We start from the raw sequence: 461,373 nt of genomic DNA, 5'->3' as shown, positions 1-461,373 counted from the left end.
AGCACATGTTTGCCGTTAGCTTCCAGAATCAGCGAATGCTTTTTTTTGCCGAGCCATACCAGATATCCGCCCAGCAGGGCATTAATGACCATCGCCGCTGCGGTAAGAATGGTTCCCGTACCCAGATTTTCCAGATACAAACCGGTGATCCATTTTTCAGCAGCTACATATATAATGTAAAATGCAGCAATGATGATTAACGCGCCTTCCACTCCGGCAGAGAAAAACCCGATTTTCTCGTGACCATACAAATGGGTGGCATCCGCGGGCTTGAAAGACAGCCAAAGGCTGTAAAAGGCAAAAGCTACCGCCGCAACGTGAACAACCGATTCCGCCGCATCGCTCAAAATTGCTGCAGATCCGGTTAAAATATATGCGCCCATTTTAATGGCCAGCATCAGGAAACCGATCAGCAGCGAGAGCGACATTGCCAATTTTAACGCCCGGCGATCGGAGTCGCTGTAAACCGCATGTTGTTGAATGATATCGTCCATGCGCAAATTTGGCGATTTTTTTTGAGAAACAGGAGAAAAAAATATTTTCTTACCATACACTTTTCTGGAAGAAGCCCGACCATTATATGGCGTAGCAATTTTCGGCGATGAATGCCGGAAATCTCAACAAAAGTGTTGATTCTCGCTACCCGGAGCCGACGAAATGAGCGACGAACGAATTTTTACACGAGATATATTTGTATGATTTTTAACAACTTAACAACAATTCCCACATCCATTAACCGGTTATGGCATGAGGATTGCTGAATAACTTGGCGAATAACGCATGGAGGCTGTAATGATTAAAAATCTTGTTCTCGATCAAACAAATATGCCCAGTCTCAGTAAGGCACTGGATGTTTACTCGGCTCGCCAGAAAGCGATAGCGACCAATATCGCCAACATCGGCACAGCCGGATTTCGTCGCAGGGAAGTGAGCTTTGAGGACAAATTACAAGAGCAGATGGGTCAGCATCTGGTCGGACGCAGAACCAACGATAAACACATGCCCCTGGGGAGATTACGGGTCAGGGAGATTCAACCGGAGATGACGGAAGATATGTCCGAAGAATTGCACAGCGGTGTCAACAATGTTAATATCGATCAGGAAATTGTTGACCAGGCGAAAAACGAGATTCAGTTTGCATACGCCAGCCGTTTGGTAAGCGGGCAGTTTACAACGCTTCGCGCCAGCATCAAAGGACGTTACGACCGTTAATCACCACCCTTTTGAGGGCTTTTTTGGAATGCTTGCCAGTCGTTGGGTTTAACGGTTATCCAACGACTGTCTTGCAAAACGCTGCACGGATCAACTTCAACAATACATACGGTCAGGCTGAGAAGCCGCCGTTTAATTGACTACGGAAAGTTCGACATAATTTTCAAGGATGAATTATGAAGGTTCAATCTATTTTTACGTCGTTAAATATATCGGCAAGCGGACTAAGCGCACAGCGGAGCAAGCTGAATGCGGTTTCTTCCAATATTGCCAACGCAAATACGACGCGCACCGAGTCCGGTGAACCGTATCGCCGCAAAATTGCGGTGATGGAAGCCGAAAACACGCCGGATTTTGACGGTGTGTTGAACAATGCAAAGTTGGAATTGAAACAAACCAATCGTCGGCATTTCCCGTTTTCCCAACACAACCACCAACTGAGCAACAATAATTACAATAGTGTTCAGGCGAATATCGAAGAAGATCAGAGCGATTTTCTGCGGATATACGATCCCGCCCATCCGGATGCGGATGAGGAGGGCTACGTCCTGAAACCGAATATTAATGTTGTTACGGAAATGGTGGATATGATCAACGCCTCCCGCGCATACGAGGCAAACCTGAGCAGCATCGAAGCCGCAAAGGATATGGCGAAACGGGCTTTGGATATCTGATTCCGGAAGTTATTGAATTTTTCCGCTAATCAATACCACATGATATGCCGATGGGTGAAGCGTATACATAACTTCAACTATTGGCTTTTTGTTCATTCAAAATGCCGTATAAAGATGCTAATTAACGGCAGCAAAACCATAGCTGCAACTATACATCCTGAAAATACTTGAATGCTGGAGTGACAGATGAATATGAAGGTAAGTAACATTCTCCAGAACGCCGTTACCAACGCTGTTCAAAACTTGCATCATTCGGTTGAGAACGTCCGGGAACGCCCGGAAGTTACAAAAGTTAAGAATGATCAACCGGTTGTAAAAACGGCTGTTCAGGAACAACAAGCGGAAAACAGTTCTGAAGCCCGGATCAACATCCCCCAAAATTTTAAACCACTGGTGGGATTAACCGCCCGCGAGCAGGCATTTTTCGAAAACTTGTTCCCCAAATCGCGAAAAGAAATACAGGCATATACCGATCAGCGGGAAAAAGTAAACCACGAAAAAGGTAAACTGATCGACGTAAAAGGCTAACCGGTAACAACGGACGTTAAACAGCGGAGAATTTGATATGATTAATAAAATTGCAGCAAACGCGATCAACGGAATGCAAACCGGATTGCCCTCGATTTCCGGCGCAACAGACACAGATTTCAGCGATACCCTTAACCAGGCTATCAACCAGATCAACGAATTGCAAAAAGAATCCGTTAACGCTACGGAAATGTTTGTTCGCGGCGAAGTTACCGATTTGCATCAGGTAATGATGGCTACGGAAAAAGCACGGCTGGGAATGGAATTGATGCTGGAAGTCCGCAACCGCCTCTTCGAAGGATATCAGGAAATTATGCGGATGCAAATGTAGGCTCGTAACGGATTTATTAATAAACGCCCGACCTAATTTTTTGTGGTGTTTACGGTAGAATTTAAGGAATTAAACTTACAAGGATGTCTCGGTGATGGGAGAGTCATTCAACAGAATATGGTTTCAGGTTAACCAGTTTTTTGCTCGGTTAAACAATACACAACGTATTATTTTTGCTGGAATTGCCGTTGTTTTTCTGGCAGCGACAATTCTGACGCTGGTGCTCACCAGTTCCCCGCCTTTCGAACCGCTGTTCAGCGATTTATCCCCAAAAGATGCCGGCGAAATTATTGACCGGCTTCGTGAACAAAACATCGATTATCAATTGGAAAACGGCGGCCGCACGGTGATGGTCCCATCCGGACGGGTGTACGACCTGCGGGTGGAATTCGCCAGAGATGGCTTGCCGGAATCCGGTACTGTCGGATACGAATTGTTCGATCGTCAGGAGTTGGGCATCACAGAATTCCAGCAGCAGATCACCTATAAACGGGCTATCGAAGGCGAATTGGTGAAAACCATCCGCAGCATCGAAGGTGTGGAAAACGCAAACGTAATGATTGTGATTCCCAAAGAACGGCTGTTTGAGAAAGATCAAAAAGTGCCCACCGCATCTGTTCAGTTACAGTTGCGCCGCAAAGCCCGCCCAACAGATATGACGATCGAGGCCATCGGGCATTTGGTTGCCAACAGCGTGGAAGGTTTGGAACCGGAAAACATTACCATAACCGATACCCGCGGACGAATCCTCAGCTCCAACAGCAACCCGGATGACAACATGGCAATGAGCAGCGACCAACTGGCTTTCAGCCGCCGCGTTGAGCACGATCTGGAACAAAAAGCGTTAGCAGTGCTCGAAAAACGGGTGGGTGCCGGCAATGCAACCGTTCAGGTGAATGCCTCACTCAATTGGTCGCAGGTAGAAAAAACCATTCACGATGTGGACCCGGATCGCACCGTTACCATCAGTGAGGAAACCAGCGAGCAAACCCAACCCGGCGATCCCAACGCCGGCTCCGGCGGCAGCTCGTCATCCAATACGGTTACCAATTACGAAACCAGCAAATCCATCCAACGGATTGTTGAAGGTGTTGGCAACATCGACAGAATTTCGGTGGCGGTGATGGTCAACAATAAACCGGATGTAAAAACAGATCCCGACGGCAACACCGAAACCTCATTTTTGCCCCGTGATGCACAGGAAATGCAACAACTGGAACAATTGGTAAAAATGGCAGTGGGATTCGATAACAACCGCAGCGACCAGTTTTCGATTGTCAACATGCAGTTCGATCCGTCTGTTGAGGAAGATTTGGAAGTGATGCCGTGGTGGGGCGATCCGATGGATATTATCGAAAAAGTGGTAATCGGCATTGCACTGCTGATGGGCATTTTTCTGGTTCGATCCATACTGACTTCAGCAAAAACTCGTGGCGATGAAATTCAATCACAAATTCAACAAATATTAGAAGAAGAAAAAGACAAGGATGTCAAAGCAATGAAATCAGCAGAACACAACCACGCCCTAACCGGTGGTGAACAGGAAGATGATGAAGTTATCATGTCCGATGAATTCTTCAAAACTGCACAAAAACGTAACTTGCAGTACGAACAAGTGCAGCATTATGTTCGCCAGCACCCTGACGTTGCAACGCGTTTGATCAAGGTTTGGCTGATGGAAGATGAAGAATACTAATCAATGGGATGATGAGGGTTTTAGATGGCTAAGAATACTGAAGAAAATGAAGTCGTAAGTGGCCTGCGAAAAGCGGCTATATTATTGATTTCAATGGACGAAGAAACCGCTGCGCACGTTTTCCAGAATTTGACAAAACAGGAAATCATGCGGATCAGTCTGGAAATTGCCAAAATTGACTCGGTGCTTTCGTCATCCATCAATCAGGTGAATGACGAATTTATGCAGATGATTAAAGCACGGGAATATGTGGCAACCGGCGGTTTGGATTTTGCCCAAACGGTTCTGGAAAGAGCCTTCGGCATGAACGAAGCAAAGGAACTGGTAGAAAAAATTCGCAGTTCCATGCAGGTTCGCGGTTTTACAACTTTGCAGAAAGCCGATTCCAGCCAGTTGGTGAACTTTTTGATAAAAGAACACCCGCAAACGATCGCACTCATTTTGTCGTATCTCAAACCGGATCAAACGGCGGATGTGCTGGCGGAATTCCCCGAAGAATTACGGGTGGATGTCGCCTATCGCATCGCGACGCTGGGCAAAATATCGCCGCAGTTGCTGCGCCAGGTGGAAGAAGTGATTGATTCGCTTGCCGAAAGCGTTATTTCCGAAGACCTGAGCAACACCGGTGGCGCATCTGCGCTGGCGCAAATCCTTAACCAGGCCAACAAAATGACCGAAAAAACCATCCTCGCGCATCTGGAAGAAATGGACCCGGAAATGGCGATGGAGGTGAAAGGTCAAATGTTCGTCTTCGAAGATCTGGTGATGATCGACGATCGCGGTATTCAAAAAGTGCTCAAAAACGTAGACAAAAAAGACCTCGCGCTGGCGCTCAAAGCTGCGGAAGAATCTGTCAAAGAGAAAATCCTCAAAAACATGTCCGAACGCGCCTCGGCTTTGCTCCGGGAAGATTTGGATGTGATGGGACCGGTTCGCCTGAAAGAGGTGGAAGAATCCCAACGCAAGATTATCGAAGTGGTCAAGCAGCTTGAAGAAGAAGGTGAAATTATCATAACCGGACGAGGTAAAGAAGATGTCGTCATCGCATAGGCGAATCATAAAAATGAAACGCCCCATCTCGCGGGTGGTGGTAGTTCCCACACACGGGCAAAACACCCAGTTGGATGTAATGGATGGTTCGCCGGCGGATTTTCTGGAAACCCATCCGGATATGTTGACGGAAATACCGGACGTAGCGCCCGAACCACCGGGTGTGCGCATTAGCGAGGAAGCGCTGGAGCAAATCCGCGCCGAAGCCTACGACCAGGGATTGCAGGACGGCGCACAACATGCCGCCGAAGAAGCACGCCGCCAGTTGGACAAAACATTCCAGACGCTCAACGGGATGATCGATACGATTGCCCAGCATCAGCAAATTATCTATCGCCATTCGGAAGCCGGATGCGTGGAGCTGGTTTTTGCGATGGTGGAAAAAGTGGTTGGCGCGCTGGATCATTCGCAAAAACAAACCATTCACGAAACGTTGAACAAAGTGCTCAAATCTGCCGAAATTGCCGGACGTGTCAAAATTTTGGTAAACCCGCAGGATTTACAGCACATCAAATCAATGGAAAACGATTTGCGCGGTCATTTCCCGGATCTCAAGGATTTGGGTATTTTACCGGATGAATCCATCGGCATCGGCGGCTGCATCATCGAAACCGATCTCGGTAAAGTGGATGCCCGGATCAACACCCAAATGAGCGAAATGGTGGATAAACTTCGCAAATATTACAAAGAACTCGAACACAATGAAGACGAATCAACCAACGCAGCGGAAGTATAACCCATGATGCCATTTCAGGAAAAATTGACCATTTTGCGCGATGCGGTTCCCACGCTTGATACCATTCGCATTTACGGCAAAGTGGTCCAGGTTGTGGGGTTGATCGTCGAGTCTTCCGGGCCATCCGTTGCGGTTGGCGATATTTGCAAGGTTTATCCGCGCAACAGCCGCCAGCCATACATCGCCGAAGTTGTCGGTTTCCGCGAAGATCGCGTGCTGACCATGCCGCTCGGCGAAATGCGCGGCATCGCGCCCGGCAGCGATATTGTGGCAACCGGCGAGCCGTTTAATGTGCTGGTTTCTCCGGCAATGCTGGGTCGAGTACTGAACGGATTGGGCGAACCGATGGACGGACGCGGAGCGATTACCTCAGGCGAACGGCTGTCGGTGTATCAAAATCCGCCGCACCCGCTGCATCGCCGCCGGATAACGGAGCCGATCACTACCGGCATCCGCGCAATCGATGGCTTATTAACGCTCGGCAAAGGACAACGTGTGGGTATTTTCGCCGGTAGCGGCGTGGGTAAAAGTACCCTTTTGGGAATGATCGCCCAAAATACCAACGCAGATGTAAATGTTATTTCACTCGTTGGCGAACGGGGTCGCGAGGTTCGCGATTTTATTGAAAAAGAATTGGGCGAAGCCGGATTGCGACGATCGATTCTGGTGGTTGCCACCTCTGACCAGCCGGCTTTGGTTCGGGTAAAAGCGGCGCTGGTCGCAACCACCATCGCGGAATATTTCCGCGAACAGGGCGCAAATGTTTTGCTGATGATGGACTCGCTGACGCGGGTTGCCACCGCGCTTCGGGAAATCGGGCTGACCATCGGCGAACCGCCGACAACCCGTGGCTACACGCCATCCGTATTTGCTTTTTTCCCGAAATTGCTGGAACGGGCGGGCACATCCGCCACCGGCAGCATCACCGGCATGTATACCGTTCTGGTTGAAGGGGACGATATGAACGAGCCGATCTCCGACACCGCACGCGGTATTCTGGATGGTCACATCGTGCTGTCGCGGCGACTGGCATCTGCCGGACATTATCCGGCAATCGACGTTTTGGAAAGCATCAGCCGGGTAATGAATGATGTAACCACCCAGCAACATCAGGGCGCTACAATGAAACTGATGGACACATTAGCCACCTACAAGGAAGCAGAAGATCTAATAAATATTGGTGCTTATGTAAAAGGCAATAATCCAAAAATTGATTATTCCATTAAAAAAATAGCGCGAATTCAACAGTTTTTGCGTCAAGGTATCAAAGATTCTGCCGATCTTCAAAGTAGTATCGCTACGGTAATGGATATAATGCGCGATTAACGATAATCATCAAAGTAAAAACCAAACGATACATTCACTAACAGTCAGGGAAGACTAATGAATAACGGTTTTAAATTTCGCTTGAATAAGGTATTGGAAGTAAAAGATGTCGAGTTTAAACAGCAGCAAAAAGATTTATCGAGCGCTGCGCAGGATAAAATGAACGCTTACCAGCAACTGCTGGAAAAGCAGAGTTCATCCGAAGCTTTTGCCAGAGAATTAGGCAATGTTCGTTTTCAAAATGCCGGAGATATGCATTTGAATTTCGGTCATTTCCAAAATTTGATCGAAGAAGTGCAGGAGCAGGAACAACAGCTATTCTCGATGGAAGAGCGGGAAAATCAGGAACGGGAAAAATTGTTGAAGGTTCAGCGGGAGCGAAAAGTATTGGAAAAACTCCGCGAAAAAGAACTCGAAAAATTTCATCAGGATTTTCTCAAACAATCCCAAAACGACATCGACGAAATGGCGATACTCGGCAACCGCCGGGGTTTGTGGAAATAATAGCGATAATACAGCTACTTAAAATAATGCAAAATAAAGATTTATCATGAAAACGGCTCTGTTTTACATCGGAACATTTGTAATCATTTTGGGAATTACAACATTTGTTGTATCCATGTTTCAACCGCCACCGGCACCGCTAACAGCGGATGGGATAGGAGCAGATTCGCTTGCCGCCCCCGCAAAAAATGACGCAGCCCAAAAACAGTTGGGCGCCGGATTGCCAGAAGCAGAACAACCAAAGCAAAATGAGCTTGCAGAAGCTGCACCGGAAAAAACAGCGGGAGTTGAAACACCGGCACAACCACAGATGGACGCATTAGACAGCCTGCAAATGTCGCTTCGGCAACCGAATAATTTGCCAACGGATAATCTTGAGAAACAGCAGTTAGCCCAACAGCAACAAAAAAAGCAGAGCGAAAATTTTGCGAAAATGACCAAAGAGATGGCCCAGATTTACGAAAAAATGGCGCCGGCACAGGCTGCAATGATTATCGCGAATCTGGAAACGGAACTGGCAGTAACGGTGATTTCCAAAATGAATAAACGCCAGGCCGCCAAAGTGCTGGCAGCCATGGAACCGTTTAAAGCGATTGAATTGAGTAAATCGATGGCAGAAATGTAAGCAGCAACCATTACAGAATACAGCATCCTACAGGCAAAAAGCGGCTCAAATTGAGCCGCTTTTTCATTTTTCCCACATTTGAATAATCGCTTCCATATCTTTATCGCCGCGCCCGGAAAGGCAAAGCACCAAATGTTCATCCGGCGACATGGTTTTGGCCAATTCCACGCGCGCCCAAACCGCATGCGCCGTTTCCAGCGCGGGAATGATGCCTTCGGTTTTTGCCAGCAGCGACATCGCTTCCAGCGCCTGCTCGTCCGTTGCGGCAACATATTTCACCCGGTTCACATCTTTCAAAAATGCGTGCTCCGGGCCAACGCCGGGATAATCCAGTCCTGCGGAAACCGAGTGCACATCGCCGATTTGCCCGTCATCGGTTTGGATGAGATAGGTGTTCATCCCGTGCAAAATGCCCGGCGAACCGTACGAAATCGTCGCCGCGTGATTTCCCGCGAGATTGTTGCGTCCGCCCGCTTCCACGCCGTATAATTTTACGGATTCATCGTTCAAAAAAGGATAGAAAATGCCCATCGCATTGGAGCCGCCGCCCACGCAGGCGACCACTGCTTCCGGTAATTTGCCGAACTTTTCCTGCGACTGCTGCCGCGCTTCGCGACCGATCACCGCCTGGAAATCGCGCACAATCATGGGATACGGATGCGGACCAACCACCGAGCCGATGCAATAAAACGTATCGTGCACGTTGGTCACCCAATCGCGAATTGCCTCGTTGATGGCATCTTTCAGGGTGCGGCTGCCGTTTTCCACCGGCACCACCGTGGTGCCCAAAAATTTCATCCGGAACACGTTCAGCCGCTGGCGAACCACATCTTCCGCGCCCATGTAAACGAAACATTCCAGCCCCATTTTTGCGGCGACGGTTGCGGTTGCCACGCCGTGCTGTCCCGCACCGGTTTCTGCAATGATGCGCTGTTTGCCCATGCGTTTCGCCAACAGCAACTGCCCGATGGCGTTGTTGATTTTGTGCGCACCGGTGTGATTCAAATCTTCGCGTTTCAGCCAGATTTGCGCGCCGCCGATTTGCTCGCTCAGCCGGTCGGCGTGAGTGAGCGGGTTCGGTCGCCCCACATAATCGCGGAAATAGTGCTGCAACTCGTCGCCAAACGCCGGATCGTTTTGCGCGGTTGCATACGCCGCAATCAGCTCCTCCAGTGCGGGCATCAAAATTTCCGGTACAAACATACCGCCGTATTCGGCAAATTTGCCGCTTTTATCGGGAAATTGGGAAAAATTCACGGATTTCTTCGTGTCGATCATTGCGAAACGCCTCGATTTTTTTAAAAAATTGTTTCAGTTTAGTTGCATCTTTCACACCCGGCGATGCCTCCACGCCGCTGCTCACGTCCACCGCAAACGGGCGAACCGTTTCCACCGCCGAACGGATGTTTGCGGGATTCAATCCGCCGGCCAGAATGATCGGCTGCTGCCGGCTGTGCGCTGCTGCGAACTGCCAGTTGAAGGTGCGTCCGGTGCCGCCGTGCTGTGTTGGGTGATGCGCATCCAGCAAAACGGCATCCGCTTTTGGCAGCAGTTTGGCGCTGCGTTTGTCCAATCCGTTTTCGTCAACGGCGATTGCCAGCACTGTCGGTAAATCATTGATTTTCAGAAAATTAGCGTCATCGTAAATGCCGTGCAGTTGAATGGCGTCCAGCCCCGCGATGCGCACGGCTTCCGCCGCAAATGCGTATCTGGGATTCACAAAAACGCCAATTTTTCGGATATGCGTCGGCAATTTTTCGATAATTTTTGCGGCATCCGCAAACGTGATGTTGCGGGGGCTTTTCTCAAAAAAAACAAATCCCAGCGCATCCGCACCGAGTTCCGCTGCCAGTTCGGCATCCGCCAACCGGGTGATGCCGCAAATTTTTACGCGCAAATTCAACTGTTCATCACCGTTTGTTTCAGGTTTAAACGACGGTTCAATTATAAAAATGAAATGTCAGTTTTCATAACAAAAACCGCCCTGCTTCACAAACCGGTTAATAAAAAAAGGGTAGATTATCGAAAATGAATGTTAGTATCATGCGAAGCTGCGATTTGCTTTCGCGTAAGACAGATCGTTTGCACGGATGCAAGTTTAATAAATACAGAGGTTTGGTGATGCGATTTTTTTTCTCGATGTTAATTGGTTTTTGGGGATTCGTTTTTGCGCAAAGCGAAGCGACGATCATGACATACAATATTCTCGATTATACTGGCGGCAGAACGCAGGCGTTCGACACGGTGATCGACGAAATTGAACCGGATTTATTGGTGACCCAGGAAATGGGTTCGCAAGCCGGCGTGAACGCTTTTTTGAACATTTTGAATGACAACGGCACGCCCTACGCCGCCGCGCCCTATTTTGACGGCCCGGACAAAGATATGGCGCTGTTTTATCGCACCGCCGTTTTCGATCTGGTGAGCGTTACCCGTCACGCCACAACATTGCGGGATATTTACCAATACCGCGTGCGGCACATCCTTTCCGGCGATACGCTGATCGTTTTTTCCGTGCACCTGAAAGCCAGCGACGGTGAAACCGAACGCCAGCGACGCCTGCAAGAAGTAATGGTATTGCGCAACGTAACCGACAATTTGCCAACAACTGCCAATTTTATGATCGTTGGCGATTACAATATTTATTACTCCGATGAACCGGCATTTCAGGAATTGATCAAAACGTCGCGCGGCAGCGGATATGTGAAAGACCCGATCAACCGGTTGGGCAATTGGCACAACAACGCATCATTTGCAGACATTTTCACCCAATCAACCCGGGTGAACGGTGGCGCAGGTTCCGGCGGCGGCGTAGATGACCGGTTTGACATGATGCTCCTGTGCGAAAACCTGCTTTCTCCCGGCGGCATCGACTATGTTTCCAACAGCTACACGGCGTATGGCAACGACGGGCTGCATTTCAACCAGGCCATCAACAACGGGCAAAACGGCGTAGTGGATACCGATGTCGCCAACGCCCTGCACGATGCATCCGACCACATGCCTGTGTTGCTGAAGCTGCGTTTCGGCGTGCCAACCGGCATCCGGGACGGCTCGGAAAATTTACCCGACACACCGCAATTGTTCGATAATTACCCGAACCCGTTCAATCCCGGCACAAACATCCGCTTTGCGCTGCCCTCGGCACAGGATATTCAACTCAACATTTATAACGCACGCGGGCAACAGGTGCGCAGCCTTGCCAACGGCAATTACCTGCCCGGAAATCACAATTTATTTTGGGACGCCACCAATGATAACGGAGAGCGCGTTGCGTCGGGCGTTTATTTTTATCAACTGCGGGCCGGCGTTTTTCAACAATCGCAAAAAATGCTGCTGATTCAATAATCGCGAAATACGTTTGCGGCGGGGTTAACACATTGCGAATCCCCGCCGTTTCAATCAGGAATAATCCCCGGAGCACACTATGAAGCTATTGTTTTACATAAAGTTATACGCAATGATGGTTCCGGTATTTTTCCTGATCGACATGCTGTGGCTGGGCTGGCTTGCCAAAGGGTTTTACCGCAAACACCTCGATTACATTTTGAGCCCGCAGGTCAACTGGACTGCAGCGATCGTATTTTACCTGATTTACATCGCCGGAATTATGATTTTCGCGGTGCTGCCCGCGCTCGACAAAGCATCATTTTCAAAAGCACTGATTTTGGGCGCACTCTTCGGATTTTTCACCTATGCAACCTACGATTTAACCAACCTCGCCACGCTGAAAGATTGGCCGCTACCGGTGGTTTTCGTGGATATTTTGTGGGGAACGGTGCTCTGCGCATCGGTTTCCGCAGCCGGATTCGCCGCCGGAAAATGGCTTTCCTGACCTAAATTTCCCGCCGTAAAAGCCGCTGTTTTCACCGGCTTTCTCTTTCGCCGGTTGCATTCCCGCCAAAATCCTTTCATATTTTATTATTCGAACCGGAAAGGATTACACCATGATTTTATTAAAAGATCTTCATTTATTACGCGAAAAAGCTTACATCAACGGGCACTGGGTTGAGGGCAGCAGCCACAAAACTTTCCCGGTGACCAATCCCGCCAACGGCGAAACGATTGCACAAGTTGCCGATTTGGGTGCTGGCGAAACGCGCAGCGCCATCGAAGCGGCGGCAGCAGCACAGCCGGAATGGCAGGCCAAAACGGCGTCAGATCGCGCGGAAATTTTGAGACGATTCACCAATTTACTGCGCACAAATAAAGAAGATCTGGCGTTGCTGATGACCACCGAACAGGGCAAACCGCTCGCCGAATCCCGGGGAGAGATCGATTACAGCGTCTCATTTTTTGAATGGTTTGCAGAGGAAGCGCGCCGCATTTACGGCGATGTGATCCCGACGCACCACCCCAACCTGCGCAATATTGTGATCAAACAACCGATTGGCGTGGTTTCCGCCATTACGCCGTGGAATTTCCCCATTGCGATGGTTGCCAAAAAACTGCCCGCCGCGCTGGCTGCCGGATGCACTTTTGTGTGGAAACCGGCGGAAGATACGCCGCTATGCGGTTTGGCGCTGGCGGAACTCGGCGAACGCGCCGGATTACCGCCGGGCGTGTTCAATGTGGTAACCACATCGGACGTGGCAACAGTTGGGAAAGAATTGACCACAAATCCGCTGGTGCGCAAGGTGTCCTTCACCGGCTCCACGGAAGTGGGGAAAATGTTGCTGCACCAGAGCGCGGATACCGTCAAAAAAGTATCGCTGGAACTGGGCGGCAACGCGCCGTTCATCGTGTTTGACGATGCAGATATCGACGCAGCGGTGAGCGGTGCCATCGCCAGCAAATTCCGCAACGCCGGGCAAACCTGCGTTTGCGCCAACCGCATTCTCGTTCAGGATGCGATTTACGATGACTTCACCGAAAAATTCACTAAAGCCGTTTCGAAACTGAACGTGGGCAACGGCGTGGACGAACGGGTGGACATCGGTCCGCTGATTGCCCCAAAAGCGCTGGAAAAAGTGGAAAACCTGATCAACGACGCCCGCGAAAACGGCGCAGAAATTATTCTCGGCGGCAGCCGCCATTCGCTCGGCGGCAATTTTTTCCAACCCACCGTACTCACAAATGTCACCGAATCCGCGGAAATGGCACAAACCGAAATTTTTGGTCCGGTTGCGCCGCTGTATCGGTTCACATCAGAAAAAGCGGCCATTACAATGGCGAATAACACTCGTTTCGGGCTGGCAGCGTATTTTTATACGCGGGATATCGGGCGAATCTGGCGGGTTTCCGAAGCGCTGGAATATGGCATTGTCGGCGTGAATACCGGAATGGTTTCCACAGCGGTTGCGCCGTTTGGCGGCGTAAAAGAATCGGGAATCGGCCGGGAAGGCTCAAAATACGGCATTGAGGAATATCTGGAAACAAAATTTATTTGTCACGGCGGGATTACAGAAAATTCGTAAGTCTTTTTTTTACAACTAATTAATCAGCGTGGATTCCTGATCGATCAGGAATTGATAAATTTCCGCAGGTGTTTTGAGTTGCAGCAAGGCATCGCGAACGTGCGGTTGGGAAATAATCCGGGAAATGCGGGTGAGTAATCGCAAATGCGTGCCGTGCTGGTCGTTCGGGCCGATGAGCAGAAAAACAATGTGGGCAGGCTTGTGATCGAACGATTCAAAATCAACGCCTTCGGGATGCACACCGATGGCAATAACAAAATTTTGGATGAGCTGGGTGCGGCAATGTGGAATAGCAACGCCGTGTCCCACGCCGGTTGTCATCAATCGTTCCCGCTCTAAAATAGCATCCAGCACTTCATCGCGTTGCTGGATCAACTGGTTTTTCACCAATTCTTCCAACAATTCTTCGATGACCTCAACTTTGGCCGTCCCTTTTAAAGGGTATTTGATCAGGCTTTCCTGTAAAATTTCGCTCAGCTTCATGTCAGATCTCCCGTCCGCAAAAGATTTTTGACCGTGCCAATATACAACCGAAACCATTGTGGCATCAAGGAGAACTTATCTTAGCATTTGCTGCCGGAATGCAGTTACTCCATTTGCAGCTCAACAACTGACTCACAGCCGCATTTGCATCGAAAGCGAATGGCAGTCACGCCGTTTTTGCCATTCAATACTTCTACTTTCACATTATCCGCTTTATCGAACATTTGCATATCGTATTTTTGAATCCTGTTTGACCTATTGGCGATACTGGATTTCACCACATTTCCAAATTTGTAAACGACACCATCTGCAGTGGCGTTACATCTCGACCAGTCTTGTTCCAATGGCTCAAATTCCTTTTTGACACTCATGACAAATTCCCTTTTGTCTTTAATTGTTCAAGCTACATCATCGGATGGTCAGGTGTTTTAATGAAGCAAAAAACGATTTGCTTTAGATATGGATTATGTTATTTTTCCGGCATAAAAAAAGTATCGATGTTGCAGGAAAAACAACCAATTGCGTAAACAAGGGAGATAAGATGCGACGTTATTGTTTGCTACTACTGATGGTGCTCGGACTGGCACAAATCGCCTGGGCGCAGCCCTTTCCTGACCCCTACAGATATCCCGAAGACCGGACCATGATGGGCGGCTTGGGCATGACCTGGATTGATGATCAAGCGTACACCACACTCACACTCGCGCCGGATCTGGCTTTCGGCAAATGGGGTGTTGGCATCTATTTGCAACTGTTGTTTAATAATGAAGACGGGTTCAAATTTCGAAAAGATGAATATCAGGATGGCGCTGGCATTTTGCGGGCCATTCGTTACATCCGCTACGCGCAAAAATACGATCCGTATTATTTCCGGGTCGGATCGCTGGATCGCGCAATTCTCGGTAACGGATTTTTGATGTGGAATTACAACAACCAGTCGAATTACGATAAACGGAAAATCGGGCTGGTAGCCGATGTGGATTTGAACCAATTCGGTTTCGAAAGCGTGATGAGCAATTTCGGATCATCCGATTTGCAGGGCGTGAACCTGTATGTCCGCCCGTTTCGCTTTGCACAGGAACCAATGCCAATTTTAAATAAATTAAGGGTTTACACCACCTACATTCGCGACAACAATGTGGCTGATGAACCGTTGACCGACACCACATTCACCGAAAATTCGCTCAGCGCGTTTGGCTTTGGCGTGGATTTGATGTGGCTGGATCTCAAGCTCATCAACAGCACCGTTTATGCGGATTACTCCAAATTCAGCGATTTCGGCAATGGGAAAGCCGTGGGTATCCGGGTGGTTTTTCCGGAATTTATCGGGCTGTTCGGGCTTGCTGCACGGCTGGAAAAACGCTTCAACGGCGAGCAGTTTGTGCCATCGCTGTTTGGACCGTTGTATGACTTGCAGCGCCAGCTCGGCGGCACCAACAGTATTTTTACGCAATTGCGCAACACGCCGAAAACCGAAGGTATTTTTGGCGAACTCGCCGGACATGTCATTCAAAAAGTGCAGCTGATCGGCAGTTTCCAGAAATTGAACGGCATTCGCAACAGCGGTATTTTGCACGTGGAAGCCAACGCGCCGGATCTGGTGCCCCGTTTCGAGCTGCGCGGCTATTACGATAAAATTAATGTCGAAACATTCAAAGATGTGCGCACGCTGGATATCAATTCCGTGCTCACAGCAGACATCGGTTACGAGCTGAACAATTATCTGCTGCTCAGCGTTATTTATCGCTGGTACTGGCTGGAAGAACCGGGCAATCCCGGTGTTTACAAACCAGTCGAACGGGTGGAACCGCGGCTGTCGTTCCGGTATAATTTCTGATAAGTTTCGTTCCTATTTATGACTGTAAATACACATATCACCGGGGCTTATCCCGGTGATATGTTAAGATTTCTGCCTTCGGGGCAGGAATGTCAAATTTTATTATTTTTCAAATTCACAATTATCATTCCAAAAATGCACAACACTATTTCGATGTTCAAACAGATCGGCAACGCCATCGGCGAATTGCTGTTTCCGCCGGTTTGCCACAATTGCGAACAGCTGATCGGCGCGGAAACACCCATTCCCATTTTGTGCGAAAGCTGCATTTCGGCATTGCAATCCGTGCCGGATAGCTGGATCGAAACACGTATTTTGGCAAAGATGACACCTCGCCACATCGATCAAATGTGGGCAGCCTTCTGTTTTCACGACCAAATACAGCACATCGCGCATGCATTCAAATACAAACAAATGCCGGATCTCGCCCGGAAAACCGGACGCTGGATTGCTTCTCAACCCAATTTTCCGACATTTGCAACAACCGCAGATATGATTTTGCCGGTACCGCTGCACTGGAAACGCCGGCAAATTCGCGGCTACAACCAAAGTGAGCGATTGGCAGCCGGCCTATTCCCGGAATACAAGTGCGATACAAAATTCCTGAAACGCAAACGCCACACCCAATCGCAAACCAAGCTGAAACGCACGGATCGTCGCAAAAATGTGGCAGATGCTTTCGTGCTCAGGTCGCCGGAAAAGATTGCCGGAAAAACCGTCTTGCTGATCGATGATGTGGTAACAACCGGCGCAACCCTGAACGAATGTGCCCGGACATTGAAGGAAAACGGCGCAGTACAGGTTTTCGCAATCGCGATTGCAACGCCGGTTTTTGAGGAGGAAGAAACTGCGGTAAATTGGGATTTTTGAGAAAAAAAAGCCCCGTATTCACGAGGCTTCATATAATATATTGTTTTTAAATAGCTTACAAGCCTACATATTGTTGACAATCCGAATAAAATCATCGAACAAATAATCTGCATCGACCGGGCCGGGCGCTGCTTCCGGGTGAAATTGCACACTGCGGAACGGCTTACTTTTGTGGCTGATGCCTTCGTTGGTGTTGTCATTCAGGTTCACAAACCAGGTTTCCCATTCATCGGGCAAATTTTGGTCATCCACGGCAAAGCCGTGATTTTGCGAAGTAATTAAACAACGCCCGGATTTCACATCGATGACCGGCTGGTTTTGGCTGCGATGTCCGTATTTCAATTTGTAGGTGTTTGCGCCGGCAGCCAGCGAAAGCAGTTGGTGCCCCATGCAAATGCCGAAAACGGGAATATCCCGCGCCATCACGCCGCGAATGGTTTCTACTGTTGCGCGGCAGGTTTTGGGATCCCCGGGACCGTTGGAAATCATCAGCCCGTCAAAATTTTCGCCGGATAAATCGTAATCCCACGGCACACGCAATACCTGAACATCGCGCGAAAGCAGGTTGTGCAGAATATTGTGTTTCGCTCCGCAATCGATGAGCACAACGCGTTTGGCGGCTTCGCCGTAAACCACGGGTTTATCGATGCTGGTTTCCGCAACTAGATTGAGCAGGTTGGGATTGTAAAAACTGATGGTTTCGTCACCGAATTCTATTTTGCCGAGCATGGCACCTTTTTCGCGCAAAATTTGGGTAAGCGAACGGGTGTCGATCCCGGTGATTGCAGGAATTTTTTCGCTTTTCAACCAATCTGATAAGCTGCGGGCAGCGTTCCAGTGGCTGTATTCCAGCGAATAATCGGACACAACCAGCGCCTGAACCTGAATGCGGTTCGATTCGAAATTGAGGTTTAGATTACCGGTTTTCCGGCTGGAAGGCACACCGTAATTACCGATCAATGGGTAAGTTAACGTCAAAATTTGCCCGCGATAGGATGGATCGGTCAGCGTATCCGGGTAACCGGCCATGCCCGTATTAAACACTACCTCGCCAGCAATGGATGCCGGATGCCCAAATGCCCAACCGTCAAAAACGGTGCCGTCTTCCAGCACCAGCCGTCCGGCGATCCGGTTGTCCGGGCGGTAAATGTCGCTTTCTGCAATATCCGGTAAATCTGCTGTTTGTAACATTTATATATACCTCATCATTTTGTTTCCGGGAACAGACAAAAAAAATCCCCTTTGGGAAAGGGGAAAATTAATACACTCGCGAAATATATTGTACAGGCAATGCGGCATCACTGAATGCGCCCCATTCATGAAATATAAAAATTTTTCTGCTGCGTGCGATGCTCATTGACTTACCTGTTTGTTCATCGATAAAAATAACCACATTTAGTGGGAATTTTAAGGCCTTTTTAATTTTTTTGAAAATTTTCAATTTTTACCTAACCCGCATGGAGAGTAGAATTACGTTTTGAAACGCCGAAAGAGCGATACTATCCAACCTAAATAACATCAAAAAATTGGACCGCACAAATACAGAAAATGCTAATCATCCCTTAAAAATGGTCGTTAATCAATTCAGTTAACAAAATGGAAGTAAAGAAAGAATTATGAGACTCAAATTCAGGGATAGAATATGAAGTTTGTGAAAGTACCTCGCGAAATTGATACCAAATTAGACCAAATTGACAGCGTTGCAACGCTTCCGCACATTGCCACGGAAATTCTCGAAGTTATGCGCAGTCAAAATTCTTCGATGCGCAAAATTGCAGCCGTCATCGAAAAAGACCCGTCGATAACCGTCAAAATTCTCAAAATAGCCAACTCGCCACTGTGGGGCGCAGTAGGAAAAGTGGAAAGTGTGCAGCGTGCGCTGGTGCTGTTGGGACTAAAGCAGGTTTCAAACATTGTGATTGCCATTAGCCTGTATAGCACATTTGCCCAACTAAAACCCAATCCGTATTTCAATCGGGATCAGTTTTGGCGGCATTCCATTGCGACGGCACAAATTGCCCGCAAATTATGCGCAACCCTCAACATCAATTTTAACGGCGAAGAATTTGTCACCGGATTAATTCACGATCTCGGCAAAATTGTGATGGACCAGTTTTTTGGCGATCGCTTTAAAGCGATTGTTGAAGATGCCAAGCGCAATGGCGGCTCATATGTTGAAATTGAGAAAAAGCACATGGATTGCACCCATGCGGATATCGGCGCGGCGCTGCTGGAACGTTGGAATTTCCCGGGTTCGATTGTTATGTCGATCCAATACCACCACATACCGGATCAAGCACCGGATTATCGCGAAATGGTAAGCATGATCAATTTGGCAAATCAATTGGCAAAATATTGGGAATTCCCCGATAACAACGGAAATGTTTCCAGTTTACAAAAATTACCATCCTGGAGAACGTTGACAAAAGCATATCCTGATTGTGCAAATTTTGATCTGGAAGAATTTTTGACAGAACTTAATTCTGAAATGGATCGCAACGCATCCATCGGCAAATTGATCAGTATTTAACCGAAGATTGCGACCATGAAAGGCATACTGAACCATAAAAAAATAGTGCCGATGCTGTTGGCAATGCTCCTCACAGCCTGTGGCGGACACCGGCTACCAGCAAAAAATCCGGTTTCGCTGGGCATTGTACCATTCGCATCGGACAAAATGACCCGCTTTCCGGAAGAACTCAACCAGCGGTTGTTTCGCAGCCTGCACCAAAGCGGGCGTTTCCGGATTATCCCCGTTCAGGAAAATTCCCAATTGCTCATTCTGGACGAAATGGCAAATTTCGATATGCCGCAAATCCAAACCAATACAGATTCCAGCAAAACAGACAGTACCGCCGGCGCAATCACTTCATCAAACAATTTACCACGTTGGATTTTAACCGGCGTATTCCTCCGGGAAGTTGAACGAACCGCAAAAGGCTCTGTTGTGCCGTTTATGCTGTATGCACCCTCCCTGAAAATTGTGGCAGAGCTGGAATTTAGGCTATACGATACGCAGGAAAAACGCTGGGTCGATATCCGACGCGTGCTGACCCAAAAAAAGCGACGCGGCAATCTGCAAGTTATCGATTACGATCCTTCCGATCCATCGCTGGCAGTAATGGCCACAGAACGCCAGGAAATGCGCAGCGCGCTTTATGACGATTTATTTACCCAATTGATTAATTCTGTGGAGAAAATGATTTATGCCGACAAGTAAACTAGATTCAAAAACCCGCATCGAAATTTGGAACACGCTAAAAAGCATCGATAATGTGCCCACAATGCCCAGTGTATATTTTAAGCTGGACAAGTTGTTGAGCGATCCGAATGCATCGATCGTTTCTGTGCGGCGTGCAATTGAAGAAGATCCGCCGATTGTTGCCAAAATTTTGCAACGCGTAAACAGCGGATATTACAACCTTTCCAGAGAAGTGAATAATATTCAGCAAGCTATTGTAATGTTAGGGTTAACCGAAATTTACAATCTGGTTGTCGAATTGAGCATTCTCAGCATGTTCCAGAACATGAAAGAATCGCCGTATTTTAGTTTCGATAAATTTTGGAAACACTCATCAGGGACAGCCAGAACAGCTTCGGCTATCCGCAAGCATATCGGCATAAGTTTCGATAATGTTGAATTTACATCCGGATTGCTGCACGATTTTGGTCGATTGATTTTATGTATTTTCTTTAACGAGCTTTACCAAACGGTGTTTGAATATAGCGAAACAAACCAATCATCGCTGTATGATGCGGAAATGGAACAGCTCAATTTTACCCATACGGAAGCCGGTTATTGGCTGGCCAAACGCTGGCATTTGCCAACTGAAGTTTCCGATGTGATGCTCCACCACCACGATGTTACACCAAAAGATGTGCGTGAACACCCGCTTCGGGCAATTGTTTATCTCGCAGATAAAATCACCAACTTGTGGGGATTCAGCCTTCATCCCGTACCGAATTTCGATGCCATTGAAGAAGACCCGATATGGTTGGAAGCTGTGAAAGTTTATCCCAGAATGGCAACTTTCCCGCTGGATGACATGATCAACATTTTGAATATGCCCATCGAAGAAGCAGACACCTACCTGTATCAGGAAGAATCCGAACGCAACACGGGCAAGGTTCAACTGGCATCGCTGAAAGATATCGTTGAAAACCTGATCAACGGATTCGCCGAGCTGCAACACAATCTCGAAGAAAAACAACTTTCGTGGATCGACGCATTCGTAAAAATGCGCATGGCGCTGCAATCCAACATCCGGATGGATCTGTTGAGCATTTACCGCTGGAATGCAGATGCATTCAAACTGGAACCGATTTTCACTCACGGCGACCCCACCAGCGCATTGGATATGATCAATTTCCGGCGCGGAAAAGGCGCGGTTCGCTGGATCATGCAAAATAAAAAACCCCTGCTCATCAGCAATGCGGAAAGAAATTCAAAAATTACAGAAAAAGTGGTTAACTCATTTTTAGGTGTGCCGATAGTAACGGGTAACTCATTTTCTGGCGTAATGGTAGTTGGCTGTTTTCAGGACGGCCAATATGGCGATAACGAACAATATTTTCTGGAAGTTGCCAGCGAATATGTCGGTCGCCTCTTCCGTTTTGTCGAATAATTTTTAGGGATAGACGCAACACAAAGGATAGTGTGAGCATGATTAACAGTATTTATCTCAATAAAACAGGGATGATTATCCAGCAACGCCGGTTGGATGTTTCCACAAATAATCTCGCAAATATCAACACCGTCGGGTACAAAAAAGATGGTGTTTTCTTCCACAAACTGGCCGAAGCGCTTGCCGATACTGGCGAAGCCGATGCCAATCGGCTGCCCGGCAGCTCCAACGTGGATTTCAGCCTCGGAACCATGCAACGCACCGATAATCCGCTGGATGTCGCCATCAACGGCGAAGGTTTTTTTGTGATTCAGGGGGAAGACGGCGAATATTTTTCCCGTAACGGCAGTTTTCAACTGGATGGCGAAGGACGTTTGGTCACCATCGACGGTCACAGCGTTGTGACAGACGGCGGTGAAATTCAGATTGCCGGCGGCGAAGTGCGCTTCAACGAAAAAGGCGAAATTATCGTGGATGGGCAAAGTGTCGGTCGTTTGCGCATCGCTACATTCGAAGATCCGCAGCAACTGGAACGCATTGGCGATGCCTATTTTAAAGCGGGAACCGCCGGAGCCACCGATTTACCTAACGAAGAAATTGATCTTAGGGCCGGATATCTGGAATTGAGCAACGTGGACCCGGTGATGGAAATGGTGAATATGATCGAAATTAACCGGGAATACGAACTGGGACAAAAAGTGATCAACACACAAGACAACACGCTGGACAAGTTGATCAACCAGACCGGTCGCCCGTAAGCGACTATTATTATTTGACATAAAGGGCGTAGCATTCGCCCGGCTGGACGCAACATTTTTTAAGAACTGGAGGTTCTGACATGGATAAAGTGCTATATGTAGCGGCATCGGGCATGCAAGCCCAAAAGCTATACATCGATGTAATTGCGAACAATCTCGCCAACGTAAACACCACCGGATTCAAAAAAAGCGCCATCAATTTTCAGGATTTGCTGTACGAAAGCATCCGCGATGCCGGTGAACCCACCGAAGGCGCCCAAAATCGTCCTGTTCCGTTGCAATTGGGCAACGGCTCCCGCGCGGTTGCCACAAATAAAAGTTTTGCGCAAGGGGCAATTACCGTAACGGAAAATCCGCTGGATATCGCCATTCAGGGTGACGGATTTATGATGGTGCGCATGCCGGACGGCAACGCTGCATACACCCGCGATGGCGCGCTGAAAATCTCGTCGGACGGATTAATCGTAACTACAGACGGTTATGTGGTTGAACCGGAGTTAACGATTCCCGAAGATGCACAACAAATCGTCATTCGTGCCGACGGGCAGGTAGAAGTGCTCAGTTTTGGCGAAACCCAGTTTTCGCAAATCGGGCAACTGGAGCTGGCGCGATTCATCAACCCCGCCGGTTTGGAATCGATGGGGCATAACCTCTATCGCGAAACTGCAGCTTCCGGCACGCCGTTTTCCGGCATTCCCGGCACCGAAGGTTTGGGATCGCTGGCGCAGGGATTTCTGGAAGCATCCAACGTGGATGTTGTCGAAGAAATGGTTGCGATGATCGCCGCACAGCGCGCATACGAAATCAACTCCAAAGCCATTCGCACCGCCGAAGAAATGTATGACATCGAAAACCGTCTGAAGTAATGAAGCGGATTTTCAATAAATACAGCAACTTGCTGGCTTTCTGCCTAACCGCTTTGCTGATTGGCAGCGCGGTTTTCGCACAAACTGAATCGGTGATTGTCGGACAGCACGAAATTCGCCAAAAAATCAATGCGTTTCTCGAAAGCTGTTACATCAACCAACCGGCGCGTTTCGAAACCGAATGGATCAGCGATATTCCGGTGTGGAAAATCGGGCAGGATATCGATTCGATTGCCGTGCATTACGGCAGAAATTCGTTGCCGCGCAGCCAGACCATCGTGCGTATCGAAGCCTATCACAACGGTCGCGTGATCCGGCGATTGAGTTATTCGCTGCGAGTTCGCGTATTTGCGCAAGTATTTGTTTCCAATGAGAATATCTCATCCAAAACGCCGCTTAACCCGCAGCAGTTTACCATCGCAGAAGAAGAAATTACCGCCGTTTCCGGCGATCCGCTGCTGGCCGATGCATCGCTGGCGAATCAGCAAACCCGCCGGTTTGTGCGCAACGGCGCCATTCTCACCACAGAAATGATCGAAGCAATTCCGCTGGTTGCCCGTGGCGATCTGATCACACTGCGATACGATACGGGCGCCATTCAGGTGGAGTTGCAGGCGCGCGCGCAGCAGGATGGCGGCGCCGGCGAGGAAATTTGGTGCATGGGTGCAGATGGCAGAAAACGCTATCGCGCTCGCATCGAATCGGAAACGACAGCAGCATTAATTCCATAGCTAAACCGAATGATAACAAATAGTTGAACAAATATTTTTGAGGTTTTACGGTATGAAAAAAACACAATTTTTGAGCATCGCGCTGTTACTCGTCAGCATCGCGGCAAACGCCCAGCAGGATATGGGCAAAAGTATGAGCCTGTTTACGGACAATAAAGCCAACAAAGTTGGCAAAGGCATCACCGTTCTGGTAATGGAGTTTTCGCAAGCCAGCAACGAAGCAAAAACCGAGTCCAAAAAGCAGACAACCAACAACGTCGGCATCGAAAAAGGCACCGGCATGTTGCAATTTTTGCCGGAGTTTGGCATCAACGGCAAAACGCAAAATGATTTTAAAGGCGATGCGCGCACCTCTCGTAAAGGCTCGCTGCGTGCCAAAATTGCCGCACGAATTGTTGGTGTAAACGACGCCGGCGATTACGTCATCGAAGGCAAACGCGTTGTCGAAACCAACAACGAAAAAGAAGTTTACTCGCTGGAAGGCGCTGTCCGCCCGGAAGACATCATGGCGGATAACACGGTTTTTTCCTACAATATTTACGATGCACACATCATTTACAAAGGCAAAGGCGAGGTTGCCCGGGCGCAAAAGCCCGGTGTTATCACCCGTTTTTTGCAATGGTTGTTTTAGTTGGTGAGGTTTGAAAAAAAGGATTTTTGGAAGGTGGTAGAATAAAATGTTAACCCGTATAATTGAAATATTAAGCCGGTGGCTCCAAAAGAAAAATGCGCCAAGTCCAATATTTTCAGCACTTTTGGCGTGCGTATTTTTTATGGGATTTTCCATAAATGCGACCGCACAAGTGCGATTAAAAGATATGATGCGACTGCAAGGTATTGAGCGGCATCAGCTCATCGGATATGGATTGGTCATCGGTTTAAACGGCACCGGCGATAGCAAGCGCAGCCAGTTCACCACCCAATCGGTTGTGAACATGCTCCAGAAATTTGGCGTAACCGTTCCGGTAGAAAGTGTCAAGCCGCGTAACGTTGCTGCTGTGATGCTCACCGCAGATGTGCCTTCATACGCACGTCGCGGTGATTTAATTGACATCACTGTATCGTCCGTTGGCGATGCCAAAACGCTGGAAGGCGGCGTACTGATCATGACGCCGCTGTCAAAAGCAGACGGCACGGTCATCGCAATGGCACAAGGTCCGTTGACCGTCGGCGGATTTTCCGTAGAAACCAGCGGCGGTGGCGGCGTTCGCCAAAACCACACACTGGTTGGGCGAATCCCGCAGGGCGCCGCACTGAAAATTGATCTCGAAGGCGATTTTCCCACTGGTGAAAACCTGAATTTTTCGCTCATCGAAAAAGATTTGACCACCACCCAACGGGTTGTGGAAGCGCTCAATCGCAAATTTGGCGCTAACACGGCATTGCCAACCAGTCCGTATGCCATCGGCGTTCAATTACCGGGCAATTATCGCCGTCCCGGCGGCACATACGCGTTTTTGGCGGAAATGGAGCAACTCACCGTAACGCCGGATGTTTCCGCAAAAGTGGTCATCAACGAACGCACCGGAACCATCGTCATAGGCGGAACAGTTGCCATCATGCCCGCAGCTATCGCGCACGGCAATTTGAGCGTGGAAATTCGCTCCAATCCAATTGTTTCGCAGCCGGCACCCTTTTCGCAGGGACAAACTACCGTAATTCCCAACTCGCAGGCAACGGTTTATCAGGATGAAGGCCAGGTTGTCACCATCGACAATGTAACCACCGTTCAGGAAGTTGCCCAGGCGCTCAACAACATCGGCATTATGCCGCGCGATATTATTGCTGTGCTGCAGGCGCTGAAAATTGCCGGCTCCCTGAAAGCCGAAATTGTGGTGATGTAATCCAAAAAGGGGTGATTGAAAATGTCTGATTTTAGCAAATTTACGATATCAACCAACGATGCGCTGCTGGCAAACCCAACCGCGGATATGCCGAAAAACGGTCGCAGTGCGGAAGCGATGCAAAAAGCCGCCAACGATTTTGAGGCGATTTTTGTAAATCTGATGCTGAAAACCATGCGTCAGACCATCATGAAATCCGGTTTGACAGAATCCGGTTTGGGCGGCGAAATTATGGAATCGATGTTCGATCAGGAATTGTCCAAACAAATTGCCACCAGCAGTAATCTGGGCATTTCGGAGGCAATGATGCAGCAACTTGCCGGCACTTCGGAGCTCGCAAAAATCACAACGCCCGAACGCCATTTGGAGCTGCCGCGATTAAAACTCCCCAAATCTGTCGATAGCGAAATTTCGGCATCAGCAACAACATCATTCAAACCAATCGACGCAAATTTGACGAAACCAAATGAAAACAAATATTTGGATATGCCGCTAAATCTACGAATTGCTTCATTTCAGCCGGAAATCGAAGCGGCATCCCGCAAATATAATGTGGATGAAAATTTGTTGAAAGCGGTCATCGCTGCAGAATCTGCGGGCAACCCGCAGGCGGTTTCGCACAAAGGCGCCAAAGGCTTGATGCAATTAATGGACGGCACAGCGGATTGGCTAAAAGTGAAGAATTCGTTCGATCCGGCGGAAAACATCGACGGCGGGGCGAAATACCTCTCGCGCTTGCTGCGTTCTTATGATGGCAATGAAGAACTGGCGCTCGCCGGTTACAACGCCGGTCCGGGCAATGTTCGCAAACACAATGGTGTTCCGCCATTTCCGGAAACCCGGAAATATATTGAACGGGTGCAGCGGTATCAGCAACAATTTTCTGGGGTGGAAAAATAAACGGCGTGCCGGGGATTCAGCACGCCGAAGATATAAATGTTTATTCTGCAGTGGTTTCACTTAATTTCACACGACGCTTCAACTTCTTTTTCCAGCGCCATTCATCGTAATAATCCAAATGAACCATATCGTTCAATTCTTTCAACTGGTCAGCCTGTTCCTGCAGGCTGGCACGCGTCACATCACCAACAGACAGCAAACCGATATATTTTTCATCCCGCTCAATCAACAAATGTCGCAAACGACGACCGAGAAACATATCCTTCAATTCCCAGATGCTTGCGGTATGCGGAACGGAAACCAGCTTGGTGGTCATATAATCTCCGATGCGAGCATTTTGACACGTAAAACCATCTTTTACAGTATTATGCATCAAATCCCGCTCGGTCCATATGCCAACAATTTCATGGCCCTCCTTCACCAGAATCGCCCCGATACGCTTCGAAATCATTAATTGAAGCGCGTCAAATATCGACGTATCCGGCGAGACGCTATGCATATAGGCGCCTTTTTCATTCAAAATTTCTTCAGCAGTGGTCATAGATAATTCCTCCTGTTATGGGTAAAGAAGTCTGCAACTGCAAAGAGTCGATTCGAATTGAGAATTGGCAAATGGTCGAGTATTGTATAAAAATAAAGTAGCTGTTAACCTAATTTCAAGATAGGCTAAAATAATTGGCTTGTCAACGGGTATTTGGCGGGTGCAAAAAAAATGCGGCTTTTTCTCTATCGGTGCCTAATTGGCAATAGAGAAAAGCCGCAACATTTGATTTTTTATTTTTTTAAAACGGGACGTTTTGAGAATCTTCGTCCGGATTAATTGACGTAGAGGCTGCGAAAATTGACCCAACGCTCAACAATGTGGCGGAAATTTTTGATTTTGAACGGCTCAACCAAATAATCCACATTCTGGAAAGCTTTCACTTTTTCCGGCAGTTCGGTAGAGGTGAAATTCGAGATGAAAATAACCGGGATTTTGGCATAACGCGGATCAGCTTTCAGCTTTTCCAAAATGCTCACACCGGAATCGGGTTTAACATTGGCATTCACGATAATCAGTGAAGGCTTCAGATCCTGAACGTCGGACAGAATTTCATCACCTTTGAAGTTCACGTGAATTTTATAACGGTAGTCTTCTAACAAATCGCTGATCAGTTTTGCACGATCCTTGCTGGTTTCACACACCAATACTTTCATTGAGCATCCTCCTTGGCAGGTTGGTCGATTAAAATTTGTGTTTGAATAATTGTTGTCAGGTATTCGGGAAGGTTGGTCAGCAGCGTATTCATGTCCGGCTCGACAATCGAAACCCGGGTTTCCGGATCCATTCCGATTTCCAGCACAAAATAAGCATCGCCGTCTGTCGTAAATTCTCTTTTAAGTCCGATGCTTGTTTGTAACATGTTTACTTCTGCGTTCATTTCGTGTTTCCCTTTCGGCATTATTAGAGACAAGTATCATGCCAAATCACACGATTTACATATAAACTACATATTTACAATAACTTATATGTTTTTATTTTAAAAAATCACAAGATCGATAATTGCAGAAAATACAATCGGCGCTATTTGCAAACTTGCAAAAAATGCAATTTTGACAAAAGGAGAGAAGATTTTGAGGGCTTAACTATGATTTTTTTGGGGGGTAAGCTTAAAAATACTATGGTGATTTGTAGAATTTTCTACAAATCACCCGTTTTACTTCAGATTTGTGAAAATATCCGGAAAGTCGCTGAAAATACCGTCAATTTGCAGCGAATGGAGCCGTTCAAATTCTGAAAGTGCGTTGACCGTATAAACATAGGCGCGAAAATTTTGCGATCGGGCGGCGTCAACCAGGTTTTGATCGATAAAATCCATACTGAAATGAACAGAAAAAGCATTCAATAGATGCGAAAATTGCAAAAAATACAATGGCGCTCCGTAAATTAGAATGCCAATCGGGATGTTTTTATCGATCAATTGTATTTTTTGCAATTCACGGTGATCGAACGAGGAAACGAGAAACTGCGAATACTCCCATCCGCTATCAATATAATCACGAATCAGCTTTGCAACCGGTTCGGCTGTGCCGGGACCTTTCAATTCGATGTTCACGCCAACGCGGCGATCCACAAGATCTATCACTTCATGCAAAAAAGGGATTTTCTGCCCGGCGCCGGCATCCAGCGACCGCAAATAGCTGAGCGAGCGATCCATCACATAGCCACTGCCGTTAGTGGTGCGTTCCAACGTTTCATCGTGAATGACAACTAGCTCATTTTCAACCGCGTAAACGTCAATTTCAATCATTCCTGCGCCAAGCTGAATGCCTTTTTCAACAGCCAGCAGCGTATTTTCCGGCGCGTGTCCGGCGGCTCCGCGATGCCCGATAATCAGTGGCAAATTCATCCCCTTTTCCTTTCGAACTTTTGTAAATTCAGAAAGTATTATTTATCGATAGAAAGTAAAACTTTATAACGTTCGCTAAACTATCGATTTGCTCTAACGCAATTCTAATTTGTAAACGCTTTAAAGGTTCAATAAAATTAATCAAAAATTCGTTCAAAGGGAGACAAAAATTGGTTCAAAAAAGTATTTTTCGATCGCTGTTTGGATTGGTGCTGTTGGGATTTTTGGCAACGGGTTTCGCGCAGGAAAAGGAAACTGTTGAGCCGGGTTGGTTCACCAATATGGATAAAGCTATGGAATCCGCCGGAAAAGACGGTAAATTGGTGCTGGCCTATTTTAGCGGATCGGATTGGTGCAAGCCATGTATCATGTTGAAAAAGAAGATTTTGACTTCGGATACCTTCAAAAAATACGCATCGGAAAAATTGGTGATTGTGCAACTGGATTTCCCCGCAAAGAAAAAAAACCAACTGCCGGAAGACGAAAAGAAACACAACGAAGCGATGGCGGAAAGATACAATGCCGGCGGCGCTTTCCCGTTGGTGGCTTTGATCGATAAAGATGGCGAAAAGATTGGGGAATTGTCCGGTTACGACCGCCAAACACCAGATGAATATGTAAATCAATTGAAAGAGATCACCAAAAATGCCGGAAAAACCGGCAATTAACACCATCGAAAATAGAGCAGTAAGCTATTGAAAATAAGATTTTTATGCCTTTTTTGGGCTGCAATTTTATTTACCGGATCAATTGTTGCGCAGCAGCCGGAAGCACATGAAAAAGTGCTGAAATTGATGGGTTCGCGGTTCGAGATTGTCGCGGTTTCTGCGGATGCGGCGCTGGCGTGGCGCGGTATCAACGCGGCAATTGCGGAAATCGAACGCATCGAACAGCTGATTTCATCGTGGGATGCGGCATCGCAAACCAGCGAAATTAACCGCAACGCCGGTATTCGCCCGGTGAAAGTGGATCGCGAATTGTTCGAGCTGATTCGCCGCAGCAAAAAAGTATCGCAACTCACAGATGGTATTTTTGACATCTCTTTCGCATCCGTCGATAAAATCTGGAAATTTGACGGATCGATGACGCACCTGCCCACCGCTGCCGAAATGGCAGCATCTGTCAGCAAAATCAATTACAAAAACATTATTCTGGATGACGCAGCATCGACTGTTTTTCTCCGCAACAGCGGGATGAAAATCGGTTTCGGCGCCATCGGCAAAGGTTACGCAGCCAACAAGGCCAAAGCCGTGATGCTGGAATTGGGCATCGAAAATGGCGTGGTGAACGCGGGCGGTGACCTGAATGCGTGGGGCGTTCGGGCAAATGGTGAGCCGTGGGAAATCGGCATCACCGATCCAAAAGACAAAACCAAAACCATCGGCTGGTTGCAAATTTCCAATACGGCGGTGGTTACCTCAGGCAATTACGAAAAATTTGTGGAATTTGACGGGAAACGTTACAGCCACATCATTCACCCCAAAACCGGCATGCCGGTTTCCGGCACGAAAAGCGTGACCATCGTTTGCCCGGATGCAGAGCTGGCAGACGCGCTGGCGACCTCGGTGTTCATCCTCGGCGAAGCGGACGGTGTCGCGCTGATAGACCGGTTGGCCGGCATCGAATGCCTGCTCATCAACGATAACGACCAGATTTTCACCTCAAAAAATTTGCATTTGAATTACACAAAGACGGCATCAACGCCTCATTAACTATCATATTGTGAAGGAATTTGACGAATGAAATGGATTAAATCGTTCCTCATTTTGTGCGCACTCGGGACAATGCTAAGCAGTTGCGCATCGGTCAAACCGTATCAAAAAGCACACCTGAATCAGGAAGACATGAAGTTAAGCGCCCAAAAAATACAAACTTACGAGCATAATTTTGAAACCTATCGCGAAGGCGCTTCCGGCGCAAACGGCGGAAAAGTGGGTGGAGGCTGCGGATGCAACTGAAGCACTTTTGGGTGATTGGATTGTTTGTGCTGAACGGATTTTTGCTCGCGCAAAACAGTCATCAATCGAAAGAAATTGAAGTTGATTTTCTGGTGAATTATTACCAACAGGACGGCGATCATGCGGCAGTGACCGGCGGCAACGGCACGGAAAAACTGCACGATACCGCGCCGATGATCATCGTGAATGTGCCAATCGGCAACAATAGCCTGAATGTGGCAACCGGCGTCGATTTTTATTCGTCGGCGTCATCGGATAATATCGACCCGATTCGCAGCGGCGCATCCGGCAGCGATGCGCGGGCATATGCGAACGTCGATTACACGATCAACAACGCATCGGGCAACGGCAGCTACGGATTTTTGCTCGGCGGATCGGCGGAATTCGACTACACCTCGTTTTCATTCGGCGGGAAATGGGCGACCGCTTCGGCGGATGACAATCGCGAACTCGCGCTCAGCGGAAGAATGTTTTTTGATCGCGCTCAGCTCATTTACCCGATCGAATTGCGCAACGGAACTGATTGGCTAAGTGACGGAAATCGCCGGACTTACAATATATCCGCAAGCTATTCGCAAGTGCTTTCGCAACGGGCGCAACTATCGCTGATGAGCGATGTTGTGTATCAATCCGGGTTGCTGTCCACACCGTTTCACCGGGTTTATTTTACCGGCGAAACGCGACCGCGAGTGGAAAAACTGCCGGACAGCCGTCTCAAAATTCCGGTTGGTGCAAGGCTGAATTATTACGTCAACGACTGGTTGATTTCGCGGCTCTATTATCGATTTTACTGGGATGATTTCGGGATTCAGGCGAATACTGCAGAAATTGAACTGCCGGTTGCCATCAACCAAAGCGTGTCGATTACGCCGTTTTATCGCTACCACAAACAGAGTGCAGCGGATTATTACCAGCCTTTTGGTACGCACAATCCGGGCGATGAATTTTACACATCGGACCACGATTTATCGGATTTTGACAGTCACAAAGTGGGTCTCGGGCTGCGCTATTACCCGGTTTTCGGCGTTGCGGATTTCGGCTCGCTGCTCATGAAACGGCTGGATTTTCGTTTCTCCGTTTACGACCGGTCGGATGGTTTGAGCGCGTTTTCGGTGGGAATGGGCGTTTCGTTTATCATTAAGTGAGCGAATCGAGCAGCGCCAGCGCTTCCGGGTTTTCCAGTTTTTTCTGGTTGCGCAGCGCGTGTTTGATGATCCATTTCGTCTCCGGCGCAGGATGTTCGCTCCATTTGCGCAGCACGCGCATGCCGGTTTCGTAATTGTCTTTCAAAATATCGTTGAGATGATTCGCCACTGATTTTTGGACAAACTTGCTCGGATCGCGGTTGAGATTTTCCAGAATCGGCAGCACTGGTATGGGATCGGCGATAAACATATCCAGCTTTTTTGCCCACGGCAATCGCGGACGCGCACCCTCGCTGGCCAGCCGCCGCACGTGAAAACTGGCATCTGTTGACCACTGATGCATCACGCACAGCGTTTGTTCGGGATATTTTTCGATGAACGGACGGATGGCGTATTCACCGGTGTTGCGCTGAGTAATTTCGTAAATTGCTCGCATGGACGTTTCGAAGTGATCTATCCCATATTTTTCCACAAAAAATGCGACCGGCATCAGCCAGTAACCTTCGTTGAACATGCCAGTTTCGTTGGGATTTGGCGGCCCGATGATTTGCAGCAAAATGTCAATCGCCGCGTCAAACGGTTGCGGCAGATGTTCCCGCAGCCCGTCCGAAATGACTTCAACCCGCGCTTTCAGCTCCAGCGGATCAACTCGCTTCGCAACAGTTTCAATGAAATCTTTAGCGTCAAAGGACGGATAGATGGCTGTAATTTTGCTACTTAACAGCTCAGCCAAATCTTTCCCGAAATAATACTTCAGCGGTGTGTATGTCATATTTACGATGGGTTTTTTTTACATTTTTTGCTCAAACGACAAAAATTTAATCATTTGGTTTTCATGATGAAATACAAAAAACTTTTGGCTGCACAAATTTAAGTATCTTGCTTATTTAGCACCCATTTTTGCATAATATCTGCCAATTCCGGCTTTTTCACCGGTTTGCTGAGATAATCGTTCATGCCAGCATCAATGCAGCGATCTCTGTCGCTTTTCATGGCATTCGCTGTCAATGCGATGATGGGGATTCCGCTGATTGTGGTATCCAATGACCGAATGATCCGCGTGGCTTCCAAACCGTCCATTTCAGGCATTTGCATATCCATAAAAACCAGATCGTAAGGAATTGATTTTACTGCCGTAACAGCTTCTTTTCCATTTGTGGCACAATCAACGCGGCAGCCCAGTTTTTCCAGCATTCGCGACGCGACCTTTTGATTTACAACATTGTCTTCTGCCAACAGCACATGCAATTTGCGGCGATGTTGCTCGGCAATTGAGTGTCGTGTGAGTATGGTTACATTATCAACCGCTGCGTTGCTCTGACCAAGAATCGTAACCAAAACGTCATGGAGCTGCCATTGCTTTAGCGGCTTGGTTAAATATGCCCGGAAACCGATATTTTGCATTGCCTGTGCATCGCCACGCTGACCAACAGATGTGAATAAAATCAGCGCCAAATCATTTATGAGTGTATCTTCCTTTATTTTCTTACCTAATTTTTCACCACTCATGCCGGGCATCTGCATGTCAAGTATGGCTATATCAAACGGCTTGCCATCCATTGTGGACTGACGAAGAATTTGCAAGGCTTCCTCTCCATTTGCAGCTTCGGCAACGGCGCAACCCCAGCTTTCCAATTGCAACCGTAATATTCGCCGATTGGTGGGGTGATCTTCAATCACCAAAAGCCGTTTATCTTTAAGGTCCACATGAAAATGGTTTGGTTGCGCAGGCACATTTTTGGGGGTGCCAAGCACCACATTAAACCGGAAAATGGAGCCCCTCCCTTCTATGCTTTCCATTGTAATTTCACCGCCCATCAGCTCCACCAACTGTTTGGAAATTGCCAAACCCAGCCCGGTTCCCCCATATTTGCGAGTGGTGGAAGCATCGATCTGTGAAAAAGATTGAAAAAGTTTGTCTTGTGCATCGCTCGAGATACCGATGCCGGTATCTTTTACCGTAAACAAAAATCGCAGCTCTGAATCCGTTTTTTCAATCAAATCCCCGAATATGGTCACTTCGCCTTTTTCTGTAAATTTGATGGCGTTGTTCGCCAAATTGATCAATACTTGTCGCAGCCGCCCCGGATCGCCGTTAACATATCCATCAAGTCCCGGTTGAAGCGTACAGAAAAAATTGATTCCTTTTTCCTGAGCTTTAAAAGAGAGCAAATCTACAATATCATCCAGCATTGTGCGTAAATCGAAATCGATATACTCCAGCTCCATCTTCCCGGCTTCGATTTTGGAAAAATCCAGAATATCGTTTACGATTGCCAGCAATGCGTCTGCTGAATTTCGCACAGTGTTGGAAAATTCCCGCTGTTCATTATCCAGTTTGGTTTCCAGTAACAGACTGGTCATTCCCATAATGCCATTCATCGGTGTGCGAATTTCATGGCTCATGGTTGCTACAAATGCACTTTTAGCCTGAGACGCTGCTTCCGCATCATTTTTGGCTTTTATCAATTCATTTTCCATGCGCATATGGTTGGTTATATCAAATGCGGTTCCCAAAACAGCGGGTTCTCCTTCGTATTCAATTTCAACTATTTTTAGCGAAACCCATACGACAGACCCATTTTTTGGCTGCACCATTAATTCATATTGTGGTGGGGCATTGGAAGAATTATTCAGACGGGATAAACCTCTATTTTTAATCAACTCGCGCATTTCCGGATGGATCAGCTCCCAAAATGGCATTTCAAAAAGTTCTTCTCGAGTATAACCGGACAGATGTTCAAATTCAGAATTTACATATAAATAGTTTTTCCCACGGTGAATAAATATTGCTGCCGGTGAAGCTTCGGAAAGCGCCCGGAATTTTTTCTCATTCTCTTCCAGCGCTTTTGTGGTATTCCGTAAATCGCTCATATGCTTGTCCCTAACATACATGGCAACGGCAGCAGGAGCGGTAACAATCAAAATCATGCTTGATAAATGCAAATGTTGAAATATCTGTCCATTAACAAACAACCCGTTAAACAAAAGCAGTAAAATAGTAAGTGCAGAAAAAACAGTAAGATGAGAAGCCCGTTTTATTACAACCGTACATGCCAAAAACTGGATAACAAATCCCAGTCGCACTTCAGATACATCCAGATCGTTTCCTTTAAGCGTCATTAGAATGGCGTTTAACAGAAAAATATAAAGGTAGGTAAAGGGGATTAAATAGTGTTGGGAAAATCGTTTATTGAACGAAAGCCCAAATGCGCTTATTGATAAGAGTATTAAAAACACGCGAGCTTCAACAGGATCGTTAATTTCGGGCATCGTGTAATGATACAAAAGCCCCATAACAATCGTTAGTATTGCTGCAACAAAAGTGAGAATACGTATCTTTTTTATTTCGAGAGAGGTAGCCAGAAAATTTTCCATGATGCTCAATTTTCAGCGAAAGTTTTGCTTTGCTTTTGTTTTAAAAATTATGAATCCATATTACAATTGTCTCTCTCATTCTCGACAATTTCAATAATAAATTGAAGGTTACCTCTCATTTGAGCAGCTCAATATGGGTTTATCAGCGCTTTGCGCGGATGATGTATTGATATTCCAGCAACTCCGTTTCGATCTCAAATTGAGAAAATCCCGCCGCTGCCAACTCCTCCCGCACCTGCGCCTCGGTGATTTTCTTTTCAACCGGCGGACCAAACGGCATCTCTTTTTTGAAAAAATCGATCACGATCAGCTCGCCGCCGGGTTTCAATCCCGCCAATACTTCTGCGAAATACGCGGTGCGATTTTCGATGTGGTGATAAGTATTCACGATAATTGCGATATCCACTTCCGCCGGTGCCAGCGACGGGCTGTCGTACGGCAATTTTCGCAGCGAGATGTTCAGCGAATCGAGTCCCTCTTTTTCGACTTTTTCACGGATGTAATTCTGGAAATCGTCATCCACATCCCCGGCGATGACGCTCGCGCCCGCTTTCGCCAGCCGGAATGTGAAATATCCGGTACCCGCGCCGATGTCCAATATTTTTTTGCCGGACACATCGCCGATGTATTCGAGCACTTTCTCCGGCTGCTGATAGGCATCGCGCTCCGGTGATTCGAAACGCTGCACCAGTTCCTCAAATGATGATTTGTGCATGTGATCATTTGCCGATCCACTGGCTTCGTGTGCAGGATGTTCATGTTTGTCATGCATGCACGCTGCAAACAGCAGCACTGCAATCATTCCCGTAATCAAAATGTTCATAAAAGTTCCTGTTTTTATTAACTGATATTTGCCATAGAGCCGCAGTGTGCACGAATAAAAAAATGTTTGTTAAATTGTCATTCCTGCGAATGCAGGAATCTCCTGAATTTTCTCCCAAAAATGTTTTTTGAATACCCGAATTTTTTACTATCAGTAAAGGTTACAACCACTCCGCAGCTTTGGTGCGCTCGCCGCCGGCGTCGCCGGTATTCACCGTTCCGGCAGGTTCAATCAGCATAATGTGGCATTCCTCCGCCGCCACCGGCAGATGCTCCACTGTTTTCGGCACAACGAACATCTCGCCTTCGCGGAGCTGCACTTCGCCATCGCGGAAACGGATGGTCAATTCGCCGTGCAAAACGATGAACGTTTCGTCGGTTTCCGCATGGCTGTGCCAGACAAATTCACCCTGTATTTTCGCCAGTTTGAAGTGGTAATCGTTCATTTGCGCGATGATTTTCGGCGACCACTGCGCATCAATTTTTGCAAGTTTTTCTTTGAGATTTATTGAATTATATATCATGATTGTCTCGAAATTGGTTTTAACATTAGACACATCGGTACCGTGCGCCATTGGTTTATCGCAATAGTACCAGTTTGCCAGATTTGATTTGCGCATTCGCCCGGATGCTGTAAAAATAGATGCCGCTGCTCACCGCTGCGCCGGATTCGTTGGTAGCGTTCCAACGAATTTCGTGCGCTCCCGCCTTCACTTGCTGCGCCAGCAAGGTATTGATTTTTCTGCCGGTTACATCAAAAATTTGAATGGTAACATCAGCGGATTTGGGCAACGAAAAACGTAGTCGCGTTTCCGGGTTGAATGGATTCGGATACGCCGGCAGCAGCGTCAGTTCATCGGGCAAAACAGCATTTTCCACCGGATCGACAGCGGTGATTTCCGAAATATACGGTGTGAAACTCACCAATCCGTAGCCGCTGTCATCCACCTGATGCACAATGCGATCCTCGATGCTGTCCGGGTCTGCGGTGCCCCACCAGTTGTTTTGCGCCACAATCGGCAGCGCATTATTGTTGAACAATTCGTAGCGATTATTGCCAATGCCGTTACCGAGAAAATAATTGTTGCCGTCGTCGGTTGTGTCCGGATTGTCCACATTGCCTAAGTTCGGCTGCCCGCCGTTGATGATTGCCACGCCGAAAAAATGCCCGGAAATTTCGTTACCGGTGATAATCGGCGCGTTGGTACCGTTGCTGGCGATGCCGAATCCCCACAGCAGCGTATCGGGATTGATGTTGTTATTGCGAATAATATTGTTTTTGATTAGCGGATTGGCGTTCACCTGATAACACAAAATCCCGTAACCGCAATTTTCGATGGTGTTGCCTTCAATGAGTGCGTTGGAGGTATTCCAAATGGAAATACCGCCGCTTTTGTCGTATCCGCCAATGATGTGGTTGTTGCGAAGCACCGGGGAATTTTCGCCCTGTAAACCTATGGAAATAATGGTGTAAGGGCTGGCATTTTCGAAATTGTTTTCGGTGAATGTGCAACCTTCGATAGTCGGTGATGAGTTCACGGTCATCGTTACTGCGCGCTGGCGATTTTCGGTGATCAGGCAGTTGCGGAACACGCTGTTCGTACCAAATAAATCGATGGCAACTTCGCTGGTGCGGCGAATGACGCTGTTTTCCACCAGCACATCGGCGCTCACCACATCGATCGCGCGTTTGGCGTATTCGATGCGGCAATAATTCATCTCGAACGCGGAGCCGCTGTCCGTATCGCGGAAAATCAGCCCGTAAAAATCGCCGTAATTCTGGTTTTGCGAAGTGATGATAATCGAATCCGTTTCCGTGCCAATGGCGAACAGCGCGCCGTTGATGTGCAGCTCCGCACTGCCGGATGTGTCGGTAAAAATAAGCGTATCGCCGGGCAGCAGCGTGAGCGTATCGCCGGTTTGCACCTGCACGGTTTCATTCACCAGATAGCTCCCGTTTGCGCCGGTAACCGCACCGCCGGCATTTGCAACCAGGCTATCCGCCGTGAAATGGACACCGGTTCCCGGCGTAATGTAATCCGCGAACAGCGGTGCATTCAGCATCGCAATTGCCATCAAAAATTTTATAATAAATCGATTATTTACAACAATTTGCATATTCAAAACAAACCTCATCATTTTGATTCGATAAAACAACGTTACAATAGAATTAACCGCAGAGTGCGCAGCGATCGCAAAGAATTCCGGCAAATTCCTCTGCGGCCTTTGCGCACTCTGCGGTTAATATTTTTCAAAATGCGATTATTTTTCGATGGGAAACAATTCGTCGAGCTTGAAATATTTGAAGACGGTGTAGGCTTTGTCGCTCATTCCGGAGATGCGCATGCTGCGGCTTTTTTTCTTCAATTTGCCGTGAAAATCGATGACCGCGCCGATGGCAGAACTGGTGATGCCGGTGACATCCGAAAAATCGAGCACGGCTTCATCGAACGATTCCGCCAGCCGTTTGTCGAAAAATCCGCTGAGGTCGATCGTTTCGGCATACAAAATATCGCCGTGAAACGAAATGTGCATCGTGTTGCCGTTGATTTCGAAATCAATTTTCATTGTTGCTCCGGGGAATTTTTTTTGCCGCAAAGGCGCGATGTGCGCGATGGTTTTTGTTTTTTTGGGCGAACACCGTTCGCCCCTACCTTATCCTTTATCCTTTACCCTTTACCCTTTACCCTTTATCCTTTACCCTTTATCCATTATCCTTCAATAAGTGCCAATAAATTTCCACCACTTTTTCCGCCAACGGCTGGACACTTTCCGGTGAGTTGCGGTTGGTGAGCACAATCACTGCAAAATTGTCGTCCGGGAATCGCTGGAAGCAGTTGCGGAACCCGCGCGTGCTGCCGTTATGGTGGATCCGGCGATGCCCATCCACTTCATCGATGCGCCAGCCGAAACCGTAGGTTTCCAGATTGGGCGTGTATGCCAGTTGCATCGTGGAATCACCAACGAGCGTGTTGGCCAGCAATGCTTGATCCCATTTGAACATGTCTTCGAGCGAGCTGTAAATGCCGCCATCGCCGAGTACGGCGCTGGTGCTGCTCTGGTCGGTAAATTCGATGGAATCTTCATGCACGGTGTAACCGAAAGCGCGATTGGGCACTGAATTGTAGCCGTTCACAAATGCCAGCGTGTTGCTCATACCGAGCGGCTCAAAAATGCGGGTTTTCAGGAATTCGGGATAGGGCATCGCACCGATTTTCTCGACGATCATCGCCAGCAGCGCGTAACCGGTGTTGCTGTAGCTGTAATCGCTGCCCGGTGCAAAATAGGTTGAATCCTGCGCCATCATCATCGCCAGCGCGTCGCTGTCGTGCACCTGCGCGGTGGCGGTATCCGGCATCAGGCTTTCGTAATCGATCAGCCCGGAAGTGTGTTGCAGCAAATTGCGAATGGTGATCTGCTTCCCATATTCGGGAAAATCCGGGAAAATATCGCAGAGCGTGGCATCGTAGGTGAGGTAATCATCTTCGATGAGCATCAAAACGCACATCGCCGTAAAGGCCTTGCTCACGGACGCCAGCCGGAAATTGGTTTGCGGCGTGATTGGCGTTTGCGATTCGAGATTCGCCATCCCGTAGGTTTTCGTCAAAACGGGTTTGCCGTTGTGAATGACCATCACGGCAGCGCCGGGAACGTTGCCGGTGTATGCCGCAAACACCTCATCTACCTGTGCTGCGGGCTCTTTTGTGCAGGAAATTGCAGTCATTGCAATCAGTCCGAAAATGAAGATTGTTAGTGTTTTCATACGCTGAACTTACGGGTAGCGCCCGATAAACTCAACACGCATTTTGATAATTTTGGCGCTGTTTTTTGACAAATAGCCTCGTTTCATCGCAGAATCAAACGCTGCGTTCAATCACCTGCTCTGATGTGAGCCCGAAAATCGGAGGTGTTTGCACACCCAGCATTCCCAGATAAATATACAATTGACCGCGATGATGCACCTCGTGTTCAACCATTGCTCGCAACCACTTCCAGACAGTTATCTCAACATCTCCGGGGGTTTTACATTTTTTCAACAAATCCTCGTTGGTCAATTTTGAAAAATTGCCAGCGATTCCGCATGCAAATCGTCGTAAAACCGGATGGTTTCTTCATACCCATCGGCATATTCAATACCGCATCCATTGTAGGAACTGGGTCTGAACCGGACTGTCTCCGCATACATATTCCGTTCGATCAATGCCAGATGCCGGATAATATCACCGATGGTAAATTTGCCGGGACGGTATGTCCACTCCATCTGATTCGATGGGATATAATTGAAAAGCCGCCGGGTTCGCTCTTTGATTTTTGAATAGTAGTTCAAAAAGCTGCCGATTTCCGTGATTTCCATTGCTCTCTCCTGCTATCCGGTTTCCAAACGCTTGATTAGCCATTTCGCCGTTTTTTGGCGAAAGCCAGCAATTCATCGGCTGAAAGGCAGTTGAGAATATCATTTTTGGTGAGCCAGCCTTTGCGAGCGATGCCGATGCCGTATTGCATGTCATCGAAACCGTCGGTGCGGTGCGCGTCCGGATTGATGGCGATTTTTACACCTTTTTCTTTGGCGTATTTGCAGTGGCGCCAGTCGATATCCAGCCGCAACGGATTTGCGTTGATTTCGATGCAAACGCCCAGATCCGCCGCCGCATCGATCACCGCAGTGTGGTTCACCGGATAGCCGTCGCGCTTCAGCAGCAACCGACCGGTCATATGACCCAATATGGTTGTATACGGATTTTGCAATGCACGGATAATCCGATCGGTGCCTTCGCTTTCGCTCATATTGAATTTGCTGTGAATGCTGGTGATCACCAGATCGAAAGTTGCCAGCACGTCGTCGTCGTAATCCAGCGAACCGTCGGACAAAATATCGCATTCGATGCTTTTGAGAATGCGAAACGGCGCGAGTTTTTTATTCAATTCGTCAATTTCCGCGTGCTGTTGTTTGATGCGCTCGACACTCAATCCGTTGGCATACGCCGCCGCTTTGGAGTGATCGGAAATCACCAGATATTCATATCCGCGATCGATGCAGGCCTGCGCCATCTCTTCGATGGTGTTGGCGCCGTCGCTCCAGGTGCTGTGGTTGTGGATCATCCCGCGAATATCGCCCGGTTCGATGAGCTTCGGCAGCGTTTTCGCCTGTGCAGCTTCCACTTCGCCGTTGTTTTCGCGGAGTTCCGGCGGCACAAAATCCATCCCCAGTTTCGCGAAAATTTCCGCTTCGTCTTTGCACAAAATGCGCTCTTCGCCGCGAAACAACCCGTATTCGCTCACCTTCATGCCTTTTTTGATGGCCAACTGGCGCATCGCCACGTTGTGCTCTTTGGAGCCGGTGAGGTGATGCAGCAGGTGCGGATATTCCGCATCGGAAACGATGCGGAGATCGGAATAAACGCCGCCTTCCAGCACAATTGTCGATTTTGTGTCGCCTTTGCTGACCACATTTTCGATGTCCGGCAGCGTGGTAAAATGGTTCATTATCGCGGCGCGATCCTCGTCTTTGGCGCTGGCAACAATGTCGATATCTTTCACGGTTTCTTTTTTGCGGCGCAGGCTGCCGGCGAGTTCGCAGCGGATCACGCCGGGAAAATTTTTCAGCGCATCGAACAATTGCTGCCCGATTTCCATTGCCGTGGAAATGTGGTGGCGATCGGAAAATTTGCGCATCAGTTCGATGTTCTGCAGAATTTTTTCCTGCGTTTTCGCGCCGAAACCTTTCATCCCGGAAATTTTGTCGGCTTTTGCGGCTTCTTCCAGCGCCTCGATGCTGGTGATATTCAGCTCGTCCCACAGCGCTTTTATTTTTTTGGGACCGAGCCCCTGAATGTTGCTCATTTCCAGCACGCCGGCGGGCACGGATGCTTTCAGGGTTTCGTATTCCTCAAACGGCTCGTCGTTGAACAGGGTGACGATTTTGTCCGCCATGCCTTTGCCGATGCCTTTTACGCCGGTCAATCCGCCGGATGCGATCAGCGATGCCAGCGATTCATTGAGCGTTTCCAACGCCCGGGCGGCGTTTTCGTGCGCGCGCACTTTGAAAATGTTCTCGCCTTTCAGCTCCAGCAGCACGCCCATTTCTTCGAGCACCGCGATAATTTGTTTTTTATCCATAATGATTCGCCAATATTTTTCTGATTGATTTTGAGCTAACAACATAGCAAAATGCACGCTTTAACAAAAGTCAATATTGCTGAAAATTTTGTTGCGACGGGCAACGCCCGCCGGTCGCGATTGATAATTGCAACATCCGGTTTGCCTGCTGGCACGTATATTCAATGACAAAAATACCAAATGCTTCGATTTCCAAAATCCGGCAACCAAAACCATTCCCGGAGGACAGACATGATCCATCCCCGATTGGCGTTTTTGACAGCCAAAATTTTTGCGCTGGCGATAATTTTCACCGTTTCAACCGTGATGGCGCAGCCGGAAGGCGGCGTTCGCGGCACGATTACCGACACAACTACCGGAGAAGCGTTGCCCGGCGTGAACCTTGTGCTGGAAGGCACGGTGCTCGGCACTGCCTCTGCTGCAGACGGCAGTTTTCTGATCGATCACCTGAAGCCGGGAAATTACACGCTGGTTGCCTCGCTGCTCGGCTACGAAAAAATCTCGCGGGCGCTGACGGTGCAATCGGCGATACTCACCGTCGACCTGAATTTAGCGCCAAAACCGGTGGATATCGGCGAAATTCTGGTGGAAGACGAACGGGTGTATTCCGCCGCGTCATCGCGATCGGTGCGGAAATTTGATCTGCAAACCCGCCCGAACCGCTCCGCACAGGACATGCTGCAAATGGCGCCGGGGCTGATCATCGCGCAGCACGCCGGCGGCGGCAAAGCGGAGCAGATTTTCCTGCGCAATTTCGATGCGGATCACGGGACGGATGTGGCGCTTTCCGTGGACGGCATTCCGGTGAACATGGTATCGCACGGTCACGGACAAGGCTACGCCGATATGCACTTCCTGATTCCCGATGTGGTTGACGGCATCGACGTGCACAAAGGGCCTTATTTTGCGGAATATGGCAATCTGGCGACCGCAGGAGCAGTCAGTTTTTCCACAAAAGATCATCTTGAAAATAATGAAGTTAGGGTCGAAGGCGGCGAGTTCGGCACCAGCCGGATCACCACGCTGCTGCAACTGCCCATCACCACCGGCGGGATGCAGCCAAGACACCAGGGCGCGTATTTCGCGGGACAATTTTACCGAACGGACGGACCGTTCGACAGCCCGCAGGATTTCCAGCGGTTCAACCTGTTCGGCAAATTTCATTCGCACCTTTCCGCGAACAGCGAACTGGCGTTTTCGGCCAGCGCATTCAGCTCCGCATGGGATGCCACCGGGCAAATTCCGCAACGCGCCGTGGATCGCGGGCAAATCAGCCGTTTCGGCTCAATTGACGATCTGGAAGGCGGGACGACCGCGCGCCAAAACATCAATCTGCAATACACGATGCAGGGCGCAAACAGCAGCGAATTTTTTATCCAGTCGTATTTCACGAGCTATAATTTCAAGCTGTTTTCCAATTTCACGTTTTTTCTGGATGACCCTGAAAACGGCGATATGATCGAACAGATCGACGACCGGAACATGATCGGTTTCAACAGCCGCTACCGTTTCAACAATCATTTTGGGAATGTGTGGACGGCTACGACCATCGGCGGCGGCTATCGCGCGGACGAAGTGCAGGTGGAGCTGTGGAAAAGCCCGGATCGCATCCGCGATCATTCGCTGGTGGATTCGGATATCAGCGAACGCAATTTTTTCTGTGGATGCAGCAGGAGTGGATTTTCAGCAAACTGTTCCGCATGCAGTTCGGGCTGCGCGGGGATTATTTCACCTTCAACGTGCAAGATCATTTGGACGGGACACCTGCCGGAGCGGAGAGCGAATTGCCGCATGCTTCCGGATTTGCGCAGCAGCGCATCCTCAGCCCGAAGCTGAATCTGGTGCTTTCGCCGCTGCGAAATGTGGATTTGTTCGCCAATTTCGGCAGCGGTTTTCATTCGAACGATGCGCGGAATGTGGTGATCAGCCAGCGCATTTCCGAAATTTACCGGACGCAGCAGCGGCAGGGATTGAGTGAAGCCGAAATCAGGCAGGTGTTGCAATCGCGCAACTTCGACCCGGATCAGCGCGATGTGGAAACGCTGCCGCGCGCAAACGGTGCGGAATTTGGCGCGCGCAGCCGGTTGTCCGATCGCATCAATATTAGTGCGGCGCTGTGGTATTTGCATCTCGAACGCGAATACGTTTACGTCGGCGATGCGGGCACCACCGAACTGAGCGATCCCACCGAAAGAATGGGCATCGATCTGGAAGCGCGGGTGCGGCTGCTGCCGTGGATGTGGGCGGACGCGGATGTGAACATTTCCGACGGCAGAATTGTCGATGCGCCGGACGGCGAAAATAATATTCCGCTGGCACCGAATCTCACAACCACCGGCGGTCTGACGGCGATCCATCCGGCGGGAATCGAAGGCAGTTTGCGTTACCGGCACATCAGCGATCGCCCGGCAAACGAGGACAACAGCGTTGTGGCGTCCGGCTACACGCTGGTGGATGTGTCGCTCGGTTACCGGCTCGGCAACATCAAATTTTTGACGACGCTGGAAAACCTGTTCGATGCGGACTGGAACGAGGCGCAATTTGATACCGAAACGCTGCTGCGCGGTGAAACCACGCCCGTTTCGGAAATCCATTTTACGCCGGGAAATCCGCGCAATATTCGTTTCGGCATCAGCTATTTGTTTTGATCTCGCAACAACAATCGATATCTTTTTTCGTAGAATGATTGATTGTTGTTCATCAATTTAAAAGGTATCGAAATGATAAAATTACAATATCTCGATCACGTGGCGATCAACGTCGCGGATATGGAAAAATCTGCACGGTGGTACGAAAAAGTGCTCGGGCTGAAGCGATACACGTTTGAAGAATGGGGTGATTTTCCGATATTCATGCTCTCCGGGAAAAGCGGTGTTGCTATTTTTCCCGCAAAATCTGACGAACGAATGAGCAGCAGAGGAATAAAAATTGATCATTTCGCGTTCAATGTGGACCAGGAAAATTTTGAGAAAGCCAAATCGCATTACGAAGATTTGGGTATCGAATGCCGGTTTGCGGATCACCACTTTTTTCAATCAATTTACACCACAGATCCGGACGGACACACCGTTGAGTTGACAACTTTGGTTGTGGATGAAAAAAGTTTTTTTAGGTAAATATTGCTGTTTTAGCAGCGCAGTTAAACCAATAAATAACAACAGGTTCATAAATGAGCGATATTCGAAATTCAACTGTCCGGGCAACCATTTTGGACAGAATTGCCAGGCTGACACCAGAAGCGCAGCGGCAATGGGGAAAAATGACCGTTTCGCAAATGGTTTGCCATTGCACGGATCAAATGCGCATCGCGCTCGGCGAAAAAACGGCGGCGGATTTCGGCAATTTTTTGCACAAAACGATCATCAAATATTTGGTAATTAACGTGATTCGCGCACCGAAAGGCAAAATCAAAACCATCAGCGAGCTCGACCAGGACCGGGAAGGCACGCCCCTGTAAATTTCGAATCGGACAAACAATTGCTGGTAGACATCATCGAAAAATTTGTTCAACGCAGCGAAACCGGCACATTCACGGCGCATCCGGTTTTCGGAAAAATGACCAACGAAGAATGGGGTAAGCTGGCGTATAAGCACCTCGATCATCATTTGGAACAGTTTGGGGTTTAGTTTTTATTCTACTGTTGGTAGTACGCACTAATTATTTTGCCAGAAAGACACGGAGACGGTTCGAATGGTTATCCTTTGAATCGCAGTGTCACAGATTTATCAGTGGATCTGGATATCCATCCCTTTACGTTGTATCGCTTCAAAGAATATCGCGACCAGGGAGAGCATTTTTTCGCGGCAATGGCAACCTTCCGCAGAAGCCGAGATTCGCCGGTTAAAGCGGGAGTTAGCCCGCACCAAAGAGGAGCGCGACATTTTAAAAACTTTATCTTCTTCTTCTCAAGGGACGACAGATGATCTATCCCTTTATTGATCAGCATTGTCATCAGCATTCGGTTCGTTTCTGTGCCAGGTGTTCAAGGTTTCAATCGAAAGCGGTTACTCGAATTTATCGGCAACGCCCGGAAAGTATGCGACAACGTGCCAATGAAGCCTTGCTCAGCCAGATTCGCCTGACCTTTCGCGAACACAAACAGCGTTATGGCAGTCCTCGAATGACTGCAGCATTAAAGAAAAGAGGCGTTTGCTGCAGCGAGAACCGTGTCGCAAGGCTCATGAAAGACAATCACTTACGGGCAAAGATGAAAAACGTTTTATCAAGACAACCGATTCCAAACACGGTCTGCCATTAGCCACCGACCGGGTGCAGCGCGATTTACAGCAGAACGCCCCAACCAGATCTGGTTATCGGATATCACCTACATCCGCACCTGTGAAGGGTGGGTGTATTTGGCTGCCATTCTCGATGTCTATTCCCGCAAGATTGTGGGATGGGCGCTGGAGGATCACCTGGGAGAAGCGCTGATTCATCAGAGCTTGAGTCGGCGTTATCCTGTCGCAATCCCGGGGTCGGGTTGATCTTCCACTCTGATCAGGGCAGTCAATATGCTGCTGCCAGCGTGCGGTTCAGGCTTAAACACGAAGCGATCCTCAAAAAGTATGAGCCGCAAAGGTGACTGTTATGATAATGCCATGATGGAATCCTTCTTCAGCACCCTGAAGCGGGAGTTGATTTTAGATCGTTCTCCCTTTATTAATATACGGGATATGAAAATCAATTCATCCAACTTTCATCCTTCATCCTTCATCCTTCATCCATTCAGATATCCTTCATCCTTCATCCTTCATCCTTCATCCTTCATCCTTTATCCTTCATCCTTCATCCTTTCATCCTTCATCCTTCATCCTTCATCCTTCATCCTTTATCCTTTATCCTTTTCCTTTTTCCTTTATTTTACTCTCCAAATCCCCCCGAAACTTTTTGCATATTCAGCATTTTCTTAGTACAGTTACTATCTTTCGTAATGTGTAATTTTTGGAAGTAAACAACCGGAGAAAACAATGAACTATCCAAGTATATTCAACGATGTATTGGGTCCGGTAATGCGCGGGCCATCCAGTTCCCACTGTGCGGCATCGCTGCGCATCGGGCGGCTCTGCCGGGATTTGATGGACGGGCAGATCGAAAGCGCGTTAATCGAATTTGATCCCAACGGATCGCTGGCAACCACCCACGACAGCCAGGGTTCGGACATGGGATTGTTCGGCGGATTCCTGGGCTGGGAAGCACATGACGAGCGGCTGCCAGGTTTTCGGCAAGCCATTGCCGATGCCGGTATCGACATCGATATCCGGATCGTTCCGCTGAAATATGATCACCCGAATACCTATCAAATCACCCTGAAAAATTACCGGGAAACGCGCCAGATGATCGCGATTTCCACCGGCGGCGGCATGATCGAAGTGATCGAAATCGATGGCGCAAAGGTGTCCATGGCCGGCGATTTTTTTGAAACACTGGTGTATATCGAGCAGGGAAAAACGCCGGAAAAAGTTCGCCGTTATCTGGAAGCAACCGTACCGAGCGACGAGATTTCCTTCCGCAAAGGCAGCGCCGGTTTTATCCAAATCAGCGCGCAGCAGTTTCCCGATGATGACATCATCGCAGAGTTGCTGGCAATGGACGAAGTTGTATCGGTGAAAAAACTGGCACCGGTTCTGCCGGTGCTGTCGCGAAAAAATCTGTCCGTGCCGTTTATCACCTGCGAAGAAATGCTGGCATACAATCAGGATAAACAATTAAATTTATGGGAATTAGCCCTCCATTACGAAAGCGCGCGTGGCAATATTTCTCACGAACAAGTACTCTCGCAAATGCGCGATTTGGTTGCAATCATGCGCAACGCGGTGGATACCGGACTTCGCGGCACGCATTATGATGACCGCATTCTCGGCTGTCAATCGGGCAATTTCAAAAACAAAATGGAGCAGCGTCAACTGGTGCAGGGCGATGTGCTGAACACGATTATCCTGTTTGTCACATCAATCATGGAAGTGAAAAGCTCGATGGGTGTGATTGTTGCGGCGCCAACGGCCGGCGCGTGCGGCGCATTGCCCGGCGCATGTCTGGGCGCTGCGGATGCGCTCGGTCGCAGTGAGGAAGAAACCGTCAAAGCGATGCTGGCGGCGGGAATGATCGGCGTGTTTATTGGCGCACGCCTCTTTTGCGGCGGAGGTCGGCGGCTGTCAGGCGGAGTGCGGTTCCGGCGGCGGCATGGCGGCGGCGGCGATCGTCACGTTGATGAACGGCACGCTGAACCAGGCGATTGCCGCATCGTCCATTGCGCTGCAAAACTCATTTGGGATGATTTGCGATCCGGTGGCGAATCGCGTGGAAGCGCCCTGCCTCGGCAAAAATATTATGGCAGCCAGCAATGCACTGTCCTGCGCCAACATCGCGCTGGCGGATTACGACCACCTCATTCCCCTCGACGAAGTGATCGACGCGATGGACAAGGTTGGCAAAAGCATTCACAGCGATTTGCGCTGCACGGCGCTCGGCGGACTGTCGATCACCAAAACCTCCAAAGCTATCGAAGCGCGTTTAAACGCCAATTCCCCGGCGCCCAACGTAACCACAAAGTTCAAAATTTGTTGAAAACATTTGATAACCGCAGAGAGCGCTGAGGGCGCAGAGTTCACCGAGAAAAATTACATGAATATTCTTAATCCTTTTCGGTTTTCTCCGCGGACTTCGCGAACTCTGCGGTTAAAATTTTTAGATAAAAAAACGACCCATTCACAAAGAGGCAGAGACACCCATGACCCCCAAACGGTTATTTTTAATTCTCATTTGGAGCCTAATCACCACACTGGCAACAGTGGCGCAACAGGACCCTTCGCTGCTTTCGGTGGAGCGGATATTTACCAACCGGGATTTCCGGGCGGAAACATTCGGTCCGGCGCGCTGGCTGGATGGCGGCAGCAGCTACACCACGCTGGAAAAATCTGCCGATGACAGCGCAGGAATGGACATCGTAAAATACGACACGAAATCCGGCAAACGCAGTATTCTGGTTTCTGCAAAACAAATGACGCCAGACGGTGCGACAAAGCCATTAAAAATAGACGCTTACGAATGGTCGACGGATAAACAACTGCTGCTGCTGTTCGCCAACACCCAACGCGTGTGGCGATACAACACCCGGGGCGATTATTGGGTGCTGAACCTGAAAACCGGCGCACTAAAACAGTTGGGTGGCGATGCCAAACCGGGCACGCTGATGTTCGCCAAGTTTTCGCCGGACGGCAGCCGTGTTGGATATGTGCGGGAAAACAATGTGTATGTGGAAAATTTGCAAAGCGGTGCCATCACCGCGCTGACCAGCGACGGCTCGGAAACCATCGTCAACGGCACATCCGATTGGGTGTACGAAGAAGAATTCGGGCTGCGGGACGGCTTCCGCTGGAGCCCGGACGGGCAGAAAATTGCCTACTGGCATTTCGACAAATCGGGCGTGGGCACATTTTACATGATCAACAATACGGACAGTTTGTATTCGCGTCCCATTCCTCTGGAATATCCGAAAGTGGGCACCACCAATTCCGATTGCAAAGTGGGCGTAGTCAGCGCCAGCGGCGGGGAAACCACCTGGTTTGCGGTGCCCGGCGATCCGCGCAACAATTATATCCCTTGGATGGAGTGGGCGGACAACTCATCAGAAGTGCTCATCCAACAGCTCAATCGCCTGCAAAATACCAACACCGTGTGGCTGGGCAGCGTTGCGGACGGCTCGGTGAAAACCGTTCTGATCGATAAAGATGACGCCTGGGTGGAAGTCAACGAAGATGTAAAATGGCTGGATGGCGGCAAAGCCTTCACCTGGCTGAGCGATCGCGACGGCTGGCTGCACATGTATAAAATTTCCCGCGACGGCGGAAAAATAACCCTGCTCACGCCCGGCGATTACGATGTGGTAAAAGTAGAAACCATCGACGCCAAAGGCGGATGGGTGTATTTCACGGCATCGCCGGATAATCCCACCCAACGCTATCTGTTCCGGGTACCGTTGAATGGCGAGGGCACACCCGAAGCGCTGACGCCGCAGGATCAGCCGGGAACACACGCCTACCAGATTTCACCGGATGCCAAATGGGCGTTTCAAACCTACTCCACTTACGAAACGCCGCCGGTGGTTTCGCTGGTGAACCTGCCCAACCATCGCCGCCAGCGGGTGATGCTGGACAACAAAACATTGCGCGAAAAGGTTGATGCTCTCAAAAAATCGCCGGTGGAATTTTTCCGCGTATCGATTGGTGATGGCGTTGAACTGGACGCATGGGAAATGAAACCGCCCGATTTTGATCCCGCAAAAAAATATCCGCTGTTCTTTTTTGTTTACGGCGAACCCGCCGGGCAAACCGTGCTGGACCGCTGGTTTGGCAATCGCTACCTCTGGCACCTGATGCTGGCGCAGCAGGGCTATGTGGTCATGAGCGTGGACAATCGCGGAACGCCGGGACCGCGCGGGCGCGACTGGCGGAAAAGCATTTATCGGCAAATCGGGATTCTGGCTTCGCAGGATCAGGCGGCGGCAGCAAAGAAAATCCTCAAAACCCACAGCTATCTGGATGCGGATCGCGTGGGCATCTGGGGCTGGAGCGGCGGCGGCTCCATGACGCTGAACATGATGTTCCGCTATCCGGAAATTTATCACACCGGAATGGGCATTGCTTTTGTGAGCAACCAGCGGTTGTACGATACGATTTATCAGGAGCGCTACATGGGTTTGCCGGATGACAACGTGGAAGGCTTCACCAACGGTTCGCCCATCACTTATGCGCAAAATTTGAAAGGCAATTTGCTGATCATTCACGGCACTGCCGATGACAACGTGCATTACCAAAGTTTCGAAAAATTGGTGAACAAGCTCATCGAACACAACAAACATTTCACGATGATGGCATATCCCAACCGCTCCCACGCCATCCGCGAAGGCAAGGGCACCTCGCGACATTTGTATGAATTGATGACCCGCTATCTCAACGAAAACCTGCCTGCAGGGCCAAAACAGGAGTAACAGAATGTTCGGAATAACCAATTACGGCGCATTTATCATCGCGGGCATTTTGCTGAACCTGACGCCCGGACCGGACACAATGTATATTTTGGGGCGGAGCATTGCGCAGGGTAAAAAAGCGGGTGTGCTTTCGGCTATGGGTATTGCATCCGGTAGCCTTGTTCACACGTTGGCGGCGGGATTCGGATTGTCCGTGTTGCTCTCACAATCGTTGCTGGCGTTCAATATTGTGAAATATTTGGGGGCGGTGTATCTCGTTTACCTCGGCGTCAACGCGATCCGCAATGCCAAACGCGCCGGCGATATCAGCGATGTGCGCAACCAGCTTTCCGGGCGAAGTATTTTTTGGTCCGGCGTGCTGACAAATATTTTAAATCCAAAAGTGGCGCTGTTTTTTCTGGCGTTTTTGCCGCAATTCATCAATCCGGCAAACGCGGGCAGCGCACTGCCGTTCCTGATTTTGGGCGCAACATTCATTTTTACCGGAACGATGTGGTGCCTCATTTTAGCGCTGTTTTCCAGCGCCATTGCCGTAAAATTACGGCAAAATTCGCAAATCAAAATCTGGCTGGAGCGTGTCACCGGATCGCTGTTTATTTTGTTGGGCATCCGGCTGGCGTTTACCCAAAAATAATCAACTGGCAGCTTTCGCTTTGCCATTCAATTGCTGGTGCAAATCCACCGGAATGTGAATGGTAAACGTGGTGCCTTCTCCCGCCTTGCTTTCCACATGAATATTCCCGTTGTGTTTTTGGATAATTTGATAACTTGAATACAGCCCGGTGCGCATTTTTACCCGTTCGCGTTCGTTGGAAAAACCCGGCTCGAACAAATTCGCCAGTTTTTCCGGCGGGATTCCCTTTCCGGTATCGCTAATGCAAATAACCACATGCCCGTCTTTTATTTTCGTTTCGATGGTAATTTTGCCATCCTGCGGCGTTGCCTGCACTGCATTTATCAACAAATTCATGAACACCTGATTCATCTGATCGGGAAAAATATGGACGGTAGGAATCTCGCCAAAATTCTTCTCGATTTTCATCGATTGCGGGATATCGTACCCGATCAAATTGAGCGTATTTTCCAACCCTTCGTGAATGTCCACTTTCTGGAACGCGGCCTGATCGATCCGCACAAAATTTTTGAGGCTTTGCACCAGCTTCATTATTCGGTCCGATGCGGTTCGATTGTTTTCCGTGGTTTGCGCGAGAATTTTCAATGATTTTTCCGATTCCAACCGGAGCGTTTCATTCACATGTGAGGCTTGCAGCAGCGCCATTAATTTGTCGGAAATGCGGCGGAGCACATCGCTGCCGCTGCGAATGCTGCCCACCGGTGAGTTGATTTCGTGAACAATGCCCGCCACCAGATTACCCAACGCAGCCATTCTCCCGGACTGGATCAGTTGTGCCTGCGTCGCATTCAACATTTTGATGGTTTCTTCCAGCTTATCGTTATTTTCCTTCAGCTCCACGTTGCGCAACCGGTAAATTTCAGCTTCTTTTTGCGAAGATTCCAGCTCGTACGCCTTGCGCAAATTCCTGATTTTTTTCTCTGTATCTTCGTGAAAAATCTCCTCTTCCAGTTCGTGAAACGCTTTCCAATTTTCCAGCGCCAGTTGATAATTTCCGGTCATTTCGTAATTATCCGCCAATGCTTTGTATGCCCGCGCCATTTTGGGTTTTGCTTTAATCCGGTGGGAAATTTGTAATCCCTGCTGGTAGGCATCCATTGCGGCATCGCAGATGTTCTGTTTTTTGTAAAGATCGCCCAAATCCAGCAATGTTGTTGCCTGACCGACAAAATATTCCAGTTTTTTGCGAATTTTCAGGCTGTCCAGATGATATTTTTCCGCGGTTTTAAAATCGTCAAATTGCTGGTAAATCAACCCGATATCGTTCAGCACCCGCGATTCGTTAAATTCGTGCCCGATTTCCCGGGTAATTTTCAGGCTTTGTTTTTGATACACCAGCGCGCGTTTGCATCGCCCCATTTGAAAATGAGTGTTGCCGATGCCGTTCAGCGATCTCGCTATTCCAACAATGTTTTCGAGCCGTTCGAACACCGCCAGCGCCTGTTTGAAATATTCCAGCGATTTTTCGTAATTTTTGAGATCGTAATAAAATCCGCCCATCGTATTGATCGCCCAGGCTTCGCCGTCCTCCATGCCGTTTTCGCTATACAGCCGGATTGCGCGGGAGCTGAGCTCAAAACCGCGCTCGAATTCGCCGATGCCCCAATACAAAATGCCCAAAAAATTGCAGGCATGCGCCTCGCCTTCGCCGTGATTGTTTCGCTGAAACCAGTCCTGCGCAGCAAGCAGATCCGGCAGTGCAGTTTCCACATCCGTTCGCCAGCTCATAATTCCGCGATTCAACCGTGCAAAGGCAAACCCCTCGTCGTAAGCCAACAGTTCGGAGAGTGCCAGGCCTTCCCGCGTATATTCGGTCGATCGATCTGGATCGGTTGTCCATAGCTCCCACGCCAACCGATTCAGCGCATCTACCCGTTCCCGGGTGCCCGGCGCAGCTTCGGCCAACTCGCGTTCGCGGAGATTTATTTTGGTGTTAATCATTCTGTCCATCATTTATCCTGATTGTATCGGTTATTTCGATAACCAACCTTTCGTTGTACTTCATTATTATTTTTGATAAACGTATATTCAAGTTGATGATTATGTTGTGCAAAAATTACAGAAAATTAATTTATCCGGTAAAATGCCACCCAAAGGTTACGAATGCTCCAAAGCTCCTTTTCGCCAAAAATGCTTCGGGAAGAAGCGCTCCAGCGGATTCGCGAAATACAGCGGATTCACCGGGTTCGCGCACCGGAATTCCCACCGGATTGCCATTGGCTGAACGCACCGCCACTCACATTAAAATCGCTGCGCGGAAAAATTGTGCTGCTCGATTTCTGGACGTATTGTTGCATCAATTGTTTGCACATTTTGCCGGATTTGCAATTTCTGGAAGAAAAATACGCGCGATCGCCGCTGGCTGTTATTGGCGTTCACTCCGGAAAATTCCCGAACGAACAAGATCCGGATAACATTAAAGAAGCCGTGCTCCGGCACAGCGTTGCCCATCCGATTATCGTGGATAGCGATTTGCAAATCTGGGATGAATACAGCATAAAAGCCTGGCCGACAGTGGTGCTCATCGACCCGGAAGGCTATATTATCGCCAGTTTTTCCGGCGAAGGCAATCTCGAAATTATGGATGCGTATATCAGCGCAGCGCTGGAAATTTATCGCGCCGGACAATTGCTGAATTACGTTCCGATTGTAACTGATCTCGAATCCAACTATCAATATTCACAAACACTTAGCTACCCGACTGGCGTATTGGCAGACGAAGCCGGAAACCGGTTGTTTATCGCAGATACCCAACATCACCGGGTGCTGGTTTGCAATTTGCGCGGCGATGTAAAAACCGTCATCGGTAACGGAAAAGCCGGTTTTCGCAATGGCGATTTTTCCACAGCCAGTTTCCGCGAACCTTGCGGAATGGCGCTGGTTGACGACATTTTGTTTGTTGCGGATGCCGGAAACCACACGATTCGAAAGGTCGATTTGCAGCACCAACTGGTGAAAACGGCTGCGGGAAACGGTGAGCAGGCAAAACCGCGTCGCCAAACCGGCGGCAAAGCGCTGGAAACACCGCTCAATTCGCCGTGGGATATTACGGCAATCGGCGAAAATTTGTATATCGCGATGGCCGGATTGCACCAAATCTGGCGGCTGAACCTCACCACCGGTATTGTGGAACCGTTTGCCGGCAGCGGGCGCGAAGCCAAACGGGACGACTCGCTGGCGATGGCGATGTTCGCCCAACCGGCTGCAATTTGCAGTGACGGACAGCATCTTTTTGTTGCCGATAGCGAGAGCAGCACCGTTCGCAAAATAGACCTGCAAAACGGAACTGTAGAAACGTTAGCCGGCGGCGACCTGTTCGTTTTCGGGGATGAAAACGGGCCGGGAGAGTTGTCGCTGTTGCAACATCCGATGGGTTTGGCGTGGTATTCCGGCAGCCTGTTTGTATCGGATACTTATAATCACAAAATCAAAAAGCTGGATTTGGCTGCATCCGAAATTCACACTTTTACCGGTAGTGAACGCGGCTATCTGGATGGAAAACGTCCGGTGTTTTACGAACCGTGCGGTATTAGCATCGCCAAAAATGCGCTGTTTGTAGCGGATACGAACAACCATCAAATTCGCAAAGTGAGCCTGAAAACCGGCGCTGCCAAAACGTTAATCCTGAAAGGATTGGGCGATGCGCTGGCACGTCAAAAAGGCGGCGCATTTTTTGGCAGACCCGCACCGCTGGAAGAAATTACGCTGCCACGCCAATCGCTGGCCAGCAACACAACCGTGGAAATTGCTGTGCACATCCACCTGCCAGACGGGCATGCATTTAACGGCGGCTCGCCGTTTGAATACGGCGTCATTGCCGATCCCAAATTATTTTCCGGAGAAACAATCAACCACATTCAGTCGCTGGCAGCACCGCAGGAACAGCGAGTAGTCGTCGGCACGACCGGCAACATTCGCGAGAATGGCGAAATTGGTCTGGAATTACGCTATTTTTATTGTTCGAGAGGTCGGAACAGCCTGTGCCTGTTGCGATCGGTCCAGTATCGCATCCCGGTGCGGATTTCAGCGGATGGAAAAAACCGGATTACCGTGGATGATCGTCCGCAGTAATCCGGTGGCAATGTGTATCAAAAACCAACTAGGTTTTGTTGCAAACTACCATTTCGCCCAACATTATCCGGCGGTTTTCTCGGCTGCTTTTTTCAGCTTTTCGTTGGCCATAATTGCCAAATCTACCCGGCGGTTTTGCTGGCGGCCATCAACAGTGTCATTTTCTGCAATCGGCTGTGCTTCGCCGTAACCCATTGTGGTAAAGCGTCGCGGATCGACACCCACGCTGGCCAAATATGCGGAAACAGCTTTCGCCCGACGCTCGGAAAGCCCCAGGTTGTATTCATCCGAACCGGTGTTGTCTGTGTGTCCTTCGATCAAAATATCCGTATCCGGATATTTATTCAGGATAGTTGCAAACTCTGCAAGTTCTTGTTTGCTTTGTGCGCCAAGTTCAGCTTTGTTCACATCAAACAACAAACCGGAGTTGAATGTAATTTTGATGCCTTCGCCCACGCGTTCTACTTTTGCGCCGGAAATATCCTGCTCAATTTCCCGAGCCTGTTTGTCCATATAATTACCGATGTATGCGCCGGCTGCTCCGCCAACCGCAGCGCCAATGATCGCGCCCAGAATGGTATTACCTGCTGCTTTACCAACCACCGCACCTGCCGCAGCACCGGAACCGGCACCAATCAATGCACCCCGTGCTTTTTTAGATGCGGAACACCCAACCATTCCAACAACCAGTGCCATCAATAACACATAAATGACAAAACGCTTCATAAACAAACTCCTTTATTTTGTGGATTTAATTTATTGACAATACAATACTGTTTTCGATTTAGTGAACAGCGATAATTTATATAAGTTTTGCCAATATTACATCGCCAAACATCACAATTTTGGCAAATCCCGCCCGTTGTGCTGTTTACAGTCTTTCCCGATATAGAAATTCTATTCATTTTTGTGTATTTTTTTGAAAAAACTATCAACTTTTTGTATTATCTACCTAAGTTAATACAGGATATATTTATTTAAAACGGTTTGAAACCAAAATTTTTTGTTAAACTTTTGGTTCCGCGACCGATCATATTAACTGATTCTAAAAGATACTGCTATCGTTATTTGATCCGCATTCGATTATTACGCTCGCTCGCCAATGCTCATTGCAGCAACTCGATAGCCTTTTAAATTGATTTCAGGGTTTGGGGAATTTCTACTGCTCGTTTTCCGCTTCGGTAAAATTGGGAAGGATAAATGAAAAATCGCTATGCTTCGCATTTGGTTTTGGCAGCGCTATGGTTAATGGTTTTTTCGATCAGCAGCCAGATGATGGTTATTTCACCGATTCTGCCAAATATCGCTACGGCTCTTGAAATATCAAAACCTCTTCAGGGCAGTCTTATTTCTGCATACGCTATCCCATTGGGAATACTGGCGTTTATCATAGGTCCTATTTCGGATAAAATTGGGCGTCGGCGTGTGCTCATCACCGGAACGGGAATTATGAGCATCACGCTTTTCATGCATGCCTTTGTTTACGATTACACCTCATTTTTGATCATCCGGATGTTGACCGGCGCAGCCGGCGGCTTGCTCAGCGGTGCATCAATTGCATATGTTGGCGATTATTTTCCCGCACACAAACGGGGATGGGCAAACGGCATTGTGATGACCGGTATCGCCGGCGGTTTTTCGCTCGGCATTCCTATCGGAACCCTGCTCGCAGAATTTGGAAGTTTTCGATATCCATTTGTAATGTTTGCCGTTACAATGATGATTGCCGCCGTGTTGATCTGGTTTTACCTGCCGCAGCCGAGCATTCGTAACCTCAATAAAAAACTCACACTTAGCCAAATAAAAGAAAATTATATTTCACTTTTTAAGCGTCCGGAATTGCTGGCACTGGCGGCATCGTTTGCGTTAATGAGTTTTTGCGTAGCGATGTATATGATTTTTCTGCCCACCTGGCTTACAGATACTTTTAAGTTAAATGGATATAGCATTGCCAGCATCGTTTTTGTTGCCGGTTTTTCCGGCGCAATTGTCAGCCCTTTTTCGGGAAAGTTGTCTGACCGGTTAGGCAGAAAAGTGTTTGTCGTGAATGCCTGCATGGGTTTATCCATTGCAATTGCCATGACCACCCTGTTTATCACCGATGTTTGGCTGGCGTATCCGCTGGTTGCATTGGCAATGATGCTGGACGCCGCGCGAATCGGCCCGTTTCAGGCACTCATTACCGAACTGGTTCCCGAAGAAACCCGTGGTACAATGGTCAGCCTTTCTGTTACGGTCGGTCAGCTGGGTATGGGATTTGGCGGGGCGTTAGCCGGATTCACGTATCACGAAATTGGCTTTGTTTACAACACCACTTTGGCGGCATTGGCGATTCTGCTGGTTGGAATTATCGTTGCATGGGTGATACCGGAAACCTACTCAAAATCCGACTCAGATAAAATGATGCCCAAAGAAGAACAGATCGGCGTGTTGTACGAACGGTTACCAAATCGCGGAGTTCTGGTTTGGGAAAAGAAAAAGTAATCTCTTTATTATCAAGAGCTTGCAGTAAATACTTCTTCGAACGCCCGGCGGGTAACATCATCAAACAGACATATTCGCACTTCGGACAAGCTGCTTTCCGGATGGTTATTCAAAAATGACGCAATCGTTGAAACGACAATTTTCGCACAGCGATCTTTGGGAAAACCGAAAATTCCCGAGCTGATCGCCGGTAAACTGATGGTGGAAAATCCCCGAGCAGACGCCAGTTTCAGCGAGTTGAGCACCGCATTTTCCAGCTTTTCATCCTCATTTCCCTCACCCCATCGCGGACCCACCGCGTGAATCACGAAATTTGCAAGAAGCGCACCGGCGCCGGTAATCGCCACTTCGCCGACCGGCACAAAACCGATGGCATCGCTTTCGCGCTGGATAATTGTCCCGCCTTTGCGGGAGATTACGCCAGCCACACCGCCGCCGTGTTGCAAATGGGAATTTGCGGCGTTGACAATCGCGTCCACAGCCTCGATGGTGATATCACCGTGTATCAATTTTAGCAGTTTTCCGCAAAAAACTTTTCGAGCAATTTCCTGATTTCCCATAGTTTTGTGCTTGTTTTTATTGCGTTTATGAACTCACCCCACACGGGCAACCCGCACAAACATCGGGAATGTAACGGTTTTCGATTGCGCCGGATCGCCCCACAGCATTTCCATTTCTTTTGCGAGAATATCCACCGGATCGCTGCCGTTTTTGCTGATGTATCGCTGCACCGCCGACCACGTTTTGAGATAGCTGATGTAATCGGCGAGCTTCCATTCGGCAGTCATCGGAAAATCCGGTGGCTGAATTTCCGGGAAAGGAACCGTAAAACTGCTGTAATGTTCTTCAATAAATCTGCGTTCCGGCGGCCAATAATCGTGGATCACATCGTTGTAAAAACGCCGGATGCAGGCATCAATTTCCGGCGAGGAATAGCAGAGCGAATAGCCCCAAAACGCCAGAATGCCGCCCGGTTTTAACACACGCTGAACCTCGGCGTAAAATTTATCAAGATCAAACCAGTGAATCGCCTGCGCGACGGTTACCAGATCGATGGAATGTTCAAAAATATCGCTGTCGTGGGCGGGAACCACCCGGTAATCCACCTGCGGATGATCGATCGCGTGGGAAATTTGTGCGGCGCTGGCATCGGTCGCAATCACCAATTCAAAATGGCGGGCGAGGGCAATTGCTGCCTGACCGTTGCCGGTGGCGCAATCCCATGCGGTATCGCAGGTGTCGCAAAGCGACGCCAAATATTCGAACAATTCCCGCGGATAACGGGGACGATAGCGGGCATATTCCCGCGCGTGGATGGAAAAATGATCTCTGAATGTCATGAATTTCCAAATCTGGTTTATTTAACTGAACCAAAAGTTACCGGATTCCGGCCGGATATTCCATGAAATTATTACAAATCGGAGATGTTGAGCTGGCGGATAATGGTTTCGGCGAGCAGTTCCGGGGCTGTTTCGGTCGTATCGACCTTCAGTTGGGCATATTGGCGGTAGAGCGGCAGGCGTCGGTTGTAATTGGATTCGATATCTTTTTGGAGATCGGCTTCGTTGAGCAACGGGCGATCGCCAGTGGCGGACAATCGCTGATATATCAGCCGCATTTCACAATCCACCCAAACGATCAGCGAGTGTTTGGCGAGGTGGCGCATATTTTCCGGATTTTCGATCACGCCGCCGCCGCAATCGATCACCGCCGGTTCGTTTTCCGGCAATCCGGCAATCACCGATTGCTCAATCTCGCGAAATTTTGGCCAGCCGTTTGCCGCCACAAATTGCGAAATGGGCATCCCGGTTACGGCTTCAATTTGCGCATCCGTGCTGATCAGCGGCACACTCAATTGCGCCGCAAGCGTTTTGGCGAGGGTGGATTTGCCAACACCGCGAAATCCGATGAGCACAACCCGTTTCATTTTCAATGAATATTTTCCCAAATAGCGCGCAGTTCCTCAACCGTAACCGGCGTTCCGGTGAATAGTTCGAACTGTTTGGTGGCTTGCAGCAAAAACATTTCCACGCCGGAAATGGTGATGCAGCCGCGTTCGCGGGCGATTTTCAAAAAGCGGGTTTCCGGCGGATTGTAAACCACATCCATCACCACCCGTTTTTTGCGGAACAGCGATGTGCCGGAAGGATATTGATCCGTGTACGGCGCCATTCCCACCGGCGTGGTTTGCACAATTACCGCCGCGCTGGCATAGTGAATTTCGTCCGGCTCCAGATAATCGATGCCGTATTTTTGCATCAGCATTTCGCCGCGTTCCTTATTTCGTCCGATCACGAAAATGGGATTGACATCCAGCCGTTTCATTGCGGCAATGGTGCTGCGGGCGGTTGCGCCGGTGCCGATCACCAAACCGCCGTTTTTCAGCGCTTCGGTGTAGGGTTTCAGCAAACTTTCGATGGCCAGCAAATCTGTGTTGTAGCCGCACCAACCTTTCGGACCGCGCACAATCGTGTTGCATACGCCGGAAATGCGCACTTCCACCGATACTTCATTCAGAAATTTGACGATCTGCTCTTTATAGGGAATCGTTACGCTCAGCCCGTGCAAATGGCTTTGCCACTGTTGCCAAAAGCTTTCCACATCTTCTGTGGGGAAATTGAGGTAGAGAAAATCGTTGGGTTCTGCCGCATTTTTATTTTGCGTAAACTTGTTAAAAATCATTTGGTTATGCAATCGCCAACCGCGACTTTGCTGGATCGGGTTGCCGATCAGCCCCATCAATTTTGTTGCCGTGCTTTTGTGCTGCAGGTGATAATAATTATGCGCTTCGTGCAGCGCCGGTTGCCCGGATGCGGTTTCTTCATCGTAATCTTTGGCGAGATAAGTCCATTCGTTGCCTTTCACCGCGCCTACCAAACGGGACGGCCGTCCGGCGTTGCCCATCGCGTGAATCACAAATTTTTTATCGAGCGATGTTGCCAGTTCGGTCAGCATCAGCGCGGTGTGGTTGTCGTCCATATCTTCCGCTTTAAAAATGAGTTTGTACACATCAGCGGGATGTTGGGTCATCGATCGAAATATTTCTTTCAATTCTTCGGGATTGTTGGATTCGGTGTGATGCGAAAGCACCACTTTGCTGGTACCTGCTTTCAGCAATGGCAGCACGGAATCCGCCAGTTGCCATTCCACATCCAGATACGCTGCGCCGGCGTTCGCGGCATTTTGAATAATCGCGCGATAATCCGCCGCTTTTCCGTTCCAAAATCCCCCTTCCGTACGGGTTCGCAAGGTGATAATCAGCGGTTTTTCTGCTTTTTTGACCAGTTTGGCAACGTCTATTTCCGGCAGATAATCCAGCCGGATTTCGATCAGGTCGCTGTCTGCGCAATTGGGCAGCCATTCGTCAATTTGCTCCGCTGTTTCCGGCAGCAAACTGACACAAAGTTTATGCGTGTTTGAAGACATCTTCCAACTCCCTTTTTTGGATTGGATACAATAATTCGGGTTGATTATCCGCGTTCATCAGTGAAAATCGCGGTGCCTGCTGGCGCGATTTTTTGTCGGAGAGGATGCAATCCCAGATGGCGTCGAATGCGTAATCAGCCAAATCAACCGTCAGTAAGCCTATATTTTTCAATAAATTAACCAATCGCTGTTCGCGATCGGCAGGATAGTTCAGTAACCGGACAGATAGCCGCGCAGCGATGACCATTCCGGTGGCAACCGCAAATCCGTGCGGCACGGCAAAATTGCTCAATTTTTCCACAGCATGCCCGACCGTGTGCCCGAAATTGAGAATTCCGCGCAATCCGGATTCTTTTTCGTCGGCGGCAGCAACAGCAATTTTGTCCTGCGCACAGCGGGAAATAATTTTGGTAAGTGTGGGTAAATCGCCGTCCAGAATTTGCTGCTGTTCGCTTTCCAGCCAGTACCACAGTTCGTCGTCCATAATTACGGCGTATTTGATGACCTCCGCCATGCCGCTCAAAAATTCCACTGTCGAGAGCGTTTTCAAAAATCGCACATCGCAAAAAATGCTGTCCGGCTGATAAAATGCGCCGATCAAATTTTTCCCGGCGGGATGATTGATGCCGGTTTTTCCGCCGATGCTGCTATCGACCATCGCCAAAAGCGTGGTGGGCAAATGCACCAACGGCACCCCGCGATGCAGCGTTGCCGCCACGTAACCCACCAGATCGCCCGTGACGCCGCCGCCAAACGCGACCAAAACCGTGTCACGTCCGGCTTTTTCGGCAAGCAATGCGTCTTCCAGCGCATCTTTTTGCGCCCGGCATTTGCTCTGCTCTCCGGCAGGAAATTGCAGCAATCCCCGAAATCCCGGATGAGCGGCAAGCTGTTGTTCCGCTTCCGGCGCGTAAATTTCCGCCACTTGCGAATCCGCAATTACATAAACTGCGTGTTTGGGAAATTGTGTTTTCAGGTGTTCGCGAAGTGGTTGCCAGAGGTTTTCACCGACATGACAGGGAATTTGGCGGGTGGCAGATGGCAGATCAAGAATGTGCGTTTGCATGCGTTGTGCGACGATCTCTGTTTGAAATTACAAAAATTGGCACGCGAATTATCCGCGTTGCTGATTAAAAAATGTAACGAAAAATATACGTTTGAACAGTGCGCAATGCAAGGTGAATGAGGGCCGGAATTTCAAGTTTTCACCGTGAAAATCAGATGTTTGGTCGGGTTTTGGTCAGCAACGGCAGGCAGAACCGGATAATTTTAGCGTGATCGAACGCCAGCTCCGGCAGATTATCGAGTGAAAACCATCGGACGTTGCGGGCGTCGTCGCCAGCTTTTGCGCGAATAGTTGCAGATTCGGGCAGCGTTGCGCCAAACACAATCGTGATGGTGTGCCCCCGCGGATCGCGCCCCGGATCGCCGAATGCGTGCAGTTGCTGCAATTGCAGATTTGCCAAACCGGTTTCTTCCGCCAGCTCCCGTGCCGCCGCATTTTCCAGCGATTCGTTTTCATCCACAAATCCACCGGGCAACGCCCACGCGTTCGCGAACGGTGGATTTTTTCGCTGGATGAGCAAAATTTCCGCGCCGGACGCGGTTTCGCGCCGCAGCAACATATCAACGGTGACCATCGGGCGGGGATATTCGTAGGTGTAGTTCATTTTAAGGATAAAGGGTTAAGGATAAAGGATAAATCAGCGGACGATAAGCGATGTTCGATGAACAAATGCTAAAATTGCTGATCGCTGAAAGCTGATTGCTGACCACTTCTCCACTCATCAATGATGCGAAAACCGGTGATAATCGCGAATCAGTTTTGCCAGCGCCATCCCCGGATCGGGCTGTTTCATGAATGATGTGCCGATGAGCAGCGCGTGAACCCCGGCATCGGTGAGGCGGCGGGCGTCATCCGCGCTGTAAATGCCGCTTTCGCCGACCAGCGTTACCGATTTGGGAATTTGGGCAGCGAGCGTTTCGGTGACCGCCAGATCGATCTCGAATGTGTGCAAACTGCGGTTGTTGATACCGATCAGCGGCGTATCGACGGACATGGCGATTTCCAGTTCCTCGGCAGTGTGCACTTCCACCAAAACATCCATCGCCATTTTATTGGCGGCGGCGTGCAAGTCGCGCAATTGCATTTTTTCCAGCGCCGCCACGATCAGCAAAATCGCATCTGCGCCGGCGGCGCGGGCTTCGGCAATCTGGTATTCATCGATGATAAAATCTTTCCGCAGCATCGGCACCTGAATGTGCGGACGAAGCTGCCGCAAAAAATCCAGCGATCCCTGAAAAAACGATTCGTCGGTGAGCACGGAAAGCGCGGCCGCGCCATCCTGCTGATACATTTTGCCGAGTGCCAGCACATCAAAATCATCGCGGATCACGCCCGCGGATGGCGAGGCTTTTTTCAATTCGGCGATTACCGGGAGGTGCGGGCTTTCCCGCAAATGGCGAATCAGCGATTCCGGTTTCGGTGCTTCATCTGCCAATCGCAGCAATTCCGCGATGCTGATTTCCGCTTTTCGCGCCGCGATTTCTTCCCGCTTTTTCGCGATAATTTTGGCTAAAATGTCAATTTTTGGTTTCATTTTATTATCAATTCAATGCCTACGAAATATACGAAACAAACGAAAAGAGAATATTTATCCTTAACCCTTTATCCTTTATCCTTATTCTTCCTCACTCATTTCCTGCGTCAGTTTGCCGAGGGCTTCCAGCTTTGCCAGCGCAGCGCCGGAATCGAGGCTGTGGCGGGCGAGATCTGCGGCGGTGGCGAGCGAATCGGCTTTTCCGGCGACGTAAATACCGGCGGCAGCGTTCATCACCACCACATCGCGGCGCGGGCCGGTTTCGCCGTTGAGAATTTTGAGGGCAATCGCGGCGTTATCTTTCGCATCGCCACCTTCCAGACTGTCGTTCGACGGCGTGGCACCAAAGGTTGTCGCATCGATTTCGTATTCCGCGATATCGCCGTGGCGCAATTCGAAAACATGGGTCGGCGCAGCCAGCGAAATTTCGTCCATTCCGTCCGAGCTGTGCACCACCAGCGTATGTTCCGTGCCGAGTTCGCGGAAAACGCTGGCCATCAATTTGGCGAGTTCGCGATTGTATGCGCCGATCAACTGTCGGCGTACGCCGGCCGGATTGGTGAGCGGACCGAGAATGTTGAAAACCGTGCGCGCACCGATTTCCCGGCGCGGTCCGATGGCGTATTTCATCGCCGGGTGCAGTCGCGGCGCAAACAAAAATGCGATGCCCACTTCGTTGACACAACGCGTCATTTGCAATGGCTCAAGATCAATATTTACACCGAGTTCGCGCAACACATCCGCGCTGCCGCATTTGCTGGAAACGGAACGATTGCCGTGCTTCGCAACGGGAATTCCCGCCCCGGCAGCCACCAAAGCAGCGATTGTAGAAATGTTGAAAGTATGCTTCCCGTCCCCGCCGGTGCCGACGATATCCAGCGCTTCGCCCAGCCGATCGACCGTCACCGGATGCGCTTTTTGCTGCATCGCTTTGGCGAATCCGGCAATCTCGTGCGCCTGCTCGCCTTTCATGCGCATGGCGATGAGGAACGCGCCGATTTGCGCATCGCTGGCATCGCCGGACATAATGCTGTGCATCGCGCCAAATGCTTCTTCGTGGGTGAGATGGGTTCGTTCGAGAAGTTTGTGTATTGCTTGCTGAATCATTTTTTGCCTGATTATTGATGTTCACATTTAAACCGTCGCCCAATTTACAGAATGCGGGTGGCGAAATCAATTTTTCTCGTCGCCGACACAAATTTTTCAAAAAAGCAAATTTTGCCGAATTATCCGTTGACATTCTCCGCAATTCGCATTAAAATGGCAACGTTTGAACAAAGGAAATATTTTGAACGCAATTATCCGTCGCTTTTTTAGCCTGTTTTTCTTTTTTGGTTTCGAGACCAACGGAGCCTGACAGGACGGTTTTGCGCAAAACAGACAATATCGAATCTTGAAAGGCTCCGCAAAACGGAGCCTTTTTTATTTGCAGAATTTTGGGCGCTTCAACGCCGCGCCCTACAAAAAGGAATTTCGTATGAAACAGCACATGAAAATCGCGATCCAGGGTGGTCAGGCATCCTTTCACGATATGGCGACGCGCCAATATTTTGCCGGACATCCGGTGGAACTGCTGGAATGCATGACGTTCGGGCGGCTCTGCGATGCGCTGGCCAATCGCGAAGTGGACGCCGCTGTGATGGCCATCGAAAACACGCTGGCCGGCAGCATTTTGCCGAATTACAGCCTGCTGGAGCGATACAATTTTCACATCATTGGCGAAACGTATTTGCACATCCAGCAAAATTTGATGGCGCTACCGGGACAGCGCATCGAGGACATCGAAACCGTGCGTTCGCACCCGATGGCGTTGCATCAGTGCAGCGTTTTTCTGGAAGCGCACCCGCATTTGCGGGCGATTGAATCGTTCGATACGGCGGAAAGCGCGCGGGAAATTCGCCAAAACAATCTGCGGGGCGTGGCAGCGATTGCCAGCAAAATGGCGGCAAATCGCTATCAATTGCAGATTTTGGGCGAAGAAATTGAGAATCTCAAAAAAAATTACACGCGATTCCTGATTTTGCTGAACAAGGAATACCGTAACGGCACACCGCCGGACAAAGCGTCGATCAGCTTTCGGGTGAGCCACGAAGTCGGATCGCTGGTGAGCGTGTTGCAGGTGTTTCGCGAGCACGGGTTGAACCTTTCGCTCATCCAGTCGATTCCCATTCCCGGTCAACCGAACGAATACGCCTTTCACATCGATTTACTGTGGCAAAATGAAGACGATTTTCATCGCGGGATTGCGGCGGCTGCGCCCTTTGCCCGCGGCATCAAAATACTGGGCATTTATAAATCCGGAGTGATTCCCTATGATCATACCGTCCGCCAACCGGCTTTCTCAGGTTGAAGAATATTATTTCTCAAAAAAACTCGCAGAGGTGCGGTCGCTGACGCAAAAGGGGCGACCGATTATCAATCTGGCGATCGGCAATCCCGATATGCCGCCATCTGCAACAACGATTGAAACACTGAATCGCAACGCTGCGCTGCCGAACGTGCACGGCTATCAACCGTATCGCGGCGCGCCGGAATTGCGCCTGGCGATGGCAGAATATTATTCGCGAACCTACGGCGTTATGCTGGACGCGAATGCGCAAATTTTGCCGCTGCTCGGCTCGAAAGAGGGCATTTTCCACATTTCGATGGCGTTTTTGAATCCCGGCGATATCGCGTTGGTGCCCGATCCCGGTTATCTGGCCTATCCATCTGCCGCGCGAATGGCCGGCGGCGAACCGCAATTTTACGACCTCTCCGCCAAAAACGGCTGGCTGCCCGATCTCGATGCGCTCGCCAAAACCGATTTGTCCCGCGCGAAAATCATGTGGGTAAATTATCCGCACATGCCCACCGGCGCGACGGCGTCGTTGGCGGATTTCGCCAAAATTATCGATTTTTGCCGCGAGCACAAAATATTGCTCTGCCACGATAATCCATACAGCCGCATTCTGAACCCCAATCCGTTGAGCCTGCTGCAAGTTGACGGTGCACTGGATTGCGCCATCGAGCTCAACTCGCTCAGCAAATCGCACAATATGGCAGGATGGCGCGTCGGCATGCTTTGCGGAAACGCGGATTATCTCGATACGATTATCAAGGTAAAAAGCAATATCGACTCCGGACAATTTTTGCCGATGCAACTCGCGGCTGCGCAAGCTCTCCAAAATTCCGACGAATGGCACGCCGAACAAAACGCCGCATATGTGGATCGTCAGCAACTGGTGTATCGGTTTCTGGATGCGCTCGGCTGCACTTACGACAGCGGCAGCGCGGGCATGTTCGCATGGGCAAAACTGCCGGATGCCGCAAAAAACGCCGAAGCGTTTGTGGATGATTTGCTCTATTCAAAAGATATTTTTATCGCGCCGGGGAGCATTTTTGGCAGCAACGGACGCGGTTACATTCGCGTGTCGCTGTGCGCGCCGGCAGAGAAAATTGCAGAGGCAGTTGGGCGGGTTTCCTGAGGCTGGTTTCTGGTTTCTGGTTTCTGGATGCTGGAAATAAATTGCTTCGTTGCGATGCGCTCACTTTGAAATAAAAGACGGAACTGTCGCGACTGTTACCTACTACAGATTGGCAATCAACCCAATTCTAACAATATCCAGAATCCAAAGAATCCAACATCCAGAATCCAGAAAAAAAAGCCCCGTCGAACAGACCGGAGCTTATGGGGGTGTGTGAGGACAACTCGATTGCGCCGAACAACTCAGCTTTTTTGATGCTTGTTGGGAGTGACCTGTGCCTGTTGCGCAAATTGGTGGAGTCGTTTTTCCAATTCGCGGGCGCTTTCGAGATTTTGTGCGGGTAGCAAAAATTTGTCAGATTTGCATAATTTCAGATAGTTTTGTGCGGTTCGCAGATCGCCGGCAGCACTGTAAATTTCCGCCGCGTGATACAGATATACCGGACGTTTCGTTTCCATCCGCAGCGCTTTTTCCATCAACGGCAGTGCTTTTTGGATCTCGCCGCGCCGGAATTCCACCCATGCGTAGGTTGCCAACACATCAATATTTTCCGGGCGACGCTGATATTCGCGCTCGATGCGCGTCTGCGCTTCGTCCAGATTCACGTTGCAATCGGCGTAAAATCTGGCGAGTTCCAGATCAATATTCCAGCCGATTGCAGCCTGTTCGTGCAATCCTTCTGCTGCATGCGCGATCATCTCTGTGGCTTTCAAATCGTTGCCGTTTGCAACTAACATCAGCGCCAGTTTTTCGATGATTTTATGATCCGCATCGTGATCTGCATATGTTTCCAGCACAGATATCCCTTCGCTTAACCCATTGTTAATACTGGCGATATCCGCCAAACCGATAATCGCTTCAGTTCGGTTGGGTTGCAGCTCCCGCACGCCGTTGTAAATTATCTCCGCGTTTTCAATATCACCCGTTTGCAGATACAAATTTGCCAGATGACACAGCGCCCAATTGCGTTCGTCCGAGCCGTGCACACCGGATTTCACCGCCAATTTCATCGCTGCGATAGCGCCGGGCATATCGCCGTGAATTTCCCGGAGATAGGATGCGCGGCTATACGAGCGCAAATCGGGGCGGATGCTCAACATTTTATCACACGCCGCAACGGCTTCCGGATAATTGCCGAGTTCCACATTTGCATCGCAGAGTGCGCCGTAAACAAAGGCATTATGCGGAAATTCCCTTGCCAGCGATTCCGCCAACATTTTAGCTTTTTCAAACTGATGCAGCGTCAGCAAAACGGAAATTTTGATCATCCGCGCTTCGGTATTTTCCGGCGCGATGTCCAATGTGTTATCCGCAACCCGCAGCGCTTTGTGCACAAAATCATTGTGATCGCCGTTCATCCGGGCGAGCTGCACGTAGGTTTCCGCGAGTGCGGTGCGGCTTTTCAAATCATCCGGGCGTTGTTGGATTGCCGCGTTCAGCGCCGTTTCGCGGTCGAGCAATTGCTGCAGTTTCGGGGAAATTTGCACATCTTTTTCGTGCGAATGATCGTGAGAATGCTCATGCACACCGTGATGATCGTGATCGTGATGATCGTGGTCATGCACATCAATCACGTAATGCTTGAGCATCAACATCCCGGTAAATCCTGCAATGACGAAAGCTGTTAAAATGGCTATTTTGCGAATCATTTTATTGTCCTCAATTTTTCGATAATAACACATTGCCGGGACATCGCTGCCCCGACAATGCGCGCTGCCTGAAGGATGGCTATTTCACAAGAATTGATTTTTTGGTGATGATATCGTTACCCACTTCCATTTGATAAAAGTAGGTGCCGCTCGCCAGATTTTTGGCGTCCCAATTGATTGAGTAGGTACCGGCTGCTTTTTGTCCGTCCACCAGCGTGGCGACCAACTGACCGAGCGTGTTATACACATTGATGCGCACATCCGCCGGTTTCGACACATGATATTTGATAGTCGTGGACGGATTGAAAGGATTCGGATAATTTTGTTCCAGAATGAACGCCTTCGGCACACCAACGCCAATCGGCGATTCGCTGATGCCAACCATAATTGGCTCAACAGCGGTCAATTGCTTCACATAATCGTATCCGCGGTGCGGCTCTGCCTGATACGGGAATTGGCTGAGCAACGGCACATCGTTGGCTGTCGGGCCGCCGTTGTAGGTGAGTTCGGCAACCAGCGCCGGCGATGCGAGATCGCTGTAATTTCCGGCGGTTGCATCGTCAAACGGAAATCCGACGGCTGCCAACACCAGCCCGCCAACCGCTTGCAGCGAAATGGTGGTCACGTCATCTTCCAAACGGCGTCCGTTCGGGAAACCGTCCATGTGCGGAATGGATTGAATAGTGGTGTCCGCAAATGCCGGATCTGTCAATCCCAACACGGCGGCGCGAACCAGCCCCATCCGGGCGTTATTTGTGTATTCGCTGTTGCCGCGATCCGTTACCGGCGTTGCCATATTCAACCGGAGCATGTCGCCACCGTAAAGCACACCGGCATCGCTGGTGATCGGTAAAAAGTTGTGAATAAACGGTTTACCTTTGCTGAGCGGTCCACCGGTTTTGCCGGTTGCCAGTTCATACGGCGGCAAAGCGGGCACACCAAAATAGAATACCGGAAACACATCCGCACGACGCGGTTCGCCCGGCGCAACCAGTGCGGTTTGGATGGGCATTCCGTCTGCCGCAGGTCCGGTGGGCACGGCAATCGCAGTTCCGGTGAAATCGATGCCGGGAATAAATGCGGCGGCAAATGCACCGTCTTTTCCGTTGCGGAAATCAAATCCCGGATCGGAATAGCCCGGAATAACGCCAATTGCCGGATAGCTCATGGACTGGATTCGCAGATCAGAAAGCGCCGGAACTGCACCGCCGAACTGGCTGTCATCCATATACAATCCCAATTCCGGATTCGCGAAATACGCCACAAAACCCTGCTCTTCCGCGCTGTAAGGCGTCACGGAGTTCCAGTGATCTTTTTCGCCGATTGGAATAATCGCTTCGTTAGTCAACGGCATGCCCAAACGGGATACCTGCACCCACGGTCCGCTGTAGGTTGGTTTGCTGCCATCCATGGACAAGGTTTTGATTTGCTGACGACTGGCAGATGCCCACACGCCGATCACAAAATCGGGATCGAGAATGCCGGTTGCCTGGCTGACGTCTTTGCCATCTTTTTGCAACATGCTGATGGGAATTTTCATCGAAATAGTGTGCGTGTTGAAACCGGCAACGGCATCGCGGGCGTTATCCGGATTGGATGCGTTCGTGCCGTATGCGCTGCGGGTTTGTCCGAGATCGAAAATACCGCCCAAATCGACGAAAAATGCATCGTCACGCGGTCCGCAAAATACCGTTTCGCCGGTGGTTGCGGTGGTGATCGCGTTTTGCACGAGTTGATCGTAGCTGGTGCCGAGTCCGGCTGCGCCTTCGATGGAACGCGGCCCGATGTTGTTCGGCGGCACCACGCCGTTATCGACGATGGTTGTCCAGCTCATTCCGCCATCGGTGCTTTTTTCGCAAGTGTAAGTGGTTTTCAGGTTCTGCATGCCCAACCGGATGTTGAAAAACGTGGTCGGGTCTTCGTTTTCCTGCGTGAACGTGAAACGGTAGGTGATGTCGTCCATCGCACCGCCGAGCATTCCCACATACGTGCTGTTTTTGATGTGGATTTCATATCGAATATTTTCGCCGAAAGTGGCGTAATTCGGTCCGCCTTCCGGCAATTCCAGCGGAATATAATTTGCGATAATGATAACAGAATTCGGGTCATCCGGTGACCGGAACACATATAAATCCGTATTGTCTGCCAGCGGATCCTGGCTGATTAGCGGCGCTTCGCGGTGACTGCTGGCATGCAACATCAGCATGCCGGCTGTCGCGAGGATGCACCACGCCGAAATCAGTATTCGAAATAATGATCGATTTATGGAAATCATATAGCCTCCATCATAAGATTTGGTTTATGAAAAGGCTTTAATGCGCATTAAAGCAATGTTTTATCGTTGCAGTTGAATTACGAACGAGGTGGGTGAGTGGATTTCAGAAAAGGGAATTATTTTTAGAAAATGTATCCGATCACATCTGCAAATCGCATATTTACAACAACTTATCGATCAGCAATATTTTTTCAAACCCAACAAAAAAGGCGAACAACCGTTCGCCTAAAATGATAAATTTCGATTTTTTATGATAAAAATATCAACTGCCGGAAGTGGTTCCCAGCAGCACCATTGTGCCGGTGGGTTGGGGAACGCCACCTTTTGGCTCAACGGTTACGGCAAATGCGCTCAATTCATCCAGCGAAAAATCGACCGCAAATGTGGCCACAAAATGACCGTTTTCGGCGGTCAGCAATCCGGCGTCCACCGGTTGGTTGCCTTTGAGCATCCACAATTGGTAATCTTTGCCGGTCGCCAAATCGCCCAAATTTTGGGCGGAAAACACCGCTTTTTTCTCATCCGCCGATAAAAATACGGTTGCGGAGGCTTTTGGTGCGGCTTCCAATCCGTTCAGCGCGAACACTTTTACGCTGGCATCCTGCACAATCGTCAAAAATTCGTTTTTGCGTTTCAGCTCCGTTTCCAGATTGTTGATCAGGTTTCCGCCGATTTCCACCTGTTTTTCGAGATATTGGACATCCTGTTTCAGTTTTATGGAATAGATGCCCACACCAACAATAATAACCAGGCTGGCAATCGCCACGCCCCAGGTCAGGCGGCGCCAAAAGGCAGCCATTTCGCGGAGTTGCTCCACCACAATCGTTTCAAACCGGGAATCTTCGCGATAGGACGTTGCGGGAGTTTCCGCGATTTCCGGTTTGGCTTCCGCCTCAATTTCCGCCATAATTTTCGATTTCAAAAATGCCGGCGGCGCTACCGGCTCTGCCGCCATCGGCAAAACCGTCACCACTTCCTGCATGGCTTTCAATTGGGCAATCGCATCCGGATCGCCTGATTTAATCAGGTTTTCGAAAACTTCGCGCTCGTCGTCTTCCAACATTCCCAAAGAATACGCAGCAGCAAGTTCTTGCAATTTTTCGTTATCCATTTTCATAAGTTACTCGATCCCGATACGGGTAAAAATCTCTCTCAACCGCAGCATGCCCGAGCGAATCCGGGTTTTTACGGTTCCCAACGGAAGCTCCCGTTTTTTGGCGATTTCCGATTGCGAAAATCCCTGAAAATACGCGAGTTCCAGCAAATCCCGCTGATCATCCGGCAACGCCGCCAACGCCGTTTTGACAGTATTTTGCAACTGGGACAAATCCGCCAAATGCAGCGGACTTTCTTCCACTTCGCTGATCAGCGCCGGGTTTCCGATTTCATCATCCGCTGAAAATGCGCTGCGTTTGGTTTGCGTATCTTTCGATCGCAAAATATCGATGCAGCGGTTGCGGCACAAAATTGTCATCCAGGCCATCGGTGCACCGCGTTTGCGGTCAAATTGTTTGGCATTTTTCCAAATGCTCAAAAACACCTCTTGAATTACGTCCTGAGCGAGCGATTGGTTTTGTAAAATTTTCAGTGAGAGGCCATACAGCTGGGAAGCGTAGCGGTCATACAGCACAGACAACGCCTGCGATTGCCCCGATTTCAACCGTTCGATCAGCTCATCATCCGTCGCAGACTGTAATTTTTCAGACACCGTATCGAAATTTTGGGGCATGATTTTCCTGAGTTTCACTTGATAATGCCTAATATCTTGAATTGCGGCAGGATTGTCAAGCAACAAATTTGTTGATTTTTCGGGCGAACAGTTTATTGAATGCCCAGCGATTTCATTTTTTTATGGAGATTGGTGCGCTCCATCCCCAACAATTTTGCAGCCTGCGTCACGTTGCCGTCCGTTTCCGCGAGGCAGCGCTCGATGTAGCGCCGTTCGGCGATTTCGCGAACCTCTGCCAGCGATTTGCTACCCGGCGCAATTGCGTCTGCCGGATTTACGGTCACGTTCAAATATTCCGGCAAATCCGCAACGGAAATCCGGTCGCCTTCGGCGAGAATAATCAGCCGCTCAACCAGATTGTGCAGCTCGCGTATGTTGCCCGCCCAGCGATACTGTTGCAACTGGCGCATCACTGCCGGATCAAATTGCGGCGATTTTCGATCGTTTCGCCGACAAATTTCCCGGGCAAAATGCTCGACCAGCAGCGGAATATCTTCCCGGCGTTCTCGCAGCGGCGGCACGGTAATCGGCAGCACATTCAGCCGGAAAAACAGATCTTCCCGGAAATCGCCGGATTTGACCATTTCCGCCAAATCGCGATTGGTTGCGGCAACCACCCGCACATCTGCGCGCAGCGTTTCTTTTCCGCCGACACGCTGGAAATCACCATCTTGCAACACACGCAATACCTTTGTTTGCACGCGCAAACTCATATCGCCAACTTCATCGAGAAATAACGTGCCGCCGTTCGCCTGCGTAAATTTTCCGTCGCGGCGTTCGGTTGCGCCGGTGAACGCGCCTTTCTCGCTGCCGAACAGTTCGCTTTCGATCAGATCTTCCGGAATGGCGGCGCAGTTCATTTTTACAAACGGCTGCTTTGCGCGCGTGCTGTTTTGATGAATCGCGAACGCCACCAGCTCTTTGCCAACCCCGCTTTCACCGGTAATCAGCACTTTGCTGTCCGTCGGCGCTATTTTTTTCACTTTTTGGAGCACGGAGAGAATTGCCGGCGACTCGCCGATGATGCGGTTTTCCGCCGAAATCGCCGATTGCAAATCGGCAAACCGCTGCTTCAGCGATTGCCGTTCGGCGAGGTGCTCCAGCGTGAGCACAATTTTCTCTTTTTGAAGGGGTTTTTCCAAAAAATCATACGCGCCGGCGCGAGTGGCGTCCACTGCGGTGCTGAGCGTTGCGTGCCCGGAAATCATCACCACTTCGGTTGTTGGCGAGATTTCTTTCAGCCGTTTCAACGTTTCGATGCCGTCGATGCCCGGCAGTTGCACATCGAGAAACAGCGCGTCAACTGTTTCGCCCGGCAGCGCGTCCAGCAACGCCTCACCGGCTTCAAACACCTGCAGCGATTTCACGCGATTGCGCAAAATCAGCTCAAACGAACGGCGGATATTTTTTTCGTCATCAACGACACAGACGGTCAGATTTTTCATGCTGAAAGCTAATATTTGTTTCGATTTCTGCCAAATAACGAATACATTTTTTACATGTTCGAACGCTGTATTGGTAACCGAATGGTGAACGCCGTGCCAGTGCCCGGCTCGGAAGCTACGCGGATTTCGCCGCCGTGCTCCTCAATCATTTTGCGGGTAATGGCCAAACCCAATCCCACGCCGGATTTTTTGGTGGTAAAATACGGCTCGAAAATTTTTTCGCGGAGTTTTTCGGGAATGCCGCTGCCGTGATCACGAACGATAAGTTCAATAAAGTCAACTGTTTTAGCAGTGGAAATTTCTACCGGATTTTCGGTCGCATCCGCCTGAATAGCGTTCTCAACCAGATTGATCAGCACCCGGCGAATGCGGTCTTCGTCGAGTTGCAGCGGCGGAATTTCCGGCGACAAATCCAGCAAAATGCTGTGATGCGGATACAATTTCACCACATCGCTAATCAGCAAATTGAGGTTCGTTTCGCTGAAAGCGGGCTCCGGCATTCGCCCGAAATCCGAAAATTCCCGCACCAATCGCCGCAAATTCTCGATTTCCTCACCGATGATGCCGTGGCATTCCCGCAGCAGTTGCGCATATTCGGGATCGCTGCCATCGTATTGATCGACCATTTCCTGAATGGTAAGCTGAATGGGTGTCAGCGGGTTTTTGATTTCGTGCGCCAGCCGCCGGGCGATTTCCTGCCAGGCGGCCATTTTTTCCAGATAAATCGTGCGCTGTTGATAATCTTTCAACTCGCCGGTCATGCGATTGAAATATTGCACGAGTTCGCCGAGTTCATCGGTGCTGCGCTGGGGAATCTGGTAATCGAGATTGCCGCGCCCGATTTCCTGCGTGCCTTTCACCAAATCCGCAATCGGTTCGGAAATGCGCCGCGACAGCCAGTAGGCAACGCCAACGGTTCCGGCGATGATCACCGCGCTGAGCAACAAAAATGCCAGCAAAAAACGCGTGGGAATAAACGCCGGGGACAACGACAGCGTGCGATACAACTGATATATCTGTAAACTTTGCCCGGATTTTTCGAGAAACGATTCATCGAGCGCGGCGGTGAGCGCAACGAATTGACGCCCGCGTTTTTCCATCGCGATGAACGCGTTCGCCTCGCGATCCGTGAACATCAGTTGCGGCGATTCACTCTCGCGGAGCTGGGCAAAATGGCTCGCATCGATTGCCGGAATTGCGGCAGAATCGCGCAAAACGGCGGATCGTTGCACCAGATTTTCATCGAAAATTTGCACCGATGTGAATCGCCACGGCGACGAATTTTCCGGTATTTTGGGGGAAGCCGGATCAATTTTAAGCGCGGAAAGTTGTGTTGCAAGCTGTTGTTTATATTGTTGATACAGCTCCCGCGAATAGCCGACGCCGCTTTCCAGCGCCGCCGCCACCTGCGGATTGACACCCACGTTGTAACTGTGATGCACCAGATCATTCACGAGCCAGACGATGGGCACAAACGGCAGCACAACGACCGCCAGCAACAGGAGCAACAATTTGGCGCGAATGGTTTTCATCGGCGTAGTTCGTTGAGGGTGAAATCGGGCGAAATTTTGCGGACGCTGGTTTGTTCGATCACATCCGAACGGCTGAAAAAGAGGGAAAAGAGGCGGTTCAAATCGAGCGTGAAACCGGTGTCGCGGTTGCTGCCGGGCAGCGATTCTTCGGTTTCGTTGGCGTTGAAAATCCAGTTTTTGAGCTGCTGCCCCTGTGTTCGGCTGAGCAGAACCACGTTTACGTCCAGCGAAATGCGCAGTTTGGATTCCGCGTCCGGTAAATTTCCGGCGAGAATCAGCTGCGGTTCCGGCGATTGCCAGGCGCTTTCCAGCGCCTCGATGCTGGCAAACTGGCTTTTTCCGTTGGGCGATTCCTCAAAAAAAAGGTCTTCCCAAATGTCGTATTTCAACTGAAATTTTTGGATAATTTGGGTGATCGCGCGTTCGTTTTCATCGAGTAACTGCCAGCGCAACTGGACCAGTACCGGCAAACCGGACAGCAGCGTCTGGCGGGTGTTCCCGGCGAACAGATCGGAAATGGCGTATCGGCAGCGCAGCGAATCATTTTCCGCAAATACCTGTAATTCATCAACTTGCGGTGATTGCTGTGCCGGCATTTTCCCGGAAAACAGCAGGCAAAATGCAATCAGCCAGAAAATGTTGCGATAGCGATGGTCCAAATTACGTCCGGGTTTTTATTGTTTGAGTGGGTAAAAGAGTGAATGGGTGATCAGCAGTTTCACATCGCTTTTCACACTTCACTTTATCCTTTACCCTTTATCCTTTATCCTTTAAAACGTATGCCCCAACGAAACGTGTACGCGCATTTCGCGGTCGTCGCCATCGAGCGGGTAGGCGAAATCGGTGCGGAGCAACCCGACGATCGGGAGTCGCAGCCGCAATCCCCAACCGATGCCACTTTTAAATTTAGAAAAATCAAATGCTTCGGGATCGTTCCAGGCGTAGCCGGCATCGAAAAACAGCACACCGGTGAATCGGTCATATTTCAATCGGCGCGAAAGCGGGAAACGCAGTTCCACGCTGCTTTGGGCGATTTCCGCAGCGTAGCCGGGCGGCGTCAAACTGCGATCGGCATAACCGCGCAACGAATTGGGTCCACCGAGATAAAATTTTTCGTAAAACGGCGCGCTCTCGCTGACCGTTCCCCAACGGATGCGCGCCGCACCGGTGAGCTTTTTCCAGAGCGGTTGGTAGCGCCGCACGTCCACCGTGAAGCGGTAAAAACTGGCGAAACTGCCCAATTCTTTGGTTGCCTGATCGAGCACCGCGCTGCCCCACCAGCCGGAAAGCGGGTGGATTTTCTGGTCGCGCGTATCGACCGTGAACGCCAAAATGAACCGCCCGATTTTTTGGGTGTCCACCGGCTGCTGCAAAAATGTGGGCGCGTCGAACCGCTCGTCGCCGTTTCTTTCGCGGGTAAGAAAAGTGTCCGGCACCACGTTTTGCCCGACAATCGCGGCGGAAAAATATTTCGCCAGACCGCTGTTACCGCTGATTTGCAGCTTGAATCCGGCATCGCGAACCTGTTGGCGGAGCCGCTCGTCCGGCTGAAAATGGAGAAATTCGCGGTTGTAGCCGAAAATCTGCACACCGAGATCGTATTCCGAGCCGAACAAAAACGGGCGAACGTATGCCAGCCGTGCACCCGCCACGCGATCGCCGATGATCAGCTCCCAGCCGAGGACGTTGCCACGTCCCAAAATATTGTCGAATCGCAGCCCGATCGGGCTGATATACCAGCCGTCCAGCTCGTTAAATCCGCTTTTGAACTGGAAAAACGGCCACTTTCGCTCGCTGACCGTCACGGTTACTTTTGCCAGCCCTTTTTCACTGCCGGGCATAATGGAAATTTGAACTTCTTTGAAAAAATTGGTGCTACGCAACCGGGCTTCGTCCGCGGCAAGCTGTTCACGGGTGACCGGTTCGTTTTCGCGGATGGTGAGATAATTGCGGATAACGGATTCGCGCGTTTTGCTGTTCCCGGTGATTTCCAGCGTTTCCACGGTCAGCGCTTGTTGTCCGAACAGCGGTTGCAACGCGGCAACCGCAATCAGGAAAATGAGGATGTGTCGGATGTTGTTTTTCATTGATTTACGGGTCGAAATTTTTACCGCAGCTATTTCGTTTTTTCTGGAGATTCCTGCCTTCGCAGGAATGACTAAAATTGCCTGTTGTGTTCAATCCTGCAAATACAGAGGCTCCCGATTATTTCTGCGGCTATGTGATTATTCAGCCTGAATTTAGGATTGGTGACCAATCTATCCAAGAAAAAATGTAGGGGCGAGCGGCTGCTCGCCCTTTTGTTAAAAATTTATTCAAAAAAAGAAATGGGACGAATGAGCGTTCGCCCTAAAGGAATTAATTAAATCCGTTCAACGCGACGGAGCGACCATCGGTATCGACGACCTCGATTGCGCCATCGGCATCGAATTTTACATCGTAGGTGCTGCCGTTTTCGGTGATGGTTCCGGTGCCGCTGCCATCCGGATTGTAAATGTAGTGCGCGGAAAGAATCGGCGGTTCGCCGTTGTCAAAAGCAGTTTTGGAGGCGTAAACGCTCAGCCACAATTCGCCGCTGCCGTTGTCGTAATCGATGCCGTTAAATTGCACATAATAGCCCTCCGGGCTGAAATGTTCACCGTCGAATTCATCAAAATTGTCCTTTTCGATGACGGTCAGATTTGTTGCGCCATCGTTGGCGGTTTGGATTTGCAGCGTTTCCGTCCAATATGCGCCGTCAAATTCGCGATGCGCCTGCACCTCCATCGAGTCCAGATTACCGTTCAAAAAATAGAGCAGTCGGGCAACGGTGCCGTCGCTGCTGGAATCGGCCGGATCGAGCGTGTATTCGGCGCGATCGGTCATTTTGTCCAGCCACGGGTGATTGGCAAAATCGATGTTGCGGGTCAGCGCGGCGTGATTGTCGTCCGCAAAATCGTCGAATGTGCCGGTGACGGTGGTGCCGTTCCGCCAGGTTTCCGAAAATGTGCCAGTGTGATTCGCATTAAACGTGACGCTTTTTTGGGTGCTCGTATTATCGCGAAAATCGAACGTTTCCGAAACAGCGCCGCTGCCGTCCGGGTTAAATTCGGCAATTTGAGTGAGCTTTTCCAGATTTCGCAAACTGCCGTATTCGACGATATTCGTGACGATTGCGCCGGTAATTTCGTTATCAGCATCCCAATCCGTAACGATGCCTTCGCCGGTTACTTTTTGCACCGCAAAGCCCTCGCGAAATTCGCTCAACTTGTTTATTTGCAACAGTTTGTCGTCCGTCGAATCGAGCAATGTCGCGTTCAGGTCGATGCGAATTTCCGTTGAATCGTATTGCAATTGCAACTGCGCGGGGAACTGGTAAATCACTTCGTAAATGCGACCGATGCCGGTTTGGTCATCGTAAATCAGCGCGCGGCGACCGGCAGTGCCGGAGATCGGGTCGTCCCATTCTTCCGACCAAATAAGGCTGTCTGCCGAGGTTTTGGCGAGCCTGCCGGATTGCTGCGCGAATTGATAAACGCGGGCAACACGGTCGGTTTCGCGGCGCATTTCTGCGGTGCTGCTGATCATCCCGGCTTCATCGGTGATGATATCGCCGGAGCCGCCGACCAGATCGCCGAACTGCTGCTGTGTTTTCAAATTGTTGACCGTTTGCCATCCGGTGACCGCAACGCCCTGTGCCGCGCTGCTCAATTCCAGATCGCCGGTGCCGGGGTTCGGATCGGTCGCCGCTTCGTCGCAGCCGCTTGCCCAAAACAGCAATCCGCCGAGCAAAACGGCAATCCATTTGCGAAGTAAGTTTTTGTGTGTCATTGTGTTTCTCCTTTATTGTTTCTCAACCCAACATTTCTATTCTTCGCAGATGGATTATTCAGAAATTGTGCCAACAAATATTCCTTTTCGCAAGTACATATTTTTCAATTGTTTACAATCGTAAATTGAAACGGAGTTGTGATCGGTTTTCGTGAAGCGAAACCACAGGTGTGAATATTTCACCACAGGATTGATAGCGGTTGCCGATGGAGATTCCTGCCTGCGCAGGAATGACAGATCAGCGGTTTGCGGAAAATTACAGCAAAAAAGAAGCCCCCTGCCTCGAAAGAAACAGGGGGCTGGATTGCCGTCGCCAAACGGCGGAAATTGTTGATTTTTTTGCCACGGAGACACAGAGGGCACGGAGTATTTTTTTAATTTCTGAGTGCTCTGTGCCACTGTGGCAATTGTTTTTATCATTTCAACAGCATCATTTTGCGGACTTCGCTGATTTCGTTATCCGCTTTCAGGCGGTAAAAATAGAGCCCGCTGGCGTGCTGGCTGGCATCGAAGGTTGCGGAATGCGTTCCGGCAGTGAGCTGCCCATCAACCAGCGTAGCGACCTGCTGACCGAGCACGTTGAACACATCCAGTTTGACGTGCGCCTGTTTCGGCAACCGGAAATCGATGCGCGTGGTCGGGTTGAACGGATTCGGGTAATTTTGCAGCAGCTCAAACTGTTGGGCAACGGGCGGCTGCACATCATCTTCTATCGCTGTGACGATGGTTGTTCCGGCATCCACCGTGCCCAGTTCCAGCGGTGCGCCGTTCTGGTTCGCCGACGGATCGACAAATCCCTGCAACACTTTGGTGAGCACTTTTCCGGCACTGTTCTGCAAATCCATTGCAAAAGTGGTGATGACCTGCTGCGTCAGTGAATCGCGCACTTCCACTGTGTAATTATCCGGCGGCAGGTTCACGGGTTCGGCAGCTTCGCCAAAGGAAATGCCGTCAACCAATGTTGCGCCGTTTTGCAGCGCGATGCTCACTTTTGGCGCATCAGTTACGGCATTCGCGAAAACGATTTGCACATCGGCAGGATTGGCGCTATCACCGGGTATCGGCACAGACATCAATCGAATTGCGGTGGAAATGCCTTCGGGATTTGGCGCGTACGCGCCGGGATCGTCCACTCCGGCAACGACCATCGCCAACGGTGTTCCCAATCCAATTGTAATGCTATCCAAAACCGCCAGTGTATCGAGATAATCTGTTGCATCGGTTATCACAAGATCGAATGGGCGATAGTTGGGGATGCTGTCCAGCATCAAAGATTCACCGAATGCCAGGCTGTCGAACAGTACCGATTCCACCATTGCGCTATTTTTGTTGATGTCAAAACAGGGCGGCAAATACATCACCGCGCGGGCTCTGCGCCCCGAGCTACTACCGCCGGAAGACCGACTTGATGCCACATGTGCGATAACCGCAGACCGCCAAACGCGTTTCCACTTTGCCAGATCGCGGGCGCCCTTGTTACCAACGGCCGTAAAATCGCCACCGATGAGCACGTGTTCACCGGCGCCCCAACACGGGCGAAAAGTGGTTGCGGTATAAACGGGATCGTTTGCGCCGTCGCCCATCGTGTTCCAGTTGGGAATCAATCCCGGACGCGGATTGCCGATGGAAAACAGCGCAACATTATTTATCGCGCGGGCATTGCCGTTCGGGTAGTAGCCGAGCGAAAAATCTCCGGCGATGACAGCCAGCGCATCCTGATAATACGCATCGATAGACGCAATATTATACACCGGGCCATCGGTGCCGCCGGCAACCGGATACCACTCATCGACAATTTCGTACCATGTGCCGAGATTCCGGCAAAATATGGGCGAGCCGTTGGCTGCAAACATGTTCTCAAATTCACCGCCAATCCAGATTGCATTGTTTCTGACGGATGTATTTTCCAGAAAATATTCAATATCGCGAACAATGCCGTCGGTTCCCTGGCCGAGCGGTGTCCAGCCGTTTGCTGTCACCCCGTCCCAATATAAAATGTTCGGGCTGTTTACGGTAGTGCCGTTCGCGTTGCGCCCTTCATCAAACGAACCGCCGATGTAAAGATCGTAATCGTATGCCCCGGCACGGGCAATGGCGTGCACTTCTGCAGCGCCGCCGGTTACCCCGTTGGTTTGGCCGGGATTTTCCCAAAAATCATCTGTCGTCGGGTTGAACCGGAACGATCCGAAAGCGTTGAGCGGCACCGGCGTTCCGTCCGGATTGAAACCGGTGGTAAATTTTCCGCCGACGAGTATTTCGCCAAACAAGCCAATGGATAGCCGATCCAGTTTTGACCAAATAGCATAAACCGGTCCGTCCACACCCTGACCGACAGCTTCCCACCGTTGGGTGTTCAGGTTGAAATAGGCAATATTATTCGCCCGAACAGAATCGCCCGGCGCGTTGATCGCATGCGAAAATTCGCCACCAACGACAACGTAGTTGTAATATCCGTGCACCGAATTTACCCTGCCGTTGACACCAAGCCCCATCGATGACCAGAATCGACCTTCGTACAGCGCCACATTTTGGGCATCGATACCGGCAATTTTGGAGAACTCGCCGCCAACAATCATTGTGTTGCCAAAGGGTCCGAGCATGTGCATGGTAAGAATTCGCCCGTTTGTGCTGCCATATCCCGCCATCGGAATCCAGAAATTACCGTTAAAATAACCGTTGTTTATGGCGGCATTTGTTATACCGGTTGCAGGATTGGTTAACTGCCAGTACAATCCGCCCCAATATAGCCGAACGGCGTTGTATTGTTTGTTCGATGCGATGGTAAACGTGTATTCGCCCAAATATTGCCCGATGCCCTGCCAGGTTGAACCATCGAACTTCGCAACGTACGGACCGGAAAATCCGTGATCGACATACAGCACATACACATCGCCGTTAAATCCGGTGGTCATCTCCAATGTGTATTCCACCGGAAGCGCCGCGGTGGGTTGCCAGTTGGTGCCATCCCAATAAACAATCGGGCCGAGAACCTGCGAGTTGTCCGTATTGGTGGCAATCGCATCCAGAATTACCACATACACGTTTCCGCTATTGTCGATGACGATATCGCGGGGGTTGAGGTTTGCCGAGGAAATTCCCTGACCCAGCGCATGCCAGGAATTGCCGTCCCAGTGCGCTGCGCGGTTGACGGTAACATTTGTAAAATCAGGGTTTAGGATATCCGTAAATGCGCCACAGATATACAGCTCGTTGTTCGCATCCAGCGCGATATCGCTGATCAGGGTGTTCACACCAACCCCGACAATTTCCCATTGGCTATTGGCGATATCCCATCGCCCCAACCGATTGATGCCCACCAATGTACCATCCGGGTTCCATGCCGTTTGGGACCCGGTCACATACACATATCCATTGGTTTCATCAATCGCAAGCTTGTTCGGATAATTGCTCAAACCTTCCCCAACCGGTTCCCAGGCGGGTGGATTGGCATTGGCGTTCCACCGGAAAATGTTGGAACATTCCACCGCCGGCTGCCCTGCGCCGTTATCCGCACGATTAAAACTACCGATGATGTAAACATCCCCGTTTGCCATCACTTCGATATCCGCTGCGCTGGAAAATGGCTGCCCTTCCAACCGCAGCCGGTCGCCCAAATCCACCCACTGTTGCAGAGCCTGCACCCATTTGGATACTTTCACACCCGTGCCCACATCGCCGGCGATCACAACATCGCCATTCGGAAACATGGCAGACACTTTTGCGCCGAATGGAATCGGTCCGGAACTGCTGCCGAAAACACCGCTCCAATGCTCATTTCCCGGCATCGGCGGCGGCCAATTTTGGGCCTGTCCAGCCGAAAAGAAGATAAGCAAGTAACCCAAAAAGCAAATCATTTTAATAGAAGATGAAACACGCATTTTTCACTCCTTTGGACGTTGGTAAAATTTATCGCAGCTATTGATAGATATCGTTTTGGATAAGCCAGATTCCGGGGGCATCAAATGAAGTGCGTTTCTGTTCGTTGATAATTGCGTCATTCAGAAAAATCCGGAGTTAGATACGAACCGGTCACATGATAACCCAATATATCAATTCCGGATATGACATCGCACCACCATAAACATGTAGGGATTTTTCTGCTGTCAGCGATTTTGAAAAAAAAAGCTGCACTATTGCTTTATTTGCATGATTGAATTGTGAGCCAAGTTTATTAAACAAAAAAAGGGCACCGGAATTTTCGGTGCCCTTTTTTATCAAAATCAGCTGTGTTTTGGGGAGCGGTTAACAATTATGTGTGACTTATTTATCCATTTGCTGGTGTCATTTGGAAATTTGCGGAGCGATTTTTCACCCAAAAATAAAGCGTGGGGATCAACAGCAGCGACAAGATAATTGACAGCGAAATGCCGCCGATCATCGCGACAGCCAGCGGACGCAGCATTTCCGAACCTTGCCCCTGCGAAAGCGCCAATGGCAAAAATCCGGTAATTGTTGATAGCGAGGTCATCAGCACCGGACGCAACCTAACGCGGCATGCGGTGAGCACCGCCAGCTTCAGATCGCGGTGTTCTTTCAGATAATATTCCGCGTAATCGATCACCAGAATGCCGTTGTTCACCACCACGCCGATAATCATGATCATCCCCATAAATGCGGAAATATCGAACGGAATTCCGGTAAGCCATAGCATCACAAAAACGCCGGTTACCGCCAGCATCGTGCCCATCATAATCACAATTGATATTCGAAACGAACGAAATTCGAACAGCAAAATGGTAAACACCATCATCGCGCCGGCCAGCAACACCAGCATCAATTCGTTGAAGGCGTTTTGCTGGCTTTCGTATGCGCCACCCAATTGGGTAGAAATGCCCTGTGGCAGCGGAAAACGGTCGAGCATCTGCTGCACATCGCGGGCAACGCTGCCCAAATCCCTGCCGGAAATTTGCCCGGAAACGTTGATGATCAGACTCAAATTGTCGTGCTCAACATCGGCTAAACCGGGCGATTTGTGGATTTCTGCCAATTCATCCAAATTGACCACCCGCTGTATTTGCGGAAAATAGAGCGGCAATCGCTGAACATCTGCGAGATAGCGTTCGCGATCTTTTTTGTATTGCAGCCGCAGCGGGATATTTTTCAAACCGGACAACACATGCGTCGGCGACTCGCCCCACAGCGCCATCCGGACGGCACGATTAATGTCTTTCACGGACAAACCGAATCGCGCGGCGGCTTCGGGCAGCACCCGGATGTTCAATTCCGGCTCGGACGGATTGTATCCGCGATACACATCTTCAATATTTGCAATTGTTTCCAGCGAATCGGCGAGTTGCTGCGCCACTTCCTGCATTAACGGCAGATTGTTGCCCCATACTTTTATGGCAATTGGGGCAACTTCGCCGGCCAAATCGCTGTTCAGCCGATCCGGCAACACCTGAAATAATTCGGTTTCCAGTCGCGGTTCAGCGATTTCTGCAAATGTGCGCAGCTCATCCATAATTTCGTAAACGGAGCGCTGGCGATCCGATTTCAGTGAGATCAAAAAATCACCCTCGTTGGGATGCACCCGGGGATGTCCCAAACTGGTGCCGATCCGCAGCGAGTAATTTTCAACTTCAGGAATCTCTTTCAAATGATTTTCGATGGTGGACAGCATGGCATAACTGCCTTCCAGCGAGCTGCCGGGCGGTGCCACAAAATCGAGAACGATGGTGCCTTCGTCCCATTCCGGCAAAAATCCGCTGGGAATATTTAGATACGAAAATACGGCAACCGCGCCCAAAACCAGAACCAGCGCAAAGGCAAACAATGGTTGTTTCAGGTTAAATTCGAGCACTTTTTGATGTGCGGCAATAATTTTCGGTAAAAATTTGCCGGACTGTTTGGGGCGAGTGGAAACCAGCGTATCGGCGATTGCCGGTGTCAAAAACACTGCCAAAATCATTGAAATTGCAATCGTTACCGCCAGCGTTCCGGCAAGTGCGCCAAAAAATATGCCCGGCACGCCGCTCAAAAAAACCAGCGGAATGAACACCACCAGCGTGGTCAGCGTTGCGCCGATCAGCGGTGCGATAATTTCCCCGGTTGCCTTCACCACGGCTTCGGTTCGCGGAAAACCTTCTTCCAGATACCGTTCGATATTTTCCACCACCACAATGGCGTTGTCCACCAAAATCCCGATCGACGCTGCCAAACCGCCCAGACTCATCAAATTGAGATCCATTCCGGCAAGTTTCATTACAATAAAAGCGATCAGCAATGCCACGGGAATAATTAAACCGGTTACCAACGTGATGCGGATACGCCGCAAAAACAATAATAAAATGAGGATGGTCAGCGCTGCGCCTTCCAAAATACTGCTGTAAACGCCGAAAATAGAATTTTTGATAAAATCCGAGAGATCGTACCATTTGCGCAATTCAACACCATTGGGGAAATTTTGGCGAAGTTCGGTCATTCGCGTTTCCACCTGCCGCATCACATCCACCGAATTGACGCCGGGCTGAACCAGCACATTCACCAACACAGCATCGTGAAAATTGCTGCGGGTTTTGATAAACGTCTCCTGCGCTGCAGGTAAAATTTCGGCAATGTCGCGCAGTAAAACGGATGTCGGGAAACGATCGGTGATCACCGTTTCGCCGATTTCGGCGATATTCCGGTAGCGATTGTCCGCCACGTTGAGATACAACTGGTGCGACTCGTTCAATCGCCCCACAAAATCAACCGTGTTGGTTTCCGCTAACGCATCGGCAACGCTCCGATAATCCAGCTGATTGGCTGCCAGTTTTTCGGGATCGAGCGCCACCCGGTATTCCCGCTGGTCACCGCCAACAATTTCGATGTTGAAAATACCGGGAATTTCCGCCAGTTGGGGACGGATGGTAAAATTCGCCAAGTCCCATAATTCCATCAGGTTACGGGTGTCGGAATAGAGGCTGTAGCTGGCAATGGGAAAAGTGCTGGTGTTGATTCGGCGGATGTTTAACACCACGCCATCCGGCAGCACATGCTGGATACCGCTCACCTGTGCCTGCAGCAATTGGTAGGCTTTGAACATATCTTCATGCCAACCGAAAAACACATCAATTTCGGACGATCCGCGATTGGTTGCGGAACGCACCGCCTCGACACCCGGCACCAGCATCACGGCTTCTTCCACCGGTTTTACAATTTCTGCTTCCATTTGACTGAGCGGCGCCAGCCCGAAATCCACCAGCACCTGAATGCGCGGAAATTCCGCTTCGGGGAACACACCCTGAGGAATCTGCATCAGCAGATACGCACCGGTGAGCGAAAGGAGCAGCGCCATAAACACAATCGCGCGTTTGTTTTCCACAGCCATTCGAACCAGATTTTCCATTATGGCTGAACCTCCGTTCCATCCACCAGCGAATATACTTTTTCGATGGCAACTTTTTCACCGGCGGCGATGCCATCGGTAATTTCGATGCGCTCCGGCTGCATAATTCCCGGAACAACAGTGCGCTTTTCCAAATGATGTTCCGCCAGCACAAACACACTGAAAACCCCATCTTCTTCCAAAACGGCGTCCCGGGGAACAATCAGTGCATCGGAATGGCGTTCGGCGACCAAACTGATTTTCACCAGCATTCCCGGGCGAAAATTGCCACCGGGATTGGGCAGGTTTATCCGCAGCAACGCCGCCTGTTTGGCGGGATCGACATTCGGCGAAATTGCGGCAACCGGCAGCTCGATTGCCGGCAAATCCGCACCCGGAAAAGCAACCGCAAGCGATTGTTTTTTTGACAAATACGGCAATATTTTCACCGGAACATCCGCCAGAATTTGCAGCATTTGCACATTCCCGATGTGTACCATTTGCTCGCCGCGCTGAACCACATCGCCGTTGCGCCGCAACACTTCGATCACCACACCGTCTATCGGGCTGCGTAATGTGGTTGTTTTGATTTCACTGTCCAGCAAGTTGCGGGCATCGGCGGAGGATTGTTCGTAAAGCTGCATCAGCGCCTCACGCTGCGGCGGAATAATTGTGGCGATGGCTTGCCCGCGGCTCACCCGGTCGCCGATAAGCAACGAAAAATTGCTGATTCGCCCCTCAAATTGGGAGGCGAGCAGGGTTTCATCCCGAAAAGCGATGCGACCGTAAAGTTGCAGCGTATCCGCTATTTCTGCGGTTTGCACCGCAACGGTGCGCAAACGGGGCAACGGATATTCTGCCGTTTCGTCTGCTATTTCGCTCTTTTTCTGGCATGCAAAAAACATCATCGCTGCCAAAACACAGCATACTATTTTCTTTAGAAAACGCATTTCACTCTCCCTGTAATTGGGCAATGTGTGGGTAATTTCCGGTGAGCAGGAAAATTTCGATCATCTGTCGTTGCAGTTGCAGTTGGGAATTTTGCAGTTGCAGCCGGTTTTCCTGCCATTGCTGCTGGGCATCCAGATATTCCACATTGGTAACCAAACCGGCTTCGTAATGGCTTTCGGCCAGTTCGAACGCTTCCCGGCTGATAGCCAATTGCTCACGCTGCAAGTCCATGATTTCATTGAGCTTCGATATCTCGTTCGCCAGTTTTTCGGCGATAATTTTTAGCTCGTTTTGCAACTGGCTACGCTGAAATTCCAGATCGCGAATGGATGCGGCAGCCGCTTCTTTTTCAAATTTGCTTTGCCCCCAATGATACAGCGGAACAGAAACGCCTAACCCGACTGTGCCGTAATTTCCCTCAGCCGTCGGATCGCCATCGGCGATGTATCCGCCCCACATTTGCACATGCGGCAGCAAATCTGCACTTATTTTCCGGCGCTGCAATTGCGCCGCCCGAATCTGAAAATCGAGCGATTGTAAGCCCGGATGCTGTTTCTGCAACATCAGAAAAATTTGTTGGGCATCGGTTATCGTGTCCGCCAAAACATGGTTCGGGAAATTTGCCACAACCGGCAGTTCGTTTGCGCCGCGATTGAGCAACACTGCCAACTCATTCCGGAATTCCGCTCTCCGGTAGTGGTTTTCCTTTTGTTGCTGTTCCAGCGCGATTGTCGCTGCACGAGTTTGGAGCAAATCCAGCCGCGTGCGAGCACCGGATTGCCACAACGCTTCGGCGATCCGGGAGTGTTGCGCCAGCAATGATTTCTGATTGTCCAGCGATTGCTGTTGCAGGTCTGTTTGCAAAATTGAAAAGTAAACACCGGCAATTCGCTGCGCCAATGAAAGCCGGATTTCTGAAAGATTGGCTTTGCCAGCCTCGATGGATTGCGCTGCGGATGCCGCACTGTTTTTCAGCCAGTTTCCAGCAGACCAGTCGCCGGTCAGCAGCAATCCCTGTTGGCGAAAATTGTATTCGCGATAAAAAAATTGCTGGTGCTGTCCATCCAGCGAAAGTGCAGGAAAATACCCCGCTTTCTCCCGGCGATAATCCGCTTCCAGCGCTTTTATTTGCCATCCGCCGGATTGAACGGCAGGATGATTTTCGAAGGCAATTTGCAGGCAGGTTGCCAACGTCATTTGCGCAGATGTTTGCGCACCCAGCGCAGACACCAGTATTGCGATAAATAGCAGAATTTTTGGTTGCATCACCACTCCCTTACGACAAAACAACGGTTCACACCCGGTCCAACGGTGATGCAAATAATAACCAACGAAAATGAAGAAATGATGAAGATTGGCGGGAAAAAATCAGGAAAGTTGAATGGGCAGAAAAACCGTAGCGCGGCTGCCGTTGCCCGGCTCGCTGTGCAATTCCAACCGCCCGTTGTGGATGGACGCAATCCATTTCGCCAACGTAAGCCCCAAACCGCTGCCTTTTACATGTTCGCTCCGGGCGGTTTCGCCGCGATAGAAGCGGTCAAAAACCCGCTCGATTTCCCCGGTCGTCATCCCGATACCGCTATCGCTTATTTCGATAATTGCCGAATGACCGGCAACTTTGCCGGAAACATCGATGGTTCCACCCTCCGGCGTAAATTTGATGGCGTTATCCAACAAATTGATGAACAATCGCCGCAACAATCGCGATTCTCCGGCAACGCAAATATCGTCGCCCAGCGACCACCGAAATTCTTGATTTTTTTCTTCGGCGAGGAGCTGCATATCGCCGCAAATGGATTGCAGCAACGCCGCCAGATCCAGCGGCGGCATCTTCTGTTTCGGTGCGTTTTCCAGCGATTGGGACAGCAACCCGAGATCGGACACCATTTGCGAAAGCCGGGTTAATTCTTCCACATCCGCTGCCAGTTGCGCACGAGTTTCGTCGTTAAAATGCCCGTCGGCGATCTGGTTTTCCCAGCGGAGCCGCAGCACTGTTACCGGCGTTTTCAGCTCGTGGGAAATATCGCTTAATAATTGCTGCTGTTGCAGAAACGAATGTTCCAGCCGATCCAGCAAATTGTTGAATCGCTGCGCCAGCCGCCCGAACTCGTCATCGGGATTGACCACCGGCAGCCGCGCTTTCAGATTGTGAAAGGTAATTTGCTCGGTTTGATCCGCCATCAGCGCAACCGGACGAATAAAGCGATTGACCACGTAATAACTTAACCAACCAACAACCAGCAGCACCAGCGGCAGTGAAATGAGCACCAGTTTGCGAAACTGCGCCAGCGTATTTTGCAGCGGTTTGAGCGGTTGGCTAACCTCAACCCATCCACCGGAATAGTTTGCACCGACATTCCGAACCGGCAAAATGATGCTGTGAAACCACTGCCCGTCTTCCCGGTTGAAATTGCGAAACAGTTGCCCCTCCGGTTTTATGGATTTGGCAAGCGCCATCGGAAAATCGATGACATCCTGCAAAAATCCATCGGACCGGAAAATGATTTCGCCGTTTTCTGCAATAATCCGCACCCAGCCTTCCCGGGCGGTTTTCAGGTTTTCCGTGCCGGATTTTAGAAATGTAAATTCATTTTTTACAGGGTCATAGCTGTCTTCAATGGCGTCTGCCAAAACGAGCAGCTCGCGGTCGAGATTCCGGTAAAGCAACCACTGAAATCCCCAATACAAAAAACCGCTGAATCCCGCCATCAGCACAAACACAACAATCGAAAAATAGATGGTCATTCGGGCCTTGACTTGTGTGAACATCACAACCCCGTGGTTTTAATGGTGTAGCCGATACCGCGAACGGTGGCAATCAAATTCGGCATGCCGCATTCGTCGAGTTTTTTGCGCAGGTTGCGAATATGCACATCCACCACGTTGGTCATCAAATCGAAATTGTCGTCCCAAACATGTTCCGTTATCGCCAGCCGGGTCACAACACGGTTGGCGTTGTGCAGCAAAAATGTCAGCATGCGATATTCCGTTGGCGTGAGATTTACCAACTGCTGCCGGCAAAAAACTTCGTGGGAATGGGTGTTCACCGTTAAATCGCCGATGTTAATTTGGGTGCTTTTGAAAGCGGATTTCCGGCGAAGCAGTGCCCGCGCGCGCGCCAACAGCTCCGCTGTGGCAAAAGGCTTTGCCAGATAATCATCTGCGCCAAAATCCAGTCCGGTAATTTTGTCTTCCAGCCGTCCGCGGGCGGTAAGCAGAATAACCGGCGTATCGATATTTTCCGCCCGTAATTCTCGCAACACAGCCAAACCATCCATTTTTGGCAAGCCGATATCTAAAATCAGCAAATCGAACCGCTCCACATCTGCCAATTCCCATCCTTTGCTACCGTCGAAGGCAACGGTGGTTTGAAATCCTTCATTCTGGAAAGTTTGCTCTAAACTTGCCGCCAAATTCCGGTCATCTTCGACAATTAAAACGCGCATTTTTCTCCGAAGTTAGCCTGTTGTTTTTGTTCCTGTAACATATAAGCGATTGAACGGTAAATAATGAAAAAATGGTGTGTATCAAAACAGAATTGTCAAATAAAAACAGTTTCAATTGACCGGTTAATGTTTTTTGATCTTGTTTATATATTTCTGTAGTGAACCCGTTGCTGCTAATTCTATCTTGCTTTTATTTTGCAAAAAAATCGGTTAAATTTCCCGAATACTTGACTTCTGGCTTCCTGGTCTTCCATAATTAATATGCAAAAGGATAAATCTTCGAATTCAAATTTAGCGGAAAAGGAATGATCAACTTGATTAGTAAAGCATTGTTTTTATTGATGTTGATTACCGGATACCTGGCCGCCCAGGATGCGGTTGGCAACATTCACGGCAAAATTACCGATGTTGAAACCCGCCAACCGCTGGCCGGCGTAAACGTCATTCTCGAAGGATTATCGCTCGGCGCGGCAACGGATGCAGCCGGGAATTTTCAGATTGCAGGGGTTCCGGTTGGCGTGCACACCATCAGCGCAGATTACATCGGTTACCAAAAAATATCCCGGACGGATGTGGTGGTGCGCGGCGGGCGGATCACATTTGTGAATATCGAACTCGCCGAAGCGGCAATCGAGGGACAGGCGGTAACGGTGGAAAGCGATTTTTTCCAGAAAGATGCGGCAAATCCCAGCGCCAATTCATTTTCCGCTGAAGAAATTCGCCGCTCGCCCGGCGGTGGCGGCGATATCAGCCGGATTTTGTCAGCGCTGCCGAGCGTATCGTCCAGAGGTGAAACCAGCCAGGATATCATGGTGCGCGGCGGCAGTCCGCTGGAAAACGGCTTTTTTGTGGATAACATTCCCATTCCTCAGGTGAACCATTTTACCTCGCCGTCTGGCGCATCCAACGGACCGATCGGCATCATCAACACCGATCTCATCGACAATGTCGATTTTTACACCGGCGGGTTTTCCGCCAAATTCGGCGACCGGCTGTCCTCCGTGGTCAATATCGATTATCGCGAAGGCAACCGCGAGACTTTCGACGGGCAGTTGGAAATGAATTTCGCCGGTTTCGGCGGCGTTTTTGAGGGACCGTTGGCGAAACGCGGCAGTTGGCTGGTTTCCGGGCGGCGCAGCTATCTCGATCTCGTTGCCGATGCCATCAACGCCGGCGGCGCACCGCGATTTGAGGATTTGCAGACAAAAATAGTGCTGGATATCAACCCGAAAAACAAGATCACAATTCTGAATATTTACGGCGCCAGCCAGTTTCAACAGGAAAAAGAGGACGCGCTCGATGAGGGATTCGACGAGTATTTTAAGGTGAACAATCGCCAAAATACGATTGGCGCGAACTGGTTTTCGCTGCTCGGAACATCAGCCTGGTCGAACACGTCGGCGTCGTTCACTCACAAAACATTTGATTTTTACAGCAACGCCAGCCGTTCGGATATTCGATTGGTGGAAAATAATTTTTCGGAAAACACGCTGCATTTGCGCCACTCAACGTTTTTCCAACCGGGCAGCGTTGCCAATATCGAGCTGGGATTCAATTACGATTACCATTTCGACAACTTCAGTTTACAACTGCTGGTGCCGGATACGACCATTTCCGGCGTTATTATTCCGGTGGAAACGCGCGACAATGTGGATGTCAGCGGTGCGCGAATGGGCGCATTTGCCAGCCTGACGCTCAAACCGGCGGCGCGATTGACCACGGTTTTCGGGATTCGCGGCAGCTATTCCGGATTCAACGAACAAACGGTTATCGAACCGCGATTTTCGCTGTCGTACCAATTTACATCGCGATTGACGCTCAACGGCAGCGCGGGCATTTTTCATCAGGGTGTTTCAAATTACCTGATTTCGCGAGATGAACAGTTCCGGAATCTGAGGGATTTGCAATCCCGGCACATCATCGCCGGTGTGGAATATTTGCTGACGCCGGATACCCGCCTCTCGCTGGAATTTTTCGACAAGGATTACAGCGACATTCCCGAACCGACCCCCGCCACTGCCACCCGTGGACCGCTGTATCTCCCCGATGACCGGTTCGGTGCATCCAACTGGGGATTGCTGACCAACAACGGCACGGCGTACGCGCGCGGCGTGGAATTTTTGATCCAGAAAAAGATGGCGGTCAATTTTTACGGGATGATCAGCGGATCGTATTTTCGCAGCCGCTACGAGGATTTCAACGGCGTCACCCGCGACCGCGATTACGATAATCGCGTGCTGTTCAGCGTGATCGGCGGGTATCGTCCGAATAAAAAATGGGAATTGAGCGTTCGCTGGACATATCTCGGTGCGCGACCGTACACAGAAATTGACGTTGCGGCATCGCTGGCTGCCGGCACGGAAATCCGCAAAACGGACGCGGTGAACGAGGCATCGCTGCCGGCGTATCACGCGCTGTTTTTGCGGGCGGATCGCCGCTTCAATTTCCGCAACGCGACCATCGTGCTCTACACGAGCATCTGGAATGCCTACAACCGCACCAATCTCGACGAATACGCCTGGAGCCAGACGAAACGGGAAATTCTGGAAGTCAAGCAGTTTTCGCTGCTGCCGATTTTCGGTTTGGAATATGAATTTTGATGGGAAATAACCGTTTTTTCCAAAGCGTTCGCAAAGAACGCGGAATTTGCAGTTATTCAAAAAAAACACCGGAATCTCTGCGCTCTCAGCGACCTCTGCGGTTAAGATTCGGACATTATTTGCTTTTCTGCAAAACCGTCAAGCACTCCACATGATAGGTTTGCGGAAACATATCAAACGGAAAAATGTCTGTTGCGGCGTAGCCGTTTTGCCGGAAAATCGCCAAATCGCGAACCAGCGTTTTGGGATTGCAGGAAAAATAAGCCACCGAACGCGGATTCGCCGTTGCAATTTGTTCAATCAGCGATTCGGGCAAACCTTTTCGCGGCGGATCGGCGATAACTACGTCCGGCGCGTGTCCGGCGGCGAGTTGCGTGGCCATTGCATCGGCGGCATCGCCGCAGATAAATTGCAGATTGGGCAGCCGGTTATCGCGGGCGTTTTCTTCCGCTGCGGCAATCGCTTCCACGTTTGATTCGATGCCAATTACCTCGCGGACCTGTTCCGCAACGCTCAGCGCAATCGCGCCGACGCCGCAATACAAATCGAACACGCGATCCTCACTGTTAAGCAACAGTTCGGTTTTCAGCCGTTCGAGCATTTTTAGCATTTGCACCGTGTTCACCTGAAAAAACGTGTTCGGATACACCCGGAATCGCCATTTTCCCAACCGCTCCGTGATGTAATTTTCGCCCCACGCGAGGATGTTTTCATCGCCCAAAATAGTGTTCGTATCCGCCGTGTTCAGGTTAATTTGCACGCTGCGTAATCCGGACAAACCGGTTTTTAGCGCGCGCAGCAAATCGGCGATATGCGGAATGTCGCGGGAAGTGGTAACCAGCACCACCATCGTTTCTTTGGTGAAAACGCTTTTGCGAACCGCCACATGCCGCAGCAATCCGCTGTGGGTCGATTCATCGTAAATGGGAATGCGGAATTGCCGCGCCCAATCGCGAACGATGCCCAGCGCGATATTTGCCTCGCGCGACTCCACCGGGCAATGATTCACCGGAATCAGCTCGTGCGTGCCGCTGCGAAACAGCCCGAATGTGGCTTCGCCGTTGTAATCATAAAATGGTAATTGTGCCTTATTTCGATAGTGAAACGGTTCCGGCATGCCCGTTACCGGATGCACCGCGATACCGGAAAGCACATCGTTTTCGCGAACCAAATTTTCGATAACCGATTGTTTAAACTGAAGTTGCTGACCGTAATCCATGTGTTGCAAATGGCAACCGCAGCAGCGATCAAAATATTCGCAGGGCGCCGCAACACGCTCCGGCGACGGCGTAAGTATCCGTTTCAGCCGGATGCGGCTTTTGCGCGGTCGCTCCGGGTGGTAGCTCATTTCCACCACTTCTCCCGGCAGCGTTTTTTCGATCACCACTTTGTGTTGTTTGTGCTGCGCAACGCCTGCGCCATCGGCGTTTAGCGATTCGATGGTTACCGTAAATTTGCTGGCCGGTGTTTGCCGGTGTTGGGTCATCTGTTTTTGATCTCCATTTTTGGAATTTGAAATGTAGCATCAAATTTCCCGATAATCTACCGACAAAAGATATTGGGCAACATATCCTTAATCATTGTATTCAGTTGGCTTAGTGCGTATTTTTGCCCAATCACAGAACCGGATACGAATTAAAAATGAAACACCTCAAATGGACATTTATCGCTGCGCTTGCGGTTATTCTCACCGGCACGTTGGGCTACATGCTACTGGAGGGTTGGGACCCGCTGGATGCATTTTACATGACGATTATTTCCATCACGACCACCGGTTTTGCCGAGGTTCGGCCACTGTCGCCGGCGGGGCGGGTGCTTACCATTTTCCTGATTGTTGCGGGCGTTAGCAGCCTGGCATATCTGGGCGGAAAAGCAATTCAGGAATTGCTGGAATCTCAAATTCTTGGGAGAAGAAACGTGAACAAACAGGTTAGCAAATTGCGGAATCATTACATCGTTTGCGGATACGGGCGGCTCGGGCGACCGATTTGCGCCGAGCTGATCGGAACGCATTCCGAATTTGTGGTGATTGAAAAAAATGAGGATCGCATCAAACAGATCAGCGATGCAAATATGCTGTATGTGCATGGCGATGCAACCAACGATGATGTGCTGATTCAGGCCGGCATAAAAAACGCACGCGGGCTGATTGCGGTTTTGGCATCAGATGCGGACAATGTTTACGTTACGCTTTCCGCCCGTGAATTAAATAACCATATTTTTATCGTAACACGGGCAATCGGCGAAGAAGCAGAGAAAAAACTGATTCGCGCCGGTGCCAATCGTATCGTAAAACCGTATGAAATCGGCGCGCTGCGAATGGCACATTTGCTGGTTCGTCCGGGTGTGGTGGATTTTATGGATATCGTCGCACGAAAAAGCGGCGTCGATCTGGCGTTGGAAGAAATTATGGTCCGCCACGGCTCCGAGCTAAACGGCATCACACTTGCCGATTCCACATTGCGGCAGCGGCTGAACATTATTATTGTAGCCATTTATCGAACAGAATCGGAATTTATCTACAATCCGAAATCGTCCGAAACCATTCGCGAGGGTGACAGGCTCATCGCCATCGGCGAATGGGAAAACTTGCAGCAGTTAAATAAAATGTGCGGTGAGCGCCATACCTAACCAAAGTGTGTAATAAATACACGAATCTGTCAGGTATATAGACTTAAAACAAAATATTCAAGCGATAAAGCTTAATATAGTTGGTTAAAGCGTTAGGTTGTTCAGGTGTGTGAAAATATTAGCCACTTTTAATCACGTTCGGATGATTTATATCACGAACCCGGGATTTGCGGATTTAATTTTAGACAAACAAAAACCCTCACAGCAACACAGCCGTGAGGGTTTTTTATATTCGATTTAACAAATTGTCAAAAAACTATGCTTCGAACTTGAAACGACCGCCGGTATTTAACGGCAACACCTGATCGCCAAACGCATTGTATAAATGGTTGATCGCCCGGAAACCGGTGGAGTGCAGCGGCACCACAAATTCCGGCTTCAGTTTTTGCAATTCCTCAACCGTTTGTTTGATCCGTTCGATCGACGCTTCAACCAGATTCATTCCGCCCATTACACACAAAATTTTGGAATTTTTGGTGATCTGCATGGCATACTGCAACGTGTTGATCACGCCGCTGTGGCAATCGCCCAGCAGCACAATCAGCCCTCTTTCGGTATTCAATACCAACGCCATATCATCATTCAACTCGTCAGTAATGTAGCTTTGCTGCGCCAATTGCTGATGCACTTCATTGGGTTTTTCGAAAGCAATTTTCCGGGGAATTTCACCGGTAGTCATGATATTTTTGGACAGTTCAAACGGATGGGTTTTGAACAAAAATTTACCACCAAGTTTCACCAGATTGTTTTCCTCGAAAGGCATGCCTACTTCCAGCCGCCCGCCTTCCAGCACCCTGAATTTCCGGTTAAAAATATTATAATGGCAAATGACTTCTGCTTTGTGAAATTTTTCCAGATATGCCTTTATGCCGCCGGTGTGATCTCTGTGACCGTGGCTGAAAATAATCCGGTTTACTTTATTGCCCAAATCGATCCCTAATTTTTCGGCGTTGTGTAGCAGTGCGCCCTCTACTCCTGTATCAAATAAAAAATCGCCTTCGGGCGTGGCAACATACAGCGAGAGGCCGTTTTCGGCACGCATATCCGGGCGATCCAAGCGGTTTTCGGCAAGAATGACAATCTCAGCCTTTTTTAACATCGCAGCACCTGTGTGTTTGTTGTTTGGTCGTGAATACACTAATGTAATGGAATTCAAGTTTACGATTTACGGCGATAATTGCAATAGAAAAATCTTTTTCACCGGCGCCAAATGGCTCCATTTCACCCCTTACAAATATCATGATCGAAATCATATTTAAAGCTAATTCAAATCATTTACAGCTTGTGCATTATTTCTCAAATTAAAGTGTTTCAAAAATCAAAAAGGATTCACTCAATTAACAAAGCAGATTAAATCCAAAGAAAACAACATTTTGGAGGAAGACAAATGTCGCATCTCTCCAAACCGGAACCACCCACGGAAGACAAACGCTGGCGGATTGTGCAAACCACAATGCGGCGCAACGGCTATGCCGCAGACGCGCTGATCGAAACGCTGCACTCGGTTCAAAGTGCGTTTGGCTATCTGGATGAACCTTCTCTTAAGTACGTCGCACATTCCCTAAATGTTCCGCTGAGCAAGGTGTATGGCGTTGCCACATTTTACCATTTGTTCACTTTGCACAAAAAAGGGGTGCACACGCTTACGGTTTGCACCGGCACCGCCTGTTTTATCAAAGGCGCGGCACGGCTGTTGAGTGTCATCGAGAACAAATTGGGCATTCATGCGGGAGAAACCAGCAAAGACGGACAGGTTACCCTGGAAGTTGCCCGTTGTACCGGCGCATGCGGAACGCCGGTAGCCGGCGCCATTGATGAACATGATGTCGGTGAAATGACGCCCGAAATGGCATTGAACAAGATAAAGGAATGGGTGAAGCATGATACCGGAAATGTTTCAGAAAATCATCAATGAAAAGAATGCTGAAAAATCAGCACTGGATCATCAGATCAACATTTGCATTGCGGCGGGTTGCGGATCGGTAAACAGCAACGCGGTAAAACAGGCGCTGGAAGAAACTGTCCGAAATAAAGGATTGGAAAAATCCTGCAAAGTGAAAGGCGTCGGTTGCCAGGGGCTGTGTTCCCGCGGACCGCTGCTCACGTTGTATTCCAAAGACAAAGCGCCGGTGATCTATCAAAAAATCACCGTGAACGAGGTGCCGAAAATAGTGGCCAACCTCGGCAAACCGCCAATCAAAAAATATACCTGTCCGGGCGATCTGCCGTTTTTTACCCGCCAGCAAAAAATTGTGCTGGAAAATTCCGGCGTCATCGATCCGGAGGATATTCGCGATTACATCGCGGCGGGCGGTTATCAGTCACTGAACAATGTTATCGAATCGATGCACCCGGAAGATGTGGTGAAAGAAGTGTTCATCAGCGGATTGCGCGGGCGCGGCGGCGGTGGATATCCCACCGGACTGAAATGGAGCACTGTAACCAAAGTGCAGGGCAAAGGACCCAAATACGTGATTTGCAATGCCGACGAAGGCGATCCCGGTGCATTTATGGATCGCAGCATTTTGGAAAGCGATCCGCATCGCGTGCTGGAAGGCATGCTCATCGCGGGGTACGCCATCGGCTCGAACAAAGGCTACGTTTACATTCGCGGCGAATATCCGCTGGCAATCAAATTTTTGAACAAAGCCATTGAGCAGGCGCGATTGCACAACATTTTGGGGCACGGCGTACTCGGTTCGACATTCGATTTTGATATCGAAATCCGCATCGGTGCCGGCGCATTTGTTTGCGGGGAAGAAACCGCGCTGATCGCCTCCATCGAAGGTAAACGCGGGCAACCGCGACCGCGACCGCCGTATCCGGCAGAGCACGGTTTGTGGGGACGACCGACGCTCATCAATAATGTGGAAACGTATGCCAACGTTCCCAACATCATTCGCAATGGCGGCGATTGGTTTGCCGGCATCGGCACACCGAACAGCAAAGGCACCAAAGTGTTTGCGCTGGCCGGAAATGTCAAAAACAGCGGCGTGGTGGAAGTGCCGATGGGCATTTCCCTGCGTGAAATTATAATGGAAATCGGCGGCGGTGTGGAGAATGGCGAAAAATGCAAAGCCGTGCAAACCGGCGGACCGTCCGGCGGTTGCATTCCCGAAGCGCTGTTCGATACCCGCGTGGATTACGAATCGCTGAAAGCCCTCGGCTCCATCATGGGTTCCGGCGGAATGGTGGTGATGGACAACCGCGTTTCGATGGTGGAAATCGCCCGCTTTTTCATGGAATTCTGCATGTCCGAATCTTGCGGCAAATGCATCCCTTGCCGGGTTGGTACCGCACATATCTATCGCCTGCTCAATAAATTTATGAACGGCGAAGCAACCGCAGCGGATCTGAAACGATTGGAAGATTTGTGCAAAGTTGTAAAAGACAACAGCCTGTGCGGATTGGGTCAGGCGGCGCCAAACCCGGTGTTGAGCACGCTGCGATTTTTCCGCGAAGATTATCTGGCGCTCATCAAAGAACCGGAAACCGAAACCGCAAGCGTTGATTGATTTGGAGGAAAAAATGCTTACATCAGGACATATCAAAACACTGGTGATCGACGGATTGGATGTTGGCGCAACCGCCAATCAAACCGTGCTGGAAGTGGCACAGGAACACGGCATCCGGATTCCAACGCTTTGCCATCTGGAAGGGCTCAGCCCTGTCGGCGCCTGCCGGTTGTGCCTCATCGAGGTAAAAGGCAGCGAAAAGCTGCTGCCCGCGTGCGTCACCCGTGTGGAAGAAGGCATGGAAGTGATCACCAATTCCCCGCGATTGCAGCAAAACCGCCGGCAAATTCTGGAAATGCTGTTCACTGAACGCAATCACGTTTGCTCGGTTTGCGTATCCAACGGGCATTGCGAGTTGCAAAACCTTGCCCAGGAACTGGGATTAACGCATGTGGAGTTGCCCTATTTTTATCCCGCCGTACCGCTGGATGCATCGCACGAACATTTTGTGATCGACCACAACCGTTGCGTGCTCTGCACCCGCTGCATTCGCGTCTGCGACGAAATTGAGGGTGCACACACCTGGGATTTGATGGGACGCGGCATCCAGTCGCGGGTCATTACGGATTTAAACCAACCATGGGGCGAATCGGAAACCTGCACCAGTTGCGGCAAATGCGTTCAGGTTTGCCCGACCGGCGCGCTATCGGAAAAAGGAAAATCCGTTTCGGAAATGGCCAAAAAACGGCAGTTCTTACCCTACTTAACTGTGATGCGGGAGGGCAAAAAATGAGCAAAAAATCACTGGCAACCGTTTGGCTGGATGGCTGCTCCGGCTGCCACATGTCTTTTCTGGATATGGATGAACGCATTTTGCAACTGCTGGAAAAAGCGGAATTGGTGTATAGCCCGCTGATAGATGTAAAAACCTATCCGGAAATGGTGGACATCGCGCTGGTGGAAGGCGCCATCGGGAATATCGAAGATTTTCATAAAATCCGGCACATCCGGGAGCATACCCGGATTCTCGTTTCGCTGGGCGATTGCGCGGTAACCTCCAACGTGCCGGGCATGCGCAACCCGTTCAAAAAAGCGGATTTGCTCAATCGCGCCTATTTCGAAAACGCCACAACCAACCGACAGATTCCGGACAAAGTGATTCCCCAAATTCTCGATCGGGAAATGCCGGTTCACGAAGCCGTAAAAGTGGATGTGTTCATTCCCGGCTGCCCGCCGCATGCGGATACCATTTTTCAGGCTGTGATGGATTTACTGGACGGAAAAACACCCGATTTGAGCACCCGCACGCGCTTTGGCGCTTAACAGGAGTATAAAATTATGCGAACGATAACCATCGATAACGTAACGCGAATTGAAGGCCACGCAAAAATTACGCTGCAATTGAACGATCAGGGCAACGTCGTTGATGCCCAGTTTCACGTTACCCAATTTCGCGGATTTGAAAAATTTTGCGAAGGTCGCCCATTTTTTGAAATGCCCTCGCTGATGGCGCGGATTTGCGGCATTTGCCCGGTTTCTCACCTGATTGCATCTGCCAAAGCCTGCGATGATTTGATGGCTGTGCAAATCCCGCCAACGGCGGTTATGTTGCGAAAAATTATGAACTTGGCGCAAATTCTGCAATCGCATGCGCTCAGCTTTTTCCACCTCAGCTCGCCGGATTTGCTGTTGGGAATGGACGCCGATCCGTTAAAACGAAACGTTGTTGGCTTGCTGGAAACCCACAAACAACAGGTTGCAGACGGCATTCAGCTGCGCAAAACCGGGCAGGAAATTATCGAATTGTTGGGCGGCAAACGCATTCACCCGGCGTGGATAGTTCCCGGCGGTGTCAGCAGTCCGCTGGCGGAAGCACATCGCGATAAAATTCTGGCGATGCTCCCGGAAGCGTTGCGCATTGCCCGCAGTACGCTGGCTATTTTTCAGGAAATCCGCCATCAATTCACAGAAGAAATCCAGACCTTTGCCAATTTTCCCACGCTGTTTTTGGGATTGGTGGACCCGAAAGGCATGCTGGAATTTTACGACGGCAACATCCGCGTGGTCGATTCCGCCCGGAACACCATCGCAGACCAGATCGATACGCTGGATTTTAACGATCACATCGCCGAAGCGGTGGAGCCGCACAGCTATCTCAAGTCGCCGTATTACAAAGCTTTTGGCTATCCGGAAGGCATTTATCGGGTTGGGCCGCTGGCGCGGCTGAACATCATCGACCGTTGCGGTACGCCGCTCGCGGATGAAGAATGGGCGGAATTCCAGTCGCTGCAACGCGGCGCGATCCTCAGCTCGTTCTATTTTCATTACGCCCGGCTGATCGAAATTTTGTATTGCGTGGAAAAAATGGAACGCCTGCTCACCGATCCGAAAATTCTTGATCCGCACGTTCGCGCGTATGCCCGCCCGAACAGCACCTCCGGCATCGGCGTTTCCGAAGCGCCGCGCGGCATTTTGATGCACCATTATCGCAGCAACAAAAACGGCAAAATTGAGTGGGCAAACCTGATTATCGCCACCGGACACAACAATCTGGCGATGAACCGGGGCGTTTTGCAGGTCGCCAAACATTACGTCAAAGGCGACAAGCTGGAAGAAGGCATGCTCAACCGGGTGGAAGCCGTGGTTCGGGCATTCGACCCGTGTTTGAGTTGCTCCACTCACGCCATCGGGCAAATGCCGTTGCATATTCAATTGATGAATCCGGACGGCAGCATCGCCGACGAGGTCAAACGATGATTTGCTCCAAACTGCTCGTCATCTGTATCGGCAACCTCCTTCGGGGTGATGACGGCGCAGCGCATTATCTGGGTGTGCAGCTGGCGCAAACGAAATTCCCCGCCAGGATAAACATTCGACGTGTGCACCAGCTGCTCCCGGAATATGCGTTGCTGCTACGGGACGTGCAAACCGTTGTGTTTGTCGATGCCTCCGTTTCGCTGCCGCCGGGCGAGGTAAAATGTGAACGGGTGTTTGCGGTTAACAACAGTAAAATCCGTTATTTACACAATATGCAGCCGGGCATTTTGTTGCAGCTTGCCGGACAGATAATGGATTCGCCGCCGCCGGCGTACCAACTGACCATTGGTGCGAAAGCATTTGAGGAGGCGTATCATTTATCGCCGGAAGTATGGCGGGCTATGCCGGTTGCCATCACCAAATTTCGAAACCTGATTTTTAACCTCCATAAAGCCCACACCTCATCCGGCGTTGAATTGCCATCGTAATTCACGCCGGATTTTTTACATGCTGGAATCTGCAAAATCCCTGCCTTTTCTAAATCGTTGCGAACGCACTTTCAACTTGCTAAATTTGTTACAAAATTATGAAAATTCCGGATGCCGGCGCTTCAACCGTCGCCGGGCCGCCAAACTGTTTTACGCATACGGAGTAACAATTTCATGGGAAAATTGCTGGATAAGCTGAATAACACCAATTCTTTCGCCGGCCGCCATTTGGGACCAAATGCCGCAGAAACGAAAGAGATGCTGGCTGTCATCGGGAGCAAATCGCTGGATTCGCTGATGAGTGAAACGATTCCCGACGGGATTCGCATCGATAAATCGATGGATATTCCCGAAGGCGTCAGCGAAGCGCAATATTTGAAAGAGCTGCGGCAGAGCGCCGCCAAAAACCAGGTGTTCAAATCATACATCGGGTTGGGCTATTACGATTGCATCGTTCCGGGCGTGATTTTGCGGAATATTCTGGAAAATCCGTCGTGGTACACGGCGTACACGCCGTATCAGGCGGAAATTGCGCAGGGCCGGCTGGAAGCGCTGCTCAATTTCCAAACCGTTGTTTCGGATCTGACCGGAATGGAAATCGCCAACGCATCGCTGCTGGACGAAGCCACCGCCGCCGCCGAAGCGATGGCAATGTTCCATCGCCTGCGCCCGCGCGATCAGGTGAAAAATAATGCCAATACTTTTTTTGTTTCCGAAAAATGCTTTCCGCAAACCATCGACGTGCTGAAAACCCGCGCGGAGCCGTTGGGCATCGATCTGCAGATCGGTAATCCGTTACATACGGATTTCAGCGATGCCGTTTTCGGCGTGCTGCTGCAATACCCGGATGCGGACGGCGAAATCCGCGATAAATCAACCGTTATTACCGCTGCGAAAAATCGCGGATTGTTTGTCGCAGTTGCGGCAGATTTGCTGAGCCTCACCCTCATCACCCCGCCCGGCGAACTGGGCGCGGATGTGGTGGTCGGTTCCGCCCAGCGATTTGGCGTGCCGATGGGCTACGGCGGTCCGCATGCGGCGTTTTTTGCCAGCCGCGAGGAATTTAAACGGCAGGTGCCCGGGCGGATCATCGGCGTATCCATCGACCGGCACGGGAATCCCGCCTATCGCATGGCGCTGCAAACCCGCGAGCAGCACATTCGCCGGGAAAAAGCGACGTCCAACATTTGCACGGCGCAAACGCTGCTGGCAAATATGGCCAGCATGTATGCGGTGTATCACGGTCCGGAAGGGTTGAAAAACATTGCGAGCCGCATTCACACGCTGGCGGTTGTTTTGGCGGCGGAGTTGAAGAAACTCGGGTTTTCGCAGGAAAACAAACAATATTTTGATACGCTGCGCATCAACGCAGGCAGCGCGAAAACGCAGGAAACCGTGCGCAAACTGGCGCTCAAAAATGAAATCAACTTCCGTTATATCGGCGATACGCACATCGGTATCGCGCTGGACGAAACCAAAACGCCGGCTGATGTGCAGGATATTCTGGAAATATTTGCAACCGCAACCGACAAAACTGCAGCCGCGATCGACTGGGATTCGTATGAAAACGCAACCGGTTTTTCGGCAAGTCTGGCCCGGAAAAGCGATTACCTGACCCACGCCGTTTTCCACAACCACCGCAGCGAGACGCAAATGCTGCGCTACATCAAGTATCTGGAAAATAAGGATTTAACGCTGGCAACATCAATGATTCCGCTAGGCTCCTGCACCATGAAACTGAACGCCACCAGCGAGCTGGCGCCGGTGAGCTGGCGGGAATTCGGCGGCATCCACCCGTTCGCGCCGGATGAACAAACCAAAGGCTATCAGCAAATTTTTGGTGATCTGGAAAAATGGCTCTGCGAAATTACCGGATTTGCGGCAGTGTCGCTGCAACCGAATTCCGGCGCGCAGGGCGAGTTTGCCGGGATGATGGTTATCCGCGAATATCACAAAAGTCGCGGCGAAAGCCATCGCAACGTGGCGCTCATTCCGTCGTCCGCGCACGGCACAAATCCGGCCAGCGCAGTGATGGCAGGCATGGATGTGGTCATCGTAAAATGCGACGATCACGGCAATATCGACATCGACGATCTCCGCGCCAAAGCGGAAAAACATGCGGAAAATCTCGCTGCGCTGATGGTCACTTATCCGTCCACTCACGGCGTTTTTGAGGCGGGCATCCGGGAAGTTTGCCGGATCATCCATCAACACGGTGGGCAAGTTTACATGGACGGTGCCAACATGAATGCGCAGGTCGGGCTGACCAGTCCCGGACTCATCGGCGCGGATGTTTGCCACCTCAATTTGCACAAAACATTTGCGATTCCGCACGGCGGCGGCGGTCCGGGAATGGGTCCTATCGGCGTGGCGAAACATCTGGCGCCGCTGTTGCCCGGTCACGTCATCGGGAAAAATGGCGCACAAAATATGACAGCGGTTTCCGCCGCGCGATTCGGCAGTGCCAGCATCATGCTGATTTCTTACGGCTATATCAAAATGCTCGGGCATCGCGGCGTAACGGATTCGACTAAATACGCTATTTTGAACGCGAATTACATCAAATCGCAGTTGGCGAAACATTACTCCGTGCTTTACACCGGCGAAAATGATCGCTGCGCGCACGAAATGATTTTCGATTGCCGCCCGTTCAAGGAATACGGCATCGAGGTGGAAGACATCGCCAAACGGCTGATGGATTACGGTTTCCACGCCCCGACGGTTTCTTTCCCGGTTGCCGGAACGATTATGGTTGAACCCACCGAAAGTGAGGACAAAGGCGAACTGGATCGTTTCTGCGAAGCAATGATTGCGATCCGGAAAGAAATTCAGGAAGTGATGGATGGCAGCGCCGACTCGAAAGATAACGTGCTGAAAATGGCCCCGCACACCGTGGACGAAGTGCTCAGCAGCGACTGGAACCACAGCTATTCCCGCGAAAAAGCGGCTTTCCCGCTGCCGTTTGTCCGTGCGAGAAAGTTTTGGCCGACGGTTGCGCGTATCGACAATGCCTATGGCGACCGCAACCTGATCTGCAGTTGCCCGCCGCTGGAAGCTTACGCGGATGGTGAAAACAATTAACGCAGTCAAATAACTGGAAACAAAAAAAGGCGATCTGTTCGGATCGCCTTTTTTATTGAATTCATTATTATCTAACGGTCGTTATTACGCCTTTTCTGACGCATTTTTGTGATTGATGTAATACTCATCCGGCTCCACACCCTGATGGATGACAATGTGCCCGTCTTCATCCACAATCACATCGGTGCGGATGCCGTTGTTGCTCCAGAAGCAACGGCTGCGCACATCCCGCTGGAAAACGCCCCGCCCGAAATCGTAATCAATTTTCGACCAGTCAAAATGTTCGGATGCCAATCCCAAAAACTGTTTGAGATCATCGATCCGTTTTTCGTTGAAGGTTTCCCGCTTTTTGATTGAGCGATCGGCGTATGTTTGTCCCACGCTCATATCCGGGCTCCATTCTTTAATACTCAATCCGGCAACCCAACTGTTGAGCTGTTTTTTTCCGGTATCCGGCTGCTCTTTTTTGCCATGCTTGCCATTGGCGATAATAACATCTTTGCCGGCCAATTCGCGCATTTTCCGGGCACGCCATTCAATCGCCAGCCGTTTGGCTTCGGCTTCGGTGCGGTTTTTATCGCCGAAATAAAATGTTTTGTCTTTGCGTTTGCCGTTCTCATTCCAGGTTGCGACCCAATAGGTAACGCTTTTGCCACGGCTCACCGTTTCGCAGCGGTGAACACCAACTACGCCGGAAGTGTTGGTTGTGCCAGGTCTTTTGCGATATTTGGGTTGGTTTTGCCGGGGTGAATAATCTTTGTACTGTTCGCGAATTTCATCGGTAAGTGCGGAAAGATAATTTACTGCTTCATCATACGCCTGCTGTTTACTTTCGTAGCGATGGTCGCTAAAATATTTGGAAAACGTTTTCCCGCCACCATAAACGCGAACATACCAGCCGTGCATCTTTTTCACTTCAGAGTCAATTCGCGAAATGCCTTTAACCTTTTTCATACATACCCTCTTGCTTATCGATAGTTTCCGCTATCCGTTCCGCTTTAAATCCATATCTGCCCAGTTGCCCAATACCACTAACGCCGCAAGGTTCTGCCGTGCCCTGTTAAGTGAACAACACAAAACAATCTGCTGAAATTTACAGTTTTTAATACGGTAAAATGGGTTTACTAAATTTTGATAAATTGCAAATTCATAAAAACCAAACAAGTACATAAACTGATCAGTTCTTTAAATCACATTTTAAAACGTTGAGATCGGTGGATGTTGGCGTAGTCCGGAAGAAATAATCAAACACGCCATGCCAAAAAAGAAGCGCCCAATTTTAGAGATTCTGTTGAATAATTGCAAGCAATTTTTTGATTGAATTGCTACAAAACGATACACCGTCGTTTCTTGCAACATAATTAGCTGCGGAATCCTGAAAAAAAAATGACACGCTTAAAAAAACCCCTGTTGTTTCTGAAATAATTTACCAATTTTATTGTAGAAAGAGAAATTAGAAAATGTTATATTTGGCTTTGTTCCAATAATCACATGCCATTAATACCCATGGGGGCGAATAAAATGTTTAAAATATTGATCGCCGATTCGTTGCCGGCAAGCGTTTTGGAAGCATATAACCAACTCGAAGACGTGCAGGTGGACAACCGCTCCGGTATTTCCGCCGAAGAATTGGCAGAGGTGTTGGGCACATACGACGGACTGGTGGTCCGCAGTCGCACCAAAGTTACCGCAGATTTATTGGAAAAACCTGGCAAGTTGAAAATTATCGGGCGAGCCGGTGCCGGCGTGGATAATATTGACACAAAAGCAGCTACACATCGCGGCATAATTGTGATGAACACGCCGGGCGGTAACACCATCGCCGCAACGGAACATACCCTCGCGCTGCTGCTTTCCGCTTTGCGGAGCATCCCTCCGGCGCATGCATCCATCCAGGCCGGAAAGTGGGATCGCAAATCGTTTATGGGGCGGGAACTCTTCGAGAAAACCGTTGGTGTGGTCGGTTTGGGAAAAATCGGGCAAGGCGTTGCGACCCGCGTTCGCTCTTTCGGCACGAAAATTCTCGGATACGATCCGCTGATGACCCGCGAAATGGCTGACCGGCTGGGCGTAAAACTGGTTTCGCTGAATGAGTTGCTGGAACAATCGGATATCATTACGCTGCACGTTCCCAAAATTCCTGAAACACTCAACCTCATCAACGCCGAAAGCCTGAAGCGCTGCAAAGATGGCGTGGTTATTGTTAATTGCGCCCGTGGCGGCATCGTGAACGAGCAGGATTTGATCGCAGCGCTGGACAGCGGCAAAGTTTCCACCGCCGCGGTGGACGTTTTTGCGAGCGAACCGCCGGAAAATTACGATCTCGCCAAACACCCGAAAGTAGTGGCAACGCCACACTTGGGCGCATCCACAGAGGAAGCCCAAACCAAAGTAGCAGCGCAAATTCTGGATCAGATGATCGAATATTTTCGCAAAAATGTTGCCCTGCATGCGGTCAATTTTATCTCGGTTGATGAAAAAATCCAACCGATTGTCGCGCCGTATTTTGAGCTGGCTACCCGTTTGGGCGAGCTGTTCAGCCGCATCAAACCGGGACGGTTAAAAGAAGTGGCGATGCGCTTTTACGGCGATATCATCACCCTGCCGGATATGCCCATCGCCAGCCATTTGATGGCCGGCGCAATGGTTGCCGGCGATGAGGAAACCCACGATGTGGAATTGATCAACATGGTCAACTCGCTGACCATCGCCCGCGACAAAGGCATTCAGGTGGAAATCACCAAAAAAGATCAGCCGTTAACCAGCCACACCAATTTTATCGCCTGCGATTTTCAAACGGAAAAAGGCATGGTGCATCTCGGTGGAACTGTTTTTGCGAACGGAATTTTCCGGCTGGTAGAATTCAACCAATATTTACTGGAAGCGGAACTGGGCGGCAAAATGGTGATTGTGGAAAATAATGACGTGCCCGGAATTATCGGGCGGGTCGGAACGCTGCTCGCCGAACACAATATTAACATCGGGCAGGTTTCCTCCGGTCGCGACCGGAACACCAATACCGCACTGAACATTTTCAATGTCGAAGGCGATTTGCCGGCAAGTCTGCGCAATGAATTGCAGGCAGACGATAACATTAAAAACGTGATGCTGGTAGAACTTTAACCCCCCAAATTTTAGGGCGCGGCAGATGTCGCGCCCTTTTTAAAACCATAAATAACAACCACTTCCAACTTGAACCATAACCACTCTGAACATCCGGGCTTCACCCTTCGCGCAGTTGTCATCGCTGTTTTGCTGGCGTTGCTGCTGCTGGCAAGCTCAACATATATTGCCATCAAAATTGGTGCACAGCCCTGGCCGATTGTTTTTGCGGTGATTGTTTCCGGCAGTATTATCAAAATGTTGAGCCGTGGTAAATCGGTGAATATTCACGAAGTGAATGTCGCGCAGGCTGGTGCCAGCATCGGCGGATTGGTTGCGGCTGGCATTGCGTTTACCGCGCCGGGAATTTTATTTTTGAACCAGACCCAAAACGCGGATATTCCCTGGCCAAATCCCTGGTTGCTGGGCGTGCTGACGGCGTTGGCCGGTGTGCTGGGCGTGCTCCTTTCCGTGCCGCTGAAACAGACGTTCATCGACCGGGAGCAACTGCCGTATCCTGCCGGAACCGCCGGTGCGGAATTGTTGAAACTCGGCAAAACCGGCGGAAAAATGCTGGCGCTGATCGTTTTTTGGGGTGCCGCTGCGGGCGTTTTCGCGCTGCTGCGCGATCAATATTTTCCGGCGGGATTCACTGTCAGCCAATTGACACAGTATGGAATTTTTCTCACGTTGCTGCCGTTGCCGCTGGCTGTTGGCGGCGGTTTCATTTTGGGACCAAAAGCCAGTTTTTCCTGGCTTGGCGGGGCCATTGCCGGCTGGCTGCTGCTGATTCCGCTGTTGGTCGCGGGCGGTTGGGCATTTCCGGCGGCGCAGCAATTCACCCAAAATCTGGGAATGGGGCTGCTGCTCGGCTCCGGCATCGGCTTTTTTTTCAGCTATGTGCTGCCACGTTTGCGCGATATTTTTTTGCCGATGTTCACATCAATGAAAGGCTGGATCAAGTTTTACCCAATCGCTTCCGTTTTGGGGCTGTTCGGGATGATGGCGGCCGGTGTGCCGTTGCTCGCTGCAACTATCGCTGTGCTCGGCGTTTGGATAATGGTTACGGTTGCCGCACGAATGACCGGCGAAACCAATATCGATCCGCTGGAACAGTTCGGCATTTTTGTGGGGCTGATTACCGCAGTTGTTTACGACTGGCTGGCGCTGGATTTGAGCGCATTCGCCGCATTTATGATTGTCATTTTTGTGAGCGTAGCCTGCGCCATCGCCGGCGATGCAGGACACGATTTCAAATCTGCAGCGATTGTCGGCACAAAATTTACAGATATCGTAAAAGTGGATTTGATAACCGCAGTGGTCGCCGGAATTGCCGCACCGTTTGTTCTGGAAATTATCCGACAGGGATTTGCGGATGAGCTTTTTACGCTGGCGATGCCCGCACCGCAGGCACAACTGGTTGCCGGCAGCATTTCCGGGTTTGCCTATCCGGCGGCATTTTGGGGCGGATTTGCCGCAGCTCTGGCGCTGGAAATTGCAAATTCTTTTCTCCCCAAATCATTAAAAAACAAAGTGTTGATTATGCCTTTTGGCATCGGGTTGTTTTTGGGGATGGGTTTTGCGCTGCCCATTGCGATCGGCGCTGCCATTCGCGCGTGGATCGATAACCATCGCCCGATGCTGTATTCCACCGGGTTGCTGATTGCCGCCGGATTGATGGGCGGCGAAGGCGTTACCGGTTTCGCAAATGCGGCGCTAAAAGCGTTTTCACTGCCAGACGGTGCATCGCTTTTGCTCTTAGTTGTGTTGATCCTGCTGATGCTTTTTGCAGAAATCTGGCGTCGCCGAATCCCCGAATAAGCCCCTCGCTTCTCCCATCCGATTTATCTTCCAACGCTCGAAAAAGGTGGCATTGATGCAACGCATGAAAACTGCCGGGGCGCGCTCTAAAAATCATACGCCTCTAAACGAATCCGCAATTTAACCGATAATCTCATTGCACACTGGAATGTGCATAAAAAAATTAGTAACAAGGAAGTGGAATGGCACAAAAAACCCCATGGTTGTACTCAATCAAAACCCGGCTGATCGTTTCGTTCAGTCTGGTAATCGGGGTAATTTCTGTGTTTATTTACATCTTTTTTCCATACAAACTGGAACAACAGGCCCTCCAGCTACTCAAAGCCCGAACTCACAGTATTGCAGAAATTACGACATCGTATATCGAAAAACCTTTCGCCAAAAAAGATTTTCAGACGGTAGAAAATTCTTTTGACGGCGTAAAGCAAAATCCGGATTTATTATACATTGTTATGCACAACGAACGCGATGATGTTGTGGCAACCTTTAATCTGGAGAAGGCCGAAAAAGCGCATTACAACACGATCATCGAACAGAAAAATATTTCGCTGGATGAGGGCGTTTACAAACTTCGGATGCCGGTGGTTTATCGCAACCAGAATGTGGGCACCATGTTTATGGGGTTTTCGCTGGTGGCGTTGCAGGCAAATACCAAAGCCACCAGTCAGTTGATTGCGTTTGTGGCGTTGGGAATTTTTGTGATCAGCATTTTATTTGTCGGAGGCTTGAGCACTATTTTCACGCAACCGTTGAGCAAAATGGTTCAGGTGGTCAATGCCATTTCCAAAGGCGATTTTAACCACCGCGTGAATATCACTTCGGACGATGAATTGGGGTATCTCGCCAAATCGTTTAACCGGATGGTGTATAACATCCAGCGCATCAACAGTACGATGGAAAGCGTAAACCAACGGCTGCAAACCCAAAACGAAGAAATTCTTGAGCAAAAAACCCGGTTGGAAGAAGTGAACCTGAAACAGGAAAAAACTTATGAAACCATGCGCCGGCAGGAAGCCCGGTTGATGGCAATTCTGGACAATTTTTCCGGTGAAATCTGGTCGATCGACCGGCAATACGAAATTTTGATCTGCAACAAACCCTTCCAGTGGTCAGCGGAAAAACGCGGCGCTTTTATCGGAATGGGCGATAATGCGCTGGATGACCGGCAGGGTCCGGCGTATCGCAAACAGTGGAAAAAATTATATGACCGGGCGCTGGCCAACGAACGATTTACCCAAATTATCACAAAAGAAGAAGCAGACGGAAAAACCCGGTTTATCGAATATTTGTTCAACCCGATTACTGCATACAACGAGGTAATGGGCGTTGCCGTTCTCGGACTGGACATCACCCGCCGCAAAGAGGACGAAGCCGAAAAAATACGTTTGAATCAGGAATTGAACGAAGCTGCCCGCCGTGCGGGAATGGCCGATGTTGCCGCAAGCGTGCTGCACAATGTGGGAAATGTGCTCACCAGCGTTACCACTTCCGTTTCGGTGATTGAGCAAACGATGAGTAACTCGCGGATGGCCGGGCTTTACAAAGCCAACGATATGCTGCGCGAAAACATGGAAAATTTGGCACATTTTATCGCGAACGATCCCAAAGGCAAAAAATTGATCCAATATTATATGATGCTGGAAGACCAGATCAAAAGCGAGCAGGATGTTATTTTCAGCAACTTGCACCGGCTGCAGGATAAAGTGAACATCATCAACGAAGTGATTGCCGCGCAACAGAGTTACGCAACCGGCAGCATGCTTTCGGAAAATCTGTATCTGCCGCAAGTAATCGACGATGCGCTGCGGTTGCAGGGCGACACCACCGATCGCCACCACATCGAACTGATCGAAGAATACGAAGATGATATTCCTGAAGTGCCGTTGCAACGCACCAAACTGATTCACATCATCGTAAACCTTTTCCGCAACGCGAAGGATGCGATGAAAGACACACCGATGGATGAAAAGCAAATTAAAATTCGCCTGAACCGCGAAAATGAACATTTGGTGCTGCGCTTCAGCGACAGCGGCTGCGGCATTGAGCCGGAAAATGTGGAACGCATTTTCAACCACGGATTCACCACCAAAGCCACCGGACACGGTTTTGGGCTGCACAGTTGCGCCAATTATATTACCGAAATGGGCGGCAGAATGTGGGTGGAAAGCGAAGGTTTGGGCAAAGGCTCCACCTTTGTTTTGCAATTTCCGCTAGCGGCCAAACAAGGGCAGGAAACACCGGAAATAATCGACGAAGAAGTATAAATTTAAAACTGGCAAGTTTTATAATAACAAGCAATTAAAAGAAATATCTACAAAACAACAGGATATATTGAGGCATCATGTCAAGCTCGTATCGCATACTGATAACTGATGATAACTCCGCGATTCACGAAGATATCGAGTCTATTTTAGGGCAGAACCAGATTGGCAATCAGGAGTTGGACGATCTGGATTCCGAGCTGTTTGGCAATAGCGAAAAGGATTCAAAAAATGACATGAGCCCGATTGTCAGCTATACCATTGAACACGCATACAGCGGCGAAGAAGCCATCAAAAAAGTAGCTGCAGCAAATGCCGAGAACAATCCCTATGCCCTGCTTTTTATGGATGTACGGATGCCGCCGGGAATGGACGGGATTGTGGCCGTCCAAAAAATTTGGGAAAAATACCCGAACACAGAAATTATCATTTGCTCCGCTTATTCGGATTACAGCTGGGATAGCATCATCAAAATTTACGGGAAAACCGATAAATTGATGTTCCTGCAAAAGCCGTTCAACCGCATCGCCATTCAGCAAATGGCGATTTCGATGACTACAAAATGGGAACTGCAAAACGAACTGCGCGACCTCATCCAAAACCTGGATGCCAAAGTTGAAAAACGCACCCGTGAACTGAAAATCGCTCTCGAAAAAACAAAGCAAGCCCAAAAAGAAACCGAAAAAGCCGCTGCTGCGGCTGCCGCCCAAAAGGTTCGTAGCGAATTTTTGAGCGTAATGGGTCACGAATTGCGCACGCCGCTCAACGCAATTTTAGGCTTTTCGGATTTGCTGAAGCCGCATTTTAACGATGGCAAACCGGCGGAATATGTCGCCGCTATCAAATCCAGCGGACAATCGCTGATCACATTGCTGAACGATATTCTGGACATCTCCAAAATGGAAAACGGGCAGCTGGAAATTGAATACGAAGCCGCATCGTTAAAACAAATCATGAACGGCATCGAAGAAATGTATCGTCCGGTTGCCAGCCAAAAACAGCTGGTTTTCAGTTTGGCTTTTGATGAAAAAACACCCGACAGCCTGATGCTGGACAGTCGCAGGTTGCGGCAAATTTTGGTGAATCTGGTGGGGAACGCCGTCAAATTTACCAAAACCGGTAGCATCAAATTGACAGCGCGCTGCACAATAGACGAAAAACGCCCGAAATCCGTTGCTATTTCCATTAGCGTAGAAGATACGGGATTGGGCATTCCCAAAAATCATCTCACCCGCATTTTCGAAGCGTTTACACAGCAAACCTACAGCGATGCGCGCAGCCACGAAGGTGTTGGTCTTGGCTTAACCATCGCTAAACGGTTGGTTACAGCGATGAAAGGGCAGATTAGCGTATCCAGCAAAGAGGGCGTTGGCTCGAAATTTACCATTACTTTACCGGATGTGCTCATTGCTAAAAATCAACCTTCATCACCGGTGGAACCCGAAACGCAGCCGGCGCAAAAACCGGCGGAAGCGACCAATTGGGGCGATCGCTTTTTCTCCGCGCAAATTCAACCCCACGACCGGAAACGTTTGCAGATGCTGCTGGACAAGTTGGAAAACCCCATCATGAAAAAATGGGAATCTACTTTCGAAACGATGATTACCACCGATATCCAACGGTTCGGCGAAGTTATCCAGAAAATCGGTACCGAGTTGCGCATCGAACCATTACAGATTTGGGGTGAACAGGTTGCCGGCTACGCCAGCAGCTTCCAGATCGAGGAAATGAACGAAACCATGGCGCGTTACCCGGAGCTGGTCCGCCGCTTTTCCGAAGCCATCCAATCAAATAATTAATAAAAACAATTGTTTAGAGCGACAAAAACGGGTGAATATTTTTGCCCGTTTTTTTGTGAAAAAAGAGACATCTTTTTGGGTATCCTTTCGTAAATTTTGACGATTGCGACAATTGATCGTCGTGCTCGTAACCAAAACTGCGCAATATCATCAATAGTATTGCAGCAATACTATTTCACTGCTATCTTTGATATCCGAAACGGGATAACAACCACCGAGTTTTCTGGAGTCGCTTTGACCATAAAATTGCCGCCAAAAATTACGACCATCGCCCGGGGCGTTTGGGATTTTTCCAAATTTTCTTCCAAAGTATTGTCCGGATTCCGATATATCTGGCGTCATCGCCAGGATACAATGGAGCAAATCCACATTATGGGCATTCAGGCGTTACCGCTGGTGTTGATTGCATCGATGAGCATCGGTATGGTGCTAACGCTGGAATGGGGCAAAAAACTGGAGTTGTTTGGCGCAAAACTAATGCTGGGGCGGATGGTTTCGATTACGGTGATCCGCGAAATCGGCCCAACCATCACCGGGCTGATGTTAGCTGGGCGCAGCGGCGCAAAGCTTGTTTCGGAACTCGGCAACATGCGGTTGTCCGAACAAATTGAAGCGCTGCGCGCCTTTGGTATCGATCCGATCCACCGGCTGGTTGTTCCACGCGTTTACGCTTCGCTGCTGCTCATGCTTCCCATCACCATCATTGCCGATGTTTGCGGCATTATCGCCGGCTGGTTTGCTGCAGTTATGTGGATGGGCATCGATTCAGAATTTTTCTGGATTTCCATCCAATCCGGATTACTGATAAAAGATTTGGTGATCGGCGCTATCAAACCGCCGTTTTACGGCTTATTTATCGGATTAGTCGGGTGTTATTTTGGGTATCATGTTTCCGGCGGAACGGTCGGGCTGGGCAAAGCCGCAACGCTAACGGTAATGCTTACCTCAATTTCTGTGCTGTTGCTGGATTTTATTCTTACCAAAACCATATTAAGTTTTTATTGATGACAAATGATTGAATTTAAAGACGTTACGCTATATTTAAGTGATCGAAAAGTGCTCGATCAACTCAGCTTTTTTGTAAAGGAAGGCGAGTTGCTGCTGCTCGTTGGCGGCAGCGGCAGCGGCAAAAGCACCATCCTCAAACTGGTAATGGGCTTGTTGCGTCCCGATCAGGGGCAGGTGCTGATCGACGGGCAGGATATCACCCACATGCGTGAAAAAGATTTGCTGCGCATACGCCGGCGATTCGGGATTGTGTTTCAGGATGGCGCGCTGTTCGACTCGCTGACCGTGGAAGAAAACGTCGGTTTTTATCTCCGCGAAGGCCTGAAAATGCCCGAGGATGAGGTCAAAAAAGAAGTCTGTAACGAATTGGGAAATTTGGGCTTACGCGATTTTTTGGATTATTATCCCGCACAGCTCAGCGGCGGCATGCGCAAACGGGTGTCCATTGCCCGTGCGGCAATCAAACATCCCAAATGCCTGCTGTATGACGAACCGACAGCGGGACTGGACCCGATTTCGTCGCAACGCGTGGTGGACACGATCACGGAGCTTCACAAAAACAACGTGACGTCCATCATCGTCACCCACGAAATTCATTATTTTCTGGACATCGTTCACCGGATGATGTTGCTGCGCGACGGTCAAATTGTTTACGATGGTGAACCCATCTCGGATATTCACAATTGGTACGGATACGATTTTGCACCGGATGTCAGCGGAAACTGCGATTAATCCGGCAACGAAATCCATCAACAGTTATTGGAAAAAATTATGGCTTTTGCAAAAAAAGATCGAAATATCTCCCTCGGCGTTTATTTGATGGTTGCGCTGGCGCTGTTTCTCACGGTGTTTGTGTTTTACATTGTTGCATCCAACCAAAAATTTTTCGACGCCAAATATAATATTTACATGCACTTGCCAAATGCGCAAGGACTTAATCGCGGTGCATTTATCACGCTGTCCGGATTAAAGGTTGGTGTTGTTGGTAACATGAAAATTATCAACGAACCCGGAAAACGCGGCGTCAATATCGAGCTGAAAATCGACCGGGATTATAAAGATGATATCACCAATTCTTCCATCGCCATGATCAAAACGCTGGGAATTTTGGGGGATAAATATGTGGATATCACCATCGGCAGACCCGGCGACCCCACTTTGGAGGAAGGCGAATACATCAACAGCGATGCCGGCGTTGACCCATACGAATTTTTTGATGAAGCCGCAGAAATTATCGTCGAGTTGCGAAATGTGCTCAGAAATACCGACTCGCTGACCACATACGCAATGGAGGGACGCGGCGCGCTCGGCAAATTGCTGGTTGACCGGGAAACCGGGCGGGATATCGGCAACATCATCCGGCGGATGGACCGCATCACTGCCAGCATCGATAACGGCAAAGGCACGCTCGGCAAATTGATGCAGGACACCACGCTGTATGCCAGCCTCAGCAACAGTTCCAAAAATCTGGAATCGCTGCTGGATAGCCTCAACAACGGCAAAGGCACTTTTGCGCAATTGAAAAATGATGCGGAATTTTACACAAAAATCAAATCGATGGCGGCAAATGCGGATTCACTAATGTATAAAATGCAGCACGGCGGAACCGTCGCGGCATTGCTGAACGACCCGAAATTATACGAAACGCTGGTCAGCCTCACCCGTTCGCTCGACTCACTGACGACGGATATGAAAAAACGTCCCGGTCGATACGTGAAATTCGAGCTGTTTTAGCGCAACGCCACCGGACCTTTCTGGAACAATGCATCTACTGCCGAAAACACATTTTCTTCCGAATGATCACTCTCCAAATATTGAAGTTGAATGCCGCGTTTTTTGAACGCGGTTTCATCCAGAAAACGGCGATCGCCCGGGCTGGCGAGATACACATCGCAGCCGCAAGCGATGGTCAGTTCCGCAATTCGCTCGCTCGCGCCGCCCGTTTCCGGAATAGCAATTGCCGACGCCCGCACTATTTCCGGAAGCAGTTGCAAACATTTGCACAGCGTTTCGATGCTCGCGATATTCACATCCAGCAACCGCTGCCTTCTGTAATCGAACATCGCCGAAAATTCGTCTGCAAAAAAATCGAAATACGCTGAAAATTGATAGCTGTGCCGCAAATTTCGCCAGTGTTTTTGCCGCCAGTTGCGCGTTTCGTCGATGATCACATCACCAATGTTTTGGCGACCGCGCTGTTTTTGCAACACCGGAACCGATAGCCACAACTCACCGTCTGCAGTCCGGATCCGGCACCGCTGCACCGGCGATTGCCGGGAAAACATCACGTCATCTGCAAGCAAAAACACATCCGCAATCTGCATTTTTTTAAAGAATGGCAACGTGGGTAAATATTCCGGCAGCGCTGCGGCTAATGTTTTGGGCATTTATTCTCCCGGCTTTTATAAATTGAATTTATCAAACACAGCGTATCTCATCTTCAGAAATTTTTGTTTGATTTCCTCCGCGCACTCTGTGACTCCGTGGCAAAAAACATCATTAAGCATATCCAGCAAAAATTACGCAATTCCAACCAACAAATCCTTGCATTTTCCCGATTTTTCGCACTATTTAGTCCACCAAACGAAATTTGCAATCAACACGGAAAAAGCTAATGAGCACACTACCGACTGCCAAACGTTCCAACCGGTTTCTGGAATTGTTCACCAACGAATACAACGTAATGTTGGTGATTTTACTGAACACACTGGTGCTGTTTTTCGACGAGTTTCCAACCATTCGGCAGCAAACCAGCGGCGTATTAGTGTGGATCGATTACGGTTGCATTGTTTATTTTTTGATCGAAGCAATTCTAAAAATTCGCATTTTGGGTCTAAAAGGCTATTTTTCATCCGGTTGGAATCGTTTCGACTTTGCGGTGCTGGTCGCCAGTTTCCCCTCGCTGCTCATGCCGTTTTTCCCGGCGCAGCATATGGACGCATTTCTGGCGGTTTCGATTTTGCGGTTGGGACGGTTGTTTCGCTTTTTCCGGCTGCTGCGTTTTATTCCGAACATCCAGCATTTGATTACCGGCGTAAAACGGGCACTCCGGGCGTCCGTCGGGATATTTTTTGCACTGATTATTCTTAACCTGGCGCTGTCCATCGGCGCGACAATGCTGTTCAGCGATCTCTCGCCGGAATATTTTGGCAATCCGCTGCGCTCCGCATATTCATTACTTAAAGTGTTCACTATCGAAGGCTGGTACGAAATTCCCGATTCGCTTACAGAAGGGAAAGCGCTTTCCTGGCAATTGGGATTGCTGCGCGGCTATTTTATCGTTTCGGTGATGATCGGCGGAATTTTGGGTGTATCGCTGGCAAACGCCGTTTTTGTGGACGAAATGACTGTTGACAACACCTACCGGCTGGAACGAATGGTCAGCAAAATGCATCAGGAAATGATAGACATGCACCAAAAATCGATGGCTGAGCAACAGGAAATGCTGGCGCAAATGCGCGAGGAGCTTCGCCAAACCCAACACATGATTCGTAAAAAATGATCTTTTAGGGCATCACAAACAAACGTGTTCCCTCCGTTTTCGTTTGTGAAATGTTCAACTTTTTTAATTTTCCTGGTAACGCCCAAAGGCGCCAATCATCAAATATGTACAGATGTTAATACATGATTTTCACAACATCTGTGAATTAAAAATAGCAAAAGGGGTCAATGGTTATCATGAAAAAAGTAAACGAAAACATCGATTTTGTTTTGCGCGAATACCGCACGATTGCCGTTGTGGGACTTTCACCAAACCCGGACAGAGCGAGCAACAGCGTCGCCAAAAAAATGCAGCGTAAAGGCTATAAAGTCATTCCTGTCAATCCCGGGCAGGACGAAATTTTGGGTGAAAAATGTTATCCGTCGCTATTGGATATTCCCGAAAAAGTAGACTTGGTAAACGTGTTTCGTCCGGCGGAAGTAACCGAACCGATTGCGGAACAAGCCGTGCAAATCGGCGCGAAAGGTTTGTGGCTGCAGTTGGGCATTATCAACGACAAAGCAGCACAGATTGCATTGGCCGGCGGGCTGGATGTGGTGATGGATCGCTGCTGGTCAATCGAATTCAATTTTCTGAAAGAGGAAGAACCAAAGCTTCAGTAGCACCCGTAAAAAAGCTGTGAATTTACAATAATTTCAATGCTTTACGTAGATAATTTTTGGAGAAAAAAAATGCCACTATTTGAATATCGCTGCACCGAATGCGATGAAAAATTCGAGAAACTGGTTTACTCTTCCCAAACTGAACCTGTGAAATGCGACAACTGCGGCAGCGAACAAACCGAAAAACTGTTCTCAACTTTTGCATCTGCCGGATTTAGCAGCACGAGTGCTTCCGGCAACGCCCCCGGTTGCGGCTGTGGCAGCAGCAGCGGCTTTACCTGAGCTTCTTAAATTGTTGGCAGTTTGCCAACCAAAATTGATTACAACTATTAAAATTGCGTTGTTTACGCCCCAGAAAAGCCCTCGCGCGGCAAGGTGCAAAAAGTGTTTGTGCTTTACCGCCGTTGACGTTGCTTTTCGTTTGAAAAATATGTAACTTCGTGCGCCAAATATTACCGAAAAGGTATGTGCGTATGAAGCAAAGCATGTTTTTTGCATTAATTTTACTGATTTTTGCGGCGTGTAAAAATGCCACCCCAACCCCGGAAAATGTGACCGACATTGCCGAACCGCCCGTGGTTTCACCGGCGGATCAGCAGTTCAAAGGCGCTTTTGCCATGTTGAATGGAACGTGGGAAGGTGTGTTTTATATTTACGAAGATTCCCTCGGGCAGCGTCCGGGAAAATCCCGCCCCGAAATTACAGATCTTGAATTTGCAGACCTCTCGCTAAAACTGATCAAAGAAATCGACGTCCGGCAGGAATACGTCTCCGAAAATCCCTATTTTCAACGCGTAACGATTCGCGACCGTTTTGTAAACGCCAATGGCGATACCGAAACGGTCGTCAGCGAAGGGGTAAACAAAGTGCAGGACGGCGCGCTGTGGTGTGTGGTGCAAAAGCCCGACGAAACCATCGTTCATCACGGATCGATGCAGGGTGCCGGCACGCTGATCTGGCAACGGGACGAAAGAGATCCGTTAAAAATAGAATATTTTCATGAATCCGTTGAAGGTGATTATTACAAAATCATCGGCTGGGGATATTACGGCGATGACAACCCGAAACTTTCACCGAAAACCTGGTTTGTCGGGGATTACAGCCGGATGGATTAACATGAAGCGCCTTTTCCAACAATTCCGCAACGATTGGCCATCCTATATTTTTGAAATTCTGGTGATTATTATTGGCATCACCATTTCTTTTTGGGTGAATGAATGGCGCATTGCCAATGAAGAACGGGATTCGGAAAAGCGACTGATTCATGAATTTCATGAAAATCTGGCGGCGGATTCGCTCAACCTGTTCACAGATATGAAAATGATCGAAACAGGCCTTCCCGCATACGATACCGTTATCAATACCACCGTCAATTGGCAGTCGTTTCCCAAAGACAGCATCGGGAAATTCCTGCAATTTACCAGCATCTATTTCTCCTTTTTATCCAACGATATGACATATGAGGAAATTAAACAAAGCGGTTTATCGCGCCTGATTTCCAACAAGCCATTGCTGGCGGATATTATCAATTTGTATCATGTGGATTATTTGCAAATCCGTGAAATCAACAAAATCGAAAGCACTTTTATTTTGAACCGGATGCTGCCGTTTCTGGATTCGCAACTGCCGGTGCATGTTACCGATCTTTTTTTGGAAAGCAGGGAGCAACAAGTCATCCACCTATCTAAGTTGTTAAAAAATCAACACTTTATCAATTTGTTGAAATCCAATTATGTTATCAAACTGACCATTATAAAAGCTTATGATGCGACCCTCCAAAAATTGCGAAATCTGATTCATCAACTAAAAACAGAAGAACAGAATCTTTAAACAGATACTTAAAAGCCCGGAAATCAGCTAATGACAAAAATGATCTCGTGGAATGTAAACGGCATTCGCGCCGCGATAAACAAAGGATTCACGGATTTTGTGGCGCAAACGCAGCCGGATGTGCTTTGCCTGCAGGAAACCAAAGCCATGCAGGGACAGGTGGAACTGGAGCTGCCCGGTTATCAGCAGATCTGGTGCAGTGCGGAACGCAAAGGCTATTCCGGGGTTGCCACCTTTACCAAAACTGCGCCGCTTTCCGTGCAGTGCGAAATGGAGCATCCGGATTTTAGCGGCGAAGGCCGCGTTTTGGCGCTGGAATTTGCGGATTATTTTTTGGTGAATGTGTACACGCCCAACGCTCAGCGCGAACTCACCCGGCTGGATTACCGGGTGCAATGGGACGCCGAATTTTTAACATATTTGAAAACATTGGAAACAAAGAAACCGGTGATTTTTTGCGGCGATCTGAATGTGGCGCATCAGGAAATTGATTTGGCGCGCCCAAAAGCCAATCGCGGAAACGCAGGTTTCACGGATGAGGAACGCGCCGGATTTGACCGGATTGTCGAAGCCGGATTTATCGATACATTCCGGGAATTTCAACCGGATGGCGGGCATTATTCGTGGTGGAGCTATCGCGCGGGTGCGCGGGAAAAGAACATCGGCTGGCGCATCGATTATTTCGGGATTTCTCCTTCGCTGCGGCCGCGGTTAAAAAATGCGTTCATTTTGCCGGAAGTTTTGGGCTCGGATCATTGCCCGGTGGGCATCGAAATAGCATAAAAAAAGGCGCAGCATTAGGCAATGCTGCGCCCCGGAGTAAAGTTACTTTCCGTTAATATTGTTAAGAAATTTGAAATATTCGCTGTCTGTGGAAAGAATGAGCACATCGCCTTTGTTGATCGACTGCTCATACGATTCCATGGTTTTCAAAAAGCGGTAAAAATCGCGGGTTTGTGCGTTACGGTCGTATGCGGCAGCGTAAATGGCAGCTGCTTTTGCATCCGCTTCACCACGAATTTGCTGTGCTTCTTTGGTTGCTTCGGATTCAATTTTTTTCAAATCGCGCTCTTTGTCACCCAAAATTTTGGATGCTTCACCCTGACCTTCGGAGCGGAATTTATCCGCGATGCGCTTCCGTTCGGCGATCATCCGGTCAAAAATAGTTTGCTGAACGGCTTCAACATATTTGATGCGTTTCAGGCGAATATCGAGCAATTCGATTCCGAGTGAATCCAGTTTTGGGGCGGCGGCCATCAACAGTTCTTTGTGGATACCATCGCGTCCGGTTTGAATTTTTACAAATGTTTCCGATTCTTCCCCGGCATCCAGTTCGTCACTCACCTGAAATTCGCGGTTGGTGGAACGGATCAGCTCCACCAGATCGTGGCGGGCGATGGCGTTACGGGTTTCGCCGTCCAAAATATCATCCAAACGGGATTGCGCCGTCGATTCGTTCTGCACCCGTTCCAAAAACAGCAGCGGATTGTTGATGCGCCAGCGGGCGTATGTATCCACCCAAATAAAGCGTTTGTCGCGGGTGGGCACTTCGTTGCGATCGCCGTCCCATTCCAAAAATCGTTTGTCAAATCTACGGGCATCTTGTAAAAACGGCACTTTAAAATGAATGCCCGGTTTTGTAATTGCACCACCTTGCGGCTCGCCAAATTGGGTGATAATCACCTGTTCGGCTTCGTTGACAATAAAGGTAGACTGTTGAATCAAAATAAAAAACAAAACAACCGGAATGGCTAATAAAAATATGCGGTTTGGGTTCATTTCTTGCCACCTCCATTATTCAGATCCAACAGCGGCAGCACGCCGGATGAGTTTTCATCGGTAAGTATTTTCTTATCTACTTTTTGCATTACGCGGTTCATGGTTTCGATGTAAATTCGCTGGCGGGTTACTTCCGGCGCTTTGCGATATTCCTCAAATAAGGAATTAAAACGGGAAGATTCACCCTGAGCAAGGTTGACCCGTTCCAGCGCATACCCACGGGCTTCCTCGATGGTGCGGCTGGCTTCGCCGCTGGCTTTGGGAATCACCCGGTTGTATTCCGCGCGCGCCTGGTTGATCAGTTTTTCGCGCTCTTGCTGGGCTTCGTTCACTTCGTTGAATGCGCCCTTCACCTGATCCGGCGGGTTAACATCCTGTAACACAACTTGTTCAACCCGGAGCCCCATTTCGTACTGATTGCACAATTCCTGAAGCTTTGCTTCCACAGTGCTGGAAATTTCCTGCCGCCCGATGGTCAGCACTTCATTAATCGTGCGGTCGCCGATAATTTCGCGCATAACCGCTTCGGTAATATCCCGAAAGGTTTGCTGCGCATTGCGCACCCGGAACAGGAATTTATACGGATCGCTGATGCGGTATTGCACAATCCACTCCACTTCTGCCGCGTTCAGATCGCCGGTGAGCATCAGCGATTCTTCCGAAAAATCGCGTTTGGAATATTCCGAGCGAACCCCGGAAGCTACCGTGCGAAAACCGAATTCTTCCTTTAACTGCCGGCGAACCGGGACAATATATTTTTCCTCGATTGGCGATGGCAATTTAAACTGTAATCCGGGATCAACTGTGCGGTTGTATTCTCCAAACCGCAGGATGACAGCTGCTTCTTCCGTATCCACCGTAAACACGGATGAAAACACAATGATAACCAGAAAAAACAACGGGATAACTAATGCGATTGACCGGCCCGGAAATCGCTTTGGCGCGAAATCGTTCAGGTCAAACGGTTGGCGTCCTTTCATTTAGGGCGTCCTCCTTTTTCAATAATGTTTGGATGCGGCGCAAAACCGGCATCTGTTTTGAGATTAATTCAAAATCTATTTTGGGGATTTCTACCATCAACATGATTTTATGATGCAACATCGATCCGTTAACGCATTTTACATTCACCCCCACAGAACGAAAATGTTGATTCATTGAATTCATCGCGATACGAATTGAAATATACTGACCTTTTGAATGGTATCCAAGTTACGTTCAGTAAACGCAATATCCGCGCAACTTTTGTTTGATGCGCAGCGTTTACGAATCTTAATTTCCAAAACGTAACCAAAATGCAGAGGAAACCATGCACGAATCCATAATTGCGGCTCACGGGCTGATCAAAGTTGCTGATTATTTATTTACCAAATCGCTGGACGGAATGACGGACGAACTGGCGCTTCGGCGGGTTTCGCCGGATGCAAATCCCTTTATCTGGATTGCCGGGCATATCACCAGCAGCCGTTACGCCTTTTCCCGTTATTTTGGCGATGAAGTTGCATTTTCGCATCGCGACTTGTTCAAACGCGGCAGCAGTTTCGACGAATCTGCAACCTATCCCACACTGGCGGACATCAAAAATGATTGGGATAACATCACCCAAATTCTGCTGTTACGCATCGAAAATTTGAATGCGGATGCATTTTCGCAGGCAATTCCGATTGAATTTCCGCATCAGGATAATACGCTGCGCGGGGCGCTTTATTTTATGTGTTATCACGAATCCCACCACATCGGACAACTGTCGTATATCCGCAAATTTTTCAATCTGGAAGGGTTGGTTCGCTAACCGGAAAACATTGTTTTTCTGCATTTTTACGTCGATTTTTGTTGCTATACCACAACTATTCGCCAGTGGTCATTTATAGACATCTTGCAATATGGTGTCGCTTTCACTATCTTTGGGCGCATTGAAAAATCCAATTAAAACCAAAGGTTTGAATATACAATGACCCGTAATAATCGTTTAGATCTCCCCAAAAAAGTTATTATTCTGGGTAGTGGCGCCCTCAAAATCGGCGAAGCCGGCGAGTTTGATTACTCCGGCAGCCAGGCTATCAAAGCGTTGAAAGAGGAGGGTATCGAAACCGTTCTCATCAACCCGAATATTGCCACCATCCAAACATCAGACCATTTGGCGGATCAGGTTTATTTTCTGCCGGTAACACCGCAATTTGTGGAAAAAGTGATCGCCAAAGAAAAACCGGACGGCATTTTGGTCAGCTTTGGCGGACAAACCGCGCTCAACTGCGGCATGAAACTGGACGAAGCCGGCGTTTTCGAAAAATACAATGTCCGGGTACTCGGTACGCCGATTCAGGCGGTAATCGATACAGAAGACCGGGCGCGATTTGTGGCACGATTGAATGAAGTAAGCGCTTTGAGCGCACGCAGCAAAGCGGTTTCCACCGTAAACGATGCCATCGAAACTGCTGCGGAACTGGGCTATCCGGTGATTATCCGCATCGCGTATGCATTGGGCGGGCTCGGCTCCGGTGTTTGCCGGAACGAAAAACAGGTGCGCGCGCTGGCCAGCAAATCGCTGGCGCATGCTTCACAAATTCTGGTCGAAGAATATCTCGAAGGCTGGAAGGAAATCGAATACGAAGTGATGCGCGACCGTTTCGACAATTGCATCACCGTTTGCAACATGGAAAATTTTGACCCGATGGGCATTCACACCGGCGAAAGCATTGTGGTTGCACCCAGCCAAACCCTCACCAATAAAGAATATCACATGCTCCGCGAAGTTGCCATCCGCGTGATTCGCCATTTGGGCATCGTTGGCGAATGCAACATCCAGTACGCGCTGGATTCCAAATCGGAGCAATACCGGATTATCGAAGTAAACGCGCGGCTGTCGCGCAGTTCGGCGCTGGCGTCCAAAGCTACGGGATATCCGCTGGCATTTGTCGCCGCAAAACTGGCGCTCGGCTACGGTTTGCACGAGTTGCCAAATGCCGTCACCAAAATTACGAAAGCATTTTTCGAGCCGTCGCTCGATTACGTTGTGGTAAAAGTCCCGCGCTGGGATTTGAAAAAATTCCGCCGCGTAAAACGCAAACTCGGCTCCGGCATGAAATCCGTCGGCGAAGTGATGGCCATCGGTCGCAAGTTTGAGGAAGCGCTGCAAAAAGCGCTGCGGATGCTGGAAACCGGCGCCAACGGACTGGTTGCCAACAGCGATCTGTTCGAGTTCGACAACCTCAAAAAAGAGTTGAAAGAACCGACCGAAGAACGCGTTTTCGCGATTGTGGAAGCGCTGAAATCCGGGATGACCGTTCAGCAAATCCACAAGTTATCGCATATCGACAAATGGTTTTTGCACAAAATAGAACGCGTGGTATCGCTGGAAAAACAGCTCACCGAAGGCAAGAAAAAGTCGCTCCAGCCGACACTGGTTTGGGAAGCCAAACAAGCCGGTTATTCCGATCAGCAGATCGGGCTGATCACCGGCAGAACAGCGCAGCAGGTTCGCCAGTTCCGCCACAAAAATGACATTCGCCCGTTCATCCGCCAGATCGACACACTCGGCGCGGAATATCCGGCGTTTACCAATTATCTGTATCTATCCTACAACGGCACCCACGACGAGTTGGAACCACCGGCGATGCCGGTAATTATCCTCGGTTCCGGTGCCTATCGCATCGGCAGCTCGGTGGAATTCGACTGGTGTTGCGTAAACGCGGGTATGACGCTGCGCAAACTCGGCTACAAAACCGTGATGCTCAATTACAATCCGGAAACCGTCAGCACGGATTACGATGAATTCGACATGCTGATTTTTGATGAAATTATTCAGGAAACCGTGGTCGAACTGAACCACAAACTTAATCCCGTTGGCGTGATTGTTTCGATGGGCGGGCAGATTCCCAACAACCTCGCGCTGAAATTGGGCAACGAAGGTGTCCGGATTTTGGGCACATCGCCGGAGAGCATCCACATGGCGGAAGACCGGCGCAATTTCTCCGGATTGCTGGACAAACTGGGCGTGGATCAGCCGGAATGGAAGATGCTCAGCACGCTGGAAGACGCCCGGAAATTTGCCGATGAAGTCGGTTTTCCGGTGCTCATTCGTCCGTCATACGTGCTCAGCGGTGCGGCGATGGCCGTTGCCTCCACCCACGATGAGCTGGACAGATATCTCAAAAAAGCCACCAAAATTTCGCCGGAACACCCGACGGTGATCAGCAAATTTCTGGAAAACGCCAAAGAAATTGAAATGGACGCAGTTGCCCGCGATGGCGAAGTGCTGGTTTACGCTATCTCCGAGCACGTGGAAAACGCCGGTGTTCACTCCGGCGACGCCACGCTGGTGCTGCCGCCGCAACGCACCTACATGGAAACTGTTCGTCAGATTCGCCAGATTTCCCAAAAAATTGCCGGTGCGCTGCGCATCAACGGGCCGTTCAACATGCAGTTTATTGCCAAAACAAACTCGGTGAAAGTAATCGAATGTAACCTGCGGGCATCGCGCAGTTTCCCGTTTGTTTCCAAAATTCTGGATGACAATTTTATCGATCTGGCAACCCGGGTGATCATGGGTCACCAGGTTACACCGCGCAAACACTCGCTGTTCGAGCTGAATTATGTGGGCGTAAAAGCGCCGCAGTTTTCATTCACCCGACTGGAAGGCGCAGACCCGACGCTGGGCGTGGAAATGGCGTCCACCGGCGAAGTGGGCTGCCTCGGCAATAATTTTGAAGAAGCGTTTTTGAAAGCGCTCATTTCCGTTGGCTATCGCTACCCGATTCGCAGCGTGCTGCTCTCCACCGGTTCTGTGGAATCGAAAGCGGATTTGCTGAAAAGCTGCCGCCTTATGTCCAATATGGGATTGAAATTATACGCCACCTGGGGCACGGAAAAATTCCTGCGCAGCAACGGCATCGAATCGGAATTGCTACACTGGCCGCTGAAAAAGAAAACACCGAATACCATCGAATATATTCAGGAAGGCAAAATTGATCTGGTGGTGAACATCCCCAAAAACTATCAGGAAGAAGAGCTGACCAACGACTACATGATTCGCCGCGCAGCGGTGGATTACAACGTGCCGTTGCTCACCAATCGCCAGTTGGTGATGCGCTTTGCCGAATCCATTTCCACCGTAAAACTGGAAGATCTGGAGTTGAAAAGCTGGCGGGAATATATTTCTACCAACAACCGCTAATCGCAGTATTTTCAATTGATTATGCATTTCTAACGCCCGCACACCGCGGGCGTTTTGCATTCCGGCGCATCTTCGCTTGCATGCTGCCGGATCTTTCTGTATACTGTCGCCGTTTTATTGGAAAATTGTTTTTAACCGCAGGGTGCGCAAAGATCGCCGAGAAAAACCGGAAAGCGAACAACCCTATTTATAATTTCTCTGCGGTTAATGCTTCGTTGAAATTTAGACAAAGGGAATACATGCAGATGCTTCGCAAAACCATCGCAATTTGGGTGATTTTTGGGGTGATGATCGGGCAATCGCTGGTTGCGGATGACAACACCGCCGACAATCCGGCGAAAAAAATTATCGAGGAAGCTGCCAAAAACGGCAACAAAAAGAAGTTCGATGACGCCGTTGCCGGTTTCGCCAAAGCGCAGGAAATCGATCCGGAAAATCCGCTGATTGAACTGGGATTTGCCATCGCCAAAGATGCGCAAAGCGAAACGCTGGACAATAACGCCGCGAAAGAAATTTTCAAAGCGATACAGGAATTTGAAAAAGGCAAGCCGGACAAAGCCGTAAAAGCCCTGGACAAAGGCATCAAAAAGCAGAAAGATTACAGCAACGGTTGGTATTTGCGGGCATTTTTCAACGAAACGCAATCCAAAACCGACGATGCGCTGGCGGATTACGCGAAAATTCTCGAACACAATCCGGCTGACCAAACGGCGCTGCTGCGCCGTGCGCAATTGCTGGAACGCAAAATGGAAAACGGCGCAGCTATCGATGCGTATTCAAAATTGCTGGCAATCGACCCGGAAAACGCCGAAGCGCTCGCCCGTCGCGGCGCGATTTACGAGCAACTGGGCGATCAGGAAAAAGCGTTTGCGGATTTCGAGGCATCACTCGCCCGCCGCGCGGATGCGGATTTGGCTTATCACATGGGCGAAATTTATTTGCGGGAGCAAAAATATAAACCGGCGATCACATATTTTACCCAACATGTGCAAATCGATACGGGTTCGGTGTTTGGCTATTTGAATCGCGGTGTTGCGTATTACGAAAGCGGAAAATACAATCTGGCAGTGGATGATTTTTTCGATGCGCTGGAACGCAATCCGCGGTTTACGGACGCATTTTATTATCGCGGAATGGCATATTCGGAGCTCAAACTATATCAGGAAGCCATCGCGGATTTCGACAAAGTGATTGAAATTGACGAGAATTACGCGAAAGCGGTTTACCAGCGCGGACGGGTGCAGCACCTTCGCGGGCGTCGCAAATCGGCGATCGCCGATTACGAAAAAACCCTCGCGATAGATGCAACATTTGCTAACGCCGCCTATTTTAAAGCGCTGGCTTACGATGAATTAAACCAGAATTCCGCCGCAAAACAGGCCTTCGAACATTATTTGGCGATGGTGAACAATAGCAATTCCGAGCAGGCGCAATATGCCAAAAAGCGCATCCGGGCGTTGAAATAAGCGGGATGCTTCTGTTGCAGCCAAGGCATAAAGAACGCAAAGTGTTAAAAACTAATTATTTGTATCACATTTTAACACTTTGTTCCTTTGCTGCAAATGTGGTATTTCTGATCAAGATCAATATTATTTTTGAATCACACTTTGGATTTCATCTCTGTTATTCTGATAGATTTCCCAAAATCTCTTGCTTATTTCCACTGTTTTTTCTAAAGTTAGGGCTAACGCAAACGGAGTCTGCACCACATGTTAAGATTTGTCAAATTACCCTTGTTGAGTATGATTTTGGTGTTGTATAACATGATGTATTTTTCTTTCGGCGGTGACATGTCGCTGATGATGAGCAACGAACTTGTGGGCGGCTTCCTGTTTTCCGGGATGTATTTCTCGCTGGTTTTGGAAGATGCGTTGGTAATGTTCGGCATTGTGTTGCTCTTTTTCGAAATTGCAAAATCGACCAGCACCAGCCGTTCGACAACCGTTGAGCACATTTTCTCGATGTTCATTTTCATCATATTCCTCCTCGAATTTATTTTGGTGCCGAGTTTTGGCACACCGGCTTTCCTCATTATCACGCTGCTGGCGTTGGTTGATGTGCTGGCGGGATTCACCATTTCCATTTCTTCCGCCAGAAAAGACATCAACGTAACTCGCTGATTTTTCAATAGTTACACCACCGTGTCCACAAAGAAAAAGGTGCGAAACCATGCGCTCATCCATTTGGAAAAACACCATATTTTTGCTGATTATTTTGCTGCTGCCGGTTGTCGGAAGCGCCCAAACCGAACCGCCAGTGGGCTTGTTGTTACCGGGTGATTTTCACGGTGATGATGTGCAAATACCCGAAACCACAGGCTGGTGGGCGCTTTGCGCCGATGGTTTGCTCCAAAAAACTACCCTTTCGCTAACTGCCGTTCACGACGAATGTGTGGATGGCGCAGATGAAAAAAGCGGGTTGCGGATCGCGCATTCCGGCTGCATCGATGCATTGGCGCTGCTCAGCGACGCACCGTTTTTCGCGGAGGACACGCTGCCGGTTTGCGATATCGATCTGCAAAACGGGCAGGCAACGCTATTGCTCGGCGAACGCCAATTTTCGCTCACCGAACAGCCGTTCGGCGAAAACGGATACCAGCTCGTATTTGGCGACGGTACCCGCAAACAGGTTATTTATCAAACCGAATGGAGCGAAGAAGGCGGCTGGCAATTGCTGTGGTCCGGCGATTTAAACGGCGACGGATTGCCCGATTTGCTGCTAAACGCAACCCACAAATACAGCGTTCAAACGGTTCGGTTATTTTTATCCGGTTCATCAACCGACGGTATTCTCCGCGAAGTTGCCACATTTCGCACGACTTCCTGCTAATTCACGCTGATTCCTGCTACCACAATTGATAAATATCAACATCGCTTAACTTAATTCGGCTATATTTACCCGAATCTCAATAATACAGGGAAAAGGTAAGGGATAAATCCATCAGGGATGATTGTCCGAATCTACTAAACCGGAGAAAAAATATGACCCGGCAATCCTCAAAATTGCTGTTGGTGGGGTGGTTATTGATATTGGGCGCATCATCCTTTGGGCAGGGTAATGCAGATGCAAATTTGTTTAACATCGAACGTTCGCAGGAAACCTACGTTCCCGGCGAAGTTTTGGTGAAATTCAAAAGTCAGCTTGGCATTCGATCCGTTGAAGGGTTGTTGAGCGACAAAGGCGTGAAAGCGCAAAAATCCTACGAATCGATTGGCGTGGTGAAATATACGATGGACGGACCATCGGCGCGGTCGGTAGATGGCGACAAAATGGCAGAGCTGCTCGACGAGTTGCGCAGCGATCCCAACGTAGAATACGCCGAACCGAATTATTATGTGTACGCGCTGGAAACAACGCCCAACGACAGCCGTTTTGGTGAACAATGGGCGCTAAAAAATACCGGGCAAAGTGGCGGCACCAATGATGCGGATATCGACGGAACCGATGCGTGGGACACCCAACGCGGCAGCCAAAGCGTGATTGTCGGCGTCATCGATACGGGTATCGATTACAATCACCCGGATTTACAAGCCAACATCTGGAAAAATCCCGGTGAAAGCGGCAACGGCAAAGAAACCAACGGCGTGGATGACGACGGCAACGGATTTGTGGACGACTGGCGCGGCTGGGATTTCGCCAACAACGACAACGATCCGTTTGATGATAACGCCCACGGCACACATTGCGCAGGCATCATCGGCGCGGTGGGCAACAACAATCGCGGCGTTTCCGGCATCAACTGGAACGTCAGCCTGGTCGGTTTGAAATTTTTGACCGGCAGCGGTTCCGGCAGCACATCCGACGCCATCGATGCGATTTTATATGCCGTTCAAATGAATATTCCCATTCTCAGCAACAGTTGGGGCGGCGGCGGATTTTCGCAGGCATTGGCAGATGCGGTCGAAGCTGCCAATCAGGCCGGCATTCTGTTTGTCGCAGCGGCTGGCAACGAAAATAACAACAACGATTCGAACCCGAATTATCCCTCCAATTACACATCGGAAAATGTGCTGGCTGTAGCATCTTCCGACCGGCGGGATATTCGCTCCAGCTTCTCGAATTACGGCAAAACCACAGTGGATCTGGCTGCGCCGGGATCGGATATTCTCAGCACCACGCCAAACAACAACTACCAATCGTTTAGCGGAACATCGATGGCAACGCCGTATGCGGCGGGAACGGCTGCGCTGGTGAAGGCGCAATATCCGAATATCAATCACATCGCGCTGAAATACCGGTTGATGGGCAGCGTCGATTTCGCGAGCGATTTTGTGGATCGCACCGTTACCGAAGGCCGGCTGAATGCAGCCAAAGCACTTTCCGGCAATCCGTTGATTACCACCGAACAACACGAGGATACCAACGACAACCAAACGCCATACACCATCACCGCATTTATTGTGGATGACGGCAGCATTACCAACGCAACGCTGAACTACTCACTCAGCGGTTCCGGCAGCGGAACCGGCGCAGTTCCAATGACGGCAAACGGCGTTAGTTACACCGCCAATATCCCGCCGCAGGCGATCGGCACAACTATCGAATATTCTGTAAAAGCGACGGATAACGCCAACAACAGCACCACCGGACGGATGCTGGCATTCGACATCACCGGAACACCACCGCCCGGAAACGGTGGCGGCGGATTGTGCGGCGCATCTGCAATGACGTTAAATTCCGGTCACCTTGGGCTGGACCTTTTCGCGACCGTGTTTTTTAACCTGATGATTTTTATCGGGTTACCTTACTTTTTATTCAAACGTCGCAAATAAATTTTCCATCGGTTCACGGATTTCAGAAACGCTGCCGTAACGCTTAGTCACGAACTTTTGCGATACGGCAGCGTTTAATTTATTCCGGTAATTTTTCGCCGGAAGTTCATTTCCGGTGAAAACCGGACGTATCAACAATCACGAAACGAGGAGAAGAGCGATGCGAAATTGGTCGAATAGAGGGGTATTGGTGCTGATTCTCGCGATGCTCACCGTTGCCTGTTCACGGCGCGAAGTTTCCAAAAATGAGGAATTGCCGAAACCTGAAGACAGCGCTTCAGACAGCAAAGCGGCACCGTCAAATATGATTATCAAAAAATTGCAGGTTATCGAAATCGATTCCGTTGGCGTCAGCAGCAACAGCGCCGCGTTTAAAGTTACCGTTCAAACACCGGATATGTGTTGGAAATTTTCCCATTTTGAAGTTGAGAAAACAGACACCGGACGACTGATCACCGTTTTCGGCAAACGCGATCCCGGTGATATGTGCGCACAAATGATCAGCAGTTTTGATGCAAATATTACCGTTGATGTGCCGGAAGGCGGCACATACGAATGCAAATTCTGGTGCGGCGATAGCGAAATGATGAGCAAATCTGTGGAAATCCCCGATTAAACCGGCACTAATTCTCCACAATTGAAACATTCATATAAAACGCGGATCACACATGGTCCGCGTTTTTTTTGTCCGAAAAACCCGGTTAACACAAGCCCCAAAATGTCAATTTTTCGAAACCACTTGGAATTTTTTTGGCGCATATTATCTTATATTTCCACAATAACTGCAATGCGGATTCGTTAAAATGCCTCGTTGCAGCTGAATGCGAGCCGGTAAATAGCGGCCGGACATTGTGGCTGCCGATGTCTTTATTTGCGGTTTGAAAATGAGACACCGGTTTTTTTATACCCAAGAAACTGGAACAAAGTTTATCAATACACCAAAACGAATGGAGCAATACATGGCAAAACTAATTCCGAACGAGAACTCGCCGCCGTCACCAATTGAGCGGATGCTCAGCCCGATTCAGGAATTTTTGAAGCTGGAAACTTCCGGCGGTATTTTGTTGATGCTGTTTACAGTCATCGCCCTGGTTTGGGCGAACTCACCATATAGTGAAGCTTACCAACATTTGTGGCAAACGCCGTTCACCATTGGGTTGGGTGATTTTGTGTTGAACAAAGCGCTCATTTTGTGGATCAACGACGGATTGATGGCTATTTTCTTTTTCGTTGTCGGGCTGGAAATTAAGCGCGAAGTATTGCTCGGCGAGCTGTCGTCGGTTCGCAAAGCGGCGCTGCCGATTGCCGCTGCCATCGGCGGGATGGTGGTTCCGGCACTATTTTACATCCTGCTAAACGCCGGCACGGAAGGCGCCGTCGGTTGGGGAATTCCCATGGCAACCGATATCGCATTTGCATTGGGCGTTGTTGCGCTGCTCGGCAGCCGCGTTCCGCTGACGCTAAAAATATTTTTGACAGCCGTTGCAATTGTGGATGACATCGGTGCGGTATTAGTGATCGCACTATTTTATACTGCCCAAATTTCGTGGGGAAGTCTGGCAATCGGATTTGCGTTGCTGGCCGTAATGTTTTTGATGAACCGGCTGGGTGTTCGGCACACGCTGGTTTATGTGCTGCTGGGCATCGCGATGTGGGTGGCATTTCTGAAATCCGGTGTACACGCCACCATCGCCGGTGTGCTGATGGCATTCACCATTCCCGCAACCACACGGCTGAACGCCAATCAATTTGTGGATGGCGTGAGCAATGCGCTGGCATATTTCCGCGATGCACACAATCCCGGCGATGATGTGATCATCAACAGCAAACAGCAACACGCGGTTCATTCGCTGGAAATTGCCTGCGAAAAAGTGGATACGCCCATGCACCGGTTGGAGCACGCGCTGCATCCGTATGTCAGCTTTTTTATTGTGCCGGTGTTTGCGCTGGCAAACGCGGGCGTGACGCTCAGCGGCGATCTCGGTGCGGCAATTTCGCATCCGGTGAGCCTCGGCATCATTCTCGGATTGATCCTCGGGAAGCAAATCGGGATTACGTTGTTTTCGTATCTATCTGTAAAATTTGGGTTTGCGGATTTGCCGGAAGGCGCAAGCTGGCAGCAGATTTATGGCATCAGTTGTCTGGCGGGCATCGGTTTTACGATGTCGCTGTTTATCGCGAATCTGGGCTTTGGCGAATCGTATTATCTGACGTATTCCAAAATCGGGATTCTCAGTGCATCGCTGATTGCCGGGCTGATCGGCTGGGTGATTTTATATCGCACCGGCAATGCTGCGAAATCGTAATGTTAACGGGCTTGCAGCAGCGCAACCAGCCGTTGCAAAACCGGTAACCGCGATTGATCGAGATTGCTGTTCCGGAACACTTTTCCGGCAATGCTGAAACCGAGTAAAATGAAAATGAACATGATCGTCCCGGTGATGTAATACTCCATCACCGGTGGCGGTGCTATCGGCGTGCGAATGACCATCAGCGCCGGCGAAAAAACCGGAATGTAGCTGAGGAAACGCACCAAAATCGACGCCGGCGAAAACAGCACATACACCACCAAAGCCAGCGGCAACAACACAACCGCATTCAACACAAACAGCAGCCGGTACATTTCCGATTTCCGGCGGCTCAGCGCACCAACGGTAATATACCAGGCGCCAAACAGCAAATATCCGAACGTGTAATACAGCGTAAACCATCCAACATATTCCCAATCGAGAAACGGCACCGCAATACTGGAAAGCATATTTAGCTGAATCAGCAATCCGGCAACCAGCGTTCCGGCTAAAATTTGCACGATGCCCAACAGCCAGATGCCCAGCGATTTTCCCGTAACAATCTGGAAGGTGGAAGCGCTGGCGATGATCAACTCCGCCATTCTGCGGCTTTTTTCCGTGTGGATGGAAATTGCCAAAAACATGGTGGTAGTGAGCAGCACCACCAGAAAGCACACCAGCAAAATAACCGGCGCAATATAAGTTTCTCGAACGCTAAATCGATATTTTGCAGAACCTTCGGCGAGCACTTCTTCGATAATTACCGGACGCATCATTTCCTGAATTTTATCCACCTGAAAATCGCTTTGGCGCATCCGTTCTTCCACCAGCAGCACTTGCAATGCATGTTCCAGCGGTTGCAGGCTGGCAACGTTGCGCGGCTGGCGGGAGTGAAATTCTACTTTTCCATCGAAAAATTTTGGCGGATTGATGACAATGTAACCGGAAATGCGTTTGGTATTCAATAGGCTGTCCGCTTTGCTGAGGGTTTCCTTTCGCATGAGCGTATCCACCCGGACGGAGAGGCGTTTGCCGGTTTCGCGGGAGAGATCGAGCTGTTCGCGCGTTGCGATCAACTCATCGTATGATTCGCGAAGCAGCCGGGTTTTGGTGGGCGAATCCGGGCGGCTGAACAAATATTGGCGGCGTTCCTGAACTTTGTCGTACGCGCTGTAAAGGCTGTCCAGCGCATGTTTTAACGCGTCGCGTTCGATGATGTCCATCCGCAACGCATCGCTGGTATCGGGCGGGATAGATTCAATCAGCAATTTGCCGAACCGGGTGTTCGTCTCCATTTCCGCGAGCAACCGATCGGAAAGCATCTCGCAGTAATGCGTGGTATCCAGCGATACGCACCCGATTACCTGGCTTTGGTTCGCCTGCGATGTTTGGTAATAATATGTCGGCATTAACAGCAATGCGGCGGCAACAACCGGCGCCAGAAAAGTAACCAGCCAAAATCGCCGGGTTTTCAGAAACTGTTTCCACTCCCAAAACGCAATGACAAAAATGCGCCTCATTATGTTCACTCCGATTACAAATTCGTCATTTGGTTGACAATTTCGCGCAGCCCCGGACGGCACACTTCGATCCGCGTGGCGTTCACCGTTTTTACGATAACGTCCAGAATTTTTTGCGGCGGCACTTTACTGTCCACAAACAACTGGGCGCTGCGATGGTTTAATACATACTGTTTTACGCCGTAAATGCTTTGCAGCGATTCCAGGTTTTCGTGCGCAAAAACTTCGATCATATTTTCTTTGGAACGATTGCGGATTTCGGCGAGGTTGCCCTGCAAAAGGGTTTGTCCGTCCTGCAACACCAGCACATCGTCACACAATATTTCGGCTTCGTCGAAATCGCGGCTGGCGAGAATGAGTGTTTTGCCTTCATCCCGGAAGCGCTGCACCAGTTTTCGCACCAATTTTATGAATCCGGGATGCTGCTCCAAAAACGGCTCGTCCAAAATCAGCAAATCCGGATTGTGGATAATTGCCAGCATCACCGCCACTTTCTGGCGCATTTCTTCGGTGAGCAAATGCACTTTGGTATCCATTTGATCGATGATTTGAAAGCGGTCCATCAGCCGGACAGCTTCGACACGGGCTTTTTTGCGGGGCAAATTTTTGAGCTGGGCAAAATAGATCAGCAACTCGTTTACAGTGTGATTTTTCAGCAAACCGCGCCGCTGCGGTAAATAACCGGTTGCGTCGCGCACTTTCGGGCTGATCATCCGTTCATCAAAACTGACGCTGCCGCTATCCGGCGGAACCAGCTCCATTAACATACGCAATATAGTGGTTTTGCCCGCATTTTCGGCGCCAAGAATACCGAGCACACGTCCGGGCTGCACCTCAAAAGATACGTTTTCGACCGCTGTGCGCTCGTTAATTTCCTTGCATAAATTTTCTGCTTTAACGTGTATCATACCGTTCCGGGATTTGAAATTTCCACAAGTTCAATCTGTCCGTTTCCGGCGCTCAACACTTCATCTGCAAAGCTTTGCGCCGTTTCTTCGGGCACACGAATGATTGACCGAACCACTTCTGTAAATTGCGAATCTACCCATTCGCCGTTGAATTTTGATACAAGATAATGAATATTTCGTGAAAAATGATACGCATATTGCAAAGAATATATTTGATAGCGGACAAGTTTTTCGCGGGGGGAAATTTGTATGGTTTCCTCCGCGCATTGGGAATACGCGCGAATTAATCCGCCGGTGCCCAGTTTTATTCCGCCAAAATGGCGCGTAACCACCAGCACACACTGCACCAACTGGTATTTTTCCAGCATCGCCAAAATGGGTTTTCCGGCAGTGCCGGATGGCTCGCCATCGTCCGAATAGCGCCATTCGTCCGCATCGATCCGGTAGGCAAAGCAGTTATGGGTGGCATCGTGATATTTGCTGCGCAGCGTTGCAATTACTTCTTCGGCAATGTCGCGGGTTTCTGCCGGCAGCAGCGATCCCAAAAATACCGAGCGTTTGATGCGCAATTCGTGAAATACCGGCTGCGTGATAATAAAATTTTCAATTTCCATGAGCAAAATGTTGCATTTTAGCAAAAATATACGCCCGGGGAATTCATGTTGTCAAGCGGTTCGGCATTTGCCAATCGCCCGCAACGGCGTAAGTCGTTTTTTAGAATAGACTTTAAGCTGGTAATCAGCTATATTTATCAGACCGGATGTATTGAGAACAGACGCCAAAAACCACATTTTTAACCGCCGAAAGGTAAAATATGCGAAAATGGATTGTTGCCGCCATTGTTATCCTGGCTGTTGTATTGCAATCTTGCGAAAAAATGGATTTACGAAACAGCGAACAACAATTAACGCATATGCGAAACTCCCGCGTTATCAACAAAAGCCAGATGACCCACTGGTTAAAACATTCAAACCCAAATATTCGGCTAAAGGCGGTGGAAACGTTAGGCATTGTCCAGGATGCTGAGTCTGCGGCGCTGCTGGAGTACTGTTTATTTGATCCCGATACCAGTATTCAGGCTGCAACTATTTTTGCACTGGGACAGATGTTTGATCCGGCTTCGGAAGAGCTGTTGCTGAGGGCGTTGTTTCATCAACAGCGCCGGGATAATTATTTTCGCGTGTACGAGGCGCTCGGAAAATCGGGCAGCGAAGTGGCAGCCACAAAAGTGGGCGAATTCCTGAAATTCCGTGATATCGGCATTCGCAAAGCAGCCACAAAAGCACTGGCGGATATGGCGCTGCGGAATATTTTTCCGGAGGAATATCCCTATCTGCTGCATCAAATATTACGGGAAGACGACCCGGAAACCAGCTGGCGGGCAGCGTACGCGCTGTATCGCATGGGTGCGCTGCGCTCGTTTGCAGATTACGATTTTGCGATCACCGCCAAATTTCCCCTCACCCGTTATTATGGCTTAAAAGGCATTCAGCGAATCATTCAGCTTTCGCGCTCGCCGCGTTTTCAGGAGTTGAAAAATGAACCGGATTACGCGCCATTTTACAAACGCATTGCATCGCGCCAGTTCCGGGATACCGTTGCAAATTTGCTGAACGACCCGGAACGCTACAACCGTATCGCCGCGCTGCAAGTGTTCGAATTGTTGAAAGATGACAATTATCTGAACCGGTTGACGCCGCTGATCGAAAATGAACATCCGCAAATCCGGCTGGCGGCGCTGCACAGTGTTCGCAGCATCAAAAATCGCACAACCGAACGGCTGTTTGAAAAAATGGCGACATCGCACGAGGACTGGCGCATCAAAGGCGAATCGCTGATTGCGCTGGCCACAATCGCGCCGGCCAAAGCCATGAAAATGATTCGCAACGAAGCGATACAATTTCCGTGGCCGCAATCGTATTACACCATTGTCGCGCTGGACAGCATGAAATCCGCCAATCCCGCAAAACCGATTCCCGAAGAAACAGAAGCCACGCAACTGCTGGTTCAGTTGGCAGAGGGCGAACCCATCGGGCAAAGCACCGTTGCGCTGGAAGCGCTGATCGGTCGGAACACGCCACCGTCCATCGATTATTTTATGAAGAAAATGCAGCAAGGCGATCTTGCCCAAACCACGATTATCGCCAACTATATCGCATTGATGGACGATCCGCGCCCCGCGCAAACCGTTCAACCGTTGATGGAAATGTTCGCTAAATTTGAAGCGCCACAGGATTTGGAAGCGATGGTTGCCATTATTGTTGCGCTGGACAGCATGCACACCAAAGAAGCCGAATCTTTTTTTGAAGAACGCTTGAAATCGCCGCACGCACCCATTCGTTCGACTGCGTTAAAAGCATTGTTCACTCTCACCGGGAATGAAAATCGCAAATTACCGCCGGTGGATGCGGTTTCCGGATTGCGCACCGATTTCAAACCGCTATCGCCGGACACGCTGTATCGCGTTCGCATTCAAACGGACGCCGGAGAATTTACCATCGAGCTGGATCAATACAATGCGCCGGTCACCACCACCAATTTTGTTCATTTGATCAACAGCGGTTATTACGATGGCATTTTATTTCACCGGGTAGTACCGGCATTTGTTACGCAGGTCGGCGATCAGCGCGGCGATGGCTGGGGTGGTCCCGGCTACGCAATTCCCTGCGAATACAACGAAATTCCGTACGAACGCGGCACCGTTGGCATGGCGCTGGCCGGAAAAGATACCGGCGGCAGCCAATGGTTTATCAGCCACATGCAACAGCCGCATCTCAACGGAAAATACACCGTTTTTGGCAAAATTATCGACGGAATGGACGCTGTAGAGCGCATCCAGAAATTTGATGCCATCAACACTATTCGCATTATCAAACAACCCAATACAACCCAAATTCAACCCTGATTCGCAATCAGAAAGCGGAGGCGTTATGAAACAAGCACTTTTCACATGTTTTACCGTTTTGGCAATCGGATTCTTTTGTTCGGTCGCCGCGCAGGAAATGGTGGAAGAAGGATCGACCGGAAAAATGTTCCCGGCAAGTGTGCAATTTAGTTACGACGGCGCAGATTATGCACTGAACCTGACCGGCACAACTGTTCGCAAAAAGTTTGTTTTCAAAGTGTATGGCGTGGCGCATTATATGGATGTTTCCGGAAAAATGAGCGAAAAAGAAGCATTGGCCAAAGCGCTGGAAGATGGCGTTGCCAAACAAATTGTGATGGATTTTTCCCGCGATGTCGGCGCAGATAAAATTCAGGGCGCCTATCGCGAAACGTTCGAAAACAACACAACCAAAGCGGAATACGCAGCCATTGAATCGCTCGTAAATCAATTTATCGGGTATTTTAACGAGGAAATCAAAGAAGATCAGCAGTATGTATTGCGCTGGTTGCCGGGCGGCGTGTTGCTCACCACCATCAACGGTGTGGAAAAACCAGCCATCACCAACGCGGTGCTTGCCCGCGCGCTGTGGTCCGCATGGTTGGGCGAAGATGCCATTGTTGATCGCGAAAATCTGGTCAGCCGGATTGCAAATTAGCACGGCCGCAAAACGATTGTTTTACAGGTGATCTCGCCCGTTAGGAATGGACTTTCGATTATTTGCGCCTCATCAACGAAGCTGGCAGGAATATTGCTACTTTTTGAGATTGATACGGGAGAACGGTTGGAACGACCGTCCTCCCGTCTGTTTTGCGAATATTCGACTAATGACTGAGGCAAAATGCGCGTTCTATTTCTTTCTTTGACAATTATTCTGATGGCGGCAAATGCCGCAATCGCCCAAAAAGCGATCGATGCCCGTGCGGCGGGCATGGCTTTCAGCAACGCAGCGGATACCCGTGGCGTTGAATCTGCCGGATCGAACCCGGCGACGTTGGGACTAAAAAACGATTTCCGGTTGGAATTTAACCTGTTTTCCGCGGTTGCGTCCATCAGCAACAACAGTTTCAGCAAAAGCCAGTACGATCGCTATTTCACCACCGGCGATCTGCTCAGCGATGGCGATATCGATGATATTTTGAACGCCATCCCGGCATCCGGGCTGCGGGCGGACGGACAAGCGCGGCTGAACTCCCTCTCCATTTATCTCCCGAACTTCAGTTTTTCCGTTTTTGGCGTCGGCGATGCCAAATTGAATATCCCCAAAAGCGCGCTGGAACTACCCCTGCAAGGCAACAACGAACTCGGCAGGGTGTACAGTTTTGACGAAGCCGATGGCGCCGATTGGGCAGGAATGGGCATTTCGGTCAGTGGTGCGCAATCCATTCGCTGGAAACGGCTACCATTCGATGATATTATTCTTGGCGCAACCCTTACCTATTATCGCGGTTTTGTTTTCGATGAAATCGAAAGCGCCGACGGGCAACTCCGCAATTTTGACCTGAACAGCAATCCGTATATTTCGCTCGATGGCGAATTATCGCTGCTCTCCGCCAATGGCGGCAGCGGCGTCAGTCTGAATTTTGGGGGATTGGCCGTCGTCAATGAAAAGATTACGGTTGGGCTGGCGTTTTTCAACTCCATCAGCCAGATGAACTGGAACACAGACGCCGAGCGGCGGGTGCTCGCCATTCACGCGGACAGCATCAGCCTCCCGTTCAATTTGGAAGATGACCGGATTGTGGATACGGAAAACGTCTTTCCGCTCAACTCATTTTCCACCCGGTTGCCCGCAGTTATGGACTGGTCTGTGGCATATTCGCCACAACCGGATGTTACGCTCACCGCAGAATGGGAACAGGGGTTAACCGCCCAAATGAGCGGCACACGCCGCGCCCGCGTTGCGATTGGCGGGGAATATCGCGGTATTCCGGTGTTGCCGCTGCGTGCCGGATTTACCGTTGGCGGAAAAATGGGATTATCGCTGGCCATTGGCGGCGGCATCGATCTCGGCAACTGGTATCTGGATATTGCCTATCTCAACCACCGAAAACTCATTCCGGGGGATTTTAAAGGGATGGGACTGGCGCTTACTTCGCGCCTGCGTTTTTAGGCATCACTGTTCATGCGACGCTTGCGGCAATTTTCCCGGATCGGAATTTGCACCACCGACAGCCGCAACGATTTCACCAGCCGGAATTCGGCCAGATTGCAGATTTGCGCTGCATCGCCTTTGGCGATAAAATGATTCCCGGTGATCGTCAAAAAAGTGACGCCGGAATCACCCAGCACCTGACACAACCGGTTGTTTAACGGCAGCTCGCACTCACCCACAACCCGGATTGCATTTTTATTGATTAATTGGTTTTGGCTATCTAATGCCAGCGACAAACGGACTTTTAACGGTGCATCACATTTCGTTTGATACGTCGACCGGTCAACAACCGCAAGCGGCAAGCAAAAGAGTATCCACAGGAAGAACCACTCCACCATATCCGTACCCTCATTGATGATGCGCATTTGATCCCACACAAACGCCAATCACCTGTCTCTGAACCCTCCGTTAATATAGCAGAAATTATCAAAATATCCAGTCTGCGGGCGAAATTAGCGAAAAAAAATACATCACGATAAATAAACGGACATACCTTTTGCATTTGCTTTTGCAGCGCACAACCGTATATTGCTGCTCTGTTTTTGAATGATAACTATCAGTGAAAGACTGGATTTATGCCCGAAATTACCCCGGAAATAAACGCGCTGTTCGATACGCTTTTGGGCGCGGATAAACAGCTCGTTTTCGAACAAATCGGCAACAAACTGCCGCACCACATTCGTTTTAACCCGCTGAAAGGCGATGTTGAATTACAAAAAAAGCTCTTCGCCGAACAGGGATTCGAATTCGAGCAAACCACCGAACACCCGGATATTTACCGGATGAAATACCAGCCGTATCCGATCGGCAAAAGTTTGTCGCATTTTCTGGGGCATTTTTACGTGCAGGATATTGCATCGATGGTACCGGCGCTGGTGCTCGATCCCCAACCCGGCGAATGGGTGCTGGATATGTCCGCCGCGCCCGGCTCCAAAACCACCCTCATGGGTTCGCTAATGCAAAACAGCGGCGTCATTTTGGCAAACGACATCGTGCCGAAACGGCTGCGGGCGCTCGGCAAAAATCTGGAGCGAATGAGCATCGTCAACACAAAGGTTTACAAATGGCGCGGCGAGCAGTTTGGCAACGTGTTTTTTGAGCAATTCGACAAAGTGCTGCTCGATCCGGCTTGCTCCGGTTTGGGCACGCTCCACAAAAATCCCGAGGTGCTCGGCTGGTGGAGCGAATCGCATTGCGACCGGCTGGCGGGCATCCAGCGCAGCCTGCTGGTCAGCGCCGTAAAATCGCTGAAACCGGGCGGACGGCTGGTCTATTCCACCTGCACCGTCGCGCCGCAGGAAAATGAGGCAAATGTCGATTTCCTGCTCAACGAATTCCCGATGGAGCTGGAAGACATCCACCTCGAGGGTATGCGCACCTGGCCGGGACTGACCGAATACCGGGGCGAAAAATTTCATCCGGACATGCACAAAACCGTGCGGTTTTATCCGGTGGATCGCGTGACGGAAGGTTTTTACGTAGCATGTTTGCGCAAAACCGGCGGCACTCGTTCGCCGAAATCATACAAAGTGAAACCGCCGCGCCACGTGTCATTTCTCGATCACAAAACATCGCCGGTGAAAAAATACATCGATTTTTTGATGATGCATTTTGAAATCCCCGAAAAAATTTTCAAACAATTTGTCTATTTGATGAAAGGTGAGATCATTTTTGCCAGCAAGGAAATGCAGGATTTTCCGGTGTTTGGCGGACCGATGCAAACCGGCATGCTGATGGCACGGCCAATGGATCGCGGCTGCAAGCTGAATTCCAACGGCGTGCAATTGCTCGGGCAATACGCCAACCGCATGATCGTAGACATCGATGATCTGGCAACGCTCGATAAATACGTGAACCGCGAGCCGCTGGATATTTCGGTGGATTTGCCCGGACAATACATTGTGAAATACAACGGCAGCGTGATCGGCTACGGCGTGGCGGACAAAGGGCAACTGAAAAGCCAGTTCCCCAAAGCGGATTGGCCGTTTTCGCTAGCGGAACCGCAAATCAGCGAAAACCCGGATTCCGACGACGGGTTGGATATCGATTAACGCTAAAATCACTATATGTACATTTAACTCGTTGTTTTTATTATCTATAAAGTGTATAATTTTGTATGAAATGTCCAGAATTAAAATTTAGCGGTCACGCGCTACAACGTATGTTTGAACGACGGATTACCGAAAATGATGTTTTCAGTGCAATCAAAAACGGTGAGGTGATAGGAGAATATCCCGATGACAAACCTTGCCCAAGCTTTCTGCTTCTTTCAATTGTTGAACAAAGACCAATACATATATTAATTGCTTTGTGCGCAGAGAAAAAAGTATGTATTATTGTTACAGTGTATGAACCGGATTCAAATATCTGGCATATCGATTTTAAAACCAGGAGAAAACAATGACTTGCATCATTTGCAAACACGGACATACCAAACCCGGATTTGCGACAGTAACACTTCAGCGAGATAAAACAATTGTGATTTTTAAAGAAGTCCCGGCAGAGATTTGTGATAATTGCGGCGAATATTATCTCACCGAAGAAATTTCCGGAAAAATTTTAAAATATGCTGAAGAAGCTGCACAAAAAGGCGCCGAAGTGGAAATTTTGAAATTTGCTGCCTGAAAACGCATCTCGGCATCCACTTCAAATATTTTAGCCAAATTAATTTCCAAAACCACCAATACTACTTTTCAGATACCACCCGAACAGAAAAAATCCAACCATCGCGGACAGGAATACAATTGGAATAAGGGGACTCGGTTTTGTTTTGGTAACTGTCTGTATTTCCTGAACATGGATCTTCTTCGCCAGCGAATCTGATTGATACCCGTAAAGCGTATCGTTGCTCACACGGTAGCGATTGAATTGCAATGTCTCACCGGCGATTGTGGTTACGGTGAGACGTAAGTGCAATTCATGAATTGCATTCTCACGAAGATTTTCCGGCGGGATTTTCTTCACCGTGTGACATGCGGAAACCAGCATCACAACTATCACGAAAGAAAACCGGCGGAGAAAGCGGCAATGCAGCATCATTCGGCGCTCCAAAAATGTGTTGATCAATTTGTTGTGGGGCTCATCAACAGCCGGAGTTTCCGGCTGAAATTGCAATTGTTTTCACAATCACAGTTTGATTTTATCACACGTAATTCAAAATATCAATAGAATTTATTATTACTGATGTTATGTATTCAGTAGAGGCAATTCATGAATTTCCTCTACTAATGAATTGCATCTACACAGCGAATCAGAAAATTTGCATCTCCGCAACGCAATGGATATATTCCCGTTCGCTAAAATACCCGCTAAACAGGTCGCAAAAATGAAACAATCACCCGAAAAAAGTACGCCCCAACTGCTGTTCGACAAAGGCACGCTGCTGCTGCGCCACCTCGATGCGGCGATGGCGGAAAACCTGCCGGAAGTCCGGTGGGATGGGCGGGTGCGCAGCTTCCGTGCGCCGGCGTTTCGCTACCGGGAAATTGTGCTGGCGCTGCGCAACAACAAACTGGACTATCGCGATGACGCCCGGAATTTCGCGCCGGTTGCGCTGCCGCTGCGGGAAAAAATCGTGCCGCGTCCGCACCAAACCGAAGCGTTTGCGGCGTGGGTAAATGCCGGATCGAACGGCGTAGTAACCCTGCCCACGGGTGCGGGCAAAACCATTCTGGCAGTAATGCTCATCGAACGAACGGCACGTCCGGCGCTCATTCATGTGCCCACCATCGATCTGATGCACCAGTGGTACGCCGTGCTCAAACGCTATTTTGATACGGATATCGGGCTGCTCGGCGGCGGCTACAACGAGCCGGGAACCCTGACCGTCGCAACGTATGATTCGGCATTGCTGCATGTGGAAAGCAAGGGCAACCGCTTCGGGTTGCTGATTTTCGATGAATGCCATCACCTGCCCGGCGAGCAATACCAGTATTGCGCGATCAGCTCGCTGGCGCCGTTCCGGTTGGGACTGACCGCCACGCCGGAACGCACCGACGGGCGGGAATCGCGGCTGTTCCAGATTTGCGGCGACATTTGCTATCGCGCCAATATTCGCGATCTGGAAGGCGAAACCCTTGCGCCTTACGATGTGGAAACGCTGGAACTCGACCTCACGCCGGAAGAGCAGGAAGCCTACCAATCCGCCCGCCAGCAATACCTCGATTTCCTGAAACAGGAAAACATCAACATGGGATCGGCACGCGGCTGGAACTATTTTTTGTGGCGAACCAGCCTTTCGCCGGCGGGACGTGCAGCGTTCAAAGCGTATCTCGCCCAAAAGCAGCTCAGTCTGGCGGCGTCCGCAAAACTGGCGGCGATCTGGGATTTGCTGCAACGGCATCGCGGTGACCGGATCATCATTTTTACCCAGGACAACGAAATGGCCTACAATATCGGCAAGCGGTTTCTGCTGCCGGTGCTTACCCATCACACCAAATTGAAAGAACGCGAAGCGTTTTTGAACGCGTTTCGTAACGGCGAATATCCGGTGTTGGTCACCTCCAAAGTGCTGAACGAGGGCGTGGATGTGCCGGAGGCAAACGTCGGCATCGTGGTTTCCGGCAGCGGCAGCGTTCGCGAACACGTTCAACGGCTCGGCAGATTGCTCCGCGCCCAACCCGGCAAACGCGCGATGCTTTACGAGTTGATTGCCAAAGGCACCGGCGAGCACTTCACGAACAAACGACGGCGGCAGCACCACGCCTATCGCAAACCGAAGTGAAACCCAGATGTTTTAATAATCGCCGCAAAGGCGCAATGGTCGCGAAGATGTATTCTTTGTTACAATGTTTTTAACATATTGTTTTGAAACACTTTATGTGGACGAAACAGCGAACAGCACAACATGTATTTTTTGATCATTTCTTTGCGTTCTTAGCGTTTTTGCGGCAAAATGCGAAACATCTGTTTATAAAAATATTAAGAAAATCAAATATGGAACCCAGAATAGAAACGCTCACCGAAAAAAAACTCGTCGGGATGCACACAACCATGTCGATGGCTGACAACCAAACGCGGCAACTCTGGCAGCGGTTCATGCCCCGGCGAAACGAAATCGCCAATCGTATCGGCAGTGAATTTTATTCGATGCAACTGTTTGATTTTTCATCATTTGCGAATTTTACTCCGAACACGCACTTCGAAAAATGGGCGGCGGTGGAAGTTGCGAATTTCGAAAACATTCCCGCAGAAATGGCATCGTTTACGCTGCCGGGCGGATTGTACGCCGTATTTTTCCACAAAGGTGCAGCCGCGACCGCGCCGCAAACGTTTCAATATATTTTCGGGGTATGGCTGCCGAATTCAAAATATTCGCTGGATGACCGCCCGCATTTTGAGGTGTTGGGCGAAAAATACCAAAACGATCACCCGGATTCCGAGGAGGAAATCTGGATTCCGGTAAAATAGGCTTTGAGAAAATTTTGGGAGATTCCTGCCTGCGCAGGAATGACAATTTTCCTTTTCCTTTATCCTTTATCATTATCCTTTATCCTTTTTCCCTTTATCAATAGGTGACCTGCAGTTGCAGCCGCAATATGCGTTTGCGATTGCCTAAAATTTCATCCAATCCGCTGCTCAGCGTTTCCAGATCCGGGTAAACCATTTCCTGATATTTTACGGAAAAGCGCCAACTGCCCCACACCTCGTAACCCGCCAGCACAAACCATTTGTAGCCGCGATCGTTCAGTAAAATATTGCGAAACGAGCCGGGCAAATCCGTTTCAAATTCATACAGGCGATACTCAAAATCCGGCACGTCGAACACCGTCCAGCGTGTCTGAATCGTAAAATATTTGGTGGGACGATAGCTGACATCCGAATACAGCGCGAAACCGTAATCGCGGGCAGCGCCGAAAACCGTTGCGCCTTTGCTGATTTCCGTGCGCTGGGTGAGCTGCACCTTCGGCGATATTTTGCTGCGCAACTGAACCCGCCAGGTATGCGACCGGATCGCGATCGGGATGCGAATGCCGGACGAATTTTCGCCGCTTCGTTCGCCGGAGCGCCGGGTGTAACGCAACAGCAATTCCGATTTCGCAATTCTTTGGGTGAACAGAATTTGCTGCACCTGTTTCAACTGCGGGAACTCCTCAACATCGCGGGCATCACGATTAAGCCACGCATACGCCGCCAGCCGCGATTGCTCCGCCAGTTTCAGCGAGGCGTTCATGGAAATGCCCACGCCGTTTTCCGGCGATTCGCTGATTTTTCCCAATGCCCGCCCGTGATTCGCCCAATATTCCGGGTGAAAATAGTAGACCGCCGCGCCGTAACTCCATCGCGAATCCGGCAAATGCAGCAAAACCGATTGTTGGATCGCCGGAAATTTGCCGTTGAGCAAGGCGATCTCGCCGCCGGATTGCAGCAGATCGCCGCCCGCCTGCCAAAATCCGCTGAGATAATTGAACCCATCGCGCGGACGCGTAAACGGTCGTTCAACCGCTATCGAATAATCGAAGCGGCTCGCCTGAACTCCCGCAATCCATTGTTTAAATTGAACTTGCACCACACCGCCGAGCACTTTTTCGCCGAGTAAATCGCGTTTTGCCAGCTCGGTTTCCGTGCGGTGCAATCCGCTGTTGTAAATCGAGCGCACGGTTTCGCCGTCGATGTTCGCATCGAGGTTGTGGTTGGAATAAAACAGCAGCAAGTTTAGCGTTTCGGTGGGTGCGTATGCCCACATCGCGCCGCGCAGAAAGGCGTTTTCATCGACCGCGCTTTTGGGGCGAAAACGGAACATCGCGTTGCGATAGGGCAGAAAACTGTTGGCGATCAACGGCGTGCCGTACGCGCCGCTGAACACCAGCCGCTGCCCGGTTTCGATGTTGTAATCGCCAAAAATGAGATACGAGCGCGCTTTCCGCCAATCGTAACCGAGCGAAAACGCGCCGAAATCTGACCAATTGGCTTCACCCGCATCCTTTTCCCAGATCGCCGTGGCCAGCACATCCGGCGTCGGGCGCCAGCGCAATCGCTGATAGAGCTGCCAACGTCCGGTGTATTGCCCTTCAACATCGCCGCGCCGTTCGTGCAAAAATCCGCCGGTTTGGGTGCGGTAATCCACAACGGGCAGTTGCCGTTCGTTGCGAAAGCGGATATATGGCACAATCGCGGCGAGTAACTCATCCGTTACGCCGCTGACAGCCAGCAGCGCGGCGGCATCCGCAAATTTTCCGTTTTCGCGGCGATATCGCACCATTTCGCGGGCTACGGTTTCGGAAATAAAGGGAATTCGCAGCAATTCCTGCGCGGTCGCGGTATTCACATTCAGCGGATGATCCTGCAAATCCTGTAAAATTTGCCAAAAATCCGTCTGCCCGATCGATTCGCTTTCCAGCCCTTCCAGCAGATCGGAAATATCCACCTCATTTTGCGCCAATATTGGCAAATTCATCCCCAAAAGGATGAGCAGGAGCAGACCCGTCAGCCCCATAAATTTCTCCGGTAATGTTTTGGTAAGGTGGAAAAGAATACGAATTTTTGTGCAAACATCCAAATTTCCGGAATATTTTTTTGGCAACGAAATGCCGGAAGCACCGTGTTATATTCGAACCTCAAATTCGGGCGATGATGCCCGTTACGGAATTGGAAATCGAATGATTGATGTAATAAAACAACGCTGGCATGCCGAAAGCGGCTACGCAGCTGTGCTGAAATTATCGCTGCCGCTGATTTTGAGCACCAGCTCGTGGAGTTTACAGCAATTTGTGGATCGCATATTTCTCACCTGGTATTCGCCGGAGGCGATTGCCGCATCCATGCCTGCGGGCATGGCTAACTGGACGCTGATGAGCCTGTTTTTTGGCATCGCGGTGTATGTGAGCACATTTGTGGCGCAATATTTTGGCGCGAAACAAACCGAGCGAATCGGGCCGGCGGTGTGGCAGGGCGTTTATTTGGCGATCGTAACGGCGATTGCAATTGCGCCATTTTATTTTATCGCGCCGGAGCTGTTCGCGCTGTTCGGGCATTCAGCGGAGGTTGCACGGCTGGAAGCCATCTATTTTCAGGTGTTGCTGTTCGGTGGGCCGTTTGCGGTGATCGCCAACGCCGCATCCGGATTTTTTTCCGGTTTGGGCAAAACCTGGCTGGTGATGTGGGTGAATTTCGCCGGGACTTTTGTGAATCTGGTGCTGGATTATTTCATGATTTTTGGCATTGGCGGATTCCCGGAAATGGGCATCGCCGGTGCCGGGTGGGCAACGGTTATCGGTACAATTTTCACCGCGGGGCTGTTCCTCGCGCTGATGCTCCGGCGGCGATACGATCAGGAATATGCCACGCTTCGCGGCTGGCGATTCGATCCCACGCTATTCCGGCGGCTGATGCGTTACGGCATTCCCAACGGGATGCAGTTTGTGCTGGAAGTGTTCGCATTTACGATTTTTATCTTTTTTGTGGGGAATCTGGGATTGGTGCCGTTGGCGGCCAGCAACATCGCGTTCAACATCAGCATGCTGGCGTTTTTACCGATGTTCGGGCTGTCGATGGGCGTTTCCATTCTCGTCGGGCAGCACCTCGGCGATAATCGCCCGGATCTGGCTGAAAAAGCAACCTGGTCCGCATTCCATCTTGGATTTACGTTTTTTACGGTGCTGGGCATCGGCTATTTTCTGGTGCCAAAGCTGTTTTTGTGGCCGTTTGCGGCACAGGCAGATCCGGCAGAATTCAACGAAATTGCCGCGCTCACAGAAATTCTGCTGCGATTTGTGGCGTTTTACTGCCTGTTCGATGCCGGAAATATGGTGTTTTCCGGTGCCATCAAAGGCGCAGGCGATACCCGTTTTGTGGCGATCGCCAGTTTTGGGCTGTCGTGGATTGTGCTGTTGCTGCCGTCGTATTTGGGAATTTATGTGTTTGATGGCGGCATTTTTGCGCTCTGGACCAGCGTTACCGCATATGTCTGCAGCCTGTGTTTTGCATTTCTGTGGCGATTCAAACAGGGCAAATGGCGCGATATGCGCGTGATCGAGCAGAATTAATTTCATAAAAAAAGGCGACAGAATAATCTGCCGCCTTTTTAATATCACTCTCCAAACAATTGATTATCTTTCAGTTACGACCAGTTCCACCCGGCGATTCTGGTATTGTCCGCCCTGTGTTTCATTGCTGGCAACCGGCTGGCTTTCGCCAAATCCGCGGGTAGTGAATCGCGATGAGTTGATGCCTTTTCCACGGAAATAATTGCCCACCATCTTCGCGCGGCGGTCGGATAAATCCAGATTGTATGCTTCTGTTGCACGGTTATCCGTGTGCCCGTCGATCCGGAATTTTACGGATGGATACGCTTCCAGCACTTTGGTAACTTTGTCCAAAATAGCTTTTGCGGCCGGTTCGAGCTGATCCAGATCGGTTTCGAAATTCAGGTTTGCCAACCGGAACGTTTTCGGGAACGTGCTGGCCGGATCGCTGAGATAATTTGCCAACATGCCTTCCGGAGAATCTGCCGCAAATCCCAATGACGCAGCGGTCGGTCCGAGCAGTGCCGGTTTTGCCGGTTCGGGTGTTTCTGCTGCGGGTGCGGTTCTTTCCTGTGCTGCCGGTTGTTCGGCGGGCGGTGCAACTTTGGTGGCGGGCGGCGGCGTGGCGACCGGTTTTTCCGATTCGCAGCCGCGGAACAGGAAGAACAACGCAGCCAGCAACAACACCAATAATAGCGGAATTAAACAACCCCACGGAATACCACCGCTTTTTTCCGCGGCTGGCGGCGGAACCGGCGCAGCGACCGGTGCGGCAACGGGTACCGATTTGGCAATTTTGGCAACCGGTTGCGACGGCGCAGGTGTTGCCGCTGCAACAGCGGTGGGCGCAGGTGTGGGTGCAGGTGCGGCAGCAACAGCGGCGGCAGCGCCCAACAAACCGAGTGCACCGCTCAGCCAGCCAAATGCAGCCAGCATCGCGCCTTTGGATTCGTAATAGCAACTGCGGGCAATTTCCTGATTGTTCCCGGCACGCAGCGCAAAATAATGGTATTTGCCGTCCATCGCGGTTTCTTTCAACCAGCGCTTTTCGATCGGCGCGTTTTTCTTCACCGATTCGATGCCGTTATCGCGGGCGGCGGCTGTGGTGTAGCCTTCGCTGCGGAGCACAACTTCGTCATCATCATTAATATAGCTGAAGTAATATTCTTTGCGGTCTTCGCGATAAAATTTGTGAAATCCCCTTTCACCCGCGTATTCATCGCAGGGCAAATAATCATCAATTACTTTTTTGGATGCCGGTGCTTCCACTTCCGGCTCATCGCGATCCACCGTCAGCGTAAACGACTCGGTTTGGGTGGTGGCAATTTCGGCGGCGGCAACGCCATAAATCGCGGCGTATCCGGGTAATTTGCCAACCAGATAATCGATGAAAGATTCCGCCTCGGCAACGGTTGCAAAATTTCGACTGCGGGCAATTTCCTGCCGGTTTCCAGCACGGAGGATAAAATAGTGTTTGCCGCCTTCTTCGCGCAATTCGTAACGGGTGCGGTCGCCGCCGTTTTTGATAACGGAGCGAATACCGTTATCGCGGCTTTTTGCGGAGGCATATCCCTGGCTGAACAACAGCGCCGCCGCTTTTTGATCATTCAAATGAAAATAATGTTGTTTGTCATCCGCATTGCGAAAATCTTCGAATCCTTCGTTGCCGGATGTCGATTTGCGATCCAGATTATACTGATTCACCGCTTTTTTCTGGCTTTTGCGCTTCGGCTTGATGTACAGCGAAGCGTATTCTCCGGCGTTGCCCATCAGATATGCGATGGCTGCTTCCCGTTCCGCTTCGCTGGCGAACATGGGGCTGCGGGCGATTTCCTGCCCGTTGCTGCCGTTGAGGATGAAAGAATATTGGCCACCGCTGTCGCGGCGATCGTATTTGTCCTCGCGCTGGGCGTTTTTGATCACCTGCCCGATGCGCTTTTTCCGGCGCGATGCATCCTTAAATCCACGGCTGTATAAAATGGATTTTCCGGCAGCATCGTTAAAGAAAAAGTAAAACTCCTGATCTTTGTCGCTCTGGAACAGTTCAAATCCCGGTTGATTTGAGGCAGAACTGAGAGTGAAATCGTAAAGTTCTTCGAAATTGGTAAACGCGCTGCCTAAAAAGGACGGCAATGCTGCGCTCGTAAGGGTTGTCGTGGTTAGGGTAACTTCGTAATCTTCCTGCTCTTCAGCTTCGGTCGCGATAACACCGATTCGCGAAGCAGCAGCGGCTGCGCTGGCCAGTCCTTCACTAATGGCTAAACGGGCGCCGTTTTCATCCGAGAGCACCGCGAAAAACTGCCCGTCTTCCGCACGATTTTCGAAATTGCCTTCATCTGCAATGCGCTCAATTGCCGTACGGATTGCCGCCGTGCACCCATCGCGATCTGCAAATGTGCTGCTGGTCAGCCATACGTCACCCGCATTCGAAAGCAACCGGAACTGAAACCCGTCGCCACCCGGCACTTGCTCAATCTGAAATTTCATATCTACCTCTGATGTTAAGTATTAAATCTATCTTCTATTATTTGTTTGTTTTATCAGAAAAGTTGAAATACAGCGCAGAAAAAGGAAATTTCCGATTATCAGCAAAGTTGGATTTTTTAGCGAACCATCTTTTCTTGCGATGTTCGGATAAGATGTAAAATGTCTATCATCAGATTCAATGTGAGCAAAAAGCTGCGAGGTCAACGGCCGTTTCCCGATTGGATTTTATACAAACGATAATGTTTTTAGCGGCTGAAGATAAGGAAATAAAATAATATAAACAAATTTTGCGATTAAAATTCCAGTTGGGCGTCTTCCGATTTTCCCGGACACGGCGCGTTGCAATTCAACTTACTAAATGAGGTTTTGGCGAAAGATATAACTGCTTTTCGCTCACGTTTGCGAAACGGTTTGCCGATTACTAAAAAATTATTTCAGGATTGTGATTTTTGTGGACGTCCGGCAGGTGAATTTTGAAAACATTTGGCGCTTTGAACCATCATTTTACATATTTGGGCGGAAATAATATTCGGATTTGTATTGCTGCAGATTGTCTTCTTCGGGTAAACCGCCTTTATTTTGATAATCAGGTCCAACGCAAAACGCCGTTTTTGGCTGAATCCGCAGACAAATTTCAACATATATCAGGCAGGTATCGATAGATATGAGCACTATTCCATTTGAAAAGGAATTTCGATTTTTGATGAACGCATCCGCGGAAAAGCGGGTGAAATCGCAGCAAAATGCTGTGGAACTGCTGTTCGAAAATTATCGAGATGCATTACAATCAACCGCAGCACTGAAGCAGGATGCCGCGTATCAAACCCTGCGCAAACGGCTAAGCGACGCGACAGTAATTTTTTCGCTAACGGATTTGCAAAAACAAATTTATCACAACGACACCGGCACCAGTATGATTCCGCAGGCGCTAAAGCGCAATTTGCTGAATATCAAATGCCGCTTTGTGGTGCGCCCCGGAAAACTGGAAGATGTGCAAAAATTCATCGAATTTGCCCGTTCGGAAAAGGTGAAATTCACCATTCGCGGAGCGGGAACCTGGCCGTTTGGCGGCGCTGTGCCGCTAAATAACGAAGTTGTGCTGGATTTATCCTACCTCGATTTTCATGCGATCGACCCGGAAAAGGCACGGCTCACGGTTGGCCCAGGCGTCATTTTTGCGGATATGCGCCGCTACCTGCGCGACAACGGCTTTGCGCTGCGCCAGCAAATTACCAATCCCAACAGCGGCACGATTTGTGGTTGGGTCGTCACCGGCGGGCTGGGCATCGGCGCGTATAAATACGGGCATGTGCGCAATTCCGTTGAAGCCATTTTTATGCTGAAACCGGACGGTCAGTGGGCAACGCTCACCCCAGAAGATCCGCTGTTCGAGCAAGTGTTCGATAGCGAGGGACAAATCGGCGTGGTTGTCGGCGTTTCGCTGAAGGTGAAGCCGCAAACCTATAAATCGAAACCTTACGCGTTTTCATTCACAAACCCCAACCATGTCCGCGACTTTCTGAAATTAGTTCGCGAATGGGAATTGCAACCCACGTCCATTCTTTATTTTGACCAGAATTACATCAAAACCACGCATGAAATCGCCAAAAAGAAAGCCCAAAAATCGCTGGAAAAAGCGGTTGCCAAAGATGACGATCTGAAAATCAGCAAAGCCCGCCGCTCGCTGGATGTCGCCGACCAGCTCCGCGATTTGCAGCACGTGGTGGTCATGGAATTCGATCAGCAGGAAGATTACGAAAAAGCCCTAAAATTTTACCCGTTCAACTCCCGCAGCGAGCAAAGCCGTTATCATGAATTGCCGTTTTGGCGATTGGGCGTAAGCGTGGCGCACAAATTCTGGGAGCACCGTTTCGCACCGGTGGAAATGAAACAGCGCGGACCCTCAATGCTGGTCAGCGAGGCGATTATTCCCGAAGAAAAATTGCCGGAATACATGAATTTTATCCAGTCCGCCGTGACCAACTGGACAGGCAATCCGGTGAAAAATGAAGCGCATGTGTTGCAAAATAACGAAGTCATGATCCAATCCATTCTGCTGGCGGACACGGAAACGAGCCGCCACAAAGTGTATTTCGGGCTGGTGCCGTTTATGATGCAAACTGCCATTGCTTTTGGCGGGCGACCGTATGGCACGGGCATCTGGAACCTGCCATTTTTGAAATCGCTGCGCAACAGCAATCCCGAAAAAGTCGATCGCCTGCAGGAACTGAAGCGGGAAATGGATCCGGACCGGTTGATCAATCAGGCCAAATATGTGAACCACAGCGGCCGCAAAATGGCGTTGAAAGCGTTCAAAAATTTGTCGCCGCTGCCGATGCAATGGGCAGTAGGAACCCTCAAAAGAGGCTGGGAACGGAATGGCAAATTGTCACCCGGCAAGCTGTTGTGGCGCGCCAATAAAGTGATTTTCCCGACGGTTGTGCCGCCGCAGTTGCAGGCTTCCCGCAACGATATTTTAACGGTTAACAGCGCCTGCGCCGAGTGCGACAGTTGCGAAAAAGTGTGCCCCACCAGCGATGTGTTCGGCATGTGGGGCGTGGGCACGCCCATCACCCGACGGAAAACCGCCAACCGTATCGCGCAGGGCGTGGAAATTGATCAGGCCGAAGCGCTCGGATTTCTGGTGTGCACCCGCTGCGACAACTGCACCCGCGTTTGCCCGACAGACATCGAGCTCACCGATATGTTCGATCTCGTCGAGGAAAACCCGCTGTTCAAAAAAGTGCTCGGACTGACCGACGCCGGCAAGACCGAATTTGTCGATCGCTTCTGGGATATTATGAAAGAAAGCCCGCTGTATGTGGAACACACCAAAGCGGTGCAAAAAGAGGAACGCAGCCACCTGCAGCACGGGCTGAACATCAAATATCCGCGCGGCTACGCCTATTCGAAGCTATATATTGATGAAGACACCTGCATTTCCTGCGGTATGTGCGCTCACGAAAACGCCTGTATTTACGGCGCGCGGCAGGGCAATCCCCGCGAAATTCCCGAATTGATCGATGAAAATTGTGCGTTGTGTAACGCTTGTATCAATTTCTGTCCGCAGAACAAAGCCATTCAGGTAGAGCGCAATTTTGTGGATGATTTGATCGAAAACGCGGTGGACAAAGACGAAAAGCAGCATTGGGAAAAAGAAAAACGCTTTTTGACCGACACGACCACCATCCAACGGTCGCCGGAACTGTCGGAAATGGCAGATATTTATCTCACCGCCGAAAATTTGATTGAAATTGACAAAGAGGCGTCCACCGGACAAATCCCGGTTTCAGGAATGGGACAGGGCGACCGCCACATGGGCATCGGTTTCGATGCGGAACGGTTTTCGCATTTCCACATCGTTGGACCGGCACAAAACCGTTTGCACGAAGGCGATCCCGATGAGGAATTGTCGGTGCAGCTCGGGCAGCGACATCGCTATTGCAAATTTGATGCATCGGAAAATCTGGACAATCCGCCCTTCCCGAAAATCAAATTGAAAACGCCGATGCTCTACAACCACATCCGCCTGCAAAGCAACGGACGGGTGGAGTTGGCGCTCATCAAGGTTGCCGAAAAACAGAATTCGCTGGTGACCATCAAGCTCAACCGCATTCTGGAATATTACGATTTCTGGATAAAGGAAGGCAAATACGAACGCCTGCCGGAAGTGGTTGTGCCGCGCGTCGATCTGGAAATGATCGACCACATCCGCGTGAATCCGCACGTCCGGCGGCGCATGCTTATCGATTTGTGGAGCATGCCCATGTTCGAGATCACGCCGCACAAAGAGATGGAGCGCACCATCGATTTTATCCGCGAATCCGCGAAGTCGCTGCACGGCAGCCGTCCGCTGATCTGCGGATACCTGGAAGTGAGCGAATACGATATCGTCGCCGGGGAAATTTTGCCCGAACTGAAAGCGCAGATCGAGGAATTCATGTTCCTCGAAGTGGATGTGTTGCACATTCACGGGTTGCGGAATAAAGATCAGTATTTTGTAACTTCCGGCGCTGTTCGCGACATTCACCACTATTTGCTGAACACCGGACGCCGCCATCAGGTGAGCATCATCGCCTCCGGCGGGATACGCCTGGCATCGGACAGTCAGAAAACTATCCAGCGCGGCGCGGAAGCCACACTGCTCGATTTCGCGGCGCTGCTCGCGCTCGATCCGTATGCCTATCGCGCGATTCTGGAAGCGCAAACCACCACCGAAAAATTGATCAATCTGGACATCGAATGGGCGATCAAACGCCTCAACAATCAGATGGAATCGCGGAAAATCCAGATTCTGGAAGTGCTCGGCGCCGCCGGATTCAAGGATATTAAAAAGACGGTCGGTGAAGAAGGCCGGCTGATCGATTTTTACGAACTGGAAGAACGTCTGCAGAAAAACGTGCTCGAAAAAGAATCGAAGCTGCAGGAATTTGAGCAACTCAACAAAGAAAATATTGCAGCGGAAAAATTGCCCGCGGGCGTTTCGCCGACATACAGCGAGCTGAAATCGCGGGTGGAAAACCTGCGCTCGCCGCACTATTTTTACGAACTCGGCGACACCAACCAGACCGTTTATCACCGCGATCACGTGTGGCCGGGCGCGCTCATCAAATCGCTCGGGCGCATGGCAGCGGGCGATCCGGAGCTTTACAAATTGAAAAATGTGAAGGGCACGGGTCTGCTCGGCGACGGTTTCGACGTGATGAAAATTCTCTATCAGCGCGATCCGGACATCATCCCAGATGAAGAACTGGACGACATTTCCACCGCGTTGCCGCTGGACAAAAACCTCATTTTGCAGGCGCCGTGGATGCTCGGCGGCAAATCGGTCGGCTCTATCGGCCTGGATACCTGGCGGGCGCACGTCATCGCGACCCGGGCGTTGGGCATCCAATTCGACACCGGCGAAGGCGGCTACCCGACCAGCTTTTTCCTCAACCGGAAGGGCGAACCACTGTTTGTTACCGAGCCGGAAATGTCGCTGATCAAAGGATTTTTTGAACACGACAATTATTACACCGTTGCCAAAATCAAACGCATTTTGAACGAAAACGGCGTCACTGCAGAAACGCATCCCGGCATTTACCAAACGCTGGCACAATACCCGGAACTGCAACCGTTCATCTTTTACGATGTGATCGGCGAACAGGACGAACCTTATGTTTCTACTGAGCTTAAAACCGGTCTTTTTGGCGTCACCAAAGAAACGATGAAAAAAGCGCGGCGGGTGGTAATCGCTTACAGCCAGGGTGCGAAAATGGGTATCGGCGGGCATATTCTCGCCGGAAAAGTGAACAAACTCGTGTCGTATTTGCGCGGGATTCAGGGGTTGGAAAAGCTCAACATCGACAAGCTGGAATCGCTGATCAACCGCATCGAAAAAATCGAGAAAAACGCGGCGCACCCGTTGAACGAGGTTGCCAAAACCGCCAAAACCGATCTGTTCCGTTCGCACGCCGACGAGGAAATTTATCCCGAACTGAAGCGGCAAATCTGGCTGATTCAGCAAAAGGCGTACGAAGCGCACGAAGCAGGAACGATGGATCCGCTGGATTTTGAGCATATTTTGCGCGACAGCGAATCGATCATCAGCCTGGCGTATACCAGCGTGATTTCGCCGTTCCCGTTCCACAACTGCTATTCGATTGAGGATGTGAAATCGTTCATCGACATGGTGCGGATGATCAACCCGAAAGCGGTGGTTTCCGTGAAAGTTTCGCCATCGGTGGACATCGAATTTATCGCCGCGGGACTCGCGCGTATCGCCAAAGACAACACCGAAGAAGCGCTGAAAGACCGCATCGATGTGGTGCGGCAAAACACGCTGAAACTCAGCGGCGATCTGGCGGAATACGCCAAAACATACGGCATGAAAATCGAGGTGTGGCTGGACGGACCGCGCGGCGGCACCGGCGCATCGCCGAACATTATCAAAGGGCAGATGGGTATGCACCTCGAATACGCCATTCCGCTGATTCACGACCGGTTGGTGCGCGACGGGCTGCGCAATCACGTTAAATTTATCGCTTCCGGCGGGATTCGCACGTATGAAGACGTCATCAAAGCGGTGGCGCTCGGCGCGGACGGCGTGATTTGGGGAACGATGCCGCTGGTCGCCATCGGCTGCGACCGCAACCGCAACTGCCACGACGGCTGCTCGCGGGGCATCGCCACCAGCAATTTGATCATGCAAAACCTCCGCGATGTGGACATCAACTCCCGCCAGATGATCAACGCACTGCTGATTATGCAGATGCAGGTCATCCGCGCACTCGCCGGACTCGGGCTGAAGGACATCCGCGAATTGCGCGGTCGTTTCGACAAAATCCAGTGGATCGGGCTGAAAGAACGGGTTGAATTCCGCATCCGCCAGCGCCGCGAACACAGCAAACGCAAAGATCAGGTCATCGCCAAAAACGAGCGCGAACAGCATCAGGTCGGACAAACCAACTGCGGTGTTGCAGCGGTGATCGGCACGCATCCGGTGCCCAGCTTTGTGCTGGATGAAGCGCTGCACGCCATGAAAAATCGCGGGATGGACGGTGTCGGCGTCGGGAAAACGCTTTGCTTCACCGATTTTCCGCATCACTACGCCTATCGCGTGATGGTCAAAGGCCGCCTGCAACTGGAAATGGAAGAAGACCTGCGTCGCCGAAACGGCAAAACCTGGACACCGGAAGAATTCCGCAAAGAAGCGCGCACGATGTTGCTGAAATTCCGCCACAAACTGGCAGAAAAAATCAAGACCGTATTTCTCGATCCGTATTTCGATTACGCCGGCGAAACCGACGTGCGCAAGGTGCGCGAAAATTACAAGCTCGATGCCAATCGCAAAGAGCGCGACTACCGCGAATTCGGCAACGAAAACACCGATCCGGGCGATATTTTCCGATTTTTCGTTCGGGTGAAGCCGCAAATTCTCGCAGCGTTCGTCGAAACCGATTTGCTCGTTGCGGAACGATACAACTACATCCGCGAATATTTCCCGGATGTTACCGCCAAAAATTATCGCGATAACGACAAATTCATGCAAAAAGCGGAAGACCTGTTCGTATTCAACCATTCCGTGCAGCTCACCCAAACGCTGTATCAGTGGGATGCGCTCGGCGATGACTGGAACGCATTTTTAAAGGACAACGAGGATTTCCGCGACATTTTCGGCGTGCTGACGGACGACGATCCGTTCAGCAAAAAGAATCTCGACAAATACGGCGAAACGTATCTCGAAGCGCTGCTGGCGTTCGTGAAGCGCTACCCGCCGATGCTCCACAAAGAGAAATTCATGCCGCGCATCCGCAAAATCGCCACGGTGATGAGCTGCGGCAAAAATTTCGGCGTGTGGAAAACCGCCGGACGGGAAATTCCCTGGGAAACACCCGCCGCGCCGAACAACATCATTCACGTGCGATTGGCAACCGGCTCGGTTGTGGAGCAGATGAACGCCCACCCGTTCGCCAAATTGCACACGGCGCTCACCCACAACGGCGAAACCACCAACTACGAAACCCTGAAACAACGGGTGGAGCAGTTCGGATTGCCGCCGCTGGCTACCACCGATACGGAAGTGGCTGCGCTGAAATTCCACCTCGTCGCGGATGAGCTGGAATATCCGGATTGGGCGCTGTTCGAAGCGTTTTCGCCGACCACCGGCGACGATCTCGCGCTGATCGACCCGTCGATGCGCGGACAGCTCGAAGAAGTGCAGCGCGTCGAATTCACCAGCTCGCCGGACGGACCGTATCAGTATCTCTGTTTGCGGCATTTCCCGGAACGCAACGTCACCGAACGGGTGGATCTGAAAGATCCGGCGGATTTGCGCCCCGGCACTTCTGCGTTCTGGTATGATGAAAAGAACGGCGAAAAACGCGCGTTTTCGGTGATCGCATCCGAGGAGCAGGCTTGCCAGAAAGTGCTGGCGCTGCTCGATCGCGAAGGCGTCATCGACGGCACAACCTCCGATTACGTGATGGTCAGCAAAGGGATGATCAACCGCTTCCACTACGACGATTCCGGCAAAGTGATCGACTACGAATTTTTGGATCGTTACGGCAAAAAAATTGAGCTGGAAGCTGCCGGCGAGCACTATTCCATTCACCGCGAAGCGGCGAAAACGCCCCAAAACGCAGCGGAACTGGACAGCGAAATGCGCAACAACGCCGGTCGCCTGCGGTTCTGGATTCGGGAAAATCTGGCGGAATGGAATTTTAGCACGTTCCGGTGGATAATGGAAAGGATAACGAATAAAGGATCAAAGGTTACGGAAAGCACAAACGGCAAACCAAAACCTGATGCACCGAAATTGCTATCCAGCACCGAAGTCATCGATACGCTGACCTATTTCATCGATTACGCCCGGACGATGAACACCGGCAGCAAAGCGAAAAGCGCGATCATCGATATCGCGAAAACGCTGCTGCACGAATTTATCGACGAACTGCCGCAGCGCGAACCGCAACAATGGGCGCTGGCGACCATCAAAAATACCGATGTCGCCGAGCCGAAATCCGGGCAAACGCTGATCGTGGACGCCACCGGTTTCGAGCCGGAAGGCATCGATCCGAAAAAAGCATTTGCGGCGTTTCTCTCGCTGGCGTATGATCGCGGCTGGCGAAAATTCCTGCTGTATCGCGTGAACGGGCAGCGGCTCATTTCCACCGCGGTGATGGGCAAAGTGGATTCCGATGACGTGGAAATCGACGTGTACGGCACGCCCGGCGAATACTTCGGCGCGTTTATGCAGGGCGGCACGATTCGCTGTCACGGCAACGCCCAGAATTTCACGGCGATGGGCATGCACCACGGCAATCTGTACATTCACGGCAACGCCGGGAAAGTGAACGGCTACGCCTCGAAAGGTGGTAAAGTGGTTATTTTGGGCGACATCGTCGATCGCGCCTGGACCAATTCCGTGAACGATCCGCGCTGCCAGAACCTGCAGATTCACGTGCTCGGCTCCGCCAGCAAATATTGCGGCGAATCGCTGATGGGCGGCGATTTCTTCTTCGGCGGGATGTTTTTCGATCAGGATGGCAAATTGCGGATGCAGGAACGTCCCTATCGCGGCACCAAATTGATGGGCGGCGCCTCGCGGGGTAACTTCCTGTTCTTCGATCCGCACGACAGGCTCGATCCGCACCAGTATTCGCACGCCAAATTTGAGGAAATTACCCCGGAATTGTGGGAATACTGGCAGGAGCGCGTGATGGAAACCCTGCAGCTCGCGGGCGTGGAATTGAGCACGAAAAACGGCAAAACCTTCTCCTTCGAAGTGGACGAACAGCCGTATGCGTTGTCACCCGAAAATTTCCGTCTGCTGATTCCCAAAGGCGGGCAAAAAGGGTACGAATCGCATTAAAATTTGAGCAGACAATGTTTTATAATTGTAGGGGCACGGCGGTGACGTGCCCCTTTTTTGTTATATTATTTCTGGGTTCAGTTGCGCCGTTTTCTACTGTTTTTCGAATACGATTTTCCCGCCCACCACGGTCATATCAACAGCAACATTGCGTATTTCTTCCGGCGGAATGCTGCGGATATCTTTTTCCAGCAGCACAAAATCCGCCAGTTTTCCCGGTTCCAGCGTGCCTTTTATTTGCTCATCAAACGATGCGTAGGCAGCGTCTGCGGTGTAGGCTTTCAGCGTTTCCTCGACGGTAATTTTTTGCTCCGGCACCCAACCATCGGGATTGGCATCGTCCAGCGTGCGGCGGGTGACGGCGGCGTAAATGCCTTCCAGCGGTGTCGGCGGCGCCACAAACCAGTCGCTGCCGAAAGCCAAACGCGCATTTGCATCCAGCAGTGAGCGAAATGCGTAAGTGGTTTTGATGCGCTCCGCGCCGATCACTGTTTCCGCCCAACGCCCGTCGTCGATGGCGTGATACGGCTGCATGCTGGCGATCACGCCCAATTCGGCGAATCGCGGAATATCCGCCGGGGCAATGTGCTGGGCATGCTCGATCCGAAACCGCCGGTCTCGCGGACCGTTTTCTTTTTCCACCCGCTCAAAAATATTCAGCAACAGGTGAATCGCGCGATCGCCGATGGCGTGAATCATCAGTTGCAAACCGGCGCTGTCCGCTGTGTGAATCCAGCGATACATATCAGTTTCGTCATTCACCAAAAATCCGGATTCGTCCGGCGTATCGCTGAACGGTTCAAAAAATGCCGCCGTGTGCGATCCGAGTGAGCCATCCATAAAACCTTTCAAACCGCCAATTTTCAACCACTTATCGCCCCTGCCATCGGCAGCTATTTTTTCTGGCAATTTCTGCCATCGGGCAATGGGCATCGCCTGATAAATTCTGGTGATCAGCCCATTTTCCGCGCGGACGCGTTCGAAAATAGCCATTTCACCGAGCCCGTCGCCCATATTTTGCACGGAAGTAACGCCGTTGGACGCCACATAATTCATCGCTGCGTTCAGCGCACGCAGCTTTTGTTCGTCGGACGGATTGGGCATTTTCGCGAAAACGAGGTCCATCGCGTTGTCCTTTAAAACGCCGGTGAGTCGCCCGGTTTTGTCGCGGATAATTTCGCCGCCGTCCACATCCGCAACCGATTGTTCGATGCCCGCGGCGTTGAGCGCGGCGGTATTTGCCAACGCCATGTGCCCGTCCAGCCGGGAGATGAACACGGGATTTTCCGGCGTGACCGCGTCGATCCAGTTGCGATCCGGCAGTTCACCACCCCAGTTGGTGTGATCCCAATCGCCGCCGTCGATCCACTCGCCGGGACGCAGGGTTTTGGCATATGCCGCAATGCGCTGGACAAACTGCTCGCGATCCGCATCGCGAAGCTGGACGGACGACAGCCGGAATCCGCCGGTGAGAAAGTGCACATGCGAATCGATAAATCCGGGTGTGAGCATCCGGCCCTGCGCTTCGATGAGCCGGGTTTCGTCGCCGAGATGGCGCAGAATATCTTCGTTGCTGCCCACCGCGATAATCGTATCGCCGGAAACCGCCAGCGCTTCGGCGGTCGGCTGCGCATCGTTGCCCGTCCAGATGATCGCGTTGGTCACGATCAAATCCGCACCTTTTGTCCGGCCGCAACCGGTAATTGCGGCAGCCAGAAGTATCAATCCGAAAAAAAGAATGTGCTGAGTCATGGCGTTTTCCTCAAAATTTTGTTCGATTTTAGATGGGTTCAATATATGATGTTGGCGGGAATTTCGCAAAAAATGCGTTGGGATACGACGCAGAGATTCATTCATTTGCACGAATAGCAGAACAAAAAAAAGGGCAGGTTCGAAACCTGCCCCAAAATTTTGAATGCATTGAATGGTGCGAAAAAACGTTACATCACGGGCATTTCGATGCCGTCGTATAATTTTTCGCGGCGTTGCTGGGTTTGCTCGGATTGCAAATATTCGTCGAAAGTGGTCATCCGGTCGATGATGCCGTTGGGCGTCACTTCGATGATGCGGTTGGCAACGGTTTGCATCAACTGATGGTCGTGCGAGGTGAAAATCATGCAGCCGGGAAATTCATCCATCGCTTTGTTCAACGCGGTCACCGATTCCAGATCGAGGTGGTTGGTCGGTTCATCCATCAACAAAAAGTTCGGCTGGTTGAGCATAATTTTGGACAACATGCAGCGCACTTTCTCGCCACCGGAAAGCACACTCACTTTTTTATACACTTCGTCGCCGGAGAAAAACATCCGCCCCAAAAATCCGCGAATAAATTGCTCATCTTTTTCGATCGAATATTGGCGCAGCCAGTCGATCAAATCCAGATCGTTATCTTCGGAAAAATATTCGTCGTTATCGTTCGGCAAATAATCGTAAGTAATTGTTTGTCCAAAGTTTACCGTTCCGGAATCCGGTTTGGTTTTACCGGCCAAAACATTGAACAGCGCGTTCAGTGTTGCGGTATCATTGGCGAGTAACCCGATCCTGTCGCCGTGATTCATCGTAAACGATACATCCTTGAACAGCAGTTCGCCGTTTTCGTTGCGTTTGCTGACGCCGTCTACCATCAAAATTTTATCACCGGGTTCGCGGCGCATATCAAATTTGATAAACGGATATTTCCGGCTGGAAATCTGGATTTCTTCGAGATCGAGCTTTTCCAGGGTTTTTTTCCGGCTGGTTGCCTGGCGCGATTTGGAAGCGTTGGCGCTGAATCGCTGGATAAATTGCAGCAATTCGGCACGCTTTTGCTCGAGCTTTTTGTTTTTGTCTTCGCGCTGCTTTTTCATCAACTGGCTGGACTCATACCAGAAGGTGTAATTTCCGGTAAACAGGCGGATTTTGCTGTAATCGATATCCACCATATGGGTACAAACCATGTCCAGAAAATAGCGGTCGTGCGATACAACGATGACGGTATTTTTGAAATCCGCCAAAAAATCGGAGAGCCATGCGGCAGATTTCGCGTCGAGGTCGTTGGTCGGTTCGTCGAGCAACAAAATTTCCGGGTTGCCGAACAACGCCTGCGCGAGCAGCACCTTCACTTTTTCCGGTCCGCTCAATTCTTTCACCAATTTGGTGTGCAAATCTTCGGTAATGCCAAGATTGCTGAGCAGTTCCGCAGCGTCGCTTTCGGCAGACCAGCCGCCCATTTCGCCAAAATCGTGCTCCAGATCCGCCGCCCGCAGGTGATCTTCTTCGGTGGCGTCCGGATTCATGTAGATGGCGTCTTTTTCCATCATTACATTATACATATCTTTATGGCCCATGATGACGGCATTGAGCACCTGCTCATTTTCATATTCAAAGTGGTTCTGTTTCAAAACAGCCATCCGGTTGCCCGGATCGATGGAAATATTGCCGCGGGTGGACTCGATTTCGCCGGAGAGAATCTTCAAAAATGTGGATTTCCCCGCGCCGTTCGCGCCGATCACGCCGTAGCAATTGCCGCGAGTGAATTTCAAATTGACATCATCAAACAATACGCGCTTGCCAAATTGCAAGCTTAAATCTGATACGGTAATCATAAAACGTCACATCTCTTTTTTGGGTAAACATTTTAAAAACAGGCACAATCCCTGTATTCATTTTAACGGTCGCAAAGATAATACAAATTGCCCTGCGAAGATAGTATTTTTTCGATTGGTTTGTGGCCGATGCTCCACAGACTTTCTCAACGGTTGATTCCGCGATGCGTTGGGTGTAAATTTGTTAGCTACAGAAAAACCGAACCAGAAACCAAAACCAACAGCGAGGGAAACCATGCTCACAGGCAAACACATCATCGGATTTCAACAGAAAAGCACAACATCAGATACATTTCAGGCGACCGATCCGCAAACCGGCAAATTGCTGCCGACCCATTTTGCCGAAGGCAGCGCCGCAGATGTGCACGCCGCTGTTGAGCTGGCCCGCAACTGTTTCGACAAATACCGGAACGCGCCGCATTCCAAACGCGCCGCATTTCTGGAAGCGATTGCCGATGAAATTCTGGCCCTCGGCGATGCGCTGATTCAACGGGCGATGCAGGAAACCGGCTTGCCGGAAGCCCGCATCACCGGCGAACGCGGCAGAACAATGGGACAGTTGAAGCTGTTTGCACAGGTGGTTCGCGATGGCTCGTGGCTCGGTGCGCGCATCGAAACCGCACAGCCGGATCGCCAGCCACTGCCAAAACCGGATATCCGCATGCTGAACCAGCCGATCGGACCGGTTGCTGTATTTGGCGCGAGCAACTTTCCGCTGGCATTTTCCGTTGCCGGCGGCGATACCGCATCCGCACTTGCGGCGGGTTGCCCGGTGGTGGTGAAAGGGCATCCGGCGCATCCCGGCACTTCTGAACTGGTTGGGCTGGCTGTGCAAAAAGCCGCCCAAAAAACGGGCATGCCGGAAGGCGTTTTTTCGATGGTACAGGGCAGCAATTTCACCGTTGGCGAGGCGCTGGTGAAACATCCAGCCATCAAAGCAGTCGGGTTTACCGGCTCGTTCCGTGGCGGCAAAGCGCTGTTCGATATGGCAGCGGCACGTCCCGAACCGATCCCGGTTTATGCGGAAATGGGCAGCACCAATCCGGTGTTCATTTTACCGGAAGCAATGGCGGAACGCACCACAGCAATCGCCACGGGTCTGGCGGATTCCGTAACGCTCGGCGTCGGGCAATTTTGCACAAATCCCGGACTAGTGTTGGGTTTGCAGGACTCCCAATTCGATGTTTTTTCTGAACTTGCCGCAACCGCGATTTCCGGGAAACCGGCGGGAACGATGTTGCATCGCGGCATCAAATCCGCGTACGAATCGGGCATCAAAGCAATCAGCTCGATCGAAGATGTGCGCCTGCTGGCCAACGGCGGCAGTGGCGATAACGATTGTCACGGCATGCCGCGATTGCTCCGCGCGAGCGGAAAAACGTTTATCAACCATCCGCGATTGGAAGAGGAAGTGTTCGGTCCGTCGTCCGTTTTGATCAGCTGCGATTCCCGCGAGGAATTGCTGGCGATTGCCGAAAATCTCGGCGGACACCTCACCGCAACCATTCACGGCACGGAAAACGAGCTCGGCAAATGGCATGATCTGATCACGATTCTGGAGCGCAAAGTTGGGCGGCTGATTTTCAACGGATTCCCGACCGGCGTGGAAGTATGCCACTCGATGGTGCACGGCGGCCCGTTCCCCGCAACCACAGACAGCCGTTCGACCTCTGTCGGCACCGCCGCGATTTACCGTTTCCTGCGCCCGGTGAGCTACCAGAATTTCCCGAAACACCAGCTTCCGGCGGCGTTGCACAACGAAAATCCGCTGGGCATCTGGCGCATGCTAAACGGCAAATGGACGAAGGATAGTTTTTAATATTTGTCGCGAATTTTATAGTTTCGCCCCGATTTGTCATTCCCGCAGTATTTAAGCGGGAATCCACAATTCGACAAAAGATGTCCGATAGAAACTTTCGGGCATAACCAAAAACAAAGATATCCAGAATTTTTTTGCGTCCATCAGCGATAAAAACAATTGAAAACAACGGAATAAAATGAACCAACGTCAACTCGGAAAAAACGGCCCGATGCTCTCGGAAATCGGGTTGGGCGCGTGGGCAATCGGCGGGCAGTGGGCGTATGGTTGGGGCGAGCAGGATGACATGCTATCTGTCCGAACCATCCGCACGGCGCTGGACAGCGGCATCAACTGGATCGACACGGCGGCGGTGTACGGACTCGGGCACAGTGAAAAACTGATCGGCGAAACCGTAAAATCTTTCCGCGACGAGGTGTTCATCGCCACAAAATGCGGACTGGTTTGGGACAATCACGGACGTGTTGCCCGGAACAATCGCCCGGAAAGCATCCGCCGGGAATGCGACGCCAGCCTGAAACGCCTGCAAACGGACGTGATCGATTTGTATCAAATTCACTGGCCGGACAATGCTGTTCCGGTGGAGGACAGTTGGGGCGAAATGACCCGGCTGGCGGAAGCGGGAAAAGTGCGCTACATCGGCGTGAGCAATTTCGGCACGGAGCTGCTGATGCGCTGCCAGAAAATTGCGCCGGTGCAATCGCTGCAGCCGCCGTACAGCATGATCAATCGCGATATCGAATCGAGCATTTTAGGTTGGTGCGCCAATAACAAAGTGGGCATCGTCGCGTACAGCCCGCTGCAAAGCGGATTGCTCACCGGTAAATTTTCAGCGAATTTTCTGGAAACGCTCGCCGAAGACGATTGGCGGCGCAGCCAAAACAATCCGTTTTTCAAAGAACCGAAATTTGGGCAAACGCTGACATTTGTCGACGCTATCCGACCGATTGCGGAAGGTTACGGGAAATCGCTTGCAGAATTGGCAATCGCGTGGGTGCTCCGTCACAAAACGGTGACTGCGGCTATCGCCGGCGCGCGAAAACCGGAGCAGATCGCTAAAAATATCGGCGGCGGCGGCTGGCAAATCTCTGCATCTGATTTGGAAAATATTGACGGGTTGTTTGCGGAAATTTTTGGGGAGAAGTAACATTTTCGGTCATTCCTGCACAGGCAGGATTTTTTTCGTAGCGACAGGCTGCACTATTCCTCGTCATCATCTACCACCGGATCGACGGTGATGCGGGGAATTTCCGGATTAATCCGGGCAATCACTTCGTAATGAATGGTGTTGCTCCACTCGGCAAGTTGCTCCGCGGTAATTTGCTCCTCGCCCTGTTTGCCGATCAGCACTACTTCATCTTCCAACGCCACACCGGGAATATCGGTCACATCCACCATCATCAAATTCATGCAAATTCTGCCGCGGATGGCGGCGCGTTTTCCGTGAATCAACACGTATCCCTGGTTGGAAATTTGCCGGTCATAGCCATCGGAATAGCCGACAGGCAGCACGGCAATTGTCGTATCGCGGGTGGTTTTGAACGTTCGGCCGTAGCCAATAGTGTTATCGCGCGGCACCGTTTTGACCTGCGAAACACGGGTTTTCCAGGTGAGCACCGGTTTCGGGGTATCTTCCGGTTGCAATTTGTATTTTTCGCGAAACGATATCAGCGTTTCCCGCGATGGCCAAAACCCATATTGCCCGATGCCCAGCCGCACCATATCAAAATGAGTATCGCCAAACAGCAGCGCGGCGGCAGTGCAGGCAGCGTGTTTTTTGAGAATCGGGAATCCGTCGCTGCGAATGAGCTGCACAATTTTGTTGAAACAATACTGCTGATATTCGGCATAATCGTGGCTGGTGGTATCTTCGATGTTGGCAAAATGGGTGTACACCGCTTCCAGCATCACGCGCGGCGTGTGTTTCAATTTTTCAAAAAACCACGGTAAATCTTCCTGCATGACGCCCTGGCGAAAGGTGCCGGTTTCCAGCTTCAAATGAATCCGGGTAAGCATGTGAATATGATTCGTGATATCGTGCAACTGTTCCACGGTTTCTTTGTTGTAAACAACCAGCCGCAAATTGTGGCGCACCGCTTCTTCCAGACAATTCAGCGGCACATGTCCCATCACCAGAATATTTTGGGTGAACCCGGCGTGGCGCAATTTCAACGCCTCGTTCAGTGAGTGCACACAAAAGGAATCAACCTGATGTTTGATTGCCAAACGGGCAATGGTTTGCCATCCGTGACCGTAGGCATTGGCCTTGATCACCACCGAAAGCTCCGGGCGCGAACCGATAATTTTGCGAAAAAATTGCAAATTATGGGCATATGCGGCTTCCGAAATCTCGATCCATGTGTTGTCTAAAAACCTGCGTTCAACCATGAACGACGTCCTTTTTCAACCAAAATAATGATGGAATGTGCGGGATCGGGCAGATGTAATTTCAGATAGAAATCACATAATAACAGCAGCTTACCCCTTGTCCTTTTCCCCTTTTATCCGTGCTTAATTGAACAACAGCCAATCGATGCCCAGCCGGAAAATGATCAACTGTTCCAGCGTTCCGTTGATGATAAAATAATCCGTGGACAACAAATTTTCCCAAATAAAAAACAGCGTCGCATCGCGAAACTGGGCTTGAATCCGGGCATCGCTGATCGCGTGCGGACCGACCGCCGCCGGCATCGGCGAAAACGCATACAGCTGCGGCTGAAAATCCAGCGGATAATATTCGCCGAGCACCCGCCAATCCAAAATGCCGTCCAGCCGCAGTGCATTATTGAACAGCGAAACGCTGGTTTTCAGCGTGGTGACATTTTTTATTTGCGGCGCAAATGATTCTTTGTAATTGGCGTTCCATGTAAAATCGTTGTTGACCCAGAATCGCCAGATTTTTGTGCCGGCGTTTGCCCGAAACCCATAATTTTCAATAGTTTGGATTTGCCAGCGATTGCCATCGAGAAACACCGGATAATTATCCGTGCGCATAAAAAACGGCTCGATCCGCACATCCAGATTGCTGCCCAAAGCAAATTCGGCAATGCCGGAAACACCGGTTTTCCGGATGGGATTTTCTCCGGAAAATCGCGGCAGCGAATCTGCGCCAACCGTTCGCCAGATTAACGGCACCGGCTGCCCGCCGGAAAAAACGCGCAACCCGATTTGCCGCCCGCCCGCCCATTTTTTGGCAAAAACCGCCTGCGCTTCCGGCAAAGCGCCACTGGCGGAAGCGTAAAAACCTCCGGCTTCCAACCGGATTTCTTTGCTGCTATCCGCAGATTCCCAAAATGCGTTGCCACGGAACGTGCTTTCCGTGCGTTTGGCGGGATGCACAAAATGTTCGTTTCGGTAGATTTGCGGCAGCGCGGAAAAACCAAAATTTCCGCCGCTATAATTTCTTGTAAATGTTGCGCTTAGCTGCCCGATTTTATAACGAATATTACGCCTGTCAAATGTTGCGCTAATCGGCGTCAGCCGGTCTTCCACGGCAATATATGAGGGCACAATTTCCAGCGAATCGCGCTCGCTCATCCGCCATTGTCCGCGCAACCACATCACATGCCCGATAGATTTTAATTTTGCAGTAACGCTCTCACCCTGAACCGACGAAACCAAAGAAAAAACGTTGGATAACTGGCGCATTTGCCAGTAATACGCATCCCATTTCCAGCGGGTATATTCCCAATGCACCCGGGCGCGATAGGTGTTCACCTGATATTTTTTACCGATATCCGATTCTTCGCCCAAAAAATTGTTGCCGGAAAGCTGGACAAAGTTTGTCGGGCTCCAGTATCTGGCAAAATTAATGTCCACAAACGATATGCCGGTCAGGTAATCCTGCGAATAAATGATTCGCGTTTCCGGCTTGCGGCTGAGCGGCTCAACCTGTTGTAAATATTCAACATCGCTGCCAAATTTCCGGCGGCGTTCACCGATCTGGTAATGGGGCAGCCACTGCTCGTTCCAGAATCCGGTAACGGGATTTTGCAGCCGGTTTCCCGCATAATTGAAATTGGAAAATCCGGCGGGCATTCCGCGCCAGGCGCTGCTGCCAATCCGCCCGCGATTGGCAAAATTGATCAGCCAGAGATCCGATTGATAGGCGCGGATTTCCGGCTCGTTGAGCACGCCTTTGTGTTCAATGGGTTGGTAAATTTCAATTCGTGCCGTATCGGGAGGTGCCGGAGCTGCTGCTGTTTGCGTTTGTCCGTATATCGAAAAAAGCGATGCAGTCAGCAAAAAAAGCAGGCTTAAATTCAATTTTTTCAGTTGATTAGAAATGGGAACAAAAACGGTCATTTGCGCCAGGCGTTAAGGTAAATTTACCAATCGTGAATTCGGTGATAGCGGCAATACCTTGTTAATCCACGGATCACTTTCAATCATTTGCCGGAATCCAGTGCGATTCCGGCCGAGCGGTGCTTCTCTCTGCGAATTACAACTCGCCATCCAGCAAATGGATAACCAGTCCGGTGCGCAACTTTGGTTCAAACCAGGTCGATTTGGGCGGCATAATCTGGTTGGCATCGGCAATGGCCATTAATTCTTCAATTGATGTTGGGTGCATGGCAAACGCAACCGACCAATTTCCGCTATTTACACGTTTCTCCAAACCTGCCAACCCGCGTATTCCACCGATAAAATCGATGCGTTTATCCTTCCGGGGATCTTTGATGCCCAATAACGGCGTCAGCAAATTTTCCTGCAAAATGCTCACATCCAGCCGCTGAACCGGATCGCTTTCGTCAAATGTGCCGGGTTTGGCTTCAAGCTTGTACCATTTTTTTTCGAAATACATGCCGAAGGTGTGGGCATGTTCCGGTTTGTATCGCACGCCTTCGGGCATCGGCGTCAACTCAAATAAATGGGTAACTTTTTCGATAAATTCGCTGCTGCTGCGCCCGTTCAAATCTTTCACCACCCGGTTGTAATCCAGAATCTGCATTTGTTTGTGCGGAAAAATAACCGTCAGAAAAAAATTATACGGCTCGTTGCCTGTGTGGTTAGGATTGGCAGCCTGACGCATTTGTTTAATGCGCATTGCCGCAGCAGAGCGGTGGTGTCCGTCTGCAACATACAGCGCGGGAACCGTGGCAAATGCAGCCTGCAATTCCGCCACGCGATTGGTATCGCTAACCACCCACAATGTGTGCTGGATGCCGTCATCCGCTGTAAAATCGTAGGTTGGCTTTCCGGAAACCACTTCAGCCACAAATTTGTCAATTGCCGGATTTGCCGGATACGTCAGGAAAACCGGTCCGACCTGGGCATTTTGGGTATCGATATGCCGCACCCGGTCATCTTCTTTATCGGGACGCGTAAGCTCGTGTTTTTTAATAAGATCGCGTTCGTATTCCGCAACCGATGCGCGGGCAACAACGCCAATTTGTTTGTGCGAATCCATTATTTGCTGATACACATAAAAGCAGGGCTGCGCATCCTGCACGATGGTGCCTTCGGCGATAAAGCGGCGCAAATTTTCCGCACCTTTTTGATAAACGCGATCGTCGTAAATATCCACATTTTCCGGCAAATCGATTTCCGGTTTGTTAATGTGCAAAAAAGTATAGGGATTGTTTTCTGCGAGTGCGCGGGCTTCTTCGCTATCCAGCACATCGTAAGGTGGCGCGGCTACTTTTTCCGCCAGTTCGGGAACGGGGCGCACCCCGCGAAACGGTCTCACGTCAGCCATTGGTAACTCCTTTAGCAGCTTGTTCGGGAGAGAAATCTACAAAAAAAGCGCCCTTAAAAAAAGGCGCTTTTTTCGTTTTGCAAATCGATATCGTGATGCTGTTTTATCCGCGGAAGAAACGGAAACGGTTATCTACCACGGTGGCTTCTTCTTTCAATTGCTGATACCATTGGTCAAAAACCGAGCGGGCTTTTTGCTGCAGCAAACGATTTTTCAGCGCGGATTTTTGATTGGCATACGCGGTCTCGTCGAACGCGGTGTGATCTTTTACGCGCACATAATAATAACCGCGATCGGTTTCGATCAAACCGGAGGTTTGCCCGATTTCCAGACTAAACGCAGCGGCGATAATGCCCGGCGCACGCCCGATTTTCGGAACAAAAATATTTTTGGTGAAATAATCGGTCGTATCTGCGGTCACTTTTTCGTCGCCTGCGGCGATGTCCGTAAAGCTGGCACCACTCTGCACTTTTGCAGAAAGTTGTTCGGCATGCGCTTTAGCCAACGCCATGCGTTTTTCGTTTTCGACCCGGCGTTTGACGGCGGTTTTCACTTCGTCCAACGGACGGAAACCTGCCGGAATAATGTCTTCTATTTTGAATACGTAGTTGCCGTTATCGGTGAAAAACACTTCCGAAACGCTGCCTTTTTCGCTCGAAAATGCCCAGTTCATTGCCGCGGTTTGGCGACCGACGCCGGGAATTTGTCCGTTGCGGTTGTGGGAAAATGCGGCGGTTTCCTGCGGGGTCAGGTTGCGGTTTTTGGCGACGGCTTCAAAGCCATCGTTTTCGACAGCGCTGACAAATCCGTTGGCGTTATTGTTCGCTTCGTCGATCGTTCCGATTCCGGCTTCAAATGTTTTGAGGATGTGCGCGGCGTGAACTTTTTCCACACCATCTTCCATTTTTTTCTCGATAACGTGAATGAGGTGCAAGCCAAAACGGGTTTGCACCGGGCCAACAAATGTGCCGGGTTCGGCGGAAAATGCGGCATCTGCAAATTCTTTTACCATCGCGTTACGATCAAAAAAACCGAGATCGCCGCTGTTGGTTTGCGCAGAAGGATCTTCCGATTCGGTTAACGCCAGCGTTGCGAAATCCTTGCCGGATTCTGCTTCCGCTTTCAACTGGTTGATGGCATCAACAACACGTGCGGAATCTTCTGCTGTAGGCGTTTTGGAGAAGAACACATATTTCAGTTTGCGGGTTTCTTCTACTTTGAAATCGTCTTTATTTTTGTCGTAATACGCTTTCAGGTCCGCATCGCTGATGTTTAGCGAATCGTTGCGGAATGCCGTTGTGGCAACGCCGACAAAATCAATTTTCGCTTTTTGGTTGGTCTGTGCAAATTCATCGCGCAGTTCCTGTTCGGTTACAATTACCGAAGCGTTGATCAGGTCCACCAGTTTGGCATAAGGCAAATCTTCTTTTGCCTGATATTCCATGCTGATCAGCAAATTTGCGTTTTCGGGCTGTGTGAGCACCTGATTCAGTTTGTCGCGATCAAACCGTCCGTTGGTCTGGAAGTTCGGATCGTTACTGTATTGTTGGGTAAGCGAATTAAGGATGTAGTTGGTTACATCGTCATCGGTTACGGAAATATCCATTTTTTCAAGCTGTGTTTTCAACACTACGCGCTGAACCAGTTCTTCCCAAACACGGTCGCGCAAATCTGCGACTGCGGCTTCATCCAGCGTGTTGCCGGTGCGCCGTTCTTCCATTGCACGGGCGTTGCTGACTGCCATTGTGTATTGCTGTAACGAAACTTCTTCGCCGTTAATTTCGCCGACGACGGATTGCTGTTGCTGCATAAGCCCGGAATAATCCGCGCCCCATTCAATCACCATTAAACCGACAAAGGCCAGAATCAGGATATACAGAATCCATTTCGTCATGTCACGCATTTTTCCCATCATAAGGGGGATCTCCTTCAATAATACCTAAGATGTTTACAAATAATAACGTACAGATTCTTAATTTACGCCGTCGCAATATAGAAATCAAATAAAATTAATCAAGTTTTTTGGAAGACCAACCGGAATTTGCGATTTGATTTTCGGTAGATCGGGCGTATTTTTTGGCAAAAAGAGGAACGCGTTGAGCAACGATCGCAAATATTATATTGAGTACCTGCTGTTTCGGGGCATCGAAAAACTGATTCATATTTTGCCGGGATTTGCCATTGAAGCGCTGGCAAGTTTTTTGGCATTTTTGGGATTCAGTGTGCTGAAATACCGGCGCAAGGTGGCGCTGGAAAACCTGGCGCGGGCATTTCCGGAAAAACCGGTCGCGGAACGAATGCGCATCGCCCGCGAATCCTATCGTCATTTTGCCATGCTGATGCTGGAATTTATGAAAATATCGAGTTGGGATTTGCCCAAGCTGGAATCGATGATGCAATTTGACCAGCCCGATACGATGCAACGACTGGTAAAATCCTATGGCGGAAAAGGATTTGTGCTGGTCACCGGACATTTTGGCAATTGGGAAACGATTGCAGCATATTTGGCAGCCAAATATTTTCCCGGCGGGATGGGCATCATCAAAAAACAGCGCAATCATTATATTGATAAACATGTGATCGATATGCGCAAACGCTGGCAACTGGAAATGACCTACACTCGCGGCGCCATCGAAAACTGTTTGGTCAACATCAAAAAAAAGCGGTTTTCCGGGCTGCTGTGCGATCAGGATGCCGGCAAAAAAGGGGTTTTCGTGCAGTTTTTGAATCAGCAGGCATCGACGCCGGTGGGTGCGGCATTGCTGCATTTGCGGAGCGGCGCACCGCTGGTTTTCGGGTATTGTGTTCGGGATGGGCTGTTCAATTATCGCTGCCGGTTCAAAGAAATCAACGTTCCGACAAACGGGGAAATTTCAACGGAAAACCTGACCGCCGTTACCGCGGCGTTTACCGCGGAGCTGGAAAAAGCTGTCCGGCAATTTCCGGAGCAGTATTTGTGGCTGCACCGTCGCTGGAAAACCAAGCCGGAGTAATTGTTTTTATTTGCTGCAAACGTCTATTTTCAACCTTCAATAAATCAATGGCTGTGTTCGTTTTCCTTGCTGAACTTGTTGATCGCCACGCCCAAATTGGCGATCAGGTCGCTGGCGAGAATGGTGTAGGTGGTTTCTTTTTCCAAAATGACATCGGCGGTGTAGCCGTGCAGGAAATTGGCGGTGTATGCGGCTTCGTCCGGATCGAAGCCCTGCGCGAGCAATCCGGCAACAAATCCGGTGAGCACGTCGCCGGTGCCGCCGCTGGCCAATCCGGCATTGCCGGTGGGGTTGAGGTAAACTTGTCCATCCGGCAACGCAACCATCGCAGGTGCGCCTTTTAGCAGCAACGTAACGCCGTAGGTTTTGGCAAAATCCTGAGCCCGTTCGATGCGATAATTATACAGCGAGCGCTTATCTTCATCCGGGAAAAATCGCAAAAATTCACCGAGATGCGGCGTGAGCACCCAATTTTTGTTGCCGTATTCCGTCAAAATTTCGGGGTGATTGGCAACCGCAAACAGCGCGTCCGCGTCGATAACCACGGGTTTGTCGCACATTTTCAGCACTTCGATTACGGCGTCCTGCACATGTTGGCTGCGCCCGAGCCCGGGACCGATAGCCAGTACATCGCACCAATTCACCAATTCGCGAATCTCTGAAATGCTTTCCGTTCCGATGGTTTGATGGGGCGTTTCCGGCAACGGACGGGTGATAATTTCGGTGAGTTTTTGCTCCATGACTGCGTTGATGCTTTCCGGCACTGCCAGCGCAACCATTCCCGCACCGATTTTCATGGCTGCATGCGCAGCCAACGCTGCGGCGCCGGTGTAACCTTTGGAGCCAGCCAGTACGCCCACTTTGCCGCATTCGTATTTGTGGGAATCCGGGAAACGGAAGGGCAGCACAATATCTTTCGCTTCCAGCATTTCCACTTTTACATCGCCCATATTCAGCACAAACGGCGGAATACCAATATCTGCGATATACAATTGCCCGACATAATTTTTGGCGCGATACAATACATGGCAGCGTTTGGGAAGCGCCATTGTAACGGTCAAATCCGCGCGAACAGCGCTGCCGGCAACTTCGGCAGAATTGGCATCCAGTCCGGAGGGAATATCCACCGCAACCACCCGGGTTTCGATATTATGATTAATAAAATCAATCACTTCCGAAACAAATCCTTCGGCGGCTCCGCGAACGCCGGTGCCCAGCAAAGCATCCACCAAAATATCCGGCGGTTCATGCTCCAGCTCGCGCAATTCGGTTACATTCCCAATGTGCTCGATGGGCATTTTCATATTTTTGAGGATGGTGTAATTAATTTTTGCATCGCCGGTGAGCTGTTCTGCCGGGGCAATACAAAACACACGCACATAAACGCCTTCGTTCCAGAGGTGGCGCGCGATTACAAAACCATCGCCGCCGTTATTTCCTTTTCCGCAAATCACATGCACCAGCGGGTCTGCCACGCCGTTCAACTCCCGCATTATTACCCTGGCAACCGCTGCGCCGGCATTTTCCATTAACACAACGCCCGGTACACCAATTTTTTCGATGGTAAAGCGGTCTTTTTCCCGCATTTCTTCGGCTGTTACAACTTTAATCATGGCAATTTGCTCCTGTTCGCAATGCTGTTTGCGGTTCCGGTTCCCTGGCTATTCTTGCGGATTTTCGATCCATTGGGTCAACGCTTCAACAATTTTCTGCGCCTGCGCAGCGTTGGAAATATTGAATTTGGATTGCTGGCGATACACGCCCTGGCTTTTCCGGTAGCGACGGATCGTGTACATATCTGCGCTGTACTGCTCTTTTGCATCGTCCCATTGCTGATAACGGAATAAAATGGTAGACCACGCGCCTTTGGTGAGCACCACTTTGTCCAATTCTTTCACTTTAAGAATATTGTCTTCTTCCCAATCAATGGTAATTTCGTCAATTGTTTCTGCCATTGCCAACTCCTTTCGAGATGTAATTAAAAAATCATATCGTGCGCAAAACCGCACTGTTGTGTCATTTTTCTGTTTGAAATATTATGAATTACGCCCGCGCAAACAAGCGGAAAGTATCGCTGCTACTCCGCCTCCGTTGGCCAATGGTGTAATTTCAGCGATTGTTCATCGAAAACAGCGTAGGTGAAATGGCGCATCCAATCGCCCAAATTCATGTAAACGCCGCCGTCCAATTCCGCCAAAATGGGCTGGTGCAAGTGTCCGAAAATGGCGTAATCGCAGCCTTCCCGAAATTTTTCCTGTGCCAGTTCCCGATAATCGCGGTCGTCCACTTCCCGGTCTTTTTGATGATTCCGGCTGAGGTTCGCGACCCATTTTGCCAGCGGAATACCGATATCCGGATGCAGAAGGCTATACAAAAAGATGTTCGGCGGATAGCGGAACACCCGTTTCATCAGCCGGTAGCCTTTGTCAAATTTCGCCACGCCATCGCCGTGGTGCAAAAAAAAGCGCTTCCCGGCGATCTCGTATTCGATGGGATCGAAATGCATGTTGAATCCCATTTCCTCGGTTAAAAAATCGCGCACCCAAAAATCGTGGTTGCCGGCAACGTAGTGCAAATCGATACCATTCTCTTTCAGTTGGCTCAGTGCGCCGAGCACGGCCATGTATCCGCGCGGAATAACCGTCCGGTATTCGAACCAGAAATCGAACAGGTCGCCCATGATAAACAATCGCTCGCCATTTTCCGAAACGTGTTTCAGAAAAGCGAGCAATTGCCGCTGTTTGTGCGCTTCTGCCGCTGCATCGTTGGTGCCCAAATGGACATCCGAAAAGAAAAATGTTTTGCCCATACGCTTTTGTTCGCTGATTTTTTACCGTGCCCAATTTAGAAAAACAGCAGCGAAATAAAAACAAACGTTTCCTTTTTTTACGGGCATCGTTTAAATTAATCATTTGAATTGAATCGGTAATGATTGAGGGAAAAATGCCTGTTCGTAAAGTACCGCCGCCAACGCAGGAAATGCCGTTTCTGGAACATCTGGAAGAACTTCGCTGGGTGGTTTTCCGGTCGCTGATCGGCTTGATCGCCGGGATGATTGTCTGTTTCATTTTTGCGCAGGACATCTTGCAGATTCTGACATATCCTGCCAGCCAGCTGGATCCGCCGCTCATTTTCCAATTCCTGAAAGTTCAGGGGATGCTGATTGTTTATCTGGAAATCGGTTTTTTTGGCGGGCTGGCGCTGGCGCTGCCGCTTATTTTTCAACAGTTGTGGAGTTTTATTTCCCCGGGATTGCACCAACGGGAAAAGCGTTATTTTCTGCCGCTGATGATTTCGGTGACAACGTTGTTTATGGTCGGGCTTTCGTTTGCCTATTTTGTCATCGTTCCCTTTGCGCTGAATTTTTTTGTGGGACTGGCACCTGCGGATATCAGCGCCAATATTGCTATCGATTTTTACATCGGTTTTGCCATCCGGCTGATGTTCCTGTTCGGCATCGTTTTCGAAATGCCGGTGATCAGCTATTTTTTGGCGAAAATCGGGCTGATCACCAAAGAAGGCATGCGCAATTATCGCCGCCACGCGATTGTGGGCATTTTTGTTGCAGCCGCATTGCTGACACCGCCAGATCCGGTCACCCAGATTTTTTTGGGTATTCCACTGGTGTTGCTGTATGAATTTTCCATTTTTATCGCCGGGCGTGTCGAAAAAAATGCCAAACACCGCGCCGGAGTAGAGGAACAACAATATCTGGCAGAATTGAAAAAACGCGAAGCAGGCGAGGATCTGCCATCCCAAGAACAGTAGCAGCGATTTCCCGTGCTGATAAGACAGGTACGACGGTTTGAAAAAAGGTTTAAAAGATATTTTTCGGGAGTTTTCCGGGGATTTTGAAAAATTTGATGCGCACTTTGCCGAAATTATGCGCTCCGACATAAAACTGGTTGACGAAGTTGCCAAATATGTGGTCAAACACAAAGGCAAGCAATTTCGTCCCGCGCTGGTGCTGGTTTCTGCACGGGCGGTTGCACCGGCAACAGAATCAACTTATGCAACTGCGGCGGTTGTGGAGCTGTTGCACACGGCATCGCTGGTGCACGACGATGTGCTGGACGAAGCGGAACTGCGGCGCGGCATCGCCACCATCCATAAAATATGGAAAAATAAAGTCGCCATTTTGATGGGCGATTACCTGCTCAGCAAATCGCTCATCGCCGCAACGGACACCGGCAGTTTGGAAATCATGAACACCGTTGCCACCGTCGCGAAACGGCTGATTCAGGGCGCAATTTTCGAGCTCCAAAAATCCCGCAGCGGCGATACTACCGAAGACGATTATTTCCGGCTGATCAGCGACAAAACGGCATCGCTGATTTCCGCATGCTGCGAACTCGGCGCGCTGACCGTTGGCGCTACTCCGGAACAGCGTTTCGCCCTCCGCGATTACGGCGAGCAGCTCGGGCTGGCATTTCAGATCAAAGATGATTTGCTCGATTACGAAGCCAGCAGCGGCATTTTGGGCAAACCGGCGCTGGCGGATTTGCAGGATAAAAAAATCACGTTGCCGGTACTCTGCGCATTCCGTTCCGCGGATGACAAAGAGAAGAAAAAAATTACCAAAATGATCAAAAACGGCGCGGCGAAAAAAGATTTGGGATACATTCTCGATTTTGTGAATCGCTACAACGGATTGGAAAACGCCCGCGATAAGTCGTTTGAAATCAAAGACAAAGCGGTTGCTGCGCTGGCGCCGTTATCCGAAACACCCGCAAAACAATCGCTGATCGATCTGGCGGATTTTGTGGTCAATCGCTCCAAATAAGCGACAATCTTTCTTCTGACTGAAACTATCGTTTTTGCGCTTCACTTTTTCTCAATTTGAAGAATCCTGTTCATCCTGTCATAAAACCTTCACAATCGCCGTCCAAACAAATGATGAAAATCGTTATTTTACAGATATTTACAGCGTTCACAATATTCCTCACCGGTTGCGCCGCGACGGTTCCGCAGCAAAACGCACCGGTCGAGCCGGAAGCGGTTCGCTACAATATTTTGCTCGATTTTGACACGGCAAACGACCGTTTTTCCGTGACGATGCAGTTCGACAGCCTGACATACATTAATAATACGCTGCAATTTTTCCCCGGCGGATCGTGGCGCGGCATCGATTTCGGGCAGATGATCCGCAACCTCTCTGCGTTTGATGCCAACGGGCAAATTTCCCCGGTTCAGCGAATTGGTGCGACGCAGTGGCGGCTGCTCAATCCTGCCGAAGTGACGACCATCCGTTATCAAATTGACGACACCCGGGATTTGCCGGAAAACCTGCGTCCGCCGGAAATGCTCGGCACCGCACTCAACGAAAATTACGCTTTCATCAACGGTGGCGGCGTGTTCGGCATGCTCAGCGGGATGGAAAAATCGCCGCTTCAGCTACAAATAAATTTGCCGGACGGCTGGCAAACCGGCACCGCGCTGCAACCGGATGGATCGGGAAATTTTCTCGCAACCTCGTTTGGCAACCTGCTCACATCGCCGATTCTGGCGGGTTATCTCACCGAAGTTCACGACCGCGTGATGGGCAGCGACGTGCACATGTTCTGCTATTCGAAGACCGACAAAATTGTGGCGGATCACCTGTTTCCGCACGTTCGCGACGTGATCACCGCAACCTATCATTTTTTGAACGATCGCCTGCCGCTGGAGGAATACACGATGCTGTTCGTGTTCGAGGATTTGTTCGCCGGCGGCGTGGAATACCAGCAGAGCGGCGCATTTATTTTTGAGGAAGATGATCTCGAAACGATTCGCGTGGATGTGCAGGACGTGATCGCGCACGAATATTTTCACCTGATTATTCCCTTTTCCATCCGCAGCGACGCGCTCAGCATCGATGATTTTTTGCGATCGCGCCCGACGCAGCACCTCTGGTTTTTCGAGGGTGTGACCGAATGGGCGTCGGATATTATTCAGCTTCGCGCCGGACTGAAGGATTTGCGTCATTATATTGTAGAAGATTTTCGCCAGAAAATTTTTCGCGAAACATTGTTCGGCTCGGAAACCAGCCTCAGCGATATGAGTCTGCAATCGCGCGGCAATCCCCGCGATTACGCCAACGTTTACAGTCGCGGCGCGCTGGTGGCGGCGCTGCTGGATATTCATTTGATCGATCTCACCGACGGGCGGCGCGGGCTGCAGGATGTCATCAACGATCTGATCCTCGATTACGGCAAATCGCGACCGTTGCCGGAGGATCAGTTTTTCGAAATTTTGATCGATTATTGCGGACCGGAATTTGAGTCGTTTATCCGAAAATACATCATCGGAAACGCGCCGCTGCCATATGCGGAAATGCTCGAAAAAGTGGGGATAAACTACATAGAATCAAAGCTTTCCGAACCGGCGGAAAACGATTTCGGTTTTTTCACCGGAGCGGATGAGCGCGGTGTTCGCATCCTGTGGATCGATGACGAACTGGCGAAATTTGATGTGCAAAAAGATGACCTGCTGCTGGCTATCGCCAATCGGCGTGTGACACCGGAAAATTACCAGCGCCTGCTATACGATGAGCTGCTGCCGCGAATGGACATCGGCGAACGTTATCCGCTGCAACTGGTTCGCAACGGTAAACGCATTCAGCGAACCGCGGAAATAGTGCAACGAAAGGATCGCCATTTGTTCAGCGTGCCGGGCATGATTTCACCGGCGCAACAGCGCGTCCGCGAAGCGTGGCTGCGACAATTGCAATAAAAACATACCCTTAGACAAACTCACGGTGCAATTGGATAAAAAATGAATCATATAAATAAATTTGGATTTGCGTTGTTTTTGCTGCTGCCGGTGCTGCTGTTTGGGCAGTTTACACTGACGCTGATCGAGAAAAAAATCGAGCACGACCACCCGATTCCCAATATTTCGGCGGATTCGCTGCTGCAACAATTGCAGTCATCCGGCGCAGATTTTCTGCTGCTGGACACCCGAAAACCCGACGAATTCAACCAAAGCCATCTGCAAAACGCCGTTCGCGTCGATCCCGACATCTCCGAAAAAAAATTTTGGGCGCAGTTCGGCGAACTCGCCAGAAACAAAGAGCTCGTTTTTTACTGCTCGGTTGGCAAACGCAGCTCGATTATCGCGGAAAAACTGCTGCACAGCGAATTCGCGGATAGCGTTTCACAAATTTACAACCTGCGCGGCGGGATTTTCCGCTGGTTCAACAGCGGTTTCACCGTAGTAAACGATAGCGGCGCCACCGATTCCGTCCATCCGTTCGACCGATATTGGGGTCAACTCCTCGAAAAACGCGATTGATTCGCGCCAAAATTTCCGTTGTTTTTTCGGATATTTGCGCATTAATTATTTTTGCCGCAGATTCGTAGAGGCAATTGATGAATTGCCTCTCAACACACAGTCATTTTCCAAATTTTAATTGAAAACCATGATGTGGAGGCAATATGAAAATATCTGTTATTATTGGATTTGCGATGTTGTGTACCGCATTCTTCGCCGGTTGCGAACACGCTGAAAAAGCCCACGATCACAGCCACGCAACGATACAAACCGTGAATAATCCGGCACCCAAACTTACCGATTTGCTCCGCACAGAACTGGAAAGCTGGGACGGCGGCGAGGTGATCGTTTCGACAGTGGAAGCGCCGCCAAACACCAATTTGCCGATTCACTACCACAACGGCGAAGAATTTATTTACGTGCTGGAAGGCTCGGCAGTCGTTTGGCAAAAGGACAAGCCGGAAGTGATTCTCAACGCCGGCGATGTGTTCAAAATTCCCTACAAACAGGTGCACACCGCCATCACGCGGGAAAGCAGCGTGAAAGCCATCGTGTTCCGGGTACACGAAAAAGGCAAACCGGTACGCGTTCCGGTGGATTAATGGTGCAGTGGATATGGTTTGCCTGTTGATCATCTGTTGGTTATATTAGAAAAGCTGTAAAAACAGCAACTTACGCAAATTTTCTTAATGAATATCAGAATGCAGATTGATTCCCAAAAAACTGAAAGCTTGTTCGAATTAGCCGTTGCGCTCGGTCAGCAAAGCGATTTTTCAGAGATTTTGCGGGTGGTTTCCACCACCGCAACGGGAGTGTTTAACGCAAATCTCGCATCGATCGTGATGCTCAATCCGGGCACACAAAACACGGTGAAAACCATCATCAAAGATGGCGGCGATGAAAAATCGCGGGGATACAAGCTGCTGCAAACCAACCTGATCGGCTGGTCGCTGAAGCACAAACAGGCCATGCTCAGCGCGGATATCGCGACGGACAACCGCTTCGCACCGGAAATTTCCCAAAAATTTGGCGCGAAAACCGCGATGTGTGCACCGCTGCAAATCAGCGGAAATGCCATCGGCTGCCTGCTGCTGATCGACAAAACCGACGGCGGCGCATTCGCCGAAAACGATCTCGCGTTGCTCGAAAAGATGGCCGCCATTGCCGCGCCGTTTTTGGACAATGTGCAAAAAATCCAGTCCTATTTTGACAAACAAATTCCCGACTCTGCGCTGGTCGGCAAATACGAAGCGCTCGGAATGCTCGGCAAAAGCAAACCGTATGTGGAGTTGCTCAAAGCCATCGAAGCGGCAGCGCGTTGTGATGTCCGGGTGCAGTTGCAGGGCAAAAGCGGCACGGGAAAAGAGAAAATCGCCAAAGCGATCCACCAATTCAGCAGCCGTCACAACCGCCCGTTTGTGGCAATCGATTGCGGCGCGATCCCGGAAAATCTCATCGAAAGCGAGCTGTTCGGGCATGCGAAGGGCGCGTTCACCGGTGCGAATTACGACCGAAAAGGGTTGATCGAGGAAGCCAACGGCGGCACATTTTTTATGGATGAAATCGCCAATTTGCCGTTCGATATGCAATCGAAATTGTTGCGGGTACTGCAGGAAGGAGAAATCCGGGTGATCGGCAGCAACAAACCGCGCAAGGTGGATGTGCGCATCATTTCCGCATCCAGCAGCGATTTGCGGCAGATGGTCGATGCCGGGAAATTCCGCGAAGACCTGTTTTACCGGCTGCACGTCTATCCCATCGACGTGCCCACGCTCAACCAGCGCCGCGATGACATTCCGTTGCTGGCCAATCATTTCCTGAAAAAATTTGCTGATCAGCAGAAAAAACAGGCGGAATCCTTTCACGAATGGCTGCTGGATTACATGCAATTGCGGGTTTGGTCGGGTAATATTCGCGAATTGGAAAATTTTGTGGAGCGACTGGTGACGCTGGCAGCGCCGGAAATGGTGGTGCTGGACGAGTCCATTTTGCCGAAAGAATTCCGGAAAGAATACAAAGATTTGACATTTACGCAGGATGCCCACGATATCCGCAAAAGCCTGCAGGAAACGCTGGAAGAAACCGAGGTTTCGCTGATCCGGCAGGCGCTCGTCGCCAACGACTGGAACCAGTCGAAAGCAGCGCGGGCCTTGCAAATTTCCGAGCGGGCGATTCGATACAAAATGGAGAAATTGGGCATCGAAAAGCCGTCGTGATTTCCGCGCGTTCAGCAAAAAAAGGGCACGTTACGCCGTGCCCTGCATTTCAGAATTATTTTTCCAACCAGCTTAACGGATAATCCGGGTCATCCACCAGCAGCGAATCCTGCGCGGGAATCAGCGGACGAAAGGTATCGAGCATTACCGCGTATTCATCGGTTTCCTTTTTGCCGATGGAGCCTTCGTATTTGCCCGGTTGCGGACCGTGCGCCAGCCCGTACGGGTGAATGGTGATCGACCCGAGTTCCACACCGGTGCGGCTCATAAAATCGCCTTCCACATAATAGAGCACTTCATCGCTATCAATATTATGATGATTATACGGCGCGGGAATCGACTGCTCGTGGTAATCAAACAGTCGCGGACAGAACGAGCAAATCACATATCCGGGCGCCTGAAAAGTTTGGTGAATCGGCGGCGGCATGTGGATTTTCCCGGTGATGGGCATAAAATCGCGGATGTTGAAAATCCACGGGTAGTAAAATCCGTCCCAGCCAACCACATCAAACGGGTGCTGTGCAAACTGGTATTCCTGAAAGCCGTCCATCGTGCGCAACAAAAACGGGAATTTGCCTTCGCGATTTTGCGGTTCGACAAATTCCGGCACGCGGAAATCGCGTTCGCAAAACGGCGCATGCTCCAACAACTGACCGTATTCGTTGCGATAACGCTTCGGCGGCTCCACCGGTCCGGCGGATTCGATGATCAGAAATCTGCTGTCGTCCGTGTGGATATCGAACGAATAGAGCACGCCGCGCGGCACAACAATGTAATCGCCGGGACCGAACGCCAGCTTGCCAAAATAACTGTGCATTTCGCCGGTGCCCTGATGCACGAAAATCACCTCATCGCTCATCCCGTTGCGGTAGAAAAATTCGGCCGATTCCGCCGGACGCACGGTGAACATTGCCACATCGTTGTTATAACAAATCGCGCGGCGACCGCTCACCCAATTGCCTTTCGGCTCAAAATTGAAGGTTCGCAAATGGCGGTGACGGTGCACCCGGTCCTCCGCCGGTTTCAGCGAAAACGGGCTAAATTTACCCACTTCCGCAATGCGCGTCGGCGGGCGCAGGTGATACAAATTGCTGTAAATATCGGAAAAGCCTTCCCGGCTGGCGTGTTCTTCGTGCAGCAAATCGCCCGTTTTGGTGCGGTGCTGAATGTGCCGTTTGGATGGAATTTCGCCGCGATGCACATAAAATGGCATGATTTATCCTCCTGTGTTAACTATAATCCGTAATTGCATTTAGCAATCCGGAAAGCATAAAATATTTTCAATTCGTCGCGTAATACAAAGATCGGTAATGATTGCTGGATTTGCAAGCGGAACTCGCTAAAGCAGTGTTAACTTTCTGCAAACATTTGCCGATCATTTCCAGCATTAGCTCAGCAACAGGGACGTTAAATGGAAAGGGAATTCCATGAAAGAGCGACTGGAAAAACTGTTATTTGCCGGCAGAAAAGTTGAAATCGAAGTGCCGGAAATTAATTACGAAACGCCCACCGGCGTGTTGATCGAATGGAATCGCCAAAGCGCGTGGCTCCCCAAAGACCGCATCCAGATAACCAGCGATAACGGAACCATCAAAATTAAAGTGCCGAAATGGCTGTTCGAACGCAAATTTAGTTGACGCTGCACCGCTGAATCTTGCCGGGTTTATGGCAATTTTCAGCGCGGATTCTGTTGATTATCAGAATTTTGGTGGGTTAGGCTTTTTGCCTCAGAAAAATCAATATGCGTTGTGGCGGCTGCAAATACCTTCGATAATTTGCGCCAGCTCTTTCAAGTTCAACGGCTTTTTGAGAAACGCTTCCACGTTGAGGCTGAGCACTTCCATCGCCAGATAAATATGCGAATAGCCGGTAACGGCAATCACCGGAAAATCGGTGTCTTCCTCCCGAACTGCCCGGATCATTTCTAAACCGTTCATTACGGGCATTTCCATATCGACAATCGCTAGATCAAAGAAATTATTGCGATACAGTTGCAATCCCTGCGCACCGTTTTCCGCAGCAATAACCGTATGACCAAACACCATCAACGCGTCGATCAACAATTCTTGTCCGGTTATATCATCTTCTACAACTAATATTTGCGCCATAATTTACTCTGCACATCCTTGTATCAAAAAATTTCAGACCGCACCCGCTTTACAACACAATTGCAGAACAGTTGTTTGGGGATATTTGCGGCTGTCCATTATTATCGAACCATTCTACAAAAAATAAAGCCTTTCGTTTATGGCGGAATCACAGATTTTTAAAACTTTTGTTTTAACTTTTGCAGTGCTGTTTCGTAATATTCAGGACATGCAGAACAATTTGCATTTGGAGAAACAGGCTTTTTTTAATAAATTTTCGTTGCTGTCGCGTTAACGCGATGACCGGTTACGCATTACGGATAGTTACAGACGCCGGAAAACTGGCAACAAAGGAGTTCCGAAGGTTGAAAAAATTTCAGTTTACGCAAAAGAATTTTGATGAAATATGCAAAGTGCTCGGTGCAAAATATGTGGATCGCGCCGACAAACACCGTTTCGTCATCGAAAATGAAAAAGAAAAGCGCAAGCTGTCGCTGGAAATTTTTGCGGATATTCCCATCGGCGATGATACCGGAAATCTGATATCGGTTTACACGATGAACTCGCACATCCAGCTGCATTTTTGCACCGGATTTGTCATCAGCGATTCGCTGGGCGAAGTGGTGTTCATCAGCGAATACCAGGGTCGCCTCTCCGGGCTGATCGTGGAACGCGGCGCCGGCTGCTCCATCTATGCCAATCTGGACAACAAAATTCTATCCGGCGATTTTACGACACTTGCACCGGAAGTAATGATGTCCGGCATTGCGCTTTCCGTTGCCGAACACCTCATTCCCGATGGTGAATAAAATGCAGATCCACACGCTTTCGCTGGGCATGTTTGGCGTGAACAACTACCTCGTTCATGCCGATGGCTCAACCAAAGCCATATTAATAGATGCCTGCGAAGATACCGAATCCATCCTTCGAAAAATTGACCAACTGAAACTCGAATTAGTATATTTGATCAACACGCACGGACACGGCGATCACATCGCCGGTAACGAAGCGATTGTGAAAGCAACCGGTGCGAAGCTGATCATTGGCGAAAAAGAAGTGCCGTATCTGAGCGATCCAAGCCTGAATTTATCGATGTTCATGGGCGTTCATTTAACATCGCCGCCGCCCGATCGCACACTCCGCGAAGGCGACACCGTTTCGCTGGACAACCTGAATTTTGAGGTGCTGTTCACGCCGGGACATTCATCCGGGCATATTACATTGGTGGAGCGGGCGCAAAATATTGCGTTTGTCGGTGATGTCATTTTCCGGCAAGGCATCGGGCGGACAGATTTTCCCGGCGGCTCGTATCAAACCCTGGAAACCACCATCCGTGAAAAAATTTACACCCTCCCGGACAGCATGACGTTATACAACGGTCACGGTCCGTCAACCACCGTCGGCTACGAAAAACAGCACAACCCGTTTGTTCAGGGTTAATTTTTTTATCCTTCATCCTTCACCCTTTATCCTTTAAAAAATGACCTGGGAATCCTATTTAGAGAGCTTTCTGAACCACATCGCGCTGGAAAAAGGGCTGGCGGATAATACCACGCTATCGTACGAAGTGGATTTGAAACGCTATCTCGGATTTCTGGACAGCCGCAAGATTGCATCCGTGGAAGCGATTGATTTGCACGTAATCCAGGATTACACGGAATTACTCAGCAATCTGGGGCTTTCCGCGAGCAGCGTTGCCCGCAATTATTCATCGATCCGCACCTTTCACAAATTTTTGATTCTGGAAAACATCACCGGCAAAAACCCGACGGAACTGCTGGAAACACCCCGTTTGGCCCGCAAACTACCGGAAGTGCTGACCGTGGACGAAGTAATCGAAATTTTGGAATCGCCGGATATCGAAACATCCGACGGCGTTCGCGATCGCGCCATGCTGGAAGTGCTGTACGGCGCCGGACTGCGCGTTTCCGAACTGATCGGGTTGAAAATTGAGCACGTTTTTTTCGACGAAGAATTGCTGCGCGTACTCGGCAAAGGCAGTAAAGAGCGCATCGTTCCGGTTGGCGCGGAAGCGCTGGTGTGGACAAAACGCTACATCGCCATTACCCGCCCGATGGTGGCAAAAGGGCTGGAATCCAAAAGCCAGCTATTTTTGAACCGCTTCGGCAAGCCGTTTTCGCGGATGGGCATTTACAACATCGTGCGAAAATATGTGGATTTATCCGGCATCAGCAAACGGGTGTATCCGCATATTTTCCGGCACTCTTTCGCCACGCACCTGCTGGAAAACGGGGCAGATTTGCGCGCCGTTCAGGAAATGCTCGGACATTCAGATATCTCAACCACCCAAATTTACACCCACGTTAACCGGCAATATCTGCGGGAAGAATACAAGACCTTCCACCCGCGCGGATAAGCGTTTGACACCTTTCTCTTAATTTCTTAAATTGAATTGTTGTGGCACAGCTAACGTTGCATTTCGCGGATTTGCGATAAACTGAGGCGGTGCATAAATTTTTATTTTTCCGTATATCTGGAGTAGAACGATGTTTATCAAACCCAGAAAAAATCGACAGTATTCGTACACGCCGCAGTTTTACAATCCGGAAAAGGAAACCGAGGAAACCGGTCGCCGCCCCATTCGTTTCCGGCGCGGGCACAGTTCCGGCGGCTCCAAAACCGGACGCTCAATCATCAGGGTTGTCCTTTTGTTTGGCATAATTCTGTATCTTTTGCACCTGTTATCGCAACTTGGTCAATAAGCTCCCGGAGACGCGAATGTTCCAGATTACCGAAGTGTTAAAAAAAGTGCCGTTTTTCCAGGCGTTGGATCAGGAAGCCATTCATTATGTGGTGGACAAGCTGAAATACAAAGCATACCAAAAAGAAGAAGTGATTTGCCACGCCGGTGATCCGGGCGACAAAATGTTTATCATCATCAACGGGCAGGTGAAAGTTGCGGTGTATTCTCCGGATAACGAAGAAAATGTGATCGCGCATCTCGGCAGCGGCGATCATTTTGGCGAAATGGCGCTGCTCACCGGCGAACCGCGTTCAGCCTCGGTCATCACCACACAAGCTGCGGAAATGTTTATCCTCGATAAAACCAATTTTGATGAAGTGATCGATCGCTATCCGTCCATCACGTTGAGTATGGGAAAAGTGATGAGCCGGCGACTCCGCAGAATTTTGCAGAAAACCTCCGGCACCAAAGCGCGGGTAACCGCCGTCACCGGATCGCTGACAGACCGATCGCTGGCAGACATTCTTAAATTCTGTGAAATCAATTATTTAAATGGCACACTAAAATTATCGCAGAACGGCAGCACGGGCATTTTTGAATACGAACGCGGCGAACTGCGGCAGGTTCAGCTTGGCGAATTGCCGGAAGATCAGGCGCTGGACGAAATGCTCGGCTGGCAAAACGGCATGTTTTCCATCGAACCGTATGCGCTGGAAATGGACGGATTGAACGGCTCGGTTCCCACGTTTGAAGTTGAAACCGAAACAGCGCCGGAACCGCAACCCGATGCACCGGCGGAAACACCGGATCTGGATAATATTTTAGTTGTGAACAACAGTGTGGTTGTCCAAAAAATGCTGGAACGGGCGCTCACCCAAAACCGGTGGGACGTGCACATCGTTAACACTTCGGAAAAAGCGCATCACCTGGCGCAGCTTCGCAAACCCGGATTGATTATTTCCGGCACCAAATTACCGGACGGCTCCGGCGTGGATTTGCTCAAGGAATTGCGTCGCCACAGCAACGCGCCGTTCCTTTTTCTCACGGAAGATCGCAACAAAGCGCTGATCCAAAGCCAGGTCAAAAATTACGGCAACGTATTTTTCACAGATTCGCAGGCGATTCCCGACATTCTCCGCACCGTTCAGGAAATCCGCGAGCAGTTCGGGCAATAATATCTGTTGAAAAATCGTTGATTTCCCCCCCGCGATTGGCTATAATCACACCACCAAATCAAATAAAAGGGTGACGGATAACGGATAAATTTGTCCGAACACCCGCGTTTCAAATTTGCCAAAAAACCAGCAACAGGCGAGAGGGAGCGAATGTTAGACCTCAAATTTATTCGCGAAAATGCAGAAGCAGTCGTCGCGGGCATCCGCAGTAAAGGCGACACAATTAATATCGATGAAATTCTAAATCTCGACGGGCGCCGCCGCGAACTGCTGCAAAATGTGGAAAAGCTGAAAGCGGATCGCAACCAGTTTTCCCAACAGGTCAGCCAGCTCAAAAAAGAGAAAAAAGACGCCACGGCGATCATCGAACGCACCCGGGAAATCGGGCAGGAAATCAAACAATTTGATGATGAACTGCGCGACATCGAAACCTCGCTGGAAGATCATCTGCTGCGCATCCCCAACTTGCCGCACAGCAGCGTGCCAAAAGGAAAGGACGCCAGCGAGAATGTGGAAGTCAAAAAATGGGGCGAGATACCGGAATTCAGCTTCAAGATTTCCGATCACCTGGAAATTTGCGAACGACTGGACATCGTCGATTTCCCGCGCGGCAGCAAAATTTCCGGTCGCGGATTTCCCGTTTACAAAGGCAAAGGCGCACGGCTGGAACGCGCGCTCATCAATTTTATGCTGGATTTGCACAGCAGCCAGCACGGCTACAAAGAAATTTTTCCGCCGTTTGTGGTGAACCGCGAGAGCATGCGCGGCACCGGGCAAATCCCCAAATTTCCGGAAGACATGTATTACGCGGAAAAAGACGACCTCTTTTTGATTCCCACTGCCGAAGTGCCGGTCACCAATTTGCACCGCGACGAAATTTTGACCATCGAAGAATTGCCGGTTCACTACTGCGCATACACCGCCTGTTTCCGTCGCGAAGCCGGTTCGTGGGGAAAAGATACGCGCGGATTTTTGCGGCTGCACCAATTCAACAAAGTGGAGCTGGTGAAAATTGTGGAGCCGGAACACAGCTACGCTGAGCTGGAAGCGCTGCTCCGAAACGCCACTAAAGTATTGGAATTATTGAACGTGCCGTATCGCGTAATTGAGTTGTGTACCGGCGATTTGAGCTTTGGCGCGGCAAAATGTTACGACATCGAAGTGTGGTCTCCGGCTGAGAATCGCTGGCTGGAAGCATCCAGTTGCAGTAATTTTGAAGATTTTCAGGCGCGGCGGATGAACACACGCTATCGTCCCGCCGGCGGCGCAAAACCGGAATTTGTGCACACACTCAACGGCTCCGGCGTGGCAACTTCCCGCCTGATTGTGGCATTGCTGGAACTCAACCAAAACGAGGACGGCTCCATCACCGTGCCGGAAGCGCTGCGCGATTACACCGGTTTCAGCGTCATCAAACGCGATTTACCGTAACCCATTTTTAATCCGATTCTACAATTCTCCGGGCGGATCACAGATCCGCCTTTTTTTTGCCAGAATCAGCTTTCCCCCGAAATGTTCTCGCTCATTCTCTTGCGAAATTGCCTGCAGATTCATATCTTCGCTGATTGAAAAATATGAACTTGCGTATGACAAATAGAATGGGGATTCCATGAGTAACGCCAAACCGAAAAACGGTTCCGAAAGCAAATCGATCGCCAGATTTTTGAGCATTGTTGAACGCGTGGGCAACGCGCTGCCACATCCGGCAACGCTGTTCGGTATTTTTGCGCTGATGGTGGTGGTTATTTCCGGCATCGCTGCATCGCTGGATATTTCCGTTGTGCACCCCGGCACCGGCGAAACCATCGTCCCGGTCAGCCTGCTATCCGTGGACGGATTGCACCGGATGCTCACTCAAATGGTCACCAATTTTACCGGATTTGCGCCGTTGGGCGTGGTGCTGGTTGCCATGCTGGGCATCGGGATTGCCGAAAGCAGCGGATTGATCGGCACCGGATTGCGGCTGCTGGTTATCAAATCGCCGCGCCGGTTGCTCACATTTGTGATCGTTTTTGCGGGCGTGCTCTCCAACACTGCAAGCGAAGTGGGTTACGTGCTGCTCGTTCCGCTCGGTGCTGTTATTTTTCTGGCTGCCGGACGTCACCCGATTGCCGGTTTGGCGGCAGCATTTGCCGGTGTTTCCGGCGGATATAGCGCCAATTTGCTGCTCGGCACCATCGATCCGCTGTTGGCGGGATTATCGCAGGAAGCCGCACGAATTATCGATCCAACCTATCATGTAAATCCCGCCTGTAATTACTATTTTATGTTTGTATCCACCTTTTTTATTGCGGCAGCCGGAACGCTGGTTACCGAAAAATTCGTCATTCCCCGCCTCGGCGAATACACCGGCACCGAAAAACCGGAAGAAATCCGCGAATTGAACGCTAACGAAAAACGCGGACTGCGTTTCGCGCTGTGGACAATTTTTATCTCATTTGCGCTGATTGTGTGGGGACTGCTGCCGGAAAGCACCGTGCCGCTCAGCGGATTTCTGCTCGGCGAACAGCCGGACTGGTTTGATGCCTTCCTCAAATCGCCATTTTTGAAAGGGATTGTCGCGTTTATTTTTATTTTGGCTGCCATTTGGGGCATCGCGTACGGCATCGGCGCCGGCACCATCAAAAGCGATGGCGATGTAATGAAAGGCATGGGAAAATCCATGTCCACCCTCGGTATTTACATGGTGCTCTGCTTTTTCGCGGCGCAGTTTGTGGCATATTTTAAATGGACAAATCTGGGGCTGATTTTTGCGGTGGAAGGCGCAGAATTCCTGAAATCGCTGAACCTCGGTAAAATTCCGCTGATGATGGCGTTTATCTTTCTGGCAGCCAGTGCCAATATGTTTATGGGAAGCGCATCGGCAAAATGGGCAATTTTGGCGCCGATATTTATCCCGATGTTCATGTTGCTGGGCTTTTCGCCGGAACTGACGCAGGTCGGCTACCGCATCGGCGATAGCGTTACCAACATCATTTCTCCGATGATGTCCTACTTTGCACTGATTGTCGCGTTCATCGAGCGATATGACGAAAAAGCGGGCATCGGTACAGTGATTGCCAATATGCTACCGTATTCCGTCGTTTTCCTGATTGTCTGGGCTATTTTACTGGTGGTGTGGCTGATGCTCGGGCTACCGATCGGTCCCGGCAGCCCGCTGGAATTTGTAAATTAATGTTCGTTTTCTAAATATTTGCTTAGTTCAATCAAAAATTCAAGCGCACTTTGCGGGTGCATTTTTTCCGGCTGGAAATGGGCAACCGTGGCGTATTTCAAAATCAGCCCCTCTTTCAATTGATTGAGGTTGAAGTGCCCCATGTGCCAGTTGTGGAAATTTCTTTTGGTGATGTGCGAATAATCCAGTAAAACAAGGTCTGTATGCCGGGGATCCGCGCTTATGCGCTGGTAATGTTTATTCACGATTACCGCATCGCCCTCCAGCACTTGTAAAAAATATCCTTCGCCGAAACACAACATTCCGGATATTCCCAACGGCGGATTATGGTTGGCAGCAGCATCTTTAATTTGGGTTAAATCCCCCATGCCTATTTTTCCGCTAAATTTACTGGTATACAATAGTTGAACAAGTGCCATTTACAACTCTCCTGCTTTAATGTCTTTCTATATTTTCGATATCCTTTAAGTGAAACATTACATTAATCCCGTCTATTTCGTGTAAAAAAGCTTTGAATTCATGTAAAAATGAATATAATGTAAGAAGTTTTTCATGATCGTTTTCGTTGTTTGGAACAGCCGTAATTAGCGATTGAAAATATCCGGATTCCGGGTGCTTCAATTGAACAGGATTCAGAAAAAATGTTAGTTTACTGCCCGTTAATCATACGTAAACATCAGGATTTGATAATGAAGACATGGCTATTCTGTTTCGTTTTGGTGATGCTTGCCGCATGCGACAGCGAGGCACCTCAACTGCAATCCCAGGCAGATGCAGTTGCACACGCGATGGTTTTCCAACTGATATTGATTGGCGGACCCGGTGCGGGAAAAGGAACCCAGGCTAGCCGGTTGAAACAGAAGCTGGACATTCCGCATATTTCCACCGGAGAAATTTTGCGAAGCGAAGTAGCCAAAGGAACGCAGTTGGGGCAACAGGTTACCGGCATTATGAAAAGCGGCGGACTGGTTGCCGACAGCATTGTATTAGCCCTCATCGATAAACGGCTGAAAGAGCCGGACACCAAAAATGGCTTTATTCTGGACGGTTTTCCGCGAACCATTGCCCAGGCAAAAGGGCTGGAGTTGATTTTGGAACATCGCGGAAATACCGATATCATCGTGGTTTTTCTGGATACCAGCGACGACGAAATGTATCGTCGGCTGATGGGGCGCGGCCGCGCGGACGATTCCGTTGCTACCGTTCGCAGCCGTATCGATAAATATCACGCCGAAACGCGGGATGCGATCAACTATTATCGCGAAAAAGGTGTGCTGCTGCGCATCGACGGTAATCAGGATATGGATTCCGTAACAGTAGATATCCACAAAGCGCTCGGCATCGATACCCTTCCGGCGAATCCGGAATAATTCGTATCGCCGATACCAAAGCCGCCTTGCAAAAGGCTTGACACTGTTCTGCACACATCATATATTATTTTTTTGTAACAAATCTGGCGACAAATGAAGTTTCTAAACACTCGAAGTGCTGTATAAATTCACAAAATACCGGGACATGTGTTCATGTAACTTCATCCTTTTGTTTGGCGTGGGTTGCATGGCAACCACCCGCACCAAACAGCGAAACCATAACCGCGCTATCGAGCAAAACGTTCTGGAATTATGTTTTTTAAGGTTGAGTATTTACAATTTTTACCATAAAAACATCAATCTAAAACACTTATAACTTAGCAGGAGGGCCACGCCTTGAAAGTTTATACTGGCGAACATATTCGCAATGTCGGCGTCGGTGGCCACAGCGGCTCCGGAAAAACATCCCTGGTTGAGGCAATGCTGTTTAATATGGGCGAAGTAAATCGCATTGGCTCAATCGAGCAGGGTAATACGGTTTCCGATTATAATGAAGACGAAATTGAGAGGCAGATTTCCATTAACTCCTCTCTGTTGCACGGCGAGTGGAACAACAACAAAGTTAATCTGGTCGATACGCCAGGTTTCAGCGATTTTTACGGCGATGTTGTCAGCGGCATGCGCGCAGCAGACTCGGTGATGATTGTTGTTTCTGCAGCAAATGGGGTAGAAGTTGGTACCGAACGTGTTCGCCAACTGGCAGAATTGTATGATATGCCTCGCTTTTATGTGATCAACAAACTGGATCGCGAAAACGTTCAGTTCATGAAAGTTGCTGAAGAGCTGCGCGATCGCTTCGGCAAACAAGTGACCATTTTGCAACTACCGCTGGAATCCGGACCGGGATTTCATGTTGTGGTAGATATTCTCAAGAAAAAAGCCTACACCTACGAACAGGACGGCAGCGGCAAATTTACCGTTGGTGACATTCCCGCAAATGTAATGCCCCGCGTGGAAGAACTGCGGCTGGAGCTGGTTGAATCCGTTGCCGAAAGCGACGACGAACTGCTGGAAAAATATTTTGATGCCGGCGAATTAACCGAAGAACAATTAATGACCGGTTTTATTAACGCGGTAAAAAACCGCACCATCGTTCCGATGCTTTGCGCATCTTCGACAGCCAACATTGGCGTAGCCAACGTGATGGATTTTATTGTTGAATTTTTGCCCAGCGCAGATCGTATTGAAGTAAGTGACGTCAACGGCAAATCCCGCAGTATTTCGGATAACAATTCCCTCTCTACTTTTGTGTTCCAAACCGTTGCCGAAGCACATATGGGTGAACTATCGCTGGTTAAAGTAATTTCCGGCGTGCTGAAATCCGGCGATGAAGTGCTGAACACCGCCAACGACAAAACCGAACGCATTGGACAAATATATTTGCTCAACGGCAAGCAGAAAAAAAACGTGGATCAATTGCACGCCGGAGATATTGCCGCACTGGTAAAAATGAAATATACCCACACCGGTAATACGCTCAGCGTAAAAAACGACCCGTTTATTCTTCCCAAAATCGATTTTCCGGAGCCATTAATTAACATGGCTGTGGAGCCGAAAACCAAAGGCGACGAAGACAAACTCTCTACCGGTTTGCACACGCTGCACGAAGAAGATCCGACATTTATGGTGCATTACGATCCCGAATTGCGCCAAACCATCGTATCCGCCCAGGGCGAACTGCACCTGATGATCATTTTAAAACGATTGTCGCAGCGCTTTGGCGTGGAAGTGGAAATGAGCGAACCGCGTATCCCGTATCGCGAAACCATTCGCACCAAAGCCGAAGCACAGGGTAAATTTAAAAAGCAGAGCGGCGGTCGCGGTCAATATGGCGATTGTCACCTGCGCCTCGAACCCAAGCCTCGCGGAGAAGGATTTGAATTTGTGGACGCCATCGTCGGTGGTGTAATTCCCGGAAAATTTATTCCCGCCGTGGAAAAAGGCGCCTTCGAATCCTGCGAAAACGGCGTATTGGCCGGTTACCCGATTGTCGATATCAAAGTTACCGTATTTTACGGCTCCTACCACAACGTCGATTCATCGGAAATGGCATTTAAAGTAGCCGCTTCGATGGGCTTCAAAAAAGCATTTATGGATGCAAAACCGGTGCTGCTGGAACCCATTTACCAGCTCGAAATCAAGGTGCCGGAAGCATACATGGGCGATGTAATGGGCGATATTTCCAGCCGCCGCGGTAAAATTCAGGGTATGGATGCAGACGGCCGTTTTCAGGTTATCAAAGCGCTGGTGCCGCTGGCTGAGTTGCACAAATATTCCACCGTATTGCGTTCGATGACGCAAGGACAGGGGCTTTTCCACCGGAATTTATCGCATTACGAAGAAGTGCCCTCCGACGTGGCTCAAAAAATTATCGATGCCGCAGAAAAGGAAAAAGAAGAAGCTTGATCCCAAAACACCTGCTGGTTTACAAATCCCGGTATCTCCATTACCGGGATTTTTTTTTGCTTTTTTTTTTACGAATCTTACTTTTAACTCCAAATTGCAATTTCACTGCCGTTAATATTAATCCAGGTTAACATAATTTTCGAATACCTTTATTAGTAGAACGGATTGTATGTATGGGATTATTCAATCAGCCAAGCCAGAAAAATATTTTGACAGTCGATGATGAGCGAATTATCCAAAAAATGATGCACAAACTGCTCACCAAACACGGATACAACGTTATTACTGCTAATAATGGCAAAGAAGCGCTTAACCATCTGGTGGTGTATGAAATTGACCTGATCATTCTGGACATCATGATGCCGGTAATGGACGGCTACGAAACCCTCAAAATGCTCCGGCAAATGGACCGCACCAAAATGATTCCGGTAATCATTTTAACCGCAAACGCAAATGTGAAAACATTTACCCGGGTGATCAAAATGGGGGCGGATGATTTTATTGCAAAACCTTTTGATCAGGGTAATTTGCGGCGAAAACTGGAATACTTGCTGCAAGATGCCGAACGCAGAAAAGAAGAATTGCAGCTAATGCTGCAGGAAGAAAAAGCAAAACAGCTCAACCAAAAAGAGCTGCTGGATAAACAGCAGGAATTTATGGAAGGTTTCGAGAAAATCTTCCCGAAAATGGTGTATCTGGTTTCTTCCCAAAACCAAGATGAGTTGCGAAAAATGCTGGTTATTTTCGAAAAAAAATGCGAGGCGTTACAGTTGGAAAACGGATCGCGGCTGGCATTAAAAATTATTTTAACGATCGATCAGGATTGTAATTGGGATGTTATCATTAAATATCTCGAAGAATTGTATGGCTGTTTTATGGAATCGTGCACCAAAAAATGAAAGCACGGTAATCAAAAAACCGACTCTCGAAAAAGCACATCTGAAACAAATTGGAACACCCACCCACACCCGGATTATCAACAACTATTTAAAAAAAATCGAAAATGTGGAGCCTTTTCCCGGTTCAGATTGAATAGTAATATACCCGCCGTGGCGTTCGATTATTTTTTTACAAATCGATAACCCGATTCCGGTTCCTTTGTATTTACCCTGCGAATGTAATCGCCGGAACGGTTTAAAAACTTGTTCGGCGTGTTCCGCCGCAATGCCAATACCGTTATCTGAAATCTGAATAACCCAACTGTTATCGAGTGGTTCCGCAGAAATATTGATGTACGGCGGCTCGCTGCCATGAAATTTCAGGCTATTGCTGATCAAATTTTGGAAAACCTGGGCAAGTAACGTGCTATCGCCTTGCACTGTCGGCAATTGTTCAAAATTGATAACCGCACCGGTTTCCTGGGTCAGTGCCTTTAAATTATCAACAATCCCTTCGATACAGCGATTCAAATCGACCGGCTCAAGCTTCAGCTCCACCCGTCCGGCACGGGAATATTCCAGCAAATTTTCGATCAGGTTAATCATCCGTTTGGCAGCATCGGTGATAAACGCAATGTCCTCCTGTGCTTCTTTGGCAATCCGTTCACCGATATCATTTTCCAAAATATTGCAAAAACTGATGATGGTTCGCAGCGGTTCTCGCAAATCGTGACTGGCGATATAGCTGAATTCTTCCAATTCGCGATTTTTATTTTCCAGTTCAACCGTGTAATGCCGGAGTGCACGTTTATCTTTTTTGCTATCGATAGTAGCTCCAATGCACTCGGCCAGCAATCGCATTAAATCGACATCCAGATAATCGAAAGCAATAGGTCTGGGTTTGTAACTGGAAAAACTGATGGTGCCGTAAACCTTGTTTTGCACCCGGATGGGCACGCCGATATACGATTCCAGATGGAGCAATTTATAGCAGGGGTGCTCCGAATATTGAGATAACTTCAGATCTTCAAACGTTGTTACATCTTCATTTGCAAGTGTAATTTCGCAACAGGTATGCTTAAAAGAAAATGACTGGTTGGTTCGCAATTGGGTTTCCGGCGAATACAAGTTTTCGATAATATACAGATCCTCATCCGGATAAATGCGGCTTTGAATACCAATTTCCATTCCCAATAACCGGGTTACCAGTTTTAGCGCATTGGTGATGCGCCGGTCTTCATCGTGGCTGGATTTGGCAGTTACATCGTATAACAATCGGATGCGTTCGGCACTGCGTTTCACCATAATTTCAGCTTTCCGGCGCTGGGTAATATCAACAATTGTGGTTAACACCATGGTTTTCTGATCCAACTGGATTGGCGTTAGCGCAATTTCTACCGGGAATTTGCTGCCATCTTTACGCACTGCTTCCAGCGCTAGCCCGCTGCCCATCGGGCGGCTAAACGGGCTTTTGGTGTAAATTTTTCGATATTTCTCGTGCGAATGGCGCAAATTATCCGGTATCAGCGATTCAACGCTTTGACCAATCAGTTCCGGTGGCAAATAACCAAAATCAACTTTGGTTCGTTTGTTGGCCTGCCGGATGATGCCTTGTTCATCTACAATAATAATTGTGTATGGCGATGCCTCAACCAACATCCGGAAATGCGCTTCGCTGCTGACGAGCGTGCTCTGGGATTTTTTCCATTCGGTAATGTCTTCGGCAACGCCCAGTGTTTCAAGCGTGGCGTTATTTTCGTCGCGTTTTCGAACAACATCGCGGCTGCGCATCCAGCGCCAGGTTCCGTTTTTGTGTTTTGCACGAAACTCAATCGAATGGTGTTCACCGGGACGGGATGCATTCAGCCGTTCGAGGTGTTGTTTAATTTCCTGATATTCATCCGGGTGGGTGATATTCGAAAAAAATCGCTCGCCCATTTCCTGAACTTCCGCAAATGTGTAGCCCAATATTTCCAACAAGCGATCGCTGCAGTAAATAACGCATTTTTGTGGGATACTGAATACATACACCAAATCCGGGCTGTTATCTGAAATCGTTTTGAAAAAAATGTTCTGTGATTCCAGTTGCCGGATTTTCGCGTTTAACCGTTCATTTTCATTTAATAATGATGCGTAGGCATCTTCGTTCGACTTCATAAAATTTTTCCCGGAAAATTCTGATATCCCTAAAACGGGATAATCTATACAAACCGCAATAAAAATGCGAATTGTAAAACAGTGAACAACATAAAAAATTTTGACCTTACATTATCGGTTGCGCCCGAATCAACTTGAGCAGGCTAATTTGCAGCGCAAAATCCCCGACAATTTACATCCGATAATTCCCATTAATATTAATATTTTCTGTTTATCTGTCAACAATTGGATTGGGATTATCTGGAACAGCCATTGTATCAACGCCGCAGTTTATCTATATTATCGCGCATCACAAGTGGTTGGAAGATGATAAAAAAACAACAGGTTGAATCGAAAACGAAACAGGTTTTGACACAACAATGATGAAAAAAGCGGTTAGGATTTTTGTAGAAATTTTTTATTTGGTTGGATGTTCACTATTTGCACAAGACTACGCATGGCCCACCGATGCCAGCAAATTGATGACCAGCAGTTTTTGCGAATTGCGTCCGCGACGCTATCACGCAGCGATTGATATCAAAACGTGGAACCGCACCGGATACAAAATTTTTGCCATCGACGATGGCTATGTGTACCGGCTGCGAAAAGGCGCAACGGGTTACGGCAACGCGATTTATCTCAAGTTGAAAGACGGTAACTACGCACTGTACGGGCATTTGGACGGTTTTATTCCCGAATATGAAGCGTATATGGATTCGCTGCGGCTGCAAAGCCAGCGCAATTCAATCGATAAACGCGGGCTTTCGCCGGCGCTGTTTCCCGTGAAAAAAGGGCAGCACATCGGTTACACCGGCGAAACCGGCATCGGCGTGCCGCATTTGCATTTCGAAATGCGCGACAGTTACAATCGCCCAATCAACCCGTTGCAATATTTCAAAAAAGAGATGGTCGATAACATCGCGCCGCGCCCGCGATCGCTGGCAATTATTCCTGCCAGCGCCCACACGTTGATCAATTTATTGCCGGACACACTCATCCAGTCGCTGCCGGCGGACAACAAAATGCGGCTCCGCCAGCCCATTTACCTCACCGGACGGGCGTATATCGCGCTGCGCATTTTTGATCAGGCGGACGGCGCCAGCAACGTGTTCGATTTTTACAAAGGTCGTTTGCTGGTAAACGATTCGTTGCTGTATTCCGTGCAATACGACCGCTTCAGTTACGATGAAAATCATCTGGTGGAGTTGGATAAAAACTTCTCGCTGCAACGTCGCGGGATGAAATCGTATCATAATTTTTATCGCCATCCGGCGAACAGTTTGCCGTTTTACGGCAACACACCGCGCGGTGGCGGCATGCTTTCCACCGAAAATCTTCGCGATGGCGAAAATACAGTGATCATCGAAGCGGAGGATTATTTCGGGAATGAAATGAAGCTGGAAATTCCCGTCATTTATCACCGCTATCGTCCGGTGGCGATTCAGGATGTGCAAGCCACCGCCGATTCGCTAAAATTCACCCTGCTCAGCGCGGATTCGCTCGGCTCGCTTACCTTCCGGCAACTTATTCCCGGCAATAGCGTGGCGACTGCGCTCCCCAATGTTTCTTTTGTGCAACGATTCGATCCGAAAATGAAACACCACAGCTACAAAATTACTGCGCCGAACAGCCTGGTCCCCGGCGCGGTGGTTCGGGTGGACGCCACCTACGGTGACGATTTGCCGCTGCAACCGTTGTTTGTCTGGACCGGAAGCAAATCCGTTTTGCCGCCGGTGGCATCGACGATTGAAACGGTGGTCCCTTTCGGGCAGGAATTGCTGATAAAAGGCAAAGGCTTTCCGCTGGTGCCCGGCGACTGGCAAACCGGCACCGGAAAAGCGCGATTGTATGACAACAACAAATTTTCCGTCCGCATTTCTGCCGAACGGGAAAACCCCAAAACGCCATTTGGCGATGCGTTTGATGAACAACTGGCGAAATGGCTGGCAACCGACTACCGGATTGTGCCCGGACAAACCCGTTCACTGCGTTCGGAAGACGGCAATTTTTCGCTCCGTTTTCCCAGCAATGCGCTGCACGATACCCTTTTTGTGGAGCTCGGCGAAGTGGAATCAACTGTTTTTCCACCGGCACCATATCGTGTATTATCAAAAACTTACCGCACCGCACCGTTCGACCAGCCGCTCAATTACGGCGCGTATGTCAGCTTAACCGTGCCGGATTCCATCGCCAAAATGAAAGGCGTGGGATTATATTACCTCACTTCGCGCGGCAGTTGGGGATTTTTGCCCTCCGATTTCGACCGGCAGACCAACACCTTCAGCGCGCGCGTCACCAGTCTGGAGCATTTTGCGGTGCTGCAAGATTCCATCCCGCCGCAAATTTCTGCGGTCCGGTTGACGGCATCTGCCAATCGCAACGCACGGTTTGGCATTCGCGACAGCTTTTCCGGCATGTTCAATGAAAACCAGATTCGCGTGACCGTCAACGGCAAATGGACAATGTTTATTTTTGATCCGGAGGAAGACTGGATTGAGGTGGAAACGAAGCATTTGCCGGCGGGCACATCCACTGTGGCAATTTCCACATCGGACAATGCGGGCAACCGCGTGACTAAAGAATTTACCGTTATGCGGCGGTAAAAATTTGGGGCGAACATCGTTCGCCCCGAAATAAAAAAGGTGCTCACATAAAATACATCGGTCATTCCTGCGAATGCAGGAATCTTCCCGGTGCACACGAAATTGTTGCTATTGTTGCGTAATCGCAATATTTAACAACCTGCCAATTCTTTCAAAAAAATTATTTCAATGGAATTTTTACGCGAATAGCACCGCGAAAATCGCCTTCGCTGTAGCCGCGCGCCATGTCGTTCGGGTAGTGCTGATCCAGCGTTGCCAGCAGGTTTTCATCCATCGTTGCGGGATCGCCGTGACAGGAGAGGCAAACCGCAGCCATTTGCATCGGTTTGTAGAAATACAAAAATTGCTCACCGTTTTCGCTCACTTTTTGCACGTAATTTTCCGGCAAACTACCAGATTCCTTCAGTTGCGTTTCGAAATATGCCAGCGCAGCTTTCTCCGTTTCATCCGGCGCATTTTCGGGATTGCGATATTTGTTGGTAGTGCGTTTGATGCTCACACCTTCACCTTCCGCCTGGCGGGTGAGCGGCATTGCCTGAACGTTGCACACATCCACTGCGCCGGCAACGCCTTTTTCGCGGATGGCGGTTTGCAGTGTGTCTTTCAGCCCGGACATCAACGCGGCGGCGTATTTGCTGCCGGTTTCCTGCGCCATTTTCAGTTCGGCGGCGGTAGGTTCGTTGCTGTTTTCTGTTTTGCCGCATCCGGCGATCAGCGCGCCCAACATCAATAAAAACAAAAGTTTTAGCTTCATTTCACTGCCTCGTCGTTAATTGTTGTTCGAAAGTGAAAATTTACAACAAATTACGCCTGTTTTCCAGCATAAATGAAACGCTCCAGCAGCGGAATATATTTGCTCCAATCCTGATCCGGCAGCACATCGTTTTCGCGGATACGCAAAATGGCGTTGGTGTGCGCATCCAGCAAAATGAGGTGCTGCAGCACCATCGCTTCCAGCGTCATCGGCTCCACCGGAGCGCCGTGCTGTTTGCCGTTGTGGCTGAGCACCAGATGCAGCAATTGCTGGCGCAACCCCGCAGGAAATTCCGGCAAATCGCGGATGTGCCCATCGATAATCCCGTAACCGATCGCGCCGTTGCCGAGCAGCCGCCCTTCCGTCGAAAAATCGATGTATCCGTTCAGCGAATATTCGCGAACCTTGCCCAAATCGTGGCAAATAATGGCCGTTTTCAACAAATCGATATCGATTTCCGGATAGTGGATATTCATCAGATCCGCAAAATTGAGCAGCTTTACCACATGCTCCAGCATTCCCGATAAATAATTGTGATGCCACAACTTACCGCCCGGCGAACGGAAATAGGCTTTGGCAAACACCTCATCGCGAAAAACAGCGGAGAGCAAATCGAGCAAATGGGTATTGGTAATCGATTGACGGTGCGCATCGAACATTTGGCGAAGCTGCGCCACATCCTGCGCGGTTTGCGGGAGCAACGCATCCGCGGAAATTTTATCTTCTGCCGATGCGGCGCGTAACCGTTGAATTTTCAACTCTTTGCGTCCGTTCACGGCTTCCGCGACAGCCTGAATTTTCACGATCCCACCAACTGGCGTTTCCGCAGAATTGCTGTCGATATCGTTCCACAACCGCGTTTTCAGCCGCCCGCTTTGGTCGCCCAATTCCAACACCAGATAGGGCTGGCCGTTCTGTTTGTATTTTACTTCTTTGCTGCGTACCACGCAAAATGTGACGAACGATTCACCGATCGGCGCTTTTTTGATTTGCGAATATTCGATTTTCTTCCCCATCGTTTTTCCCCGGTTTTGTTGAGAAATGTCATTAGATATTCTGTTTGAAATGCGCAAGTTTTGCGGAACGCAAATTTGCGAACCGTCTGAATAATATTTTCCACTCACCCATGAGCCGGAAATTTCAAAAATTGTCGTGTTTATGTATTGGTTTGCAAAAACGAAAAACATCCCTGAGCCAAAGAATAAGCAGTTTTGTTGAATTTCGCAATAGTGCGGCTGAATTTCGCGTGAAAAAGCTTGTGTTCTGCGGGTAATTAAACTATCATGGAGCAATATTTTAGAGAGGGAACAACTGCTGAAACGGAGCCGCGCATGTCCATCCCCGAATTTGCCACGCCGGATGCCACCCGGCAATTTGCTGATCAACATCAAAAAAAATATTCCAAAAACGCCTATCGCCAATTGGGGCGAACCGGGCTGACCGTATCGCGATTGGGCTTTGGCACTTATCGCTGCCACGCCGAGGTTGAGTTGCACAAAACCGCGCTGAAAATGACGCTGGAACATGGCTGTAACCTGATCGATACTTCCGCAAATTATACGGACGGGATGGCGGAAGTAATGATCGGCGATATCTTCAACGATTTTATCGTTTGGAACGGCAAACCGCGCGAGGCATACGTTGTTGTCAGCAAGGTTGGCTACATTCAGGGCGACAATATGGACATCGCAAAAGATCGCGAAAACAACAGCGATCCGTTTCCGGAAGTCGTTAAATATCACACAGATATGTGGCATTGCATTCACCCGGCTTATATTGAAGACCAGATCACCCGTTCGCTGGCGCGGATGCACCTGGATACGCTGGATGTGTATCTGCTGCACAACCCGGAATATTTTTTGATGCACGCCGAACAGCAAAATTTTGATTTGGCAGCCGCCGAAAAACAATTTTACAATCGCCTGCGCCGCGCGTTTGTGCAAATGGAAAAACTGGTAAACGACGGGCTGATTCGCTGGTATGGCATTTCCAGCAACAGCTTTCCGCTGCCGGCGGACGATCCGCATCACGTCAGTTTGGCGAAAGTGTGGACGGCGTATGGAGATGCCTGTTTGCAGCTCGGCATTGCGCCGGAAGACGGGCATTTTGCGGTCATCCAACTGCCGTTCAATATGCTGGAAAACGGCGCGGAAACCGAAAAAAACAATGCTTTTCAAAATGAGAACCTGACCGTTTTACAACTCGCCGAAAAATTAAATCTCGGGGTTTTGGCGAACCGTCCGTTGAACGCGATTGACGGCAACCGGCTGCTGCGATTGGCCAATTACGGCGCCGAACCGGACACCGATTATTCATCCAAATTTGAGATTGAATTGGAAAAAGCCCAGCAAATTGAAGATGAACTGGTCAGCTTTGTCGCCAGCGAGAATTTGCAGCTCGGCAGCGAGGGCAAGGCATTCCGCGAATTTTTGCAAAGCAGCGTGCATTTGCGCATGCTCACCCGCCAAAATATGGATGTTTCCACCTTCCGGATGTTGCTGGCGCAGCGGCTGAACCCGCTCACGGAATTCGGCAAACGCGTGCTGCTGGAAAAAAGCAATCCCGAATCGGGCATCGGCAAAACCATCGAACGCTATTTTGCGGCGCTGCAATCCGCTGCGGATGTTTGGCTGATGGAACTGGATCGCCGGAATTCCATCGCGCTGAAAGAAACCGTATCTGCGTTCGACAGCGCACATCCGCAATGGCAACAGCAATCGCTGTCCCAAAAAGCGCTGCTGCAAACGCTGCACAGCGGCGAAGTGCATGTTTCGCTGGTTGGCATGCGCTCACCGGAATATGTGAAGGATTCGCTGGAAGTGCTTAAACTGCTTTAATTTACAGTGACAACTTTTGTTATTTCACCGCGTTAATTTCGAAAAATTGCCGGCCCAAATCAAATTTGCATATCGATAAAAAAATCGTTATCATCTTTATGGGAGCCGGCAACTGTCTTCAAACCAACCGTTTGCCTTTCCCAACCCAAAATTTTCCGGCAGTTGCATTCTCCGAAATGCATTAAAATGTATTGCCGATAAACCCTTTAAAATAAACGGCTTTAATCGACTTTTCGGTATTTTATGAGTGATATATCACTGACATCTGCGGCAGATGAACACCGGTTATGGCTGATGCTGAAAGCGGGAAATCCGGCAGCGCTGGAACAGTTGTTTCGCAAATATTATCAGCATTTGTATGATTACGGCATGCGCTTTTACGCGCAGGATGATATCGTTAAAGATGCCACACAGGATGTATTTGCAACCATTTGGGAGCGAAAGGCATTTTTGGGCGATGTGCAATCTGTGCTGCCGTATTTGCTGGCGTCGCTGCGGCGCACATTGCTGAAACGGCTGACGCAGCAGCGCAAAACGGTATCGTTCAACGCAGAATTGCACGATGCCAACAATGATTTTGCGTTTTCACCGGAAGAATTTGTCCTGCATCGCGAAACGGATATCGCCCGCAAACGAATGGTTCAATCCATTTTGGGAAGCATACCGCCACGGATGCGCGAAGCGCTGTATCTGAAAGTTTTTAAAGAATTTACCTATCCGCAAATCGCCGAAGTTATGGGCGTTTCATACCAGGTTGCGCGTAATTACGTTTTCGAAGCGCTGCAACGGCTCCGCCAATTAAACCCGGACACCACTTTTCAAGCCTGATTTTCTTCTTCCTTTAAAAAAATTTCACTTTTTTTCTAAATGACCATTACAAAAGCGTTCCCTTTTGCTCTTTACTATTAAACAGCAAAAAATGCAGATCGGTTTTTTCCAAAAATTTGTCTGCGGAATGTAAAAAATGGTAAAGGGCTATCGCACTTATAATGAATCAGAAAGAGCAAATTATCGCCGAACTGCTGGAAAACGAGTCATTTTTGAAATGGCTTTCCGGAAAAGGGAACGCTACAGACAACCAATTCTGGCAAAACTGGATTTCTGAAAACACCTTGCATGAAGAAGCATTCCGCGAGATCTCGGAAACCTGGTCCGTTTTAACATTTAAGCCCATTTTTTCGGATGAAACCGATGCCGAATGGCAAAAATTGAGCAACCGTTTGAACCTCGGAAACGGCGCTTCGCCGGCACCGCAACAGCCGGAAACCTATCTTCAACGACGGATGAACCGCGAAATCCATTCGACCCGTTGGTGGCTGGGCGCAGGCAGCGCAGTTGCTGCACTATTTTGTCTGGTTGCACTGGTTTGGATAGGATTTTTCAGCGGAAATGGTTCCAATCCGATGAACCGGGAAGTGCGAACCGGCAATGGCGAGCAGGTGCGCATTCAACTGCCCGATCAATCTACCGTGTTGCTGAACGCCAATTCCGCGCTTCATTTTTCGGATGAATGGACAACCGGCAGCGCAGTAAATGTTGTGTTGACAGGCGAAGCATTTTTTGATATCAGCAAAAATCCCGCCGGAACTGCGCGCCGTTTTACCGTGCAAACTGCGGACGGTCAGGTGCGCGTTTTGGGGACGCGTTTTGTGGTGTACGAACGCGGCGATGGCACATCCGTTTCGCTGGAAAACGGTCGGGTTGAGGTTGCTGCACAAAATGATCACAACAATCCGGCGGCAACAGCAGAGCTGATTCCGGGACAATCCACATTTTTTCACCGCAACGACCGGCAACTGCACGCCAGCACAACCGACAGTAAAACCCGGATTGTCTGGTGGAACGACGAACCGTCTTTCGCGCTGAACCAAACGCCGCTATCGGTTGTTATCCGACGAATTGAGGAAACTTACGGCGTTAGCGTTGAGATAAACGACAGCACATTGCTGGATCGCGAACTTTCCGGCGCGATCGAAAACACCAGCATCGACGCAGTTATGGATGCGCTCGGCAAAGTGCTCCAAATTTCGGTAAAACGTCAAGATAACCGGGTCTATTTCAATTAATGCCGGTTCTGTTATTTTAATGTTAGTAAACGATAGGGATGAACGGGAATGCCGAAGGCTTTGCACATAGCGCTGTTCATTTGCCTTGCGACGTTTGCCAACGCGCAAACGGTCGTCAACGGCTATCAGCGCAGCCAATTTACCGAGTACTTCAGCAAAACCGTTGTGCCATTGGAAACCGCCGTCAAATTTTTAAGCGATGTATACCAGGTCAATTTTATCTACGAACACGAACTTGTTATCAATAAAAAAAGCCCGGTGTTAGCAAATGTCAGTGGTAATTTTTATGACGACCTCATTTACACACTTGCCAATCACCCGATCCAGTTTATCAAAGCGGGAAAAAAAACCATCGTGTTAATTGCCAAAGAAAAAGAAAGCACAGCCCGGCGAATTATTCGCGGCGTGGTAACCGATGAGGATGGCAACGGCATTTCCGATGCGGAAGTGTTTATAAAAGGCACTTCGTGGGGCGCGGTTACGTTGCGGGATGGCAGCTATTTTATCGATACCGTTCCGGAAGGCAAGTACACCCTCACCGCCCGCTGTGTGGGATTCCGCACCGAACGGCAGGAAGTGGAAATCCGCACAGCCGAAGCGCTGGAAATCGATTTCAAACTGGCAATTGACGTGCTGAATATGGACGAAGTGGTGACTACCGCATCGCGAAATCCGTTGACCAAAATAGAATCGAGTGTGGCGATTACCACCGCCAACAGCGCGCAAATTCGCGAACGCAAACCGCGCAGCACTGCCGACTTGCTGATGTACATCCCCGGATTTTATGTCGAAAGCTCCGGCGGCGAATCCGGCAACAACCTGTTTCCGCGCGGTATTCCGCAGGATGGCAGCTATCGCTACATCTCGATGTTTGAGGACGGATTACCCATTTTCGAGGCATCGGAGCTGGCATTTGCCAACATCGATATCATGATGCGGCTGGACGAAAACATTGCCCAAATGGAAGGCGTACGCGGCGGCACCGGTTCTATTTACGCCAGCAACGCACCCGGCGGTATCATCAATTTTGTGAACAAAACCGGCGGAGAGCATAACGCCGGTATTGTAAAATTCAGCATCGGCGATTACGGGCATTACCGGCTCGATTACAATATGGGCGGGCCGCTCGGCGATAATTGGCAGTACAACATCGGCGGATTTTTGCGCCAGGGCGATGGCATCCGCGATCCCGGATTTGCCGCAAACAAAGGCGGTCAGGTGAAAATGAACCTCACCCGTTTTTTTGGCAACGGCTACGCCCGGATTTACGGCAAATATCTGAACGACAGAAACATATTTTATTTGCCAATTCCGCTAAAAAATCCGAACAATCCCCAATCCATTCCCGGCGTAAACGCCAATTACGGCACATTAACCAGTGTTTTTATGAGCAACGTTACATTACCAAAACCGGATGGCACATTCATCAACCGCGATATCCGCGATGGCATCCACCCCGAAACCCGGTCGATAACCGGTGAGCTATTTTGGGATTTGGGGAATAACGTATCGATAAATTACAAATCGCGCTGGACCAAAGCAGATATTGGATTCAACGCTATTTTTTCGCTGGATACCCCCTTTTCCGCCGCAGAATTTGCAGATTCGGTTAAACATTTGTATCAATTACCCGGTTTTGCTTATTGGCAATATCGCTATTCAGATTCTGACCAGCCCATCGACAATATTTCGGCAATCAACAATAACGGGCTGATAGCCCACAGCGGATGGTGGAGCATTCAAAAGCCGCTGGACAATATGATTAATCAGCTCCAGTTTCAAAAAACGTTTCGCACGCATATTTTGGATATAACCGGTTATTACAGCACTTACAGCGCAGCGGATTTTTGGTATTTGCACAACGTACTAACAGAAGTTAGCCAAACACCCCGGATGCTCGATTTAACAGCGTTTGACGCAAACGGCAACGAAATAATCCGTGTTACAGAAAACGGTTTTGAGCAATTTGGAACCTATTATGTAAATGCCAACAGCAAAGCCGCAGTCATGGCACTTGCGGTGGTCGATGAATGGCAAACCAGCGAAAAGCTGCGTATCGATGGCGGTTTCCGGCTGGAGCACGCCCGTTTTAACGGCAAAGTAGAAAACACCCGCAGCGATGCCAGCATTCCCAATAGCACATCTCTTGCCGGACAAAATGTAACTTTTGGCGATGGCACATTTCGCCATTTTGACCACTCGTTTAATGAATGGGCTGTTTCGCTGGGTTTAAACTACAGCCTAAACAGTAACTTGGCGGTTTACGGTCGTTTGGGGCGCGGTTTCCGCACACCCGATTTTGAGCAATGGATTATTTCTGATCAACGGGGAAATTCGCAGTATGTTCAACAAGTTGAAGGCGGGCTTAAAATTGCTTCGGAGCAGTTCTCGCTGTTTGGTTCAACATTTTTTAGCCGGTTGGATAATATTCCGTTTATCGATGAAGTTTTCCAGAACAATCGCATTTTGAAAATCGGCAGATTTGCCAGCAGCACAACGCTGGGCGCAGAAATTGAAGCGGTGTGGCGTGTTTCGGGCACGTTAAATTTGCACATCAACGGAACGCTGCAAAATCCGGTTTTACGTGATTTGCGCATTCAATCTGTCGATGAAACCACATCGGCTTATACCGTTATCGATTTAAGCAATAAACAGGTACGGCGCATACCAAGAGTGTTGTTGAATATTCGACCGGCATGGTCTTTCAAACCGATTAAAGTTTTTGCAGATTGGCAATACATCAGCAAACGCTTTGCGGATGACGCCAATACAGCCGTTTTACCGGCGTATTCGATGATAAATGCAGGATTTGAGGTGCGGCTCCCAATCACCAATATGTCGATTTCCGGAAGCGTTGCCAACATAACCAACACCATCGGTTTAACCGAAGGCAACCCGAGAATGGAACAAGTTTTCGCTAATCGGAAAGATGGCGTTTTCATGGCACGCCCAATTTTGGGGCGGTCAATTATTCTATCTGCAATTTATGAATTTTAGTTATTGAGGATATTTCAATTAAAGGTAAACGCGCTGTCCCCGTGGCAAGGTTTACAGCGCGCTACCATTTTTTAACCCATAAAACCTTTCGGAGGTCTGTATGAGTCGTTGTTTAACAATTAAATCATTTACTCGCTTAATCGCAATTCTATTATTGCATCTCATTGCAGGATTTGGTTTTGCACAAACCGGAACCATTCGTGGCATGGTTACCGATGATACCGGCGCGCCATTAATTGGCGCAAATGTGGTTCTGGAAAGCACAACGATGGGCGGCGCAACAGATGTAGACGGCAGTTTTGTCATTCTGAATGTACCGGCCGGTGAATATAAAATTACCGCCAGTTACATCAGCTACAAAAGTGCCAGCGCAACCGTAACCGTAACCGCCGGTAGTGCAGCGGATGTCAGCTTTAGCCTGGAATCAGACTTACTGGATTTAACTGCGGTTGTTACCACCGGTGTGGTCAATAAACAATCGAAACTGGAATCCAGTGTTTCAATCTCGACACTGGATATTCAGGAAGCGGAAAAACTGGCGCCGCGCACAACGGCAGAAATTTTCCGCTCAATTCCCGGTATTCGCTCAGAGGCATCCGGCGGCGACGGTAACACGAACATTACCGTTCGCGGCGTTCCGATTTCTGCTGGCGGATCCAAATATTTGCAACTGCAGGAAGACGGTTTGCCGGTAATGCAATTTGGCGATATCGCCTTTGCAACCGCAGATATTTTTCTAAGGGCAGACAGAACCCTGGCCCGCATTGAAGCCATTCGTGGTGGCTCCGCCTCTACCTTGGCGAGCAATTCTCCTGCGGGAATCATCAATTTTGTGAGCAAAACCGGCGCTGTTGAAGGCGGGAGTGTCAGCACAACTTCGGGATTGGATTATAACAGTTTCCGTACCGATTACGAATATGGCGCACCGTTAACCAGCAGTGTCAGCTTTCATGTCGGTGGTTTTCTTCGCCAGGGCGAAGGACCGCGCACAGCCGGATACACCGCAAACCGTGGCGGGCAGCTTAAATTAAATGTTACCAAACTGTTCGATGGCGGTTACGGACGCATCTATTTTAAATATTTGAACGACCGCGCTGCGGCATACATGCCCATGCCGCTAAAAGTTGAAGGCACAAACGACTCACCCGATTGGGGTTCTATCGATGGCTACGAAGCAGCAACCGGCACAATGCACAGCCCCTTTTTGCTTCAGAATTTGGGATTTGGACCCGATGGCGAACTGCGCCGCAGCGATGTGGCAGACGGTATGCACCCTGTTTCCAGCGCAATCGGATTGGAATTTAGCCGTGAGTTGGGTGATGGCTGGAGCGTTGAAAACCGTGGCAGAATCGCATTTAACTCCGGTCGTTTTGTCACACCGTTCCCCGCAGAAGTTGCCGGTGCACAGGCAATGGCAGAATCGATTGGCGGCGCAGGCGCATATTTGCGCTATGCAGACGGCACCGCTTTCGGCAGCGGAAATGCCGGAAATGGCCTGGCGTTGAGAATCCACATGTTCGATGTCGAGTTGAATAATTTCAACAATTTGATGAATGATTTTCGCGTCACCAAAACACTGGGCAACGCCAATGTAACTGCAGGTTATTTCTTGTCCAACCAATCCATCTCCATGTCCTGGTTGTGGAATTCATTCGTTACAGAAGTGAATGGCGATGGCGCAAAAATGGTGGATGTTTACGCTGCAGATAACACCAAACTCAGCCAAAACGGGTTGTATGCTTATGGCGTTCCGTTCTGGGGCAACTGCTGCACCAGAAATTACGATACCGATTACCTCATCAACGCACCCTATTTTAATATTGATCTGCAAGCCAACGAAAACCTGAGCGTAGATGCCAGCGTCCGGTTGGACAAAGGCACCGTTACCGGACGTTTTGCCGGAGCCGTTCAAACCGAATTTGATGTCAACAACGACGGTGTAATTTCACCCAATGAACAAAGCGTTTCGGCAGTAGATAACGCCAATACAACGCCTGTTGATTACGAATATGATTATGTTTCATACTCTGCCGGCGCAAACTACAAACTGAGTGAAACAAAAGCTGTTTTTGCTCGCTACAGCCATGGCGGCTCTGCTAAAGCCGATCGCCTGTTGTTTGCCGGCCTGCCCTACACCGGCGGACAAACATTGAATGCCAAAGACCTGATTGACCAGGCTGAAGTGGGTTACAAACACCTGTTCAAAAACGGCGGTTTATTTGTTACGGCATTTATGGCAAACACCACAGAAGAAGGTGGCTTTGAAGCAACCACGCAGGAAGTCATCGAAAACGATTACAAAGCCTTTGGCGTTGAAATTGAAAGCGCGTTTAATTTTGGAGATGTAAATGTTCGAGGTGGACTTACCTACACCAAAGCAGAAATTACTTCCGGTGCAAATGATGGCAACACTCCCCGCCGCCAACCGGATGTAATGTTCTCGCTTGTCCCGACGTATAACATTGGCAAACATGCCATTGGCGCAAGCGTAATCGGCCAAACCAAAGCATACGCACAGGATAGTAACGAACTGGTTCTGCCGGCTTATGCTTACATTAACGCATTCCTGAGATATCAGATCACCAGTTTGCTTTACGCATCGGTAAATGGCAACAATTTGTTAAGCTCAATCGGCATTACCGAAAGCGAAGAAGGTAGCATCGTAGATAACCAGGTTAACTATGTCCGCGCAAGGCCGATTCCCGGTCGTTCCGTATCCTTCACAATTGGCTATAATTTCTAAACTATTTTTTTCTGCGCCCCGCATCAATCAGTGCGGGGCGTATGATTTTACATGCATCTCATAATCACCAGGGATAACATTATGCCGAATTTTACCCTACACACCATTGATTTAGTAATCATTGGACTGTATATCGTATTTGTGCTTTGGCTGGGCTTGCGATTAGGTTCAAAACATCATACAGCCGAAGATTATTTTTTAGCCGGAAGATCGATGATTTGGCCGTTTATCGGTCTGTCATTGTTTGCATCAAACATTTCCAGCACAACACTTATCGGCTTGGCCGGCGATGCTTACAGCACAGGGATTTCGGTGTTTAATTATGAATGGTTCGCCGTTATCATTCTGGTATTTTTTGTGATATTTTTCCTACCGTTCATTCTCCGCTCCAAAGTTTACACCATGCCCGAGTTTCTGGAATTACGGTATGATGGCAGAGCTCGCACATACTTTTCCATCCTGACACTATTTCTTAACATAGTTGTTGATACCGCCGGAAGCTTGTATGCTGGCGCATTGTTGCTAAAGCTGGTTTTCCCGGAAATCCCGATGTGGCAAACCATTTCCGTTTTAGCCGTTGTTGCCGGTGCATATACCATTGCCGGAGGCTTGGCAGCCGTTATTTATACCGATGCCATCCAAACAATTTTGTTGCTCATCGGCGCGGTCACCATTACCATTACAGCATTTTTTCAAATAGGCGGTTGGGATGCCATCATCAGCCAGGTTTCGCCGGAAAAATTAAGCTTGATTCGTCCGTTAGACGATCCCGGCGTGCCCTGGCTGGGATTGTTAACCGGACTTCCGATTCTCGGATTTTATTTCTGGTGCACCAACCAGTTTATGATGCAGCGCGTTTTGAGCGCAAAAGATATCTGGCATGGTCGTATTGGCAGCCTGTTTGCAGGATTGCTGAAATTACCCGTTCTGTTTGTTATGGTTTTACCGGGAACGATGGCAATCCTCCTTTACCCGGAACTACCCAAGGCAGACATGGTTTATCCAACGCTAATGTTCGATTTACTACCGGCCGGTTTGTTGGGGCTGGTGTTAGCCGGGTTTATTGCCGCACTCATGTCCCAAATAGATTCAACGCTAAATTCCGCTTCTACACTTATCACAATGGACTTTATCCAGAAACATCGCCCGGACCTCTCCAGCGAAGCGCTCATGAAAGTTGGTCGGTGGGTTACCTTCGGGTTTATGGTTTTGGCTGCACTGTGGGCACCCCAAATCGAAAACTTTGGGTCGCTTTTCAAATACCTCCAAAAAGTGCTCTCTTATACTGTGCCGCCGGTTGTTGCAATGTTTTTGGTTGGCATTTTCTGGAAACGGGCGAACGAAAAAGGTGCATTTTATTCACTCGTATTTGGACTGATGGCGGGTAGCGCTTTCTTTTACATGAACGAAGTTGCCGGTATCCTGTCGATACATTTTCTATATATCGCACCCATTTTGTTTGTGTTATGCACCATAATTTTGATTGTGGGCAGCTTGTTCACTACACCCGCAAATGCGAATCAGGCAACGGCGCTCGTTTGGACAAAAGCATTTTATAATGCCGAAACACATGAGCTTCGCAGCCTGCCCTGGTATAAAAATTACCGGGTGCTTTCGATTATCCTTTTAGTCACCACAACCATTTTGGTTATTTCGTTCAGATAAAAAAATGAAAAAAAACTGGCTCATTTTCATAGCGCTAACAATTTGTTTCTCAATCGTTTACCCTCAAACAAACCGTGCCGGCTCATCATCGCCGGCCGTTTGTTATAATTGGGAAAACATCGCAGCAGCAGAAGCCGCTCAACTGGATTCCACAGCTATGGCGTTGATTTCTGCAATCGTCGATATTCAGCCGGAAAAATTATGGCGCGATTGCGACCCCGTTTTTCAAACCGATATTTCACAAGATAAATTCACTGATTTTACGCTAACACTGGCTGAGAGAATCGTATCGCTGCAACATATCCGTCGAACCGATGGCAAGATTGTCGAAACACAAAGCAAGCTAACCGCACCAGTTTCAATTGCTTGCGGCTCAAATAAATCTGGCAGAGATGATTATTTTGAAATTCGGCTGTGGCCGGAAATTCAAAAAACAGCCGTGATATTTTATGAATTGAACAGCGAGCAAATCGTCAGAAATGTTGTACTGGTAATGGCAAAACGTAAAAACAGCCCCTACCGATTGCTCAGTTTATACGTTACACCGGCCACCTATTTTGGTAAAAACGCCGAGTATTTTGAAAATCTTGCGGAAACTGCCGTTGCTGCCGGCAATAAAACGAGTGGGTACTGGTTTTATCACTGTGCGTTATTGCTTTCGCAAACCGGGCCGGTTATTCGCAGCAACCAATCCATCCGGTTGCAGCAAGCCACCGCGGCGCTGCAGGAAAAACCCCGTTTTCAGGAATCGATCAGCCAGTTAAATTTGAATGGTGTGCGATATCCCATTTTCACGTTCTATTTTATCGAGCTGGAAAATCGGTTAGTTCCGCTGGTTGCTTACCTTTCCCGATACGACGGAACCGCAAAAGATACCGATACAACATCAAAAATTGAGGCTGAAGCAAAGCAAATTTGCCAATCGCTCCAAAAAAGCAACAGCGACTTTTTCGATGAATTTCCATCCGTCATGTTTCAGGCATATTTTGAGCCTCCGGCGGACCCGACAAAGCAATATCCCTATTATAAAATAATGGTTGATGCAAACGAGTTCAACTGATTAAGTTTCACAAAAACAGGTTGTTAAGCTGTGAAAAAACATCTCCCTTATCCCCCAAAAAGCCGCAGAAACAAAACTATCGACATCGTTGCCGTTGGCGAATTACTGGTGGATATCATCGGCCAAACCATCAGCGAAAACCTCGGCGATGTGCGCACTTTTGAGCGATTTCAGGGTGGTAGCCCGGCAAATTTTGCGGCAAATATGGCGCGACTCGGGAATGCATCGGCGCTGATCGCCTGTGTAGGTAACGAAAATTTGGGCAAATATCTGGTTCAATCCGTAAAAAAAACCGGCGTTATTTGTGATTACATCGCGGTTGAGCCGGTTGCACCGACCACCATTGTTTTGGTCAGCCGCACCACCGGAACGCCGGATTTTATCGCCTATCGCACTGCCGACCGCATGATTTTGCCATCACATATTCCCAATAATGTGTTGCAAAAAACCCAATTTTACCACACCACCTGTTTTGCGCTCAGCCAGGAACCCGCCCAAAGCAGCATTGTGGATGGTGCCCGACGCGCCGCACAACTCGACTGCAAATTAAGCATTGACGTCAATTACGCGCCATCCATCTGGGGTGATCGCGATGAAGCTCGCCGAGTGATCGCGGAATATTGTTCCCATGGCGCTTTTGTGAAAATGAGTCTGGACGACATCGTTCGATTGTTTGACGATCCAGCGCTCGATGAACAAACGGCTATCGCCACCTTCCACGATTGGGGCGCGGAACTGATTTGCCTCACCAAAGGCGCGGCAGGCAGCCTGGTTTCGTGGGAATTCGGGCAAAAAATGCAGCATCAATCCGCCCGGAAAATCAGCGAATGCGCAGACGCCACCGGCGCGGGCGACGCATTTTGGTCGGGGTTTTTGACGGCATGGCTGGATGGCTACGAACCGCCGGAATGCGCAGTCGCCGGCAGCAACATCGCCGCAATGAAACTGGCGGTCGTCGGACCGCTGCCCGAAGCCGTTTCGCGAGAAAAAATCTACGAAATATTTGATTAATTACTGTTTGCCGCAAAGGCGCAAAGCGCAAAAAGGTTAGTTACAATCCCGTTCAAAACGCCTGTTTTTTCGTTGGCTTTCAACAAGGGTTAATTTTAAAATGGGAAAAAGACGTTCCGGGCAGAAAGCAGTAACGAGGTGTCTGTTACGGGCTTGGCGACTTGCGGCTAAATAATTACGAAAAAATCCCAATGAAAACACCTGCTGAATTTATCGCACATCAACAAAACTGGGCGCAAAACGGTGACGCGCACATCGCCCAATTTTGCCGGAGAGCATGCGATTTTATCCCGCATTTGCTGCCGGAAACGGCGGTCGCGTTCCCCGTTGAAACCACGTTGGATATTCTTCGCCGACGCTACGGCAACTCACTCGATTTGGCAATCAGCGAGCGCGCAACCCACCCCGAAACGCCCATCGAATCGCTGCCGGAATTTTTGCACAGTCCCGTAAAATCTGTACCGGACGGCCGCTGGCTGAAGCGTGTAAAAATGGTTGGCATCAACGTGCGAACCATCGCTAATTTTTGGAATATTGTGGCTTACACGTTTACACTACCGCCGCAACAATCATCCATTCATCTGCTGCCGATTTGGGAGCCGGGCGTTGTGGGCAGCCTGTACGGGATGAGCAGTTGGCAAATTAACCGGGAATTTTTCTGCGAAAAATTGGCCGAACAACTGCCGCATCTAAACACGGTTGAGCGTCAATTGCGCGCCGTAATCAACATTTTGCACCTCACCGGGCGAACCGTGGGCATGGACGTCATTCCCCACACCGATCGTTTTTCGGAAATGGGGCTGGCATTCCCGGAGCATTTCGAATGGCTGCGCCGGAAAGGGCTGCACATCGTCGATCATCGCGCCAATTTGCACGAAATGGTGCAGCAGCAAATTTTCTATTTTCTCCAAAAAAACGGTGCAGCAGGTGCCGATTTGCAATTACCGGGAAGTGCTGCGCACTTTTTTTCGGCAACGCACCCGGAATCATCGCGATTAAAATTGCTGTTCGGGCAACCGGACGAGCCGGAGCAGCGCAAACAACGCCGGATCGCGCTGATCAAACATCTGCATACTGCCGGATACGAACCGGTGCCAGCCACAATGGGGCCGCCCTATCGCGGACTGCTGGTGGACGAATCCCCGGCGGCTCGTAAAATTGATGAAAACGGGCTGGAATGGCGCGATTTCCGCATCGCCAAACCGGAGGACTTTTCGCGCGTTTTTGGTCCGCTGGCACGATACAAATTGTTCGAAAGCATCGACGATAACCGCGATTGGCAGATCGATTTTTCGCATCCGCGACCGGCCGTCTGGCAATACGTTTGCGAACACTACGCCGATGTTCAGCGGCGATTCGGTTTTGATTTTATGCGCGGCGATATGGCCCACGTGCAAATGCGCCCGGAAGGTGTTCCTGTGCAAATTCCGCAATATTATGACTTACTAAAATCTGTCAAACAATTTATCCGCACAGAAAATCGCGTGCCGTATTTCGGCTATTTTGCGGAATCCTTTTTGGCACCACCAAACGTCATCGGCTACGGCGATGAAATCGAGCATCTCGAAGCCAGCGATGCGGACAGCACACTCGGCGATCTGCAATCGATGGTGGTCGGCTCGGCGGAGTTCCGGCGCAACTTCCGGCTGTATTCAGACATCGCCAAAACCCGCGCCGTCACCCCAAATTTCACGATGATGACTGCCGACAAAGACGACCCGCGTTTTGACAAATTTTATGTGAACGGCAACGAGTTGCGCCACTTTATCGGACAATGTTTGCCTATGCTGCCCGCATACATGGCGCTCGGTTTCGAAATGCGCGATCCACACCAGAAACCGGCACCGAACGAGCACTACAGCAAACTGTTTGTATTTCAGGAAAAATTGGGGGAGAAGGCCACTAACGGCTCATTTGTCTGGGGAAAAAACGTTCGGCTGTTCGAAAATTTTACGCGGTTAAACTTATTGTTATCAGATATTTGGCAGGAAATTTCAGAAAGCGAATCCCGTTGGATTTTGCCACCGGATATGGCGGATTATTATCCTGCAATCGCCTGGACAGCCGCAATTCCGGCGCCGCAATGGTTGTTTGTCGCCAATCTCGACACGGAAAAAGCAGCCGCAGCCGTTGTGATTCCGGCGCGATATTTGGCGAACGCGCGGCAGATCGAGCGCATTTTTTCGACTGCAGATCAACCACTGCCGGCGAAACCGGTTTCCATCAGCGGCAGCAATTTCAGGATCGCGGAAATGTTGCCCGGCGAAGGGCAAATTTACCAGCTATCCCGCTGATACCACTGGCGAACCACATCTTCCGCCGGTTTGTTGTTTGGTGTAAAATCGTTATCGCGATTGCCGCCGTATTCCAGATAGCTTGGCCACTTCCACCAATAAATGCCGCGCAGCCAATCCGCGTGTTGCATCGTTTCGAAAACGGCGCGATAGCTGCGTGCCTGCGCATCCAGATCGACCGGTTTGCGGCGGGCAGATTCGTGCGGCTGCTGCCACGGTGAGGGCGTGCTGGTGAAACCGATTTCCGTAATCAGCACCGGTTTGCCGTATTTTTTTTGGATAGTCGCCACTCGCGCAGCAATGTTGGAAACGCCCGCCCGCAGCTCCGCATCCGATGGCGCGGTTTTGTCGCTGAGCGGATAGTAGCAGTTCAGCCCGATAAAATCGAGGTCATCCCAAAACGACAGCTTCTCAAAATCATCGCCCCAATTGGCGGCGTAAGTCATTTGCCCGCTATAGAGTTGGCGCAATTTGCCAATCATCTCGCGCCAGCGGTCGCCCTGCGTTGCGGTGGTTTTTACCAGCTCCACACCAACGCACAGCACATCGATTTGATACATTTCCGCCATCAGCGCGTAATGGCGCATCCAGCGATGGTAATTGTTGAAAAATTGCTGCCAATCGGCGTCGGATTGCATGTGGATATCGCCGGGCCAGCTGCCGCCGCCGAGCCAGATGTGCGGTTTCAGCATCACGCTCATGCCCAGCGATTTGGCGGTGAGCGCCGAGTGAATCACGCTTTCGTCATTTTCCGAACCGGAACCGCTGGAAAATCGCAAAAACGCGGGTTTTCCGGGATCGCGCATGAAGCTGAACGGCGTAATCGACACGGCATTTCCGCCCATTTCGGCGAGTTTTGCCAGCGCCGCATCCGATTTTCGGGAGAGATAGCCGTTGTAAATCTGGTAGCCTTCGTGTGCGAAACAAAAGCCTTTGCGGAAATCCCCGAATTTCGGAAAACTGGCGCGATCCGCCGCCATTTGCCCGCGAAATTCGTTCGCCAACTGCGCCAGGTGCCAGTGCCAACCGGCTTCCAGTTTGGCGATTTCCGCTGCCGTTGGCTGCCACGTTTTGTATCTGTCGAGAAATTGTTGTTTGCCCCACACATCCAGCAAATATGCCACAAAACTGCCGGCCAGCGGCGGCATCACCAATGGCGAATCCTGCGCGATTTGCTCGTTATCCAGCAATTCCGCCAGCGGTGCGGCATTGCCGGAATCCCACAATCGCGCTGCCCAATAGCGATATCCTTTTTCGTGCCAATTTTCTGAAAAATAGATACTTAGCCCGATTTCCAAAACTGTTTTCCCGGCTTCGCCGAAATGGTTGCGGAGCAGCAAACGGGCATCGCTGCAAAAATCGTCGCCGCGAATGCCGTCGCGAATAACGCTGTAAATCGCGTTTTTTTCGGCGTCGATATGCGTTAAATCGGTGTTGCCGGTGACCAGCCCTTTGTCTTCGAACGAGCCGAAAATGTGGTAATCGATGCTGTCCTGCGCAGATTTGAGGCCCAAAAATTCGCTGATTTGCCGAAATTTCGCTTCGTGATGTTGGCGAATCCGGGTCATTTCCGCATCGGAAAACTGCACGCCGTGCAGATAAAACCGGTAGTGATCGCCTCCGGCAATCTGCATATCCGCCTGATAATCGCGGTGATTTTCCGGATCAAATGCCCACATTTTTTCGGGGTTCTGCGAAAAAAATCCCATCACCAGCGTTTGGCCGTTGCGCTGCACGCGATAATCCCCGGCGCTATTGAACAGTTGCCGCGATGACCGTTGCAATTCGCGGAGTAAATGGGCATCGGAATTTCCGGTAATCAAATAAACTGCGTGGGTAGAATCGCGCATATTCGGGTAATAAAAAGTGAGCAGATCTGTGGAATCGGCGTAAGTGTTTTCAAACAATTTAAAACTGTTTTGGCGAATTTGTAGCGGCAGTTGTTCAGCAACCGACGCAATCCAGCGATTGGACGCCACAGTGCCGAGCAGATAAACCGTAGTGCCGCGCAAATCGCTGTCGCGAACATCGCTATCCGCCCGGATGTTAAATTTCAGCCAGCGGCCGCGCTGCTGCATTTCCGTCGCAAATTGTTGATATTGTTCACGATAGCGTGCGTCTGTTGCAGCGTAAACCAGCAGCGCCTCACGGGTTTCGAACAATCGCTCGTGCAGCGTTTCGCGGTTGGGCAATTGTTTTCCGGCAGATTTTTCAGGCGTATTTTCCCCGGCATTCGTGAAATCCAAGTGCGCCCCAAAAAACAGGATCATCAGCGCCGCAATCACCGCCAGCACGTATCTCAATTTCATAACGGCTTCATCCCTTTTATTGCATTTCAGCTTTTGCTAACTTAACTTAATTCAGAACTGAACCATTTACAAGGGGCGCATTTTGAAACGAGCGATTATTTTTTTGCTATTGATTTTGGGGTTTATTTCCGGTTGCGATAGTGAAAAATTTCTGAAATACAATTACGACGCGGAAACTCTCGCGAAACAGGTCGTGATTACCGGGAACATCAGCAATCAGTTTACCCTGCGAGGTGTTGAAAACGCCAAGATTTCTTTTGAAGATCAATTTGTGATAACAGATTATTTCGGGAATTACGAACTGCGCTACCAGTTCAGCGCAGATGCGGACCAGGGGCGCGCAATTCCCGTTCGCATCGAAGCGGAGAATTTTTTTGTGCTGGATACCACTCAGGTTGTTTTTCCGGAGCCGATGACATTTAACGTGAAACTGGAATACGCAGCGCCGATTATCGAAGATCTGGCCATCGTTGTGCCCGAAAATGTGTGTCAGGCACTGATCCTCGATTATCAGGGTGTGGAAAATCTATCATCCGTTATTGTCCGGCTGAATTACCGGGACCAGCAGTCCGGAACAGTTTACACAACTCGTGATGTGGCAATGAGTTACGTCGGCAATCACAGCACTTATACCTACCGTTTCCAATGCGACATTCCGGCGGATTATCCGGTAACGGACAAAGGGGATTTGATTCTGCTGACCGCGCAGGACGCAGATGGATTCAGCGATGAGGAACTTCACAACAGCAACCCGCGCACCCCGGATATGCTGCTTTTTCCGAAATAAAATGGCTAATGCGTTTCGCCGAGTTGACGGAACATCACCGGAATATGCTTTTCCAGCGGCGCACCGATCTGGTACAATTGCCAGCCGGCATCGTAATTGGCAATTTTATCCTGCAGCAAATGAACCAGCGCCGCGCTGCTGGCATCGCCATCCCAGTCGAACAGCTCCACCCGGTAGTGATACATTTTTTTCTCACCGTTGATCTTCACTTCCACTTCAATTGTTTGATGCTCATCCAACCGTGGAACATTGATGCAAATATCTGCCATAGTTTTCTCCTTTTTTGTTGAAGTGCGTTCGAATACGATACAGCCACTGTGCGCATTTGGACAAATTCCTGACCGGTCGATCAACAAAATCCTGTTTGAATCGCCCAAATTCCTGTTTATTATTGGCTAATCCGAAACAGACGACTGCGCAAAGCGGCAAAACAGAGCATGAAAGAACACCAAAACCTGCAAATTTCCGGCGCAAACAAACGCCCGGTTTTGATCGACATCCGGTATAACGCAAATCGTACGCCAAAACCGCTGGTCATTTTTGTCCACGGATTTAAAGGATTTAAAGATTGGGGCCATTTTAACCCGATCGCCGATGCGTTCGCGGAACAGCAATTCGTTTTCCTCAAGTTTAATTTTTCGCACAACGGCACCACGCCGGAACACCCGCAGGAATTTGTGGATCTGGAAGCGTTCGGGCAAAATAATTTCAGCTTCGAGCTGGAAGATTTGGGAAACGTGATCGATTTTGCCTGCTCGCGCAAATTTCCCGTTCCCAAAAAAGAATTCGACGCTAACCATATTTATTTATTAGGACATAGTCGCGGTGGCGGGATTGCCATTTTGAAAGCAGTTGAGGATTCCCGGGTGAAAAAAATTGCCACCTGGGCATCGGTGAGCGAATACGGCAAATTTTGGAATGAAGCGATGTTACCGATGTGGCAGGAAAACGGCGTGGTGTATGTGCCGAACGTCCGCACCGGTCAGCAAATGCCGCTTTTTTGGCAACTCTACGAAGATTTTCGCGACAACCGCAACCGGCTGTTGATTCCCGATGCCGTAAAAAAATTGCGCATTCCATTTTTGGTCGTCCACGGCACCGCAGACCTTACCGTGCCATATCAATCCGCACTGGATTTGGTCGATTGGCATCCCGCAGCAACGCTGGTGACGATACTCGGCGGCGATCACACGTTTGGCGGAAAACACCCATTTTCTGACCCGGATTTACCGGAAAGCGCCCAAAAAGCAGTGATGGAAACGGTGGGATTTTTTAAATCCCAATAACGTGCGGGGAACGGTTGCGACCGTTCCGCATACGCAAAAAACTTACCGGCACATAAAATAACGGCGGACAACGAATGATGTGCGGCTACAATTCCGACAGCAGCTTTTTCGCGTGAGCTTTGTGCCCCGCATCATCCGAATCGCTGACAGGCAGTTCCAGCACTTTTTCGAATGCGATCCGCGCTTCATCCTTCATCTTCAATTTTTCGTAAGAAATGCCCAGTTCCAGCCAGTGAACCAGCGTATTCGGTGCAAGTTCGATGGCTTTTTTGAAACACTCCACCGATCGCTCCACCGATGCATCTTTCGGCACCCCGCCCAGAAAAATATTGGCGAAATTGCGCTCCACCCAGCTGAGCGTGGCAATTTTGCGGTTCCAGCGACCGAGCACATGCCATGCGATATCCTCATTCGGATCGAGTTCCAGCGAGCGATCCACCGCTGCGCGAATGTCTTTCGAAAACTGAACGCGCTCTTTCGCACCCGCATCCAGCGCCACGCGACCCAACGCGATGCTCAAAAAGAGATAGCCTTTGGCGCTGTCCGGTGCAATGGCAATGGCGTAATCCGCATATTTCCGGGCGTTTTCGTAGGATACTCGGCGATCATCTTTCTCCGGCAAATTTTCGCCGTAATCCACAAATGCACGACTCAGTTTCCATGCGGCTTCGTAATTCAGCGAATCTGTTTCCAGCGCATGTTGAAAAAAATCCCGCGCTGCGGCATGATTAAACGCGAGGTATGCGGAATCGCCTTTCTGGATAAAATACGCGACATCGTTCGCAAAAACGGCTATCGAGAAAAGCATGCAACTGCAGAAAAAACAGAAGGTTTTGAGCATTGGAGTTTTCCTTTTTGTGTGATTTTTTTTAACCGCAGAGAGCGCAGAGTTTTCCGAAAACAAACCACAAGACAGGCAATGGGATTCCGGCACTCGCCCGGAAAAAACACCTGGCAAAACCGGAATAACAACTTCGAAGTTGATAAAGCTACAGCAACCGCTCGTAAATAGCCAACGTTTGCGCGGCAACTGCCTGCCAGGAATATTTTTTGTGCACACGCTGCAATCCTTTTTCGCGAAACGCGCGGCGTTGTTCCGGGTTTTCCAGCAATTGGCGGATTTTTTTTCGCAAATCCGCCGCATCGGCTTCGGTGAATACCAATCCGGCATCGCCGATGACGTTGGGAATTTCCCCGGATGACGAGCCGATCACCGGCGTGCCGCTGGCCATCGCTTCGATGATCACCCGCCCGAATTTTTCCACCCAATTGGGTCGTGTGAGCGAGGGCAGCACAAACATATCCATCGCGCTCATATATCGGGCAACGGCGTCGTGTTTCGCCGGCGGCAGAAAAACGGCGTTCACGTTCAGCGCCGCAGCCTGTTCCTGCAATCGCGATTTTTCCTCACCGCCGCCGATGAGCAGCAGCGTTGCGGGCAAATCGGCCATCGCTTCCACAAGATATTTCAGCCCTTTGTGTTCCGCCATCGCCCCGACAAACCCGACAATCGGTTTGCCGTCCGGCGAAATTTCCCGGCGCAATTCCGGCAACTCGCGCGGTTGAAACGCGGCGGTGTCCACGCCGTGGGTGACAATTTCCAGCGTGCCGGAATAGCTTTTTTTGCACAACACATCCACCGCATCCTGATTGCGACAGAGCACCGCATCCGCATGGTTGAGGGCATATTTTTCCGTCCAGCGAAACGGCGGTGGGTAATTTTTGAACTGGTGTTGCGAGGCGTGCAGCACTAGTTTTGCGTCCGGCGCATAGCGATTGCGGAAAAACGCCATCTGGAACGAACCGAGGTTGAACGGCTCATCTTCCAGATCGATCACATCCGGCTGGAATGATTTGAGCAGTGACGCCAGCGTATTTCGAAACATCGCAAAATGCAGGTTTCCTGCACCAACGATGTCGCCGATTTGCGTGGCAAACAGCGCATCATCGCGGGTTTCGAGATGCACTTTTTGCCCGCTCCACAGCTCTTTCCAGAATGGCGGCACCAGCATTTTCACGGTTGCGCCGCTTTGCCGGGCGATCTCCTGCGGCAGTGTCTGGTAAAATTTTTGCATAAAAGAGGTGTAGGAAACCATCAATATTTTTGGAGACAACACAGCACTGTTTTTCATTTCGGTCATACGTACCGGCTATTTTTGTCGCTTTGACATATTTTTAAGGAAGTCAAGTTCTTTTTTATCAACAATTTGTAAAAAATATATTAGCAATACATACCCGGCAATTGACAAAATGCCGGCCACGACAACCGGCACATTTTGCAAATAATAAACAATCACCCAAAGCAATGCGCCTGCCAGTAAAATTTTGGCATTGGTGACACTAAAAATATCGAGTTGGAAATGCTTTTTTAACATGATTAGCGCACCGACAACCGTAACACTTTCCGCGGCGATGGTTGCCACACATGCACCAATGATGACGAATTGCGGAATCAGCAGATAATTGAGCATCACATTGAGCAGCATTGCCAGACCGATTAGCGCGGAAACCAGTCGCTGGTGCCCGGTCGCGTTCAGCGAAACCACCAATACCTGTTTCAAAAACAGCAGCGAAAGCCAGATCGCCAGCCATTGCAGCGCAACGGCGGAACCGGCAAATTCATCCGCAAACAAAAATACGACAATTTCATCCGCCAGCATAAACAACACTACGCCGATGGGCACGGCAATCGCCAGCATATATTGAAACGCTCGCTGCATGTTTTGCTGAAACAGGTTGCGGTTTTGCACAAACAGCGCAGAAAACGCCGGAAACAGCGCCACCACAAATGTCTCCGGCAAAAAGGTGAGGCTTTCGATCAACCGTCGTCCGGCAGCGTAAATACCAACAATATCGGCGGTGTGGAAAATTTTCAGCATCACGGAATCGATATTCACCATAATTGCGCCAAACGCGGTGATCATCGCAAACGGCCACGATTCTTTCAGGATGAATCGCGCCAGTTCGCGATCCCATTTCAGCCGGATGCGAAAAAATGTTCGGTGGATAAATCCCAGCGCCAGCAACGCTTTCAGGCATTCAACGGCGGCAAAAACGGCGATCAGCGGCAGCAGCGAAGCGCCGGTTTGCCAGAGAATCAGCGCGGCGATCAGCATCAGGAATCGTTCGGAAATGTAGGTGAGCGCCTCAAATTCCATCCGCTCAAACGAACGAAAAATGGCATAGCTGAATCGGCTGATGCCATCGAAAAACAGAAAAAAGCTGAACAGGAAAATGATGCTGCGTTCAAAATCTGTCCAGTTGGTGAGCCCTGCGATCCCGTTGACCAGCAACAGCGTAATTACTGAAAAAACAATCACTAACGGAAAGGTTGTGCCAAACACTTTTTCTGCGGTTGATTTGTTTTGCGAGATGTGCCGGACGAGATAAGTGCTCATACCAAACTGGGTGAAAATCATAAACAACATCACAAACGAGAAGCCAAAATTGTAAAAACCGTAGCCGTCGTCGCCCAACATTTGGGTCATAATCAAAATCAGCGCGAGGTTGATTAATTTGGCGATGACGTGTCCGGCGTTCAACACCAGCGTATTTCTGGCAATGGTTTTATTTGCGCTCATTGGCTATTTCTATTTTATCGGTGGGAAAAATACGCGGGAAAAGCGGGCAGGCAAAGCGGAAAAATGCAGATCACGAATCAGTATCGGCTTCCTGCAAATCGCCGAGGGCATCGAACAGCGACTGGCGGAGCGTGGTCATCTGATCTTTTCCGAGGGTTTGCCCGTAACCGGCAACCAGCCACGCAGTAAATCCGATCGCTGCGCACAGCGGCGACAGCCAAATGATATCCGAATCCATCCCTAAGCTCAATTGCACCGATCCCCAAATGAGCGAAACCATCGCACAAAACGAAACCGCCGCATAAATGGCGATAAACAGTGTCCAGACCGTTGGCGCCGGACCGAACAAGCAGCGCAACATCGTGCCGTTTTCGTGTTCGTCCACCTGAACGGTTAATCGCGGCGACCAATAGTGGGTTACCGCATCCGGCATCCGCAGCATCGCGTGATGGTTCGATACCATTCCGGTACATTTGGCGTCCGGCGATGTGAGATGGGATTTGATTTTGCCGAGCACCTCGTCGGGCGGCATCTGCGCCAGCAGGCGAAAACGGGGGCGAATTTGCAAACTACCGGTCATTTGTTGCCGAAATCCTTGTTTGGTTGATCGATTTAAACAGCACGAATTTGGGAGGATAAATATAATATTTCGCGGTGAATTCGCAAAATGGAGATTACGGATTTATCTATTTGCCGCAAAGCCGCGAAGCGCGCAAAGGTCTTTGTTTTCCTTTATCCTTTTTCCTTTATCCTTTTTCCTTTATCCTTTTTTTCGCTCCCACAACGCGATCACGATGCCAACAAAAATCAGCAGTGCACCGGCGTAAAACCACGTCTGCGGGATTTCGTTGAATAAGAAAAATGCCAAAATCGACGCCAGCAGCGGTTCACCCAGACCAGCCAGATTCACTTTATACACCTCGATGCGCCGTGCTGCCCAATTGAACATCGAATGCCCGACACCGGTGGGAACGATTGCCAGCATCAGCATAAAAAAATGGGCTTCCGCCGGATGATCAAATAAGGGATATCCCGCTGAAACACTGAACACCAGCAACACAAACGCCGCGCTGCCATACACCCGCAGCAGATACGGCACCAACGGAATATCGTTGCGCATTTTGCGCCCGGTTAAAAAATAGAGCGTTACAAAAACAGCGCTGGACAGCGCGAGCATATCGCCAAAAAATTGCCCGTAAATGCCCGTATTGCTGCCGCTGTTCCAATCTTGCAACGCGATCACCAACACACCGGCAGTTGCCAGTGCAACCGCGAAAACCGCCCGGGAATCGCTGTGCTCTTTCAGCAGAAACGGTGCGAAAATCAGCGCGAAAACCGGTCCGGTGGAGCCGATGATCAGCGCATGCGCAACAGTGGTAAATTTCAGCGAGCCAATCCAGGTGACAAAGTGCAGCGCCAGCATCAGCCCCGCGAAAAAAATTTGCCATCGTGAGCGGGCGGGCAGCGGTTTCACCGGATTTTTCTGTCGCCACTGGAGCAGCGCAAAAATGCCGGTTGCCCAAAACATCCGGTAAAACGCGATGATCATCGACGGCGTATCGCCGCACCAACGCACAAAAATCGCAGCGAACGCCACCGCCAGCACCGCCAGCAACAGCCCGAGATATGTGTTGATTTTCTGCCCGTCGCTATCGTTTTGCACCTTGCTTAACCTCTCGCGAATTGCTATAATTCGATATTCAAAATGAGAGAAAGATAACGCAAAACCGCGAACATAAACAAACCAAATAAAGGGAGACGGATATGTCCGGCAAAACATTTGACGATACCGCACTGGAATTCATGAAAATTTATTTCACCTGCAACCCGGAAAAGCTGCCCAAAGAGGCCGACAAAGCTTTTATAGAAATGCAGAAAATTTTCAGCAGCTACAAAGAAAAGCTGATTGAAAAAGGCATCAAAAAGAACACGGATTTTTTCAGCGATAAATTTTGATCCGATTTTCGTAAGGGCGAACAGCCGTTCGCCTTTACCTCTCAACAGCCGAACCCTCTAAAAACAACATTCAGGAGGTTTATGTCCACGGAAGCGGACAAATCGCCACAAAAACCCGCCCGCCCGCAACTCACCGAAAATCAGCAACTGGCGTTGGCGACGGACAAAAATATCTCCGTCACCGCCGGCGCGGGATCGGGAAAAACCACCATTTTGGTGGAGCGCTATCTGCGCCTCATTCTGGACGAAAAACAGGATGTGCGCAAAGTGCTGGCGATTACCTTCACGGAAAAAGCGGCCGCAGAAATGAAAGAGCGCGTCGCCCGAATGATCCGCGAACGGCTCGATAGCGAAACAGACAGCCAGAAACGCGAACGGCTGCTGGAACTCCGCGAACGTCTCAGCTCCGCGCAAATTTCCACGATTCACGCATTTTGTTCCCGGCTGCTGCGCGAATACGCCGTGGCTTCCGGCGTTGACCCGGATTTTTCCGTTCCGGGCGATTTGCAGCAAAATTTGCTGGTGCAGGACGCCATCAACGATGTGTTCGAAGCGTTGGACAAACGCACCCTCGACAGCGACGTTTCGCCGGAAGAATGGCACGAACTGCTCCGCCAACTGCCGCCCAACGAGCTGCGGCGGACGCTGGCAATGCTGCTCAGCCAACCCTACCAATCCCAACAATTGCAAAAAAAACTGGCTGCCGAAAGCGACGAACAGATGTTCGAATGGCTGGAATCGCAGTTTTTCATACTGCTGGAGCGGCATGTCGGAACGGCAGCGCTGCTGCACGATCTGCTGCCGATCATCCGCGAAATTCTTTCGGCGAAAGTGGAGCGATCCCGGCTGAAAGACGGTGGCAAAACCGCATTTCAGTTATTTGACGAAGTGCTGGTGAACGACGCCAGCACCGCCAGCCGTTTGCTGCTCTGGCAGCAATTGCTCACGCTTTCCGTGCTGATGACCACCAACGACGCAACTGCCTACAAACGCGATTTGCGCCCCATCGGTGTAAAAGCCGATCTCGGCGAGGCGTTCGAACCGCTCAAAAACCTCAGCCAGACCATTGTGCCGTTGGCGGAATTTGCCAAACGATTCGGCGAAAACGCGCCCGGCGATCTCGACAAACTTGGTTTGCACAACCAGCGTATGGTGTTGAAATTATACGCATTGGCGAACCAGATTTACCGCGATCGCAAAGAGGAGCGCGGCTTTCTCGATTTTGACGATCTGCAAATTTACGCCCTGCAAATGCTGGAAAATCACGCTGCCGTTCGCAACGATTTGCGGCATCGTTACAGCTACATCATGGTGGACGAATTTCAGGACACCAACGATTTGCAGTGGGACATCATCAGCAAAATGGGCATTCACGACGGGCAACTGGACGAGAAAAAATTCTTCGTGGTGGGCGATCCGAAACAATCGATTTACGGCTTCCGCAACGCGGATGTTCGGGTGTTCAAATCCGTGAAAACCCAGTTTGCGGCGCGCAACGGCAGCCAAAATCCTGCCGATTACACCGGAAACGTGGTGCTACAGGACAGCTTCCGTTTTCTGCCGGGCATCAACAATTTCACCAATTTTCTGTTCCGGCAGCTCATCGGCACGGATTTGCACAACCCATTCGACGTGGCGTACGAGCCGCTGGCAACCCAGCGCAGCGCGCCGGACACCGCGCACATCGAGCTGGCTGCACTGAACAAAAAAGATCTGGCAGCGCGCAAACTGTCGCAGGAAGATTACATCGCGCAGCGCATTTGCACGTTGCTGAACATCCCTGTGCAGCCGGAAAACGGCGAAACCCTGCCTGCACCGCCACCGCTGCACATTTCCAAACGCGTTGCCGGTGCCGAACAACCCGCGCCCATTCTCCCCGGCGATATCGCCATTCTCATTCCCCGGCGCACCCATTTGCCGGAACTGGAAACCACGCTGCGACGATACGGCGTTCCGTTCAAAACCATCGGCGGGGTGGGATTTTACCGGCGGCAGGAAATTTTCGACGTGTATCATTTGCTGCGATTTCTGGATAATCCCGCGGACGACCTTTCGCTGGTGGCGTTGCTGCGCTCCCCGTTTGCGGGCATCTCCGATGCGGCGCTGTTTTGGCTGGCGCAGGAAAAGGGAAAAACCTGGTTTGGTAAACTGTTGAATATCAACGATTTCGGGATTTACCCGGAGATGGATCGCCAACCGCTGAAGCGCATCCAGCAGCAAATTTTGCGCTGGCAAAAACGCCGCGATCGCCTCTCGCTATCGCGATTGGTCAGCGAAATTTTTGAAGAAAGCCTGTATCGCGCGACGCTGGCGGCGGAGTGGAACGGCGAGCAAATGCTGGCGAATCTCGATAAATTGATCGAGCAAATCCGCGATTTCGAGCAAAGCGGATTTATGGCGCTCTCCGATTTCATCGATTCGCTGCGGGAAACGCTCAATCTCGATCCCCGCGAAGGCGAGGCGCAAATCGCGCTGGAAGACGAGAGCACCGTGAAAATCATGACCATCCACCAATCGAAGGGGCTGGAATTTCCCATCGTTTTGCTGCCGTATCTCAGTCAGCAGGGCAAAAGCAACACCGCGCCGTATCGATTTGACGCCGAGTGGGGACTCTCCGCAAAATGGCGCAATCCCCTCCGCAATTACGAAGCGGGGCCGCCGTTTTTGTTCAACCTGATTCACGAGCGCGACAAACAGAAGGAATTTGCCGAAGCGAAGCGCCTGTTTTACGTGGCGGCAACCCGCGCGAAAGACCAGTTGTATCTCACCGGGACGTATGAAAATTCGGATTTTGCCGGGGAAACCGCGTTCGACTGGCTGGCGCGATTGTTCAATCTGGACGCAACCGCAGGCTTCGCCGAACAAATCCCGGAATTCCGGATTCAGCCAAAAGAGGACGTTTCGCTGAACGTGCTCACCCGGATTCCCAACGTGCAGGTTGCCGAAGTTCAGCGCAGGGAAATTTTGCCCGCGCTCGATGCGCACAGCCAGACGCTGGACGATGTTGCCAACGGGAAATTGCCGCAATCCGAATTGCCGGTGCACCTCCGTAAAATTGACGATTCGCCGAAAGGCGTCACATTTTCCGCGACGCAGTTGCTCACCTTCAACAGCGATCCCGACGCGTATTTTTTGCGCTACCATCGCGGATTTTTTGAGAGCGATTACGAATTTCTCACCCGTTTCGCCGAAGCGGATGCGCTCAGTTTGCTGAAAGGGAAAATTGTCCACAAAATGCTGGAGGATGGCTTGCCCGCGGACGAGGGAGAATTGCTCGCCCGGCTGGACGATGCGTTTTTCCAATACGAAATTTTTGACGAAGAGGAGCGCACGGATTTCCGGCGGGAAATTCCCGCGCTGATGCTGCCGTTTATCGCCAGCGACACAGCGCAGGAAATTTTCGGCGCAACCGCGTTTCACAACGAACTGAGCCTGACCATGCGCATCGCCGATGATTTTTTCACCGGAACGCTGGATCGCGTGTATCAAAACGGCAGCGGCGAATGGGAAGTGATCGATTACAAAACCAACAATATCAAAGCTGCTGAAGTGCAAAAAACCGGTGAAAAATACGGCATGCAAATGAAGGGCTACGCCCTGCTGCTGGCGCAGGTTTTTCCGGAGCAAACGGCCTATCGGGTGCGGCTGTATTTTCTCAAACCGCAGCGGATGTTCGAGCAGGTGTTCTCACCCGCGGATGTTGATGCGATCAAAAACGAGTTTGCCGGAATTATCGCGCAAATCAAACAATTTCAACCCTTTGGCGACAAATTACCCGCCGACCGGGATGAAAATGAACACCGGGCTTAAACCCGGTGCTCATTCAAAAAACGTCACTCTGCTTTCCCGACAACCGTAAAATTTCCGCCGACAAACAAATTGCCGCCGCTCGCTGCCAGCGCGTACACAAACGCGGGAAATTCTTCCTGCATTTCATTGTAAGCCCCGCCACTCAATTCCTGAAACACATTGTTATTCACCACCGCAACATTGTTCAGCGCCACTTCACCAATCACCGGGAAGTGCCCGCCGGTAGCAATCATGCTGTTGTAGCTCCGCACCGTGTGCCCGATATTTTGGTAAAATCCGCCGCCGTGCGGATAAGATTCACCCAAATAAAGCCAGCTTTCCCCATTCCATTTGGCAAACAGATAAAATCCTTCTTCCAGAAAAAACTGTCCGGCAACGTAAATTTCAGTACCGATTTTGGCAATTTTGTTGACTACCCCTCTCGGGCCATTGCCCAGCGAAACCCATGTTTCGCCATTCCACATGGCGATATTGTATGCCGCCGGATTGCTGCCAACATTGGAAAAATCCCCGCCGATGTACACCATCCCGCCGTCAACCAGAATATCGCGCACGCTGCCCTCGCCGTTCACGCCACCACCGAGGCTTTCCCACACACGGCTGAAACTGTTCCATCTGGCGATCCCGCGGGTACCGGCGACTTCGTCCGTTGCGGTGAATTCGCCACCAACATATACTGAATTATTGTCGATGCGAATTGCCCGAACCGTGCCGTTTGTGCCGTTTCCGAGCGTATCCCATAGCGATGTCGCCAGGCTAAAATAGGCAATATTTTCTGCGTAAAGCGGTTCGTAATCCAGCCCATTTCCAACGGGATTGTGCACCGTATTAAAAACGCCGCCGACATATACGCCGCTGCCATCTGCATCCATCCCGTAAACATCGCCCGGTGTTAAAAAAATATCTTTGGTAACACCCGGTGCGGCTGCCGCGCCGAATCCGCGCCACTGTTCACCATCCCAAAATGCGATGCTGTTGAACTCTTTCGCATCTGCGAAATCGAATGTGCCGCCGACATACAATCGTCCGTTGTCATAATCCAGCGCGTTTACGCTGGCAAAACCGTTTTCAACCGAACTGACGCCGTTCCCGAGGCTTTTCCACTTCGAGCCGTCCCATTGGGCAATGTGGTTTACAGCAAACGCATCAGACCCGGAACCAGGTCCCGGCTGGGTGGGTGCAGATTTGCAGGAAAACGGATCGCAACCGCTGAGCATCCAGATGGTGCCGAGCACAAAATAAATTTTCATTCGCCAACGGCGATACAATTTGACAAATGTCATAACTAACTCCTTTAATTTATCGGATATTTTCTGATGATTTGCGCGGCGGGAAGTATTGCGGGAAAATGAGATCAGCATTCGTGCGCATTATTTTGATGAAACAGTTACACAAATTCACGCTTTCAATTACACCAGAATTTGCCAACTTTCGTGTGATTTTACCACTACATCTTTGTGGGGGGAATGCGGGTACCGCGCACAAAAACCGATAAAAATCAATAGTTTACAAAGGATATTTTTTTTAAAATCAGTTACTTCGAGATTTTTGCGTTTGCAGAAATGACCATTTTTTATGCACATATTTCGGTAGTGCCTCAAATTGAGCATTGAAAAGGAAAAAGCACATGAGCTTTAAAATATTGTCGTGGAATGTGGAAGCGTTTAAAGGCAGCAGCGAACGGTTGCCGCGCGTGGTGGATCACATCAAAACGGACGAGCCGGACGTGATCGGGTTGTTCGAAGTGGAAAATATGGACATTATCGATTTGGTGGACAATTATTTCCCCGGCTACAATTTCCATTTGACGCAGGGCAGCCAAAACAAAGAGATTCTGGTCGGTTATCGGAAGGATAAATTCGAAACGGTCATTTTCACCCAAAAACGCGAATTTAAGGTGTACAATCCGTTTCTGCGCCCCGGCGCATTGCTGACAGTAAAATATTTGGGAAAGCTGTATAACATCCTGTTTTTACACACAGATAGCGGCACAGAAGCAGCGGATTTCGGGAACCGGCAGGAGATGTTTGATAAAATCTGGCGGCTGAAAAAAACGCTCAATCGAGTTGGAAAATCAGAGAATGCGCCGTTCATCGTTCTCGGCGATTTGAACACGATGGGATTGAATTTTCCGACGCGCCGGAAATCGGATCAACGCGTTTCGGCAATCGATGAAATTGTTACGCTGGACAGCGTCGGCAGCAAAACCGGAATGACGGTGTTGCCCAAAAACGAGCCGGAAACGTTCAATAATTTGCGGCTGCAATCCAATCTGGATCACGTGGTGGCATCGACGAGTATTGCGTTTGCAGAGATTGGCAAAGATGTGGCGAATAATCCGCAGTTCGTATCGGTGCGCGGGTGGAACCAGCTTTCCGGCAACGAACGGAAGGATTTTATCGATCATATTTCCGATCACAGCTCGCTGACAGTGACGGTGTTGGAGTGACATTTCGGGTGGTTTCGACTCCGCTCAACCACCGGGAAATACAGCAATGCTCAACCACCGGGAAATACGGCAATGCTCAACTGCCGGGAAAACTACATCATCCGGATCACAATCATGGTCATATCATCCGACTGCGGCGTGCCGTTGGCGTGTGTGTTCACGGCAGAAAAAACGGTTTCGATAGTTTGCTGCGAGCCCAGTGCGTAATTTTTTGCCAGCAAATCCACCAGTTGATCCTCGCCGAATTCCTCCTCTTTGGCGTTCATCGCCTCGGTAATGCCGTCGGTGGTAATCACCAGTTTATCGCCAAAGGTCAGCTCAATCGCCTCCTGCTGAAACACGAAATTTCCTAAAAATCCCAACACAATACCGCCGGTTTGCAATTGCACAACCGTGCCGTCCGCGCGTTGCAAAAATGGCGCATCATGACCGGCGTTGCAGTAGGTAAGCGTTTTTTGACGTTTGTCGAGCACGCCCAAAAACATCGTCACAAATTTGCCGGAATCGGTGCTGGCGTGCACCAACCGGTTTGCCAGCCGGATGCACTCCGCCGGTTCGGGAAATCCCAGCGCCAGGCTGCGAATGGTCGCCTGGGTATTTGCCATCAGCATGGCTGCGGGCAAACCTTTTCCGGTGATGTCGCCAATCGAGAACAGCAGCCGGTCGTTATCCAGCGGGATAAAATCGAAACAATCGCCGCCGACTTCTTTTGCGGGAATGGCTTTTCCGGCGATATCGAAACCGGGAAACGCCGGCGCGGATTGCGGCAACAGCTTGATCTGGATGTCTCGCGCCAGCCGCATTTCTTCGCGAACGCGAATGAGCGCCTGCTGTTCTTCCAGCAGTCGTGCGTTGTCGATCACCTGCGTCGATTGCGCCGCGATAATCGACAGCAACCGTTGGTCTTCCGCGGTAAAATCGCCGGATTTTTTGTTGAACACCGAAATCACTCCGCGAATTTCCCCGCGAGACATCAACGGCACAGAAAGCAGCGAGCGAAACTGCTGCGCATCCGCCGATGCCAGCCGGCCAAACCGTTCATCATTTGCCAAATTGTTCACCAACAGCGGTTTGCTGTTTTTGAGCACCCAACCGGTCAATTGCGCATCCAGCCGGTAAGGGAGCACCGGGTTGGAGGTATCTGCCTGCCGGACCATTGTTTGCAGCGGGGTGGAGTTTTCGTCATTTCCCGCATCCAGCAGCGAAACAGCCGCCTGTTCCACATTTAAATGTTTTACACATTTTTTGACCATCAATCCAATGATGCTGTCCAGATTCATGGTTGAGTTTATGGTGGTAGCAATTTCATTCAGCACGGTCAACTCATCTACCGCGCGACGCAATCGCAGGTTTTCCTGCTGCAGTTTTCCGGCATCTTGTGGTGCCAAATATTCATTGCTCATCGGTGCATCCCCGCTAATTTTGTGATTCCAAAGTTTAGCGATTTTGCCGCAGGATGACAAATAATATTTGCCCACCGGACATGCCGGTCAGATTTTCGCGACAGTGATATTTTGTTCATATTTTCCGGGCGAAAACCAGGTTTTTCGCGATCGATACACCAACAGACAACCGACCGCACAAATACTATACAAAAATTCACTAAAACTTGTTGAAATTGGTAAATAAATTCCTTATTTTAGATGGCGTTCTGCAATCGTTTGCGTATATTTTGTTTGGAAAAAGACCAAAAATTATGTATTTTGGAAAGTTTTTCACAAGCAAAAATCCTGCGGAGTACGATCATGAAATTCAGCATTCAAAGAGATGAAATTTACGAGGCTATTCAAAAGGTTGCCAACGTAATCCCCCAGCGTTCGACGATCGCGATTACGCAAAATATTTTGTTCATCGCAGAAGACGGTCAACTGCAATTGATCGCTACGGATCTCGAAATTACCATTGCATCCAACGTTCGTGCGGAAATAGAAGAAGAAGGTCGTATCGCCCTTCCGGGACGATTGATTCACGACATCGTCCGGGAATTGCCCAATGTGGAACTAACATTTGAATCCGGCGCCAACAACCGGTTGAAATTGCGCTCCAGTTTTGGCGAATACAAAGTGGGCGGCGAAAATCCCGATGAATTTCCCAAACGCCCGCAACTGGAAGCGATTAAAGAAATTGTGCTCCCCAACGATGTGCTGAAGCGATTGGTGGAAAAAACCATTTTCGCCTGCTCGTCAGACGAACTGCGCCCGGCGCTCACCGGCGTTTTCTTCGAAATCGGCGATAAGCAGATCCGCACCGTGGCAACGGACGGTCACCGCTTGGGTATGCTCACATACGAAGACACGGCGCTGCCGGAAGATGCCATCAACGCGATCATTTCCACCCGCGCGCTCAATTTTGTGCTGCGCAGTCTGGAAGGTCAGGGGCTTACCGCCCTCACGCTTGGCGGTCGCCATGCCCGTTTTCACATGGAAAATACCCAGCTGTATGCCCGGCTCATCGAAGAAAATTATGTGGATTACAATCGGGTTATCCCGAGCGAAAGCAATTTTTCATTGACACTTAACGCAGCGGATTTTTTGGCATCGGTAAAACGGGTGTCGCTGTTTTCCAATCCCATCACCGCGAAAGTGGTGCTGAACATTAATCCCGATCATATTCAGGTGCAGGCGGAAGATATGGATTGCGGCGGCGAAGCTACCGAAGAAATCCCCTGCGAATTTACCGGCGAGAGTTTTTCAATCGGCTTTAACAGCCGCTATTTGCAAAATGTGCTGCGCCACGTGGATGCAGAAGAAGTTGTGCTGCGGCTCCTCCGCCCCGATTACGCGGTGTTGCTGGCACCCGGCACTTCCCCGGAAAATGAAACGCAGCTCATGCTCCTCATGCCGATTCGGTTGGACTAACAAAAGGAACGTAACGGATGCGTCCGTCATCCTTGTTTTTACAGAATGCAATTAAAGCGTTTAGCTCTATTGAATTTTAGAAATTACACAGACGCAGAAATCGAGTTTGCCGATGGCGTGAATGTCATCTACGGCGAAAACGGTGCGGGAAAAACCAGTATTCTGGAAGCGATCCACTACCTCGCGCTCACCAAAAGTTTTCGCGCCGGCACCGATAAACATTTGGTCTCGAATAAAGCGGATATGTGTCGCGTTCAGGGCGAGTTTGCCGGTGCCAACGGCAACACCACCCGCACCACCATTGCTTACGCGCTGGATTCCGGCAAACACCTCACCGTCAATGGACAAAAGATGCAGATATTTTCCGAATATATCGGCGATGTGCCGGTTGTGCTGCTGCATCCGGCGGATCTCAATTTGTCTCAGGGCGGTCCGCAACTGCGGCGGCGATTTCTGGATGTGCTGCTCTCGCAATCCAGCAAGGTGTATCTGCACAGTTTGATGCAATACAACCGCTCGCTGCGGCAACGCAACCTGCTGCTCCAACAACCCAACTGCGATGTGGAATTGCTAAAATCGTGGGAAGAAAATTTGATCAGTCACGGCGTTGCTGTAATCCAAAAACGACAGCAGGCCGCAACGGAATTGAGCGAACTGGTAAAACAATATTACAAAGCGCTCAGCCAGAAAGACCATAACGGCAAAATTGTTTATCAGTGTAATGTGTCTGCTGAAAACGGACAGGATCTGGAAACCGTTTATCGCCATTTATTCGCCAAAAAACGCGCCGGCGAAATCGAGCAGGGCACCACAATTGTCGGTCCGCATCGCGACGATTTGCTGTTTTTGCTGAACGGCAAAGCGATGAAAACCTACGCCAGCCAGGGCGAGCACAAAACCTGGGTAATTTCGCTGAAACTGGCGGAATTTCATCATTTGGAGGCGCAGCAACATCAGGCGCCGATTTTATTGTTCGACGATATTTTCGGCGAGCTGGATGCCAACCGCATCCGGCAAATGCTGGAACAGCTCAGCACCATCGGGCAGGTATTTGTCACCACCACCTCCCGTAATTTTTTTGATAAAATTCAGCGGTTCGATACGCCGACACATTATTATCATGTGCAAAACGGCAGCGTGGCGCTGGCTTAATTTTTTAAGGATAAAGGATAAGCGATAAAGGATAAATAAATTTAGGAATATCAACAGCTTATTAGCTTTATTTATCCTTTATCCTTCACCCTTTATCTTTTGCGAAGGTAAATATGCGCAGTGCAAAACGAAAAAATGTTCCGGTTGGCGATGCCATCCTCGCGTTTTTCAAAAGCATCGGCGCGGGAGATCGATTTCAGGATAACCTGGCCATCGCTTTTTGGGATGTCAGCGTTGGCGAACAAATTGCTGCACACACAGAGCCGGTGGAAGTGCGCAAAGGCGTGATGTTGGTACGGGTAGACGACGCCACCTGGCGGCAGGAACTGATGTTTCACAAATTTGAAATCATTGAGAAAATAAACCAGAAGATCGGCAAGAACGCGATTAAAGAGATTAAATTTTACTAAAAGGGATTCGTATTATGGCTGAAAACAAACCCCAGCATAATAATTATTCTGCTGACAATATCCAGATTTTGAAAGGATTGGAAGCAGTGCGTAAGCGCCCCGCCATGTATATTGGCGATGTGACGCTGCGCGGTCTGCATCACCTCGTTTACGAAATCGTCGATAACAGCATCGACGAGGCAATGGCCGGCTATTGCGATACGATCAATGTCACCATTTCCGAAGGCGAAGTGATTACTGTGCAGGACAACGGTCGCGGTATCCCGGTGGATAAACACAAAGAAACCAAACAATCCGCGCTGGAAGTAATTATGACCGTTCTGCACGCCGGCGGCAAGTTCGATAAAGATACCTATAAAGTTTCCGGCGGTTTGCACGGCGTTGGTGCATCGGTAGTGAATGCACTTTCGGAATGGTGTACGGTGGAAGTTAGCCGCGACGGACAAGTGTATGTCCAGAATTACGATCGCGGCGTACCTCGCGGATCGGTTGCGGTAACCGGAAAAACCAAAAAATCCGGCACCAAAACATCGTTTAAAGCGGATGAAGAAATTTTCCGCAAAATAAAATACAATTTCGAAACGTTGGCAAACCGGCTACGCGATCTTGCTTTTCTCAACAAAGGCCTGAAAATTATTTTATCCGATGAGCGCGAAGAAGAAAAAATTGACGGCGCGATAAAAGTGGAAGAATTCCACTACAAAGGCGGTTTGGTCGAGTTTGTGAAATATCTGGATCAAAACCGGATTTCGCTGCACAAACCGGTGTATTTTGAAGATGAACGCGAAGGCGTAAACGTAGAAATTTCATTTGGTTATAACGATTCGTACAACGAAAATATTTTCACTTACTGTAACAATGTGAACACGGTTGAGGGCGGAACGCACCTCAGCGGTTTCAAATCTGCACTCACCCGGACGCTCAATTATTACGGCACCAAAAACAATCTCCTGAAAAAAGTGAACATCCAGGGATCGGACACGTTGGAAGGCATCACCGCCATCGTGAGCGTAAAGGTTGCGGAGCCGCAATTTGAAGGGCAAACCAAAACCAAATTGGGCAACGGTGAGGTGAAGGGGATTGTCGAATCCATCACCAACGAAAAGCTCGGTGAATTTTTGGAAGAAAACCCGCCCATCGCCAAAAGAATCATCGAAAAATGTATTGCCTCTGCCCACTCCCGCGAAGCTGCCCGCAAAGCCCGCGATCTCACCCGCCGCAAAAGTGCGCTGGAAAGCAGCACGTTGCCGGGCAAATTGGCAGATTGCTCCATCAACGATCCGGCACAATGCGAAATTTATCTGGTTGAGGGCGACTCGGCAGGTGGTTCCGCAAAACAGGGTCGTGATCGCCGGTTTCAGGCGATTTTACCGCTGAAAGGTAAAATCCTGAACGTGGAAAAAGCGCGATTGCACAAAATTCTATCCAATGACGAAATAAAAACCATCATCACCGCGCTGGGAACGGGCATCGGCGAAGGCGATTTTGATATCGCAAAACTGCGCTACGGCAAAGTGATTATCATGACTGACGCCGACGTGGACGGATCGCACATCCGCACGCTGTTGCTCACCTTTTTCTTCCGCTACATGCGCGAACTGATCGAACTGGGCAATGTTTACATCGCCCAACCGCCGCTTTACAAAATCAAAAACGGCAAACAGGAATCCTACGCATACGATGATGATGAAAAAGATGACCTGCTTAAACGTTTCTCCAAAAATGGCGATGGCGTTGGCAACAATAATATTCAACGATACAAAGGTTTGGGCGAAATGAACCCGGAACAGCTGTGGGAAACCACTATGAATCCGGAAAAACGAACCTTGCTGCAAGTAACCCTGGAAAACGCTGCAGAAGCGGATCACATTTTCAGCACGCTGATGGGCGACCAGGTTGAGCCGCGCCGGGCATTTATCGAGCGCAACGCCCGCTATGTGCGGAACCTGGATATCTAATTGAAAAACCTGAATTTAATCGACGTAAACAAATAGGGAAATACTTATGGATCTTCAACGTCAACGCATTGTCCCGATGGATATTCAGGAGGAAATGCGAAATTCATATCTCGACTATTCCATGTCCGTAATTGTTGCACGGGCGCTGCCCGATGTGCGTGACGGACTAAAACCCGTGCATCGCCGGGTGCTGTTTGGAATGTCGGAACTGGGCATGTCTTACAATCGCCCGTATAAAAAAAGCGCCCGTATCGTCGGGGAAGTACTCGGTAAATATCACCCGCACGGCGACTCCGCAGTTTACGATACAATGGTTCGTATGGTGCAGGATTTTTCGCTGCGGTATCCACTGGTGGATGGACAGGGTAACTTTGGCTCCATCGACGGTGACTCTGCAGCAGCAATGCGTTACACAGAAGTGCGCATGTCCCGGATCGCCGGCGAAATTTTACGCGATCTGGATAAAGAAACCGTCGATTTTCGCCCGAATTTTGACGAAACATTGCAAGAACCGGTCGTCATGCCTACTGTTTTCCCGAACCTGCTCTGCAACGGATCTTCCGGGATTGCAGTGGGGATGGCAACCAATATTCCACCGCACAACCTGGTGGAAGTGACCAATGCGCTAACGTTGCTCATCGATAACCCCGAATCGACAGTTCCGGAATTGATGCAGCACATTGTCGGACCGGATTTTCCGACCGGCGGCATTATTTTTGGCACAGAAGGCATTCGGGAAGCTTACACAACCGGTCGCGGAAAAGTAATTGTTCGCGCAAAAGTGAATGTCGAGCACGCTCGTGGCAACAAAGATCGCATCATCGTTAGCGAATTGCCCTATCAGGTAAACAAGGCATCGCTGATCGAAAAAATTGCCGATCTTGTTCGCGATAAAAAGCTCGAAGGCATTTCCGACATCAACGATGAATCCGATCGCGATGGTATGCGAATGGTGATCGAACTGAAACGCGATGCGCAGCCGGAAGTGGTGATCAACCAGCTTTACAAATACACCCAAATGCAAAACACTTTTGGTATCATCAACCTGGCGTTGGTGGACGGTCAGCCAAAAGTGATGGCGTTAAAAGAAATGTTGCAGCACTTTATCGATCACCGCCAGGTGGTTATTGTGCGCCGCTCCAAATATTTGCTCGCCAAAGCGGAACATCGCGCCCACATTTTGGAAGGTTTGAAAATTGCGCTGGATAATATTGATGCAATCATCGAAACCATCAAAAAATCGCGCAACCCGGAAACAGCCAAACAGAATTTGATGAAAGGCTTCAAGCTTTCCGAAATTCAGGCGCAAGCAATTTTGGATATGCGCCTGCAACGCCTCACCGGTCTGGAACGCAAAAAAATTGAAGATGAATACACCGAAATTCTCAAAACCATCAAACGCCTGAAAGCCATTTTAGCCAGCGAACAATTGCAACGCCAGTTGATCAAAGAAGAGCTGGAAGAACTGAAAAACACCTACGGCGATAAACGACGCACCGAAATCATCAAAGATTTCACGGAATTTTCGATTGAAGATATGATTGCGGAAGAAGATATGGTTATCACCATCACGCGTGACGGCTACATCAAACGCTTCCCGGTCAGCGGATATCGCCGCCAAAACCGCAACACCCGCGGCAGCACCGGCGCAAAAACCGCCGACACCGATTTTGTGGAACACCTGTTCATCGCTTCCACCCACAATTACATCCTGTTCTTTACAGATAAAGGCAAGGTGTACTGGCTGAAAGTGCACGAAGTGCCGCAAGTCGGGAAAGCCGGAAAAGGGCGCGCCATCGTCAATATGATCCAAAAAGAAAAAGACGAAAAAGTGGTGGCGTATCTGAACGTGAAAGAATTTTCCGACCAGTTTTTCCTGACGATGGCAACACGGTTGGGAATGGTTAAGAAAACCAATCTTTCCGCTTTCGGCAATCCGCGTCGCGATGGCATTTACGCCATCAAAATCAACGACGGCGATGATTTAATTGAAGTGAAACTTACCGACGGTGCCAACGATATATTTATGGCAACAGCTAACGGTATGGCAATTCGCTTTACCGAAACCGAAGTCCGGGAAATGGGACGTGTGGCTGCCGGTGTTCGGGGCATTGCTTTAGGCAAAGGCGATTACGTGATCGGCATGGTTGCCGTTAAACGGGAAGGCTCGCTAATGTCCATTTCCGAACTGGGATTTGGCAAACGCACCGATATTCGCGAATACCGCACAACCCATCGCGCCGGAAAAGGAATTAAAACCTTTAAAGTGAGCACAAAAACCGGTAAATTGGTTGCAATTAAGGAAGTTATCGACGATGACGACCTGATGCTGATTACCAACAACGCCATTATTCTGCGCATCCAGATCGGCAACATTAACTCCACCGGCCGCGATACAATGGGCGTTCGCCTCATCAAGCTGGATAGCGGCGCAAAAATCAGCGACGTTGCCAGAGTTGTAAAAAGCGAAGATGACGAAAACGACGCAGACGAAGGCGAAGATACTCAGGAATAACCGGGCAAAAACACTGACACAAACCAACGCCTGTTATCGGGCGTTGGTTATCGATAAATGACAGGCTTAACTGATACTGCTTCAGGAAATAGCGTTTAAACAACAGGAATGGGTATGAAAAAAATATCTGACTCAACCATTCGCCGTCTTTCCCGGTATTACCGGTCGCTCGAAAACCTGATCGCGCGAAACATGGAAACCGTTTCTTCCGACCAACTGGCAGAAATGGATGGCATAACCTCTGCCCAGGTACGAAAAGATCTCTCCTTTTTCGGAACATTTGGCAAACGGGGGCTCGGCTACAACACCAAACGGCTGCAACAGCAAATCGGTGAGATTCTGGGATTGGACAAAAGCTGGAATGTTGCGGTTGTCGGTGCCGGAAACATCGGGCGTGCGTTAGTGAAATACGAAGAGTTTATCAAACAGGGATTTAACATTTGTTTGATAATGGACGCAGATCCGGAAAAAATCGGCACAAAGGTAGGCAATCTGGTTGTTGGGGACAGCAAAAAGCTGCCGGCATTGATCAAACAGAACAAAATTGATATTGGCATTATCGCTGTTTCTGCCAGCGCCGCGCAAGCCGTTGCCGATTCGCTGATAGACGCCGGCATTCGCGCAATCCTCAATTTTGCTCCGATCAGCATCAAAGCACCGGATAATGTTCAGGTAAAAAGCGAAAACACCGCCATCGAAATCGAATCGCTGTCCTACTTCCTGAATCAAGGTAAATGATCTCAAAACAATAGGTTATAAAAAAAGGCTGGCGCAAAACGCACCAGCCTTTTCGTGTTTCACAATAATCACAAAACTTAGTTGTTTTTCAGTTCCTGCGACTTTTTGAACGCCTCGTTAGCCTCTTTGCCCATACCTTTGTTGCCATACATAATTGCCAGGTATTCCCAATAAGTGGCATTTTCCGGATACATCTGGGTTGCTTTTTGCATAAAAGCAATACCTTCGTCCACTTTGGTTTGGGTGCGTACATAGCAATTTGCTAAAATATTAAAGGTGATTTCATTATCCGGCTCAGATTCCAGGCTCTTCACAAAATAGGGAATCGCTTCGTCAGTTTTTTGCTGGTTATACAAACTCACGCCAATATTATAGGCAAGGTCCGCATTGTCCGGGTCCATTTCAATCGCTTTGGTGTAATATTCGTTTGCTTTGTCCCAGTTTTTGCGAGTGGATTCCATCATGCCTAGTTTCTGATAGGCATCGCTGTTATTCGGGTTAATCTGAAGCGCTTTTTTGAACATCTCTTCGGATTTTTCGAAATTACCGGTCATGCTATACACTTCTGCTGAAGCGATAACCATCATTTCGTCATTCGGCATTTTTGCCAAGCCTTGCTCCAGCGCAGCTTCTGCTTTTGTGGTATCGCCGAGGAAAATATTGGCCATCGCCAACGGGCGATACGGCTCAGTGCGGGAAGGATCAATTTCGGAAGCAACTTGCAGTTTATCGCGTGCCTGGGCAAACTTCTCTTTTTTCTGCGTGTCGTCCGTCAACGCTTGGGCATCCTGAATCATTTTGATGCCGCTATTATAGTTTTCGGCAAATTTTCCGGTGCGAATCTGGGTGATCGCATCTTTAGCAGCCACGGTGCCGCCGCTTAAATTTACCCGTTGCGCCGGATTCAACGAAAGCACTTTGTCGAAGGCTTCGTTCATTTTGGCGTAATCTTTGGTGTGCTCGGCGCTCAAAAAACCCAGATAATACCATGCTTCAGCATTTTCCGGATATGCTTTCACCGCGTCGTTTGCATGTTTCAATGCATCATCATATGACTGGCTGTTCACCGCCATAACGGTCGATTCGAGCTCCTTTGGCCGGCAGGCACTGAACACAATCAGCGCAACCACGAGCATCAGGATAAACTTACTTGTGGATGATTTCATAATTTCTCCTCCAAATGGAATCTGTTTAATGAATTAGTTAATTTTTACCCAATCGTAATTTTTTGCTTAAAATACTGTTTCAAATTGACTTGCGATGTTTTTTCCGAACGGCGGACGAATCACCCCTTTTTCGGTGATAATCGCGGTGACCAATTCCGGTGGCGTGGTGTCGAATGCCGGATTCCAGCAGGGCACATCGGGAACGGTAATTAACGTTTGGTTAAATACGCGCCGGATTTCCTCCGGATTGCGCTCCTCGATGGGAATTTCCGCACCGGATTTAATGGCCATATCAAACGTGGAAAGCGGCGCCGCCACATAAAAAGGCACACCGTGATGTTTCGCCAAAACCGCCAGATTGTATGTACCGATTTTGTTGGCAACCGAACCGTCCGCGGCAATCCGGTCGGCGCCCAAGATAACGGCGTCCACCTTTTTTTGCTGCATGAGAAACGCGCCCATGCTGTCGCAAATCAGCGTTACGGGAATGTTGGCGTTGTGCAATTCCCAAACCGTGAGCCGCGCCCCCTGCAAAACGGGACGGGTTTCGTCCGCAAAAACCTGAATGTTTTTGCCCTGCTGATGTGCCCGGTATATGACACCCAGCGCCGTGCCGATGCCACCGGTTGCCAGCGCACCGGTGTTGCAGTGGGTCAAAATTTTCGCATTTTGGGAAATCAGCGTTGCGCCGAAATCGGCCATTTTGTCGCAGCGGTTGCGATCATCGTCGTGCAGCGCTTTCGCCAAACTCAGCAGGTTGCTGTTCAGCTGCTCGATGGTCGGATCGGGCAATTCGCGAAGTTCATTTCGCAAGCGATCCAACGCCCAAAACAGGTTCACGGCCGTGGGCCGCGCATCGGAAAGATAAGCAACGTGCTGATCAATTTTCTCAAAAAAATCCGCCGGTGTTCCGGCATTCGATTGCTGCATTCCCAAATATAATCCATACGCTGCGGTAATGCCGATCGCCGGAGCGCCGCGCACTTTCAGCGTGCGGATGGCATCAAACGCCGCTTCGATGGTGCCAATTTGGATAAATTCGCAATGTTCGGGTAATTTGGTCTGGTCAACCAGCGTTAGACCGGTATCATTCCAGCTTACCGCTTCAATCATGCAACGTGCCTCATCTAAAATTCGATTAAATCCGAAGAATTTATGATACATCCATAAATATATCAAGCTATTTATGAGAACAACAATGCTATTGGATCGATTGCCCGCCATCAACTTTGATGATTTCGCCATTGATAAAATCGCCGCCCTCAATGAGAAAAGCGATGGTTTTGGCGATATCTTCCGCCGAGCCAAATCGTTGCAGCGGAATTTTTTTGCGCAAATTTTCCGCCTGACCGGCATCGAAATCTTTTGGCAGCATCACAGCGCCGGGCGCAACCGCGTTCACGGAAACATGCGGCGCCAGCGCTTTGGCCAGCCCTTTGGTTAGGGCAACCACGCCCGCTTTCGATACGCAATACGGAATGTAACTCGGCCAAACCCGTTCCGGTGCAATATCCGCGAGGTTGATAATTTTACCGCGCTGCTGGCGAACCATCACTTCGCCCATTATCCGGCAACCGAAATACGTGCTTTTGAGATTCACATCCATAAAATGATCCCACTCTTTTTCGGTCGATTGCAGGAAGGGCGTTTTGTAAAATATGGCCGCGTTGTTCACCAGCACATCAATTTTGCCAAAGCGTTCCAGAATGCGGTCGCGAAGCGCAATCCAGCTTTTTTCGCGGGATAAATCGCCCTGCACCAACAGCGGCGGTTCGCCAATTGCGGCAATCTCTTTTTCTGTTTCGCGCGCTTTTGCGGCGCTGGAATTGTAGTGGATCACCAGCCGCCCGCCTTTTTTTGCCAGCATCAGCGCTGTGGCTTTGCCAACCCTGTTGGCGCTGCCGGTAACCAAAATAACCGCTTCCCGGATGTTCATTTCTGCTCCATTGTTGTATATTGCAATTTAATAAACGGGATGAGCTAAGCAAGTGTTTTCTCAGGAGCTTAAGCGACCATTTTTTTCTTAAAAAACAGTTCGCGCCCGTAAAATTTTCAGGTTATAATAAATAAATAAACCAGAAATACGACGGGATAAAAAATGTTGGCAGATCACGCAATTGAGATTTTTGAAACCGCAATCCGGGCTGTGCACCCCAAAAAACTGATGTCCGGCAGAATCGCCTTCCGAGACGGGCAGTTGTTGCTCGACGAAGAAAAAATTGCCGCGACGGCTGGCGGTAAAATTGTCGTTTTCGGTTTCGGAAAAGCGTCCGCCGCGATGGCTGTGCAGCTCGAAGCAATCACCGGTGACGCCATTTCCGGCGGATTGGTGATCACCAAATACGGTCACGGTACCGATTGCCGGCACATCACCGTTCGCGAAGCCGGGCATCCGGTGTTGGATGAAAACGGCATTTCTGCAACCAAAGAGCTGGTCGAAATGGCGGAAAATCTGGGTGAAAACGATCTGGCGATCTGCCTGATTTCCGGCGGCGGTTCCGCCTTATTGGAGCAATTGCCGGATGGCATTTCGCTGGTAGATTTGCAGCAAACCACCGAATTGCTGCTCGGTTGCGGCGCATCAATCAACGAAATGAACGCAGTTCGCAAACACATTTCGCGGGTAAAGGGTGGGCAACTGGCGCGGGCAATTTTCCCGGCGCGCTGCATCAGTTTGATGATTTCGGACGTCATCGGCGATCCGCCGGATGTGATCGCCTCCGGCCCCACTTCGCCGGACAACACAAGCTTTTCCGATGCACTGCAAGTTATTGATAAATATGAACTAATCAAAAAAATTCCCGACAGTGTCCGGCAGCATTTGCTCACCGGATTCGCCGGAAAAATTGCCGAAAACCCGCAATCGAACGATCCGGTTTTTAACCGAATCAACCACCGCATTTTGGGCAGCAACACACTTGCACTGCAGGCTGCGGCATCAGCGGCGAAGCATTTGGGATACAACGTTACCATTGTAACCAGCGAATTGCAGGGCGAAGCGCGGGAAGCCGCACAAAAAATTGCCGCAATCGCGAACGATGTGCAACAGTTAAATCAACCGATCCCGAAACCGGCGTGCGTGCTGTTCGGCGGCGAAACAACCGTGACGTTGCGCGGCAACGGAAAAGGCGGGCGAAATCAGGAATTTGCGCTCGCTGCATTGCTGGAAATGGGTGAATCCGATTTTGATTATCTCATTTTTTCCGGCGGCACCGACGGAACGGATGGCCCGACGGATGCGGCCGGTGCGTTCGCATCGCCAACAATATGGCAAATCGCGCGGGAAAAAGGCATCGATCCGCAGGATTTTCTCAATCGCAACGATGCCTACCATTTTTTTGAGCAAACCGGCGGGCTGGTAAAAACCGGTCCCACCGGCACAAATGTGATGGATGTCGGGATGATTTTGGTTCGGTGAGTTATCGATTTTTGCAACCAAAACAGGCGGTTTGCATTTGGTTGAATCAGATCGCAGCAGGGGGATTCCTGCCTTCGCAGGAATGACACGAAATTTTTCTTTGCCACTATAATAAATTAAAAAAATCAGATACGAGCAAACTGCTCGTCAGTTGGCTCCGCTCAGCAATACCACGGCTCGTTGAGATAGGGAATTTCGGCGCGACCGGGAATTTCCGCCAGCTCCGGCAGTGGCTCGTCTGTTCCGGCGATGGCGTTTACCGCATCCCAAATGTGTGCGAAAATTTCGGTTCGGGACAAATTGCGTTTGCTGCCGCGATCGACCAGTTGCATCACGCCGCGCTGCAATTCATCCATTCGGGGATCGGGATGCGCCCATTCGTAAGTGAGCAATTCGCGATTGAATTCACCGAGAATCTGTTGCGTTTCCGGCAATTCCAGCAGCCGCGATCCGTTGGGAATTAGCAACCGGATTGCCAGTTGGATCGGCGAAACCTGCGTTACTAAATTCAATTCCGCCAATAATTTAAGCAAGTCAAAATAGCCTCCCAACGAGATCCACGGATTGAATGTGACAAACGTGGGATTGAGCGCCAATCCAATTTCCGAGAATTCTTTTGCCGTCGCCACAAAATCCGCCCGCGTGTGCCCTTTGTCGAAAATTTGCAAAATTTGGTCGTCCACCGCTTCCACCGCGCTGGTGACGAACGCGCAGTTGGTATCACGGAGCACGGTCAGGTGTTCGCGATGCTTCAGCAAATGCTCGATTTTGATGGTCACATCGTAGGTGAGTTGCGGAAATTCATCGTGCAGCACCCGAACGATTTTTACGGCGTGCGTCGGTCCGTTGAAAAAATCGGGATCGCCAAAAGTGATGTGCTGTGCACCCATTTCCACCTGCTGGCGAATATCTGCCAGCACAATTTCCGGCTGAATCACCCGGAATCGCCCGCCGTAAACCGGCACAATCGGGCAGTGGCGACACAAATGTTTGCAGCCGCGCGTGGTTTCGGTGTAGCCGGTAATTTTCGGCGATGCATTTTTGCAGCAAAGTTGAGCGTATTTTCGCAATTCCGGCAGATCGCTGCGATCCGGCAGCACGAATTGCTGCCGTTCAAACGAAATTGTCACCGAATGTGGCGATTCGATATCTTCAATTGATGATTTCGAGTTATCGATTTCCCGCGCCAGTTTTCGCAAATCCGTTTCAAATTCCCCACCGATGATGGTTTTTACGCCGAGTTGCAGCAAAAAATCATCGTTCATCGGCGCGTACAGCCCGTAACAGCAAATATGCGTCTGGGGATTAAGCGACCAAACGCGCGGAATCATGCCCGCTGCCAGACGAGTGGCAGTGTGCATTGGCAAATAAAACGCAACCAAATCCGCTTCGCGCGCGAGTTGTTCCGGGAACGGTTGAATTGCGCAATCGACGGTATTGACGGAAAAGCCATCGCGCCGCAACCACGCCGCCGGCGATGCCAATCCAAAGGGCTGGCGCCCGATTTCATAAGTTGAAATGAGTAAAATTTTTGTTTGGCGGGGAACTTTAATCATAAAAATTACTGACGTGTGCTATAAAAGCGACTGGATCAGTTTGATATTGTTTCTCAACCAATCATTCACAACTTGATTGGTATCAATGTTTTTTTGTCGGGCATATTCTTGAATAAACTCGGCAACGTCTTTTTCCAAATAAACCGGCAATTCCAGTTTTGCATTTGGACGGTAAAACTTACCTCGTTCCCCGACCGTAAAATCATATTCTTTTTTGATATCAGCCATTTTGATACGCCTTAACTTCTCTTTTGGTTGCTTTTCTGGCAGAAATAATCCGGATTCGAATATCGGCTTCTTCTAATTCCTCGAAAGTATGAACAACGACGATCAATTTTCCCGAATAATCCTGCCCGAGAGTTATCCATCTTTCTTCAATATCGCTGTGTGTTTTGTCAAACAATGAAATAGAAAGTGGATCTTTAAAAATTTCTGCTGCATTTTCAAATCGAATATCGTGCTTTTGCAGGTTTTTTTCTGCTTTAACAAAATCCCATTCAAATTTGTAATGAAACGGTTTTTCTCTCATTTAGAAAAATCTGTTGGTTATTTGCTCGGCTGATAATACGGGTTTCGTCCGCTGGCGTGATCGGTGCTGTCCAGAATTTCGGTGATTTCCGGAACGCTTTGTTTGATCATCACTTCGATGCCCTGTTTCAGCGTCACATCCACCATACCGCAGCCACGGCAACCGCCGCCAAGCTCGATGTATGCGGTGGTTCCCTGAACATCTACCAGTTTCACAAAACCGCCGTGCAGCGCCAGTGCCGGATTAATTTGCTGGTCGATCACCGTTTGCAATTTTTCGGCAATCGGTCCGTCAACTTGTGCGGCTTTCACCACTTTATCGATGCGAAATCCGCCGCCCATGCCTTGCTGGATGAAATCCAGCTTCACTTCATTAATATATTCCAGACTGTCCGCGTCGATAAAAATTTTGAAATCATCGAAATCGAGCACAGTGTCGTCGTCAAAATCCTCACCTTCCTGAACGAACGCGAGGCTGTATTCCGGATTCACCGGCGATGTGGCTTCCGCCAAAATCCGCACGCCCAACACCGGCGATTGCGCTCCCTGAATCAACTGATTGAGTTTTATCCGGGCATTATCCGTGACCACAACACGCTCGTTTTGTTCGGTTGCGCTGCTGTCATCGGCTTGCGGGGTATTTTCAGGGGCTTCATCATTATTTTTTTTGTTTTTAAACCAGGCCATTATTTCTCCTAAAATCTGTCAATAATCATACATTAATATAGGATGTTAATATACTCATTTTCGTTACGCGATTCATCGACTAAATAATATCCCGCATTTCACCCCGTTTTTGAACGGATTTGACAACTGTTTATACGAACGGCAACTTCATCTTCTCCAATAAAACGGCCGGTTTTCCGGATAAGTTTCGTGTTACGGCAACAGCACGCTGTTCAATCGATCCGCTGCAATTTTCAGACGATCCGGCGATTCGCCCGCAAAGCAGATGCGGATGTAGCTGTGAAAATCGTTCCCGAAATCTTTTCCCGGCGCGATCGACACGCCAGCTTCCAGACAATCATCAATCAGTTGCCAATAATCCCGTCCGAACAAATTTGGGCTCATATCGAAAAACAGATAGTAACCACCTTCCGGCACGATGTGCGGAATTTCCAATCCGCCGGAAATAATATCGCGCAGCTCGTGGCAATGTTCGACAAATGCAGATGACCAGGTTTTGCGCTGTTTCACCGGTTCAACCATCATTTGTTGCGCCAGCGTGGACGGGCTGTAAAGGATGTGCACCAACGCTTTATTCATCTGTTTGAGCAATTCGTGCGGCGCAGCGATGTATCCCAACCGCAATCCCGCAAACATGAACACTTTGGAAAAAGTGAAAATCGACAGCGTTTGCTCAAACATACCCGGAAAGCTGCCAACAGAAATGTGCTCGTTTCCGTCGAACGTCATTCCGTCGTAAGCTTCGTCCGAGAGCAGCCACAGGCTGTGTTTTTTGGCGAATGCGGCCACCGATGCCAACTGCGTCCGGTTGAGCACTTTGCCGCTGGGATTGTTAGGCGAGTTGAGATAAATCGCCACGGTTTTATCGGAAAGTTGCGCTGCCAGCAGTTCCTCAATCGATAATTCCGGCTCGGCATACAGCCGCGAATATAGCGACACTTCCCGTACAACGCCGCCGGCCAGCTTCACCATTCCGGGGAAAAATGGCCAGCATGGGGTGAGCACCAGCACTTCTTCACCGGGATTAACAATGCTCATCATGCTGACAGTCAGCGCGTTGGATGCGCCGGCAGTGAGCATGATGTCATCCGCCGTTGCCTTCAGCCCGTTGTCTGTGTTCACCTTTTCAGCGAGCGCTTCGCGGAGTTCCGGAACGCCCATCGTGTTGCAATAGCGGTTGAAATGCGGATGCGCCGCCAAAAATTGCGGATCAACCGGCAATTCATACGGTGGCGGCAAATAGGAATCACCGATGTGCAGTTTCACCAAATCCGCACCTTTTTCGCGCATTTTGGGTAAAAATTTTTCGAAAACAGAGCCGCTCAATTGCAAAAGCCGGTCGGAAAATTTTGGAAATCTGGGCATCGGGTGGTTCCTCTTTGATTCAGTTGTCCCATTTTGGGGATTGATTGCAACAAAACATTACTCCGCCTATCGCGGTTTTTGATGCGAAAAAATGACGTGCGGCGAACGCGCCGGTTTGTCTGTCCGGGTATTTTATCGGAAAAAATTGTTTTACAAAACAGGATTTTTTAGCAACAGTTGCAGATGAAATTATGCCGGATAAATTGACCCAAATCCATAAAAAATAATCACAAAAAACCCCTTTTTCCAGTAAAAATATTGCCGAAAAACAGCCGTTACTTTGTGAAAAACGCTCTCATGTTTCGGGGTTTTCTTTCGATGATACAGTTTTTACATCGCCAAATTGACACCACCGGAATCAGGGATTGGATTCCCAGAAATCATCTTAAAATTGGTTTTTTTGAATTTGCGGCATTGCTCACACCAATAAATGGGTTGTTTTGTGAACTTTTGTTCACGAAAATTAACCCTCGCATGGATGCCATCAACAAAAATGGACGAATCGCGAGTCAAGGGATGGAAGCAAAAAAAGGTTGTGTTGAATAAAAATTTCTCTTGATTCTAAAGGTGATCGAACATTACTTTGACGCCGAACTTCGAAGTACGAGCTACCGCAAATTAAAAAATTGGACGAGCTTCGCTTGCCCTACGCTGTGCCCGGAATTAATCTTTTTTCCTATAAAATAATTGCGTTTTTTTAGCGCAAACATACATTACCACATCCCATAACATCATGGAGGAGCGTCACATGCCGTCAAAACAAGCGCCAAACTTGCCAGAGAAATCGAAGAACGGCGCTGCAAAAAATGGCAGCTCTGTGGCTGTAGTTACCCAGCCGAGAATCACGGTGGAAGTAAAACCGCCGGAGTTCATTCGCAAACGCGATGGGCGGGTAATGCCATTCGAAATTGAACGAATTGAGAATGCCATTAATTTATGTTTCCGCAGCATCAACCGGGAACCCAGTACCCCGGTATCCGAACTGGCCCAGCAGGTTGTGAACATCATTTCCGCGAAATACGAAGAACCCAGCGTAGAAGAGGTTCAGGACGTGGTTGAAATGGTGCTGCAAGCTGCCGGCGAATACGAAGCAGCCAAAAGCTACATCCTCTATCGCGCAGAACACGCCAAACAGCGCCAGGAACGCCCGATTCCCGAGGATGTTCGTAATGCATTTGCGGTATCGGACAAATTTTTTCCGACCCAGCTTCAGAAATTTCAGTTCTATGATAAATATTCCCGTTTCAATTATGAATTGGGACGCCGCGAAACATGGGTAGAAACCATCGATCGCGCGGTTAACTATTTAAAAGAGCTTTCGGAATATCGATTGCCCGCAGCGCTGTATACGCGCATTCGCGAATACATGCTGGAAATGAAAGCGATGACCTCCATGCGCCTGTTGGCGATGGCCGGTGCCGCCGCCCGCCGGAACAACATTTGTATTTACAACTGTTCCTACATGCCGGTGGACAGCATCGATTCATTTGTGGAAGCGCTGATTATTTCCATGTGCGGTTGCGGTGTCGGGTTTTCCGTGGAAAGCCAGTATATCGAAAAATTCCCGCGCATCAAACGCCAGCGCAATGCAAAACCGGTTCGCTACACCATCGAAGATTCAGCCGAAGGCTGGGCAGATGCGTTGCGTATCGGTCTGCAAACCTGGTTCGATGGCGGCGATATTATTTATGATTATTCGCAAATCCGCGAGGCCGGCGCACCGCTGCGTATCAAAGGTGGTCGCGCTTCCGGTCCGCAGCCGTTGCGCAAAATGCTCGATTTTTCACGCCAGCGGATTTTGGCTCGCCAGGGCAGCTTGCTTCGCCCGATAGATGCGCACGATATGATGTGTGCCGTTGGTAACGCAGCCGTTTCCGGCGGTGTTCGCCGCACGGCGATGATCTCGTTATTCGATTTCGACGATCAGGAAATGATTCAGGCAAAAAGCGGCGATTTCGAACGCCACAACAGCCAACGCTGGAACGCCAATAATTCCACTGTTTGGCCGGACCGTCCGTTAACTCAAATGGAATTAACCCGTTACATGCTGGATATGGTAGAATCGGGACGCGGCGAACCGGGTATTTTTGCCCGCCACGCGATCACCAATTCCATTCCGGAACGACGTAAACAGGACGTATTCGGCACCAATCCCTGCGGCGAAATTGTGTTGCGCCCGTACGAATTCTGCAACCTTTCTATCGCCATCGCCCGCGCGGATGACACTTACGAAACACTGCGCGATAAGGTGGAAGTCGCCACGATCATCGGCACCATTCAGTCGATGGCAACGCACTTCCCGGGATTGCGTCCGCAGTGGAAACACAATTGCGAAGAAGAGCGCCTGTTGGGTGTGGACATCAACGGACAGCTGGACAGCAAAATTGCCCAGGATCCGGAAGTGATGAAAATGCTCAAACAAGTTGCGGTTGAAACCAACCGTCAGGTTGCCCAAATGTTGAGCATCAATCCTTCTGCATCGGTCACCTGCGTGAAGCCTTCGGGTAATTCGTCGCAATTGTTCGACTGCTCGCCGGGCATTCATGCACGCTGGTCGCCGTATTACATCCGCAATGTTCGCGTTGGTACGCACACGCCCATCTACAAAGTATTGAAAGATGCCGGCGTACCGATGGATCCGGAAAACGGTCAAATGCCGGAAACGGCGGAAACGTGGGTCATCCACTTCCCGGTGAAAGCACCGGAAGGCGCCATCACCCGCAACGACCGCACCGCCATCGAGCAGCTCAATTACTGGCTGCAGTGCAAGCTGAACTGGACGGAACACAATCCCAGCGTGACCATCACCTATCGCCCGGACGAAGTAATTGACATCATCAAATGGGTGTGGAAAAACCAGGACAGAATCGGCGGCATCACCTTCCTGCCGGCATTCGACGCGCAGTACGATCAAATGCCCTACGAAGAAATCAGCGAAGATGAGTATGAACGCTTGGCTGCGGCATTCCCGAAAATCGACTTCTCCAAGCTTTTCCGTCACGAAGAAGAAGATTACACCACCGCTGCACAGGAACTCGCCTGCTTTGCCGGTTCCTGCGATCTGGATTTTGTGGATTTCCGTAACAAAAAAGATAACTGATATTTTTTTACACATCTTTGATCAAAAGGCAGGTTCTGCAAAGAGCCTGCCTTTTTTATTGCCCAACTATCTCAATCGACTATTGATCTTGCGATTTTCGCGATGTAATTTTGGCACCGCGACGATACGCTGCCCGGATTTCGCAGGTGGAAGGTCATGTAAACCAGCTAATTAATCACACCCCGCAACCGGCGCATGGCTTACAGATGTTCACAGGAGGATCGGAACATGGATGCGATTCGGCTACAACAATCCCACGTTTTAACACCTGCAAAATTGCTGGATTTATACCGGCAATTGCAACTCCCACGGATGATCGAAGAACGCATGCTTTCGCTGCTGCGGCAGGGACGTTTATCCAAATGGTTTTCCGGCATCGGGCAGGAAGCCATTTGCGTTGGGGCAACGTTCGCGTTGAATCACAACGATGTAATTTTACCGATGCACCGCAATCTCGGCGTGTTCACCACTCGCGGTATGGATTTGAAACGCCTGTTTCGCCAATTGATGGGCAAAAGCGGCGGTTTCACCCACGGACGGGATCGCTCATTCCACTTCGGATCGCCGGAACATCACATCATCGGAATGATTTCGCACCTCGGTGCGATGCTGCCGGTTGCCGACGGCTATGGTGCTGCTTTCCAGATGAAGGGACAAAAACGCGTCGCGCTGGCGTTTTCCGGTGACGGTGCAACCAGCGAAGGCGATTTTCACGAAGCGCTGAACCTTGCCGCCGTGTGGAAATTGCCGGTTATTTTTATGATCGAAAACAACGGTTACGGATTGTCCACTCCGGTGAATGAACAATACGCCTGCAAACATCTGGCGGATCGCGGCATCGGATACGGCATCGAAGGCTTGCGCATCGACGGAAACGATGTGCGGCAGGTTTACGAAACTGTCATCTACGCTGCTGAAAAAGCCCGCCACGGGCAGGGACCGACACTCATCGAAGCGATGACCTTCCGCATGCGCGGTCACGAAGAAGCATCTGGCACCAAATATGTACCGCAACATCTCTTCGATGAATGGAAACAGCGTGACCCGGTTGAGCGCTACGAATCATTTTTGGTGAAAGAAGGCGTTCTCTCCAATGAAGATAAAACCGCCATCCGCGAAGAATTGGCCGCAAAAATAGAAGAAGCGCTGGAAGAAGCGCTCGCCGCACCGCTACCGGAAAGCACTACCGAAAAAGAAATGAGCAGCGTTTACGCACCGGCGCTCGTCAATATTCGCACGCCGTCGTATCCGCCGAAAACCCGGGAAATGCGGTACGTTGACGCCGTCAGCGATGCGCTTCGTGAAAAAATGGCATCCGATGCATCGGTGCTGCTCATCGGGCAGGACATCGCCGAATATGGCGGCGTGTTCAAAGTTACCGAAGGATTTTTGGAGCGATTCGGGAAAATGCGGGTTCGCAACACGCCAATTATCGAATCCGGCGCAATTGGCGCAGCCATGGGTTTGGCGCTGGAAGGCTACAAACCGGTGGTGGAAATGCAGTTCGCGGATTTCGCAACCTGCGGATTTAATCAGATTGTGAACAATTTGGCAAAAACCTACTACCGTTGGGGATCGCCGATCAACGTGACCATTCGCATGCCGTATGGCGGCGGCGTTGGCGCGGGACCGTTTCACTCGCAATCGCCGGAAGCCTGGTTTTTCCACATTCCCGGGCTGAAATTACTGGCGCCTGCAACTCCAGAAGATGCCAAAGGCTTGCTGATTGCCGCGCTGAACGACCCGAATCCGGTGCTGTTTTTTGAGCACAAAGGGCTGTATCGCAGCATAAAAGGCGAGGTTCCGGAGGGCGTGTATCAAACTGAAATCGGTAAAGCCGATATCAAGCGCAGCGGCACGGACGCCACGATCATCACTTACGGCATCGGCGTTCACTGGGCGCTGGAAATCGCGGAAATTATTGAAAAAGAAGACGGCGCATCGGTGGAAGTGCTCGATTTGCGCTCGCTGCTGCCCTGGGATCGCGACGCTGTTTTGGAGAGCGTGCAAAAAACCAGCCGCGCGCTGGTGTTGCACGAAGCGACACTCACCGGCGGCGTGGGGGCGGAAATCGCCGCAACCATCACCGAAAACATTTTTCAATCGCTGGATGCACCGGTGATGCGGGTTGCCTCGCTGGACATGCCCGTACCGTTCAACCCGAAATTGGAACAGAAAATTTTCTGGGCGAAAGATCGCCTGCCGGAAAAATTGCGGCAGTTGTTGAATTATTAATTCACTTTTGAAAAACAAAAACCCCTGCAAATTTCCAACATCTGCAGGGGTTTTTGTTTTCTATCGAATCAAATTCATTCGCCGGGTTTTGGCGGCACCGTCCACCGAAAGCCGGTACAGATAAATTCCTGATGCAACTTGCCGCCGCGCGCATCGCGCCGTCCCACAACAACTGATATTCTCCCGGCGATTGCGAGCCTTCCGGCAGCAACGTCCGGATGTTTTGTCCCAACGCGTTAAAAATTTCCAGCGATACCACCGCATTTTTTGAAAGCGTCCACGAAATTGTGGTTTCCGGATTGAACGGATTTGGAAAATTCTGCGCCAGTGCAAAGCCATCCGGCAGTATTCCCGGTTCGGCAATCCCGACTGCCGGGGAAACCAGCGTTCGCTGATACGCGCCATTGCCATGCGTTGCCACGCGCAACTTGTTATTTTGCAACGAGATAGCCAGGCTCATCGCGATCACCGCATCCGGCAAATCTTCGCTGAAATCTTCCCAGCTTGCGCCGCCATCCGGCGAAAAAAACACACCCAAATCATTCGCAACATACACATGCGCCGGATAATTCGGATCGATTTCGATGGCGTTGTGCGGCACATCCGGCAGCCCCGCGTCAATCGGCGTCCAGTTTGTGCCGTAATCTTCTGTTTTGAACACATGCGACGCGCCAAAACCGGAAAACGTAACATATGCGATCGATTCATCCAGCGGATCAATCGCGATATCCGTCGGAAATCGATTGGGCAAATTACCGGTCACATTCGCCCAAACTGCCCCGCCATTCAGCGATCGAAAAACGCCCGGAACCGTTTGAAACGGCGCGGTTGCAGCATAAACCAAATTGTTGTTTTGCGGCGCAACAGCCATCGCCAAAGCCGGATTGCCATCCAGCGGATTGCCGTTGTTGGTTGCCGTCCAGCTTTGCCCGCCATTGGTGGAGCGATACACAATATCGCGCCCGGCGTAAATGACATCGGGATTATCCTGTGCAATCACAAACGGTGCAATAAAGGTGGTTATTCTTCCGGCTCCGGGAATGCCCAACGTAAACCAGTTTGCGCCGCCATTGGTCGATTTCAGCACATTCAATCCCTGCCACGAGCCATACATCACGTTGGCATCCAACGGATCCATCGCGCTCCACGAGCCGTCGCCACCGATGACAAATTTTGCCCACGCCGTACCACCGACATAAATAGTGGTGCCGTTATCCTGCAACCCGCCCATCGCCAAATTGGAATCGAGGGGAGAGCTGGAAAATCCGTTATAAAATTGGGTGGTTTGGTAGCCGCCGTTGCAACCGGCAAACGTGCTGCCGCCATCAATGGAGCGAAAAACACCACCGTCTGTTGCGAAATAAATGATCTCCGGATTTGTGGGATGATATTTTACATCGTGAACATCCGAATGCACATAAGTGGGCGTGCCCTCCGGCGATCCCGGCGGAATAACACCGCCAAAAGCGTTGCCGCCGGATTTTTGCTGCAGGGTCGATCCGCCATTTGTGGATTGATACACCTCGATGCCAACTGCGGTTATCTCATTGAAATCACTCGGGTTAAAGGCTGCATCATGCGAGTACCAGCCCTGCCATTGGGAATAGTCCTGTGTCGACATGATTTGCCAGGTTTGACCGTTGTCGGACGATTTGCAGAGCCAACTCGCATTCCCGCTAGTGGTGGAAAAACCGTTGCCGATGCTGGCCAAAAACTGCGTTCCGAACGGTGATGGATACACGTCCAACTGCACTTTTCCGGCAAAGGCTGACGGGACGCCGGAAGTAATTTTTGTCCAGTTTATGCCGCCGTTGGTGGTGCGATAAATGCCGTGTCCGGTGCTGCCGAAGTTACCGCAACCAACCAAAACGTTATCGGAATTTAGCGGATCGATGGCCAAATCCATCGCCAAAATAACGCTGTGAACCTGCGTCCAGTTTGCGCCGGCGTCGATGGATTTGAACACGCCTTCGGTGGTGGCTGCCCAAATGACAGCTTCGTTATTCGGGTCGATCTTTATCGCCCAAACGCCGCGCTGCTGGTTCGATGACCAATCCAGGCTTTTCTCCCAACTTTGCCCGCCATCCGTGCTTTTCAAAATGCCGATGCCGTAGGTCCCACGGGTGGAGCGATACGCCGCACCGGTTCCGGCAGCCTGATAATTGTAAACTTCGCCGGTGCCGATATACATTATATTGGAATCGGACGGTGCAATTGCAATGCTGCTCACCGCCAAAACCGGGAAACCGGTGGGCAGGTAATCCCAGGCATCCGCGCCGATGCCGCCGGTGGTGCTTCGCCAAAGCCCGCCGCTGGCGGAACCGGCAAAAATGGTATTGGGATTTTGCGGATTGAAAACCACCGCCAATGTGCGCCCGCCATAATTGTGTGGACCCATCGTTTGCCAGCCATCCGCAGTTTGCGAAGCGTTTTTACGGAGGGTTTGCCGGTTGTGTTCAAATGCGGCAAAATGCCCCACTTCCGGCATGGCTGTGTTCGGATATGCGCGCTGCATGCTCCACAAATTCAACGCCCGATAAGCGCCTGAAATTTTTTCCGGCTGCTCAGATTTGCTGCGTTCGCGAATAAAAAATATGGCAAAACCACAAATCAGCAGCAAAAATCCTAACCTTGGAACGTACCCGATTTTCATAAAATTTCCTCCACCTGTTGGTTGTTGCAATTTAACGCTGTTACGAACGGCATACCATTCCACAAACGAGTGATATTTCTCACCATTCGGTATCCATATTTTTGCGTTTTTTAACCCGTTAATTCATTCAGGCGGCTGTTCGAGTGGATTGTTACGTCACAAAATCCAAAATGTTACGGGCATTCGGGCAACCCGAAATAGCAGGCATCACCTCCCGTAATTTTGATGTTTCGGAAAATTAGCTTAGATTACGAATGAAGCTAAAAATCTTTTCAATTTATTGAGAAAAGATACGCTATTTCATCATCTTAATGAATAAACACGCAACCACCAAAAGGGGTTTAAAGATGGAAACCAGCACTGTTTTGTTATTGGCTTTAATTTTTTCAGTTGCCGCAAATGTTATTTTTATTTATAAACGATTTTTCAGGAAGCGCAAAAGCCTGAAAGCATAGCGATGATAACACGTTTCAACATAAATACACGATAGTGTGTAAGGAGATAATTATGGATGTGGAAACATTATTACTGGTTTCGGCTGGTGTTAATTTAGTTTTTGCGCTGATCGAACCGCCGCCGGAAGAAGAAACGCCACCACCGGAAAAATCCGGCACCGATCCAAACGAAAAAGATCCTTCCGAAGAGGAAAAGGATCCGCAAAATTAAGCATAACGCTGTCGGGAGTAGTTATTCCAGGTTATTGTTTCGGATTTTTTTTCTACCGATTATCATGTTTGATTTATTCACCGGCGATGTTAATTTAATATTTTAATATAACTTATCATCGCCGGTTTTTTATTATGATTGCTATCGTTTTGAATCGTTACCAAAATAGATTTTTCGAACTTCTGCCAATTTTTTTCGTGGTGTTGCTGTTTTCCGGTAACAGTTTACCGGCGCAACATCTCATCGAAAATCCTTTCCAATGGCTGGAAGCCATTCAATCCCGCTCGCTGAAAATTCAGGCGGATTCTCTCGAACAAACCATCTCGCGCAATATTGCACCGCCTTTTTTTTACGATCTGCTGCTGCAACGTTATCTGATGCTGGACAGCCTCGATCACGCAGAGCAATTTTTTCAGCGGCGCATCCGGCAACAACCTGATGACAATTTTGCTGCTCAAACGCTGGCAAATTTGTATCAGCACGGGCATGATCCCCAAATTACGGCGCAGGCTTTCCGGCGGGCGTTGGATGCCGGGCAGCCATCGTGGGGGCTGATCGATGATATATTCGCATTCAACCAGCGCTTTCCGGAACATGCTATTTCGCAGCATATTTTCGCACCCTATTTTTCTTCGAAAACCGATCTACTGTTTGTCCGCTCGCTCGCCGCTTATCACGAAGGAAATTACAAAACGGTGATTTCCAATCTCGCAAATGTATATAAAAACAATACTTTACCGTTAGAATTATTCAAACGATACGGGCATTCTTTTGAGATGGCAAGACAGCGAAACCGCGCGGATTCGCTGTGGCAGGAGCTTCTCCATTCATTAACGAACCAGAAAAATGAATATCAGATTGCAGCAGTTTTGGAAAAACGCGCCACCAATTATTTATCACAGAATCGCATGGAAGAAGCAGTCGTGCTGTATGATTCGGCGCTGGTGATCGCCAAAAAACTCGGCGATTTCGGGTTACAGCAACGCATTCTTGGCAATAAAGGCCACGCCCTGCGATTTATGAACGATCTGAAATCTGCCGCCGCATTTTATACGCAGGCGCTGGACATCGCCGAAAAATTGAAAGAACCGCTGTATTGCTATTTCTGGTATCAGCGATTGGGCGAAATCCGGCTGGACGAATCGCGATTTGATGAGACACTGCGCATGCTGGACAAAGCCCAACATGCGGCGCAGGATGCCCATTATTTTCGCGGAATGGTCAGCATTTTGTTGGAATTTGGGGATACGTACAGCTATTTGCAATTGCACGAACTGGCGAAAAAAGCCTACGAGGCATCCCGTGAAAATGCCAACGCCTTTGGCATTGATAGCTATTTGCCCAGAATTAACGGCGGTTTGGGCACGCTCGCGGAAGCCCGGGGCGATTACGAATCTGCTATTTCCGCATACCAATCCGTGCTGGATGCAACAACCAGCGAGCGCCATCGCGCATATTGGCATTATTTAATCGCGAATATTTACAAACGTCAACATCAGGAAGATTTGGCGGAGGAACACTATCGGAGTGCGTTGAAACTGGCGGAATCGAGCAAATACAATTCATACATCGGTTGGAGCGCCTGCGGTTTGGGCGAAACCGCGCTGAAAAAAAATGCCCTCGATTCGGCATATCACTATTTTGAATATGCCAATCGCATCGCAGATTCATCGCATTATTCGCTGAGAATTTCGGCGCTTTGCGGCATCGGCGATGCACTGCGTGCGCAAAACGATCTGTCCGCCGCCATTCGCGAATATCGCCGGGCTGTGCAAATTGCGGAAAAGGTGAATCGCAGAATCAAAGTGGAAGAATTGCGCATCGGGCATTTCGATATTGTGTCCGAGGCGTACACCCGTTTGGTCGATAGCTATTATTTGCAATATTTGCAAACCGGTACGGAAAGCGATTTGGACAGCCTCTATTTTTACAAAGAATTTTCGCTCGGGCGATCGCTGAAATATTGGGATGTGCGAAAAACGTTTGCCAATCGCGATGCAGCACCGCCGGACAGCCTGCACCGCATTTACCGCGAAATGTGTGCGCAGCTTCAGCAAAAGCAGCGCCGCCTCCGCGAAAAGGCCATGCAGCCGGAACATCGCGAAGGCTGGGACGATCTGCTCGCCGAAACCGAAATTGCCCGCTATTCGCTGCTCGGGCAGCAACTCAATTTGATGGATTTGGTAGATAATTCCCCACAATTGGCGCAGAACAGCGTGTCTATCCGCAATATTACCAAACTTCAGGATCGTTTGCGGGAGTTGAACGGCGCGATGTTGCTGTATCACATCTCGGATAAAACGGCGTTTGCGATGCTGCTTTCTGGCAGTACGCATCAGGTTGTGCCGCTCAATGCCACAAAAAATGACATCGAATCCGCGATTAGCGATCTGCTCAATCCCTTTCACGGGGTGGAAACCGGCTCCATTCAGTCCACACCGTTCCGTGCGGCGGTCGCGTTCCGGTTGTATCAGATGCTCATCGAGCCCATAGAAGCGCAGATAAAGTTGCCGGAAAAATTAGTGATTGTGCCGGATTTGGCTATCGCCAACCTGCCGTTTGGATTGCTGCTCAACCAAAAACCGCCTCAGCACACATACACGCCGGTAGATTTTCCGGAATACGCCGCAAATTTTTTGCAGCATCGCTACAGCTTTACTTACATTCCGTCGCCGGGATTTTTGAACCGGCAGGTATTTACGCCGCCGGCGAAACCGGCAGTGCTGGCATTCGCCGATCCGTTCAATTACAAAATCCTTTCCGCGCAAAACGAAAGCCGTCTTCGCCAAAATGAAAACTGGTATTTTCCGCCGCTGCCGTATTCGCAACAGGAGGTGGAGCGCATCAAAAATATTTATCCGAAAACCGAAATTTTTACGCTCGATGCGGCAACCAAACAACAATTTATCACCAGCGCACCGGATTATTCCGTTTTGCATGTTGCCTCGCACGGGTTTGTGAATCCCACTTTCGAGGCATTTTCCGGGCTGGTTTTTGCATTCTCGGAAAGCGATACCGTTGATGATGGATTGCTTTTAGGCTACGAAATATCTGAGCTTAAGTTAAAATCAGATTTGGTAACGCTCAGCGCCTGCGAAACCGGCGAGGGCAAACGGGTTGCCGGAGAAGGCGTTTTGGGGATGCCCCGATTGTTTTTGAACGCCGGCGCCAACTCCGTTTTGATGACGCTCTGGAAAGTGGATGATTATTTTTCCGCACAGCTGATGCCGGATTTTTACGCCAATTTTCTCAATAAAAAACGCACCAAAACCGACGCGCTAACCCTCGCCCAGCGCGATATTCTCAATCAACCGACAATGGAAAACGGGGTGTATTACCAGCATCCGCTGTATTGGGCGGCGTTTGCGTTGTATGGCGATCCGGGCGCGGCAGCCGGCAGCGGCTTTCCGGTGTGGGTGGCAATTGTTGCGGGATTGGTTTTGATCGTCGCAGGATGGCATTTGTTCAGAAGAAAAATCCAATAATTTTTAGAACAGTCGCGATTGCTCCGCTGTTTTATTGTTTCGGAAACCACGGAATAAACGCATTTGTCCGGCGAACGTATTCGGCGAAGCCGGGTTTAGTTTCGCGCAAATTGCTTTCCAGCATCGCCACACCGGAGATTTTTACAATCAGCCAGGTCATCAGCACGGGGCTGAAAACGCTCCACCAGCCGCCCGCAGCCAACGCAAATCCGAAAAATCCCCACCACTGTGCCGTATCGCCAAAATAATTTGGGTGACGGGTGTATCGCCAAACGCCGGATGTCATCAGTTTACCGCGATTTTCCGGCTGCGATTTGAATTTCGCCAGTTGCCAGTCGCCCACCGTTTCGAAAAAAAATCCGGTCAGCCAAATAATCGCTGCGAGAACATCCAGCCAGATCAATTGTGCCGGTGTTGCGCTGATTTGCGCTGCCAGCAACGGCGCGGAAATCAGCCACATCAAAAATCCCTGCAGCAAAAACACTTTGAAAAAACTGCGCCACCACCAATTGTTGCCGTTTTCTTCACGCCATTTGGCGTAGCGGTAATCTTCCGGTTTGCCGGCGTTTCGCGAAAAAATGTAGATCGACAGCCGCAATCCCCAAATGGTCACCAGCGCACAGATGAGCCATTTGCGCAGCGGCGCGCCGTCCGGCGTTTGCAGAAAATAAAACCAGCAGCACATCACAAATCCGCTGCCCCAAAACACATCTGCGATGGACGCGTTTTTCAGCCGCAAACTGAGCAACCACAGCGCGGTTACTGCGACAGCAATCAGCGCGGCGGCTTGCAGGTATATTTGGAGGAAGTCGTTCATTTTGCCGTAAAACTCAGAAATTAATGCAGGGGTGACAGCTTTTTTTTGTCATTCCTGCGAATGCAGGAATCTCCCCGCCAAATTTTCGAACATCAATTTATTAACGATTCAAAATCGCCGGGATTACGGCGAAACGGTTTCGGAAACGGCGCTGCCCTGTTTGCGGATTTCCGCGACAGCTTCGCTGAGCACCTGCCGGCTGGTGGTGGTGTGCACCGTCGCACCCAGTTTCATCAGCAGCGAATACAACCCGACCACCACTTTGTTGAGAAAAATATAGTGTCGCGAACCGCGAACGTCGCTCATTGTGGTGGCTTCTTTAAAAAATTTGTTGAGCGCAGCTTTGTATTCGGGATCGCCGAAATCGAATGTTTCCGCGCGAAACGGATGCAAAATCAACCCGCCGAGATTGTAGAAAAAATCGAATGTACGCTGCTCTTTGGCGGTGCCTTTGTTGGCGGGATCGAGAATTTCGGTTTCGTAATACAATTGTTTTATTGCCGGAATATCTTCGCGGAGATTGGCGTCGAACATCAGCAGCAATTTTTCCAGAAAATCGCGCGGGAACGATTTTACACAGCCGAAATCGATGACGCCCAACGTGCCGTCGTCGCGGAAAAGGAAGTTGCCGGGATGGATATCCGCATATAACACGGCGCTGCGGTGCAAAATTTGCTCGTTGAAAAATTCCCAAAAAATCTGCCCGAAGTGATCGCGGGTTTCGTCATCCGGCCGGCGTTTCAAAAATTCATCGAGATGCACGCCATCGAGAAAGGTCATCGCCAGCACGCGGCGGGTGGTCATTTCCGGAATGAGTCGCGGCGTGACAATCTGCGGATGCAGCGACAGTTGCGCAAACTGCTCGATCTGCAATCCTTCGTTGAGGTAATCGGTTTCCTCCAGCAATTTGCCGTAAATTTCTTCGAAATAGGCATCGGTCATTTCGCTGCGGACGATGCGTTTGAACAGCGCTTTGGCAATCGTCAAATCGGATTTTATGGTTTCGCGAACATTGGGATACTGGATTTTGACGGCAACCGCACGCCCGTCTTTCAGCTCCGCGCGATGCACCTGACCGATGGACGCCGCAGCAATTGCTTCCGCACCAAATTTACTGAACAGCATTTCGGGATATTTGCCCAATTCCTGTTTGATAATTGCCCGAACCAGCGCCCGGTTGATCGGCGGCACGCGATATTGGGCGTTGCTCATCACGTCGATAAATTCATCTGGTAAAATGCCGGTGTCCATGCTCATGGATTGCGCCAGTTTTAGCGCGGTGCCGCGCAATTTGGTAAATTCCTTGAACACATCCTGCGCATTATTTTGATTGAGCTGTTGTTTTCGGGCGGCGTCTTCGCCGGAAATGGCTTTGCGAACAAAATATTTGGCGTAATTAGAGCCGACTTTCAGCCCGGTTTTGGCAAAAATTTTGCCGCGCTCCAGTTTGCCGGAGGGAAATTCATCCATCAAAATGCTTTCGTTTATTTAACATATTTCGGAACGGTCGCGACCGTTCCCTACAAATTTTTGGTTTTCAGCAGACTGTACAGACAACCGATTTTCTTTTTCTAACTACATTATTCATAATGGTTTAATTCTGGCAAAGATTCTTCCAGCTTGGGTAATTTTACCCGCGCATCAACCATTCGCTGATCGTAATCGAAATCATCGGTTGCGGTAATTTTCCACAAATTGCCATGGCGCTCGTTCAGTGCGCTGGCAATCTGAAAATAATTCCAGCGGTAATTTGAGTTGATCAAATACAATCCATTTGTTTCGGTGGTGATTTCGCCGAGTGCGATTGCCGTATCGCTTAAAAACGAGCAAGATGGCAGCCATTTTTTGCTGGCGCGAACTTCACCGTGTAATTTCATTTGCTTTGTGAAATAATCGATCATGTTGTTGCTGCCCGGTGCATCGCCAATTTGCCAGCCGAGCCGCACCACAAAGGCATCCGGATTTTGGTGGAACACCCGTTTTTCCGCAATACGTTTGTCGTAACCGTAACCGCTGGGCGCATCCGGCATGGAATCGACCGTAAACGGACCGTTGTGATCATTGGAAAACACCATCACCGTGCTGACATACACAAATTTGATGCTGAGAATCCGGGTAATCCAGGCGATTTCGCTGCTCCAATGATAGTTGACCAGCCACGCCTCGTTTTCGATGCCGCTGCTTTTCGATGGCACAGCAAGGTGATACACGACATCCGGCGATACTTCGCTCAAAAATGTTTCCATTATAGAATAATCTTCTATAGACGTTTGGTTCCGATCCCACGCAATAACCTGTACGTTTTTTGATGTGAGATAAGCTACCAATGCACGACCAACAGTTCCGCTTGCACCCGTGACAACTGCTTTCATTTAACACCTCGCACTAAGATTCACATGGAAATATATGGTGATTTCTGTTCGAAAACAGAAAAATCAAAAAACTGCTATTTTTATCGTTGTAAGCCAATTAAATGGAAGGTGTTTTGGGAATTATCCCATTTCAAAAATACGGTTACAGGCTGCGGCCAATTCTTTTCGCCGCGTGTCAATTCGATGATAATTGCCCATTGCGAATCGGGAAAATTTGCGGCAGTTTCCCGCAAATCCGCCAGCGAAAAGGCTGTCCGGTTGCCGATATCTTTTGCAGCGGCAACAATTTCGGCATCGCGTTCGACGGTGATTTGGTAACGGGTATTTGTCGCATCTGCCAACCGGGTATCGATCGCCAAATCATCGAAATGCAGCATTTGTGCACCGTCGCTGTTTTGCTGCAGGGCAAACCGGTCGAGCGGTGCCATTCGATCAAACCAGTATTTCCCGACGATATCGCGCCGTTCGATGATGATTTTGGCGAGGTATTCCGCCGCTTCGGGATTCGAATATTGCCCCTGTGCAACAGCGCTGCGGATCTGCTCATCGGTAAAGGACATCACAATTTTTGCGCCCCAATAGCTATCGCGGTTGGTGGCGTTGCCAAACGCCGGGTTCGGCATAATATATTTGTATTTTTCGGGTCGAAAATCTGCCGAAACAAAGTATCCGATCGACGGATATTTGATCTCAATATCACGTTCCCACGGTCGTTTGTAAATGCCCAAAGTGCCGATAACTTTGGCAACTTGCGGTGGATCGACAATGCCTTCCCGCCCGATTTCCGGCGGCATCGGTTCGTTGCCCTGGCTGCCGAGAGTGGAGCCAAAATCGATCAAATAGTGTTTGACATAACCTGCCGGATCGTACATATCCAGCGAGTTATTTGCTTTGGTATCGAAATGGTTCAGCCATCCGGCAATCCAGCGCAGCCCGCGCAGTTCCCGGCGGTGCTGGTGGGGAATAACGTCGTTCAAATCATCTTTGCGAATGCCGGTGTAAAAAAATGCGCCCATCGGTTTGCCGGGCAAATATTTGCTGGCAACTGCGCGAATGCGTCCGTTGGGCAATTTCTGGATTTTGGCGAGAATTTTGGCGAGGTCATCCTCGTTCATAAACCGTTTTTGACCCTGTTTATCGGTGAATTTCACTTCATTGCCGATGCGCAAAATTGCCGGATCGAATTTGACGAGATAATTTTCCGGCACGTTAAAACCGGCGGCGTGGAATAATTTTGTGGAAACAACCTCTGCGCCGGTGGCCAGCTCCGGGTATCCGGCCGGATCAAATTTGATGACGTATTGCTGATCCCGGGAATCGCGAATGTTGAATCCCGGGGTTACGCCCTGCGTTTTTGCGGCGACGATGGTCCACACATTTCCGGTATCCGGACCGCTGCTTTGATCCGGGCCGCGGGAAAAATCGGCAATGTTCATTTGCGCCAATCCGTTGCGATTGGTAAACCAGCTGGAATTATACACTTCGTCGAACGCATCCACGTTCATTGCTTCTTTGGGTTTGTTAAAAATGGCGCGACCGTGGCGGGAAATATCGAACAGGTTTTTAATTTGCATCGTACCGATTTTACTGACGTTATCGGCTGCCAGATTTATTTCGCGGGAGTGCGGAACGGGCACCACTTTTTGATCATCCGGTGGCGGTTCCGGCACCACAAAACGGCTGCTGCCGGCGCATCCGGCAAAAATTGCAGCAGCAATCCACAGCACCAGCCAATGGTTCATCATTTTATTTCGATTTATGCGCATTCTATTGGGTTCGCTCGTTTAATACAGTTCAAAATAAACACGGAAAGTTTCTTTACTAATGCCAATTTGTCCGACAGCAACCAAATCTTTTTCGGAGAACAGCCGTACGCCGCCGCCAAATCCAAATTGCATTTTTTTGGTATTCAGATCGCTAAAAATATCGTTGTCCACTTGCCCGGCATCTGCGAAAGCGAAGATGTCCATTCTTCGCCAGATCGGCACGCGATATTCCAGCGAGGCGAGAAACGAATCGAAATCACGAAATCGTCCGCGCTCAAATCCGCGGATGCTTTCCTGCTCGCCCAGCTCGCTGAGATTGTAAAACGGTGCGCGATCTGAACCGGATTCAGGTTCGGTCATTTCGCCGGCGAGGCGCAGCCGGATAACGCGGTTGGCACCCAAATGAATGTATTGGGAAACATCCGCCCGATATTTTCGGAAATTGAACGGTCCGTTATCCACATCGCGGAAAATAGCTGCGGAAAACAGCGCTTCCTGCCCGCTGGAGGGATTGCCGAGTCTATTCCGTGAATCCCAGTTCAGTTCAGCCTGATATTGCATTGTTCGCACTTTTGTTTGCAATCCCGGCAGCGAATTGCGGTCGTACAAATCCGTGATCAGCACTTCGTCGCCATCCTGATCTTCGGGATACACATTGCTGTGATCAAACCGTCCCAAAAATCCCACAGAAAGCCGTTCATTCATTAAATATTGAATACCACCTTCAACAGCCGTGTATTCGAAATCAAATTCCAGTTCGTCGGAATAGCGGGTGTGCGGACCAATGCCGTAAAAATCTTCTTCCGGCAAATTGCGGTACTGCGCCCGGAAGTTGAGCAATAGCGGCGCGTTTCCCGGTTGGATGCGCTTCCACTCAATGCGATAGCGCTGGCGCTTGCTGAAATCGCCGGAAGCCGTAAGCGATAGCTGATCGTTTTCCGAAAGAATACCGGATTGATATATTTTGGCGCCGGCACCGCTGCGATTGGAGTATTTTGGGGTAATTCCCCGGCGACCATCTGCGGATGTAAAAAATTCGATAGTTCGGGGGATCAGCTTTTCTTCGTAAATAAATCCGGCAACTGTTTCGGTGGTTTTGGCAACAATCACCAACGGCAGGCTGACAATCGTTCCCGGCAGTGAAACCAGGTGTTCCCAGGTTTTTTTATCGCGATATTCCTTGCGCAACTGTCGGGCAGAATCTGCCAATGCGGCAACTTCTTCCGGCGTCAGTTTTTCCTGCGCGATCACCGATGCACCAAAGCCGCAGCAACAACAGATGATCGCCAGCGCGATGCAAAAAATTTGATAAATCGAAGAATGTTTCATTTGCGGATCGTTTTGCGATTCAATACTGCGGTGATGTTTGGTCATACGCCGGCTATTTCCAATTGTTGATTAACTGGAAAATAATAAAATCACGCGATTTATCAAAAGCCGAATTAAAACGTACTAAAAATGAAATATTTTGGTGAGATTTAATTGTAGCGGTTTAGTTGGAGCTGGTTGAAGTGGCAATCGATTCGTTCAAAGAATCCAGCGCATGGTCGATATTTGCCAATTCCTTATGATTTTCCGGCAAATGTTTTCGCAAAATTTCCCGGGCACGCAAATAGCACAGTTGTGCCGCCTCTGTTTCGCCGCGAATCGCATACACTTGCCCGATGTTGCTGTGGATAAACCCGATCAGCGGATCGTTATCGCCCACCCGTTTATGGCGAATATTGAGCGCCCATTGGAAATATTTCAACGCCAGATCAAGATTTTCGCCGTGCATATGGGTTACGCCAATATTATTGAACAGCCGGCCCAAATACGGATGCTCCGCACCCAGCGAGCGTTCCATCGCTTCCAGCGTGCGATACACATAGCGGCGGGCCAAATCGTAATTTTTCTGGAAATAATAGACCATGCCGATATGCTGCAAAATGACAGACATATACGGATGATCGATACTCAAGCGCAATTCCACAATTTTTAGCCCGCGACGGTATTGATCCAGCGAATCTTCGAAATCGCCGCGATCCCGCAATGCCCGCGCATAGTTGATCAGCAGCGGAATCAGCCCTTCGTGGCGCATACCTATTTTACTTTCGCCCATCCGCAGCGCGTGGCGGGTTTGCATAAAGGCTTCTTTTATATCATTAATATCGCTGCACAGCGCGCCGTAATTGCTAGTGAGCATTATTTTTCCGGGATGATGGGCGCCGCGCAAGCTTTTTTCTGCGGCTTTCATCGCCAGTTGAAACCGTTCCAGCGCATCGTTAAATCTGCCCATATTGTGAAAAACCACAGCGATGTTATTCAACAATTCCGGCAGCAATTTTTCGTCGCGCATTTCTTTCAGCAGATTGTGCTGCTCGTTCAGCACCTGCAGCGACCGGGCGTAATTGCCGGTTTGAAAATGCAGCCCGGCAATTTTGCCAAGCATGGAAAACTGCAAATAGCGGAAGGTTTCATCCATCGCGAATTGCGCCTGCAACATTTTGTAAAATTGCAGAATGTATTTTTTGTCGTCGATATCGCGGTATTCCGAGGTTTCCCAAAAATGATCGGTCAGGAAGAAGCCCATTCGGAACCGGTCGATATCCCGCGCTTCCACCCAAAACAGGTTTCGCCGCATGTGCCACAATTCCCCGGCAAATTGACAAAATTGCTTCAGAAAAGATATCGGGATGATCAGCCACAGCGGATGCGCACGGCTATGGCGACTCAACTGTGTGCTGAGCTGCGGCAACAATTCTTCCGCCGGCACTTTGGGATTTTCGCCACCCGAAAGATGCAGATGTGACAACATTGTGGCGTGTTCGGCCACATTTTCCCGCAATTTATTAAAAAAAGGTTCCGGTTTTTTGGCAGGCTTGTATTTGAGGTGTTCCGGCGATGTATCGCTATTTGACGGTATTTCTTTTAACAATTTCCGGAATGTTTGTTCGTTGTCATAAACAACAAAATGGATTTCACCCGGCTTAGCTGACTGAAACGAATCTGTCAGTCGGTGCAAATCATTGGTCATCCATTTACTGTTTCGTTTGGCTGTGCTGTTTTTCATTAATCCACAACCCCGAATATCCGGTTAATTTCCAAATTCATGTTTAAAAGAGCAACCTTTGGTAATAGCTATTAATTTACGTGATTTCTGCATTGCTCAAAAGCAATCATTTTGTTAATCGACACAAATATGGTGATCTGTATCTGTGTGTTTCAACACACTCAATTTCTGCAAATAATAGCGAAGATTACTTATTTCAAACGTGATATATGCCATAGATCGGTGCTTTTGCACGATGATTACATTCTATATGATATTAAATAAAAAGAATGTATATATAAAAACTACTACTACTACTATTACCATGTGTAAACTGTGGAAACCTGATTAAGTGTTTGTTTTTAATGATTTGAAGGTTGTTGAAATTGTGGAAAACTTTGTAACAGCGTGTCGAAAAGTTGTCTAAAACCGAAAAATAGGTTTAAAAGCAGGTTAGTTTTCCACAATTTGTCAACAATTTCCACAGGTTTTTCCACATACCTTTTTGGTGTTTTCCACCGGTTTTCCGCAAAAAATGGCGTGATTTTTGGAAAAAAGTGCTCCAAAATATTACTATCCGGTGTATGATGGGTCATTTTTCCTGCCACTTTTGAAATTCGGCTGCCAGATATTCCGGGTCCGCATCCTTCCGGGGATATAATCCGCTGTTGATTCGCTGGCGGCAGGCTTCGTAAAGGGTAACCGCAGTAGCAACACTAACGTTGAGGCTTTTGATCATGCCCATCATCGGAATGTAAACGTTGTGATCCGCGATGGCCAGCACTTCTTCGGAAACGCCAAAATGTTCGTTTCCCAAAATGATTGCCGATGGTTTAGTCCAATCCACTTCGTAAATGGAAAGCGGGTTTGGCGTTTGCAGATGCGTGGCGTAAATGGTAAACCCTTTGGCTTTCAGCGAATCGCGCATTTCTGCTGCGTCGCTAAAATTTTCGATATTTATCCATTTTGTTGCGGAACCGGATGACTTTTTGCCGAGTATCGGGAATTCCTGATACGAATAAAACAGCCGGACGGTATCGATTCCCACGGCATCGCAGGAGCGCAAAATAGCGCTGACGTTATGCGGATCATGGATATTTTCGCACACAACTGTCAAATCCGGTTGACGGTATTGTAAAATGGTGCGCATTCTTTCCAATCGTTGTTCTGTCGGCATGGAAAGTCCTCTGTTTATGGTTCCGGTTATGGCTTTATTGGTGTCGAAAAAAAATATTTTACTATTTTAAAATAAATAGTTGAAAAAACAACAGAACAAATCATAAATTTAAAGTCTTTTTTAATGGGCAAAATAAACCTTGGAGGCCGGGCAAATGGCAAGAAAAAAGAAAAATCCCGCAGAAGATGAAGATTTTGAATGGGAAGATGAAATGGATGACGACATCGACGACGACGATGATGATATGGACGATGACGATGATTTAGATGATGACGACGATGAGAAGGATGACGACGACGACGACGATGAGGACGATGATTCCGGTGAGGAAGAAGATGTAGATGAGATGAAGGAAATTGAGACGAAGCTGCAAAAAGGCGAAGATATTGCAACCATGCCGGACAGCGAAACGTCTCTGCTCCCCAAATCGCGTGTGATTTATTCTTGTCCGTTATCCAAAAAAATATTTTACAAAAATAAATGGATCAGAGACACTGTCACGGATTTATACACCGTTCGGACAGAATTGGCGATTTGCGATACATTGCTAAAACGCGCCAAAGATATCGGCTATTTTATCGGCAGCATCGAAATTTACGATAAAGATCTTGAAGAATCGAAAGATGAAATCACCAGTTTAGCCAAAACCGTTGAGGCGGAGCTGGAGAACAAAATGCCGTTCGATGTCATCATCGATATCCGGGAAACGAACGAGATCCTTTATATTTTTACAAACACCACACGCCTGACCACAGAAATTGCCCGCCGGCTGCGTCAGGAATTGGGTGGCGCCATTCAGTACGAATGGTTCGAGCGCAACCAGTTTGTTCGGGCCAAATGGTTTTCGCAGGTGCAAAACCGGGAGTATTTCCGCAGTCGCATTCGTGCAGCAAAGGAAAAACGCATCGGTATGTTCAACTTCGAAGAAGAATAAAAACAGCCTGTTATAAAAAATGAAAAGCGGTTATCCGGGTTCGGGTAACCGCTTTTTTGTTGACAGATTGTTGCAAAAAAATTATTTGCTGCCGGAAAGTTCCCGGGCACGTTTTTGGGCGGCGAAAATGCCGTTCATCAGCGTTTCGCCCATTTTCCCGGACATAAATTCCCCGAACGCCGCTTCCGTTGTGCCGCCTTTGGATTTTACTGCCGCAATCAATTCGTCCAGTTTTTTTGGCGATTGGTTCATCAAATGGAACGAGCCGAGCATGGTTTGCTTCACCAGCATCGCTGCGACAGATTCTTCCATTCCCAACTGCATCCCGGCATCGATCATGCATTTCACGAGGTAGAAAAAATAGGCAGGACCGCTGCCGCTGAGCGCGGTAACGGCATCGAGCAACGATTCATCATCCAGAAAAATGGTGCGTCCGGTGGTGCTCAACAAATTATCAATGATGCTGATTTGGTGAATATTCACGCCTTCGCTGGCGTTAAAAGCGGTTACGCCCATGCCCAACTGTGCCGGAGTGTTGGGCATCGCGCGAACGATAATTTTATGATCCAACGCTTCGGACATGCGTTGGATGGTAATTCCCGCCATCACCGAAAGCACCACATGATTGGGCTGCAGCGATTTTCGCAACGGCTCCGCAATGCTCTGAAAATCCTGCGGTTTAACGGATAAAATAATCACACCGGAATCTGTCAGCGAGTGATCAATTCCGGCGTGGACATGTCCTAAATCCAGTTTTTCCAACGCAGCTTTGTGTGCTTCATCCCGGGCAACCAGCTTCAGGTTGTCCGGCGTTACCAAATTAAATTGTAAAAATGAGCGGGCATAGGTTAACCCCATATTTCCGCAACCGATGATGGCAATTCTGAACATCGTAATAGCTCCGTTTGTTTTTCGGACGACTTATTTGTAAAGCGATAAAATTGTGATATTCCGGTTGTGAATCCAACTGCTTTTTTTTCAGAATCTGCTTTGCAATGTGCGCCACGTCATGTGATGTTAAATTGTTGAACGCGTTATTTGGTGCATCGGTCACATCGCAACTTTATAAGCGATAAATCAAGTTTATTTACTTGATTTCTGGATGTTCAAGTTTTAAATTTAAAATTGACATTCAAAAAGGATTTTTATGAGCACGATACGCGGGCTTGTTTTCCACTCCCGGTTCCACTATGTAAAACAGCATCTGGATTATACAACGCGAAGAAATATCAACGAACACCTTTCGGAGCAAGTGCGTAATGTGGTTTCCGAACAGGTGTTTCCGGTTAATTTTTACCGTTTCGAGATGCTGCAGGAATTGGACAATGCGATTGTAACCGTCACAACAGCAGCGGAACAACCGCTCTTTCAATCCATCGGGCGGGAGTTTGCCCATGCAATAGTAGACCGTTATTTTTTTAATTATACAGAAGCACAAAAACCGCAGCGGTTTTTAGCCCAGTTCCAGCGCCTTTATGCACGGTTGTGGGGATTCGGGCAAATCGATATTCGTCCGGAATCTACCCGCAAATCCACAATCATTCTGGAATACCCCGTTTCTGTTCATCCGGCATACCACATTTTTATGACATCCTTTTTAACGAACGCGATTGCATTGTGTGGCGGCAAATCGGTTCAGTTAAATCCGGTTGAAAGTGAAGATGACCCGCAAGAATGCCGAAAATATGTAACTACCTGGCAATAGTTGCTGTTGCCGCAAAAATGTTCCTTTTCATTAAAATACACGATCGGAAGGTGTCCGGATGGAACCAGATAATCGCAATTATGCCGTAATCATCGCGGATGTTAGCGGCTCAAAACAACTGAGCGGGAGGAGCCGGTACCAAACTCAACTGTTTTTGAAATCTGCTATTGTTCAGATAAATGAGGAATTTCGCGACCACATCGAAGCACCGTTTACCATTACCAAAGGCGATGAATTTCAGGGATTACTGACCGATTTGCGCAGCGCATTTGAAATGGTGCTGGCGCTGGAAAAACTGATTTTTCCGGTGAAATTGCGTTTTGGATTGGGAACCGGCAATATTTACCGGATGGGCGGAAAACTGCCCATTGAGATGGACGGTCCGGCGTTTCATCGTGCGAATGCTGCGTTGAACATGGCCAAAAAGAAGAAAATTTGCTACTGCCTAAATACCGATGACGAATCTTTGGATTTGCTCACCAACACCATTTTCCAACTGATGAACGCCATCAAAAAGCGCTGGAACGAACGGCTTTATCGCCTGTTTTGGCGATACAAGGATCTTGGCACTTATCGCGAAGTTTCCGCCATCGAAAACATCACGCCGCAGGCGGTTTGCGATGCGCTGAAAACCAATCGCGCCATTGATGTGAAAAATGCCGAGGAAAATTTATTGCGTTATTTCGAACGCTATCCGGTGTGTCAGGATCTGCCGGAACCGTTGTCGCTGGACAGCGAAGCCGTGGCGCTGCGGTAAAATTTGTCTATCGATGTAATGCCGTAATATAACCCGCCAATCGCCAGAATCAGCCAAAATGGCGAAACATGACCGTTCCATTCGTAAATGGGAAACGGTTCGTTATCCCTGCTAAAATTAATATACAAAATAGCGATAGCATTGTTCAGCCCGTGTGCAATCAGCGTGGGAATAATGCTGTTGGTTCGCCATGCCAGCCATCCCAGAAAAAAGCCAAACAGGAAAATCTGCAACATCATATAATGATTACCGTGCACCAGCGCCCAGGCAATGCTGGAATAAATCACACCTTTGGTAACATCCACATGTTTTTCCACCGACTGCTGCAGCATTCCCCGGAAAATAGCTTCTTCCGCAACCGCCGCCAAAATTACCGCGCTGAACGTAACCAGAATAAAATCCAGTCCGTTGTCGATGAGCATGGTTTTGCCGATTTCCGATGCGATCTCTTCCGGCAACGGCAGCACCAGCCGCACCAACCGGTCCACTTCATCGATCAGCACAATCATGCACAAACTGACGGGAACGGACAGCCACACAATATTTCCCGGCACCGGATTTAGCCGCAAGTTGAGCGGCAACGACAGTTTTCGCCGCAGTAAATAAAACACCGGTAACGCCAGCAACACCATTTCGCCAACGGCCAGCAGCACTTTTACCAGCGTCATATCCGGTTCGGCGGTTTCGGGATCCATTGTTGCGCCGAGGACAATCACCAATGGAAAATAAGAAACCAGCACACTCATAATAATCACTACCAGCGATTCAAAGGGCAGCGGAAAATTCGATTCCGTATTCGTATCCGGCAATTTCGGTTCCGGTGTTTCCATATCACTCCAGTTTTCCCGTTTTTCAACGATGCAGATTCTCTAATTAACCAAAAGTATCGCGTGCGGACTTGCAAAACAAAGGTTATTTTTATATCGTATGATGTGATTGTAACCAGCGGTTTGTCAATTTCAAACCGATAAAATATACCGGGATGCAATTTAGCTTCCCTTACAAAAAAGAGAAATCCATGAACAACCAACCTGTTGCCGGCAACACTTTTTATAACGATTTCGATTGCGAATTTTTGATTCCGCGTCGCGGCGAAGATTATCGCACGCCGTTTGAGCGGGATCGCGATCGCATTATCCACAGCTCTGCGCTGCGCCGGCTGCAGGCAAAAACCCAGGTGTTTCTCTCGGGCGAATACGATTTTTACCGCACGCGACTCACCCATTCCATCGAAGTTGCGCAAATCGGGCGATCGATCTGCAATTATCTGCAACGCTGCGATCCGCTGCTCGGCAACGAATTTTTTATCGATCCCGATCTGGTGGAAGCGATTTGCCTGGCGCACGACCTCGGGCATCCGCCGTTCGGACATTCCGGCGAAAGCGTGCTGAACACCTTGATGCGCGAGTACGGCGGATTTGAAGGCAACGCCCAAACGTTGCGGATGATCACCGAAATTATTTATCCCGAAGAAGGCCACCGCACCGGCATGAAACCCACCCGCGCGCTCATCGACGGCGTGCTGAAATACAAATCGCTGCGCTATCACCTCGGTGCGCCGGATCGCTATTTTTTGTATGACGAACAATCGCGATTTCTCGATTTTGTGTTTGACGGCGAAACATACGACCGGCATTTTGCGCCGGGGCTACCGCTCAACAAATTCCGCAGCATCGAATGCCAGGTGATGGACTGGGCGGACGACACCGCATATTCGCTGAACGATATTCTGGATAGCATTCAGGCGCGATTTTTGAATCGCGAATTGCTGGAAAGCTGGGCAGCCGAGCAATCGCTGGATGGCGACGCCGCCAAACGCGTGGAAGAAATTTTGCAGGCGATGAAATCGGGCGAAGTTCGGCGGATTTTTTCCCGAAAAATCGGTGATTTTATCAGCGCCTGTAGCCTGCGCGAACGGGAAAATTTTATGAGCAGCCGCACCAATCGCTACCGTTTCGAGCTGCAAATTGATGACGCAATTGCAGCAGAATCAATCCTTTACAAACGCATTGCATCGGAAATTGTGTTCGACTCGGCGCAGTTGCAGCAACTGCGTTTTAAATGGGGAAACATGCTGGAACGGCTGTTTTTGGCGTTGCAGGAAAATTATCTCGGCAGCAATGGCGATATTTACAAATTACTGCCGGAAAATACCCACCGGATGGTTTGCAACATCAATCAACCAAAATTGCGGATGCGCGCTGTTTGCGATCACGTCGCCGGAATGACCGATCGTTTCGCCATCCGCACCTACCAACGGTTGTTCGATCCCGGCAGCGGTTCCATCGGTGATCTGGTTTGATTGGATATCGCATGGTATTTGTTGTTTTACCGGTATTTGTTAAATTAATTCGATTGTTATCGTCGTTGTTATGGTTGTTGTCGTGATTGTCAATGTAGAGACAAGGCATGCCTTGTCTCTACCAAAAATTAAACGAACCAAAAATCAAATCAAAAACCCATCCCCCAAAAAATTACAATGGAAAAATTCAAAAATAAATACCGTGTTCCATCCGCCCGGGCGCAATGGTGGGATTACGGACGTGACGCAGCCTATTTTATAACGATTTGCACAGCGAACCGCGAACATTTTTTTGGACAAATTTCAAACGGTAAAATGCAATTGTCGCCAATCGGCGTTATTGCCGACATGTGTTGGTTCGATATAAAACACCATGCCAAACACATCGAATTGGGTGCATTTGTAGTGATGCCGAACCATATACACGGTATTTTGATTTTAGATGGCAACAATCGTCCGGAAAAAGAGTCGCAACCAATGCACGAAAATGAAGGAAAAACACGGTTTCAAAATCAGGGGAAAAACACGATTTCTGCTATCATTGGCAGTTACAAATCCGCAGTTAGCAAACACGCCCGGCGATTGGGATTTGAATTTGCGTGGCAACCGCGTTTTCACGATCACATCATCCGCGATGAACCGGCGTTTCAGCAAATTTCCAATTATGTGCTACAAAACCCGCTCAAATGGCAAGAGGACACATTTTATGTGCCATAATCTGTTAGAATTTTAATAACCTGTTGTTTCCGCAAATACCCCAAACATCTCTTTTCAAAAAATGCCAAAAAACCATTTGCTTTTTACAAAAATGTAAAGTAAACTTGTCATAAAGTAAATATAATTTGTCATTATGGAAAATTGAATTTACAAATAGGAATACACTTTACAGAAAGGAAAATCGATGACACTAAAATCGATGTGGGATTGCGAGCGCAGGAATATCGAAAAAATGAAGAAATTCCAGCTGCCGCATTACTATAAAAAAATTGGCATTGCGATGCTGATCATTTCGTTCGCTGCAATTTTTATCAACAAATTTACCGTCAACCAACCTGAAATAAAGCTGCTATCCAAATACTGCATGCTGGTTGGGATGCTGCTCATGTCCATTTCCAAAGAGGCGCTGGAAGATGAGTTTATCACGGAATTGCGAATGCAATCGTATAAATTTGCATTCACACTCGGGGTAATTTATACGCTGGTGCTGCCCTTTGTTGATTATCTGGGAGATGCCGTATTTTCGCCGGAACATGCCATGTTCAAAGATGTGGGCGATTTTCAGGTGTTGTGGTTGCTGTTGGGCATGCAAATTTTTTACTTCGAATATTTGAAAAGACTATACAAATGAAAAACACCTTAAAAATAGAGCGGGCAATTCTGGACATCACCCAGGATGAGCTGGCCAAACGCGCCGGCGTATCGCGGCAAACCATCAATTCGATCGAGAAAAACCGTTACGTGCCGTCCACTGTTTTGGCGCTGAAATTGTCCCAAATTTTCGGCAAACCCGTGAATGATATTTTTGAACTGGAAGATGGGGATTGATGTGCTGTATTATTGCTCGGGGGTAATAATACATGATTGTTCAGATATTCCCCCAAAATTTGCATATCTCCCAACAAATAAATATATTTCAGCTTCGAAATTGAAAAAACCACAGAACGAGCGCTGTAATGTATCACCGTGAAATCACGCTATTGGCAGTTGATGATCGGTAGATGCCGGAGATCCCGGGAAAAGCCCGGAATGACCCGAAAATTAAGCGCTCAATTTTTTTGTGGCAAACCCGGGAGAAAATGTCATGTTCAAACGCGCAACGCTTCATATCCTCAAATGGCTGGCGGTTGTCGGTCTCATGATTTTGGTAAAATGCAGCTCTGCGCCCAAAGCGGATCTGGTGATTCACAACGGCACCATTTACACGATGAACCCGGAACAGCCCACTGCCGGTTTGATTGCGGTAAAAAATGGCAAAATTACTTTTGTTGGCGCGGCTGCGGATGCGCCAGATTGGGTGGAAAGCAGTGTGCACACCCTCGATTTGAACGGGCGAACCCTAACCCCCGGATTTATCGATGCGCACGCCCATTTTATGGGGCTCGGTTGGGCAAAACTTAGCCTAAATTTAGCAGATACAAAAAGTTACGATGAGATTGTTGCGAAAGTGGCGGAAGCTGTGAAAACCACGCCGGAAGGCGAATGGATTTTGGGACGCGGCTGGCATCAGAATAAATGGGATTCGCTGCCCGCCGAAATGGTGCGCGGATTTCAGGTGCACGATGCGCTGAGCGCGGTTTCGCCGAATCACCCGGTATTTTTGTGGCACGCCAGCGGACACGCCGCCATCGCCAATGCCAAAGCGATGGAAATTGCCGGCATCACGCCCGCCAGCGAACTTTCCGGCGACGGAGAAGTGATCAAAGATGACGCCGGAAATCCTACCGGTATTTTCACGGAAGTCGCGATGGATTTAATTAATTCGCACATCCCGCAATCCACCCCGGAAATGAATCGCCGCAAACTGGAACTGGCAACGCAGGAAGCGTTGAGCAATGGTATTACCACATTTCACGACGCCGGCGCGGACAGTCTGGAAATCGAACTGTATAAAATGATGGCGGACAATCACCAACTCGGCGTGCGGCTGTGGGTGATGCTTTCCAGCTGGAAAAACGGTAAATTTCTGGATGATTTTCTCGATGAATGTTTTGCCAACGGTCCGTTGGTTGGCTACGGCAACAATTTTCTGACGGTTCGCAGCGTGAAATTATACGCGGACGGTGCGCTCGGTTCGCGCGGCGCGTGGCTACTCAAAGAATACAGCGATCGCCACCATCATTTTGGCAATGCCGTGATATCGATGGATAAAATTGGCGAAATGGCTGCGAAAGCGTTGAACGGCGGATTTCAGATTTGCACTCACGCCATTGGCGATCGCGCCAATCGCGAAGTGCTCGACCAGTATGAAAAAGCCTTTGCCGCCAATCCCGAAAAAGCCCAAAACAGTCGCTTTCGCATCGAACATGCACAGCATTTGACGGAAGAAGACATTCCGCGATTTGCGCAATTGGGCGTCATTCCGGCGATGCAGGCCATCCACATGTCATCCGATCGCCCGTGGGCGATTGACCGGCTGGGGCAGGAACGTATCGACGAGGGCGCGTATGTCTGGCGAAAATTGCTGGACAGCGGCGCGAAAATCGCCAACGGCACCGATGCGCCGGTGGAGCCGCTCACGCCCATCGCCTGTTTTTACGCGGCGGTTTCCCGCAAAACGCTGGACGGACATCCCCCTGGCGGATTCGAGCCAAGCCAAAAAATGACCCGCGAAGAAGCGTTGCGGTCGTACACACTGGATGCCGCTTACGCCGGATTTGAGGAAGAAATCAAAGGCTCAATTGCGGTAGGAAAATTGGCGGATTTCACAGTTTTTTCGCAGGACATCATGACCGTCCCGGAAGAAGAACTGCTGAACACGGCGGTGGATTTCACGATTGTGGATGGCAAAATTGCGTTTCAGCGGACGGAATAATTGAAAATTTTTGTGCCCTGAGCGTCGTCGAAGGGCACATTTCTACAAACAGATTTATTCCCCATCAACCAACTGCTTTTTCACCGGCAGCAAATTTTTCTGCACAATCGTGTCCAGCAGCGTTTGGTTGAACTTTAAAATGCCGTTCTGATTCAAATATTCGTAATCATAAAACAGCTCACCGGAATATTTCAGCAACCCATTATAGTTGATGTAATCGACACCGTATGCTTCGGCGATTGCCTGAAATTGCCTGCCCGGTTCCTGCGGATCGTTGAGCGAATACCGGATGGCCGGCGGCGACGGTTTGGTAAGTAACAGCACATTGCTGCCCTGGGCGTGCGCAAATTCAATCATTTTTCCGATGTAATCCAGTTGCTCCGGCGCAGGAATCCAATCCGTTTTTGCGATAGCGGTTGTGTCATTCAAATGTTGCAATTCTTCCGGCGCGGGCATTTTTGTGTATCGCACGTAGCCGCCGGGAACATATAATTCGCCGTCGATGTCAACCTGCTCGATCTTCGGCGTGACGTCCAGTTTGTCGCTGGCGAAGCGCCCGAGCACATCGTTGATTGCGTGCGGACTGTTGATGGACAGCGCCATTTCCAGCATCTCCGGCGAATATGTGGAATTGATCGACAAATCATACAGCGATTCCAACCCGTCGCGATCCATTACTTTATAATATAGCTCGATCACCACCAGTTGCGGACGCAGCCGATTGAAATGGCGTTTCATCAGATAAAATCCGTTCAGCGGCGTTTGTCCGGTAGTGCCGAGATTGAAGGTTTTCAACCCGTTTTCCGCGAAAAATCCGGTGTCAAATGTGCGGTAGCAATGCGACGATCCCAGAAATAAAATGTCGATATCGCGATAGGTTTCCACCTCCGACAGCCGTTCCAGCGTAAAGCCGAACTCGCCCGGCTGAACCGGATTGCGCGATGCGATTTTCATCAGATTCGTATCGCCATATTGCACCATGCTCATGGCAATCACCGCGATGGCATATAGCGCCGGCAGCGGTAAAATAAACAGCAGTAACTTCTTGATTGTATTACACATAGGGTTTTTAGTTTTTTCTTTATTCTTTTCAGGTTTTTCTTTATTCGGAATTTCAGGTTGTCATTCCTGCGAAGGCAGGAATCTTTTCACCGAAAAATTGTTCAGGTTAAAATTGAAAATAAATAAATTCCGACTGGCTGAACACGCCGAAAAACGCAATCCCCAAAATCAGCGCGTAATAAAATGCCCAGCGGGCGCTGCGTGGAAACGTGACAATTTGTCCGGATAATTTCTGCGAGTTTAGCACAAAATGGGCAATCAGCAAAAATCCGATGGAGGCGATGGCAACGAGCATTTCCGCCAAACCGAGATCTTTCACCACCAGCGCTTCGATGCTTTCTGGGGAGAAATTGAGCTGCGCAATTTGCTGAACGATAAACAGCGCATCGCCCAGCGAATTGGCGCGGAAGAAAATCCAGCCGAGACAAACCAGGTGGAAGGTCACCACAATTTTCAGGAAATTGAGCAGCTTCGGCATCCGGCTCAGCCCGGAAAAATGGAACCAACGTTCGCGCAATCCGGCAACCAAAACAGCGAACACCAGAAACGCACCGTGCAAAAATCCCCAAACAACGAATGTCCAGTTGGCGCCATGCCACAAACCGCTGACCACAAAAACGATCATCAAATTGAGATACCAACGCATTTTACCCACGCGGTTGCCGCCGAGCGGAATATACAAATAATCCCGAAACCAGCTGGACAGCGAAATATGCCAGCGGTGCCAGAATTCCGAAATCGATTTGGCGAGATAGGGCTGCCGGAAATTTTCCATCAAATCGTAACCCATGATGCGCGATGCGCCAATTGCGATATCCGAATAGCCGGAAAAATCGCAGTAAATCTGGAACGCGAAAAAGTAGGTTGCCATCAGCAGCGTCAGCGCGGGAAATTCCGCCGGCTCGTTGTAAACGGCATTTACGTAAATCGCCAATCGGTCGGCGATCACTAATTTTTTGAAAAATCCCCAGAGCATTAGCCGGGCACCGGAGATGAATCGATCATAATCAAATGATTGTTTTTGGGAAAATTGCGGCAGCAGGCGCTCCGATCGCTCGATCGGTCCGGCAACCAATTGCGGAAAAAACGCCACGTACAGGGCAAATTTCCCCAAATGGGTTTCCGGCGTTTTGCTCCCGCGATACACATCGATGCTGTAACTGAGCGACTGGAACGTGTAAAAGGAAATCCCCACCGGCAGCAAAAAATCGAACACCGGTGAATCGTAAAAAATGTTGAATTGCTGCAACGAATCGCGCAGCGACTGGCTGAAAAAATTGGCGTATTTGAAGAAAAAGAGAATCCCGAGATTGCTGAACAAACTCAGCACGAGGTAAAATTTTTTCCGGGATGGCAGCGTAGCTTTGCCGATTTGCAATCCGGCGATGTAATCGATCACCGTGGAAATCAAAATCAGGACGATGTATTCCGGTTTCCAGCACATGTAAAAATAGTAGCTGGCTGCCAGCAGCAACATCCAGCGAAAGCGATGGGGAATCGCAAAAAACAGGATGAGCACAATCGGAAAAAATATCAGGAATTCGAAAGAGTTAAACAGCATGTATGTTCACAGTTGGTTTTCTGGATAAACAATTTAGAACCCTGCGTTCGCAGGAATTTGTTTTTTTCATTCAGCGTCTGCGGACGTATCCACCCACAAATCGGGATATTTGGTGCCGGAAACATCGACCATCACATAGCCTTTTTGGGTCACCACGTTGATCATGTATGGCACGCCGTTGCGTTTTTCGTCGCCTTCGCAGGTTATCCAGTCGTTGTGATTGGACCAGTGATGATTATCGCCCATAATTTCGCCGGGCATTACGCTGTGGGAAATTTTCAGGAAATTCTGCGATTTTGTCGTCGTCGCGTTCAACTGATCGATGTACACGTATAAATGATGTGGTTTGCCGTTATCGTTGTATGTGATGTGGTTACCATCCGGCGAAATGCCCGCCGAACAGTTGTCATTGTGATAAACGGTGTGTTTGTTGGTATCCAGATCAATCGCCCGGAGCGTGTGACCGTCGCGGCAAACCACACGATTTTTATCCGCAGCCATGCCGATTTCGCCGGTGCAATCCACAAAATCCACCAGCACGCGTTTGGCTTTGCTGTGAATATCAACCGCCATAATTTGATCGTCGTAAATATAGAGCACTTCTTTTCCGTTGGTGTGAAATTCGATCGGGCAGTTGTTATCGCCTTCGGCGTCGGTTACCAAATCGATTCTGTTTGTGCCGTCCGCGTTGATTACGTAAATGGTTTCGCCGTCTTTTACGGCAACTTTTTGTCCGTCCGGACTCCAGCGGGCAAATTTCCCGCGACCCAGTTCGGTGAATTCCGGATTGCCCAGTTCGTGCACCCGCACTTTTTTGTCTACCGTGTACACCACTTTTCCGGTGATGCCGCCAACCTGCCCAACTGCGTTTGCAGACATCGCCGTCAAATATGCGAGTAACGCCAAAACGTATCGTCCAAAAAATTTCATGAAAAATCCTGTATTAATGTATCGATTTCGGAAATCCGTAGTTTTCCGGAATCAACAGAATATCCTATTTTCGATGATTGATCGTGATCTTTGTCACGAGAAAAACGGGTTGTTTCTTGTTGCGAAGCATCGCAGGGAAATATTGCTATCCCGGCCGGAATGATGACAAATTTCTGCAGATATTATTCGTTATTATCCAAAAGCAGGGTTTGTTCGTTGTGCTCGATCGATGACAAAAACGAGGCGTTCGGGCATCGTTCTTTGGCAAGTTGATAGGAATAAATGGTTTCCGCGATGAAAACAATGTTGTCATTTTTGTCGAGATACAGATTGTTTGAATACGATTGCGTGAGGTATTCGATATCTTTTTTGGATTCGTATTGAACCCAAAAGGCTTTGTACGACGCCATCGGCGAAAAATCCGCGCTCGCGCCGAATTCGTTGAGCAGCCGGTATTTCAGAACATCGAACTGCAATTCGCCAACCACACCGACAATTTTTTTGTTGCCCAAATCCCGGGTGAATAATTGCGCCAATCCTTCGTCGGTTAAATAGCGAATGCCTTTTTCCAACTGTTTGGATTTAAACGGATCTTTGTTGGTGAGCACTTTGAACACCTCCGGCGAAAATCGCGGGATGCCTTTGAACATAAAATTGTCACCTTCGGTGAGCGTATCGCCGATGTTGAAAATGCCGGAATCATACAGCCCGATCACATCGCCGGGAAAGGCTTCTTCCAGCAGCGATTTGTTCTGCGCCATAAACGATGCGGGGTTTGCAAATTTTAACTGGCGGTTCAGCCGAACGTGATGATAAAAAGTGTTTCGCTCAAATTTGCCGGAACACACCCGCAAAAACGCGATTCTGTCCCGGTGTTTCGGATTGAGGTTCGCGTGTATTTTGAACACAAATCCGCTGAATTGTTTATCGGTGGGCTGCGCCAGTCCGTTGGTGGTTTCTCGCGGTTTTGGCACGGGCGCAATTTCGATGAACGTATCCAGCAATTCCTTGATGCCAAAATTGTTCAGCGCGCTGCCAAAAAATACCGGCGCCAGGTTGCCGCTCAAATATTCTTCAACGGTGAAATCTTCGTAAATGCCGTCGATCAATTCCACGTCGTGGCGGAGCGTTTCTGCATCTTTGCCAAATGTTTTGTCCAGTCCGCTGTCGTCCAATCCGTTGAAAACGGCAATGTCTTCTGTTTTTCGTTCTTTTTGCGGGCGGTAAAACGCAAACGATTTTTTGTAGATATTGTAAACACCGCGAAACCGCGAACCCATTCCCAACGGATACGTCAGCGGTCGCACTTTGATGGAAAGCTTTTCTTCTAATTCGTCCAGCAACTCAATCGGATTTCTGCCTTCCCGGTCCATTTTGTTAATATAAATGATAACGGGCGTGTTGCGCATGCGGCAAACCTGCATCAGTTTTTCGGTTTGTTCTTCCACGCCTTTTACGCAATCGATCACCAGAATTACGCTGTCAACCGCTGTCAGCGTTCTGTATGTGTCTTCGGCAAAATCTTTGTGTCCCGGTGTGTCCAACAAGTTGATTTTTAAGCCTTTATAGAAAAAAGAAAGTACGGAAGTGGCAACGGAAATGCCCCGTTGTTTTTCGATATCCAGAAAATCCGATGCTGCGGTTTTCTTAATTTTATTCGATTTTACCGCACCGGCAATCTGAATCGCGCCGCTATACAGCAGCAACTTTTCCGTCAGGGTTGTTTTTCCCGCGTCCGGGTGGCTGATAATTGCAAATGTTTTTCGTTTGTTAATTTCAGAAAAATCAGACATATAGGTATCGTTTATTTTTAAAATGATTATTTGTCGGGGTGGCGAAACTTATACAGAAGGTGGGATAAGGATTTCTGCAACCCTTGCTTAATTATAACGGTCGAAATTTGTGAACCCGGTTTTTCATCGGGCGGGAATATAGCAAAAATGAGATTGCATTTGTAGCTTTTTTTGATTCTGCAACATTGTGCATCCAATTTTCAGCGATGGAACGCGACGCTGAAAAAATGGGTTTCGCCCAAATCGAAGTGATACTGCATCGCGTAACCGATATCCAGTTGCATCGCGCTGAACTGAACGCCTGCCGACGGTTTGTCCGCCTGCGTGTTGTATCCGCTTTGGATCGCGAGCTGTTCAGAAATTTGGTAACTCACGCCAACAGCAACTTCCGGCGCATACCAGCGATCCTTTTCCACCGATAAAAAAGCCTGCAGCGCCGCAACAGGTTGATACGCAACGCCAATCCGCATTGCCTGCGGCAGTTCTTCGGTGTAGCCATTCAATTCCGGTTGATTGATATTTTCGATGGCGGCGCCAATTTGCCACTGTTCGGAGAGCGAATACAGCAACCCGACGCTTACACCAAAAGTGCCGGTGCTCTCATAATTTTCCACAGAAATACGGTAGAGATGCGCAGAAAATCCCGCGCTCAGCCGATCCGAGAGCATCACCCGTGCGGCGTTCAGCGTAATTCGCGTTTCGGAATACAGATTTCCGCCAAAACTTTCCACGGAAGCACCCACGCCCCAATCGCGCAGCGGCAGCGAAAAAATGCCGTTGGTGTAGCGCAACTCCGCAAGATTAAAGAGCCGGGAATAATTGAGCGCGGCGTAAAAACCGGCAGCATTTGCCGAAAGCGCGGGATTCAGCAAAAAACCGTCCCGTCCCGGTGCAGCTAAATAGCTGTTCGAAAGCGCGGCATGGCGGGCGCTATACGCCGGAAAATCAAATGCGGCGTGGGCACAAATGCTCCACCACAACAGCGCTACCATACAAACGTAGCGTTTTTTCATGTTCAATTACTGTGTTTTGGCGTGATGACGATACGGAAATAATTTTTCCAGAATCCGGTTGCGCTCGATAATCAATGCTTCCTGAATGACCGGTTGTTCCACCAGCCCGTCCAGTCGGGTGCGATTATATGTGGAAAGGTTCTGCTGCGCAAAAACCAGGATTTCTTTTTTCTCTTTTTCGGGAAGACCCTGGAAACGGTCTTCGTAAAAGCTTTTTTTCTTTTGGACTTCGGCGTGATCTTTAATGAATTCTTCAACAAAATTTTGGTAATCAAATGCACCGGGCGATTGCGGGGCATATTCGAAAATGCTTTGCCCGTGCGAAGCCGCTTCTTTCAGCGCGACGTTGTTGCGGATGTTGCTCTGATACAAACTCTGCGGGAAGTTTTTGCGTAAAATATCGCGGACTTCCTGTGCGTGACGGGTGCGGAAATCGCACATGGTCATCAGCACACCCTTAAATTTGAGGGTTCGGTTTAGGCTTTGTTTTACCGTCCGGTATGTTTCATAAAGCGGTTTGATCGCGCGCATCGGGAAAAATTCCGGTGAAACCACCAGAATCAGCTCTTTGCTGGCAACCAGCGCATTCACAGACAAAATACCGAGGTTCGGCGGGCAGTCAATCAAAATGAAATCGTATTGATGACTGACCGGGTGCAGCATATCACGCAGCACAAATTCCCGCTGAAAGGATTTGTACAGCGTAAATTCGATGGATGTCATTTCAATATTATTGGGCAGGATGTGCAGGTTTTCGCTGCGACGTAATACAACTTCATCAAACGTTTTTTCTTTGAGAAACAGTTGGGTGAGGGTTGGGCTGAGCAAATCCGTATCGTAACCGAAATGCTGCGTTAAATTGCCCTGCGGATCCATATCTACAGCCAGCACTTTAAATCCCTGCTGCGCGAGATAACTTGCCGTATTTACGGTTGTTGTGGTTTTACCGCAACCGCCTTTTTGTATTATAAAGGAAACAACTTGTGCCATACCCAATCACCAATTTCTGTTTATCGTGACAAAAATACCGTGAATTGCCAGAAAATGCAATAGTTTAGATGAAAAAAAATTCACTATTTATCGAGCCTGTTTGCAAGATGGTTAAAATTGGCCCAAATCGGTTGACAAAAGGACTTTTTTTTGTTTTATTTATCAGTTTGAAACTAAACCAAAATGGTGGAGACGTAAACCATGAAAAGAACATTCCAACCCCATAACCGCAAGCGCGTCAATAAGCACGGTTTTCGGACCCGTATGGCTTCGAAAAACGGCCGCAAAGTGTTGGCAAGCCGTCGTGCAAAAGGACGTAAGCGGTTAACAGTAAGTGGATAAACCGCTTGCACGATTTACACTGCCGCGCCGCCGGATGCTCAAACACCAGCCTGAAATTCAGGAGGTGTTATCCTCCGGTAAACGCGTGCCGGGCAAGTTTGCAAATATGTTTTTCAAAACCGCAGATTCTGCGAAATTTGCGGTTTTGGTGCCCCGGCGATTGGGAAATGCGGTGCATCGCAATAAAATGAAACGCCTTGCGCGGGAAATTTATCGCCGCAATCCCGAGTGGTTTAAACAACAATACGTCATCTTTTTTATGAAACGATATACAACTGATTATGACGCATTGGAAAAAGATATTCACCAATTGGTGATGCGAAAATGAAGTATGTACTCATTGGTCTGGTTAAATTTTATCAGTTATTTATTTCCCCTTTTTTCCCGCCAACCTGCAGATTTTATCCCACTTGTTCACAATATGCCCTCGAAGCGTTGCGCGAACATGGCGCATGGAAAGGGAGCTGGCTGGCAATTCGGAGAATTTCCAAATGTCATCCGTTTCATGAAGGGGGAGTCGATTTGGTCCCGCCAAAATCAACAAGGATAGAGAATGGAGAATAAACGCGCGTTTATTGGTATTTTTCTGATTATTCTGGTCACTTTTACCATGCCGTATTTTATGCAGTGGTTAAGTGGCGAAAACCCTTATGTACCCGGTGATCTGGTTAGCGATACTACCCGTTCGGCAATGGCCGCCAAAGCGGATTCGGATTCGGTCGCGACCCGGCAACTGCCGCCGCAACAGCGGGAAGAAGCTATCCGGGAATCGATTGATCCGGAACCCGAAGCGTTGGCCGCATCCGTTACCGGCATCGAAAGCGATTCATCGGAAAAACAAATTTTTTTCGAAAACGAATTAGTGAAAGCTACGCTGAGCAATCGCGGCGGCGGGCATTTGGTATCGTGGGAACTGAAAAAACATGACTACTATTACGGTGGCAACGTTAACCTGATTCAACCCAATATCACCGAAACGCCTTTTGGTGGCAACGGGCTGGCGCTTTCGCTGGTGGACAAAGACGGTCAAAATGTGAAGTTGAATAATCTGCTTCTGCAAACCGATCTCGCCAACGGCCAGAAAATTATTCTGGACGAAAACAACCCGGAAGCATCGCTGGAATTCTATCTGCCCATCAAAGGCGGCAGAATTGTAAAGGAATACAAGCTCCGTTACGATAGCTACGCGATGGATGTTGTGGTGCGGTTCGAAAATCCCGAGCAGTTTATCGGCAATCGCTGGTATTCGTTCGGCTGGAAAAACGGGCTGGCAGCCACCGAAGAAAACAAACGCGATGATTACGATTACGCGCGCGGTTACGTTTCGCTCGGCGGTGAACTGGAAAAGCTGGATGTTTCCGAAGAAGAAACTGAAAAGCTGGAAAAAACCGGTCAGATCAACTGGACGGCCATTCGAACCAAATATTTTCTCGCCGCAATTATTCCGCATGTCAAAGATGATATGAGCGTGAACATGACGGCGCAGGCGTATGGCGAAAAAGATCATATCCTGAAAGTGTTTGAAACAGATTTGGGCGTTGGTTTTCCATTGGAAAGAGCCGCCACTTACACCGACACATTTACCGTGTATATCGGTCCGATCAGCATTGGCGATCTGGAGCCATATAATGTAGGGCTGGAAAACCTGGTGATGAACCGCGATTGGTATGAGGAAATTTTCCGTCCGATCAGCCGTTGGATCATTCTCCCGGCGTTTACAGCGCTGCACAATTTTATCCCGAATTACGGTTTTGTGATTATTGTTTTCTCGATATTGGTGAAACTGCTGCTGCACCCGCTCACCAAAAAAAGCTACGAATCCATGAGCCGGATGCAGGTGCTTAGCCCCAAAATGACCGAAATGCGGGAAAAATACAAAAACGAGCCCCAACGCCTCAATAGCGAAATGATGAAGCTTTACAAAGAACAGGGGGTAAATCCGCTCGGCGGATGTTTGCCGATGTTGCTGCAAATGCCGCTGTTATTTGCGCTGTTCATTGTGTTTCGCTCTACCATTCAGTTACGGGGCGAACCGTTCGTTGGTTGGATTACCGACCTGTCGCGACCGGACGCGCTGCAGTTGGGGACAACGTTGCCGTTCATTGGCGATACGCTGCACGTTCTGCCGATTTTGATGGGCTTAACAATGATCTGGCAATCGAAAATGACGGTCACCGATCCGAAACAGAAGGCCATGGTTTATTTTATGCCGCTGTTCCTGATTTTCATTTTTTATTCGCTGCCTTCCGGTTTGAACATGTATTACGCCATTTTCAACCTGTTGAGCATGGTGCAAACACATATGATCAAGAAAAAAATGGGCGTAGCAGATGCCGCCGCAACCGGTAGCTCCGGTGACGACGCACCCAAAAAAGCAGATAAACCGGCGCCCAAAAAAGCGCTGTCCATTAAAGAGCAAATTGCCCAACGACGGGCCGGAACCGCTCAGGGCAATCGCACCCAGCGCCGTCAATCAAAAAAGAAGTAAGCCAATTTTTAAATACAGCAACGGACGCGCAGGGCGATGGCAACATCTCCTGCGCGTTTGTTTATTTGGGGATATTTTATGAAATACATTTCCCGGGATGATACAATTGTTGCGCTATCCACGCCGATGGGCAGCGGGGCAATTGCCGTTGTTCGGCTGAGCGGCGCACAGTCGCTGGATATTCTCAATCCGTTGCTCAAACGCGCGATCACGCCGGAACATGCCCGACAGGCCGTATTCAACGAATTGCGCGGAACGGAAAACGGCGCATCGCTGGATCAGGTGGTTACCACATTTTTTCAATCCCCGAAATCATACACCGGCGAGGATCTGGTGGAAATCAGCTGCCACTGCAATCCGTTGATTATCAACCGGATTATCAGCGAAATTGTGCGGCGCGGCGCCCGGATTGCCGATCCCGGCGAGTTCACTTTTCGGGCGTTTTTGAATGGGAAAATGGATCTCTCGCAGGCGGAAGCCGTGTCCGAAATTATCAGTGCGCGCTCTCGCCAAAGTGTTTCGCAATCGTTGCGGCATCTCGAAGGGCGTCTTTCGGAAAAAATTCACGAGATCAAAACCGATATTTTGAACCATCTCGCGCTGCTGGAAATAAATCTCGATTTTTCTGATGAAGAAATTGAAGTGATGCCGGTTGCCGAAATGTCCGCAAAAATGCGGCAAGTGATCGGCCAAATTGAATCGCTGCTGAACACTTACGATTACGGACGGCTGTTGCAGGAAGGCGTGAAGCTTCTCATTTTGGGCAAACCGAATGTCGGGAAATCCAGCCTGTTGAACCAGTTGCTCCAGCGCGACCGCGCGATTGTCAGCGATATTCCCGGCACCACCCGCGATTACATCGAAGCGACGATGGAGCTGGACGGATTGGCGGTTCAGGCGGTGGACACCGCAGGCATCCGCAAAACCGAAGACAAAATCGAAGCGATCGGCGTTCAGCGGGCGATGGAGCACATCCAAACGGCAGATGTTGCGTTGTGCATTTTTGACGGCCACACCGGATTGGACGCAGATGACCGCGTGTTGCTGGACATTATCCGCGATCACGGCGAAGCGGTGAACATCGTGCTGGCGTTGAACAAATCGGATCTGCCCGAAAATTCCCAAACCCGGACAACGCTGGAAAAACTAAATTTTCCGCTGGTGCAAATTTCAGCAAAAACCGGCGCCGGCGCTGCAGCGTTAAAACATGCGCTAAAGCAGGTCCTCATCAGCGATACCAGCATGGAATCCGAGGAAATTGTAGTAACCAGCGCCCGCCACAAAAACGTGCTGGAGCGAACCATCACCGCGCTGCAAAACGCCATCGAAGCCATCGAAATGCACGCCACAGAAGAAATTATTTCGGTGGATATTCGCTTGGCGCTCGATTGCCTCGGCGAGATCACCGGCGAAACCACACCGGATGATGTGATCAATCATATTTTTGCCAATTTTTGCATCGGCAAATAACCTGCACCACAGTCACTAACGGTTCAATTATAACTTTTCTGCTAATCTTTTCAAGCCGTTTCCCGATGACTACTATCTTGCATTTTACAAGGGAAAAGGGACAAAAATGGCTTGGTTAAAGAACCTGACATTCAAATTCAAATTGTTGCTGTTGGTCAGTATTTCGATGATGGCGATGGTGTTTTTTTCAGCCAATCAAATTTCAGAAAAACGGCAAATCGCATCGTCAATGGCACAAGTCGTAAAGCTTGTCGAATTGTCCACCAAAATCAGTGCGTTGGTTCACGAAACCCAAAAAGAACGCGGACGCACCGCCGGATTTATCGGCAGCCAGGGTGTACAATTCAAAACCGAGCTGGTTGCCCAACGCTCGATCACCGATGAAAAATCGGCGGAGTTGGCTGCGTTTTTAAGCGATTTTTCCAAATCCGCATATGGCGAAGAGTTCCGGGAATTGCTGGAATCCGCCCGATCAGATTTATCCCGAATAGGGGAAACACGTCAAAAAATTTCGGCGCTTCAACTGCCCATCGATGCAGCGCTGGCTTATTACACCGGAATGAATGCCAAATTTTTGAACACGATTGCAAAAGGTTCCGGCGTTAGTAACGACCCTGAAATCTCAGTAGAATTAACAGCTTACGCGAATTTTTTGAAATCGAAAGAGCGTTCCGGTATCGAACGCGCGGTGTTGAGCAACACTTTTGCGCGCGATAATTTTGCTGGCGAAAATTTCAAAAAATTTCACGGACTGGTTGTCGCCCAGGATACTTATGTTGATGTTTTTATGTCACTTGCGTCGCCTGACCAAAAAACCTATTATCAAGAAATTACCCAAAACGACGCGTTTGAAAACGTGTTGAAATTCCGGTCCGTTGCTTATGCGCATTTTTACGAAGGCGGCTTTGGCGTGGATGCCGGTGAATGGTTCAATACGATAACCGAAAAAATCAATTTTTTGAAAAATGTAGAAGACCGGCTTTCTGTTGATCTGTTGAGCCATGCCGGAGCAAATTATTCCCGCGCCAACGGCGAATTTATTTTCTTTCTCGCTATTGCGCTGTTGAGTTTTGCGATTTCTTTTGGGGTGGGATATCTGGTGTATCGCCAGATTGCCGAGCCGATTGTTGCGATGCAGGTCGCTGCCAAACGGCTTTCCGAAGGCGATCTGGATTTGCAGATCAGTTATCGTTCCAAAGATGAGCTGGGGCAATTGGGTGATTCGTTCCGTGACTTCATCGAGCGGCTCCGGGAGATCGTCAATTCGGTTCAGAACTCTGCCGGATCGACCCTGGACAGCAGCGTGGAATTCCGCAGTGCGTCGGATCAAATTGCCGGCGCGTCAACGGAGCAAGCCGCTACAATCGAAGAAATATCCGCATCAATCGAAGAGATATCTGCGAATATTGCCCAAAGTGCGGAAAACGCGGCCCACACAGAAACGATAGCCCAAAACGTATCACAGCATGCCAGCGTTGGCGGTGAAGCGGTAATGCAAACGGTTTCCGCGATGCGGGAAATTGTGTCCAAAATATCGATCATCGGTGAAATTGCCCGGCAAACCAATTTGCTGGCATTGAACGCCGCCATCGAAGCCGCCCGCGCCGGCGAGAGCGGACGCGGTTTTGCTGTTGTGGCAGCGGAAGTGCGAAAATTGGCGGAACGCAGTCAGGCTGCCGCCGGTGAAATAAATGAGGTTTCCGCAAAAAATATTGTGATCGCAGAAAAAGCCGGTGAAACCCTGCAATTCATTCTGCCGGAAATCGAAAAAACCGCGGAACTGGTTCGTCAAATCAGTATAGCAAGTAGCGAGCAATCCAGCGGCATTGAGCAAATCAACAAAGCAATCCAGCAGTTTGATCAGGCAATTCAGCAGAATGCCGCATCGGCAGAGGAGCTTTCCGCATCTGCAACCGAACTGCAAGCCACTGCAACGGAAGTCAAAACTGCGATAGATTTTTTCTCTCTGAACCAGTCGGATATTTCACAATCTCAATTGGGTTTGCCCAAGCGCAGGACCGCGTTGCCGCAACCCGCTGCCAAAACCCTCGTTTAAAATTAAAAACATGAAGCCGTCGGTGGAAGTCGCTCGTCACCGGCGGTAAATTTTCCTGTCCGCAAATTGCATATTAAATTCAATATTGTAATGCGACCTAAAAGGTCGTATTTTTCTTTTCTTCGAAAATCCGCAACAGTCGAAACATGTTTTGCAAGCGGATACGTTTCACGTGAAACAAATGAGGTTTATGAAATGAATAGATTTGATGTGGTTGTCGCTGGCGGGGGGCACGCCGGAATTGAAGCGGCGTTGGCAACCGCCCGACTCGGTTTGAAAACAGCGATGGTGACGCTCAAAAAAGAAACCATCGGGAAAATGTCCTGCAATCCGGCAATTGGCGGACTAGCGAAAGGACACCTCGTTCGCGAGATCGACGCGCTGGGTGGCGAAATGGGCAAAATTATCGACAAAACCGGTATTCATTTCAAAATGCTCAATCGTTCCAAAGGTCCGGCAGTTTGGTCGCCGCGGGCGCAGGCGGATCGGCTGGAATACATGTACGATGCACAGCGACGCATTTTTGCGCAGGAAAATCTGGAAGTGATCGCCGGTTCCGTAATCGGCGTGATTCAGCAAAACGGCAAAGTTGTCGCCGCCAAGCTGGAAGATGGCAGCGAAATTCCCTGCCGCGCAATTGTACTCACTTGCGGCACTTTTTTGAACGGCTGCATTCATATCGGATTAAACAATATGGCGAGTGGTCGCGCCGGGGAAAAAGCGGTTAAGGGACTGACGGAATCGCTGCTGGAAATGGGGTTTCAGACCGGGCGATTGAAAACAGGTACGCCGCCGCGAGTGCATATCGACAGTATTGATTTCAGTAAAACCGAAGCGCAGCATCCGGACAATCCGCCGGTGCCGTTTTCGTTTCAGACGGAAAAAATTGAACGCGAACAGATTAATTGTTACATCACGTACACGACAGAGGAAACGCACGAATTTTTGCGCACCGGGTTGGATCGCTCACCGATGTATACCGGTAAAATTCAGGGGTTGGGACCGCGTTACTGCCCGTCTATCGAGGATAAAATTGTGCGGTTCGCCGATAAAGATCGCCACCAGATTTTTCTGGAGCCGGAAGGTTTCAACAATCCTGAAGTGTATGTGAACGGTTTTTCCACCAGCCTCCCGGGCGATGTGCAGGAAAAAGCGATTCGCACCGTTCCGGGAATGGAAAATGCGCAGATTCTGCGGCTCGGTTACGCAGTGGAGTACGACTTTTTTCCGTCGTATCAGGTGCATTCGACCCTCGAAACGAAGTTGGTTGAAGGCTTGTATTTCGCCGGACAAATTAACGGAACCTCGGGTTACGAAGAAGCTGCTGCGCAGGGATTGGTCGCCGGCATCAACGCGGCGATGAAATTGCTCGATCGCGAGGCGTTTATTCTGGATCGCTCCGAAGCTTACATCGGCGTGATGGTGGATGATTTGATCAACAAAATGATTCTGGAGCCGTATCGCATGTTTACGTCGCGGGCGGAATTTCGGTTGCTGTTGCGCCACGACAATGCAGATTTGCGATTGATGGAAACCGGTCATCGCATCGGATTGATTTCTGATGCCGTGTTTGAAAAAATGTCTCGTCGCCGCGAAGAAATCGAATTGTTGCAACACAAGATTAACGGCATGTCGATTACGCAAGATCAGTTTAATGAATACGCCGATTCGGTGGGAACCACGGGTATCAAACAGCAGACGCCGTTGCATCTGGTGCTCCGCCGCCCCGAAGTGACGCTCAAAGATTTGATAAATATCATTGCTGAGATTGATGGCGAATACAGCGAGTCTACCGTTGCGGAGGTTGAGTTTGCCTGCAAATATGAAGGCTTTTTGAAGCGCCAGCAGGAATTGGTGGATAAGTTCAAAAAAATGGAAGATACGATTATTCCGGACTGGTTGGATTATCGGGCAATTTCGTCAATGTCAACCGAAAGCCGGGAAAAGCTGGCACAAGTTCGCCCGCGTTCATTGGGACAAGCCGCGCGCATTTCCGGCGTACGCCACAGTGATGTTACGATATTGATGATCCATATCGAAAAAGGCGCTCGGAGCAATGGTGGTGTTTCACGTGAAACAGTTTTAGTGTGATCTTTATCGGAAATTTTGATAGCAGTGTTTCACGTGAAACAGTCGAATTGTAAATAAAGAAAGCCGCGATATTCGCGGCTTTTGTGTTTCTGGGGATAATTGGTGTTGTTGTTATGCTTTTTTTTGCACTTTCCAGACGGAGTCTGTGAAATAGCGCTTTGAGTCGAAGAGTTGTTTAATGATCTGGTAGCCGGTTGCTTCGGCGAGTTCCAGAATGTCCGATGCGAGATATTTGTAGGAATACTCCGTGTGGATAGGTTCCCACGAACGAAACGAGAATGTCTGCCCCAGTTTTTGAATGGACACTTCCTGGTTTTCCAGGCTGACTAAATAGCTTTCGATCGCACCGGAGAAAACATTGTAGGTGGCAAAAAAGCGAAATTTGTTCAGGTCGAAATTGCCGCCAAGTTCCCGGTTGATCCGGTTGAGCAAATTCAGGTTGAATGCTGCGGTAATGCCCTGGGAATCATTGTAGGCGTCAAGCATCAAGTCGATATCTTTCTTTAAATCAAATCCGATAAATACATAATCGCCATTGTTGAGCGTATTCCAGAGGCTGCGCAAAAACACTTTTGCCTGCGGTTTCGGAAAATTGCCGAGGTTTGAGCCCAAAATCAAAACCAGATTTCGGCGGTCGTTGTAGGTGGAAAGCCATTTTAAACCGTCAAAATATTCCGCAACAATGCCGGTTGTTGTAATGTCCGGAAAGCGTTTTTGCATCGTGTCCGTTAGTTCGCGCATGGCACCTTCGGATATGTCAATCGGTATGTATTGGAATGCCAATCCCTGATTTTGGAAATATTCGATGAGCAGGCTGGTTTTGCTGCCGTCGCCCGCACCAAGTTCAACGATGTTGAATGATTCATCCAGCAATAGTGGTAACAGCGCAGATTTTTGCGTTTCAATGATCTCTGTCTCGCAGCGGGTGAGGTAATATTCTGGCAAGTTCATGATTTTTTGAAAATAGACGGAGCCGGTGTCGTCGTAAAAATATTTGGACGACAATCGTTTAGGGTGTTCGGAAAGACCGTTCAGCACATCCAGCGCAAAGGTGGTTTCGCTGTTGCTAACATTCTGCAGATCTTGTGGTGATAGTATTTTGTATGATTTGCTCATTGCGAATTCCCGGTATATCATGATTTTGATTGTTAGCGTTAAATTAAACCGACAGCATCGCCTGCGCAATCAGTTTTGTTTTTCGGGGTATATCGAAATAGAAAACTGTTGGCGCGTCTCTTAAAAATCTGTATAATTCAAGCCGATTCAATAAAAAGTCATTTGTAACTTTCTCGAACAACAGCGATCAAATACAATAGCGTGGACATGGATAAAGCCCGAACAAAACAACTGGTGAAACGCGCCAAATCCGGCGATGACGATGCTTTTACAGAGTTAATTGAGCTTTACAGTGAGCGCATTTACAATTTGGGACTGCGCATTTTGCGTCGCCCGGATGATGCGGCGGATGTGCTTCAGGAAACATTTATCAAGGTTTATGAGAAAATCGATACGTTTGATGGACGTGCGGATTTTTTTACCTGGCTGTATCGCATCGCAACCAATGAAGCGCTGATGCGTATCCGCAAAGAAAAACGAACCGTGCTCAGCGATACAGAGCTGGAAAAATATTACGATCGCCCGAACAGTGCGGAAATTCAGGAGTGGCAGGATGTGCCGCTGCGCGATATGCTCAGCAGAGAATTCAAAAAGCATCTGGACAAAGCGGTAGAAGCGCTGCCGGAAATTTATCGCTCCGTGTTTGTGCTGCGCGATCTGGAAAGTATCTCCACCCGGGAAACCAGCAAAATTTTGGGCATCACCGAAACCAACGTAAAGGTTCGGCTGAAACGTGCCCGAATGTATTTGAGAGAGCAATTGGTTGATTACATGAACGAATTTCAGGGGATTTCGTCATAATGAACAAACATTCAAAAAAGATTCTCGATGAACTGTGCAATTATCTTGGTTACGATCTGGAAGGTTGTATGTGTAAAGAACTGCATAGCGCAGTGGAAAAAGATGAGGATTTGCAGGAGTACATCGATTCCGTAAAAAAGACGGTGAGCATCTGCAAAGAGGTTTACAAAGAAGAATGCCTGCCGGAGGATGTGAAAGCAAACTTGCTGGACAAGATCAAAACAAAAAAGCGCCCAACCCAGTGCGATGACTGATATTGAGCGCCAAAACTCACTCTGCAAAATGTTGTTTACTACCGCTTAATGTTCTTCTTCGTGTGCTTCTTCACCGTCGTTTGAGCTTCCCATATCGGCGCCGCCAAGGTTGCCGAGTTCCTGCTGAGTCCACTCACGCAACACTGCCAGTTCCGCTGCGCTCACTTCTGCATCGCCGTGCATAATTAAATAAATCGGCATGGGCATTTTGCCTTCTTCAACTTCTTCCACGATTTCTTCCAGCCGTTTCATTTTGCGCTTCTGGTTCAGTTTATCCCATTCGGAAAAATTGAGGTGTTCGCGACCTTCTTCCACATCGTGCTTTACCAGCCAGGAAACCGGCGCAACATAGCTATACCACGGCCACACGGTTTCGTTTGAATGGCAGTCAAAACAGGAGCGCTGCATAATTTGTTGAACGTTGTCCGGCATCACCAGTTTTTCAGTCGCGGGTGGATTTGAACGATCAACCGGCACCAGTTGAATGAGCACCAAAACAGCCGCAACACCAATCAATATCCATCTCAACATTTGTAATTCCTCCAATCGGTTTCACTTTGATAGCGAATTTAATCACAACCGGAAATCCGGGCAATAGTATTATCGCGTCTAATCAAAATCTAATTCTGTTGATAAGTGCCTGTTTTTGATCGTCTTATAAAAAATAAACAGTGGTTCTTGTTTCATAAATTTGATACAGCTGATTACCTCTTCGTCGGATTACTCAATCACGAAATGGAGTTTGCTGTGCGCTTCGCGGATGGCGGCTTCGGCTTCTTCCGGGAGCGTTTCACGTGCAAAAATGAACCCGAGATAGCGCCCGCCCCAGGGCATCGGTTCCACCGGCTGATCCACCGGAATGGTGATGATCACATTTTCGATGCCCGGAACCGCTTTGGCTTCGTCCACGCCGTTGATCGATTTGAGCATACCGCTTTTCGGTATGGGAATCATCATTACTGCGGCGGCGGAGCGTTCCCGTTGAATGTTGCTGATGTCTTCGCCAATCGCCTGCCGGAGAATCAATTCCTCCAGCGTTATGCCATCGCCAAAACGGAGCACCCGCGAGCACAGTCCGCCGATGGATCGCGCTGCCAGCTCAATCACAAATGAGCCTTTGTCGTTGATGCGCACTTCCGCGTGCACCGGCCCGTTGCGCAACCCCATTCCCAACGCGGCGCGATGCACAGAATGGGTCACTTCCCGCTGCACATATGCCGGCAACAGCGATGGCGTCGCGTAGATGGTTTCCACAAAATGAGGGCCTTCCAGCGGATCGGGTTTATCGAAAATCGCCAGCGTTTTAAATTCGCCGTTGATGAGAATGCCTTCAAGGGCAATTTCCACGCCGGGAATGTAGCTCTCCACCAAAATATGGCTGGCTTCGTCATTATATGCTTTTGCGGCAACAGCCGGATCGGCGATCAAATTGCTGATGCGCTCGAACGCTGCCACAAATTCATCGCGATTGTTTGCGCGAATCACGCCGCGACTGGCGGACAGAAACAGCGGTTTCAGCACACAGGGAAAATCGATTTGTTTGGCGATTCGCGAGGGATTTTTCTTCGCCGGGAAAATCCGGAAAAAGGGATAATTCAATCCGGCTGCGGCAATTTTTTGGCGCATTTGATATTTGTTGCGCGCCGAGCGAACCGCTTCCACAGGATTGTGGGGCAAATGTAATATTTGCGCCAGCAGCGCGGCAACATATGCGGATGTATCGTCCACGCCCACAATGGCATCGAACGCCGGATGTTCAAAACCGCGTCGGGCCACAAATTGTTTGATGCCCTCGGCGAGCGTTTCCGGTTTCCGGAAGTTCAGCGCGAGCGTTGTGTCCGGCACCAGCGCAGCCATTGCCTGCCGGTGATCTGCCGCGACAATCAGCTCAACGCCGATTTTTTGCGCCGCAACCATAAAATCGTGCGTGCGATAAGTGCTGGATGGAATAACGAGCAGGATGCGTTTCATTTTTAAAGGATAATGGTTAAAGGATAAAGGATAAATAAGAACAAAAAGAAAAACAGAAAATGGTAAACTGAACCGTAGAGGCGCTTCACGAAGCGCCTAAAAAAATCACGAAGCGCCTAAAATTTTCAATATCCAATGGCAATTGATCACCAATTAATTATTGGGCGATGATGCCGGTTTGCTTTCCACGGTTCGGCTGGCCAGTGGTGGTTCGATGATGTAAACTTTCAGCAAAACGGCCATCACCAGCACGGAAATGGCACCGAGAATGGTGTTGCTGGCAAAGCCATATTTACTGTATGTGAGCCCGGAAACCACGCCACCGAGCCCCATCCCCACCTGCCCGAGCGCGATGGTTAGGCTCATCATCGAGCCACGCCGTTCCGCCGGAACAATTTCAGAAATGAGCGCCTGAAACGGACTGAGCCGCGCACCCTGTAAAATCATAAAAATAAAAATGTAAACAAATGATAGCCAGAACGTCTGGACAATCAGGGTGGTGAAAACCATCATCACGCCGAGTCCGAGCGATGCGGCAATGATCAGCGATTTTCGCCCGATCCGGTCGGAGAGGCGCCCGGCGCGCGGCCCGGACAAGATAGAGGCAATCCCGCCGACAAAAAATAACGACGCAATTTCGTATCCGGTAACGCCAAATTGTTCGGTTAGCCACGTTGGCCAATACACGATAAACAGCGATAATCCCAAATACGTCAATCCGTAAATCGCGGCGATGGTGCGTGTTTGCACAGAGCCGAGCATTCCCCAATATTTTTTGAGAATTTCACCTGGCGTCAGGCGATCTTCCGAAAGCTGCACGTCCGGCTGCGGCACCGCAAACCAGGTCAGCACAAATGCGCCGAACATTGTTACGGCAAAAAATGTAAACGGTCCGCGAAACCCGAACCACTCCGCCAGCAGCGTGCCCATCGGGATGCCCAAAATGCTGCCAGTCGCCATTCCGGTAGAAATCCAGCCGTTTGCCCAACCGCGCCGTTCGTACGGAAAATAATCGCCGACATACGACACTGTGGAGCCGGTGAGCATGCCGCCGGCGCATCCGGCAACTGCCCGAACGGTCATCATCGAAAAATAATCGAATGCAAAATAGTGCAGGAACAGCGCCAGGCTCATTGCGCCGGTGCCCAGCAAAATAATTTTCCGGCGACCGATTTTATCGGAAATGGGCCCGATGACCAGCGCAAAAACACCCAGCATCACTGCGTATGCCGTAATTAACGTGCCGCTCAGGGCTTCGGGAATATTCAGCTCTGCGCTGATTTGGGGCAAAATCGGGGAAATAATCATCAATTGGCTGGTGGCGGAAAACATCAGCAGCCAAAGCGCCAGTAAAATCAGGCTGTCTTTCGAAGGTTGTTTTGTCATCTGAATCTATATTTTTCCGGGCGGCAGTTGATTGAGGAGTGTCTGTCGATTACTTCTGCAATAGACGAATAAACCGCCAAAAAAGTTTTCGGTTATTTTATCGGGAATTTAACCCGGCAAATGTTCACTATTTATTTTTTCCCGCAATGGTGCGGGTTAAAAAATCAAAGTATTACTATCGCCATTGAACAGTGGTGATCAAAGCGTTTTATTTTTCCACAGGTTTTTGCTGGCAACAATTTTTGGCGATTATCTGCCGCGCCAAATTTCGAACCAGCACAGCGCGGATAATTTCGGCGAGAGCGATTGCAGCGCTTCCGGCACCTGATGGACCCGGAATTTCAACCGCAATTTGCTGGCGGTTGCCTGCATTTCCGGCAAATCGGAGGTGCCTTTCCAGAGCAGAAAACGCCCGGTGCGGCGCAGATACGGCGTGCCCCATTCGATCAATTTGGGAATGGCCGCCACTGCCCGAACGGTTACGAGATCAAATTTATGGTGGAATTCGCCGCGTTTGCCCAACATTTCCACCCGGTCGTTTACCACGGTGGCGTGCGGCAATTGCAGCGTTTGGATGGCATTTTCCAAAAATGCGCTTTTTTTGCGGATGGATTCGACCATCAGCAGTTGCCATTGCGGATACAAAATTTTCAGCGGAATCGCCGGAAAGCCGCCGCCGCTGCCGATATCCATCACCCAACATTGCGCCGGCAGATCGATAAACGTCGACGGAATGATCGAGGGCAAAAAATGGTGTGTCCACAAATTATCCACATCCTGCCGGGAAATCAAATTGATGCGCTGGTTCCAATCGCGCAACACATCCGCAAATTGGGAAAACTGCGCAATTTGTTCATCCGCGATACCCGGGAAAAGCTGTTTCAGTTCTTCATTTTTCATCGGCAAAATTTCGATATTAATTTTTGTAATTCAAACAACCATATCATATTTTGTTCGGGAATGGATATTAATTGACGGGCAATGCCTTTTTGCCCGGCTGGTTCAACAAAAAAACGGGATATTTTTTAGATGAATAGTTATCGAACAATGATTGTTCTGATCGTTTTTTTCATCAGCGGAATGCTGACGGGGCAAACGCTGCAATCCAAATATCTGCAACATCCGGATAACGTGATCGGCTACATGGACAGCACCGCCGGCTTCTGGCTGGATGCATGGGACAACACATACGGCGGATTTTACACCGATGTTAATCGCACCGGAACGCCAACCGGCACCACCAAATGGACCATTTCGCAATCGCGGAACGCCTACGGAATGACCCGCGCCTACATGATCACCGGCGATACATTATACATAAATCTGGCACGCGAAACCCTGCAATTTATGTACGATCACTGTTGGGACGCTGCAAACGGCGGTTGGTATCAGCGGGTGAATCGCAACGGCTCGCCGCAATCGCCGACCGCAAACAAAAACGCATTCGACCAGCATTATGCCTTGCTGGGCATCGCTGCATTTTACGAAGCCACCCGCGATTCGCTGGCATGGGAATGGTTGCAGCGCGGATACGCGGATCTTGAAGCGCATCTCTGGGATGATCGCCCGGATTATTTCGGCTATTTTGATGTGGGCACCTACAACTGGACCGCATCGACCAACAAAAGTTTCAACGCGACGGTGGATGCCATGACCACCCATTTGCTCTATTTATATTTGATGACCGAAGATGCCCAATATCTCGATCGTCTCCGCGAAATTGCGGATAACATGCTCAACCGGCTGATCGCTTCGATGCCCAATCAGTCCATCGGTTTTGCGGAAGGCTACAACAGCAACTGGTCCGTAACCGGCAGCAACACAATGACAATTATGGGGCACGTGCTGAAAACCGGCTGGTGTCTGGCGCGGATGGATCAGATCGACCCGAATCCCGATTATTTGCAGGGCGCAAAAACCACCGTCGATCATGTGCTGGATAACGGCTACGATCACGAATACGGCGGGCCATACAAAGATTACAACCGCGTCACCGGCGACATGCTGATGTGGGGAATTCCCGATACCGCCAAAGCCTGGTGGCAAATGGAACAGGCCATCACCGCCGGACTGCAACTATACAGCCTCACCGGAGAGCAGCAATATTTGCAGGTCGCCGACGAATCGCTCGATTTTTTCATGAAATATTTTGTGGATCACGAATACGGCGAAGTGTATGAAAACCGCGCCCGCGACGGCAGTTTTATCACCCAATGGGGTACTACCAAAGGCGGTTCCGGCAAAGCGGCGTATCACTCCACCGAAACCGGATATTACACCTACGTGTACGGAAATTTGCTGGTGCACAAACAGGCAGCAACGCTGTTTTATGAATTTGACGATGCAGATTCGCTGCGCGAATTTCACATGACACCGTTGGCGATTCGCGATACGGCGCTGGTCATCGCAGCTGTCACCCGCGACGAACAGCCATATGCCGATTTTGACGCACAACAGCGCATTTTGCGATTGGCAGCCGGCGTCGGTGGTGAGTTTGCTGTAACCTATGCACCGGCCGCACCGCTGGCTATCGCAGAAACCGGCAACACGTTGCCGGATGGCTTTTCGCTGGCGCAAAATTATCCCAACCCGTTTAATCCGGTAACGCACATCGATTACCAATTGTCAAATTTCAGCGATGTTAAATTGCAAATTTACAATACTTTGGGACAGTTAGTGAAAACGCTGGTGAACGGTCAGCAATCCGCCGGGAAATTTTCTGTTCAGTGGGATGGCACCAATCAACTTGGCGAACGCGTGAGCAGCGGTGTTTACATGTATCGCCTCGCGGTTGGCAATGCTGTTCAATCCCAAAAAATGGTTTTAATGCGATAGTTCTACTTAAGTCACATAATCCTGTGAAGAATCCATTAATTTGGTCGAAAATTTTGCAGATCAAATTAAACAATGGAGGTTTATCCATGAACAAATGGATTCTGATCGTAACAATGTGGTTGGGTTTTACTGCTGTAACAATTGCTGATGTCATAAATGTGCCGGATGATTTTGGAACCATTCAGCAAGCGATCGACAGTGCGCAGGTAGGCGATACGGTGTTGGTTGCACCGGGAACGTATGTGGAAAATGTCGATTTTCACGGGAAAAAATTGGTGGTCGCGTCCTGGTTTTTAACAACCGGCGATACATCCTATATTTCCCAAACCGTGATCGATGGAAATGCAGACAGCACCACGGTTTCCATCCAGAATTTTGAACCTGCCGGTACGGAATTAACCGGTTTTTCGATCACCAACGGGTTGGGCACCGGCGATTGGCCCAACGTTCGCGGTGGTGGAATTCACATCAGAACCAGCTCACCCTCAATTCGCTACTGCTATATTTACAATAACGAAACGGTTGGCAGTTCCAATCGCGGTGCAGGAATTTATGCGTCATCGCAATATTCCTATATTTCCAACTGCCGGATTTACAACAACACATCGTTTGTCGGTCCGGGAATTGCCATCGGCAATGGTGCGTTTGGCACCATCGTCGATAGTTGCTGGATCGCCAACAATTTTGGTTTAGATGCCATTTTGATAGCTTACAGCCAATTTGTCACCATCAGTAACACATTTATTGTGGATAACGATTCGCGGGCATTGCGGTCGTTTACTTCCAACGCCACCAAACTCATTCACTGCACCATCGCCGGAAACGGTGCCGAAGGCGTGGCAGCATACGGCAATGGCGCGGATACAACGTATATCATCAACAGCATTATTTATGGCAACAATCCATCATTTGATTTCGGAAACGATACGCTTGTTGTCGCCCAATATTCTTTGATTGAGGGAGCAGATACAAGCTACTTTTTCGGCACCGGCTGTTTGGATGCCGATCCGTTGTTTGCCCCAAATTACCAACTCAGCGAAAATTCCCCGGCAATTGATGCGGGTGATCCCACTATGCCGCTGGACCCGGATGGCACCGTTGCGGATATGGGTGCAGCTTATTACAATCAAAACGTAACCGCAATTGGTGATGATGATAGCGCAATACCCACAAAAATTACTCTCTTTGCCAATTATCCAAACCCGTTCAATCCCGAAACGACGATTGGTTTTCAATTGCCAGCCGCCGGAGATGTGACGTTGGAAATTTACACCATTACCGGACAGTTGGTAAAAACATTGGTGGGCGGCTTGCAGCCTGCCGGAAAATTTACGGTAAAATGGAATGGCACTAACCAGTTTGGCAAACCGGTGAGTAGCGGTGTTTACCTCTATCGCCTTGCTGTTGGCAATGTTGTTCAAACCCGAAAAATGATTCTACTTCGGTAATAATTTTATTCTTATTCGAAAGGGCGAACGGTTGTTCGCCCTTTTTTTATTAAACCACAATGACTTTTGGAGGCAGTAATGCAAAACAGGACGGCAGTAACATTTTTGAAAATGAATACACGGTTTATCACCGCAATTTTTATATCGATGTTTTTTGGATTGTTGATGGTACCGGCATCGGCGCAGGATTGGGCAACATACGAATCCGAAGCATTTGATATCCAGTTTGATATCCCGGAAGGTTGGGAAACCGAAATAGAAGACGATATGTTGACCGCCACCGGCGAAGGCATCGTTTTTGTGTTGACTGCGGTGAAAGATGAATCGGTCAGCACGAAAAAGCTGTTTGATATTCAGGTCGAAACCATGAATATGGAAGCAGAGGGTGAGTACAATGAGATCGAACTGTCGGGCGGCATTTTGGGCGTGATTGGCTCCGGTTCCGGTGTTATCGACGGGGAAGTGGTCGGGGTGATTTTGCTGGCTGCGACGCTCGACGATAACAACTATCTCGTGTATATTTTTGCTGATCCGGATGCCTTCGAAAAAAACGAAGCGGTAATGGTAGACATCATCACCAGTTTGGCGCCGCGCGGCTGGGTAGAAGAATAAACAATCGGGACATCAGACCCGATGTTGACTGCGGGGTGAGCGAGAGTTCACCTTTTTTGCATGGCTTTCCTTTCAAGTGAAATTTTACAAACCAACCAACAAATCAGTAATAACAGCGTAACTAAAATGATTTGCACAATCGATTAAATGTGGTAAAAAATGAGGTTTGATCGGTGAACATAAAACGCAAATACCTGTATGCGATACCTGCCGTTTTGGTGTTGTTCATTGGTTTTGAGATGTTATCTCGTGTGTTGTTAAGCCCGAATCTTGTCGAAATCGAAGGCAGTCCGCCGTATCTGTTGCAGACCACTTGGCATCAAATTGGGGATTACGCCGCGTTTGTTGAACACGATACGGACGCCGGATGTTGGGCGACCGCCATCGCCCAAATTGCCCATTTCCACAAACTGAATCCATCGGGAAAAATTAATTACACAACGACAGCCGGCAAACAGATAGTGGTCGAACTGGATGATTTTTCATTCGATCACGCGCAATTTGCGGATCACCTCGATGCGCATTCCGGCGACGCGGCAAAGGAACAGGTGGGGAAATATATCTATTACATCGCCGCGCTGATTTATACCAATTTCGGGTCATCCGGATATATTGAACACGAAACCATGATGGAGAGAATCGAAACGCATTTGAATTGCGATGTCGGGTTTTATGAATACACCAAAGCAACCTGGTTGGGCAGCCAGCCGGAAATCCGGGCGCTAATCCAGCGGGAAATGGACGCGCGTCGCCCGATGATGATGTATTTTGATAACGGCGATGACTTTGGGCACGCCGCTGTAATCGACAGTTATGTATTACAAAACGGGCAATTTTTCGTTCATTTGAACATGGGTTGGGGCGGCAAAAATGACGGCTGGTATCAGCCGTTCAAGAAGTTAATGGGCATGCGTGACGATCTACAAAATCGTTTTTTGGTTACGGTTTCGCCAAAGTTATAAATTCAAATCGCATCTACGGCGTTAGTTTTTTTGGTGTGTTAAAGTACTACAGGCAGGCCACTTCTACGGCGTTTTCACATTTGTCTTTGATGATTTTAGTCCTGTAAGGGCGAACTGTTTGTAGAATCGCTAAAACCGTTTCGCTGATTTTTTATCTTTATCCTTCACCCTTTATCCTTTCTAAACCAACCCATCCATCCTTGGGATAAGCGCCCGGAGCAGCCGCTGGAATTCCGGTTTTACGCGATTGGCAATTTCCGTCACTTCCTCGTGGGAAAGCTGGTCTGTGCTGATGCCCGTCGCGTGATTGGTGATGCAGGAAATGCCTGCCACTTTGATGCCGCGTGCCCGCGCCACAATTACCTCCGGCACAGTGGACATGCTGGCGGCATCGCCGCCAAACCGCTGGATCATGCGCACTTCGGCTGCGGTTTCGTAATTCGGTCCGGTGGAAACAAACAGCACGCCGCGCTTCATGCGGATGCCCAGTTCAATCGCGGTATCTTCGATCAAATCTGTGAATGGCGGGTGATAGCTGCCGCACATATCCGGGAATCGCGGCTCCGGTCCTACCGGCTGCCCGATCAGCGGATTGCGAAACATCAGGTTGATCTGGTCGTCAATCGCCATCAAATCGCCGGGAGAAAACCGGGGATTGACGCCGCCGGCAGCGTTGGTCACCAGCAATTTTTCCACACCCAATTCGCCCATCAATCGCACCACAAATGTTACTTTGGCGATGTCGTGCCCTTCGTAAAAATGGGTTCGTCCCTGAACAGCGATCACCGGAACGCCGCCCACTTTACCGAACACCAAAAATCCTTTGTGTCCGTGCACCGTGGATCGCGGGTAATTGGGAATATCGGCGGTGGGAATGCGATCTTCGCCATCGAGGGTGTCGGCAAAATCGCCCAAACCGGAGCCCAAAATTAATCCGATTCGCGGTTGCTGTTTGGTGTGCTGCCGGATAAACGCCAGGCTTTCTTTCAATTGCATGTCTATGCTCATGACGGATCTTTCTGTTTGTTTTCTTTGGATTTGTTGAAAAATACGAATACGTAATGAATCGTCGAAATGATAATCATCGCCATTGCCAGATATTCCAGCGGCAGTTTGAGCGGTTCGTATCCGACCAGATAAACCAGATACAGCAGCGAGAGCAGCGTAACGGCAATTTTACCGGGCATCGCCGAAGGCGTTACATACGGCAGTTTGGTGATGAGGAACGCCGAGCCGAGCAAAATGAGAATGTCCCGCCCGATGATCACCGCGACAATCCAGAACGGCAGCCCGTATTCCAGATATAGCGCGAGGAATACCAGCCCGGCGGTCACTTTGTCCGCCAGCGGATCGAGCACTTTTCCCAACTCGCTGATTTGATTGAGTTTACGCGCAAAATATCCGTCGGCAAAATCGGTAAACACCAGCACAAAAGTTACCACAATTGCCAGCACGGTTTGGTGCTGCATGGTTACGTGATACAAATAAAAAGCACCCACCAACCGGATAAAACTCATGAAATTGGAAAGGGTGAACACCTTGCCTTTTTCAAATAATTTTTGCGATAGCGGGATTTGATCGCTCATTGTTGCCCCGTTTCGAAAGTGTTGATTTCCCAAAACAGCGGCTCGCCGGGCTGAAAATGCGGCATCGCCAGCAACATTTGCCGGAAGTGCGGCGGCAGTTTTACCAACGGCGGCAGCTCAATGTTGGCATCGATCGCAAACGGCAGGCTGCTGAACAGTCGCTCGAAATAGGATTCCAGTCGCGGATAAATCGCCAGTTTTACGGAATCGTCCAGCGGAATGCCGCTCATTTCTTTGGCAATGCGAATGGCGTCGCTAAAATCGCCGAGTTCATCGACGAGCCCGTTGGCTTTGCCTTCGCTGCCCGTCCACACCCTACCTTTTGCCAGCGACTCGGCGTTTTCCGGGGTCATGCCGCGCGATTCGGCCACTTTGTTCACAAAATCGTTGTAAAATTCCAGCAGAAAATCGCTCATAATTTGGCGCTGTTCCGGCGTGAACGGCGTTGCATCGCTGAACATTGCGGCGTTGCGCCCGCGCGAAACCGTTTCGCCGGTGATGCCGATTTTCTCATACAATTCGCCCATCGAAAATTTACCGGCATAAATCCCGATGCTGCCGACCAAGCTGTGCGGATGCGCGATAATTGTATCGGCTGCCATCGCCAGATAATAGCCGCCGGATGCCGCCATATCGGAAATCGAGGCGATCACCGGTTTCTTTTTGCGGGCTTCCATAATTTCCTGCCAGATGATGTCCGATGCTGTGCCGGAGCCGCCGGGACTATCCAGCCGCAAAATGATGGCTTTGATGTCGTCATTTTCCGCGGCGTCGCGCACCGCTTTGGACATGCCGCCGGATGTGATAAATTCGCCCTGGCGATACAGCCCTTCGCCGCCGCCGATGATGCTGCCGACACCGTAAATTACCGCGACAGTTTCCGTTGCGGTAATACCCAAATCCGCGCCGTTTACTTTGCCGTAGGCGCTGTTGCCCACAAATTTCGGTTTTTTGTCGAACTGGTTTTCGAGGTGGGTTTTGAAAGATTCGTAATACATCAGCGTATCGACAAAGCCGAATTCGTGCGCTTTTTGGATGCTGAACAATCCGGTGTCGATGTGCCGCTGCAATTCCGTCGTCGGCATATCCAGATTTGCGGAAAGCGTATCGAAAAACGCTCCATAATATTGATCCACAATCGTGTTGAGAATTTGCCGCTGCTGTGCGGACATGCTCTCGCGAGTGTATTCGTCCGGCGCGTTTTTGTATTCCTTATGTGCCACAAAATCTGCTTTAACACCAATTTTTTCAAGGGTTTGTTTGAAGAATGTCGGACGTGCAGCAAAGCCGTTTACGTTCCAGATGCCGGTGCCCAATCCAACAATGGTGTCCGCCACCGTGGCCAGATAATATTCCCGTTCGCCGGCAAAATCGAGATAGGCGTACAGCGGTTTTCCGGATTCTTTGAAAGAAAGCAGTGCGTTGCGGATTTCGTCTGTTTTCGCCCATCCGGCAACCATGCCCATCGGGCGCAGCACCAGCGCTTTTATGCGATCGTCGCGTTTGGCGTTGCGGATCAGTTTGAGCGCGTCCTGCATCGTCACAAATGCGCCTTCGCCCAGCGCATCGCGAAACGGATCGTCTGCGGCGCGTTCGGGAATGGTGCCGGACAATGTCAATTCCAGAATCGCCGGCGATGCAATACCGGTTGTCGTCGAACTGATTTCTCGGAACATCGTCCGGTAAAAAAGCCCTGCCGCCACAAAACAAATGACGATTAACAGCAAAATTTTTTGCCATTCTCTCATGTGCATCTCCGCTTTAATCCTGTTCTTTGGTTGATGATTGCCCGATTTCCCGGTTGGTGCCGTTCATCGCCAATTTTCCGGTGTAGGGTTCGCCAACGTGTGATCCGTATTCATACGCGTAAAAATGGGTGAATGATGCGCCCAACAGCAATAGCTGTGCGGAAAAATACACCCACACCAAAATCGCGACAAATGAGCTGGCCGCGCCAAACAACGATATAATTTGGCTGTTGCCCAAATACAGCGCGATCAAAAATTTGCTGGCGGTGAACAGAAACGAGGCAATAGCCGCACCCAGCCACACATCCTGCCATTTCACTTTTGCGTCCGGCAGATATTTGTAAATTACCGAAAAAAGGATGCCGTTGAGCACAAACGAAATGCCCAAATTTGCCGCTTTCCAAATGGAAACGTGATCGAACATCGGCATAAATTCCGTCAAAATTTCGTCAAAAACCGCCAGTGTAATGTCGATCAGCACGCTGCCGAGCAGCAAAATTCCGATGGACAAAACCATCACCACCGATAAAATGCGGTTGAGCAACATGCTGACAACCCAATGCCGTTGCCCGTTGGGAATTTCCCAAATTTCGTTGAGCGTATTTTTGAGCTGAAAAAATACGTTGGTTGCCGCATACAGCACCAGCAACACACCGATGATATTCCCGAAAGACAGCGTTGCCAGGCTTTCGCCTGCTTCAATCATGTTTTGGATGACCAACGCGGAATTATGTCCGATCAGGTCTTCCAGATAGTAAACAATTTGCCCTTTTACGGCTTCTTCGCCAAAAAATTTTCCACCGATAACAACCAGAATAATGAATGTTGGCGCCAGCGAAAACAAGGTGTAATACGCCAGTGCCGCAGACATCCATGCGATGTTATCATCTTCCCATTTTAGCGCGGTTAATTTGAGAAGCTTCCACAGTGCGCGTATAATTTTCATAAATTCTCCCAAACCGTAGTAATATAGTCAGTTTCGCATCAAAATGAAAGGTTCGAGAAGATGTGGCATTCCGGCTGCGATTGCGATATTCCGGATCACTTCAGCACAAAAATTACCCCGGAAGTGTGTTCCGGGGCAATGGGTTGTAAAATATAAGATGTTCAATATTTGTAATGATCCGCGATAATTAGCGGTGTTATTTGTGAAAATTACCCGCGCCAATCCGGATCGGTTTTGGGGCGATTGTCCAGCACTGTTTCAATTTTTTCCATCACATCGTCAGTGAGTTTGCTGACGACATCGAGCGTTTTCATGTTTTCCGTCACCTGCTCCGGTTTGGATGCGCCGGTGATAACCGTGCTCACATTGGGATTTTTGAGGCACCAGGCCAGCGCCAGTTGCGGCAGCGATATTCCCAAATCGTTGGCGATCGGTTCCAGCTTCCGCACTTTGTCGATGTTTTTTTGCCCTTCCTCGCTCAAAATCCGTTTTTTCAGCCACTCGTAATCCGGCAGCGAAAGACGGGTGCCATCGGGAATGCCTTTGTTATATTTTCCGGTGAGCAATCCGCTGGCCAGCGGGCTCCAGATGGTGGTGCCCAAACCGATTTCGTCATACAGCAAAGCGTATTCTTTTTCCACGCGATCGCGATGCAGCATGTTGTATTGCGGCTGTTCCATCAGTGGCGGAATGAGGTGCTCCTGCCGCGCGATGCGGTAGGCTTCGCGAATTTGCTCGGCACTCCACTCGCTGGTTCCCCAATAAAATGCTTTGCCCTGATGGATGACGTGGTTCATCGCCCGCACGGTTTCTTCGATGGGCGTGTATAAATCCGGGCGGTGGCAGAAAATGAGATCGACATATTCCATTTGCAGGCGTTTCAGCGCGGCGTCCGTGCCTTCGACGATGTGTTTCCGCGATAAGCCTTTGTCGTTCGGGCCGTTTCCGCCCCAAAATATTTTGGTGGAAACCACCAGATCCGAACGCTTCCAGCCAGCTTTTTTGATGACGTTGCCCATCATCGTTTCGGCTTTGCCTTGCGAATAGACTTCCGCATTATCAAAAAAATTGACGCCGGCATCGTATGCGGCTTTCATTGCGGCATATGCGACGTCCTCGCCGATCTGATCGCCAAATGTTACCCATGCGCCAAAAGAGAGCGCCGATACTTTCAATCCGGATTTTCCCAAAAAACGATATTCCATAAAATTACCTCCTTTGGTAACGATGTGCGTATTGTTGATAGAATAATTAAATCTAAAAGAAACAAGGAATGTAAACAAGATGGATTAAATAATGGACAATAATGCTGTTTGCTGTGAGCGATTTGGGGAATCGCTATTGATGATATTGGCATGAATTACAGAATTTACGGGTGATAAATAAAGCGGAAGGGTTAAATGGAAAACCCGCTCGGGTGGAGCGGGTTTTTGGATTTGTTATCAGGTTACTTCTTGCTGAAGCGGTTCTTTCATGTCGGGTTGATCTTCGCCATCTTTGGGCAGCGTTTGCAAACGATCCAGCTGATCTTTTTTGCACCGCCAGCAAATGCCGTGAGAAACCTGGTGCTCTGCTTCGCCGCCAAACCATTTTAAAATCCGCGAACGTAAACCGATCGGACGTTTGCACCATGCACATATTCGAATCATTTTCATCTACAGTTCCTATTGTAAAATACACTTCTATAAAACGCTGCAATACAATTTAAGTTTACGAAAATAAGTTGCAATTTCAAATAGGCTCAATTTGCAAAAAAGATCAGGAATTAAAAACAATCATCGCCACTTGCAATCCAAACTTTATCAAATTCAAAAAACAACTAACTTTAATATATGTGATTGCTTAAATTATCATGTGCCAAAAATCATAGAATAGCCGATGTGAGTTTTCCGGCTATTGCAACTGCGGCATAATTCATCTGAAATTTATGTAGTTTACAGGAAATTTTTACTTACACATCGGAAGACTATGGATAGTTTCTGGAGTAACATTTTCCGCAACCGCAATGAAGAATCCGAAAAAATCAGCACCATTCTTTCCCGAATCCCCATTTTTCAGGAGTTGAGCCGACGGGATTTAGCGGCGGTAGAGCGAATCCTGCATCACCGGGCCTACAAATCCGGGGAATCTGTTTTTTTCCAAAACGATCCCTCGGCAGGAATGTATATTATTCTGAAGGGCAAAGTGCAGGTGATTTACGAACCGACCCAACAGGTAATAGCCGAATTATTTGACGGCGATTTTTTCGGGGAGCTTGCGTTAGTGGATGATTCCCCGCGATCGGCAACGGTGATTGCCCGGATGGATTGCGAAATGCTTGGCTTTTTCCGCTCGGATTTGCTGGATTTGATTGAGCGAAAACCCAAGCTCGGGCTGGCCATTTCGTTGCAGCTGATGTCCGTTATCAGCGAACGTTTGCGAAAATCCAACGACCAGGTGCAGGCGTTGCAAAAGAAATTGTATGAACTTCGACAGGAAAAACGCCGCGAAGCGACAGGAACGTAAACATGGAAGAACAACTGGGACGTTGGTTGAAAATGGTGGTGTTTGTCGCTGTTTTGCTCACCATTTTATATTTTCTTTTTGAAATTGGCGATCTCGTTCGGTTGATTGTTATTTCCGGGCTGCTTGCCTATATTTTTGATCCGGTTGTCACTAAAATTGAATCGTACGGCACCAGCCGAACGGTTGCAACGGTCATTTTTGCCGTGATATTTTTGGTGATAATCGGTGCTGTTTTTGTAACGATCATCCCCCTCATAACGCGAGAGATCAGCAATCTCAGCGAAGGCATTCAGCCGGAGAAGGCGCAGTTGCTTATTGCCCAATTGCAAACAGCCATCAACGATGTATTGAACATGTTCGGTGTTCAGGATGTGAGCGTTACCAACCGGATTGCGAACTATCTGGTACAGTTTGGCAGTTCGCTGTTTGTTGATTTGTTTGGCGTGCTTTCCGTGTTCACCAATTTGCTGCTTATTCCGTTTATGACATTTTTTTTGGTGAAAGACGGTCGCAGTATCAAAAAACATCTGATCAGTCTGGTGCCCAACCGCTATTTTGAGCCAACTTGTAACTTGCTGTATAAAATGGATTTACAGCTCGGAAACTACTTCCGCGGACAGATGTTCAGCGTTGTGATCATCAGTTCGCTGGCTGCGTTCGGGTTGTGGGTGATTGGTGTGCCGTATTCGCTATTTGTTGGTGTTTTTGCCGGCGTTGCGAATGTGATTCCGTATATCGGTCCTATTTGCGGTGCGTTGGCAGCAGTCATCATTTCCCTTATTGAAGGGGGCGGTTCCGATCAGCTAATGTATGTTTTTGTTGTATTTGGGTTGGTTCAGTTGTTTGATAACGTGTTTGTGCAACCAAACGTGATGGCCCGGAATATATCACTACCGCCGCTGGTGTTGCTGTTTGCTGTAATTATCGGGGGAAAGTTTTTCGGGATTTTGGGAATGTTGCTTTCGGTGCCGTTTACGGCAATTGCCAAAGTTACATTCGAGGAAGGGTTAAAAGTTTACCGCACGTATCGTTTTTCGTAAATAGCATCAAATATCCAGAAATAATTTGATTTGTTGCCAGATTAAATCTACCGCATCCGCCATGCCGTGATCCGCATTGAGCAGCAGCAATTGCGCCTGCGGCTGACCTTCCAGATAATCCACACTTAACGAATACGGCACCACTTCATCGCGCAATCCGTGGATGATCAGCGCCGGCAAACGGCGTTGCAACTCCCGGTTATCGTGCGGAGCCGCATCTTCGATCACCCCAAAATGCAACCGCTTGCTGGTTTTGTATCCAAAATGATACAGTTCGATAAAGCCATCGTTTCGCCATTTTTCCAGCGTTTCCGGCGGCATGCGTTTGGCGTATCTGCTGGCAAATTGAAACGCCGGACACATCATCACCAATCGCGAAACGCGCTGCTCGTCCTCTGCAAACAGTGCCGCCAAATACCCGCCCAAACTGGAGCCGATGAGCGTAATCTCACCGGACAGCGAATCCGCCAGTTCGCGAATGATGCTCAATTGGCTGGAAATGGTCAGGTGTTCAAAATCTGCACCGTTCAAGTCCGGGCAATGCAGCGTTTTGCCGATTTCCGCAAAACGCTGCTGAATGTATGATCCTTTGTAAGATTTTGGGCTGGATGCAAAACCGTGTAAGTATATGTAATTCATAGATTTTGTTCGTGTGCCGTGGGCATTTTGTTGTTATCGCGTCGGTTTTTAAAAATCAATCGAATGCCGATGATTATCAAAATTACCGGCCACAGCAACCGGAAGTTGCTCACGCCTGCGAAAAACAATGCACTGATGGCCAACAAAATGCCAGCGGTTACCAACTGTCCGCGATCTTGTTTGCCGAACAAATACATCGCCAAAAATCCCAGTCCCGGTCCGGCGATAAACAGCGCCCACAAATTATAATCACCCATTTGCCACCATTCGCCGGTCAGCGATAAATATAAAAACAGGCTGCCGTAAGTGAGCAAGATTGTGCCGGGCAGCAACTGACCCACGTTGTCGCGGTCGCGGAGCCAGTTTAGCCAAAATCCCGCACCGCCGGCCATCATCAGCACTGGCCATAGCTGGAAGAAATCTTCGAAAAAATCTTCCCAATCGACACGGATAAAATCCAGGTTATCCGCCAAAAGTAACGCGCCTATTCCGATAAACAGTATTCCGGTAATTAACGATTTTCTGTCCATTTTTTGTCTCCATGTTATATGTTCACAATCGAACAGTTGAATAAACGTAGATTGCGGTGTGATGTTGCAATTTTCCTCAACTGGCGCAAAAATCTTCAACGGCGATGATCGAGAAACCATTCGTACAAATCTTCATTTTGATACACGTCTTCCACAATATTATGGCCTTTGTTGCGCAATCGCGAAAACCGCACATTGCCGTTTGCGGCTTCCAGCGCAGCAACCATTTTATCGGTGAGCTCAACGGGCACCGTGCGATCTTTTGCGCCGTGAAATGTCCAGATCGGCGTATGTTTCAGCGCATTCGCCGTTTCGGGATTGCCGTAGCCACACAGCGGCGCGATTGCCGCAAATTTCTCCGGAAATTGCGCGCCCCAAAACCATGTGCCGCTGCCGCCCAAACTGACACCGGTGAGGTAAATTCGCTGCGTGTCGATGCCGTATTTTTCTGAAATGTCATCGATGAGTGGCATCAGCCAATTCTGTTCGTGCCAACTTTCGCCGGACGGACATTGCGGGGAGAGTACCACAAACGGAAAATCGCCGCGTTTTTTCAACATGCGCGGCAAGCCGTATTCGCCCACTTTTTTGGGATTTTCGCCCCGCAGCGATGCACCGTGCAAATAAACAATCAGCGGCCAGCGCGTTTCTTCCGAAAAATTTTCCGGCAGATAGAGCAGGTAGTTGCCATCGCCGGTTTGCTGCGCAGTTTGGCCAATCGCGGAATCTGCAACCTCAACCGGTTGTTGCGGCGCCGGTTGGCAGATCAGCAGCGCGATGCCTGCGAAAATCAGCGCCATTCCCAATTTTACTGCGTCCAGTTAAAAACCTCCCGGTTTTGTTGTCATCATATTTAAAAGACCCGCGATCACCCGTTTTGATAATACGAAGCAATCGCCGGAAAAGAAATTAATTTTCTTGCAACGAAAACGATCGTTTTGAATCTTATCAACAGTTAATTGAAAACGCAAATGAGGTTAAACAATGGCTTACGATGTTCAAAATTTTCAACAGGAAGTGATCCAGAAAAGCTTTGAAAAACCGGTGCTGGTCGATTTTTGGGCAGAATGGTGCGGACCCTGCAAAATTCTCGGTCCGGTGCTGGAAAAACTGGCTGAGAAACACAACGATAAATGGGTTCTCGCAAAAGTGAACACCGAGGTGCACCAGGAATTGGCGATGCAATACGGCATTCGCGGCATCCCGAATGTGAAGCTGTTTATCGACGGGCAGGTGACGGACGAATTTACCGGCGCGATGCCGGAAGCCGCGATTGAGCAGTGGCTGCAGAAAGCCATTCCCAGCAAATTTGCCCAACACGTGGCGCAGGCGGCGGATTTGCTCCAGCGTGGCGACATCCAAAAATCACAGGAAATATTAGAGAGCGTTTTGGCTGCGGAACCGGGAAATTTGGCTGCCAAAGCGATGCTGGCGCGATCGCTGGCGTTTTCTAATCCCCAAAAAGCGGTGGAACTGGCCCAGGATTTGGAAGGCACCGAACATTACGATTTGAGCGAAGCGCTCAGCGAAATTGCCTATTTATACGATCGGGCGGAGAACCCGGACAAACTGCCGGAAGCGCCGGTTAAGTCTCAATATTTACAGGCAATTGCAGATTTGAAACAACTGGATTTTGAGAAAGCGTTGAAAACATTTATCGAAATTATTATCGAAGATCGTTATTACGATGACGACGGTGCGCGCAAAGCCTGCATCGCCATTTTTAAATATTTGGGCGACAGCAGCGAACTCACCCGCGATTACCGAACCCGGCTCAGCCGGGCAATGTATTAGTAGCAAAAAAGGCGAACAACCGTTCGCCTTTTTTTATTTCAAAAATGTCAATCGGTATCAATTGTTTTTACGGTATTTCATCTCAACAGCAGCGCTTTTTTGACGGCGGTGAAATTACCGGCGGTTAACCGGTAATAATAAATTCCCGATGCCATACCGGATGCATCCCACTGATACAAATGCCTGCCGCTGTTCAGGTTTTCTGCTGCAAGTGTTGCAATTTTTTGACCGAGCATATCGTAAATTGCCAATGTTGTGTAACCCGGATTCTGCAAATAAAATTCGATCGTCGTGGTCGGGTTAAACGGATTCGGGTAATTCTGCGTCAGTTCAAACCGTTGCGGCTGTTCATTTTCGCCATCGACGATGCCGGTTACGCGATCGATATTTTTTAAGATCCAGTTATCGGGGTCAACCTGCACATCTATCGGGGCGTCGTTGGTAACAAACTGGAATTGCTGATACGCCAAACTGTCCCAAACCGTTACGGTGCTGTCCAGCCCGTCACCAAACAAATAAATCTGAATTGGCATTTTATACGGAACAGCATTGGTTTGCTTCAGTGTTAGCGTGGTGGTAAAGGGGCGGTTACCGGTAACTTTCCAGTCGTATTGGTAATTCGGGCGTCCGGCGCGATACACCCATTCATCAAAATACCAGTCCAGATCCATCCCGGAAACGGCTTCGCAAATATCGCGAAAATCTTCGGTGGTGGCGTTGCCAAACACCAGGCTGCTGTCCGTCGCATAGCTGCGGATGCCGGCAAAAAACAGCGAATCGCCGAGCACGCCGCGCAGCATGTGCAGCGCCCACGATCCTTTGTCGTAAACCGTATTGCTGAATAATGCGTTCTCGTTGGTGGAATCCGTCACAAACAGCGAGCCGGAGAAAAACCCGGGATCCTGCGACGCCAGATAGTTGTGATAGGCAGTTTTGCCATACAGCGATTCCATCCACATGGCTTCGCTATACGATGCAAAACCTTCATTTAGCCAAATATGCGACCAGCGTTTCATGGTGATCAGATCGCCGAACCATTGGTGCGCCAGCTCGTGCGCGTTAATCCAGTCGTAGGTGTGGTTTCCGGTGATCAGCCCGGAGCCGTAGGATGTCATGGTTTGGTGCTCCATCGCGCCGCCCCAGCTGAAAATCGCCATTCCGTATTTTTCTTCGATGAACGGATATTCCCCGTAAATTTCCGCAAAAGCGCTGATCATTTCATCCGTAACAGAAAAATCTTCCTGCGCCGCAGCCAAATGTTCGGGATACACATAATACACCAGCGGCATGGAATCGCCGGAAGCGGACACATACCAATCGCCAAATTCCGCGTAATTGCTGATCGCCAGCGACACCAGATAATTGGAGATGGGATAGCGCGTTTCCCACGAATACGTGTGGCGATTGTCCGGCGCGGGCGTGACCGCTTTCAGCAGTCCGTTGGAAGCCACCACCAGATTTTCCGGCACGGTGATGTTCAGGAACACCGAATCCGCTTTATCCGCCGGATCGTCTTTGCAGGGCCACCAGGTGGGTGCGCCAAACGGCTCGCTGAGCGTGGAAATAATCGGGTTTCCCGAATGCGTTGACCAACGCCAGGAGCCCAGCCCGATGCTTTGCGGATTGCCGTGATAAAAAATTTCCACCGAAAAATCGCCATCGGTACCGAGAAATGCGGGCAACTGAACATCGACCAAATTTCCGGCGTGATTAAACGTGAGCGGCGATCCGTTTTGGGTGATGGAATCCACCGTCATATTGCTGAACAAATTGAACTCCAGATGGGTGAGTCCGGTGATTTTGCTTTTTCCGGTGATCACCACCGAGCCGTCGATGGTTTTGGTAACCGGCCAAATGTTCAGATTAATCGTGTAACCGGTGACATCGTAATTCAGTTGATTGGGGGTTGAAATTTTTGAAAGAATTTGGATTTGCTTTTGGCGGCGTGCGCTTTCCATCTGCCGGATGTGCTCGCGGGATTCCTGGATCGCCCGGAAATCCTGCGAGATACCCGATTGGACGCAAAGCATTATCAGGACAAGAGTTAACCAACGCATTTTTTCTCCTTTTTCCATCGGTTCAATCAATTGCATTTGATTTGAAAATACCCGTTTGGCGGAGAAAAAAATATGATCCTGCTTAGCATTTGATGAATTTGTGGCGATCAGCCCGCCGCGTCGAAAGCCGCTTTCAGCCAGCCGATCAGCTCTGCATCCACCTCATCCGCAGACGAAACGCGCACGCGATGGCTGACCATCGAATTGAAGCTGCCCGATGCTTCCAGCCGATCGGTGGGCGGCACATCTTTCAGGTTGATGCCCACATCCAGCCGCGTTTTGGTGGTCGGTTGGATGATGCCGAACTGCTTTTTCCGGCGCAAACTCACATACGCTTTTTTCGGTGCGATTTCTACATCGCTGCCGAAATTTTTCACTGCGCTCATCAATTTGTCGTGAATCGGACGCAATTCTTCTTTTCCGGCAAATTGCCCGTCGATCAGTTCGCTGTCATCGCTGGCGGAACCGGCGTCCGTTGCTTTGGCTTTGTGGGCAACCAGATTGGCGTAACCGTAAGTCAATCCGTGCTCCGATTTCAAAAAATCGATGATTGCCTTATGCTTTTCGATGCCGCTGGTTTTGACAATCGCAATCCATTCGTTTATCGATTTGCCGGTTTTTTCTTCGAGATTTTGGATCATGGTATCGGACATGTCGCTCCTCCTGATTTTTTAGTGATTGGCAATTGCTAATGTTGAACGGTCATTCCTGCGGATGCAGGAATCTCCCTGAACCATTCACCCCTCGATACGCTTTTTTGGGATACATTTGTTGCTAAAATACGAGCGAATCGGACATTTGTTCGCTGTTGAGCAGCATCGTTTTTTCGGCTTTATTGGCGCGGATGCGCACCATGTTTTGCTGTGAGTCGAACGAATCGAGCAGCAGCGTGTGGGTTAGTTTTATTTCGCTAACCGTTTGGATTTGTTGAACTTCCAGATATCCGTAAAATACATCCAGCTCCACCTCTTTCCCGATCACCGAGATTCCCACCGAATCGCCGTTCACCGAAAGCCGCAGGTGTTCGAGAATATATTCGAACGCCAGCGAATCCGCTACCGGCGATTCTTTATCCGTGCCGATGAACAACTGTTCGTGCCCGCGATTTGCCAGCGCAGTTTCCAGATCATCCGTGTACATTTTCAGGGTGATTTCCAGCGTTTGCGCTTCGGGATTGTGGTTGATCTGGCAAAAACTTACGTAATAATCGTGCCCGAGCGCCGGAAAAAACAACCCGACGAGCATCGCCAAAATTAGAAATCGATGAAAAATGAATGTTGTCATTTTTGATTTTTTCTTTTTTGAGAAAAAATGATTAAGTTACCCGGCTTGTTACGTTCCGGGAGCGAAACAGTTTCGCTTTCGCAAATGTCATAAATTTTTTTGCGAATCGATATACTTTTTTGAGGAAAAATATGAAACAGATTCAATGGATTTTGCTGGCGTTGCTCGCGTTCTCTGCGCTGATTTTCGCGGATGAAAATGTGAACAAAAACAAATTCCGGCAACTGGGCGAACTGCTGCCGACGCCGAACACCTATCGCGCCGCATCCGGCGCGCCGGGACATGATTATTGGCAACAGCGCGCGGATTACAATATAAAAGTAACGCTCGACGACGCTAAACAGCGCATCGACGGCAGCGAAACCGTGACCTATCACAACAACTCGCCGGACGTGCTCACCTATCTCTGGCTGCAACTCGACCAGAACGTTCGTGCCAAAGATTCGGATAATTTTGTCGCGGACAACGTGGGTATTTCAGATAGCCTAAGTTTCAAAGAAATCAAGATGTTACACAACGATTTCGACGGCGGATTCAAAATTGAATCCGTGACCACCACTTCCGGTTCGGCGCTGCCGTATGTTATCAACAAAACCATGATGCGGGTCGATTTGCCGCAGCCGCTAAAGCCTGGCGGCACGTTTTCGTTCAACGTAAAATGGTGGTATAACATCAACGATCGCATGAAAATGGGCGGCCGCTCCGGCTACGAATATTTTGCGGAAGACGACAATTACCTCTACACCATCGCCCAGTTTTATCCGCGAATGGCCATGTATAACGAGGTGTATGGCTGGCAAAACAAACAGTTTTTGGGCAGCGGCGAATTCACATTGTGTTTCGGCGATTTTACGGTGAGCATCACCGTTCCGGCGGATCACATTGTCGGAGCGACCGGCGTGCTGCAAAATCCGGGACAGGTGCTCACGGCGCAGCAGCAGGAGCGTTTCCGCAAATCGCGCAGCGCCGGCGAACCGGTGATGATCGTTACCGAAGCCGAAGCCCGCGAGAATGAAAAAGATAAAACGGATCGCAGCAAAACCTGGATTTTCAAAGCGGAAAACGTTCGCGATTTCGGTTGGGCAAGCTCCCGAAAATTTATTTGGGACGCGATGGGCGTGCCGTTCGGCAATCGCACGGTGATGGCGATGTCCTACTATCCCAAAGAAGGCAATCCGCTCTGGGAGCAATATTCCACAAAAGTTGTGGCACACACGCTGCGAAATTATTCCAAACACACTTTTGATTATCCGTATCCCGTCGCGATTTCCGTGAACGCCAAAAAAATCGGGATGGAATACCCGATGATCTGCTTCAATTACGGTCGCCCGGAAAAGGACGGCACCTATTCCAAACGCACCAAATACGGGATGATTGGCGTGATTATCCACGAAGTGGGGCACAATTTTTTCCCGATGATCGTGAATTCCGACGAGCGCCAGTGGACGTGGATGGACGAGGGGCTGAACTCATTTCTGCAATATTTGACCGAGCAGGCGTGGGAACCGGGCTATCCCTCGCGGCGCGGTGCGGCGTATAAAATTGTTGATTACATGAAAGGTGACAAACGGTTCATCACGCCGATCATGACCAATTCAGAATCGCTGTTCAGTTTTGGCGACAATGCCTACGGTAAACCGGCAACCGCGCTGAACATTCTCCGCGAAACCGTGATGGGTCGCGAATTGTTCGATTTCGCGTTCAAAACCTATGCGCAGCGCTGGATGTTCAAACACCCGACGCCCGCCGACCTGTTCCGCACGATGGAAGATGCCTCCGGCGTGGATCTGGACTGGTTTTGGCGCGGCTGGTTTTTTACGACCGATCACGTGGATTTGGCGATCGACGAGGTGATCTGGCACAAAGTGGACACGCGCAATCCCGATATCGAAAAGGAGATCGACCGTAAAATTGAGAATGAGCGCAAATACATCGCCGATATGCGCAACAGCGAATTTGCCGCGCAAACGATGACTGCCAAAGATACATCGCTGCTCGATTTTTACAATCGTTTCGATCCGCATTTGGCCAACGCGGTGGATCGCGCGGAATATCAGCAATACCTCAGCGAACTGGATTCCAGCGATATCGCGTTTCTCAACAAAGATTACAATTATTACGAAGTGAAATTTTCCAACATTGGCGGGCTGGTGATGCCGCTGATTCTCGAATTTGAATACAGCGACGGCAGCAAGGAAATGCGCCACATTCCCGCAGAAATCTGGCGGCTGGACAGCGAGCACGTCAGCAAGGTTTTTGTGACGGAAAAAGAGCTGCGCAGCATCGCGCTCGATCCGTATCTGGAAACCGCGGATGTGGACATGAACAACAACCACTGGCCGAAAAAAGCGATTCCCAGCCGTTTCAAAATATTTAAGGAAAAGAAAGACCCGGAAAACGATATGCAGCGCGACCGCCGGGCAAAAGAAATGGAAAAATCGCAGTAACCCGTAGGGGCATAGCGCCGACGTGCCCCAAAAACAAAGAAAGGGCGAACAGTCGTTCGCCCTTTCTTTGTTGCAAATTTTTTATCAAATCTACGAAATGCGATCCCGCAATTTCTGGTATTCACCGCCCAAACTGCCGTTGGTCAGCAAAACCAGCAAATCGCCCTCGCGGAGAATTTCCGCCAGTTTTTCGGGGATTTGCGCGTGACCGGTGAGCAGCACCGATTCGGTATTCTCACGAGCCAAATCCGCGACCAATTTTTCCAGCGAGAGCCGCTGGTTTTCGGGGATTTTCTCGATGCGATGCAGCGGCGTGAACAAAACGATATCCGCCGGTTTAAACGCAGCGACCAGTTCTTCCTGAAAAAAATTGCGCACGGTGGTATTGGTTCGCGGCTCGAACAGGGCGATCAAACGCCGGTTCGGGAATTTCCGGCGAAAGGCTTCCAGCGTTACCTGGATGGCGGTCGGGTGATGCGCGAAATCGTCGTAAACATCCGCATCGTGTAGTTTGCCCCAATATTCCATCCGCCGTTTGACACCTGTAAACGTTTCGAACGCATGGTGGATCACCTTCCAACTGATACCCATATCGCGGGCAATTGCCGCGACAGCAGTGGCGTTTTGCACCTGAAACTCGCCGGGAAACGGAAATTTTAGCGGCGTCGCAGTCGCCAGTTGCCCTTTTTCGTAGAGATTGAATTCGCTGAATTGGTCGGTTTGCGCAATGATTTCGTACGACCAGTGGTTGTTACGCGATTTGCCAAACAATTGCAGCCGCGAATAGATCGGCGAGAGCACTTCGTGCACGGCGGGACTGTCCGCGTTCGCGACAATCAGCCCGTCCTCCGGCACGATGCGAATCATTTTTTTGAATTCGCGTAAAATCGTATCGAGATCGGGATAAATATCCGCGTGATCAAATTCAATGTTGTTGATGGTCAAATAATGCGGAAAATAGTGCACAAATTTAGGGCGTTTGTCAAAAAATGCGCTGTCATATTCGTCGCCCTCGATGACAAAATATTCGCCGCTGCCCACCTGCACGGAGGAATCAAAATTTTTGGCGATGCCGCCGATCAGGAATGTCGGTGATTTTTCGGCGACCTGCAGCAACCAGCTCATCAGCGTAGTGGTGGTGGTTTTGCCGTGCGTTCCGGTGATGACCACGCTTTTCAGCGGGCGGGCGAATTCGTTGCGGATCAGCTCCGGCATGGAAATCATCGGCAGGCGGCGGCTCAAAATCGCTTCCACTTCCACGTTGCCGCGCGACATTGCGTTGCCGATCACCACCATATCAAACGGCGTTTCGAGATGCGCCACATCGTAGCCCTGCCAAACGGGGATGTTGTGTTCCGCCAAAAAATCGCTCATCGGCGGATAAATGCCCAAATCGGTGCCCCAAACTTCGTGCCCTTTTTGCTTCAGCAGCACCGCGACAGATGCCATCGCCGTTCCGGCAATTCCCAAAAAATAATAGCGCATTTGCTCCCTCTTTTTTCCTTTTTTTGGCAGGATAACAATTTTGTGTTGTCATTCCGGGCTTGTCCCGTAATCTCCAGATTAAAACAAATCCCTTTTTTCATAACAATGGCGCACTGTCATTCCGGGCTTGTCCCGGAATCTCCAGATTCAAGCAATTGAAATTTATTCGCAACATTTTAATATGAGATTTTGGCGGAAATAAACAGATTTTTAACTTTTTGGGGAAAACGTTACGAAGAGGAGCTTCGTTACGAGAGTTGAAAAAGGGAACGCAGATCTGCGTTCCCTACAATCCTGTTAAAAAAAACTATTCACTCATTTCCGAGGCGATGCGCTCCACTTCCGACCAGACGCGCAGGAAATTTTCGCCGCAAATTTTGCGGATGTCTTCTTCCGAATAGCCGCGTTTGAGCAGTTCCGCGATGATGTTCGGGTATTCCGAAACATCCAGCACGCCTTTGGGTAGCGCCATTACACCGTCAAAATCGGAGCCGAACGCCACATGATCCACGCCGACCAATTCCACCGCGTGATCGATGTGTTTCATCACATCTTCAATCGTTCCGGCGGGATTGGCTTTGCGGTATTCTTCGTAATAACGCAAATGCTCCGGCGAGTTACGTTCGATGTTATTTTCCTTCAAATATTTGTTGATCGCCAAATTGCCGACCGTCCAGGTGTTGGCGTAGGCGCTGTCCAAAAATGACGAGCCGAAATTGATGCAAATAACGCCGCCGTTTTTCGCCAGATCGATGATCATTTGATCGCTCATATTGCGTTCAAAATCCGGCGTATATTTCCGGCAGGATGAGTGCGACGCGATCAGCGGGGCTTTGGTGAGTTTCAAAACGTCGTAAAATGCGCTGTCGGAAACGTGGGAAATATCGATCATCATCCCGACGCGGTTCATTTCGGGAATGAGCGTTTCGCCAAAGGGACTCAGCCCGTTCCACTTGCGCTCCTCGTCATACGATGAATCGCAAATGTGATTGTTTTTGCCGTGCGTTAGCGTGATGTAACGAATTCCGCGATCATAAAAATGTTGCAGATTTTCCAGCTTGCCCTCGATCGGCGCGCCGTTTTCCATTCCCATCGGCAGCGAAATGATGCCGTCGCGGAAATGGTTGCGCACTTCCGCAACAGTTGTGGCAACGGCAAATTTATCCGGGTGTTGCGAAACAATGGCTTCAACCAAATCGATCAGCGAATCGGCAAAGGCTTTTGCCCCGCCGGTTTCCTGATAGCGTGCCGGAATGTAAATCGACATAAAAGGAGCGTTCAATCCGCCGGCTTTGGCGCGAACATAATCGAAATCGCCGCCGGGCGTGCGCACGGAAATATCTTCCATCAAATTGGTGAGGCGATAGGGAATATCGATATGCCCGTCCGTGATGATAAATTGCTGCGCCAATTGCTGCGCTTTTTGCGCCACGCTGACGCCTTTTTGCATGCTTTCGAACGCTTTTTGGGCGGCATCGGCGTTCTTTTTTACTTCGCCGACAGCTTCGGATTCCTTCTGCGCAAACGCGCTTCCGCCAAATGCGATCACCCAAAAAATGCCAACAGCTAACCACGAAATCAATCGTTGGTTCATTGCTCCTCCATAATTTTGAAAAGTTATGACATCGCCGCAGCTTTCAAAAAGTCGCGGTTTATCGGTTTCAAATATCCAAAACGCAACGTGTGCATTTGTGAAAAAAATATACATCTATATGTATCAAGCTGCGTCGCAAGTTACTGTTATTTATGAAAAAAACAAATTGGCATCCCGCTTGCATTTCACTCAAGTGAACTGTTTAACAATTAAAAGTCTGGAGATGAAATGCAGTTTTTACGAACATTTTTCAACTGTTTGATTTTTAGCGCAATATTAATGTTAAGCCAACTGTACGCCGCGGATTACCAGGCGGGCGTAAAAGCCGGATTCAACTCCGGGATGGGTTGGCAGTTGCACGGACAGGTTGAGAATTTCTCCCGGGGACTACCGTTTGCCGCACGGCTGGAAATCGGTCGCAGTGGGTTGAATCCCGGCGACGCCGGCGCTGCCCGCCGCATTTTTATCAACGATGCTACCAACGGCATTCCCCAAAAAAGCGGGTCGCTGTGGAATTACCGGTTCGATCTGGTCTTTCCCGCGAAAATCAATCAATTGCCGAACGCAAAATGGCTCGCCGGACCGCGCTATTCGAAATTCCGGGGAAATTTCAAATACGTCGGCGGGAATGAGGATTTTGATGTTACCAGCACGCAATGGGGAATGGGTGTCGGGCTGGAAACGGCTTTTCCGTTGAGCCGGAAATTGAATTTGCAGGTGGTCAGCGGTTTTGATTATTATTTTAAAACAATGTTGCAGGGGCACGATACGGCTTATTCCCCGGCAGGCGAAGATGTGAATCCGCGGGATGATTATTCATTTGAAGATGCAGACAAAGCGATTAACCAACCGGGCATCGAATTGCGGATGGTGGTTGGATTTTCCTATCGTTTTTGATGCCGGGAAACGCATGGCGGCCGCTGCTTTGCCGGATATCAGATGCGCTCGAACATGCTGAGGTAAAATTGTTTCATCGAATCTTCGATGTGTTTAATGAACTGTTGTCCGGCGGATTTATCCGCCAGCAAAATAGCATTTTTTATGGCTTTGGCTTTGGAGCGCCCGTGCGCCTTGATCACCAGTTTGCTGAAACCGAGCATCGGTGCGCCGCCGTATTCGGAATAATCGAGCCGTGTTTTCAGCTTTTTCAGTCGCGGCGCCATCATTGCGATGCCCACTTTGGACATCACACCGTTTTTCCAGATATCTTTTCCGAGATCCATAAAAACTTCAGCCATGCCTTCCAGCCCTTTGAGCAGAATGTTGCCGGTGTAGCCTTCGGTGACGATCACATCGGCAACGCCGCGCAAGATATCCTTGCCTTCCACATTCCCGATGAAATTGATATTTGACATTTTTTTGAGCATTTTATGGGTTTCCACCAGCACATCGTGACCTTTGGTTTCTTCCTCGCCGATGTTCAGCAAACCCACCCGCGGATTTTGGATGCCCAAAATTTCCTGCGCGTAGTGAATGCCCATAATCGCGAAGCTGACCAGTTGGTTCATCGTGCAGTGCAGGGTTGCGCCCACATCCAGCATAATGGATACGCCGCTGGTGCTCACCCGTTGTTCCAATGCCGGAAAAACTGCTGCCAGCACGCCGCGCTCCACGCCCGGCATTCGCGGGATAATTTTGGAGCACGCCAGCACCGTTGCGCCGGTGTTGCCGGCACTAACCAACGCATCGCCTTTGCCATCTTTTATAAGCTGTGCGGCAATCGCGATGGATGCTTCCGGTTTTTCGATCAACGCCTCTTTCGGCGAATCTTTCATGGAAATATATTGATCGGTGTGAATGATTTCGTAACGGTCGTCGGGAATGCTGGCTTGTTCCAACTGCTCCCAGATTTTTACCTCATCGCCCACAAAAATACAGCGAAACTGTTTGTTTTCTTTGCAGGCTTCTTCTGCACCTTTGATGATTTCTGTAGGGGCGAAGTCGCCGCCCATTGCATCAATCACAATCGAATGATAACCCATTAACAATTACCCCAACATTTTCAGAGAATATACGTGCTGCGCCTTATTTTTCCAACCCTGCAGCGGAAAATACATTCGCAAATCCCATTGCTGTTGCCGGAAAGTTTATCAAAAAATCTTGCTATACAATTGTATAAATATTAGATTCGGAAGTTTTTAATTTATTCGCTCTTTGGCTTTTATTGTTTACGCCGGAAAAATAAAGTTGTATTGCGCATGAAAACATAACGCATCATACGCCAAAAATGACCCCCGAAACGGCATGCGAATAAATATTCGCATATCTGCAATCATTGATTCGGATATGCGAAAAAAGCTCCCCCAAAGCCAACCCCCAAACATTCGCAATGCCAAACAGGCAATGCGAAGCCCGTATTTTTGTTCGAAAACAGATACCGGTTTTTGAAAATTCAATCTGTTAATGTTGTGTATATTTCAGATGATTTTGTGGGTTTGGTCGGGTTTTTCATTTATAAATTCAAAATTCGGTGAATATAATCACGAATTTTTGCTTTAATTCTTATTAATTATACATCAACCGAATGGTTGAAGGAGGGCTTTATGTCTCACAAATATGTCTATTTCTTCGGCGATGGAAAAGCCGATGGAAAAGCTGACATGAAAAACTTGCTGGGTGGCAAAGGGGCAAACCTGGCAGAAATGACCAATTTGGGTATTCCTGTTCCGGCAGGATTTTCCATCTCAACAGAAGTTTGTACGTATTATTATGCACACGGAGAATCCTATCCGAACGAGTTGAACAACCAGGTTTTGGAAGCGCTTCGGAAGGTGGAAGGTGTTATGGGCGCCAAATTTGGCGATCCGGACAATCCGCTGCTGGTTTCCGTGCGCTCCGGCGCCCGCGTTTCCATGCCGGGAATGATGGACACGGTGCTCAACCTCGGTTTGAACGATACCACGGTAAAAGGCGTCATCAAACAAACGGATAATCCCCGTTTTGCATATGATTCCTATCGTCGGTTTGTCGCTATGTATGGCGATGTGGTGATGGGGCTGAAACCCGAATCCGCTGACGATCACGATCCGTTCGAAATCATTCTCGATGCTAAAAAAGCTGTTCGCGGCGTAACGCTGGATACCGAACTGACCGCAGACGAACTCCGCGAGTTGGTTGGCGAATTCAAGGCTGAAATCAAAAAACGCACCGGACAGCCGTTTCCGGAAGATCCGATGGATCAACTGTGGGGTGCTGTTGGCGCAGTGTTTGGCTCCTGGCACAACGAGCGGGCCAATGTGTATCGCAAACTCAACAAAATTCCTGAAGAATGGGGAACAGCAGTAAACGTGCAAAGTATGGTTTACGGAAATATGGGCGAAGATTGCGGCACCGGTGTTGCATTCACACGCGATCCCGCCACCGGCGAAAACGTGCTGTATGGCGAATACCTCATCAACGCCCAGGGCGAAGACGTGGTTGCCGGAACCCGCACTCCGGAAAAAATTTCCCAATTAGCCAAAGCCATGCCGGAAATTTACAAAGAGTTCGAAGCGATTTGCGACCGGCTGGAAAAACACTATGGCGATATGCAGGATATGGAATTCACTATCCAGAAAGGCCGTTTGTGGATGCTGCAAACCCGTACGGGTAAACGCACCGGTTTTGCGGCGTTTCGTATTGCGGTAGATCTGGTTGAAGAAGGGTTAATTTCCAAAGAAGAAGCGCTGATGCGCCTCGACCCCAACCAGTTGAACCAACTGCTCCGCCCGATTTTCGATCCCAAACAAAAACGCAAGCTCATCGATGAAGGCAACCTGCTTACCAAAGGGCTGAACGCCGGACCCGGTGCGGCTACTGGCAAAGTCGTATTTAACGCGCCGGATGCGGTTAGCTGGCAGAAAAAAGGCGAGCAAGTGATTCTGGTTCGTGTAGAAACATCGCCGGAAGATATTCAGGGCATGCACGCAGCCGACGGTATTTTGACCGCTCGCGGCGGGATGACTTCGCACGCAGCGCTGGTCGGACGCCAAATGGGTAAAGTTTGTGTGGTCGGCGCCGGTGAATTAAGCGTGAATTACAAATCCCGTTCGTTCGAAGTGAATGGCAAAACAGTAAAAGAAGGTGACTGGATTTCTATCGACGGTTCTACCGGCGAAGTGATGAAAGGTCGTCTCGAAACCCAACCGTCCGAAGTACTGCAGGTGCTGCTGGATAAAACGCTGAAACCGGAAGATTCCGAAGCTTATTACATGTATAGTAAAGTAATGGAATGGGCAGACAGCATTCGCCGGTTGCGGATTCGCACCAACGCAGATCAGCCGGATCAGGCAGATACTGCCATCGCATTCGGTGCTGAAGGTATCGGGCTCTGCCGTACGGAACATATGTTCTTCGAAGGCACCCGCATCGACGCCGTTCGCGAAATGATCGTTGCCGACAATTTGGCCGGACGCGAAAAAGCGCTGGCAAAATTGCTGCCCATGCAGCGTGGCGATTTCGAAGGCATCTTTACCGCGATGGACGAAAAACCGGTAACTATTCGTTTGCTGGATCCGCCGTTGCACGAATTCTTGCCGCACACCGAAAAAGAACTGGAAGACCTCGCCAAAAAGCTGGATGTCAGCTACGAAAAACTGCACGCACGTGTGGAAGCCTTGCACGAATTCAACCCGATGCTCGGTCACCGTGGCTGCCGTTTGGGCGTTGTTTATCCGGAAATTACCGCAATGCAGGTTCGCGCCATTCTGGAAGCCGCTTGCGAAGTGAAGAAAAAAGGCGTCACCGTGCTGCCGGAAATCATGATTCCGCTGATTTCGCACGTGAACGAACTGCGCGAACAAGAGCAAGTGGTTCGTAACGTCGCCAAAGAAGTATTTGAAAAATATGGATTTGAAGTCGAATACATGGTTGGCACAATGATCGAAATTCCCCGTGCCGCCATCACAGCCGACGAAGTTGCAACCGTTGCCGAATTCTTCAGTTTTGGCACCAACGACCTCACCCAGACAACCTTCGGTATGTCTCGTGACGATTCCGGCGTGTTCCTGCCGTTTTATGTGGAACACAAAATTCTCACCGGCGATCCGTTTGAGTCTATCGATCAGGGCGGCGTTGGCAAACTGATGGAATGGGGCATTGCCAAAGGTCGCGAAACCCGCCCGAAACTGAAGGTTGGTATTTGCGGCGAACACGGTGGTGAACCGGCATCGGTAGAATTCTGCCACAAACTCAATTTGGATTATGTTAGCTGCTCGCCGTTCCGCGTGCCGATTGCCCGGGTTGCCGCGGCGCAGGCCGTATTGCGGAAGTAGTGAATCGTAATTCCTGAATTGTTCTTTGAATGTTTTAACTTTGGGGCGACGCCGAAACCCGGCGTTGCCCCATTTTATTCAACTAATTGGAAAAAATCGCCGGATTATGCAGTTTTTGATAATCTGTTAACGCAAACGCGCCGACAAATTATAGGAAATTCGTAATCATTTTGGCGATGCAACCGTAACTAATGGATGTTCAGGAAGTAAACTCAAGAAGGAGATTCACCCAATGGCCAAGAAAAAAGAGCGCCAATTTGCAATCAAACAAATCGTTCAGGAAGAACGCATTGCCAATCAATCCGATTTGCTATACAAACTTGAAAATAAAGGGTATTCAACCACCCAGGCTACTTTATCCCGCGATCTGCACGAAATGGGAATTATCCGCATTCCTTCTCCCGATGGCTATCGATACATCATTTCCGAACTCGAAGGCAACCACTCATTTGCAAAAATAGTTGGATTGGAGATTTTAGGGATTTATTATAATGAACACGTTGTAGTTGTGCGTACCATAACCGGAAGAGCCACCGGCGTTGCCTTGTTTATCGATCAACTGAAGCACGAAAACGTGCTGGGCACCGTTGCCGGCGAAAATTCGATTATCGTGATTCCGGATTCGGTACAAAATATCCCGAGGATAAAAGCGGATCTGGAGAGAATTGTTTGTCAGAAATGGAGCTAAAGAGCAGAATTGATGCGGCGTTTCTGCCGGTTGTAAACAAGCCCACCCGGTTTTTGGGCAACGAATTCGATGCATTTGTAAAAAATTCTGATGAAATAAAGCTGAAAATAGCCCTGTGTTATGCCGACCTGTACGACGCCGGCATGCGAAATATTGCTTTTGAATCGTTGTATTATCTGTTGAACGACGCCAAAACCATATGGGCAGAACGCTGTTATTTCCCCGGCATCGATGCCGAAGCAACGTTACAATCAGCCGAAATTCCGCTCTTCTCTTTAGAATCCAAAACAGCACTCAATCAATTTCAAATTATTACCTTTTTTTTGCAGGATTGGCTGTCCTGCACCAATGTATTATCAATGTTGAATGTGGCGCAATTGCCGCTGCGACAATCCGAACGCAGTGACGCTGCGCCGTTAATTATCGGTTGCGGCCCGGTGATGAGCAATCCCGAGCCATTGACCGCCTTTTTCGATGCCGTGATCATCGGCGATCCTGAAACCGCGATGCTGGAAATTGCCACAATTGTGGAACAGCAAAGCGGTGCAACCAAAGCAGATGTGCTAAAATTGCTTTGCGGGATAGCCGGTGTTTATGTGCCATCAATGTATCAGCCGCAGTTCAACAGCTTTCGGGAATTTCAGGGGCTTTCGGCAACGGCAGCCGATGCACCTGCCCGAATTTCTGCCCGAACCGGAAAAACCGGCGCGTATAAATCGCTATCGTTCAAACCGCTGGCGGCCATTGCGGATACCGCGCAAAACCGCCACAGTTTCGATGTCGTTTCCGTTCCGGCAATTACCGATTCACCGGATGCACCATTTGCGTTTCGTCATTCCGGCGTTTTGCAGCCGTCTGTGCAAATCCATTTATTTCAGGAATTGCAGAACCACCTTTCCCGGCTGGAAAATGTGTCGATGCCATTCCCCATCAGTTTTACGGTGGACGGAAACAGCGATTATTGGGGCATGCTGAAAGATAAGTGGCTGGTTGAAGAACCGCGCATAACGCTGTCGCTGCCGGAAGGCAGAATGAATTTTCGCAAACCGAATTCGACGGATGTTGCGCTGGATTTAAAGCAATCACCGTTTGTGATTGCCGTGCACGCCGCAACCCCGCGATTGCGAACGGTTGTTAACTGTGCGCTGCGCGATGCGGATATTGTTGCTGCGCTAAAAGCGGCGCTGGAAAAAGGCTGGTCTGCTGTACAACTTAATTTTACCATCGGTTTGCCGACCGAAAAACCCGACGATGTGGCTGCAATTGAGGATGTGGTTCGTATGTGTATGGATGCCGCGCAACCCTTTCCCGATGCAGATATCATCGTTTCCGTACAAATTTTCTCACCCACACCACACACACCCTTCCAATGGGAAAAACCGGAAAACCCCGCCGCCATCGAAAAAAAGCTGGAGATGCTAAAAATTCGGCTGGCAGCGCTACCGGTGCGTTTCGTTTATCAACATCCCAAAATTGCGGCGTTGCAAAGCATCATCGCCCGTGGCGACCGCCAACTGGCGGATGTCATCGCGGCTGCATATCGCAACGGTGCACGATTTGAGGGCAACCCGGAATCCATCAATCCGGAGGCCTGGGATGCCGCATTCGCAGAAACGCAGCTTCCGCTGGATTGGTATCGGTCGGCTATTTCTATCACTGTTGCACTGCCGTGGGATCACATCGATGTGGGGATTTCCAAAACCCATCTCAAAGAAGAAAAGTTGCGCGCGCTGCAAGGGCAGCTCCATCCGCTCAATAAAGAACGGGTCTCGCTGGGCTACGGCGGGATAAAGCGATCCGATTTCGAGCGATATTGCCAATCCGGCGCAACGCAACACCGTGTGAATCTCCCGGGGCAAAGTGCCCAATCCGTTGTTGTTCCCTCGGACGAACCGGTCCGTTTCGGACGGCGTGGCAAAAAGAAACAGGTTACTACGCCGGCGATCAAACGGAAAATCCGGGTTCGCTACTCCAAAACCGGGGCAATGCGGTTTATCTCCCATCTGGATAATGTGCGCGTTTTTGAGCGATGCGCCAAATTAGCCAAAATTCCCCTCGTGTATTCGCAGGGGTTGCGGCGCAATCCCAAAATTGGGTACGGAATGCCGTTGCCGACCGGTATTTCCTCTATCGCAGAATATCTGGATATGGAAGTTGAAGTGGGACGCGAGCTCGATCTCGCCCAACAATTCAACACCGTTTTACCCGAAGGCATCCGAATTTTACAGTTTCAGGGCATCTTTCGAAAGGTGTCCGCACTCGCCGCCATTATCAATTGCTCCACATACGAAATTGCGTTGCAACAATTTAAGCTGCCGCAAGACTGGATTGATGAATGGCTGGCAAAACCCGAAGCGATGATCCAACGCGCCGGAAAAGACGGCATGAAAGATGTGGACATCCGCCCGTTTGTGCGAAAAATATATCTGGAAAAAGATGTGTTGCACGTAACGCTGGTAACCATCGAGGGACGCGCTACAAAAATCAACGAAGTGCTCGAATCGATGTTGGCGCCGCACGATGTGGATTATCGCTATTTTCTCATTCAACGAACCGGTCAGCTGATTTCGGATGGCGAAACAACCCAAACGCCGTTCGATGTGCTGTAATTTTTTTACCGGTGAAGCTGTTTAACACTGTCGGCATTAGAACATTTTTCGAACCTGTTTCGACGAACCTTTTTTTGAATTTGCGCTGAAGTATCGGCAAAAATTCCGCCGGAAAAATGCTGCAACATGTGGCAAAAACCGGCAATTTTCGCAATTCCAGTAGCCCTGCAGAAGCGGCAATTTGCCGATGTTCTGCGGTATCCCGCCCTGATTATTCATCACCGGAAAAGTATCCGGCGCGAATGCGTTATCCGCAAATTTGCGGAAAAGCATTTGCTGTAAGTTCATTGAAAACAAAGAAACAGGGCTTCTCTGTTATGGAAAAAGAAATTATCATCAATTCGACCAACGAGGATACGCGCATTGCGTTGTTGGAAGACAGGCGATTGGTCGAGCTATTTGTCGAGCGTCCGGATAACGAACGCAAAGTCGGCGATATTTACAAAGGTAAAGTTCGTAAAGTGGTCAAAGGCATGCAGGCCGCGTTTATCGATATCGGGTTTAAACAGGATGCGTTTTTGCATTTTTCCGATATGGGAAACCGCGTCGGGCAATTATTTGCGGATATCGACGACGACGATTTGGAAGACAACGGCGAGGTTCGCAACGATGTGGATCCGCAGGATTTGCTGCACAATGGTCAGGAAATTGTCGTTCAAATTGTGAAAGAACCGATTGCCAATAAAGGACCGCGCGTCAGCACGGAAATAAATTTGCCCGGGCGCTTTGTGGTGCTGTTGCCAAAATTGCGCAAAGTTGGCGTATCGCGAAAAATATCATCAAACCAGGAGCGCAAACGGCTCCGGAATTTGATGCGAAAATTATTGCCCAAAGATTTTGGGCTGATCATCCGCACCGTCGCCGATGGCAAAGACGAGGAAGCGCTAAAGCAGGACCTCAATCGCCTGCTCGAGCAGTGGAAAGATCTCGAAAAAAAGATGCCCGATGCAAAAGCGTTCACGTTACTGTATAAGGATTTGAGCATGGCATCCAGCGTTATTCGTGATTTGTTCACCGAAGATGTGAAACGCGTGGTTGTCGATTCCCGGAAATTGCACCGCGATATTCAGGAATACCTGAAAGATGTGAGCAGCGATTTGCACCGCAGGGTGGAATATTATCGCGGCAAGCAACCCGTTTTTGATGCCTTTGAAGTTGAAAAAGAAATCCAGCGCAGCATCGAAAAGAAAGTGTGGATGGAAAACGGCGGCTATTTGTTCATCGAACAAACCGAGGCGCTGTCGGTAATTGACGTGAACAGCGGACGCTATTTTGGGCGGAAAGATCACGAGCGCAACTCGCTGAAAATCAATCTCGATTCAGTCCGGGAAGTTGCCCGGCAGGTGCGGCTCCGCGATATCGGCGGGTTGCTGGTCATCGATTTTATCGATATGGAAGAAAATGCCAACAAAAAGCGGGTGCTCAACGAGCTATACAAAGAATTTTCCCGCGACCGCGCCGTCAGCAAAATTGAACCGATGAGCCGTTTCGGGCTGGTGGAAATGACCCGCCAGCGGGTTCGCCCGAGCCTGATTTACAACATCACCGAGCCGTGCCCAAATTGCAAGGGCACCGGATTAGTGCCCACAAAAGGCACCATTATGGCCAATGTGGAGCGCGCCATCCGGCGATACACCGTTTCCCGGTTCGACCGGCGGGTGGTGTTGCAGGTGCACCCGGAAATGTTCGAATACATTAATAATAAACGATTCGGTCGTGCGTTTCAGCTAATGTGGAAATATTGGGTAAAAATTATCGCGGAAGCCAACGAAGAGCTGATGCCCCACGAATTCCGTCTGCTGGAAAAACGCACCCGGAAAGACGTGACCAGCCAGTTCGCATTTTAATCATATCTGAAAATCCGTTTACAGCGGCGTGTTTTTGTCGTTTGGCAATCGCGCCGCTGTTTGTATATTGGGGCGCGATTTTCCAATTTCTTGTTTGAAATAAAAAATCAATATAGTATATTTTTGTTCACTTTTCATGTGTAAATTTTAAGGAGATCGGCCAATGGAATATTACCGTTTTGGGCGGGTTGTCGTGCCGGAAGGCGGGTTGTTTGACGATGCGGCAAGTGCAATCGAATTCGCTACCAATCTGGAAGACGGTGTGATAAACGAGCAAATTCAAAACCTCAGCTTCACCACGGACGACGAAGGCACGCTGGTGGTGCTGGTTAATAACAAACGTTATTTTATCACCATCACCGCGCTGAAAGAGCTGTGCAAAATGCTCAAAGTGCCGGCAAGCTACCTCAATAAATTTCCCGGACGCACGTTGGTGCTGGAAAACCTCAACAACAATCCGTATTTAAAAGATAATTCCGATACCGTGAAACTGGTCGTTTGGCAAAGCGAAGATTATCCGGTAATCGCCGGCGTTTTGCCCGGCATCGATCCCGCAATGCAGATGACGGAATTTCTGGAAATGATGCGCGACAACGGTGTTTTCGAGCGCGAAACCACCAAACTGGACCAAATCGCCATTTCCGATGAAGAAATTGTGGCATATTTTTATCTGCCGGAAGAAATGACCCACGAGCGATTCAAGTTTCAGTTGGGCTACTCAATCCATTATGCTTCAACGCGAATGGTGGATACCATCGTTTCGCCCTTTGTGAAAATGACGGTAGTGACCGGCAGCGGCGAACCGTTCGATTTCGATTTCGAGAGCAGCAAAAAATTGCGCATCGCCAAACGAAAAAAAGAAGATTTCCTGTCCGAAACGATTGAAATTGTTCAAACCTACAACGGTAACGATTTGGGCGTGTATTACGAAGAAGCCGTAAAATGTGGTATGCTTTCCCGAAATATCGATTCCGTTCGTTTCGCGATTCTCAAATTCCTGAAATCCAAAGCGACTTCCGTTTACAATTACAACGGCGTAAAAGTGGATGCCAATCAGGTTGCCGAAGAAGTGATTCCCGAATACATGGAATTTTACAAAGCGCACAAAGATGAGCTGAAGAAAATGGAAACCTACGCGGCAAATAACCTGCAGGTTAATTTTTATCTGCCGATTTATTTGAACCGCTTTTTCACATTTCAGGCGAACATCGAAAATCCCAATTTTATGATTCGCTATCGCAAAGCCATCGGACAAGCCATGACCAAAATGCTCGACGAAGTGGGCGATCTGGTTGTGGATGTGCAGCGTAACGGATAATTTTATATAGTTTTGCCAAAAAATATTGCTAAATTTGCGGTCAGCCACTCACTTTCGGGTGGCTGATTTTTTTTAATAAAATAGAGGAATATTATGTTGACTGGCAAAGAAAAACGCGAGCTGCGCTCCGAAGGGCATCACCTGAAACCGGAAATCTGGGTCGGGAAAGAAGGCATAACGGACGGCACGCTCACAAATGTGGAAAATGCATTCAATACCAAAGAATTGCTGAAAATAAAGCTACAGGAATCTTGTCCGTTGGAAAAGGAGCTTGCGGGAGAAATTCTGGCGCGTAAAACGCATTCGGAGTTGGTGCAGATCATCGGCAGCACAATTTTGCTGTTCCGCGAGCAACCCGAAGAGAAAAATCAAAAACCGTCGCGCAAAAAAGGTGCTTTTGATCACAAATAATCAAGCGATATCCTTTGCATGAGTAAATATCAAGTAAATAAGCTTGATTTTATGGTGTTCAAATACTACTGTTTGACAAAAGATTTTTCAGTGAATATCAAGTGAAATGCAGTGCCGTAGTCGTAAAACTACGGCATTTTTTGTAGCGATTAAATATTTTCTGTTGTTCCTTCCCACACATCAAACCAATATGCGAGATATTTCCACTTTCCCCAATCGTCGTAAATGGCGGCACCGTCTTTGTCTGACATTGGCGCTCCGCCAAAATATTTTTGGGAAACGAACTGGCGAAACACGCTGTCTACCGGTAACTCGTCGTAACGCCCGAGCAGCATCAGCATGGTTGCGGCGGCGTAATTTCCGATGCCTTTGATGCGCAACAGCGATTTTTTTAATTCCGGCGTAGGAATTTCCGGATCGAGAAATTGCTCCGGCTCCAGCTCGCCATCGGCGATGCGCCGGGAAAGCAAATGGATGTAATCGCTGCGATATCCCAAATTTACCCGTTTCGAAAATTCCGCGAACGGGATTGCGGCAATCGCCTGCGGCGAAGGGAATGCGTTCAGATTTTCATCACCGGGAAATGGTGCGCCAAACTCGCGAACGATGCCTTCGACCATCCGTTTTGTGCCGCCCCACTGAATATTTGTTGTGCAAATCGTTTTGACGATGTCTTCATAAACGGAAGGCGAGCGCAGCAATCGACCCAAGCCGTTACTCATTTTTTGCCACTGCTTTCCGGCAGATTTACAAATGCTGTAAAATTCGTGAAAATTTTCATCGAGCCGGAACATGTGGCGCACATTTTTGGATATTTCTTGTAATTCTGCTTCTGTCAACGATTCTGCATGCTGAACATCGATACAAATTATCGGCTCGTGAATTGATCCACTGTTTTCGACGCTAATATTAACGACGTTTCCGCTCGACAAATGTTCGGCACGTTGCAGTTTTTGCTGTTCTTTATCCCATTGATTAGGGTGGAGCGCCACCCAGCCATGCGAATATGCGGTATTAGCAAAATGGAACGGTGGTTCGGGTGTCAGTGAAAATCGCGTTTCTATCAATTGAGCCAAAAGTTACTCCGGTTTCAATTTCAAAATGATTTTTTTGCGAGTTTGGGGTAAACATCTTTCAATACCGGCAGTGCGGCGGTGCCATACCAAGGGTGTAATTCCATCACCAGTCGCCCGGCCTGAATCGCCGGATCGGTTTCGGTAAGTGCGCGGGCTTCCTCGATTGTTGCAACATTAAAAATGTAGATGCCGCGAATGTCATCGTCATCCATAAACGGTCCGGCCAACACCAGCGAGCCTTCTTCCGCCATTCGTTTGATATTATCGAGATGTGCTTTTTGCAATTTTGCAGCGGTTTCTTCATCCTGGCTGCGGTTTGGTCCGGCTTTGAGGAATGCCATAACATATGGTTTCATGCCGTAATCATCGGCGCCCAATTTTTTGGCGAGGGCTTCATCGTAACCGGATTCGCTGTTTTGTTTATCGGCGACATTTTCTGTTTCAGCCGGTTGACCGGTGTTTTGGCAGCCAGCCAATAGTGCGGAAATAATAAAAATGAAGAGAGAGGTACGTAATAAATTCATGAGAGTTTCCTTTAAAAAATAGTAAGACAATCATGTTTTTGGTCAGATTATGAAACGATAAATGCGGAATTTGGTTGCGATTGAAGAAAACAAGAGGCGCCGGGCGGATTCGAACCGCCGCATAAAGGCTTTGCAGGCCTCTCCCTTAGCCACTTGGGTACGGCGCCATCTTAAAAAACGGGGGGAATTCAGATAAAAAATTCACGACTGAAAATTGGTGCCGTGAATCGGTTGTGGAGCCAAGGGGAGTCGAACCCCTGACCTCTTGAATGCCATTCAAGCGCTCTCCCAACTGAGCTATGGCCCCATCGTTTATAGCAAGGCAAAGATAATAAACACGGCTTGGCATGTCAACACATAATTTCGATTGACATTTAGGTGGTTTTTGTATCGCCAAAACCGACAATCTAACTTCGGAATGGCGATAGCAACTTTTGCGATGTAAATTTAATTGCGCGACATTTTTTATCAAACAGGAGGAATAATGAAACCACCCTTTCAAATTTTCGGTACGGATCACGTGCGACTGATTGTCGGGAATGCCAAACAAGCCGCACATTACTACCAAACGGTTTTCGGCTTCGAACCGGTTGCGTATCGCGGGCTGGAAACCGGCGATCGCGAAAAAGCCAGCTATATGTTGCAGCAAAATAAAATCCGGCTGGTGTTGTCATCGCCATACCGGGCAAATTCGCCGATGAATGTGCATCTAATGCTGCATGGCGATGGCGTTCGGGACGTTGCATTTTGGGTTGATGACGCCACAGCCGCATGGGAATACACCACCCAAAACGGTGCCGTTTCCCACCAAAAACCCACCGAATATTCCGATGACAACGGCAAAGTGGTGCTGTCCAGCATCCATACATACGGCGACACGCTGCACACGTTTGTGGAGCGAAAAGATTACGACGGTGTGTTTTTGCCGGGATTTATGCCTTATAAAACAGCGGTAAAAACCAGCGATGTCGGGTTGAATTTTATTGACCACTTTGTGGGAAATCAGCCGGAAGGTGAGATGCAAAAAGTGGCCTCGTGGTATGAAAATGTGTTGGGCTTTCACCGCTTCTGGTCGGTGGATGACAAAGATATTTCCACTGAACACACTGCATTGCGCTCGATTGTTGTTTCGAGCGAAAATGAGCGGATCAAAATGCCCATCAATCGCCCGGCGCAAGGAATGAAAAAATCGCAAATCCAGGAATTTGTTGAATATTACACCGGTCCCGGTGTTCAGCACATCGCGCTGGATACCAAAGATATCGTTCGAACGGTAAGTATGTTACGGGAAAACGGGGTGGAATTTTTGGAAACGCCGGCGACATATTACGATATGCTGCAGGATCGCGTTGGCAAAATTGATGAAAACATCGCGAAACTCGCGGAATACGGTATTTTGGTCGATGCCGATCAACACGGTTATCTGCTGCAGATTTTCACAAAACCGGTGCAGGATCGCCCGACATTATTTTTTGAGGTCATTCAACGGAAAGGCTGTTCCGGTTTCGGAAAAGGGAATTTTAAAGCATTGTTCGAGGCTATCGAGCGCGAACAGGACCGGCGCGGAAATTTGTAAGTGGCATTTATTTATCCAAACACTCTCGTAGCGAAGCTCCTGCTTCGCTACGCTTTTTTATGCTAATACGCATTTTCCCCGCGAATAATTTCCGAAACGGTCATCAAAATAATTTTGATATCGAACCACAGCGACCAGTTTTCGATGTAATATAAATCGTATCGCGTGCGATCTTCGATGGACGATTGTCCGCGAAGCCCGTTCACCTGTGCCCAGCCGGTCATGCCGCAGCGCACCCGGTGGCGCTCCAGATATTTTGGCACATGCGACTGAAATTGCTCCACAAAATGCCGCCGCTCCGGTCGCGGACCCACCAAACTCATCTCGCCTTTGATCACGTTAATCAACTGCGGCAGTTCATCCAGGCTTGTCCGACGCAATAATTTGCCGATGGACGTGGTGCGCGGATCGTCCGCTTTTGCCCAAACCGGTCCGGTTTCCGCTTCCGCATCCGACCGCATCGATCGAAATTTGATCATCGCAAATTCCTGCCCGTCAAGACTGACCCGCTTTTGGCGATAAAACACCGGTCCCGGCGATGTCAGTTTAATGATCGTCGCGAGCAGCAGAAAAAACGGCGACAGCAGCAGTAGCCCGGTTAGCGAGACAATCACATCGAACCCGCGTTTGAGCAATCCCTGCCAGCCGGCAAGTACATACGCTTTCAATTGCAACAACGGAATGCCGCCGGCTTCCAGCGTGTGGAATTTTGAAGTGATAATATCCAGCACATCCGGCACATAAAACAGCTCCAAGTTACGTCCTTCTGTGGCTTGCAGGATTTGCCATATGTTTTGGTGATCGCCCTGTTCAAAGGCGATGACCACGCCGTCCGGCGCATTTTCAGATGCGATAAGACCTGGCAGATCACTCAGTTTGCCCAAATGCGGCACAGCAATTTCATTGACATGCGCGTTAGCGAAATAGCCGGTGAGATTGAAGTTGAGTGTGGTATCGATATGCAGCCGTTCGTATACCTGACGCAAAATTCCGGCGGAACCTGCCAAAACCACGTTCATTTTGCTAAAGCCTTTGCTCAAAAATCGCTGTTTGATGCGATGAAAAATGAATCGCCCGACCAGCAAAAACACGATGGAGTTAACAAAAATCAGCCCGAACACCAGCCGGGAATAGGAAAAATCGCGATACAAAAATGCGCCGCTCATCGCTATTAAAATACCCAGAAAGCAATTTTTAAGAATTGAGGGAATATCCTGCGAGAATGTGCTGAAAAAGCGGCTACGATACGCGTTTGTCGCGCCGAACAACAGCAAATATGCGATCACCAAAAAAATTGAAAAATAAACGTAGCCGGTCAGCGACGGCAGACCTTTGGTCACCGGAATCAGCTCCGTCAGCGGTGAAAAAAAGCGCAAATAATAGGAAAAAAGCACCGCACCGGTGAGCGAAATCGCGTCTGTTACCATTTTCAAAAATGGCACGGAGAGGTTACGTCTGTAAATGTTTTGGTTCATTTTCTACGTTGTTTTCTTTTTTGCCACAAATATTCACGATTTCTTCATTTTGTCATTCCGGCGCAGGCAGGAATCTCATCCGCATAACACGGAGATTCCTGCATTCGCTGGAATGACAAATCAATGGCTAAATGATTAAAAAATAGTAAAATAACCATTCGTATCCATTCGTGACAAAATTAATTCCCGAAAAATTCCGAAACTGACTGTTCAATAAATCCGCGCATTTTTGCCATAAATTGCGCTTTTGCAAATTGCTGTGCGTGTTGATGAATAAATTCAGCATTCCATTTCAGCGATTCAAATTGTTGAATCGCATTTTGGAGCGCGGATTCGCTGTGTTCATCGAAAAAAATGCCGCTGCAACGCCCCTCATTGTTGCCGTCGAAGCCGATCACCGTTTCTAGTGCGCCGCCGCGAGCGAGGGCAATCACTGGTTTTCCGCAGCTTTGCACTTCCACCGGAACGATGCCAAAATCTTCTTCGCCGGGAAAAATCAGCGCTTTGCATTCTGCGGCAAATTGGCGCAATTCGGCATCGCTCACCCAATCGAAAAAACGCACATTGCTGCCCGCAAGTTTCTGCAGCGCCGCTTTTTCCGGACCGCTGCCGACGATGTGCAGCGGTTTTCCGTTTTGGTTGAACGCGCGAATCGCCAAATCCACTTTTTTGTAAGGCACCAGCGCGGTGATCATCAAATAAAAATCCCCGGATTGTGTGCTCAATGGAAATTGCGTTGTATCCACCGGCGGGTGGATCACCGTTGAAGGACGGCGATAATATTTGGCAATCCGCCGACCGACATGTGCAGAATTCGCTAAAAAATGGTCAACGCGGTTGGCGCTGGTAACGTCCCACATCCGCAAATAATTGGCAAAAAACGGGATGATTTTCCGCGACAACCAACCGGTTTTATCCGCGCCAAAATAATCTTCGTACATATCCCACACATAGCGCATCGGCGTGTGCAAATAGCTGATGTGCAACGCATTTGGCGGCGTTCGGACGCCCTTTGCCACGCAATGCGAGGTGGATAAAATCAGGTCGTATCCCTTAAAATTGAGCTGCTCGATAGCGGTGGGAAACAGCGGCAAATAGTGGCGATAGCGCGTAGCTTTCCCCGGCAAATTATCGATAAACGAGGTAACGATTTTGCGATTTTCAATGAGCGGCGAAACGCTACCGCGATTGTGCAGCAACGTGAACAAATCCGCATCCGGGAACATTTCGCAGAGCGCTTCCAACACTTTTTCACCGCCGCGCATGCCGGTCAGCCAATCGTGAACGAGGGCTATTTTCAGGTTTTCTAATGTCATAAGTTTGCCGCTATCGGAGGATTAACTTCAAAAATTGGCTTCAATTCGATTCGAGATAGCGCTCGGGCATGGGATTTCCCGGGCGTTCGTTATCCCAAATCATGTTTATTATCCACCAGCGTTCGCCATCAAAAAATAATTGGATGCTGTTGATGCCGCGTTTAAACGGCTCCGCATCTTCCGCGCGGTGTTTGGCTTCGTATGTGCTGAACACATGCGCCACATTTCCAAAAATCTCGGTTTTTCGGGCAATTTCATATTCAAAAAAGCCGTTTTGGACGAGATAATCATTCACATTTTCGATGTATGATGCCATGTCCATCGCAAGCGCCTGCGGTTTTCCGGTATCATCGATGGAGGTCCGAATCAGTTTTGCGCCGGGAAAAAACAGGTTTCGCTCGCGATCCCAGTCGCGTTCCTGCCCGGCGGGACCGGAAATCACGGCATACAATTCCGTGATAACGGCATCGATATCATTAAATTTCTGATTCATTTCAAATTCCTGAATTATAATTAATGATACGTCAAACCCGGATAGAGCAGATTCACCGCAATCAGAAAAATCGGGCGGAACAACTCGCCAAAAATCATCCACGCGATGATGATGCCGACCAGACTCAGCCCGGGTTGATGCAGCGCATCCATAATTTTGAGGGCGCGATCTTCGCTGACAATCAGTGGAAAAAGGGCGCTGCCATCCATCGGCGGCAGTGGAATAAGGTTAAAAATAAACAGCAGTAAATTCAATGAAAACAATATGCTAAAGAATTTTGCAGCAATCGTCGGAATACCGCTGTCAAACGCACCGACAACGCTGGCAAATATGATGCTGTTCGGTTCAAAAAAATAGCCAAAATAAATACCGAGGTGAATACAAATGACCGCGACAATTGCCAGCGAGGCGTTCGCCAGCGGACCGGCCAGCGCCATATACGCGGCAAATTTCGGATAGCGCCGCGCCCAAACGGGATTGTAAGGCGCACTCGCCCAGCCGAGCATCCATTTAAATTGATAAAATACGAACGAAACGAGCGGAACGATCAACATGCCGACAATTTCCCGGCGCATGTGCGGAATGGGATCAAGCGACACTTGCCCGCCGAGATAGGCGGTATCGTCGCCAAGTTTTAGCGCAACCAGTGCGTGCGCCGCTTCGTGCAAAGTTGTGGAGAACAGGAAAACTGCGTACCAGATGAGTCCGTTCAGCACAATTTCTGAGATATTTTCCATATTTTCAACAGGTTACGATTCGATTGTCAGCACCACTTTTCCGCGGGCACGTTTGGTTTCGATGTAGCGATGCGCCTCTGCCGCCGCCGTTAGCGGATACACGCGATCGATCACCGGTTTCAATTTTCCGGCAATCAGCCATTCGGCAATCAATTCCAGATCGGCGCGATTGGATTTTACGAGAACCACCCGCGCGGTTTTTCGCCTGAATGTTGAGAAAAACGCATCCACAAAATTGCGCAATTTTGGAACGGTAGTAATGTATTTTCCCCGCTTTTTGAGCAGCGATTTCGCGCCGGAAAACGATTTGTTGCCGAACACGTCAAAAAAAATATCGCAGTTTTGGGCGGTTTCCAGCACATCGCGCCGAGTGTAATCGATGGTTGCATCTGCGCCGAGTTGCTGTACCATTTCAATATTGCGATGGCTGCACACAGCAGTCACCCGCGCACCCAAAATTTTGGCAATTTGCACCGCAAAAACACCCACACCGCCGGATGCGCCGTTGATGCAAACTTCCTGACCGGCGCGTAATTTACCCTCATCGCGGAGCGCTTGCAAGGCCGTTAACGCCGCCAGCGGAACAGATGCGGCTTCCTCAAAAGTGATGCCGGGCGGCATCGGCGCGGCTTCGCCCACCGGAACGCTGGCAAATTGGGCACATGCGCCGCCAATCCAGCCGTTCAGCATCGCAAAAACCGGTTCTCCGATGATAAATTCCTGAACATTTTCGCCCAAAGCAATCACTTCTCCGGCTAAATCATAACCGGAAAATTGGGGAAAATGCTTCCCGGTGAACCGGCGAAATTTGCCTTTTCGCACCAAAATATCTTTCGGATTAATCGCGGCGGCGTGCACCTGAACAAGGATCTGTCGCTCAGCCGGTTTGGGATCGAGAACTTCTTCGATTGCCAAAACCTCCGGCGAGCCGTAACTGTGGAATGCGAGCGCTTTCATGGCAGGAGAATATCGCGAATAAATTTGAGCTATCAAAATAGTAGGTTTGATTATTTCCAGCGAACCTGTTCCCATGCGCCGGCGCGATGGCGCAGCCAAATAGCTTGCTGTAAATCGGTACGGAAAACGTTGCTGTGAATGGCGTTCAGCCGTCGAATAATAACCGAATCCGGGTGCCCGAAGCGGTTAAACTTCCCGGCGGAAATAGTTGCAAATTCTGGTTTTACGAGGCTGAGTAAACCCGGTGTGCTGGATGTTTTACTGCCGTGATGCCCCACTTTCAACACATCGCAACGGAGCAATTTTCCCCATTTGCGCACCGCGATTTCCGCTTCCGCTTCCGCATCACCAGTGAATAGCATCGTGGATTCGCGATGTTTGACGAGCAGCACCAGCGAGCCGTTGTTCACATTTTTACCGCTGGCAGTGGCGTAATTCGCCAACGCAGCATCGGGCGCGAGCACAAAAATCTTGGTTTCGGCATCGATGTCGAGCACATCGCCGCTGCGCAGCGTGCGAACCGGAATCTGGTTTTCGCGAAAGCGTTGCAGTAGCGAATCCATTTCTGATGCCAGTGGCAGCGGTGGCAAATACACCGTGTCGATGGTCGCAAAATCGAGCAACCGGAATGCGCCGCCGTAGTGATCGAGATGCGGATGGGTGATGAACAGCCCGCGCAGCCGCGATTCGCCGAGATGCTGCATCGCCGGAATAATGGCAAAATCCGCCGAACTCCACTCGTCCGTTGCAGGTCCTGCATCGATGAGCAGTGTTTGTCGTTGCGCCGTTCGGAGCAATGTGGCATCGCCCTGCCCGACATCCAGCATTAGCGCGTCCAGTGCCGGAATTTGCATCGAAAACAGCACGCTCAGCGAAAGCGTTCCGGCAATTCCGCCCGCAAACACCCGACGAAACCGCACATTTTTGAAGTGAAACAGCAGGAAAATGGCGCAAAAATATGCGGCAATTCCGGCGATACTAAAGCCCAAAACATCAAAATGGGCAAACGGAAAATTTGCCGCGAAATGCACGGATTGGACAATTCCCCACATCAAATGCTCCAGCAGAAATGCGATGATCGCCGCAATTGGTGCAACAATCGATTGAAAAATGAGGAATACAAATCCCGTCAGTACGGCGCCGCCTGTCGCCAAAATCACCGGCGGATTGATCGCAAATGAGATCAAACTGAATTTTTGGAAATAAAACATACCCAGCGGAACCACGCCAATTTGTGCCGCGAAAGACGCGCAATACGGCAAAATCAGATACTTGCGGATGCGTTGCTGAGCTGTTGCGCTGTCGATGCGCTCCAGCAGCGGTTCGAACAGCAATTGCAGTTTTGGCAGAAAATAAATAATCGCGGCAACCGCAGAAAAAGACAGTTGAAAGCCGATCCAAAATAGCTGTTGCGGCTGGACCATTAAAATGATGCTCGCCGCTGCAAACAGGTAATTGGGCATGTTGCCGGTTCGCTCCACATTTTTCCCGAGGTAAATGATAACCGCCATCGTTGTGGCGCGAACAACCGGCGGATTGGCACCTGTTAACAGCATGTAAGCAATTAATAACAATATGGTTAGCCAATTGCGATATTTGAAATAAACCGGCACATATTTTAACAGCCAAAAAATGAACAGCACCACAAAACCGACGTGCAAACCGCTGATTGCCAGCACATGAATTACACCGGCATTCTGGAAATCTTCGCGGATGTCCCGATTCACATCGTCACGGACGCCGAGCAGCAGCGCTTTCAAAATACCGGCGATATCCGGCGAAAAATAGCGTTCGATGGCGCGGCTCAACGACATTCGCAGTGGAAAAAACAGCCGGTTTTCCAGCGAAAAAGCAACGGTTGAATCGGGAATCTGCATTTGATCGGCGGAACGAATGTAGCTGATTGCCGTAATCCCGCGCGATTGCAAATAGCTACCGTAATCAAATTGCCCGGGATTGCGCAGCGGCGGCAGCGGATTGAGTGTTGCGCCGCTCAACCGGATGCGCTGCCCGGGACGGACATCGGAAAATCCTTCCGGCAAATAGGCGATCATTCGCCCGCCAATTTCTGCGAAATACTCGCCGTTTTGCAGCGATTCCAATGCAATCACCGCTTTCAGCCGTTTGCCAAACTGCAGGCTCTCCACTGTTCCGGTGATGTGCTGCGGTTTCAACGGTAAATGATCGAGATAAGCATGTTGCAGGTCTTGTGTTTCCCAATGGGAAAATCGCCACATGCCGAGCGCGCAAAACAGCATCGCGAGCAATGCAAAACGGAGCTGTGCAGATGCATTTTTCCGGAGCAGCGCAGCAATCGCCAAGATGAGCGCCAGCGTTAGCGAAACGGGCAGCCAATCGGGAAAATCCACCATTTTCTGGAGGGCAATGCCAATTGCCAGCGCACTGCCGATTAGCAAAAACGGTGCTTTTCCGGGTGCAAACTGAACCATAAGCTTGTCGATGAAATCAGTTAAATTTTATTAAAATTATTGTTGAGGGAAAAGGGGTGAGTGTTCCCTCACCCCTAAAAAATATAAATTCAAATCAAGCTGTTGTATCTTCTTTGGTAGATTTTCCACCGAAAAATCGCCGAATAGCGGTAATTCCTGCAGCAGCGCCAATGAGTAGCACCTTCCACATTTTTAACAGCACCGCGATCAATCCTGTTTTTGCCAACACTTTTCCTGCGATCAGTCCACCAATGCCGTATGTGGCAACATCGTCCAGATCGGGATTAAAATCGCTATATCGATATCCATCGTTAAAATCAATTCCTGCCATCACCGGTGCCAGTTTCGGTTGAATCTCATCGTATTGATTCATCGAACCGATTGCGTTCAATACCAGTACGCCTTTTCGACCCAGTACACGAATATTGTAATTTAGGGTGTTGCTTTCGGCATCGCTGAATTTTAACTCTTTTGCCCAATGCAGTTTTTGATGTTGAGCATCGTAATGCGGCTGGCTGGCCCAGCCTACCAGCTTAATGGTTTGATACCCCTGTTTTAACCGTTCTTCATTACTGTTTAGGGCATCTTCCTGCATTTCTGTCAACAATTCATCGTAATCGATATCCGCTGCATCTTCGTCATCTACATAACCTTCTTCGGAATATTCGATGTTCACAGCCCATGCAGTATTGTCCAACGGGTTGTATTCTGCGGGAAACAACATCCCCAAGGTTTCCATCGGGGGATTTCCCCATAAATCGACCAACACATAGCTGGCCTGTTCGGAGTCAAGATACTTAAAGCCATCCGGAACATGTAAAGTAGCAACACCTTCGCCCAGTTCTACGGTACCTGTTTGGTATTGGAGGTTTGCGGTCAGGCTGTCAATTATCGCCTGAAGGTTTGCATCGCTAAGTGAATCTGTTTCTGATTCCTGTGCAAAACCGGTGAAAGAAATCAGTGAAACCATCATCGCTACAAATAGAATTGCGTATTTCACAACTGTCTCCTTTTGTGAAATGATGAGTTAAAAATCTTGTATAGTTTATTTTGGTTGGAAAAACGTCACATATCGATTGCTGATTTGGCAATCGATATTATGTAAAAACCACAATTCTATCCAATGGGCAGAATTGCAGCATTGAAAATGTTAATATGATATTTTGGTTTGAAAATGTCCGTTACTGTTAACAAAATAATTATCGATAGAAAATACTACTCTGTATCAACAAAAACAAATTGCGTTTCACGGCGAAATTGGGTTTGCAGCATCAGTTTTTTGCCGGATGTTGCCGCGAGGTTGTCCATTTTTTCGCGAAAATCACCCAGATTTTCCACCGTTTTGCCGTTGATCGCGGTGATGATGCTGCCCGCTTCCAACCCACCCAAACCGGCCGGTGCCGCGCGATCCACCTGATACACATAAACGCCTTTCGTGTCCAGCGGCAGGTTGTAATCGTATAAAATATCTGCAGTTAGCTCGCGAACTTCCATGCCCAGTTCCGACAGTTGAAGCTTCTCCGCCAGATCCACCGCGCGGGGCGCAGGGGTAAAAGTGATCGTTTTGTTCATCTTTTTTCCGTCGCGAAAAATGACGCAGGCAACCGGTTCATCAAACGGCTGGCGGGAAATCGTTTCTTTAAAACGCCCCAATTCTTCGCTGCGCTGCACATCCACCGCTTTACCGCCGATGGACAAAATGACATCTTTCATTTTCAATCCGGCTTTTTCTGCGGGCGATTCGGGATAGACCCGGAACACCACCACGCCGCCGTCTTCCGGCACGTTCCAATAGGTTTTCAACTCCGGCGTGAGCGCCTGCATGCCGATGCCAAACCAGGCTTTGCCGCGATGTTCATTTTTCTCAAGCACCGGCGGATTTTCGATGAGCGGCAACACCCATTCGGACGGCGCGATTTCCAGATATTGTTTGCTGAAATCCTCAAATTCCATCGACTGGTGAAAACTGATTTCCGAAAACCGGCGCAGCGTAACGCCGATCGCGTTTCCGGTGGCGGTGAGCACCAGCCCGCCGGCGGAAAGCGCGACATCGCCATTGGCGATCAAAAATTTGCGGCGCGGTTTCTGGATGATCGCATTAATATTAAATGAGCTGAAGAGCGGCTGATAATCGTAATTTTCCCCAAGTAACTCCAATAAAAACAACTGTTGCCCAACGCCAACGGATGTGCTGGAATCGAACTGGACATACGACAGCGGCGTATCCGGCGATTCGCTGATGCGCACAAAAGCGACCTGCGCCTGATCATCTTTTCCGACAAATTCGGCAGCAAATTCGCGTTCGTCCGCTAAAATTATTTTAAAATCGCTCGGTTCGCCGGAGAAAAAAGAGGAGCCTTCCCCGGAAATAATATCCAGCGACAGCGGATACACATCGCTGTTGACCATCACCAATCCGTCCGGTGAAACCATGATGCCGGTGCGCTGCTGCTCAATTTTGATATACGAGCCGATCTGTGCCTGCGATGACACATTTTTGTAAAATTGCACCCGGCAAATTTTTTCGCTGAAACGCTGGAAAACATCTTGCGGCGATTGGGCAAACGCCGTAATTCCGGCAATCAAAAGGTATATGGCTACTGCTATTTTTTTCATGAAATCCTCAGTTGTTCGCTAATTTTGCATCGCTTACGGCGCGGGTTCCTGCTTCAGCACCACAAAAAACGGGTGACCGTCGCGAATCATTTCCAGAAAAACGGTTTTGCCGTTTTGCGCTGCGGATACATCGTAAATCGTTTGAAATTCGCTGCTGTTGCGAACGGCTTCGCCGTTGATTTTGCGGATCACATCGCCGTTGCGCACGCTCGATTCATCCGCCGGGCTGCCCGGTTTTATGCTGGTGACAAACACGCCGTCAAAATCGCTGAGCATTTGCGCCCGGTAAATATTTTGGGACAGATTTTTGATCACCAGTCCCCACGCGGTCGCCTCAAATTCGGGGTCGTCGCCAAACGGCTCGCTGATCGGTGTGACCTTCAATTTGCGGGTTTTGCCATCGCGCCAAATGTCGATGTCCACTTTTTCATCGACGGGCAATTTGGAAATAATTTTGCGAATTTCGGGCAACGCTTCTTCGTAAACCGCATTCACCGGTTGGTTGTGAATGGATTGCACCACATCGCCGGGACGCAGCCCGCCTTTCGCCGCCGGCGAATTTTGATCGACATCCGCCACCAGCGCACCGGTGAAGTCCGGTTGGTTCAAATATTCCCGGAAATCCTTGATTTCCTGAAATGTTGCACCGAGCCACGCCCGGGAAACCGAACTTCCGGCGAGAATTTCTTCCGCCACTTCCCGCACCAGATTGATGGGAATGGCGAAACCGAGATTTTCCGCAAAAAACACCGCGCGTGCGTTGATGCCCACCACTTCGCCGTTCAGGTTGATGAGCGGTCCGCCGCTGTTGCCGGGATTGATCGCTGCATCGGTTTGAATCCACAAATTATACGGCGAAACCATCGTCCCGCGATCCGGGAAATAGCGATCGATGGAGCTGACCACGCCCATCGAAACCGAGCGGGAAAGCCCCAACGGGCTGCCTAGCGCCAGCACAATTTGCCCGACTTCCAACAGGTCGGAATTGCCGAGATCGGCGAACGGCACATCGGGATTTTTTAATTCTTCGGTGTTCAGCTTCAGCACGGCGATATCCGTGGATGGATCGCTGCCGACAACCGTTGCGGTAATCCGCTCTTTGCTGGAAAGCGTGCACCACACTTTTGTGGCGTTCGCCGCCACGTGGTGATTGGTGAGCACGTAGCCGTCACCGGAAAAAATAACCCCGCTGCCGGTAACCAGCGCGTGCTGACTTTCGCCACGGGAAAAAATTTTGATGATCGGTTCCACATGAACCAGCGCAGGCAACACCTTGTCTCTTGCAGAAAAAATTTGTTTCTGAAGCGTGATTTCCGTAGTTTGCGCAGCTGCAACGCCGGACATTAGGTACAGCGCAAAAAAGCAGCGGAACAATTGTATAATTGAAATTTTCAAACGATGATCTCCGAACAGAATTGTCGCGATGTTGAAATCCATTAAGGAATGTCAAATATAGTAAAATCATTAAAATAAAGCTAATATGAATATTGTTGAAAACACATCTGCGCGGGTTATTTTAAAACCCGGACGCGAAAAATCTATTTACAACCGGCATCCCTGGTTGTTTTCCGGCGCTGTTGAAAAACTGGACGGTCGCGCAAAAGCGGGCGATGTTGTGCCGGTTTACGCCGCCAAAGGCGAATTTTTGGGCAAAGGTTTCTGGAATCCGCACTCGGCAATCCGGGTTCGCCTCCTCACTTTTCAGCAGGAAACGGTGGATGTCCAGTTTTTCCGGGCACGATTGCAAAATGCGCTGGCGTTGCGGAAAATGCTGATCGGCACCGACACCAACGCTTTCCGGCTGGTCAATTCCGATGGCGATTTGCTCTCCGGGCTGATCGTCGATCAATACGACGACACGCTGGTGATTCAGTGCACCTCATCAGGAATGCAATTGCACAAACCGATGTTGATTGATTTGCTGAAAGAACTGTGCAATCCGGCGCAAATATTGGAGCGCAGCGAAGGCAACGCCCTGCGCAACGAAGGGCTGCAGCCGGTCATCGAGTGGCTGCTCGGCGGCGAGACGCCGATGGTGGATATCATCGAAAACGGGCTGAAATTTCGGGTGGATGTAAAAGGCGGGCAAAAAACCGGCTTTTTTCTCGATCAGCGCGGAAACCGGGAACTCACCGGAAAATTTGCTGCCGGTAAAAGCCTGCTCAACTGCTTTTCGTATAGCGGTGCGTTCAGCGTTTACGCTGCTGTAAATGGCGCAACCACAACATCTGTGGATATCAGCGAACCGGCAATTGCGCTGGCAAAAGAGAATTTCAAATTGAATGATTTACCGACAAAATCGCATGATTTTCTGGCGGCAAATGTGTTCGATTATTTGCGGGAAGACGACGCGCGGTTTGACATGATTGTGCTCGACCCACCTGCGTTTGTGAAGCAAAAAGCGCATATCGATAAAGGTGCGCGGGGATATAAAGACATCAACCGCCTGGCGATACAAAAACTTAATCCCGGCGGATTGCTGCTCACCTGTTCCTGCTCCGCATATGTCGATCGCGATTTGTTCCGCAAAATCATTTATTCCGCAGCGCAGGAAGTCGGGCGCGATTGCCGGATTCTGGCGCAGCCCGCCCAACCGGCGGATCACCCGATCAACATTTTTCACCCGGAAGGTGAATATCTGAAAACGCTGCTGCTGCAGGTGGATTGATTTTCTCACCCCGTTCCAGGCTCCCGCCCGGAATGTGGTTTTCACAAAGTTCGGCTTCTTTACAAAATTTTCCGGAAATAAAAAAACGCCCGGCAGCATAAGCTATCGGGCGTTTGTGTCTCCATACAAAAATTATAAATCGATAAAAATCAATTACATCGCGAGGCTTTTTAACAGCACTTCCGCACGATTTTTGATTTGCTGATTGTCTTCGCTTTGGGCAACAACGCGTTCTGCTAACGAACGGGCTTTGCCGGTATTGCCGGCTTCTTTGTATGCCTGTGCTGCGCTATACAAATAGGCGATCGCCTGCGGAAAATCGGGAGAAATTCCGGCCGCTTTTTCGTAATGGCTGGCGGCTTCGTCGTAATTTTTTTCGGCTAACATGCAATCGGCGTATCCGGCGTGTCCGGCTTGCAGCAGGATGGTGTTGTCACCATAATCATCCAGAAATGATTTGAAATAGCTTTTCGCCAATTCCAGATTGTTATCGCTCCAGTACAGTTTTGCCAATTGAAATGTTGCCAATGCGGCGCCGTTTGTGCCGCTGTATTCATCCATAATCGAGGTGTAGGTGGCAATTGCTACATCCCGCTGATTGTTTTGCAATTCAAACTGGGCTTGGGTAAGCATGGTTGTTGCGGTTTCTTCCGCATTCTTTTTCGATTGGGTCCAGAAATAACCCAACACTAAAATGGCAATAACCGCAACCACGCCGCCGGCAATTTTGGTGGCGTTTTTTTCAACAAACGATTTTGCCTGGATTGTGGCCATGATGAACTGGTCTTCTTTGAGTTCCTTTTTGGAAAATTTTTTCTTGGCCTTCAGCATAAAAACAAATCTCCTTCAGTAAATCGACGAATAAAACGGTTTAGACGTTACCAACGTCAGCGCCAAATTGTCGGCTGTTATTTTCAAATTTGTCAATTCAAAAGCGACGGAATTGCCCGCCTTCTGTTAAAGCCGAACAATTTAAGCAATCCAATGCGTATCAGCAAACAAATTATTCAATTTGTGAAGGGTGGAACGGAGTGCCCGAAATGACTTAACCGGCTGAGTGGCAGAAAAAAAATGTTTCATCGTTGAGTGAACCGGCAAAATTAATATTGTCAATTTCCCTTAAAATTGGTATGCTTAAGTCTCCACTTAAAACCCCGGTTAATCCACAGAGGTAGAAATGACTCGCAAAATGTCCCGTCGCAGATTTTTGAAAATAAGCGCCGCCGTTACCGCCGCAACCGCCATTTCCGGTGTGTCCTGTTTTTCCAGCGATTTTGATGTGATTATCGTTGGCGGAACAATTTTTGATGGTAGCGGCACAGCCGGTTTTCCCGGCGATATCGGTATTCGCGGCGGCAAAATTGTCGCCATCGGCGATCTGAAAGATCGCAGTGCAGCCCGCAAAATTGACGCTGCCGGACTGGCGGTTGCACCCGGATTCATCGATTTCCATTCGCACAGTGATGATGAACTGCTGCTCGGCGGCGAGGCACAATCGAAAATCCGCCAGGGCGTAACGCTGGAAGTGCTCGGTCAGGATGGCGGATCGTATGCGCCACTGAACGAAAAAATGCGCGAGCAAATGCGCAAACGGATGCGAAATCGTTACGACATCGAGATCGACTGGACAGATTTCCAAAGCTATTTCCTAACGCTGGAACAGCGCGGGATGATTTGCAACGCGTTGAGCATGCTCGGACAGGGCACGCTCCGCGAATGCGTGGTTGGCGAGGACGACCGTCCGGCAACCGATGCGGAAATCGCCGAAATGAAACGGCTGGCAGCGCAGGCCTTTGAACAGGGCGCTTACGGCATTTCTTCCGGGCTGGAATATGTGCCGGGCAGCTTTGCCAGCACCGCGGAAATTATCGAGGTTTGCAAATCGATGAACGGACGCGGCATTTACTCCACCCACATGCGCAATGAGGACGATACGCTCATCGAAGCCGTGCAGGAAGCCATCGAAATTGCCCGTGGCGCCGGAGTGGATTTGAACGTTTCGCACCTGAAAGCATCCGGGCGGCGGAATTGGGACAAATTGCCGGAAGTGCTGGCATTACTCGACGAAACCCGCGCCGGCGGGATGCGCGTCACCTGCGATCGCTATCCGTATGTCGCGTATAACACCGGTTTGGCGTCGATGTTTCCGCTGTGGAGCCGCGATGGCGGCAGCGAAAAATTTGTCACGAGATTGCAAGATCCGGCGCTGACCGATTCGATCCGCAGCGCGGTGCTCGGCAAAGTGGAAAAAATCGGTGGTTGGCAATCGGTGATGATTTCCGGCGTTTCCAAAAATCCCGAACGGGAAAAATACGAGGGCAAACAATTTCAGGAATTGACTGCGGACGGCGGCGATCCGTTTGAATTATTGGTGAATCTGGTGGTGCAGGAAGATGGCGGCGGCAGCATGGTCGGCTTCGCGATGAGCGAAGAAAACACCGCGAAAGTGCTGGCGTATCCCCATTGCATGACCGCCAGCGACGGCTCCGCACTGGCGGAAAGCGGCGTGCTCAGCAGCGGCAGCCCGCATCCGCGCGCGTTCGGCACGTTTCCGCGATTGCTCGGCAAATACGTTCGCGAAGAGCAGCGCATGCCGCTCGAAGATGCGATTCGTAAAATTACATCGCTGCCGGCGGAAATGTTGCGGCTGACCGATCGCGGATTGCTGAAAGAAAATTATCACGCAGATATCACCATTTTTGATCCCGCAACCGTAACAGACAACGCCACGTTCCAGCATTCGCAGCAATATCCTTCCGGGATTCCGTTTGTGCTGGTGAACGGCGTTCCGGTCATCGATGGCGACAAATTCAGCGGTGCGCTGCCGGGAAAAGTGGTTCGCTCGTAATCGCCGCATAAAATTTCAGGGGAGTAAGCCTTGCAATTCACTTTTCGCTGGTACGGACCGGACGATCCGGTGACGCTGGCGAACATCCGCCAGATTCCCGGGATCACCGGGATTGTCAGCGCATTATACGATGTTCCGGGATTTGCGCAAAGGCACCGGCGAATTGCCCGACTGCATATCAAACCGTCGATAGCGAAAAATTGTGGGACAATCTCGGGTATTTTCTGGAACAGGTGGTGCCGGTTGCGGCATCGGCGGGCGTAAAAATGGCGATCCATCCGGATGATCCACCGTGGTCGATTTTCATGCTGCCGCGAATTATCACTGGCGAAACAGCGTTTGCGCGATTGCAGGATTTGGTGGATCATCCCGCTTCAATTTTATGTGACGAAGGAGTATGTGTCATGAAACAGCCGCAAAAAATTTGGTGGATGCTTTTCATCTGCATTTTTTCAAATATGCAGCAGATACAAATTTTTGCACAGTCGTTGGAAACGGTTGTGCAAACCGGGCACTCGCTACCCATTCAGGAAACGCGTTTCAGCCCGGATGGCCGATTTCTGATCACCCGCAGCGCCTCGCTCAGCGATGTGAAGGCTATCGAAAACATTGCCAGCGATGTCCAGTCCAGCGAGTTTGCGAACCTGATTTCCGGTACTGTGAAATTATGGGACGTGCGCACGGGGCGCGAAATCCGCACAATTGGTGAACAAGCCGTCTATTTTTCGCCAAATTCCCAATACATGGTGACAGGTTCCGGCAAACGGTTTCGGACGTTCGGTGATTTGCAAAAACTGGTTTCCGAACCGCAAGCGGCAGCGGATGTGCCGCAATTGTGGGACATGAACACCGGTGAGGTTATTCGCACATTTGAAGATCCCGGCATTGTTGTCATCCTGATGGGATTCAGCCCGGACAGCCGGTTGTTAGCGGTTTACGGTATCGATAAAAACAACGGGTTGCTTTCACCGCAGATCTCGATTTGGGATGTTGAAACCGGCGAAAAAATGGTTACGTTCGCCAACCTCAGCAAAGATGATTATGAGCTTGGTTTACCGATGGTGATTCGCTTTAGCCCTGAGGGCAGTTTTTTAGCGGTTGGTTTCAATGTTGCCAACGATAAAGGGACGGAAACAGTTGCCATGTGGGAAACCGGTTCCGGCCAAATTGTCACCATTTTGGAGCGAAAAAGCCGCCTGAAATACGTAAAGGATTGGGATATAAAAACCGGTGAAACGGTTGAAAAATATTGGGATCCGGTTACCAAATCGAATATTGATCCCGCAGATGTGGAAAAATGGAATACACCTTCCGGAAATATCGCATACATCGGGTTTAGTGACGATATGACACTGGTTACCGCTGTCAGCGAAACCGGAAATGTTACCAGTTGGAACAACGAAGGCCAGCAGGTAACCACCTTTAATATTTTGATGAACCAGCAGAAAGATCAGGAAGGCGTTGCCGGATTGAAAGCGCTGCGCAGCATCGCTACCGGCTCGGAAAATCCCTTTGCCAAATCCTGGGGCGATCAGGTTCGCAGCATCGATTTGAGCAGCGACGGCACCTATCTCGCAGTTGCCCGTGCCGATAAAACCGTGGCCATCTGGAGCGTTTTAAACGCTGGCGAAGCTTACGTTTTTAAAGGACACAGCGGAACCGTGAATATTGCGAAGTTCAGTAAAAACATGGAATTATTGGTGACAGGTAGCGCCGATAATACCGCACTTATCTGGAATCTTTCGGCTGTAAAAGAGAAATCTCAAAAAAGCAAAGGCGGAATGTTTTCGCTCAAACGATTGGCGTCTGTCGTTGCGGGTACGCCGACATTTGAGCCCGATGATTCCGGGTTAGCCCTGAAATTGATTGGGCATTCCGCAGCCATCCGCACATTGGATATCAGCCCGGACGGGCGCTACATCGCGACCGCCAGCGAGGACAACACCACGCGATTGTGGGATGCCGCCAGCGGCCGGGAAATCAACCGTTTCGACGGGCATTCCGCCGGTGTGGACAATGTGCTGTCCGTGCCGAGCTCCACATTTTTGATCGCATCCGGGAAAAACAGTTCGGATCATTCCGCAAAAATCTGGGATTTGTCCGCCGGTCGCCTGAAAGGCAGTTTTTCCGGACACGATGCGGGTATCCGCGATGCAACACTCAGCGCAGACGGGAAACTGCTGCTCACCGGCAGCTCGGATAACGTCGCCAAAATCTGGCAGGTTGACTCCGGAAAAAACCTGCAAACGCTCTCCGGGCACGAAGGTCGCCGGTTTGACTGGCTCAAAAAGCTCGACGAATCATGGACGCGCAAATTCGGCGGCACGGATTTGAGCGTTTTCCAGCAAGGCGTCGGTTTTGTGGCGCTGAGCGCAGACGGAAAAACAGCCGTGACGCGCGGTGAAGACGGCAACGCCATCGTTTGGGATGCCCAAACCGGGCAGGAATTGCTGCGTTTCCAACCGAACCGGCTGGATTTTACGGCGATGGCCATCAGCCGAAACGGGCAATTTATCGCCATTGGCGGCGCATCGCATTGCAGCATTTGGGATGTAAATACCGGTGCCGAAATCCGCAAGTTTAAAAATGCAACAGCGTTTTCACTGGCGATTGATGCGCGGGATGAGCGGATCATTACCGGCGGAAACGGCAGCGCAACCGTCTGGCGCATTTCGGACGGCACGCAAGTTCAGCAAATTAGTGGACATAGCGGAAAAATAACGGCAGTGTGCTTCAGCGCGGACGGGCAAACAGTAGTTACCGGCGGCGAGGATGGCAACATCAATTTGTGGGATGCGAATTCCGGCACCCTGCAGCACAGTGCCAACGGACACGAAAGCGGCGTCACATCCGTTGTGTTCAGCGGCGATGGCAAATTCCTGGTTTCCGGCAGCGAAGATGCCACCACCCGGCTTTGGAATCCCGCAACGGGTGAGGAAGTTGTCCGGTTGATCGCCATCGATTCGGACGATTACGTGATCGCGACGCCGGACAATTTTTACATGGCATCGCGCGGTGCATTCAGCGGTGTTTCCTTCCGGACCGGGAATCGCGTGTTCCCGTTTGAGCAATTCGATTTGCGGTTGAATCGCCCGGATATCGTGCTGCAGCGCATCGGTTACACGGATGCAGCGTTGATCGAAGCGTATCACGCCGCATACCTTAAACGATTGAAAAAAATGAACTTCACCGAAGAAATGCTCGGCTCGGATTTGCAGTTGCCGGAAATCGTCTTCGTTTCGGACGATATCCCGTTGTCCACCAAAGACAAAAAATTTTCGTTCAAAGTGAAAGCGACGGATGCCCGTTATCCGTTGGACCGGCTGAATGTATTTGTCAACGATGTGCCGGTTTTCGGCACGCCGGGAATCAGTTTGCAGGGCGCGTCTGCGCAATCTGTCGAGAAAAATATTTCGCTGGAATTGTCGGACGGGGAAAACAAAATCCAGATTTCCGTGCTCAATTCAAAGGGCGTTGAATCGCTGAAAGAAACGATCGCGATTGACTACATCGGCAAAACCGAAAAGCCGGAATTGTATGTTGTCGCCATCGGCGTTTCCGATTATCTCAACGATGAATTTGACCTGAAATATGCCGCCAAAGATGCCACCGATTTAACGAATCTGTTCGTCAGCCAGCCGGAGCGATTCAACAAAATCCACCAAATTCAAATTTTGGATGAAAACGCCACCCGCGAAAATATTCTGGCTGTGCGCGATAAATTGATGCAATCCAATATTGATGACGAAGTGATTCTGTTCATTGCCGGACACGGATTACTGGATGCGCAGCTCAATTATTATTTTGCGACGACGGATATCGATTTTGCCAATCCTGCCGAACGCGGCTTGCCATACGACGCGCTGGAAGGCTTGCTGGACGGCATCCCGGCGCGCAAAAAATTGCTGCTGATGGACACCTGTCACTCCGGCGAGGTCGATCGCGATGAAACGGTGTTGGCAGCCGCAGATGCGACCGAACAGAACGTTATCAGCCGTTCGTTTCGCGGCGCGGTGGCAATCAATATCGGGAAAAAAGTCGGGTTGAAAAATTCATTCCAATTGATGCAGGAGCTGTTCGCAAATCTCAGTCGCGGTTCCGGTGCGATGGTCATTTCCGCTGCCGGCGGCGCGGAATACGCATACGAAGGGCAGGGCACTGCCAACGGCGTGTTCACTTATTCGGTAATCGATGGATTGAAAAACAATGCGGTTGATGCAGATGCGGACGGAAAAATCCGCGTTTCGGAATTGCGCAAATATGTGACCGAACAGGTGCGAAAACTCACCGGCGGCAAACAAACGCCCACATCCCGCCGGGAAAATCAGGTGTTTGATTTCCAGGTGTTTTGAATTGCGGAATGGCGGATCGCTAATACCGGTTTTTGCTTTTGATTTTATCCAACCCCTCTTGTGTTGCCATAATCAGGAGAGAATCGCCCAAACCGAAGCGGTAGTCCGGGCTGGAGGTAATTACTTTTTCTTTCTCTTTATTTGCGGTGTCGTAGTGTTTTTTGATCAGCACAACTTCCACGCCGTAATCTTTGCGTAAGTTTAGTTCTTTCAAGGTTTTATTAACAAATTTTCCGGGCACTTCTATTTCGCATAAAATTTGCCCGTCCATCAATTCCACCTGTTTAAATTTGCGCATCGAACTGATGTAGCCGGAAACAGATGTCACCATGTCCCGCTTAAATACCTGGCGATTGTAAATTTCAATCACATCATTTTTGGATATCGTTCCGATCAACCGCTTTTCATTCTGTTCATCCACCACCGGCAATTGATCGATATTCATTTCGCCAAATGCTTTCATCACGATATCGAGCCGGTCATTTGGCGTAAAATAATGTCGAATAGGCATCAGCAGATCGTGCGCGACCAGAATGTGCTCCAGCGTATCCGATTCATAGATAATTTTGCGAATATCGTGAATCGAAATGACACCCAATAAATGATCATTTTTATCCACAACAAAAAAGTTGGGGTGAGGGCTGCGAACCGTCAAATCCATCAGTTTACGGAACGGTGTGGCGGCGTAAATTCTTTCGAAGTCTGTTTTTACAACCTGCGATGCTTTCAGTGATGACAGTACATTAACCTCTTGCCCCTGAAAAATATTGATTCCCCGGCGCGACAATTTGAGGGTATAAATCGAGTCTTTTTTCAATCGCGATGTAATTAAAACGCTGATAATGCAGGAAATCATCAGCGGTAAAATAATCCGGTAATCGTTGGTTAATTCAAAAATAATCAGGATTGATGTGATGGGCGCATGCATTGCCCCGGCAGCCACAGCGCCCATACCAACCAGCGCATACGCACCCGGCGAAGCGGTAATTGCAGGAAACAACGAATGAACAATGCTGCCAACAAATCCCCCAAGATTTGCCCCGATAAACAACGACGGTGCAAAAACCCCGCCGGACCCGCCGGATCCGATGGTGATCGACGTTGCAGCCACTTTTAGGAATACCATAAACAGCAGAAAATACCACACCGATTGGCTGTTCAGCGCCAGTGTAATAGTATCGTAACCCACGCCAAAAATGTGTGGGTAAAAAATACCAATTCCCCCGATAATGAACCCACCGATAACCGGTTTTATCCATCCCGGGATATTAATTTTCTCAAAAAGATCTTCTGTTTTATAGAGAATATTGATAAAGGCAAGCGCCACCAGCGCCGCCAAAACACCCAAAATGACATATGGAATCATTTCGAAAACGCTGACCAGGCTGTAATGTGGAATGATAAACGCGGAAAAATCGCCCAAAAAATGCCGGGAAATAACCGTAGCTGTTACGGAAGAAACCACGATCGGGCTGAACTGGGAAATACCGAAATCGCTGAGAATTACTTCCATCGCGAAAAGTGCGCCGGCGATAGGTGCATTAAACGTAGCGGCAATACCTGCTGCGGTTCCGCAGGCGACAAATGTGCGCAATCGCGTGCCGGTAACCTTGAACAATTGCCCGATAACCGAACCCAGCGCAGAACCAATTTGCACGATGGGCCCTTCCCGCCCAACCGACCCGCCGGAACCGATACTGACTGCCGAGGCAGCCACTTTCGCAAACATCACCCTCGGGCGTATCGCTCCGGCGCGCAGCACAATTGATTCCATCACTTCCGGCACGCCGTGTCCTTTTGCTTCTCGCGCAAAATAAAACACAATTGGACCGACAATTAATCCACCAACGGCAGGCGCAAAAAATTTTACATACCACGGCAATTGCAGGGCGTAGTCCAATGTATAATCCCATGACCCAAAAAACACTGCCTCGAAAAAACGAATAGCAAAACGGAAAAAAATCGCCCCAAATCCACCCAATACGCCAATCAGCACGGCAACGATGACCATAAATGTATGTTCACTCATCCGGAGTCGCATTAATTCATTGGTAAGATATCGCTGTATGGATTTAAAAAAAGAAGGAAATTGAGTAAAAGTAGACATGACGAACGTTGCTTATTTTTATGAAGTTGTTAAGGATAAACAGAGGTGGGAAAGAAAAATCCCAGATTATCCATTTTAGCCCGCAAAAGGATAAGGATTATCTGCATTAAATGCCATGCTTAATTGAGATAGGGTAAAAGGTTAGGAGAAAAAATTCATACTTAAAACACCCCGCCCAGTAGCAACTGCTGACAACAATGTGACAACACTTTTTCCTTTGTCAGCCAAATTTTTTTCAGATTAAAATCGCATTCCTGACAACAAAAAATCCGATGCTTTGTTGTAGTTAAATGCAGTTTTAATAGTAGTTTACAGCACAAACAATCAAGTGCCCCCTGCAGGATTCGAACCTGCGACCCCCGGATTAGGAATCCGATGCTCTATCCTACTGAGCTAAGGGGGCAACGCAAATTTACTGATAGCCAAAAAATTTAGGCGTTCGCTTTCAGGAAATCAAAGTGAAAATTTAATTTCTGAATTTTATTGCAGTTAGGTAGGGTAAATCGATGCTCTTTCCGAGATTCTGCAAATTAAAAAGCGCTGCCGGAAATGTGAAATTCAAACAGCGCATTCAGTAGAATTTTGGACAAATCGCTACTGGTACAACATATTTCAAACGGTAGTTGTTGAAGAAAGAAAAAAAATCACTCGATGTTTTTTAGCTGTTGTGTTTTCACTGCGAATCACGAATCGTTTTCGTTTACAATCGATATCGTTTCTGTTGAGAAGCTACGTTTCACATAAATAGACGCCAGCAAGCAACACCATTTCATATGATACCTTTTTGGCACGATGTGCAACATCGACCCTCATGTGCAAATTATGCGCTAAAAAAATTCTGCTCATTGCCCCAGAAGTAGTATTTAACCCATGAAACCCCAATTATATTTTTTGGCATTTAATTTGTTGTATATACACATATTTTTGGTTTTATAATATTAGCGCATTTTTGTGTAGTTAACCGTATTCCAAAACAGTAGTTAAATATGAAGTTAAAACGTTTATTCATAAAACTAATCAGTTCACTCATTTTGTTAGCTATTATCAGTGTTGTCAATTTTGGGATGTTCCATTTGTCACCGGGAGACGCCACAAATCGCTATTTTGCCCCTAACACATCCAAACAACAATTAGCTCAAATGCGCAATCAGTTAGGATTGAATAAACCTCTGCCAATTCAATTTGGCATTTGGTGTAAAAAATTAATCCACGGCGATTTGGGTTATTCCTGGTCACAACGTCGCCCTGTTGCTGATGTATTGACATCTGCTATTCCCGCAACCCTGTTGTTAACTGTAACAGCTCTGTTTATTAATTTTTTGGTTGGCGTTGGTTTGGGTATGGTTTCCGGCATCCATTGGGAAAGCCAATGGGGAAAATGGATAGATACTATCGCACTGTTTGTGTATTCCATCCCTGTTTTTGGATTGGGATTACTATCTATCTTGTTGTTTAGTATTAGTTTGGGATGGCTGCCTTCCGGAAGGATGATAGCGTTACAAACCGCCGGAATGTCCGATTGGGAAAAATTGATTGATGGAATACGGCATTTAATATTACCGGCTGCCGTTTTGGGTTTGAGTACGGCTGCTGGAACAGCTCGTTATGTTCGCGGTAATGTGCAACACATCATTCAGCAAAATTATGTTCGGGCAGCTTATGCGAAAGGTTTGCCGGTTAACCACATTTATGTTCGTCATATACTGCGGAATGCAATGCTCCCGGTGATTACCCTACTCGGTTTACATTTGCCGTATTTGCTGAGCGGTGCATTTATCATTGAAGTTGTTTTTGCCTGGCCGGGTATGGGACGCATCACATACGATGCGGTTTTTGCCAAAGATTTTCCTGTTGTAATGGCAATAAACCTGATCGCCGCGATTTTGGTTATTTCGGGAAATTTTTTGGCAGACCTGCTATACAAATGGATTGATCCAAGGGTGGAAATAACATAAATGCAAAAATATAGCAAAAACCGGTCGTTCATTTTTGGCGCAGCGCTGCTGTGCCTGATGCTTTTTGGGGCGATTGCTGCACCTTTGATCAGCTCATTTGACCCGAATGTGCAAACGACGCCCTCCGTAACCCGGTTTCAATCGCCATCGGCGGAACATTGGTTTGGTGCTGATAAATTCGGTCGCGATGTGTTTTCGCGGGTGCTGCACGGCGGGAGGATTTCGTTGTTTATCGCTGCCGTAGTTGTCATTGGCGCGGTTGTCATCGGCGGTAGTTATGGCGCAGTCGCAGGCTATTTTGGCGGCTGGGTGGATGCACTGTTCATGCGAATTGTGGATGCGCTGCTGGCGTTTCCGGTTATTTTTTTGACGGTCACCTGCATGGCGTTGTTTGGCAACGGGTTGTTTTGGCTTGTCGCTGTGCTCATTTTCACGGGATGGATGGATATTGCCCGGCTGGTTCGCGCCGAAGTTCACGCTTTAAAGCAGCAACCGTTCGTTATCAGGGCGCATGCCAGCGGCATTCCTGCGGTGTCCGTAATTTTCCGGCACTTGCTGCCCAACGTCCTGAAAACACTGCAGGCGGCAATTATTTTACGCACTGCAGATATTATTGTGATCGAATCTGCCCTCAGTTTTTTGGGGCTTGGTGTTCAGCCGCCAACCGCCAGTTGGGGCGGAATTATGAGCGACGGCATGAGCGCACTCGGTGATGCCTGGTGGTTATCAGTTTTCCCGGGAATGGCGATTTTCGCTACAACGCTCGGGCTAAACCTCGTTGGTGAAGGGATGAAACGCGCATGAATCCGTTGCTCGACATTCGCTCGCTAACAACTGCTTTTGTCAATAAAAACAACATCTTGACGGCTGTTGATGATATCAGTTTTTCGCTAAACAAAGGCGAAACATTTGCCGTGGTCGGAGAATCCGGTAGTGGCAAAAGTATCACTGCGCTTTCCATTTTGCGGTTAGTTCCCGCTCCCGGAAAAATCATTTCCGGTGAAATCTATTTTAACGATCAACATTTGCTGAATCTTTCCGAAAAGCAGATGCGCAACATTCGCGGCAGGCACATTGGATTGATTTTGCAGGACAGCGGTTCTGCGCTTAACCCGGTGATGAAAGTCGGTGAGCAAATCGCGGAAATTTACCGGCACCACTTTAAATTTGATCGAAAAAAGGCGTTTTCTGCAACGGTGGATTTGTTGGCGAAAGTGAAGCTATCCAACGCCGAATCGCTGTATCATGCATATCCGCACCAACTCAGCGGCGGCATGCGCCAGCGCGTGTTGATTGCCGGGGCAATTGCCTGCAAGCCTGCGCTGGTTATTGCAGACGAACCGACATCGGCGCTGGATGCATCGCTGCAAAGCGAAATTTTGGCGCTGCTCAACGATCTGAAGCGCGAAATGGATCTTTCGCTGCTGCTCATTTCGCACGATCTGGCGATGGTTTCGCAAATAGCCGATCGCGTAGCGGTGATGCAAAATGGCAAAATTGTCGAGCAAAATACGACTGAAAAATTATTCACCGAACCAGAGCATATGTATACAAAAAAACTGCTCAACGCCATCCCCAAAATTGAATTTGGCGTAGTAAACAGCAGTGCAGATAAACAATTGTAAACATTGAAAATATCACATAAGGCATAATATGTTTCACTTCAATAAAATACGCTCAAAAATCCACTTTATCCTTTTTCCTTTATCGCTTATCCTTCTCCTGTCCTGTCAGCAGCGCCCGGTCGAAGATGCGATTTTTATTGGCATTCTCAGCGATTTTGATACGCTAAATGAGCTGAACGCGGCGGATTCTGATGCGCTGCAAGTAATCCAACACATGCTGTTTACCACCCTGACCCGGCTCGACGAAAATCTGGAATTTCAACCCTATCTCGCAGAAAATTGGGCGTTTAGCGAAGATGGCAAAATACTTACCTACTCTCTGCGTGACGACATTCGCTGGAGCGACGGGCAGCCGACCACCGCATGGGATGTGCAATATACCTGGCAATTGGCGATTGATACGGCAGTGGCATATCCGGCGGCCAGCCGTTTTGATCTGGTGGATAGCGTGGTGGTAGAAAACCTGCATGTGGTGCGTTTTCATTTTAAAAAAGCCTATGCGGATGCGCTGTTCGATACCCAAATACCTATTTTGCCCAAACACGTTTTGGCGAAAATTCCCGCTGCGGAAATCGCTACCGCGGCATTCAACCGAAACCCGGTGAGCAACGGTCCGTTCCGGTTGGCATCGTGGAAAGCAAATGATGTTGTAACGTTTCTGGCTAACCCCGAATTCCCAATTCACAAACCGAAAACCAAACAGGTTTCATTTGTTGTTATCCCTAATGAAAACAGTTTGTTAAATCACCTGAAAACCGGCGAAATTGACGTGGTTTCCTCGCTGTCCCCACAGATTTATCAATCGCTGCAAAGCGAAAAAAATATCGTAACCCAGCGATACGATGGACGGGAATTTGCCTTTGTCGGATGGAACAATTCGCATCCGGTGTTGCAAAAGAATGTGCGGTTGGCGCTCAGCAAAGCGATAGATCGACGGGAAATTATCGCCACATTGCTGAACGGATTTGCTGAACCGGCAACCGGCCCGCTGATGCCGTTTGCATGGGCGTATGATGCGACACTCGCGGCAATTCCATTTGATCCGGCAGCAGCCCGCACAGAGTTGGATGCTGCCGGCTGGCGCGACAGTGACGGTGACGGCATCCGTGAAAAAGACGGTCAGCTGCTCACGTTTACAATTTCAGTGAATGCCGGAAATCAACTCCGCAGCGATATCGCGGTGATGCTCCAAGCCCAACTCCGGAACGTCGGCGCAGATGCGCAAATCGAAACGCTGGAATGGCATTTATTCATCGAAAAAGTGTTTGTCCAATCCGATTTCGATGCTGTTGTGTTATCCTGGGATGCGGATTTTTCGGTAAACCCCGCGCCGCTCTGGCATTCGGATGCCATCGAAAACGGCTACAATTTTGTGAAATACCGCAACCCTGCGGTCGATTCGCTGTTGGAATCGGGCAGAAATCTGGCGGACCGGAACGCTTCAAAGCCAATTTGGCGAAAATTTCAGCAAACAATCATTAACGATGCGCCCTACACTTTTTTGTTTATCCCGTCGCAACTGGCGGCGATGGACAACCGCATTCAAAATGCCCAAATGGACGCCCGGGGATTTTTGTGCAACATCGCAAAATGGGAAAAATCAATAACGCGTGAATAGTTTCTATTCAACTACAGCGCAACTAAACCCAATAAAAACATGAATTTTAAAACACTTTATATCGGCGATACGGAAAAGCTTTCACAATTAAAATTGTTGAACAACATTGCCAACCATGCCATGTTTTCATCAAGCCGGAAAGAGAATGCGCTGGCAATAGCAACGCGCGAAAAACCGGATTGGCTGCTCATCGATTTTGATTGTGTAGAATGCGAACCGCTGGATTTTTTGCGGCAAGTGCGATCGGAACTGCCGGATTTAAAAATGATTGGTTTGGCAGAAAATCCCGGCGTAAACCTCATCATGCAAGCCACTCGCAGCGGCATCAATGAATTTGTGCGCATGTCGGATGCATCCCAAAAACTTGCGGATATTTTACGCGATTTGCAACACTCGCAAACGGAGCTGGATCGTGGGCAGGCGTTTCACCGGCGTGTAAAATCGGAGCTGGATTTCAGCAATATTATTGGCGACAGCGAACCGATGCAACGGGTATTCGAGGTGCTTCGCAAGGTTACCCATCGCAAATGGGTGACTGTTTTGGTGCGCGGCGAAACCGGCACAGGAAAAGAACTTATTGCCAAAGCGCTGCACTATCAATGTTTCGAAGATTTTCATCCGTTTGTGGAAATTAACTGCAATGCACTGCCGGAAACGCTATTGGAATCGGAGCTGTTCGGCTATGAAAAAGGAGCATTTACCGACGCCAAAACCCGGAAAATCGGGTTGTTCGAAGCTGCCCAAAACGGTACCATTTTTCTCGATGAAATTGGCGACATTAGCCCTGCCGTGCAGGTGAAACTGCTCAAAGCGTTGGAAGAAAAGAAAATCCGCCGGGTGGGTGGCACAGAAGAAATTCCCATCAACTGCCGCATCATCGCTGCAACCAACAAAGATTTGCAAGCTGCAATTGCCGAAGGCAGCTTCCGCAGCGATTTGTATTACCGGTTAAACGTTGTAACCATCCAATTGCCGCCGCTACGGGATCGCGGCAACGATATCGTGTTAATTGCCAACCATTTTCTGCAACAGTACGCAAAGGAATATGACAGCCCCATTAAAGGATTTTCTGACGACGCAACAACGATGTTGCGCAGCTACGATTGGCCCGGAAACATTCGGGAACTCAGCCATACTATTGAGCGCATCGTGCTGCTCAGCGATGGCGATACCGTTACCAAAACGGCGCTGGCAGAAGCCATCGAATCGGAAACGCCGCTGCTGCTCACGGAAAATCGTACCGGCGCAGATATCGAAATCGATATCCCGGAAAACGGCATCAGTTTTGACGAAATTGAAGCAATCGTCATTCGATCTGTGCTGAAAAAGAATAACTGGAATAAATTGAAAACCAGCCAAATGCTGCGCATCGCACGAACCCGGCTGGATCGCAAAATTGTCAAATACGGCTTGTCGCCGGACGGCCCGGAGGATGCAGAGTGATTCAAAATTATGCCGTTTCGAAAAAGTGTAGCGTTTTGCGCTACAACAGCATTTTTCAAATTTCCAAAGTAGCAAAACGCTACAATCAAATTGAGTTAAATAAAACTTTTAAAAACAATGAGTTATGGCGTTTTTTTATACAAAATATGTGTTGGCACACTAATTGTTTATATACCTGTTAGCTAAGGTGAAACTAAAACAAAACCCACGGGAGATGTAAAAATGAAACAGACAAAATGGATTAAAAAAATAGCGATAGCCGTATTTCTGATATCGGAAATTGCATTTTTCGCAGCTTGCGAAAGTAGCCAGCCATTGGCAATTTCAGAAGCGGATATGAGCGGTAGCACAGAATTATCCAAACGCGGTCGCGGCAGAAGCGGCGAAGAAGACCCGTTTCCGGATTCCGAATTTCTGATGGTTCGCCGTCGTGATGATGCTGAAAACGGTGTCAGCACCGCGATTATCGGTCCAGAGGGTGGAATTTTGTTTCATGCATCCCACCGTTTGGAAGTGCCCGCCGGCGCACTCAGCGAATCGGTTGAAATCTCCATGTCCATGCCTGTTTCTGATACCTTATTGTTTGAATTTGGTCCGCATGGCATCCAATTCAATTTGCCGGTAAAACTGGTGTTGGATTTCAACCACGCATGGACCAGCGATTTGGATGAATCACTGTTTAAGGTTGTGTATATGAATTCGACACCGTTGGGCTGGGAAGCCATTCCCACAACCGTTGACGATGTAACCGAACAATGCATCGGGGAAACAAATCATTTTTCCCGCTATGCCATTCGCAAGTTTCAATAACTTTTGAAAATCAATTAACTGAATTAATATTAATAGTTTAGATCGATTGGAAAATAGTTTTGGCAACAAATAATCGCAAAAAAAACAGCCCTTCAGCTTCCGGCAACTTCCGGACTGAATTTACTCTGTGGCTCAGCGATGCCAAAGCAATTCCGCAATCCATGGAAACCCGTTTGGCTCAATTACAACAATTTGCAGATCAACTGTTAAGCGAAACTCCGGAATCTGACAAACTTGACAGCTTCCGCGAATTCGCAACAACAGTGGTGGATGCGCTTCCTCAGGAAACACCCGAAGATCGCATTAAGCTGCAACTTTGGGTGGGTCATGCTTTTGAGAAAATGGGTGGATGGGATGAAGCGTTGGCCGCATTCCAACGGGTTGCCGATCTGAGCGCAACGGCAAAAGCCGGTGCCAGTTATTCTGAAGCGCATTTGTGGATCGGTCATTTATTATTGATGCAATCCAAAAACAACGAAGCGCTGAAAGCTTATCAGCAAAGCTTGTCTATCGCCCGGAATAGCGGGTTGGTAAAATCGGAAATCGAAGCCCTGAACGGATTGGCATACTATGCATTTGAGCAGGGCGAAATTGCCGATGCAGCATATCGTTGGGAGCAGGCGCTGGAATTGGCCGAAACCGAAAATGATGTTTCGTTGATCGCTAAATTGAAAAACAACCTCGGCACCGCTGCAAATGTTCGCGGAAAATGGGAAACAGCACTCGCGCTATATAGCGAATGTTTGCCGCTTTGCGAAAAAACCGGTGATCTGCGTGGCTTGGCTGAAACACATCACAACATCGGGATGACGTATGCGGATGCCAATCGCCATGCCGATGCCAGCCTGCATTATCAAAAAAGTTTGCAGTTCGCCAAAGAAACCGGCGACATGCGGTTGCAGGCGCTGGTAAAATTGAATCGTGTTGAGTTAACCATCGCCATCGGCGATATGAAATTGGCAGAAGCACTCGCCAAACAGGCGCTCCGTTCATTTCTGGATTTGGATGATAAACTCGGCGAAGCGGATGTTTACAAATTCCTCGGCGTTATTTACAGCTATCGCAGGGAATGGGAAGTCGCAACTGCGCATTTCAAAAAGAGTATCCAACTGACCCGCAAATTTGAAAATCCGCTCGGCGAAGCGGAATCACGCTGGGAATACGCACGGATGTTATTTGAAAAAGGCAGAAAAAGTTCAGCAAAAAAAGAATTCGAATCAGCAATGCAACTATTTCTCAATCTCAATGCAGAAAAAGAAGTAGCCGCCATTCGCGAAGAAATTATCAAATTGAGCTAACAACTAATAGAGGATTAGACGAGGGGATATGTGGTCACAACGCATCGAAGTATTTTCCTAACCCTTGGGTTACCTTAGCTAACAGGTCAATTTTCGAAGCGTTAGAAAAGTTTCAAGAATAGCTGATCGCCCTCGTCTAATCGGCTCTATCGATATAATTCACTAAAATTATTTACATGTTTTTTAAGCTGCACTTATTTTTTGAAAAGGAGCTCAGCGATGACCCGTTATTCCCAAAAACGCATCCTCATCTACTCGCACGATGCCTATGGACTGGGCAATATCCGCCGAATGTTATCCATCTGTGATCAAATAACAAAGTCCAACCCCAACACATCGATCATGCTGCTCACCGGTTCGCCGATGATCCATTCGATGCGCATTCCCCAAAATGTCGATTATGTGAAACTGCCCTGCATCACCCGCGAAAGCACCGAAAAATTTTCTGCAACATACTGGCGGAATATTGATGTCGACAAAATGATTCGCATCCGTTCCGATCTCATTTTGTCTGCTGTGCGCAGCTTTCGCCCGGATTTGATTATCGTTGATAAAAAACCGCTCGGTGTAAAGCGCGAATTGCTGCCCACACTCCGGTTTGTTCGCAACCAATTGCCCCGCACAAAATTGGTGCTTGGGCTGCGCGATATTCTGGACGATCCGAAAGTAACCGTGCCCATTTGGCAATCGCACGACTATTACGGGATGATCGAAAAATATTACGATCAGGTGTGGATTTTCGGGAGCCCGGAGCTGTTCGACGCCGCGGAAGCTTACCAAATGCCGGAAGGTGTGTTGCGAAAAGTTATCTACACCGGTTACCTGTTTAAACCTGCGCTACTTGAAAAAAATCAAATAGTTGACGACCTTTTTCCGGACATGACCAAACCCATGGCGCTAATAATGGTTGGCGGTGGCGGCGATGGTTTTCCGGTGATCAGCGCATACATCAACGGCATTAAAAACGGGCAGCAGAACAGCGCATACAACAGCCTGATTGTCACCGGTCCGGAAATGCCCGCCGTGCGCCGGGAATGGATCCAAAAGGCAACTGCTACAATGAACAACATCCAGGTTTTGGAATACACCAAAAATATAGAAAACTACATCGCAGCAGCAGATGCCGTGGTTTGTATGGGCGGTTACAATACGACCTGCGAAGTGTTGGCTTACGGAAAAAAAGCATTGATTATTCCGCGAGTGGAACCGGTGAGCGAACAACTGATTCGTGCCAGACAACTTCAACATCTGGGCATTGTTGAAATGCTCCATCCGGCAGATTTAACACCTGAGAGCATCATTGACGCTGTGGAACGCACGTTCAATCGACCGGAAAACAACAACAAATTGGCGCACCGGCTGAACCTGAACGGACTGCAAAACATCGGAAAAATGACCCGGGAAATGCTCTACCCCAATCGTTACACGATCAAGCCGTTTCGCTGTGAGATGAACGGGATTTATGCGTAAGGTAAAGAGCAAAATCATGCTGGTGCAGACCCATTGAAAACAAAACCGTAAACAACTTGCAAAATCATGAAAAACAATTATTTAAAACAACACAAGCTCACCGGGATTTTAGTGAGCGGTTTCCCGCGAATTTCGGAAACATTTATCCTGAATGAATTGCTGCAATTGCAATATCAGGGTGCGCGATTTGAAATATTCGCATTAAAACCGGGGCAAAAAAATGTGCACGCCGATTTTCAGAAATTATATGCCCCGCTGCACTACCTGCCCAATCGGGTCACCATTTCCGTTATCCTGCAAGGATTGTTGGCCGCTTTCAATTTGGGACTGTCACGCCGCAAAAAATTTCTGCGAGTGCTCGGTCAGATCTGGATTGGCGGTAAAAAAGAGCGCGATTATACCCGCTGGCAAAGTACCTGGCGCTGGCTATGGCTTTGCGATAAATTGGCTGAATCCGGCATAACTCACCTGCATGCGCATTTTGCGCACGACCCCGCATCGATGGCGCATTGGGCAAGCCAGCTACTGGATATCCCTTTCAGCTTCACCGGACATGCAAAAGATATTTATTGCTACCCACAGGAATTGTTGCAACAAAAAATACATGCCGCGCAATTTGTGGTCACTTGCACCCATCACAACGTGGGAAATTTGCAGGATGTTTCCCAAAATGGCACGCCGATCCACTGTCTGTATCACGGTATCGATTTTGACAAATTTCAACCGGGAAATGCGCCAAAAGCGGATCCGCCGATGCTCATTTCCGTCGGTCGCCTGATCGAGAAAAAAGGGTTCGAGTATCTCATCGAAGCATGTAAATTTTTAAAAAATAACGGTTTGGATTTTTCCTGCGAAATCGTTGGTGACGGACCGCTGCGTGAAAAACTGGCTGCGCAAATTAGCGATGCGGGATTGAGAGATACCGTTTTCCTGCGCGGACAATTAACCCACAGCGAACTGGTGCCGCTTTACCAGCGCGCCGCGATGTTCGTTTCCGCCAATTTCATCACCGAAAGCGGCGACCGCGACGGAATTCCCAACGTCATCATCGAGGCAATGGCGATGGAATTGCCGGTGGTATCCACCACAATTTCCGGCATCCCGGAAGCAGTGGCAAACGGCAAAACCGGTTTGCTCGTTTCCGAAAAAAACAGCGAAGAACTGGCTGCCGCCATCGAACAGTTGCTGGTGGATGCAACCGACCGCATGCAAATGGGCAAAGCTGCCCGCCGCCGCGCAATGGCATTATTCAGCCTGCAAAACAACGTTCAAAAACTAAAGGAGTTGTTGGTAGCATGATTAACGAACTTCAATTAAATCAACGAATTAACGCCGCAAAAAATTTACAGAAAAATGCATCCGGCAAGGCTCAGGCAGCAGGTAACCAGTTGCCAGAAGGACAAATTGCCTACATTTTAAAAGGCTACCCGCGTCTCTCGGAAGTATTTATCACCAACGAAATTCATTTGCTGGAACGCCAGGGAATGAAGCTGCAATTGTTTGTGATTAAAAAAGAAAACGAGCCTAAAACCCATCCGGTGGTGGCAAAAATTAAAGCACCGATGCACATTTTACCCAAAATGACCTCGCTGACCAACACCCCTTTCGGACGATGGTGCAGGGAAAATATGCCCGCTTACATCGCTGCGCATCGCAAAGTTGTGGTGCGCCGTCCGCTGCGATATTTGAAAACGCTCACAAAAGCTGTCTGGATGTGCTTTCGCTATCGCTCCGAAACCACCGGCAAACCGAAAAAAGTGTTTTTTAAGGAATTTTTGCAAGCCGGATTTGTCGCAAACGGATTGTTGGAAGCCGGAAACGTAACGCATTTACACGCCCATTTTTGTCACGGCAGCACCACCGTTGCCATGCTGGCCAGCAAGTTAACGGACATTCCGTACTCCTTTACTGCACACGCGAAGGATATCTATTTGCCGGCATTAAACCCCGGTGATTTGTTGCAGAAAAAAATTGACGGGGCAAAATTTGTTGTGACATGCACCGGTGCGAACCGTATTCATCTGCAAAAACTCAATCGTTTTGGAACGCCAATATTTGCAATTCGCCACGGGCTGGATATCGGGCATTTTGCACCGATTCGCTCCAATGAAAACGGGCAAAAACCCCTGATTCTCGCGGTTGGTCGGTTCGTGAAAAAGAAAGGGTTCGAGCATCTCGTAAGTGCCTGCAAAACCCTCAAAGATCGTGGTGTGGTATTCCGCTGCCATATCGTCGGCGAAGCGGATGCGGAAAAACCTGTCATTGCTAACATGCTGAAATCATTTGAATTGGAAGAAGATGTATTGTTGAAAGATGCCGTAACGCAGGCTGAACTTCGCGATTTATATCAACGTGCTGATATTTTTGCGCTGCCCTGTCAGGTGGTGGAAAACGGCGATCGCGACGGTATCCCGAATGTGCTCGCCGAAGCCATGGCAATGGAAATGCCGGTTGTCAGCACGCCGATTTCCGGCATCCCGGAGCTAGTCACCAATGGCGAAGACGGTTTGCTGGTGCCGCAGCGCGATCCGGTAGCATTGGCAGATGCGCTGGAAAATTTGCTCCGCGACGGTAAGTTGCGGCAGGAAATCGGGAATGCCGGACGCCGCAAAATTTTGCGGATGTTTGATAGCGACGTAACAACAGAAATGCTCAAAGAGGTGTTTCTCGCTTCCATGAGCAGTTGAATGCCGCATTCATTTTGGGGAAAATGAAACGGTAGTATCACGCAAAACTTATTGGTGAAACGGATGAGAGAACAACAATTAATCAACGAAATTTTTCAGGATTCGTCGCGGTTTTCCGATGCGGCAGCGGTTTATAATTATTTTCGTAACCGCAGTAATATCAATTACTTTCCGGTAGTTGATGCTGTGGAAACCAGCCGTCGCCGGGTTGAGGAAATTCTGGAAAACCGCTTCGAATTCAACAAAGAAACCTACCATTTACCGACGGATTTCGACTGGTTGAAAAATCCCAGCGACGATATCGAGTGGCAAATTTTGCTCCACAAATTTTATTATGCGCCCGGACTTGGCGAAGCCTTTCGCGAAACCGGCGATGAGCGTTTCCTGCAAAAATGGGTTGAGCTGCTGCGCGGTTGGATGGCTGTAACCCCGCCGGGATTTATCGCCAGCGACGTGACCGGCCGGCGCGTGCAGAACTGGATTTTTTCACACTGGTTTTTTGTGTCGCCGGAATCGCAGGCAAAGCTGGAACCGGCGTTTTATCTCGACTTTTTGGCGTCGCTGTATCGGCAAACCAGCTATCTTTGCGAAAACCTCACCCCAAAACGCAACCATCGCACGCTGGAACTGACGGCCATTTTTATGACTGCTATGGTGTTTCCGGAATTCCGTGATGCGGATGCGTGGCTGGATTTTTCCCGGCGGGAATTACACAAGAATATCTGCGAAGATTTGCTGCCGGATGGCGTGCAGTGCGAGCTTTCCACAGATTATCACCACATTGTGCTGCGCAATTATTTACGGGTGCGTAAACTGGCGCATCTCAACCGCGTTTCCATGCCTTCGGAAATGGACGAACGCATTCGTCATGGGCTGGATTTTGCGCTGCACTGTCACAAGCCGGACGGTCGCATTCCCTCGCTTAGCGATGGCGATACCGGCGATTTTCGCGAACTGCTGGCAATCGGCTACGAGCTGTATGGCGACGAAACTTATCGATATGTTGCCACTGGTGGCGAAGCTGGCGTTCCACCCAATATTCGCGCCAAACATTTCGAAAACAGCGGTTACATCGTTTTGCGAAGTGGTTGGGGTGAACGCAAATCCTTTACCGATGAACGCTATTTGATGTTCGATTGCGGACCGCTCGGCGAAGGCAATCACGGACACATCGATTTTCTAAGTTTTGAAATGGCGGCGTTTGGGCGTTCGTTGATTGTCGATCCAGGGCGTTACACCTATCACGAAGATGGCGACATCAACTGGCGGGCGCGCTTTCGCGGCACCAGCTATCACAACACCGTCCGGGTGGATGGCAAAAACCAGGTGCGATACGAATTTCACCCAAAAAAGGGAAAATTCTGGATTGTCGGTGAACATCCGGAAGTCATATTGGCACGTTGCATCAATCGAGTGGATTACGATTTGGTGCAGGGCAGCATTCGCAGCGCGGAATACGATGCCATTCACGAACGGGCGATATTTTTTGTTGCGCCGGAATACTGGATTGTCAGCGATTTTTTGAGCGCGGAAACAGCCCATCGCTACGATTTGCAATTTCATCTGTCGGAAACGGCAACCTGCAAAACGACTATCCGCGAAACCGCAGACAGCACCGTTGTTGAATCACCGAATCTGCTGATCGCCCAACCGCAGCAACCGGATGTTTCCGCGCACATCGGCAACGGATTTGTTTCACCGATTTATGGCGTTAAACATCCGGCGCCGGTATTACGATTTTCCGTAAATGCCACAAATACGGCATATCACAGCGTTATTTTGCCGTTCAAATCGGAAAAACCGCAGGTTTCCGTTGTGTCTTTACCGGTTTTCTGTGAGGATGCCGGTATTGAATCGCACCGTACGGTGGCGTTGGAAATTACCATCACGAGCCAAAACTCAACGGTTCGTGATCTGTTTTTTCTCGCGGCGGATGAACAAAACCGAAAATACCATTTTGGAAATTACATATTTCGCGGCAGCTACCTGTTTATGCGACAGGACAACTACGGCTGGATTCGGCAATTACACACCAGCGAAGCAGGTAAATTGAGGATGGCAACTGCGGCGGTACATGTATGAAACAGCACATTGAGCCACCGAAAGATTCAAAACTGCCCCAACTGGCAACTGTGTTAAATGTTCGCAAAATGCGCGATGTTTTTCGCAATTATTGGGCTGCGATGGGTGCGGCAGACAACCTGCAAATTACCGGTTGTAACATCGAACGTGTGAAATACAAACCGGGTAAAAATTGCCAGATCAGCTATCAGTTGGAATTTGTTGATGCAAACAATGGCAAAACATTTCAGCAATTGTTTTTTGCAACGGTTTATCCGGAAAAACAATCACAATCGCGATACCAAAAGGCGTTGCGGCAGCCGCTGGTGCAACCGCAAATCGGCGAACCCGTGTTCCATTTTCCGGCGCTGGAAATGGTCATCCGCGCATTCCCGAACGACCGGAAGCTGCACGGATTACAGCAGGTGTTACAGCCGGAAATACTTAGCCAAATTATCATTCCCGATGCGCTGAATTCCGCCATTGGCGAGCATCGGCATATCGAGAAATGGCAGCACGAAGTGGTGCATTTTGTGCCGGAGCATGTTTGCACGGTAAAAGTAGATGTGCAACTCGGCGGTAATCGTCCACAAACAGAATCGTTTTTCGGCAAAGTGTATTACAACGATGAAGGCGCAAAAACCATCGAAAACATGCGCCGGATCTGGGATTCGCCATTGCGAAAAAACGGAACGTTGAATGTTGCAAAACCGCTGGCGTATTACCCGCAATGGCGCTCGATGTGGCAGTGCGGATTACCGGGCGGCACATTGTTGGATCTGGGCTTTGGCAGCGATGCATTTATGAAAATGATCCCGAAAGCCGCCGAACAGGTTGCTGCGCTGCATCGCTGCGAATTGCAAAATTTGCCGGAAATCAATCACAAAAACATCGCCGAAAAGCTTGTTGCGGTTCAACAAATGCTCGAAAAAACCGGTTTTGCCAAAACCGAAAAATCTGCAGGGCTGGTAAAACAATTGCTGAATCAGCAGCCGTTTTTGAGTGAGGCACCGGTAGTTACGCTGCACGGCGATTTGCATCTGAAAAATTTTCTGACCAACGAAGGAACGGTTTCGGTGATCGATTTGGATAGCCTTGCATCGGGCGACCCGGTGGTGGATCTGGGAAGTTTCATCGCCGGAATGCTAAATATGGGCATCCAGAAACGATTGCCTGCAACCCAGTTGCGCAAAGTGATCGGTTTGTTTCTCAATGCCTATCAGCGGGCGTCCTCACTGCAAATTGATTCGGCGAAATTGCGGTGGCACATCGCGGCGGCGTTGTTGACCGAACGTGTTTTCAGAGCCATCACCCGCCAAAAATCGACCATAAATAACCTGCCGGAATATCTGGTTATTCTGGCAATTGATATCGCCAGCGCAACAGATGCGCCCGGCATCTTCAAATCTCTCTCATCCTTCCCCGGTTTCTCCTCTCAGTTATGGGAGGGGAAACCTTTTTTAAACGACTATATGGCATAGTTTACAATTCAAAAGGTATTAAAAAGTGAAGAATCATTCTCAGTCGACCAACGAAATTCAGCTATTAAAAAAACTGTTTCGCATTTTTCGGACAGAAATTTCCGCGCAAAAAAGCGGTTTGGCAATTTACTATTTACTGAGTTTGCTGGCCGTTGGTGCAGGCGTATTAACGCCCTGGCCGCTTAAATTGATCATCGATCATTTTTTAGAGAAAAACGATGTTGCCGCGTTCAATTCGATGCTGGGTGTAACGCTATCTGCCGCTGTTTGGGTAATGGTAATCGCTGCCGGATATTTTCTGCTGAACGTCGTGGAAGCGATGTTGAACACCACCAACAAAGTGATTATTGCCCGGGTGCGCGAACAGCTCAACCTGAGCATTCGCGATCGCGTTTTGGCGCACATTCAATCGCTGCCAGGCACCACCCGAATGAAATATCGCAGCGGAGAACTGGTGCTGCGCATGGTTGGCGATGTCAGCATTTTCACCCGTTTACTCACCAAAACAATGCCGCAGATGTTCGAACATGGCGCGACCACTTTTTTTACACTCGCGGTAATGTTTGCTGTTCAGCCAACGCTGGGATTTTTAGGTGTGATCATGTTTGGCGGTCTGTTTCTGCTGGTTCGCAGATACGGTTCAAAACTCCGCAAAACCTCCCGCGAAAAACGCCGCCACGAAGGCAGTATTGCAGGGCTTGCGCAGGAAATTATCCGCAATTTGCCATTAATTCAGGCGTTGGGTTTTGAGCAAAAAACCCGTCGCGATTTCCGGAAAATTAACGAAAAAAGCCTCACTGCCGGCGTGAATTCCATTCGCGTAATTGCCGAAATGGAGCGCACGCTGAAGCTCGCCAAAGGCATTGCAGCGACAGTGTTGATCGGCGGCGGTGCGCTGATGGTGCTCAACGGGCAGTTGACAATCGGCGAATTAACGGTGTTCATCGCCTATTTGAACAAGCTCACCAAACCGGCGGACAAAGTGAACGACCTGACTGACTCTGCAACCCGAGGCATGGCGGGCGGTGAGCAGATCGCCAAATTATTTGATGAAAAACCTGCGGATCTGGAAGCTGTCAACGCCCGAGAGATCGCCAAAATGCGCGGCGATATCGAATTCCGCAACGTCTGGTTTGCCTATCCGGAACAGAAACAGCGCGATTTTGTGTTGAAAGGCGTCAATTTCCGGCTGCAACCGGACAAACTTACGGTAATAATGGGGCAAAGCGGCGCGGGAAAAAGCACCACGCTATCGTTGCTGCTGCGTCTGTTCGAACCCACCGCCGGCGAAATTGCCATTGACGGCGTGTTGCTATCGCAAATTTCTGCGAATTCGTTGCGGGAAAATATATCCGTCACATTGCAGCAGGCATATCTGTTCTCCGGCACCATTCGCGAGGTGCTCTGCGGCGATAACGCCAACATCAGCGATGCCGCCATTTGCGAAGCGCTCGCGTTTGTCGATCTCGCCGAATTTGTCGATCGTTTGCCCAAAAAGCTGGACACGCTGCTTGCCGAAGAAGGATTGAACATCTCCGGCGGGCAGCAAAAACGGCTGGCATTGGCGCGGGCATTTTTACTGGATCGCCCCATTTTGGTGCTGGATGAGCCGCTCGCCAACGTCGATGCGCAATCCGCAACCGTAATTATGAACGCATTACAACGCATTCGCACTGGTCGCACCTGCATGATTATCACGCACAATCCCGCACTTTGCACGATTGCAGACGAAGTGCTGCACCTCCAGAACGGACGCCTGATTCCCATGCAGCAAACGGCTTGAAGCCAAGCAAAAACAGCAACTTAAAAAATAGAGAGAGAACATGATGGACACACGAAAAACCGTATTATTTCACTGCCAGCATTCCATGGGGATGGGACATCTGGTGCGCTCGCTAACCCTTGCCAAAACATTGGCAAAGCGCTTTCGCGTGGTGTTGCTCAACGGCGGCGAACTGCCGGAAGGCATGACCTTTCCATCGGAATTGGATGTGATCCACCTGCCGCCAATTGGTCAACTGATCGATCACAGCCTTTACAGCATTGACACGGAAATTACACTGGAACAGGCACAGGAAATCCGGCTGCACCAAATTATGAAAATTTTCAACGAAATTCACCCGGATGTGTTGTTTATCGAGCTGTTCCCTTTTGGGCGGAAAAAATTTGTCAACGAGTTGCTGCCGTTGCTGGAAGCAGCCAACGCACTCGGCAAAAATGCGCCGATTACCGCCTGCAGCCTGCGCGATATTCTGGTTGGCAATCGCAAAGATCAGGAACAGCACGAAAATCGCGCTGCGTTGCTGGCCAATCGCTATTTTGATGCGGTGCTCAGCCACGCCGATCCCGATTTTGCCCAGCTCGAAGAAACATTTCAACCGCAAATTCCGCTGAAAACACCGGTATTTTACACCGGATTTGTGCTCCCGAAACAGGAGATCCAACCGGTTGATTTTTCTGAAATTAAAATATCTAAAACATTGGTGGTTTCGGCCGGTGGCGGGCGATTCGGGTACGATATTTTCCGTAACGCTGCAACCATCGCACCGGCGTTGGGTGAACATTTTGGATTGAAAGTAAAAATTATCACCGGACCTTTTTTGCCGGATGACGAATTTGTGGCGTTGAAAAAACAATCTGCTGAAATCGCCAATCTGGAAGTCATCAAATTTGTGCCGAATCTCCACAAAGAATTGTGCGCCGCGCGCGCGTCGATCAGCCAATGCGGTTACAACACCACCATGGATTTGCTGCAATCCAAAGTGCCCTCGCTGGTGATTCCCTTTTCCGAAGGTGAAGAAGATGAGCAGTTGATTCGCGCCCAACGGTTGGCGAAACTGGGGCAATTGCAATACCTGATTCCGCAGAATTTGACACCCGAATCGTTGTTTGACGCAGTGAAAAACTTGTTGAATTTCCGGCCGGATAGCACACCGCTAAATTTGAACGGTGCGGAAAAAACCGGTGAAATTCTCGCCCAATTGATTGGTGAGCGCGATGCAAAACAAACCCGGGCTGCTGCCAAAAAACAAACATACAGCGAATGGCTGAAGCCGGTGCTGGATGCGATGAACCGCGCCCCGCTGCCGGTAAAATTCTTCTTCCGCGATGACGACGCCGGATGGCGCACAGACCGGTTGCAGGCGCTGCTAAAACTGTTTGATCGTTACCATTTACCGATCGATCTGGCAGTCATTCCCACAGCGTTGGATGCCTCAACCATCAATTTTTTGAAAGCTGCGAAAGCAACTGCTCCGCAACGGATCGGGCTGCATCAGCATGGCTATTTGCACCAAAATTACCAAAGCGAAGGTCGCAATTGCGAGTTTGGTAGCGACAGAAGTCTGGATGCCCAATTTGAAGATATCAGCCGAGGCAAAGCGCTTCTGGAAGATATTTTTGGCAGAAACGCACTGGATGCTATTTTTACACCGCCGTGGAACCGCTGCACATCGGATACCGCTAAGGTATTGCAATTATTAAACTTCGAAGCGCTTTCCCGAGATGAAACCGCCGAACCTCTGCATCAGCCCGGATTGATCGAGTTGCCCATTCGCATCGACTGGTTGCGGAAACGCAAAGGTGTTGCACTCACCCGCGAGGAATTTGGCGAGTATCTTGCCGCAGGCATTCGCAAAGGAAAGATGCTGGGGCTAATGTTCCATCACGCAGAAATGGATGACGCCAACTTGCAGGAACTGGACGAATTGCTGCACCTGTTGGCGGCGCACAGCTACGCCAAATTTTACCCGATGCGCGAGTTGGTGCAAATCAAATTCGAAAAGTTACATGTTCAAAACAATTTCGCTTTGTGATCTCCAAACAGAAACAGCCGGGCGAACAGCCGTTCGCTGTAAAACAGGTAGAAACATCATGAAACAACAATCAACATATTTTTTGAACACTGCTATCCTCATCATTCTGGCAAGTTTTTCTGCGATATTTGGACAGGAATTGCTCGGTGAAAGGCTGAAAGTGACTGTAATTCACAATGGGGGTCAGCTTGTCGCTAATCGCATTCAATTTCGCGATAATGACAAAGAGCCAAATAAAATCACCATCAATGGATGCATTTCCGATGTGGCATTTCGGGATCGGAAATTATTTATCGGACCGGCGGCGATAGTCTTGTCAAAAGAAACGCATTTTCAGGATTTACAACCGGAAGATTTGCAGCCGGGAAAATCCATTTCAGTGAGAGGGATTTTCGAAAATGCCGGCGAGTTGTTCGCAACATCCATTGAGAAGGAATCGAGCGAAGGCGCAGCTATCGAGATAATCGGCGAAGTGAGCCAATCGCAATCGCTGAAAAACGGTGATTTGCAATTGGTTATTATGGGAATGCCCATCACTATTCCGATGGCGGTGTATTATCGCGGCACATCGCTGATTCGTCATCCGGATGATAAACGTCCGGAACAACAGTTTACGGTTCCACTATTCGGCAAGCCGTTGGTCATCGGCGGGGAAATTGGCTCCAAATCCGGTTTCGATGGCGATTTCAAGCTGAATCGGGCAGAGCAAGATGACAAACTGGACATGGAAAACGCGATCGAACTGGAAATGTTTTACCGGTTCTCGCGCAACGCATCGTTATTTTTGGAAACGAAAACCAACCGCGAGTGGTTGCTTTACGAAGAAGGCGGCGAAAGCAGCGTTACCAGCGAAGTAGAGCGCGGGGAAAGCTGGTTGTTGTGGGGAAACATCGCCGGAACACCGTTGAGCGTGCAAATCGGGCGGCAAAATTTTAGGGAAGATCGTGAGTGGTGGTGGGACCGCGATTTGGATGCTATTCGTTTTTATATCGCCACCCGCAAATTTTATCTGGAAATGGGATTGGCGCGGGAAATTGCACCGCTGGCTTTTAATCAACGAAAGATAGAACCGGATAAAGAGAAAATCACCCGCGTGATCAGCCGGATGGGACTGCAGTTTACCCGCAATCACCAATTTGATCTGTTTTTTCTCGCACAGCACGACTATTCGGATCGCCCGTTTATCGGCAATATTATTGCGGCGGGTCGCGAGGACGATATCGACGCATCGATGGGCTGGCTGGGTGCCCGTTTTTCAGGGGATCTGGATTTCGAAATAGTTGGAGATGCGGAGTATTGGGTGGACATTGCCGGAATGGGTGGGCAAGTGCGCAATTACGAATTTGACGATGTTGAAATTGAAGACGAAGAGCAACTGGTTGTAGCGGAACGCGGCACCGCAAATGCTGTCGGTTGGGCAATGGATTTGGGAATGAGTTGGCAAACACCGCTACCGTTAAGCCCAACATTTACTGCAAGTTACGCTATCGGCTCCGGCGATGACAATCCCACCGACAAATGGGACAGAAATTTTCGCCAAACCGGATTGCACGACAACAACAATCGCTACAACGGCGTGGATCGCTTCCGATATTACGGCGAGTTGTTTCGCCCGGAGCTATCCAATATTTCCATTTTTTCGTTTTCTGCCGGATTTCCGATGCTAAAATCCAGTTCTCTGGAATTTCTGTATCACCGGTATGTTCAGGTGGTTGCATCTGAGGAACTGGCCGGCAAAATAAAAGCTGATCCAAATGGGATCGATCGCGAACTTGGCTGGGAATTGGACGCCGTTTTTGGCATTGAAGAATGGAAACGGCTGGAACTGGAAGTTTTGGGCGCCATTTATCGTTCCGGTGCGGCGTTCGGCGCAAACGCCAACAAACTAGCCTATCATGTAACATTTAAAATGGATTTCAATTTTTAGAAAAAAACAATCTCCAAACCCGTTCGAGATATGATGAACTCAAATTTTGATCGTTTTTGCGACAGAACAATGGCAGCAGGAATATTACAGCAGTTGCCGCTTTTCGCACAGAACCGCTATCGAATGGTTGATTGCCGTATTTTGCGAACGCGGCTAAAAATATTCAAAAAAGCCCATCGCTCCTTTTTAAATGTCTGTTATGAGGTGAAATTCAATGATTTGGCGGGTAGTGAAACACGATCTGAAATACTGCTGTTGCGTGCTTTTTGCGACGGTCGCAGCGAGATCGAATTTCAGCAACACCAAACAACGGGCGATGTGTATTTGCTGCCGGAAATGGACGCTATTGTGTATCGCTTTCCGTGCGATCCGAAACTGCCACAATTAGCCGAACTGCTCGATCCCGAAACGGTGATGCGTCATTTGCCATTTCCCGGGTTGCCGCCTGCGGTTGCCGCACCGGAGTTGATCAAAAAAATTGACATCCGGATTGCCCATTATTACCCGGAGCATCGCTGCACCGCCAAATACATGTTGCACAGCACTTTGCACGGCGAACATCAGCCGGTTGCGATTTACGGCAAAATTTTTCGAGATAGCGGCGGACAGCAGACATACCGCAATTTATTGGTTGCACGAGAATCTCTACGACATCCGGACGATTTCGCAACACCAAAACCGATTCATTATTGCCCCAAAACCCATACGTTGTGGATGGAAAATATAAACGCGACACCACTGCCGGAAATGTTGAAATCCGGTGTGCAACCGGACATTCTGTTTGCTATCGGCAAAGCATTGCGGCAATTCCACACCCGAAAACTGCCGCTGGATTTGCGTATCGAAACAAAACTGGATTTGCCGGAAGTTGCCAAAAAAGCAGAAAAAATTGCCCGTTCTTTTCCGGCGTTTTCTCTGCCAATCAACAGGTTAATCAACGGCTTCCGTTCGAACCCACCGATCGCCGCGAGTGAACTGTGCACCCTGCATGGAGATTTCCATGCCAATCAGCTTGCTTTTTCCGGCAAACAACTGTTTTTATTTGATTTCGATGAAATATCTTTGGGGGAAGCCGAGTGGGATTTGGCCAGTTTTATTGTAGATGTGCAAATGCAAAACTATCCGAAATGGCAAGTTGAAGCAATGATTTCTGCGCTGATTTCCGGCTATTGCGATGCAAACCCATCTGCTGTTTCCGCTGATCGATTGACGTATTATATTTGCATGCAACTGCTCACCAAGGCGTATCGATTGTGCACATATCGCTCGCATTTAAAAAACCTGACCGCACAGATAACTCGTTTAATTGGATTAATGGAAATTGAAAATCGGGTGTTCGAAATCTGAAGAACACAGGTGTTCGCTTTAACGTAATCGGAGTGAACATTCAATCCCCGAATTTTCGGAAGTGTTTTGAATGAAGTTTGTTTAAAAGCCTGTTGCACAGCCTAACTCCCTTCCAAAAATTTCAAAATATTTAATAATCAAATCAAGTTGCTGTTTTTGGCTTTGTGGCAAAAAATGCTAGTTGAACTTTTATGTCATAAAATGATACTCGTTTCTTTTCTCTCCGTATGTGCCTAAATTTCGAACAGCGTGATATAAATTCTTGTGGTTTGCGGAATCAATTTATTTCCAAAGATGATACGTTCTATCGGTTGAAATGCTATGAAGTCCATGAAAACAACTATTTTGCTGTTAACGGTTAAGCTGCTCATCCTTTGTTGTTTGCCCGGATATTCGCAACACCAGAAATTCCGGTTTTCTCATTTAACAACGGATCACGGATTGTCGCAATCCAACATAACCAGCATCCTGCAGGATGATAAAGGGTTTTTGTGGTTTGGCACTTTTAACGGGCTAAATAAATACAACGGTTACGAATTTGAGATTTTTAACTACCAATTCAAAGATACAACGAGCATAAGCCACAACTATATTTCCTCACTATTTCAGGATAAAAACGGCTATTTGTGGGTGGGAACCAGCGATGGTTTAAACCAGTACGACTACGAAACAAATCGTTATAAATCTTACAAAAATGAAGCTAACGACCCCGGCAGTATTGCGGATAACCAGATCGAAACCATTTTGGAAGACTCCCGTGGGCGGTTGTGGATCGGCACCAGAAATGGCGGACTCGATTTATTCGATCCGGAAAATGAGTCATTTATCCATCATTTTTATGATAAAAATAATCCGGGAAGCATCAGCAGCGACAGAATTGAGGAGCTGTTTGAGGACAGCGACGGGAATTTATGGATCGCTCACATGGATGGCAGCATCGATATTTTGAGTGCGGCAGGGAACGGTTCCGACGCATTTTCCGTTATCCGGGAGAAGATAACCGATGTTCACATTACGGCAATTGTTGAATCTGCGGATAAAAATATCTGGATTGGCACCCAGGGCGATGGCGTTTACCGGGTAACCTTCGAAAACGGTCAACTGCGCCAGCTTGCCCATTACACAACAGATGCACCCGGCGGAAACAGCATCAGCAGCAATATTGTGCTATGCCTGATGATAGAAGATGATAGCAAGCTCTGGATTGGCACAGAAGATGACGGCATCAATATCCTGAACACTGCAACCAATCAATTTGATTACATTCGCCATGATCCGCTCGATCAATCCAGCCTGAACCACAACTCGATCTGGCAGATTTACAAAGACCGGGCAGGCAATATCTGGATTGGTACTTATGCCTACGGCATCAATTTGTTGAGTGGCAATAAATCCTTTATCCATCATTACAGCTATCAGGCCGGGAACCCGAATTCACTCAGCCATAATATGGTAAACGCTTTTTTCGAGGATGAAAATGAGCAGTTGTGGATCGCAACCGATGGCGGCGGGTTAAATTTATTCGACCGGAAAAACGACACTTTTAGTCATTACAATACTGGCAACACCAATATCGATACCGATGTGATTGTTAGCCTGCTGGCGGATCGCCGAGGGCGGTTATGGGTTGGTTCATGGACAAACGGGTTATACCAATTTAACCCGGCTACCCAAAGATTTATCCGCTATACCATGAAAAATCATGGTTTGGGCAGCAATCGGGTGCTGGATATTTTTGAAGATAACAATTCCGGTCTGTGGCTTGCGACTTTCTACGGCGGATTGACATATTTTAATACCGAAAACCAAACGGCGGTCGTTTACAATTCTAAAAACAGCGGGCTCAGCGACGATTACACCCGGGTTGTTTATCAGGATCCGGACAAAAATATATGGATCGGCACAGACAGCGGGCTGGATTTTTTTGATACTCAAACCAATCAATTTCATCATTTTAAACACGATATCGGCGATACCAATAGTTTGAGCAAAGGCTTTGTTCACTCCATCATCCAAACCGGCGATTCCGAAATTTGGATCGGCACCACCGGCGGATTGAACAAACTGGACCGGAAAACCAACCGGTTTATTCATTACACGATCGATAACGGTTTGCCGGATAACGAGATCAAATGCATTGTCGAAGATAACGACGGAAGCTTGTGGCTGAGCACAAATAAAGGTATTTCGCAATTTAACCGGAAAACGGAAACCTTCAAAAATTACGATGTTTCCGATGGCCTGCAAGGCAATGAGTTCAATGCCCGCAGCGGGTGGAAAACGCGTGCCGGCAACATTCTGTTTGGCGGCAACAACGGATTCAATATTTTTCAACCCGGTCAGCTCAAAAAGAACGCCACAATCCCGCCGGTTTTTTTGACAGATTTTAAAATATTCAACACCTCGGTTGCAATTGGGGAAAGCGACAACCTGCTCCCAAAACATATCAGCGAAATAGACGAAATTACCCTGGCGCACTGGCAATCGGTTTTTTCGATCAACTATGTCACCTTAAATTATGTTTCCCCGGAAAAAAATCGATACGCCTACATGATGGAAGGTTTCGAAACCGATTGGAATTATGTCGGACCGGAGCGAACCGCAACCTACACCAATCTTGATCCGGGAAGCTACACTTTCCGGGTAAAAGCATCGAACAACGACGGGCTTTGGAATACGGACGGCACGGCGATAAACATCACCATTAACCCGCCATTCTGGAAAACCTGGTGGGCGTTTTTGATCCAGTTTATTGTTGCGGTTACGGCAATTGCTTTTGTGATCAACTACTTTGTGAGCCGGCAGCGATTGAGAAATGCGTTAAAAATTGAGCATCTGGAATTGGAAAAAATGTATGAGCTGGACCGGTTGAAAACCCAGTTTTTCAGCAATATTTCCCATGAATTTCATTCGCCGTTAACGCTCATTTTAACGCCGCTGGAAAAATTGATTTCCACGATTGATAAAAATGAACCGGCTCAGGAAAGCTTAAAACTGATTCATCGCAATGCGCAGCGGCTGCAACGGATGATCAATCAGTTGAAAAATTTTCAAAAAATACAGCACAACGATATGCAACTCCAGCTTTCCCGTGGAGATATTGTGTTGTTTATCCGCGAAATTGCCCGGTCGTTTCAGGAATACGCTGTCGATCACCGGATTCAGTATCAATTTAACGCAGCGCCGGAGCGATTTACAGCCTGGTTCGATGCGGATAAACTGGATAAAATTATATATAATGTATTGTCCAACGCCTTCAAATTTACGCCCGCCGGCGGCGAGGTGGGTGTTCGCGTATCGATTATTCATCCCGACGCACAGCAAAATACCCAAACCGAGGAAGATTTACCGAGCCAATACGTTGAAATTGTCGTAACCGATAACGGCATTGGCATTCCGGCGGATAAAATTGAGGATATTTTCAAACGGTATTATCAAATTGAACGGGAAAACGGACAATATTATCCGGGAAGCGGCATCGGGTTGGCGTTTGCGAATGAATTGGTCAATTTGTATCAGGGAAAAATATTTGTAAAAAGCTCGGAGGGAAACGGGTCAACGTTTTCAGTCCAAATTCCGGTGGATGAACATTTTCTGGAAGCCAAACAATTGGTGGGCGAATTTAGCGCCGACAGCGGAAAACAATTGGTCAATTGGGATTTCGCCGAGATCGATAATGCCGCGGATGATGTTGCCGCCAACGCGCCGGACAGCCAGCCCGAAAAAAGCATGCCGATTATTTTGGTTGTGGAAGATGATGATGAAATCCGCAATTTTATCAAAAAAGCGTTCCAGTCCAAATACCGGATTGTTTGCGCAGCCAATGGCAATCAAGGCATAACAGAAGCCACAACCTTAATTCCCGATCTGGTGATTTCTGATATTAAAATGCCGGAAACGAGCGGCATCGAGCTGTGCAACCGGCTAAAGGAAGATGAAAAAACCAGCCACATCCCGATTATTTTGTTGACCGCGTATAAATCGCGCGAATATAAAATTGAGGGTCTGCAAAAAGGCGCCGATGCCTATTTGTCGAAGCCGTTCAATATTGACGAGCTGGATATTCAGATCACCAATTTATTGCAAATCCGGAAAAAGCTGAAAGAAAAATATTGCCGGCAGATCATGCTGGAACCCGCCAATGTGGAAATCGAGGATATCGACGAGAAATTTATCCAGCGCGTGTTAAAAATTGTTGAGCAACACATGGCAGACAGCCAATTTAACGCCGAAGTGTTGAGTAAGGAAATTGGCATGAGCCGGATGCAGCTCTACCGGAAAATCCGTGGGTTAACCAATTTAACCGTTCACGAATTTATCCGGACCATCCGTTTAAAAAGAGCAACCGAGCTGTTAAAAGAAAAACGGATGACCATAACCGAAGTCGCGTACGAAGTCGGGTTTAACGATCTGACCTATTTTGCCAGATGTTTCCGCAAGCAATACCAAAAATCGCCTTCCGAGTTTGTTTCGGGAAAAGAATAGGCGTTTTACCCCTCCGCAATAAGCGCTCATTGCGCGTTTTGATGCTATCTTGCCCAAAAATTCTACAAATGTTACAATAATCCTGCTTTTTGTTACTATCAATCGAGCCTGTGTTGTTTTCGTTTGGTATGTTTTCATACTGAATGAATTATCCCGGTTCGTGCAAATGAAAAGTACATAAACATCGTGATCACCTATTAACGCGACAGAATAGATGAAAACAAAATCTATCCATATTGGGATTACTCCCCTCCAAAACACACCTAAATCTGTGCAGGGTGAAATTGTATCACTCGGCGAGGAAAAATATTACAAAATTTCCAACGTTGACCAGATGCCGCCGTTGTTTGCGAACATCGTCAGCGATTCGGATTTGTGGATGTTCATCTCCAGCAACGGCGCATTAACGGCCGGCCGCCGCAACCCGGATAACGCGCTGTTCCCGTATTACACGGACGATCGCATTCACGATTCCGCAGAAATTACCGGCAGCAAAACCATTGTTTTGGTCGAAAAAGACAGCAAATCGTTCCTGTGGGAACCGTTTTCTTTGCGATACAACGGGATTTACGATTGCGAACGAAACATCTACAAAAACATTGTTGGCAACAAACTGGTTTTCGAAGAAATCAATCTCGATTTGCAGATTCGCTTCCGCTACGCCTGGCTCAATTGCGATGCATTCGGGTTTGTTCGCAAATCGCAAATCGCAAATTTGCGTCGAAAATCAGTGAATATCAGCATTTTGGATGGCGTTCAAAATATTTTGCCTGCCGAAGTGGAGCGCAAATTTCAATTGGAATACAGCACGCTGCTGGACGGCTACAAAAAAAATGAGCTGTTGAAAGATACCGCGTTGGCGCTGTATACCCTCAGTTCTGTCCCCACCGATAAAGCCGAACCCAGCGAATCGCTAAAGGCGAATACGGTTTGGTCCGCCGGAATGGAAAACGCCAGAATTTTATTATCTGCACGGCAGTTGGATGCCTTCCGCAGCGGATTGCCCGTTCAGCAGGAAACGGATATTCGCGCAGCGCGCGGCGCCTATTTTTTGCAATCCGAAATGACGCTGGCCGCCGGTGCGGAAAACACGTGGTACATCGTTGCGGATTTGAACAAAACCCATCGCGATGTCGAAAATCTCAGCCGCTTTTTACGCACCGAAAAGAATATTGAACAGCGCATCGAAGCCGCAATTTTAACCGACAGCGAGCAGCTAATCGCAAAAATCGCTCAGGCGGACGGCTGCCAAACCGCATCGGATGATCTGAACATCTTTCGCCATTTTTCGAATACATTATATAATATCATGCGGGGCGGCATTTTTGATAACGGCTACATCATCGAAAAAAATGATCTTCGCACGTTCATCGAAACCGCCAATCGCAACGTTGCCAAAAAGCATGCATCCGCTATTGCGCAATTGCCCGAACAATTGAATATCACCGATTTTAACCATTTTTTATCAACCGCCGATCCGGATCTGGAAAGCGTTTGCGTCCAGTATTTGCCGCTAAAATTTGGTCGCCGGCATGGCGATCCGAGCCGTCCGTGGAATCAATTTTCGATCGAATTTAAAGATGACGCGGGAAACAAAAAGCTCGATTATCAGGGCAACTGGCGGGATATTTTCCAAAATTGGGAAGCGCTTGCGCTTTCATATCCGGAGTATATCGAGCGGATGATCGCCCGTTTTTTGAGCGCAACCACGGCGGATGGCTACAATCCCTATCGTGTGGTGCGGGACGGATTTGACTGGGAAGTGATCGACCCGGACGATGCGTGGTCGCATATCGGATATTGGGGCGATCACCAGATTATTTATTTGTTGAAACTGCTCGAACTGTCACACAAATATCATCCCGGCACGCTGCAAGCATTGCTGGACAAGCCGGTTTTCACCTACGCCAATGTGCCGTATAAAATCAAATCATACGAAGAAATTCTGCAAAATCCGCACGAAACCATCGATTTTGACTTTGATCTGAACAAGAGCATTGATGAGCGGGTGACCGCCATCGGCACCGACGGCAAATACGTTTTTCTCGAAAACGGGGAAATTTACCGCGTCAATTTGATGGAAAAATTGCTCGTTCCGGTGTTGGTGAAATGCGCCAATTTTATTCCCGGTGCCGGCATTTGGATGAACACCCAACGCCCGGAATGGAACGATGCCAATAACGCGCTGGTCGGTTACGGCACATCGATGGTTACGCTGTATTACATGCGCCGCTTTTTTGATTTTGCGATTACCTTTTTTGAAAACGCCGCAACCGGAAGCCACGAGATTTCATCGGAAGTATTTGCATTTTTCAGCCGGATTCACAATGGTTTTGCGGATTTTAAACACCTGCTGAACGGCGAAATTTCGGATGAACAACGCAAAGCGTTTTTGGATTGCGTGGGTCAGGCCGGCAGCGATTACCGGTTGAATTTTTACAAAAACGGCTTCAGCGGCGAGCGCCAAATGCTCCAAACCGGCGATGTGATCAGTTTCCTGAAATTGGGAAAACAATATATCGATCACTCCATCGAGAGCAACCAGCGCAACGACGACCTGTTTCATGCCTACAATTTGATCGATCTGAAAAACAAAAATGCCATTTCCATCCGGCGGCTGTACGAAATGCTGGAAGGGCAGGTTGCGGTGCTCAGCTCAGGATATTTATCCATTGCGGCGTCCATCAGTTTGCTCCATTCGCTCCGGAATAGCGCGCTGTACAGGGCTGATCAGGCAAGTTATCTGTTGTATCCCAACCGGCGGTTGCCGCGATTCACCGAAAAAAATGTCATCCCGCCCGATTTGATCAAAAATGCGGGACTGGCGGAAAAATCTTACCTAACCGGCAGCCGTAACATTTTCACAACTGATGACGCCGGAAACTGGCATTTTGCCAGTCAGTTTCGCAACGCGCGTTTGTTGAAAGAAGCTCTGGTTGCACTGCAAAAAACGTCGCCGGAAATAACCACTGCGGAAATCGACAGCATCCTGAATATTTACGAAACGATTTTTGACCACCAGTCTTTCACCGGACGATCCGGCACGTTTTACAAATACGAAGGATTGGGCAGCATTTACTGGCACATGGTTTCCAAGCTGCTGTTGGCTGTGCAGGATACCTTTTACCGTGCGGTTGAAGCGAAGGCGCATCCCTCAGTTCTGGAAAAATTGCGCAGCCATTATTACGACATTCGGGAAGGTATCGGCATTCATAAAAATCCTGAACTTTACGGCGCATTTACCACGGATGCCTATTCCCACACCCCGGAAAACAGCGGCGCCCAACAGCCGGGAATGACCGGACAGGTGAAAGAGGATATTTTGTCGCGATTCGGAGAGTTTGGCGTTGTGGTGCGGGATAGCAAAATAACATTTATCCCGGCGCTGCTGAAAAAGGGCGAATTCCTGAAAGCTTCAAAAATATTTGATTATTACGATGTGAATAACAAAAAACAATCGCTGACACTAAACCAGGGTATGTTGGCATTTACCATTTGCCAGGTTCCGGTGGTTTTCATTTTGGCGAAAGAAAACACCGTATTTGTGACCATGAAAGACGGTTCCGCAATCGAAATGGACGGAATGGAAATCGACACCGCGCTCAGCCGGTCAATTTTCCAGCGCGACGATACGGTGCGGGTTGTGCGGGTATCGATCAATCTGTAATGGTTACAGAGCCATTGAACGAATAGAAACTCAAGGCTGATTTTTCTCAATAAAACATTCTAATTTGTGGAGGTCCATATGATTTCATCCCAACGCAAATCAACCCGTTTGGTTACAGCGCTTTGGTTGATGGCAATGGCTGTATTTGTTGCCTCGACCAATGTTCTGCCGCAGTCTGCCAAAGTCGCGGTTGTATCTGACAATTCAGGTATCAGGCTCCAGGTGGACGGAAAGGATTTCATGGTTAACGGCATGAACTGGGATTACTTTCCGATCGGTACCAACTATGCCTACAGTTTATGGCTGCAGCCTGATGATTTTATTCGCACCGCGCTCGATGCCGAAATGTCTTTGCTGAAAAGCATGGGCGTAAATGCGATTCGTGTTTACACCGGTATTCAGCCAAAATGGATTCAGTATATTTACGAAAATTACGGCATCTATACGATGCTGAACCACTCGTTTGGCCGTTACGGCGTAACGCTGGACGGCGCATACATCTCCAATACGGAATATTCCGATCCACAAGTTCGGGAATTGCTGCTATCAGAAGTGACGGCATTGGTGAATGAGTATAAAGGCGTTCCCGGTTTGTTGCTGTATTTGCTGGGCAACGAAAATAACTACGGTCTGTTTTGGGATGGCGCCGAAACAGAAGACATCCCTTTCGAAGACAGAAAATCGACGGTTCGCGCCGAGGCAATGTATCAGCTGTTTAACGAAGGCGCAAAGGCGATGAAAGCAATCGATACCTCCGTGCCGGTTGCCATGTGTAACGGCGATTTGCTGTTTATCGATATCATCGCGGAAACATGCCAGGATTTTGACATTTTCGGCACCAATATGTATCGCGGATTATCTTTTGGCGATGCGTTTCAGGTGGTGAAAGAGAAGCTGAACAAGCCAATCCTGTTCACCGAATTTGGCTCCGATGCCTTTAACGCCATCGAAAACGCTGAAGACCAGTATTCCCAGGCGAAATACATGGTCGAAAACTGGAAGGAAATATACGAGAACGCCAGCGGTCTCGGCAAAGCCGGAAACTCCATCGGCGGTTTCACTTTTCAGTTTAGCGATGGCTGGTGGAAATATGGCCAAACCAAAAATTTGAGCGTTCACGATAACAATGCATCCTGGTCCAATGGCGGGTATCAATTTGATTATGCCGAGGGTCAGAATAACATGAACGAAGAGTGGTTCGGGATCTGCGCAAAAGGCCCGACCAACGCTGCCGGATTTTATCAAAACTATCCCCGGGCAGCTTATTACGCCCTCAAAAAAGCGCACTCCTTTGATCCGTATGCGGCGGGTGTCAGCGCTAGAAGTACCCAACAATATTTCAGTAATATTTCGTTAATGGAAGCCGTGCTTGCCGCAAGGGGCGATCGCGCGGCGCTGGTTAGCGAGCAAACAGGTGCTATTCGTGTTAGCGGTATTCGGCTCGAGATGTCGACTTTTAGCACCGGTGGCGATCTGATTACAACGCCGGACAATGCATCTCCGGACGAACGGGTTTATCCCAATGAATTGGGTTTCGGTCACATGCAATCATTATATACGCAGTTCGAAGCCAAACCCACCGAAAGCGTTCGGGGGACGGTAACCCTGAATTTCCTCGGGAACGTTCCGGAAAATCCCATCGATGAAATTTTTTATGAAAACGCCGGTCGCGCCAGAGATGTTCGCACGGACGAAGGTAATCTCGAAATCAGCTCGCTGAACCGGGTCAGAATTCATCAGGCAAATATCAGCTGGAACAGCCGGTTGTTCGATCTGGAAGGTTTTTATCGCACCGGTCATTATCACTGGGGATACGAAGGCGACTTTTTCGGATTGTATCCGGAAGCGAACTACGGTCCCAATATCGATATTTACAACGGCATTGCGCCGGTCGGTTTCGAAGTCCACGGTAAAAAATCGCTGAACGGTTTGAAAGTGGCTTTCGGTCCGGAATTGTGGTGGGGTGCCAACCCGGCTGTGCTGGTCAAATATGCCCGGAAACTGGGCGGCGCAGAAGTTACCGGTATTTATCACGAAGATTTGGACGAACAGGCGCCGGCTGTCAGCTCCTTTGCGGTTCCGGTTCCGCCCACCCGCCGGGCAACGCTTCATGTGGCTACCGAGGTTGGCGGTTTGGGTATCGATCTTGGCGGTATCTGGTCCGGTAACACCCGCGTTGGGGATTCCTTCCAAATTGTGGACGGTACATCCGGCAACTATCAGGTTTTTCAGGATGATATCGAATCCAAAGATACATTTGGCGGCAAAATCAAATTCACGTTCTCCAAAGGGCGTTGGAACTGGTATGCATCTGGCGCGGCAATGGGGCTGGTTGCCAACGGCGGCGCGGATTATACCCAAACATTTACCGGCTGGCGATTGAAAGACAGCGGCAGCGGTAACCAGATGAACGTGCTTTCCGGTATAACCTATCAGATGGGCAACTGGCAAGTAGCACCCAATTTCCTCTGGCAAAAGCCGATAGAAGGACCGATTCCCGGCGATGTTCAGGCACCGGGCAGACCCCGCAATATTCTGGACGATCCTTTTGCGGTTCGCGGCAACCGGGAAACCACCGCCGGGGAACTGTTGATCACATACGATCCCACACCGGCCAGCTGGATGTATGCATGGGACAGCGATATGGCAGAAGACGCATCGCTGGCGGCCAGCGTTGGATTTGTCTATCGCAGCCATCCGACGACGCAAGATGCCGCCATCGGTATTTTGGGCGACGGACGCACCACATTTGCTTTCCCCGGCGCTCCTCCGGCGCGAGATCTTTGGGAAGCGCATGCCCGCATCATTTCAAAATCCAGCCCGGGACAGGGCATCATTGCCAATTTATTTGCCGGCGATGCAGAGCCGAATGGCGACGATGCACGGCTGATCAATCGTTATGGCGGCGATATCCGGTTCATCATGAATACCTACAAACTTACCGCAATGGCGAAAGTTAATGATTGGGGACCATACGATTACCACCGCGATTTTAACCTGACTTATCCGCTGCAATTGATGGCTGATTTGTCCACCGCTGTTGGTAAGCCGCAATGGCACGATATTCCGCAAACCCGATTGGGACTGCGTTTCACCTGGCGGTCGCTCGATCAGTATTCGCCGCGCTATTGCCCCACAAAAGTGCTGAACGACATCGGCGAGCTGGTTTGCGATCCGGAAGCAGAAGGTTTCGACAACGGCAGTGAATGGGAAATCAGAACTTACCTTCATTTTAACATCGGTATGTAAACAGAAAACAAGGATTTAAGAATCATGAAAAAATATACGTTCAAGAATAACATTGTGTATCGGGAGGTAAGATATGAAAACGAATAATTTCTTTCGCCTCGTTATCGCGGTTTCGATGTTGGTCATCATCGGACTTGCCGGCTGTGAAAGGGATATCAACACGTTGGCGCCTGCCGAATATCCCACAAACGGCGACATTTTTATTGATGGCATCAGCGGTGGTTTGGATTATCAGGCATTCCTGAACACCAAACTGGATGCGATTACGATTGACACGGACGAAAAATACAACGGGGAATCGTCGATGCGGATTACCGTTCCCAGCGAAGGCGATCCGGCGGGATTTTTCTCCGGTGGTGCGTTTGTTTCGCCCGGCCCGCGTGACCTAACCGGTTACGATGCTGTAACATTTTGGGCAAAAGCCAGCATGGTTGCACCGTTCGGATTGGCTGGTTTTGGTAACGACAATTCGGGAAGTTCGCTCTACACCGCTTCCCGGTCTGATATCACTTTGACCACCGTTTGGCAAAAATTTGTCATTCCGATTCCGGATGCCAGAAAACTTGGCACAGAAAGAGGATTGTTCCAATACTCCGTTGGTGCATTCGAAAAAAATGGTTTTTACGTTTGGCTGGACGAAATAAAATATGAAAAGCTGGGAACCATCGCTCAGCCGAGAGCTGTTTTTGCCTCCGGCACGGTCAGCGGCGAGGTTGGCGAAAGCATCAACGCGGGCATTACCGGCGTTATTTATAATGTTAACGGCGTGGATATTACGGTTAACGCAGCGCCGGCCTACTTTACTTTGGTTTCTTCCGATGAATCGGTGGCAACTGTTGGCGCTGACGGCTCCATTAATGGCGTCAGCGTCGGTTCCGCCGAAATTACTGTAAAATTAGGTAATGTGGAAGTTGGCAACACTATTACGGTAAATGTGGTTGCTCCGGCACCGCGCCCGACAACACCCGCACCAACACCCACCGCCGATGCAGCGGATGTTATTTCCATGTTCAGCAATGCGTACAGCAATGTTCCGGTAGATACCTGGGATACCGGCTGGGAATTCTCCACTGCAAATGTGGAAGATGTTCAGGTTGCCGGCGACGATGTGAAGAAATACACCGATCTCAACTTTGTCGGAATTGAATTTGCCACCCAAACCATCGACGCCACGGATATGACCCACTTCCATCTGGATATCTGGACACCGGATCCGACCGCAGCGCCGGCAGCATTCAGAGTGCTGTTGGTTGATTTTGGCGCAAACGGCGTTTTTGACGGCGGCGACGATTCGTCTCATGAGCTTACCTTTACCAGCCCGGTACTGAGCACGGAAAACTGGGTGAGTCTGGATATTCCGTTGAGCAATTTTGCCGGATTGGTGAATAGAGGACATCTTGCACAACTGGTGCTCTCCGGCGATCCCAACACGGTTTATGTGGATAACGTCTATTTTTACAAAGGCGAAGTTGGACCTACCAACGAGCCTGCGGTTGCCGCACCAACACCAACCGTTTCGGCAAGCGATGTTATATCTATATTTAGCGATGTGTATTCCGGCGTGGCAGGAACTGACCTCAATCCGAATTGGGGACAGGCGACAGTTGTTTCCCAGGTTAGTATTCAGGGAAATAACACGTTGAAATATTCCGGATTGAATTATCAGGGAATTCAGTTAGGCAGTAGCCAAAATCTTTCCGGTGCCGGAAAAAACACCCTGCATATCGATTTCTGGACAGCAAATTCAACCACCTTAAACGTCTATCTGATCAGCACCGGGCCTGTTGAAACAGCGTATGTGCTTACGGTGCCCACAACCGGTTGGACAAGTTTGGACATTCCATTGTCTTCATTTGCTCCGGTTGATCTTGCGGATGTTATTCAGCTCAAATTTGATGGTGATGGCGATATTTGGCTGGACAACATCTACTTTAGATAGCGCTGTGAATCTCTGCATTAGCGAAATGCAAACCGGCTTAAAAAAACCGCAGACAGGGATTTATTGGTAAACCCCTGTCTGCTGGTATCCTTGCTGTGGAAGTTGATTTCGTAAAATATATGCTACACAGAGGTAACCGTATGAATTGGAATAAAATTCTCCTTAAGCAGCTCATTTTGATATGTGTTGCCGCAATTTTTCTCGCCGGATGCAGCTCCAGCGAAGAGCCGGAGGAAGAACAATGGGAGCTGGTTTGGTCCGATGAATTTAACGGCACCGCCGGCGTTGTGCCGGATTCAACCAAATGGGCATTTGATATCGGCACCGATTGGGGAAACGCCCAGTTGGAATACGACACCAATCGCCCTGAAAACGCATCGCTCGACGGGCAGGGCAACCTTGCCATTGTTGCCCGTGCAGAATCGTTTCAGGGGCGCAGTTACACCTCCGCACGTATCGTTACAAAAGATTTGTTTGAACGCACTTACGGGCGTTTCGAAGCCCGGATGCGGCTACCGTGGGGACAGGGAATTTGGCCGGCATTCTGGTTGCTCGGTGCAAATATTGACGATGTCGGTTGGCCGCTCTGCGGCGAAATTGACATCATGGAATATCGCGGGCAGGAACCAGCCAGAATTCATGGCAGCCTGCACGGGCCAGGATATTCCGGCGGGCAACCCGTTACAGAGCAATACAATTTGGTAAATGACAGATTCGATACCGGTTTTCATGTGTTTTCTGTGGAGTGGGATGCAAACAGCATCAAATGGTTTGTTGACGGAAATCTTTATCAAGCCGTAAAATCGACTGATTTACCGGGCGAATGGGTGTTCGATCATCCGTTTTTCATCATTTTAAACCTGGCTGTCGGCGGCAATTATGTGGGGTCGCCCAATGCCAGCACCGTATTCCCGCAAACAATGCTGATTGATTATGTCCGGGTGTACAAAGCCGCGAATTAAAGAATCTTTGGGAAGGTCCAATTTTCCGCAAATGCAACTTACTTTAAAAAGGGGTACAGATGAGCGACTTTAAACAGCATGAAACAGCTCCGAAAGATCGCCTCTCAATGGGACACAAGTTCGCTTATGGTCTCGGTTCAATTGTCAACAATTTGTTGGGTGGTGCTATTGGATTTATGTCTATCGTTTTGAATGTCGGGCTTGGGATCAACCCGGCTTTGGTTGGTGCGCTTCAGGCAATTCCACGATTTACCGATGCGTTAACAGACCCGATTATGGGATATATTTCTGATAACACCCGATCCCGTTTCGGCCGCCGCCGCCCGTATATTTTTATCGGTGCAATATTTGTCGGGCTTATTTTTGCGTTAATGTGGCAACTGCCGGAAGGCCACAGCGAGATGTTCTATTTCTGGTTTTTCCTGATCGGCTCCATCATTTTTTATCTCTTTTACACCGTTTTTGCAACGCCGTGGGTCGCCCTCGGATATGAATTGACTTCCGATTATCACGAACGCACACGATTGATGGCAGTAATGAATTTTATGGGGCAATTCGCATGGATTTCCCTGCCCTGGTTTTATGCAATTATGGAAAACGATCGCCTGTTTTCAGATTCTGTTGAAGGTGCGCGAACGCTCGCCATATTTATCGGCATTTTTGTAGCGATTGTCGGGATTATGCCGGCAATCTTTCTGCGCGAAAAATTTGTTGCCCGCGAAAGCGAAAGTGAAGAAAAAGTGCCGATTCTCCAGGGAATAAAAACCAATATCGCCCAGTTTTTCAAAGGTTTGGTAATCACGCTAAAACAGCGAGAATTTCTGAAATTATGTGCCGGAACCTTTTTTCTGTTCAACGGCATCATGCTTGTCGGGGGCTTCAGTTCTTACATCATTATTTTTTATGTCAGTGGCGGCGATACGGATATGGGCGCCAGATACATGGGTATTTTCGGAACAATAAATACCGCATCAACTTTGGCTGCAATTGTGGTGGTAACGTGGATTTCCTCAAAACTTGGGAAACGCCGCACATTTATGCTGGCAACGGCTGTTACGTTGGTTGGTAGTTTGCTGAAATGGTTCTGTTACGATCCAATGGTGCCGTGGAAAGTGCTTTTACCCGCACCGATGATTGCCGTTGGCATGGGCGGGCTTTTTACGCTGATGGGATCGATGATTGCGGATGTTTGCGATATGGACGAACTCGAAACCGGTGAGCGCCGCGAAGGCATGTTCGGCTCTATCTATTGGTGGATGGTGAAGCTGGGTATGTCCCTCGCTTTTGGCTTATCCGGGTATCTGCTGAACGCAACCGGCTTTGATGTTGAAATGGGCGGCGCACAAACGGCATCCACATTCCTCTGGATGCGGATTTTTGATGTGGTTATTCCTGCCATTGCAGCCGGTATTTCCATTTGGGCAGTGGCATCTTTCAACATTACAGAAGAAAAATCCTACGAAATTCGAGAGCAGCTCGAAGCGCGTCGCGATAACCCGCTTATCGAGCCCACATCTGCTTAATTATTTTAGCTTTAGGGGTTCGATTTGTGCCGGTTTTTTGAAAAAAACGATGAAAAACCCCAAAGAATTTGCCATTTGAAATAAAAGGAAAAAGGTATAAAAAATGAGAAATATGGTTAAGCATATCGGTCTCATTGGCTTGTTTTCAATAATCATGGGCTGCCAGGATTTGACAGATGAAATGGTTGGCAAAAAACCTGAAGATGTGAAAACCATCAACATAACCATGGTCGCCAAAAGCGCTGCGAATCCGGTGTTTAACTCTGCCCGGTTGGGCGCAGAAGCCGCAGCAGCGGATTTGACTGATAAACACAGCATGATAACGGTGAACATTAGTTGGCGCACACCAATGGAGGAAAATGCCGAGCAACAGGCTGAGCGCATCCTGAATGCGGTGGAAGACGGAACGGATGCCATCATCGTTTCCTGTTCGGATGATTCGGTCCTCACCGCTGCAATCAACAAAGCGGTTGACAGCGGCGTGCCGGTTATGACCTTCGACAGCGACGCACCGACATCAAAACGCTTCGCATTTTATGGTCCGAACGATATGGAAATCGGTGAAAAAGTAATGTCCGAACTGGTTGCCGTGATGGGAACCAAAGGGCAGGTTGCAATTTTGGGTGGCAACCCACATGCGCCAAACCTCCAAAAACGGGTGAAAGGGCTTCTGAAAGAAGCGGAAAAATACCCGGAAATTGACATCGTTGGCCAATTTTATCATGTCGAAAACACAGCAGCAGCAATTGCCGAAATGCAACGGGTGAGCACCGAATATCCGGATTTGAAAGGCTGGGCAATGGTTGGCGGCTGGCCGTTTTTTGACAATACCCTGTTGGATAAAATTGAGCCCGGAAAAGTGAAAATCGTTGCGGTAGATGCGTTACCGATGCAATTGGCATATATCGAAAAAGGCATTGTCGATGTTTTTCTGGGACAACCCACTTACCGTTGGGGCAAAGAATCCGTCGAAAAAATTGTTGATAAAATTTATCTGGAAAAAAAGGTGGATGAATTTAATCAAATGAAGCTCATCCGGGTTTGGAAGGATAATCTTGGCGGTTGGGCACGCCAGCTCCGCGCGTGGGGATATTTGGAAATTCCGGAAAAATATCTGCGAATGTAACGCGGGTGATGCGGGTGTTAATCCAGCTTAGCAAGATAAAAAATAATCGTCTAAAAAAATTTAGTATCAGGAAACCCGGTATGAATTGTGGTGAAAGAAAGGTAGGTGAAAAGATCCACCAATCATACTTAGTCAATATAAAATCAGTAACAATAAACATTGAGGTTGAACAATGAAAAAGAGCATTACAATTTTTATGGCAGTACTCTGCGCTTTAGCGCTAAACGGTTTTGCATTTGCACAAAACAGCCCGATCGATTTCGAATCCGGCGGTCACGGCGCATCGTGGACATGGGCTGTATTTGAAAACGACACCAATCCGGCGCTGGAAATTATTCCCAACCCGGATGCAACCGGAGCGAATACATCGGCAACGGTAGCCAAATTTACTGCATTGCAAACGGGTAATCCGTGGGCTGGTTGCGAATCGATGCATGGTTCGGATATCGGCACATTTACACTGGATGCGACCAACAGTGTCGTAAAAATTATGGTGTGGAAACCGGTGATCAGCGATGTCGGGCTTAAGTTTGCGAAACCGGATGGCGCTGCGTTGGTGGAAATTAAAGTTGCAAATACCCTGACAAACCAATGGGAAGAATTAACCTTTGATTTCACCGGAAGAATCGGCGACCCGAACACTGTTGGACAGGATCAGATCATCGTTTTCCCCGATTTTGATCTGAATGGCAGAACCCAGGATAATGTCTGCTATTTTGACAACATCACATTCCACCCGTCCGGTGGCGGCGGATCGGCTCCCACGGTTGCGGCACCTACCCCAACCGTTCCCGAAACAGACGTAATTTCTATTTTCAGCGATGCGTATACGGATGTTGCAGGAACCGATCTCAATCCCAATTGGGGACAAGCCACCGTGGTTTCCCAGGTACCCATTTCCGGAAATAATACGCTCCTGTATGCCGGTTTGAATTATCAGGGAACACAATTCGGCAGCAATCAGGATCTCTCCGGCGCCGGAATGGATTACCTGCATGTGGATTACTGGACTGCCAATTCCACGGCTTTGAATGTTTCGATTATCAGCCCTGGACCGTTGGAAACACCATATGCTTTAATACCTGCCGGCCAAACCGGAACCTGGGTTAGTGTGGATATTCCGCTCAGCGCGTTTTCTCCTCCGGTTAATCTCGCGGATGTTTTCCAGCTCAAATTTGATGGTAATGGTGATATTTATCTGGATAACATCTATTTTTTCAGCTCGGCAACGGGTATCGAGGAAATCGGTGATGTGAATCCTTCGGCGTATGCGCTGGAACAGAATTATCCCAATCCGTTCAACCCGTCCACGGCGATCCGCTTTATCCAGCCGAATGCCAATCATGTAACGCTGAAAGTATATGATTTGCTCGGTCAGGAAATTGCCACGCTGGTGAACGAGTTTAAAAATGCCGGAGCATACGAAGTAACATTTGATGCGTCGAATTTACCGAGCGGCATTTATCTGTACAGCATTTCCACCGGCGATTTCAACGCGGTTAAAAAAATGATGCTTATCAAATAGTTGCAAAGTGTGTTTATGGGAATCCTCAACAGTTGACGCAATGCTGTTTGCTGCGCTGCAGGGGAAGCCATCAATTGAACATAAAAAACTGTTGACCAGCCCTCAATTGGGGGCTGGTCATCTATTAAACAGCGTGTTCATATTTTTGGACCGATCGATTGAAATAAAGAGTAGCAATAATTTAAAGAGAGACATAAATGGAACTTCCAAATATTGAAGTGAAACATATTTTGTACGCGACAGATAACTCCGTAGATGCAAGATATGCATTTGCATACGCTGCCGGGTTTGCAAAACAATTCAACGCAAAACTGACCATGCTCCATGTTGTGCAGGAATTTAAAGATATGGTCGCGTTTGATTTTGGCATCGAACGATCCGTTGCTGCACAAAAATGGTTTTCGGTGAACAAAGATTATTTTGAAGAAGTCCAGGAGCATGTTCAAAAAATTGCCCAATCCAAATACAATGGCGAAATGATTAACGTCGATGACGTTATTGTTGAAAAAGGCAATCCGGTAAAAATGATTCTTGGAGTTGCGAGCGACAGAAATTGCGATTTAATCGTGATGGGGATAAAAGGCCGCAGCGCAATTGAAGATGCTGTTTTGGGTAGCACGGTAAACGGCGTGCTGAGAAAATCCAAGATTCCCGTTTTGGTAATGCGGCATAAAGAATAATAGATAAAAGAGGTTATCGATGACAAGCAGAGGTCGTTTCCGTAGTTCGTTAGCCGGTTTGGATTTTTCCAATATGACAAAAAGTGAATTAGAATCCGCATTTTTACAAATGCTCAACAACGGCATTCACGGCATTTCATTTAGCGTGTATCTGAACGATCAAAAGCCCGGTTCGCTCATCAGTGCGGAACAAATTGCCGATCGCATGCAGATTGTTAAGCCGTATGTGAAGTGGATCCGCTCATTTTCCTGCACCGATGGCAACGAACAAATTCCCAAAATCGCCAAAGAAAACGGCATAAAAACCCTCGTTGGTGCCTGGCTCGGTGACGATCCGGAAAAAAACGAGAAGGAAATCGAAGGTGTTATCAAGGTTGCCAAAGCCGGATATGCGGATATTGTTGCGGTTGGCAACGAAGTGTTGCTGCGCGGCGATTTAACGGAAGATGAAATCATTAATTTTATCAATCGGGTGAAACAGGAAATTCCCGGTATTCCGGTTGGATATGTGGACGCATATTACGAATTTGCCGTTCATCCGCGCGTTTCCGATGCCTGCGATGTGATTCTGGCAAACTGCTATCCGTTTTGGGAAGGCTTTCCGCTGGAACATTCGCTGGCGTATTTAAAAAATATGTATCAGGTTGCCATGAACGCCGGAAAAGGCAAAAAAGTGATCATCACCGAAACCGGTTGGCCAAACCTGGGATCGCCGGAACGGGCTGCCGTGCCATCGTATGAAAACGCCATCCGCTATTTTATCAACGCCTACACTTGGGCGGATGAAGCGGATGTGGAAATTTTCTACTTTTCCAGTTTTGATGAATTGTGGAAAGTTGGCGCGGAAGGCGATGTCGGTGCGTATTGGGGACTGTGGGATATAAACGGAAATCTAAAATATCGTTAAATATCTGAAAAAAATATGTGACAGATTGGCGGTTGTATGAAAAAAATAGTGCTTATTCAGTTGATAATAGTTATGGTTATGGCAATGGTTTCGTGTGAGAAGAGCAATAAAAACAATGGTTTGGAATCGACTTCGGAGATACTGCTGACCTCCGAAAGCGGCGACAAAATTGCCAAAAAAGCAAACGTCCCGTTCAAAGACGGACAGCCAACGGGAACGGTTATCCGCATTCAGCCGGAGATTGTCAAACAGACCATCGATGGCATCGGAACATCGTTTACCGAATCGTCCGCATTTGTGCTGGCGCATTTGGATAAAGCCGAACGTCAGGCGGTAATGAATAATATTTTTGGGGAAAGCGGCGCAAATTTCTCGCTGACACGGACGCACATCGGTGCCTGCGATTTTTGCGTGTACGGCAAATATTCATACGCAGACAAAAAAGATGACGCCGAGCTGGCAAGTTTCTCCATTGCGCCGGACAGCGAAGGCTTCAAAGCCGCCGATCATCCCGGTATCGTTGACGAACGTTACGATTTGCTCCCGATGATCAAAGAAGCGCTGGCCATCAAAAACAGCCAATCGGATAAGGAATTGCGAATTATCGCATCCGCATGGACTGCACCGGCGTGGATGAAAGACATCGAAGATTGGTATATTCCCGGATCGGATGCGAACAACTGGCAGGGCACCGGCGGATCGCTCAAAGAAAAATACATCCCGACCTATGCGGAATATCTGGTGAAATATCTGGAGGCATACAAAGCCGAAGGTGTTGATATTTGGGGACTTACGCCGGTAAACGAGCCGCACGGCAACAACGGTCAGTGGGAAAGCATGCACTTTTCGCCGGAAACCCAAAACGAATTCATCAAAAAATATTTGGGTCCAAAATTAAAAGCCAGCCAAAATGGCGATATCAAACTGCTCGCATACGACCAAAATCGCGACGGGCTGGAGCACTGGACAGACACCATTTTTGGCGATCCGGAAACCGCGCCGTTTGTTTACGGCGTTGCCGTTCACTGGTACGAAAGCACGTTTAAGGTGTACGAAGACGTGTTCGAGCGCGTGAATGAAAAATTTCCCGGTTTTGCCATTATTCACACCGAAGGCTGCATTGACGATTTGGGGAAACCCGCGCCCAACGGTGTAACCGATCCGGAAGGCTATCAGGAAAGCGGCTGGTTCGATAACGACGAATTCTGGTGGAATGCCAACGCAACCGACTGGGCATATTCGGTCACCTGGGAAGGCGTGAAGGTTGAAGATCATCCCATGTACACGCCCGTGCATCGCTATGCGCGAAATATCATTGTCAGCCTCGATCACTGGATGCGCGGCTGGGTGGACTGGAATATTGTGCTGGACCAAAACGGCGGACCGAACCACGTCGGTAATTTTTGCGGCGCGCCGATCATGATCGATACGGCATCGAAAAACGTGTATTACACACCCATTTTTTATGTGCTGTCGCAGTTCAGCCAAACCATTCGCCCCGGCGACAAAGCGGTGCAAACCCAAAAACAGCTCGGCGATTTGGGCAATGACGATTTGCACGCCTGTGCTACCATCAACAGCGATAATTTGTTGAGCGTGCAATTGCTGAACACCACAAAACAGCCCATCACCTACAATTTGCAAATCGGTGATCAATTTGCCGAAATCACCATTGCAGCCAATGCCGTGCAAACCGTGCGGGTTCAATTGTAAAAGACAAAACGAGGCTATTTGACATGCGGAACACGAATCCGGTTGATCGATTTACAACTGAAAATTTTCTGAAATTGCTGATGCTGCTACTCTGCTCGGTGTTCATTTTTCATGATGTAAAAGCAGATACGCCAACATCCGGAGCGCCATCGATGACCAAAGCAGAAAACTACTTTTTCAAACTGGATTTCCTCAAAAACAGCTACGAAATTGCGGACATCGAAAACCTGTTTTTTACTACTTTTCCGCACGACGATCCAACCGCCGGCGATGTGGTTTACGATCGAAAAATGTGGCAAAACGACGATATGCTGCGGCTTGAAAACGGCGACGGTTTGTATCTGTTCATTAAAGAGCGCAGCGATGATGTGCTGTTCGATTCCTTTCGAATGACATCCAAAGCGTTTTATAATTTGAACGATGAAAACCAACGGGTGCTGTTTGTTTTCAAAGGAAAAATGCCATCGGTAAACGGTGTTTGGCCGGCCTGGTGGCTGAACGGCAGCCGACAGCCGGAATGGACGTATCAACATTCCGGGCAAATCGCGACCGATGCAGAGCTGGACGGCTATTCCGGAAAAGGGCATTTTTACGATACGCCATCTGCCGTCAATTCAACCGATTGGCCGGCCGCCGGTGAACTGGACATCATCGAAACGATCAACGGCGAAAACATTATTCACAACACCCTGCATACCTGCCCCCAAATGTGCGACGCCCGATGGAACGACGATCCGGAAATTAGCAATTGCGCTAACGCCAAAAATGGCGATCCCAACGCCGGATGCAGCGGCACGCCGTATGCTGTCGATGCCGTAGAAGGCACTTTTGCATGTATTTGGGAACAGCAGACCATCCGGTTTTATTATTGGACGCCCGCAGAAGATGTCCGGAAATCCGGCGGACCGCTAAGCGAAAACCCACAGCCGGAGCAATGGAACGGGGAAAATTTGAAAAATACCGTTTACCTGCTGGAAACGGACGCCACCTGTGATAACGAAGCGCATCAGGAATGGCAATGCAACAGCTGCAGCGAAAGCAACACCTGTTCATTTGTAAATATGAAAATGATTTTTAATATCACGCTTTGCGGCAAATGGGCCGGTGCGAAGTTTGATGAAAGCGATACGCCCGTCAAAAATTGCCAATCGTATATTTCGGGAGAAGGTCGCGAAAACATCCACAACGAATTCATCAAAATAGAATACGTGGGGGTTTTCAATCTCAACGAATGATTTTTTCTTTAAAGCAGTGTAAATGTTAGTGCAAAAGGGGATGAAAATGACGAAGTTATTTTCTTTGATAATAGTTTCAATATTTGCAGCGGGAATATTATTTTCATGTAATAATGAAATGGAAAAGTCAAATTTGAATATGAGCGAACAAAAAATAGTCATGGAAGAAATACAAAAACATCTGGAAACCGGGCAAACCGCCGAAAAGGAAAATCCCTTTCAACCCCGGCAGTTTAATCCATATTTAAATGATCAGTGGATTGGAAACGCCATTTCCTACGGTTGCTATCGCGAAGGTCAGGAGCCCGGCAAAAAAGGACCTACCAAAGCCGAAATTCTCGAAGACCTGAACATTATTTCGAAATACTGGAACCTGATCCGGGTGTATAACGCAGACGATGATGCGGAACGCGTTCTGGAAGTGATCGTCGAAAATAAATTGCCCATCAAAATGATGCTCGGTATTTGGCTCTCCAATGAAGTAAAACATCCGGAGCAAAAAGCCGGGAACATTACAAATGTTTTGCGGGGAATTGAGCTGGCAAATCGTTTTAAAGATGTGATCGTTGGCGTGAATGTCGGCAACGAAGCGCAGGTGTTTTGGTCTTGGCATAAAATGAATATGGATAACCAGATCCGCTACGTCCGCGCGATTCGCAACAACACATCGGTGCCAGTTACCATCGCGGATGATTACAATTTCTGGAACAAGCCAGAAGCCACGCGAATGGCAGCGGAGTTGGATTTTATCGTTACCCATATCTATCCGCTGTGGAACGGCAAAACGCTGGACACCGCCATTCCGTGGATGGACAGCACGTTTAAAGATATTCAGGCCAGATACCCGGAAAAGCAGATTGTCCTCGGGGAAACCGGCTGGGCGACAACCTACAATCCGGAAAAAACTGGCGACGGCGAGCAGGGATCGCTCATCAAAGGTGATGTCGGACTCGAAGCTCAGGCAACATATCTGAAGCTGCACAATGAGTGGGTGAATGCCAACAAAATCACCACTTTTTTATTTGAAGCATTTGATGAGCCGTGGAAAGGTGGCGGCGCCAGTTCCCCGCCAAATGAAGTTGAAAAACACTGGGGCGTGTTTTACGAAAATCGCACACCCAAAGAATCATTCCAACAATATCTGGAGCATATGCAAAAATAATCGCGTTGTTAAAGAACGATTAGTCACTCTCACAATAAATATTTCTCGTTAAATCGTTAGAGTCCGGCTTAAGTTTTGTAAGTTCAAACGTAACAATATCAATCCTATTTTTCTAAAAGCGGCAATTTTGGTTTAAAATTGCCGCTTTTCTTTTTTTCAATTTTCAAATGCAAGCTTGCGATGTTATGTGACGTTTTGCCACCCATAACAATTCCTGCCCATAATTATGACTCTGAAGGAACCGAATTGGCATCAAATCAGACATAATTGCAACAGAAAACAAGCCACACTTGGAAAAAATAACTTTTTTGTTGGATTTGTTGTGTTATACTTGTATTATTAGTTCGAGTAGTATAAGCAAAAGGAATAGCACATATGGAGATTACAATAAACCCGGATGATCCCATTCCGGTGTTTGCGCAAATAATTGAGCAAATTAAAAAAGCTGTTCTCGATGGCGGGCTAAAATCGGGCGATGCCCTGCCTTCCATCAGGCAACTTGCCAACGATCTGGAGTTGAATCATAATACAGTTGCGAAAGCCTATCGTTTATTGGAACGGGATTCGGTCATTCAAACCAAAGGATATCGCGGCACATTCATCCATCCGGATGCCAGGGCAAACAGCACTGTTGATTTAAATGCGTGGGCGGAAACCAGATTAAGCGAAGTCATAAAAAAAATCAGAGAATCCGGTGTAACCGATTCAGAAATCCGGATTGCCTTTCGGAAAGTAATGAATAACAATAACTTATGAGGAAATAAAATGTCAGATAATATCGTGTTTTATCTCGTGTTCCTGTGTCAGGTCATCCTGATTTCGTATTATTATCCCAATAAAATATTAAACCGGGCAAAGCTAATGGTTGAAAAATATCCGCCATCGAGCTATCCCAAACTCTATCCCGTTTCCATCGAGAAAATTGAACGCGGGCAACGCAATTACAGGAAAATGAATGCCGTAATTTTCATTGCCGGAATTTTGTTGGTACTCGTGGGAATATTGACAAACTATGATGTGGCGAGCAATTGGGATGGCTTGATTACCTTGTTTTTTATAATCCAGTTTTCACCAATGCTGATTTCTGAAATGTTAGGATTCAAATACTTTAAAATGATGCGAAAAGCCAATTCGGGTGCCATTCGAAAAGCCGAACTGCGACCCCGCCGGTTCTTCGACTTTGTTTCGCCGGTGCTGTTCGGCACTGCGATTTTTATTTACATTGCATTTATTTTGTTTGCCCTTTCTGCATATCCGAACCAGATTCACTTGGGCGGTAAGCCAATCAATTTGATAATAACAATTACAATCGGAAATCTGTTTTTCGCCGGAATTATTCTCTGGAATATTTATGGGAAAAAACAGAATCCATTTCAGGCAAATAAAGACCGAAACCGGCAAATAAGTTTAACTGTGAAATCGCTGCTTTTAATAAGCATTGTAGCCACTCTTTTTCTGATGATAAGTGTAATCGTTGATTATTATTATTTGGATCACCTCATGCCAACCATTTTATGTTTGTATCATATATTGTTGGCAGTCATTAGTTTCCAATTAGCAACACCAATTCTGCAAATTGAGAACACGGATTTTGAAGTGTATAAAGAAGATTCTGTGGCGAATTAATTCAATGTAAATTCTTCTTTTTGATGGATTGCATGTTCCCCAATTCTTAAAGATAAGCCATACTGAGCACTTGATCGGTATGGCTGTCTGCTTAACTGTATTTACAAATCAATAGCAATGACAACCGTGTGGAGCAAAGCTATCAACTACCTTGGACGTAAAAAAATAGCGTTACTTTTCTCGAGATATAATGTATGAGAAAATTACACAGCGCTTTTTGAAATCCGATTGCGATCCACCCAATAAGCCCAGATCACAAACAGCCACTGGAGTTGTCCCGCCCACGCAATTGCGGAAACGCTGGGTGGCGGCGGGCCAAAAATATTTCCCAGATGTATCAGCACCAGAAAACCGACCAATCCCCAAAAACCCCACAGTCCGGCGCGATTTTTGGCAGCAGTTGACCGAAGATACAGCCAAACGCCTAACCCGAAAATGAGCCCTTCCAAAAGTGTGGAGCCGATAACCGAATTCCAAAGTCCGAAACCCAGCATCGGTGAATTACCCGGGTACAGCGGTAAATCCGGACGATGCACAAACAGGTCGAGCACCCAATGGCTGATCACACAAAATCCCAACACCACCGCACCGCGAAGATTTTTTTTGAACAGCCAGAACACCCCGCCAAATAATAATCCCCAGATGCATACCATCAGCAAACTGTGGGTAAACGGATAGCTGGTGAAATCCAGCGGCGTCATTTTTGTGTTGCCCGGATCGATTCTGACCGTTTCGATGCCCAATAGCAGAAATGTCGGCCACAGCAAATCCAGAAATTGCGCCGCCAAAAACAACGTTCCGAGCGAGATTTTCCGCTCTGCGGATTTCGCGCCAAATCCAACGCCAAAATGTCCGATAAACATAAATGCTCCTAAATCGTTAAACTTCGTAGCTTATTTGATACGGTTTGCTGCACATATCGTTTCACGAAAAGATTATCCGCAACATATCCGCTGCACGCCCGTTAATTGACATTGCCGCCTGTTTAAAAACCGTGAAATGCTAAAATTTGGGTAGTGAGTGATAACGCGTTTCAAAAAATGAGATTCGTTAGTCGCTGCGTTTCCCGGAATGACCGATTGTTTTGAACCGACATTCTCTGGCAGTTAAAGCCATAAAAAACAACACCCTGAAAAAACAGGAGAATCAATTTGAGGAAAATGAAATGGGCACTGTTGCTACTGATTGCCGGAAGTGTTTCGCTGTCCGCGCAGCAGGTGGAAACGCTGGTCAGCGGGCCGTCTACTTTCAACGACGGACTGGCGATTGACCCCGCGGGCAATATTTTTGCATCGCGATATTACAGCTCCACCGTCACCAAAATATCCCCGGACGGCAGCACGGAAATTTTCGCAAACGGTTTCAGCGATCCCAACGGTCTGGCATTCGGACCGGACGGATTTTTGTATGTAACCAACGCAACCGGCAACCGGATCGACAAAGTTTCGCCGGACGGCGTGGTGAGCACCGTGATCAGCAATTTTACCAATCCGGCGGGCGTGGCGTTCGATCTATCGGGAAATATGATCATCGCCAGCTATCAGCAATCAAAATTGTTTGTGTATGACACGGGCGGAAATCTGACGGAATATTTAACCGGCAACGGGCTGAACGGTCCCGTCGGCATCATTTTCGATGAAAATGAAAATTTGTATATCGGGAATTTTAACGATGGCAAAGTGCTCAAACGATCCCCAAATGGCAGCGTAACGGCAATCGGCGACATCCCCGGATGGATGGGATTTTTGACCTACGCCAACGGCTACGTGTATGCGACCGCGTATCAGGGAAACCGGATTTACCGCATCAAATCCGATGGCACGGAACAGGTGGTTTTTGCCGGAACGGGTAATGCCGGCACCACGGACGGCGATTTGCTGTCCGCCAGTTTCAACGCGCCAAACGGCATTGCCGCATCCGCAACCGGCGACACGCTGTTTGTTTCGGATTTCGACAGTCGATCGCTGCGGATGATCACCGGCGTGAACGCCACAATCACTGCTATCGATGATGTTGCGCAACCGGTAAACACGTTCCGGCTCAGCCAGAATTATCCGAATCCGTTCAATCCAACAACAGCAATTAGCTATCAGTTGTCAAATATCAGTTCTGTTAATCTGAGTATTTACAATATATTGGGGCAGTTGGTGAAAACGCTTGTGGCAGAAAAACAGCCGGCTGGCAGCTACGCGATTTCATGGGACGGCACCAACGTATCCGGTGAAACCGTTGCCGGCGGCGCGTATATTTACCGCCTGCAGGTTGGCAAAACCACGCTTTCCCGTAAAATGATGTTTACCAAATGAGGTAGTTTCGATGAAACCAATTGTCTTGTTTTTTGGCGCAGCTTTGCTGTTTTTCGGTGGCTCCGGTGCCGCGCAAAATTATCCGGTTCTGTTCACCAAACAGGTCAACGGGACAGATAACATTTTCATGATTACCGAAAGCGGCGAGCGGCAAATCACCGATCATTCCCGGAAAGACAGCAGTCCGTTGATCTCGCCGGATGGAAAAATGCTGGTTTTTACATCCGAGCGCGTTGGTTGGTGGAAAATCTGGACGATGGATGTGGCGCAGCAATCTTTCACTCAATTGACAAATTCCGGCAATGCGGAATACGCGCCGTGCTGGTCGCCGGATGGACAGCAAATTGCCTTTGTTTCCACGCGGGACGGCAACGCGGAAATTTATGTGATGGCAAAAAATGGCAAAAATCTCCGGAATATTTCCAACAATCCAACCGACGACGCCTTTCCGTTTTGGGGCGATGACGGGATGATTTATTTCTCATCCGAGATAGACGGCGTGTTTCAAATTGTGCGGATGAAACCGGACGGATCGGCAAAAGAAATTCTCGCTAAAAGCAATGAAAACAAACTGATGCCGCAACTCTCACCGGACCGGAAATCGCTGCTGTATTATTCGGATGCGACCGGAAACAACGACATTTTTACGGTAAACACGGATGGTTCAGCACGGCGGCAATTGACGAAAAATCCGCTGGGCGATATCCGTCCGCGCTGGTCGCCGGATGGCAAAACCATTGTGTTCGAGCGCGGCGATAAACGGCGGAATCAGCACATTTTCATCATGGATGCCAACGGCGAAAATCAGAAACAGCTCACGTTTTCTGATTACAATTACGCGCCATCGTTTGTTGAGAATTGTGCGGTGCTTTGCCAAAAATAGAAAATTCCGAATGGTTGCCGCAGGCTTGCAACACCAAAATTCCGCTGCGGATCAGTGAAAAAAGGAGTGAAATCGAAATGAAAAAATTCATTCCGGTAATTTTGATTATTGGCTTCGGGCTGGCAATTGCCCAATCGAAAAAGCTGCAGCCGTATGTTGCCGCGCTGCAGAAAAAGGGCGATGAACCCGTAAGTTTTGTGCTCAAAAAGCTCGACAAATACGACCTGATTTTATTCGATGACGCGCTGCACACCGCCGTTGAGCCGTTCGAATTTTATCAAAAATTGATAAAAAACAGTGACTTCCGCAAAAAAGCGAAAGTCATTTTTCTGGAAGTGGTCGCGATGAATCAACAGCCCGCGCTTGATGCATATTTTGCTTCAGAAGTGCACAATCCGGCGCTGCTGTTTCCGGCATTTCAAAATGATTTCAGCGGAACGGGCTGGACGTATCAAACCTATTTCGATCTGCTGGAAACCGTCTGGCAAACCAACCGCACGCTGCCGCCGGACGAACGCTACACAGTGATCGCGGTAAACGCGCCGGTGTTTTGGCAAGAAATCCACACGCCGGAAGATCTGGCGCTGTTCCGGCAATCCCTCGCCGGCAACGATTACACGATGTATAAAAACATCCTGTCGCATCTCGACAATTTCAAATCCGGCAAAAAAGGCATTTTTCTCACCAACACGCGCCATGCGTATAAATGCATCAAAAATTCCGACGGTGACATTTACTGGAATTGCGGCACGTTTTTTCACGAACTTCAGCCGGGGAAAACGTATTCTGTGCGCTTTCACAACATCAATTTTGCCTTTGAAAAGAAAATTGAGCGTGATCCAAACGCGCCAAAAACCACCCAGGGTTTGGAAAACAAGGTGCTGAAATGGGTCCGGATGGAAAAAGGATTGTGGGACAGCGCGTTCGCAGCAAACGGCAACAAACCGGTTGCGCTGGATTTGGCAAATACGCCGTTCGGCGATGCCGATTACATCGGCAATCACATGCTGAACGTTGCGCCGAACCAGACAATTTATGATGCGTATGACGCCATTATTTTTCTGGCGCCGGTTGAGCAACTGCGCCAAACCGCGATATCGGATGCGATTTTTACCGATGATTTCAAACTGGAACTGGAACGGCGATTCCCGATTTTATACACCGAAACGCAACTCGCCAGCCTGCTGGAAAACAGCGGTGCGAAAACAATTCGTGAAGCTATCGACCGCAATTTTGTTGCCGAGCCGGAAATGCGCCAACCGCTGACACAGCAAATCGGCCCGATCGACGAATGGAAAAATTGAAACCCAGATAAGCCGCTGTATTCTCCGCAACCTCATTTTTTATGACCGCCAATTAGCCTGGCACCTTCCGATTTTAATATCCCCTCAACTCTTCGCAGCAGCCTGTCGAAAAAAATATTTCGATGTTTTATTTAAATATATAGATATTTATATTAATCTATGTGAATGAATTAACAATTGGGAAAAGCAGGATTTTCAACAGTCTGGAATTTTTATTATCACTAATAAAACCGTAATAGCAGACAGGATATAGAGATGCGAAACGTAAAACATAATGGGGTTATCATATTTGTGTCCGTATTGGCGGCGTTGGTTCTCCCGCTGATATATTTTTTGCAGCAATCGGAACCGCAGCGCGATGATCCGTGGGCATTTGTCCCGGAAAAACTGCCGCACACCGATCACGCCAATTTGATGAAAGGGCCGTTTGAGGATGGTCCGTCGGTCACCAAAGCGTGTCTGGAATGCCACAAAGATGCCGGAGCGCAAATGATGCACAACGCGCACTGGACGTGGGAAACGCCGGAAACGCTGATTTCCGGTCGCAGCGAACCGGTCAAATTGGGGAAAAAGAATGCGATGAACAATTTTTGCATCGGCATTCAATCCAACTGGCCACCCTGCACGGCGTGCCACGCCGGATACGGCTGGAAAGATGAAACCTTCGATTTCACCCGGCAGGAAAATATGGATTGTTTGGTTTGCCACGATAATTCCGGCGAATACGTAAAAGCCAACGGCGGTTTTCCGGCGGAAGGAGTGGATTTGCTGGCGGTTGCGAAAAGCGTTGGCAACCCGAAACGCTCCAACTGCGGCGGCTGCCATTTTCGCGGCGGCGGCGGCAACGCGGTAAAACACGGCGATCTCGACGAAAGCCTCTATTTTCCGCAGGAACGGGTGGATGTGCACATGGGCAAATTCGATTTTGTTTGCACCGATTGCCATCAATCCGAAAACCACAACATGAAAGGGCGGGCGTTTTCCGTCAGTTTTGATAACGAAAATCAGGTCTATTGCACCAACTGTCATTCCGAAACGCTGCACAGCGACGACCGGATCAACGCTCACATCGCCAACGTTGCCTGCCAATCCTGCCACATTCCGGCTGCGGCGGTAAAAGAGGCGACCAAAATGCACTGGGACTGGTCTGCCGCCGGACAGGATTTGCCGGAAGATCCGCACACCTATCTCAAAATCAAAGGCAAGTTCGAATACGAAAAAGAGATTATCCCCGAATATTTTTGGTACAACGGCGTGGCGGATCACTACATTTTGGGCGACAAAATTGATCCGGCGAAAACCACGTTTATCAACTATCCGAAAGGGAATCTGAAAGATCCCAAAGCCAAAATTTGGCCCTTCAAAGTGCATCGCGCCAAACAAATTTATGATACCGAATACAATCATCTCATCCAGCCGAAAACCTTTGGCGAGGGCGGTTACTGGAAAGATTTCGATTGGGACAAAGCCGCACGTTTGGGCTCGGAAGTCGTCGGGTTGCCATACAGCGGGCGATACGGTTTCACCGAAACGGAGATGTTTTGGCCGATCACCCACATGGTTGCGCCAAAAGAAAACGCGCTGCAATGTGTGGATTGCCACGGCGATGCACCGCGCGCACGAATGGACTGGCACGCGTTGGGCTACGACGGCGATCCGATGTATCACGGCGGACGCCGCCTGAATGTTGAAAACGCCGCAGCTGCAGCCGTTTCGGGAGGTAAATAATCATGAAAAATCACCAAAAATTTGCTGGCAAATTATTCATTTTATCAATAGCGGCGCTGCTGCTGACCGGTTTTTCCGGCATGTTTGCACAACCGATGCTCCACCCGAAAATTAAACTGCTGGATGAAAACGGTGTTTCCGTACTGAGCTCCGGTGGCGCGATGTCCACGTTAAAATCCTGCAGTGGTTGTCACGATGCCGGGTTTATCGAAACCCACAGTTTTCACAGCAATTTGGGGTTGGACGCGCTCACCAAACCCGGGCAAATTGCCGGCGGTCGCGAATGGGATTTCAGCGATGGTGCGTTTGGCAAATGGAATGCGATTGCTTATCGCTATCTGTCGCCATCCGGCGATGCGCAAATTGATATGGGCACTGCCGATTGGGTGCGCTATTTCGGCGCCCGTCATGTTGGCGGCGGACCGGCAAAACTGAGCCGCAGCGGAGAACCGCTCACCGAACTAGTGATCGTCGCGAACGATCCCGAAACCCATATTGTTGACCCCGAAACCGGCGCGTTACAGCCGTGGGACTGGCAAAAATCCGGCGTTGTGGAAATGAACTGTTTTTTGTGCCACACCGAAAATCCCAACAATGCGGCGCGGGTTGCCGAGCTGCAATCCGGAAATTTCCGGTGGGCGAATACGGCAACGTTGCTGGGTACCGGCATCGTCCAAAAATCGGGCGACACATGGCGCTGGAACGCCGCCGCGTTTGACGCAGATGGTTTTCTGACCGCCGGACTCAGCCAGATGCAATCGCCAACAGATGCCAACTGCGGGTTGTGCCACGGGCAGGTTCACGCGGATATTCAGTCACCGTTGACCACTGCCGGCGCACAGCCGGAACAGTGGAGCACCCAAACAACCGGACAAATTTTTTCGCCGCAGCGCATGTTCGAAAGCGGCGTCAACCTCTCCGGAAAAAAAGATTTATCGCGTCCGTGGGATGTTCACGCGGAGCGATTGGTTGCCTGTGTGGACTGCCATTATTCGATCAACAATCCGGTGTATTATCAGGAATCGGCGACAACCCGCCCGGCGCATCTCAAATTCGATTCCCGGCGAATGGCGATCAAAGAATACCTCTATCGCCCCAGCCACCAATTTGCCAAAGGCGAAACCGTGCAGGAAACCGGCAGCGCGGGAATGCGCCGTTGCGAATCCTGCCACAACAGCAGTGCAACTCACGATTGGCTGCCCTATAAAGAGCGTCATCTGGACGCCATCAGCTGCGAATCCTGCCATATTCCCAAATTGTTTGCGCCTGCCGGCCGCGCGTATGACTGGACGGTGCTCACATCTTCCGGCAAGCCGCGCATCGAATATCGCGGCATCGACGGGCAGCCAGGCAGCGTTAACACGCTGATTACCGGATACGAGCCGGTGCTGCTCCCCCGCCGGGACGTGGACGACAACTTGCGGCTTTCTCCGCATAATTTGATCACATTTTGGTATTGGGTGCAGGGCGATCCCGAACGTCCGGTGCGGCTGGACGATCTGAAAACTGCATTTTTTTCCGGCGATAAATATCACCCGGAAATTCTTTCCGCGCTGGATGAAAACAGAGACGGCAATCTTGGCGAAGCTGAATTGGTGCTGAACACTCCCCAAAAAATTGCGGCAATTCAAAACCGGTTGACGGCGGCAGGTGTGGAAAATCCCCGTATTCGCGGCGATGTTGAGCCGTTTGGCATTCACCACAACGTTGCGAATTTCGAGTGGGTCACCCGCGAATGCACCGCCTGCCACAGCAGCGAATCGCGGTTGTATCAGCCGATGTTGCTTTCGGCACATTCGCCGGACGGCGTAACGCCGCAATTTGTCAACGCCACAAATCTGGCAATCGGCGGAAAAATTCTGAACGACACCAACGGTCAGTTGATCTATCGTCCGCAACCGCGAAACGGCGGTTTGTTTGTGCTCGGTCACGATGTGGTCAGTTGGTCAAATTACGCCGGAATGATCGCTTTTGTGCTGGTTTTGCTGGGCATTGCGGTTCACGGCGGCTCGCGTGTTATCGCTGCAAAACGCCATCCCAACCACGTCGCTGCAACAAAAAAAGTTTACATTTACCATGCGTACGAGCGCTTTTGGCACTGGCTGCAGGCGATTGCGATTATCGTGCTCATCCTCACCGGGCTGGTGATTCATTCGCCGGATACGTATCATTTGTTCGATTTTGCGCTGGTTGTGCAAGTGCATAATATTGTTGGATTTATCTTGCTGGCGAACGCGTTTTTGGCGGCGTTTTACCACATCGCCGGCGGCGAAATCCGGCAATATCTGCCGGAACCGCGGGGCTTTTTCAGCCAGGCGATTGCGCAAACCTATTATTATATGTATGGCATTTTCAAAAATGCGCCGCACCCGTTCGAAAAAACCGAGCGCAACAAACTCAACCCGTTGCAGCGGATCACCTATCTCATCATTTTGAATATTTTGCTGCCGTTGCAAATCGTCAGCGGAATTTTGATTTGGGGTGCGCAACGCTGGCCGGAAATTTCCGCCAGTTTGGGCGGGCTCGGTTTTCTGGTGCCGTTGCACTCCTTTGCAGCGTGGCTGTTTGCCGCATTTTTGATCATGCATATTTATTTGACAACCACCGGTCACACGCCGTTGTCCAACATTCGCGCGATGGTTGTGGGTTGGGAAGATGTTGAAATTCAAAAAAATGAAGAGGTAAAATAGAGATGAAAACTTCAGCAAAACCGTATTTGAATCCCTATTTCGCGGGCGTGTTGCTCGGCATCGTGCTGTTTCTGGCATTTCTGGTCACCGGAAACGGGCTGGGCGCATCGGGCGGTCTGAACCGGATGATCGTTTATGTGGAAGATATTTTTGTGCCGGAGCACATCGACCAAACGCCATATCTGCTCAGCATGGCCGGCGGCGAGAAAAACCCGCTCGATCACTGGATTGTTTTTCTCACCGTTGGCGCAATTTTGGGCGGTTTCGTTTCCGGATTGATCAACAAACGCACCCGTTTTGAAACCGGAAAAGGTCCGAATATTTCGGATAAACAGCGCTGGGTGATGGCATTTATCGGCGGCGGATTGATGGGTTACGGCGCCCGTTTTGCCCGCGGCTGCACATCCGGTCAGGCGCTTTCCGGCGGTGCGGTGCTTTCGGTTGGCAGTTGGGCGTTCATGTTTGCCGTTTTTGCCGGCGGGTATTTGCTGGCTTATTTTTTCAGGAAAGCCTGGAATTAAGCTGTTGTTTATCAATCGTTTAAAGAAAATAAAAAAAGGAGAAAATAAATGACACCGTTTCCGCTTTCCGATGGTTTGGGCGTTTGGACCGGATATTTGTTGTATCTGATGATCGGTGTGAGTTTTGGCGCGGTGCTGGAAATGGCCGGATTCGCCAATTCGCCAAAACTGGCGGCACAATTTTATTTGAAAGATATGACTGTGCTGAAAGTGATGTTCACCGGCGTCATCACTGCGATGGTGCTGATCTTTTTATCAACCGGGATGGAAGTGCTCGATTTCGAAAAAGTTTGGGTCAATCCCACTTATCTGTGGCCGGGAATTGTCGGCGGATTGATTATGGGATTTGGATTCATCATCGGCGGATTTTGCCCCGGCACATCGCTGGTTGCGCTGGCGACGCTCAAAATTGACGGCATATTTTTTACGCTCGGCGCGCTGACCGGCATCTTCTTTTTTGGCGAAACCGTTGCCAATTTCGAAGGCTTCTGGAATTCCAGCTACATGGGTCGATACACGTTGCCGGAATGGCTTGGGCTGGATACCGGCGTGGTTGTGCTGCTGGTTGTGCTGATGGCGCTGTTCATGTTTTGGGGCGGCGAAAAACTGGAAAAAATATTTGGTGAAAAAAACGCGGCAAAAACACCGAAATTGCAAATTGCCGGCGCCGGTGCGCTGGTGGCTGCCGCCGTCGCTTTGATCGCTATTGGACAACCGACGCTGGAAGACCGATGGGAATGGATCGCCGATCAAAAATTGCCGCTGCTGGAAGAACGGCAGGTGCAAATTCATCCCGGCGAACTGGCCGATCTCATGAAAAATGACCGGATTAATCTGGTGATGCTCGACCTGCGCGACGAAGCCGATTTCAACCTGTTTCACCTCAAAGATGTGAAATCGGTGAAAACGGAGCAACTGGCCTCGCTGGCGAAGGCGTTTAAAAATGAACCCGGAAACACTGTTTTTGTGCTGATGAGCAACGATGAACAGCGCGCAACAGAGGGCTGGAAAATTCTGGCCGTCAAAGGTATTCCGAATATTTATTTGCTGGAAGGCGGCATCAACAATTGGTTGAATGTTTACGAACACGACGGGCACGAAAAATGTCCGCCGAATGTCGCAACTGCAGATGATGCGCTGCAACATGTTTTTGCGGCTGCGATCGGCGACCGCTATTTGTCTGCCGAGGCGGAAACCGGTTCACACGAATCGCATGTTGAGTTTACCGCCAAAGTGAAATTGGAAACCAAACGCAAATCCAAACAGGGCGGCTGCGGTTGATGCGATATTAAATGGGCAATATTCAAACCCGCGTTCCCGATTTTGGTTGGGGACGCGGGTTTTCTTTTATCTCCCGTCAAATCAATCGGTTGAATGCGATAAAAAGCGTTCAATTATTGGCGCAACTTTGGTATTATATCCCCGTTGATATCAAAAAACCGGTTGCCCGCAACCGGAAATCCATTGTCACAACAGGAGAAATTTGATGAAATATTTTATAAAAATGATGCTGTTTTTGCTGATTGCAAGCTGTGTTTTTGCGCAGCCGAAATCCGGCGACGGTTCCCAATCCCCGAAAACGATCGCAGAAAAAACCGCAAAAATGCAACAATTTGAGGGATTTTTTACCTTTTATTGGGATGCGGAAAACGGCAAAATCTGGCTGGAAATCGACAAATTAGAAACGGAATTTCTCTACGTAAACGCGTTGGCGACCGGCGTCGGTTCGAACGATATCGGGTTGGATCGCGGGCAATTGGGCGGCGAGCGCATCGTGAAATTTGTGCGAAGCGGTCCGAAAGTGCTGTTGCTCCAGCCGAATTATGCCTTCCGCGCGATCACCGAAAACACCGCCGAGCGATTGGCGGTTGAGGAAGCCTTCGCCCAATCCGTACTGTGGGGCGGCGAGGTTGTTGCGGAATCCGGCAACAGCGTGTTGGTCGATGCGAGCAGCTTTTTTCTGCGCGACGCGCACAACGTGACCGGTACGCTCAGCCAATCCGGTCAGGGCAGTTTTTCGCTGGATGCGTCGCGATCCGCGTTTTATCTCCCGCGAACCAAAAATTTTCCGCAAAATTCGGAATTCGAAGTAACGCTCACATTCGCCGGAAATTCACCCGGATCATACGTCCGGCAGGTGGTGCCGACGCCGCAGGCGATCACCGTTCGTCAACATCATTCGTTTGTGAAATTGCCGGAAAACAGCTACAAACCGCGTGTTTTTGATCCGCGATCCGGCTATTTCGGCATCGAATATATGGATTACGCAACGCCAATTTCCGAACCGATCGTGAAGCGGTTTATTGCCCGGCATCATCTGGAAAAGAAAAATCCCGGTGCGGCGATGAGCGAAGCGGTCGAACCGATTGTCTATTATCTCGATCCGGGCACGCCGGAACCGATTCGCTCCGCGTTGCTGGAAGGCGCGCAATGGTGGAACCAGGCGTTCGAAGCCGCCGGATACCAAAATGCGTTTCAGGTGAAAATATTGCCGGAAGGCGCCGATCCGCTGGATATTCGTTACAGCGTGATTCAATGGGTGCATCGCTCAACCCGTGGTTGGTCATACGGTTCCACCGTTACCGATCCGCGAACCGGCGAAATCCTGAAAGGTCACGTGTCGCTGGGCTCGTTGCGGGTGCGGCAAGATTTTCTGATCGCCGCCGGATTGCTGTCGCCATACGAAAGCGGGAAGCCGGTGTCGCCGGAAATGCAGGAAATGGCGCTGGCGCGGATTCGCCAATTGTCCGCGCACGAGGTTGGGCACACGCTCGGGCTGGCGCACAATTTTGCGGCCAGCGTCAACAATCGCGCGTCGGTGATGGATTATCCGCATCCGCTGGCAACGCTGGATGACACCGGCAATATCGATTTATCCGATGCGTATGACACCGGCATCGGCGAATGGGACAAAGCCGCAATCGCATACGGCTATCAGGATTTTCCCGAGGGAACCGACGAAAAATCCGGGCTGAATGCCATCGTCAGCCAGACGATTTCGCAGGGCTTGAAATATATTTCCGATGCGGATGCACGTCCGGCGGGCGGGGCGCATCCGTTTGCGCATTTGTGGGATAACGGCAGCAACCCCGTGGATGAGCTGAATCGCGTGCTGAACGTCCGCTCCGTCGCGCTGGCCAATTTTTCTGAAAACAACATCCGCGAAGATGCGCCGATGGCAACGCTGGAAGAAGTGTTGGTGCCAATTTACCTCTTTCATCGCTATCAATTGGAGGGCGCAGCCAAATTACTCGGCGGATTGAATTACTCGTATGCCGTTCGCGGCGACGGGCAAACCGTCACGGAAATGGTGCCGCCATCGCAACAACGGTACGCGTTGGCAGCGCTGATCCGCACGATTCAACCGGAAGTACTGGCGATCCCGGAGAATATTTTGCGACTGATCCCGCCGCGTCCGTACGGCTACTGGCGCGATCGCGAAATGTTCGACATCCGCACGGGAGTGACATTCGACCCGCTATCCGCTGCGGAAACGGCGGCAGATATGACTGTCGGATTGCTGCTGCATCCGGAACGGGCTGCGCGATTGGTGGAATATCACGCCCGCGACAACGCCTTTCCCGGGTTGGCGGAAGTGCTGGACAAAGTGATCCAATCCACCTGGCAGGCGAAATCAGAAACCGGTTATCCCGGGGAAATCCGGCGCGTGGTGAATAATGTGGTGCTGTATCATTTAATGGCATTGGCAGCAAACGAGAACGCTGTGCCGCAGGTGCGCGCAATCGCTTTTCTGAAACTCGATGAACTCAAAACGTGGTTAACGACATCCAAACCGAAAATTAAAAAAGATCCGAATCAGTTTGCCGAATATGTGTTCGCCATTTCCCAGATTTCCCAATTTCAGGAAAATCCGGAGAAACTCCGCATCTCCAAACCGGGCGATCCGCCGGCCGGTTCCCCGATTGGTGCGGATCAATCATTTGATGAACGATCCGGTTGGGGCTGTGGTTGGCGATAAAATTTAATCGATTTTTCCCGATGATTTTTGTTGCGGAAATGCGATTTGCGTTTCCGCTGTAACCATTTTTTGCCAGCTAAAACAATCGCGCGGATTGGAAGATCAATTCCGCTAAATCTTTTTGTTGGCAAAGGGTGCGTTAAACCACAAGCTTTCCTCAAAAATTGAGCATATTATATTGATGCCTTGCTCTCAATAAGCAAAATTATTCAAAATGTCGGATTGACACAAATACGTCGATAATTGTGCAAGCGAATTATAATGAACGATCAGCCAATGCTCAAAAGAATTCGATGTCATCAATTTATTATCAAAAAACAATCAAAGGGCGGGTTTATGAAGAAGCTTTTTTTAATCCTCATTATCCTGACTTCAGTTGGGTTTAGTCAAAATTTTAATCTGAACATAAACCTGAAAGATGGAAGCACGGTTACGTTTTCAATCGATGATATCCAAAAAATCGAATTTGGAAATTTAACCGCTATTGAAGATGGCGATAAACTGCATCAGTTTGTGCAAACATTTAAACTGTTGCAGAATTATCCAAATCCGTTCAATCCGTCTACGACGATTGTCTACCAATTGCCCAAAACGTCGGCCGTAAACGTTAGTGTTTTTGATATAAACGGTAAGCTCGTGAAAGAAATTTTGAGCAAAACCCAAATCGAAGGCTCACACGAAGTGGTGTGGGATGGCACAAGCCAGAATGGCAACCGCGTAGCTAGTGGCATTTATATTTATGCAGTAAAAAGCGGTGAAAGCATTCTGTCCAAACAAATGATATTAATTAAATAGCCCGGAGATAATACCGTGACCAGAAGAATATTACCTTTGTTGTGTGTTGTTTTTATAACGATGCTTTCTGTTGCGCAAACGGTTGATGTTACCAAAAAAACCGGCGGGCTTGAACAATTTACACTTTCTGATATTGACAACATTACCTTCGGTCTTCCGGGCATTGGTGGCAATACAAATGCTGTCAGCGCTCAGGCGAAACTCAATATTCATTCGCAAACAGGCATTGTTCAACTGCTGATTTCAGATATCGACAGCGTATTTTTTAACGATGCCGGCACTTTTGCTTATTTTCGAACCTCGCAGAATTTAACAGAATTTGCACTTTCGGATATCGACAGCATCACTTTTGACAACAGCATAGACTCGACCGTTTATATCACATACAACGGCTCAAGCGTGACGGTGGAAAATCCGCTGGATTCTCTCGGTGTGCAGGTGAATGTCTCCGGTGCCAATGTAACTGTGAATGCCAATTCCGGCATCAGCAATATCAGATATGCATTATCCGGATCAACCAGCGACGGGATGTTTAAAATTTATTCCGATTTACGGCTGGAGTTGTATTTGAATGGTGTTCAGATTACCAATCCGGATGGACCCGCAATTAATGTGCAAACCGGAAAAAGAATTACCGTTCATCTTGCGGGCGGAACAACAAATGTGTTAACAGACGGCGTTAATTATGCGACACCGCCGAATAATGAAGATCAGGATGCGGCTTTTTTTAGCGAAGGCCAACTGATTTTTGAAGGTTCCGGGAATTTGACAATCAACGGTTTTGGAAATGATGAACATGGTCTCAGAAGCGATGACTACATTGAAGTTAATGATGGAAATATCATCGTCAACAGCGCCGTGAAAGACGGTATACACACGAATGACGGCTTTTTTATGAATGGTGGAATTGTGCATGTTACTTCTGACGGAGACGGGATTGATGGCAGCGACGGTGTAATAGAAATCACCGACGGAGTTGTTACAGTCCTGAACTCGACTTTAGGGAATATTGCGTTGAAATGCGATAGCACCATGCACATATCCGGTGGCACAATAAACATCACTGTGGATGGCGATCGGGCGCTGGGTTTGTATTCCAAACAAGATGTTAAAATTACCGGCGGCACACTGAATATCAATACGACCGGTGATGCGGTGTTGAGCGCATCGGGTGCCGGTTTCGATCCTTCTTATTGTACGGCAATTTCGGCGGAAACAAACGTTCAGATTGACAATTGCAACATCACGATCAACACATCCGGCAAGGCAGGCAGAGGCATTTCGAGTGATGGCAGCGTCCATATGAATTCCGGAACACTTACCATCACATCCACCGGGGATGGCGAGGCTTATACGAATCAACTGGGCAATCCGGACGCATATCACGGTCCGTGCATTAAAGCAGATGCCAACATAAATCTTGTTGGCGGTGTGGTAACGCTGAGCCATTCGGGAGACGCCGGTAAAGGAATTTCGGTTGATGGGCAACTGAATATTGGTAATCCGGTATCGGTGCCATCAATTAGCATCACAACAACCGGAAATCCGATTACCATTGTTCCGGGAAGTTCCGGTGAATACGCAGAAGCCAAAGCGGTTTCGGCTGATAACGCCATTGTTATCGAAAATGCAAATATGACTATCTCATCTACAGATGTCGGTCTCGAATCCAAAATTTCGCTCACCATCAACCTTGGTGTTATCAATATCACAAATTCGCTTGAAGGGATGGAATCACCCGGAATAAATATCAACGGTGGAGAAATTCATATAAACGCAAGCGAAGATGGCATCAACCCGACTTTTGGGTTTGATGGCTCGCAATATGACGGAAGCCATCTGACAATAAACGATGGCTACGTTTTTGTGAACACAACCAACGGCGATGCGCTGGACAGTAATGGCGATATTTTTATTAATGGCGGCATTATCATTATACACGGTCCACAATCTTCGTCGGAGGTTGGTGTTGATGTCAACGGCGATTTTGTTGTCAACGGCGGTTTTATGGTTGCATCCGGCACAAATTCGGATATGACGGAGGGACCGGTTCAGTCCTCTTCCCAATATTCGGTATTGCTCAGGACCAATCAGGTTATTTCGGCAGGAACCCTGTTCCATCTGGAAGATGCCAGCGGTAATAATCTGGTAACGTTTGCGCCGACACGGCAGTATTATTCGATCATCTTTTCCAGCGCCGATCTCAACACCGGCACAACATACCGTGTATATACCGGCGGAAGCTCAACCGGTACACTGAAAGACGGTGTGTATACGGGCGGCACTTATTCCGGCGGCACTTTGCGGACATCGTTCACGTTGTCGAACATTGCCCAAACTGTCTGGTTTTAGGGCCAAAAAATCCGGTGTGGTTCGCCAAAAATCACGCTGAAAATATTTTGTTATGCCCGGAATATCGAATCAACTAAAGCCGTTAATCCGGGCAAGTTTAATGATCGATGCTGTTCATTGTTAGCAGCGTGCCATATCGAAGTCGTTAGGGTCTTTTTCATTTCTAAACACTATCACAATAATTGTTTGTAATAGAAACATCCATTTATCAGCAATTGGTCTGTTGGTGATAAATGTGGGTGCTTTTTTTTATGTAATGCAATATTGGAATTTGGTTTGCTTTCAAATAAAAAATAGAAACAAAAAACTTAATAAATATCTCCGACATGTAGCAAAAAGCATTCAAAAGCTGTTCAATTTTTAAATCTTTTTCTAATTGAAATTTAATTTATGAGAAGATAATCACAAAAGATAATGCCTGAATTACTATACTGTTTATAACGATTACGCGAAAGAGCTAACCTTTAATTCAGGTGAAACAAAGGATCTTAGCATGAAGCCTCAAAACTACTTTGATCTCCGAATGAATTTTGTAACCGGTTGTCGATGTGCTGCACTTGTTGTATTGGCAACGCTGTTTTTACAGTCGGTTGTACCGGTGGCTGCACAAACCGGTGTTCGAATTAACGAATTTATGGCAAATAACAATTCTACTCTTGTGGATAATGATAATGAATATTCGGACTGGCTGGAATTATACAATGCCGGTCCATCCACGGTGGACCTTACCGGTTGGTATCTTACTGATGATTCCACGCGTTTATCCAAATGGGCGTTTCCGGCAATTTCGTTGGCATCCGGTGGGTATTTGATCGTTTTTGCTTCGAACAAAAACCTGACATCGCCGCAACTGCACACCAATTTTAGACTGACTGCAGACGGTGAATATCTGGCACTCGTCCGACCGGATACGACAATTATCGAATATGAATACACTCCATCGTTCCCTATTCAGGCCGGTGATGTGTCATTCGGCGTTTTGGGCAGCGGTTTGGCATATTTTGCAACACCTTCTCCCGGTGCGGTAAATGCTGCTGGCACTGTCGATATTGTGCTAACGGATGATGATGTCACAGAAAACAGACCCAATGATTTTTATATCGCAACTATAATTGCCACCGATTTGGAAACCACAGCGTCTGTTACATATTCCCTGATTGACGACGCCGGTGGACGCTTTAAAATCGTTGATGATGAATTACGGGTCGCCAACACCAATTTGCTGGATTTTGATGCAGACACCAGTCATCAAATTACCGTGCGTGCTATATATGATGATGAGTCATTTGTTGATAAGCCATTCACAATTTTCATCAAAGAATATTTCCCGATGGATCTGGAAATCAGCGAATTTATGGCCAGCAACCAAACAACGCTGCAGGATGAAGATGGCGAGTATTCGGATTGGCTTGAAATTCACAACACGGGCGCAGAAGCGATAAATCTGGAAAACTGGTATTTGACAGACAGCGATAACAATCTTGTTCAATGGCAGTTTCCGTCGCGGGTGATTCCGGCAGGTGGCTATCTGGTTGTTTTTGCCTCGGACAAAAACCGCACCGGCAGCGAACTGCACACCAATTTTAAACTGAGTGCCGGTGGTGAATATCTGGGTCTGGTTCAGCCGAACGGAACGGTTGTTGTTTCCGAATACGCTCCCTTTCCACCGCAAGCCTCGGATATTTCCTACGGCTATTTTAACAATGTGCTCCAATTTTTTGATGTGCCCACACCCGGCTCCGCAAATACAGACGGCACATTACCGATCGACCCATTAACCATTTCACCGGAACGCGGTTTTTATGAAACATCATTTGATGTAACAATTTCTACTACTACACCCAATGTAGAAATCCGCTATACGCTCGATGGCAGCAAACCCACGCCGTCCAACGGCAGTGTTTACAGCGGAGCCATTACGATTAATACGACAACCGTTTTGCGCGCTGCGGCATATCAAACCGGTTATCAGCCAACCCGGGTGGAAACCCATTCTTATCTTTTCCTGGATGATGTGATCCAGCAGCCGTATAATATCGATGGATATCCGGTTCAAATGTACAGTGTGGGCAGTAATGATCCGGAAGCTTACCACGATTACGAAATGGATCCGACAATTGTGAATGATCCGGCGTACAGCGGGAGCATCATTAAAGGGTTGACGGATATTCCATCGATGATCATTTCGTTGGATCCCGACAGCTTATTTGGTGAAGATCACTTTTACGATGCTGATGATGGCGATATTGAGCAACGCGTTTCTATGGAATATTTGGATTTTCACAATCCCAACAGAAACGATCAGCAGGATTGCGGCATTGAAGGGCACAGCCACGATCGCCTGAAGCGCTCCCTCCGTTTAAGTTTCAAATCCGAATACGGTTCAGCAACCTGGAATACAAATATTTTCCGTGACGCACCGCTGAACGGCAGCACAGCGGATAAAGACCAGAAACGTATTGTGCTCCGTGGCGGTAATAACCGTTCGTGGGCGCGCAAATGGAATCCGGAAGAAACGACCTACACAGAAGACCAATGGTTCCGCGATACCCAAATCGCCATGACAGGATATGGCGCTCATGGCAATTTTGTTCATCTTTACATAAATGGAATCTACTGGGGACTTTATAATCCGGTAGAACGTCCGGATCAATTTTTCAGCTCCGAATATTTTGGCGGTAATGAGGAAGATTGGTACGCCATGAATCACGACGGCACCATCTCTGGTGATGCAACACGGTTTAATCATTTGGCGTCAGATTTAGTAAATATGAATATGTCCAATGCTGCCAACTATGCGGAGATGCAGGAATATCTCGATATCGATAATTTTATAGATTACATGATGTTGAATTGGTTTGGTGCGGTGACAGACTGGCCCGGAAAAAATTATTGGGGTGGAAATCAAAATAGTCCTGCTGGACCCTATCGCTTTTACAGTTGGGATTCAGAATGGTCTTGGGATGTTACCAAGGATTTTGATGATGTAAGCGGTGCATGGGTGCATCCGGATCACAGAGCCGGTTCAACAGAAAGTGATTTTCAATCCAAAATCTGGGTTGCGCTTCGCGAAAGCTCCGAATTTATGACGCACTTTGCAGACAGAGTGTATATGCACTGCTTTAACGATGGTGTGCTCACCGATTCCGCTTCTCTGGCGCGTTGGAATACCCTCAATCAATATGTGCGGGATGCGATGATCGCCGAATCCGCCAAATGGGGCGACGCAATGGAAGTTAGAGATGAGCCACTGTTTAAACGTGATATTCACTGGCAGGCAGAGGTGGATGCCATCGCCGCGTTGATGGACGGAAACGTAGCGCAGTTTATTACCGCGCTGCGCACCGAAGGTTATTACCCGGATATTGATCCACCGACGTTTAACAAACGTGGTGGTGCTGTTGCAAGCGGTTTTACCGTAACGTTGAGCAATCCCAATGGGTCAGGCACCATTTATTACACGACTGATGGAACAGATCCGAGAGCAGTAAATGGCGGCATTTCCGGAAACGCAACTGCGTATTCCTCGCCCATTAGTATTACGGACTCAACAACAATTACCACAAGAGTTTTGGATAGCGGCAATTGGAGTGCAAAAGATCAGGTCAATTTTACCATTGCCCAAAGCCCAACGGTAAGCCTGAAAGCCAAAATATTTCTGCAAGGCGCTTACGATTCCGGCACCGGGCTGATGACAACCACATTAAATACTTCCGGTTATCTGCCGCTGGCAGCGCCGTATAAAGCCAATCCGCGCAACGTTGTGTCGATGCCTGCAAACATTACAGATTGGGTGTTGGTCGAATTACGCAGCACGCCAACCGGTGCCGCAGTTGTGTCCAAAAGCGTTTTGCTGCGGAATGACGGGCTGCTCGTGGATGACGACGGCACCACGGAATCCGTTACGCTCGATGCCGCAGAGGGTGATTATTACGTGGTAATTAAGCATCGAAACCACCTGGCGGTGATGAGCACCAATGCCGTTAGCTTAACAGAAAACAGCAGTTTGTATGATTATACCGGCGATTCGAAAAGCTACTATGGCTCAGACGGAGCAGTAACTGTGGACGTTGGTGTATGGGGTTTGTATGCCGGAGAAGGTAACAATTCTGGAATCATTACGATCGCTGACCGGAATGATGCATTGTCAAACAGAGATTTTGTCGGATACTCTGTGTATGATTACAATCTTTCGGGAATCGTAACGATTAGTGATGCTAATATGGCGTTGTCAAATAGAGATGCAAATACGCAGGTTCCTTAATTTAATTCTGAAAGAGGATAAAAATGAAATTGTCAAATACCATTTTTATGATGGTTTTATTTACTTTTTCTTCAACCATTTTTGCTGAGACAATGGATGTAAATATAGGAAATCCAAGAGTTGAGGATGGTGTTTTTAAATTTGAAGTTCAATTTAAAAGAACAGATAATTGGGTAAATGGATTTGGACAAATTGGAGGTTTAGGAGATTCTGACTTCTATTTTAATTATAATAGCGAGGGTTTTTCAGGTATTCCTTCTTTAACTGCTGGTTTTATTAGCCTGAAAGCCAAAATATTTTTGCAAAGAATTTACGATTTCATTCAACCATTTTGCTGAGACAATGGATGTAAATATAGGAAATCAAGAGTTGAGGATGGTGTTTTTAAATTTGAAGTTCAATTTTAAAGAACAGATAATTGGGTAAAGTTTGGATTTGCGACAAATTGGAGGTTTATTGTGGAGATTCTGACTTCTATTTTAATTTAATCAGGATGAGGAGTAACAAACAACAGATTTTCAGGTAGGTCAATCAGGCTATAATTGCTTCTATTGTGATTTAGATTACAAGTTACCACATCTGATTACACAATTTGGTATAATAATGCTTCGGAGCATATTCTCAAGTGCCATAATTCAAACTTACAATCAATTGAAAGGAAAATACAAATGAAAAAATCTACCATTTACTTTTTTTGTTTCAATGGTTGCAATTTTATGATGCTTTCGTTTGTCCATTTTCGGGGTAATTAAAATGAATATAAATCAGTTACATCTTGCTTGGAATTACAATTGATGTTTTTGGTTGGATTTATGCACTGGCTAAACTTTTCCTTTCAAGATGGATACACTCGTAGCCAGGTTAATCAAATTTGATAAATTCTGCTAATTATTTCATACTAGTTCAAAGAAATGGCAGGTTGGGATGTAATTACAAGTTAAAATTGAATATACTCCAGTAAGCTTTGCTTGGAATCCAACAATTGATGTTTTTGTTGATTTATGCACTGTAAACTTTTCCGTTCAAGACCCAAATCAAAATTCTGGTATTACGTGGGATCAAACAAATTCCGGATTTAATGATGGAGATGGGGATATAATTGTGCCAAACTACAATAGCTCGGGCGATATCTCCCTCCCGGTATCCCTGACCGGCTTTACAGTCGAAGCCCTGAAAAACAAAATCAGCCTCAACTGGGCGACCCAAAGCGAAATCAACAACGCCGGTTTTGAAATTTACCGGTCTATCGCGGAAGACGGCGAATACGAAATGATAGCTGGCTATCAAAATAACCCGATGCTTGAAGGTCAGGGCAATACGAACACCGAACACGAATATAATTATACCGATAACGTTGTGGTTGCCGGGCAAACCTACTGGTATAAACTGGCAGACATCGATTTTGCCGGTGTAAAAACATTCCACCAGCCGATTTCTGCAACACTGACTGTAGATGGCAATGGCATCAGCTCCACATCGCCGGATATTCCCAAAGCATTCAAACTGTATCCGAATTTCCCGAACCCCTTTAACCCGGAAACTGTGCTGCGGTTTGATATACCGCAAATCAGCGATGGCAACAGCCAGACGCAAATATTCATCCATAACAGCCTCGGTCAACTAGTACGTAAACTGTATAGCGGATCTTTAACAGCCGGAACTTTCGAAATCAAGTGGGATGGAAAAACCGGGTTCGGCAATGTCCTGCCAAGCGGTTTTTATTTTGCAACGCTCAATGTTGGAAATTATTACTCGGACACAATAAAAATGCTTTTGGTTCGATAATAAAAAGCAGGAGAGTTGATCGGATACCCCAAAAATATACTCAGTCGATAATGGCTTTTTGGGAAAAAACGTGTCTAAATGAATAAAAAAAAGGAATTTCGAAAAACCATGTGTATTAGTGCAACGCCTTATTTAATATTAAAGCTGGTTCGGGCAATGCGCTAATTTTCGGGAGAACAATTGGAAACATCTTATCAGCAAAAATACTGGATCATATTCGTTGTAATTTTGGTCATTTTTATAATCGTAAGTTTAGTTTTTTCACCATACACGATCAGTTATGATATTTCGAGCATCGGCCGCATTATTCCTGCCCGCGAGTGGCTCATCCAGCGAAATACCGATGGCAGCCTGATCTCTAGCGTAAAGGATCATCGCACCGGTTTTACCGAAAATTATTTTGCCGTTCAGGTAGAACGAGGCGATGTTGTCCACTTCCAGATTAATCCGGCGTTGAAGGCAAAATCCGGTATCGCGATGGGCGATAAAGTGGGGCACATCCGATCCAATGAGATCGAGCGACGCCTCGCCGAGTTGCAAGGCATGCTGGAAATGGCCAACGCCTCGCTCGAATTTTATCGCACCGGTGAAAAAGATGCTGTTATCAGAGAAGCGCGCCAGGCTGCCGCGCTCAGCAAAGAGCAAGCGGAACTGCAGGAACGGCTGTTTGAGCGCCAAAAATTGCTGTACGATCAGCAGCTGATATCGGAAGAAACCATTGAAATATCGCAAAGCGCCAGCCGGATCTCCCGGTTGGAAGCAGAACTGGCATCTGCAAAGCTGCAGACCGTAGCCACCGGCGCAAAACCCGAACAACTTGATTTGGTAAAATCGGAAATTGAGCGCTACAAAAAAGAAATTCGGGTGCTGGAAGACCGGCTGAACCAGTTTACAATCCATTCAACCATCACCGGTAAAATATACAAAAGCTTTGCCGCCGATACCTTGCTGATGGCCGGTGAAGAGGATTTTCTGTTGCTGATTCCGGTGCCATGGACAGAACGGCACGCTATTGGCGAAGGCACAAAAATAACGGTTTTGCAGGATGGCAAAGAAATTACCGGAAAAATTATTCGACTGAATTTGAACACCGGAATATTGAACGGCAATCAGATGTTTACTGCCATTGCTGCATTTGACAGCCCGGCAACCGAGCTGGCGCCCTATTTATATTGTAATTGCGAAATCGAAGGAGTCCAACTGACACCGCTTGAATATGTTGGAAAATACGTTCAGAAAATGTTCTCAAGGTAGCGGATATGCCCAGATTTGAACACAAATACAAAGTGCCTGTGGAAAAGCTTGATGTGCTACGCGAATACATGCAAAACTATTTGACGGTGGATAAGTTTGCATCTGGTCAAATGGATAATACATATACCGTTCGCAGCATTTATTATGACACCAGTGACATGCGATTTTATCACGAAAAAATTGAAGGATTGCGTGTTAGAAAAAAACTGAGAATTCGCGGTTACGATACCCAACAAGATAATTCCGTTACCTTTCTGGAAATCAAGCGAAAAAACGATTCCTCGATCAGCAAAAACCGTTCCCCGTTGTTATACAAAAATCTGTCATCGTTAATGGCAACCAGCGACATTGGAACATATGTTGGGTTGTCCCACAAACAGAACGGTGCGCTAACAGATGCCCGAAAATTCTTTTATTACATGCACGCACTCTTGCTTAAACCGACAATCAAAGTGATTTATGACAGGGAGCCCTATTTTTACAAATTTAATCGTGCGCTGCGCCTTACATTTGACAAAAATTTGCGAAGCTCGCTGGTGTGCGACATCGACAGTTTGTATTCGGAAAATGATCCGGTTTATGCCATGCCAAATTACTTCACCCTCGAAATAAAGGGAAAGGGACCGTACCCGCAGTGGCTGCAATTTATCATTGGAAAATTGGGATTACGCCGCCAGGCGATTTCCAAATACACCATTTGCATTGATTCTCACAATAAATTCGGCCCGCCGATTCCGCACATCTGCCGGACGAAATCCTCCCCGAAAATAGGCAACGGTTTTTTTAACGACGCGAAAAAAAGCCAATATCTGGAGATTTCAAACGAAGTCGAAAAAATAATAAAAACAGATATTTAGCTGTGGTTTGTCGCTGAGGTGTGGACGGTTGAGGGGGCTCATCTGGTCGCTGTGCAGCGCCTGTAGATACAGCGTTTTAAAAAGAAACGGGTTTAAAATATGTTAAATGATTTTCAAAATGTATTCATCACTTCAGTCCGGTTTGAAGAAGTGGTCCTCAATTTGTTGATGGCATTTTTCTGCGGTTTGATTGTGTCCGTTATTTATCGCTGGAGCTACAACGGCACAAATTACTCCCCGTCATTTGTGCATTCAACCGTGCTGCTGGCGATGATTACCGCACTGGTAATCATGGTTATCGGCAATAATTTGGCTCGCGCGTTCGGTCTGGTCGGTGCGATGTCCATCATCCGTTTCCGAACCGCAGTAAAAGACACTCAGGATATCGTTTTCATATTTTTCTCGCTTACGGTAGGGATGGCTGCCGGCGTTGGGCTGCGTTTGGCGGCGTTTTTCGGAACGCTGTTTATTGGCGGAATAATGTTGCTAATGTCCCGACTTCAATATGCTGCACCGCAAAAAAAGGACTTTTTGCTGCAGTTTCAGAGCAGTTTGCCGGAAGAAGATCCGTCCTATCTGCCGGTTTTAAGAAAATATTGTAAAAAACACAATCTGGTAAATATGCAGGCCATTGGTGTTGATGAAATGTATGACCTCTCCTATTTTGTCTTCCTGAAAAACAAGAATAACAGCACAGATTTTATAAAGGAATTGAATCAGGTTCCCGGCATCAACAACATCCGGTTTTTCTTTGACGAAGAACAATTTTGATGCTGATAACCCGAAGGTATTGATTCTGCAATAACCCGCCTCGGGTTTCTCGCCCTCGTTGTGCAGCCCATTTTTTGAACCAGCAAATCGCTTTGGTAGCGGTTATTCCGTTTGATTTTTGCGGCGGTTGCCGTAATTTCAACCATGAATAGCCGGATCGTAACATTTTTTTTGGCGATATACTTCGGGTTTGCTGCGGCATCGCTGCTGTTCGCGCAGGTGTGGCAACTGGTGGAATCGCCCACAAACCAAAATCTGGCGCGATTGGACATGATTTCCGGCGAAAACGGCCGTGCGATTTCGTATGACGGATTGATCCTGAAATACGACGGCAGCCGGTGGAGCATCGAAGATTCGCTGAGCCAGATTGTCGCGCGATTCGAACAATCCGGCGACTCGGCAACTGCCGACGCGGGCATCTGGGGCGATTTTTACACCGTTCGCATGCTCGATGAACATCGTGGCTGGATTGCCGTAAATGAAGTCGACTACCGCAGTTATCGCCTGCTCGAATTCGATGGAACCGGCTGGAAGCCTGCCAAAGCCAACCTCCCGGTTAAAATCCGGGCGCTGGATTTTCTCACGCCAAGTTCGGGTATCGCCGCCGGCGAAGGTGGCGCTTTCGAGCTTTCCGGCGAACGTTTGAAGATGCTCACACTGCCGATCAGTCTCGATTTCCGCGCGGTAAAAATGCTCTCTCCCGAACAATTTTACATCATTGGCGAAAACGGCGCGATTCTCGAATATCGCAACGGCTGGCAATCGCTGGAAAATCCCCTGCCGAACATGCTTCGCGATATGGATTTTGTATCGCCCGATGAAGGCTGGTTTGTCGGCAATCAGGGCACGATTTTGCATTTTGCCAACCAAAACATCGAGATTCAGGAATCGCCGACGTTGGAAAATATCTGGGCGATCGACATGCTTTCGCCGGAACACGGGTTTGCCGTTGGCGCCGCCGGCGTAATTCTCGAATACGAAAACGGCGTTTGGCGGCTGGTCGAATCCGGCACGGAAGCGGATTTGCACGACATCGAAATGATCGACGAAACCGACGGTTGGATTGTTGGCGGGCGCGGCGTGATTTTGCAATTCGGTGCGCCGGGCAATCGCGCCAACGGCGTTACGCAGCCGGATTTTCTCTTTCGCGATCAGGTGTATCTCGGCACGCGCCACCTCATGGATTTGATCGACGATGTGCACGGCGTGACCGTGGCGGATTTCAACAACGATGAGCATATCGATATTTATCTCACCTGCGAGCGTAGTTTAAATCATTTGCTGATCAACGACGGCAGCGGTTATTTTCGCGATTTTACGATTGAATCCGGCACCGGCGGCGATATCGAATCACGAAAGGGCAAGCAAAAATACGAAACCGGCGCGATTGCCGCAGATTTCGATCGCGATGGCGACACCGATTTGCTGCTCTGCGGAAAACGCGGCACCTCGCAACTGCTCAAGAATTTGGGCGATGCGAATTTTGAGGATGTCAACGCCTCGGTCAATTTGCCGCAAAACCTGAACATCTCCGCCGGCGTGCTGGCGGATTTTGATGCGGACGGATACCCCGATATCGCGCTGGTCGATGAATTTTCCGGGCTGCGCATTTTCCAAAATCGTAAATATTTGCGGTTCGAGGAAACGCAGGTTGCCGCTCAGGATTTACCGAAAACCGGGATTCGCGCCATCGCCGCGGCGGATTTCGACGGCGATCACCGCACCGATTTGCTGCTGTTTTATCAGCAAATCACGCCGGTTTTTTTGCAAAATCATCCTGAAAACGGTTGGCAAATTACCGGTGGCATTTTCGAAAACGTGCAAATTTCCCAATTTGTGAACAGCGCAACCGTGGCAGATTTCAACAACGATGGGCGCAACGACCTGTTTTTGTGCACCGAAAACGGCGAAGATCAACTGCTGATTGCCGATGCGCACAGCCGCGCGTTTGCGGACAAATCCGCTGAATGGCAGGTGATTCGCGACGGGCGCAGCTACACTGCCATTGCGAAAGATTTTGATCTCGATGGCGATGTGGATCTGTTCGTTTTGCGGTTTGGTGCCGATTTTTTATATTTGAGCGAATCTGCGAGCCGTTTTAGCGAAGTTGCCGAACGTCGCGTGTATTCGAAAGCGGGCTATTTGAGCGGCTTCAACACCGGTGCTGCCGCCGCAGATATCGACGGGGACAACGATTACGATCTGGTTGTCGGCAACCGTGATTTCTGGTCGTCGCTGCTGGAAAATACTGGCGCGGACTCCGCATTTGTGCGGATTTTGCCGGCCGGTACGCAGGATGCCCGGGAAACGCCCGGCGCGAAAATCTGGGTGTGGCCCGCTGGTGCGGCACAGACGGACAGCAATTTGCTCGCGTTTCGGGAAATGGTGTTGAGTAACGGCTATTTTTCGCAGGATCAGCCCGGATTTATCTGCGCAACCGGCACCGTAACTGCCGTCGATGTGCGGGTGCGTTTCCTCAACGGCGATGAATTTTTCTTCGAAAATATTGCCCCGGGAACAACCCTGCGCGTCGAACAGGCCAACACGATCACGCGGTTGATTTACAGCGCGGGACGCACAACACTTCAGTTTTTGCACATTCCCTACATTCCGTTTGAGTTGCTCAAGTTGTTGTTTTTTATTGCGTTGTTGGTGGTGAGCGTTCGTTTTATCGAAAAGCGCTATCGCTGGCGACCGACGCACACGGTCATTTACGTGTTGGGCATTATCGCGCTGTATGCGATTCTCACCATCGCGTTGCCGCGCGACAGCGGATTGCTCTATCACACACTGCCGTTCGGGATGATTTTGTTTGCGCTGCTGGCGCTGGTGACGGTTAACGAGCCGATCAAAAAGAATGCCGAACGCCAGGCGATGATCCAAAAAACACTTCAGGATGCCGGCGCAAGCCTTTCGAACACGGGTGTTTCCAACGCTGCAATCTCCATTGTCGGCGATGCCGTGCAGGTGATTTTTCCGTTCACGTTTGTGGCGATCTACCAATATCAGCATGACGGCAATTTTTTCATCCAAAAATTCAGCTCCGGCGATGCGCCGCAGTTCAAAAAACGGTTTCATCTGGAGCGCGGGCAGGTGAGCCAGTTGGCGAGCGCCGATAGCGAATTGCGTCCGGTGGGGTTGGAAATGTGGCTGCAACTTGCGCATCCGGCTGCCGGGCAAATTCCGCCGGATGCCGGGCTGGTTTTTCGTCCGGTTGTGAAAGAGGATCGCGTGAAAGCCGTTTTTTTTGCCGGACTGCCGGTTGGCGAAAACGCGCCGCAAATCGATGCCGAAACGCAGTCGATGATCGATTTTCTGATGCTGCAACTCGCCAACACGCTGAACAATATCCGCATTTATCGCGAAGCCAGCGAGCGGGAAAAGCTGGCGGCGATCGGCTCGTTTTCCAGCGGGATTTTGCACAATCTCAAAAATCCTGTGGACGGGCTGCGCATGATGATTGAGGCGCTATATTACGATATGCCAAAACATGATCCGCGATTTGATTACGTGAATGAATTGTATCAGGGCGTGTTGCATCTCAAAAACACGTTGCTGCATTCGTTTGAATTTGTGACGCAATCCGAAGTGCGAGCGGAAAATGTGGATGTTCACACCATCATCCGGGAGATCACCGGACATTTTTCCGCGATGAGCTATCTGCCGGTGGATTTGCAGTTTGCGCCGGAAAATATCGCCGTGAAAGGCAACGCGCAGCGGCTGAAAGTGGCGCTGGAAAACATCATTTCCAACGCGTTGGAGGCCTCCGGCGTTGAGAAAACGGTGCGGATTCGCAGCGAATTTCACCCGCGCGATGCATCGCTGCGCATCGATGTCATCGACAGCGGCGAAGGCATTCCCGTTGAACAAATCGATAAAATTTTCGATATTTTTTACTCCACTCGCGGCAAAAGTCGCGGGTTGGGGCTGGCAATCACCCGGGAAATTATCAAACGCCACGGCGGACACATCGACGTGCAAAGTTCCGCCGGAAACGGCACCCGGATGAGCATCATTTTACCGGCAACTGTAAATGTGCAAGAGGTGGCGGATGAACCGCGTATTGATCGTTGATGACGAACGGAACGCCCGCAGAGGGTTGGGCATGATTCTCAAATCCATGGCAACGGAAGCCGTGGAAGCGGAGCACGTTGCGGCGGCAAAACAGCAGTTGCAGGTGCGCGAATTCGATCTCGCGATTGTGGATTTGCGATTGCCGGACGAACAGCAGGGACTCGGTTTGGTGGCGCACGTTCGCCAAACGCACCCCAAAACGCCGGTGCTGGTGATGACCGCGTACGGCTCGTTCGAAAGCGCCGTGAAAGCGATGAAAGCGGGCGCGCAGGATTACATCACCAAAGATTTTTCCCGCGATGAAATTGTGCTGAAAGTGGAAAAGCTGCTCGAAACCCGCAAGTTGTGGCTGGCAAATATGCGCCTTTCGGAAAAGGTACAGCATTTGCAGGATAATCTGGCATTGTGGAGCACGCAGGATCAGATTATCGGCGAAAGTCCGGTGATCCGGAAAACGCTGGATTTGGCGGCACGCGCCGGCGAAGATAACGAATCGACCGTGCTGATTACCGGCGAAAGCGGCACAGGCAAAGAGCTGATCGCCCGAACCGTTCACCTGAACAGCGCCACCCGCAGCCGTGAAAAATTTGTGGTGGTGGATGTTGCCAACATGCCCGCGTCGCTGCTGGAAAGCCAGTTGTTCGGGCACGAAAAAGGCGCGTTTACCAATGCGCACCAACAGCACATCGGGATGTTCGAACGCGCTAACAAAGGCACGGTGTTTCTCGATGAAATCGGCGATTTTCCGCTGGAGTTGCAAGTTAAGCTATTGCGGTTTTTGCAGGAAAAAATGTTCTATCGCGTGGGCGGTTCGCAGCCGGTTTTCGCGGATGTGCGGATCGTTGCGGCGACCAATAAAAATCTGGAAGAAATGGTTCGCGACGGCAATTTCCGGGAGGATTTGTATTACCGGCTGAATGTGGTGCGCATCCATTTGCCGCCGCTGCGGCAGCGCCGGGAGGATATCGCCGCGCTGATCGAATATTTCCGCAAAAAACTTGCCCAGCAAAAGGGGCGGGAACTGGTTTTCGGCGAAAATATCATCCGGAAATTGCAGGAATATAATTGGCCCGGTAACATTCGCCAGCTCAAAAATATGATGGAGCGACTCTACATCATTTGTCCGGGGCAGGAAGTGCAGGAATCTGATCTGGTATTTTACAGCCTCGGCAACGCGTTGCAGCCGTCCGATCCGTTTGACGGGCTGCTGGATTTGCCCATCAAAGAAGCGCGTCAGCAGTTGATCGAGAATTTTGAAAAACGCTACATCCGGCATTATTTGGAAAGATACAGTGGAAACATCAGCAAGGTTGCGGAAATAATTGGCGAATCCCGGGAAGGGTTGAGCAAAAAAATCAAACGATACGGATTGAAAGATGATGACACGAGCTAAACATTTTATCGCGGCGATGATTTTCGCGATTTGCCTGAGCGCGAATGCGCAAATTCCCCAGGTTTCGGGCGATCTCAAAAGCGAAATTGTATCCATCGTCAGCGCGATGCCGGGTTCCGGCAGCAACGGTTTTGTGATTCCCTCCTTTGCCACCCTTCAAAAATGGTCTGTTCTGTTCAACACGCTTGTGGATGCGGATTTTCTGCGGGCAGACAGCATCGTGAAAGCGGATTTCCCCTATTACCAACTCATCGAATTTACCGATACCGGCTACCAAAATCGGGTGTTTTACATGCTCAAAGAGAACGCGCCGATCGAGCGCGGCTGGGGAACATTTTTGGTGAATCCGGACTATCTGCGGCAAGTTGCCATCGAGGTGCCGCATGCGCGATACGACACCAACACGCACCGCGAAGGTGCGGATGTGTTCCGGGAAACCGGCGCGCGTTTTTTGCTGATGAGCGGTACCCATCGCTGTGCCAACTCAGAGGAATCGAGTTGCAGCGGCACCACCAGCGCCTGCGGCGGGAGCAGCCAGCCGTATCGCGTTTCGGATATGGCACATTTCGAAAATGCGCTGTTTCAGCTGTTTCACGAAGTCATAACCACTCATGTTAACCAGTTGTATTCCATCAACTTACATGGTCATGCGCAGAGCAGCTGCCCGAACTTTTTTATGAGCAGCGGCGTGGGCAATACGCCCACCCAAATTTTGCTGGACATCAAAGCGCACCTGCTGAATTCCGGTGGTGTGACCGCCTCTGTTGCCGGTGACGGCACGTCGTCCTGCTCGCTGACCGGCGGCACCAACACACAGGGGCGATTCACCAACGGCAGCAGCAATCCCTGCAACCAGGCAGCGACCACGCCCAACGGTTATTTTATGCATATCGAGCAATCGCGAAACATTCGTGATAATTATTCGCTGTATAGCAAGCTGATTGCCGCGCTGAACGCGAACATCCAGCCGGTGACCGCAATTGCGCCGCAACCGGTACAGCCGGCTACGTTCGGGCTGTTTTCGGCATATCCAAATCCGTTTAATCCCATCACAACACTTGTTTTTTCGCTGGAAACATCCGCGGAAATTTCCCTGAAAATTTTTGACAATCTCGGTCGCGAAGTGCAAACGGTTGCAGCCGGACAATTCGCGCCCGGTGAACATGCTTTCATCGTGAATGCCGCAAACTGGAGCGGTGGCAGCTATTTCGCACAGCTCCGCAGCGCGGCCGGACAGCAGGTGTTGCCGCTGTTTCTCACCAAATAATTGTGAAGCGAAATTCACGTTTTTTGAAATTCTGTGAATTTTGTTTCACAGCCAATCGGTTTTTATTCGATAGAAAATCTCTGTAAGCTATTATTTTATTGATGCTTACCGCATGTTTTTTCATTGTGGCACTGCTTTTGTTGAATACAACATCATTGCTACTAAAGGAAGTTCGATGAAAATTCTGATTCTCGAAGATGAAAAAACCATCCGGAATGCGTTGCGGTTCGCGTTGAAAAAAGCGGGCCACGATGTGCAGGAATACGAAAATCCGCTGAAAGCCGCAGAAATGTTCGATAAAACCCGTTTCGATTTGCTGATTGTTGATTTGATGCTGCCGCACCTGCCGGGCTACGAATTTATCAGCATGCTGCAATCGCGGCGACAACTAGTGCCAACCATAGTGCTCACATCGCATCCCGAAACCGCGCGTGAGCTGATCGATTTTGAAGCGCTGAACGATATCAGGCTCGAAATTATTTCTAAAGACTTGCCATTTCGAACCATTATTGAGCGAATTCAACATTTTTTGATGCCAATTTATACCAAATAACCAACTTAATGGAGGTAATAATGTCCAAATTTACCGCAGTATTGTTTGTTTTGCTTTTTTGTGTGGGCGTTGCATTTTCCCAGATAACCACATCGGAAGTTGCCGGCCCGGTTGTAAACAATTCCGCGATGTATTACAATCACGGCAGCCATGTTGCCCGAACAAGTGATGGAAAACTGTTTGTCATTTGGGCAGATCCGGATGCGAACGGGCAGATCGTTTATTCGCAATACGATGATGCGTTTCAAACCTGGTTTCCGCCGGTTGCATTATCCAATAATCCCGCAGGCGGAACTGCCAGCAATGCCGCGATTGCCGCCGATGACAATGGAAATTTGTATGTTGTATGGCAACAAAGGGCAGATGCTTCCAGCAATTATGGTGTGATGTTTTCCAAGTATGATGGTAGCAACTGGTCTGCCCCGGCAGAAGTATCCGGCAATGCGCTAAAATCGGAAGAACCCAACGTAGCTGTGGGCAGCGACGGTAAAGTTTTTGTTGTTTGGAATACCGATAGTGAATCAGATGGCGCAGAATGGGTACTCTGTGCGCGCAGCGACGATGCGGGTTCAACTTGGAGCGCTGCTCCCGATACCCTTTCCTCTGCCGACGGCATCATCGGCGGCACCAGTATCGAAACCGCCCGGGTGAATCTGGCGCGAGGCAGCAATGGCAAAATGGTAGCTACCTGGTTTGAATCCCAGGTGACGGATGATATTTTCATGAACCAGTTTGACGGAACGCAATGGTCCGGCGAAATGGTTGTTACCGATACTTCGACGACCAACAACCGCTATTCCTGGGCTGTGCTGGATAATTCGGATAATATTCATATCGTGTGGCGTGGAAGAATTTCGGGTGTATATGGCTTGCAGATCAAACAAAAAGCATGGGGTGATCAATCCTGGCCGAGCTCTTTCAATACTGCTGTAGATACAGGATTTGATGCAACAAGACCATCGATCGTTATTGATGCCAATGAATATCTGTATGTCGCATACCAGCGTGCCGTTCCGAATGATACCATCGGCATTGATGAAATTGCGCTCGTAGGCTCCAAAGATGGTGGCGCCAGCTGGACAGATCAGATTACCCTGAGCCGCCCTTCTCATGACGCGGGCTATCAGGGAATGGATCCCCGGGTAACCGGCGACGGAATTGCCATGGCCTGGCGGGAAAGTTATTTTATTAACCAGAACGATCCGGATTCATTGGCGATTGTTTATGGCTATGTCCCGTTGGATGCTGTGCTGAGTCTGGATGATTTGCAAACACAAATCCCCGGAGAATTTTCGTTGGCGCAGAACTACCCGAATCCGTTCAACCCGAGCACTAAAATCAGTTTTAATATTTTGAATGCTGGTGAATATGAGTTGAACATTTTCAATATTTTGGGTGAAAAAGTGCGCACCTTAACCAATCGCAATTATACCGTGGGTGAATACACATCCGTTTGGGATGCCCGCAACGATGCCGGAAATCCGGTTTCCAGCGGTGTCTATTTCTATCGCCTCAGCAGCGACAAACAAACGCTCACCCGCAAAATGTTGTTGGTGCGGTAAATTTTGGTGTTCGTGTGTTGATGTGTTAACGTGTTTAAGTGGTATTGTGTTTTTGTGTTCGATTGTTGGTTTGTGGTTGTCAACGCGTGCATTTTCAATCGGAGATTCCTGCCTTCGCAGGAATGACAACGCATGGTCACCCCTGCGAAGGCAGGGGTCTCCCGGCGGTTTTCTGTAAACGGTTTGCGCCAAAATCACAATTGCCGGAAACACAAAACACTTTACCACCCAAACACTGTATTTTAACGGAGATAACAATGCTAAAAAAAGTTATCAACTGCCTGTTTTTGTTGATGATAGCCGGATCGGTCTTTGCCGGGACAACTGGTAAAATTGTCGGTACCGTTTCCCAACAACGCGATGGCGAGCCATTGGTTGGCGTAAATGTGGCCATTCTGGAATTGGGCATGGGCGCGGCAACCGATGCGGACGGCTACTTTTTTATCACGAATGTGCCGCCGGGCAGCTACACGCTGCAGATCAGCTACATCGGTTACCAGACCGTTGAATATCGCAACGTGAATGTGTCGGTGGATCAAACCACCGAAGTGCGGGTGCCGATGCAGGAAACCACCGTGCAACTAGAAAACGCGATCACCGTGGTGGCGGAACGTCCGCTGATCCAGAAAGACATCACCTCCAAACGCTCGGTGATCGACGGTTCCCAAATTGCCGACAAACTGCCAGTTTCCACCCTCAACGAGGTGCTGGCGATCCAGTCCGGCGTCACCCGCGATGAAGATGGCGGCATCCACATTCGCGGCGGTCGCCTCGGCGAAGTGACGTATTTGGTGGATGGCACCTACGTTCGCAATCCGTTCGACAACAGTCTCGGCGGCAATGTGGATGTGGAAGCGATTCAGGAAATGGAAGTTATTTCCGGCACCTTCAATGCGGAATATGGCAACGCACTTTCCGGCGTGGTGAACATTGTCACCAAAGAGGGCAGCCCGGAATACAAATTCAAGCTGCAATACGAATCGGCGCAGTTGAACAGCTCGCCCTATCATCAGGCGGACTGGCAGTTGCAACTGGACGATGTAAAATCGCTCACGCCCGATCAGCAATCCGATTTCCGCGATCTCGTGCGCAGCAATGGCGAATCCGCCTATCGCGATTTCGATCTGTTCGATAATTCGATCACCGGAAATATTGTCGGTGTGGATGTCGCCGGGAAATTGAACGCCAGCGTCAGCGGTCCGGTGCCGGGATTTGGCAACAACGCCCATTTTTTTGTCGCCGGAACGTTCCGCAATGAGGAAAGCCCGCTGCCCTACGGCTTCGAGCTGGATCGCGTGCTGTCATCCAAACTGACCGTCAATATTTTGCCGACGCTCAAATTCCAGTTGAACGCGGATTGGTCAACGCTGTGGTATCAGGATTACAATCACCAATACAAATATTGGCAATTTTTTGCGAACAGCGAACCGGAAATCGGCAGCTACCCGATCAGCCGCGACCTGAAAACCCGTTTCACCGGGAAAATTACCCACACGCTCTCGAAATCCACATTTTACAACGTGAGCCTCTCGCGAATTTACAACGCAGAGCGCAATTACGTGCCCGGACGCTCGGTGGTCACCGATCCGAACACCGGCGAGCTGATTTCCAGCGATTACCTCACGCGCGGATTTTATCAGGGATTGGACGGCAGTTTCCAGATTGGCGACGTGCGCTATTGGCGCAACACCCATTCCACCACGCTGGATTTCGATGTAGATGTGATCAGTCAGATGAACCGCTACAATCAGGTGAAAACCGGTATCGAGCTGCGGCAACACACCATTTTCCGGCATCGCGTAGGTATGCCGCCGCGCGAACAGTTGGAATTTTTCGAGCAAAAACCGGTCGAATTTGCGGCGTATTTGCAAGATAAAATCGAGCTGTCATTCCTGATTGTCAATCTCGGGCTACGTTTCGATATGTTCGATGCGAAAGACACTTATTTCAGCGATCCGGGGAAAATTTTGCAAACCGTTACCAACAGCAGCGGCGAAACCAGCATCATCACCGTGCCGGAAGAAAATGTGCCGCTTCGTTATAAGTTCAGTCCACGCATCGGTTTAGCGCACCCGATTTCCGCGACAACCGTGTTCCATTTCGCATACGGGCAGTTTTTCCAGATTCCGCGGTATTACGATTTGTATCGCAATAACGGGCTGGATGATTTGCTGGCGAACGATCCGCTGATCGGCAATCCGGGGCTGGAGCCGGAGGAAACTACTGCGTTCGAGGCAGGCATCAAACAGCAGCTCGGCGCCGATTACGCGCTTGAGGTGACCGCATATTACAAAGACATCGACAACCTGATTTCCAGCTTTTACTATTTTTCCGGCAGGGATTACACCGTGTTTGTGAATGCCGATTACGGTCGCGTGCAGGGTGTGGACGTTACACTGAACAAACGCTACAGCAACTACTTTGCGGGATCGTTGAACTACACGCTGATGATTGCGCAGGGCAACGAATCCGATCCGTTGGAAGGCTACACGCTCTATCGCGAGGACGATGCATTTTTGCGTCCGAACCGCAATTTCCCGCTGGATTTCGACCGGCGGCATAGCTTTAACGTCAATCTGGATATCGGATTGCCCCGTGATTTTGGCCCGGAACTTGGCGGATTTCATCCGTTGGGAAATCTCACCGCGAATTTCCTGCTCCGCGCTGCCAGCGGTTTGCCGTACACACCGTCGTCGCGAAATCCGGATGCGACCATCGTGCCGGAGCGCAACTCCGCCCGCAAACCGTGGGTGAATCAGGTGGATTTGCGGCTGAACAAACGTTTCAACCTGTTTGATGCGGATATTGATTGGTATCTGCGGGTTGAGAACATTTTCGATCACATCAACGTGCTGCGCGTATGGACGCAAACCGGCGATCCGTGGGATGCCGGCGATACCTCCATCCAGAGCAACGACCGGCAGGCGAACCCGGAAAACGTGGACATTCGCCGCACCGTTCGCACCGGTATCGTTTTCCGGTTTTAAAAAAATAATGTTCGTGGTGGCGTCGGGGGAGACCCCTGCATGCGCAGGGGTGACAGATAAATACTTATTTTTTGTCATTCCTGCGCAGGCAGGAATCTCCAGGTGTTTTTTATTCGTTACTTG

359 protein-coding genes, 3 tRNA genes and 6 pseudogenes (1 of these 368 only partly in view) are annotated in these 461,373 nt (G+C 49.2%); 223 read left to right on the top strand and 145 right to left on the bottom strand.

All coding sequences use genetic code 11. The features are described from left to right. Positions 1 to 494 carry the 5' portion of a cation transporter gene (locus H6629_09465; protein MCB9068021.1) on the bottom strand. It extends 451 nt beyond the left edge of the window, so only the first 494 of its 945 coding nucleotides appear in the window; its start codon is at positions 492 to 494; its stop codon lies off the left edge, out of view. A gap of 298 nt (positions 495 to 792) precedes the next feature. On the opposite strand from H6629_09465, the gene flgB reads away from it, so the two are divergent. The 10 genes from flgB to H6629_09415 all read left to right on the top strand — a co-directional run bounded on the left by flgB (position 793) and on the right by H6629_09415 (position 8,682). Next, positions 793 to 1,212 carry a flagellar basal body rod protein FlgB gene (gene flgB / locus H6629_09460; protein MCB9068020.1) on the top strand — a complete coding sequence of 140 codons (420 nt, stop codon included), beginning with the start codon at positions 793 to 795 and terminating at the stop codon, positions 1,210 to 1,212. 176 nt (positions 1,213 to 1,388) lie between these two features. Then, a complete protein-coding gene (gene flgC / locus H6629_09455) occupies positions 1,389 to 1,886 on the top strand; it encodes a flagellar basal body rod protein FlgC (protein ID MCB9068019.1) in 498 nt (165 codons plus the stop codon). A 186-nt stretch (positions 1,887 to 2,072) separates the two neighbouring features. Then, complete coding sequence (locus tag H6629_09450; protein ID MCB9068018.1) at positions 2,073 to 2,414, top strand: hypothetical protein; 342 nt, start codon at positions 2,073 to 2,075, stop codon at positions 2,412 to 2,414. A gap of 37 nt (positions 2,415 to 2,451) precedes the next feature. Beyond that, positions 2,452 to 2,745 carry a flagellar hook-basal body complex protein FliE gene (fliE, locus tag H6629_09445; GenBank protein ID MCB9068017.1) on the top strand — a complete coding sequence of 98 codons (294 nt, stop codon included), beginning with the start codon at positions 2,452 to 2,454 and terminating at the stop codon, positions 2,743 to 2,745. Positions 2,746 to 2,839: 94 nt separating this feature from the next. After that, a complete protein-coding gene (gene fliF / locus H6629_09440) occupies positions 2,840 to 4,441 on the top strand; it encodes a flagellar M-ring protein FliF (GenBank protein MCB9068016.1) in 1,602 nt (533 codons plus the stop codon). 24 nt (positions 4,442 to 4,465) lie between these two features. After that, positions 4,466 to 5,491 (top strand): flagellar motor switch protein FliG, encoded by a 1,026-nt coding sequence (gene fliG / locus H6629_09435; protein ID MCB9068015.1) that lies wholly within the window; start codon positions 4,466 to 4,468, stop codon positions 5,489 to 5,491. Between the two features lie 13 nt (positions 5,492 to 5,504). Beyond that, positions 5,505 to 6,227 carry a hypothetical protein gene (locus H6629_09430; GenBank protein MCB9068014.1) on the top strand — a complete coding sequence of 241 codons (723 nt, stop codon included), beginning with the start codon at positions 5,505 to 5,507 and terminating at the stop codon, positions 6,225 to 6,227. 6 nt (positions 6,228 to 6,233) lie between these two features. Next, the gene (gene fliI / locus H6629_09425; protein ID MCB9068013.1) at positions 6,234 to 7,553 is read left to right on the top strand and encodes a flagellar protein export ATPase FliI; all 1,320 of its coding nucleotides are present in this window, start codon (positions 6,234 to 6,236) and stop codon (positions 7,551 to 7,553) included. Between the two features lie 57 nt (positions 7,554 to 7,610). After that, the gene (locus H6629_09420) at positions 7,611 to 8,057 is read left to right on the top strand and encodes a flagellar FliJ family protein (GenBank protein MCB9068012.1); all 447 of its coding nucleotides are present in this window, start codon (positions 7,611 to 7,613) and stop codon (positions 8,055 to 8,057) included. A gap of 46 nt (positions 8,058 to 8,103) precedes the next feature. After that, on the top strand, positions 8,104 to 8,682 hold the full coding sequence (locus H6629_09415) for a hypothetical protein (GenBank protein ID MCB9068011.1): 579 nt from the start codon (positions 8,104 to 8,106) through the stop codon (positions 8,680 to 8,682). 63 nt (positions 8,683 to 8,745) lie between these two features. Here the strand turns inward: H6629_09415 and trpB are convergent, their stop codons facing one another. Beyond that, entirely contained in the window at positions 8,746 to 9,960 is a 1,215-nt protein-coding gene (gene trpB, locus H6629_09410) for a tryptophan synthase subunit beta (GenBank protein MCB9068010.1), read from the bottom strand. Continuing rightward, a complete protein-coding gene (locus H6629_09405) occupies positions 9,914 to 10,585 on the bottom strand; it encodes a phosphoribosylanthranilate isomerase (GenBank protein MCB9068009.1) in 672 nt (223 codons plus the stop codon). Before H6629_09405 ends, trpB begins: the two co-directional genes overlap by 47 nt. Positions 10,586 to 10,803: 218 nt before the next feature. On the opposite strand from H6629_09405, the gene H6629_09400 reads away from it, so the two are divergent. The 3 genes from H6629_09400 (at position 10,804) to H6629_09390 (ending at position 14,099) form a co-directional block, all read left to right on the top strand. After that, positions 10,804 to 12,030, top strand: a complete 1,227-nt coding sequence (locus H6629_09400) for a T9SS type A sorting domain-containing protein (protein MCB9068008.1) — start codon at positions 10,804 to 10,806, stop codon at positions 12,028 to 12,030. 79 nt (positions 12,031 to 12,109) lie between these two features. Then, entirely contained in the window at positions 12,110 to 12,517 is a 408-nt protein-coding gene (locus H6629_09395) for a DUF2177 family protein (GenBank protein ID MCB9068007.1), read from the top strand. Positions 12,518 to 12,629: 112 nt separating this feature from the next. Continuing rightward, positions 12,630 to 14,099: an NAD-dependent succinate-semialdehyde dehydrogenase gene (locus H6629_09390; GenBank protein MCB9068006.1), complete on the top strand. Its 1,470-nt coding sequence runs from the start codon at positions 12,630 to 12,632 to the stop codon at positions 14,097 to 14,099. 15 nt (positions 14,100 to 14,114) lie between these two features. Here H6629_09390 and H6629_09385 read toward each other — a convergent pair whose 3' ends face one another. Next, entirely contained in the window at positions 14,115 to 14,582 is a 468-nt protein-coding gene (locus H6629_09385; GenBank protein ID MCB9068005.1) for a PTS sugar transporter subunit IIA, read from the bottom strand. Positions 14,583 to 14,686: 104 nt separating this feature from the next. Continuing rightward, the gene (locus H6629_09380) at positions 14,687 to 14,953 is read right to left on the bottom strand and encodes a hypothetical protein (protein MCB9068004.1); all 267 of its coding nucleotides are present in this window, start codon (positions 14,951 to 14,953) and stop codon (positions 14,687 to 14,689) included. A gap of 170 nt (positions 14,954 to 15,123) precedes the next feature. Here H6629_09380 and H6629_09375 point away from each other — a divergent pair, with 170 nt between their 5' ends. Both H6629_09375 and H6629_09370 read left to right on the top strand, forming a co-directional pair. Then, complete coding sequence (locus tag H6629_09375) at positions 15,124 to 16,419, top strand: hypothetical protein (GenBank protein MCB9068003.1); 1,296 nt, start codon at positions 15,124 to 15,126, stop codon at positions 16,417 to 16,419. 135 nt (positions 16,420 to 16,554) lie between these two features. Then, positions 16,555 to 17,289 (top strand): ComF family protein, encoded by a 735-nt coding sequence (locus tag H6629_09370; GenBank protein MCB9068002.1) that lies wholly within the window; start codon positions 16,555 to 16,557, stop codon positions 17,287 to 17,289. Positions 17,290 to 17,352: 63 nt separating this feature from the next. On the opposite strand, the gene carA is transcribed toward H6629_09370, so the two are convergent. Next, a complete protein-coding gene (gene carA / locus H6629_09365) occupies positions 17,353 to 18,480 on the bottom strand; it encodes a glutamine-hydrolyzing carbamoyl-phosphate synthase small subunit (GenBank protein MCB9068001.1) in 1,128 nt (375 codons plus the stop codon). 451 nt (positions 18,481 to 18,931) lie between these two features. Between carA and H6629_09360 the strand changes: the two genes are divergently transcribed. From H6629_09360 to H6629_09320, 9 genes are all read left to right on the top strand, one after another. Beyond that, the gene (locus tag H6629_09360; protein MCB9068000.1) at positions 18,932 to 19,819 is read left to right on the top strand and encodes an HDOD domain-containing protein; all 888 of its coding nucleotides are present in this window, start codon (positions 18,932 to 18,934) and stop codon (positions 19,817 to 19,819) included. Between the two features lie 15 nt (positions 19,820 to 19,834). Further along, positions 19,835 to 20,509 (top strand): hypothetical protein, encoded by a 675-nt coding sequence (locus H6629_09355; GenBank protein ID MCB9067999.1) that lies wholly within the window; start codon positions 19,835 to 19,837, stop codon positions 20,507 to 20,509. Next, a complete protein-coding gene (locus tag H6629_09350) occupies positions 20,496 to 21,914 on the top strand; it encodes an HDOD domain-containing protein (protein MCB9067998.1) in 1,419 nt (472 codons plus the stop codon). Before H6629_09355 ends, H6629_09350 begins: the two co-directional genes overlap by 14 nt. A 38-nt stretch (positions 21,915 to 21,952) precedes the next feature. After that, positions 21,953 to 22,672: a flagellar basal-body rod protein FlgF gene (gene flgF / locus H6629_09345; protein MCB9067997.1), complete on the top strand. Its 720-nt coding sequence runs from the start codon at positions 21,953 to 21,955 to the stop codon at positions 22,670 to 22,672. An 80-nt stretch (positions 22,673 to 22,752) separates the two neighbouring features. Then, positions 22,753 to 23,538, top strand: coding sequence for a flagellar basal-body rod protein FlgG (flgG, locus tag H6629_09340; GenBank protein MCB9067996.1), 786 nt, complete (start codon positions 22,753 to 22,755; stop codon positions 23,536 to 23,538). Continuing rightward, a complete protein-coding gene (gene flgA / locus H6629_09335) occupies positions 23,538 to 24,269 on the top strand; it encodes a flagellar basal body P-ring formation protein FlgA (GenBank protein ID MCB9067995.1) in 732 nt (243 codons plus the stop codon). The genes flgG and flgA overlap by 1 nt, the downstream gene beginning before the upstream one ends. Positions 24,270 to 24,321: 52 nt before the next feature. After that, positions 24,322 to 24,900, top strand: a complete 579-nt coding sequence (locus H6629_09330; GenBank protein ID MCB9067994.1) for a flagellar basal body L-ring protein FlgH — start codon at positions 24,322 to 24,324, stop codon at positions 24,898 to 24,900. Between the two features lie 142 nt (positions 24,901 to 25,042). Continuing rightward, on the top strand, positions 25,043 to 26,113 hold the full coding sequence (locus tag H6629_09325; GenBank protein MCB9067993.1) for a flagellar basal body P-ring protein FlgI: 1,071 nt from the start codon (positions 25,043 to 25,045) through the stop codon (positions 26,111 to 26,113). 21 nt (positions 26,114 to 26,134) lie between these two features. Continuing rightward, positions 26,135 to 27,013: a transglycosylase SLT domain-containing protein gene (locus H6629_09320; GenBank protein MCB9067992.1), complete on the top strand. Its 879-nt coding sequence runs from the start codon at positions 26,135 to 26,137 to the stop codon at positions 27,011 to 27,013. 40 nt (positions 27,014 to 27,053) lie between these two features. Here the strand turns inward: H6629_09320 and H6629_09315 are convergent, their stop codons facing one another. From H6629_09315 to H6629_09300, 4 genes are all read right to left on the bottom strand, one after another. Further along, positions 27,054 to 27,554, bottom strand: coding sequence for a CBS domain-containing protein (locus H6629_09315; protein MCB9067991.1), 501 nt, complete (start codon positions 27,552 to 27,554; stop codon positions 27,054 to 27,056). 275 nt (positions 27,555 to 27,829) lie between these two features. After that, positions 27,830 to 28,210: a response regulator gene (locus tag H6629_09310; protein MCB9067990.1), complete on the bottom strand. Its 381-nt coding sequence runs from the start codon at positions 28,208 to 28,210 to the stop codon at positions 27,830 to 27,832. After that, positions 28,207 to 28,434 (bottom strand): hypothetical protein, encoded by a 228-nt coding sequence (locus H6629_09305; protein ID MCB9067989.1) that lies wholly within the window; start codon positions 28,432 to 28,434, stop codon positions 28,207 to 28,209. Before H6629_09305 ends, H6629_09310 begins: the two co-directional genes overlap by 4 nt. 276 nt (positions 28,435 to 28,710) lie before the next feature. After that, on the bottom strand, positions 28,711 to 29,403 hold the full coding sequence (locus tag H6629_09300; protein MCB9067988.1) for a glycerophosphodiester phosphodiesterase: 693 nt from the start codon (positions 29,401 to 29,403) through the stop codon (positions 28,711 to 28,713). Between the two features lie 170 nt (positions 29,404 to 29,573). On the opposite strand from H6629_09300, the gene H6629_09295 reads away from it, so the two are divergent. The 4 genes from H6629_09295 (at position 29,574) to H6629_09280 (ending at position 32,506) form a co-directional block, all read left to right on the top strand. Then, a complete protein-coding gene (locus H6629_09295) occupies positions 29,574 to 30,071 on the top strand; it encodes a thioredoxin family protein (GenBank protein MCB9067987.1) in 498 nt (165 codons plus the stop codon). Between the two features lie 126 nt (positions 30,072 to 30,197). Then, complete coding sequence (locus H6629_09290; protein MCB9067986.1) at positions 30,198 to 31,115, top strand: FAD:protein FMN transferase; 918 nt, start codon at positions 30,198 to 30,200, stop codon at positions 31,113 to 31,115. 27 nt (positions 31,116 to 31,142) lie between these two features. After that, positions 31,143 to 31,361 carry a DUF4266 domain-containing protein gene (locus H6629_09285; protein ID MCB9067985.1) on the top strand — a complete coding sequence of 73 codons (219 nt, stop codon included), beginning with the start codon at positions 31,143 to 31,145 and terminating at the stop codon, positions 31,359 to 31,361. Continuing rightward, positions 31,352 to 32,506: a DUF3570 domain-containing protein gene (locus H6629_09280; GenBank protein MCB9067984.1), complete on the top strand. Its 1,155-nt coding sequence runs from the start codon at positions 31,352 to 31,354 to the stop codon at positions 32,504 to 32,506. Before H6629_09285 ends, H6629_09280 begins: the two co-directional genes overlap by 10 nt. Here the strand turns inward: H6629_09280 and H6629_09275 are convergent. The 9 genes and pseudogenes from H6629_09275 to polX form a co-directional block, all read right to left on the bottom strand. Further along, the gene (locus tag H6629_09275) at positions 32,499 to 33,278 is read right to left on the bottom strand and encodes a DNA alkylation repair protein (GenBank protein MCB9067983.1); all 780 of its coding nucleotides are present in this window, start codon (positions 33,276 to 33,278) and stop codon (positions 32,499 to 32,501) included. The genes H6629_09280 and H6629_09275 overlap by 8 nt on opposite strands. Positions 33,279 to 33,376: 98 nt before the next feature. Next, positions 33,377 to 35,884 carry a response regulator gene (locus tag H6629_09270; GenBank protein MCB9067982.1) on the bottom strand — a complete coding sequence of 836 codons (2,508 nt, stop codon included), beginning with the start codon at positions 35,882 to 35,884 and terminating at the stop codon, positions 33,377 to 33,379. Positions 35,885 to 36,026: 142 nt separating this feature from the next. Further along, on the bottom strand, positions 36,027 to 36,686 hold the full coding sequence (locus tag H6629_09265; GenBank protein ID MCB9067981.1) for a methyltransferase domain-containing protein: 660 nt from the start codon (positions 36,684 to 36,686) through the stop codon (positions 36,027 to 36,029). Between the two features lie 181 nt (positions 36,687 to 36,867). Beyond that, positions 36,868 to 37,230, bottom strand: coding sequence for a cupin domain-containing protein (locus tag H6629_09260; protein MCB9067980.1), 363 nt, complete (start codon positions 37,228 to 37,230; stop codon positions 36,868 to 36,870). 55 nt (positions 37,231 to 37,285) lie between these two features. Next, on the bottom strand, positions 37,286 to 38,830 hold the full coding sequence (locus H6629_09255) for a right-handed parallel beta-helix repeat-containing protein (GenBank protein MCB9067979.1): 1,545 nt from the start codon (positions 38,828 to 38,830) through the stop codon (positions 37,286 to 37,288). A 138-nt stretch (positions 38,831 to 38,968) separates the two neighbouring features. Continuing rightward, the gene (locus tag H6629_09250; protein ID MCB9067978.1) at positions 38,969 to 39,274 is read right to left on the bottom strand and encodes an STAS domain-containing protein; all 306 of its coding nucleotides are present in this window, start codon (positions 39,272 to 39,274) and stop codon (positions 38,969 to 38,971) included. 136 nt (positions 39,275 to 39,410) lie between these two features. After that, positions 39,411 to 40,469, bottom strand: a complete 1,059-nt coding sequence (locus H6629_09245) for a beta-lactamase family protein (protein MCB9067977.1) — start codon at positions 40,467 to 40,469, stop codon at positions 39,411 to 39,413. A 94-nt stretch (positions 40,470 to 40,563) separates the two neighbouring features. Next, positions 40,564 to 41,060 (bottom strand): annotated as a pseudogene (locus tag H6629_09240) (DinB family protein). A 35-nt stretch (positions 41,061 to 41,095) separates the two neighbouring features. Continuing rightward, positions 41,096 to 42,823, bottom strand: a complete 1,728-nt coding sequence (gene polX / locus H6629_09235; protein ID MCB9067976.1) for a DNA polymerase/3'-5' exonuclease PolX — start codon at positions 42,821 to 42,823, stop codon at positions 41,096 to 41,098. A 231-nt stretch (positions 42,824 to 43,054) separates the two neighbouring features. Here polX and H6629_09230 point away from each other — a divergent pair, with 231 nt between their 5' ends. The 5 genes and pseudogenes from H6629_09230 to H6629_09210 all read left to right on the top strand — a co-directional run bounded on the left by H6629_09230 (position 43,055) and on the right by H6629_09210 (position 46,450). Continuing rightward, positions 43,055 to 44,659, top strand: a complete 1,605-nt coding sequence (locus H6629_09230) for a TonB-dependent receptor (protein MCB9067975.1) — start codon at positions 43,055 to 43,057, stop codon at positions 44,657 to 44,659. Then, positions 44,608 to 45,471 carry a TonB-dependent receptor gene (locus H6629_09225; GenBank protein ID MCB9067974.1) on the top strand — a complete coding sequence of 288 codons (864 nt, stop codon included), beginning with the start codon at positions 44,608 to 44,610 and terminating at the stop codon, positions 45,469 to 45,471. The genes H6629_09230 and H6629_09225 overlap by 52 nt, the downstream gene beginning before the upstream one ends. Before the next feature lie 72 nt (positions 45,472 to 45,543). Beyond that, positions 45,544 to 45,939 carry a VOC family protein gene (locus H6629_09220; protein ID MCB9067973.1) on the top strand — a complete coding sequence of 132 codons (396 nt, stop codon included), beginning with the start codon at positions 45,544 to 45,546 and terminating at the stop codon, positions 45,937 to 45,939. 53 nt (positions 45,940 to 45,992) lie between these two features. Then, a complete protein-coding gene (locus tag H6629_09215) occupies positions 45,993 to 46,280 on the top strand; it encodes a hypothetical protein (protein MCB9067972.1) in 288 nt (95 codons plus the stop codon). Further along, a pseudogene (locus H6629_09210) lies at positions 46,223 to 46,450 on the top strand (DUF1569 domain-containing protein). Before H6629_09215 ends, H6629_09210 begins: the two are co-directional and overlap by 58 nt. A gap of 99 nt (positions 46,451 to 46,549) precedes the next feature. Here the strand turns inward: H6629_09210 and H6629_09205 are convergent. Continuing rightward, on the bottom strand, positions 46,550 to 46,705 hold the full coding sequence (locus tag H6629_09205; protein MCB9067971.1) for a hypothetical protein: 156 nt from the start codon (positions 46,703 to 46,705) through the stop codon (positions 46,550 to 46,552). Between the two features lie 38 nt (positions 46,706 to 46,743). Here H6629_09205 and H6629_09200 point away from each other — a divergent pair, with 38 nt between their 5' ends. From H6629_09200 to H6629_09180, 5 genes and pseudogenes are all read left to right on the top strand, one after another. Beyond that, positions 46,744 to 47,082: a transposase gene (locus H6629_09200; protein ID MCB9067970.1), complete on the top strand. Its 339-nt coding sequence runs from the start codon at positions 46,744 to 46,746 to the stop codon at positions 47,080 to 47,082. Then, entirely contained in the window at positions 47,078 to 47,308 is a 231-nt protein-coding gene (locus tag H6629_09195) for a DDE-type integrase/transposase/recombinase (protein ID MCB9067969.1), read from the top strand. Before H6629_09200 ends, H6629_09195 begins: the two co-directional genes overlap by 5 nt. A 483-nt stretch (positions 47,309 to 47,791) precedes the next feature. Next, positions 47,792 to 49,388 (top strand): annotated as a pseudogene (locus H6629_09190) (L-serine ammonia-lyase, iron-sulfur-dependent, subunit alpha). 163 nt (positions 49,389 to 49,551) lie between these two features. Then, on the top strand, positions 49,552 to 51,810 hold the full coding sequence (locus H6629_09185; GenBank protein ID MCB9067968.1) for a S9 family peptidase: 2,259 nt from the start codon (positions 49,552 to 49,554) through the stop codon (positions 51,808 to 51,810). 4 nt (positions 51,811 to 51,814) lie between these two features. Continuing rightward, positions 51,815 to 52,444, top strand: coding sequence for a LysE family translocator (locus H6629_09180; GenBank protein ID MCB9067967.1), 630 nt, complete (start codon positions 51,815 to 51,817; stop codon positions 52,442 to 52,444). Here H6629_09180 and H6629_09175 read toward each other — a convergent pair whose 3' ends face one another. Beyond that, positions 52,445 to 54,394 (bottom strand): tetratricopeptide repeat protein, encoded by a 1,950-nt coding sequence (locus H6629_09175; GenBank protein ID MCB9067966.1) that lies wholly within the window; start codon positions 54,392 to 54,394, stop codon positions 52,445 to 52,447. A gap of 180 nt (positions 54,395 to 54,574) precedes the next feature. On the opposite strand from H6629_09175, the gene H6629_09170 reads away from it, so the two are divergent. Then, positions 54,575 to 56,515: a redoxin domain-containing protein gene (locus H6629_09170; GenBank protein ID MCB9067965.1), complete on the top strand. Its 1,941-nt coding sequence runs from the start codon at positions 54,575 to 54,577 to the stop codon at positions 56,513 to 56,515. A gap of 63 nt (positions 56,516 to 56,578) precedes the next feature. Here H6629_09170 and H6629_09165 read toward each other — a convergent pair whose 3' ends face one another. Continuing rightward, positions 56,579 to 57,241: an OmpA family protein gene (locus tag H6629_09165; GenBank protein MCB9067964.1), complete on the bottom strand. Its 663-nt coding sequence runs from the start codon at positions 57,239 to 57,241 to the stop codon at positions 56,579 to 56,581. A gap of 474 nt (positions 57,242 to 57,715) precedes the next feature. On the opposite strand from H6629_09165, the gene H6629_09160 reads away from it, so the two are divergent. Further along, positions 57,716 to 58,999, top strand: coding sequence for an MFS transporter (locus tag H6629_09160; protein MCB9067963.1), 1,284 nt, complete (start codon positions 57,716 to 57,718; stop codon positions 58,997 to 58,999). 11 nt (positions 59,000 to 59,010) lie between these two features. Here H6629_09160 and H6629_09155 read toward each other — a convergent pair whose 3' ends face one another. The 8 genes from H6629_09155 to trpD form a co-directional block, all read right to left on the bottom strand. Continuing rightward, positions 59,011 to 59,559, bottom strand: a complete 549-nt coding sequence (locus tag H6629_09155; GenBank protein MCB9067962.1) for a macro domain-containing protein — start codon at positions 59,557 to 59,559, stop codon at positions 59,011 to 59,013. Between the two features lie 33 nt (positions 59,560 to 59,592). After that, entirely contained in the window at positions 59,593 to 60,339 is a 747-nt protein-coding gene (locus H6629_09150) for a methyltransferase domain-containing protein (GenBank protein MCB9067961.1), read from the bottom strand. A gap of 71 nt (positions 60,340 to 60,410) precedes the next feature. Continuing rightward, positions 60,411 to 60,932 (bottom strand): shikimate kinase, encoded by a 522-nt coding sequence (locus H6629_09145; GenBank protein MCB9067960.1) that lies wholly within the window; start codon positions 60,930 to 60,932, stop codon positions 60,411 to 60,413. Beyond that, positions 60,929 to 62,425 carry a type I 3-dehydroquinate dehydratase gene (locus H6629_09140; protein MCB9067959.1) on the bottom strand — a complete coding sequence of 499 codons (1,497 nt, stop codon included), beginning with the start codon at positions 62,423 to 62,425 and terminating at the stop codon, positions 60,929 to 60,931. The genes H6629_09145 and H6629_09140 overlap by 4 nt, the downstream gene beginning before the upstream one ends. Beyond that, positions 62,406 to 63,491 (bottom strand): 3-dehydroquinate synthase, encoded by a 1,086-nt coding sequence (gene aroB, locus H6629_09135; protein MCB9067958.1) that lies wholly within the window; start codon positions 63,489 to 63,491, stop codon positions 62,406 to 62,408. The genes H6629_09140 and aroB overlap by 20 nt, the downstream gene beginning before the upstream one ends. A gap of 151 nt (positions 63,492 to 63,642) precedes the next feature. Continuing rightward, positions 63,643 to 64,095 carry an NUDIX hydrolase gene (locus H6629_09130; protein MCB9067957.1) on the bottom strand — a complete coding sequence of 151 codons (453 nt, stop codon included), beginning with the start codon at positions 64,093 to 64,095 and terminating at the stop codon, positions 63,643 to 63,645. A 117-nt stretch (positions 64,096 to 64,212) separates the two neighbouring features. Continuing rightward, on the bottom strand, positions 64,213 to 65,025 hold the full coding sequence (gene trpC / locus H6629_09125; GenBank protein ID MCB9067956.1) for an indole-3-glycerol phosphate synthase TrpC: 813 nt from the start codon (positions 65,023 to 65,025) through the stop codon (positions 64,213 to 64,215). An 81-nt stretch (positions 65,026 to 65,106) separates the two neighbouring features. Continuing rightward, a complete protein-coding gene (trpD, locus tag H6629_09120; GenBank protein MCB9067955.1) occupies positions 65,107 to 66,132 on the bottom strand; it encodes an anthranilate phosphoribosyltransferase in 1,026 nt (341 codons plus the stop codon). Positions 66,133 to 66,502: 370 nt separating this feature from the next. Between trpD and H6629_09115 the strand changes: the two genes are divergently transcribed. Both H6629_09115 and H6629_09110 read left to right on the top strand, forming a co-directional pair. Then, positions 66,503 to 67,375, top strand: coding sequence for a prephenate dehydratase (locus H6629_09115; GenBank protein ID MCB9067954.1), 873 nt, complete (start codon positions 66,503 to 66,505; stop codon positions 67,373 to 67,375). Continuing rightward, positions 67,338 to 68,489, top strand: a complete 1,152-nt coding sequence (locus tag H6629_09110; protein ID MCB9067953.1) for an aminotransferase class I/II-fold pyridoxal phosphate-dependent enzyme — start codon at positions 67,338 to 67,340, stop codon at positions 68,487 to 68,489. Before H6629_09115 ends, H6629_09110 begins: the two co-directional genes overlap by 38 nt. 242 nt (positions 68,490 to 68,731) lie before the next feature. Here the strand turns inward: H6629_09110 and H6629_09105 are convergent, their stop codons facing one another. The 16 genes from H6629_09105 to H6629_09030 form a co-directional block, all read right to left on the bottom strand. Further along, on the bottom strand, positions 68,732 to 70,138 hold the full coding sequence (locus tag H6629_09105; GenBank protein MCB9067952.1) for a hypothetical protein: 1,407 nt from the start codon (positions 70,136 to 70,138) through the stop codon (positions 68,732 to 68,734). A gap of 79 nt (positions 70,139 to 70,217) precedes the next feature. Then, positions 70,218 to 72,344 (bottom strand): DUF4331 family protein, encoded by a 2,127-nt coding sequence (locus H6629_09100; GenBank protein ID MCB9067951.1) that lies wholly within the window; start codon positions 72,342 to 72,344, stop codon positions 70,218 to 70,220. 331 nt (positions 72,345 to 72,675) lie between these two features. Further along, a complete protein-coding gene (locus H6629_09095; GenBank protein MCB9067950.1) occupies positions 72,676 to 73,530 on the bottom strand; it encodes an anti-sigma factor in 855 nt (284 codons plus the stop codon). Between the two features lie 3 nt (positions 73,531 to 73,533). Then, positions 73,534 to 74,142 carry a sigma-70 family RNA polymerase sigma factor gene (locus H6629_09090; protein MCB9067949.1) on the bottom strand — a complete coding sequence of 203 codons (609 nt, stop codon included), beginning with the start codon at positions 74,140 to 74,142 and terminating at the stop codon, positions 73,534 to 73,536. 92 nt (positions 74,143 to 74,234) lie between these two features. Further along, positions 74,235 to 75,587 (bottom strand): sigma-54-dependent Fis family transcriptional regulator, encoded by a 1,353-nt coding sequence (locus H6629_09085; GenBank protein ID MCB9067948.1) that lies wholly within the window; start codon positions 75,585 to 75,587, stop codon positions 74,235 to 74,237. Positions 75,588 to 75,637: 50 nt separating this feature from the next. Further along, entirely contained in the window at positions 75,638 to 77,119 is a 1,482-nt protein-coding gene (locus tag H6629_09080) for a HAMP domain-containing protein (protein ID MCB9067947.1), read from the bottom strand. After that, positions 77,116 to 77,778, bottom strand: a complete 663-nt coding sequence (locus H6629_09075; GenBank protein ID MCB9067946.1) for a hypothetical protein — start codon at positions 77,776 to 77,778, stop codon at positions 77,116 to 77,118. Before H6629_09075 ends, H6629_09080 begins: the two co-directional genes overlap by 4 nt. 111 nt (positions 77,779 to 77,889) lie before the next feature. Beyond that, the gene (locus H6629_09070) at positions 77,890 to 79,206 is read right to left on the bottom strand and encodes a BamA/TamA family outer membrane protein (GenBank protein ID MCB9067945.1); all 1,317 of its coding nucleotides are present in this window, start codon (positions 79,204 to 79,206) and stop codon (positions 77,890 to 77,892) included. 271 nt (positions 79,207 to 79,477) lie between these two features. Then, entirely contained in the window at positions 79,478 to 80,929 is a 1,452-nt protein-coding gene (locus H6629_09065) for a hypothetical protein (GenBank protein ID MCB9067944.1), read from the bottom strand. 54 nt (positions 80,930 to 80,983) lie between these two features. Next, entirely contained in the window at positions 80,984 to 81,349 is a 366-nt protein-coding gene (locus H6629_09060; protein ID MCB9067943.1) for a hypothetical protein, read from the bottom strand. Continuing rightward, a complete protein-coding gene (locus H6629_09055; GenBank protein MCB9067942.1) occupies positions 81,346 to 84,807 on the bottom strand; it encodes a T9SS type A sorting domain-containing protein in 3,462 nt (1,153 codons plus the stop codon). Before H6629_09055 ends, H6629_09060 begins: the two co-directional genes overlap by 4 nt. Positions 84,808 to 85,193: 386 nt before the next feature. Beyond that, entirely contained in the window at positions 85,194 to 88,256 is a 3,063-nt protein-coding gene (locus H6629_09050; protein MCB9067941.1) for an efflux RND transporter permease subunit, read from the bottom strand. Next, a complete protein-coding gene (locus tag H6629_09045; protein MCB9067940.1) occupies positions 88,256 to 89,185 on the bottom strand; it encodes an efflux RND transporter periplasmic adaptor subunit in 930 nt (309 codons plus the stop codon). Before H6629_09045 ends, H6629_09050 begins: the two co-directional genes overlap by 1 nt. A gap of 1 nt (position 89,186) precedes the next feature. After that, positions 89,187 to 90,452, bottom strand: a complete 1,266-nt coding sequence (locus H6629_09040) for a TolC family protein (GenBank protein MCB9067939.1) — start codon at positions 90,450 to 90,452, stop codon at positions 89,187 to 89,189. Between the two features lie 102 nt (positions 90,453 to 90,554). Then, positions 90,555 to 91,955, bottom strand: a complete 1,401-nt coding sequence (locus H6629_09035; GenBank protein MCB9067938.1) for a HAMP domain-containing protein — start codon at positions 91,953 to 91,955, stop codon at positions 90,555 to 90,557. After that, positions 91,955 to 92,632, bottom strand: coding sequence for a response regulator transcription factor (locus H6629_09030; protein ID MCB9067937.1), 678 nt, complete (start codon positions 92,630 to 92,632; stop codon positions 91,955 to 91,957). Before H6629_09030 ends, H6629_09035 begins: the two co-directional genes overlap by 1 nt. Before the next feature lie 305 nt (positions 92,633 to 92,937). On the opposite strand from H6629_09030, the gene H6629_09025 reads away from it, so the two are divergent. Then, positions 92,938 to 95,232, top strand: a complete 2,295-nt coding sequence (locus H6629_09025; protein MCB9067936.1) for a TonB-dependent receptor — start codon at positions 92,938 to 92,940, stop codon at positions 95,230 to 95,232. A 115-nt stretch (positions 95,233 to 95,347) separates the two neighbouring features. On the opposite strand, the gene rlmD is transcribed toward H6629_09025, so the two are convergent. After that, on the bottom strand, positions 95,348 to 96,718 hold the full coding sequence (rlmD, locus tag H6629_09020; GenBank protein MCB9067935.1) for a 23S rRNA (uracil(1939)-C(5))-methyltransferase RlmD: 1,371 nt from the start codon (positions 96,716 to 96,718) through the stop codon (positions 95,348 to 95,350). 155 nt (positions 96,719 to 96,873) lie between these two features. Between rlmD and H6629_09015 the strand changes: the two genes are divergently transcribed. Further along, a complete protein-coding gene (locus H6629_09015) occupies positions 96,874 to 97,863 on the top strand; it encodes an NAD-binding protein (protein MCB9067934.1) in 990 nt (329 codons plus the stop codon). A gap of 256 nt (positions 97,864 to 98,119) precedes the next feature. On the opposite strand, the gene H6629_09010 is transcribed toward H6629_09015, so the two are convergent. Further along, positions 98,120 to 98,962: an MBL fold metallo-hydrolase gene (locus H6629_09010; GenBank protein ID MCB9067933.1), complete on the bottom strand. Its 843-nt coding sequence runs from the start codon at positions 98,960 to 98,962 to the stop codon at positions 98,120 to 98,122. Between the two features lie 288 nt (positions 98,963 to 99,250). Between H6629_09010 and H6629_09005 the strand changes: the two genes are divergently transcribed. The 7 genes from H6629_09005 (at position 99,251) to gcvP (ending at position 107,644) form a co-directional block, all read left to right on the top strand. Further along, complete coding sequence (locus H6629_09005; GenBank protein ID MCB9067932.1) at positions 99,251 to 99,778, top strand: NAD(P)H-dependent oxidoreductase subunit E; 528 nt, start codon at positions 99,251 to 99,253, stop codon at positions 99,776 to 99,778. Continuing rightward, the gene (gene nuoF / locus H6629_09000) at positions 99,756 to 101,378 is read left to right on the top strand and encodes an NADH-quinone oxidoreductase subunit NuoF (GenBank protein MCB9067931.1); all 1,623 of its coding nucleotides are present in this window, start codon (positions 99,756 to 99,758) and stop codon (positions 101,376 to 101,378) included. Before H6629_09005 ends, nuoF begins: the two co-directional genes overlap by 23 nt. A 13-nt stretch (positions 101,379 to 101,391) precedes the next feature. Beyond that, positions 101,392 to 102,111, top strand: coding sequence for a bidirectional hydrogenase complex protein HoxU (gene hoxU, locus H6629_08995; protein ID MCB9067930.1), 720 nt, complete (start codon positions 101,392 to 101,394; stop codon positions 102,109 to 102,111). Continuing rightward, on the top strand, positions 102,108 to 102,641 hold the full coding sequence (locus tag H6629_08990) for an NADP oxidoreductase (GenBank protein MCB9067929.1): 534 nt from the start codon (positions 102,108 to 102,110) through the stop codon (positions 102,639 to 102,641). Before hoxU ends, H6629_08990 begins: the two co-directional genes overlap by 4 nt. Positions 102,642 to 102,653: 12 nt before the next feature. Continuing rightward, the gene (locus H6629_08985) at positions 102,654 to 104,075 is read left to right on the top strand and encodes a Ni/Fe hydrogenase subunit alpha (GenBank protein MCB9067928.1); all 1,422 of its coding nucleotides are present in this window, start codon (positions 102,654 to 102,656) and stop codon (positions 104,073 to 104,075) included. Then, the gene (locus H6629_08980; GenBank protein ID MCB9067927.1) at positions 104,072 to 104,563 is read left to right on the top strand and encodes a hydrogenase maturation protease; all 492 of its coding nucleotides are present in this window, start codon (positions 104,072 to 104,074) and stop codon (positions 104,561 to 104,563) included. Before H6629_08985 ends, H6629_08980 begins: the two co-directional genes overlap by 4 nt. A gap of 174 nt (positions 104,564 to 104,737) precedes the next feature. Next, entirely contained in the window at positions 104,738 to 107,644 is a 2,907-nt protein-coding gene (gene gcvP / locus H6629_08975) for an aminomethyl-transferring glycine dehydrogenase (protein ID MCB9067926.1), read from the top strand. A gap of 84 nt (positions 107,645 to 107,728) precedes the next feature. On the opposite strand, the gene H6629_08970 is transcribed toward gcvP, so the two are convergent. Further along, positions 107,729 to 108,598, bottom strand: coding sequence for an AP2 domain-containing protein (locus H6629_08970; protein MCB9067925.1), 870 nt, complete (start codon positions 108,596 to 108,598; stop codon positions 107,729 to 107,731). Positions 108,599 to 109,165: 567 nt separating this feature from the next. On the opposite strand from H6629_08970, the gene H6629_08965 reads away from it, so the two are divergent. From H6629_08965 to H6629_08935, 7 genes are all read left to right on the top strand, one after another. Next, on the top strand, positions 109,166 to 110,767 hold the full coding sequence (locus H6629_08965; protein MCB9067924.1) for a phosphoglycerate dehydrogenase: 1,602 nt from the start codon (positions 109,166 to 109,168) through the stop codon (positions 110,765 to 110,767). 69 nt (positions 110,768 to 110,836) lie between these two features. Beyond that, positions 110,837 to 112,567 carry an OPT/YSL family transporter gene (locus H6629_08960; protein MCB9067923.1) on the top strand — a complete coding sequence of 577 codons (1,731 nt, stop codon included), beginning with the start codon at positions 110,837 to 110,839 and terminating at the stop codon, positions 112,565 to 112,567. A 182-nt stretch (positions 112,568 to 112,749) separates the two neighbouring features. Next, positions 112,750 to 114,831, top strand: coding sequence for a HAMP domain-containing protein (locus tag H6629_08955; GenBank protein MCB9067922.1), 2,082 nt, complete (start codon positions 112,750 to 112,752; stop codon positions 114,829 to 114,831). A 77-nt stretch (positions 114,832 to 114,908) separates the two neighbouring features. After that, on the top strand, positions 114,909 to 116,627 hold the full coding sequence (locus H6629_08950) for a response regulator (protein MCB9067921.1): 1,719 nt from the start codon (positions 114,909 to 114,911) through the stop codon (positions 116,625 to 116,627). Between the two features lie 234 nt (positions 116,628 to 116,861). Then, positions 116,862 to 117,632, top strand: a complete 771-nt coding sequence (locus tag H6629_08945; protein MCB9067920.1) for an ABC transporter permease — start codon at positions 116,862 to 116,864, stop codon at positions 117,630 to 117,632. Between the two features lie 6 nt (positions 117,633 to 117,638). Then, positions 117,639 to 118,367, top strand: coding sequence for an ATP-binding cassette domain-containing protein (locus tag H6629_08940; GenBank protein MCB9067919.1), 729 nt, complete (start codon positions 117,639 to 117,641; stop codon positions 118,365 to 118,367). 39 nt (positions 118,368 to 118,406) lie between these two features. Beyond that, positions 118,407 to 119,369 carry an MCE family protein gene (locus H6629_08935; GenBank protein ID MCB9067918.1) on the top strand — a complete coding sequence of 321 codons (963 nt, stop codon included), beginning with the start codon at positions 118,407 to 118,409 and terminating at the stop codon, positions 119,367 to 119,369. On the opposite strand, the gene H6629_08930 is transcribed toward H6629_08935, so the two are convergent. Further along, positions 119,366 to 120,022 carry a WbqC family protein gene (locus tag H6629_08930; protein ID MCB9067917.1) on the bottom strand — a complete coding sequence of 219 codons (657 nt, stop codon included), beginning with the start codon at positions 120,020 to 120,022 and terminating at the stop codon, positions 119,366 to 119,368. The two genes, H6629_08935 and H6629_08930, sit on opposite strands and share 4 nt — an antisense overlap. A gap of 227 nt (positions 120,023 to 120,249) precedes the next feature. Here H6629_08930 and H6629_08925 point away from each other — a divergent pair, with 227 nt between their 5' ends. The 6 genes from H6629_08925 (at position 120,250) to xth (ending at position 124,352) form a co-directional block, all read left to right on the top strand. Further along, a complete protein-coding gene (locus H6629_08925; protein MCB9067916.1) occupies positions 120,250 to 121,137 on the top strand; it encodes an ion transporter in 888 nt (295 codons plus the stop codon). Positions 121,138 to 121,304: 167 nt separating this feature from the next. Then, on the top strand, positions 121,305 to 121,739 hold the full coding sequence (locus H6629_08920) for a CoA-binding protein (GenBank protein ID MCB9067915.1): 435 nt from the start codon (positions 121,305 to 121,307) through the stop codon (positions 121,737 to 121,739). A 69-nt stretch (positions 121,740 to 121,808) separates the two neighbouring features. Further along, entirely contained in the window at positions 121,809 to 122,021 is a 213-nt protein-coding gene (locus H6629_08915; protein ID MCB9067914.1) for a zinc ribbon domain-containing protein, read from the top strand. A gap of 191 nt (positions 122,022 to 122,212) precedes the next feature. Continuing rightward, positions 122,213 to 122,854, top strand: a complete 642-nt coding sequence (locus H6629_08910) for a hypothetical protein (GenBank protein ID MCB9067913.1) — start codon at positions 122,213 to 122,215, stop codon at positions 122,852 to 122,854. Position 122,855: 1 nt separating this feature from the next. Beyond that, a complete protein-coding gene (locus tag H6629_08905) occupies positions 122,856 to 123,569 on the top strand; it encodes a hypothetical protein (protein MCB9067912.1) in 714 nt (237 codons plus the stop codon). A gap of 30 nt (positions 123,570 to 123,599) precedes the next feature. After that, entirely contained in the window at positions 123,600 to 124,352 is a 753-nt protein-coding gene (gene xth / locus H6629_08900; protein MCB9067911.1) for an exodeoxyribonuclease III, read from the top strand. Positions 124,353 to 124,394: 42 nt separating this feature from the next. On the opposite strand, the gene hflC is transcribed toward xth, so the two are convergent. After that, positions 124,395 to 125,348: a protease modulator HflC gene (gene hflC, locus H6629_08895; GenBank protein ID MCB9067910.1), complete on the bottom strand. Its 954-nt coding sequence runs from the start codon at positions 125,346 to 125,348 to the stop codon at positions 124,395 to 124,397. Further along, on the bottom strand, positions 125,345 to 126,328 hold the full coding sequence (gene hflK / locus H6629_08890) for an FtsH protease activity modulator HflK (GenBank protein ID MCB9067909.1): 984 nt from the start codon (positions 126,326 to 126,328) through the stop codon (positions 125,345 to 125,347). Before hflK ends, hflC begins: the two co-directional genes overlap by 4 nt. A gap of 326 nt (positions 126,329 to 126,654) precedes the next feature. Between hflK and H6629_08885 the strand changes: the two genes are divergently transcribed. From H6629_08885 to nhaA, 8 genes are all read left to right on the top strand, one after another. Then, positions 126,655 to 127,137, top strand: a complete 483-nt coding sequence (locus H6629_08885; GenBank protein MCB9067908.1) for a DinB family protein — start codon at positions 126,655 to 126,657, stop codon at positions 127,135 to 127,137. 159 nt (positions 127,138 to 127,296) lie between these two features. After that, positions 127,297 to 130,518 (top strand): carbamoyl-phosphate synthase (glutamine-hydrolyzing) large subunit, encoded by a 3,222-nt coding sequence (carB, locus tag H6629_08880; protein MCB9067907.1) that lies wholly within the window; start codon positions 127,297 to 127,299, stop codon positions 130,516 to 130,518. Between the two features lie 215 nt (positions 130,519 to 130,733). Next, positions 130,734 to 131,984, top strand: a complete 1,251-nt coding sequence (locus H6629_08875) for a tetratricopeptide repeat protein (GenBank protein MCB9067906.1) — start codon at positions 130,734 to 130,736, stop codon at positions 131,982 to 131,984. A gap of 243 nt (positions 131,985 to 132,227) precedes the next feature. After that, positions 132,228 to 132,638 carry a hypothetical protein gene (locus tag H6629_08870; protein MCB9067905.1) on the top strand — a complete coding sequence of 137 codons (411 nt, stop codon included), beginning with the start codon at positions 132,228 to 132,230 and terminating at the stop codon, positions 132,636 to 132,638. Between the two features lie 49 nt (positions 132,639 to 132,687). Beyond that, positions 132,688 to 133,347, top strand: coding sequence for a hypothetical protein (locus H6629_08865; protein ID MCB9067904.1), 660 nt, complete (start codon positions 132,688 to 132,690; stop codon positions 133,345 to 133,347). 152 nt (positions 133,348 to 133,499) lie between these two features. After that, the gene (locus H6629_08860) at positions 133,500 to 135,290 is read left to right on the top strand and encodes a S8 family serine peptidase (GenBank protein ID MCB9067903.1); all 1,791 of its coding nucleotides are present in this window, start codon (positions 133,500 to 133,502) and stop codon (positions 135,288 to 135,290) included. Between the two features lie 160 nt (positions 135,291 to 135,450). Then, positions 135,451 to 135,906 carry a hypothetical protein gene (locus H6629_08855; protein MCB9067902.1) on the top strand — a complete coding sequence of 152 codons (456 nt, stop codon included), beginning with the start codon at positions 135,451 to 135,453 and terminating at the stop codon, positions 135,904 to 135,906. A gap of 343 nt (positions 135,907 to 136,249) precedes the next feature. Beyond that, the gene (gene nhaA / locus H6629_08850; protein MCB9067901.1) at positions 136,250 to 137,596 is read left to right on the top strand and encodes a Na+/H+ antiporter NhaA; all 1,347 of its coding nucleotides are present in this window, start codon (positions 136,250 to 136,252) and stop codon (positions 137,594 to 137,596) included. Between the two features lie 2 nt (positions 137,597 to 137,598). Here nhaA and H6629_08845 read toward each other — a convergent pair whose 3' ends face one another. The 3 genes from H6629_08845 to H6629_08835 are packed head-to-tail and all read right to left on the bottom strand — an operon-like array spanning position 137,599 to position 140,620. Next, positions 137,599 to 139,098 carry an ABC transporter permease gene (locus tag H6629_08845; GenBank protein MCB9067900.1) on the bottom strand — a complete coding sequence of 500 codons (1,500 nt, stop codon included), beginning with the start codon at positions 139,096 to 139,098 and terminating at the stop codon, positions 137,599 to 137,601. Between the two features lie 14 nt (positions 139,099 to 139,112). Further along, on the bottom strand, positions 139,113 to 140,006 hold the full coding sequence (locus H6629_08840) for an ATP-binding cassette domain-containing protein (protein ID MCB9067899.1): 894 nt from the start codon (positions 140,004 to 140,006) through the stop codon (positions 139,113 to 139,115). Then, positions 140,003 to 140,620 carry a YigZ family protein gene (locus H6629_08835; protein MCB9067898.1) on the bottom strand — a complete coding sequence of 206 codons (618 nt, stop codon included), beginning with the start codon at positions 140,618 to 140,620 and terminating at the stop codon, positions 140,003 to 140,005. Before H6629_08835 ends, H6629_08840 begins: the two co-directional genes overlap by 4 nt. A 200-nt stretch (positions 140,621 to 140,820) precedes the next feature. Between H6629_08835 and H6629_08830 the strand changes: the two genes are divergently transcribed. The 3 genes from H6629_08830 (at position 140,821) to H6629_08820 (ending at position 145,003) form a co-directional block, all read left to right on the top strand. Continuing rightward, positions 140,821 to 142,911, top strand: a complete 2,091-nt coding sequence (locus H6629_08830) for a peptidylprolyl isomerase (protein ID MCB9067897.1) — start codon at positions 140,821 to 140,823, stop codon at positions 142,909 to 142,911. A 25-nt stretch (positions 142,912 to 142,936) separates the two neighbouring features. Then, complete coding sequence (locus H6629_08825) at positions 142,937 to 143,548, top strand: chalcone isomerase family protein (GenBank protein MCB9067896.1); 612 nt, start codon at positions 142,937 to 142,939, stop codon at positions 143,546 to 143,548. Between the two features lie 183 nt (positions 143,549 to 143,731). Further along, positions 143,732 to 145,003, top strand: a complete 1,272-nt coding sequence (locus H6629_08820) for a hypothetical protein (GenBank protein ID MCB9067895.1) — start codon at positions 143,732 to 143,734, stop codon at positions 145,001 to 145,003. Here the strand turns inward: H6629_08820 and H6629_08815 are convergent. Beyond that, positions 145,000 to 145,410, bottom strand: coding sequence for a hypothetical protein (locus H6629_08815; GenBank protein ID MCB9067894.1), 411 nt, complete (start codon positions 145,408 to 145,410; stop codon positions 145,000 to 145,002). The two genes, H6629_08820 and H6629_08815, sit on opposite strands and share 4 nt — an antisense overlap. Positions 145,411 to 145,620: 210 nt before the next feature. On the opposite strand from H6629_08815, the gene H6629_08810 reads away from it, so the two are divergent. From H6629_08810 to H6629_08800, 3 genes are all read left to right on the top strand, one after another. Then, positions 145,621 to 147,096 carry an NOL1/NOP2/sun family putative RNA methylase gene (locus H6629_08810; GenBank protein ID MCB9067893.1) on the top strand — a complete coding sequence of 492 codons (1,476 nt, stop codon included), beginning with the start codon at positions 145,621 to 145,623 and terminating at the stop codon, positions 147,094 to 147,096. A 65-nt stretch (positions 147,097 to 147,161) separates the two neighbouring features. Next, entirely contained in the window at positions 147,162 to 147,449 is a 288-nt protein-coding gene (locus tag H6629_08805; protein MCB9067892.1) for a DUF4258 domain-containing protein, read from the top strand. Beyond that, positions 147,446 to 147,670, top strand: coding sequence for a type II toxin-antitoxin system MqsA family antitoxin (locus tag H6629_08800; protein MCB9067891.1), 225 nt, complete (start codon positions 147,446 to 147,448; stop codon positions 147,668 to 147,670). The genes H6629_08805 and H6629_08800 overlap by 4 nt, the downstream gene beginning before the upstream one ends. A 39-nt stretch (positions 147,671 to 147,709) precedes the next feature. Here the strand turns inward: H6629_08800 and H6629_08795 are convergent, their stop codons facing one another. Continuing rightward, positions 147,710 to 148,084: a hypothetical protein gene (locus H6629_08795; GenBank protein MCB9067890.1), complete on the bottom strand. Its 375-nt coding sequence runs from the start codon at positions 148,082 to 148,084 to the stop codon at positions 147,710 to 147,712. A 286-nt stretch (positions 148,085 to 148,370) separates the two neighbouring features. On the opposite strand from H6629_08795, the gene H6629_08790 reads away from it, so the two are divergent. Then, positions 148,371 to 149,768, top strand: a complete 1,398-nt coding sequence (locus H6629_08790; GenBank protein ID MCB9067889.1) for a DEAD/DEAH box helicase — start codon at positions 148,371 to 148,373, stop codon at positions 149,766 to 149,768. Between the two features lie 212 nt (positions 149,769 to 149,980). Then, a complete protein-coding gene (locus tag H6629_08785; GenBank protein ID MCB9067888.1) occupies positions 149,981 to 150,454 on the top strand; it encodes a GyrI-like domain-containing protein in 474 nt (157 codons plus the stop codon). Between the two features lie 97 nt (positions 150,455 to 150,551). On the opposite strand, the gene H6629_08780 is transcribed toward H6629_08785, so the two are convergent. Beyond that, a complete protein-coding gene (locus H6629_08780) occupies positions 150,552 to 152,480 on the bottom strand; it encodes a helix-hairpin-helix domain-containing protein (GenBank protein MCB9067887.1) in 1,929 nt (642 codons plus the stop codon). A 166-nt stretch (positions 152,481 to 152,646) separates the two neighbouring features. Between H6629_08780 and H6629_08775 the strand changes: the two genes are divergently transcribed. Further along, positions 152,647 to 154,029, top strand: a complete 1,383-nt coding sequence (locus H6629_08775) for an MATE family efflux transporter (GenBank protein ID MCB9067886.1) — start codon at positions 152,647 to 152,649, stop codon at positions 154,027 to 154,029. A 63-nt stretch (positions 154,030 to 154,092) separates the two neighbouring features. Here the strand turns inward: H6629_08775 and H6629_08770 are convergent, their stop codons facing one another. Next, positions 154,093 to 156,495 carry a DUF1508 domain-containing protein gene (locus tag H6629_08770; protein MCB9067885.1) on the bottom strand — a complete coding sequence of 801 codons (2,403 nt, stop codon included), beginning with the start codon at positions 156,493 to 156,495 and terminating at the stop codon, positions 154,093 to 154,095. Between the two features lie 664 nt (positions 156,496 to 157,159). On the opposite strand from H6629_08770, the gene H6629_08765 reads away from it, so the two are divergent. Next, the gene (locus H6629_08765) at positions 157,160 to 165,850 is read left to right on the top strand and encodes an FAD-binding protein (GenBank protein MCB9067884.1); all 8,691 of its coding nucleotides are present in this window, start codon (positions 157,160 to 157,162) and stop codon (positions 165,848 to 165,850) included. 93 nt (positions 165,851 to 165,943) lie between these two features. Here H6629_08765 and H6629_08760 read toward each other — a convergent pair whose 3' ends face one another. Further along, positions 165,944 to 167,602: an amidohydrolase gene (locus tag H6629_08760; protein ID MCB9067883.1), complete on the bottom strand. Its 1,659-nt coding sequence runs from the start codon at positions 167,600 to 167,602 to the stop codon at positions 165,944 to 165,946. A 188-nt stretch (positions 167,603 to 167,790) separates the two neighbouring features. After that, positions 167,791 to 169,434, bottom strand: coding sequence for an ATP-binding cassette domain-containing protein (locus tag H6629_08755; protein MCB9067882.1), 1,644 nt, complete (start codon positions 169,432 to 169,434; stop codon positions 167,791 to 167,793). A 235-nt stretch (positions 169,435 to 169,669) separates the two neighbouring features. Here H6629_08755 and H6629_08750 point away from each other — a divergent pair, with 235 nt between their 5' ends. Continuing rightward, a complete protein-coding gene (locus H6629_08750) occupies positions 169,670 to 171,253 on the top strand; it encodes an aldehyde dehydrogenase (NADP(+)) (GenBank protein ID MCB9067881.1) in 1,584 nt (527 codons plus the stop codon). A 178-nt stretch (positions 171,254 to 171,431) separates the two neighbouring features. Then, on the top strand, positions 171,432 to 172,400 hold the full coding sequence (locus H6629_08745) for an aldo/keto reductase (GenBank protein MCB9067880.1): 969 nt from the start codon (positions 171,432 to 171,434) through the stop codon (positions 172,398 to 172,400). A gap of 53 nt (positions 172,401 to 172,453) precedes the next feature. On the opposite strand, the gene alr is transcribed toward H6629_08745, so the two are convergent. The 4 genes from alr to H6629_08725 form a co-directional block, all read right to left on the bottom strand. Next, positions 172,454 to 173,641 carry an alanine racemase gene (gene alr, locus H6629_08740; GenBank protein ID MCB9067879.1) on the bottom strand — a complete coding sequence of 396 codons (1,188 nt, stop codon included), beginning with the start codon at positions 173,639 to 173,641 and terminating at the stop codon, positions 172,454 to 172,456. A gap of 123 nt (positions 173,642 to 173,764) precedes the next feature. Beyond that, on the bottom strand, positions 173,765 to 175,558 hold the full coding sequence (locus tag H6629_08735) for a hypothetical protein (protein MCB9067878.1): 1,794 nt from the start codon (positions 175,556 to 175,558) through the stop codon (positions 173,765 to 173,767). Positions 175,559 to 175,694: 136 nt separating this feature from the next. Beyond that, a complete protein-coding gene (locus H6629_08730; protein ID MCB9067877.1) occupies positions 175,695 to 176,951 on the bottom strand; it encodes a DUF1015 domain-containing protein in 1,257 nt (418 codons plus the stop codon). A 103-nt stretch (positions 176,952 to 177,054) separates the two neighbouring features. Continuing rightward, positions 177,055 to 178,866 carry a peptidyl-prolyl cis-trans isomerase gene (locus H6629_08725; protein ID MCB9067876.1) on the bottom strand — a complete coding sequence of 604 codons (1,812 nt, stop codon included), beginning with the start codon at positions 178,864 to 178,866 and terminating at the stop codon, positions 177,055 to 177,057. A 181-nt stretch (positions 178,867 to 179,047) separates the two neighbouring features. Between H6629_08725 and H6629_08720 the strand changes: the two genes are divergently transcribed. Then, positions 179,048 to 179,944, top strand: coding sequence for a lysophospholipid acyltransferase family protein (locus H6629_08720; protein MCB9067875.1), 897 nt, complete (start codon positions 179,048 to 179,050; stop codon positions 179,942 to 179,944). A 44-nt stretch (positions 179,945 to 179,988) separates the two neighbouring features. Here H6629_08720 and H6629_08715 read toward each other — a convergent pair whose 3' ends face one another. The 3 genes from H6629_08715 to H6629_08705 form a co-directional block, all read right to left on the bottom strand. Beyond that, positions 179,989 to 181,557 (bottom strand): NAD(P)H-hydrate dehydratase, encoded by a 1,569-nt coding sequence (locus tag H6629_08715; protein MCB9067874.1) that lies wholly within the window; start codon positions 181,555 to 181,557, stop codon positions 179,989 to 179,991. 48 nt (positions 181,558 to 181,605) lie between these two features. Continuing rightward, positions 181,606 to 181,899 (bottom strand): hypothetical protein, encoded by a 294-nt coding sequence (locus H6629_08710; protein MCB9067873.1) that lies wholly within the window; start codon positions 181,897 to 181,899, stop codon positions 181,606 to 181,608. 122 nt (positions 181,900 to 182,021) lie between these two features. Continuing rightward, the gene (locus H6629_08705) at positions 182,022 to 182,753 is read right to left on the bottom strand and encodes a UDP-2,3-diacylglucosamine diphosphatase (GenBank protein ID MCB9067872.1); all 732 of its coding nucleotides are present in this window, start codon (positions 182,751 to 182,753) and stop codon (positions 182,022 to 182,024) included. Positions 182,754 to 182,872: 119 nt separating this feature from the next. On the opposite strand from H6629_08705, the gene tatC reads away from it, so the two are divergent. From tatC to H6629_08675, 6 genes are all read left to right on the top strand, one after another. Next, entirely contained in the window at positions 182,873 to 183,712 is an 840-nt protein-coding gene (gene tatC / locus H6629_08700; GenBank protein ID MCB9067871.1) for a twin-arginine translocase subunit TatC, read from the top strand. Positions 183,713 to 183,749: 37 nt separating this feature from the next. Beyond that, positions 183,750 to 184,727: a polyprenyl synthetase family protein gene (locus H6629_08695; protein ID MCB9067870.1), complete on the top strand. Its 978-nt coding sequence runs from the start codon at positions 183,750 to 183,752 to the stop codon at positions 184,725 to 184,727. Positions 184,728 to 184,837: 110 nt separating this feature from the next. Further along, positions 184,838 to 186,655: a hypothetical protein gene (locus H6629_08690; GenBank protein MCB9067869.1), complete on the top strand. Its 1,818-nt coding sequence runs from the start codon at positions 184,838 to 184,840 to the stop codon at positions 186,653 to 186,655. Between the two features lie 42 nt (positions 186,656 to 186,697). Next, positions 186,698 to 187,216, top strand: coding sequence for a rhodanese-like domain-containing protein (locus tag H6629_08685; protein MCB9067868.1), 519 nt, complete (start codon positions 186,698 to 186,700; stop codon positions 187,214 to 187,216). 143 nt (positions 187,217 to 187,359) lie between these two features. Further along, on the top strand, positions 187,360 to 187,797 hold the full coding sequence (locus H6629_08680; GenBank protein ID MCB9067867.1) for a cupin domain-containing protein: 438 nt from the start codon (positions 187,360 to 187,362) through the stop codon (positions 187,795 to 187,797). A gap of 87 nt (positions 187,798 to 187,884) precedes the next feature. Beyond that, on the top strand, positions 187,885 to 189,411 hold the full coding sequence (locus H6629_08675) for a sigma-54-dependent Fis family transcriptional regulator (protein MCB9067866.1): 1,527 nt from the start codon (positions 187,885 to 187,887) through the stop codon (positions 189,409 to 189,411). A gap of 55 nt (positions 189,412 to 189,466) precedes the next feature. Here the strand turns inward: H6629_08675 and H6629_08670 are convergent, their stop codons facing one another. Continuing rightward, on the bottom strand, positions 189,467 to 190,624 hold the full coding sequence (locus H6629_08670) for a homogentisate 1,2-dioxygenase (GenBank protein MCB9067865.1): 1,158 nt from the start codon (positions 190,622 to 190,624) through the stop codon (positions 189,467 to 189,469). Positions 190,625 to 190,838: 214 nt separating this feature from the next. Between H6629_08670 and H6629_08665 the strand changes: the two genes are divergently transcribed. Then, complete coding sequence (locus H6629_08665) at positions 190,839 to 191,048, top strand: hypothetical protein (GenBank protein ID MCB9067864.1); 210 nt, start codon at positions 190,839 to 190,841, stop codon at positions 191,046 to 191,048. A gap of 99 nt (positions 191,049 to 191,147) precedes the next feature. On the opposite strand, the gene H6629_08660 is transcribed toward H6629_08665, so the two are convergent. Continuing rightward, on the bottom strand, positions 191,148 to 191,519 hold the full coding sequence (locus H6629_08660) for a response regulator (GenBank protein ID MCB9067863.1): 372 nt from the start codon (positions 191,517 to 191,519) through the stop codon (positions 191,148 to 191,150). Between the two features lie 344 nt (positions 191,520 to 191,863). Between H6629_08660 and H6629_08655 the strand changes: the two genes are divergently transcribed. The 7 genes from H6629_08655 (at position 191,864) to H6629_08625 (ending at position 198,552) form a co-directional block, all read left to right on the top strand. Then, on the top strand, positions 191,864 to 192,307 hold the full coding sequence (locus H6629_08655) for a hypothetical protein (protein ID MCB9067862.1): 444 nt from the start codon (positions 191,864 to 191,866) through the stop codon (positions 192,305 to 192,307). A gap of 1 nt (position 192,308) precedes the next feature. Next, positions 192,309 to 192,938 carry an MBL fold metallo-hydrolase gene (locus tag H6629_08650; protein ID MCB9067861.1) on the top strand — a complete coding sequence of 210 codons (630 nt, stop codon included), beginning with the start codon at positions 192,309 to 192,311 and terminating at the stop codon, positions 192,936 to 192,938. Positions 192,939 to 192,978: 40 nt separating this feature from the next. Next, positions 192,979 to 193,875 carry a site-specific tyrosine recombinase XerD gene (gene xerD, locus H6629_08645; GenBank protein MCB9067860.1) on the top strand — a complete coding sequence of 299 codons (897 nt, stop codon included), beginning with the start codon at positions 192,979 to 192,981 and terminating at the stop codon, positions 193,873 to 193,875. 130 nt (positions 193,876 to 194,005) lie between these two features. Continuing rightward, the gene (locus H6629_08640) at positions 194,006 to 194,221 is read left to right on the top strand and encodes a hypothetical protein (GenBank protein MCB9067859.1); all 216 of its coding nucleotides are present in this window, start codon (positions 194,006 to 194,008) and stop codon (positions 194,219 to 194,221) included. 16 nt (positions 194,222 to 194,237) lie between these two features. Next, complete coding sequence (locus H6629_08635) at positions 194,238 to 195,377, top strand: cyclic nucleotide-binding domain-containing protein (protein MCB9067858.1); 1,140 nt, start codon at positions 194,238 to 194,240, stop codon at positions 195,375 to 195,377. A gap of 150 nt (positions 195,378 to 195,527) precedes the next feature. Beyond that, a complete protein-coding gene (gene serS / locus H6629_08630) occupies positions 195,528 to 196,808 on the top strand; it encodes a serine--tRNA ligase (GenBank protein MCB9067857.1) in 1,281 nt (426 codons plus the stop codon). A 178-nt stretch (positions 196,809 to 196,986) separates the two neighbouring features. Next, entirely contained in the window at positions 196,987 to 198,552 is a 1,566-nt protein-coding gene (locus H6629_08625; protein MCB9067856.1) for an AbgT family transporter, read from the top strand. Here the strand turns inward: H6629_08625 and H6629_08620 are convergent. Beyond that, a complete protein-coding gene (locus tag H6629_08620) occupies positions 198,549 to 198,971 on the bottom strand; it encodes a BLUF domain-containing protein (GenBank protein ID MCB9067855.1) in 423 nt (140 codons plus the stop codon). The two genes, H6629_08625 and H6629_08620, sit on opposite strands and share 4 nt — an antisense overlap. Before the next feature lie 381 nt (positions 198,972 to 199,352). Here H6629_08620 and H6629_08615 point away from each other — a divergent pair, with 381 nt between their 5' ends. The 3 genes from H6629_08615 to H6629_08605 all read left to right on the top strand — a co-directional run bounded on the left by H6629_08615 (position 199,353) and on the right by H6629_08605 (position 203,227). Continuing rightward, the gene (locus H6629_08615; protein MCB9067854.1) at positions 199,353 to 199,922 is read left to right on the top strand and encodes an adenylate kinase; all 570 of its coding nucleotides are present in this window, start codon (positions 199,353 to 199,355) and stop codon (positions 199,920 to 199,922) included. A 336-nt stretch (positions 199,923 to 200,258) separates the two neighbouring features. Continuing rightward, positions 200,259 to 202,328 carry an elongation factor G gene (gene fusA / locus H6629_08610; protein ID MCB9067853.1) on the top strand — a complete coding sequence of 690 codons (2,070 nt, stop codon included), beginning with the start codon at positions 200,259 to 200,261 and terminating at the stop codon, positions 202,326 to 202,328. A 173-nt stretch (positions 202,329 to 202,501) separates the two neighbouring features. Beyond that, the gene (locus H6629_08605; GenBank protein ID MCB9067852.1) at positions 202,502 to 203,227 is read left to right on the top strand and encodes a response regulator; all 726 of its coding nucleotides are present in this window, start codon (positions 202,502 to 202,504) and stop codon (positions 203,225 to 203,227) included. A gap of 84 nt (positions 203,228 to 203,311) precedes the next feature. Here H6629_08605 and H6629_08600 read toward each other — a convergent pair whose 3' ends face one another. Continuing rightward, positions 203,312 to 205,363 carry a PAS domain S-box protein gene (locus tag H6629_08600; protein MCB9067851.1) on the bottom strand — a complete coding sequence of 684 codons (2,052 nt, stop codon included), beginning with the start codon at positions 205,361 to 205,363 and terminating at the stop codon, positions 203,312 to 203,314. Positions 205,364 to 205,722: 359 nt separating this feature from the next. Between H6629_08600 and H6629_08595 the strand changes: the two genes are divergently transcribed. Further along, the gene (locus H6629_08595; GenBank protein ID MCB9067850.1) at positions 205,723 to 207,945 is read left to right on the top strand and encodes a M23 family metallopeptidase; all 2,223 of its coding nucleotides are present in this window, start codon (positions 205,723 to 205,725) and stop codon (positions 207,943 to 207,945) included. 160 nt (positions 207,946 to 208,105) lie between these two features. On the opposite strand, the gene H6629_08590 is transcribed toward H6629_08595, so the two are convergent. Further along, positions 208,106 to 208,699: a DUF3365 domain-containing protein gene (locus tag H6629_08590; protein MCB9067849.1), complete on the bottom strand. Its 594-nt coding sequence runs from the start codon at positions 208,697 to 208,699 to the stop codon at positions 208,106 to 208,108. Positions 208,700 to 208,749: 50 nt separating this feature from the next. Continuing rightward, a complete protein-coding gene (locus H6629_08585) occupies positions 208,750 to 209,715 on the bottom strand; it encodes an HD domain-containing protein (protein ID MCB9067848.1) in 966 nt (321 codons plus the stop codon). Between the two features lie 315 nt (positions 209,716 to 210,030). Here H6629_08585 and H6629_08580 point away from each other — a divergent pair, with 315 nt between their 5' ends. The 9 genes from H6629_08580 (at position 210,031) to H6629_08540 (ending at position 225,372) form a co-directional block, all read left to right on the top strand. Beyond that, a complete protein-coding gene (locus tag H6629_08580; protein ID MCB9067847.1) occupies positions 210,031 to 211,536 on the top strand; it encodes an aldo/keto reductase in 1,506 nt (501 codons plus the stop codon). Positions 211,537 to 211,779: 243 nt separating this feature from the next. After that, the gene (locus H6629_08575) at positions 211,780 to 212,364 is read left to right on the top strand and encodes a sigma-70 family RNA polymerase sigma factor (protein ID MCB9067846.1); all 585 of its coding nucleotides are present in this window, start codon (positions 211,780 to 211,782) and stop codon (positions 212,362 to 212,364) included. Between the two features lie 161 nt (positions 212,365 to 212,525). After that, complete coding sequence (locus H6629_08570) at positions 212,526 to 213,602, top strand: FecR domain-containing protein (protein MCB9067845.1); 1,077 nt, start codon at positions 212,526 to 212,528, stop codon at positions 213,600 to 213,602. Between the two features lie 48 nt (positions 213,603 to 213,650). Next, positions 213,651 to 216,599 (top strand): TonB-dependent receptor, encoded by a 2,949-nt coding sequence (locus H6629_08565; protein MCB9067844.1) that lies wholly within the window; start codon positions 213,651 to 213,653, stop codon positions 216,597 to 216,599. Positions 216,600 to 216,699: 100 nt separating this feature from the next. After that, a complete protein-coding gene (locus H6629_08560; protein ID MCB9067843.1) occupies positions 216,700 to 219,342 on the top strand; it encodes a TonB-dependent receptor in 2,643 nt (880 codons plus the stop codon). A gap of 81 nt (positions 219,343 to 219,423) precedes the next feature. Continuing rightward, complete coding sequence (locus H6629_08555; GenBank protein ID MCB9067842.1) at positions 219,424 to 221,007, top strand: sodium/solute symporter; 1,584 nt, start codon at positions 219,424 to 219,426, stop codon at positions 221,005 to 221,007. A gap of 4 nt (positions 221,008 to 221,011) precedes the next feature. After that, positions 221,012 to 222,067, top strand: coding sequence for a hypothetical protein (locus tag H6629_08550; GenBank protein ID MCB9067841.1), 1,056 nt, complete (start codon positions 221,012 to 221,014; stop codon positions 222,065 to 222,067). Between the two features lie 78 nt (positions 222,068 to 222,145). Then, positions 222,146 to 223,078: a carbohydrate kinase gene (locus tag H6629_08545; protein ID MCB9067840.1), complete on the top strand. Its 933-nt coding sequence runs from the start codon at positions 222,146 to 222,148 to the stop codon at positions 223,076 to 223,078. Positions 223,079 to 223,269: 191 nt separating this feature from the next. Beyond that, positions 223,270 to 225,372: a hypothetical protein gene (locus H6629_08540; protein ID MCB9067839.1), complete on the top strand. Its 2,103-nt coding sequence runs from the start codon at positions 223,270 to 223,272 to the stop codon at positions 225,370 to 225,372. On the opposite strand, the gene H6629_08535 is transcribed toward H6629_08540, so the two are convergent. After that, on the bottom strand, positions 225,354 to 227,681 hold the full coding sequence (locus H6629_08535) for a hypothetical protein (protein MCB9067838.1): 2,328 nt from the start codon (positions 227,679 to 227,681) through the stop codon (positions 225,354 to 225,356). The genes H6629_08540 and H6629_08535 overlap by 19 nt on opposite strands. Positions 227,682 to 227,763: 82 nt before the next feature. On the opposite strand from H6629_08535, the gene H6629_08530 reads away from it, so the two are divergent. Continuing rightward, positions 227,764 to 228,468, top strand: a complete 705-nt coding sequence (locus H6629_08530) for a hypothetical protein (protein ID MCB9067837.1) — start codon at positions 227,764 to 227,766, stop codon at positions 228,466 to 228,468. A gap of 5 nt (positions 228,469 to 228,473) precedes the next feature. Here the strand turns inward: H6629_08530 and H6629_08525 are convergent, their stop codons facing one another. Beyond that, positions 228,474 to 228,737: a hypothetical protein gene (locus H6629_08525; GenBank protein MCB9067836.1), complete on the bottom strand. Its 264-nt coding sequence runs from the start codon at positions 228,735 to 228,737 to the stop codon at positions 228,474 to 228,476. 168 nt (positions 228,738 to 228,905) lie between these two features. On the opposite strand from H6629_08525, the gene H6629_08520 reads away from it, so the two are divergent. After that, positions 228,906 to 229,754 (top strand): alpha/beta fold hydrolase, encoded by an 849-nt coding sequence (locus H6629_08520; protein MCB9067835.1) that lies wholly within the window; start codon positions 228,906 to 228,908, stop codon positions 229,752 to 229,754. Between the two features lie 85 nt (positions 229,755 to 229,839). On the opposite strand, the gene H6629_08515 is transcribed toward H6629_08520, so the two are convergent. The 5 genes from H6629_08515 to H6629_08495 all read right to left on the bottom strand — a co-directional run bounded on the left by H6629_08515 (position 229,840) and on the right by H6629_08495 (position 234,998). Continuing rightward, positions 229,840 to 230,595, bottom strand: a complete 756-nt coding sequence (locus H6629_08515; GenBank protein MCB9067834.1) for a hypothetical protein — start codon at positions 230,593 to 230,595, stop codon at positions 229,840 to 229,842. A 148-nt stretch (positions 230,596 to 230,743) separates the two neighbouring features. Continuing rightward, positions 230,744 to 231,895, bottom strand: a complete 1,152-nt coding sequence (locus tag H6629_08510; protein ID MCB9067833.1) for a glycosyltransferase family 4 protein — start codon at positions 231,893 to 231,895, stop codon at positions 230,744 to 230,746. A 9-nt stretch (positions 231,896 to 231,904) separates the two neighbouring features. Further along, on the bottom strand, positions 231,905 to 233,335 hold the full coding sequence (locus H6629_08505; protein MCB9067832.1) for a flippase: 1,431 nt from the start codon (positions 233,333 to 233,335) through the stop codon (positions 231,905 to 231,907). A 70-nt stretch (positions 233,336 to 233,405) separates the two neighbouring features. Continuing rightward, positions 233,406 to 233,915, bottom strand: a complete 510-nt coding sequence (locus H6629_08500; GenBank protein ID MCB9067831.1) for a hypothetical protein — start codon at positions 233,913 to 233,915, stop codon at positions 233,406 to 233,408. 180 nt (positions 233,916 to 234,095) lie between these two features. Then, a complete protein-coding gene (locus H6629_08495) occupies positions 234,096 to 234,998 on the bottom strand; it encodes a DMT family transporter (GenBank protein ID MCB9067830.1) in 903 nt (300 codons plus the stop codon). Between the two features lie 101 nt (positions 234,999 to 235,099). On the opposite strand from H6629_08495, the gene H6629_08490 reads away from it, so the two are divergent. Next, positions 235,100 to 235,291 (top strand): hypothetical protein, encoded by a 192-nt coding sequence (locus H6629_08490; protein MCB9067829.1) that lies wholly within the window; start codon positions 235,100 to 235,102, stop codon positions 235,289 to 235,291. 81 nt (positions 235,292 to 235,372) lie between these two features. After that, positions 235,373 to 239,101, top strand: a complete 3,729-nt coding sequence (locus H6629_08485; GenBank protein MCB9067828.1) for a UvrD-helicase domain-containing protein — start codon at positions 235,373 to 235,375, stop codon at positions 239,099 to 239,101. 23 nt (positions 239,102 to 239,124) lie between these two features. Here H6629_08485 and H6629_08480 read toward each other — a convergent pair whose 3' ends face one another. Next, positions 239,125 to 240,384, bottom strand: coding sequence for a hypothetical protein (locus H6629_08480; GenBank protein MCB9067827.1), 1,260 nt, complete (start codon positions 240,382 to 240,384; stop codon positions 239,125 to 239,127). Between the two features lie 344 nt (positions 240,385 to 240,728). Between H6629_08480 and H6629_08475 the strand changes: the two genes are divergently transcribed. After that, positions 240,729 to 241,550 carry an endonuclease/exonuclease/phosphatase family protein gene (locus tag H6629_08475; GenBank protein MCB9067826.1) on the top strand — a complete coding sequence of 274 codons (822 nt, stop codon included), beginning with the start codon at positions 240,729 to 240,731 and terminating at the stop codon, positions 241,548 to 241,550. Between the two features lie 92 nt (positions 241,551 to 241,642). Here the strand turns inward: H6629_08475 and H6629_08470 are convergent, their stop codons facing one another. Beyond that, a complete protein-coding gene (locus H6629_08470) occupies positions 241,643 to 242,953 on the bottom strand; it encodes a SpoIIE family protein phosphatase (GenBank protein ID MCB9067825.1) in 1,311 nt (436 codons plus the stop codon). A 342-nt stretch (positions 242,954 to 243,295) separates the two neighbouring features. On the opposite strand from H6629_08470, the gene dnaN reads away from it, so the two are divergent. From dnaN to H6629_08440, 6 genes are all read left to right on the top strand, one after another. Further along, positions 243,296 to 244,408 (top strand): DNA polymerase III subunit beta, encoded by a 1,113-nt coding sequence (dnaN, locus tag H6629_08465; GenBank protein ID MCB9067824.1) that lies wholly within the window; start codon positions 243,296 to 243,298, stop codon positions 244,406 to 244,408. Between the two features lie 69 nt (positions 244,409 to 244,477). Next, positions 244,478 to 245,560 (top strand): DNA replication/repair protein RecF, encoded by a 1,083-nt coding sequence (recF, locus tag H6629_08460; protein ID MCB9067823.1) that lies wholly within the window; start codon positions 244,478 to 244,480, stop codon positions 245,558 to 245,560. Between the two features lie 113 nt (positions 245,561 to 245,673). Continuing rightward, positions 245,674 to 245,970, top strand: coding sequence for a DUF721 domain-containing protein (locus H6629_08455; GenBank protein MCB9067822.1), 297 nt, complete (start codon positions 245,674 to 245,676; stop codon positions 245,968 to 245,970). A 14-nt stretch (positions 245,971 to 245,984) separates the two neighbouring features. Beyond that, positions 245,985 to 247,928, top strand: a complete 1,944-nt coding sequence (gene gyrB, locus H6629_08450) for a DNA topoisomerase (ATP-hydrolyzing) subunit B (protein MCB9067821.1) — start codon at positions 245,985 to 245,987, stop codon at positions 247,926 to 247,928. 46 nt (positions 247,929 to 247,974) lie between these two features. Next, positions 247,975 to 250,443 carry a DNA gyrase subunit A gene (gyrA, locus tag H6629_08445; protein MCB9067820.1) on the top strand — a complete coding sequence of 823 codons (2,469 nt, stop codon included), beginning with the start codon at positions 247,975 to 247,977 and terminating at the stop codon, positions 250,441 to 250,443. A 114-nt stretch (positions 250,444 to 250,557) separates the two neighbouring features. Further along, the gene (locus H6629_08440; GenBank protein MCB9067819.1) at positions 250,558 to 251,181 is read left to right on the top strand and encodes a redox-sensing transcriptional repressor Rex; all 624 of its coding nucleotides are present in this window, start codon (positions 250,558 to 250,560) and stop codon (positions 251,179 to 251,181) included. A 77-nt stretch (positions 251,182 to 251,258) separates the two neighbouring features. Here H6629_08440 and H6629_08435 read toward each other — a convergent pair whose 3' ends face one another. The 3 genes from H6629_08435 to H6629_08425 form a co-directional block, all read right to left on the bottom strand. Beyond that, entirely contained in the window at positions 251,259 to 252,347 is a 1,089-nt protein-coding gene (locus H6629_08435; GenBank protein ID MCB9067818.1) for a tetratricopeptide repeat protein, read from the bottom strand. A 66-nt stretch (positions 252,348 to 252,413) separates the two neighbouring features. Beyond that, entirely contained in the window at positions 252,414 to 253,457 is a 1,044-nt protein-coding gene (gene mtnA, locus H6629_08430; protein ID MCB9067817.1) for an S-methyl-5-thioribose-1-phosphate isomerase, read from the bottom strand. 91 nt (positions 253,458 to 253,548) lie between these two features. Further along, complete coding sequence (locus tag H6629_08425) at positions 253,549 to 254,283, bottom strand: SDR family oxidoreductase (protein ID MCB9067816.1); 735 nt, start codon at positions 254,281 to 254,283, stop codon at positions 253,549 to 253,551. Positions 254,284 to 254,445: 162 nt separating this feature from the next. On the opposite strand from H6629_08425, the gene H6629_08420 reads away from it, so the two are divergent. After that, a complete protein-coding gene (locus H6629_08420; protein ID MCB9067815.1) occupies positions 254,446 to 255,765 on the top strand; it encodes a glycerate kinase in 1,320 nt (439 codons plus the stop codon). Between the two features lie 161 nt (positions 255,766 to 255,926). Here the strand turns inward: H6629_08420 and H6629_08415 are convergent, their stop codons facing one another. From H6629_08415 to H6629_08395, 5 genes are all read right to left on the bottom strand, one after another. Further along, entirely contained in the window at positions 255,927 to 257,321 is a 1,395-nt protein-coding gene (locus tag H6629_08415) for a radical SAM protein (protein ID MCB9067814.1), read from the bottom strand. An 18-nt stretch (positions 257,322 to 257,339) separates the two neighbouring features. Further along, on the bottom strand, positions 257,340 to 257,540 hold the full coding sequence (locus tag H6629_08410; protein ID MCB9067813.1) for a hypothetical protein: 201 nt from the start codon (positions 257,538 to 257,540) through the stop codon (positions 257,340 to 257,342). Between the two features lies 1 nt (position 257,541). Continuing rightward, entirely contained in the window at positions 257,542 to 257,850 is a 309-nt protein-coding gene (locus H6629_08405) for a BrnT family toxin (GenBank protein ID MCB9067812.1), read from the bottom strand. Between the two features lie 17 nt (positions 257,851 to 257,867). Continuing rightward, on the bottom strand, positions 257,868 to 258,536 hold the full coding sequence (locus H6629_08400; GenBank protein ID MCB9067811.1) for a NifU family protein: 669 nt from the start codon (positions 258,534 to 258,536) through the stop codon (positions 257,868 to 257,870). A gap of 192 nt (positions 258,537 to 258,728) precedes the next feature. Next, positions 258,729 to 259,901 (bottom strand): pyridoxal phosphate-dependent aminotransferase, encoded by a 1,173-nt coding sequence (locus H6629_08395; protein MCB9067810.1) that lies wholly within the window; start codon positions 259,899 to 259,901, stop codon positions 258,729 to 258,731. 318 nt (positions 259,902 to 260,219) lie between these two features. On the opposite strand from H6629_08395, the gene H6629_08390 reads away from it, so the two are divergent. The 3 genes from H6629_08390 (at position 260,220) to H6629_08380 (ending at position 265,236) form a co-directional block, all read left to right on the top strand. After that, a complete protein-coding gene (locus H6629_08390; protein MCB9067809.1) occupies positions 260,220 to 260,447 on the top strand; it encodes a hypothetical protein in 228 nt (75 codons plus the stop codon). 202 nt (positions 260,448 to 260,649) lie between these two features. Continuing rightward, positions 260,650 to 263,001, top strand: a complete 2,352-nt coding sequence (locus H6629_08385) for a recombinase (GenBank protein MCB9067808.1) — start codon at positions 260,650 to 260,652, stop codon at positions 262,999 to 263,001. 228 nt (positions 263,002 to 263,229) lie between these two features. Then, positions 263,230 to 265,236, top strand: coding sequence for a dehydrogenase (locus H6629_08380; protein ID MCB9067807.1), 2,007 nt, complete (start codon positions 263,230 to 263,232; stop codon positions 265,234 to 265,236). Between the two features lies 1 nt (position 265,237). On the opposite strand, the gene H6629_08375 is transcribed toward H6629_08380, so the two are convergent. After that, a complete protein-coding gene (locus H6629_08375) occupies positions 265,238 to 267,889 on the bottom strand; it encodes a hypothetical protein (GenBank protein ID MCB9067806.1) in 2,652 nt (883 codons plus the stop codon). A gap of 507 nt (positions 267,890 to 268,396) precedes the next feature. Between H6629_08375 and H6629_08370 the strand changes: the two genes are divergently transcribed. Continuing rightward, positions 268,397 to 268,555: a hypothetical protein gene (locus H6629_08370; protein MCB9067805.1), complete on the top strand. Its 159-nt coding sequence runs from the start codon at positions 268,397 to 268,399 to the stop codon at positions 268,553 to 268,555. Between the two features lie 134 nt (positions 268,556 to 268,689). Then, on the top strand, positions 268,690 to 272,040 hold the full coding sequence (locus tag H6629_08365; protein ID MCB9067804.1) for a CHAT domain-containing protein: 3,351 nt from the start codon (positions 268,690 to 268,692) through the stop codon (positions 272,038 to 272,040). A 31-nt stretch (positions 272,041 to 272,071) separates the two neighbouring features. Here the strand turns inward: H6629_08365 and H6629_08360 are convergent, their stop codons facing one another. From H6629_08360 to H6629_08325, 8 genes are all read right to left on the bottom strand, one after another. Next, entirely contained in the window at positions 272,072 to 272,857 is a 786-nt protein-coding gene (locus H6629_08360) for a DUF1295 domain-containing protein (GenBank protein ID MCB9067803.1), read from the bottom strand. Between the two features lie 123 nt (positions 272,858 to 272,980). Next, positions 272,981 to 274,327 (bottom strand): AarF/ABC1/UbiB kinase family protein, encoded by a 1,347-nt coding sequence (locus H6629_08355; protein MCB9067802.1) that lies wholly within the window; start codon positions 274,325 to 274,327, stop codon positions 272,981 to 272,983. A gap of 110 nt (positions 274,328 to 274,437) precedes the next feature. Next, positions 274,438 to 275,229 (bottom strand): sugar nucleotide-binding protein, encoded by a 792-nt coding sequence (locus H6629_08350; GenBank protein ID MCB9067801.1) that lies wholly within the window; start codon positions 275,227 to 275,229, stop codon positions 274,438 to 274,440. Between the two features lie 80 nt (positions 275,230 to 275,309). Next, positions 275,310 to 276,995 carry a hypothetical protein gene (locus tag H6629_08345; GenBank protein ID MCB9067800.1) on the bottom strand — a complete coding sequence of 562 codons (1,686 nt, stop codon included), beginning with the start codon at positions 276,993 to 276,995 and terminating at the stop codon, positions 275,310 to 275,312. A gap of 18 nt (positions 276,996 to 277,013) precedes the next feature. Next, positions 277,014 to 278,369 carry a BamA/TamA family outer membrane protein gene (locus H6629_08340; GenBank protein MCB9067799.1) on the bottom strand — a complete coding sequence of 452 codons (1,356 nt, stop codon included), beginning with the start codon at positions 278,367 to 278,369 and terminating at the stop codon, positions 277,014 to 277,016. A 118-nt stretch (positions 278,370 to 278,487) separates the two neighbouring features. After that, positions 278,488 to 280,047: a tetratricopeptide repeat protein gene (locus H6629_08335; GenBank protein MCB9067798.1), complete on the bottom strand. Its 1,560-nt coding sequence runs from the start codon at positions 280,045 to 280,047 to the stop codon at positions 278,488 to 278,490. Positions 280,048 to 280,388: 341 nt separating this feature from the next. Then, positions 280,389 to 280,634: a hypothetical protein gene (locus tag H6629_08330; protein ID MCB9067797.1), complete on the bottom strand. Its 246-nt coding sequence runs from the start codon at positions 280,632 to 280,634 to the stop codon at positions 280,389 to 280,391. Then, positions 280,619 to 281,203 carry an RNA methyltransferase gene (locus tag H6629_08325; GenBank protein ID MCB9067796.1) on the bottom strand — a complete coding sequence of 195 codons (585 nt, stop codon included), beginning with the start codon at positions 281,201 to 281,203 and terminating at the stop codon, positions 280,619 to 280,621. Before H6629_08325 ends, H6629_08330 begins: the two co-directional genes overlap by 16 nt. A gap of 154 nt (positions 281,204 to 281,357) precedes the next feature. Between H6629_08325 and H6629_08320 the strand changes: the two genes are divergently transcribed. Continuing rightward, on the top strand, positions 281,358 to 282,137 hold the full coding sequence (locus tag H6629_08320; protein MCB9067795.1) for a hypothetical protein: 780 nt from the start codon (positions 281,358 to 281,360) through the stop codon (positions 282,135 to 282,137). Between the two features lie 81 nt (positions 282,138 to 282,218). Here the strand turns inward: H6629_08320 and H6629_08315 are convergent, their stop codons facing one another. After that, complete coding sequence (locus H6629_08315) at positions 282,219 to 283,028, bottom strand: pyrroline-5-carboxylate reductase (protein ID MCB9067794.1); 810 nt, start codon at positions 283,026 to 283,028, stop codon at positions 282,219 to 282,221. Between the two features lie 256 nt (positions 283,029 to 283,284). On the opposite strand from H6629_08315, the gene H6629_08310 reads away from it, so the two are divergent. Then, positions 283,285 to 283,842 carry a TIGR02265 family protein gene (locus tag H6629_08310; protein MCB9067793.1) on the top strand — a complete coding sequence of 186 codons (558 nt, stop codon included), beginning with the start codon at positions 283,285 to 283,287 and terminating at the stop codon, positions 283,840 to 283,842. Positions 283,843 to 283,900: 58 nt separating this feature from the next. Further along, positions 283,901 to 284,599: a hypothetical protein gene (locus H6629_08305; protein ID MCB9067792.1), complete on the top strand. Its 699-nt coding sequence runs from the start codon at positions 283,901 to 283,903 to the stop codon at positions 284,597 to 284,599. On the opposite strand, the gene H6629_08300 is transcribed toward H6629_08305, so the two are convergent. Then, positions 284,545 to 285,429: a CPBP family intramembrane metalloprotease gene (locus H6629_08300; GenBank protein MCB9067791.1), complete on the bottom strand. Its 885-nt coding sequence runs from the start codon at positions 285,427 to 285,429 to the stop codon at positions 284,545 to 284,547. The two genes, H6629_08305 and H6629_08300, sit on opposite strands and share 55 nt — an antisense overlap. A 188-nt stretch (positions 285,430 to 285,617) precedes the next feature. Here H6629_08300 and dgt point away from each other — a divergent pair, with 188 nt between their 5' ends. From dgt to H6629_08275, 5 genes are all read left to right on the top strand, one after another. Next, on the top strand, positions 285,618 to 286,901 hold the full coding sequence (dgt, locus tag H6629_08295; GenBank protein ID MCB9067790.1) for a dNTP triphosphohydrolase: 1,284 nt from the start codon (positions 285,618 to 285,620) through the stop codon (positions 286,899 to 286,901). A gap of 177 nt (positions 286,902 to 287,078) precedes the next feature. After that, positions 287,079 to 287,618 carry a transposase gene (locus tag H6629_08290; GenBank protein MCB9067789.1) on the top strand — a complete coding sequence of 180 codons (540 nt, stop codon included), beginning with the start codon at positions 287,079 to 287,081 and terminating at the stop codon, positions 287,616 to 287,618. 184 nt (positions 287,619 to 287,802) lie between these two features. Then, entirely contained in the window at positions 287,803 to 288,249 is a 447-nt protein-coding gene (locus H6629_08285; protein ID MCB9067788.1) for a hypothetical protein, read from the top strand. Then, entirely contained in the window at positions 288,246 to 288,446 is a 201-nt protein-coding gene (locus H6629_08280) for a helix-turn-helix transcriptional regulator (GenBank protein ID MCB9067787.1), read from the top strand. The genes H6629_08285 and H6629_08280 overlap by 4 nt, the downstream gene beginning before the upstream one ends. Before the next feature lie 256 nt (positions 288,447 to 288,702). Further along, a complete protein-coding gene (locus H6629_08275; GenBank protein ID MCB9067786.1) occupies positions 288,703 to 290,433 on the top strand; it encodes an amidohydrolase in 1,731 nt (576 codons plus the stop codon). A 54-nt stretch (positions 290,434 to 290,487) separates the two neighbouring features. On the opposite strand, the gene H6629_08270 is transcribed toward H6629_08275, so the two are convergent. The 6 genes from H6629_08270 to H6629_08245 all read right to left on the bottom strand — a co-directional run bounded on the left by H6629_08270 (position 290,488) and on the right by H6629_08245 (position 297,782). Further along, entirely contained in the window at positions 290,488 to 291,495 is a 1,008-nt protein-coding gene (locus tag H6629_08270; protein ID MCB9067785.1) for a hypothetical protein, read from the bottom strand. A gap of 106 nt (positions 291,496 to 291,601) precedes the next feature. Next, the gene (locus H6629_08265; protein ID MCB9067784.1) at positions 291,602 to 293,056 is read right to left on the bottom strand and encodes an MBOAT family protein; all 1,455 of its coding nucleotides are present in this window, start codon (positions 293,054 to 293,056) and stop codon (positions 291,602 to 291,604) included. A 66-nt stretch (positions 293,057 to 293,122) separates the two neighbouring features. Further along, a complete protein-coding gene (locus H6629_08260; GenBank protein MCB9067783.1) occupies positions 293,123 to 293,986 on the bottom strand; it encodes a hypothetical protein in 864 nt (287 codons plus the stop codon). A 182-nt stretch (positions 293,987 to 294,168) separates the two neighbouring features. Continuing rightward, positions 294,169 to 295,779: a peptide chain release factor 3 gene (locus H6629_08255; protein MCB9067782.1), complete on the bottom strand. Its 1,611-nt coding sequence runs from the start codon at positions 295,777 to 295,779 to the stop codon at positions 294,169 to 294,171. A gap of 200 nt (positions 295,780 to 295,979) precedes the next feature. After that, the gene (gene traF / locus H6629_08250; protein MCB9067781.1) at positions 295,980 to 296,792 is read right to left on the bottom strand and encodes a conjugal transfer protein TraF; all 813 of its coding nucleotides are present in this window, start codon (positions 296,790 to 296,792) and stop codon (positions 295,980 to 295,982) included. Positions 296,793 to 296,798: 6 nt separating this feature from the next. Further along, positions 296,799 to 297,782 (bottom strand): ParA family protein, encoded by a 984-nt coding sequence (locus tag H6629_08245; GenBank protein MCB9067780.1) that lies wholly within the window; start codon positions 297,780 to 297,782, stop codon positions 296,799 to 296,801. A 201-nt stretch (positions 297,783 to 297,983) separates the two neighbouring features. Here H6629_08245 and rpmH point away from each other — a divergent pair, with 201 nt between their 5' ends. The 7 genes from rpmH (at position 297,984) to mnmG (ending at position 306,229) form a co-directional block, all read left to right on the top strand. After that, positions 297,984 to 298,124, top strand: a complete 141-nt coding sequence (gene rpmH, locus H6629_08240; protein MCB9067779.1) for a 50S ribosomal protein L34 — start codon at positions 297,984 to 297,986, stop codon at positions 298,122 to 298,124. Beyond that, the gene (gene rnpA / locus H6629_08235) at positions 298,117 to 298,452 is read left to right on the top strand and encodes a ribonuclease P protein component (GenBank protein MCB9067778.1); all 336 of its coding nucleotides are present in this window, start codon (positions 298,117 to 298,119) and stop codon (positions 298,450 to 298,452) included. The genes rpmH and rnpA overlap by 8 nt, the downstream gene beginning before the upstream one ends. Continuing rightward, positions 298,449 to 298,688 carry a membrane protein insertion efficiency factor YidD gene (gene yidD / locus H6629_08230; protein MCB9067777.1) on the top strand — a complete coding sequence of 80 codons (240 nt, stop codon included), beginning with the start codon at positions 298,449 to 298,451 and terminating at the stop codon, positions 298,686 to 298,688. The genes rnpA and yidD overlap by 4 nt, the downstream gene beginning before the upstream one ends. Then, the gene (gene yidC / locus H6629_08225; GenBank protein ID MCB9067776.1) at positions 298,678 to 300,612 is read left to right on the top strand and encodes a membrane protein insertase YidC; all 1,935 of its coding nucleotides are present in this window, start codon (positions 298,678 to 298,680) and stop codon (positions 300,610 to 300,612) included. Before yidD ends, yidC begins: the two co-directional genes overlap by 11 nt. Positions 300,613 to 300,690: 78 nt before the next feature. Then, positions 300,691 to 302,082 carry a tRNA uridine-5-carboxymethylaminomethyl(34) synthesis GTPase MnmE gene (gene mnmE, locus H6629_08220; protein MCB9067775.1) on the top strand — a complete coding sequence of 464 codons (1,392 nt, stop codon included), beginning with the start codon at positions 300,691 to 300,693 and terminating at the stop codon, positions 302,080 to 302,082. Between the two features lie 106 nt (positions 302,083 to 302,188). After that, positions 302,189 to 304,138: a nitrate- and nitrite sensing domain-containing protein gene (locus tag H6629_08215; GenBank protein ID MCB9067774.1), complete on the top strand. Its 1,950-nt coding sequence runs from the start codon at positions 302,189 to 302,191 to the stop codon at positions 304,136 to 304,138. A 195-nt stretch (positions 304,139 to 304,333) separates the two neighbouring features. Continuing rightward, entirely contained in the window at positions 304,334 to 306,229 is a 1,896-nt protein-coding gene (mnmG, locus tag H6629_08210; protein MCB9067773.1) for a tRNA uridine-5-carboxymethylaminomethyl(34) synthesis enzyme MnmG, read from the top strand. Positions 306,230 to 306,340: 111 nt separating this feature from the next. On the opposite strand, the gene egtD is transcribed toward mnmG, so the two are convergent. Further along, positions 306,341 to 307,345 carry an L-histidine N(alpha)-methyltransferase gene (gene egtD / locus H6629_08205; GenBank protein MCB9067772.1) on the bottom strand — a complete coding sequence of 335 codons (1,005 nt, stop codon included), beginning with the start codon at positions 307,343 to 307,345 and terminating at the stop codon, positions 306,341 to 306,343. Between the two features lie 207 nt (positions 307,346 to 307,552). Between egtD and H6629_08200 the strand changes: the two genes are divergently transcribed. Both H6629_08200 and H6629_08195 read left to right on the top strand, forming a co-directional pair. Beyond that, positions 307,553 to 308,146 carry a sigma-70 family RNA polymerase sigma factor gene (locus H6629_08200; GenBank protein MCB9067771.1) on the top strand — a complete coding sequence of 198 codons (594 nt, stop codon included), beginning with the start codon at positions 307,553 to 307,555 and terminating at the stop codon, positions 308,144 to 308,146. Next, entirely contained in the window at positions 308,146 to 308,400 is a 255-nt protein-coding gene (locus H6629_08195) for a hypothetical protein (GenBank protein ID MCB9067770.1), read from the top strand. Before H6629_08200 ends, H6629_08195 begins: the two co-directional genes overlap by 1 nt. A 45-nt stretch (positions 308,401 to 308,445) precedes the next feature. Here the strand turns inward: H6629_08195 and H6629_08190 are convergent, their stop codons facing one another. The 4 genes from H6629_08190 to rsmG all read right to left on the bottom strand — a co-directional run bounded on the left by H6629_08190 (position 308,446) and on the right by rsmG (position 312,657). Continuing rightward, positions 308,446 to 308,931: a heme-binding domain-containing protein gene (locus tag H6629_08190; GenBank protein ID MCB9067769.1), complete on the bottom strand. Its 486-nt coding sequence runs from the start codon at positions 308,929 to 308,931 to the stop codon at positions 308,446 to 308,448. Between the two features lie 189 nt (positions 308,932 to 309,120). Continuing rightward, entirely contained in the window at positions 309,121 to 310,371 is a 1,251-nt protein-coding gene (locus H6629_08185) for an ATP-grasp domain-containing protein (protein ID MCB9067768.1), read from the bottom strand. Positions 310,372 to 310,524: 153 nt separating this feature from the next. Further along, positions 310,525 to 311,757 carry an MFS transporter gene (locus H6629_08180; GenBank protein MCB9067767.1) on the bottom strand — a complete coding sequence of 411 codons (1,233 nt, stop codon included), beginning with the start codon at positions 311,755 to 311,757 and terminating at the stop codon, positions 310,525 to 310,527. A gap of 249 nt (positions 311,758 to 312,006) precedes the next feature. Then, positions 312,007 to 312,657, bottom strand: a complete 651-nt coding sequence (gene rsmG, locus H6629_08175; protein ID MCB9067766.1) for a 16S rRNA (guanine(527)-N(7))-methyltransferase RsmG — start codon at positions 312,655 to 312,657, stop codon at positions 312,007 to 312,009. 129 nt (positions 312,658 to 312,786) lie between these two features. On the opposite strand from rsmG, the gene H6629_08170 reads away from it, so the two are divergent. From H6629_08170 to H6629_08155, 4 genes are all read left to right on the top strand, one after another. Continuing rightward, positions 312,787 to 314,592, top strand: a complete 1,806-nt coding sequence (locus H6629_08170; GenBank protein MCB9067765.1) for an AGE family epimerase/isomerase — start codon at positions 312,787 to 312,789, stop codon at positions 314,590 to 314,592. A gap of 86 nt (positions 314,593 to 314,678) precedes the next feature. Next, entirely contained in the window at positions 314,679 to 316,040 is a 1,362-nt protein-coding gene (locus tag H6629_08165) for a right-handed parallel beta-helix repeat-containing protein (protein ID MCB9067764.1), read from the top strand. Positions 316,041 to 316,118: 78 nt separating this feature from the next. After that, entirely contained in the window at positions 316,119 to 316,652 is a 534-nt protein-coding gene (locus H6629_08160) for a hypothetical protein (GenBank protein ID MCB9067763.1), read from the top strand. 173 nt (positions 316,653 to 316,825) lie between these two features. After that, positions 316,826 to 317,614 carry a C10 family peptidase gene (locus tag H6629_08155; protein ID MCB9067762.1) on the top strand — a complete coding sequence of 263 codons (789 nt, stop codon included), beginning with the start codon at positions 316,826 to 316,828 and terminating at the stop codon, positions 317,612 to 317,614. 180 nt (positions 317,615 to 317,794) lie between these two features. Here the strand turns inward: H6629_08155 and H6629_08150 are convergent, their stop codons facing one another. The 6 genes from H6629_08150 to H6629_08125 form a co-directional block, all read right to left on the bottom strand. Continuing rightward, positions 317,795 to 318,622 (bottom strand): purine-nucleoside phosphorylase, encoded by an 828-nt coding sequence (locus H6629_08150; protein ID MCB9067761.1) that lies wholly within the window; start codon positions 318,620 to 318,622, stop codon positions 317,795 to 317,797. Beyond that, positions 318,619 to 319,200: a CDP-alcohol phosphatidyltransferase family protein gene (locus H6629_08145; GenBank protein ID MCB9067760.1), complete on the bottom strand. Its 582-nt coding sequence runs from the start codon at positions 319,198 to 319,200 to the stop codon at positions 318,619 to 318,621. Before H6629_08145 ends, H6629_08150 begins: the two co-directional genes overlap by 4 nt. Next, positions 319,197 to 320,948 (bottom strand): signal peptide peptidase SppA, encoded by a 1,752-nt coding sequence (gene sppA / locus H6629_08140; protein ID MCB9067759.1) that lies wholly within the window; start codon positions 320,946 to 320,948, stop codon positions 319,197 to 319,199. The genes H6629_08145 and sppA overlap by 4 nt, the downstream gene beginning before the upstream one ends. Before the next feature lie 13 nt (positions 320,949 to 320,961). Next, positions 320,962 to 321,894 (bottom strand): YihY/virulence factor BrkB family protein, encoded by a 933-nt coding sequence (locus H6629_08135; GenBank protein MCB9067758.1) that lies wholly within the window; start codon positions 321,892 to 321,894, stop codon positions 320,962 to 320,964. A gap of 209 nt (positions 321,895 to 322,103) precedes the next feature. After that, complete coding sequence (locus H6629_08130) at positions 322,104 to 323,099, bottom strand: aldo/keto reductase (protein ID MCB9067757.1); 996 nt, start codon at positions 323,097 to 323,099, stop codon at positions 322,104 to 322,106. 237 nt (positions 323,100 to 323,336) lie between these two features. Next, positions 323,337 to 323,549, bottom strand: coding sequence for a hypothetical protein (locus H6629_08125; GenBank protein ID MCB9067756.1), 213 nt, complete (start codon positions 323,547 to 323,549; stop codon positions 323,337 to 323,339). Positions 323,550 to 323,862: 313 nt separating this feature from the next. On the opposite strand from H6629_08125, the gene H6629_08120 reads away from it, so the two are divergent. Both H6629_08120 and H6629_08115 read left to right on the top strand, forming a co-directional pair. Next, complete coding sequence (locus H6629_08120) at positions 323,863 to 324,399, top strand: cyclic nucleotide-binding domain-containing protein (GenBank protein ID MCB9067755.1); 537 nt, start codon at positions 323,863 to 323,865, stop codon at positions 324,397 to 324,399. 2 nt (positions 324,400 to 324,401) lie between these two features. Further along, positions 324,402 to 325,439, top strand: coding sequence for an AI-2E family transporter (locus H6629_08115; GenBank protein MCB9067754.1), 1,038 nt, complete (start codon positions 324,402 to 324,404; stop codon positions 325,437 to 325,439). Positions 325,440 to 325,445: 6 nt separating this feature from the next. Here H6629_08115 and H6629_08110 read toward each other — a convergent pair whose 3' ends face one another. The 3 genes from H6629_08110 to H6629_08100 form a co-directional block, all read right to left on the bottom strand. Continuing rightward, positions 325,446 to 326,078, bottom strand: a complete 633-nt coding sequence (locus H6629_08110) for an alpha/beta fold hydrolase (GenBank protein ID MCB9067753.1) — start codon at positions 326,076 to 326,078, stop codon at positions 325,446 to 325,448. Beyond that, positions 326,075 to 326,608 carry a hypothetical protein gene (locus H6629_08105; protein ID MCB9067752.1) on the bottom strand — a complete coding sequence of 178 codons (534 nt, stop codon included), beginning with the start codon at positions 326,606 to 326,608 and terminating at the stop codon, positions 326,075 to 326,077. Before H6629_08105 ends, H6629_08110 begins: the two co-directional genes overlap by 4 nt. 95 nt (positions 326,609 to 326,703) lie before the next feature. Further along, a complete protein-coding gene (locus tag H6629_08100; protein ID MCB9067751.1) occupies positions 326,704 to 327,408 on the bottom strand; it encodes a prolyl oligopeptidase family serine peptidase in 705 nt (234 codons plus the stop codon). Positions 327,409 to 327,592: 184 nt separating this feature from the next. On the opposite strand from H6629_08100, the gene trxA reads away from it, so the two are divergent. Continuing rightward, entirely contained in the window at positions 327,593 to 328,402 is an 810-nt protein-coding gene (gene trxA, locus H6629_08095; GenBank protein ID MCB9067750.1) for a thioredoxin, read from the top strand. A 77-nt stretch (positions 328,403 to 328,479) separates the two neighbouring features. Here trxA and H6629_08090 read toward each other — a convergent pair whose 3' ends face one another. The 3 genes from H6629_08090 to H6629_08080 all read right to left on the bottom strand — a co-directional run bounded on the left by H6629_08090 (position 328,480) and on the right by H6629_08080 (position 331,743). Then, positions 328,480 to 330,459, bottom strand: coding sequence for a T9SS type A sorting domain-containing protein (locus tag H6629_08090; GenBank protein ID MCB9067749.1), 1,980 nt, complete (start codon positions 330,457 to 330,459; stop codon positions 328,480 to 328,482). Positions 330,460 to 330,566: 107 nt separating this feature from the next. Further along, positions 330,567 to 331,100 carry a DUF4287 domain-containing protein gene (locus H6629_08085; protein ID MCB9067748.1) on the bottom strand — a complete coding sequence of 178 codons (534 nt, stop codon included), beginning with the start codon at positions 331,098 to 331,100 and terminating at the stop codon, positions 330,567 to 330,569. 133 nt (positions 331,101 to 331,233) lie between these two features. Beyond that, on the bottom strand, positions 331,234 to 331,743 hold the full coding sequence (locus tag H6629_08080) for a hypothetical protein (protein MCB9067747.1): 510 nt from the start codon (positions 331,741 to 331,743) through the stop codon (positions 331,234 to 331,236). Between the two features lie 131 nt (positions 331,744 to 331,874). Here H6629_08080 and H6629_08075 point away from each other — a divergent pair, with 131 nt between their 5' ends. Then, positions 331,875 to 334,190, top strand: coding sequence for a M1 family metallopeptidase (locus H6629_08075; GenBank protein ID MCB9067746.1), 2,316 nt, complete (start codon positions 331,875 to 331,877; stop codon positions 334,188 to 334,190). 90 nt (positions 334,191 to 334,280) lie between these two features. On the opposite strand, the gene H6629_08070 is transcribed toward H6629_08075, so the two are convergent. Then, entirely contained in the window at positions 334,281 to 335,675 is a 1,395-nt protein-coding gene (locus H6629_08070; protein MCB9067745.1) for a UDP-N-acetylmuramate:L-alanyl-gamma-D-glutamyl-meso-diaminopimelate ligase, read from the bottom strand. A 307-nt stretch (positions 335,676 to 335,982) separates the two neighbouring features. After that, on the bottom strand, positions 335,983 to 337,125 hold the full coding sequence (locus H6629_08065; protein MCB9067744.1) for a membrane dipeptidase: 1,143 nt from the start codon (positions 337,123 to 337,125) through the stop codon (positions 335,983 to 335,985). 372 nt (positions 337,126 to 337,497) lie between these two features. Here H6629_08065 and H6629_08060 point away from each other — a divergent pair, with 372 nt between their 5' ends. Continuing rightward, entirely contained in the window at positions 337,498 to 338,166 is a 669-nt protein-coding gene (locus H6629_08060) for a hypothetical protein (GenBank protein MCB9067743.1), read from the top strand. Positions 338,167 to 338,204: 38 nt separating this feature from the next. Here the strand turns inward: H6629_08060 and plsX are convergent, their stop codons facing one another. Continuing rightward, positions 338,205 to 339,251: a phosphate acyltransferase PlsX gene (plsX, locus tag H6629_08055; protein MCB9067742.1), complete on the bottom strand. Its 1,047-nt coding sequence runs from the start codon at positions 339,249 to 339,251 to the stop codon at positions 338,205 to 338,207. Positions 339,252 to 339,812: 561 nt separating this feature from the next. Between plsX and H6629_08050 the strand changes: the two genes are divergently transcribed. The 7 genes from H6629_08050 (at position 339,813) to yhbY (ending at position 349,394) form a co-directional block, all read left to right on the top strand. Next, entirely contained in the window at positions 339,813 to 342,521 is a 2,709-nt protein-coding gene (locus H6629_08050) for a pyruvate, phosphate dikinase (GenBank protein ID MCB9067741.1), read from the top strand. A 232-nt stretch (positions 342,522 to 342,753) separates the two neighbouring features. Then, positions 342,754 to 343,209 carry an arginine repressor gene (locus H6629_08045; GenBank protein MCB9067740.1) on the top strand — a complete coding sequence of 152 codons (456 nt, stop codon included), beginning with the start codon at positions 342,754 to 342,756 and terminating at the stop codon, positions 343,207 to 343,209. Beyond that, positions 343,191 to 345,818 carry a DUF2344 domain-containing protein gene (locus tag H6629_08040; protein ID MCB9067739.1) on the top strand — a complete coding sequence of 876 codons (2,628 nt, stop codon included), beginning with the start codon at positions 343,191 to 343,193 and terminating at the stop codon, positions 345,816 to 345,818. Before H6629_08045 ends, H6629_08040 begins: the two co-directional genes overlap by 19 nt. A 126-nt stretch (positions 345,819 to 345,944) precedes the next feature. Next, positions 345,945 to 346,100 carry a hypothetical protein gene (locus H6629_08035; protein ID MCB9067738.1) on the top strand — a complete coding sequence of 52 codons (156 nt, stop codon included), beginning with the start codon at positions 345,945 to 345,947 and terminating at the stop codon, positions 346,098 to 346,100. Between the two features lie 35 nt (positions 346,101 to 346,135). Beyond that, positions 346,136 to 347,665, top strand: a complete 1,530-nt coding sequence (locus tag H6629_08030) for an Rne/Rng family ribonuclease (GenBank protein ID MCB9067737.1) — start codon at positions 346,136 to 346,138, stop codon at positions 347,663 to 347,665. Positions 347,666 to 347,828: 163 nt separating this feature from the next. Beyond that, the gene (locus H6629_08025) at positions 347,829 to 348,983 is read left to right on the top strand and encodes a hypothetical protein (protein ID MCB9067736.1); all 1,155 of its coding nucleotides are present in this window, start codon (positions 347,829 to 347,831) and stop codon (positions 348,981 to 348,983) included. Positions 348,984 to 349,076: 93 nt separating this feature from the next. After that, a complete protein-coding gene (gene yhbY / locus H6629_08020) occupies positions 349,077 to 349,394 on the top strand; it encodes a ribosome assembly RNA-binding protein YhbY (protein ID MCB9067735.1) in 318 nt (105 codons plus the stop codon). A gap of 149 nt (positions 349,395 to 349,543) precedes the next feature. Here yhbY and H6629_08015 read toward each other — a convergent pair whose 3' ends face one another. The 4 genes from H6629_08015 to H6629_08000 all read right to left on the bottom strand — a co-directional run bounded on the left by H6629_08015 (position 349,544) and on the right by H6629_08000 (position 351,301). Then, positions 349,544 to 350,470 carry a hypothetical protein gene (locus tag H6629_08015; protein ID MCB9067734.1) on the bottom strand — a complete coding sequence of 309 codons (927 nt, stop codon included), beginning with the start codon at positions 350,468 to 350,470 and terminating at the stop codon, positions 349,544 to 349,546. 20 nt (positions 350,471 to 350,490) lie between these two features. Beyond that, on the bottom strand, positions 350,491 to 350,994 hold the full coding sequence (locus tag H6629_08010) for a hypothetical protein (GenBank protein ID MCB9067733.1): 504 nt from the start codon (positions 350,992 to 350,994) through the stop codon (positions 350,491 to 350,493). A 94-nt stretch (positions 350,995 to 351,088) separates the two neighbouring features. Beyond that, a tRNA-Cys gene (locus H6629_08005) sits at positions 351,089 to 351,161 on the bottom strand. Positions 351,162 to 351,228: 67 nt separating this feature from the next. Beyond that, positions 351,229 to 351,301, bottom strand: a tRNA-Ala gene (locus tag H6629_08000). Between the two features lie 177 nt (positions 351,302 to 351,478). Between H6629_08000 and hppD the strand changes: the two genes are divergently transcribed. Next, positions 351,479 to 352,570, top strand: coding sequence for a 4-hydroxyphenylpyruvate dioxygenase (gene hppD, locus H6629_07995; protein ID MCB9067732.1), 1,092 nt, complete (start codon positions 351,479 to 351,481; stop codon positions 352,568 to 352,570). Positions 352,571 to 352,632: 62 nt separating this feature from the next. Here the strand turns inward: hppD and H6629_07990 are convergent, their stop codons facing one another. The 9 genes from H6629_07990 to H6629_07950 all read right to left on the bottom strand — a co-directional run bounded on the left by H6629_07990 (position 352,633) and on the right by H6629_07950 (position 364,009). Continuing rightward, positions 352,633 to 354,045 carry an undecaprenyl-phosphate glucose phosphotransferase gene (locus tag H6629_07990; protein MCB9067731.1) on the bottom strand — a complete coding sequence of 471 codons (1,413 nt, stop codon included), beginning with the start codon at positions 354,043 to 354,045 and terminating at the stop codon, positions 352,633 to 352,635. Positions 354,046 to 354,224: 179 nt separating this feature from the next. Beyond that, positions 354,225 to 355,361 (bottom strand): glycosyltransferase, encoded by a 1,137-nt coding sequence (locus tag H6629_07985; GenBank protein ID MCB9067730.1) that lies wholly within the window; start codon positions 355,359 to 355,361, stop codon positions 354,225 to 354,227. A 40-nt stretch (positions 355,362 to 355,401) separates the two neighbouring features. After that, positions 355,402 to 355,854 (bottom strand): hypothetical protein, encoded by a 453-nt coding sequence (locus H6629_07980; protein MCB9067729.1) that lies wholly within the window; start codon positions 355,852 to 355,854, stop codon positions 355,402 to 355,404. Positions 355,855 to 355,874: 20 nt separating this feature from the next. Next, positions 355,875 to 356,591 carry a site-2 protease family protein gene (locus H6629_07975; protein MCB9067728.1) on the bottom strand — a complete coding sequence of 239 codons (717 nt, stop codon included), beginning with the start codon at positions 356,589 to 356,591 and terminating at the stop codon, positions 355,875 to 355,877. A 12-nt stretch (positions 356,592 to 356,603) separates the two neighbouring features. Continuing rightward, positions 356,604 to 357,647, bottom strand: a complete 1,044-nt coding sequence (locus tag H6629_07970) for an NAD(P)-dependent alcohol dehydrogenase (protein MCB9067727.1) — start codon at positions 357,645 to 357,647, stop codon at positions 356,604 to 356,606. Beyond that, the gene (locus tag H6629_07965; GenBank protein MCB9067726.1) at positions 357,599 to 359,998 is read right to left on the bottom strand and encodes a DNA internalization-related competence protein ComEC/Rec2; all 2,400 of its coding nucleotides are present in this window, start codon (positions 359,996 to 359,998) and stop codon (positions 357,599 to 357,601) included. Before H6629_07965 ends, H6629_07970 begins: the two co-directional genes overlap by 49 nt. Positions 359,999 to 360,092: 94 nt before the next feature. Next, entirely contained in the window at positions 360,093 to 360,971 is an 879-nt protein-coding gene (locus tag H6629_07960) for a DUF2167 domain-containing protein (GenBank protein ID MCB9067725.1), read from the bottom strand. Between the two features lie 242 nt (positions 360,972 to 361,213). Next, positions 361,214 to 362,614 carry a PDZ domain-containing protein gene (locus tag H6629_07955; protein MCB9067724.1) on the bottom strand — a complete coding sequence of 467 codons (1,401 nt, stop codon included), beginning with the start codon at positions 362,612 to 362,614 and terminating at the stop codon, positions 361,214 to 361,216. A 33-nt stretch (positions 362,615 to 362,647) separates the two neighbouring features. Then, positions 362,648 to 364,009 carry a trypsin-like peptidase domain-containing protein gene (locus tag H6629_07950; GenBank protein MCB9067723.1) on the bottom strand — a complete coding sequence of 454 codons (1,362 nt, stop codon included), beginning with the start codon at positions 364,007 to 364,009 and terminating at the stop codon, positions 362,648 to 362,650. Between the two features lie 85 nt (positions 364,010 to 364,094). Between H6629_07950 and H6629_07945 the strand changes: the two genes are divergently transcribed. Further along, positions 364,095 to 365,282 (top strand): class I SAM-dependent rRNA methyltransferase, encoded by a 1,188-nt coding sequence (locus H6629_07945; protein MCB9067722.1) that lies wholly within the window; start codon positions 364,095 to 364,097, stop codon positions 365,280 to 365,282. A gap of 153 nt (positions 365,283 to 365,435) precedes the next feature. On the opposite strand, the gene H6629_07940 is transcribed toward H6629_07945, so the two are convergent. Next, complete coding sequence (locus H6629_07940; GenBank protein MCB9067721.1) at positions 365,436 to 366,113, bottom strand: tetratricopeptide repeat protein; 678 nt, start codon at positions 366,111 to 366,113, stop codon at positions 365,436 to 365,438. A 346-nt stretch (positions 366,114 to 366,459) separates the two neighbouring features. Here H6629_07940 and H6629_07935 point away from each other — a divergent pair, with 346 nt between their 5' ends. The 5 genes and pseudogenes from H6629_07935 (at position 366,460) to H6629_07915 (ending at position 372,482) form a co-directional block, all read left to right on the top strand. Beyond that, the gene (locus H6629_07935; protein MCB9067720.1) at positions 366,460 to 368,130 is read left to right on the top strand and encodes an amidohydrolase family protein; all 1,671 of its coding nucleotides are present in this window, start codon (positions 366,460 to 366,462) and stop codon (positions 368,128 to 368,130) included. 30 nt (positions 368,131 to 368,160) lie between these two features. After that, positions 368,161 to 368,462, top strand: a pseudogene (locus tag H6629_07930) (mannonate dehydratase). 1,524 nt (positions 368,463 to 369,986) lie between these two features. After that, a pseudogene (locus tag H6629_07925) lies at positions 369,987 to 370,349 on the top strand (hypothetical protein). A gap of 267 nt (positions 370,350 to 370,616) precedes the next feature. Beyond that, a pseudogene (locus tag H6629_07920) lies at positions 370,617 to 370,925 on the top strand (hypothetical protein). A 207-nt stretch (positions 370,926 to 371,132) separates the two neighbouring features. Next, positions 371,133 to 372,482: a caspase family protein gene (locus H6629_07915; protein MCB9067719.1), complete on the top strand. Its 1,350-nt coding sequence runs from the start codon at positions 371,133 to 371,135 to the stop codon at positions 372,480 to 372,482. 19 nt (positions 372,483 to 372,501) lie between these two features. Here the strand turns inward: H6629_07915 and H6629_07910 are convergent, their stop codons facing one another. Together H6629_07910 and H6629_07905 are read right to left on the bottom strand one after the other, a co-directional pair. After that, on the bottom strand, positions 372,502 to 374,511 hold the full coding sequence (locus H6629_07910; protein MCB9067718.1) for a chloride channel protein: 2,010 nt from the start codon (positions 374,509 to 374,511) through the stop codon (positions 372,502 to 372,504). Positions 374,512 to 374,918: 407 nt separating this feature from the next. After that, positions 374,919 to 374,992, bottom strand: a tRNA-Arg gene (locus tag H6629_07905). Between the two features lie 628 nt (positions 374,993 to 375,620). Between H6629_07905 and H6629_07900 the strand changes: the two genes are divergently transcribed. The 31 genes from H6629_07900 (at position 375,621) to H6629_07750 (ending at position 423,925) form a co-directional block, all read left to right on the top strand. Further along, complete coding sequence (locus H6629_07900; protein MCB9067717.1) at positions 375,621 to 376,544, top strand: ABC transporter permease; 924 nt, start codon at positions 375,621 to 375,623, stop codon at positions 376,542 to 376,544. Continuing rightward, positions 376,545 to 377,348, top strand: coding sequence for an ABC transporter permease (locus H6629_07895; protein ID MCB9067716.1), 804 nt, complete (start codon positions 376,545 to 376,547; stop codon positions 377,346 to 377,348). It begins immediately after the preceding gene. Continuing rightward, complete coding sequence (locus H6629_07890) at positions 377,345 to 378,169, top strand: ABC transporter ATP-binding protein (GenBank protein MCB9067715.1); 825 nt, start codon at positions 377,345 to 377,347, stop codon at positions 378,167 to 378,169. The genes H6629_07895 and H6629_07890 overlap by 4 nt, the downstream gene beginning before the upstream one ends. A 28-nt stretch (positions 378,170 to 378,197) precedes the next feature. Further along, positions 378,198 to 379,787 carry a hypothetical protein gene (locus tag H6629_07885; protein ID MCB9067714.1) on the top strand — a complete coding sequence of 530 codons (1,590 nt, stop codon included), beginning with the start codon at positions 378,198 to 378,200 and terminating at the stop codon, positions 379,785 to 379,787. A 39-nt stretch (positions 379,788 to 379,826) separates the two neighbouring features. Continuing rightward, positions 379,827 to 381,230, top strand: a complete 1,404-nt coding sequence (locus tag H6629_07880) for a sigma-54-dependent Fis family transcriptional regulator (GenBank protein ID MCB9067713.1) — start codon at positions 379,827 to 379,829, stop codon at positions 381,228 to 381,230. 222 nt (positions 381,231 to 381,452) lie between these two features. Further along, a complete protein-coding gene (locus H6629_07875; GenBank protein ID MCB9067712.1) occupies positions 381,453 to 382,040 on the top strand; it encodes a hypothetical protein in 588 nt (195 codons plus the stop codon). A gap of 59 nt (positions 382,041 to 382,099) precedes the next feature. Continuing rightward, complete coding sequence (locus H6629_07870) at positions 382,100 to 383,338, top strand: tetratricopeptide repeat protein (GenBank protein MCB9067711.1); 1,239 nt, start codon at positions 382,100 to 382,102, stop codon at positions 383,336 to 383,338. A gap of 219 nt (positions 383,339 to 383,557) precedes the next feature. Next, on the top strand, positions 383,558 to 384,808 hold the full coding sequence (locus tag H6629_07865; GenBank protein ID MCB9067710.1) for a glycosyltransferase: 1,251 nt from the start codon (positions 383,558 to 383,560) through the stop codon (positions 384,806 to 384,808). Between the two features lie 66 nt (positions 384,809 to 384,874). Further along, positions 384,875 to 386,107 carry a glycosyltransferase gene (locus H6629_07860; protein ID MCB9067709.1) on the top strand — a complete coding sequence of 411 codons (1,233 nt, stop codon included), beginning with the start codon at positions 384,875 to 384,877 and terminating at the stop codon, positions 386,105 to 386,107. Then, entirely contained in the window at positions 386,104 to 387,495 is a 1,392-nt protein-coding gene (locus H6629_07855; GenBank protein ID MCB9067708.1) for a glycosyltransferase family 4 protein, read from the top strand. The genes H6629_07860 and H6629_07855 overlap by 4 nt, the downstream gene beginning before the upstream one ends. A gap of 63 nt (positions 387,496 to 387,558) precedes the next feature. Continuing rightward, on the top strand, positions 387,559 to 389,577 hold the full coding sequence (locus H6629_07850) for an alginate lyase family protein (protein ID MCB9067707.1): 2,019 nt from the start codon (positions 387,559 to 387,561) through the stop codon (positions 389,575 to 389,577). Further along, positions 389,574 to 391,037, top strand: coding sequence for an aminoglycoside phosphotransferase family protein (locus H6629_07845; GenBank protein ID MCB9067706.1), 1,464 nt, complete (start codon positions 389,574 to 389,576; stop codon positions 391,035 to 391,037). The genes H6629_07850 and H6629_07845 overlap by 4 nt, the downstream gene beginning before the upstream one ends. A gap of 25 nt (positions 391,038 to 391,062) precedes the next feature. Beyond that, a complete protein-coding gene (locus H6629_07840) occupies positions 391,063 to 392,820 on the top strand; it encodes an ABC transporter ATP-binding protein (GenBank protein ID MCB9067705.1) in 1,758 nt (585 codons plus the stop codon). 43 nt (positions 392,821 to 392,863) lie between these two features. After that, complete coding sequence (locus tag H6629_07835; protein MCB9067704.1) at positions 392,864 to 394,852, top strand: DUF2334 domain-containing protein; 1,989 nt, start codon at positions 392,864 to 392,866, stop codon at positions 394,850 to 394,852. A gap of 58 nt (positions 394,853 to 394,910) precedes the next feature. Beyond that, positions 394,911 to 396,779: an alginate export family protein gene (locus tag H6629_07830; GenBank protein ID MCB9067703.1), complete on the top strand. Its 1,869-nt coding sequence runs from the start codon at positions 394,911 to 394,913 to the stop codon at positions 396,777 to 396,779. A gap of 69 nt (positions 396,780 to 396,848) precedes the next feature. Further along, complete coding sequence (locus H6629_07825; GenBank protein MCB9067702.1) at positions 396,849 to 398,126, top strand: aminoglycoside phosphotransferase family protein; 1,278 nt, start codon at positions 396,849 to 396,851, stop codon at positions 398,124 to 398,126. A 321-nt stretch (positions 398,127 to 398,447) separates the two neighbouring features. Beyond that, positions 398,448 to 402,611, top strand: a complete 4,164-nt coding sequence (locus H6629_07820) for a response regulator (GenBank protein ID MCB9067701.1) — start codon at positions 398,448 to 398,450, stop codon at positions 402,609 to 402,611. A gap of 214 nt (positions 402,612 to 402,825) precedes the next feature. Then, positions 402,826 to 406,278, top strand: a complete 3,453-nt coding sequence (locus tag H6629_07815; GenBank protein MCB9067700.1) for a hypothetical protein — start codon at positions 402,826 to 402,828, stop codon at positions 406,276 to 406,278. 135 nt (positions 406,279 to 406,413) lie between these two features. Further along, positions 406,414 to 409,527 carry a glycosidase gene (locus H6629_07810; protein ID MCB9067699.1) on the top strand — a complete coding sequence of 1,038 codons (3,114 nt, stop codon included), beginning with the start codon at positions 406,414 to 406,416 and terminating at the stop codon, positions 409,525 to 409,527. Between the two features lie 73 nt (positions 409,528 to 409,600). After that, the gene (locus tag H6629_07805) at positions 409,601 to 411,466 is read left to right on the top strand and encodes a glycosyl hydrolase family 16 (GenBank protein ID MCB9067698.1); all 1,866 of its coding nucleotides are present in this window, start codon (positions 409,601 to 409,603) and stop codon (positions 411,464 to 411,466) included. 140 nt (positions 411,467 to 411,606) lie between these two features. Continuing rightward, positions 411,607 to 412,428: a glycoside hydrolase family 16 protein gene (locus H6629_07800; GenBank protein MCB9067697.1), complete on the top strand. Its 822-nt coding sequence runs from the start codon at positions 411,607 to 411,609 to the stop codon at positions 412,426 to 412,428. A gap of 59 nt (positions 412,429 to 412,487) precedes the next feature. After that, positions 412,488 to 413,951 carry an MFS transporter gene (locus tag H6629_07795; protein MCB9067696.1) on the top strand — a complete coding sequence of 488 codons (1,464 nt, stop codon included), beginning with the start codon at positions 412,488 to 412,490 and terminating at the stop codon, positions 413,949 to 413,951. Between the two features lie 103 nt (positions 413,952 to 414,054). Next, positions 414,055 to 415,077, top strand: coding sequence for a substrate-binding domain-containing protein (locus tag H6629_07790; protein ID MCB9067695.1), 1,023 nt, complete (start codon positions 414,055 to 414,057; stop codon positions 415,075 to 415,077). A 982-nt stretch (positions 415,078 to 416,059) separates the two neighbouring features. Then, positions 416,060 to 416,602, top strand: a complete 543-nt coding sequence (locus H6629_07785) for a T9SS type A sorting domain-containing protein (GenBank protein MCB9067694.1) — start codon at positions 416,060 to 416,062, stop codon at positions 416,600 to 416,602. A gap of 197 nt (positions 416,603 to 416,799) precedes the next feature. Further along, positions 416,800 to 417,282 carry a universal stress protein gene (locus H6629_07780; protein ID MCB9067693.1) on the top strand — a complete coding sequence of 161 codons (483 nt, stop codon included), beginning with the start codon at positions 416,800 to 416,802 and terminating at the stop codon, positions 417,280 to 417,282. 19 nt (positions 417,283 to 417,301) lie between these two features. Continuing rightward, complete coding sequence (locus tag H6629_07775; GenBank protein ID MCB9067692.1) at positions 417,302 to 418,189, top strand: glycosyl hydrolase; 888 nt, start codon at positions 417,302 to 417,304, stop codon at positions 418,187 to 418,189. A gap of 36 nt (positions 418,190 to 418,225) precedes the next feature. Further along, complete coding sequence (locus tag H6629_07770; protein MCB9067691.1) at positions 418,226 to 419,902, top strand: glycosyl hydrolase; 1,677 nt, start codon at positions 418,226 to 418,228, stop codon at positions 419,900 to 419,902. A 23-nt stretch (positions 419,903 to 419,925) separates the two neighbouring features. Continuing rightward, positions 419,926 to 421,137 carry a hypothetical protein gene (locus H6629_07765; protein ID MCB9067690.1) on the top strand — a complete coding sequence of 404 codons (1,212 nt, stop codon included), beginning with the start codon at positions 419,926 to 419,928 and terminating at the stop codon, positions 421,135 to 421,137. A gap of 160 nt (positions 421,138 to 421,297) precedes the next feature. Beyond that, on the top strand, positions 421,298 to 422,299 hold the full coding sequence (locus H6629_07760) for a glycosyl hydrolase family 17 (GenBank protein ID MCB9067689.1): 1,002 nt from the start codon (positions 421,298 to 421,300) through the stop codon (positions 422,297 to 422,299). 375 nt (positions 422,300 to 422,674) lie between these two features. After that, the gene (locus tag H6629_07755; protein MCB9067688.1) at positions 422,675 to 423,055 is read left to right on the top strand and encodes a GntR family transcriptional regulator; all 381 of its coding nucleotides are present in this window, start codon (positions 422,675 to 422,677) and stop codon (positions 423,053 to 423,055) included. A 9-nt stretch (positions 423,056 to 423,064) separates the two neighbouring features. Next, positions 423,065 to 423,925: a hypothetical protein gene (locus H6629_07750; protein ID MCB9067687.1), complete on the top strand. Its 861-nt coding sequence runs from the start codon at positions 423,065 to 423,067 to the stop codon at positions 423,923 to 423,925. A 203-nt stretch (positions 423,926 to 424,128) separates the two neighbouring features. Here H6629_07750 and H6629_07745 read toward each other — a convergent pair whose 3' ends face one another. Continuing rightward, positions 424,129 to 424,788 (bottom strand): hypothetical protein, encoded by a 660-nt coding sequence (locus H6629_07745; GenBank protein ID MCB9067686.1) that lies wholly within the window; start codon positions 424,786 to 424,788, stop codon positions 424,129 to 424,131. 288 nt (positions 424,789 to 425,076) lie between these two features. On the opposite strand from H6629_07745, the gene H6629_07740 reads away from it, so the two are divergent. From H6629_07740 to H6629_07630, 23 genes are all read left to right on the top strand, one after another. Continuing rightward, the gene (locus H6629_07740; GenBank protein ID MCB9067685.1) at positions 425,077 to 426,231 is read left to right on the top strand and encodes a T9SS type A sorting domain-containing protein; all 1,155 of its coding nucleotides are present in this window, start codon (positions 425,077 to 425,079) and stop codon (positions 426,229 to 426,231) included. Between the two features lie 10 nt (positions 426,232 to 426,241). After that, on the top strand, positions 426,242 to 427,114 hold the full coding sequence (locus tag H6629_07735) for a PD40 domain-containing protein (GenBank protein ID MCB9067684.1): 873 nt from the start codon (positions 426,242 to 426,244) through the stop codon (positions 427,112 to 427,114). Positions 427,115 to 427,191: 77 nt separating this feature from the next. Further along, positions 427,192 to 428,418, top strand: a complete 1,227-nt coding sequence (locus H6629_07730) for a hypothetical protein (GenBank protein ID MCB9067683.1) — start codon at positions 427,192 to 427,194, stop codon at positions 428,416 to 428,418. A 255-nt stretch (positions 428,419 to 428,673) separates the two neighbouring features. Beyond that, a complete protein-coding gene (locus H6629_07725; protein ID MCB9067682.1) occupies positions 428,674 to 430,146 on the top strand; it encodes a tetrathionate reductase family octaheme c-type cytochrome in 1,473 nt (490 codons plus the stop codon). A gap of 2 nt (positions 430,147 to 430,148) precedes the next feature. Further along, complete coding sequence (locus H6629_07720) at positions 430,149 to 432,836, top strand: cytochrome b/b6 domain-containing protein (protein MCB9067681.1); 2,688 nt, start codon at positions 430,149 to 430,151, stop codon at positions 432,834 to 432,836. 2 nt (positions 432,837 to 432,838) lie between these two features. Continuing rightward, positions 432,839 to 433,357: a YeeE/YedE family protein gene (locus H6629_07715; protein ID MCB9067680.1), complete on the top strand. Its 519-nt coding sequence runs from the start codon at positions 432,839 to 432,841 to the stop codon at positions 433,355 to 433,357. Between the two features lie 48 nt (positions 433,358 to 433,405). Beyond that, positions 433,406 to 434,638: a YeeE/YedE family protein gene (locus tag H6629_07710; GenBank protein MCB9067679.1), complete on the top strand. Its 1,233-nt coding sequence runs from the start codon at positions 433,406 to 433,408 to the stop codon at positions 434,636 to 434,638. Between the two features lie 11 nt (positions 434,639 to 434,649). Then, positions 434,650 to 434,844 (top strand): hypothetical protein, encoded by a 195-nt coding sequence (locus H6629_07705; GenBank protein MCB9067678.1) that lies wholly within the window; start codon positions 434,650 to 434,652, stop codon positions 434,842 to 434,844. Beyond that, a complete protein-coding gene (locus H6629_07700; GenBank protein ID MCB9067677.1) occupies positions 434,844 to 437,336 on the top strand; it encodes a zinc-dependent metalloprotease in 2,493 nt (830 codons plus the stop codon). Before H6629_07705 ends, H6629_07700 begins: the two co-directional genes overlap by 1 nt. A 336-nt stretch (positions 437,337 to 437,672) precedes the next feature. Then, entirely contained in the window at positions 437,673 to 438,131 is a 459-nt protein-coding gene (locus H6629_07695; GenBank protein MCB9067676.1) for a T9SS type A sorting domain-containing protein, read from the top strand. Positions 438,132 to 438,146: 15 nt separating this feature from the next. After that, positions 438,147 to 440,483, top strand: a complete 2,337-nt coding sequence (locus H6629_07690; protein MCB9067675.1) for a carbohydrate-binding domain-containing protein — start codon at positions 438,147 to 438,149, stop codon at positions 440,481 to 440,483. 493 nt (positions 440,484 to 440,976) lie between these two features. Continuing rightward, positions 440,977 to 444,747, top strand: coding sequence for a lamin tail domain-containing protein (locus tag H6629_07685; protein ID MCB9067674.1), 3,771 nt, complete (start codon positions 440,977 to 440,979; stop codon positions 444,745 to 444,747). A gap of 23 nt (positions 444,748 to 444,770) precedes the next feature. After that, positions 444,771 to 445,085: a hypothetical protein gene (locus H6629_07680; GenBank protein ID MCB9067673.1), complete on the top strand. Its 315-nt coding sequence runs from the start codon at positions 444,771 to 444,773 to the stop codon at positions 445,083 to 445,085. A 763-nt stretch (positions 445,086 to 445,848) separates the two neighbouring features. After that, a complete protein-coding gene (locus H6629_07675) occupies positions 445,849 to 446,532 on the top strand; it encodes a hypothetical protein (protein MCB9067672.1) in 684 nt (227 codons plus the stop codon). Positions 446,533 to 446,712: 180 nt separating this feature from the next. After that, positions 446,713 to 447,786, top strand: coding sequence for a hypothetical protein (locus tag H6629_07670; GenBank protein ID MCB9067671.1), 1,074 nt, complete (start codon positions 446,713 to 446,715; stop codon positions 447,784 to 447,786). 5 nt (positions 447,787 to 447,791) lie between these two features. After that, complete coding sequence (locus H6629_07665; protein MCB9067670.1) at positions 447,792 to 448,643, top strand: polyphosphate polymerase domain-containing protein; 852 nt, start codon at positions 447,792 to 447,794, stop codon at positions 448,641 to 448,643. Positions 448,644 to 448,742: 99 nt separating this feature from the next. Continuing rightward, positions 448,743 to 449,414 carry a DUF4956 domain-containing protein gene (locus H6629_07660; GenBank protein ID MCB9067669.1) on the top strand — a complete coding sequence of 224 codons (672 nt, stop codon included), beginning with the start codon at positions 448,743 to 448,745 and terminating at the stop codon, positions 449,412 to 449,414. A gap of 144 nt (positions 449,415 to 449,558) precedes the next feature. Further along, positions 449,559 to 453,488, top strand: a complete 3,930-nt coding sequence (locus tag H6629_07655) for a VCBS repeat-containing protein (GenBank protein ID MCB9067668.1) — start codon at positions 449,559 to 449,561, stop codon at positions 453,486 to 453,488. Further along, on the top strand, positions 453,466 to 454,881 hold the full coding sequence (locus H6629_07650; GenBank protein ID MCB9067667.1) for a sigma-54-dependent Fis family transcriptional regulator: 1,416 nt from the start codon (positions 453,466 to 453,468) through the stop codon (positions 454,879 to 454,881). Before H6629_07655 ends, H6629_07650 begins: the two co-directional genes overlap by 23 nt. Beyond that, positions 454,865 to 456,148: a T9SS type A sorting domain-containing protein gene (locus H6629_07645; GenBank protein MCB9067666.1), complete on the top strand. Its 1,284-nt coding sequence runs from the start codon at positions 454,865 to 454,867 to the stop codon at positions 456,146 to 456,148. Before H6629_07650 ends, H6629_07645 begins: the two co-directional genes overlap by 17 nt. 175 nt (positions 456,149 to 456,323) lie before the next feature. Beyond that, positions 456,324 to 456,701, top strand: a complete 378-nt coding sequence (locus H6629_07640) for a response regulator (GenBank protein ID MCB9067665.1) — start codon at positions 456,324 to 456,326, stop codon at positions 456,699 to 456,701. A 20-nt stretch (positions 456,702 to 456,721) separates the two neighbouring features. Then, positions 456,722 to 458,263 carry a T9SS type A sorting domain-containing protein gene (locus H6629_07635; protein ID MCB9067664.1) on the top strand — a complete coding sequence of 514 codons (1,542 nt, stop codon included), beginning with the start codon at positions 456,722 to 456,724 and terminating at the stop codon, positions 458,261 to 458,263. A gap of 257 nt (positions 458,264 to 458,520) precedes the next feature. After that, the gene (locus tag H6629_07630) at positions 458,521 to 461,250 is read left to right on the top strand and encodes a TonB-dependent receptor (GenBank protein ID MCB9067663.1); all 2,730 of its coding nucleotides are present in this window, start codon (positions 458,521 to 458,523) and stop codon (positions 461,248 to 461,250) included. Positions 461,251 to 461,373: the final 123 nt, after the last annotated feature.

This window comes from Calditrichia bacterium, from assembly GCA_020634975.1.
Taxonomy (GTDB): domain Bacteria; phylum Calditrichota; class Calditrichia; order RBG-13-44-9; family J075; genus JACKAQ01.
Note: the sequence above shows the minus strand (reverse complement) of the source record. Positions and strands in the feature narration are given on the sequence as shown.

What these genes read in the sequence shown, in the direction of transcription:
- dgt (MCB9067790.1), top strand. Translation starts at nt 285,618, where the DNA reads ATGAACAACCAACCTGTTGCCGGCAACACTTTTTATAACGATTTCGAT.
- H6629_07880 (MCB9067713.1), top strand. Translation starts at nt 379,827, where the DNA reads ATGAATTTTAAAACACTTTATATCGGCGATACGGAAAAGCTTTCACAA.
- H6629_08035 (MCB9067738.1), top strand. Translation starts at nt 345,945, where the DNA reads ATGTGGCAAAAACCGGCAATTTTCGCAATTCCAGTAGCCCTGCAGAAG.
- H6629_09180 (MCB9067967.1), top strand. Translation starts at nt 51,815, where the DNA reads ATGTTCGGAATAACCAATTACGGCGCATTTATCATCGCGGGCATTTTG.
- H6629_08665 (MCB9067864.1), top strand. Translation starts at nt 190,839, where the DNA reads ATGAAAGAGCGACTGGAAAAACTGTTATTTGCCGGCAGAAAAGTTGAA.
- H6629_07865 (MCB9067710.1), top strand. Translation starts at nt 383,558, where the DNA reads ATGACCCGTTATTCCCAAAAACGCATCCTCATCTACTCGCACGATGCC.
- H6629_08690 (MCB9067869.1), top strand. Translation starts at nt 184,838, where the DNA reads ATGATGAAAATCGTTATTTTACAGATATTTACAGCGTTCACAATATTC.
- H6629_08110 (MCB9067753.1), bottom strand. Translation starts at nt 326,078, where the DNA reads ATGAATTACATATACTTACACGGTTTTGCATCCAGCCCAAAATCTTAC.
- H6629_09320 (MCB9067992.1), top strand. Translation starts at nt 26,135, where the DNA reads ATGTCTGATTTTAGCAAATTTACGATATCAACCAACGATGCGCTGCTG.
- H6629_07845 (MCB9067706.1), top strand. Translation starts at nt 389,574, where the DNA reads ATGAAACAGCACATTGAGCCACCGAAAGATTCAAAACTGCCCCAACTG.
- H6629_08480 (MCB9067827.1), bottom strand. Translation starts at nt 240,384, where the DNA reads ATGACATTTGTCAAATTGTATCGCCGTTGGCGAATGAAAATTTATTTT.
- H6629_08310 (MCB9067793.1), top strand. Translation starts at nt 283,285, where the DNA reads ATGAGCACGATACGCGGGCTTGTTTTCCACTCCCGGTTCCACTATGTA.
- H6629_08510 (MCB9067833.1), bottom strand. Translation starts at nt 231,895, where the DNA reads ATGACCGAAATGAAAAACAGTGCTGTGTTGTCTCCAAAAATATTGATG.
- H6629_08025 (MCB9067736.1), top strand. Translation starts at nt 347,829, where the DNA reads ATGGAATATTACCGTTTTGGGCGGGTTGTCGTGCCGGAAGGCGGGTTG.
- flgC (MCB9068019.1), top strand. Translation starts at nt 1,389, where the DNA reads ATGAAGGTTCAATCTATTTTTACGTCGTTAAATATATCGGCAAGCGGA.
- plsX (MCB9067742.1), bottom strand. Translation starts at nt 339,251, where the DNA reads ATGGGTTATCATTCGATTGTGATTGATGCAATGGGCGGCGACTTCGCC.
- H6629_08925 (MCB9067916.1), top strand. Translation starts at nt 120,250, where the DNA reads ATGAGCACACTACCGACTGCCAAACGTTCCAACCGGTTTCTGGAATTG.
- H6629_09370 (MCB9068002.1), top strand. Translation starts at nt 16,555, where the DNA reads ATGCACAACACTATTTCGATGTTCAAACAGATCGGCAACGCCATCGGC.
- H6629_08255 (MCB9067782.1), bottom strand. Translation starts at nt 295,779, where the DNA reads ATGTCTGATTTTTCTGAAATTAACAAACGAAAAACATTTGCAATTATC.
- H6629_07960 (MCB9067725.1), bottom strand. Translation starts at nt 360,971, where the DNA reads ATGATGGTTTCACTGATTTCTTTCACCGGTTTTGCACAGGAATCAGAA.
- H6629_08245 (MCB9067780.1), bottom strand. Translation starts at nt 297,782, where the DNA reads ATGGCACAAGTTGTTTCCTTTATAATACAAAAAGGCGGTTGCGGTAAA.
- H6629_08405 (MCB9067812.1), bottom strand. Translation starts at nt 257,850, where the DNA reads ATGAGAGAAAAACCGTTTCATTACAAATTTGAATGGGATTTTGTTAAA.
- H6629_09155 (MCB9067962.1), bottom strand. Translation starts at nt 59,559, where the DNA reads ATGGGAAATCAGGAAATTGCTCGAAAAGTTTTTTGCGGAAAACTGCTA.
- H6629_07990 (MCB9067731.1), bottom strand. Translation starts at nt 354,045, where the DNA reads ATGAACCAAAACATTTACAGACGTAACCTCTCCGTGCCATTTTTGAAA.
- H6629_09185 (MCB9067968.1), top strand. Translation starts at nt 49,552, where the DNA reads ATGACCCCCAAACGGTTATTTTTAATTCTCATTTGGAGCCTAATCACC.
- H6629_08135 (MCB9067758.1), bottom strand. Translation starts at nt 321,894, where the DNA reads ATGAAAATTATACGCGCACTGTGGAAGCTTCTCAAATTAACCGCGCTA.
- H6629_08865 (MCB9067904.1), top strand. Translation starts at nt 132,688, where the DNA reads ATGCGCTCATCCATTTGGAAAAACACCATATTTTTGCTGATTATTTTG.
- H6629_07785 (MCB9067694.1), top strand. Translation starts at nt 416,060, where the DNA reads ATGGATTACCTGCATGTGGATTACTGGACTGCCAATTCCACGGCTTTG.
- H6629_09350 (MCB9067998.1), top strand. Translation starts at nt 20,496, where the DNA reads ATGCCGACAAGTAAACTAGATTCAAAAACCCGCATCGAAATTTGGAAC.
- H6629_09150 (MCB9067961.1), bottom strand. Translation starts at nt 60,339, where the DNA reads ATGACATTCAGAGATCATTTTTCCATCCACGCGCGGGAATATGCCCGC.
- H6629_09390 (MCB9068006.1), top strand. Translation starts at nt 12,630, where the DNA reads ATGATTTTATTAAAAGATCTTCATTTATTACGCGAAAAAGCTTACATC.
- H6629_07665 (MCB9067670.1), top strand. Translation starts at nt 447,792, where the DNA reads ATGCCCAGATTTGAACACAAATACAAAGTGCCTGTGGAAAAGCTTGAT.
- H6629_09115 (MCB9067954.1), top strand. Translation starts at nt 66,503, where the DNA reads ATGAAACAGCACATGAAAATCGCGATCCAGGGTGGTCAGGCATCCTTT.
- H6629_09260 (MCB9067980.1), bottom strand. Translation starts at nt 37,230, where the DNA reads ATGATATATAATTCAATAAATCTCAAAGAAAAACTTGCAAAAATTGAT.
- H6629_09105 (MCB9067952.1), bottom strand. Translation starts at nt 70,138, where the DNA reads ATGATTCGCAAAATAGCCATTTTAACAGCTTTCGTCATTGCAGGATTT.
- hflK (MCB9067909.1), bottom strand. Translation starts at nt 126,328, where the DNA reads ATGAAAGGACGCCAACCGTTTGACCTGAACGATTTCGCGCCAAAGCGA.
- H6629_08080 (MCB9067747.1), bottom strand. Translation starts at nt 331,743, where the DNA reads ATGACAACATTCATTTTTCATCGATTTCTAATTTTGGCGATGCTCGTC.
- H6629_08580 (MCB9067847.1), top strand. Translation starts at nt 210,031, where the DNA reads ATGTCCATCCCCGAATTTGCCACGCCGGATGCCACCCGGCAATTTGCT.
- H6629_08350 (MCB9067801.1), bottom strand. Translation starts at nt 275,229, where the DNA reads ATGAAAGCAGTTGTCACGGGTGCAAGCGGAACTGTTGGTCGTGCATTG.
- fliF (MCB9068016.1), top strand. Translation starts at nt 2,840, where the DNA reads ATGGGAGAGTCATTCAACAGAATATGGTTTCAGGTTAACCAGTTTTTT.
- H6629_09090 (MCB9067949.1), bottom strand. Translation starts at nt 74,142, where the DNA reads ATGCCCCAAAATTTCGATACGGTGTCTGAAAAATTACAGTCTGCGACG.
- H6629_07710 (MCB9067679.1), top strand. Translation starts at nt 433,406, where the DNA reads ATGACACCGTTTCCGCTTTCCGATGGTTTGGGCGTTTGGACCGGATAT.
- gcvP (MCB9067926.1), top strand. Translation starts at nt 104,738, where the DNA reads ATGGGAAAATTGCTGGATAAGCTGAATAACACCAATTCTTTCGCCGGC.
- H6629_07860 (MCB9067709.1), top strand. Translation starts at nt 384,875, where the DNA reads ATGAAAAACAATTATTTAAAACAACACAAGCTCACCGGGATTTTAGTG.
- H6629_07935 (MCB9067720.1), top strand. Translation starts at nt 366,460, where the DNA reads ATGACTCGCAAAATGTCCCGTCGCAGATTTTTGAAAATAAGCGCCGCC.
- H6629_08750 (MCB9067881.1), top strand. Translation starts at nt 169,670, where the DNA reads ATGCTCACAGGCAAACACATCATCGGATTTCAACAGAAAAGCACAACA.
- H6629_08650 (MCB9067861.1), top strand. Translation starts at nt 192,309, where the DNA reads ATGCAGATCCACACGCTTTCGCTGGGCATGTTTGGCGTGAACAACTAC.
- H6629_08370 (MCB9067805.1), top strand. Translation starts at nt 268,397, where the DNA reads ATGGATGTGGAAACATTATTACTGGTTTCGGCTGGTGTTAATTTAGTT.
- H6629_08730 (MCB9067877.1), bottom strand. Translation starts at nt 176,951, where the DNA reads ATGGCTGACGTGAGACCGTTTCGCGGGGTGCGCCCCGTTCCCGAACTG.
- H6629_08535 (MCB9067838.1), bottom strand. Translation starts at nt 227,681, where the DNA reads ATGAAATTGAGATACGTGCTGGCGGTGATTGCGGCGCTGATGATCCTG.
- hppD (MCB9067732.1), top strand. Translation starts at nt 351,479, where the DNA reads ATGAAACCACCCTTTCAAATTTTCGGTACGGATCACGTGCGACTGATT.
- H6629_07770 (MCB9067691.1), top strand. Translation starts at nt 418,226, where the DNA reads ATGAAAAAAATAGTGCTTATTCAGTTGATAATAGTTATGGTTATGGCA.
- H6629_08575 (MCB9067846.1), top strand. Translation starts at nt 211,780, where the DNA reads ATGAGTGATATATCACTGACATCTGCGGCAGATGAACACCGGTTATGG.
- H6629_08520 (MCB9067835.1), top strand. Translation starts at nt 228,906, where the DNA reads ATGAAAGAACACCAAAACCTGCAAATTTCCGGCGCAAACAAACGCCCG.
- H6629_08565 (MCB9067844.1), top strand. Translation starts at nt 213,651, where the DNA reads ATGCCGAAGGCTTTGCACATAGCGCTGTTCATTTGCCTTGCGACGTTT.
- H6629_08265 (MCB9067784.1), bottom strand. Translation starts at nt 293,056, where the DNA reads ATGCTGTTTAACTCTTTCGAATTCCTGATATTTTTTCCGATTGTGCTC.
- H6629_08325 (MCB9067796.1), bottom strand. Translation starts at nt 281,203, where the DNA reads ATGCCGACAGAACAACGATTGGAAAGAATGCGCACCATTTTACAATAC.
- H6629_08765 (MCB9067884.1), top strand. Translation starts at nt 157,160, where the DNA reads ATGAGCACTATTCCATTTGAAAAGGAATTTCGATTTTTGATGAACGCA.
- H6629_08165 (MCB9067764.1), top strand. Translation starts at nt 314,679, where the DNA reads ATGAACAAATGGATTCTGATCGTAACAATGTGGTTGGGTTTTACTGCT.
- H6629_08870 (MCB9067905.1), top strand. Translation starts at nt 132,228, where the DNA reads ATGTTAAGATTTGTCAAATTACCCTTGTTGAGTATGATTTTGGTGTTG.
- egtD (MCB9067772.1), bottom strand. Translation starts at nt 307,345, where the DNA reads ATGAGCAAATCATACAAAATACTATCACCACAAGATCTGCAGAATGTT.
- H6629_08885 (MCB9067908.1), top strand. Translation starts at nt 126,655, where the DNA reads ATGCACGAATCCATAATTGCGGCTCACGGGCTGATCAAAGTTGCTGAT.
- hoxU (MCB9067930.1), top strand. Translation starts at nt 101,392, where the DNA reads ATGCTTACATCAGGACATATCAAAACACTGGTGATCGACGGATTGGAT.
- H6629_08475 (MCB9067826.1), top strand. Translation starts at nt 240,729, where the DNA reads ATGAGCTTTAAAATATTGTCGTGGAATGTGGAAGCGTTTAAAGGCAGC.
- H6629_08710 (MCB9067873.1), bottom strand. Translation starts at nt 181,899, where the DNA reads ATGGCAGAAACAATTGACGAAATTACCATTGATTGGGAAGAAGACAAT.
- H6629_09080 (MCB9067947.1), bottom strand. Translation starts at nt 77,119, where the DNA reads ATGAAAACCATTCGCGCCAAATTGTTGCTCCTGTTGCTGGCGGTCGTT.
- H6629_08440 (MCB9067819.1), top strand. Translation starts at nt 250,558, where the DNA reads ATGAAAAAAATATCTGACTCAACCATTCGCCGTCTTTCCCGGTATTAC.
- H6629_08785 (MCB9067888.1), top strand. Translation starts at nt 149,981, where the DNA reads ATGGAACCCAGAATAGAAACGCTCACCGAAAAAAAACTCGTCGGGATG.
- mnmG (MCB9067773.1), top strand. Translation starts at nt 304,334, where the DNA reads ATGAATAGATTTGATGTGGTTGTCGCTGGCGGGGGGCACGCCGGAATT.
- H6629_08955 (MCB9067922.1), top strand. Translation starts at nt 112,750, where the DNA reads ATGGCACAAAAAACCCCATGGTTGTACTCAATCAAAACCCGGCTGATC.
- H6629_08400 (MCB9067811.1), bottom strand. Translation starts at nt 258,536, where the DNA reads ATGGCCTGGTTTAAAAACAAAAAAAATAATGATGAAGCCCCTGAAAAT.
- aroB (MCB9067958.1), bottom strand. Translation starts at nt 63,491, where the DNA reads ATGCAAACGCACATTCTTGATCTGCCATCTGCCACCCGCCAAATTCCC.
- H6629_08930 (MCB9067917.1), bottom strand. Translation starts at nt 120,022, where the DNA reads ATGCCCAAAACATTAGCCGCAGCGCTGCCGGAATATTTACCCACGTTG.
- H6629_08170 (MCB9067765.1), top strand. Translation starts at nt 312,787, where the DNA reads ATGAATAGTTATCGAACAATGATTGTTCTGATCGTTTTTTTCATCAGC.
- H6629_07810 (MCB9067699.1), top strand. Translation starts at nt 406,414, where the DNA reads ATGGCTGTATTTGTTGCCTCGACCAATGTTCTGCCGCAGTCTGCCAAA.
- H6629_07985 (MCB9067730.1), bottom strand. Translation starts at nt 355,361, where the DNA reads ATGACATTAGAAAACCTGAAAATAGCCCTCGTTCACGATTGGCTGACC.
- H6629_08185 (MCB9067768.1), bottom strand. Translation starts at nt 310,371, where the DNA reads ATGAAACGCATCCTGCTCGTTATTCCATCCAGCACTTATCGCACGCAC.
- nhaA (MCB9067901.1), top strand. Translation starts at nt 136,250, where the DNA reads ATGGCAAAACTAATTCCGAACGAGAACTCGCCGCCGTCACCAATTGAG.
- H6629_08635 (MCB9067858.1), top strand. Translation starts at nt 194,238, where the DNA reads ATGTTCCAGATTACCGAAGTGTTAAAAAAAGTGCCGTTTTTCCAGGCG.
- H6629_08570 (MCB9067845.1), top strand. Translation starts at nt 212,526, where the DNA reads ATGAATCAGAAAGAGCAAATTATCGCCGAACTGCTGGAAAACGAGTCA.
- hflC (MCB9067910.1), bottom strand. Translation starts at nt 125,348, where the DNA reads ATGAACCCAAACCGCATATTTTTATTAGCCATTCCGGTTGTTTTGTTT.
- H6629_08805 (MCB9067892.1), top strand. Translation starts at nt 147,162, where the DNA reads ATGAAATGTCCAGAATTAAAATTTAGCGGTCACGCGCTACAACGTATG.
- H6629_09250 (MCB9067978.1), bottom strand. Translation starts at nt 39,274, where the DNA reads ATGAAAATTGATTTCGAAATCAACGGCAACACGATGCACATTTCGTTT.
- H6629_08435 (MCB9067818.1), bottom strand. Translation starts at nt 252,347, where the DNA reads ATGAAATCATCCACAAGTAAGTTTATCCTGATGCTCGTGGTTGCGCTG.
- fliG (MCB9068015.1), top strand. Translation starts at nt 4,466, where the DNA reads ATGGCTAAGAATACTGAAGAAAATGAAGTCGTAAGTGGCCTGCGAAAA.
- rsmG (MCB9067766.1), bottom strand. Translation starts at nt 312,657, where the DNA reads ATGAAAAATGAAGAACTGAAACAGCTTTTCCCGGGTATCGCGGATGAA.
- flgA (MCB9067995.1), top strand. Translation starts at nt 23,538, where the DNA reads ATGAAGCGGATTTTCAATAAATACAGCAACTTGCTGGCTTTCTGCCTA.
- H6629_08755 (MCB9067882.1), bottom strand. Translation starts at nt 169,434, where the DNA reads ATGATTACCGTATCAGATTTAAGCTTGCAATTTGGCAAGCGCGTATTG.
- H6629_08050 (MCB9067741.1), top strand. Translation starts at nt 339,813, where the DNA reads ATGTCTCACAAATATGTCTATTTCTTCGGCGATGGAAAAGCCGATGGA.
- H6629_07800 (MCB9067697.1), top strand. Translation starts at nt 411,607, where the DNA reads ATGAATTGGAATAAAATTCTCCTTAAGCAGCTCATTTTGATATGTGTT.
- H6629_08390 (MCB9067809.1), top strand. Translation starts at nt 260,220, where the DNA reads ATGATACAGTTTTTACATCGCCAAATTGACACCACCGGAATCAGGGAT.
- H6629_08725 (MCB9067876.1), bottom strand. Translation starts at nt 178,866, where the DNA reads ATGATGGGAAAAATGCGTGACATGACGAAATGGATTCTGTATATCCTG.
- H6629_07725 (MCB9067682.1), top strand. Translation starts at nt 428,674, where the DNA reads ATGCGAAACGTAAAACATAATGGGGTTATCATATTTGTGTCCGTATTG.
- fliI (MCB9068013.1), top strand. Translation starts at nt 6,234, where the DNA reads ATGCCATTTCAGGAAAAATTGACCATTTTGCGCGATGCGGTTCCCACG.
- rpmH (MCB9067779.1), top strand. Translation starts at nt 297,984, where the DNA reads ATGAAAAGAACATTCCAACCCCATAACCGCAAGCGCGTCAATAAGCAC.
- H6629_08590 (MCB9067849.1), bottom strand. Translation starts at nt 208,699, where the DNA reads ATGAAGCTAAAACTTTTGTTTTTATTGATGTTGGGCGCGCTGATCGCC.
- H6629_09325 (MCB9067993.1), top strand. Translation starts at nt 25,043, where the DNA reads ATGGGATTTTCCATAAATGCGACCGCACAAGTGCGATTAAAAGATATG.
- H6629_08585 (MCB9067848.1), bottom strand. Translation starts at nt 209,715, where the DNA reads ATGGGGAAGAAAATCGAATATTCGCAAATCAAAAAAGCGCCGATCGGT.
- yhbY (MCB9067735.1), top strand. Translation starts at nt 349,077, where the DNA reads ATGTTGACTGGCAAAGAAAAACGCGAGCTGCGCTCCGAAGGGCATCAC.
- H6629_09310 (MCB9067990.1), bottom strand. Translation starts at nt 28,210, where the DNA reads ATGAAAGTATTGGTGTGTGAAACCAGCAAGGATCGTGCAAAACTGATC.
- H6629_07735 (MCB9067684.1), top strand. Translation starts at nt 426,242, where the DNA reads ATGAAACCAATTGTCTTGTTTTTTGGCGCAGCTTTGCTGTTTTTCGGT.
- H6629_09110 (MCB9067953.1), top strand. Translation starts at nt 67,338, where the DNA reads ATGATCATACCGTCCGCCAACCGGCTTTCTCAGGTTGAAGAATATTAT.
- H6629_08670 (MCB9067865.1), bottom strand. Translation starts at nt 190,624, where the DNA reads ATGCCATTTTATGTGCATCGCGGCGAAATTCCATCCAAACGGCACATT.
- H6629_08815 (MCB9067894.1), bottom strand. Translation starts at nt 145,410, where the DNA reads ATGCGCATCATCAATGAGGGTACGGATATGGTGGAGTGGTTCTTCCTG.
- H6629_08620 (MCB9067855.1), bottom strand. Translation starts at nt 198,971, where the DNA reads ATGGCACTTGTTCAACTATTGTATACCAGTAAATTTAGCGGAAAAATA.
- H6629_08130 (MCB9067757.1), bottom strand. Translation starts at nt 323,099, where the DNA reads ATGGAATATCGTTTTTTGGGAAAATCCGGATTGAAAGTATCGGCGCTC.
- H6629_07965 (MCB9067726.1), bottom strand. Translation starts at nt 359,998, where the DNA reads ATGGTTCAGTTTGCACCCGGAAAAGCACCGTTTTTGCTAATCGGCAGT.
- flgB (MCB9068020.1), top strand. Translation starts at nt 793, where the DNA reads ATGATTAAAAATCTTGTTCTCGATCAAACAAATATGCCCAGTCTCAGT.
- H6629_08420 (MCB9067815.1), top strand. Translation starts at nt 254,446, where the DNA reads ATGTTGGCAGATCACGCAATTGAGATTTTTGAAACCGCAATCCGGGCT.
- H6629_08800 (MCB9067891.1), top strand. Translation starts at nt 147,446, where the DNA reads ATGACTTGCATCATTTGCAAACACGGACATACCAAACCCGGATTTGCG.
- rlmD (MCB9067935.1), bottom strand. Translation starts at nt 96,718, where the DNA reads ATGACCCAACACCGGCAAACACCGGCCAGCAAATTTACGGTAACCATC.
- carB (MCB9067907.1), top strand. Translation starts at nt 127,297, where the DNA reads ATGACCCGTAATAATCGTTTAGATCTCCCCAAAAAAGTTATTATTCTG.
- nuoF (MCB9067931.1), top strand. Translation starts at nt 99,756, where the DNA reads ATGTTTCAGAAAATCATCAATGAAAAGAATGCTGAAAAATCAGCACTG.
- H6629_09030 (MCB9067937.1), bottom strand. Translation starts at nt 92,632, where the DNA reads ATGCGCGTTTTAATTGTCGAAGATGACCGGAATTTGGCGGCAAGTTTA.
- H6629_09085 (MCB9067948.1), bottom strand. Translation starts at nt 75,587, where the DNA reads ATGAAAAATCTGACCGTCTGTGTCGTTGATGACGAAAAAAATATCCGC.
- H6629_07640 (MCB9067665.1), top strand. Translation starts at nt 456,324, where the DNA reads ATGAAAATTCTGATTCTCGAAGATGAAAAAACCATCCGGAATGCGTTG.
- serS (MCB9067857.1), top strand. Translation starts at nt 195,528, where the DNA reads ATGTTAGACCTCAAATTTATTCGCGAAAATGCAGAAGCAGTCGTCGCG.
- H6629_09245 (MCB9067977.1), bottom strand. Translation starts at nt 40,469, where the DNA reads ATGAAAACACTAACAATCTTCATTTTCGGACTGATTGCAATGACTGCA.
- yidD (MCB9067777.1), top strand. Translation starts at nt 298,449, where the DNA reads ATGAAGTATGTACTCATTGGTCTGGTTAAATTTTATCAGTTATTTATT.
- H6629_09010 (MCB9067933.1), bottom strand. Translation starts at nt 98,962, where the DNA reads ATGTTAAAAAAGGCTGAGATTGTCATTCTTGCCGAAAACCGCTTGGAT.
- gyrB (MCB9067821.1), top strand. Translation starts at nt 245,985, where the DNA reads ATGGCTGAAAACAAACCCCAGCATAATAATTATTCTGCTGACAATATC.
- alr (MCB9067879.1), bottom strand. Translation starts at nt 173,641, where the DNA reads ATGGTTGAACGCAGGTTTTTAGACAACACATGGATCGAGATTTCGGAA.
- H6629_08835 (MCB9067898.1), bottom strand. Translation starts at nt 140,620, where the DNA reads ATGGAAATTGAAAATTTTATTATCACGCAGCCGGTATTTCACGAATTG.
- H6629_07835 (MCB9067704.1), top strand. Translation starts at nt 392,864, where the DNA reads ATGGACACACGAAAAACCGTATTATTTCACTGCCAGCATTCCATGGGG.
- H6629_08965 (MCB9067924.1), top strand. Translation starts at nt 109,166, where the DNA reads ATGTTTAAAATATTGATCGCCGATTCGTTGCCGGCAAGCGTTTTGGAA.
- H6629_08105 (MCB9067752.1), bottom strand. Translation starts at nt 326,608, where the DNA reads ATGGACAGAAAATCGTTAATTACCGGAATACTGTTTATCGGAATAGGC.
- H6629_08810 (MCB9067893.1), top strand. Translation starts at nt 145,621, where the DNA reads ATGCCCGAAATTACCCCGGAAATAAACGCGCTGTTCGATACGCTTTTG.
- H6629_09050 (MCB9067941.1), bottom strand. Translation starts at nt 88,256, where the DNA reads ATGGAAAATCTGGTTCGAATGGCTGTGGAAAACAAACGCGCGATTGTG.
- H6629_07705 (MCB9067678.1), top strand. Translation starts at nt 434,650, where the DNA reads ATGGGCAATATTCAAACCCGCGTTCCCGATTTTGGTTGGGGACGCGGG.
- H6629_08285 (MCB9067788.1), top strand. Translation starts at nt 287,803, where the DNA reads ATGACACTAAAATCGATGTGGGATTGCGAGCGCAGGAATATCGAAAAA.
- H6629_08970 (MCB9067925.1), bottom strand. Translation starts at nt 108,598, where the DNA reads ATGAAAAAGGTTAAAGGCATTTCGCGAATTGACTCTGAAGTGAAAAAG.
- trpB (MCB9068010.1), bottom strand. Translation starts at nt 9,960, where the DNA reads ATGATCGACACGAAGAAATCCGTGAATTTTTCCCAATTTCCCGATAAA.
- trxA (MCB9067750.1), top strand. Translation starts at nt 327,593, where the DNA reads ATGGCTTACGATGTTCAAAATTTTCAACAGGAAGTGATCCAGAAAAGC.
- H6629_09430 (MCB9068014.1), top strand. Translation starts at nt 5,505, where the DNA reads ATGAAACGCCCCATCTCGCGGGTGGTGGTAGTTCCCACACACGGGCAA.
- H6629_09315 (MCB9067991.1), bottom strand. Translation starts at nt 27,554, where the DNA reads ATGACCACTGCTGAAGAAATTTTGAATGAAAAAGGCGCCTATATGCAT.
- H6629_08795 (MCB9067890.1), bottom strand. Translation starts at nt 148,084, where the DNA reads ATGATGCTGCATTGCCGCTTTCTCCGCCGGTTTTCTTTCGTGATAGTT.
- flgG (MCB9067996.1), top strand. Translation starts at nt 22,753, where the DNA reads ATGGATAAAGTGCTATATGTAGCGGCATCGGGCATGCAAGCCCAAAAG.
- H6629_07830 (MCB9067703.1), top strand. Translation starts at nt 394,911, where the DNA reads ATGAAACAACAATCAACATATTTTTTGAACACTGCTATCCTCATCATT.
- H6629_07815 (MCB9067700.1), top strand. Translation starts at nt 402,826, where the DNA reads ATGAAAACAAAATCTATCCATATTGGGATTACTCCCCTCCAAAACACA.
- H6629_08275 (MCB9067786.1), top strand. Translation starts at nt 288,703, where the DNA reads ATGTTCAAACGCGCAACGCTTCATATCCTCAAATGGCTGGCGGTTGTC.
- H6629_09025 (MCB9067936.1), top strand. Translation starts at nt 92,938, where the DNA reads ATGATCAACTTGATTAGTAAAGCATTGTTTTTATTGATGTTGATTACC.
- H6629_09285 (MCB9067985.1), top strand. Translation starts at nt 31,143, where the DNA reads ATGAAATGGATTAAATCGTTCCTCATTTTGTGCGCACTCGGGACAATG.
- H6629_09015 (MCB9067934.1), top strand. Translation starts at nt 96,874, where the DNA reads ATGAAACACCTCAAATGGACATTTATCGCTGCGCTTGCGGTTATTCTC.
- H6629_07795 (MCB9067696.1), top strand. Translation starts at nt 412,488, where the DNA reads ATGAGCGACTTTAAACAGCATGAAACAGCTCCGAAAGATCGCCTCTCA.
- H6629_08270 (MCB9067785.1), bottom strand. Translation starts at nt 291,495, where the DNA reads ATGTGTAATACAATCAAGAAGTTACTGCTGTTTATTTTACCGCTGCCG.
- H6629_08340 (MCB9067799.1), bottom strand. Translation starts at nt 278,369, where the DNA reads ATGACCAAACATCACCGCAGTATTGAATCGCAAAACGATCCGCAAATG.
- H6629_09400 (MCB9068008.1), top strand. Translation starts at nt 10,804, where the DNA reads ATGCGATTTTTTTTCTCGATGTTAATTGGTTTTTGGGGATTCGTTTTT.
- H6629_08600 (MCB9067851.1), bottom strand. Translation starts at nt 205,363, where the DNA reads ATGAAGTCGAACGAAGATGCCTACGCATCATTATTAAATGAAAATGAA.
- H6629_08065 (MCB9067744.1), bottom strand. Translation starts at nt 337,125, where the DNA reads ATGCAAAAAGGCGTCAGCGTGGCGCAAAAAGCGCAGCAATTGGCGCAG.
- H6629_07760 (MCB9067689.1), top strand. Translation starts at nt 421,298, where the DNA reads ATGGAAGAAATACAAAAACATCTGGAAACCGGGCAAACCGCCGAAAAG.
- H6629_08300 (MCB9067791.1), bottom strand. Translation starts at nt 285,429, where the DNA reads ATGGAAACACCGGAACCGAAATTGCCGGATACGAATACGGAATCGAAT.
- H6629_07910 (MCB9067718.1), bottom strand. Translation starts at nt 374,511, where the DNA reads ATGAGTGAACATACATTTATGGTCATCGTTGCCGTGCTGATTGGCGTA.
- H6629_08075 (MCB9067746.1), top strand. Translation starts at nt 331,875, where the DNA reads ATGAAACAGATTCAATGGATTTTGCTGGCGTTGCTCGCGTTCTCTGCG.
- H6629_08305 (MCB9067792.1), top strand. Translation starts at nt 283,901, where the DNA reads ATGGAACCAGATAATCGCAATTATGCCGTAATCATCGCGGATGTTAGC.
- H6629_08790 (MCB9067889.1), top strand. Translation starts at nt 148,371, where the DNA reads ATGAAACAATCACCCGAAAAAAGTACGCCCCAACTGCTGTTCGACAAA.
- H6629_07700 (MCB9067677.1), top strand. Translation starts at nt 434,844, where the DNA reads ATGAAATATTTTATAAAAATGATGCTGTTTTTGCTGATTGCAAGCTGT.
- H6629_07975 (MCB9067728.1), bottom strand. Translation starts at nt 356,591, where the DNA reads ATGGAAAATATCTCAGAAATTGTGCTGAACGGACTCATCTGGTACGCA.
- H6629_08395 (MCB9067810.1), bottom strand. Translation starts at nt 259,901, where the DNA reads ATGCCCAGATTTCCAAAATTTTCCGACCGGCTTTTGCAATTGAGCGGC.
- H6629_09375 (MCB9068003.1), top strand. Translation starts at nt 15,124, where the DNA reads ATGCGACGTTATTGTTTGCTACTACTGATGGTGCTCGGACTGGCACAA.
- H6629_09355 (MCB9067999.1), top strand. Translation starts at nt 19,835, where the DNA reads ATGAAAGGCATACTGAACCATAAAAAAATAGTGCCGATGCTGTTGGCA.
- H6629_08745 (MCB9067880.1), top strand. Translation starts at nt 171,432, where the DNA reads ATGAACCAACGTCAACTCGGAAAAAACGGCCCGATGCTCTCGGAAATC.
- H6629_07825 (MCB9067702.1), top strand. Translation starts at nt 396,849, where the DNA reads ATGGCAGCAGGAATATTACAGCAGTTGCCGCTTTTCGCACAGAACCGC.
- H6629_08190 (MCB9067769.1), bottom strand. Translation starts at nt 308,931, where the DNA reads ATGTTGAGATGGATATTGATTGGTGTTGCGGCTGTTTTGGTGCTCATT.
- H6629_09175 (MCB9067966.1), bottom strand. Translation starts at nt 54,394, where the DNA reads ATGGACAGAATGATTAACACCAAAATAAATCTCCGCGAACGCGAGTTG.
- H6629_09045 (MCB9067940.1), bottom strand. Translation starts at nt 89,185, where the DNA reads ATGCGTTTTCTAAAGAAAATAGTATGCTGTGTTTTGGCAGCGATGATG.
- H6629_07805 (MCB9067698.1), top strand. Translation starts at nt 409,601, where the DNA reads ATGAAAACGAATAATTTCTTTCGCCTCGTTATCGCGGTTTCGATGTTG.
- H6629_08515 (MCB9067834.1), bottom strand. Translation starts at nt 230,595, where the DNA reads ATGCTCAAAACCTTCTGTTTTTTCTGCAGTTGCATGCTTTTCTCGATA.
- H6629_08085 (MCB9067748.1), bottom strand. Translation starts at nt 331,100, where the DNA reads ATGATCCAAAATCTCGAAGAAAAAACCGGCAAATCGATAAACGAATGG.
- H6629_08715 (MCB9067874.1), bottom strand. Translation starts at nt 181,557, where the DNA reads ATGATTAAAGTTGTAACAGCCGAAGAAATGCGGGAAAAAGACCGCTTT.
- H6629_07695 (MCB9067676.1), top strand. Translation starts at nt 437,673, where the DNA reads ATGAAGAAGCTTTTTTTAATCCTCATTATCCTGACTTCAGTTGGGTTT.
- H6629_08385 (MCB9067808.1), top strand. Translation starts at nt 260,650, where the DNA reads ATGCCGTCAAAACAAGCGCCAAACTTGCCAGAGAAATCGAAGAACGGC.
- H6629_07680 (MCB9067673.1), top strand. Translation starts at nt 444,771, where the DNA reads ATGAAATTGTCAAATACCATTTTTATGATGGTTTTATTTACTTTTTCT.
- H6629_09035 (MCB9067938.1), bottom strand. Translation starts at nt 91,955, where the DNA reads ATGTTCACACAAGTCAAGGCCCGAATGACCATCTATTTTTCGATTGTT.
- H6629_08030 (MCB9067737.1), top strand. Translation starts at nt 346,136, where the DNA reads ATGGAAAAAGAAATTATCATCAATTCGACCAACGAGGATACGCGCATT.
- H6629_08335 (MCB9067798.1), bottom strand. Translation starts at nt 280,047, where the DNA reads ATGAAAAACAGCACAGCCAAACGAAACAGTAAATGGATGACCAATGAT.
- H6629_09230 (MCB9067975.1), top strand. Translation starts at nt 43,055, where the DNA reads ATGATCCATCCCCGATTGGCGTTTTTGACAGCCAAAATTTTTGCGCTG.
- flgF (MCB9067997.1), top strand. Translation starts at nt 21,953, where the DNA reads ATGATTAACAGTATTTATCTCAATAAAACAGGGATGATTATCCAGCAA.
- H6629_09380 (MCB9068004.1), bottom strand. Translation starts at nt 14,953, where the DNA reads ATGAGTGTCAAAAAGGAATTTGAGCCATTGGAACAAGACTGGTCGAGA.
- H6629_07885 (MCB9067714.1), top strand. Translation starts at nt 378,198, where the DNA reads ATGTTTCACTTCAATAAAATACGCTCAAAAATCCACTTTATCCTTTTT.
- H6629_08505 (MCB9067832.1), bottom strand. Translation starts at nt 233,335, where the DNA reads ATGAGCGCAAATAAAACCATTGCCAGAAATACGCTGGTGTTGAACGCC.
- polX (MCB9067976.1), bottom strand. Translation starts at nt 42,823, where the DNA reads ATGGATAAAAAACAAATTATCGCGGTGCTCGAAGAAATGGGCGTGCTG.
- H6629_08915 (MCB9067914.1), top strand. Translation starts at nt 121,809, where the DNA reads ATGCCACTATTTGAATATCGCTGCACCGAATGCGATGAAAAATTCGAG.
- H6629_08705 (MCB9067872.1), bottom strand. Translation starts at nt 182,753, where the DNA reads ATGGGCAAAACATTTTTCTTTTCGGATGTCCATTTGGGCACCAACGAT.
- H6629_08760 (MCB9067883.1), bottom strand. Translation starts at nt 167,602, where the DNA reads ATGACTCAGCACATTCTTTTTTTCGGATTGATACTTCTGGCTGCCGCA.
- H6629_09065 (MCB9067944.1), bottom strand. Translation starts at nt 80,929, where the DNA reads ATGACACACAAAAACTTACTTCGCAAATGGATTGCCGTTTTGCTCGGC.
- H6629_08825 (MCB9067896.1), top strand. Translation starts at nt 142,937, where the DNA reads ATGAAACAAGCACTTTTCACATGTTTTACCGTTTTGGCAATCGGATTC.
- H6629_08375 (MCB9067806.1), bottom strand. Translation starts at nt 267,889, where the DNA reads ATGAAAATCGGGTACGTTCCAAGGTTAGGATTTTTGCTGCTGATTTGT.
- H6629_07940 (MCB9067721.1), bottom strand. Translation starts at nt 366,113, where the DNA reads ATGCTGAAGGCCAAGAAAAAATTTTCCAAAAAGGAACTCAAAGAAGAC.
- H6629_09205 (MCB9067971.1), bottom strand. Translation starts at nt 46,705, where the DNA reads ATGTCGCGCTCCTCTTTGGTGCGGGCTAACTCCCGCTTTAACCGGCGA.
- H6629_08455 (MCB9067822.1), top strand. Translation starts at nt 245,674, where the DNA reads ATGCGCAGTGCAAAACGAAAAAATGTTCCGGTTGGCGATGCCATCCTC.
- H6629_09095 (MCB9067950.1), bottom strand. Translation starts at nt 73,530, where the DNA reads ATGAAAATGGATAACGAAAAATTGCAAGAACTTGCTGCTGCGTATTCT.
- H6629_09275 (MCB9067983.1), bottom strand. Translation starts at nt 33,278, where the DNA reads ATGACATACACACCGCTGAAGTATTATTTCGGGAAAGATTTGGCTGAG.
- H6629_08500 (MCB9067831.1), bottom strand. Translation starts at nt 233,915, where the DNA reads ATGACCGGTAGTTTGCAAATTCGCCCCCGTTTTCGCCTGCTGGCGCAG.
- trpD (MCB9067955.1), bottom strand. Translation starts at nt 66,132, where the DNA reads ATGATTCAGCAAGCAATACACAAACTTCTCGAACGAACCCATCTCACC.
- H6629_08920 (MCB9067915.1), top strand. Translation starts at nt 121,305, where the DNA reads ATGGTTATCATGAAAAAAGTAAACGAAAACATCGATTTTGTTTTGCGC.
- H6629_08820 (MCB9067895.1), top strand. Translation starts at nt 143,732, where the DNA reads ATGCGCGTTCTATTTCTTTCTTTGACAATTATTCTGATGGCGGCAAAT.
- H6629_08910 (MCB9067913.1), top strand. Translation starts at nt 122,213, where the DNA reads ATGAAGCAAAGCATGTTTTTTGCATTAATTTTACTGATTTTTGCGGCG.
- H6629_08680 (MCB9067867.1), top strand. Translation starts at nt 187,360, where the DNA reads ATGAAAATATCTGTTATTATTGGATTTGCGATGTTGTGTACCGCATTC.
- H6629_09100 (MCB9067951.1), bottom strand. Translation starts at nt 72,344, where the DNA reads ATGCTGATGTTGCATGCCAGCAGTCACCGCGAAGCGCCGCTAATCAGC.
- H6629_08990 (MCB9067929.1), top strand. Translation starts at nt 102,108, where the DNA reads ATGAGCAAAAAATCACTGGCAACCGTTTGGCTGGATGGCTGCTCCGGC.
- H6629_09005 (MCB9067932.1), top strand. Translation starts at nt 99,251, where the DNA reads ATGTCGCATCTCTCCAAACCGGAACCACCCACGGAAGACAAACGCTGG.
- H6629_08425 (MCB9067816.1), bottom strand. Translation starts at nt 254,283, where the DNA reads ATGAACATCCGGGAAGCGGTTATTTTGGTTACCGGCAGCGCCAACAGG.
- H6629_08935 (MCB9067918.1), top strand. Translation starts at nt 118,407, where the DNA reads ATGGCTTTTGCAAAAAAAGATCGAAATATCTCCCTCGGCGTTTATTTG.
- H6629_08070 (MCB9067745.1), bottom strand. Translation starts at nt 335,675, where the DNA reads ATGCGCTATTATTTTTTGGGAATTGCCGGAACGGCGATGGCATCTGTC.
- H6629_08940 (MCB9067919.1), top strand. Translation starts at nt 117,639, where the DNA reads ATGATTGAATTTAAAGACGTTACGCTATATTTAAGTGATCGAAAAGTG.
- H6629_07790 (MCB9067695.1), top strand. Translation starts at nt 414,055, where the DNA reads ATGAGAAATATGGTTAAGCATATCGGTCTCATTGGCTTGTTTTCAATA.
- H6629_09130 (MCB9067957.1), bottom strand. Translation starts at nt 64,095, where the DNA reads ATGAACTACACCTACGAATATCCCCGCCCGATGGTCACCGTTGATATG.
- H6629_08090 (MCB9067749.1), bottom strand. Translation starts at nt 330,459, where the DNA reads ATGCGTTGGTTAACTCTTGTCCTGATAATGCTTTGCGTCCAATCGGGT.
- H6629_09165 (MCB9067964.1), bottom strand. Translation starts at nt 57,241, where the DNA reads ATGAAGCGTTTTGTCATTTATGTGTTATTGATGGCACTGGTTGTTGGA.
- H6629_07755 (MCB9067688.1), top strand. Translation starts at nt 422,675, where the DNA reads ATGGAGATTACAATAAACCCGGATGATCCCATTCCGGTGTTTGCGCAA.
- H6629_07715 (MCB9067680.1), top strand. Translation starts at nt 432,839, where the DNA reads ATGAAAACTTCAGCAAAACCGTATTTGAATCCCTATTTCGCGGGCGTG.
- H6629_08685 (MCB9067868.1), top strand. Translation starts at nt 186,698, where the DNA reads ATGAATCATATAAATAAATTTGGATTTGCGTTGTTTTTGCTGCTGCCG.
- H6629_07895 (MCB9067716.1), top strand. Translation starts at nt 376,545, where the DNA reads ATGCAAAAATATAGCAAAAACCGGTCGTTCATTTTTGGCGCAGCGCTG.
- H6629_09140 (MCB9067959.1), bottom strand. Translation starts at nt 62,425, where the DNA reads ATGTCTTCAAACACGCATAAACTTTGTGTCAGTTTGCTGCCGGAAACA.
- H6629_09220 (MCB9067973.1), top strand. Translation starts at nt 45,544, where the DNA reads ATGATAAAATTACAATATCTCGATCACGTGGCGATCAACGTCGCGGAT.
- H6629_08950 (MCB9067921.1), top strand. Translation starts at nt 114,909, where the DNA reads ATGTCAAGCTCGTATCGCATACTGATAACTGATGATAACTCCGCGATT.
- H6629_07775 (MCB9067692.1), top strand. Translation starts at nt 417,302, where the DNA reads ATGACAAGCAGAGGTCGTTTCCGTAGTTCGTTAGCCGGTTTGGATTTT.
- H6629_07850 (MCB9067707.1), top strand. Translation starts at nt 387,559, where the DNA reads ATGAGAGAACAACAATTAATCAACGAAATTTTTCAGGATTCGTCGCGG.
- yidC (MCB9067776.1), top strand. Translation starts at nt 298,678, where the DNA reads ATGGAGAATAAACGCGCGTTTATTGGTATTTTTCTGATTATTCTGGTC.
- H6629_08160 (MCB9067763.1), top strand. Translation starts at nt 316,119, where the DNA reads ATGCAAAACAGGACGGCAGTAACATTTTTGAAAATGAATACACGGTTT.
- carA (MCB9068001.1), bottom strand. Translation starts at nt 18,480, where the DNA reads ATGTTACAAACAGCAGATTTACCGGATATTGCAGAAAGCGACATTTAC.
- H6629_08550 (MCB9067841.1), top strand. Translation starts at nt 221,012, where the DNA reads ATGAAAAAAAACTGGCTCATTTTCATAGCGCTAACAATTTGTTTCTCA.
- H6629_08735 (MCB9067878.1), bottom strand. Translation starts at nt 175,558, where the DNA reads ATGACCGTTTTTGTTCCCATTTCTAATCAACTGAAAAAATTGAATTTA.
- H6629_07660 (MCB9067669.1), top strand. Translation starts at nt 448,743, where the DNA reads ATGTTAAATGATTTTCAAAATGTATTCATCACTTCAGTCCGGTTTGAA.
- H6629_07955 (MCB9067724.1), bottom strand. Translation starts at nt 362,614, where the DNA reads ATGAAAAAAATAGCAGTAGCCATATACCTTTTGATTGCCGGAATTACG.
- H6629_08195 (MCB9067770.1), top strand. Translation starts at nt 308,146, where the DNA reads ATGAACAAACATTCAAAAAAGATTCTCGATGAACTGTGCAATTATCTT.
- H6629_07750 (MCB9067687.1), top strand. Translation starts at nt 423,065, where the DNA reads ATGTCAGATAATATCGTGTTTTATCTCGTGTTCCTGTGTCAGGTCATC.
- H6629_08905 (MCB9067912.1), top strand. Translation starts at nt 122,856, where the DNA reads ATGAAGCGCCTTTTCCAACAATTCCGCAACGATTGGCCATCCTATATT.
- fliE (MCB9068017.1), top strand. Translation starts at nt 2,452, where the DNA reads ATGATTAATAAAATTGCAGCAAACGCGATCAACGGAATGCAAACCGGA.
- H6629_07945 (MCB9067722.1), top strand. Translation starts at nt 364,095, where the DNA reads ATGAATATTGTTGAAAACACATCTGCGCGGGTTATTTTAAAACCCGGA.
- H6629_08045 (MCB9067740.1), top strand. Translation starts at nt 342,754, where the DNA reads ATGGCCAAGAAAAAAGAGCGCCAATTTGCAATCAAACAAATCGTTCAG.
- H6629_08180 (MCB9067767.1), bottom strand. Translation starts at nt 311,757, where the DNA reads ATGACAAAACAACCTTCGAAAGACAGCCTGATTTTACTGGCGCTTTGG.
- H6629_07855 (MCB9067708.1), top strand. Translation starts at nt 386,104, where the DNA reads ATGATTAACGAACTTCAATTAAATCAACGAATTAACGCCGCAAAAAAT.
- H6629_08010 (MCB9067733.1), bottom strand. Translation starts at nt 350,994, where the DNA reads ATGAATTTATTACGTACCTCTCTCTTCATTTTTATTATTTCCGCACTA.
- trpC (MCB9067956.1), bottom strand. Translation starts at nt 65,025, where the DNA reads ATGAAACCAAAAATTGACATTTTAGCCAAAATTATCGCGAAAAAGCGG.
- H6629_07890 (MCB9067715.1), top strand. Translation starts at nt 377,345, where the DNA reads ATGAATCCGTTGCTCGACATTCGCTCGCTAACAACTGCTTTTGTCAAT.
- H6629_07655 (MCB9067668.1), top strand. Translation starts at nt 449,559, where the DNA reads ATGAATAGCCGGATCGTAACATTTTTTTTGGCGATATACTTCGGGTTT.
- H6629_07645 (MCB9067666.1), top strand. Translation starts at nt 454,865, where the DNA reads ATGATGACACGAGCTAAACATTTTATCGCGGCGATGATTTTCGCGATT.
- H6629_09395 (MCB9068007.1), top strand. Translation starts at nt 12,110, where the DNA reads ATGAAGCTATTGTTTTACATAAAGTTATACGCAATGATGGTTCCGGTA.
- H6629_08315 (MCB9067794.1), bottom strand. Translation starts at nt 283,028, where the DNA reads ATGTTCAGAATTGCCATCATCGGTTGCGGAAATATGGGGTTAACCTAT.
- H6629_09330 (MCB9067994.1), top strand. Translation starts at nt 24,322, where the DNA reads ATGAAAAAAACACAATTTTTGAGCATCGCGCTGTTACTCGTCAGCATC.
- H6629_07635 (MCB9067664.1), top strand. Translation starts at nt 456,722, where the DNA reads ATGTCCAAATTTACCGCAGTATTGTTTGTTTTGCTTTTTTGTGTGGGC.
- H6629_09040 (MCB9067939.1), bottom strand. Translation starts at nt 90,452, where the DNA reads ATGCAACCAAAAATTCTGCTATTTATCGCAATACTGGTGTCTGCGCTG.
- H6629_07650 (MCB9067667.1), top strand. Translation starts at nt 453,466, where the DNA reads ATGAACCGCGTATTGATCGTTGATGACGAACGGAACGCCCGCAGAGGG.
- H6629_09420 (MCB9068012.1), top strand. Translation starts at nt 7,611, where the DNA reads ATGAATAACGGTTTTAAATTTCGCTTGAATAAGGTATTGGAAGTAAAA.
- H6629_09160 (MCB9067963.1), top strand. Translation starts at nt 57,716, where the DNA reads ATGAAAAATCGCTATGCTTCGCATTTGGTTTTGGCAGCGCTATGGTTA.
- H6629_08595 (MCB9067850.1), top strand. Translation starts at nt 205,723, where the DNA reads ATGATGAAAAAAGCGGTTAGGATTTTTGTAGAAATTTTTTATTTGGTT.
- H6629_09305 (MCB9067989.1), bottom strand. Translation starts at nt 28,434, where the DNA reads ATGAACGCAGAAGTAAACATGTTACAAACAAGCATCGGACTTAAAAGA.
- H6629_08060 (MCB9067743.1), top strand. Translation starts at nt 337,498, where the DNA reads ATGCAGTTTTTACGAACATTTTTCAACTGTTTGATTTTTAGCGCAATA.
- H6629_07875 (MCB9067712.1), top strand. Translation starts at nt 381,453, where the DNA reads ATGAAACAGACAAAATGGATTAAAAAAATAGCGATAGCCGTATTTCTG.
- H6629_09200 (MCB9067970.1), top strand. Translation starts at nt 46,744, where the DNA reads ATGATCTATCCCTTTATTGATCAGCATTGTCATCAGCATTCGGTTCGT.
- H6629_08100 (MCB9067751.1), bottom strand. Translation starts at nt 327,408, where the DNA reads ATGGCGCTGATTTTCGCAGGCATCGCGCTGCTGATCTGCCAACCGGCG.
- traF (MCB9067781.1), bottom strand. Translation starts at nt 296,792, where the DNA reads ATGAAAAAACGCTACGTTTGTATGGTAGCGCTGTTGTGGTGGAGCATT.
- H6629_08320 (MCB9067795.1), top strand. Translation starts at nt 281,358, where the DNA reads ATGGCAAGAAAAAAGAAAAATCCCGCAGAAGATGAAGATTTTGAATGG.
- H6629_08525 (MCB9067836.1), bottom strand. Translation starts at nt 228,737, where the DNA reads ATGGCAGATATTTGCATCAATGTTCCACGGTTGGATGAGCATCAAACA.
- H6629_07630 (MCB9067663.1), top strand. Translation starts at nt 458,521, where the DNA reads ATGCTAAAAAAAGTTATCAACTGCCTGTTTTTGTTGATGATAGCCGGA.
- H6629_08280 (MCB9067787.1), top strand. Translation starts at nt 288,246, where the DNA reads ATGAAAAACACCTTAAAAATAGAGCGGGCAATTCTGGACATCACCCAG.
- H6629_08485 (MCB9067828.1), top strand. Translation starts at nt 235,373, where the DNA reads ATGTCCACGGAAGCGGACAAATCGCCACAAAAACCCGCCCGCCCGCAA.
- H6629_08380 (MCB9067807.1), top strand. Translation starts at nt 263,230, where the DNA reads ATGGATGCGATTCGGCTACAACAATCCCACGTTTTAACACCTGCAAAA.
- H6629_08980 (MCB9067927.1), top strand. Translation starts at nt 104,072, where the DNA reads ATGATTTGCTCCAAACTGCTCGTCATCTGTATCGGCAACCTCCTTCGG.
- H6629_08860 (MCB9067903.1), top strand. Translation starts at nt 133,500, where the DNA reads ATGACCCGGCAATCCTCAAAATTGCTGTTGGTGGGGTGGTTATTGATA.
- H6629_08840 (MCB9067899.1), bottom strand. Translation starts at nt 140,006, where the DNA reads ATGATACACGTTAAAGCAGAAAATTTATGCAAGGAAATTAACGAGCGC.
- H6629_07915 (MCB9067719.1), top strand. Translation starts at nt 371,133, where the DNA reads ATGGCATCGCGCGGTGCATTCAGCGGTGTTTCCTTCCGGACCGGGAAT.
- H6629_09450 (MCB9068018.1), top strand. Translation starts at nt 2,073, where the DNA reads ATGAATATGAAGGTAAGTAACATTCTCCAGAACGCCGTTACCAACGCT.
- H6629_08360 (MCB9067803.1), bottom strand. Translation starts at nt 272,857, where the DNA reads ATGAACGACTTCCTCCAAATATACCTGCAAGCCGCCGCGCTGATTGCT.
- H6629_08660 (MCB9067863.1), bottom strand. Translation starts at nt 191,519, where the DNA reads ATGGCGCAAATATTAGTTGTAGAAGATGATATAACCGGACAAGAATTG.
- mnmE (MCB9067775.1), top strand. Translation starts at nt 300,691, where the DNA reads ATGAAATACATTTCCCGGGATGATACAATTGTTGCGCTATCCACGCCG.
- H6629_08200 (MCB9067771.1), top strand. Translation starts at nt 307,553, where the DNA reads ATGGATAAAGCCCGAACAAAACAACTGGTGAAACGCGCCAAATCCGGC.
- H6629_08355 (MCB9067802.1), bottom strand. Translation starts at nt 274,327, where the DNA reads ATGGATGAATTTCCCTCCGGCAAACTGGAGCGCGGCAAAATTTTTGCC.
- H6629_09215 (MCB9067972.1), top strand. Translation starts at nt 45,993, where the DNA reads ATGAGCGATATTCGAAATTCAACTGTCCGGGCAACCATTTTGGACAGA.
- H6629_09060 (MCB9067943.1), bottom strand. Translation starts at nt 81,349, where the DNA reads ATGATAAAAACAATTGCCACAGTGGCACAGAGCACTCAGAAATTAAAA.
- xth (MCB9067911.1), top strand. Translation starts at nt 123,600, where the DNA reads ATGACAAAAATGATCTCGTGGAATGTAAACGGCATTCGCGCCGCGATA.
- H6629_09055 (MCB9067942.1), bottom strand. Translation starts at nt 84,807, where the DNA reads ATGCGTGTTTCATCTTCTATTAAAATGATTTGCTTTTTGGGTTACTTG.
- H6629_07685 (MCB9067674.1), top strand. Translation starts at nt 440,977, where the DNA reads ATGAAGCCTCAAAACTACTTTGATCTCCGAATGAATTTTGTAACCGGT.
- H6629_08830 (MCB9067897.1), top strand. Translation starts at nt 140,821, where the DNA reads ATGCGAAAATGGATTGTTGCCGCCATTGTTATCCTGGCTGTTGTATTG.
- H6629_07765 (MCB9067690.1), top strand. Translation starts at nt 419,926, where the DNA reads ATGCGGAACACGAATCCGGTTGATCGATTTACAACTGAAAATTTTCTG.
- H6629_08675 (MCB9067866.1), top strand. Translation starts at nt 187,885, where the DNA reads ATGAATATCAGAATGCAGATTGATTCCCAAAAAACTGAAAGCTTGTTC.
- H6629_09300 (MCB9067988.1), bottom strand. Translation starts at nt 29,403, where the DNA reads ATGAATTTGCCACTGATTATCGGGCATCGCGGAGCCGCCGGACACGCG.
- H6629_08490 (MCB9067829.1), top strand. Translation starts at nt 235,100, where the DNA reads ATGTCCGGCAAAACATTTGACGATACCGCACTGGAATTCATGAAAATT.
- H6629_08290 (MCB9067789.1), top strand. Translation starts at nt 287,079, where the DNA reads ATGGAAAAATTCAAAAATAAATACCGTGTTCCATCCGCCCGGGCGCAA.
- H6629_09415 (MCB9068011.1), top strand. Translation starts at nt 8,104, where the DNA reads ATGAAAACGGCTCTGTTTTACATCGGAACATTTGTAATCATTTTGGGA.
- H6629_09280 (MCB9067984.1), top strand. Translation starts at nt 31,352, where the DNA reads ATGCAACTGAAGCACTTTTGGGTGATTGGATTGTTTGTGCTGAACGGA.
- H6629_08855 (MCB9067902.1), top strand. Translation starts at nt 135,451, where the DNA reads ATGCGAAATTGGTCGAATAGAGGGGTATTGGTGCTGATTCTCGCGATG.
- H6629_07745 (MCB9067686.1), bottom strand. Translation starts at nt 424,788, where the DNA reads ATGTTTATCGGACATTTTGGCGTTGGATTTGGCGCGAAATCCGCAGAG.
- H6629_08150 (MCB9067761.1), bottom strand. Translation starts at nt 318,622, where the DNA reads ATGAGCATAGACATGCAATTGAAAGAAAGCCTGGCGTTTATCCGGCAG.
- H6629_08640 (MCB9067859.1), top strand. Translation starts at nt 194,006, where the DNA reads ATGTTTATCAAACCCAGAAAAAATCGACAGTATTCGTACACGCCGCAG.
- H6629_07720 (MCB9067681.1), top strand. Translation starts at nt 430,149, where the DNA reads ATGAAAAATCACCAAAAATTTGCTGGCAAATTATTCATTTTATCAATA.
- H6629_08260 (MCB9067783.1), bottom strand. Translation starts at nt 293,986, where the DNA reads ATGAAATTTTTTGGACGATACGTTTTGGCGTTACTCGCATATTTGACG.
- H6629_08560 (MCB9067843.1), top strand. Translation starts at nt 216,700, where the DNA reads ATGAGTCGTTGTTTAACAATTAAATCATTTACTCGCTTAATCGCAATT.
- H6629_08605 (MCB9067852.1), top strand. Translation starts at nt 202,502, where the DNA reads ATGGGATTATTCAATCAGCCAAGCCAGAAAAATATTTTGACAGTCGAT.
- H6629_08345 (MCB9067800.1), bottom strand. Translation starts at nt 276,995, where the DNA reads ATGCGCATAAATCGAAATAAAATGATGAACCATTGGCTGGTGCTGTGG.
- H6629_09360 (MCB9068000.1), top strand. Translation starts at nt 18,932, where the DNA reads ATGAAGTTTGTGAAAGTACCTCGCGAAATTGATACCAAATTAGACCAA.
- H6629_07780 (MCB9067693.1), top strand. Translation starts at nt 416,800, where the DNA reads ATGGAACTTCCAAATATTGAAGTGAAACATATTTTGTACGCGACAGAT.
- sppA (MCB9067759.1), bottom strand. Translation starts at nt 320,948, where the DNA reads ATGAGAGAATGGCAAAAAATTTTGCTGTTAATCGTCATTTGTTTTGTG.
- H6629_08145 (MCB9067760.1), bottom strand. Translation starts at nt 319,200, where the DNA reads ATGAGCGATCAAATCCCGCTATCGCAAAAATTATTTGAAAAAGGCAAG.
- H6629_08845 (MCB9067900.1), bottom strand. Translation starts at nt 139,098, where the DNA reads ATGAGGCGCATTTTTGTCATTGCGTTTTGGGAGTGGAAACAGTTTCTG.
- H6629_08780 (MCB9067887.1), bottom strand. Translation starts at nt 152,480, where the DNA reads ATGGGGCTGACGGGTCTGCTCCTGCTCATCCTTTTGGGGATGAATTTG.
- H6629_08625 (MCB9067856.1), top strand. Translation starts at nt 196,987, where the DNA reads ATGAGTAACGCCAAACCGAAAAACGGTTCCGAAAGCAAATCGATCGCC.
- H6629_08770 (MCB9067885.1), bottom strand. Translation starts at nt 156,495, where the DNA reads ATGAAATTTCAGATTGAGCAAGTGCCGGGTGGCGACGGGTTTCAGTTC.
- H6629_07980 (MCB9067729.1), bottom strand. Translation starts at nt 355,854, where the DNA reads ATGAATCAGAAATTTAATGATATCGATGCCGTTATCACGGAATTGTAT.
- H6629_09290 (MCB9067986.1), top strand. Translation starts at nt 30,198, where the DNA reads ATGGGTTCGCGGTTCGAGATTGTCGCGGTTTCTGCGGATGCGGCGCTG.
- H6629_08215 (MCB9067774.1), top strand. Translation starts at nt 302,189, where the DNA reads ATGGCTTGGTTAAAGAACCTGACATTCAAATTCAAATTGTTGCTGTTG.
- H6629_09070 (MCB9067945.1), bottom strand. Translation starts at nt 79,206, where the DNA reads ATGAAAAACAACATCCGACACATCCTCATTTTCCTGATTGCGGTTGCC.
- H6629_07820 (MCB9067701.1), top strand. Translation starts at nt 398,448, where the DNA reads ATGAAGTCCATGAAAACAACTATTTTGCTGTTAACGGTTAAGCTGCTC.
- H6629_09270 (MCB9067982.1), bottom strand. Translation starts at nt 35,884, where the DNA reads ATGGAAAATTTTCTGGCTACCTCTCTCGAAATAAAAAAGATACGTATT.
- H6629_09265 (MCB9067981.1), bottom strand. Translation starts at nt 36,686, where the DNA reads ATGATTGCAGTGCTGCTGTTTGCAGCGTGCATGCATGACAAACATGAA.
- H6629_08555 (MCB9067842.1), top strand. Translation starts at nt 219,424, where the DNA reads ATGCCGAATTTTACCCTACACACCATTGATTTAGTAATCATTGGACTG.
- tatC (MCB9067871.1), top strand. Translation starts at nt 182,873, where the DNA reads ATGATTGAGGGAAAAATGCCTGTTCGTAAAGTACCGCCGCCAACGCAG.
- H6629_08470 (MCB9067825.1), bottom strand. Translation starts at nt 242,953, where the DNA reads ATGAGCAATGAATATTTGGCACCACAAGATGCCGGAAAACTGCAGCAG.
- H6629_08115 (MCB9067754.1), top strand. Translation starts at nt 324,402, where the DNA reads ATGGAAGAACAACTGGGACGTTGGTTGAAAATGGTGGTGTTTGTCGCT.
- H6629_08125 (MCB9067756.1), bottom strand. Translation starts at nt 323,549, where the DNA reads ATGAAAATGATTCGAATATGTGCATGGTGCAAACGTCCGATCGGTTTA.
- H6629_07730 (MCB9067683.1), top strand. Translation starts at nt 427,192, where the DNA reads ATGAAAAAATTCATTCCGGTAATTTTGATTATTGGCTTCGGGCTGGCA.
- H6629_09170 (MCB9067965.1), top strand. Translation starts at nt 54,575, where the DNA reads ATGCTTCGGGAAGAAGCGCTCCAGCGGATTCGCGAAATACAGCGGATT.
- H6629_08540 (MCB9067839.1), top strand. Translation starts at nt 223,270, where the DNA reads ATGAAAACACCTGCTGAATTTATCGCACATCAACAAAACTGGGCGCAA.
- xerD (MCB9067860.1), top strand. Translation starts at nt 192,979, where the DNA reads ATGACCTGGGAATCCTATTTAGAGAGCTTTCTGAACCACATCGCGCTG.
- H6629_09385 (MCB9068005.1), bottom strand. Translation starts at nt 14,582, where the DNA reads ATGAAGCTGAGCGAAATTTTACAGGAAAGCCTGATCAAATACCCTTTA.
- dnaN (MCB9067824.1), top strand. Translation starts at nt 243,296, where the DNA reads ATGAAATTCAGCATTCAAAGAGATGAAATTTACGAGGCTATTCAAAAG.
- H6629_08365 (MCB9067804.1), top strand. Translation starts at nt 268,690, where the DNA reads ATGATTGCTATCGTTTTGAATCGTTACCAAAATAGATTTTTCGAACTT.
- H6629_08415 (MCB9067814.1), bottom strand. Translation starts at nt 257,321, where the DNA reads ATGATTAAAGTTCCCCGCCAAACAAAAATTTTACTCATTTCAACTTAT.
- H6629_08120 (MCB9067755.1), top strand. Translation starts at nt 323,863, where the DNA reads ATGGATAGTTTCTGGAGTAACATTTTCCGCAACCGCAATGAAGAATCC.
- gyrA (MCB9067820.1), top strand. Translation starts at nt 247,975, where the DNA reads ATGGATCTTCAACGTCAACGCATTGTCCCGATGGATATTCAGGAGGAA.